This is a genomic window from Halomonas sp. YLB-10, from assembly GCF_003856855.1.
GTDB classification, from domain to species: Bacteria; Pseudomonadota; Gammaproteobacteria; order Pseudomonadales; family Halomonadaceae; genus Halomonas; species Halomonas litopenaei.
This window is the reverse complement of the sequence record NZ_RRCU01000001.1, coordinates 287732-745192: the sequence shown is the minus strand read 5'-3', so window position 1 is coordinate 745192 and position 457461 is coordinate 287732. Positions and strand designations below refer to the sequence as shown.

Below are 457461 nucleotides of genomic sequence, written 5' to 3'. Positions count from 1 at the left end.
CGTGCGCGCCTGTCGTGAGGTGCAGGTCAATGACGTCATCGGCATGGCCCATCGCGGCGCCGCCAGCAAGGTGGTGTTCGACCTCGATGACGCCATGGGCCAGAGCAGCTGCGTGGGTTGCGGCGAGTGCGTCCAGGCCTGTCCCACCGGCGCCCTGTCGCCGACCAGCCTGATCGATGCCCAGGGCCGTGGTAACAGCGACAGCGCCGAGCGCAAGGTGGACTCGGTGTGTCCCTACTGCGGTGTCGGCTGCCAGTTGACCTACCACGTCAAGGATGACGCCATCCTCTACGTGGAAGGCCGCGACGGCCCGGCCAACCAGGGAAGGCTGTGCGTCAAGGGACGCTTCGGCTTCGACTACGGCCGCCACCCGTCGCGGCTGACCCGGCCGCTGGTGCGGCGCGAGGGGGTGCCCAAGGGCATGGACGAGGGCTTCGATCCCGCCCGGCCACTGACCCATTTTCGCGAGGCCGACTGGGACGAGGCGCTGGCGCTGGCCGCCGGGGGCCTGACCCGGCTCAAGGCCGACCACGGCCCCAGGGCGCTGGCAGGCTTTGGCAGTGCCAAGTGCTCCAACGAGGAGGCCTGGCTGTTCCAGAAGCTGGTACGCACCGGCTTCGGCTCCAACAATGTCGACCACTGCACCCGGCTGTGTCACGCAAGCTCGGTGGCGGCGCTGATGGAATGCATCGGCTCCGGTGCGGTGACCGCCTCCTTCATGCAGGCGCTGAACGCCGACGTGGTGATCCTCACCGGCTGCAATCCGGCGGTCAATCATCCGGTGGCGGCGACCTTCTTCAAGCAGGCGGCCAAGGGTGGCACCCGGTTCATCATCATCGACCCACGGGGCCAGGCCATGGGCGCCTATGCCCATCGGGTGCTGCGCTTCACCCCGGGGGCCGACGTCTCGCTGTTCAACGCCATGCTGAACGTCATCATCGACGAGCAGCTCTTCGATGAGGCCTATATCCGTGAGCACACCGAGGGCTTCGAGCGGCTCAAGGCATCGGTGCGCGATCAGACGCCGGAGTCGGTGGCCATGGCCTGTGGCGTGCCCGCCGACGAGATCCGCGCGGCGGCGCGGGAATACGCCAACGCCGATCGGGCGATGATCTTCTGGGGCATGGGGATCTCCCAGCATACCCACGGCACCGACAATGCCCGCTGCCTGATCTCGCTGGCGCTGGCCTGTGGTCACACCGGGCGCCCCGGCACCGGCCTGCATCCGCTGCGTGGCCAGAACAATGTCCAGGGAGCCTCCGACGCCGGCCTGATCCCGATGGTGCTGCCGGATTACCAGCCGGTGTCCGACGCCCAGGTGCGGGCCTCCTTCGAGGAGCTGTGGGGCTACGCCGGCATAAGCAGCGACGGCAGCGGCGACGCCCTGGATCCCGAGCCGGGCCTCACCGTGGTCGAGATCATGGACGCCATCCACGCCGGCACCATTCGCGGCATGTACATTCTGGGCGAGAACCCGGCCATGTCGGACCCGGACCTGACCCACGCCCGTGGGGCGCTGGCAAGCCTCGAACATCTGGTGGTGCAGGACCTGTTCGTCACCGAGACGGCGCAGTTCGCCGACGTCATCCTGCCGGCCTCAAGCTGGCCGGAAAAGGACGGTACCGTGACCAACACCAACCGTCAGGTGCAGCTAGGGCGCCAGGCGCTGCCGCTGCCCGGTGATGCGCGGCCGGACTGGTGGATCATCCAGGAGATGGCGCGGCGCTTCGGTCTCGACTGGGACTATGGCCACCCGCGCGAGGTCTACGCCGAGATGCAGAAGGGGATGGCCTCGCTGAACCATATCGACTGGGAGCGACTCGAGCGCGAAGGCGCGGTCACCTATCCCTGCCTGGCGGAAGGGGCGCCGGGCGAAGACGTGGTGTTCTCCGAGGCCTTCCCCACGGCGAGCGGCAAGGCGCGCTTCTCGCCGGCGCTGCCGCTGCCGCCCGATGAACCTATCGACCGTGACTACCCGACGGTGCTGTCCACCGGACGCCAGCTTGAGCATTGGCACACCGGTTCGATGACCCGCCGGGCCCAGGTACTCGACGACCTGGAACCCGAGGCGGTGGCCAGCCTGTCGGCGGGGGAGCTCGCCCGACTGGGGTTGCGCCCGGGGGAGCGGGTGACCATCACCACCCGGCGTGGCGCCATCACCCTGGTGGCGCGGCTCGACGACGGCATGCCCGACGGCATGGTGTTCGTACCCTTCTGCTATGTGGAGGCCGCGGTCAATCTGCTGACCAATCCGGCGCTGGACCCTTACGGCAAGATTCCGGAGTTCAAGTATGCCGCCTGTCGCTTGAGTCGCGCCGAGCCGGCCCAGGTCACCTAGGCGCTGTCCGAAAAGTCGACGAGCGAAGGTTAGACAAGGCAAAAATCGGTGAGAAAGCGCAGTTTACGGGGTGTAAATGAGCATTTTGATCCGATTTTTAACGCCGTATTACCGAGCGCAGGCACTTTTCAGACAAGCCCTAATCTGAACGTAAGACACAGCAACAAGGAGTCACCCACCATGATGATTGCCGAGCTGATCGACGGTCGTGACTTTCGTGATCGTCTGTTGGCGCTGGGAGTGCGCCTGCCCGAGGATGCCTGCCCGGAGACCTGCGCCAGGATGGCCCGGCTCAAGGCACGTGAGGTCGGCCTGCCCGGACTAGCGGCGCTGGTGCGCGAATTGATGGACAAGCAGGAGGTGCTGTTGCCGTCGGTCCATCAGGCCATTCAGGCCCACCTGCTGGGGCTCGATGATAACGGCGAATCCAGGGCTGCAGGGAAGGGCTCAGCCTAGGGCGCCTAGCCTAGGGCGCCGACTGTGGTGCCGTCTATGGCTCAGCCTGGGGCGCAGGCTAGACCGCCGGCTTGCAGCCGCTCAGTCGCAAGGCGAAGATGGCGTTTCTTCGCCAGCGGCGGCAGGTGGCCCCATGATTCTGAGCGCTGAGCTCGCACAGCAGATCATCGACAAGACCCAGGATATTCTCGACGCCAACATCAACGTGATGGACGCGCGCGGGGTGATCATCGCCAGCGGTGATCACTCGCGTCTGGGTACCCTGCACGATGGCGCAATGCTGGCGCTTCAGCGTGGCAATGGACTCGAGATATCCGAGCATGACGTCGATGCCTTCAAGGGGGCGCGACCGGGCATCAATCTGCTGCTTCAGTGCGCCGGCGAGACCGTGGGAGTGCTCGGTATCACCGGTCCGCCATCGCAGGTACGTCAGGCGGCGCGGCTGGTCAAGGTGACCGCCGAGATGCTGGTCGAACAGGCCGACATGCTGAGTCAGCTTGAGTGGGCCAAGCGCCACCGGGAAGGTTTTATCCTGTCATGGGTCAACGCTGAGCTTTCTTCCGAGCAACTTCATGACTGGGCCGAGCGACTGGGGATCGACGTCGCCTGTCAGCGACTGGCGGTACTGATCGAGCTGGACAGAGGATCGCCCAGCGCAGATCTGGATGCCATGCAGCGACTGATGGAGCTTCTGGCCCGTGACAGTCTGGTCACCCAGGTCTCACCCCATCGCGTTCTGGTGCTCCAGCCTTTGACGGATCAGGCTGGACAGCACAAGCAGGGCGCACACCCAGGCCCCGACGGGGCTATCGAAGCCCTGCTGGCGCGACTGGCACGCCACGATATTCACGGGGCCAAGGTCGCCGTCGGGCGCGCCTTCGATGCACCCGGCCACCTCCACCTGTCCTACGAGAGCGCTCGGCAGGTACTGGCGATCGGCAAGCGCCAGTTTCCCGAGCGAATGACCTATCACTACGACGAGCTGCGCCTTCCGGTGCTGTTGTCGCCACTGAACGATGGCTGGCAAGGCGAGCAGTTGCGCGAGGCGGTCGAGCGCATTCGTGGAGCCGACAGCCATGGGCGCCTGCTCAAGACCCTGGCGATGCTGATCGAGCACGAGGGCAACCTGAGTCGCTGCGCCGATGCCCTGCACGTCCATCGCAACACCCTGCGCTATCGGCTGGATCGCATCCAAGAGATTACCGGTATTTCTCCCCATCGCTTCACCGGCCTGGTGGAGCTTTTCCTGGGTCTGGAGCTGTCGTCCGGCGACGGCGTTCGTTGATGCCCTCAGGCTGATCTTTCTCGCGGGTGGCGAGCGGTGGCTTGCGAGCTGCTGCTTGCGAGCTGCTGCTTGCGAGCTTGTGCCTCGATGCTGTCCTTCATGATGTCGCAGGGGGGCATCGGGCCTGCTGGTGTGTCTGCAGGTAGGGTGGTGGTTGCCACAAAGCCAGCCGTCAGGGCTTGCCTGCCATAAGAATGTGAAGCCACGGCGCTTAGCTTGTGGCTTTTTTCTTACATTAAATTACGAATTAGTTACCGAGAGTCGTAGCGACATTTTGTGCAGGATAATTAGCAGGGAGACAAATCTGTGCAGCTTTCCCCTGAGGCGGGCTGATCTAAGGCGTTCGCCCAGGAGGCTTGCGCCGCCCATCTGGACGCTCCTTCACCACTGAGGCCGGCCGATGAGTGACTGGAAGTCCGAGGAAGAGCGGAGTCTGGGCTTTCCGCCACTGCTGCTGGTGGTGCTGACCTTCGGGGCCCTGATGGCCCTGCATACCCTGTTCGCCTCCTCCTCGTCCTCATTGTTCCTGTTCGATCTTCTGACTTTCAGCCGTTGGGGCGCGGTGGCGTCGTTGCTGGCGACGCTCGGTATTCTGGCGCTGGTTATCGGCTGTGATCGTGTCAGGCGGCTGGCCTCGTTGGCGCTGCTGGGGTACAGCCTGGGACAAGGGCTATGGCTGCTTGATCAAGTCAATCGTCAGGTGAGCCTCGAGGCGCTGCCGGCAATGTCGTTGCTGCTGATGCTGCTGTTCGCCTTCTGTCTGTGGCACGGTCGAGGCGTCGGGCGCAGGCGCTACGCGGCCCTGGGAATCGTGTGCATGGTGGCTGGTGCGCTGGGATTTTCGATCCTTTGGACGACGGAGGATGCCCCTCGTTGGCGCCTTATACTGTTCGAGTCCCGGCCGCTTGGCACCGTCATGGTGTTTACCTATGGCGTCATCTTCTGGCTGTTCGCCCGCCAGCGCAGCTTGAACTTGCGACGGCTGGCGCCCAGGGTGATCAAGGTCGGGCTTATCGGCACCAGTCTCAGCATGCTGGTGGGCTTTGGGGGCTACCACCTCTATTCGCTCGATCTGAAACAGGATCTGAGCACGCAGCTGGATACCTTGAGTGAGCGCATCGCCAATTGGGAAGAACGCTACCGCCTGGGCTGGAGCGAATGGAGCCTTCCACTGACCCAGGCAGGAGGGTCGCCGGAACCCACCGGTCCCGCAGCCCGGGGAGAGGTGCTTGCCTACGTCTGGTGGCAGGACAGGGGCGCATTGCGCTGGAACCCCGCTGACGGTGGTGGGGCGACGTCTCGACTCGAAGAAATGCTGGCGTTGCACGAGGTTCGAAGTTGGCTCGAACAGCGTCAGAACGAGGCCATGCGCTGGTGGATTCCGGGCAAAGGCGCGGCGCTGCTGGAGGTCAACAGCTTCGGTGCTGCGGGCCCCCGGCTGGTCGTACTGGTCGACACGACGCTGTGGCTTGAGCATATGAGTGAAGGACTGACGGCGAACCTGTCGCTGTTGGGGCTCCGCCCGGCAGAGGCGTTGGATCATGGTGCCCGCGAGGTCTGGGTCGAGCGCGGCAGGCTGGCCGGCGTAATGCGAGACGATATTGCCCTGGCTGGCGGCACGCTGCTGCGGGTTCAGGCATCGAAGCCGCTGTCGCTCAAGTGGGTGCTATTGCCGGCGCTGTTGCTGGCGTTGGGCCTTTTTGTCACCTATCAACTGATGACCTGGATTGCGCTGGCGCGATTGCGTAGAGAGCAGGCGATTTCGCTGGCGACGCGTGAACAGGAGTTTCATTCCCTGTTCGGACTACACCCCGTGCCGATGCTGCAGGTTCGACGTTCGGGCCTGATCGGTGCGCTCAACGACTCTGCCACGGAAGCTCTGGGTGACAGCGCAGGGGAGGCTATCGCTCGACCCTTCACCGAGGTAGCCAGTCGACTGCTGGGATGCGGTGATGCGCCCGATGAATTGATGAAGCACTTCGACAATGTCATGACCGGGCGACAGCGGTCCGTGGTGTTCGAGTGCTCGATCGCGGATTCTACCTTCAGGATACGCCTGCAGCAGGTCCGGGTGGGGGCGGCCTGTGTGGGCCTTTTCGCCAGTTTCGCCGACATCAGTCTGCGTCAGCAGGAGCAAGCCAGGCTGTCGATCATGGAGCACTGTCTCAGGGAGAGCAGCAATGGGGTCGTGATCTTCGACGCCCAGTCCAGGGGCTGCCCCGTGATGTATGCCAACGCTGCTCTGTGCCGCATGCTGGATGCTTCGGCATCCTCGGTGACCGGACTGCTGGCGAGTGAGCTTGCCAGGACCATGTGTCTGGACCCGGTGACCGAAGCCGAGATCTGTCACTGGATGAAGACCCAGCAGCCGGGCTCGGTCACTGCGCTGGCCAGCCAGGGAGGAGGAGGCGGTCGCTGGTACGACCTGACGCTCTCGCCGGTGCATGCGCTCCGCGAAGGGGTAAGTCACTACATCGGCATCGTCGATGACGTCAGTCAGCGCAAGGTTCAGGAAGAGATGCTGGCCCACCAGGCCACCCACGACGCCCTGACTGGTCTGCCCAATCGCACCCTGCTGGCCGACCGACTGGAGCACGACGTAGCCCTGGCGACACGTCATCGGCAGGGGCTGGCGGTGCTGTTCATCGATCTGGATGCGTTCAAGCCGATCAACGATAGCCTGGGGCATGAGGTCGGTGATCGCGTGCTGATACAGGTCGCCAAACGCCTGAGCCGAGGGCAGCGACGCTCGGATACCCTGGCGCGTCTGGGCGGGGACGAATTCGTGCTGGTGCTGGTGGATATCGGTGGCAAGGACAAGGCCATCGCGGTGGCCGAGCGTCTGCTGAACCAGTTGCGTGAACCCTGCCGCGTCGACGGCTTCCAGCTGCAGATATCCGCGAGTATCGGGATCGCCTTGCTGGACACCGGGACCACCCTGTCGCCACAACGGCTGATCCAGCAGGCCGATCTGGCCATGTACCAGGCCAAGCAACGCGGGCGAAACCAGTATCAGTTGTTCACACGCACCCTCGACGGTGTCCCCGGGCGTCATGTGACCCTGCGCAACGCGCTGCGTATTGCCATGGAACAGCAGCGTCTGCAGTTGTTCTATCAGCCCCAGGTGGATGGCGAGGGCAGGATCACCGGTCTGGAGGCATTGATACGCTGGTCCCATCCCGAATTCGGCTGGGTCTCACCGTCGGAGTTCATTCCACTGGCCGAAGAAACCGGCCAGATCATCGATCTGGGGCGCTGGGTGATGCGCAGGGCCTGCTACGACGCCAAGCGCCTGTGGCGAAGTGGACTCAAGCCGGGGCGGGTGGCGGTGAACCTGTCACCGCTGGAATTTCATCGCATGGATTTTCTATCGAGCGTGTGCCAGACGCTGGATCAGACCCACCTGCATGCCGAGTGTCTGGAGCTGGAAATCACCGAAGGCATGTTGCTGGATGACCAGGAACGCGTGGCTCGTACACTGGGGGCCCTGGCGGCCCGCGGGGTCACCACGGCGATCGATGACTTCGGAAAGGGATACTCGAGCTTCGATTACCTCAAGTCCCTGCCCATCGACAAGATCAAGATCGATCGTGGTTTTGTCGCCCAGTGCCTGGACAGTGAACGAGATATCGCGGTCTGTCGCAGCGTGATCACCCTGGCCCAGGAGTTGGGCCTCGAGGCGCTGGCAGAAGGGGTCGAGACACCGCATCAATGTGCCGCCCTGAAGGACCTGGGCTGCACCACCTTCCAGGGCTATCTGTTCTCTCGACCGGTGCCTTTCCGGGAGCTTGCCGGCCTGCTGCGTCGCCCCCATCTGGCGCCGCAGCAGGAGGTCCCGATGGATCGGCAGGACTTGATTGGGGCGGAAGCGCGCCGACGCTGAGCGCCCGCCGAGTCCTAAAATCCGCCCTGGTGTCGTCTTGAAGACGACACCAGGGCTGGCTTCAGCGCAAGCGATGACGGCAGGCTATGTCAGCAGGCTGTGTCAGCGGGCTGTGTCAGCAGGTCGGACACCAGGCCGTGACAGAGAGACACCCAGGGGGCTGCAATGTCGACGAGTGCAGGGGCTTTTCCGCCAGGCCCTAGGGCTTGTCTGAAAAGTGCCTGCGCTCGGTAATACGGCGTTAAAAATCGGATCAAAATGCTCATTTACACCCCGTAAACTGCGCTTTCTCACCGATTTTTGCCTTGTCTAACCTTCGCTCGTCGACTTTTCCGCCAGGCCCTAGCCGCTGGCCAGGCTCAACGCCGGGCTGCTGCCCAGGTTGGCTGCCAAGGTGGTGCGGTACCAGTCGATAAAGTCGATCACCCCGTATTCGTAGGTGGGGGAGTAGGGGCCGGGACGATAGGCCAGGGAGTTGATGCCTCGCTGGTTCTCTTCGGCAAGCTTTCGGTCCTGGGCGTTGGTGGCGTCCCATACCCGGCTCAGGTTCTCGACGTCGTAGTCGACACCCTCCACCGCATCCTTGTGGACCAGCCATTTGGTGGTGACCTGAGTGCGCTGGGGACCCAGCGGCAGCACCCGGAACACCGCGGCGTGGTCGCCGACAAAGTGATTCCAGCTATTGGGCAGATGCAGGATGCGCAGGGAGCCCATGTCCTCGATGCCCTGGTGGGTCAGCGGACGGCGACAGGCGGCCCTGCCGTCCATGGTCATGGACACGGTGCCTTCGACCAGTGGGGTGCGGGTCAGGCGATTGCGCTTGCCTCCCGCCCAGCGCATCTTCCAGGGGATGCCGAGGCCATCCCACTCCTGCTGCTTGCGTGCCACCAGACTGCGGTATTCCGGCGTGGCACGAGGGTCCTCGGTGTCGTCAAACTCGTAGAGCGACTTGATCAGCTCCGGGTGAGAGCCGTTGCAGTGGTAGCACTCGCGGTTGTTCTCGAGCACCAGCTTCCAGTTGGCCTGCTCCTCGATGGTGGTGGTCACGGCCACCTTGAGGTTGGCCATGTCGTAGAAGCTCAGGTAGCTGTCGAAGATGGCCTTGAGGTCGCTCACGTCCGGCGGATTCTCGGCGAGGCTGACGAACAGGTAGCCGCCGGCCTCGGTCAGCGCGACCGGGGCGAGTCCGTAGTCCTCGAGTTGAAAGTCCTCGCCCATCTCGGTGCCGGCGAACAGCAGGCGTCCGTCCAGCTCGTAGGTCCACTGATGGTAGGGGCACACCAGCTTGGCCAGCTTGCCCTTTTCGGTGGAGCACAGGCGAGATCCGCGATGGCGGCAGGTGTTGTGGAAGGCGTGAATGGCGTCGCCATCGCCGCGCACGATGACCACCGGATTATGGCCGATGTCGAGGGTGATGAAGTTGCCCTTGGCGGGAATCTCGCAGCTCATGCCGGCGAAGATCCACTCGCGCTCGAAGATGGTCTGCATGTCGAGCTGGAACAGTCGTTCATCGTTGTAGAACGGCTGCGGCAACGAGAAGCCGAAGGGGTGGTGTGACATCGTCTCCAGGGCGAAACGACGGGCGTCCCCCAGGGGATCCTCCAGATTGAGATGGGCGATGGGCTCCATGGTGCACTCCTCGTGATGCGATAGATGCGGTGTCGATGGGCGCGGTGGCCCATGGCAAGGGGCGCCGCTATGGATCAGGGGAAAGCATTAGCGGCGCTATTGGCTGGCGTGCGTCGCGGTTGTCATGCTGCGCAGTCTGGGGCAAGGGGGATGACCCTGGGTATCTGGCGGCGACACCAGATGATGCCGTTGCGACCTCTTTGTCGCTGCAGCGAGCGTGGCCGGAGGATTCGAGTATGCTGATGTCGCGATCAGACAAGTGGCGCGCGAGGCGCGAGGGGCAGAATGCGCTCAATGACCAGGCCTCGAACGAGGTTCGGGGCCTGGATGAACCGCCGACTGTCTGCGAGCGAAACCGCCATGGTGACGAATTTTCTCAATCCGGTGACCACCCAGACCTGGGCCAATGGCCGCCACGTCGTGCGCTGCGTCAAGGTCATCCAGGAGACCTGGGACGTCCGAACCTTCTGCTTCATGGCCGAGCAGCCGGTGATGTTCTTCTTCAAGCCGGGGCAGTTCGTCACTCTGGAGCTCGAGATCGACGGTGAGTGCGTCTTTCGCTCCTATACCATCGCCAGTTCACCCTCCATCCCCTACAGCTTCTCGATCACCGTCAAGCGGGTGCCGGGGGGGCGCGTCTCCAACTGGCTGCATGACCAGATGGACGTGGGCCACGAGCTGGCGGTGCACGGCCCGGTGGGGGACTTCAACTGCATCGACCACACCGCCGACAAGGTGCTGATGCTCTCCGGCGGTGTCGGCATCACGCCGCTGATGTCGATGACCCGCTGGTTCTTCGATACCAATGCGGCGGTGGACCTGGCCTTTATCCACTGCGCCAGGACCCCCAGGGACATCATCTTTCACCGTGAGCTTGAGCATATCTTCTCGCGCATTCCCGAGTTCCGGCTAAATATCGTGTGTGAGCGGGACAACGAGCTGAACCAGGCCTGGTCGGGTTTCCGCGGCTTCCTGTCGGAGCCCATGCTGGAGCTGATGGCGCCTGATTTTCTTGATCGAGAGGTCTTCTGCTGCGGGCCCACGCCCTTCATGTCGGCGGTCAGGCGTCTGTTGACCCAGCGTGGCTTCGACATGAGTCGCTACCACGAGGAATCCTTCGGTGCCACGCCGGTCGACGTCCAGGAAGACGTCCACGAGCTGGCGGAGCAGGCCGAGGCGGAGGCCGAGGAGCTCGTTGCGGCCGACATGCACTGTGTCGAATTCGCCTCGGCGGGCAAGAGCGTACGCATCCAGCCGGGCGAGACCGTGCACGCCGCGGCCTCAAAGCTCGGACTGCATATTCCCAAGGCCTGCGGCATGGGCATCTGCGGCACCTGCCGGGTGCCACTGGTCGCCGGCGAGGTGGACATGGAACACAACGGTGGTATCACCGACGAGGACGTGGCCGAGGGCTTCATCCTGTCCTGCTGCAGTCGGCCCAGGGGTAACGTCACGGTGGACTGGTAGCGGCGGTGGCTCCCGGCGGAGGAGGGTCGTGGGCCACCCAGCGCGGCAGTGGTGTAACCGTCCGGTGCAGGTGACTCCGTATGGCGTTGATAAATAGGAGGGCCGTGAGAAATTCGGTTAGGCTGGAGTCTGATTTTTGCTGGTATTCGGACGCCATGCCATCCTCGCCCCTGCACCCGCTCCATCCATCACGGCCATCGCCGGCACCAGCGTCAGCACAGCAAGGGCACGCCGATGTCTCTGGCGGCGAGCCGCTCACGCCGGCGCTGTCGGTGGGCTTTGTGTTGCTGTCGCGCTTTACCCTGCTGCCCTTTGCTGCCTTCGTCGACTGCCTGCGGCTGGCGTCCGACGAGGGCGACCGCAGTCGTCAGCTACGTTGCCGCTGGCGCTTTCTGTCAGAGGATGGCGCCGAGGTTGCGTCAAGCTGTGGTGCGGTGATCTCGCCCTGCGAGCCGATAGGGGGGCGTCATGGGCAGCCTTTCTGTGATCCCCGCCAGTTCGACTACCTGGTGGTCATCGGCGGGGTGCTGGGGGATGGCGAGGAACCTGGTAGCCCTGAACGAACGAGCCATGAACGACGGGCTCTCGAGCGAAACCGCCCCGAGCGAGATGGCGGCACCCTCGACTATCTGCGCCATGCGGCAGCGTTGGGCGTGCCGCTGGTGGGGGTGTGCACCGGGGTCTACTCGCTGATCCAGGCCGGTGTGATGGAGGGGCGGCGCTGCTGCGTCAGCTGGTACCACCACCTGGATCTGACCCGGCGTTTTCCCGCCGTCAGCGCGGTGGCCGACCGCCTCTATGTCGACGATGGCGACCGCTTGACCTGTGCCGGTGGCGCTGCGGCGGCGGACCTGGCCGCCTATCTGGTGGAGCGCCACCTGGGACGCGCCTGGGCACGCAAGAGCCTGCACATCATGCTGCTGGACGGCCACCGAAGCGGCGACCACTCCCAGCCCCAGCCGGTGGTCTTCGATCGCATCGAGGATCGCATCGTGCGTCGTGCCGTGGCGATTCTCGAGCAGCATCTGGGCGAGCCGCTGTCGGTGGATGAGCTGGCGACGCGCGCCGGCGCCTCGCGTCGGGGGCTCGAGCGCAAGTTTCGCCAGGCCTTCGGTGTCGGCCCGCAGAAGTTCGCCCGTGACCTGCGCCTGCGCTACGGCCTGTGGCTTCTGTACTTCACCGACCATAGCGTCACCGAGATCGGCGAGCGCTGTGGTTTCGCCGACACCGCCCACTTTTCCCGCCACTTCCGCAGCGCCTTCGGACAGTCACCCTCGCGCCTGCGGCGCGATCCCGTCGGTCGCGAGGAGGCCGGCGTCGATCCCTTCTTCCTGCATGTCGGTGCACGTCTGGGGCATCGCTGAGCGCCCCCGCTGGCGCAATTGCCCCGGATAGTTCTCCTGACAACGTCATCCGAGCGCTCTTCCACGGCGCTCGGCTCATGCCTGCGTCCAACAAAGCTGTCGCATTTGTTCAAGTTTTGAAGGAGCCGCTCGGCTTCAATGACCTTATCCCGCCAGCCACCTGCGCTCGTCTGGGCCGGTCTGGGCCGGTCTGGGCCTATCTGGGCCCGTCTGGGCCGGTCCGGGCAGCGTCGATGTCCCTGACGGCGACGCCGATGTCGTTTCCAGAATGTCGGCGCCGGGATAGCGGCTTACCTTGGAGGCGGGGGACTGCCCGTCTTCGTCAGCCATCACAACGACAACATCGATCAGGCGAAAGCGGCCGCGAATAGGCGCTTCGCCATTACCGGAGATACCCCATGCCAAGCGCTCATCTGTCCAGCTCGTCACTGTCCCGGTTCGATCCACAGATCGCCGAGGCCATCGCCGACGAGGTCGTTCGCCAGCAGGATCATGTGGAGCTGATCGCCTCCGAGAACTACGCAAGTCCGGCGGTGATGGAGGCCCAGGGCACCCAGCTGACCAACAAGTACGCCGAGGGCTATCCCGGCAAGCGCTACTATGGCGGCTGCGAGCACGTCGACGTGGTCGAGCGTCTGGCCATCGAGCGGGCCTGCGCGCTGTTCAGCGCCGACTACGCCAACGTGCAGCCCCACAGCGGCGCCCAGGCCAATGCCGCCGCCTTCATGGCGCTGGTGTCCCCCGGCGATACCGTGCTCGGCATGAGTCTGGCTCACGGCGGTCACCTGACCCATGGCGCGGCACCGAACTTCTCCGGCAAGCACTACCACGCGGTGCAGTATGGTCTGGACGAGGCCTCCGGCCAGATCGACTACGCCGAGGTCGAGCGACTGGCCAGGGAGCATCGCCCCAAGTTGATCGTCGCCGGCTTCTCGGCCTACTCCCAGGTGGTCGACTGGCGCCGCTTTCGCGCCATCGCCGACAGCGTCGGCGCCTGGCTGCTGGTGGACATGGCCCACGTCGCCGGTCTGGTGGCGGCCGGCCTCTATCCAAGCCCGCTGCCCCACGCCCACGTGGTCACCACCACCACCCACAAGACCCTGCGCGGGCCGCGCGGTGGCCTGATCCTGTCGGCCAGCGGTGACGAGGCGCTGTACAAGAAGCTCAACGGCGCGGTCTTCCCCGGCCAGCAGGGCGGCCCCTTGATGCATGTCATCGCGGCCAAGGCGGTGGCCTTCCGCGAGGCCATGAACCAGGACTTCGTGCGCTACCAGGAGCGGGTCATCGTCAATGCCAAGGCCATGGCCGGGACCTTTCTCGAGCGCGGCTACGACGTGGTCTCCGGCGGCACCGAAGACCATCTGTTTCTGGTCTCGCTGATTCGCCAGGGGATCACCGGCAAGGACGCCGACGAGGCCCTGGGTCGCTCGCACATCACCGTCAACAAGAACGCAGTACCGGGAGACCCGCAGAGCCCCTTCGTCACCTCGGGCCTGCGCATCGGGACCCCGGCGGTGACCACCCGCGGCTTCGATGCCGAAGAGTGCGAGCGGCTTGCCGGCTGGATCTGCGATGTGCTGGACGTGCTTGCCCGTGGCGAGGACACCGTCGCCATCGAGGCCGACGTACGCCAGCGGGTCGGCGAGCTGTGCGCGCGCCACCCGGTCTATCCGACCCCTCGGCAAGCCGCTGCCGAGCCGGCCTGATCGGCATGATGCCCCCCCGGCGGTCGTGACGCACGGTGCGACCGCCCAGGCACTTTTCAGACAAGCCCTAGCCCAGAATGTCGAGGGACACCCTATGCAACGCTACTCCGGATTCGCGCTGGCCCGCCACGCCCTGAGTCACCACGAGAACTGGCAGCGCCAGTGGCGCAACCCGACCCCCAAGGCCGCCTACGACGTGATCATCGTCGGTGGTGGCGGCCACGGCCTGGCCACCGCCTACTACCTGGCCAAGGAATTTGGCGTGCGCAATGTCGCGGTGATCGAGAAGGGCTGGCTGGGCGGCGGCAACACCGCCCGCAACACCACCATCGTGCGCTCCAACTATCTGTGGGATGAGGCCGCCGCGCTCTATGAGCACTCGATGAAGCTGTGGGAAGGGCTGTCCCGGGATCTCAACTACAACGTGATGTTCTCCCAGCGTGGCGTGCTCAATCTTGGCCATACCCTGCAGGACATGCGCGACATCCAGCGCAGGGTCAACGCCAACCGGCTCAACGGCATCGACGGCGAGGTGCTCGACGCCAGGGGCGTACAGGAGATCGTGCCTATCCTCGACTGCTCGAAGAACGCGCGCTACCCGGTGATGGGGGCCTCCTGGCAGCCCCGCGCCGGGGTCGCCCGCCACGACGCCGTGGCCTGGGGCTACGCCCGTGGTGCCGATGCACTCGGCGTCGACATTCTGCAGCAGACCGAGGTGACCGGGTTCAAGATCCGCGACGGCCGCATCCTTGGGGTGCACACCAATCGCGGCGATATCGAGGCTCGCACCGTGGGCTGCGTGACCGCCGGCAACTCCGGGGTGATGGCCTCGCTGGCCGGGCTGCGCCTGCCGCTGGAGAGCCACCCGCTGCAGGCGCTGGTGTCTGAGCCGCTCAAGCCGGTGCTCGATACCGTGGTGATGTCCAACCACGTGCACGGCTATATCAGCCAGTCCGACAAGGGCGACCTGGTCATCGGCGCGGGCATCGACGGCTACAACGGCTACGGCCAGCGTGGCAGCTACGCCACCGTCGAGCACACCCTGCAGGCCATCGTCGAGATGTTCCCGATCTTCTCGCGGGTGCGCATGAACCGGCAGTGGGGCGGCATCGTCGATACCTGCCCGGACGCCTGTCCGATCATGTCGAAGACCCGGATCGAGGGGCTCTACTTCAACTGCGGCTGGGGCACCGGTGGCTTCAAGGCGACCCCAGGGTCCGGGCATGTGTTCGCGGCGAGCCTGGCCAAGGGCGAGATGCACCCGCTGGCTGCCCCCTTCTCGATCGACCGCTTCCACAGCGGCGCGCTGATCGACGAACACGGCGCCGCCGGTGTCGCCCACTGATTTCAGGAGGTTTCCATGTTCCATATCCATTGTCCCTACTGTGACGAGTGGCGCGAGGAAGAGGAGTTTCATCCCAGGGGGCAGGCGCACATCGCACGCCCCGAGGATCCGGCCGGCTGTTCCGACGAGCAGTGGGGCGACTACCTGTTCTTCCGCGATAACCCCCGCGGCATCCACCACGAGCTGTGGGTCCACGCGGTGGGCTGTCGCAAGTTCTTCAACGTGACGCGCCACACCCAGAGCTACGAAATCCTCGAGACCTATCGCATCGGTGAGCGACCGCGCTTTACCCGGGACAACCCCGACGGGGTGGTGGCGTCCGCGCCTGAGTCCCTTGACGACAGTGATATCGCCACCGCCGCCCAGGAGGTTCGCGCATGAGCCAGCCCAATCGCCTCGACACAGGGGGACTGATCGACCGCAGCACGCCCCTGCGCTTTACCTTCAATGGCAAGGAGTACACCGGCTTTCACGGGGACACCCTGGCCTCGGCGCTGCTGGCCAACGGGGTGGACGTGGTCAATCGCAGCTTCAAGTACTCGCGTCCCCGCGGCATCGTCGCCGCCGGTGCCGAGGAGCCCAATGCGGTGGTCCAGCTCGGCCAGGCCGAAGCCGAGCAGGTGCCCAATGTGCGCGCCACCCAGCAGGCCCTGTTCGAGGGGCTGACGGCACGTTCCACCAACGGCTGGCCCAACGTCCAGCGCGACCTGATGGGGACCATCGGCAAGCTTGGCGGCAAGCTGATGCCCCCCGGTTTCTACTACAAGACCTTCATGGCGCCGGCCTCGCTGTGGATGACCTACGAGCGCTATATCCGCAAGAGCGCGGGGCTGGGGCGCAGCCCGCTGGAGCGCGACCCGGATATCTACGACCACATCAATCGCCACTGCGAGGTGCTGGTGATCGGGGCAGGGCCTGCGGGACTGGCTGCTGCCCTGGCCGCCTCGCGCAGCGGCGCTCGAGTGATCCTGTGCGACGAGCAGGAGCGCTTTGGCGGCTCGCTGCTGGACGGGCAGGAATTGCTGGACGATCGTCCGGCGTTGAAGTGGGTCGAGGAGGTGCTCGAGGAGCTTGCCGCCAACCCCGAGGTGACGCTGCTGCCGCGCACCACCGCCAACGGCTACCACGACCACAACTTCGTCACCCTGCACGAGCGGCGCAGCGAGCACCTGGCCCACTGCGCGCCTCGAGTGGAGGGACGGCGTCAGTCGCGCTCGCGCCTGCATCGGGTGCGCGCCGCACGCGTCGTGCTGGCCACTGGGGCCCATGAGCGTCCGCTGGTCTACGCCGGCAATGACGTGCCGGGCAATCTGCTGTGCTCGGCGGTGTCCACCTACATCCGCCGTTACGGTGTGGTGCCGGGCAAGCGGCTGGTGGTCTCCACCAGCAACGACGACGGCTACCGTGCCGCGCTCGACTGGCTGGACGCCGGCCGCGAGGTGGTGGCGGTGGCCGACGCCCGTCCCGCCCCCGACGGTGAACTGGTCGAGGTCGCCCGGGCGCGCGGTATCCGCATCCTGCCGGGGGCCGCCGTGGTCGAGGCCAGGGGCGAGCAGCGGGTCACCTCGGTGCGGGTCGCCGCCATCGATATCGAGGCCTTTCGCGTCACCGGCGCCAGCGAGACGCTCGACTGCGACACGCTGGCCAGTTCCGGCGGCTTCAGTCCGGTGATTCACCTGGCCTCTCACACCGGAACGCGGCCGAGCTGGCGCGACGACCTGATCGCCTTCGTGCCCAACCTGCCCAGGGGCATGTTGGCGGCCGGTGCAGCCGGCGGCACCTTTGGCCTGGCCGAGGCGCTGGCGGAAGGTCGCGACGCAGGCCTCGAGGCGGTGAGCCAGGCCGGCTTCGAGGGTGCCGAGCTTATACTGCCGGCGGTAGCCTCGCGGCGCGACGGTGCGGCGGTGGCGCTGTTCCAGGTGCCCCACGAAAAGCCGACCCTGCGGGCGCCCAAGCAGTTCGTCGACCTGCAGAATGACGTCACCGCCGCCGGGATCGAGCTTGCCACCCGGGAAGGCTTCGAGTCCATCGAGCACGTCAAGCGCTACACCGCCATGGGCTTCGGTACCGATCAGGGCAAGCTTGGCAACATCAATGGCATGGCCATCGCCGCGCGCTGCCTGGGGCGCTCGATTCCCGAGGTCGGCACCACCGTGTTCCGGCCCAACTATACCCCGGTCACCTTCGGAGCCATCGTCGGTCGCCATTGCGGAGCGCTGTTCGATCCCGAGCGCTACAGTGCGCTGCACCAGTGGCACGTCGGGCAGGGCGCCGAGTTCGAGGACGTGGGCCAGTGGAAGCGGCCCTGGTACTTCCCCAGGACCGTCAACGGCAAGCGCGAGACCCTGCACGAGGCGGTGATGCGTGAGTGCCGCGCGGTGCGCGAAGGCGTCGGCATCCTCGACGCTTCGACCCTGGGAAAGATCGATATCCAGGGGCCGGACGCCCGCGAGTTTCTCGGCCGCATCTACACCAACAAGTGGGCCAAGCTTGGCGTGGGCAAGGTGCGCTACGGCTTGATGTGCAAGGACGACGGTATGGTCATGGATGACGGCACCACCAGTTGTCTGGCCGAGGATCACTTCCTGATGACCACCACCACCGGTGGCGCCGCGGGAGTGCTCGAGTGGCTGGAGCTGTGGCACCAGACCGAGTGGCCCGAGCTCGACGTGAGCTTTACCTCGGTCACCGACCACTGGGCCACCATGACCGTCACCGGCCCCAGGGCGCGGGAGTTGATGAGCGAGCTTACCGAGGGCATCGATCTGGATCGCGAGGCGTTTCGCTTCATGGACTGGCGTGAGGGCAAGGTGGCCGGGGTGCCGGCACGGGTGTTCCGGATCTCCTTCACCGGCGAGCTGGCCTACGAGATCAACGTCCAGGCCCACGCTGCCATGCACGTGTGGAAGGTGCTGTTCACCCACGGCGAGAAGTACGACCTGACACCCTACGGTACCGAGACCATGCACGTGCTGCGTGCCGAGAAGGGCTTCATCATCGCAGGCCAGGACACCGACGGTTCGGTGACCCCGGAGGATCTAGGCATGCAGTGGGCGGTGGGCTACGACAAGCCATTCTCCTGGGTCGGCCAGCGGGCGCTGACCCGCAGCGACACCGCGCGCCAGGACCGCAAGCAGCTGGTGGGGCTGAAACCCAGGGATCCGTCGGTGGTGCTGGAGGAGGGCGCCCAGATCGTGCTCGACCCTGACCATCCGATTCCCATGCCGATGGTCGGCCACGTGACCTCGAGCTACTACAGCCCGACGCTGGAAACCGGCTTCGCCCTGGCGGTGGTCAAGGGTGGCCACCAGCGGATGGGCGAGACCGTCTATCTACCCTGTGTCGACGGCAAGGTCCACGAGGCCGAAATCGTTTCCACCATCTTCCTCGACCCCAAGGGGGAGCGCCAGAATGTCTAGGCATGTACCAGCTTCCCGCCTCTTGAGCGGCAAGGTTTACGAGGCCGAGATCGTCTCCACCCCCCTTTTTTCTCGACCCCAAGGGAGAGCGCCAGAATGTCTGAAGCTATAGAACGTGCCCGTACCTTTGATGCCTTCCCGGACGAAGGCATCCCCCTGGAGTCGCCGCTGGCCTGGTCGTTTGAGCACGTCGGCTGCCCGGCGCCCGGCACCCACTCGCGGGTAGTGATGCGCGAACGCCAGCACGACCATCTGATCCTGCGCGGTGGTGCCATCGTGCTCGACGAGGCGGTGCGCGCGGTGCTGGGGCTGTCGTTGCCGGCGCGTCCGCTGGAACTCAGTCAGGGAGAGAGGGCTTCGCTGCAGTGGCTAAGTCCCGACGAGTGGCTTGCCGTGCTGCCCCAGGGTGACGCCTTCCGCGTGGAGACGGCGCTGCGCAGCGCCCTGGGTGACGCCAGCGTGGCCTTCTCCGACGTCAGCGCCGGTCAGACGGTGATCGAGCTGACCGGTGATGACCAGGCCCTGCGCGAGCTGCTGATGAAGTCGGTGGTCTACGACGTCCACCCGCGCCACTTTGCGGTGGGCAAGGGGGTGACCACGGTGCTGGCCAAGACCAGCGTTATCCTGCGTCGCCCCGACGAGCGACGCTGGGAGCTGGTGGTGCGGCGCAGTTTCGCCGACTACGTTTATCGTTGGTTGCTCGATGCCGGTGAGGAGTTCTCCATCGGCGTCGAGCGTGACGTCACCGCCGGGGAGACGACATGACGATCAGCGTGAGCGCCGTGCGCACGACCCACTGGATCCTGACCGCCCAGTGCCCTAGTCGTCTTGGCACCGTGGACGTGGTTACCCGCTTTCTGCGCGAGCAGGGCTGCTACATCACCGAGCAGCAGTCCTTTGACGACAGCAGTTCCTGTCGTTTCTTCATCCGCACCGAGTTTCGCCCTCCCGAGGAGGGCGAGTTCGATGCAGGCACCTTCGAGGCGGCCTTTGCCGAGCGCGCGGCGCCGTTCTCCATGGCGTTCGAGCTGACCTCACCAGAGCGCCTCACTCCGGTGGTGATCATGGTTTCCAAGGCGGATCACTGCCTCAATGACCTGCTCTATCGCTATCGTACCGGCCAGCTTCCGGTGGCCATCAAGGCGGTGGTGTCCAACCACCCCGATCTGGCGCTGCTGGCCGAGTGGCACGGGCTGCCTTATCACCATCTGCCGATCAGCGCCGAGACCAAGGCCGAGCAGGAGGCCGAGGTGTGGCGGATCGTCGAGGACAGTGGCGCAGAGCTGGTGATCCTGGCGCGCTACATGCAGGTGCTGTCGAGCGAGATGAGCGAACGCCTGGCCGGTCGAGCGATCAATATCCATCACTCGCTGCTGCCTGGCTTCAAGGGCGCCAAGCCCTACCACCAGGCCTTCGAGAAGGGCGTCAAGCTGGTTGGGGCGACCGCCCACTACATCAACGATGACCTGGACGAAGGCCCGATCATTACCCAGGGGGTGGAGCCGGTCACCCACGCCGATACCGCCGAGGACCTGGTGGCCCGAGGGCGTGATATCGAGTGCATCACCCTGGCCCGGGCCGTCACCCTGCACCTGCAGCGTCGGGTGTTTCTCAACGGCTCGCGCACGGTGGTCTTCCAGCGCTGACGTCAGGGACAGACAGGCGGCGACGACGAGGCGCTGAACTCCATCTTGCTGAACCAGGCGGTGGCGTCGCCTCCGGCGTTGTCGCCATCGCTCATCAGCGCCAGGCCATCGACGCCGTCGGGGCTCGCGCCGAACAGTCGACGGTAGTCGGCGGCCACGTCGCGCACCTCGCCGACCCACTGACCAGCCTTGGCACCTCCGCTTTGCAGCGCCAGCAGGACGGCACGATCGGTAAAGGCGTTGGGCCAGCTGGTGCCTGCCGGCTGATTCGATGACCACACATAGTTGACCGACTCCACCTGCCAGGGCAGGAGGCCGGTGCGTCTGGCCACGTAGACCCGGGCGGGATAGTCGTCGCCACTCTCTGTGCGTTCGTCGACCCCGGAATAGACCCCGGATACCTGCCAGCACCAGCGCAGGTAGGGCGTCTCGCCGAGGTCGATGTCGCGCTCCAGATAGCGGGCCGAGGCCTGCCCCCGGGAGCGCGCTTCGAGCACGCTGACGCCATCGCGCTCGACCAGTCGGTAGGCCGTTTCGCCGGCGAAGGACTTGGTTGGCCAGTCGAGCATGGCGCGCGGGCTGAAGGTCTGGGCCTGGGCGCAGGAGGCCATCAGGACCGCAGCCGAGACAAGGGCGCAGGTCAGGGTACGCGGCGGTGGGGCAGCGAGGTGGCGAAGGGGCAGAATCCGGGCCATGCAGGCTCCTGTTATCGGCAATCGGCAATCGGCAATCGGGAAAGTGGCTGAAACGACGTGAATGATATGAGCTATGTAAACCACCAGCTGCAACTCGTGTGGGCGACCATCGCCTGTGCGCACATCGTGTAGCTGCAGTTGTGCGCACTATGCCCAGTCGCGTCGGCTATGGGTGCTGGGTCGTCGCCCCGGCGTTGAACCTTACACAGCGTCAACCCGGATTGTGAGAGATTTCCCCTTGTGGTGGTCGGGGACCGGCGACCATGCTGTAGGCACATTGACCTGGAAAGGAAGCTCCATCATGAAGCAGTGCTATCGCAAGATGTTCACCCTGTGCCTGGGCAGCGTGCTGGCAGGATCGATGGCGACCATGGCCTGGGCGCAGGGCGAGGTCGAGGTGAGCGACAGCGGTATCGCCAGTCTGACGTCGACCGATAGCCTGGAGGCGGTGGAATCTCGCTTCAAGGAGGGGCTGGAAAAACGGGGAATGGGACTGATGGCAAGCGTGGACCACCAGGCCAACGCCGCCGGGGTGGAGCTGGAATTGCCAGCGACACGCACCTACATCTTCGGCAAGCCCGAGGTGGGCACTCGACTGATGCAGTGCGAGGGTAGTGTCGCGCTGGATCTTCCCCAGAAGATGCTGGTTCGCCAGCAGGAAGATCACCTGGTGATCGAGTGGAACGACCCTCATTACCTGGTGGAGCGCCACGGCCTGCAGGACTGCGAGCTGCCCGTGGACAAGATCGCCGAGGCCCTGACCGGGCTGGCGCGGGAGGCAGCGGGCCAGCAATGATGGCCTGGTCTTGCCCAGGCATCTCCCGAGCCTTGCTCACCGGGTCCGGCTCGGGACCTCTTTACCGGGGATCTGGCACGCAATCGCTTGAGGCTGACTCAGGTGGGGGGTAACTGGCGCCCCGTCGGCGGGCTGCCTTGGTGGCCCGCCAGGGGGAGGCAGAATGGTGGGTCGACCAGCGAGATGCTTCCCTCGAGGTAGGGCAGTCGAGGTAGGGCAGTCGAGGTCCTTGCGCCAAGTCCGTCAGCCGAGTCCTTCAGTTCTGGCGACGGGTCTCCGCCTCGGCCATCGCTTCCTTTACCTTCAGCAGGTCCTGATCACTGGCGACGTTGTCGGTAGTCGCGCCAGGGGACGTACCGTCCTGGGGTTTATCAATTGTGCCGTTATAGGCATTGCCGACCCGGTGCAGCATGCTGAACTGCTTTTCGCAGTTGCGACAGGCCGAGCACAACATCAAGTGAAACCGCAGCGAAATACGCTCCCTGGCCGTCAGGGGGGCATCCAACTGCTTTGACATCAGCCGCGTAGCGGCCTTGCACATCATCATGCCGCGTCCTCCTTCCATCCCTTTTCAATGCAAGCGCGAAGCTTGAGGCGAGCCCGATGCAGGATCACCCAAGCGTTGTTTTCCTTGATGCCCACTTCCTTACAAATATCGTCGGTGGAAAGGCCCATCAATTCGCGCAGGGAGAAAACGCGAGCCACGTTTTCTGGAAGACTCAGCATACAAGCGTCGAATACTTTCCAGAAATTTTCGTTCTCGAACGCTTGCTCCGGGGTGCTCCATGCCTGGGGCTTGGCGTCGGCGGCCCAGTGCCCATCCTGCTGAAACATGCGGTCGATGGCGTCGTCGCTGTGCTCTTCATCGAAGGGCTCCCAGCGACCATGACGCTTCTGCTGGCGCATCTGGTCGAGCAGCTTGTACTTGAGGATACCGAATACCCAGGTTTCGTAGCCGGAGCGCCCCGAAAAGCTGTCGTTCTTCTCGATGGCGGCGATCATGGCTTCCTGCACGGCGTCCTCGGCGGCGGCATGATCGCGCAGGTGCATGCGGGCGAAGGACACCAGCCGGGGGCGCACGGCGGCGAGTTTCTTGTGGCGGTCGGTGAGCGTTTCTTGGGTCACGGCAGAATCTCCAGGGCGAGGGCTTCCATGTCGGCGAGGCGAGCCAGGTCCTGGGGCGTATCCAGGTCCCATACGGTCGTTGGACACTCCAGCGTCCACAAAAGCTCCGCAAGACGTGTGCGCGTCTGGGACATGACGCTGGACGTGCCCCAGTCGATTCCTCGGAAGAGACGGGGATCGGGGCGACGAACTCCAACCAGAGCATAGCCGCCGTCCTCGGCCGGAAGAAAGACGCTATCTGCGTCTTTAAGCCGTTTATGACAAGTTTTTAGTAATGTCTTATCCAATATCGGGCAATCTGTGCCGATTAGAAGGCTCGGGCCACCTGCCGAGCACAGCGCCGCGTGCATGCGCACCCCCAGGTCGCCTTCAGGCTGTGGTCTCAGCGTCACGCCGAACCGCTGGCAGATATCGAGAAAGCACGGATGGTCGTGCTCAAGCGCCGTCCACAGCGTGATGTTGCGCGCGGACGTCGTCTCCAGCGCCGTCTTCAGGGTGTGTTCGATCAGTCTGTGCTGGAGACGAGCGGCGCCTTCGGCGCCGAGGGCGGGAATCATCCGCGTCTTGGCCTGGCCGGGGATCGGCGCCTTGGCCAGGATGGCCAGCTTCAGGCCATCCTCGTGGTGAACACGGTGCTGATCGCCGAGCCCCTGGCCGCACGCCTGGCTATGCGACTGGCTATTCGCCAGATCCGGGCTGGCTGCCATCCCGTCGCTATCGTGGTCAGCGCACATGGCGATACTCCTCGGCCAGGCGAACGGGATCGGCCCCACGCCAATAGCGAAAGCGCAGTCGCCACATCAGCAATATCGTCGTCAGCACGCCGCCCTGCTCCCAGCGGCGACCGTCGGTGAGCACCTTGAAGCCAAGGCAGGCGGGCGGCGACAGTCGCTTGAGGCGCCTGGACACTTCGATGTCTTCCATCAACGGCTGGTCGGGGAAGCCACCGACGGCGTCGAAGGCGCTGCGACGCATGAACATCGCCTGATCGCCGGTGGCGATGCCGGTCAGGCGTGAGCGCAGGTTCATGCAGGCGGCGATCAATGATAACCAGCGTGAGCGGCCCTGGATGCGCACGTCGAAGCGCCCCCAGTGGCGTTTCTCCAGCGCCTTCAGTATCGCCGGCATGGCCGCCGGGGGCAGTCGAGTGTCGGCGTGCAGAAACAGCAAGGACGGCGCACTCGCCGCAGCGGCGCCCTGGTTCATCTGGCGCGCCCTGCCGCGGGGGCCGTCGATGACCCGGTCGGCCAGGGGACGGGCAAGCGCCTGGGTATCGTCTTCGCTGCCACCATCGACGACGATCACCTCGACCCCCTGCTGGCGCCACTCGGATAGCGGCTCAAGACCCGCGACGATGGTCGCTGCCTCATCGAGGACGGGAATGACCACACACAGACGTGGTGCGACGACCTCGGACCCTGGTTCAGCGAGAGGCACGGCGGGCACCCTGCCAGGCGGCCCCGGCGGGGGCTTCGGTGGCGGCCGCCAGTTCGACGATCGGACCCGCCGCTGCCTCGGCGTCTGCCCTGTCGTGGGTGACCAGCAGCGCCGGAAGACGATGGTCGCGGATGCGCTGGAAGACCAGGTCACGCATCTCCTGGCGGAGCGCGGCGTCGAGCTTGGAGAAGGGCTCGTCCAGCAGCATCGCCTGGGGACGCGACAGCAGGGTGCGCATCAGCGCGACGCGAGCGCGCTGGCCGCCGGACAGTGTTGCCGGATCACGCTCACCGAATCCGGCAAGACCGATATCCGCCAGGGCCTCTTCGATGGCCTCGCGACGCTCGCGACGGCTGGCAGACGACGGCATGCCGAAGGCCAGGTTGCCGGCGACGCTGAGGTGGGGAAACAGCAGCGCATCCTGGAACAGCAGACCGAGTCGGCGGGCCGAGGCAGGCAGGTCGGTGACTCGCCTGTCGCCGAGGCGGACCTCGCCCTGGGCGTCAAAGGCAGGGGCGAGAAAGCCCGCAGCGTAGGCCAGCAGGGTGGACTTGCCGACACCGGAAGGCCCCATGACGCTGACCACCTCGCCGGGGGCGACCTGAGCATTCAGTGATACCAGGGGGGCACCGTCCAGCGAGATCACGACCCGATCGAAGACCAGTGCGCCCGTCGGGTTCGCTGGAGACGTGGGGGGAAGGTGGCATCGTGTGTCTGGTGTCTGTGACATGGTGGGCTCGGATGGCGTTGAGGCGGTTCAGGTCAGCAGGGCGCGTCGGTGGCGATGCAGTACGCGCGGCAAGCCGATGGCGAGGGCGAAACCGAGTGCCGGCAAGAGTAGCTGGGCCAGGGCATAGACCGCTGTCAGGCGACGATCCCCCCCGGAGGCAAGCGATACCGCCTCGGTGGTCAGGGTGGTCAGGCGTCCGGCCCCCAGCAGCAACGTCGGCAGATACTGGCCGACGCTGACGGCGACCCCCACGGCGGCGGCGGTGGCGATGGGGGCCAGCAGCAGCGGCAGGCGAACGCGTACAAAGGCGGCGGCCGGGCCATGGCCGAGCCCTGCGGCGACCTGGGCCCAGCGGGGGTCAAGCCGCCGGTAGCTCTCTGCCAGTGACAGAAAGACGTAGGGCAGCACGAACAGGCAGTGTCCCAGTACCACCACCATGAAGCCCGGTGCCACCGACAGCTGCGCCTGAAGCTGCACCAGACCGTAGAGAAAGGCGACCGGTGGCACCAGCAGCGGCAGGTAGAGCACCAGGGTGGCGCTCGCTCCCATGCTGCGGTGATTGAGCGCTTCGCTCTCGAGGCAGCCGATCACCAGGATGGTCGCGAGAGCGGTGGCGGCCAGCGCCAGCCACAGGGTGTCGAGGGCGGCCGGCAGCAGGCCTGGCAGCGCACGACCCCAGTTGGCCAGGGTCAGGGGCGTGGGCCAGGCCGAGGGAAAGGGCCAGAAGGCCGCCAGCGACCACAGCGTCAGCCCCAGCAGACTGGCACCGAGCAGGGTGACGCTGAGCCAGGTCAGACCGCCGCCCAGCAGGCTGCCGAGGCGTTGACCGCAGTTGCGTCGGCCGTCGGTCAGGCGTGGCGTGGCGCACCAGCGTACGGCCTGTTCCAGGCACCACCAGCAGGCTAGTGCCAGCAGCGTGATGCCGAGCTGGCTCAGCGCTGCGGCGGAGGCCATGAAGCGCATCGACAGGTCGGGATCGCCAAGCCAGCGGACCACGCTGACCGCCAGGGTCGGTGGGGTGGACGGGCCCAGGATCATGGCCACATCGACATTGGACGAGGCAAAGGCGATGACCGCATAGACCGGTAGCCGAATCAGCGGGTACAGGCTCGGCAGTACCGCCTTGAGAAAGGCGGTCACCGGCGAATAACCCAGCGACAGTGCCAGGTGCCGACGATCGTCGGCCTGGCACTGAGGCAGCGCCGATAGACTCATCAGCAGCAGAAAGGGGACTTCCTTGACCACCAGTCCGGCGACCAGCGCAAGGCCAAAGGGATCACCGGGAAACAGGTAGTCAGGAGGCGTGGCGTGACTGCTCAAGGCCGGGGAGACCAGGCGCATGGCCAGGCCCGAGGGCGCCAGCAGAAAGGCCAGTCCGATGGCGGCGGCGGCGTGGGGCACCGCCAGCAGCGGCGACAGCAGGCGCTTGAGCCAGACAAAGGCGGCGCTGTCGGCGAAGGCACCGAGAAACAGCACCACGATGGTCAGGGCCAGGGCGGTGCTGATCAGGCCAGTGGTGAAGCTGAGCACCAGCATCTCGAAAAGCCCGGGGGTGTTCGCCAGACTCACCCAGGGCGCCAGGCTCAGCTGCTCTCCGCCGAGCACCGGCAGCCAGCCGAAGGCCGGCGCCGCAGCGCCTGCCAGGCCGGCCACCACCGGGGCCACCAGCAGCAGCACCGTCAGCGCCGGCGCCAGCCCCACCAGGCGGGAGAAGGTCGAGGTATCAGCGGCTGCCATAGCGCTCGAGCCAGGCCGCCTCTACCGCTTCCATCCAGCTCGGGTGCGGCTCGGGCAGGGTCTGTTGCAGGGCCTGTGGCGCCAGTCGCGCTGGCTGGTCATCCATGGGCGTCAATGCCTGACGCTCGGCCTCATTCAGGCGCGCGAGATCGAGTACGCTGGGGTCGCCCCAGACGTCCAGGCGCTGCTTGCGCGCCTGGGCCTCGGGCGAGAGCAGGAAGTTGGCGGTGACCATGGCGCCGGCCTGGTGGCTGGCGTTGAACGGGATGGTGACAAAGTGAACGTTGCCGATGGTCCCGCCGTCGAGCACATAGCTGCGAATCGAGGGAGGCAGTTGGTAGTTGTTGACCGCAGCGGCAGGCTCGGCGGGGTTGAAGGTAAAGGCCAGCGACAGTTCGCCGTCACCCATCAGGCTTCTGAGCGCAGGCCCTGAAGCGGGGAAGTCCCGCCCCTGGCGCCACAGATGGGGATGCAGGGCGTCGAGATAGTCCCACAGCGGTGCCATGGCCGCTTCGGCGTCGGCTTCGCCGACGGGGCGGGCAAGCACCGCCGGGTCGTCGATCAGTGCGATAAGCGCCTGCTTGAGAAAGGTGGAACCGTGGAAGTCCGGGACCAGTGGATAGGTGAAGCGCCCGGGATGCTGCTCGGTCCAGTCGAGCAGGGCGGCCATGCTGGTCGGCGGCGCCTCGACACGCTCGCTGTCGTAGTAGAAGGTCAGCTGGGCCTTGCCCCAGGGTGACTCGAAACCCTCGGTGGGCACGGTGAAGTCGGTGGTCATCTCGGGATTGGCGTCCGGCGAGGTCAGCGCGAAGTTCGGCAGCCGCTGGGCAAAGGGCCCGAGCAGCAGATCATTGGCCTTCATCGCGGCGAAGTTCTCGCCGTTGATCCAGATCAGGTCGATGGCGCCCTCGTCGACGTTGCCGGCGGACTTCTCGGCCAGTACCCGGGAGACCGCAGCGGCGGTGTCGTCGAGCTTGACGTGGACCAGATCGATGTCGTGGCGCTGTTCGAGCTCGTCGGCGACCCAGTCGAGATAGCCATTGACGTTGGGGTCACCGCCCCAGGCGTTGAAGTAGACCGTCTGCCCCCTGGCCTGCTGCTCGATCTCCTGCCACGGCTGGTTCAGCGGCGTGGACGTATCCTGGGCCCAGGCGGGCGAGCCTAGCCCCAGGGCAGCCAGGGCGGTGAGGACGAAGGCGCCACCGGGAGGCCAGGTCAAGCGGAGGTCGGACAACGGGCGTCTACAGGAAAAAGGTGTGGTCATGGTCGCGTCCTTGTGACGATGGATAGGCAGGGTCGGATAGAGCCGGACAGGGTTGGATAGAACCGGGCAGGGCCGGACAGAGCCGGGAGCGTCAGCCGGCACGGGCGAGTTCCTCGAGTTCGTCGGCGACACGCCTGATGATGGGGGCCGAGAGGTAGTGATCGACGCGGTCGGCCACATGGGCGATCAAGGCATGGTCGCTTAGCTGTGCCGACCAGTCTTCACCACTGTGCTGCCTGTCGACCTGGCGGCGCTGCTGGGCACGCCATTTGGCACACCAGGTCAGCGACCATAGCCACATGGCGCGACGACAGGTGATCAGCGTCGACCAGTCGCTGTGATTACTGTCTTCGGCCATCAGTTCCTGCCAGCGCCGATACAGCGCCACCAGATCCTCGACGAACAGCACCGCGCGGCTGTTGAGGTCCCAGGTGGTGGAGGTGTAAAGGCTCAGGTGGGCCAGGTCGAAGCCGGGTAGCGAATAGCGGCACTTTTCCAGATCCACCAGTACGGCGCGTCCGTGAGGCGTGATCAGAAAGTTGCCGGGGTGAGCATCGAAGCTGATTAGGCGAATCTCGTCGTCGGCGATGCGAAGTCTCTGCGGGAGCTGTGCCAGCGCCTGTTCGATCAGGGCAGTGCTGGTGCGAGACAGCCCGGCCCCGGGGAGAAAGCGGGCCTGGGTGGCGATCTCGTCGAGCATCTCTCGCCAGGGATCCACCGGTGACGCCAGGGGGGCACGGTGATCGGGCAGCGGCAGCCGGTGCAGGCTGGCCAGGGCCGAGGTCAGGGCCGGCAGGTCCGAGGGCAGGCTGGCGGGATGGCCATCGATGGCCTCCACCACCAGCGCGCCTCTGGGCAGCAGGTCGTCGCAGGGCAGCCAGTCATCGAGCCTGGGTGTATGGCCACTGGCCTGGGCGCGATCGAAGCAGGCGACCTGATAGGCCAGGTTGGACGCCGCGTCCAGCCCCATCTGGCTCTGCTTGGGCAACCGCGCCAGCCAGCCGCCCTTGTCACTGCCGCCGGCCAGGCGCACATGCCAGTGGGCCAGGCCGGTATCGGCCAGCGGTTCCAGTCGATGCCCGGACAGAGGCCACCCATGGCGCGCGAGACTATGCTCGAGCGCTATCAGCGGCGGGCCCGGCGATGGGCTCTCCGTTCGCGATGACGGTGGCGTCGAGGCGCATCGCTCCATGTCGCGTTCCTTGGACGTAGTCAGCTGAGTCGGCAGGGGGCAACGATCCTTACACATTTTTTTCAGAAGATGCCACCGGGCGGACTTGGCCGAATCGAGACTGGGGTGGCGACAAGGCGGCGACAATGCGGCGACAAGGCAAAGACAGGCTGGGTAGCAGCGTCGCCTTGCTCAGGTGGTTCTGGTAAACTGCGCCCCTTCCCGTGTCTCCACTACATCATGACAGCGCCAGGCTAACGCCTCCCGGTGCGCTGCTGTCGTGGAGAAACGGTCGGCCCTGGGCCGCTTGTCGCGATATCTCACAACCACTCCCCCTGGACCGCCTCATGATGCGATCGATCAAGCAAGACTGGTTTTCCAATATTAGGGGCGACGTGCTGTCCGGCATCGTCGTGGCCCTGGCGTTGATTCCGGAGGCCATCGCCTTCTCCATCATCGCAGGTGTCGATCCCAAGATTGGCCTCTACGCCTCCTTCTCCATGGCGGTGATCATTGCCTTCGCCGGGGGCCGGCCGGGGATGATCTCTGCCGCCACCGGCGCCATGGCACTGTTGATGGTGACCCTGGTCAAGGAGCACGGACTTCAATATCTGCTGGCCGCGACCCTGCTGACCGGGGTACTGCAGATCATCGCCGGCTATCTGCGCCTGGCCGACCTGATGCGTTTCGTCTCGCGCTCGGTGGTGACCGGCTTCGTCAACGCCCTGGCGATCCTGATCTTCATGGCTCAGCTGCCCGAGCTGACCAACGTCAGCTGGCACGTCTACGCGATGACCGCGGCGGGTCTCGGCATCATCTATCTGTTCCCCTACGTGCCCAGGATCGGCAAGCTGCTGCCGTCCCCGCTGGTGTGCATCCTGGTGCTGACCGGCGTCTACCTGGCGACCGGCATGGACATCCGCACCGTCGGTGACATGGGCGAGCTGCCCGATACCCTGCCGATGTTCCTGTGGCCCGACGTGCCGCTGAACCTCGAGACCCTCGGCATCATCTTCCCCTATGCGGTCATGCTGACCGTGGTTGGTCTGCTCGAATCGATGATGACCGCCACCATCGTCGACGATCTGACCGATACCTCCAGCGACAAGAACCGCGAGTGCAAGGGCCAGGGCCTGGCCAACATCGGTACCGGTCTGCTCGGCGGCATGGCGGGCTGCGCGATGATTGGCCAGTCGGTGATCAACATCAAGTCCGGTGGTCGTGGACGCCTGTCTACCCTGCTGGCGGGGATCTTCCTGCTGCTGATGGTGGTGTTCCTGTCGGACTGGGTCTCGCGCATCCCCATGGCGGCGCTGGTGGCGGTGATGATCATGGTGTCCATCGGTACCTTCAGCTGGAGCTCGCTGCGCGACCTCAAGAAGCACCCGATGTCCACCAATGTGGTGATGATCGCCACCGTGGCGGTAGTGGTGTGGACCCACAACCTGGCGATCGGTGTGTTCGTCGGTGTGCTGATCGCCGCGCTCAACTTCGCCAACAAGGTCGGCAACTTCCTGTACATCGCCAGTGACGAGCTGGAACAGCAAGAGGAGCTTGGCAAGGGACGGCGCTACCGCGTGGTCGGCCAGGTGTTCTTCGCCTCGTCTCAGCGTTTCTCCGCCGCCTTCGACTTCAAGGAAAGCGTCGAGAAGGTGGTCATCGACCTGTCACGTGCCCACTTCTGGGACATCACCGCGGTCCAGGCGCTGGACATGGTGGTGATCAAGTTCCGCCGTGAGGGCACCGACGTCGAGCTGATCGGGCTCAACGAGGCCAGCGCCACCATCGTCGATCGCTACGCCATCCACGATAACCCGGCGGCGGTGGAAAAGCTGATGGGTGGTCACTGAGGCAGGCGCCGAAGATGTGACGGGTGTGTGCCAGTTGGTGTAGAACTGGAGGTAACACCCGGATCGGGCTAGACAACAGGTCTGAGGGTCGCGCCCCGCTCGGGCGCGACGACAAGGCCACAATCGATGGAATGCGACGTCCGAGGACGCGCGTTCGCCCCCAACGCCAGGCAGGACGATTTCATGACAGAACAGGTGATGGCCGCCATCGACGGGTCCCCGTTTTCCGAAGGGGTCTGCGACTCTGCCGCCTGGGCCAGTCAGGCCCTCGATGCGCCGCTGACGTTTCTTCACGTGGTGGATAACCACCCCCAGACCGCCGAGGCCGATCTGTCCGGTAACCTGGGACTCGGCGCCAGGGAGCACCTGCTCGAGGAGCTGGCCAGTCTCGATGAGCGGCGGGCCAAGGTCGCCCAGGAGCACGGCCGCCTGATGCTCAAGGCGGCCAAGGATCGCGCCAGCGCCAGTGGTGTCGATGACCTGCATTGCCGACAGCGCAACGGCACCCTGGTGGAGACACTGCTGGAGCTGGAAGACGAGATCCGCCTGCTGGTGATCGGCAAGCGGGGCGAGAGCGCCCAGCAGGCCAGCGAGCACCTGGGCTCGAATCTCGAGCGGGTGGTCCGCGGTCTGCATCGGCCGATTCTGATGGTACCGGAGAGCTTCACGCCGCCGACTCGGGTGATGATCGCCTTCGATGGCAGCAAGACCACCCGCAAGGGCGTCGAGCTGCTGGCCAGGAGCCCGCTGTTCAAGGGGATCGCCTGTCACGTGGTGATGGTCGGCGCCGATACCGGTGATAACCGCACCCAGCTGGAGTGGGCGCTGGACAGCCTCAAGGGCGCCGGTCACGAGGCCCAGGGCGAGATTCGCGCCGGAGAGGTCGAGGAGACCCTGCGCGCCTACCAGAAGGACCACGCCATCGAGATGGTGGTGATGGGAGCCTATGGCCACTCGCGGATTCGCCATCTGCTGGTGGGCAGCACCACCACCAGTGTGCTCAGGCGCACCTCGCTGCCGGTGCTGCTGCTGCGCTGACGAGGCTGAGCCGACATCGACATCGACCCGCCGCCGAATCCTGTTCGGCGGCGGGTCGTTTCTTTTTTGCGTCTATGCGTCTATGCGTCGTCGGCGCGGTCCTGCTGCCGCGTCACCGGTTCGCGACCTTTGCCTTTCATCCTGCATAGCAGCCACTCCAGCGAGAGACAGCCGCCGCCGCGCAGGATCAGGGTGGCGAGGCTCGCCGCCCAGAGTCCGTGGGTGACCCAGGCCTCGGGATAGACGAAGGTCTGGATCACCAGGGTCATGATCAACAGCCCGAAGGCCGCCAGTCGTGTGGCAAGCCCCGCCCACAGCAGCAGCGACAACGAGAACTCGGCGAGTGTTGCCAGGTAGGCGGCCAGCACCGGTGAAATCAACGGCAGGGCGTATTCGTGCTCGAACAGGAAGAAGGTGCTGTCGGCGATACCGAACCCCTCCACCTTGGTCAGCGCCGACAGAAAGAACACGGCGCCGAGTACCAGGCGCATCAACGCCAGCACCAGGTCCAGCGAACGACGCTCGAGCCAGGGGCAGAGTCGCCCGTAGTAGGTGTCCAGCAGGTTTGTCATCGGTGTCATGGGGTGCCTCGTAACAAAGTGGGGGCGGGGTCCGGTACCGCGAGCGCGCCATGGCCGACCAGGGTGCCCAGAGCGTGGCCGAGCGCATCCTCTGCCACGCCGCTGTCGGCCAGTTCGCCCAGCGCCTGGGACAGCGAGGTCGGTGTGTCCAGCAAGCCGTACAACACTGCGCTTGCCGCATCGAGTGGCCTAAGCCTGACCTGGCGACCCGAGCGGATCACCAGCCAGTGGCCGGCGCCTCGCTCGCCCAGGGGGGCGCCACCCTCTCCGCGCTCCAGCGCCTGCCACAGGGCTTCGACGTCATGTTGGCAACGGATGGTCCGGCTGGCCGGACGGGCCTGGACGAGCCGCTGGTCGTCAAGGACGGCGCCGATATTGGACGCCTCCAGCGGCACCGCCTCGGCTGCGTGACTGACCTGAAGCCGGGCGTGCTCGAGTCGCGCGATATCGGCGACGAAGCGATAGGGCGCAAGCGCCGGTGCGCGCGCCAGAGCGTCGGCAAAGCCCTGGCCATAGCGGCTGAGTCGAGGGTCCTGCGGGGGGCTTGTGGCCGCGTAGCTTGCGGCCTCGGCACTGAAGCAGCCCTCGCCCAGCAGGGTCAGGGTATGGGGAAAGGCTTCCTTCAGGGCCTCGATCAGGCTTGAGCGAATATTGTTGCGGTAGACGTCGAGCCCGGCCTTGTGACCAAGCTGTGGTGGCGTCGCCTGGGGGCGATGCATGGCATCGATGAAGCTGCGCTGCCAATCGAGCAGGCCGCTCATGGCGCTCTCCCTGTGGCTTGCGCCGAGGCGCTGGCTGCCAGGGTGGTGCTCGCATCGGCGTCGGGGCCATGGGCTGCATGCTGATGCCGCCGTGCCAGGCCGACCTCCTGCATCCAGCGCTCTAGCGTCGGCACCCGATTGTCCCACTCGATCAGGGTGGGCAGGCCGGGACGCCGGGCGAGCACCTGACGGTAGCGTTGCCACACCGGCTCACTGACGGCGCTGCCATGGTCGTCGATGTACAGCTCGCCGGCGGCATCGAGGCTGTGGCCGGCCAGGTGCCATTCGCCGACGGCGGCCCAGGGCACTTCGTCCAGATAGGCATCCAGGTCGCGTCCCAGATTGGCGGCGCTGATATAGGCGTTGTTGACGTCGAACAGCAGCCCACAGCCGGTCGTGTCCACCAGCCGCTGGAGGAACTCGGTCTCGCTGAAGCGATTGTCGAGGCTGACGTAGAGGCTCGGGTTCTCCACCAGCAGGCGCCGGCCGAGACGGTCCTGGGTGCGTGCGATATTGTCGCCGAGAACCCGTAGCGATTCCTCGGTCAGCGGCACCGGCAGCAGGTCGTTGTAGCTGTGGCCGTCGAGACGGCTCCAGGCCAGGTGCTCGGAGACCAGCGCGGGGTTCAGGTGATCGACCAGGCGTGCAAGACGCTCCAGGTGGGCCGGGTCGATCCCCTTGGCACTACCCAGCGACAGGCCGACGCCGTGGACCGAGAGCGGGTAGCAGCGTGCCAGTTCATCGAGTCGATCCTGAAGGGGCCCGCCGGCGTTCATGTAGTTCTCGGCGTGCAGTTCGAGAAAGTCCGGGGCCTGGGGCGCGTGAGCCGAGTGAGCCGAGTGCGCCAGATGGACCAGCGCCTGCATATGCTGAAACTTGAGGCCGATACCGACCGCGTTGGCCGCCATTGGCTGTGGCGCTGGCAAGGACGCCGAGACGGGCGTCTCGAGCGACTCGCGTGGATGGCTGGATGACAGGGAAGAGGGCATGGGCGATTCGCTATGGCTTGAGGCTTGGCGTGTGAACGTCACGGGAAGGCCGTAGCCTCCCCGTGGCGCCAGTGCTCTGGCTCAGGGGCGCTCGACCTCGCTCAGGCTGCCATTGCCGTGGGGCGTTTCGATATCGGTACAGGTGCCTTCCGGGACCAGGGTCCAGGCGTTGCCCTGGTAGTCGACGGTAGAGGTGCCGGCGCAGGTGGTGCCTGGCCCTGCCTTGCAGTCGTTCTCTCCGGCCAGGGCGACGCCGTAACACTTTTCCATGTCGCCATCGGCGGCCTGGACGGTGGCAATGGCGCCGGCTTGCGCCAGGGCGGTGGACAGCACGGCGGCCATCATGACGGAACGTTTCATTTGCAAACCCTCATATAAACGGTTGGGCGACAGCAGGACTGTCGTGACTATGTCGCCGGGGTGAGGGATACCTGACATCGCAAAAGAGGCAAAAGCGCGACAACAGACTATCTGGCGCAGGGAGAAGTTGGCTATATTGGGCGGCTGTCTAACGTTGCAGAGAAGACACTGGTGAAGAGGTGGTCGAATCGGCTGTCTTTTCGAGATTTTTTAGAAATACCGACTTTTTTGGAGAGAGCGATGAGCATTCAGCGTCACGACACCAAGACCCGCATGAGCCGCGCCGTCATCCACCACGGTGTTGCCTACCTGTGTGGTCAGGTCGCCGGACCGGACGCCCGTCAGGGGGATATCACCGCCCAGACCACCAGCATGCTGGAGCGTGTCGATGAGCTGCTGGCCGAGGTGGGCAGCGACCGCGAGCATCTGCTGAGCGCCACCATCTACCTGCAGAACGGCGAGGACTTTGCCGCCATGAACGCGGTATGGGACGCCTGGGTGCCGGAAGGCCACGCCCCCGCCCGTACCTGCGTGTGCGCGCCGATGCCGGCCAAGGAGCTGAAGGTCGAGATCACCGTCACCGCCGCCGTCAAGGGCCTGTAACAGAGCCCCAGTGACATAGCCGTTGACATAGCCGTCCGCTCGAACGACAACGCCGGCCCCGTGGCCGGCGTTGTCGTTTGTGTTGTTTTTGAGGCATTGGTCCTGGCGTCAGGGTGCGCCGGATAAAACGCCTGTGCCGCCCTTGAAGACGTCTTGTCTTCAGCGCAGGCAGGGGTCTTCCATAGGTGGCTCACAGGGCCTCAGACGGCGGGCCAGGGCGTCGACGGCGATATTGAGCAGGGCGGTGATCACCAGCAGGGCGAAGGCCACATCGAACATCAAGGTCTGGAAGGCGTCATCGATATTGTCACCGAGGGTGGCGACCCCGAGCATGCCGAGCAGGGCGCTTTCACGCAGGATCACCTCGGCGCGGTAATAGACCAGCGCCAGCATGCCCGGGTACAGCCGGGGCAACAGCTCGTAGGCCAGCCGTCCCGAGGCCGGGAGTCCCGGCATGCCGGGCTCGATGGCCTGGGCGTGGCGACATACCAGAAAGGCGATCAGGGCGCCGTTATGCAGCGCCAGGGCCAGCCAGGCCGGCAGCAGCGATGGCCCCAGCAGCAACAGGAAGACGAAGGCCAGCATCAGCTCCGGGGTCGAGCGCAGAAAGATCAGCAGACCCTGGCCGATGCCCTGGCTGACGCGATTGCCGAAGTGGCGCGAGGCCAGGGGCCACAGCACCAGGGCGAGCAGCAGGGCGCCGACGGTGCCGAGCAGCCCCAGCAGCAGGGTATTGGCCACCGCGCCGACGAGGTCGGGCAGTTCGGCCAGCCAGCGGAGCACACCGCCGATGTCGCCCTGGAGCAGGGCGCGGGGCCAGATGTCTACGCTGACGAAACGCCATAACAGGCCTGGGTCGATCTCGGGCCAGGGACCCAGCAACCACACGCTGGCCAGCCCCAGCGGCAGCAGCAGGCGCCGATGGGCCCACCAGGGCAGGGTGGCGATCAGCAGGTAAAAGGCCCACAGCAGGGCGCCGGCCTCGAAGTAGCGACCCTCGCGAAAGGCGCTCTCGAGCTGGTAGCCCAGTGTCGGCAGACCGACAAAACCCAACAGCACGCTGCTTCTGAGCGCGCACTCGAAGCGGTAGCGGGTGTAGGCGGCCAGTTGGGCGAAGGCCTGGGGCAGCTCGGTATAGGCCAGCCGGGCAAGGCGCCCGGTACCCTCGGGCAGCGCAGCCTGGGGCGCCTGGGGCGTCTGCTCGAGGATCTCGGCGTAGACCTTGGCGAAGATGCCGGCGTAGGGAATCGCCAGGGCCGCCAGGGCGGTCAGCGCGGACAACCCGAACACCTGCAGGAACAGCAGCGCCCAGAACAGCTCATGCACCGCCCGCACCGCGGCACTGGCCGCGCGCACCAGGCGTGAGCGGGCGTAGACCAGCGCCAGGGGCAGGCCCAGCACCACGCCGGCCAGGGTGCCCCAGAAGGCCACCGCGATGGTCAGGCCGATGGCCTGCAGGGGCGTCTCGATGGCGCCGAAGTCAGGCAGCGCCAGGCCCATTGCCATGCGTCCGAGTTCGCCCCAGGGATCGCGGCTCAATACTTCGAGGTCGGCCAGCGGAATCGCCAGGGCAGCCAGCACCACCAGCCACAGGCTGTGGCGTGCCAGGCGGGCACCGATACCGTCGCCGGCCAACAGGCCTGGGCGTGTCGCTTGCGCGGCGCTCACGGTCGTGCCTGCTCCTCGCCGGCCTGGTGCAAGGCGTGGCGAGCGCTGGCCTCGGCCGGCGAATCGCTGTTGTCGTCGCGAGCAGGGCTGGGAGCAGCGGGAGAGGAGGCCGTGCGTGACGCACTTGGGTAGAGCGCGTCGAGATCATCAAGGCTTAGATCTTGGCTGGGCGCGTCGAGCACCACGCGACCGCCGGCCAGCCCCCAGACGCGATCGAAGTGGCTCAGCGCCAGCTCGCGCTGGTGCAGCGCCATCACCGTGGTAGCGTGCTGGGCATCGATTCGATCGAGCAGCGCCATGGCCTGGTGGGGGTCGACGCTGGCGACCGGCTCGTCACCGAGAAAGACCTGGCGGCGCTGATAGAGTGCACGGGCGATGGCGACCCGCTGGCGCTGGCCACCCGACAGCCGACCTACCGGGCGCCTGATGGCGCCTTCGAGCCCTAGTTCAGCGCACAGACTTGCGACATCTTCCCAGGCCTGGCGCAGCGGCCTGACCAGGTTCCACAGGTTGACCAGCGCCGAGTGGCGCTCCAGCCTGCCCATGTAGACGTTATGGTAGACCGATAGCTGAGGCACCAGGCCGTGGTACTGGGGACACCAGGCGGCGTGGCGGCCAAGACGGCGGCGCAGCTCCGCCAGCAGGGTGGACTTGCCGACGCCGCTTTCCCCGAGCAGGGCGACGCGCTCGCCGGGCGCAAGGCGAAGGTGGACGTCATGCAGCACCGTATGGTCGGCGTAGCCCAGGTCGACCCCGTCGAGGATCAGTGTCGGGAAGTCACCGTGGCCGTTGTCCCGGCCGCCGGTGACCTGACGTTGGCCATCGTCCATCAGCGCAGCAGGCCGAGGCTCTCGGCGACCGTCTCGATGGGGGCGTACATGCTGTTGTCGGCGGGAATGAAGCCGGAACGCGGGAAGCTCTCCAGCAGTTCGGGATCTTCCATCTCGAGCAGTGCCTGGCGAACCCTGTCGGTAAAGCCTTCGCCGAAGGCCTCATCGGCGTCGCCGCGCAGGGTCCACTGGTAGTCCGGGTAGCTCGGGGTAGACCAGATCACGCTGACCTTGTCGGTGTCGACATCGCCATTTTCCAGCGCCGCGTCCCACACCTTGAAGTTGACCGCGCCCAGCTCGTAGGTGCCGGCCTCGACCAGGGCGATGGTGCGTGAGTGATCACCGGAGAAGCCGACCCGTGAGAACAGCTCTTCCGGCGCGGCGTCGAAGCGCTCGCGCAGGTAGTGCTCCGGCATCAGGCGACCGGAAGTGGAGGTCTTGGCGCCAAAGGTGAAGGTCTTGCCCTCGATCTCTTCGGGCAGCTGGTCGGCGGCCTCGAGTCCGGTGCTGGAGTGGGCGATGAAGTAGCTCTCGAAAGCCGCGTCCTCGACCCCCTGGGCCAGTGCCTGGGAACCGGGCACCAGACGACGGGCCTGCACACCGGACAGACCGCCGAACCAGGCCAGCTGGACCTGGTCATTGCGGAAGGCGGTGACCGCCGCACCGTAGGACTTCACCGGCACGTACTCGACCTCGACCTCGAGCGTCTCGGACAGATAGTCGGCCACCCGCGAGAAGCGCTCCACCAGACGCGATTCGTCCTCGTCGGGGATGGCGGTGAAGCGGAAGGTCTCGGTCTGCTCGGCCAGCGTCGGCAGGCTGAACAGCCCCAGGCTCAAGACGGTCAGAACGGAGGTCAGGGATGGCAGCGATCGCATGAGGCTTCCTGGCAATGGTATGGATGGCGGCGTGCGGACAGGGACACAAGACAGGCCGCTATTGTTGTGCCAATACGCTAAGGAGGCAAGCCGAGGAGCGGGCCTGACGTTGTTGTCACTCGTCGACGCTGTACCTTGTGCTGCGCAGGCTGTCCTTGATCTTCTTGAGGTGGTGCAGGAAGTCCTCGCCGCGACGCAGGGTGACGCCGGTGGCCAGCACGTCGATCAGCGCAAGCTGTACCATGCGAGAGGTCATCGGCATGTAGTGGTCGGTGTCTTCGGGCGCGCTGACCGCAAGGGTTTCGGTGCACTGGCGCGACAAAGGTGAGTCCGGCGCGGTGATACCGAGCACCACGGCACCGTTTTCACGGGCCAGGGCGGCGATGTCGACCAGTTCCCGGGTGCGCCCGGTATAGGACAGCACCACCACCACGTCGCCGGTGTGGCAGGCCGAGGCGACCATGCGTTGCATCAGTACGTCGATGTAGGCGCTGACCGGCAGGTTGAAGCGAAAGAACTTGTGCTGGGCGTCCTGGGCCACCGCGCCGGAGGCACCGAGGCCGAAGAAGTGGATCTGCTTGGCCTGGATCAGGTAGTCGACCATGCGCTCGATGCGCTCGGGAGCGACCTCCCGACTGGCGAGGTCCAGCGCCGCGATGGTGGCGCCGAAGATTTTGCCGCTGTAGGCCTCGGCACCGTCATCGGGTTCCACCGCCTGGCTGACATAGGGGGTGCCGCCGGCCAGGCTCTGGGCCAGCTGGATCTTGAAGTCGGGATAGCCCTTGGCCTCGAAATTTCGGCAGAAGCGATTGACGGTAGGTTCGCTGACCGAGGCAGCTTGAGCCAAACTGGCGATACTCATGCCGGTTGCGGCGGCGGGGTCGGCCAGAATGACGTCGGCGACCTTGCGCTCGGAGCGGTTGAGCTCGTCGAGGCGGGTGCGAATGCGTTCGATAAGGTCGTGGCGAACCATGGTCGAGGTCGGCTCCGTGACGAAAGGCGCGGGCAACTGCGCGGTGGTGCGCGGGCAGCGGCGCATTTATTGGGGTACCCGAGACAATTCTCTCTGGGGATGTGGTGATTTAACTACGTATTGGCGGCTATCCTAGCGCTCCACCGATCTACATCCAACGTATAAGCGCGCCAGCGGGATATTTTGTGTAAGTTTACAAAATATTTTTCAATCTGGCCGTCGAAAGTTGACCATTTTTTTGTAAACTTAGATACCCTGACGGTAAGCAGGACACATCTCGCTCGATAGCCTTCTGCGATATCCAGGGGTCTACCACCAAACGAGGACGGTTATGACACGACACACCCGATCCGGTGACGCCGAGCGTACCGACATCGATCTGGCGTTGTTCGGCGCCCTGGGCGACCTGTCTCGCCGCAAGCTGTTCCCGGCGCTCTACCAGCTGGACCGCGAGGGACTCTTGCATGACGACACCCGGCTTCTTGGCCTGGCGCGTCAGGACATCGACCAGGAGGCCTTCCGCGAGCGCATCCATGGCTCCTTGAAGGAATACGTCAAGTCGAGCGAGCTCGATGACAAGGTGGTCGCCCGTTTCCTCGATCGCCTGTCCTTCCTGTCGGTGGACTTCACCACGGTGGAAGGCTATGGCGCCATCGCCGAGTGGCGTGAGCAGGGCGGTCAGCAGCGCCCGTTGGTGGTCTATCTGGCGGTGGGGGCGAGCCTGTATGGCGATATCTGCCGCCACCTCGAGGCCAGTGGCAGCCTGGACGAGCAAAGCCGCGTGGTGGTGGAGAAGCCGATCGGCTACGACCTGGAGTCGTCGCGGGAGGTCAACGATGCGGTGGGGGCGGTGTTCCCCGAGTCGCGGGTCTATCGTATCGACCACTACCTGGGCAAGGAGACGGTGCAGAACCTGATCGCGCTGCGCTTTGCCAATCCGCTGTTCGGAACCCAGTGGAACCAGAACCATATTTCCCACGTGGAGATCACGGTGGCCGAGAAGGTCGGCATCGAGGGCCGCTGGGGCTACTTCGACGAGGCTGGCCAGCTCAGGGACATGGTCCAGAACCACCTGCTGCAGCTGGTCTGCCTGATCGCCATGGACCCGCCGGCCAACCTCGACGCCGACGCCATCCGCGACGAGAAGGTCAAGGTGCTCAAGGCGCTCAAGCCATTCACCGACGACATGATCGGACGTGACGTGGTGCGCGGACAGTACACCGCCGGCACCAGCGACGGCACCAGTGTACCCGGCTATCTCGAGGAAGAAGGCGCCAATACCCGCAGCCATACCGAGACCTTCGTGGCGATGAAGACCGAGGTGTCCAACTGGCGCTGGGCCGGCGTGCCCTTCTACCTGCGTACCGGCAAGCGCATGCCCGAGAAGCTGTCACAGATCGTGATCCACTTCCGTCAGCAGCCGCACTATATCTTCGACCCGGATCAGCGGGCGCTGGCCGCCAACAAGTTGATCATCCGGCTGCAGCCGGAGGAAGGTATCCGCCTCGAGGTGCTGACCAAGGACAGTGGTCTCGACAAGGGCATGCGCCTGCGCCGTGGCCCGCTGCACCTGGACTTCAACAGCGCCTTCCCCAAGGCACGTATCCCCGACGCCTACGAGCGTCTGCTGCTCGAAGTCATGAAGGGCCAGCAGTACCTGTTCGTTCGGCGTGACGAGGTCGAGCATGCCTGGCACTGGTGCGACGAGCTGATCGCTACCTGGCAGGATCGTGACGAGCCGCCGCGCCGCTATCCGGCAGGCTCCTGGGGGCCGGTGGCCTCCATCGCCATGATCACCCAGGACGGACGTAGCTGGTACGAGGACTACTGACATGAGCAGCGAGCAACTTTCTCCGTCTCCCCGCGAGCAACTGGCGCACCAGTTGGCCCAGACCGTGGCCACGGCGCTGCGCGAGGATCTGTCGTCCCAGGATCGCGCCCTGCTGATCGTGTCCGGCGGCTCCACCCCGGTGCCGTTCTTCGAGGCACTGTCCCAGGAAACTCTGCCCTGGGATCGGGTCGACGTGACCCTGGCCGACGAGCGCTGGGTCGCTGCCGAGGCCGACGATTCCAACGCCCGGCTGGTCAGGAAGCACCTGCTGATCAACCGGGCCGAGGCGGCCACCTTTGTCCCGCTCACCACCGAACACGATACCCCCGAGGAAGGCACCGACGAGGTCGCCCAGCGACTGACGGGCCTCTCCTGGCCGGCATCGGTAGTCATCCTGGGGATGGGCGGCGATGGCCATACCGCCTCACTTTTTCCTGACAGTCGCGAACTGGACCTGGCACTGAGCACCGATGCCCATGTGGTGGCGGTGCGCACACCGAGCCAGCCCCAGGCGCGCATTACCCTGAGCGCCGAGCGCCTGCACCATGCCCGCCGCCATTACCTGCACCTGACCGGTGACGACAAGCGCGCCGTGCTGGGAAGCGCCATGGCCGGTGACAACGTACGTGAACTGCCCATTCGTGCCTTTCTTAGCTGCCCGCTGGCCGTCTACTGGGCGCCCTGATTTCCTGGAGCCACGCTCATGACCATTGAAAAACAGCTTCCGTCTACCCGCACCACCGAGCTCGACAGCATCTGCCTGAAGGCCGAGGTGATCCCGGTGATCGTCATCGATCGCATCGAGGACGCCGTGCCCATGGGCCGCGCCCTGGTCGAAGGCGGTCTCAGCGTGCTCGAGGTGACCCTGCGCACCGACTGCGCGATCGAGGCCATCGCCCGGCTGAAGAAGGAGCTGCCCCAGGCCAGCATCGCCGCCGGTACCGTGCTGACACCTGCCCAGTATCGTCAGGTCGAGCAGGCTGGTGCCGACTTCGTGGTGACCCCGGGCGCCACCGAGGCGCTTTACCGCTATGGCGTCGAGAGCCCGGTGCCGATGCTGCCGGGGGTGGCCACCATCTCCGAGCTGATGACCGGCTGGCAGTACGGCTATCGTCGCTTCAAGTTCTTCCCGGCCGAAGCCAGCGGTGGCGTCAAGGCGCTCAAGGCCTTCGCCGGCCCCATTGGCGAGGCTCGCTTCTGCCCCACCGGCGGCATCAACCTGGGCAACGCCTCCGAGTACCTGGCGCTGCCTAACGTCATGTGCGTGGGCGGCTCCTGGCTGACCCCGAAGTCGCTGGTCGACGCCGGTGACTGGGACGCCATCCGCGCCCTGGCCAAGGAAGCCGCGGATCGTTTCCATCACTGAAGCCATCACCGAATGCTCGATGACGAAGCGGCGCTGGCCGCTTCGTCATGATTCCTGAGCTCTCTGCACCGGAAGGGCGTCATGCCTATCCATGTGCTCTCTCGACAGCTGGTGCTGTCCTTGATCCGGCCTCTGGCCGGATTTTTTTTGTCCGCCGCCATGGGATGATGGTTGCCTGAGCGAGCGGAGAAAACCTATGAAACTGTTGATACTGGGCGCGACGGGGTTGGTGGGTAGCGAGGCGCTGCGCCAGGCATTGGCCCATCCCGACGTCACCGAGGTGCGGGCACCGGTACGCCGACCGCTGACGCTGGAGCACCCAAGGCTAGCCGCCCCGGTCGTCGATTTCGCCGATCTGGAGTCACTGCGACCGGACAAGACTGGACGAGGTGATGCACAGGCGCTGGCGGGGAATGACGAGTGGTGGAAGGCGGATGGCGTGATCTGCGCACTGGGCACCACCCTCAAGGCCGCCGGCTCGCGAGAGGCCTTTCGACGTGTGGATCTCGAGTTGCCGCTGTGGTTTGCGCGCCGCGCCAGAGCCGCCGGTGCCGAACGCTTTGCCTTGAACTCGGCGCTAGGCGCCGATCGTGGCTCGCGCTTCTTCTACTCCCGGGTCAAGGGCGAACTGGAAGCCGAGTTGCTCGACCTCGACTACCCCAGCCTGACCTTGGTCAGGCCGGGCCTGATCGACGGTGAGCGAGCCGAGGTGCGCCACGCCGAGCGCCTGGGGCTCGCGCTTTCTCGCGGTCTGCGTCCGCTGCTGCCGCGCCAGTGGCGACCCAGTCCGGTGGCCCGCATCGCCGAGGCGCTGGTGCAGGGCGCCATCAGCGCGCCAGCCGGAAGGCATCTGGTGCAGGCCAGGGACCTGGCCTGACCCAAGCCGTCAACGCAGTGATGGAATAGGCCGTCAATGAAGCTAGGATTGCTTTACCGCGTGCTTGGACTACCAGGACTGCGCTTTCTGCTACTGGTGGTGGGGTACAGCGTCGGTCATGAGATCGCCGATTACCTGGGCAGGGAGTATCGGGGTGGTGTGTCCTGGGGGATGACCCTGGGCTACCACTCGTGGGGGGTTGTGTTGCTGTCGCTGGTCGAAGGAGTCGTGGTGTACCGCTGGTCGCGGCGCTGGGTCAGGCTCGAGTGGTTGGCGGCAACGATCACCGCGGCCATCGTGCTGACCTGCACGGGGATCCTGACTGGATACTCGGGCGCATGGGCGCACCCTTATCGTCTGGCCTGGTTCCAGGGCTGCGCGGTGGCTGCCATCTTTCTGCCGCTGATCGTCCACAGGCTGGTCAATCGCTGGCGCCATGCCAGGGCGGGGAGGCGATAGGCCCTGGCATGGCGGCGGGGGACTTTCGGGTCACCCGAGGTTGTCGTGATGTCAGCTGTCGATCACGTCTTCGCGGCGCGGCAGGGCCGCGTAGGCGCCGGGGCGCGTCACCGCGTGGGCGCCGCAGCGACAGGCCAGGGTCAGGGCGCGTTCGAGGAAGGCCTCGTCGTGCTGCCAGTTGGGGCGCTGCCAGTCGTGGTCGGCCAGAGCCGCCAGCAGACCGCCGATAAAGGCATCGCCACCGGCGGTGGTATCGACCGCCTTGACCGGCGGCGGTGTCATGCGCTTGACGCCCTGGGTGGTGTGGGCGGCGACTGCACCGGGACCATCGGTGATCACGATCAGGCGAGCACCGGCGGCCAGGCGTTCGGCCAGCCAGTCGTCACGTGGGTGATCACCCCGCAGGGCGTCGAGTTCATCGGTGGACAGCTTGATCAGGTCGGCCTGGTCGAGCAGGCGGGTGACCAGGCCGACGTCGATGCTGTGCTCGGGCCAGAGGTTGTGACGCAGGTTGGCATCGACGCTGACCAGACAGCCAGCCCGGGAGGCCATCTCGGTGATCGCCAGGGAGGTGGCGGCGATGGCATCGTCCGTAAGGCTGTTGCTGCACAGGTGGACGATGGCGGGCTCGCTGAACACTCCATGGGGCAGATGCTCGGTGCGATACAACAGGTCGGCGGCGGGAGGACGATAGAAGTCGAAGGTGCGCTCGCCGTCTGCGTCGCGGGAGACGAAGGCCAGGGCGGTGCGGGCCTCGCGGGTGCGCGATACGCCGGAGACGTCGACGCCGTGGTGCTCGAGCTCACGGGCCAGGAAGTCGCCGAAGTGGTCGTCGCCCAGCATGCCGAGAAAGCGACTGGTCAGTCCCAGTCGCGCACAGGCCACGGCCACGTTGGCCGGCGCGCCACCGGCGTAGGGGGTGAAGGTCTCTGGTCCCTCGGCGGCATCACCGAGACGACTGGAGAGCATGTCGACCAGGGCTTCACCAAAGGCGATCACGGGGGTCATGGCGGGATTCCTCGTCGATCAGTGGTTGTCGGCCAGCGACAGGGTGGTGCCGAGCATATGCTGGGCGCCGGGTACCAGCCACACCGGATCGAGGCGGGTGTTGGCGGACTCGACGCACAGAAAACGGCGGGCGGCGTCCAGCGGGGTGTCCGGGTTGGGTGTCTCGCCGGGATTCCACACCACCACCGAGTCGCTGTTCTGGCGAGCCACTCGCAGGCGGCGCTGGCCGTCATCGAGCACCACCTCGGCGTTGGAATGATAGATACGATCGACGCCTTCACGGACCCCGAGCTCACCCACCTGCTCGCTCTCGGCGAAGCCCTTGAGCTTGTCCAGGTAGCGGGCCCCGACGAGGCCTTCGACGCGACAGGCGAAGACCTGATCCACCGCCAGATAGCTGTGCAGGGCGGCGGTCATCTTCACCGGCGTCTCGCCCAGGTGCTCGGTGATCAGCTCCACGTGCAGACGCTGGGCGTTGGCCTGGACCACCGCACGGGGATGCAACTGGCTGTGCAGGCGCTGTGGCAGTGACAGGTGCACCTCGACGCCGTCTTCGTGCTCGTCCACCGCGTCCAGTTGCCAGTCGGCCTTGCGCGCCGGGCCGTGCATCGGGCCGGAGCGGTCGGGGGACTCGTCGGCGGTGTTCTCGTCGGCGAACCACGGCCAGCACAGGGGGATGCCGCCACGAATCGCACCCGGCACGTCCTGGGGCGTGGGGGTCACCCACAGCCAGCCAGCGGGCACCAGAGGATCATCCGCACCGCTGTCGACGGTGGCTTTGGCGGGAGAAGCGCCTGCGGCTCGCGTGGGGTCGGGCGCGGGAGATGCGCCTGCGGCTCGCGTGGCGTCGGGCGCAGGTTGAAAGTGAAGCACCTGGGCGCCCTGCAACGAGATCGCCAGCTGGCCCCAGCTCTCGTTGGCCACCCAGATGTCGCGGCCGGCCCAGTGGATGTGCCCCTGGCCCTCTACCTCGTCGATACGTGTCTTGAGCGTTGCCGGAATCATTCGACCTCCTCGTTGTGGAGCGCCTCGGCGGCGCCCAGCAGCCCCGTCCACGGGGCCGTGACCACCTGGATGGAGATGGCTTCGTTGTAAGGGCGCATCCTTCCCTTGTTGCAGAAGGCGCTGAGAAACCCACTGTGAGGCAGCCAGTCGATCAGCCGTGGCACGATGCCACCACACAGGTAGACGCCGCCTCTCGCACCCAGGGTCAGCGCAGCGTCGCCCGCCACGTCGCCGAGGATCTTGAGAAAGCGCAGAATGGTATCACGCCCCAGCGGGTCGCCGCGGTTGGCGGCCTCGGTGACTTGAGCCGGCGTGCTGGCGCTGGCCTCCAGACCATCGATCTCGGCCAGTACTCGGTAAAGGTCGAGCAGGCCCTGGCCGCACAGGATGCGTTCCACACTGACCCGGCCATAGCGACGGTGGAGGCGTCGATAGATCTCGAGCTCCTGTTCGTCGGTGGGCGCGAAGCTGGCATGGCCACCCTCGTTGGGCAGTGGCACCCAGGCGCGCCGTGCCGGGAAGAGGCCAGCCATGCCGAGGCCAGTGCCCGGTCCGATGACCAGTCGAGCGGCGTGCCCTTCGGCCTCGCCGGTCTGGATGCTGACCAGATCATGCGAATCGACGTGGGGGACGCCGAGCGCCTGAGCCATGAAGTCGTTGATGACCTTGAAGTCATCCAGGGCAAGGTCACGCTTGACCTCGCCCTTCAGGAAGCTCCAGTGATTGTTGGACATGCTGACCCGTTCGGCGTGCACCGGACAGGCGAACGCCAGGCACGCCTCCCGCGGGGCCTTCTCGCCGCTGGCGCCCACCCGCTCGAGGTAGTCACGGGCAGCTTCCACCACGCCGGGATAGTCGGCACAGGGCAGGGTCAGGATGTCGTGGGGGGCAGTCTTGCCCGGCGACACCAGCGCGAAGCGTGCGTTGGTGCCGCCGATGTCCCCGATCAGCGCTTGGCGTGTCATGGGCGAACTCAGGCGTCCTCGTCGTGGATCTGTCCCTGCTGGCGCTCGAGGTCGTCGGCCTCGAAGCCACCGAAGACGCCGGCGCCTTCCTCGGCGCCCATGGCCAGGTGACGGTAGCCGCCGAACAGCTCGCGACCCAGACCCACATGGTAGTGGTCCAGTTCGGCCACGCGCTTGGGACGATCCCGCCATTCGGCGTCGCTGAGCACGACAGACAGCTCGCCCTTGTCGGCGTCCAGGCGCACCACATCGCCATCACGCAGCCTGGCCAGCGGGCCACCGTCCAGCGCCTCCGGGGTCATGTGGATGGCCGCAGGTACCTTGCCCGAGGCACCGGACATGCGCCCGTCGGTGACCAGGGCAACCTTGTAGCCGCGATCCTGCAGGACGCCCAGGTAGGGGGTCAGCTTGTGCAGTTCGGGCATGCCATTGGCCTTGGGGCCCTGGAAGCGCACCACCACGATGACGTCACGGTCGAGATCGCCGGCGTCGAAGGCGGCCTTGAGGTCGTTCTGTTCCTCGAAGATCTTGATCGGCGCCTCGACGACCCGGTGCTGAGCCTCTACCGCCGACACCTTGATGACGCCACGGCCGAGATTACCCTCGAGCACGTTGAGGCCACCGGTGGCGGCAAAGGCGTTGGATACCGGGCGCAGCACGTCCGGGTCGAGGCTCTCCAGGGGGCCTTCGCGCCATACCAGCTTGCCATCCTCGAGGAAGGGCTCCTGGGTGTAGGCGGTCAGGTCGGTGCCGAAGATCGTCGGGATGTCGCCGTGGATCAGGCCCGCACCGAGCAGCTCCCGGATAAGCAGGCTCATGCCGCCGGCGGCCTGGAAGTGGTTGATATCGGCCTGGCCGTTGGGATAGACCCGGGTCAGGCTGGGCACCGCGGAGGACAGCTCCGAGAAGTCATCCCAGTTGATGGTGATACCCGCCGCCGCGGCCATGGCCACCAGGTGCATGGTGTGGTTGGTGGAGCCGCCGGAGGCCAAGAGGCCGACCATGGCGTTGACGATGGCACGCTCGTCGATCTGGCGATAGAACGGGCGGTAGTCGCCGCCGGGCTCGGTATTGCGGATCGTCTGTTCGGTGGCGAAACGAGTCAGCGCTTCGCGCATGTCGGTACCGGGGTTGACGAAGGAAGCGCCCGGCAGGTGCAGCCCCATGAACTCCATCATCAGCTGGTTGGAGTTGGCGGTGCCGTAGAAGGTGCAGGTACCGGGGCTGTGGTAGCTCTCGGACTCGGCTTCCAGCAGCTCGTCACGGCCGACCTTGCCCTCGGCGAACAGCTGACGGACGCGGGCCTTTTCCTTGTTGGGCAGGCCGCTGGGCATGGGCCCGGCCGGGATGAAGGTAGTCGGCAGGTGGCCGAAGCGCGCCGCGCCGATGAACAAGCCCGGCACGATCTTGTCGCACACGCCAAGATAGAGGGCGGCGTCGAACATGTTGTGCGACAGGCCCACGGCGGTGGCCATGGCGATGACGTCGCGGGAGAACAGCGACAGCTCCATGCCCGGCTGGCCCTGGGTGACGCCGTCGCACATGGCCGGCACTCCGCCGGCGAACTGGGCGGTAGAGCCCATCTGGCGGGCGCTTTCGCGAATCACCTCGGGAAAGGTCTCGAACGGCTGGTGCGCCGACAGCATATCGTTGTACGACGAGATGATGCCGAGGTTGGCGCTATTCATCAGCTTGAGCTGATTCTTGTCCTCGCTGCCGCACGCGGCAAAACCGTGGGCCAGGTTGCCGCAGGACAGTTCGGAGCGATGGACGCCGCGACGATGCTGGGCCTCCATGCGCTCTTCGTAGAGGGCGCGCCTTTGCCGAGAGCGCTCACGGATGCGCTCGGTGACGCGGGCGACGGTGGGATCGAGCGAAGAAGCTTGCTGGCTAGCCATGGTCAACCTCAGACGTGTTGATGCGGGTCAGGTACGTAACTTTACCAAATAAAAAGCCAATTTCCTCCCCCTTGACCGAGTGCTTTGGTCGAATATGTAGTTTTTTTACAGGGAGTGGCCGGTGGTCGCCGCCTTCGACGATCTCGGCGACGAGCACCTCCAAAGTCTGGCACTCTGTGGCTGAATCGCAAAGTGCAAGGAGTGGGTTGTGACGCCATCATCCCCGCAGCAAGAACAGGGCGGCCACGCCGAGGAAGGTCTTTCGGTCAAGTGCCTGGAGACCGTCGCCGAGGTGCCGGCCGAGCACTGGAACGCCCTGGTGGACCCGGACCACCCCTTTGCCCGTCACGAATTTCTCGATGCGCTGGAGGCCACCGGTGCGGTGGGGGAGGGCACCGGTTGGCAGCCTCGACATCTGACGCTGTGGCGAGGGGCGCGACTGGTAGGCCTGCTGCCTTACTACCTCAAGGAGCACTCCTGGGGCGAGTACGTGTTCGACTGGAGCTGGGCGGATGCCTGGGAGCGTGCCGGGGGGCGCTACTACCCCAAGGCGGTGAGCGCGATCCCCTTCACCCCGGCGCCAGGCCCGCGCCTGGCACTGGCAGAAGGTGAAGACGAGCAGACCGTCATGGCCATGCTGGCGAGCCAGTGGCAAGACGACCCCGGGCTATCGGGCTGGCATCTGCTGTTTGCCGAGGACTCGGAGGTGGCCGCCTGGCGACAGGCCTGTCCGGGCCTGATCGCCCGAAGCGGCGTGCAGTTTCAATGGCGAGACGAGGGCTTCGGCGACTTCGAGGGATTCCTGGCGGCGATGACATCGAAACGGCGCAAGGAAGTAAGACGCGAGCGTCGCCGTGTCGCCGACCAGGGCATCGAACTGCGGCGCCTCGAGGGCAGCGAGATCGACGAAGCGGCGATCCGCCACTTCTTTCGCTGCTATCGCATCACCTATCTCGACAGAGGTACGACAGGATATCTAAGCGAGGTATTTTTTCAGCGGCTTCGCCGTCATATGCCGGAAAACCTTGTGCTTGTTCAAGCTTTTGTTGAAGGCCGCCCGGTGGCCGCCGCGCTCTGCCTTCAGGGAACTCGAACCCTCTACGGTCGCTACTGGGGCAGCGAGGTGCTGGCCGACTGTTTGCACTTCGAGGCCTGTTACTACCAGGGTATCGAGCACTGCCTTGCGCGAGGCCTCGACTGCTTTGACCCCGGAACCCAGGGTGAGCACAAGGTCTCCCGGGGCTTCGTCCCCCGCCGGCTGACGTCCTTGCATCATGTCAATGATCCCCGCCTCAACGATGCGGTAGCGCGATTTTGTCAAGAGGAAGCCCGACAGCTCGAACTGTATGTGGCGGCGGCCCACCGTGGACTACCGTTTCGAGGTAGAGCGTAATACGGTGCTATGATTCAACCGATACTCATGTGAGATAACGATTACATTACGCAGGCGCAGATGGATCGAGGGCGGTCGGGTTCGTAGTCGCGCTGGCGCGACAGTCCGATCGTTGCTGGTGTCTGCGGGCGGTTGGGTTCAGGGGACAGGCGATGGACGTCAAGCAACGTTGCAGTTGGTGGATCGGCGACCCCGGTGGTCGTGCCGGCCACCTGCTGGAGGGATTGCAGTCGAGTGGCTGGCAGATGCATCCGCTGGTGTCGCCGCTGTCGGATTGCCGCTTGCAGCCTGATGACCCTTGCCGGGTCGGCATCATGGTACTGGAGGACCTGTCCTGTCAGGACCTGCGCCATCTGGAACCGCTGATCCTGAAAAGCGAAAGGCCCTGGATCGCGGTCGGCACCTCGGATCAGTGTGACGACCCCGAGATGCGTCGCATCATGGCCCACCTGAGCCACTCCCTGGTGTCGCCCCAGGTGGATCTGCTACGCCTGTCGATTCTGATGGAGCACGCTGCGGAACTGTCGATGCTGCAGCAGCGCGACCGTGAAGAACAGCGCATGTCGGCCGCCGCCGAAGACAGCGAGTACGAGTTCGTCGGTACGACGCCGGTGATGTGGAACCTGTTCAAGACCATCCGCAAGGTGGCGGTGGTCGATGCCCCGGTGTTCATCAGCGGTGAGTCCGGTACCGGCAAGGAGCTGACGGCTCAGGCCATCCACGAGCGCTCCACGCGTTCGCGCCAGCCCTTTCACGCCATCAACTGCGGCGCCCTGCCCGAGCATTTGATTCAGTCAGAGCTGTTCGGCCACGAGAAGGGCGCCTTCACCGGTGCCTCGCAACGCAAGATCGGTCGTATCGAGGCGGCCGACGGTGGCACCCTGTTCCTCGACGAGATCGGCGACCTGCCGCTGGAGCTTCAGGTCAACCTGCTGCGCTTTCTGGAAATGCGCTGTATCCAGCGCGTCGGTGGGCTCGAGGATATTCCGGTGGACGTACGTATCGTCGCCGCGACCCACGTCAATCTCGAGCTGGCGGTGAAGGAGGGACGCTTTCGGGAGGATCTCTATCACCGGCTCAATGTGCTCCAGGTGCAGGTACCTGCCTTGCGCGAGCACTCGGAAGATATCGAGATCCTGGCGCGTTTCTTCTTCGAGCGCTTCTCCTGCGAGAAGGCCTCCTGTCTGAAAGGCTTTTCCCGAGAGGCGCTGTCGGTGATGCAGCGCTACCATTGGCCCGGCAACGTCCGCGAGCTGATCAACCGGGTTCGCCGGGCCATGGTGATGTGCGAAAACCGCCTGATCCAGCCCGAGGACCTCGGCATCGAACGGCGTGGCTTGAACCGCCACCAGATAACGCTTGAAGAGGTTCGCGAGGAAGCCGAGCGTGATGCGCTGCTCTCGGCGCTGGGGCGCAACAAGTACCGGGTCAACGCCGCCGCCAAGGAACTTGGCGTCTCCCGGGTGACCATCTATCGGTTGCTCGACAAGCACGGTATTTCACGTACGCCTCCCCAGGAGGCCGCCTTTTCCTGACGGCCTGGTGTCATTGATTCTGTTCGAGCGATAGTGAAGAGGCGTTATCGGCAGGTCTCTCCTCGCAGCGCTCTCTTCTCTCTATATGACATCTCGGCTATATGACCTCTCGGCAAACCACTCTTTAATAGCCCCGCTGCAAGCGGGGCTTTTTGCATCCAGGTTCCAGTGCTCTGCTATCTGGGGGCTTTCTATCGCCCTGGCATCTGGGTCCTTCTATCACCCTTGTATCTGCGCTCTGACATCCGGATCCGATTATCGACGTTGAGAGATCGCGGCAAGATGTCGACGCTATGCGGACGAAGCTGATGCTTCGTACTCCCGAAAAATGGGCCTGGCGCAAAAGTGTTGCTTTGTTGAAACATTGGCCAGAAGGACAGTGTTGAAGTGGTGAATGTCTAAAAAATACCTTTTATATCAGTATATTGCTTGTTGATGGGTCAGTTTTAACTGTGCTCAATCATGCGATTTCTGACATTTCTCCCCCATCCGTACAAGGTGCCGGCTTCCCTCGTAACGCGAATGTCGTCCTTGAACACACCCTGCCACATTTTTTTGCTGTTTCTTCTGAAACCCCCGCCTCGCGGGCCCTTCAGCACGATAGTGCCAGGCTGGCAGCGTCGCTTTGCCTGTTTGTCGCTATCGCTCAGTTCTGTGCTGTACCAGTAACGGTACTTTTTGGAAAACCACCGACAAAACAGATAGTTGACGATGTTTTGTGCTGTTTTTTCTCATCGGCTGAAGGTGCGTTGTTTCATCCGCTTAACACTCTTCATTTCGCACAAAAATAAAAATGCCTATAAATCAACAGGTTATAAGTTGGCACGGCGATTGCTCTGTTCTTTGTGCAGGAGAAACACTGCAACGGGAACAGGACCCGAGGAGACGCCGACATGAACCAGACGATCGCAAACAGCCGGACCCTAGTCCTTGGCGCGTCCATCGCGATCGGTGTGGCGCTGGCCGCCACCGGATCCATGTCGGCCCGATCGGACACCGCGATGCTCGACGAGCAGCAGGTGTTCGGCGCTCCCGGGGAGCAGCACCTCGTCAATGACGGGGCGCTGGACACAATTCGAGGCCGCTTCGTGCCGGAGCAGGGAATCGACGCCGACGGCGTCATCCTCTGGGACGAACGGCCGGGACGAGGTGCCGGAGGCGGGGGCGACGACAGCAGCCATCGCGCAGCCAACGGGCTGAACAACCGTCAGAGCGCCAACGTCACTACGCAACGGGACTGGTGATCACCATGGGACACCTGAAGCACAAAGAAGGGCAAGGGGGAAGCGGGAACGCCGTGACGTGCCAGTGGCGTCTGGCCCTGGCCGCAGCGGTAGTAGCGGTGGGCCTGGTCGGTGTGGGGACCGACCAGAGCCTCGGCGCCGATCTTCGCCCCGGCGTCCAGCCCGGCGAGATCATCATGCTGCGAGAGGTCGAGACTGCGCCATTCGGCTACGTCAATCGCGAAAGCGGGCCGATTCGTGGCCGTGCCGACCTGATGCACAGCAGCAACATGGCGCGCAGCGCCACCGGCAGCGTTCACACCCGCATGGGTGGGGTCTCCGCGATCATGCTCGATGACACCCGGGCGGCCAGTATCTCCGCCGGCGTAGGCCGCGGCATGAGTCAGATGCACCGCGCCCTGGGTACCGGCGCCAATCTCGGCACCGGCCCCCTGGGCAGCAGCAATCGGGTAGCGACCTCGGTCGGTGGCGGATCGGCAGCCGGTGGCAGCGTGATCGGGGCGACCTCGGGTATCGCCAATACCGTGACTGGCGCGCTGGCGCCCCTGACCGCCGGGAGGCGCTGATCATGCGGATCTTCAAGCCTTCATTCGTGCCGGTACGGCTGACTCGCAGCCTGGTGCTTACCGCCGCCTTCGGGCTGGTGATGGTGAGCCCGGACCCGGCCCAGGGCCAGGACCTGAGCGGCCTGCGCAGCAGCAGCGTGATCAGCGGACAGGCGCTCAGCGGTGTCAGTGGTGTCGCGGCGGCCAACCAGGCCGCGGGCAACCAGAATCTGCAGTCCAACAGCGGCGCCCTGGCCATCGGTGATGGCGCCACCATCAACAATCGTCTGGTGCAGCAGGTGCGCATCGACGAACGACTCGCCGGCATGGAGGTGGGCACCGCCATCAGGGAGGGCGCCTTTAGTGGAGCCTCCGGGTGGATGTCCGTCAACCAGGCGGCGGGGATAGGCAACCTTCAGAGCAACAGCTTCGGCATGGCTCTGGGGAGCACGGTCAGCGGCCTGAGCGACGACAGTCTGCAACAGGTGCTGGCACCAAGGCAGGGGCTGAATGGGTCGAGCAGCAATGGCTCCGACAGCGCCATCCGGAATCTCGAGATCGATGAGAGTACCTTCGGGGGCGCCAGAGGAGTGATTCAGGTCAACCAGTCAGCCGGCACGGGGAACGCCACTCGCAACAGCTTCAGCTATCGCTTCAACCAATAGAGCAAGCGTGGAAGACAACGAGTGACGTCAATAAAAGCAGTGAAAAGACAGTACGGTTCATTCAGGAGAACGATCATGAAAACTTTCGAAAAAGCACCGCTCGCTCTGGCCATCTCTGCACTTCTGGTCGCACCGGCGGCACTGGCGGACAACAGCTTTGACACCGATTCCTACATGGATTCCGACGTCAACAACCGCTACGACGTTCATATCAAGAACGATTCCCACACCTACAAGCGGCTGGGTGCGCTCGGTGGAGCCCTGGTTACAGATGACAACTACTCCGGCGCCACCGTGGACAGCAAGCAGTTCAGCGACAACAACTATGCCACGCAAGACCTGACCACCAATGACGCGACCCTGGGCGGCAATGCCCTGCAGGGTGCTGCCGGTAATATCGGTGCCAACGTGGCCGCCGGTGACAACAACCAGCAGGCCAACGACGCCGCGCTGTCATCTTCCGACGCGGCCACCGTGTTCGGCCAGGCGGCCTCCTTCTCCTTCCAGTCCACCTCCAACAACATGACTGGCATCACCGGCAGCCCGAACACTGCCCTGATGGGTGGCAACGCCCTGCGTAACGCCAGCGGCAACATCGGCGTCAACGTCGCGGCCGGTATCGGCAACGCCCAGCACAACAGCCTGGCGGCAGCCGTCAACACCGCCAGCGGCAGCGCCGACGCCACCACCGGCGGCGTCCAGGCCAGCTACAACAACAGCACCACCACCGCAGGACAGGTCGTGACCCTGGAAAGCGGCTCCGAGTTCAGCGCCGGCGTGGTACTGGGCGGTGGCTACATCGGTGGCGGTGTCGGTAGCTACGAGGGCAACTGGGAGCAGACCAACGACGTCTATCCGGAAATCTGGCAGGGCGGCGACAGCCACCCCGGCGGCGAGTCCCTGTGGGGCCATGCTGACTTCGACGACCAGGGCCCGGATGGCAACGACGGTCGTTTCGAGGGTGAAGAAGGCGGTTCTCTCGGCTTCGTCGAGGCTGGTCTGATTGGCCTGGCCGGCACCGCTTCCGGTTCCAGCAGCTCCTTCAATGAAGTGCTGGTCTACCAGGAAAATACTGCCACTCTGAGCGGCAATGCCCTGCGCGGCGCCACCGGCAACATCGGCGTCAACATCGCCTCCGGCACCGGCAACATGCAGCGCAACTCGCTGTCGATTGCTTCCAGCATGGGCGGCGCAGCCACCGGCGGTGGCGCGGGCGAAGCGCAGTAATCCGTTCGATCCAATCGGTACTTCCCCGGCCCATCTGGGTCGGGGATTTTTCCAACAAGACACGACCGCCAAAGCTCACCAAGAAGCTGGCCAATACGACACTCACCATCTGGATACGGGGGACAGGTCATGACACTGCCACGCTGGCCGCTGGCCGCGGCACTGGCCATCGGCCTCGCACTACCACTCGGCAACACCCAGGCTGCCACCATTCGCCTGGGAGGGATCGTGCCGGGGACGGTGATCAACAAGGACGTGCAGTCCATCCGTGAGCGTCGCTACGAGAATCTGGTCGAGCAGCGCACCGACTTTTCCTGTGGTGCCGCTTCGCTGGCCACCCTGCTCAAGTACGCCTACCAACGTCCCGACACCACCGAGCACGACGTGCTGGCGGGGATGCTGGAGGTAGCCGACCTGGAGCTGGTACAGCAGCAGGGCTTCTCCCTGCTGGATCTGAAGAACTATGTCGAGACCCTGGGCCTACGCGGGCGCGGCTATGAAGTCGACGCCGAGACCCTGGATGACGTCTCGATTCCGGTGATCGTCCTACTGGACCTCAACGGCTACAAACACTTCGTGGTCATGAAGAAGGCCAGCGCAGATCGCGTCTATATCGGTGATCCGGCGTTGGGCAACCGGGTGATGTCCCGGGACGAATTCATGGCCGCCTGGAACAATATCATCTTCGCGGTGGTGGGCGACGGCTTCGATCGCTATACCGCCTTGCTCGATCCGCGCCAGCCTTTGACGGCGCATCGAATGAAGGACGTGTTTTCGCCCGTCTCACGCGAGCAGATGATCGACTTCGGTTTCCGTCACGCTGAACTGTTCTGATAACGATAACGCTCTTTCGGCAAGGCTCAGCGGCGAGCAGGAAGGCGCCGTCGATCAGGGGGCAACACCATGATGGGACATGACAGGGGACCAGGGCTGAAATACTGGGCAATGCTGTTGGCATTGTCGTTGGCTCTGGGCGCACCGGCAGCGTTGGCTGCCACCACCGACTTTGACCGCTTCGAGGGTTTCAGCGAGGCGCGTCAGCTATCCGACAGTGAACTGGGACAACAGCGCGGGCGCTTCGCCGATAAGGGGCGCCTGATGTTTTTCGGGGTGCAGATGGTCAGCGAATGGCGCACCGCGGCGGGGGATCATCTATCTGCCGGGGCGCAGATGCTGGGTGATCTGAGTCGAGGCCAACCCACGGTGAGCTTCCAGCCCACCATTACCGTGGTGGAGAGCGCCGCGGGTCTGGCAAGTCTTGGCAACGGTGCAACGATAGTCGATCGGGGCACCGCCAACGCCTCCGGCGTGGTGCAGTCGATCCAGGCGGGGGGGGACTTCAACGTCGCCGCCAATGACCTGGTCATCGATGTCATGGACGCCTCGAGCTTCGGTGGAGTGAGCCCGGACACCAGCGGCAATCTGACCCGCTCCATCGCCGGCAGTACCATCGCGGTATCCGCCGTCGGCAACAACATGAGCGTATCCGTGGACATTCCGGGTATGGGCAGCATCAGTCAGGCCATTGTACCCGGCGGCGGGCTGAATCAGGCGATCCAGCTCTCCAGCAACATGCAGCAGGTGCGCAACCTGACCCGGCTGCAGCTGTATATGGGTAACCAGGCCGGGGTGGGAGACAGGGCGGTACCCGGCATGCTCAGCGGCATCAAGTCCGCGGCGGCACTGCGTTGACAGCTATGAAGGATTTGGCCGTCGTAAACGCACAATTTGACTACACTTTACCAGGAGTGTCGGGGGACCCTGCTGGAAGGGGAGCAGAAGGGCGCAGTAGACGCTCGACAAGAAGTACAAACGATTTCATTCGGGGACAAGGAGATCGACGTGAATATCGTCATCAACAGGACGCTCTGCCCGCCGTTGGCGGGCCTTTTACTGGCCGGTGCTGCGGCGCCTGCTCTTGCACAACAGACCGTCGGAGCCGAACAGCAAGAAGCGCTGGAATCCCAGGAGGCCTCGCGCAGCGTGCAGGATATTTTCCGCGAGGAGCACGCGCTGTTTTCCGATCGCCTGACCATCGAACCCGGGATCACCTACACCTACTCGGATCGGGATAGCCTGGCACTACGCGGCTTTCTGGCACTGGACGCCATCTTTCTCGGCGAGCTGAATCTCGACAATGTCGAGACCCACATTACCACCCTGGATATCAATACCCGTTATGGCCTGACCGATCGGCTGGAAGCCAGCATCAATGTGCCCTTCGTCTATCGCACCACCACCATCCAGTCCATCGGTGGTGAGTTCTCCACAGAACGCAATGTGGAGGATGACGTCGATGAAGCCGGGCTAGGTGATATCTCGGCGAGCCTGTCCTACCGGCTGCTGCCGGAGACCGTGGAGAGGCCCGACGTGGTGGTCAGTCTGGGGGTGCGTGCGCCCACCGGCAAGGACCCCTACGGCATCGAAATCGAGCAATCCGATACCGCCGGTAACCTGTCGGTTCCCAAGGAATTGCCCACCGGCAACGGCGTCTGGGGCGTGACTGCCGGGGTGTCGGTACTCAAGACTCTGGACCCGGCCATCGTCTTCGCCAACCTGGGCTACACCTACAATATCGAGGAAGATTTCGACGATATTTCGGCGGGTGAGGGTGATCAGCGCGCCGATGTGGATCTGGGTGACAGCATCAGCGCAGGCTTCGGTACCGCCTTTGCCTTGAATGAGCGGCTGAGTCTGGCGTTGTCCTACTCCCACGAATATATCCGCAAGACCGAGATTACTCCGGAAGGTGGCAATGAGACCGAGGTTATCGGCAGTGACGCCACTATCGGGGTGTTCAATATCGGTGGCACCTACGCCATGACCGATTCCACCTCGGTGGTCACCAACCTGGGCATCGGCATGACCGATGACGCCTCGGATATCAGCCTGACCTTCCGTATGCCGTTCCAGCTATAGAGCGGTTGGCATTTAACCAGCGCAAGAACGCTCGCCAGTGAGTCGGCCGACCCTCGGGGTCGGCCGATTGCGTTGGTGCCTCTGGTCTTGATGCGCTCTCCTGGCCATCGTGACATGGGCCGACCCGCGACTCGCCCCCGACCGGGCGGCGATGGCATACTAGGCGCCGAATCGAATGTCGACGGTACCTGCATGCTCAAGACCTTGGCGATAGTGCTGCTGGCACTGCTCGCCCTGCTTCAGTATCGACTGTGGCTGGGCCAGGGCGGTGTCATGGAAATGAATGAAGTCAGCGGGCGGGTGGCGGCGCTGGAGGCGGAAAACCAGCCCCTGCGCGATCGCAATGCTCGCCTTAGCGCCGAGGTGGTGGACCTCAAGACCGGTCTCGATGCCATCGAGGAACGCGCTCGCAGCGATGTGGGCATGGTGCGCACCGACGAGCAGTTCTTCTGGGTGCCCGGGGTCGAGACCGACGTCGCCCCGGTGGCCCAACCGACACCGGGATCTGCCCAGGGGGCCAGTGAATGAGCCGACTGTGGCTGATCGTGCCGGCGGCGGGCGTCGGCAAGCGGGTCGGCGGGACCTGCCCCAAGCAGTATCTCGAAGTGGCGGGGCGACCGGTGCTGGCGCATACCCTGGCGCGGCTGCATCAGAGCTTTCCCGAGGCGCGGCTGTGCCTGTGCCTGGCGCCCGATGACGACTGGTTCGACCCGGCGCTGGTCCCCTTTACCGACTGGCAGCGGGTGGCCGGCGGCGCCGAGCGCGTGCACAGCGTGGTCAATGCCCTGGCGGCGGTCGCCGCCCAAGGCGCCCCCGATGACCTGGTGCTGGTGCACGACGTGGCGCGCCCCTGTGTCAGCGCCGATGACCTGTCACGGCTCTACAACGCTGCCCTCGCGAGCCCTGACGGGGCGCTGCTGGCCTCGCCGGTGGCGGATACCATCAAGCGTGACGATGGCCAGGGGGCGGTGGCGAACACCGAGGACCGACGGGGTCTGTGGCAGGCCCAGACGCCCCAGGCATTTCGCTTTGCTCTGCTTCAGGAAGCTCTGGCCCGGGCGCTGGCGCCGGACGGCATCGGTGTCGGCCGGATCACCGACGAGGCGTCGGCGGTGGAGGCCCTGGGCCGCGCGCCCCGACTGGTCGCCGGTCGCCGCGACAATATCAAGATCACCCACCCCGAGGACCTGCGCCTGGCCGAGTTGATCCTGGCCGGCGACGCGGTGCTCCGGGATCTGCACGAGAGTTCATGAACATGCTGCTGCCCCTGCGCATAGGCCACGGCTTCGACGTCCATCGCTTCGGCGAGGGTGACCACCTGATGATCGGGGGCGTGCGACTGCCCTTCGATCGGGGGTTCGTGGCGCACTCCGATGGCGACGTTCTGTTGCATGCCATCAGTGATGCGCTGCTGGGCGCCTGCGCCCTCGGTGATATCGGTCACCTGTTTCCGGATACCGACCCTGAGTGGAAGGGCGCCGACAGTCGCGACCTGCTGCGGCGGGTGGTGGCACGGGTGGCGCAGGCCGGCTACCGGGTGGCCAACCTGGACGCCACCCTGATGGCCCAGGCGCCGAAGATGGCACCGCATCTCGGTGCCATGCGCGACGCCCTGGCCGAGGACCTGGGCATCGACAGGGGCGCCATCAACGTCAAGGCCACCACGACAGAGCGTCTCGGCTTCACCGGGCGTGGCGAGGGCATCGCCGCCGAGGCGGTGGTGCTGATGGCGGCCATTGACAATGATGCCACCAGCGCCGCCGGGGACCCTGGCGCCAGTGTCACGAGGGCCGAATCGACATGAGCGATGCCATCGTCTGGCCCCCGGACTGGCCGCGCTATCTGGACGAGCGTTTCGGCGCCCCGATGGCTGGGCGTTACCGGGAAACCCCCGAGGATTTCCAGGTCGAGGAGGACCTTGGGTTCGCTCCTGAGGGCCAGGGCGAGCACCTGTGGCTGTGGATCGCCAAGCGTGACACCACCACCGCCAGGGTCGCCTCGACCCTGGCCCACCAGTGTCAGGTAAGTCGCCGCGACGTCGGTTATGCCGGCATGAAGGACCGCACGGCGGTAACGCGTCAGTGGTTCTCGGTGCATCTTGCGGGGCGTGAGGCGCCGAAAGATCTCGACGCACGACTGGCGGCGGAGGGCTATGTGGTCGAGGCCGCCAGCCGTCATCCGCGCAAGCTCAAGCGTGGGGTCCATCGCGGCAACCGCTTTCGTCTGAAGCTGACCGGCGAGGTGGCTCGGGACCCTGGGCTCGAACAGCGCTTCGAGGCCTTGGTGAGCGACGGGGTGCCCAACTATTTCGGGCCCCAGCGGTTCGGTCACGAGGGGCGCAACCTGAGCAAGGCCTGTGCGGTGCTCGAGCGCGGCTGGCGCAAGCGTGATGACCGCGAGGGCATGCTGTTGTCCGCCGCTCGCAGCTACCTGTTCAACGCCCAGTTGGCCGAGCGTCTGCGCAGGGGCTGCTGGCGAGAGGTGCTGGCCGGCGATGTGATGATGCTGGAAGGTACCCACAGCCTGTTCGACGTGGAAAGCCCCGATGACGCCTTGAAGGCGCGCCTCGAGCAAGGCGACATCCATCCCGCCGGGGTACTCTGGGGGACCGGTGGCAGTCGCGCCCGGGAGCGAGCCGAGGCGCTGGAGCAAGACGTCCTGGCCGAGGCGCCGGCGCTTTGCGCCGGACTCGAGAAGGCCAGGGTCAAGGCGTCCCGACGGGCGTTGAGAGTCATGCCCACCGAGGCCCGTCTATGGCGTCAGGGCGACGCGGTGTGGCTCGAGTTCCGCTTGCCCGCCGGGGCCTTTGCCACCGCCGTGCTGCGTGAGCTGATGGATCACCCCACCTTGAGCTTTCGCAACGCGCCGTCCGTCGACGAGCCTTTAGTGAAGGAGCCTGTGGCCAGGCAGCCTGGGGAAGAGCTGACCGGGGACGCGCAACCAGTGGCCGAGCAACACCAGGGAGATACACCATGAGGAGACTGCTGCTATCCAACGACGACGGCGTCAACGCGCCTGGCTTGAAGGCCTTGCATGACGCCCTCAGCCCCTATGCCAAGCTCAGGGTGGTCGCCCCCGATCGTGATCGCAGCGGTGCCAGCAACTCCCTTACCCTGTCGCGTCCGCTGTCGCTCAGCCCCATGGACAGCGGCTTCTACAGCGTCGACGGTACCCCCGCCGACTGTGTCTATCTTGGCGTCAACGGCGTCTGGGACGAGACGCCGGATCTGGTGATCTCGGGTATCAACCATGGCGGCAACCTGGGCGACGACGTGCTCTACTCGGGCACCGTGGCGGCGGCCATGGAAGGGCGCAATCTGGGCATGACGGCCATCGCCGTGTCACTAGTCGGGCACCGCTACTTCGAGACCGCTGGCCGGGTGGCGGCGAGCCTGGTAGGGGCACTGGAGCAGCTTTCGCTGCCGCCGCGCAGCCTGCTCAACGTCAATGTGCCGGATGTGCCGTGGGAGGAGCTGCGCGGCTTTCGCGTCACTCGCATGGGCTATCGTGGCCCCGCCGAACGCCCCATCGAGACGCGCGATCCCCGTGGACGGTTGCGCTACTGGATCGCCCCGGTGGGGGAAAATGCCGACGATGCGCCGGACACGGACTTCGCCGCGGTGGCGGAGGGTTACGTCTCCATCACCCCGCTGCAGACCGATCTGACCCGACACGCCGCACGCGATGATGTGCAGGACTGGCTTGATGCGCTCACCTGATCTCAGAGGCGTCGGCATGACGTCCCAGCGAACCCGGGACCGCATGGTCAGCCGCATGCGCGAGCAGGGCATTCGCTCGTCTCGCGTGCTCGAGGTGATGGCGCGGGAACCTCGCCATCTGTTCCTTGACGAGGCCCTGGCGCATCGTGCCTACGAAGATACCGCGCTGCCGATCGGCCATGGCCAGACCCTGTCGCAGCCCTGGATCGTCGGACGCATGAGCGAGCTGATCCTCGAGCAGGCGCCCGAGCGAGTGCTGGAGGTGGGCACCGGGTCAGGCTACCAGACGCTGATCCTGGCACGTCTGGTGACGGAACTCTGGTCGGTGGAGAGGATTAATGCTCTGCATCGTATCGCCGCCTCACGCCTGCGCCTGTTGAAGACCTACAACGCGCGCTTGAGGCTGGCCGACGGCGGGCACGGGTGGCCCGAGGCCGCCCCCTTCGACGCCATCCTGCTGACCGCCTGTGCCAGCGAACTGCCCGAACCTCTGCTGTCCCAGCTGGTGGACGGCGGCGTGCTGATCGCGCCGCTGGAAGGCCACGATGGACGCCAGTGGCTGACCCGTGTACGGCGCGAGGGAGAGCGCTTTGAATTCGAACGGCTGGAGCCGGTACGCTTCGTGCCGTTACTTGAAGGAGTAATTCGTTGAAACATTCGCTAGGCCTCTACCTCCGGGGTGCGGGCATGGGGGCGGCGGATGCCGTCCCGGGAGTCTCCGGGGGCACCATTGCCTTCGTCACCGGCATCTACGAGGAGCTGATCCACACCATCAAGCGCTTCGGTCCCAGTGCCTTCGGGGCGCTGAAACAGGGCGGCGTCAGGGGGCTCGTCGCTCACCTGAACCTGCGCTTCCTGCTTCCGCTGATGGCCGGCATCCTGACCAGCCTTATCACCGTGGCTCACCTGGTGGTGTGGCTGCTGGATAGCCATCCGCTGCTGCTCAACGGCTTCTTCTTTGGCCTGGTGGCGGCGTCGGCGCTGGTGGTCGGCAAGCACCCGGCCGACTGGCGCTGGTGGCACATGCTGCCGCTGGCGCTGGGACTGGTGCTGGCCCAGGCGCTGCCGTCGCTGATGCCGCTGGTCAACGCCCTCGGCAGCCCCTCGCTGGTACTGGTCGTCGGTGGCGCCATCGCCATCAGCGCGATGCTGTTGCCCGGCGTCTCGGGCAGCTTTCTTTTGTTGAGCATGGGCCTCTACGACGTGGTAATGCAGGGGATCCGCGGTTTTGATGTACCGCTGCTGGGGCTGTTTGCCCTGGGGTGCCTGGTTGGCCTTTTCACCTTTTCGCGTCTGCTGTCGTGGCTGCTGCGGCGGCATCACACCGCCACCCTGCAGCTGCTGGTCGGCTTCATCGTGGGCTCGCTGCCGATCCTCTGGCCCTGGCGGGAGCTGACGCGCTATCAGCTAGGCAGTGACAATCAAGTCATCCCGCTGGACTATCGTTATCTGGCCCCCTGGGATTATTCTGCGGTGACCGGAGAGGCCGCGCAGCTGGTGGGGGTGACGCTGCTCGCCATCCTCGGCATGCTGGTGGTCCTCATCGTTGCCAGGGTTGGCGCTTCGTCCGCCGCCCGCGAAGACGCCAACGCTAGCCGCTCGACGCGGTCAGCCGACAAGGAGACACCACACGATGCATAAGACTCTCGTCATCTCCAGCCTGGCGCTGGTCCTGGCCGGCTGTGTCAATCAGCAGGGCCCGAGCCAGCCGGTCCAGGTTCAGGACCTGTCGTCGGCCCGTGCCGCACAGGTGCCTGCGCAGTACACAGTCGAGTCCGGCGATACGCTGTACGGCATCGCCTGGCGCCACGATATGGACTTTCGCGAACTGGCCCGGATCAACAATATCCAGCCTCCCTACCGCATCGACGTCGGCCAGACGCTGAGCCTGTCGGCCAACGGTCAAGCCCCGTCGTCGGGCGCCGGCGGCCAGCAGGTAGCGGGCGCGCAGGCAGGCCAGGGCGGGGCGGTGGCAACGCCCCTCGGCCAGGAAAGTCAGAACGCTCAGCCCTCCTCCGAGGATCTCGAGTGGCTGTTGCCGGACGGTAGCACCGAGACCGTGAGCGCGAGTACCGAGCAGATCAGCGGTACCGCGGCCCAGGGCGCGGCCGCCGTGGCCGGTGTCAGCGCGACCGCTCCGGGACCGGTGTACGACTACGACACCCCCGGCGCCGATGGCAGCCTGAGCAGTCAGGATGAGGCCGAACGCGCCCAGCGCGAAGCCGAGGAATCGGTGGTGGCGGCCGCCGAGGAAGAGGCCAGGGCACAGCAACAGCAGCAGGCCGAGGCTAGCGATTCTGCACAGTCAGAAACCGTGGCCGCCAACGCTTCGCAGGACAGCGGCAGCAGCAGCCAGGCGACGTCTTCCAGTGGCGGCGAAAGCGCTTCAAGCGGCGGGTCCCGGACCTATACGCCGGTCGATGAGGTCCCCTGGCAGTGGCCGGCCGACGGCCAGATTGTCAGCCAGTTCGGCGAGAGTTCGAGCATCACCGCCGGCATTGATATCGGCGGTCAAAAGGGGCAACCTGTCAGAGCGGCGGGGCCGGGCAAGGTGGTCTACGCGGGCAGCGGTGTGAGGGGCTACGGCAAGCTCATCCTGCTCAAGCATAACGATGAATACCTGAGTGCCTACGCCCATAACGACAGTCTCAAGGTCAGCGAGAACGATGTCGTCGAGGCAGGCCAGGTCATCGCCACCATGGGCGATTCCGACGCCGAGGACGTTCGCCTGCATTTCGAGGTGCGCAAGGACGGTCAGCCGCAGGATCCGACGAAATATCTTCCTTCCCGTTGAGAAACGGCAGTTTCTCCAGGATGAGCGTCACACAATAATAATCTTTGGCGTTGATCGTAGTGGGTGACGACAACGCCGGGTCGCAACCACGGGGTAGCTATACGATGAGCATGCTTGAACGGGATCTTCAGGATGTGAATCTCGAAACGGTAGACGAGGCTGACGAGGACGCCGTCGAGGACGTGACGGACGAGGTCGAAGAGGTCGAGGAAGCCGAGGACGAGACTCAGGCGTTCGAGAAGGCGCTGGGTCGCGAGGATCGCTATGCGCGCCAGAGCCTCGACGCCACCCAGATCTACTTGAACGAGATCGGCTTCTCGCCATTGCTGACGCCGGAGGAAGAGGTCTATTTCGGCCGTCTGGCGCGCAAGGGCGACCCCCAGGGGCGGGCTCGGATGATCGAGTCCAACCTGCGCCTGGTGGTGAAGATCGCGCGCCGCTACCTCAATCGTGGCCTGACCCTGCTGGACCTGATCGAAGAGGGCAACCTCGGCCTGATTCGTGCGGTGGAGAAGTTCGATCCGGAGCGCGGCTTTCGCTTCTCGACCTACGCCACCTGGTGGATTCGCCAGACCATCGAACGGGCGCTGATGAATCAGACCCGCACGATTCGCCTGCCGATCCACGTGGTCAAGGAACTCAACATCTACCTGCGCGCCGCCCGTGAGCTGACCCAGAAGCTCGATCACGAGGCCACCGCCGAAGAGATCGCCGAACATCTGGACAAGCCCGTCGAGACCGTCAAGAAGATGATGGGGCTCAACGAGCGGGTGTCTTCGGTCGACTACCCCATGGGCGGCGAGAGCGACAAGCCGTTGATCGAGACCCTCACCGACGACAACGAGCAGGGGCCCGAGTCGACGCTGGTCGATGGTGACGTCAAGGCCCACGTCAATCACTGGCTGGCCGAGCTTACCGAGAAACAGTGCGAGGTGGTGGTGCGACGCTTTGGCCTTCGTGGCCACGAGGCCGCCACCCTGGAGCAGGTCGGCGAGGAGATCGGCCTGACCCGCGAGCGGGTGCGCCAGATCCAGGTCGAGGCGCTCAAGAAGCTGCGCCGGATGCTCGACAAGCAGGGCCTGTCGCTGGACGCGATCTTCGAGTAGCCCCGTCAGCCTGGCGTGACCAGAGTGCTGTCGGTGGCGGTGCCCGCAAGTAGATGATATCAGCGCATGCTGGGGCGCTTGGACAGAGGCATGTGCCCGGCCTTCAAGACTGACCCCGTGAGACGTATCCCTAAGCGCCAGGCCAAGCCTGGCGCTTTTTTAGTGGTTATGTCTGTGGGTCATCATGGTTATGGGGTAACCGACTATGTTGCAAGGAATTTATGGTTCTATATGCCATGAAATGACCATTTCTATCGAGCATAATATTGCGATATCGCTAGCCCGTTACCCCTGACCTCGGAGTCCCCATGTCTCGCCCCCTGATCGCCGATATCGACCTGGATGCCCTGCGCCACAACTACCGGCTTGCCGCGGGCCTGGCCCCTGGCAGCCTCAGCGTCGCGGTGCTCAAGGCGGACGCCTACGGCCATGGCGCCGTCGCCTGCGCCAGGGCCTTGTCCGGCGAGGCGCCGATGTTTGCGGTGGCAGCGATCGAGGAGGCGGTCGCCCTGCGCGAGGCCGGCATCGAGGAGCCCATCGTGCTGCTCGAGGGGATCTTCAGCGCCGATGAGCTGGCCCAGGTGGAGGCGCTTGGCCTGGGCATGGCGATTCACAGCGAATGGCAGCTCGAGGCCGCCCTGGCACGGTGTCCGGCCCGGCCCATCCCGGTGTGGCTGAAGGTGGACTCCGGCATGCATCGGCTGGGATTCCCGCCCGAGCGGGCCGAAGCGGCCTGGCGGGCACTCGAGGCGGCCCCCGAGTGTGTCTGTGATCTTCACCTGATGAGCCACTTCGCCACCGCCGACAGTACCGATGCTGGCTACTTTCAACGTCAGCGCGAGTGCATTGTGGCGCTGGCCGAGCGCCTCGACGCGCCCACCTGCCTGGCCAACTCGCCAAGCATTCTTGCCCAGCCCTCGGCCCACGGTGCCATCAACCGCCCAGGAGTGATGCTCTACGGGTCCGACCCTCTGGAGGTCGCCAACAGCGCAAGCCAAGAGCTTGCACCGGTGATGAGCCTGCGCAGCGAGATCATCGCCGTGCGCGAGCTTCCCGCGGGGGAGCCGGTGGGCTACGGGGGGCGCTTCGTCACCTCTCGGCCCTCGCGTATCGGGGTGGTGGCCTGTGGCTACGGCGACGGCTATGACCGCCACGCCGTGGACGGCACCCCGGTGCTGGTCGATGGCAAGCGCACCCATGTGGCCGGCAAGGTGTCGATGGACATGATGACGGTGGACCTGAGCGAACTGCCCGAGGCAGGCATCGGCAGCGAGGTGGTGCTGTGGGGCCGCAGCCGTCACGGTGGCGTACTGTCGGTGGATGAAGTGGCCCGATTCTGCGACACCATCAGCTATACCCTGTTGACCGGGGTGCTGCCACGGGTGCCCAGGCGGTACAATGGCGCCGTTAGCGACTGACGGCCTGGCTCGTCGGTCGTCCTGATCGACCGACGAGGGATCGCATGTCCAAGGACACAACGACCGCGCCACGTTACTGGACCCAGCCACGCTACTGGCCGACCTACCTTGCCATCACCGCCATGCGCGCCAGCGCCTGGTTGCCTTGGCGCTGCAAGCTGGCGCTGGGCCGATTGATCGGACTGGCCGCCTGGCGTTTCGCCGGGCGTCGCCGTCATATCACCGAGACCAATATTCGCCTTTGCTTTCCCGAACTTGACCCGGCGGCCCAGGCCCGCCTGGTCAAGCAGAGCTTTCTGGCCAACGGCATCGGCATCTTCGAGACCGCCACCGGCTGGTGCCGGGATCCCGAACATCTGCGCCACCGGGTCACCTTCAAGGGCCAGGAGCATATGGCGAGGGTCCAGGCCGAAGGCAAGGGCGCGCTGATCATCGGCATCCACTTCTCCACCCTGGATCTCGGCGGCGCCCTGCACTCGCTGTTCTTTCCCGCCGACGTGGTCTATCGCCCCCACGACAATCCGGTGTTCGAGCGTTTCATGACCTGTGCCCGCAACGGCATCTTCGGTACCGCCATCGATCGTCATGACCTGCGTGGCGTGGTGCGACGGATCAAGGCCGGTCACCACGTCTGGTACAGTCCGGACCAGGACTTCGGCCGTGACGCCAGCGTGTTTGCGCCCTTCTTCGGAGTCGAGGCGGCGTCGATCAAGCTGACGGCCAAGATCGCCAAGATGACCGGCGCGCCGGTGATGCCGCTGATCTTTCATCGCAATCCCGACAATCGCACCTACAGCCTCGAATACCTGCCCGCCCTGGACAACTTCCCCAGCGGTGACGAGGTCGCCGACGCTGCCCGTATCAACGCGGTGATCGAGGCCGCGATTCGCCGCCATCCCGAGCAGTATCTGTGGATGCACCGGCGCTTCAAGACCCGCCCCAGGGGCGAGGCCAAGATCTACTGATGGACTGGCCTGGCGGGGCTTGCCGGCTTGGCCGTGGGCGCCTCGTCGGTCCAGGCGTCAACCGATCTGCTCGAGGCGCGCCGCCAGGCGTTCTCGCATGGGGGTCAGGTCGAGGCGGTGCGCGCCTCTTTCCAGTCGTTCCACGATAAAGGCCTGATCCATCGGGTCGCTGGCGCCGTCCGCCAGCGCCTGGCCGACCCGCTGAGCCATCCGCTGAATGCTGGGGAGCTGGTGTTCCCCGGCGAACAGTGACTGGGTCTTGAGCGACTTGAGCAAACCCAGCAGGGTGCTCTGGTCCTCGGCGCCGTAGGACAGGATCGGCACGAACAGGCGGTGCAGCAGGCTGTCGTAGCGTTCCACCGGCCAGGTCACACGGCGCTTGCCGTCACCGTCGACCATGGTGTTGGCCGGCTGCCACTTGAGGTAGCGGCACAGCAGATCGGTCATCCGGTGCAGGCACAGCCTGGCGGTGCCGGGGTCGTTGATCCCCGGCGACAGCGCCTTGATCGCCACTTCCATCATCTGGGTCAGTCCGTGGACGAAGTGCTCGTCGATGGATTCACCGTCGAGATAGGTGAGGGTGGAGAGCACCTCGTCGCACCACTCCTCGTTGGGCGTGTCCTCGCATTCCAGGATAGCGATGGGCAGCCCCTCCACCACGTAGTCGCCGAAGCGAAACTGCAGATGCAGCACGCCACCGATGCGCTCGGCAAGCTCCGCCAGTCGCTCGAGGTTGGCGTTCTGCACATAGCCCGCCATGCGCGCATGGATCTCGTGACACTGGGCGCTCGGCGGTGCAGCCGAGGGCAGGTAGCGCCAATGGTCATCGGTTTCCTTGTCGTGCAGACGCTGCATGCTGGCCAGGGTGGTGTCATGGAGCCCGGAGATCACGGCGTCGATCTGGATCGACTGGGAGGCGTTGTGGATGAAATAGACGAACAGCGCCAGGCAGTGCAGCACCATGGCACAGGCCAGATAGATGGCGAGCGAACGCCAGGCGGCTTCGCCGTCGTCGACCTCCGGCACGATCAATAGAATCAGGATGAACAGGATGGTGCCCAGGTAGTGGCCGAGCACCCACTGATTGGCGCGCTCCGATACCAGCCCGAATACCAGCTTGTGGGAAAAGTTGCCGCCGGCCTGGGACAGCACCGACATCACCATGGAAAAGCTGAACACCATCAGCGAGATCATGCCGCCGAGCATCGCCGCCAGCAGTGACTGGGCGCTGCCCGGGGCGGTGAGACTGAGCTTCTGGATCACCTCCGGCAGCGAGGTGTCGCTGATCGGTGGGGCCAGCGCCAGCAGGCCGAGCAGACCGTAGACCAGGGCTGCCAGGGTCGGCAGGTAGGCGATGCTGGTATAAAAGGCGCGAATCAACCGCACCGGATGGAAGGTCAGCGATGACATGGCAGGGACCCTGACAGGTAGCGGTGGATGGGATAGGTCGATGTCGACGACAAGATGCGTCGCATGTGGCTCTTATCGCTTCAAGCGTGCTGTCATGCAAGTACGCCGGTAAACGCTGGCGGCAGCGGAAAGACTGGAACTGCACAAACGACGACGCCACCGGCGTGGGCCGGTGGCGTCGTTGCAGTGCGCAGTGCTTGTCGTATCAGGCGTCGATACGCTTGTACTTCATCCGATGCGGCGTGTCGTCACCGACGCGCTTCTTGTGGTCGGCTTCGTACTCGGTGTAGTTGCCGGCGAAGAACTCGACGTGGGACTCGCCCTCGAAGGCCAGGATATGGGTCGCGATGCGGTCCAGGAACCAGCGATCGTGGGAGATCACCATGGCGCAGCCGGGGAAGGCCAGCAGAGCCTCTTCCAGCGCACGCAGGGTCTCGATATCCAGGTCGTTGGACGGTTCGTCGAGCAGCAGCACGTTGGCGCCCTGCTTCAGGGTCTGGGCCAGCTGCAGGCGGCCGCGCTCACCACCGGAGAGGTCCCTGAGGAACTTCTGCTGGTCATTGCCCTTGAAGTTGAAACGCCCGACGTAGGCTCGTGAGGAGACCTCGTAGCCGTTGATGTTGAGGATATCCTGTCCATCGGACACCGCTTCCCACACCGTCTGCTTGTCGTCGAGGGCGTCGCGCATCTGCTCGACGTAGGCGATGTCCACCGTCTCGCCGAGCACCACTTCGCCGGCGTCCGGCTTCTCGCTGCCCTGGATCAGCTTGAACAGGGTGGACTTGCCGGCACCGTTGCCGCCGACGATACCGACGATGGCACCCTGGGGGATGGTGAAGCTCAGGTCCTCGTAGAGCAGCTTGTCGTCGAAGCGCTTGGACACCCCGTGGAATTCGATGACCTTGTCGCCCAGACGCGGACCCGGCGGAATGTAGATCTCGTTGGTCTCGTTGCGCTTCTGGAAGTCGCCGGACTGCATCTCCTCGAAGCGGTTGAGGCGTGCCTTGCTCTTGGCCTGACGGCCCTTGGCGTTGGAGCGAACCCACTCGAGCTCGTGCTTGATCGCCTTCTGACGCGAGGCCTCGGCCTTGGCTTCCTGCTCCAGGCGCTTCTCCTTGGCTTCCAGCCACTGGGAGTAGTTGCCTTCGAAGGGGATGCCCTGGCCGCGGTCGAGCTCGAGGATCCAGCCGGCCACGTTGTCGAGGAAGTAGCGGTCGTGGGTGATGGCCACCACGGTACCGGAATAGTCGTGGAGGAAGCGCTCGAGCCAGGCCACGGACTCGGCGTCCAGGTGGTTGGTCGGCTCGTCCAGCAGCAGCATGTCCGGGTTGGACAGCAGCAGGCGGCACAGCGCCACGCGGCGACGTTCGCCACCGGACAGGTGGCCGACATTGGCCTCCCAGGGCGGCAGCCGCAGTGCCTCGGCGGCGACTTCCAGCTTGCGCTCCAGGTTGTGGGCGTCGGCGGCCTCGATCAGGTTCTCGAGCTTGGCCTGTTCGGCGGCCAGCGCGTCGAAGTCGGCGTCCGGTTCGGCGTAGGCCGCATAGACGGCGTCCAGCTTGGCCTGGGCTTCCTTGATCTCGCCCAGTGCCTCCTCGACGGTCTCGCGCACGTTCTTGGTGTCGTCGAGCTCGGGCTCCTGGGGCAGGTAGCCCACGTTGAGGCCCGGCATCGGCCGTGCCTCGCCTTCGATCTCGGTGTCCACGCCGGCCATGATCCGCAGAAGGGTGGACTTGCCGGCGCCGTTGAGACCGAGCACGCCGATCTTGGCCCCGGGGAAGAAGGACAGGGAGATGTCCTTGAGGATCTGCTTCTTGGGGGGCACGACCTTGCCCACCCGGTTCATGGTGTAGACGTATTGCGCCATGGGAACTCGCTAGTGTTGGGGAAACGATCACCACCGGCGCTGACGGACGCCCTGGGCGTCGACAGCATAGCCAGACGTGGACGATGCCGCGTTTCCACTGGGGTTCGCGGAAAAAAAGCTGGTCACAGATGATAGAGCCGGAGGCGCGCAAACGCCAGCCGTGTGGCGAGATCGAGGGTCGCCTCACACAAGGTGAGGGGATTCGCCAGGCGAGAGCGAAGGGCGGGGGCGATGCACCGACCGCCCCGGGAAAGACAGGTGGCGCTGGGTGCTATTCCTCTTCTTCTTCCTCTTCCTCGTCATAGCCCCAGTCGTCATCGATGGCCTGGCGCAGGCGACGTTCCTCGAGCAGGGCTTCCACTCGTCGGCGGGCGCGCAGGGTGTCAGCACGGTTGGAAGGACGACTGCGGGAATAGTCCTCGTCGTTGACCGCCTCCTGATCAGAGAGGTCGAGGTAGGCATCATCGAGAAGGGAATCACGGCTCATGTGAAATCTCCCATGGCCAGAGCGCCGAAGCGCGTCTTGTCACACCATGCTTCCGACGGCGGGAAGCGCCAACAGAATCCGAGGACTCTGTTGGCTATATAAGCGGGAATCGAGAAAAGTGCAAGAGGGAGGCGTGGACTGGCTCAGGCGCTGTCGGCGCCGTCACGCAGGCGATCGATCTCGGCCAGGTTGGCCACACGTTCGCTGACGTCCTTCTGGACGCCGATGAAGTAGACCAGCTCGTCACTCTCGTCCAACACCGGGGTCAGTGACAGCTCGTTGTAGAACAGGGTGCCGTCCTTCTTGTAGTTGCGCAGAACTTCGCGGCAGGGGCGCAACTCCTTCAAGGCCTTGCGTACGACGTCGAGGGCCGGCTGGTCGGTATCGTCGTTCTGCAGAAAGCGGCAGTCGCGGTAGAGGATCTCGTCCGCGCTGTAGCCGGTCAGGCGCTCGAAGCCCTGATTCACGTAGATCAGGATATGCTCGTCGCCTTCCTTCTCTGCCACCACGATCCCGTCTTCCGAGGCGTTGACGATGCGTTCGAGCAGTTCCGGGGCGATCATGTTCGGTCGTGTCATGGGACGTCCTGTTGCGGGCTTGGCGTTACACCCTTGTTGCCTGGTAATCAGGGGCCGGGGATTCAGGGGCCAGGATGTGCACCAAACCGGTAGTCTCTCGTAGACGGTTTGTGCGCAACCTCGGGATGTAATGATGGCTCTAATCGGCAAAATTTGATGCTAAGCATGGCCAGAGGGCGAGATTAAATCAATGGTCCGCTAAGGAAACGCTGCATAAATTGCTGCGCTCGACATCTCGACCGCCGGCGGTACTCAGGCTCCTCATTTAACCCATGTAAACTCGAAACCTTGCGTTCCGGCGGTAACCGACCTGTCATCGCTCGCGACATTTCTTCAGCGCTTCCTGTCGTCTTTGCTGTGGCGGTAGTGTGGAGCGGACGCTGAGGCTGCCCTTGCGTCACTCTACCTCCGGCAGGCGCAGCGCGCTGAGGGCGGCCAGGGCGGCGGTGGCGGCCAGCACCAGCAACAGCGGGCCGGCGCCGAGCCATTGCGCCAGAGCACCGATCACGGCGCCGACGATCAGCATCAGCACGCCAGTGATGGTGTTGGACAGGGCCACATAGAGGGCACGATTGTCGGCGCCGGCCATGTCGACGATGTAGGTCTTGCGACCGAGGCGAATGCCCGAGTGGACGATGACCAGCAGCGCGTAGACCAGGGCGTAGGGCCAGACACTTGCGCTCATCGACTCGGGCAACCAGGCCAGCGATGCCCCCAGCAGGCAGCACAGGGTGGTACCGATGGCACCGTCGCGCATCACCGTTTTGCTGGAGGCATCCGAACGCTTGCCCCAGATGGGGCTGGCGACCATGCCGGCGACCCCGGACACCACGATCAGAAGTCCCAGTCCGCCAAGTTCGGTGCCGCCGTTGTCCTGGGCCATCAGCGCGACATAGGGCAACGCCAGGGCGCTGGACAGCAACAGGGCGCGGGTCAGATTGAAGTTACGAAAGGCGGCGTCGTCGCGCATCAGGGCGAGGCCGGTCTTGACCGAATCCCAGGCGTTGGCGCCGCCGTCGGTGGCGCCTTCCGCTTCTTCGATGGCGGCGGCGCATAGCGCATTGAGGGTCCATCCCAGCGCCGCCACGCCAAGCAGCACCGCCAGGGCGAGCTCGCCGGGGCGGTCGTCGAACAGCACCAGCACCGCACCGGCGGCCAGGGTCACGGCGCCCGCCACGCTGCCGCTCCAGCCCATCAGGGTCCCGCGACGTTGCTTGGAGATGGTCTTGCCGAGCACGTCCTTGGTGGCGATGGACGACAGCCCCCGGGCCAGCGACAGGGCGACCAGGGCCAGCAGTACCAGGCCGCCGCCAACACCGCCGGAACCGATCAGGGCAAGAACCGACAGCGCCGCGGCGGCCAGCGCCTGAAGCAATCCACCGACCACCCAGACGCCCTTGCGCCGGGGTTTCAGGCGGATAAATCCGGCCACGAACAGTTGGGGCAGCAGGGCGCCGGCCTCCCGAATCGGCACCAGCAGGCCGACCATCCAGGTCGGCGCGCCGATGGCGCCCAGTAGCCAGGGCAGGACCAGACGGGCGCTGGAGAGTTCGTCGGCGAGCTTGTTGCCGAGCGACGCCAGCAGATGCAGGAAGAAGTTGCGCGGCTGCTCATCGCAGGCGCTGTCCGGGATGTCCTTGCACAGGCGACTGTCCTCGTCGCCGGTGAGCCACTCGTAAAGTCGCGTCTGGGTTTCGCCACTGGCCATGGAGGCTGTCCTGACTGTTATGATCGAGGTTTGAGGGAATACGGTGTACACGCTGCCTTGCAGTGCGTCGCCGGTGTTTCCACCTACGTGCTGGAACAGGGAGGCTGAACGTGGCACGCATTCGGATTATCTACTGTACGCAATGTCAGTGGCTCTTGCGTAGTGGCTGGTATGCCCAGGAGCTGCTCTCGACCTTCGGCGAGGATCTCGAGGAGGTGACGCTGGTGCCTTCCCACGGCGGACATTTCGAGATCCGGCTGGATGACGAGACGCTGTGGGAGCGCAAGCGAGATGGCGGCTTTCCCGACGTCAAGACGCTCAAGCAACGGGTCCGCGACGGCATCGCTCCCGAGCGCGATCTGGGCCATCTGGACCGTTGAACAGCGCCGATGGTCATCCTGTGTTGACGGTCTGAACGTGGGCGCGATGGCGTCATCCTGATTGGCCGCGTCGCTGATTGGCGTGGCCATGGCCCGCTGCTCCTTGCCCTCATCTTTACCCCAGGGAATGTCATGACAACTGATCAACAGGCCATGGCCTTCGGCCTTGGCGCCGTGGCGTTGTGGTCCACGGTGGCCACCGCCTTCAAGCTGGCGCTTGCCCATATGAGCCCGCTGGAGCTGATGTGGCTGGCGGCGCTGGTGTCCTGGGCGCTGATGAGCGTGCTGATGCTGCGGCGCGGACAGCTGCATCAGGCACTTCGTCGCGGCTGGCGCACCGCTGTGTGGGCCGGGCTGATGAACCCGGTGGCCTACTACCTTGTGCTGTTTGCGGCCTATGACCGGTTGCCCGGACAGGAGGCCATGGCGCTCAACTACACCTGGGCGCTGGCCATGGCCCTGCTGGCGGTGCCGATCCTCAAGCAGCGGTTGACGCCGATGGACGTGGTGGCCGGCCTGGTGGCCTACGCCGGGGTCTGGGTCATCGCCACCCGTGGCCAGGTTTTTGACGTGGCCTTCGCCGATCCTCTGGGCGTCGCACTGGCGCTGGTGTCGACGCTGATCTGGGCGTTGTACTGGCTGTTCAATGCCCGCGACCGGCGTCCGCCGCTGGTCGCCCAGTGGCAGAACTTCAGCGTCGGGGTGCCGGTGCTGACGCTGCTGATGGTGCTGGGTCCAGGCTTTCAGTGGCACGGAAGTGCCGCCCTGGGCGCGGGCATCTATGTCGGACTGTTCGAGATGGGCGTCGCTTTTGTGCTATGGCAGGCGGCGATGCAGCGGGTGTCGCGCACCGCCAAGGTCTCCAACCTTATCTTTCTGTCACCACCGGTGTCGCTGATGCTGCTCTACCTAGTGGTGGGCGAGCCGATACTCCCCTCGACCCTGATCGGATTGGTGCTGATCCTGCTGGGGCTTGGGCTGCAGCAGTGGCAGAAGGCGCCGGCTCACGTCGAGCCATCCTCCTCGTAGGGGCCCGCGGAGCGCCTCAGGAGGCGCTCGCTTGCTCGCTGCTTTCTTCGCTCGCGCTGCTGGTCGAGGCAGCTTCGGTTCCCTCTGATTCTTCGGTCTCGTCCAGCAGGGGCGCAAGGCTCGGCCAGACGTTGTCGAGCAGCCTCGGCTGGGCTTCGGCGGTGGGGTGGATGCCGTCGTCCTGCATCAGCTCCGGGTCCAGCGCCACGCCTTCGAGCAGGAAGGGCACCAGCGGCACCTCATGGGTGTCGGCCAGTTCTCGAAAGACCCCGGTGAAGGCCTGACGGTAGGCGTCGCCGTAATTCGGGGGAATATCGATACCCAGCAGCAGCACCTGGGCGCCGGCGGCCTGGCTCTTTTCGATCATGCCTTCGAGGTTTGCCGACATCTGGCTCGGCGGAAGGCCCCTGAGTCCATCATTGCCGCCCAGCTCCAGCAGAACGATGTCCGGGTCGTGCTGTCGGAGGAGTTCAGGGAGACGGGTGGCGCCCCCGCCAGTGGTTTCGCCGCTGATGCTGGCATTGACCACCTCGGCGCGGTGCGCCACTCGCTCGGCCAGCAACGCCACCCAGCCGGCGTCCCGTTCGATGCCGTAAGCGGCGCTCAAGCTGTCGCCCACTACCAGCAAGGTCGGCGGGGCTGTGTCAGACTGGGCCCAGACCGACCCCGGCACAAGGGCGGTCAAGACGCAGGCCATCATCAGCGTCTTCAGCATCCGCCTGGCGGGCGTTGCCCGGCGATCCTGCGCTCGTCTTCCTGACGTCGTGGCATCAGCAGCGCCGAAGCGCGAGGCTCCAGAAAAAAACCGCCGTGCCGCCCCAAACGTCCAAGTCCCAGGGAATGCCATCACCATGTCGCTGTCTCCTTCCGAGAATACCGTCCCGACCACCGTGCTGCGCGCGCGAGGCCTGTCCAAGCGGGTCGCCAGCGGAACGCGGGAACTGACCATCCTGCGCGAGCTTGAGCTCGACGTACAGTCCGGCGAGAGCGTCGCCATCCTCGGCCAGAGCGGTGCCGGCAAGTCGACCCTGCTGGCGCTGCTGGCCGGTCTCGATACGCCGAGCGCCGGCGAGCTTGCGATGTTCGGTACATCGCTTGCCGAGCTAGACGAGGACGGTCGCGCGGCGCTGAGAAACACCCGAGTGGGCTTCGTGTTTCAGAACTTCCAGTTGCTGCCGACCCTGACGGCGCTGGAAAACGTGCTGCTGCCGACCGAGCTGTCGACCCTTGCCAACCGTGAGGCCCGTGCCACCGACTGGCTCGGTCGAGTGGGGTTGGGCGAGCGCCTGGATCACCTGCCCAAGCAGCTGTCCGGCGGTGAACAGCAACGGGTGGCGCTGGCGCGGGCCTTTGTCACAGGCCCCGAGCTGGTGTTTGCCGATGAACCGACCGGCAATCTCGACCCGGACACCGGGGAGCGCATCATTCAGACCCTGTTCGAGCTCAACCGTTCCGAGGGCACCACCCTGGTGCTGGTTACCCACGACCACGCCCTGGCGAGGCGCTGCGATCGGTGTCTGCGCCTGGCCGACGGCCAGCTCACCGAGGTGACATCCAAGCTTCCAGCCGAGGCGCCAGACGCCCAGCGGGAGGCCTCGGCATGAGTGAGCGAAGCTCCACGGCGAAGGGCCAATTGGGACGTCAGCTGGTGATGGCGGCGCGCTCTCTGCGGCGCGATCTTCGTGCGGGTGATGTACGCGCCTTGCTGGTGGCGCTGACCCTGGCGGTGGCCGCCTCGACCATGATGGGGTTCTTTCTCGACCGGCTGGAACGTGGCCTGACCCGTCAGGCCAGTCAGATGATGGGCGGCGATGTGGTGCTGGAGCAGTCCGATCCCTTCGCTCAGGAGATCCGGGAGCGTCTGGAAGGCGCCGGCATGCGCCTGAGCGACCAGGTCGACCTGGTCTCCATGGCCAGTCGCGATGGCGCCTTTCAGCCGGTCAGCATCAAGGCGGTGGATGAAGACTATCCACTCTACGGCGTGTCCCGGGTCGACCAGGGCGCCGGTGTCGAGGAGCTCGCCAGTGGCCCTGCGCCAGGCGAGGTGTGGCTGGCGCCGAGGCTCGAGACGCTGCTGGACATCGAACTCGGCGATAGTCTGACGCTCGGCAGGGGCGAGTTCCAGGTGACCGGCTGGATCGAGCGGGAGGCCGACCAGTCAGCCGGCTTCGGCAGCTTCAACCCGCGGGTGATGATGCACGTCGACGACGTCGAGGCGACCGGGCTGATCCAGCCCGGTTCGCGCATCGAGTTCGAGATCCTTGCGGCCGGCTCGCCCCAGGCGGTGGAGACGCTGTCGCCCTGGCTCGCCCGCCTGCGCGCCGACGGCGTCGAAGTACGTGACGTGCGCGAGGACCGGCCGCGGCTGGGCTCGGCGCTGGAGCGAGCCGAGACCTACCTGAGCCTGGCCGGTCTAGCCGCCGTGCTGCTGGCCGGGGTGGCGGTGGCCATGGCGACGCGGCGCTACGTCGATCGCCATCTGGATACCGCCGCGCTACTGCGCTGCTTCGGCGCGTCCCAGCGGGACCTGGCGCGTATCTTTACCTTCCAGCTGGCCGGTCTGGCGCTGGTGGCCTCGCTGATCGGCGCGCTTCTGGGGCTGGCGGGGCAGGCGTTGCTGCTGGGCTTGATGCAGCGTTTTCTGCCGCTGGAGCTGCCGCCCCCCGGAGCCTTGCCGTTGTGGCTCGGCGTGCTGACGGCACTGGCCGTGCTGGCCGGCTTTGCCGGGCCGACCCTGCTGCGCTTGAAGCGGGTTAGCGCACTCAAGGTACTGCGCCGGGAGCTGGACCCTTTGCCCGCCTCCGGCTGGTCGCTGCTGCTGGCGGCGGCGCTGGCCTTCGGTGCTCTGCTTTGGCTGTACTCCGGCAGCCTGGGGCTGGCGGCGGGGCTCTTGGCCGGCGGCATGGTGGCGCTGGGCGTACTGTGGGGCCTGGCGGGCTTGATCCTCGATGGACTGTTGCGTCTGGCCGCGCGGCTCGACGGTGGCGCTCCCGCGGGCCTGCGCGGGTCGTTGCGTCTGGGAGCGCGGCAACTGGCGCGCCGTCGCAACGCCAGCCTGGGGCAGATGCTGGCGTTCGCGGTGACCTTCTTCGCCATGACCATGATCGCCCTGGTGCGGGGCGATCTGTTGACCACCTGGCAGGCGCAGTTACCCGAGGACACACCCAATCACTTCGCGATCAATATCCAGCCCGGCGAGCGCGACGACTTCGAGCAGCGGCTCGAGGCCATCGCCGAGGCCAGCAGTGATCTCTACCCCATGGTCCGCGGGCGTATCACCGCGATCAACGGCCAGCCGCCGAGGCAGGCCGTGCCCCCCGAGGCGAGGGGAGAAAACGCCCTGCGCCGGGAGCTCAACCTGACCTGGCGGGAGGACCTGCCGAGCGGCAATCGTCTGGTGGCCGGCGAATGGTTTACCTCGCGCGCCGAGGCCGGCGGCTGGCTCGACGAGGTGGACGCCCAGCCGTCCTCGGCGCCCGCAGGCGATGACGTCGCCGAGACGGCGCCGATCTCCATGGAACGAGAACTGGCAGAACGTCTGGGGCTGGCGCTGGGGGATCGTTTAAGTTTCACCATCGGCGCCGACACCCTGGTCGGTGAGATCACCAGTCTCCGCGACCTCGATTGGGACAGCTTCAAGCCCAACTTTTACGTGATCTTCCCGCCTGGTGTGCTGGAACGCTACGGCCATAGCTACATCACCGCCTTCTATCTGGAGCAGCAGCAGAAGCGCGAACTGGGGAGCCTGGTCCAGGCCTTCCCGGGGGTGACGCTGCTCGACGTGGATGCCCTGCTGGGGCAGGTCCGTGAGGTGCTGGGGCACGTGACCCGGGCGGTGGAAGTGGTGCTGGCCTTCGTGCTGCTGGCCGGGGTCAGTGTGCTCTACGCCGCGTTGATCGCCAGTCAGCCGGTACGTGCCCACGAAAGCGGCTTGTTGCGCGTCTTTGGCGCAGGTTCCCGTCTGCTCGCGCGGGTGCAGTGGGCTGAATTTGCCGTTCTGGGACTGGCCAGCGGCCTGATGGCGGCGCTGCTGGCGGAGGTCGCCACGGCCGCGTTATATCTGCTGTGGCTGGATCTGCCGCCGCGGGTGCATCCCTGGGTCTGGCTGCTGGTCCCGACGCTCGGCGCTGTGGTACTGGGCTTGGTAGGGCATCTGTTGTCCCGGGGCATTCGGCGCCAGGCGCCGGCGGCGAGCCTGGGGCTGCTGGGCGAGGCCTGAAAGGCGAATCATGGCATGAAAGGGTGAATCGCCTCACGAAACGCGAAGCGCCTCATGCAAAGCGATGCGCCTCATGCAAAGCGATGCGCCTTATGCAAAGCGAAGCGCCTTATGAACAGGGAAGTGCGTCATGAAGGAGCGACGATGACCAGGACCAAGGTGGCAAAGGGAAAGAAGCGGGGCTCAACCAGCAACGCCTCTCGCAAGAGCGCCTCCGGCAAGACCATGTCCGCCGAGGAGTGTCAGCGGTTTCGCCTGCTGTCGGCCCAGCTGGAATTGGCCCAGCGAGCGGATCGGGCAGTGGTAGTGCTGGTGGCCGGCCACGCCGCCACCGGCAAGGGCGAGCTGATCAACCTGCTCAACCACTGGCTGGAGAACCGGTTGACCGAGGTGCACGCCCTGGTGCCCGGCGACGAGGAGCGCCGACGACCTTACTGGTGGCGATTCTGGCGGCGTCTTCCAGGGCGTGGCCGGCTCGGGGTGTTCGTCCATGGCTGGGTCGGCGATGCGGTGCTGGCGCGGGCCTCCCGCGCCTTGGGTGAGGGCGCCTACAATGACCGCATCGAACAGATGCGTCAGTTCGAGGCGGAGCTTGCCGCCGACGGAGTTCGCCTGGTCAAGCTGTGGCTGCAGATCGATGCAGACACCCAGCGACAACGACTCGAGGCCTGGGCCGCCGACCCGGCCAGTCGCTGGCAGGTCACCGACGAAAAGTGGCGCCGCCACGCCCAGCATGGCCTGCTCGATGAGCTTGCCCGCGACCTGCGTGCGCGCACCCACTGTCGCCACAGTCCCTGGATCGAGCTCGACGCGAGCCCCGGCAACGACCTGCTGCCCCAGGTGGCCGAAGTCCTCGAGAAGGTCATGGCAAGCCCTGTCCCGGCCCTCGAGCGCCCCGAGACTCCCCCACTGAATGCCATCGCTCCCCCTCGGCTCGACGCCCTCGAGCATGACGACCCGCCCCCCCGACTCAAGAAGCGCGACTACAGCGAGCGCCTGGCCGACGCCCAGGCCAGGCTGGCCCAGCTGGCGCGCAGTGCCGCGCGCCAGGGAGTGCCGTTGGTGGTGGTGTTCGAGGGCCATGACGCTGCCGGCAAGGGCGGCGGCATCCATCGCCTGACCTCGGCGATGGATGCACGTCAGTACCGTGTGCATCAGATCGCTGCGCCCACCGAGGAGGAGCGCCTGCACCCGTGGCAGTGGCGCTTCTGGCATCGTCTGCCCCGCGATGGCCGGGTGGCGATCTTCGACCGCTCCTGGTATGGCCGGGTGCTGGTGGAACGGGTCGAAGGCCTCGCCGATGAGCGGGACTGGCGACGCGGCTTTGAAGAGATTCGCCAGTTCGAGGCGCGCCTGCTCGAGCACGGCACCGTGCTGGTCAAGCTGTTCCTGGCCATCGACAAGGACGAGCAGCTCGAGCGTTTCGAAGCCCGGGCCGAGACTCCTCACAAGCGGCACAAGCTCACCGACGAGGATTGGCGCAACCGCGAGCGCTGGGACGACTACCAGCAGGCCATCGACGAGATGTTCGCGGAAACTCATGCCCCTGGCGGCGAGTGGGTGCTGATCGACGCCAACGACAAGCGTCGGGCGCGCCTGGCGGTGATCGAGGAGGTGAGTCGGCGGTTGTCGGCGCGCCTGCCGCTGGATTGAGTGACCGATGTCCTGTCAACACTGCTGAAGGCCTGTCGACGGGTTCGTTCAGGCGCTACAGTGAAGGCTGACACAACTGCCGTATCGGCAAAGATCGTTGGCGTTTGCCAGGTTCTATTTTCACACCGGAGGTGAAAGTTCATGAAGTGCCGTCTGTCTTCCCGCCACGCCGTCCCTTTCGTGGCGCTGCTTTCTCTGGGGGCGAGCGTCGCCCAGGCCGACGCCGAACGTCTCGAGGCTGACCTGCGTGCGGCCCTGGAGCGTGAAGGTACCCTCGAGATCGGCGAGGTATCCGATGAGCTGCTCGGCAGCACCACCAGTGCCGAGAACCTGACCCTGACCGGCGACAGCGGCGAACGCCTGACCATCGCGCGCTACCTGGTCGAGGGCGACTACGACGCGCCGGAAGAAGTGGTGCTCGAGGACATCGAGCTGGTCGACCGGGGCGCCAGCATGCTGCTTGAGCGGCTGGTGTTCGAGGAGCCCGGCCAGCCTGTGCTCGATCTGCGTGATCTGCCCTGGGATGAAGACAACCCGCTGGCCGGGATTAGCCTGGAAGGACTGGTGATGGATCAGCGCCAGGGCAAGGTGGGGGCTGACCTTCCCTGGGGCGACTATCCCGGACGCATCGAGATCCAGAGCCTGGGCGCCAGCGACGTCAGCGCCGATGCCATCGGCAGCCTGACGCTGACCGGGATGAGCGGCTCCAGCGACAACTTCGAGGAGCTCGGGGCCGGAACCTTCTCGCTGCCGTCACTCAGTCTGACCGGCCTCAAGGGGCTTGCGAGCGACGCGCCCACGGTGGACGCCCTCGAGCTCGAGGACCTCGAGATCGCCACCGATCGCCTGGTGGCAAGCCTTGAGCATCTGGTGGCCGACGGCGACATGAACGACGGCGAGTACAGCGGGCGCATGGACAACCTGACGGTGGATCTGGCCAGGATGATCGAGCTGGCGCCGGTGGACGAGCGCACCCAGCTACGCCTGGTCAGCAACGTGCTGACCGATGGCTCCGGACAGCTCACCCTGGACGCCGACATGGACGGTACCTGGGAGGCCAGCGGTGCCAATGGCCAGGTGGCCAGCCGTTTCGAGATGACCGCAGCCGATGCCTTCCGCCTCGGCTTCGACAGTGACCTGCCGGTAAACCTGCCCAAGGGCCAGGACCCTGCGGCCTACTTTGCCGGCCTCGAGGACTGGACCGAGCTGGACACCCAGGGCGGCGACGTCTCGCTCAGGCTCAGCGATCTGGGCGTGTTCGGGCGTATCGCACCGGTGGTGGCAGCGACCCAGGGGGTGTCCGAAGACGCCCTGCTCGAACAGCTCAGGACCCAGTCCGAAGGCTTCGGCATCATGATGGGACCGCAGATCGGCGCGGTGCTCACGGGGCTGGTGCAGATGATGGCCGGCGAGGCCAGCGAGATGTCGATCGACCTCAGCCTGCCACCCAGCCGACAGCTCCAGAAGCTGGCCCAGGACCCGCTGGGGCTGCCCCAGGCGTTGTCCATGGAAGTCACGATGGACTAGGGCTTGGCCGAAGGGTCGTGGCGCCCGCCGGCGTTTCGGGCTGAGCCTGGAAAAGAGCGCCCGGTGGACCACGCTTCAGTCTGACTGAAGCCAAGATGAGAAATCATGCAGCAGCCCATGACGGTCTTTCATGTGAAAGCGGTCATGGGCTGCGCTATGATGGCGGCCCGCTTTTCGCGATTGCCCCTTGAATCCCCCGCTGCGAGGTTATGCCGCCGATGTTCAGCCGTGATATGCAGATTGCCGGTTTCGATGATGCCCTGTTCGATGCGATGCAGAAGGAAGTCGCCCGTCAGGAGGCTCACATCGAGCTGATTGCCTCCGAAAACTACGCCAGCCCCCGGGTGATGGAAGCCCAGGGTAGCCAGCTGACCAACAAGTACGCGGAAGGCTATCCCGGCAAGCGTTACTACGGTGGCTGCGAGTACGTCGACGTGGTCGAGCAGCTGGCCATCGACTATGCCAAGGAGCTGTTTGGCGCGAGCTACGCCAACGTCCAGCCGCACTCCGGCTCCCAGGCCAACGGCGCGGTCTTCCAGGCCCTGGTCAAGCCCGGTGACACCGTGCTGGGCATGAGCCTCGACGCCGGCGGTCACCTGACCCACGGCGCCCGCCCGAACTTCTCCGGCAAGCACTACAATGCCGTGCAGTACGGCATCGACGAGTCCGGCCGCATCGACTACGACGAGGTGGCCCGCCTGGCCCGCGAGCACCAGCCGAAGATGATCATCGCCGGTTTCTCCGCCTACTCCCAGATCATCGACTGGGCACGCTTCCGCGAGATCGCCGACGAGGTGGGTGCCTTCCTGCTGGTGGACATGGCCCACGTGGCCGGCCTGGTTGCCGCCGGTGTCTACCCGAATCCGCTGCCCCACGCCCATGTGGTCACCACCACCACCCATAAGACCCTGCGCGGTCCGCGTGGTGGTCTGATCCTGTCCGCCGAGAACGACGCCGACATCGAGAAGAAGCTGCAGTCTGCGGTCTTCCCCGGTGGCCAGGGCGGCCCGCTCGAGCACGTCATCGCGGCCAAGGCGATCTGCTTCAAGGAGGCCATGGCGCCCGAGTTCAAGACCTACCAGCAGCAGGTGGTCAAGAACGCCCAGACCATGGCCAAGGTATTTATCGAGCGTGGCTACGACGTGGTCTCCGGCGGCACCGAGGATCACCTCTTCCTGCTGTCGCTGATCAAGCAGGGCCTGACCGGCAAGGACGCGGACGCGGCCCTGGGTCGTGCCCACATCACCGTCAACAAGAACGCCGTGCCCGGTGATCCGCAGAGCCCCTTCGTGACCTCTGGCCTGCGTATCGGCACCCCGGCGGTCACCACCCGTGGTTTCGGCGAGAGCGAGTGCGGTGATCTGGCTGGCTGGATTTGCGACATCCTCGACGCCATGGCCAAGGGCGAGTCCACCGAGGCCATCGAGGCCGAGGTCAAGGCCAAGGTGGAAGAAGTCTGCGCCCGCCTGCCGGTCTATGGCTGAGAGCCCGGCGGGGTGACCCGTCCGCCTGAGGCCACCAAAGACACCCCCGAGAGCCCCGCTCTCGGGGGTGTCGTCGTTCTGGGGCTGTGTGCTTGCAGCGGGGCGTCGGCAGTCGATGCACCATTGTGGTGCCTTATCCTGCACCGGACACGGCCGCGGCCGCCCCGGACCTGACGGGGCCTCGTTGCGCTGACGTCTACCTTCCCGTCATCTGCTTGTTTTCCCGTTGCTCTGTTGAGCGCTGGCGCAGCCCTTGCTTTGTATCTCGGTGAACCCTTTTGATGCGAAGGTCCCACCATGCACGCCAGCACGACTCCCCGAATCGGTGCCTTCGACGGGCCCAGGCTGCTGTTCACCGACCTGGATGGCTCGCTGCTCGACCACCATGACTATGGCTGGAAGCCCGCCGAGCCCTGGCTCGATGCCCTGCGTGAGGCCGGCGTCGCGGTGATCCCGGTGACCAGCAAGACCCGCAGTGAACTGCTCGGCCTGCGCCAGCAGCTCGGCCTCGCCGATCGCCCCTTTATCGCCGAGAACGGCGCGGTGATCGCGCTGCCCCCCAGCTGGTGTCACGCCCGACGTGAGGGACAGCCGGGCCCGGATGGCCTGGTGATCCGCACCCTCGGGGTGGATATCGGGCTGATTCGCCGGCGGGTGGCGATCTGGCGTGAGCGGCTGTCCGCTCGCTTTCTGACCATGAGCGAGATGGCGCTGGAAGACGTGGTGGCCTTCACCGGGTTGGATGAACAGGAGGCTCGACTGGCACGCCTGCGCGAGGGCAGCGAGCCGCTGTTGTGGGAAGACGACGAAGCGCTGCTGCAGCGCTTTCGCGAGGGCCTGGCCAGTGATGGCCTGCGCATGACGAGGGGTGGGCGCTTCTGGCACGTGCTCGGCGACACCGACAAGGGCCAGGCGGTGCAATGGCTGTGCGCCCGCTTCGAGGCGCTCAAGGGCCGACGCCCCGAGACCCTGTCGTTGGGCGATGGCCCCAACGACGTTGCCATGCTCGAGGCCACCGATGCGGCGGTGGTGATTCGTGCCCGCCATGGCCTCGACGTGTCCCCGTGCCAGCCGCGCTTGTATCGCAGCGAGGCGCTGGGCCCCAGGGGCTGGGCCGAGGGGGTTGCGCACTTCTGGGGGGAGCAGGAAGCGGCGGGGCCTTCCAGCAGCGCCGAGGCCGGCAGCACCGATGCCGGCGGCGCCGACGACAAGGATCATCACAAGCTGGGCGAGGAGGGTGAGGCATGAGCGATTTCCACCAGAACGGCATCATCACCGACTTTCACAACCTGACCCGGCGCAAGGTCGAAGACCTGGAGGCGGATCTGGAGCGCTTCGGCCGCCAGCGCCCGCTCGGGCTGATCCTGCCGTCATTGTACTCGGAGCTGGAAGGACCGGCGCTGGACGCCATCGTCGAGTCGCTGGCCCAGGCGAGCTATCTGTCGGAGATCGTGATCGGCCTCGATCGTGCCGACCGGGACCAGTTTCTGCGGGCACGCGAGTTCTTTTCGCGCCTGCCCCAGCACCATCGCATCCTGTGGAATGACGGCCCGCGCCTGAGCGCGCTGGACGCGCAGCTGGCCGAGGAAGGCCTGGCGCCACAGCAGCCGGGCAAGGGCCGCAATGTGTGGTTCTGTGCGGGCTATGTGCAGGCATCCGGGCGCACCGCCGCGGTGGGGCTGCATGACTGCGATATCCTGACCTACGACCGCGGCCTGCTGGCACGGCTGATGTATCCGGTGGCCCACCCACGCTTCAACTACGCCTTCTGCAAGGGCTACTACCCGCGTATCGCCGAGGGCAAGCTCAACGGCCGGGTCTCCCGGCTGATGGTGACCCCGCTGCTGCGGGCGCTAAAGATCATGCACGGGCCCTTGCCTTACCTGGACTACCTGGACAGCTATCGCTACCCGCTGTCGGGGGAGTTCTCGATGCGTACCGAGGTGCTGGACAACATCCGTATCCCCGCCGACTGGGGGCTGGAGATCGGGGTGCTGTCCGAGGTCCACCGCGACCACTCCACCAATCGGCTGTGTCAGGTGGATATCGCCGACGTCTACGACCACAAGCATCAACCGGTGTCCGCCGATGACGCGGCCACCGGGCTCAACCGCATGAGCCTGGATATTGCCAAGGCGCTCTATCGCAAGCTGGCCACCCAGGGTGTGGGGTTCTCGTCGGAAGGCTTTCGTACCCTCAAGGCCACCTACTATCGCCTGGCCCTCGATCTGATCGAGGCCTACGACCACGACGCCACCATGAACGGGTTGAGCCTGGACCGTCACGCCGAGGAGCAGGCGGTGGAGTTGTTTGCCGCCAATCTGATCGAGGCCGGTAACGCCTTTCTCGACAACCCCAGGGAGAAGCCCTTTATCCCGAGCTGGAACCGTGTGCGGGCGGCCTTGCCGGACCTGCCCGAACAACTTTATAGCGCGGTGGAGGCCGATAACGCGGGGGATGTCTAAGGCTTTGACGAAAAGTGTCTGCGCTCGGTAATACGGCGTTAAAAATCAGGTCAAAATGCTCATTTACACCACGTAAACTGCGCTTTCTCACCGATTTTTGCCTTGTCTAACCATCGCTCGTCGACTTTTCGTTTAAAGCCTAAATCGCGCTGGCACCAGGCCCCGCCCGGGGCCTGGTGCCAGCGCCTTGATGAACCCTGTCAGTCGGGCTCCGGCCCCATGATGGTATGGAACAGTTCTTCGCTCGGCAGGCCTTGGCTCATCTCGAGCTTGCCATCGTTGCGATAGACGATGCCCGGGGTCGCCACCATGCCGAAGCTGCGAAACAGTTCGTGGTTGCTCTGCAGGCGCTGCTCCAGGTCTCTGGGCAGTTGGCGCATGGGCTCAATCGGATCGCCGCTCTCATGGGCGCGGAGGGCGGCCTGAGGGTCATCGGCGGCCAGCATCGTGACCGCCTGGCGCGGACTTTCGGGGTCGAGGATACCGACCATCACGTGGCGTAGCTGGACCTGGCCGCTTTCGACGAAGGGCCGGCTCTGCTGCCACAGGCGGGTGCAGTAGGGGCAGTTGGGATCGGTGAACACATAGACGATGCGCTCGGCGTCGGGATCGCCGTCGGCGATCCAGGCGCTGTCCTCAAGGCTCTGCCAGGTGGTCTCGTCCTGGGGGCCGCGCACCAGGCGCTCCAGCGGCGCCTCCGACAGATTGTTGGCGTCGGCATCGATCAGATTGCCGACGATGGCGTGCTCGCCATCCTCGGTGACGAAGATGGTCATCGGCTGTCCGCGATGGCTGGCGGCGAAGCCGCTGAGCCCACCCGGCGCGTCGAATTCACCGTGCACCTCAAGACCTTCCTCTTCCAGCGCCTCGATGGGGGCGGGGTGGTCCTCGGCCTCGACGCTGGACAGTGGCATCAGGCCGAAGGCCACCGCCGCCAGGGTCATGAAGGAACGCTGATGGCGGGGCAGGTCGGGCAGTCGGGGGCGGCGGGGCATGTCGTTACTCTCCGGCATCTTGTAGGACGAATCCCGCGACAAGCGAGAATCACTCGCACTAGGACAGCAGCAAACGCCATCGGTTCGACCGCTGACGTCGCCGGGCAGTGAAAGCGCCAGGGCCGCGCTGTTGTGTGATACACCGAGCGCGCGGTGGCTTATCTGTCGGTGCGCACCAGCCACAGTGAACGATAGGGGGCCAGGGTGTCGACGGGCCGCCAGGCGCCTCCTTCCAGCAGGTCCTGCCAGCCGGACTGGTCGAGGCCGTCCAGTACCAGTGGCTGAGGCCGATCGGTGACGTTGTGAATGGCCAACAGTCGACGGCCATCGTCCAGGGGGCCGCGCTGTATCGCCAGCAGTTCCGGTGGTGTGGGGATGACCGTCTGGGCCGCATCGGGGTGGAAGCAGGGTTCCCTGCGACGGATCTCGAGGCGTCGGGTGAGGGCGAAGAACACCTCGCGGGTCGGCGTGTGACGGCTGTCCAGCAGAGGTTCCAGCTCCTGGCGGTCCCAGCGCTTGCGATTGATCGAACGCAGGCGCCCGCTGCGTTCGACCCCGTCGTGGTCGTTCTGGGTGGCGGTCAGGCAGTGCAGGTAGACGCCGGGGATACCCTTCAGCACCAGCATCAGGTGCTGGCTCAACAGGAAGCGCTCGACCTGCCACGGGTCGGGGCCGCGCCGGGTGCCGCTCATGGCGTCGAACCAGGTGATATTGAGCTCGTAGGGGCTGTCGCTGCCGTCGGCCTGCCGGCGCATGCTGACGAAGCCACCGAAGCGCTGCATCAAGGAGACCAGGGCGTCGATCTCGTGGCCTTCCAGCCAGCCTTCCAGCGGGCGCACGCCAATGCCATCGTGGCTGGCGGTGAAGTTCAGATAGCTGCAGCCGGCGGGGAGCTCGGGCAGGCTGTCGAGCCAGCGCGCCAGGGTGCCGGCCTCGCCACTGGTCAAGGTGTGCAGCAACAGAGGTGGCAGCGGAAACTGGTAGACCAGATGGGCCTCGTCGGGCGGCGTGTCCTGTCGCTCAAGGCCGAAGTAGCTGATGTTCTCGGCGTGGGGCACATTGGTCTCGGTGATGATCAGGGTGCCGGGGGCGACGTGGTCGACCACCGCCCGCAACAGCCGCACCACCGCGTGGGTCTCGGGAAGGTGGATACAGCGGGTGCCGGGGCGTTTCCACAGGAAGGCGACGGCGTCCAGACGGACGATGCGGGCGCCCTGCTGCAGGTAGAACAGCAGGATGCCGACGAATTCGATCAAGACGTCGGGGTTGGCGAAGTTGAGGTCGATCTGGTCCTCGGAGAAGGTCGCCCACAGGTGGCGAACGCCACGGCGGGTGCTGACGGGGACCAGCAGCGGTGAGCTGCGCGGACGCACCACCTCGCTGAGATCGGTATCGGGGTCCATCTCGATGAAGTAGTCGCGCCCGGGCAGGTTGCCGCCGAGATAGTCGGCGAACCACAGCGATTCCCGCGAGACATGGTTGAGCACCAGGTCCACCATCAGATCATGGTGGCTGGCCAGGCGCCGGATATCGCGCCAGTCGCCCAGTTTCGGGTCGACCTCGCGATAGTGGATCACCGAGAAGCCGTCGTCGCTGCTCCAGGGGAAGAAGGGCAGCACATGGACACCGCTGAAGACGGTCTTCAGGCGCTTGCTCAGGAACTCATCGAGTACCGCCAGGGGGGGCTTGTCGGCATCCAGCAGCGAGTCGCCATAGACGATCAGCCACTGGTCCTGCTCGCTCCACAGCGTCTGGCGTGCACCATGACGGTGCCTCAACCCGGCCCCCTGCGCTTCGATCAGGCGCAGCAGACGGCGCAGGACCTCTTCGCTGCGTGCACCATAGAGAGGCGCGAGCAGCTCTGCGGCACGCTGGCGAAAGTCGTCGGGTTCCAGGGGGGAGAGGTGGCTTGCCATGGTGTCCTCCGCAGGCGTGGGGGCGCCTTGCCCCGTGAGCGCTCGCCATTTCATTGACGGCTAGAAAGAAAGTATCAAGCACAGGGCGTGCCAACTCAGCTGAAATCGCGGATGACCTGGGCCATTGCGCTGGGCGGGGCAGGCCTCAGCCGTTACACTATGGCGACATATTTTTCCTGCCGGACTGTCCGCTATGCATTGCCCCTTCTGTGGCGCCCAAGAGACCCGAGTGACTGACTCCCGGCTGGTCGCCGAAGGTGATCAGGTGCGCCGACGGCGGCAGTGTGCTGGCTGCGGTGAGCGCTTCACCACCTACGAGACCGCTGAACTTATCATGCCACGGATCATCAAGGCCGATGGCTCGCGGGAGGTGTTCGACGAGATCAAGCTGCGGGCCGGCATGCTGCGGGCGCTGGAAAAACGCCCCGTCAGCGCCGAGTCGATCGAGGCGGCGGTGGAACGTATCCGCCAGAACCTGCGCGCACGGGGCGAGCGCGAGGTCCAGGCGCGGGTGGTCGGTGAAGAGGTGATGAATGCCCTGAAGCGCCTCGATCAGGTGGCCTATATCCGCTTTGCTTCAGTCTATCGACGGTTTCAGGATATCGACGAATTTCGCGCCGAGATCGACCGCCTGGCCCAGGAGCCGAGTTTCTCGCCCGACACCGGGGAGAGCACATGAATCCGACGGACATCACGGCAGGCCAGGATGAAGCCTGGATGGCCAGGGCATTGAAGCTGGCCGAACGCGGTCGCTACACCACCATGCCCAATCCGAGGGTCGGTTGCGTACTGGTCAAGCACGGCAAGCATCTGGCCGACGGCTACCATCAGCGCGCCGGGGAGCCCCACGCCGAGGTCCATGCACTCGAGGCTGCCGGTGAGCACGCCCGAGGCGCCACCGCTTACGTGACGCTGGAACCCTGCTCTCACCAGGGGCGCACAGGGCCTTGCTGCGATGCCTTGATCAAGGCCGGTGTCGCCAGGGTGGTGGTAGCCATGCAGGATCCCAATCCTCAGGTGGCGGGACGCGGTATCGCACGCCTGCGTGACGCCGGGGTCGAGGTAAGGCTCGGTTGCCTCGAGGCGGACGCCCAGGTATTGAACGCCGGCTTCGTGTCGCGCATGACCCGGGGGCGTCCACGGGTCAGCCTCAAGCTCGCCATGAGCCTCGACGGCCGTACCGCCATGGCCTCCGGCGAGTCCCAGTGGATCACCGGTGCCGAGGCTCGGCGTGACGTCCAGCGGCTGCGGGCTCAGAGCTGCGCCATCCTCACCGGGGTGGATTCGATCATCTTCGACAACTCGCGGCTGACGGTGCGTGCCGATCAGCTCGGGCTCGATGACGCCGAAGTCATCGCCCGACGCCAGCCGCTTAGGGTCGTGGTGGACTCGCGCCTGCGCATGCCGCTGGCCGCGGCCTGCCTGAGCGAGCCAGGGGAGACGCTGGTGGTCTGCGTCGAGGGCAGCGAATCCCCTCGCAGAGACGCGCTGATGCGCTCCGGCGCGCGGGTGCTGGAGATGCCTGCAGGCGACGACGGCCGCGTCGATCTTGGCGCGCTGCTCAAGTGGCTCGGTGACGAGGGCGGCTGCAACGAGCTGTTGGTGGAGACCGGCGCGACCCTGGCAGGTGCCTTGATGGATGCCTGTCTGGTGGACGAGTTGCGTCTTTACATGGCGCCGACCCTGCTCGGCTCCGACGCGCGCGGGCTGATGGCGTTGTCGGGCATCGAACGCATGGCCGAGCAGCGGCCTCTGGAAATTCTCGATATCCGTGCCCTCGGCAAGGACTGGCGTATTCTGGCGCGCCCGGCGCTGGCCGCCTGCGCCGAGCACTGACCCGACGAAAGTCACCGGGGCCCGGGATCGTAGTAGCGGGGCTTCATATAAGCGGCGCCCGACGCGGAGTCGCAGTGGCCGATCTTGATATAAGCGGCGCCCGACGCCCTGTCTGGTCTTTGTCTTTGACTGGCGCCCGACGCCGCGCCACGGTACCCTGACGCGGTTTCTGGCCGCCGTCGCGAGTGGCCATTTTAGATCCAGGGAGCATACATGTCGCAGTCTTCCAGCGGGGGCCTGGCCCCTATTGCCGAACTCGTCGAGGATATCCGCCAGGGCCGTATGGTGATCCTGATGGACGACGAGGATCGGGAAAACGAAGGTGACATCATCATGGCCGCCGAGAAGGTCGAGGCCTGGCACATCAACTTCATGGCGGTTCACGCCCGTGGTCTGATCTGCATGCCGATGACCCGGGAGCGCTGCGAACAGCTCAAGCTGCCGCTGATGGTGCAGGACAATGGCTCCGGTTTCGGTACCAAGTTCACCCTGTCCATCGAGGCCGCCGAAGGCGTCAGCACCGGCATCTCCGCTGCTGACCGCGCACGCACGGTGCAGGCCGCCAGCGCGCGCAATGCCAAGGCAGAAGACATCGTCCAGCCCGGCCACATCTTTCCGCTGATGGCCGAGCCCGGCGGCGTGCTCAGGCGCGCCGGCCACACCGAGGCGGCCTGCGATCTGGCCGCCCTGGCCGGTTGTGATCCCAGCGGTGTGATCTGCGAGATCATGAACGACGATGGCAGCATGGCCCGACGTCCTGAGCTCGAGCGCTTCGCCGAGACCCACGGGATCAAGATGGGCACCATCGCCGACCTGATCCACTACCGGATCCACAACGAGCAGACGGTAGAAGAGGTCGAGCGACTGCCGGTGACCACCGCCTACGGTGAGCTGACCGCCCACGTCTTTCTCGACCGCACCCACAAGGTGCACCACCTGGCGCTGGTGAAGGGCTCGCCGAGTCCGGACAGCGTGACCACGGTGCGGGTGCATCTGGCCAACGAGATGCGTGACCTGATGTGCCTGGTCAAGGGCGAGGACGCCTCCTGGCGCGCCCACCAGGCGCTGGAAGAGGTGGCGCGGGCCGAGCAGGGTGTCTTCGTGCTGCTCGATGACATGCGTCCGCATCAGGACCTCAACGATATGCTGCAGGTGTTCCTGGAGCGCCGCCGCACCGCTCGCGGCAGCGAGTCCGACGGCGCCGGCAACTACCTGACCATCGGAACCGGCTCCCAGATCCTGCGCGAGCTCGGTGTCGGCAGGATGCGTCTGCTGAGCTCACCGTGGAAGTTCTCCGCGCTGTCGGGTTTTGATCTCGAGGTGGTGGACATCGTCTCGCCAGGTGATATCAGCGGTTGATTCACGCCGGGCGAGGCAGTAATGCTGGCGTCCGGTGTTTCGGTTTTTACCAGGGGACAGGCCCTTTGACAGGGTCACCCCGACTACCGGCCCCAGGCCGGTACATTCAGGAAGATTCAAGATGCAACCTATTTCCCAAGTCGAAGGCAGCTTCGTCGACGTCCAGGGCCGCTACGTGATCGTCGTGGGCCGCTTCAATCACCATGTGGTAGATAGCCTGGTCGAGGGCGCGGTGGACAGCCTGGTGCGCCACGGGGTGGACATGGAGATGATCGACATCGTCCACGTCCCGGGCGCCTGGGAACTGCCGCTGGCGGTCAAGCGTGTGCTCGCGGTGGCGCGTCCCGACGCCGTGGTCGCGCTCGGCGCGGTCATTCGCGGCGGTACCCCGCACTTCGAGCACGTGGCCGGCGAGTGCAATTCCGCGCTGTCGCGGCTGCAGCTGGAGTTCGATACCCCGGTGGCCAACGGTGTGCTGACGGTCAACTCCATCGAGCAGGCCATCGAGCGGGCCGGCACCAAGGCCGGTAACAAGGGCGTCGAAGCCGCCATGGCTGCCATGGAGATGGTGTCGCTGCTGCGTCATTTTGGTGACGATGCCGAGGAGACCCCCGCATGAGCCGCGAACAGCGTGCGCCCAGCAAGGCCCAGCAGTCTCGCCGTGCGGCTCGCGAGCTGGCGGTGCAGGGACTTTATCAGTGGCAGATGACGGACAAGTCCATCACCGCGGTCGAGGCCGAATTTCGCAGCCAGGTGCCCGATGACGACCTGGAGGTGCACGAGAACTGGCTCAAGGTCATGGAAATTGCCGATCTGGCGCTGTTCCATGAGCTGCTGCATAACGTTGCACGCTACCGCAAGGAGCTCGACGCCTCGATCTCGCCGCTGCTGGACCGCCGCCTCGAGGACATCGATCCGATCGAGCTGGCGATCCTGCGCCTTGGGGCCTATGAGCTGTCCAAGCGTCTGGAGGTCCCTTATCGGGCGGTGATCAACGAAGGGGTCGAGCTGGCCAAGTCCTTTGGCGCCACCGATGGCCACAAGTACATCAACAGCATTCTCGACAAGCTGGCCATCAAGCTCAGAAGCGCCGAGGTCAGTGCCCGTCGCCGCTGAAGGTCGCGCCTGATGTACGGAGAATTCGAACTCATCGAGCGCTGGCTGGCGCCCACGACGGGCGAGCCCGGCAAGGCCTCCGGCGTCTCGCTCGGGGTGGGTGACGATGCCTGCCTGATGCGCCCTGCGCCAGGGCACGAACTGGTGGTCAGCGTCGACACCTCGGTGGAAGGCCAGCATTTTCCCGAAGACGCACCGCCGCAGGCGCTGGGGCATCGCGCCCTGGCGGTGAGCCTGAGTGATCTGGCCGCCATGGGCGCGCAGCCGCGCTGGTGTCTGATGGCGCTGACGTTGCCCGAGGTGGAAGAGCAGTGGGTGGCAAAGTTCGCCCAGGGCTTCCATGCTGTGTGCGACGAGGCGGACATGACCCTGGTCGGGGGCGACGTCACCCGGGGCCAACGCGCCGTCAGCGTCACCGTGATGGGTGAGGTACCCACGGGCGAGGCGCTGCGTCGCGACGGCGCCCGCGCCGGCGACGTGCTGGCGGTCACCGGTGCGCTGGGTGGCGGCGCCGGGGGGCTGGCGGCCTGGTACGAGGGTCAGCGAGATCTTGAGTCACCGCTGCTTGCCCGCTACCTGTTGCCCCAGGCGCGCTGGCAGGCAGGTCTGGCGCTGCGGGGACTGGCCAGCGCGGCCATCGACGTCTCCGACGGCTTGCTTGCCGACCTTGGTCACCTGCTGAAAGCCAGCGGTGTCGGGGCGCGTCTTGACGCCGAAGCGCTGCCTCTGGCCGAAGGGCTCGTAGAGGCCCTCGGCACCGAGGCGGCCCGAGAGGCCGCCCTGACCGGCGGCGACGACTACGAGCTGGTCGTGGCGCTGCCGTCGGCGGCGTTCGATCGGGCCCGCCTGGCACTGGCAGAACTGGGGCTCGCCTTCGTTGCCATCGGCCAGGTCACCGCGTCGCCGGGGATACAAGGGGTGAATGCCTCTTCGCTGCCGGGGTGGCAACATTTCCACGGAGGGACATCGTGAACAAAGCACCGGCTAGCGTGTGGCGTCGACCGACCCATTTTCTTGCCTTCGGGCTGGGCAGCGGGGCGGCGCCCTTTGCCCCGGGGACCTTCGGGACCCTGGCGGCCATTCCCTTCTACTGGCTGTTGTCCGAGCTGACCCTGGGCTGGTACCTGGTGATGATCGCCATCACCTTCGTCTGGGGTGTCTGGCTGTGCGACAAGACGTCCCGGGACCTCGGCGTGCACGACCACTCCGGTATCGTCTGGGACGAGTTTGTCGGCTACTGGCTGACCATGGCGGCGGTGCCCTTTTCGTGGGAAGCGGCGCTGTGGGGCTTCGTTGTCTTTCGCGTATTCGACGTGATCAAGCCCTGGCCCATCCGCTGGGCCGATCGTCGCGTGGCCGGCGGCTTCGGCATCATGGTCGATGATGTCATGGCCGGCGTTTACTCCTGGTGCACCATGCACCTGTGGTTCTGGCTACACTGAACAGCGTATCGTCACGCCGACGGGGGCAGGGAGGCTCCTATCGGCAGAGAGGGCAAGGAATGCGCAAGGAACGATGGATCGTACCGGTGGTGGTGGTGCTGGCGCTGGCCTGGGCGGTGGCCCAATATCTCGCCAGTCTGCTGTTCGAGCGCGAACTGGAGAGGGCGCTTGCCGATCTCGAGGCGCGCGGTGACCTGCGAATCTCGCGCGACGACGTGGAGCAGGGCTGGCTGCGTTCCTCCGGCGTGTTGCATGTAGCTCCCCTGATCGGTCACGCCTGGCATCTTGCGATTCCCTATGAGGCACGCCACGGCGTACTCGATACCAGCGTCTTTGGCCGGCTCGACGTACACGTCGGCGACGCCGACCGGCGCCTGTTCGGTGATGCCATGCCGGCAAGCCCGCCCCGCTGGGAAGCTCACTACCGCACCCTGGGGGGCACCCTGCAGGGGGAGTTGCGGCTGGCACCATTTCTCATCAGTGAGTCTCCGTCCGGTGAAGCGCCTCGCTCGCTGCAATTCTCCGGTGGACGTATCGCCTTTGACGGAGTCTATGGCGACTGGCGCACCCAGGTGCTGCTGGAGGCGATCGAGTTGCGCGATGGAGACGCGGTGCTGGAAATCGGCCCGCTCCATCACGAAAGCCGTTACGCCTATACCCCCGGGGCCCTGCACTTCACCCAGCAGGACAAGCTGACCCTGGACGCCGTCAGTCTGCGTCACCCTCAGGTCAACCTGGATGGCACCGAACTGGTGCTCGAGGCCCGCACCCTGCTGGATGACAGCGAGCTGAGGCTGCAGAGCACCTTGACCATCGGTGAGGTGCGCTCCGGCGACGACATGCTGGTGGACGGCGAGGTCAGTCTGGAGCTGTCTCGCATCAACGCCGAGGCGCTGCGTTCGGTGGTGGCCCTGGCGCGTCACAAGACCGCGCTAGGCACCGTCTCGCTCGAGGACGCCGAGGCCTACTCGGCGATGGATCGCGCCCTGGCCCAGTTGCTCAAGGACTCTCCGCGTCTGGATCTGAAGGACGTGGATCTCGACAGCCCCATGCTGGGACTGAGTCTCAAGGGCGAGGGCGTGCTGGTGCTGGACCCCCGAGAGCTTGCGTCGCTGAGCCTGCTGTCGCTGGATCGCCCCGAGATGCGTGAGCGCTTTCGCCAGCGCCTGGACGGAGACTTCGAATGGCGTGAGCCGCCGGCCGTGGTCGCGCTGTGGCTGGGGTTGCCGCTGGATACCTCGATGCTGGGCATCGACGTGGTCAAGGGGCGACTGCGGGTCAACGGACGTCCGGTACCACCGCTGCTGGGTGGTTGAGCGGACTCCGCTCACACCGTCAGACGTCAGAAGAGCCACCAGATTCCTGTCCCCTGAAGTCCCTCCCGGCCGGGCCCGGCAGCGTCCCCGATGGCGGCACTCTGCTGCTATCCTCCTGTCACGCCTTGAACTTGGTCGTGGTCGCCCGCATTGCTGATACCCAGACGGGCAAGACGCCCCCTACTTCAGGATGAGGACACCATGAGCGATGATCGCGATCCCCGGTCCGACGATCTGGACTGGATTCCCATGAGTGGCGACGCCGAAGACGGAACCGCGGACGGCCTGGCCGATGGCGAGCAGGTCCAGGGCCATGCGGTGATTCCTGCCAGCGCCTCGCTGCCGGAACGGCTTTACCTGTTGCCGATTCACAATCGTCCCTTCTTTCCCGCCCAGGTGCAGCCGCTGGTGATCAACCGCGAACGCTGGTCCGAGACCATCGAGCGGGTCGCCAATACGCCCCATGACACCGTCGGTCTCGCCTTCGTCGGAGAGGCCGGTGTCGAGGAGCTGTCCTACGAGGACTTTCCGACCATCGGCACCGCGGTCAAGGCCCACAAGCTGCAGGGCGAGGACAACCAGATCCAGTTCATCGCCCAGGGCGTGCGACGCTTCAAGATCGAGCGCTGGCTGTCGCGCACCCCGCCGTTTCTGGTCGAGGTGTCCTACCCTCGCGAGCCGGTGGACGCGGAGGAAGACGAGACCCGCGCCTACGCCATGGCGCTGATCAACGGCATCAAGGAACTGTTGCCGATCAATCCGCTGTACGGCGAGGAACTCAAGCACTACCTCAATCGCTTCAGTCCCCACGAGCCGGGCCCGTTGACCGACTTCGCCGCCGCCATCACCTCCGCCCAGGGGCAGGAGCTGCAGGACGTGCTCGCCACGCTGCCGGTGGTGCCGCGGATGCAGAAGGTGCTGCCGCTGCTGCGCAAGGAGATCGAGGTGGCGCAGCTGCAGAGCGAGATCAGCGAGCAGGTCAACGCCCAGATGCAGGAGCGTCAGCGCGAATTCTTCCTGCGCGAGCAGCTCAAGGTGATCCAGCGTGAGCTGGGCATCTCCAAGGACGACCGTGAAAACGACGTCGACACCTTCCGCGCGCGCCTCGAGGGCCGCGAGGTGCCCGAGCGGGTGCAGGAACGCATCGACGACGAGCTGGCCAAGCTGTCGGTGCTCGAGACCGGTTCGCCCGAATATGGCACCACCCGCAACTATCTGGACTGGCTGACGGCCATGCCCTGGGGCCAGCGCAGCCAGGACCAGCTGGACCTGGCCCACGCCAGACAGGTACTCGACCGCGACCATGACGGACTCACCGACGTCAAGGAGCGGATCGTCGAGTTCCTCGCCGAGGGCACCTTCAAGGGTGACGTGGGGGGCTCCATCGTGCTGCTGGTGGGACCACCAGGTGTCGGCAAGACCTCCATCGGTCGCTCCATCGCCGAGGCGCTCGGCCGTGAGTTCTATCGCTTCTCGGTGGGTGGCATGCGCGACGAGGCCGAGATCAAGGGCCACCGGCGCACCTACGTCGGCGCCATGCCCGGCAAGCTGGTCCAGGCGCTCAAGGAGGTCGAGGTCGAGAACCCGGTGATCATGCTCGACGAGATCGACAAGATGGGCCAGTCCTTCCAGGGCGATCCGGCCTCGGCCTTGCTCGAGGTGCTGGACCCGGAGCAGAACGTCGACTTCCTCGACCACTACCTGGACGTTCGTCTGGATCTGTCCAAGGTGCTGTTCGTGTGCACCGCCAATACCCTGGATTCCATCCCGCCGGCGTTGCTCGACCGTATGGAGCAGATTCGCCTGTCGGGCTATATCGCCGAAGAGAAGCAGGCCATCGCCAGGAACCACCTCTGGCCCAAGCTGCTCAAGCGCGACAATATCCCCAAAAAGCGTATCAATCTGACCGCCGCAGCCCTGCGCCAGGTGGTCGAGGGCTACGCCAGGGAGGCCGGTGTCAGGCAACTGGAGAAACAGCTGCACCGGATCGTGCGCAAGGCCGCCGTCAAGCTTCTGGAAAACGACCAGGCGACGGTCAAGGTCTCGCTCAAGAACCTCGAGGAATTCCTCGGTGCCCCGCTGTTCCGCAAGGAAAAGGTGATGAAAGGGCAGGGCGTGGTCACCGGCCTGGCCTGGACCTCCATGGGCGGTGCCACCCTGTCCATCGAGGCCGGCAAGGTGCACGGGCTGGATCGCGGCTTCAAGCTAACAGGCCAATTGGGCGACGTGATGAAGGAGTCGGCCAACATCGCCTACAGCTATGTTCAGGGGCACCTGACCGAGTACGGCGCCGATGCCGGCTTCTTCGATGCCTCCTTTGTTCACCTGCACGTGCCGGAAGGCGCCACCCCCAAGGATGGCCCCTCGGCGGGGGTGACCATGACCACGGCGCTGCTGTCACTGGCGCGTCATCAGTCCATCGAGCGCAACCTGGCGATGACCGGGGAGCTGACGCTGACCGGACAGGTGCTGCCGGTGGGCGGGATCCGCGAGAAGGTCATCGCCGCGCGCCGCAGCGATATCTTCGAGGTGATCCTGCCCGAGGCCAATCGGCGCGATTATGACGAACTGCCGGAGTACCTCAAGGACGGCATGACCGTGCATTTCGCCAATCGCTATAAGGACGTCGCCAAGGTGGTGTTCGGCTAACGGCAATATGACGGTGCATTTCGCCGACCGCTCTCGTCGGCTACTGCAGGGACGTCGCCAAGGTGGTATTTGGCTAGCGGCAATATGACGGCGCATTTCGCCGACAGTGAGCCGGCAAGCCGTCCCGGATCGGGCCCGAGGCCGCATGACGCGGTTCTTGGGCCCGTGGCGTGATGGCCTGTGCAAGGCTAGTCAGTGCCGTCTGTGCGTGACAGAATCGACAGTCTGGACACGCGACACCGCCCGGTTGCCTTCTGCATCACGGGTGGACGAAAAATGACGAGGATTCCATGCCTGAGTATCGCTCCCGTACCACCACCGCCGGTCGCAACATGGCCGGCGCTCGCGCCCTGTGGCGCGCCACCGGCATGAAGGATGGCGACTTCCAGAAGCCGATCATCGCGGTGGCGAACTCCTTCACCCAGTTCGTGCCGGGCCACGTTCACCTGAAGGACATGGGCCAGCTGGTCGCCCGTGAAATCGAAAAGGCCGGCGGTGTGGCCAAGGAATTCAACACCATCGCCGTGGACGACGGTATCGCCATGGGCCACGACGGTATGCTCTATTCGCTGCCGAGTCGCGATCTGATCGCCGACAGCGTCGAGTACATGGTCAACGCCCACTGCGCCGACGCCCTGGTGTGCATCTCCAATTGCGACAAGATCACGCCTGGAATGTTGATGGCCGCCATGCGCCTCAACGTGCCGGTGATCTTCGTCTCCGGCGGCCCCATGGAAGCCGGCAAGACCAAGCTGCTGGATCACGGCCTGGACCTGGTGGACGCCATGGTCATGGCCGCCGACGATTCGGTGGACGAGGAAACCCTGAACGAGGTCGAGCGCAGCGCCTGCCCCACCTGTGGCAGCTGCTCCGGCATGTTCACCGCCAACTCCATGAACTGCCTGACCGAGGCGCTGGGCCTGGCGCTGCCGGGCAACGGCACGGTGCTGGCCACCCACGCCGATCGCCGCCGCCTGTTCGAGACGGCGGGCGAGCGCATCGTCGAGCTGGCCAGGCGCTACTACGAAGGTGACGAAGCGCACCTGCTGCCCCGTGCCATCGGCTCCAAGGCGGCGTTCAAGAACGCCATGACCCTGGACATCGCCATGGGCGGCTCCACCAACACCATCCTGCACCTGCTGGCCGCGGCCCAGGAGGCAGGCGTCGACTTCAACATGATGGACATCGACCGGCTGAGCCGCGAAGTCCCTCAGCTGTGCAAGGTGGCGCCCAATACCCAGAAGTATCACATCGAGGATGTGCACCGGGCCGGCGGCATCATGGCGATCCTCGGCGAGCTGGATCGCGCCGGAGTGCTGGATACCTCGGTGCCCACGGTCTACGGCGACAGCCTCAAGCTGGCCCTCGACGAGTGGGACATCATGCGCAATCCGTCGGCGGAGGTGGTCAACTTCTTCAAGGCCGGCCCCGGTGGTATCCCGACCCAGACGGCGTTTTCCCAGAGCGCCCGCTGGCCGAGCCTGGACGGTGACCGCGCCACCGGTTGTATCCGCGACTACGAACACGCCTTCTCCAAGGAGGGCGGGCTCGCCGTGCTGAAGGGCAACATCGCTGAGAACGGCTGTGTGGTGAAGACCGCCGGCGTCGACGACAGCATCCTGGTGTTCGAAGGGCCGGCCCACGTGGTCGAGTCTCAGGATCAGGCGGTGGAACATATCCTTGGCGACAAGGTGAAGGAAGGCGACGTGGTGGTGATCCGCTACGAAGGCCCCAAGGGCGGCCCGGGCATGCAGGAGATGCTCTACCCGACGTCCTATCTCAAGTCCAAGGGGCTGGGCAAGGGCTGCGCCCTGCTCACCGACGGACGCTTTTCCGGCGGCACCTCAGGGCTGTCGATCGGCCACGTCTCGCCGGAGGCCGCCGCCGGCGGCGCCATCGCTCTGGTGGAAAACGGCGACCGTATCCGCATCGACATCCCCGCTCGGAGCATCAATGTCCTGCTGGACGACGCCGAGCTTGCCGAGCGCCGCCAGCGCCAGCAGGAGCGCGGCAAGGATGCCTGGAAGCCGAGCATTCAGCGTCTGCGCAAGGTGACTCCTGCGCTGAAGGCCTATGCCTTGTTGGCCACCTCGGCAGACATGGGCGCGGTGCGCGATCTGGAAAAGCTTGACGACTAATATCTGCGCTTTTTAGCACAGAGTAGCTCGATGAAGGCCGGCATACGCCGGCCTTCATCGTTGATGGCGTCCAGCGCTCAGGCGACTCGCTTGAAGAAATGAGCGACCGATCAGCGAAATGAAACAGCTTGCGTGTACGCCGGAACTCGATAATTTCCGGGGATTTGGTCATTCTGACGTGACAGGGGATCGACAGATCAAAGAAGCCCTCGACAAGATGGGCGAGATGCAGGCACGGGGACCGCTATGAAAACACAGACTCTCAATGTGGGCCTGGTGGGTTACGGCATGGCTGCCAAGACCTTCCATGCCCCCTTGATCCAGGCCGCGCCAGGGCTCGAGCTGACCTCGGTGGTCAGCTCCGACGCCGACAAGGTCTTGCGTGACCTTCCGGACGTGACGGTGCACGCCAAGCTCAACGAGCTGCTCGAGGTGCGCCACGTTGACCTGATCGTGATTGCTACACCCAACGAGCAGCACTATGCCATGGCCAAGGCGGCCCTTGTGGCAGGCAAGCACGTGGTGGTGGACAAGCCGATCACGGTGTCGGCCTCGGAGGCGCGTCAGCTCCGCGCCCAGGCGGACCGCTCGGAATTGCTGCTCAGCGTCTTTCACAATCGTCGCTGGGACTGCGACTTCCTGACGGTGCGCAAGCTTCTGGAGCAGGGCCGGCTGGGGCGAGTGACGTCCTTTACCTCGCGTTTCGATCGCTATCGACCGGCGGTGAACAACCGCTGGCGAGAGCAGCACAAGCCCGGTGGCGGCATCTGGTACGACCTCGGCCCGCATCTGCTCGATCAGGCCATAGAGCTGTTCGGCATGCCTCGGGCGATTCTGCTGGAACTGGCCTCCGCCAGAGACGGCGCCGAGGTGGATGACGACTTTCTGGCGCTGCTCGAGTACGACCGCCTCAGGGTGACCCTGCAGGCCAGTTCGCTGGTAGCCGAGCCCAGCCCGCGCTTCGTGGTGCACGGCACCGAGGGTAGCTATTCGATCTACGGGCTCGACCCCCAGGAAGGCTGGCTCAAGCAGGGACTGATGCCGAGTGAAGACTGGGGCGTCGACGATGCGCCGGGACAACTGACCCTCAACCGGGGCAGCGCCGAGGAGCCGGACCTGGTCACCGAAGAGTGGCTGTCGGAACCGGGCAATTATCCCGCCTTTTACACTGCCGTCGCTCAGACCCTGCTGCATGGCGACCCGCCGCCGGTGTCCGGCGAGCAGGCGGTGGACGTGATGACCTTGCTGGAAGCGGGGCTCGACAGCTACCGCCAGGGGCGCTGGGTGCGCCTGAAGGAAGGCAACAGCAACCTCCGCCGGCTGCACGCCCGTCGCTGAGGCGAATCAGCCAGGCACGACAAGAGGGCCTTGGCCAAGGAAGCTTGGCCAAGGCAAATTCGACCAAGGCACGTTGACCAGGGGGCCGTCAGGGCCCCCTGGTCGTATTGGTAGGGTGGGTCTTACCAAAGCGAGGTATCGGCCTGCTCGCCCTTGAGCTTGTCCCGGGCGATGTACAGCGCGGCGATGGCGCGGGCCTCGTGGAAGTCCTCCCGGGCGAGCAGCGCGGTTATGCTGTCCAGCGCATGGGTCTCCACCACCAGCGGCTCCGGCTCATCGCCCTCCAGGCGCTTGGGGTAGAGGTCGCTCGCCAGCATGACCTGCATACGCTGGCGCATATAGTTGGGCGACAGGGAAAGCTCGACCAGCGGTTCGATACGCCGGGCGCCCACACCACACTCTTCCATCAGCTCGCGGTTGGCGGCGGTGACGATATCCTCGCCGGGGTCCACGACGCCCTTGGGCAGGGTCAGTACATAGTCCTCGAAACCGGCGGCGTACTCTCGGATGAGCAGCACATGGTCGGGGTCGGGCATGGCGACGATCATGACCGCGCCGATGCCCTTGCCGTTGCCAAGCAGCCGTTCGAAGTGACGCTCGGCGCCGTTGGAAAAGCGCAGTTCGAGTTCCTCGACCCGGAACAGACGGCTCTCGGCGACGGTCTTGCGTGAGAGGATGCGGGGTTTTTCCGGGGAACTGTCGTCCATGGGAGCTCCTGGGCGGTGGGATGGGCTGGTGGATCGCGTAATGAATAACGCAACGAATAGCGCAATGACTAGCGTAATGAACAGGGGGCAGGCGGGGTTGGCGGCGTCGCGGGACATCCGCCGTCCGCACCGGGCCGAGACCAGGCGCAAGCGCCCGGGCTGCGAGCCCGAATGCCTTTGAGGTACACTAACACGTTACTCAGGTGTCGGCGGACGTTCGCCGGCGCAGTGGAACAAGCATTGAGCTGGTGATGGCGGGAGATGAGGTAATGCTCGATTGGGACACCATCGATACCGTGCTGCTGGACATGGACGGCACCTTGCTGGACTTGCACTTCGACAGTCATTTCTGGCTGGAGCATCTGCCTCGCCGCTACGTAGAACTGCATAAGCTGGATGAGGCCACCCAGGAAGTGGTGCGCGCGCGGATCATCCGGGAGCAGGGCACTCTCAACTGGTACAGCCTGGCCTACTGGAGCCGCGAGCTCGACGTGGATATCGTCGAGCTCAAGCGCGAGGTCCAGCATCTGATCGGCCTGCGCGGCGATGCTCTGGACTTTCTGGGCTGGCTCAAGAGCGCCCATCCGCGAGTAGTGCTGGCGACCAACGCCGATCGCGAGAGTCTGGCGCTGAAACTGCCGCTGACGGGCCTCGACGACTACCTGGACGCCATCGTGTCGTCTGCCGATATCGGCGAGCCCAAGGAAGAACAGGCGTTCTGGCATGCGCTCAACGAGATCGAGCCCTTCGACCGCGAGCGGACCCTGTTCATCGACGACAACGCGGCGGTGCTCGAAAGCGCCCGCGAGTACGGTATTCGCCATCTGCTGGGGATCCGCCAGCCGGACAGCCGGCGGCCGGAGAAGTCGCTCAAGGACTTTATCGCGCTGGACCGTTTCGCCGATATCATGCCCTCGGCGCCGCAGACTCCGGAGGCCCCCCGTGGATAGCGTCAGACTCGACAAGTGGCTGTGGGCGGCACGATTCTTCAAGACCCGCGCCCTGGCCAAGAAGGCCATCGAGGGTGGCAAGGTCGAGGTCGACGGGGCCAGGGCCAAGACCAGCAAGTCGGTGAGCCCCGGCATGTTGATACGTGCGCCTCAGGGCTGGGATGTGTGGGAGGTCGAGGTGCTCGAGGTCAGCGAGCAGCGTCGTGGGGCGCCGGAGGCGCGGCGGCTGTACCAGGAGACCGAGCAGAGTCGCGAACGTCGCGAGCGCGAGGCCGATCAGCGCCGCCAGGCCAACGAGGTCTTCAAGCATCCGCTCAAGCGCCCCGACAAGCGGGCGCGCCGCGATATCAAGCGCTTCCAGCGCGAGGGCGGCTCCTGACGGCGCGCGTCGCGCTCATCCCAGCGCCCTCGTCGAACACCCTTCTTTTCGTCAGACGCGCGCCCGCCGGGGCGCGCCCAGCAGAGATCGTTTTTCATGGCTGATCAGATCCAGCGATTCATTATCGATGACACCAACGTCCGCGGCGAAGTCACCCGCCTGTCCGAGGCCTACGACGAGGTGCTCAAGCGTCACGAGTATCCGGCCGCCGTCAATCGTCAGCTCGGTGAACTGCTGGCGGCGGTGGCTCTGTTGACCGACACCGTGAAGCTTGACGGCACCATGACCCTCGAGGTGCGCGGCAGTGGTGACGTCTCCCTGATGATGGCGGAGTCCAATCCTGGCGGTGAGCTTCGCGCCATCGCCCGCCTCGCCGAAGATGCGGCACTGCCCGGCGATGAGGCCGGCTTTCGCGAGCTGGTGGGAGAAGGCCAGATCGTGATCACCCTCGACCCCAAGGAAGGGCGGCGCTATCAGGGTATCGTCGGCATCGAGCACGATCGCCTGGCCGGCTGCCTGGAAGCCTACTTCACCCAGTCCGAGCAGCTGCCCACGCGGCTGTGGCTGGCGGCGGACGGTGTCAGCGCCGGTGGCCTGCTGCTGCAGCGACTGCCCGACGAGTCGCTCAATCAGGATGACGACGCCTGGGATCGCGCCTATCACTTGGCTGCCACCCTCAGCGAACAGGAATTGCTGGAACTGGATGCGGCAACTTTGCTGGTGCGGCTGTTCCATGAGGAGCCATTGCGTACCTTCGAATCCAAGGCGTTGCGTTTTGGTTGTACTTGTTCTCGTTCGCGCATCGCCGGGGGACTGATGTCGCTGGGGCACGAGGAATTGCGTCAGATCGTCGCGGAGCAAGGTACGATCGAGACCCAGTGTCACTTCTGCAACACCCGCTACGCCTTCACCGCGGCCGATGTCGAAGCCTTGATCGAGGACCCCAGCGACGGCAGCCCAACGGTGCATTGAGCGGTTGCAGCGTCCAGGCCCGAGCCGTTTCGCTGGCATGAATGGCAGGCTCGAGGTTATCGGAACTGCGGTGGCGGTTGCAGGTTTGTAGTGGAATGACAGGAAATGCACCAAAAAAGCCGAAATGTTGTAATTAAACTACAATAACGTCTTGAAAAATGGGCATTTCCTGTCTCGGGGTTTTTTGCCATAATCCCCGCCGATCCCGGACGCGTCGTCAGTCGAAGAAGACGGTCGAACCGCGTAGTCGACTCGCCGGATCCCTTGCGCCGTTCGCCCTGTCGGATGGCGCCAGTCCACGAGAGAGAAGCCGAAGGCCCAGGAATCCTATGACCACCACCACGCAGTCTTCTACCGTTCACGTCAACCTCAGCACTGCCGAACTCATCGAGCGTGCGGTGGCCCAGGGCGAGGGCCGACTGGCCTCCCACGGCGCCCTCGTGGTCAAGACGGGTGAACGTACCGGGCGCTCCCCCAAGGACCGGTTCATCGTCGACGAACCGTCCACCAGTGCCCAGATCGACTGGGGCAGCGTCAACCGTCCCTTCGACGCCGAGCGTTTCGATGCACTGTGGGAGCGAGTGGAAGGCTACCTGGGCGAGAAGGACAGCTATGTCAGCGAGCTTCACGTGGGCAGCGATCCGACCCACTACCTGCCGGTTCGTGTGACCACCGAGACCGCCTGGCACAACCTCTTTGGCCGCACCATGTTCGTGCGTCCCGAGGCCTACAATGCGTCACGCAAGGACGAGTGGGAAATCCAGAATGCCCCGCACTTCGTGTGTGAGCCGAGCCGTGACGGCACCAACTCCGATGGCTGCGTGATCATCAACTTCGCCAAGCGCCGGGTGCTGATCGCCGGCATGCGTTACGCCGGCGAGATGAAGAAGGCCATGTTCTCGGTGCAGAACTTCCTGCTGCCCGAGGCCGACGTGCTGCCCATGCACTGCAGCGCCAACGTCGGCGAAGACGGCGAGACCACCCTGTTCTTCGGCCTGTCCGGCACCGGCAAGACCACCCTGTCAGCGGACCCGGGTCGCTACCTGATCGGCGACGACGAGCACGGCTGGGGCGTCGGTACCGTGTTCAACTTCGAGGGTGGCTGCTACGCCAAGTGCATCGACCTGTCGGAAAAGAACGAGCCGGTCATCTGGAACGCCATCAAGTTCGGTACCGTGCTCGAGAACGTGGTGCTCAACGATCGTCGTGAGCCGAACTACGCCGACGACAGCCTGACCCAGAATTCCCGCGCCGCCTATCCACTCGAGCACGTCGACAAGCGTGTGGCCGAGAACCGCGCCGGCGAGCCCAACGCCATCGTCTTTCTGACCTGTGACATGAGTGGCGTGCTGCCGCCGGTGTCGGTGCTGTCCAAGGAAGCCGCCGCCTATCACTTCCTGTCCGGCTACACCGCCAAGGTGGGCTCCACCGAGATGGGCTCTTCCAGCGGTCTGGAAGCGACCTTCTCCACCTGCTTCGGTGCGCCGTTCTTCCCGCGCCCGGCCCGCGAGTACGCGGATCTGCTGATCAAGCGCGTGGCCGAGAAGGACGCCCAGGTCTACCTGGTCAACACCGGCTGGACCGGCGGTGCCTACGGCGAGGGCGGCTCACGCTTCTCCATCCCGACCACCCGCGCCATCATTCACGCGATCCAGACCGGCGTGCTGCGTGACGTGGAAACCCGCCACATCGACGGCCTGAACCTGTCGGTGCCGGTGTCCGTGCCCGGCGTCGATTCCAGCCTGCTGGACCCGCGTCAGACCTGGGAAGACCAGGCAGCCTACGATCGCAAGCGCAGCGAACTGGCGGGCAAGTTTGTCGAGAACTTCAAGAAGTTCGACGGCGTCAGCGACTCCATCGTCAAGGCAGGCCCGAGTCTGGTCTAGGAACTAGATTGAAGGTGCGATGAACCTTGCCGCGAGGCAGGGGTCGAGAAGAGGAGAAGGCGATGGCCTTCTCCTCTTTTTTTGCTCTTGTTCCAGCGCCTTGCCGTCGATAGTTGGCGAAGGTCCGGACGGACAGCGACGATTGAGTGTAAGGAAGGGGAGGGGCAGACCGACCCAGCACAATCCTTGACGCAGGAGACTCTACAATGAAACGACGCAACTTCCTCGCGCTGCTCGGGCTCGGCGGCCTCGCCAGCATGGTGCCGGCGGTGGCCAATGCCCGCCCGGAGCTGGAGCTTTCGCCAAGTCCCGATATCGAGCCGCTGGAATTGAGCGAGAGCGAGTGGCGTGAGCGCCTGAGCCCGGCCCAGTACGATGTGCTGCGCGAGGCAGGGACCGAGCCAGCAGGCTCCAGTCCGCTCGACGGCGAGAAGCGTGAAGGTGAATTTCGCTGTGCAGGTTGTGATCTGTTGTTGTTCACCAGCGCCATGAAGTACGACTCCGGCACCGGCTGGCCGAGCTTCTACGAGCACGTGGAGGGCCACCTGCTGACCAGTGTGGACTACAAGATCCTGTGGCCGCGTACCGAGTACCACTGCGCTCGCTGTGGTGGTCATCAGGGGCACGTGTTCGAGGATGGGCCCGATCCCACCGGTCTGCGCTGGTGCAACAACGGGGTCGCGCTCAAGTTCGTCCCGGCCTGAACGAAAAGCTGCCCGGGGTATGACGCCGGGCAGCGGGTGGCGGCGGCGCAAAAGGGCGCTTTGTGATACCTTGGCCGGATCACAGACGTCGTATTGCCAAGGATTTCATGGACGCTACAGCCAAGATCATTGCCCGCCTGGCCGAAGAACTGGCGGTCAATGCCCCTCAGATCTCCGCGACCGTCGAGCTGCTGGATGGCGGCGCGACGGTGCCGTTCATTGCGCGATATCGCAAGGAAGTGACCGGAGGACTCGACGATACCCAGCTGCGCAACCTGGAAGAGCGCCTGGGCTATCTGCGTGAACTGGAAGAGCGCCGCACCACAGTGCTTGCGGCCATCGACGAGCAGGGCAAGCTCAGCGATTCGCTGGCCGCCAGCATCCAGGCCGCCGATACCAAGCAGCGCCTGGAAGACCTCTACCTGCCCTATCGCAAGAAGCGCCGGACCAAGGCACAGATCGCCCGGGAAGCGGGTCTCGAGCCGCTGGCCGACGCGCTGCTGGCCGATCCAACCCTCGACCCCGAGACCGAAGCCGCGGGCTACCTGCGGCCTGCCGAAGGCGAGACGCCGGCGATCGAAGACGCCAAGGCGGCGCTCGATGGCGCCAAGCAGATCCTGATGGAGCGCTTCGCCGAGGACCCCGAGCTGGTCGGACGCCTGCGCGAGAGACTGTGGAGCGAGGGCGAGCTGTCCAGCCGCGTGATAGCCGGCAAGGAGCAGGAAGGCGCCAAGTTCTCCGACTACTTCGAACACGACGAACGGCTTGCCAAGGTGCCTTCTCACCGCGCCCTGGCGATGTTCCGTGGCCGCAACGAGGGTGTGCTGGCGCTGGCGTTGCGCCTGCCTGGCGAAGACGAGGCGCCGGTGCACCCAGCCCAGGTCGCCATCGCGCGTCACTTCGAGATTCGCGATGAGGGGCGCAAGGCCGACCGCTGGCTGGCCGAGGTGGTGCGCTGGACCTGGCGGGTCAAGCTCTACACCCATCTCGAGACCGAGCTGATGGGGCGTCTGCGTGAGCGGGCAGAAGGCGAGGCCATCGACGTCTTCGCCGCCAACCTCAAGGATCTGCTGTTGGCGGCGCCGGCCGGCCCCAAGACCACGCTGGCCATCGACCCCGGCCTGCGCACCGGCTGCAAGGTGGCGGTGGTCGATGCCACCGGGCAGTTCCTCGAGCAGGCCACCATCTTTCCCCACGCCCCGCGCAATCAGTGGGATGCATCGCTTGCCGAACTGGCGAAACTGGTCAAGAAACACGGCGTCGAGCTGATCGCCGTGGGCAACGGCACCGCTAGCCGGGAGACCGATCGGCTGGCCGGGGATCTGCTCAAGGCGATGAAGGATCCCCGGTTGTCGAAGGTCATGGTCTCGGAGGCGGGGGCCTCGGTGTACTCTGCCTCCGAGTATGCCTCCCGCGAGCTGCCTGATCTCGACGTGACCATTCGTGGCGCGGTGTCGATCGCGCGCCGCCTGCAGGACCCCCTGGCCGAGCTGGTCAAGATCGAACCCAAGTCCATCGGCGTCGGCCAGTACCAGCACGACGTCTCCCAGGTCCAGCTGTCACGCAGCCTCGAGGTGGTCATCGAGGACTGCGTCAACGCGGTGGGGGTCGACCTCAATACCGCCTCCTCGGCGCTGCTGTCGCGGGTGGCGGGGCTCAATCCGGGGCTGGCCGAGAACATCGTCACCCAGCGCAACGCCAAGGGCGCCTTCCGTGATCGCCGTGATCTGCTCGAGGTGTCCCGGCTGGGGCCCAAGACGTTCGAGCAGTGCGCCGGCTTCCTGCGCATCATGAACGGCGCCAATCCGCTGGATGCCAGCGCCGTGCACCCGGAGGCCTATCCGCTGGTCGAGCGTATCGCCGAGCGCAGCGGGCGCGAGCTGTCCGGGCTGATTGGCGACAGCGCCACGCTGAAGGCGCTCAAGCCCAGCGAGTTTGCCGACGAGCGCTTCGGGGTGCCCACCGTCAGCGATATCATCGCCGAGCTCGACAAGCCTGGCCGCGACCCTCGTCCCGAGTTCCGTGCAGCGCAGTTCCGCGAGGGCGTCGAGACGCTCAAGGACCTCGAGCCGGGCATGGTGCTGGAAGGTACCGTGACCAACGTCACCCATTTCGGTGCCTTCGTCGATATCGGTGTGCATCAGGACGGTCTTGTGCACATTTCAGCGCTGTCGGACCGCTTCGTCGAGGATCCACGCACCGTGGTCAAGGCGGGCGACATCGTCAAGGTCAAGGTGATGAACGTGGATCTGCAGCGCTCGCGTATCGGGCTGTCCATGCGCATGGACGATACTCCCGACAGCGCCGACGGAGGTGACGCTCGCCAGGCCCCCAGACGTCGCGAAGGCGGTGGCAAGGGCAAGGGCCCTCGGAGCCAGCAGGGTCGCGGTCAGGCAGGCAAGGGAGGGCGCGACGAGGCCGCTCCCATGGGCGCTCTGGGTGCCGCTCTGCTCAAGGCGAAGCAGGGTCGTTCTTGAAACCTGCCAATGGAACGCCATAATCTGTCGACCTTATCCAGCGATCTCGACTGTCGACCTTCGCTGTCGACCGTATCTGTCGACTGAAACAACGGGCGCCTGAGCGCCCGTTGCCGTCGCCGCCATTCGAAGCAGGCCCCCGGGCCCTTCCACGACACGGGGTGTTCACCTTGTCCACTCAGCTTTCTTCGCTCCTCGAACGCCTGCGCGGCCCGGCGGCCGCACGACGCTTCGGCCGCCTGCGCCGCGGCATTGAAAAGGAGGGGCTTCGGGTCGACGACCGCGGCGTGATCGCGGCGACCTTCCATCCCCGGGCGCTGGGCTCCAAACTGACCCATCCCCATATCACCACGGACTACTCCGAGGCGCTGCTGGAGTACATCACGCCGGTCTACAGCCGTCCCGACGAGGCGCTGGAATTTCTGGCCGATCTCCATCGCTACACCTATCGCCATCTGGACGGAGAGTGGATCTGGCCGGCCAGCATGCCTTCCCGGCTCAATGGCAACGACAGCGTGCCCATTGCCGACTACGGGAGCTCCAATGTCGGCACCATGAAGCATGTCTATCGTCGCGGCCTGGACGCTCGCTACGGGCGGATCATGCAGTCGATCGCCGGCATCCACTACAACGTGTCGCTGCCAGACGACCTGTGGACGCTGCTGCAGACCCTGGACGAGCAGGAGCAGGTGTCCATGGGCGAGTACCGCTCGTCGCGCTACTTCGGACTGATCCGCAACTTCCGGCGTCATAGCTGGCTACTGCTGTATCTGTTCGGTGCCTCTCCGGCCATCGATGACAGCTTTCTGGATGACGGCGAGATTCCCGAGGGTCTGGAACGTCTCGGCGAGCGCACCCTGGTATCTCGCTATGCGACCAGCTTGCGGATGTCCGATCTGGGCTACCAGAACAAGGTGCAGGATCAGCTCAAGATCTGCTTCAATTCGTTGTCGAATTACGTCAACACCCTGCGCCATGCCATCGCCACCGGCTGGCCGGACTACGAGGCGTTGGGTGTGCGTGATGGCGATAGCTGGCGTCAGCTCAACGCCAACATCCTGCAGATCGAGAACGAGTACTACAGCGATATTCGTCCCAAGCGGGTCACCCGTCACGACGAGACACCGAGCCAGGCCCTCGAGGCCCGTGGTGTCGAGTACATCGAGGTCCGCTGTCTGGATATCGATCCCTTCGCTACCCTGGGGATCGATGCCGCCCAGACCCGCTTTCTCGACACCTTCCTGGTGTGGTGCCTGCTGTCCGACAGTCCCTGGATCTCCGACGAGGAGTGTGACCACCTGGACGACAATCGGCGCCTGGTGGTGGAGCGCGGTCGCGAGCCCGGGCTCGAGCTCAATGACCGAGGCAACCGCCGCGGTCTGGTCGACTGGAGTCGTGCCATCGTCGCCGAGATGCGCGAGGTCGCCGCGCTGCTCGACCAGCTCGAGGATGGCAGTCCCCACCAGCAGGCGGTGGACGCGATCGCGCCGCGCATCGATGATCCGTCGCTGACGCCTTCTGCTCGCGTGCTGGCGCGCCTCGAGGACAACGGTGAGGAGTTTGTCGAGGCCATGGTCGCCATCGCCCGTGAGCAGGCCGCTGCGCTGGCTGACGAGCCGCTCAATCGGTGTCGTGCGTCCATGCTGGAAGACCTGGTCGAGACCTCTCATCAGCAGCAGCGGGAGATCGAGGCATCCGACACCAGCGATTTTGCTCAATTCCTGAGCGACTATTTCAGCCGAGCCCGGGAGACCCGGGCGTTGGCACCCACGGATCAACCGACCCATAGCGGAGAGAGCCTGAAATGAGCGAGTGGAGCCTGCGGCAGTGGAGCCTGGCGGGACTGGGCTTTTGCGTGGCAATGATGGCCGTGGCCCTGGGGCTTGAACACCTGGTCGGGCTCGAGCCCTGTCCGCTTTGTGTGTTTCAGCGGGTGGCGGTGATCGCGGCGGGGCTGGTGTTTGCCGTGGCCGCGCTGCATGGACCTCGTGGTGCATTCGCCACAGTGGCCTACAGCGGTCTGGCGGCCCTGGCGGTGTTCTCCGGGATCGCTGTCGCCGGGCGTCATCTGTGGCTGCAGTCGCTGCCGGCGGATCAGGTGCCGAGCTGTGGCCCCGGTCTTGACTACATGATCGATGTGCTGCCGCTGCAGAAGGTCATCGCCTCGGTGTTGTCCGGCTCCGGCGAGTGCGCCGAGGTCGGCGCTACCCTGCTCGGGCTGTCGCTGCCAGGCTGGACGATGATCGGCTTTGTGGTACTGCTGGCGGTGCCGGTGGGCATGCTCACGACGCTGCGGGCCACGACCAGCGGCTATCGCTGGAACGGCTGAAGCTTGGCGGTAGAGGCGTTCTCTGCGCCGTTTTGCTGTCGGTGATGACGGCCAATCAGGTACTTGGCATGCATTCGTTGACAGGGGCGGCGGCACGAGGGAGTCTGTTCATCCGCCTGGATTCGGGGTGAGGCAGTGCTAGGGAGGCCGCCATGTTGGAAGATTGCAAGACCGCTCGCGAACGCTGGGGAGGCGTCCATCGACTGATCGACCGCTGGCTCGAGCAGCGCGAGGGTTTGCTCGTTGTCTTGAATGAGCTCGAACAGTCATGCGATGCGGATCTGGAAACCATCACCAAGGAACGCATCGACACCTTCAGCGAGACGCTGATGGACTACATCAGCGCCGGCCATTTCGAGGTCTATCCGCAACTGAGGGAAGAGGCGCGTGCCTTCGATGACACGTCGGCACTGAATATCGCCGATCGTCTGCTGGAACGCCTCGAGATGTCCACCGAACTGGTGCTGTCCTTTGACGAGGACTACTCTACTCCGGTGCGCTGCCAACGCTTTCTGCCGCGTTTGCCGGCCTGGCTCGAGCGTCTGAAGAAGGGCCTGTCGGAGCGCTTCGGCCTGGAAGATCAGCTGATTGCACGGCTCCACGACGAGCACGCCCCCGCCGAAGGCATCTCCTGACAGGGGGTGCCGGCGGTGAAGGAGGGTAGTGAGGGCGGACCGTGAGGGCGGACAGTGAGTGAGAGGGTGAGTGAGCGCGCAAGTCCAACGCGGCGCCTTGATCGCTTTCGATAACACCGAAGGCTTTGGTGGCGTCGTTCGCACCAGGCCGCCGATTTCGCCCGCTCCCGATACTCAGAGGATCCGACACTTCTGGATCTGGCTCTTGAGGGCCGCCACGTCAGGTCGTCCAGGCGGACGTGTCTGGCGACAACCCAGGTCGGCGGTGCGAGGCCAGGTCAATTGCGTCGGGCCAATTGAGTTTTGTGCACTGCAAGCATAAGATTTTCCGCGTCCTGAACGCCGCCCGAGGCAGCCAAGGTGTCGGCCGACGTCTGCATGATGCCGCCCGGGCCCCTTCACGGCGACAATCCCAAGGAGCCATGATGAAAGACCCCGTACGTATTGCCATCACCGGTGCCGCCGGTCAGATCAGCTACTCTCTCGCCTTCCGTATCGCCGCCGGCGATATGCTGGGCCCGGACCAGCCGGTCATCCTGCAGCTGCTCGAGATCACTCCGGCCATGGAAGCGCTGAATGGCGTGGTGATGGAGCTCAACGACTGCGCCTTCCCGCTGGTTCAGGACATCGTCGCCACCGACGATGCCAACGTGGCCTTCAAGGACGCCGACTTCGCCCTGCTGGTGGGTGCTCGTCCGCGCGGTCCGGGCATGGAGCGCAAGGACCTGCTCGAGGCCAACGCCGCCATCTTCTCCGCCCAGGGCAAGGCCATCAACGACAACGCCAGCCGTGACATTCGCGTGCTGGTGGTGGGCAACCCGGCCAACACCAACGCCCTGATCGCCTCCTGCAACGCGCCGGACCTCGACGCCGGCCAGTTCACCGCGATGATGCGTCTGGACCACAACCGGGCCAAGACTCAGCTGGCGCAGAAGGCCGGCAAGCACGTCACCGACGTCGACAGCATGATCGTCTGGGGCAACCACAGCGCGACCCAGTACCCGGATCTGTCCCACTGCAAGGTGGACGGCAAGCCGGCCTTCGACCTGGTCGAGCGCGACTGGTACGAAAACGACTTCATCCCGACCGTGCAGCAGCGTGGCGCCGCCATCATCAAGGCCCGTGGTGCATCCTCCGCTGCATCCGCCGCATCCGCCGCCATCGATCACATGCGTGATTGGGCGCTGGGCAGCGACGGCATCGTCAGCATGGGCATTCCCGCCGACGGCAGCTACGGCGTCGAGCCGGGCATCATGTATTCCTACCCGGTGGTGTGCAAGGACGGCAAGTACGAGATCGTCCAGGGTCTCGAGGTCGACGAGTTCAGCCGCACCAAGATGAAGGCGACCGAAGACGAGCTGCGCGAAGAGCGCGCTGCGGTCGAGCACCTGCTGGGCTGATATCGGTCTCGCAAGGCCCGACAGGGCCTTGCACAGCATCGCCGGCACGTCGACCAGTGGTCATCGTGCCAACGAAGAACCCCGCCACAATGTGGCGGGGTTCTTTTGTGGATGGCGTCGGTGTCGTGCGAGGGGCTTGTCTCAACCGCGCTTGGCTCAACCGCGCAGGGAGATGATCTTCCAGCCCTTGGCCTCGGCGACTTCGCGCAGGGCCGGGTCCGGGTCCACCGCGACCGGATGATCGACCTGCTCGAGCAGCGGCAGGTCGTTGTGGGAGTCGCTGTAGAACCAGGCGCCGTCGAGGGTGTCGTCGCGCTCAGAAAGCCACTGTTCCAGGCGGGTCACCTTGCCCTGCTGAAAGCTCGGCACGCCGCTGACCCGGCCGGTGTAGCGGCCATCGACGAGCTCCGGTTCCACGGCGATCAGGTCATCGATGCCCAGGCGTTCGGCGATGGGGCCAGTGATGAAGCGATTGGTAGCGGTGATGATCAGAAGGGTGTCGCCCCGTGCGCGGTGGCGGGCGATCAGTTCCTCGGCCTGGGGCAGGATGGCGGGCTCGATCTTGCTGGCCATGAACTGCTGGTGCCAGGCGGCGAGCTGTTCCATGGAATTGTCCGCCAGTGGCTTCAGGGCCACCTCCAGGAAGGCCATCATGTCGAGACGACCGGCGTCGTAGTCGGCCTTGAAACGGTCATTGGCCTCGCGATAGGCCACCGCGTCCACGGCGCCCTGCTCGAGCAGGAATTCGCCCCAGGCATGGTCGCTGTCGATCGACAGCAGGGTATTGTCCAAATCGAAGATGGCCAGACTCAAGGTGTGTCTCCCGGCGCTTGGGTGAGGCGACCTCCCGGCCCGGCGATCTGTGTCGGAGTGGCCAGCAACAGGCGTACGTCATGCCCATGGGCCCCTGGCCCGGGAAGGCCACAAAGGGGGCGATTATGTCAGAACCTCGGCAGGGGTTCGAGATGTCGTATTGATGCGCTTCGAGCCATTGTGGAAGAATGCAGTCAATACCGATTGGAAAGGTGAAGCCCGTGATCGACGCAGACGGCTTTCGCCCCAACGTTGGCATCATCATCGTCAACGACCAGGGGCAGCTGCTATGGGCGCGTCGGGTAGGGCAGAACGCGTGGCAATTTCCCCAGGGAGGCATCAAGTCAGATGAGACGCCCCAGCAGGCTTTGTTCAGAGAGCTCCACGAAGAAATCGGCCTGACCGCCGAGGATGTGGAGGTACTGGCCTGCACCAGGGGGTGGCTACGCTACCGCCTGCCGCGACGCATGGTTCGCACACATTCGCGCCCAGTGTGCATAGGACAGAAACAGAAGTGGTTCCTGCTGCGGATCCGCTGCCAGGAAAGCCGCATCTGTGTGGATGGCACCCCCAAGCCCGAGTTCGATGGCTGGCGTTGGGTCAGTTACTGGTATCCGCTGGGGCAGGTGGTCCCGTTCAAGAGGGAGGTCTACCGCCGAGCACTACGTGAGCTATTGCCTCGCGCCCAGAGCCTGGCGCTGGAGAAGGGATGAATCCAGCGCCCGCGGCAGCACATCAGCCACGTCGGCGAGAGGCCGGTGGCGTTGCTGCCTCCCACTTATCGTTCGGTCGCCCCATGGCCGGACCAGTACAAGAACAGGGGTGAGACCTTTCCATGCTCAAGGTCCTGCAACGAATCATTCAGGAGGTCAACAGCGCGCGCAGCCTGGACGCGGCGCTGGCGACCCTGGTGCGCCGGACACGCAAGGCGATGCAGACCGATGTCTGTTCGTTCTACCTGTTTGACGGCGAACGCGATGCGCTGGTGCTGATGGAGACCATCGGCCTGAGAACCCAGGCGGTGGGCCAGGTGGCGCTGCCGGTAGGGGAGGGGCTGGTCGGCACCGTGGCCCGCCGCGAGGAACCGCTCAACCTGGAGGACGCCCAGGCTCACCCCAGTTTCCGTTACTTCGAGGCCACCGGTGAAGAGCGCTACTCGAGCTTTCTCGGTGTGCCCATCATCCATCAGCGCCGCATGCTCGGTGTACTGGTGGTGCAACAGGCAGAGCGTCGTCGTTACGATGAATCCGACGAGGCCTTCCTGGTCACCATGGGCGCCCAGCTTGCCGGCGTGCTGGCCCATGCGCTGGCTACCGGTGGGTTGACCTGCCCGGCCTTTCCCGGCGTCCAGGCGACCTTCATCGGGGTCGCCGCCTCACCCGGCATGGCCATCGGCGAGGCGGTGGTGCTGTCACCGCCGGCCGATCTCGACAGCGTGCCGGATCTGGTGCCCACCGACGTCGAGTTCGAGATCGCGCGGCTCAAGGACGCCATCGCTCGGGTGCGCGAGGAGATTCGTGCCGCCGGCGAGCGGCTGGCCAATCGTATCTCGGCCCAGGAACTGGCGCTGTTCGACGTCTATCAGCAGATGCTCGGCGAGGCGGCGCTGTCCCAGGAAGTCGAAAAGCGTATCCGCGAGGGCCAGTGGGCGCCCGGCGCCCTGGCCGACGTGGTGCGCCGCCATGTGCAGTATCTTGAGCGTGTGGACGACGATTACCTGAGAGAGCGTGCCGCCGACGTGCGCGATCTCGGACGCCGAGTGCTGGCCCATCTGCAGGAAGAGTCGCCGCGGTTGCCCGAACACTACCCCCAGGGGGCCATCCTGATCGGTGACGAGATCAGCGTCGCGCTGCTTGGCGAGGTGCCCCGGGACCGACTTGGCGGACTGATCTCGGTACGAGGGTCGAGCAACTCCCATGTGGCCATCATCGCCCGTGCCATGGGGATTCCGCTGGTGTCGGGGATGATCGACCTGCCATTGCCGCGACTCGACGGCGCCCCGCTGGTGCTGGATGGTCACCGAGGGCGCGTGTTCGTGCGTCCTGGCCCGGAGCTGGTGGCCCATTACCAGAGCCAGATCGACGAGGAGAAGGCCCTGGCGGCGCTGCTCGAACACGAGCAGGACCTGCCCAGCGTGACCCCGGACGGTCACGCCATGACGCTGATGGTCAATACCGGACTGACCGTCGATACGGTCGCATCGCTCAAGACGCGTATCGGCGGGGTTGGCCTGTATCGCACCGAAGTGCCGTTCATGATCACCGAACGTTTCCCCGGCGAGCAGGAGCAGACCCGGCTGTACAGGGAGCAGCTCGAGAGCTTTGCCCCGCTTCCGGTGGTGATGCGGACCCTGGATATCGGTGGCGACAAGGACCTGCCGTACTTCCCCATCGAAGAGGCCAACCCCTTCCTCGGCTGGCGCGGTATTCGCGTCACCCTGGACCACCCCGAAGTGCTGATGGTACAGCTGCGCGCCATGCTCCGGGCCTCCCAGGGGCTCGACAACCTCGAGCTGCTGCTGCCCATGGTGACCAATGTCGATGAAGTCGATGACACCCTGAAGCTGATCGAGCGGGCGATCATCGAGCTGGGTGAAGAGGGGGTGGACGTGCGCCGGCCGCGCCTCGGGGTGATGCTCGAGGTGCCGGCGACGCTCTACCAGCTCAAGGCACTGGCGGCGCGGGTCGACTTTTTCTCCGTGGGCAGCAACGACCTGACCCAGTACCTTCTGGCGGTGGATCGCAACAACCCGCGGGTCGCCGACCTCTACGATTCCTGTCACCCGGCGGTGCTGTCGGCGCTGCATCGCCTGGCCGCCGAGAGCAGCGAGCTGAACGTGCCGACCTCGGTGTGTGGCGAACTCGCCGGCGACCCGGCTGGCGCGCTGCTGCTGATGGGCATGGGCTTCCGGGTGCTGTCGATGAATGGCCCCAACCTGCCCCGTGTGCGGGCGGCCATTCGCCGGGTATCGCGGGAGGCGGCAGCCGAGCTGGTGGAGCAGACCCTTGCGCTGGATACGCCAGCGGAGGTGCGCGCCCACCTGGCGAACCGCATGCAGGCCTGGCAGCTGGCCCATCTGCTGCCGCCCAGGGATTGAGCGAGGCAGCGGCCGTCAAGGAAGGCCGCGCGCCTTGGCATCTCGCAGCGTGGCCAGCGACGCTTCAGCCGTCTCGTTCGATGGTCAGCGCCAGCCGAGTCTCGCCCTGAGGCCGCCCGCCCGGGCCGAAGCGCCGTTCAGAGATGTCGAAACGCTCGCCGTTCACGTCGCGGTGCAGCGTCAACTCGCTGGTGGCACGGGTGCCGTAGTCGTCGCCGACGATAAAGGCCGGTGACAGGAAGCGTTCGAGCTCCAGCCCCACGCCGGTGTCCGGCAGGCTAGCGTCCGGCGCCGGGTGGCGGTCGAGGAAGCCCTGGCGGGCGTTTGCCAGGGAGGCGTGTCTGGCCTCGGCGATGTCTTCGGCCAGGGCGTTGCGCACCTGGACCAGCTTGGGCCAGGGGGTATCCAGAGAGGCGTTGGACAGGCCGTGCACTCCGGCCTCGACCGCCTGCAGTGCGCAGCCGTGGCGATGCCGCTCGAGGTGCCAAAGCCGCTTGCCGTCGCCGATCAGCAGATTGAAGCCACCGTAGCGCAATGCCTCGCCCGCACTCTGGCATTCGAGCCAGGCCTCGAGGTCATCGGTTTCGAGGCCACGGCGCACCAGCAGGCCGCGGCTTTCGCTCGGTTGCGGTGGTATCAGTTCGGGGTCGCGAACATTGGTGATGGCGGCGAAGCGGCCGCGACGATGGATGCCGAGCCAGGTCCCGCCGGCCTCGAGGTCGCGACCGGCGACCAGTCCCGGGGCGTCCGGCCAGGCGGCCAGGGGCGCGGTGGGGCGCGAGTGGACCTCGTCGCGGTTGGCGATCAAGGTGATCGGCCGCGCACTGTCCGGGGCGAAGTGAAAGGCAATCAGGCACATGGGCGCAGCGTAGCCGGATTTTCTGCCCAGGGGAATCCGGGGAGAGCCTGCAACTGTGCCACCATGACAGGCTGCGGCCGGCAACGTACACTCTTGGCTTCTTCATTCAACAGGATGGAAGATGGAAGGCGACGATAGCAGGGATCGCTTTTGGCGCAGGCTGGTGATTCCCATCCTGTGGCCGGTGGTAGCCGCCCAGGGGGTGCTGCTGGCGCTGTGTCTGGTGCTGGGCGCCTCGCTGCACTGGCTGATGCCCGCCGCCGCCGGCTGGAGCACCACCCTGTGGATCGTCATGGGTCTGCTGGTGGGCACCACGCTCAACATCCTCGTCTTCCTGGTGCTGCTCAAGCATCGCCTATCCCGCGCTCAGCGTGACTTCGACAGCCTGCTCGAACGGGTCGAGAGCCAGTTGTCGCCACAACTCGATGGCCGGCACGAAGCCCCCTCGCAGGAAGACTCGCTGATGGAGCGAGTCAGGTGGCTGCTCGAGGCCATCGACGCTCGACCGAAGGCAGGCCAAAGACGGCGTGGCAGTTCGCCTGACGTCGAGAGCGGTGATGCGGTTTGGCTCGAAAGCCAGGGGGAAGTCAGAGCAGATATCGGAGTAGATTGCCGAGCAGAGAACACGCCGGATTCGCTGGGCGAGCCCAGCGACTGGGAGCACGAAAGCCGGCGCCTGGCAGCCGCGCTGTCCCGCGCCAGAGAAGAGTCGCGTCTGAAGTCGAGCTACCTGAGCCACGTCGGCAAGGCACTGGCGCCCTTGATCGCCGAGCTCGATCAGCTGATCAACCGGGCCGGCGACGGCGCCGAGCCCGAGGCGTTACGCCGACTGAGCGATATACGGTTGTTGCTCGACAACCTCGAGGACGGCACCGACACGGCGCCTGTGGCAGAGCCTTCCGAGTCATCGGCCGACGAAGCGACACCCAGGGTGCTGATCGTCGACGACGGTCCGGTCAACCTGATGCTGGCGCGGGAGGTTCTCGAGCGCCGAGGCGTCGAGGTGGTGACCGCGACCCGCGGAGAGGAAGCGTTGGAGCGGCTGGCGGCGGTTGCCGTCGATCTGGTGCTGATGGATATCGTGCTGCCGGATATCGACGGCGTCGAGACCTGCCGTCGTCTGCGCGCGATGGAGGCGGCGGATTCGGGCCGCCCGCGTGCGGTGGTGATCGCCCTGACCGCCAATGCCAGCGACCAGGACCAGGCGCGCTTTCAGCAGGCCGGCATGGACGCCTGGCTGGCCAAGCCCTATCGTCCCCAGGCGCTGCTCGAACTGCTCGATCACTGGTTGCCGCTGCCGACGAGGTCGGTCTGATGCTGGCGTCCCTGGTCTCCTATCTGGCGCTCGGCACCGCGGCGGGCTTCCTGGCCGGTCTCTACGGCGTGGGTGGCGGGCTGATCATCGTGCCCAGCCTGATGACGGTATTCGCGCTGCAACAGGTGTCCGGCGAGGTGGCCATGCACCTGGCGGTGGGGACCTCGCTTGCGACCATCGTGATCACCGGCGCCTCGTCCGCCTGGGGCCACTTTCGCCGCGGCAGCATTCGGCGTGACTGGCTGGTAGCGCTGCTGCCGGGGCTGGTGATGGGCGCCGTGCTCGGGGTGTTCGTCGCCGGCGCCCTGTCGGGTGGCCTGCTCGGCACGCTGTTCGGTGTCTTTCTGCTGCTGGTCGCCGCCAAGCTGGTGCTGGGGCGCTCGCCCAAGGCGGGGCGTCAGGCACCCGGGCGTGGCAGCATGGTCGTCGCCGGCGGTGTCATCGGTGGTGTCTCTGCCCTGTTCGGTATCGGTGGGGGGACACTGAGCGTTCCCTGGCTGATTCGCTGCGGTGCCAGCATGACCCAGGCGGTCGGTACCTCGGCGGCCTGCGGACTGCCCATCGCCCTGGTCGGTGCGGTGACCTTCATCGCCGTGGGCCTTGGTGATCCGCGACTGCCCGATGGCGCCTTCGGTTTTGTCATGCTGCCGGCGCTTTTGGGGATTGCCCTGACCAGCGTTCCCTGTGCGCGGCTTGGTGTGCGACTGGCGCATCGGTTGCCTGCTCGGGTGCTCAAGCTGTCGTTCGCGCTGTTGCTGACGGTGGTGGGGCTCGGCTTCCTGCTGTAGCGAACCGTCGCCGCCGCTTGCTGTCCTATTGCCGCTGTGGCGTTTTTCTGGCGGTCATCCGCTCGTATAGCGCTACGTTACTCTCTGGTCACCTCGGTCACTTTCAGGAAATCTACCGACTATGCTGTCTTATCCCCAGATCGATCCCGTTGCCATCTCGCTGGGTCCGCTCCAGGTCCACTGGTATGGACTGATGTACGTGGTGGGCTTTGTCGCTGCCTGGTGGTTGGGCTGTCGACGCGCCCACCGCATCGGCCTGACCCGGGACGACGTGGGCGACCTGCTGTTCTACGCCGCCCTCGGCGTGGTGCTCGGTGGACGCCTTGGTTACGCGCTGTTCTACGGGCTGGATCAGTGGCTCGCGGACCCGCTGTGGATCGTCAAGGTGTGGGACGGCGGCATGAGTTTCCATGGCGGCCTGCTCGGGGTGTTGCTGGCGGCCTTGCTGTTCGCCCGGCGCAAGCACCTGGCGTTCTTCACTCTGACCGACTTCGTCGCGCCGCTGGTGCCGATCGGCCTGGGGGCCGGGCGTATCGGCAACTTCATCAATCACGAGCTGCCGGGCCGCGTCACTGACCTTCCCTGGGGTATGCCGTTCCCTGGCTACGGCCCCGAGCCGCGTCATCCTTCCTCGCTGTACGAGGCGCTGCTCGAAGGCCTGGTACTGTTCGTGGTGCTGTGGTGGGTGTCGAGCACACCGCGACGTCGCGGCCTGGTCTCTGGTCTGTTCCTGTTGATCTACGGCTTGAGCCGTTTCGCCGTGGAGTTCGTGCGTCAGCCAGACCCGCAGCTTGGCTTCATTGCCCTGGGCTGGGTCACCATGGGCATGCTGCTTAGCCTGCCGATGATCCTGTTCGGCGTGCTGTTGGTGGCCTGGTCTCGCCGCCAGCCGGTGGATGCCAGTACCGCGCCTGCGGCCGGCTAGGCGCTGACGAGCCGCCGATGCATGATGCAGCCGCCTTGGCCGCGCCCGGTTGGACACGCCCAAGAGGCTGCGTCACGCAGACCGGGCCCCGGTGGCCGCGCCAAGCTGGCCGCGCCAAGCTGGCCGCGTCTGGCATCGAAGCATGCCGGGCAGTACAATTGCCGGTTTTTCTGGTTTCGAGAAACCGTCCCGAATCCGTCACGACCAAGCGAGTGAATCCCGATGCCTGTTGATAGCGCTGCCGAAGCCACCGACCTTCCCGCCCTGGAGCAGCCGTATCTGGATTTGATGCGCAAGGTGCTGGACGAAGGTATCGAGCGTGACGACCGCACCGGCGTGGGCACACGCTCGATCTTTGGTCATCAGATGCGCTTTGATCTGTCCCGTGGCTTTCCGCTGGTGACCACCAAGAAGCTGCATCTGCGTTCGATCATCCATGAGCTTCTGTGGTTTCTGAAGGGCGACACCAATATCGCCTACCTCAAGGAAAACGGCGTGCGTATCTGGGACGAATGGGCCGACGAGAACGGCGACCTCGGCCCTGTCTATGGCTACCAGTGGCGTAGCTGGCCTGATCCTCGCGGTGGCAGCGTCGATCAGATCGAGACACTGCTCGACCAGCTTGCCACCAACCCGCGCTCACGGCGGCTGATCGTGTCCGCCTGGAACCCGGCGCTGGTGGACGAGATGGCACTGCCTCCCTGTCACTGCCTGTTCCAGTTCTACGTGGCCGACGGCAAGCTGTCCTGCCAGCTCTATCAGCGCAGTGCCGACATCTTCCTTGGCGTTCCCTTCAATATCGCAAGCTACGCGCTGCTCACTCGGATGATCGCCCAGGTGGCGGGTCTTGCACCCGGTGATTTCGTTCACACCCTGGGGGATGCCCACCTTTATCTGAATCATCTCGAGCAGGCCGAGCTGCAGCTGAGTCGAACGCCCACCCGGGCGCCTCGCCTGGAGCTGGAGCCGTCGGTGGATAACCTGTTCGACTTCCGTTTCGAGCACATCAGCATCCACGATTATGAACCCCATCCCCATATCAAGGCCGAGGTAGCGGTATGAGCAGCGCCGACAATGCCCAGCACTCGAGCGAAGGCCAGGACCTGGCGAGGCTCGACACCTTCGTGCCGGTGGCGATGATCGCCGCCATGTCGCGTAACCGGGTCATCGGGGTCGACAACCAGCTGCCCTGGTACCTGCCGGAGGACCTCAAGTTCTTCAAGCGCATGACCCAGGCCAAGCCCCTGGTGATGGGACGCAAGACCTTCGAGTCCATCGGCCGTCCGCTGCCTAACCGGCTGAATATCGTGGTCACCCGTGACACCTCCTTTCATCACGACGGCGTCAGGGTCTGTCACGACCTGGCCAGCGCGATCGAACTGGCCGACCGTCAGGCCACCATCGAGGCCGCCGAAGAGATCATGGTCATGGGCGGGGCTCAGATCTACGCCCAGGCCATGCCGATCGCATCGCGGCTCTATCTCACCGAGGTGGATGTCGATATCGAAGGTGACGCCCACTTCCCGGCGCTTGAGGGCGACTGGCAGGAAGTCGCCAGCGAAGCCGGCTCGCCGAGCGAAGGCCAGCCCGCCTACCGCTTCGTTCGCTACGAGCGTTCAGCCGAGAGCTGAAGCGCCTATTGCGTGGTTGCGGATTTGCGGTAGTCGCCACGGGACGAAATTGGCGTCTTGCTGGTGACACAATGAGCGTCGCCGAGCGGCGACAATTGCGACATCGCAAGCCCTGGCACAGACTGTGGCGACAACCCTGACAACAGCGGGGCGTGACCGGAGTCACCCCTGCAACGCGGCATTTTGCTGAGCCTGGAGGAGTCGACGTGATCGAGACACACGCAGAACACCCGTTGGAGGCGCTCGAGCAACGCACGGCGACGCTATTGGACGGACTGCGTGAGGGGCGTCGGCGCGAGCGGCAGCTGTCCAGCGAGCACCAGCGTATGGCCGACGAGCGCCAGCGCTTGATGGAGGAGTGCGAACGGCTGGCGTCCGAACGAGAGCGGTTGAGCGCTGAGCTGAACGCCGAATTGACCGCCGCCCGAGAACGTCAGCGTGAGCTCGAGTCGCAACTTGGCAGCGCCGTCGAACGCAGCGGTCAGCTCGAGACGGAGCTTGAGGCACTGCGCGCCGAGCGCCAGGCGCTGTTTGAAGAAAACAGCGAACTGACCGAGGAAAATCGCGAACTCGATGAACAGAATCGTGAACTCGAGGCCCACAACGCCAGGCTGCGTGAGCGCGTCGAACATCCCGAAGCCGAGCCTCAGTCCCCCGCCTTTGTTCGTCCCAAGCGACGCGCCCAGGGCCTGGCTGCATTGATGCAGCATCGCCCGCGTCATGCCAGTGGTGATCAGTCAGCCGACGAGACAGACGATCGGACGACTGAACAAGCAGCCGACCAGGCGTCTGACCAGACAGCGGCTTCCACAGCCGGTGAGCAAGCCGAGCAAGCCGAGCAAGCCGAGCAAGCCGAGCAAGCCGACAAGACCTCCGCTGAGCACAGCGGTGAGCAAGCCCCTGTCCAGGCCGCTGACCAAGCCCCCGAGCAAACTCCTGACCAGGATGCTGGGCGAGTGGGCGGGCCTGCCGGCGAAGTCGCTCCGGCAACTATGGCGAGCGAGGCGTCCCCGGAACCGTCCACTGACGCGACGGTGTCATCCGACGCCTCTCGGTCGAAGCCAAGCCAACAAAGCCAAGGGGCGCCTTCCAGGAACGCTGACCTCCAGGGTGATACATCCGAAGCGACGGCCTCCGACGAGGCTGGCCGCCAGGGGGATCTGGCCATCGACAAGGCGCCGTCTCCCCAGGCGCTGTTGGGTGAGTGGTACCAGCGCTATGACAAGACCTTCTTCAAGGGCCACACCCGTCCCTTGAAGGTGGGCATCCACGAGGACCTGGCGGCCAGCGAGCCCTGGCCCGAGAAGCTGGTGCGGCGGGCCCTGGCCTGCTACGTCAACCTGCCGCGGTATCTCAAGTCGGTCAGGGAAGGCGCCGAGCGTATCGACCTCCAGGGCGCGCTGGTCGGGGCGGTCGATGCCCAGGCCGCCGAACACGCCAAGCGCAAGCTGGACCGCCTGCAGGCGGAGCAGCAAGGGCGCGGCAAGGTGTCGCAGCGGCGCAGCGGCCAGGGCCGGCGGCGCGCTGGCGCTGGCAAGGGCAAACAACCCCAGGGGGCATCAAATGCCGACCCGCAGCCCCATCGGGAAGTCGAGAGTGAACAGAGCAGCCGCACGGCGATGTCACAGGGGCGTCCCCCGCATCTCCACCAGCCGCAGAACGAGTCCAGGCACCAGCCTCATGGCCACGACAGCGAGGAATCGCGTCTGCAGCGCAAACTCGACGCCCTGATGGCCCGCCACAATAGTAGTCACTGACCGCGCTCCTTGGGTGTGGTCGTTGTCTGGGCGCTTTATGCATGGTCCTCATATGCGGTCATCAATTGTGCGGTCCTTATGGGCCGCCGCCGCCGTTGACGACTGTCGACAGTGTTCAACCCAGCTGACTTGAAAGCGTCACATCAGCGGGGCATGATGTAGTCGCTATGCCCGGCGCAGCATTCTATGCAGAATCGGTACGAGGTTAGCGAACAATGTTCGTTAAGTCGGTTTTCCGGTTCCAGCGCTGGCGGCGCCTTCGCAGGGATCGGTGTCGAATCGAGGGGCAGCGGGAACGAAAACAGTGTTTTTTTCTTGTTGCGCTCCTGAGAATCCCGGTATATGGTTGCCCTTGCGAGCATTGGACTATAACAAGGCTTCGCCGCTGTCAGGCTCGCTGCCTCGGTTCCCTGCCAGGAACCACAAGGCCAGAAAAACGAGCCGGCAATGACCGGCAAGCCAAGGCTGCCAAGCGCAGCAACGATCGAAACAGCAAGCTAGTCAAAAGGAACTCAGCAATGAAAAAGACACTGTTAGCGACTGCCATCGCCGGTGCTGCCGCCTTTACCGCTGCAGGCGCCCAGGCTGCCACCGTCTACAACCAGGACGGCACCAAACTCGACATCTACGGCAACGTCCAGATTGTCTACGCCGGGGTGAAGGACGAAGACGGTCACTCCCGTGACGAGATTGCCGACAACGGTTCTACCTTCGGCTTCGCCGCTGAGCACGTCATCTACAACGGTCTGATCGGCTACGCCAAGATCGAAATCGACGACTTCAAGGCCGACGAAATGAAGGTTGCTGGTCGTGATGCAGGCGACACCGCCTACATCGGCCTGAAGGGCAACTTCGGTGACGCGCGCATCGGTTCCTATGACTCCCTGCTGGACGACTGGATCCAGGATCCGATCTCCAACAACGAATACTTCGACGTCTCCGACTCCAACACCTTCAAGGGTGCTCCGGGTGAAGACGCCGATGACGCCAGCGTTGTTGCCGGCGATCCCGAAGGCGACAAGATCACCTACACCTCTCCGGTCTGGGGCGGCTTCCAGTTCGCTCTGGGTACCCAGTACAAGGGTGACGCCGAGAACGAAAACCTGACCGACGGTGGCGAAGCCTCCATCTTCGGTGGTCTGAAGTACACCATCGGCGGCTTCTCTGTCGCCGGTGTCTACGACGACCTGGGCATCTACGACATCGAAGACCAGTCTGTCAGCTACCTGTCCACTGACGTGGCTGCTGACGGCACCGTCACCACCACTCAGAACAACGTCACCATCGATGACGAAGATCTGGGTGATCAGTACGGTGTCACCATGCAGTACCAGTGGGACAGCCTGCGCGTCGCCGTCAAGTACGAGCGCTTCGAGTCTGACAACGACTTCCTGAAGGACGCTGACTACTACGCCATCGGTGCCCGTTACGGCTACCTGAACGGCATGGGTGACATCTACGGTTCCTACCAGTACATCGACCTCGGCGGCAGCGGCTTCAGCGACTTCGACAGCGCCAACGATGACGAGAACGACGACGACAACTTCAACGAAGTGGTTGCCGGTGTGACCTACAACATCTCCGACGCCATGTACACCTACGTGGAAGGCGCCGTGCGTGACCGTGACAACGACCAGGGTGACGGCTACGCCGTGGGTCTGACCTACCTGTTCTAATCCGACAGGTTTGACCCCCTAGCGTTGGAACGCTATAAACGAAAGCCGATCCTCCGGGATCGGCTTTTTTTCTGCTCTCAATCGGCAAGCATGTGAGGATCCATGAAAGACGTCACCCTACCCGCGGCGCTGCTGGCGCTTGGTGTTGCCCTTGCAGGTACCACCGTACAGGCTTCTGACAGTGCCATGACCGAGCGCTTCCGTGAGGAGAACCGCCAGCTCGATCTGACCGGCTTCTTCAAGCCGGAGAGTGACGCCCGCAGCCAGAGCTTCATGTTCGGGTCCCCCCATGCCCATGACTTCGAGGTAGAGGAAGAAGGGGTCTATCGTTTCGAGAGCCGTGTCAGCGCAGGCTATGAAGACAGCTACCAGATCGATGCGGTGCTGATGGACGATGCCGGCAACGTTATCGCTCGGGGCGAGGGCTACGGCCAGGACGGCGGTCTCCAGTTGGAGAGTCGCCTGACGCCTGGCATGTACGAGCTGCAGGTCAAGGGCACCCGCTTTGGCCGACGCGGCCGCGCCGGCGACGGCTACAGCATCGCCGTGGTGGGTCTCGATGATCGCGGTAATCGTATCGAGGTGGATGATGGCACGGGTCTGCAGTTCGTGGGCTCGGATCGTGACGGAAGCCAGAGCGCCTTTGTTACCAGTCGTGACGCAGTGGTCACCCTGGGTAGTCAATCCGGTGCCTCCGGGGCCGCCGCGACTCAGTCTGCCGCAGCCCAGTCCTCCAGCGCAGCAGCGACTTCTGCGTCTGCCTCCTCCGCAGCGGCAGCAGGCGAAGTGGCCTCAAGCGCAGGTGCCTCGGCGGCCACCACGGCGTCCACGGCCGGGGTGGCGGGTTCCTCCTCGGCGGCCGGTGCCACAGCAGGTGCAGCCGCCGGCGCAGGCGCGGCAGCCAGCGTCAGCGGTAGTGCAGCGCGCAGCGATAACCCGGATGAGCGTCAGGTGCAGAGCGTCAAGACCGACGTCAAGATTCGCGCTCGTGGTGAGGTACTGAGCTTCAACGTGGCCGAGCCGAGCAGCGTGCGTATCACCACCTCGACCTTCCCGCCGGGCGACGAAGACACCTATCGCCTGACCATGGAGGTGGCCGATTCCTCCGGGCGTATCGTCGCCGAGGGCGAAGGCCAGGGCTTCAACGGCAACGTCGATCTGACCACCCAGCTGGACCCGGGCATGTACCATATCCGGGTCGCCGGTCAGAAGTTCGGCAACGCCCAGGACGGCCCCAACAACTACGAGCTCAAGGTCGTGCTCGACAACTGATATCGCGAGCGACGTATCGTCGCGAGTGGTGACAACAGGACGGGCCCTTCGGGGCCCGTTTTTTGTGCAAGACGTTGGTCTCTGGCCGGTGGGGTCGCCCGACAAGCCGAACGATGCCACCACGGTGGACACAAAAAAATACCCCCGCCTTTAGGCGGGGGCATGGGGACGTGCTGTGACGGGATTGGTCAGCGGGTGGCACTTCTCGCCTGGTGGCAAGATGGGTCAGTCACCGATTCTGGCGATGGCCTCACGCACACCGGCAGCGTACTCCGGGTGGCACTTCTCGAAGTGGCCGAGCTGACGCTCCTTGATAAAGTCCGGGACACCCTGCATATGCCGGGCGATATTGCCGAACAGTCGCTCCCGCTGCTCCGGGCTCATCAATTCGAACAGGGCGCGAGGCTGTGCGTAGTCGTCATTGCCTTCGCGGTGGTCGTAGCGCCAGGCGTCGCCTTCCAGCGGCAGCGGCGGTTCCACTACGCTCGGGTCCTCGGTCGGTCCATCGAAGGAGTTGGGCTCGTAGTAGGCGTCGCCGTTTTGCTCTCCGTTGGCGAAGAAGCGCATCGGGCCGTCCTTGTGGTAGTGGTGGACCGGACACTTCGGCTGGTTGACCGGCAGCGCCTCGTAGTGGGTGCCGAGGCGGTAGCGGTGGGCGTCGGCGTAAGAGAACACCCGTGCCTGCAGCATCTTGTCCGGCGAGAAGCCGATGCCCGGCACCTTGTTGGACGGTGAGAAGGCAGCCTGCTCGATCTCGGCAAAGTAGTTGTCGGCGTTGCGGTTGAGCTCGAAGTAGCCGACCTCGATCAGCGGGTAGTCGCCATGGGGCCACACCTTGGTCAGGTCGAAGGGATTGAACGGCGCCTGCCTGGCCTGTTCCTCGGTCATCACCTGGATAAAGAAGTTCCAGCGCGGGTAGTCGCCGTTTTCCAGGGCGTTGTAGAGGTCTTCCTGGGTGGTCTCGCGGCTCTTGCCCACCACCTGTTCGGCCTCGGCATCGGTAAAGTGCTTGTGACCCTGGGCGGTGCGGAAGTGGAACTTGCACCATACCCGCTGGTTGTCGGCGTTGATCAATGAATAGGTGTGGGAGCCGTAGCCATTGATGTGACGAACGTCGGTGGGCAGGCCGCGGTCCGACATCAGCATGGTCACCTGATGCAGTGACTCCGGTGACAGCGACCAGAAGTCCCAGGCCGCGGTGGCCGAGCGCATGTTGGTGCGCGGGTGGCGCTTCTGGGTATGGATGAAGTCCGGGAACTTGGACGGATCACGGATAAAGAACACCGGCGTATTGTTGCCGACCACATCCCAGTTGCCTTCCTCGGTGTAGAACTTCAGGGCGAAGCCGCGCACGTCACGCTCGGCGTCCGCCGCACCCTGTTCGCCGGCCACGGTGGAGAAGCGGGCCAGCATCGGCGTCTGGCTACCCGGGGTGAAGACCTTGGCCTTGGAGTAGCGGGTGATGTCCTGGGTGATGGTCAGGGTGCCGTGGGCGCCCCAGCCCTTGGCGTGGACGGTGCGCTCGGGGATGCGCTCGCGGTTCTGGTGAGCGAGTTTCTCGAGAAGCTGGTAGTCCTCGAGCAGCAGAGGTCCACGGGGGCCCGCACTCAGGCTGTTCTGGTTGTCACCGATGGGGGCACCGGCGCTGGTGGTCATTGTCTTGCGGGTCATGTGGCGTCTCCTGCTCTTGGTCTGGTCCGATATAAGGTATAGACCGCTGTCGACGAAGAACAATCGAACCTTTCTATTTCGTTTATAGGAAATGGATGTTTAGCGTTACTATTTATGCTATTCACGATGCATGTAACGTATTTCGCACCACCGCCACCGGCGGTTCGACCCTGAAGGAAAGCCTTCGTGCCCAAGCTGTGCAGATTTGTCGCTTCGCTCTCGCTGCAACTGAGAATGATGACTGGCCTGGCGATGACCTGGGTTGTCGTGGTGACGATCCTGCTGGCGTGGGGCTGGTACACCGGCAAGGACCTGGTGCGTGAGGTGAACTTTTCTCACCTGCGTTACGAGACGCATCTAATCGCCGATGAGGTGACCGAAGAGATCGAGACACGCCTGGCGATGCTTGAGCGGGTGGCGTCCAGGCACCCGAGTGGCGCGTTGCTCGACCCCGGCGGTGGGGTGTTGAAGGAAAACAGCGTATTGCTCGAGCTGTTCGACGGCCTGGTGGTATTCGACGGCGACGGCAGGGTGGTCACCGATTGGCCGGTGACACCGGGGCGCGAAGGGCTCGATATCAGCGATCGCGAGTACTTCAGTTTTTTGCGCGAGGTCGGGCGGCCCTACGTCAGTGACCCCATCTATGGGCGTATTACCGGGCTTCCGCTGGTGCTGTTACTGGTGCCGCTGAAGGGCGACGATGGTCGCTTCATGGGGGCTTTGGGAGGCGTGGTCGAAGTTCACTCGGGCGGTATCTTCCGACGCTTGAGCCGGGTCCGGCTGGGTAACGAAGGCTACGCAGCCGTGTTCAGCGCCTCAGGGCAGGTGCTCTATCACCCTGACCGCCAGCGCGTGATGGGGACGCTGGGAGACCTCTCCCACAACCCGGCCCTGGACCTGGCCCTCGATGGCTGGGAGGGCGAGCGTTTTGGACCTACGGTAAATGGCGAAATGACCTTTCAGGCATACCGGCAGGTGTGGCCGGCGGACTGGATCGTCGGCGTGTTCTTGCCGGAAGGCCAGGTATTGGCGCCCTTGTGGGGCTTGCTGAAACGCCTCAGCTGGGTCGGGGTGGGTATCGCGCTATTGCTGCTGCCACTTCTTGGCTGGATGGTGTGGCTGCTGCTGCGGCCGCTTTACCAGTTGCAGTCGCAGATCGCCCAGGTAGGCAAGGGGCTGCGTGGTCGCGTCGTGCTGGGTACCGAGATGAAGGAATTGACCCAGGTGGCCGAGGCTTTCAATGCCGTGGAGGTCGAGCGAGAACGGGCGCTGAATGATTTGCGCGGACGTCAGGCGTTCCTCGACAGCGTGCTGGCGTCCTCGCCGGTGGGCATGTTCGTGACCGACACCCAGGGTCGCATCACCTACATGAATGACGCCCTGGCCCAGTTGACCGGTCGTACCATGAAAGGGCAGGACCGCTATGGTTGGGTCCAGGCGATCCATGCCGAGGATCGCGATGCGGCGATCGAGCTGTGGCGCTACAGCATGGCCTCAGGGAAGGACTTTCTGCGTCAATACCGCTACTGGCGGGCCGATGGCGAGCTTCTATGGCTGGAGGTTCACGCCAGCCAGGTCGCCATCGATACCGAGGTGATTGGCTTCGTCGGTACCGTCAAGGACATCACCGCCCGTCGTCAGCAGGAGGCAATACGTCAGTGGGAGGCCGAACACGATCCCCTTACCGGCCTCTTGAACCGACGAGGCTTCGAGCGTCGCCTCGAAGAGGCCATGGCGGACTGGCGCAAGATGGCCAAGCCCTCCGTTCTGATGCTGTTCGACCTGGATCGGTTCAAGCCGATCAACGATGAGGGTGGCCACCCGCTCGGTGACGAGATGCTGCGTCGCATCGCTCGGGAAGTCGGCCGCTGTGTTCGTAGCAGCGATCACGTGGCTCGCCCGGGCGGCGATGAATTCGCGGTGCTGCTGCCAAGTTGTACGCTGGCCCAGGCGCAACGTATCGGCGAAGACATCCTGACAGCGATCAATGACACCTGTGTGGTCCACGAGGGGCGTGAATACCATGTCACCACGAGCCTCGGCATCACCGAGTTTCGTGAAGGCGATGCCGATATTCACACTCCCATCGAACGTGCTGATGCGGCCAGCTATGCGGCCAAGCGCCAGGGGCGCAATCGCCTGGTGGTGGACGAGAGCGAGGCGTAAGGCCGGCCGCACCGACGACACCACCGACGTCCCCACCGCCAACTTTCAGTCTGTCGCATCAGCGCCTGGGCGTCGTCGGTCGACGACCGATGACCCCCAGGCACTTTTTCATCCAGGCCGAAGGGGGCAGGGCATCTTCAGGGATGCTATTGATTGCCGCGTAGCTGGCGCTCCAGCTGTCCCAGCCGTGGGTCGTCCGGGCGCAGTCGGCGCAACTCGGCCAGGGCCGACAGCGCCTGGGGGATGCGCCCGCTGGTGGCGTTGACGTAGACCAGGGCGTAGAGCAGGTCGGGATCACCGGGTGCCTGCCGGCGTCCCTGCTCGAGCGCCGCCAGGGCCTCGTCCTTGCGTCCCAGGCGGTCCAGCATCAGTCCGCGGTTGTAGTGGGTGCGGGCGTGGTCCGGGCGCCATTCGGCGGCCTTCTCGAGCCAGGACAGGGCCTCTTCCATCCCACCCTCCTCCTGCATCCCTCCATCCTCTGCCAGCGACAGCGCCAGCAGGTAGGCCAGGTGGCCTCGATCCGGCGCGGGCATGCCATCGAGGGCGATGCCGTCCTTCAGCAGTGCTCGGGCGTCCTGTTGGCGGCCTTCGGCGCTGAGCTGGGTGACCAGGTTGGCGCGGGCCGGCAGGAAGTAGGGGTCCATCGCCAGCGCCGCACGATACTGTCGCTCGGCTTCGTCCTCGCGTCCGGTGCGCGCCAGCAGTACCGCCAGGTTGAGGCGGTTGCCGGGCAGGTCGGCGTTCTGCTCCAGGCGCCGCTCGTAGTCGCGACGTGCCTCCAGAAAGGCTGCACGACGCTCTTGTGGCATGACCATCAACGAGGTGCCGGCCAGCGCCTTGACCGCCTCGTCGCGGACCGCCAGGCGTTCGTCATCGATCAGTGGAAGCAGCAGCTCGACCCTGGCGCCTTCGGGGGCCTGGGCGAATACTGGCGCTGCGGCGGCGCGGACCAGTGGGGACTCGTCCTTTAACGCCTGCTCAAGCGTCGGCAGGGCGTCGCCGGCAAAGGGGGTGAGCTCGTCCACCGCGGTGGCGCGCACGATGTCCGGAGTATCGTCATCCTCGATCAGCGCCTTCAGATAGTCCGGCGCTTCAGGGCGGCCCAGGCGGGCCGACTGAAGCGCCACACCGTAGTGGGAACGACTGGCGCTGCGGCTGTCGTCACCGAACCACTCACGAATCTGCGCCGCGGCGTCGGCGGGCGACAGGTCCTGGTGGCAGCCGGTGCAGGCGTCGGGGCTACCGGTGGCCTCGGCGAGATCCGGGCGGGGCACCCGGAAGCTGTGGTCGCGACGCGGGTCCACCACCATGTAGGTGGTCTCGGGCATATGGCAGCTCACGCACTGGGCGCCTTCGCTGCCGGGGGTATGGTGATGGTGCTCGGGACTGTCGTAGTTGTTGCGCTGCATGGTCGGGAAACGCGGCGGAGGCGCCGGGTTGTGGCACTGCAGGCACAGGCCGTTGCCCTCGATCTTTACCTCGCTGGTATGCGGGTCATGACAGTCCACGCAGCCGACACCCTGCTGGTACATGCGGCTCTGGGTGAACGAGCCATAGACGTAGACCTCGCCCTGTATCTGGCCGTCGGCGTGGTACATGCCCTCGCCCAACAGGCTCGGCAGGGCGGCATCGGTCAGCGGAGCACCATGCACCGGGCCCGCGCCCAGCATCTGGCGACGACTGTGGCAGCGAGCGCACTGCTCGACCAGCTCGGGGGCATCCATTTCGGCGAGATCCAGGGCAAGGCCCATATCGCCGCTTGAGGCGGGAGAGGATTCGGGAGCGTCTTCGTCGGCCTGCCACCGGGCCGCCCAGTCCAGGTGATCCTGGGCGGGGCCGTGGCAACTCTGGCAGCCGACACTCTGCTCGTGCCAGGTGGTGGCGAAGCTGTCGCTTTCAAGATCGTAGTGCTTCTCGAGGTTGGTCGAGTGGCAGTCGGCGCACATGGCGTTCCAGTTCTGGTAGCGCCCGCGCCAGTGCAGGGGGTCATCGGGGGTAAACGCCTGGCCCGGGTAGAGCGAGAACCAGCGCTGTCCACCTTCGTCGGCGGGGCGCGAGTCCCAGGCGATGGTCAAACTCTGCAGTCGTCCCCCTGGCTGCTCCACCAGATACTGCTGCAGCGGGCGTACGCCGAAGGTGTGGCGGATCTCGAAGGTCTCGGCGGGGTCCTGTGGGCCTTCCAGGGTCGCCAGGAAGGTATCGCCTCGGCGGTGAAAGCGTGCCTTGACCTCGCCATCCTCGAAGCTGGCTTCGTCGAAGTCGCCCAGTACGTTGTCGGGGGTGGCGTCGCGCAGCGCCCAGGCGTGGTCGGAATCCTGCCATGCCTGGGTCTCGGCCTCGTGACAGGAGGCGCAGCTTCCTTCGGGGGCGTAGCCCTTGGCTTCGGTGGCCGTCGTCGGGGGCGTTCCCTGAGGCGTCTGGGCAATGCTCTCCGGTGCGGCCAGCAACCCCGCCATCAGGGCCATGGCAAGCGCTGGTGCCGATACCATCGAAAGCGCTGGTGCCAGCGTCGACCAAAGCGCTGGTGCGGGCCCTGTGGACTCGACGCTCGGAAGGAGCGTCGCAAGTCGAGCACGCAGGCATCGAAGAAAGGATAAACGGCCAGGTTCACGCATTACGTCGGGTCACTTGTGCAGTCGGGTTCAACGCCGTCAGGCGGTCGTGGGCAAGCTGTCGGTTTGCAGGGCGCGATGATGCAAGCTCTCGTGCACTTGGTAGGGCCTGTGCCAGGCGTTGCCAGAGGGATTCTTTATTGTCTATGCCATCGCCGCCGCCATCCCCATCGCCGCCGCCATCGCCACCAGTATCGCGAAAACCTGCCGCTGGCTTGGCGATCTCGCGGTCGGGACCGAGGCAGGCGCGACACAGGGCGTCGAGTTGGTTGGCAAAGCGGGCGCGCGCCTCGCTATTGCTGTCCAGATGGGGTTCCAGGGCCTCCCAGTGTCGGCGCACCGCGACCAGGTCGCGGGCATCGAGGGATCGCTTCAGGCGATGAAGCCCGGCCACGCCGCTGGCCTCGCGACGCTGGCGCTGTTGTTGCTGGTGATATTGCCAATCCGCACGCACCTTGGCACCGATGGCAAGGCGCCGCCACAGCCAGGCGGTGAGCGACACCAGCAGCACCAGTCCCAGCAGCCAGGGCAAGACGCCGAGAACGAGGCGCGACCAGTCCTCTGCGCTGCGAGCGGCGCGGGGTGCCGAGACGCTGACCTCGAGTGGCGCAAGCCCTGCCTGCTCCAGGCTGTCGCTCTCGGGATCGTACCAGCGCAGCGAGACTCCGGGCAGAGAACTCTTGCCACCGGTTTCTGCCACATAGGTCACGCGGTCGGTACGGGTGCCGCCATCGCTGGACTCTTCAAGGCGTGGTGTCTCGGGATAGACCCCGAGCGGGGCCATCGCTGTCTCGTCGCCTGCCTCCTTGGCCGGTGCAGACAGCAGGTCGGGCAGCAGCAGAGCGCTGCCGCCGCTCAGTCGCGCGGTGACCGTGCGGGTGACGCTGTCGCCGGCCTCGAGCTCGATGGGGCCGCTGTCACCGTCGGCACCGTCTTGCTCCGGTGACTGTCGGTCGTCGCCCGCGTTTTCGGTGTCGTCAGCATCACCATCGTCTCCTTTCTGGCCCTGCGCCTGCTCACCGTTCTTGCCATTCTCTCCGTTCTTGCCGTTCTCTCCGTGCTTGCCCGCTCGCACGATCTCGAGCGTCTGGGTCAGCTCGATGTCGCGGGCCGACAGATAGGGCTCGAGTCCCTCGGCGGCTTCGGGCAGCCGGGCCGTCAGGGTCACGGGTGGCAGGGTGAGACGTTGCTGGGTCGGGGAGTTGTCCTCGGGAGAGGCATAGGTGACCTCGAGGCTGCCGCTGCCCAGTTCGAAGCGTCCGGCGGACAGTGGCGTCAGGCGATAGCGGCGCGAGACACCGGACCAGGTCTTTCCATCGACGCGCTGGCTGGTCGGGGTGGTGGCGCGATCGCCCAGGGTCACCCTGAGCCCCGGCTGGTCCAGGCTCGGAAAGGTCACCGGCTCAGGCATCCAGGTGGGTACCAGCACCTGGACACGCAGCTCGGCGCTGTCGCCGGGCGCCAGCTCCTGCGGCTCGAGCTCGACCGTGAGCCGGACCGGGGACGAGCTGGTATCCGCCGCTGTCGCTGCGGCCGAGCAAAGCGTCGACGTCAGCGCCAGCGACGACAGCAGCAACGACAGCAGCATGAGCCCCGCCAGACGCGGCGCACTCTTGCCAGGGCGCGAGGCGCGGCTGACTCGACGTGGGTTCATGGCGCCGTCTCCCTGTCGTTGTCGCTATCACTATCAGAGCTAGCGGGAGCCTGCGCCTCGATGGCGAAGCGCTGGCGCAGGAAGTCGCTGGTATCGGTGTCCAGGGTCTCGATCCACTGCTCGGCGGTGATCTGCTGGCCAGGTTCCTCCACCGGCTGTTCGGTGTCCTCACCCCGGGCCTCTTCATTGTCGAATACCACGTCGTCGGCGCCGATGCCGAGCTCCTCGCCGGTATCGGACTGCTCACGGGTGTCCTCGACGTAAGCGAGAATCTCCCTGGCCAGTTCCAGGTTGCGTTGACCTTCGGGATAGTCGGGGTCGCGCGCGAGCACCGTCTCGAAGGCGTCGATGGCGGGGCGGTACTGACGATTCTTGATCAGCGCCAGCCCCTGGGTGAAGGCGGCATCGGCGCTGTCGAGCCGGTCGAGCACCTCGACCGCCGCCTGGTACTGGCCATCGCGGTAGAGCGCATAGCCGAGCCAGGCCGGATCCTCGAAGTGGCGGGCCGCACGGCCGTAGTCGTTGCGTTCGGCCCACCATCGGCCCTGCTGATCCGGCGTCAGAAAGGCGTCCGCGAGGCCCTGGGTCAGCCTTCCCGCCAGGCTGGTGTCGAGGGTCTCGGTGGCCCGGGACGCCTCCTGGGCCAGGGCCGGCGTGACGGGCCCGGCCCACAGCACCGGCAGCAGCGCCAGGCCGGACAGGCCGAGCTGCCAGCCGCGGCGAAAGCCCAGTAGAGCGAGCAGTGCCGCCGGCCAGGCCAGCCATACGCCGCGATCCTCCCAGGCCAGGCGGTCGTCATCGCGTAGCGCCTGCTGGTAGGTGGCGGCCAGACGGCGGGTGATCTCGTCCACGTCGGCGTCGTCAACGCTCAGCCCCACGCGGGTCGCGCCTGCCACCGACGCCGTGCTTGTCCCGGAGCTTCCGGGAGCGTTCATGTCCAGCACCAGCAGGGTGTCATCCTCGCCGAGACCGGCCGTGACGGAACCCTGGGCGGTGACGCCGTCGCTCACCAGCAGTACCGCGCCGGGAAGCCCTGCGTTGTCGCGTCGAGCCCCGTCGAGCACGCTGGCGGCAAGCGCCAGCGCTTGCCCGGCGGCGTCGCCCTCTTCCGGCATGACGTCGCTGGAAAGCCCCTCGAGGTAGGGCGTGACCAGCGCCGGGTCGTCGGTCAGCGGCACCACCTGGTGGGCACTGCCGGCGTAGGCGATCAAGGCGGTACGGGCGCCGTCGCGACGCTCGAGCAGGGTCTGGATCTTGTGCTTGGCGCGCTCCATGCGGCTTGGTGGCACGTCGCTCTGGTCCATGCTGGCGCTGACCTCCAGCACCACCACCAGCGGGGCGCTCTGGGCGATCAGCGGGTTGGGCATGCGCGTCCAGGCGGGACCGGCAACGCCCAGGATCAGCAGGATGGCCAGCAGCGCCAGGGTGTCCAGCGGCCGCAGTCGGCGGCGGTCGTGCCCATCGGCACGCAGGGCAGATGCCAGGTGGGGGGCAAAATGGTCACCGCCGATGTCCGCCGAGGGGATCCGTCGGCGCCACCACCACAGCACCACCACCAGCGGCAGCAGCAGGCACCATAGTGGACGCAGCAGGTGCAGCGCGGAGAGACCGTCGAGCCACTCGCTCATGGCGTGCCCTCCTGCGTGTTGTCACCGCGGCTGGTATCAGGGTGTTCGGCGACGTCTGTCCGGGCATCTGCCTTCCCGCCAGAGGGAGCGCCAGCCGTTCGCGAGCGGACCAACTGCCGGCGATCGAGCGCCAGGGTCAGCAGCACCAGCGCCGCCGCCAGAGCGAGCGGCCAGTGACTCAGCGAGCGGTGCTCGCGATAGCTGTGGGTGGCGACCTCACGCGGTGCCAGTTCATCGATCCGCGCGTAGATGGCGGCAAGTGCCTGCTGGTCGGTGGCGGTGAAGAAGGCGCCGTCGGTGGTCTCGGCGATGGCCTCGAGGGTTTCGCTATCGACGCGGTTTTCGCCGCTGCCCTGAGGATCACCCATGGCGATGGTGATCACCCGCACGTCGCGCTCGGCGGCGATGGAGGCGGCGTTGATGGGGCTCATGCGGCTGCCGGTGTCGGCGCCGTCGGACAGCAGGATCAACAGCCGCTGTTCCACGTCGCTTGCCTCGAACTGGCGGATGGCCAGACCCATGGCGTCACCCAGCGCGGTATGCGGGCCGGCCATGCCGACCTCGGTCTGGTCGAGCAGCGTGGTCAGCGTCTTGAGGTCCTCGGTCAGCGGCGCCTGGACGTAGGCCCGCGAGCCAAACACGATCAGCGCCAGACGCTCGCCCTCGCGATCGGCGACGAAGTCGGCGATGACCTCCTTGACCGCCGCCAGGCGCTGGCGGGGCTCACCCTCGGCATCGATCAGGTCGGACTCATCCATGCTGCCGGAGATGTCCACCGCCAGGATCAGGTCGCGGGCGGCGCTCTGCCAGACGATGGGTTCGCTGAGTTTCTCCGGACGGGCCAGGGCCACCACGATCAGTCCCCACACCAGCGGCTGTGTCAGCCGAGCCAGCGGCGAGCGCTGGCGGCCGCGCGGAACCGAGACACCGGCGGCCTCCACCAGTCGCTGAAAGAACGGCAGGCGCAGCGCTGCCAGCCGTTGGCGGTGGGCTGGCAGCAGCCAGTAGGCCAGTAACGGCAGCGGCAGCAGGGCCAGCGCCCAGGGCGTCGCCAGTTCGATCATGACGCCGACTCCTGGGGAATATCGCGACGGTGGTGGCGGATCCAGCGTCGGCTCAGTGCCACGAGTTCCGCCGATGGGGGATTGGTGCCGTCTGTCGGGGTGGCCCGGTAGGGCGCCGTGGACAGCTCCTGGCCCAGCGGGCCGTCGAAATGCGGGGTGCGTCTGTCGCCCAGGCTTGCATCGAGAAAGCGCCACCAGCGCTGGCCGGTCAGGCCGGCGACACGCTCTCGCGGATAGGCAGAGAGGGCGGTCCGCCTGAGGATCTCCGCCAGGGCGATCGCTCCTTCGTCATCCAGGCGCTGGTCGAGCTCGATCAGGGCGGCGCGGCGATAGGCATCGGCACGCCAGCGCAGATACCGACGGATGCCCCATAGCGCCAGTAGCGCCACTATCACGACGGCCAGCAGCGACCAGCCCCAGGTCTGGGGTATCCAGGGGATCGCAGGGGGAACCGGTGCCTCGGACAGCTGATCGATCAGGTCGGGCAACATCACGATATCGTCGTTGCTCGCAGCGGTACTCATCGCGGCCCCCCTGTCGCCGGGTCATCGCCAGCGTCTGAACCAGCAGCACCCTCGGACGGCAGCCCCAGTAAGGTACGCAGCTGGGGCAGGGTGGGGGAGCCCGCGGACAGCGACGCCAGGCCTACGCCAAGCTGTCGTGACCAGCGCTCAAGCTGCTGGCGGCGCTCCCTGGCCACGCTTTCCAACGCCCGGCGCTGATCGGCGTCGGAGGTATCAAAGCGGGCGTGGCGTTGACCGTCGGTGGCCACGCAGGCGAGGTCGTCAGGCAAGCGCTCGGACAAGGGGTCGCTGACCGCCACCAGCATCAGGTCATTGTGGCGGCGGATGGCGCCGAGCAGTGCTTCGGTGCGCGGGCCCGGAACGTCGAAATCGCTGAGCAGGATGATCAGGTGGTCACGGCTGGCCAGGCGTGCCACCGACGTCAGTACCTGATCCAGCGAGGTCGGCGCGGGTGCCTTGCGCTGTGGATGCAAGGCCTGGTTGGCCTGGGCCAGGGCGCTCAGGTAGCGCATCAGCTGGGCCCGGGAGCGACGCGGTCGGAACTCTTCGACGGCCTCGTCGCTGACCACGATGCCGCCCACCCGGTCGCCCTGCTCCAGCACAGCGAAGCCCAGCAGCGCGGCGGCTTCGGCGGCGGTGACCGACTTCATGGCGTGGCGGCTGCCGAAGAACATCGACATGCGCTGGTCGACCACCAACAGGGCGGGGCGATCGCGCTCTTCGGTGAACACCCGTACATGGGGAGTGCCGGTGCGCGCGGTGACCCGCCAGTCGATGTTGCGCACGTCGTCCGATGGCTGATAATCGCGTAATTCAAGGAAGTCCAGGCCGCGCCCCCGGAGGTGCGAGCCATGGCGGCCATTGAGCACGCTGCGAGCCGGCTGGCGCGGCAGCAGTCGCAGGCGGCGGCCCTGGGGTTCCAGCGCCGTCAGCTGGGCCAGGTCCAGGTGCACGCGCGGATCCAGCGTGGTTCGCTCCGTGGAGCCGGGCACCGTCCGGGAAGCCGGGTGTCTGGCGAATGGCAGGCGCATCGATACCTCTTGTCCAGGGATCCGTCCCTTGCCGGGGCGAGGCTCAAGCCGTGGCGAAGTCTGGCGGCTAGAAGGCGTGTACGGACCGGGTTTGCACGAGACCAGGCCTCAGGGGAGCGCCACGCAGCCAAGCAGGGTGGCGACCGCGTCGTCGGCGCTGAAGCCCTGGCCCTGGGCCTCGAAGCTCAGCCCGATGCGGTGGCGCAGCACCTCCGGTGCCACCTGCTGGACGTCCACCGGATCCACGTAGTCGCGGCCTTCGAGCCAGGCGTGGGCGCGGGCGCAACGGTCGAGCGCCAGCGAGGCGCGCGGGCTGGCGCCGAGTTCGATGTAGCGGGCCAGGTCGTCGCTGAAGTCCGCCGGGTGACGGGTGGCGTCCACCAGCGTGGCCATGTACTGCTCCATCGGCTCGGCCACGTGCAGGGCGGCGATCTCGCGGCGGGCGGCGAAGATCGCCTCCTGGGCCAGGGCCACGGGGACCTGAGCAGGAGCGTCGCCGGCGGCCGGGCTTGCCTCGCGATTGTTGGCCTGTTCTTCCTGACGCACCAGGCGAATCACCTGGACCTCTTCCTCGCGGCTGGGGTAGTCGACCCGCACATGCATCATGAAGCGGTCCATCTGCGCCTCGGGCAGCGGGTAGGTGCCTTCCTGCTCGATCGGGTTCTGGGTAGCCAGCACCATGAACAGCGCCGGCATCTTGTGGGTCGTGCCGCCCACCGTGACCTGGCGCTCCTCCATGGCCTCGAGCAGGGCCGACTGCACCTTGGCCGGGGCGCGGTTGATCTCGTCGGCCAGCACCAGATTGGCGAACAGCGGGCCCGGGTGAAAGCGGAATACGGCGCCTTCCTCGCCCTGATGGTAGACCTCGCTGCCGGTCACGTCGGAAGGCAGCAGGTCGGGCGTGAACTGGATACGACTGAAGTCGGCCTCCAGGTGGCGCGCCATGGCCTTGACCGCGCGGGTCTTGGCCAGTCCCGGCAGGCCTTCGATCAGCAGGTTGCCGCCGGCCAGCAGGCCGATCACCAGCCGCCGAATGACGTCGCGCTGGCCGATGATCGACTCGCCGATGGCGGCCTCGAGTCCCTTGATGTCGTCGTTGAGGCTCATGGTTTCTCCGGGTAAAGGCGTTGCCAGTCGCGGGCCATGTCGATCAACTGCCAGTCGCGCGCTTCAGCCTGTTCCAGGCCATCGGCCAGGCGTCCGATATGGCTGTCGCTGTCGTAGGCGACCTCGCGCTCGCCATCGGTGTGGTGAACCAGCACGCCAAGGCGCGGGCCTTCGCCCTCGGTGGTCCAGATCAGCATCGGCACGTCGCCGTCTGAGTTGCCCACGGCGAGAATAGGGCGCTGGCCCAGATGGCGGTTGATCGATATCACCTTGCCGGGGCCGTCATCGAGCCAGATGTCGCCGCCGCGCTTGTAGAGCTGCGGATCGTCCTCGAGATCGACCAGTTCCATCTCGCCGGTACTGCCGATGATGTTCTGGGGCGGCACGCCATAGACGTCGCTGGCGAAGACGCGCATGAACTCGAGCCCGCCACCGGAGACGATGTAGGTCGAGAAGCCGTGGTCGCGCAGATAGCCGAGCAGTTCGAGCATCGGCTGGTAGACCATGTCGGTGTAGAAGCGGCCGGTCGCGGGGTGGGTGGCGTTGGCCAGCCAGTCGCTCACGTCCTGCTGGAAGTCACTCAGCGACAGGTCCTGGTGGGACAGCGACAGCAGCGCCTGGATGCCTTCCTCGCCTGCCTCCAGCAGGGTGTCGATGTCACCTTCGGCGGCGGCCTTCTTGAGCGGCGTGTCGAGCGCCTCGGGGTCGGCCTCGCTGGCGCGGTCCAGGGCGTAGAGCAACTGGGTGTAGGCGGGCTGTTCACTCCACAGGGTGCCATCGTTGTCGAACACCGCGATGCGTCGCTCCTGTGGCACGAAGTCTTCGCTGTCCGGATCGCTGGTGGTCTCGACAAAGTCGACGATGGTGCTCTTGCTGTGACCGGCATTCCAGGAAGGCAGCGGGTCGGCCAGTGCCATCGCAGGAAGCAGAGACAACAGTACCGCGGGCAGCAGCGTTGCCAGTGACTGTCGTTGGAGGATGCTCGGATTAGGGGGATTCATGCACTCGGTTCCTTGAGAGAATGGAAGGGGCTCTTCGACCCGTCTTTTTTCACCGACGAGCCGCCCCCGGGGGAGCGGCTCGTGGCGTTCAAGCCGGCGTCAGTGAACGCTGGCGGGTTGTTCCAGGGCTTCCATTACCTGATCCAGACTGAAACTTGCTGCCTTCATGCGTGGCGGAAACTCCTTGAAGGTCTCCAGGAAGTTTGCCACATAGGACTGGGCGGGCAGGGCCAGGAAGGAGTGATCCAGCAACCAGTCATAGTAGGTGTTGGAGGTCAGCTGAGCACGCTCGTAGGGATCGCGGCGAAGGTTGAACATCAAGGGGACACGCAGCGGGGTGAAGGGGTTCGCCCACACTTCGAAGGTACCCTCGATGCGCTGCTCCATGAACACCAGCTTCCAGTCATCGTAGCGCAGCGCGGTCAGGTCACCGTCATCGGAGAAGTAGAACACCTCATGACGGGGGCCTTCCTCACTTTCCCCGGTGAGCAGGGGCAGGAAGTTGTAGCCGTCCAGATGTACGTTGTACTCGCGACCGATGGCCTGAACGCCACCCTCCAGCAGGTCCTGCTTGATGGAATCGTTGCCGACGGCGGCCATGAAGGTCGGCATCCAGTCCATGTGGTGCATGACCTCGTTGGAGATGGAGCCTTCCTCGATCTGACCTGGCCAGCGGACCATGGCGGGTACCCGCCAGCCGCCTTCCCAGTTGGTGTTCTTTTCACCGCGGAATGGCGTCATACCAGCGTCGGGCCAGGTATTCATGTGCGGCCCGTTGTCGGTGGAGTAGAACACGATGGTGTTGTCGGCGATGCCCAGCTCGTCAAGCTTGTCGAGGAACTGGCCGACGTGCATGTCGTGCTCGACCATACCATCGGCGTATTCGTTCTGACCGGAGATACCGCGCAGCTCGTCCTTGACGTGGGTACGGAAGTGCATGCGGGTGGCGTTCCACCAGACAAACCAGGGGGTGCCCTCGGCGGTCTTGCGCTCGATGAAGTCCAGCGCCGCGGCGGAGGATTCCTCGTCGATGGTCTCCATTCGCTGGCTTGTCAGCGGTCCGGTGTCCTCGATCTGCCCGTCGGCGCTGGACTTGATTACCCCACGGGGGCCGAAGGCCTCGCGGAAGGTACGCCCGTCCGGCATTTCCATATCGGCAGGGTAGTCCGGGTGCTCGGGTTCTTCCTCGGCGTTGAGGTGATAGAGGTTACCGAAGAATTCGTCGAAACCGTGATTGGTCGGCAGGTGTTCGTCGCGATCGCCCAGGTGGTTCTTGCCGAACTGGCCGGTGGCGTAGCCTTCGGCCTTGAGCAGGGCGGCGATGGTCGGGTCCTTCTCGCTGATGCCCTGAGCGGCGCCCGGCAGGCCGACCTTGGATAGCCCTGTGCGAAACACGCTCTGGCCGGTGATGAAGGACGAGCGGCCGGCGGTGCAGGACTGTTCACCATAGTAGTCGGTGAACATCATGCCTTCGTCGGCGATGCGGTCAATATTGGGGGTCTGGTAGCCCACCAGACCGTGGGTGAAGGCCGAAATATTGGACTGCCCGATATCGTCGCCCCACAGCACCAGGATGTTGGGTTTGGACGAGTTTCCGTTGTCCTGCTGCTGGGAGTCATTCTCCTGGGCAAGCACCGACGTGGACATCGTCATGATAAGGCTGGCCGCTAGATAACCGCTCCAGCGTTGCGCTCTGTTGCGATAAGGACTGAATGCGAACACCGTCTGTCTCCCTGACCCGGTCACGTACCACGATGACCAGTGATTTGACGCGATGAGAGGCTCCGAGGGAGCCCGATCGCTCGAGTATAGGAGGAGTTGTTGACGATTCAGTGCAACAGAAGAGGTAAGGAGGGGGAGGATAATCAGGGTAAGGAGAGAAAGCGTTTCATCGCGGCGAGAAAGACCGATGTTGGCGGACGTTTCGCGACAAATACAAGGAGTTGCTGGATTGTCGTATTTTTGTAAAAAAGTGTTTTGATGACGCGGTCGACGTCGGTACAGAAATTGGAAGGGCGTCGAACGAAAGGTCAGATAGAAAAGCTAGACAGAAAAGCCAGACAGAAAGGCCAGAAAGAAAAGACAGACAAGATACAAGAAAGACAATCGATGGCGCGCCCGGGAGGATTCGAACCTCCGACCACCTGATTCGTAGTCAGGTACTCTATCCAGCTGAGCTACGGGCGCGCAGATGCCGCAGGGGATGCGGCGTCGAGAGGCTGCGCATGGTAGAGCAAAGAATGTGATTTCGCAAGGTGTCTTCGGGAGGCAGTACCAGGCCCGGCCTGCGGGACTGGCCGCCGAATCAAGTGGCGGAGCTGCTTGATCAGGAACCAATCAACCGATCCGCCAACTTGCCGATATCGTCGACACTGTAGTCCGGTACCGGGACGCCATCCGCCGGCAGCATGGCGTTGTAGGGCCGGAGCACCAGTGCACCCTGCCAGCCGGCGGCCTGGGCGCCGATGGTATCCCACAGGTGGCAGGCAATCAGGCACAGTCTAGATGGCGGTGTCTGCATGGCCTCGGCGACCTGGGCGTAGGTGTCCGGCGCGGGCTTGAACTTTTTGACCTGGTCGACGCTGAATGAGCGTTCGAAATACTCGGCCAGTCCTGCCTTTTCCAGCGGCGTGGGGCCAGCGCCCGGTGCCGAGTTGGTCAGGGTGACCAGGCGAAAGCCAGCCTGACGAAGCCGCTCGAGTGCCGGGGCCACGTCGGGGTGCGCCGGCATGGAGCCGATGCGCTCACCCAGTTCGTCGAGATCGTTCTGCTCGAGGGTGATCCCGTGAATCTCGGCGGTCATGCGCAGGGCGCCTGCGCCGAGCTGACCGAAGGGCGTATAAAGTCCCGACAGGGTCATCGACTGGGAGTAGAGGATCAGCTGGGCGAACCATTCGCGCAGCATCGCCGGGTCGCCGAACAGCCGATCGAACAGCGGCTCAAGGTGGGTCAGGTCGAGCAACGTCTCGTTGACGTCGAAGACCAGCACGTCGGGGCGTTCTGGGGCAGTCATGGCGTCTCCTTGATAGAGTCCGTCGCGATCGACGGGGCCTTCGGTGGCCTCGGCCAGGTACCACGACCAGGCACCACGACAGGACGCCACAGTAGCGTCCTGTCGATAGGGTGGTCGTTACTCGGCCTTCTTCCAGTCGAACTTGGCGAAGGGTTCGTCCACCGGGGTGTTGGCCAGGTGATTGGTGTAGTTGCTCATGACCTTCTGGGACAGGGCCAGGATCACTTCGAGCACCTGGCGCTTAGTGTAGCCGGCGTCGAGGAAGGCCTGCACGGCGTCGTCATCGACGTTGCCACGTTCGCGCACGACAGACAGGGTGAAGGTACGCAACGCTTCGAGGCGCTCGTTGGGCAGCGGGTCTTCGTTGCGCAGGGCGTCGGAGACGGCGTCATCCACTTCCATCTGCTTGGCGATGGCGGTGTGGGCCGGCACGCAGTAGTGACAGTTGTGCTCGACGTTGATGGTCTGCCACACCACGGTGGTTTCCTCGGCATCGAAGGAGGAATCCAGAAATAGCTGGTGCAGGCGCTGGTAGCCTTCCAGCAGGCCCGGTGCCTCGGCCATGACCGCGTGCAGGTTGGGGATCATGCCGAAGGCGTTGACCGAGTTGTCGAGCAGTGCCTGGCTCTCTTCGGGGGCGCTTTGCTTGTCGTGGAGGCTAAAGTCGGTCATCGGGTTCTCCTGTGTGATGGCGCCTGTGGCAAGGCCGCAGACCGTTGCAGACCGGGGCGTTGCACGCGCCATTGATTCCGAATTTTTTGAGCGATTGCTCAAAATTGGCCGCCAGCAGGCCCTGCTGAAAGCCGTTCGGGCATACTCTAGCTATACCTGAGCGATCACTCAAGTTAAAATTTGAGCAGTTGCTCAATTTTCTGAAGGCCGTACCGGCCACGACACCGGACCCATCCATGCCGCGCGCGACACTACATAACCGTCAGGATTCGCTGGAACGTGCCCTGCACCTGTTCTGGCAGAAGGGGTTCCACGCTACCTCGCTCAAGGACCTGGAACGCACCCTCGATATGCGGCCGGGCAGCATCTATGCCGCCTTTGGCAGCAAGGATGCGTTGTTTCAGGAGGCGCTGGAACGCTATGCCCGACTCGGGCTGGTCGAGCTCGAGCGTACCCTGGCCGAGTACGACTCGCCCTTGTCGGGGCTGGCCGCCTACCTGCGCAAGCTGGGCTGTCTGCGGGACCAGGAGCTTCCCAGCCGGGCCTGCATGCTGGTGAAGAGCCTGCTGGAGCTGGGCGAGCGAGAGCAGGCGGCGCTGGGCAAGGCCGAGGCCCTGCTCGAGGCCATGGAAGCCTGCTTCGTCGATCAGTTTCGCGCCGCCAAGGACGCCGGCGAGCTTGAACCGAGCGCCGACCCGGTGCGCCTGGGACGGCGGCTACAGGCCGAGGTGATGGGCCTTCGCGCCTACGCCCAGCGCGAGGTCGATAGCCAGGCGGTGCACGCCCTGGCCGACGATATGGCCCGCTCGATCGAAGCGCTGCGGCTTTCCTGATAGCGGCCGCCTGTTCTGATGCACGTCCGCTGCACGTCCGCCAATGGTGGGCCGCCTGCCGAGTCCGACGCAGGTAACGCCAGACTCGGCAGCGGGCAGGGCGTCAGGAGGCGGAGGGGGATGTCGCCTCGACTGTCGTGGTATCGCTATCGCTATCGGTATCGCTATCGCCTGAGCGTGGCCGGCGACGTTCCACCAGGCGACGCACGCCCACATAGAATAGCGGGGTCAGCAAGAGCCCGAACAGGGTCACCCCGATCATCCCGTAGAACACCGCCACGCCCATCGCCTGACGCATTTCGCTTCCCGCACCGGAGGCCAGCATCAGCGGGATGACGCCTGCGGTGAAGGCCACCGAGGTCATCAGGATCGGCCGCAGGCGCAGGCGGCAGGCGGTCAGCACGGCGTCCAGTCGCGACTGTCCCTGGCTCTGCTGCTCGCGGGCGAACTCCACCAGCAGGATGGCGTTCTTGCAGGCCAGCGCCACCAGCACGATCAAGCCGATGCGGGTGAAGATGTTGTTGTCGCCGCCGGTCAGCCACACACCGGCCATGGCCGACAGCAGCGTCATCGGCACGATCAGGATGATCGAGAACGGCAGCGACCAGCTCTCGTACTGGGCCGCCAGCACCAGGAACACCAGCAGCACCACCAGCGGGAAGACATAGATCATGGTGTTGCCCGCCAGTACCTGCTGGTAGGTGACCTCGGTCCACTCGTAGGCCACGCCGGCCGGCAGGGTGGTGGCCAGCACCTCCTCGATCGCCTGCTTGGCCTGGTCACTGGACATCCCCGGCGCCGGCGAGCCGTTGATGTCGGCGCTGACGAAGGTGTTGTAGTGCATGACCCGGTCCGGCCCGGTGGTAGGGCTGATCTCGACGAAGCTGCCCAGCGGGATCATCCGGCCGTCGTTGCTGCGCACCTTGAGCTGGCGGATGGCCTCGGCGTCCAGGCGGTATTCGGCGTCGGCCTGGGCGCGCACCTGGTAGGTGCGCCCGAAGCGGTTGATGTCGTTGACGTAGAGCGACCCCAGGTAGATCTGCAGGGTGTCGAACACCGCATCCAGCGAGACATTCATCACCAGCGCCTGCTCGCGGTCCACCTCCACGTCGTACTGCGGCACCTGGATTCGGTAGCTCGAGTAGACACCGGCCAGCCGCGGGTCCTGGTTGGCGGCGCCGACCACCGCCTGGGTCGCCTCGAACAGCCCGTCGAAGCCGACGTTGCCGCGGTCCTGCAGCTGCAGCTTGAAGCCCCCGGTGGTGCCAAGGCCAAGGATCGGCGGAGGCGGGAACACCGCCACGTATGCCTCGTCAATCTGGGCGAACTGGGCATTGAGGCGGGCGGCGATGGCGCCGGCCGAAAGCTCCGGCGACTGGCGCTCGTCGAAGGGCGCAAGCGGGGTAAAGACGATGCCTGAGTTGGAGGCATTGACGAAGCCATTCACCGAAAGACCGGGGAAGGCCACGGTGTTGGCCACGCCCGGCGTTGCCAGGGCGATCTCCTGCATCTCGGCGAGCACCTCGCTGGTGCGCTCGAGGCTCGCGGCGTCGGGCAACTGGGCCATGGCCACCAGGTACTGCTTGTCCTGGGACGGAATGAAGCCGCCGGGGACCTCCTGAAACAGCTTGCCGGTGAGTCCCAGCAGCGCCAGATAGCCGAGGCCGACGATCAGCCCGAAGCGCAGCAGGCGACGAATCAGCCCGGTGTAGCCCCGCGACATGGCAGCGAAGGCCCGGTTGAAGGGGCTGAACAGCCAGCGGCCGAACAGGGCGTCGATCAGCCGGGTCAGCCAGTCGGGCTTCGCCCCGTGGGGCTTGAGCAACAGCGCCGACAGCGCCGGTGACAGGGTCAGCGAGTTGAACGCCGAGATCAGCGTCGAGATGGTGATGGTCAGCGCGAACTGCTGGTAGAACTGGCCGGTCAGGCCGCTGATGAAGGCGGTCGGCACGAATACCGCGGTCAGTACCAGGGCGATGGCGATGATCGGCCCGGTGACCTCGCTCATGGCGATGCGGGTGGCCTCATAGGGCGAGTGGCCGAGTTCGATATTGCGCTCGACGTTCTCCACCACCACGATGGCGTCGTCCACCACGATGCCGATGGCCAGCACCAGGCCGAACAGCGACAGCGTATTGATCGACACACCGATCAGCTGCATCACCGCGAAGGTGCCGATCAGCGAGACCGGCACCGCGATCAGCGGAATCAGCGAGGCCCGCCAGGTCTGCAGGAACAGCACTACCACGACCACCACCAGCAGCACCGCCTCCAGCAGCGTATGCACCACCGCCTCGATGGAGCCACGCACGAACACGGTGGGGTCATAGACGATGTCGTAGTCGACGCCGTCGGGGAAGGTCTCGGCGGCCTCGGCCATATAGTCGCGCACGCCGTCGGACAGGGCGATGGCGTTGGAGCCCGGACGCTGGAACACCGGCAAGGCCACGGCGTCCTTGCCGTCGAGCTGGGCGCGCAGGGCGTACTGGTCGGCGCCGAGTTCCACCCGGGCGACGTCGCCCAGGCGGGTGATGCGGCCGTCGTCGTCCACCCGGATCACGATCTGGCGAAACTCTTCAGGCGAGGACAACCGTCCCTTGACGTTGAGCAGACGCTGGAACTGGCTCTCGCGCGGGGCCGGCTGGGCGCCCAGGCTGCCGGCGGCGACCTGCTGGTTCTGCTCACGCAGCGCCGCCACCACGTCGCTGGCGCCGAGGCCCCGGGAGGCGATGGCGTCCGGGTCGAGCCACACCCGCATGGCGTACTCGCCGGCCCCGAACAGGCCGACGTCACCCACACCCTCGAGGCGCGCGATGTCGTCCTGCAGGTTCAGCCGGGCGAAATTCGACAGCCATAGCTGGTCGTAGCGCCCATCCGGCGAGGTCAGGTGGACCACCATGGTCAGGTTGGGCGACGACTTCTCGGTGGTTACGCCCAGCGCCTGGACCTCCTGGGGCAGGCGAGGCGTGGCGCGGGCCACCCGGTTCTGGACGTTGACCTGGGCCTGGTCCAGGTCGGTGCCGAGGGCGAAGGTCACGGTCAGCGTCAGGTTGCCGTCGGCGGTGGACTGGGAGTCCATGTACAGCATGCCTTCGACCCCGGTGATCTCCTGCTCCAGCGGGGTGGCCACGGTCTTGGCGATGACCTCCGGATTGGCGCCGGGGTAGTTGGCCTTGACCACCACGGTGGGCGGCACCACCTCGGGGTATTCAGAGACCGGCAGCTTGAACAGCGCCAGGCTTCCGGCCACCACGATCAGGATCGACAGCACCGCAGCGAACACCGGGCGTCGGATAAAGAAGTTCGACAGGTTCATGTGCGCGCAGGCTCCTGATCGAGGTGCTTGGCGTCGAGGCGTTCGGCCAGGCGACGGGTACGCTCTCGCAGTTGCTCCAGCGGGGCGCGGTCGGGGCCGTCGACCAGCGCAGGAGAGATCGCCATGCCGGGGCCGAACTTCGAAGGACCGGCGGCGACCACGGACTCACCGCCCTCGAGCCCTTCGCTGATCTCGCGCCAGGCCCCGAAGCGGGCGCCGGTGGTGACCTTGCGGTAGGCGAGTTTGCCCTGTTCGTCGGCGACCAGTACAAAGTTGGCGTCGAGGTCGGTGCCAATGGCGCGGTCGGGCACCAGCACCCCATCGCGATGGCGGGCGGCAGCGATTCGCACCCGGGCGAAGGCGCCGGGGCGCAGCGATGGATGCCCGGCGTCGAAGCGAGCGCGCACCCTCAGGGTGCCGGTGGCCTCATCGACCCGGTTGTCGATAAAGTCGAGCTCGCCCTGGTAGGCGAAGTCGTCCTGGCCGGCGAGCTGCAGTTCTACCGGCCAGCCCTGATCGGCGGTGATCTCGGCAAAGTCGCGGTTCCAGCTGCGCTCGTCGATATCGAAGTAGGCGTCGACCTGGTCGGTGCTGACGATGGTGGTACACACGCTCTGGCCGGCGCTGACCACGTTGCCCACCGTCAGGTCGGCGCGGGAGACGCGTCCGCTGATCGGCGCGCTGACCTCGGCGTGGGCCAGATCGAGACGAGCACTGTCGAGTTGTGCCTGCAGCGAGGCGACCTCGGCATTCTGGGCCTGGGCACTGGCGCGCCGGGCTTCGGCTTCCTCGCGGGCCATCAGGTTGCGCCCGACCAGCTGATTGGCACGGTTGGCCTCACCGTTGACGCGGGCCAGCTCGGCCCGGCCCCTGGCAAGCCCGGCCTCCAGCTCACGCACCCGCGCCTCGAAGGGCGCGAGGTCCAGGCGAACCAGCGGTTGGCCCTGTTCGACCAGGGAGCCTTCCTCGAACAGGATCTCGGCGACCTGACCGGTGACCCGGGGGCGCAGGGTGACACGCTCGGGAGCCTCGAGGCGGGTGGTGTAGCGATACCAGTTCGAGACCGGCTGACGCACCGCCTGGACCACCTCGACCCGAGGCGCGGGCGCAGAGCCCGCGCCATCGGCAGCGTCACCTTGTCCTCCCTGACCTTCGCCGGGTTGGCAGGCTGCCAGCAACAGCGCCAGGGCGGCGAGCCCCAGGCCACGGGCCAGGCGACGTATTGCACGAGGTGTCTTACGCGGTGCTGTACGACGTGCCGTGCGACTCGCCTTGCGATGTCCAGTGCGGCCAGCGCTATCGGCACCCCCTCGAGCAGGCTGGTCGTCAGGCTGCGGTGGCGATACGGCAAGCGCAGGGGAGGGGGCAGGCGACACCACCTGGGGGTCGCACGGGGGGCGTTGGTCGGACATCTGGCGACTCCTGAGCAAAAGGTTCGCCAGTGTAATCCTCGATCGAGACTTGTATTAGACCGGTTGGTCGCACATTATTGATGCCAAATATGCACGCATCTGTGCGCTTCCTTCTTCTGTGGAGACCTTCATGGACCAACCGAGTCGTCTGCTGCTGCTGGTGGATGTGGCCGAGCTTGGCAGCTTTTCCGAGGCCGCCAAGCGCCGCGAATTGGATCGCTCGGTGGTGTCCAAGCATATCGCGCGCCTCGAGCAGGAGCTGGGGGTGCGCCTGCTCAATCGCTCCACGCGCTCGCTGTCACTGACCCAGGCGGGGCAGGCCATGGTGCAGCAGGGGCGTGAGCTGCGTGACTGGATGTACCACACCCAGGCGCTGGCGGAGAACCTGCAGCAGCTGCCGAGCGGACGGCTCAAGGTGAGCGCCCCGGGCATCCTCGGCCGCTGCCTGGGCTTCGAGGCGATGCGACGCTTTCGCCAGCACTATCCCGATGTGCAGGTGGACCTGCAGTTGGAAGAACGACGGGTCGACGTGATCGGTGAAGGCTATGACCTGGTGCTGCGGGTCGGCGACCTGAAGGACTCCAATCTGGTGGCCTCGCCACTGGCGCCCAATCATCTGTTGATCGGCGCCAGTCCCGCCTTTATCGAGCGCCATGGCGAGCCACGAGACCTCGCCACCCTGGCTCGGCTGCCGGCGTTGACCTTCAGCTCACAGCAGTTCCAGCTCGACTATCTGCCTTACCTCGATGACCAGGGGCGGGAGCAGAAGCTGCCGCTCAATAGCCAGGTGCGCACCAGCGAGGCCGAGGTGATCAAGCGCGGGGTGATGGAAGGCATGGGCATCGGGGTACTGCCGGCCTTCGCCATGTACAACGAGGTCAGCGACGGACGCATCGTGCCGCTGATGACCGACCTGGCACTGCCGGAGTTCGGCGTCATCACGCTGCTCTATCCCCACCGCGAGATGCCGCTGCGTACCCGGCGCTTTATCGAGATTCTGCGCGAGATGGTCGGCTCGCCACCCCAGTGGGAGGCACGCATCCCCGGCTTTGCCGAAATGTACGGCAAGGGCGCTGGTGGGATGGGGCTGGCGTCCTGAGTGTGGCAAGGGTGACGAGCCGGCTGTTAGTCACACGTCGCTGCACGGTGAGCCTAGCCAGCATCGAAGGCCGGCAACACTTCCTCGGCCAGGCGATGCAGGGTCTCTTCCACCGGCGCCTGGTTGCGGCGCAGGTTCAGGCCGATGTGATTGACGCCGGCGGCCTGCATGGCCTCGAGCTCGGCGATCAATCCCTGGCTGCCGACCCTCAGCCCGAAGCGGTGGCGGCGAGGCGGCTCGTCCGCGCGCTCGGCCAGGTCCAGGTGCAGGAAGCTGATGTAGGGCTTGTCGCCGGCCACCTCGCGCCACAGGCCGACCCGGCGGCGGTGGTCCTCCGGCGTGCCGGGGTAGGCCAGCCAGGCATCCATGTGCTGACCGACCCAGTCCGGGCGCTGCTGGGCCAGGCCGGCCACCAGCAGGGGCGGTGGCGTCGCCATCGGCAGCAGCGCCTGGCCGGCGTCCAGCCGCGCATCCTGATCGCCCCTCAGCACCGCGACGGCGTCGCGGAAGGCCTCACCGCGCTGCTCGAAGGGTATTCCGAACAGCGGATATTCCACCGGACGGTCACCGCTGGCGACACCCAGCAGCAGCCGGTCACCGCTGAGCTGTTGCACGCTGGCGGCGGCCTTTCTGACCAGCCAGGGCATACGCAGCGGCAGCACCGCAGCGGCGGTGCCCAACAGTGCACGCTGCGTGGACGCCGCCAGATAGCCCAGGTAGGTGAACATCTCGAACACCTGACCGGCGTCGCCAAAGTGCGGGTCGTAGAGCGGTACATCGCGCAGCCACAGCGCACGAAAGCCGAGGCGATCGGCCAGCTGGACACGGTTAAGGTGTTCGCTCAGATCGGGGACGCCGAAGGCGCGACCATCGCGCAGGCGGGCGGCTTCACCGGCGGGGCTCCAGTCATTGTCCAGCGCCAGCTCCAGGCCCAGGGTCAAGGGGCCACTGGTCAGTCGTTGCAAGCTCATCTTGGCTCCTGCCTCGAGGGGAGGCGTATCAGTTCGATAGAACGCTAGGCGCTGTCCGAAAAGTCGACGAGCGAAGGTTAGACAAGGCAAAAATCGGTGAGAAAGCGCAGTTTACGGGGTGTAAATGAGCATTTTGATCCGATTTTTAACGCCGTATTACCGAGCGCAGGCACTTTTCAGACAAGCCCTAATCGTTGTAATGGAGTGTGGCGCCGTCAGAGGCGGGGAAAAAGAGGCTCGCGGCGGAATCACTTTTTCGTTTGCGGCAACAATCGACACGAAACATCCGATGATGCTGGCGCAGGCACGGGGCAGGGCGACACCATTGAACCGACACGGTGAGTCCTGCTTCACTAGGACAATGGTATCGGCGATAAAGATATCGGCGATAAAGGTATCGCCGACTGGGGCCGGCTCAGGGAAGGGCAGCGGGCGATGCCACGGCGCAACGGGAGGAAACAATGAAAGACGAGACAACCCAGCAGGTCATCCTGGCCGGAGAGCCGATCGAAGAGCACCAGGGCCACTATTCCGACGAGCGCTTCTGGGCCAAGGTCGGGCGCTACGCCAAGGCCGCCGGCGAGGTCACCCTGTCCCGGGCGCTGACGCTCTATTACGCCGCCCGGGACAAGGACACCCCCGTGTGGGCCAAGACCACCATCTACGGTGCGCTCGGCTACTTCATCTCACCGCTGGACGCCCTGCCGGATCTAACCCCGCTGGTCGGCTACACCGACGACATGGGCATGCTGGCGGTGGCGCTGATGACCGTGGCGGCCTACGTCAAGGACGAGCACAAGGACAGGGCCAGCGCTACCTTGAAGCGCTGGTTTTCCTGATCAGCTCTCGACGTCCACGACCACCTTGCCGACGGCCTTGCCCGAGGTGAGGTGGGCGTAGGCCTTGCCGACGTCGGCCAGGGCGAAGCGGTTGTCGTCCACCAGCGGCGTCAGTGCCCCCGAATCGATGATCTCGGCAAGCGTCGACAGGATGTTGCCGTGCACTTCCCGGCCGACGTTGTGGATCATCGGAATCAGCATGAAGATCACGTGCAGCGAGGCGCCCTTGAAGTGCGCCGGTGTCATGTCCAGTTCGGCCAGCGACATGGTCGTCGCCACCTGGCCGTTGAGCTTGACCGCGTTGAAGGAGTTGATCAGGTTGGGGCCGCCCACGCTGTCGAAGATGACGTCGAAGCCGGCACCATCGGTGTGCTGGTTGACGTAGTCATCGACGCTCTGGGTCTTGAAGTCGATGGCGGTGGCACCGAAGCCTTCGATCAGTTCGCGCTGATGCTCTCCCGAACCGGTGGCGTAGACCTCACACCCCAGATGGCGGGCAAGCTGCACCGCCACATGGCCGACGCCACCGGCACCGCCATGCACCAGTACTTTATCGCCGGTTCCTGCGCCTGCGCGGGTCAGGCCCTCGTAGGCGGTGATGGCGACCAGCGGCAGGGCCGCGGCGTCACGCATCGACAGGGAACGCGGTTTGTGCGCGATCAGTCGGGCGTCGGCGAGCATGTACTCGGCCAGACTGCCCTGCAGGTCGGTGAGCCCGCCGGCGCAGCCGTAGACCTCATCGCCCGGGGCGAAGCCGGTCACGCCTTCGCCGACTTCCTCGATGGTGCCGGCAAAGTCCATGCCGAGCACGGCGGGCAGATCCGGTGCGATCGGCAGCTCCTCCTGGCCCAGCTGACGGATCATGGTGTCGATGGTGTTGACGCTGGTGGCGGCGATACGCACCACCACCTGACCGGCGCTGACCTGGGGGCGAGACAGGGTGGCGGATTCGAACGGCGCGTCCTCGCCGTAGCGGTTGAGGACCATGGCGGACATCGATGAGGTGGACATTGTCGGTCTCCTGTAGGGGGTGTGGATCAATGCCTACAGGATTGCCGATGCCGCCTTGGAAAAAAACGCCATGACCCGGGAATCAGTTTATGGAAATCGCTGACAGTGCGCGCCGGCTACGGCGTAGTAGGGCTTAGTAGAGCGTAGTGCTGTCAGTGCCTGTCCCAGGTCGGTGGTGTGCCGATCTTCTCCAGCAGGAAGTCGATGAACACCCGCACCTTGGCGGTCAGCACGTTGGCTTTCGGGTAAACCAGCCAGATGGCGGAATGATCGTCGACCTCGTGGTCGGGCAGAACCCTGACCAGCGTTCCCTGTTCCAGGTCCTTGTGGATGCTCCAGAGCGCATGCATGGTGATGCCGGTGCCCGCCACCGCGGCCACCCTCATGCTGGCGCCATCGTCGCAAGTCACGCGGGGCTTGGCCCCGGCCGGGGGAAAGGTGTGAGGGGTGCGCATCCCGTTCTTTGATAACGCCCGCGGCGTGCCACCCTGAAAGGCCACCAGCCGATGGCTTTGCAGGTCCTGCGGCGTCCTGGGCACTCCGTGGCGGTTCAGGTAGTCGGGGGAGGCACACAGTACGCGCTTGTCGTCGGCCAGCTTGCGCGCCTTGAGGTTGCTGTCCTCGATCGGATAGTTGCGCAAGGCCAGGTCAAACCCACCCTCGATCAGGTTGGTCTGGGTATCCGACAGTCGCAACTCCAGGCTGACGCTGGGATAGCGTTCGAGAAATTCCGGCAGAATCGGTGCGACATAGAGCTGGGCGAAGGTGCTGGAGGCGGCGAATCGCAGGCGCCCGGTCGCCTCTTCGCTGTCCTTGCCGAGGGCGGCGAGCCCGGCGTCCTCCTGGGCCAGCATCTCCTTGGCGAAGGGGAGAAAGGCCGCGCCCTCCTGGGACAGTGATACCTTGCGAGTTGAGCGATGCAGCAGGTCGGCACCGACCTGATGTTCCAGCTTGGATAGTCGAGCGCTGGCGACCGCCGGCGCGATGCCGAGCTGGCGTCCCGCTGCGCTGATATTCAGCGTCTCGGCCGCCAGTACAAACAGGCGTAGTCCATCTGTGTCCATTCACTAGGCTCCCGATGACGTTGATGGCCCCGGCACCAGCTTAAGGCAAGCGCCACGCCGCAGATAGCGCGGTTCGCTGCAGGGCCGAGGCAAGGGCTTGAAAGGACCGCGGCGCGGTGGTGCTCCGGCGATGCCTTAACCACACCTCGGCGATGCCTTACCCATGCCTCGGCGATGCCTTCACCATGCGCAGCGCCCCCTGGCCGGACCGGGCGGCAGCACCGAGCGGCCCCCGGGGCAGAGGCGCGGTATCGAGCCTGCACGAATTTTTCCAGGAGGCCGGGAGGCCGGGGGCACGGCGAACGCGAGGCGTCAGCAGGTCAGCGCGAGGCGAAGTCGAAGCTGCCATCCGTGCGCAAGTAGAACAGGCATTCGGCGTCCGAGGTGCAGGTCAAGAGCGGAGCCGAGTCGTCATTCGCGCTGAAATAGCTGCCAGAGGGAAGCGGTGACGAGCCCTGAATATCGGCCCCGCTCAGTTCGGCGTCGCCCTGGATGACAACCGCGCGCAAGGTATCACCGTCCCCGCTGATGGTCCCCGAGGCTCCTGCCGGGATCTTCAGCAGGGAGCCGTTGGCTTCTCCGGGCGCGGTGCTTCCCCAGAGAAAGGCCACTTCGGCGCCCTTTTCCTGCGACTGGCCGGGTACCTCGAGCCAGTTGATGGCATCGGCATCTAGCCAGACCATATTGCCGGCTTCCAGGTTGACGGGTTTCTCGCCATTGTCGAAGGCCTGGTCCGAGGGCTGGACCAGGTAGGGGCCTTTCAGAATTTCCAGAAAGATGGTGGCGCCTTCTTCGGCGATGGCGGAGGTAATGTGGTCCTCGCCAGCCGGCTGTGTCCAGAACGACCCCGGACCCATCCACATGGTGGCGGCATCCGGGTCATCATTGTGCACGGCACCCTCGATGACGACCGCACGGTAGGTGATGTTGTGAATATGTGGGGGCGAGGCAAAGCCTTCCTTGAACTCGATGATGGCGCCACTGGGCACATCTTTGGTGATGTCGCCCCACAGCACGCTGGCCTGGGGACTGGCGTCGCCTCTGGCAGGGTTAAGTGGCTGTGGCGTCACCTCCGAGCGCAGCACCACCTCGGTGGCGGCGGTGGCCGGGCCGGCGATCGAGAGCGTTGCCATCGCAACGCCGGTGGCAAGCAAGGGGAAAGCAGACAAGCGCATGGGATCACTCCTGAGAAGACGCTGGTTGGACGGCGGGGCCGGAGCTTCGGAATGCAAGGGTCGGCAACCGAAGCCTCGTTCAAGGCACCGCAGGGAGGAGCATGGTTACCGGCCCAGCAGTGAGGCGATGAACGGTATCGGCTGGGGTTGGGGGGATAAACCGCCTATATTCGAAAAATAAATCCGGAGAATCCGAATAATGCTCGTCCACAACATGCGCCTCTTTCTGACCATCGTGGAAAAGGGCAGCCTGGTGGCGGCGGCCAGAGAGACGGGGCTTTCCAGTACCACCGTGTCCGAGCGCCTGGCGTCGCTGGAGCAGTACTTCGGCGTGGTGCTGATCAATCGCACGACCCGCTCCATCAGCCTCACCGAAGAAGGCCGTACCCTGGTCGAGGGCGCCAAGCAGGTGCTGGCAGAGCTTGAGGAGCTGGAATCCCGCATTCGTCATGGCGCCCAGACCCTGTCCGGGCCGATTCGCATCAGCGTGCCCATCGACTTGGGCCGCGGGGTGGTGTCCCAGGTGATGGCGAACTTTGCCCGCGAAAACCCGGATGTATCGCTCGAACTGTCGCTGTCGGACGGTTTCACCGATATCGTCGGTCAGGGCTTTGATCTGGCGCTTCGGTTCGGGCAAGTGCTGGACAGCAGCCTGCGCATTCGCCAGCCGGGATCGTTTCGCCGGATCGTCTGTGCCGCCCCTACCTACCTGGAGCGCCATGGCGTTCCTGGCATCCCCACGGAACTCGCACAGCACAACTGCCTGGTGATGCGTTTTGGTGCGGCGCTGGACAACGTCTGGAGCTTTGGGCCTGAGGACGCACCGCAGCAGGTGACGGTAAAGGGCAATCGGATCGCCAACGACGGCTCACTGGTGCGCCAGTGGGCGGTGGAAGGTCATGGCATCTGCCTCAAGTCCGAGCTAGACGTCCAGGAAGACCTTGAACAGGGACGGCTGGTGCCACTGCTCGAGGACGTGGCAGCGCCCCCCAAGCCCTTGCAGCTGATGTTTCCTCCCGCTCGCGACCAACCCCGGCGGGTGAAGGCGTTCGCCGAAGCGCTCTGCCAGGAGCTATCTGTGAGAGAGCAGGCCGTCACGGCCTACAGGGCTGGCAGAGAGAACCGGTAGAGAGAACCGGTAAAGAGAGCTGGTAGAGAGCTAGCAGAGGGAACTCTAGGTACAGAGAGCTGGCACTGCCGGGCGTCTTGTCGGGGGAGAGAATGTGAGGGAAGTGCCTGAAAGGGCAAAAATTGGTCCCCATTATACGGATTTTGCGAATTCTGAAACCGGAAAGCGGCCATTCTGAAGCCATCTCGACTGGGCTAAGTTGGTCCGAGTGTCATCGAGCTGAATGGTAGCCACGGGAGGCCGGCGTGCAAGGCGCAGAATGGCTCGACCATCCGCAGTGCCAGGCCGGCGACGGATTCACGAATCTGTCCGAGGGGATTGTCATGCAGTACAGAAATTTCACCACCTTTAACGTATCGGTACGCCGAGGTGCCGCCTGGGTGACCTTCCTGGATGCCCCGCTGGACCCGAGTGGTGCCATCTTTCTCGACGAGATGAGCAAGCTGCTGGATTATCTCGAGCGCGATGCCAGAATCGATGCCATCGTCTTTCAGTCTCGGTTCCCTGAAGTGTTCTCGCGCCTGGCGGGATACAAGACATTGAAGGGTGCCTCATCCCCCCAGGTCGGCGATGACGACAGCAGAAAACGTGAGTTCAAGCGTCTTCTTGCGCGAATCGAAGACCTCCCGCAGACCACCATCGCCAAGGTGGAAGGCATGGCCCGGTATGGAGGCCACGAGCTCGTCATGGCGTGTGACGTACGCATTGCCGCAAGAGGCCTTGCGAGATTCGTACCGATGGAGGTCGGCTTGACGGGGCTGCTGGCCCGTGGCGAGTCTTACGGGCACGAGAATCGTGTGGGTCCGGTCGGTGGACTGAGTTCCTTGCTGGGTAGCCGAGACTACGGAGCCGATCAGGCGGAATATCTTGGCACCATTCACCGTGCCCTGGATCCGGAAGATGTCGCCGCCTATGTCGATGATCTGGTGAGACGGCTGACGGGCCAGACCAGCGAGACAGACGAGCGCAGAGACATCGACCCTGCGTCGACACCCTTGCACGATAGCCCAAAGGAAGATGCGCAGACGGATTACACAGGCTTCGCCCTGGCCTAGTCGAGAGGAAGGACGCGCGACCTGACGCACAGTGACGAGCACTTCAACAGCATGATCGAGATGGACAACGGCCAGCAGGTCACCATCGAGCAGGAAGGTCACTGGGTCGGCGAGAACTGCGAAAGCTAGGCCAGGAGCTCAAGCCCTGCAGTGCCAAGTTCAGTAGCCAAGCACGGCCCTCGAACCACTTGGCTTGCAGCATGGCTGATCAAGACGAAGGCCCGCCTATGGCGGGCCTTCTGCTTTTCTCCATCAAGGCGATAGCGAGTGAGGGCGTTGCCACCTGGCCAGGTGCCCTCACACATTCTCGGGTGGGAGCGGTAGTTACTGCGCCTTCTCGATATCACCTGGCTTCCAGCTACCATCCAGCGCCGGTTCGGCGGGGGCATAGAGGCGCAGGATGGCGAAGGCCTCCGCCGCGCCGTCGCGCATTCCCATGGTGTTCAACAGTGGCAGCGCCCATAAATAGGTCTGTGTCGCTCGCTGGAAGGTCAGCTCCTCCATCAGCTGCTGGGCGGTCTGCTCGGTGGGACGGTTCTGTTCAAAGGGCAGGTTGGCAAGTTCCGTCGCGCGCTCGGCCTGGGCCAATGCGACCGGTGTCAGGGCCAGTGGCAGGGTCAGGGCAAGACCGGCACAGAGAAGGGGTCTGGACCGGCATTTCATGATCGGCTCCCGCGGCGTGAAAAAGGGGCGACCCGCCGGCAAGGGCGGCGGGTCGAACAGGGGATTACTCGACGAGTTCAAAGTCCGGGAGTGAGAAGGACTTGTCGAAGAAGGCCTGGCCTGGTGCGTAGAGGCGGAAGTACACGAACCAGCCGTCATCCTCGACCGTCTTCATGTGGTTGCTTTCCAGGCCGTCCGGGGCATCCGGACCGATGTAGAGATCGATGGAGCCGTCTTCGTTGTACTGGAGCTGTTCCATGCGGCTGTCGAGGCTGACATCGGAAATCTCCGTTCCTCCGTTGTCATAGGGGCGGCGAGTGTCTTCGCTGTAGAGCGTCAGCGACCAGAACTGCTCCACCGGGACCTCCGCCGGGACATGCAGCACGTAGTTGCGATCGGCGCGCAGCATGTCGCCGTTGGCGTCACGCTTGGTGGTCATGTAGACCTGTCCCGCGCCGGGCGTCGGGTTGACCATGCCCTCGCTGGAGCCGACCGCCTCGTAGAACCAGGTCGCACGTTCGTCGATCTGCTGCAGCGTATCGGTGGCCTGGGCGACGACGAAGTCGAAGCTCTTGTACCAGGAGGTGCCCTCCCACCAGACATCCGCATAGCGCGGATTCACCTGCAGGTTGCGGGTCATCAGCTCACCCAGGGCCGCGCCCTGCAGCAGGATCTCTCGCTGGCGCTCGTCCGGTGCAAAGGCCTCGCCCTTGATGATGCCGAGCGGCGCGAGCATCGCCATCCACGCCTTGTCGATCTCGCGCACCGGCTCTTCGTCGATGATCGAGGCGAGCTTTGCCCAGTAGGCGAGGCCCCGTGGGGCGGTGGCGCTCCACTCGACGTCCTTGCCCTTGACGAAGGTGCTGGGCGAGGTGTCACCCACAGGCCCCATCTGGTATTGGGACACATAGGTGTCGTAGTAGGCCGGGTCGGGATCGAGGATACGGATGCCCACCAGCACGTTGTTCGTCTCGCTCTGGTAGACGTGGGCATCTTCCTCGCTGTAGTCGTCGGGATCGTCACCGGGGCCGACCACGATGTAGGTGGCGCCTTCGCCCTTGTCGGGGCCGGTCAGGCCGAGGTCGAATACCGGGCGCATCCACATGTCGAGCACCCCGCCGGCGGTCTGGCCGGGCGGGTAGTCGATCTGCACCGGTCCATCGGAAAGATCGGTGAAGTTGAAGATGTAGGGGGTCGTCAGGTTGGCGGTGACGATGCCGCGTTTTTCCTTGAGCGTCTCGAGGACGGCAAAGGCACCGGGTTCATCGGTACCGAAGGCTTCGCCCTGGTTGTCCCGCCAGGTCGTCGTGCTGACCAGCGGCGTCGACCAGATATAGGCCTGGGCGGCCCGTTGTACGTCCATGGTATCGAACAGTCGCTGCGACGCCTGTTCATCGAAGTAGCTGTCCTGCAGTTCGATCTCGCCGGCGGGCGTCTCGATCACCTCGTCGCCCTTGAGGGTTGCCTGATCGAGTGGAACGGCCGCCTGCGCAAGCCCCGAAGCGCAGAGCAGCGCCCCGGCGACGGTGGCCGTGGTCATGTGACGAAGCATCTTCCCGAACTCCCTTTCTGTTATCGATGGTGGTCTGAGCCGGGCGGAGTTCGCCTCCATCGCGCTAATCCGCGCCGTCGTGCTATCGATCCGGTCGTGCCTGGTTGCGTCCGAGTCTCGTGTGGGGGCCCTGCGCATCGACAGGACGCAACAAAGCCCGCCCGGCGCGGCGCCTGATTCGCCACCGCTCGAGAATCGTCTTCAAAATATTTCTGATTTAGAAAGCTGGCACAGAGCCCGAGATCCCGCCACTAAGCCACCTTCGGGCTGATGGTGATTCTGCATACTTTCTATGTGACAGGATCCAGGCTTGCCTGGTGTCGTTTCGAGTCGTAGCTGTCAGGGAGCGGACGAGGCATGGCTGGGGCAAACACCAGGGATGGCTGGCAGGAAGAGAGCCGTGGCCTGTTTGCGTCCGGGGGCACGCCGTTTATGGTGTTGGCAGACATGCCCAGGTCCGATGTTCCAGACGGATGATCCCAGGGGGAAGGTGGCTACTTGGCGGCGGGCATGAAATGAAGATGGGGATGGCTGTTGTCATGGTGAGCGGCCGCCAGGCGACCGCTCACACCCGATGGGGTCAGGCAAATTTCCGGGAGAAGGTGACGAGGGTGGACTTGAGGTCCCTGTCGTCCACCGCTTCACCGATCGAGCGGAACTTCCAGCTCTCACCGTGGCGGTAGACGCTGGCCATGATCATGCTGATCTTGCCCGAAAAGCTGGCGTCATTGGCGACATCGAAGGTGCCAAAGACCGAACCACTGCCGTCATGAATACGAATGTTGGCATAAGGGATGTCGGCGAAATCCTGCTTTCGAAATGAGTTCAGGACAAGGCCGAGTCTGGTGATGTTGGCAGGGATCCGATTGAGGTCGATAGAGATGACCTCGTTGTCGCGGCCGTCGTCACCGCCGATATCGCCGGTCAGGTCGTCACCGCTATGGTGGATGGCTCCACACCTGGATTTCAGCTGACCGAAATAGACGATATCGACGACCTCGCCTGACTCATCGAAAAGCCCTACCGAGGCGTCGAGGTCAACGTCTACATTCCTTGTTTTTTCGCCGCCAAAAAAGCCTTTGGTTGTCTTTTTGATGGCGCCCCAGTTTACACCGATTTCGATACGGGAAAGGGAGCTGCCATCCTTTTCAAGACTGATGCGCTGCCCCTTGGAGAGATTGATGCTCATATGAGATTTTCCTGGTGATGTCTATTTAGGCTCTTGCGAAACGATATCGGCCGGTTGAAATAGGCCGAGACAAGGACGAGAGGTGATGACGCTGCACCTTTAGCCGAAGAGCCCGAAGAGGCCTTTCTTTTGTAGCTTCGCCTGGTCGACATTGGCGAACGTCTTGGTGATGTTTCGCTGGCGGTTGTAAGAGGGGCCCTTTGACGCCTGCTTTCCCTTGAAGACCGCTGGGCCGTTGACATCAACATCGACTGAGCTTCCGTGCCAGGAAATCCAGGCGGTTTCTTCTTCACCTGGTCGTGAGGTCTTTCCAGATGGAGCGAGGATTACCTCGGACTCCGTGACGATGGCGTAGCCGATGACGTAGGTGTAGATGTTGGGGTTGGCTGCGCTTATATCCTTGGAGAAGTCGTAGGAGCAGACGACGACATCCGTGCCGCAGCTCATTTTCATTTGAGGCTTCAGCGATGCGACCGAGACGGCGCCGTTGCCAAGCGCCGAATAGACGCTGAACACCATGGCCACTGGCCCACCGGCCCTCCTGGCGATGTCCTTGGCTACCGTGATGACTTCCTCTCCCGGCATTTCCTGGCTGGCATTCTGAACATCGCCGTGGTGATGGGCATAAGGCGCCTGGTCGAGCGCGCAGCGGTACTCGGCATCGACCAGATACATCTGCCCGTCTGGAAAGAGAATCGAACAGCGAAGGTCCAGATCATCGTTGTCACTTGAGGCATCGCCGTTGTCTACCCACTGGGCCTTGACGACCAGGTCGGTGGTGCCCTTGGAGAGATCGATCGTGGCGGTTTCGTCGACTTTGTTGAGGTTGATCATCGTCAGCTTCCTTACTGTTGATGTTGATACTCGGCTTGCAGGGAATGGATTCGCTGCGCCCAGGAGCCATGGCAGGTCTGCTCGAGCATTTGCCCGTTGTCCTGGAAGACGGCGTCTCCACGTGTCAGGAGTTGGTTGGCCTGTTGGCGCTGTCGCTGGATGGCCTGCTTCAGGTGGGCCTCGATGACATCGATCTGCGATGGGTGGATGCAGGTCTTGGCGTAGAATCCCCAGGCGATGTCCTGAGCGACCTCACGGGCCAGTGTCTCCGGCTCGCCGATCAGGTCACAGACCGGCGCCGCTATCTCGTAGCCGGCCGGTCGGAACAGGGTCACGATGCGCTCCAGTGTCGAGCGTAGCGGTGTGTCGTAGATCGTCATGCCCGGTTCGCGCTTGATGCCGAGCGTGCCCAGAAGATCGTTGGCGCCGATGCGCAGTGTGATGACGGGATTGCGCAGTTCATCCAGAGACTCGCCGATGGCATCCGCCGTCGCATCGCGAAACAGCGCGGTTGTCTCAAGAGTGGGCATCAGTGGCAACTGTGGGGCGCTGTCGAGGACCGACTTCCAGCGCGCCGCGCTGTGGCTGTCGAACTTCGGCACCACGATACCGTCCAGGGCGTCCAGCGCTCCCGCTGACTCGACCAGTTGGCGTAGCACCAAAGGCGAGCGTGGCCTGACGAATCGCAGATGTCGGGTATCTCTCGGTGTGCTCTTGAGTGCCTTGATCAGGCGCTGCACGGCCCAGGCGACTGCATCGGGTGCCACCGCATCCTCGGTGCAGAAGATGATCGAGCGTGCCCCGTGGCAGCCGTGGGCAAGGATATGGTCGAGACGCGGATGGGTTGCCGGAACATACAGCGAGGCGCCCAGCGCGGCGTAGACTCGGGAGACGCTCATGGGCGTGCCTCGGCGGTCAGGGTCTTGATGATCGAGCAGGCGTGGAAGGGCATGTCCGGACGCTCCACAACCGCAACGGCCTTCTCACCAGCCAGCAGCAACAGGTGTTCCACATCAGGATGGCGCTTGTCTCGCACCAGCAGCAGGGCCGGTACGCGACGCAGCATGACGCGCGTGGCCTCGGCAATGCCGGGTTTGATGTGATTGATGTCACTGACCTGATAGTCCCGGGCCAGGGTATCCAGCATCGTCAGCATCGATTGCCGCTGGCGGGCACGCTCGGCGGTGGCGGTGGCGCGGGAAAGGGAGCTATCGAGGCCGGTGAAGTGCGTTGAAACCTGATCCAGAAAGGCATGAGAGCGGTCGTGTTCGGCCAGGTCATCATGGATCACGCAGCCGTGGAAGGCGCCGGCGGGCACCTGGTCATTGACCACCGAGCGGGAGACGAGACCCGAGACGGTCGCGTTGAGTACGCCGGAAGGAATGGCGTAGTCGTCGAAGGTGGCCGAGTAGTCGGCGGTGCCTCCGATGTCCGAGATGACGGCCAGGCGCACCGGGACCGGCGACTTGCCAGCCGCTTTGCGTTCAGCGTTGTAGCGCGCCAGACTGGCACGCAGCTCCCGCGTGATGACGCCTTTGGCGGTCCAGGCATCGATGAAGACCAGCCGCTCTGGTGCCAGGCCGACGGTGTCGAGAATATAGTCCAGTGCCTGGGTGTCGATGCCACGGTCGCGAATAATGGAAATACTGTAGTGCTCGCAGGGCTGTTGCCCCTGCCCCACCAGGGCGCGCCGAAGCAGTGCGCCCACCGGCGTCCCGGCCCGAGCGAGGCTGACCAGTCCGATCGGTGCCTGACTGTGGCCGATGTCGGCCAGCAGACGGCCAGCGAGCGAGCAGACTTCCTGGGCCAGACGCTGGGCGTAGCGGTCACTCAGGGCGTCGAAGAGACTCAGATACCGAGCGCTGGGCGCCGCCTCGCGATGGATCATCTCGCTGTAGTGGGCTTGTCCCGTCTGAATTCGCCTTTCCTTCTCCTCGATGGACAGAAATCGTGGGCTGATCGGGGTCAGCAGGAACTGGCAGTCGTCGGGACAGTAGGATCCGTGGATGGGAGTAAGGCCGATCATCGAGGTCATTGGGCAAACTCCTGCAATTGGCGCCAGATCTGGCTGTTGGTCGGCGCCACGGCCATGTCGCCAGTCCCCATGAAGTCGATGTCGGACAGGCTGTCACCGAAGGTGAGCACAGTGTCTTCAGGGTGGCGTTCCAGCAGCTGTTCGAGGACAAACCTGGCGGCGCTGGCCTTGCAGGTGTAGTGAGGGCGCAAGGCTGCATTGCGTGCGTTGGCGTGGAGTCTCAGTCCAAACCGAGCGGAGGCCTCGCGAAGCGCCGCGACAAGGCGCTCTGGCAGTTCAGCGCAAGACTTGACGGAGAGATAGACGGGAACATCGAGGTCATGCAGGACGCGCAGATGGATGTCTCCACCTGGCGCGAGTCTGGCGACGAGCGGTTCGAGATGATTTCTGGCCTGTTCAAGGGCCGTCTTGGCCTCATCCAGGTGAGGTGCCAGATGCTCTGCCCAGGCCGGGACGATAGTGCCATCCAGTGTCACCAGGGCACCGTGGCTAGCGATGGTGTAGCCGCCTCGCGCCAGCAATGTCACTCGTTCGACCGCGTAGCTGGTGCGGCCGGTCACCGGAATGATGATATCGGCGGTGCGTTCGATCAGCTTCCACAGCGCATTTTGCTGGGCTGTCTGGAAGCAGAGGGGGGCTCCCTGGCGATCGACTGCAGCAAGATGGAGTCGCTTGTCCTCGGTGGGCTCTGCGCGATGGGTGCTGAACCAGGTATCGTCGAGGTCGCTGAGAACGATCAGGCGGTTGGTCATGGACAGGCCTGTCGGCTGAAGGATTGGAGATGGTTGGCTTCCAGTTCACGGCTAAGGTCGATCCATCCGATACCGTCAAAGGCCAGTGGCAGGTGTCGAGCCGGAGCGTTATAGAGGTAGTGCCTTTTGCCTCCGGCATCCGGCGCCGCGTGCTCGATCCGGGACGCCACCGCGTCGGCCACGGCAATGGGCGAACGTGTCGAGCTTTGAAACAGCACTTCTTGTCCACGCTGCTCCAGCTGAAGCGCCAGGCGAAAGGGGGCGTCAAGATATTCACCCATGCCGAACACCACGACAGGCACGTCGGGGGTGATATCGATAGCCTCTAGCAATGCCTGCGGGGGCTGCTGGCGAGAGCTCATGACCTTGCCGTAGAGGCCTTCGTTCTCGATCGGCAGCGGTCGATGTTGGCGATGCGCAATCGCCTGGGAGAAGTCAGTGTCAACGTCGTCGGGCAGGGATGGAGCAAAGTCAGGGCGGGGGTGGAACGTGAATTCTCCCGCCATCAACTGGACGAAGCGTACCTCCAGCATCTCAGGCAGTTGATCGAGAAGCGCCTGTCGAGCGGTCGGCGAAAGCCAGCTCACCAGAGAGACGATATGGAGCCGCTTCACCCGAGCAAGCTCGGGTTGAATCATCAGCGCCCTTGCCAACTGGGCCAGCGTTCTACCGGTCGTGATCTCATCGTCGACCAATACCAGATCCTGCACCTCGCTGACCGCAGCTTGAGCCTCCACGCCAAGCTTCGCCAGGTGCATGGTATCTGCATGGGAATGGGCCTCCCTGATACGGATCCAGGGCGTCGCGACGGTGAAACGTGTGGTGTGATGGAAGACGCTGTCGTCATGGGTAGCGGCGAGGTGACGGCTAACCCCGGCACCGAGGCCGATGGCGGTTTCCGCCATGCCTACGACATAGGCGGTCGACCCCAGCAGCTGGATCGCGGACGCCAATTCTGCGTGAATGCTATCCATCGCGCTCGGGCGGACGGGGACATGCTTGCCCAGAACCCTGGAGATAAACAGATAGCCACGGCGCGGATTGAGGCGCGAGCCGAAGGCCAGCAGTTCCTCCAGCCTCTCTCCCTGCTCGTGGAGGGTCAGCTCGAGAGTGCCGGCACAGATGGTGGCACTATGCTGCGTGATAGGCACGGAATCCCCTATCGTTGGTGCAAGCGAGGGTAAGCCCATGAAGACGGGATCTGGCGCTTTCCTGGACGCTTGATGGATGAAGGTGGGGCGAAAAGCCCCACCGTAGCTGCTCAGTTTCGGGCTTTGGCTGGGGGCCAAACGTCTGCAAGCAATGAAGCGACAATGAGAAGATCGGCAGCTAGCCTGAGTTCACCAGATGCAAGAGCACCTATTGAGCCGATCCATCATGTCGTAATGCCCGATGCAGACTCATGGCCGCCAAGCCTCAGGCAGCGTTGAGGCCATACTTGCTGACAAGGTCAGCCAGACCGCCGTCGAAGCCCTGGCCAATGGCGCGGAACTTCCACTCTTCGCCGTGACGATACAGTTCACAGAAGATCATGGCGTCTTCGGTGCTGTAATCCTCTGACAAGTCGTAACGAGCCACTTCCTGGTTGTTTTCCGCGTTCACCACCCGGGCAAAGGCATTCTCCACCTGTCCAAAACTCTGCCCACGGCTCTTTGACTCATGGATGGTGACGGTGATAGCAATGCGATCAATGTCGCGAGGGACAAGAGGCAGGTCGATGACGATGGTTTCATCGTCGCCTTCACCGTCGCCTGTGGTGTTGTCTCCAGTGTGTTCGACAGACCCGTCAGCAGATTTGAGGTTGTTGTAGAAGATGAAATCTTTCTCGTTACGGCATTTTCCGTTTTTATCAACCAGGAACACGCTGGCATCCAGGTCGAAGTCATGCCCGGTAGTGATGCGAGCATCCCAGCCAAGGCCAACCCGAATTTTCTTGATGCCAGGCGCTTCCTTGGTCAACGAGATGTTGGCGCCTTTGGAAAGTGAGATTGCCATGATGACCTCCGTTAGTGGCTTTCGCTCTTTTGTCGGCTAGTGGAAGAGGTGTTACTGAAGTCCGTATTCCTTGAGGAATGCAGCCAGTCCTCCTGCGAAGCCATCTCCCTTTGCCGCGAAGCGCCAGTCACCATCTTTCTTGTAAAGCTCGCCGAAGATGACAGCCGTCTCGGTAGAGTAGTCTTCGGAAAGGTCATACCGTGCGATGACATCCTCACTGCCATCCTGAAGGATGCGGACATAGGCGTTGCTGACCATGCCGAAGTTCTGTCCACGACTTTCGGCTTCATGGATGGTTACCAGAAGAATGATTTTTTCGATGTTGCTATCTATGGCAGTGGTATCGACAATAATGCTTTCATCATCACCGTCTCCTTCCCCGGTAAGGTTGTCCCCAGAGGATGCGACACCGCCACACGGTGATGTTTGCTGTCCATAGAACACCAGTGACTTCGGCCCGCCGACCGGTTTCTCGCTGGCGTCCAGTAGCAGGGCCGAGGCATCCAGGTCAAAGTCGGTACCATCGGTCTTGCGCGCGTCCCACCCCATGCCGAGAATAAACTTGGTGGCGCCGGGGGCTTCTTTTGACAGGTTGATGCGGCTACCTTTACTCAGATCAATCATGATTTGCCTTCTCCTTGGCTGGTGGCAGCGCTCAGTAAAGAGGCGCTGGAAAGTCTTGAGTGGCTTTCCAGTGCCCCCTCAATGGAGGCATCGGCTGACTTATGGATCAGAGGCATGTTGTTCCTTCTCGGGAAATAGAAGGCTTGCAACCACGCCAAGCGCAATAAGGCCAAGCACCACGATAAGACTTACCTCATGATGGATGTGATACAGACCCAAGGCGGAGCTGCCGAGCTTGATAGCGATGAATACCAGCACGAGTGCGACGGCCTTCTCCAGGTGGATCAGGTACTTCGCTGCAGCTGCCAGCATGAAGTAAAGGTTCCTGAGTCCGAGTATGGCGAAGATGACAGCCGAATAGACCAGGAATGGCTCCTTCGTTACTGCGATAATCGCCGGGACGCTATCGAAGCTGAAGATGATGTCCGAGACTTCGATGCAAAGAAGACACAGTAATAAAGGTGTCGCATATAAGGGTGCGCTTCTAGGAAGTGAAAACCCTTCCTTTTTAGCAACGTCATCGGCTATTGAGCGTTTCACAAGGAACTTGTTTTCCACCAGGCGGGGCAAGACGGGCAGCAGCTTCTTGGTCAACCGCACCGACCAGTGGTTTGAATAGTCGACGGTTTCATCGTTATCCTCGCTGCCGTTGAACATCTTGATGCCCGTCCACAGGACGATGGCGGCGAACAATAGTTCGATCCAGTGGGAGAGTCCAAAGACAGCGGTGCCGGCCGCAACAAAGGCGGCACGAAATACCAGCGCACCAACGATGCCGTAGTAGAGGATACGGTGCTGCAAGATCCCCTTGATGCCGAAGCTGGAAAAGATGGCAACGAACACCATCATATTGTCTATCGACAGCGCTTTCTCGAGCACGTATCCCGACAGGAAGAGGCTGGCAAACTCTTCGGAGTATCTAAAATGAAGATAGCCGTAGAACGCTAACGCCAGGGATATCCAGAAGACGGACCAGGCGGTCGCATTCTTCAAGGTGACCTCTTCGCTGTTTCGGTGAGAAAAAAGATCTAGCCATACCGAAGAGACGACGGTTACCCCCAGAATTACTACGGCCTCGGAGGGGAATCCAAAATCCATGGGGACATTCCTTTATCAAGAGGGCAGGTCAAACTCTGACGGGGAGAGTCCCAACTCCTTGGCGATCTGTGATGCCTTGGCCTTCTCTTGGTCATCGAAGTTGCCGTCGGCCCCGCCAATAGCGATAGCCAGGCGAAGCACCATTCGTGCTTGTGCATCATTTTTCTTTATCTTTCCAATGATTTGCATTGAGGTTATGCTCGCGATATCGACGTCGGTGCCAGGGTTGTCCGGGTCAAGGCGATCCAGATGCTTCTTGAAACATTTTCCTACCTCAATCGGATCGAAGATCTGAAGGGCTTCCAGGTTTTTGACAAAGTTGAACGCCTTTTCCTTCTCTTCCCGAGTGATGCTTCCGTCGGCAACGGTAATCATCGCACTTGCGGCCATTGCCGATTCGAGAAAATCAGCATTGCGATATTTTTTTGCATTTGTTGCAAGGTCGTTTAACCCTTTCTTGGTCTTTTCAAGGAAGCTGCTCAGCATGTTTGTCTCCGTTTTTTTCGTGGTTTTTTATTCCTGTCTCAGCGTATCCCATCGTGACTTTTATCGATAAGTGTCGACTAATCTATTTCGGTAGGTCGGTGACAAGGAATGATCGAGATCATTTTTTACAGGGAGGGTAAAGTTTGTGGACTGGGCATAATCTGGTGAAAAGGGGCTGGGTGACGACGCCATGCTCGGATCACTGTGAAGGGGAGTTCTGGTGACCGTTTCTGGATATCGTCATCTGTCGAGTGGCAACACGGTGTCAAACGACGACGCCAATAGCGTCAGCCACACTGATCGCGGCGTTTCATCTGGCCCCCGGCGGCCCCTTGGCGACGGGGCCGGTGTAGACAAGGGGGCGTGCCGTTGGCGGGGAGGTCTGAGGCGGCGGTGAAGGAAAGCCCTAGTCGCTGCCGCCCTCGACCATTTGCAGCAGCAACAGACGCTGCCCAGGCCGTGTACCGGCAAGAAGCTTGAGATTGGCACGCAGTTCGACTCTGGCGCCGACAGGACAAGGGGCGTCGGTATCGGCATTTTTCAACTCGGGCATGCCCTCGTTCACCAGAAACCAGCGTCCCTGGTGCTGCACGAAGTAGCCGACCCGTCGCCTGTGAGCCGCAGGCAGGCGTTCATTCGGGGTGATGGTGCGGTCGATGTGCCAGGGAAAGAGGCTCAGGTTGGAGTACACCATCAGGCGATGGTTGTCCGGTCGATATTTTTCGCCACGCTTCGAGTACAGATTGATGATCGGCAATTGGCCCGTGTAGTGCGTGCCACAGAACGGGCAGCGTGGTGCCGTGGCATTGTCGAAGACAAACCAGCCCTGCTCACAGGCGCTGTTGTGGCAGGGCTGTATCAGGTCGACGGTGCGTACCAGCGCCGACTCCCACTCGTCCGCGCTGGGCCGCATCGCCGGGTTGTGCAGTCCGTCGATGAAGGCTCTGTCGAAAAGCACCTTGAGGTAGGGGCCGGTGGCGGTGTAGGGGAGGCTGTCGGGGTCCACCCAGGGCAGTTCCGTGGGTCTTGCCCCATCGACGCTGAGGCGGTTGGAGCTATCCACAGGGTGCTCGATGAACACGGCCTTTTCCCCCATGGCCAGCCGCTCGTCCTCGACCGGGTCCTTGGCGTGGATCTTCTTTCCACGCAGAGGGTGACGCAGCAGCAGCAAGCTATAGATCATCACGGCCAGTGCGTGGCTATCGGTGCTGATGCTGGGCAGCACGCGGCGAGGGTCATCCCGCGGCAGGCAGCTGCTCATCACGACCTCTGGCGCGATGAAGTCGGGTGTGCCGACCACCTCCGGTGGAAACCGAGCGGGGACTACCAGGCCATCGACATCGATGATGCAGACCCGGCCGCTGGTGGGGGCCAGCAGTACGTTCTTGTAGCTGAGGTCGGAGTGGGCGAGGCCCGCTGCGTGCAGGCGTCGCAGAGCGCGTGCCAGTTTCAGGCAGAGCTGCAGGTAGCCAAGCCAGTTGCCGCGCTCTCTGGCATCCAGAAACTTGAACTGATGGTGAGGAGAGGCAAACCATTTGCCTTGCTTGTCCTTGCCTCGAATCTTGAGCATGTCGTTGTTGAACGAACCATGCTTGAAGAAAAAGTGGTCGTGGTAGAACGGGGCCACGACACCGATGCGCCCGCCATGCTGGACCGTTGTGGTGGGCCAGCAGAACAGTTGTTTCCAGTAGTCCCCGGCCTCGCCTTCGAATATCCGCTCGCGGTAGGGGCCGGTGATCATGTCGAGCCGCTCGATGGCATGCACGTCCGGTGCCTTGCGGTAGAAGGCCACGACATAGTCCCTTTCCGGGCTTGCGTAGACATCCTTCATGCCGCCACTGGCGATGATTCTGTCACGGAACTTGATCGTCTCGCCGTTGGCGGCCGTCAGCGTGGTGATGGCATCAGTCATGCTGTCCCCCACCGACGGTTGATGCCGCTTCGGCGTCGGTGACGCCACCGCGACGATGCAGCAGCGCGATCGTGCGGTCATCGTGGTGCCGCTCGACGAAGAAATCGAGATACTCCAGTAGCGGATCCATGGTCTCCGTCGTTGACGGGGCCACCAGGTGCGGTCTGATGTCCTCGAACAACGACCACCAGAGGGGGCCATTGTGCAGATCGTTGTCGGAGTCGAACTTCGGGTCTGTGACCCCATCGGTGGCCAGCACGAGCGCCTCCAGGTCAGGCAGCACCTGAACGTGAATACGCCGGTACAGATCATCGACCTCCTGGAACAGAGCCCTGTCGAGGAACCGTGTCTGGCCAGCGTGGTCACCGCAATCGGGCGTATTCATCAGACGGACGTCATCTGGCGTCGTCAGCGCTGCGACCGCGCCATCGCCGATGCCGAAGCTGATGATCAGGTGACCGTCTTCGGTCGCTTTATGGACCGCCAGCAGCAGGGTCGTGGCGAAGGCCTTGACGGGGTGGCCGGAGGCCTCGGCTTCCTCGACGATGGCCTGGTAGCCGGCATGAATCGAGGAAACGACGGTACTGCTCAGCGCTGTGATTGCTGTCTGGGGTAGTGTCGATCGATCCGTCGACCTCCACCATTCGGTCAGCGCCTTTTCCAGGGCGCCACCTTCTCGGTTCAGTGATTCGCCAAGGACCTCAAGGGTACGGGTGGTGGCCAGCCGGCTGCCTTCCCGCGAAAAGTGACAGGAGCCTGCTCCGTCACCGATGACCAGCAGGTCCCAGCCGCCTTCATGGTGGGTGATGACGCCATGATCATCGCGGTGACTGCCACGGTGGGCGTGTGATCGTCCTCGTTGTGACCCCACCGTCAACTGCCAGCCTGGGTGGGACGCGCATCGATCGATGTCGCTTTCGGGTTTCGCGTAGGGTGCGGTCTGATCGGCAGGCATGTTCTGCCAAAGATCACGCGAATTGGGGATGACGGCAAATTTCAGGACAGCATCCACCAGCGGTTGGCCATCATGGCCCACGCCGCGTACCCGTAGGCGATGAGAGCCTGTGCTGGAGGGGTATCCGCTGAGGCATGCAGGAGGCTCGAGCACCAGGCCGATATCGTCCCCCTCCATCATGGTTACTTCGGCACATGCTTGCAGGCCGGAACACAGGCGGGTCAGGTCTGCCCGGTAAAGCTGACCCAGGCGCCCGTTGGGTATGCTCAGCGTCAGCGTGGTGATGGCTGGCTCATGGCCAGGGAGTGGCGTCATGCTCGTCGGGAGTTCTTCGCTCGCCTGTGGTGTATTCGATGGACGGCTAGTGTCGACGGGCTCATGGGGAGCGCTGCCAGCCTCCTTGTCGGGTACCGCCGGGTCCTGCGGCAAGGAAGTCCGAACGTCTGCTGACTGGGCTTCGCCATAGGCGCGCATGGCCTCGCCGAGGTCTTGCCTGAAGCGCTTGATCAGGTGCTGGATCGTCGGCGATTCGGCGAGTCGATCCAGTTGCGAGGGATGTCTGGGCCGAACATTCGGGTCCGGGTACAGGGTGGCGAGGATGATGCGAGCGTTGTGTCGCGGGGTATCGTATTTCACGTTCATCCAAGCCCCCGGGTCATATCAAAGCCGGCTCCATGGCTTTCGGCAACGAACTCGACCGACTGGTCGCACCAGGGACATTGCTGGACGCCGGGACCGTTGCAGCACATCAATTTTCCACAGCTGCACTTGGCGAGGGTGGTGCGGGCACCGCAATGGGGGCAGGGGGGAACGCCCTCGATCTGGCTTGTGGAAAGCGCCGCGTGAAGAGGCACGATAGATGACCACTCGAAGTAGCTTTCATCCAGTGGGTAGCATCCTTCGAGACCGTAGAAGTGGTCCCAGTCACCCGTGCTGAACGCACCGGGGACGGCCACACTGGCGTACTTGAGCAGATAGGGGCGAGATGTTCGGTGGCATCGACCGGTGAACACCGCTACCCGTTCATCCATCGGTGCCCAGGATGAGACGTCCGATTGCTTGATCAGGTTGATTCCCGCTTCTTCTGCCTTGGCGATCGACAGACGCGACGAAGTCCCCTCTGCGATATCGATGGCCTGGCTCTGGGCGGCCACGGAGGCGGTGACCCATTTTGCGAACCGTCCCAGTGCCTCGGCGCTGGCGGATTCCATGGCGACCACGTCATCGGTGAGGCGCTTGAGTAGCGCCAGGTCCGCCGCCGGACCCAGGGTCACGGCAATCAGGTGGGCGCGGCTGGCGAAATGGCGTTGCCAGCGTGCTATCGCGTGATCGGTGTTGTCGGTAGGACGGCCGTCGGTCAACAGGTAGACGATGGGCTCCCAGTCCCCGCGCTGATCGGCGGTCGTCTTCTTGACGTCGACTTCGATGCGGGTCATCAGCTCGTCGAGGGCCGCCCCTAGCGCTGTTCCGCCGCCAAGCGGCAGTCGTGGCGGGTAGAACGTCATCAGTTCGACCATCGGCACGATCAGCTGGGCCTTGCCGGCGAAGGCGATGACCGACAGGTGAACCGACTCCAGGGCGTGGGGATCCTGGCGCAGCGAGTCGACGATGGACTCCATCGTGTGTCCGAGTTCGGCCAGGGGGTCACCCGCCATGGATTCGGAGACATCGAGAACAAGATAGATCGGTAGACGACGCATCGGCGATTCCTCAGATCACGACCTGGACTTCATCGGGCGGCGGGGGCAGGTCGATGTCCTGGTCATCGTCCTGCTGTTGGCCGGATGCGGAAGCCGCGATCGAAGCCGACACCCACTGGAAGTAGTTGGCGAAGCTGGAACTGTCCATGTGCTCCAGCGATACCGTCTGGGTAGCGAAGCGTTTCAGCTCCTGCGTCCTGGCCTTTGGCCCGGCGGCGCAGGCGATGATCTGGGCGAACTCCACGCCCTTGAGGCGCTCGACGGCACTGTTGAAATCCATGAGATCGGACGGTGAGCCATCGGTCATGACGAACATCATCGGGCGAAAGTCGCCCTTCTGGTGGTCTGTCGAGGTACGGACATCCCTGGCGATTCGATCGCAGACGAAGTGGAGACCTTCTCCCAGGTGCGTCGCCCCCGAGCGAGGCAGTTCGATATCATCGATGTGCGCCGTTTCCAGGGCCTGCAGGGGGACCAGTTCCTTCACCTGGTTGTCGAAGGTAATGATCGAGATATGTACCGTTTCGAGGGCATAGGGATCTTGGCGCAGGGCGGACAGCATGGCGCTGATGCCGACGTTCACGGATTCAATGGGTTCACCGCGCATCGAGCCTGAAGAGTCGATGAGCAGATAGATGGGGAGTCGACGATCCATGTGAGTCCTCTTGTGATGGGGGCATGTCTTGGCGATATCGGTGATCTGGCTCTCGTCAGGGGCGGGGAAGCGGGGTCGGGTATCGAGACCAAACCCCGGGACAGGCATCGATGCCCACCCGCACAGGTCGCAGATATCAGCGGCTTCGAGAACGTCGAAGCAAGCGACCTGAACAGGCGGGTGTGGCGCGCTTTCCCGTGTCCTCGCCGCCGACGTGGAGACGAGCTCCCGGCCCGGTTCTCTAGCAATTATTAGGTTTGTCTGATGCTGACAAGCCGGTGCAACCCGGAACCTGACCTGGGTCCTGGGTTGGGCGAGTCGAATGCTCGATGGAAGCTAGGCGCTGTCCGAAAAGTCGACGAGCGAAGGTTAGACAAGGCAAAAATCGGTGAGAAAGCGCAGTTTACGGGGTGTAAATGAGCATTTTGATCCGATTTTTAACGCCGTATTACCGAGCGCAGGCACTTTTCAGACAAGCCCTAGAAGGAAGGCTCGCCAAGGTAAGTAGACGGTGCATGGCACGTCACTCGTCGTGGGCGAAGGTGGGGTGACCTTCCCCCTGATCCAGGTCCACCCCCGTTTCATGCGTCATCGACATAGGCCCGGGACAGCAATTGCGTCAGGAGGCCCACTGGCATCGATAAAAAGAAGACGACAGGCTGAGGGTATCGTGATGTCGGCCTGGTCGAGGGAGCGGGCCTGGAAAAGCGGGATAGAGGCGGATGCGGTCGGAGAACGCCGGCCCTGGCAGTGGAGGAGCGAAGCGAGCAGATTGGGGCCAGCGAGACGGTGGCAGGGCGCCGATGGCGCCCTCTGCAGGATTTGATAATAAGTAGCAACATGTTGATTTGTATATATTTTTTCGGAATAGAAAAATATGTTTATACCAGTGGCTATACCATCACATTCCCAATAAGCCGCTATATGCCACTGTCCACACAGAGAGGAATGTATGATGTCACCTCCCGGCCAAGAGCAGCCATTCAGCACAACCTGATATAATCTATAGATGTCATCATAAGTTGCGTATTACAGCAATATCCATATTATCTAATCCTCGTATCCGAGCAGGCGCCTTTCATTTGCCTGCCTCTTCCTCCAAGCTTGTTCAGTTCTAGATTCTCCTTTTCTTCCAAACGCCACTTTAATTGAAACCCAAACAAATAAAATTACACAAAAACCGGCCAGCAATCCTCCGATCAAACCAAGCGGAGTAAGTGAAGCAAATGGCTTACCAAGTGTATCAATTGAAATATTAAATAACCAAAATGAAAAACATGAAGTCCCAACTGCCACAGAAAAACGAAGCCCCCGAATAATAAATCGCTCTACCAGTGCAGCCGCTCTACACCACATCGGTGGCTGCAAGCTAGCTATCCTTCGAAGTTCATCTGACCTCGCATCTGTACCTTTAGCCACGCCCAAATCCTCTATTTCACAAAACCTATAACTTGTGTTGCGCAGGATAATAATTGTGCCGCCTTTTAAATAAATATTTTATGAGCACAGATCATCATGTGCAATATTATTAACCACCTAACCATTCATAAGTTATTTTTAGAATATGCAGCAAAAAACTATTAGTTATATAAATGGATGAGCATGACGATGTTTGAACGGCTTTTCGCAACCTCAAGTAGCCAAATCAGCAACATCAGCATAGACTTAATGCCGAATTTCGGAAAGAAGCAGACGATCAGGCACTTCTGATTTTACTCACGTATAAGTAAGCGAGACGTCAAGAGTGTATTTTTTTGATAAATTATTAACTTCACCTCCCAAATTTAATCTCTAATTCAAGATTTGAAAGTCCTAGCGCACCGCCCCCAATGCTACCCTTTAAGATCCAGCCTGTAGGCGTTAACAAAGTAGAGAGTATTGTTAAAATTTTTCCTGAAATCCCTTTTAGGTTTGGTATCAAAGTGCCTTGTATCCAGTTAGAAACTGTACTCGATGCTTGAGACAACGCAGCACTGGGCGTGTACCCAAGTAGCGCAGAGGTAGCTGCCTCGGCCGACTGGATTTGTAAAGATAAAAACAAGCCATCATTTTGATCAAATTGTCTTGTTTTAGAATCACGGCATCGCTTGACTATGCTGAAAGTGAATCTTCAAGGAGTTTCACTTGGTCATCAAACCAGTTGTCAGAATGCCGTAAGGCTCCTATTTCTGGATGATTGTCGACCATAGCTACAGTCTTATTCGCGAAGTTCTCTAAGTCATCTAACATCGCACCACCCTCCCTTTGTTTAAATATATACAGATACTCAATAGGAATTAAACTGCACGATCACATGTTGACCTAGCACATGCTCGTCCATGAATTTTATTCGGCGGGCCTGCTGCCACCTAGCCAAATGGGGCATTAAAGCATTATAGCTTGGCCACATAACACCAATTATCGCGTGTGCCGAATAATACTGGAGCCCGTGCGTTGCATTTTCCTCAATGACCATTTCGGGTTGTCAGGTGCCGTACAAGCCTCCTTCAGCATAGCCTGAAGTTCAGCTTTCGGCCATGAGCGGTCAATGAGATTTTTCTGATGTATAACGCCCGGCTTGCCAGCGGACAAGCCGGAGAGGTTTTTGTGTAATAATGAGCGTTAGCGAGTACACAAAAACCACGTAGGATTGGGAGTGGGGAAACTCCAGAGTCTGCGTGGAGCCGTTTGTTAGGTAATAAGTTCGGATGTGCGAGTGGAAAAAGCAAAGGCAGACCCTTAAATCACCGGACTTACCAACGCTGCCTGCTGAGTTATCGAATCCATCAATTTTAATAACTTAGAGATATCGTAATTACCGTTTCTCAGCTGATCGTCGGTCTGCTCATGGAAATGTTTTGAATAAGACTCTTTAAAATCTAGCACTCCATGCCATGCGGCGATATCTTTTTTGAAGTTACTCCAGGTGACCTGGGCGGAGGGGTATTGATCTAAACGAAGATCAAGATAGCACTCAATCGCGGCGGCCCGTCCATTGATATCAGAAATACTTAGGCCTTCAGGCCCGAGAGTTGCAAACTCCCTGAGCTCCTCAAGATCAGGTAAAAGCATCGCCCTCATGTTGGCAGGAGGGTTTAACTTTTCAAGCTTTCGAAAAGCATCAACGCCCTCTGCGTCGTTGTCAAAAACGAATAAGACCTGATTGAGAACCTCAATTCGTAAAAGCCCCTCTGCGAATTTTACGAGATTGCCGGTTCCCCAGAAAGGATGGCGCTCATCGATATCCACGAAATTGAAAAAATCTGCCACGTCCGGACGTAGAACATCGAGTGACCGTCGAATGATGCGTGCGTCTGATGTACCCTCGGTTGCAATCAGAACTTTTTGCTTTTGCAGCGCACCTGGACGGAATGCTTCACGTTGAACCCAGCCAGCATGGACAATAGGGCCAAACTCCCATGTAACCTCAACCTCAGCATTCGCGGTATTTAGGGCAAAGACCTGAAGCATTGATTCCGCACTGAGAATGCAAACTCTGGCTGAAAAGAAGCTGGCTTCCGACCAATAAGAATCAGAGATTCCAGACCAAGGAATTCGCTCAAATACGTCGACATCAGCGGCAAAACGTCCTTGAGAAATTGTGTCTCGATCTGGAGTATCGTACTCAATATAGTCGCTTTTCAAATCGCCCAGCGGATAGCGACATGCCAAATTGCAGAATTCTTCAAACGTGAGACATTCTTTCTTCGACTCCTCTACATTTATATAGCTTGAAATTTCTTCTGCTTCTGCGACCAGCATCTGATACTCAGCGCGCGCAGTTTCAAGAGTGAAGCCAAGTATATCAAGACGAGGTAAGATACGGGAAAGCTTCCTTGCAAAAAGTTCCTCAGCCTCGGCAAGCTCCTCTTTTTCTTCGGGACACTTTTCACAATAATCGTAATTTATTGCGTCCGTCCTTCGGCGGAAAAGATCACCTTCCTGAAACAAGAATCCATAATCTTCTCCCTTAAAATTCTTGGAATATGAAAGGGATACTTTACCAACACAGAGCTCTATAGAAGTTCCCATCTGTTATACCAACCTGCCAAATATTTAAATCTTGCAGTCCATGTTCTCTATATCTCGCATGCCTAACGATCGGGCTCAGCGGCCCGCGACGGCAAGTGCAGCGCCGCCGTTGCGGATCCGCTGCAGCCCGTGGTTCGGCATCTCCTGGGTCATTCGCTCCAGCCAGCGATTGCACCACCAATGGCGGCGGATCCCGCGGCGACAGGTGCCGTGATACCTGCCGAAATGGCTGCACCACCTACATCTACTGCAATCAAGGTCACTCCGCCAATCCTGAACGACCACTTTCTTACTGTTGCCCATCGTGTCGCGCTGTCCTCTTCACTCTGCAACCTACGAGCCCCCTGGCAGACTTCTGCTTGTAGGTTCGAGATTATTTCGAGAAGGTATTCTGGCGTGACATCAGCATCAATACTGTTTCGAAACATGCTCGCACTCCATAGAATCTCTTTGGCTGTACGTTCCTCAACTCCAGCTTCTCGAAGTGCGTGCTCCTCGATGCGCATGAAGGACGAGATAAAGATATCAAGTTCACGCTTGAGTTGATCTCGCTCTTCGCGTGAGGCAGGAGCTTGGTCGTCTAATTGAGACAGGTCTTCGTAGAATTGCCCATCTTCAAGAAGCATAGAAAGCGCATTGCAGGCTTGAGCCGTCACGCGCAGTAAGGCCTCCCGGTCCGGAGCCACAGACTGACCAACGATCCTACTCATTTCATTTGTGGCATTTACCAAGTAGCGATACCTGTCTGAACTCTGCCCCCACGTAATTGAAGAAGTGGTGAGCAGCACAACAAATATCGGAATTAGCATTCTCTTCATTGTGACACCTCTTTGTAATGGCTGAAACAATGACTGCTTGTACCGAGTGGTAAAGCCGAACAGTTGCATTATACTGCATGCTTGATATTCCACTTGAACGCGCACGCGTGTTCAACGATGTTACGCTGCGCGCTCAATCTCATCTCATCCTATTGAAAATCCTAGAAATTAAGTATAGCTCGGCAGTATAGCGCCAATCATCGTGCATACTGCATATCCCCAATGAACGTGCCTGCTGCCTTTGCCAACATGTCGGCTTTGGGTCGCAAGCTGCCTCAGGACCAGATAGGCCCTCCTAAGATCTTGCTTGTTTCGAACTTGGCATAGATTCATCCATTTCTCCACATACGCTACTCCAACGCCTTGCACGCTCAGCATAAATTCGCATGATTTCGCATGAGTCCTGGCGACCCCCTATCACCGGCAGAGCCCCGCAGTGTCGCGTCTCCGACCTTAGCGCACGAGTGCATCAAAACCGACAGGTATAGCGCGCAGGCGGGGATGGGTGTTGACAGCGCGCCAGGGGGGCGGATGGGGTAGGGGGGGATGGTGGCAACTGGGCGCTAGTGAGCCAGGGGAGCGCTCTAGTCGATGACGTCTAGAGTTGTGCGTCAGATAGGGCTCAAAACGGATCAACTCCGCCCTATGGCGGGGTTGATGGGTAGGGCGCTTGCCAGAGTTGCCTCCAGCTCCTTCAGGCGTCTCGCTGTCGCCATGTCGCTTTGGATGGCCTCTCGCGGTATTTCACCGCTTAGCGCGGGGATCTCTACTCAATACTTGTCACTGGCGTGAGGTAGCGGTAGCAGCTTGAGGAAGAGAGCACCGATAGCGGCCAACTGTTTTTCTGCTCAATGTCATGTTCGACCTGTTGGGTTTCCTGCCGGTCGAGGTCGCTGAAAGCTCCTCTACGGGCCGTTTGCCGTTGTCGATCTGGTGGCCGGTGTCGATCTTGTGCCAACACCGAGCTGAGCCATAGACAAGGCGTGGGTCATCTTTAAGTAGCAGGATTGATGAGGTGCAAAAGTACGGTTGAGCCCGGGCAGGAAGGGCTTGCAGCAATATCCAGGATCAATAATTGGGGAAAAAAGCGCCGGAATGTCAGGGGAGGGGGCATGGATCGCAGATCTGACATGGCGCCCTCTGCAGGATTCGAACCTGCGACCTGCCGCTTAGGAGGCGGCTGCTCTATCCTGCTGAGCTAAGAGGGCGTTGGGGCGGCATTATAAGCGGCTGACTCGCCAAGATAAACCCGCAGTTGGCAGGGAAGGTGGCTGGGACGGTGGCGAGGAAGGTGGCTGGGCAGGTGATCCGGGCGGGTGTCAGCGCTGGCCTGGCTCGGTAGAATGCGCGCCACGGCTCTTTGTTATCCACACCTGTCTGGCGTTTTCGATGTCTCAACACCCCACGAGTGACGCTGCCGTCACTCCCGCTGCTGGTTCTGTCGCTGCTTCTGATGCTGCCGCTTCTGTTGCTGGTCATGCGTCCGGCGGCGCGCCGCTGTCTGTCCATGGCGATCGCCACTTCGATGGACTGGCGGACAAGTTCTCGGCGTCGCTCTACGGGCACCTGCGCGGCGAGCTGCGCCTGTCGTTGCTGGACCGTCTGCTGCCGGAGATGCTCGATCTCGAAGGCCAGCCGGTGCTGGACGTGGGCGCGGGGCTCGGTCAGCAGGCCCAGTGGTTCCTCGAGCGTGGGCATGCGGTAACGCTGGCCGAGCCCGCAGGCGAAATGCTCGACCGGGCCCGGGAGGCGATCGACGCCCAGGGTGTCGAGGCGTCCCGGGTCCGCTATCTGACGTCGCCGCTGCAGGACCTGGCGGGCGAGGCCCCCGGGCCCTGGCCGCTGGTGGTGTGCCACGCGGTGCTCGAATGGCTGGGCGACCCCAGGGCGGCCATCGATCGCCTGGCCGCGCTGATGGCGCCGGGGGCTCAACTGTCGCTGATGGTGTTCAACCGCGACGCCCTGCGGCTGTCCAACGTGGTCAAGGGCAACCTGGACAAGGCGCTGGAGGATCGGCTCGAGGGCAAGGGGCAGCGCCAGCGGCTGACACCGATCTCGCCGCTGACCCATGACCAGGTGATGGCCTGGACCGAAGCCGCCGGGCTTCGTTGCGAGGGCGTGGCGGGGATCAGGGTGTTCCACGATTACCTGCGCCACCCGCCCCAGAACGACAAGGAACTCGACAAGCTGGTGGCGCTGGAGCACGCCTACTGCCGCCTGGACCCCCACTGGCGGCTGGGCCGCTATCTGCTCTATACCTTCCGCCGTCCGGCCGACCCCGAGGGGCGTCCATCGCCGCGCGACGGCGGCGCTGAGACCCGTGAGGAGACCCCGACATGAGTGCCGAAACCCCGGTGTGCCAACTGCTCGAGCGTCAGGACGCCGACTATCGCGGCTGGTGGTGGGTGGCGCCGCCCCGGGATAGCTGGCTCGAGCAGGGCGAAGGGACCCTGATCAGCGCCGATGTGTCGGTGCGCGCCGCCTGGCAGGCCCAGGGGCGTCCGGCGCTGTCGCCGTTCTCGCCCGAGGCGTCGCCGCCGCCCGGTGTGGTGCTGTTCTGGCCCAAGTCCCACGCCCTGGGGGAGTGGTGGCTGTTGTGGCTGTGTCAGGTGTTGCCCGAAGGCACGCCGATGCAGCTGGTGGGCGAGCACCAGGGCGGCATCAAGCGGGTACTCAAGGTGCTGGCGGCGCTGGGCATGGGCTGTCGCAAGCTCGACAGCGCCCGGCGCTGCTCGCTGTTCGCGACCCGCTCGGCGCCCCAGCCCCTCGACCCGGAAGCGGTGTGGACGCGTTTCGAGGCCGCCGGCCTGACGCTGGCAAGCCACCCTGGCGTCTTCGGACACGGTAAGTTCGACGAGGGCACGGGGCTGCTGATCGAGCAGCTAGAGACTGCCTTGCCTCAGGGCCAGGTGCTCGACATGGGCTGCGGTGACGGCATTCTGGCGGCCTGGATGGCGCAGCAGCGGCGTGATGTCACCGCGGTGGATGTCAGCGCCTTTGCGGTGGAAGCGACCCGGCGCTCGCTGGCGGCAAATGGGCTCAACGGCGAGGCACTGGAAAGCGACGTCTACTCGGCGCTGGCGGGACGTCGCTTCGACGCCATCGTCTCGAATCCGCCGTTTCACCAGGAGCGCTCCATCGACTACGGCCCGGCGGCCCGTCTGATCCAGGAGGCGCCGCAGCATCTGACGCCGGGCGGGCAATTGATCCTGGTGGCCAACGCCTTCCTGCCCTACGCAGATCCCCTGGAGAAGGCCTTCGGCGGCTTCGAGATCCTGGCCGACAATGGCCGTTTTCGGGTCTACCGTGCCCGCCTCGCCAGGGGCTAGGTGCCAGCCAGGCTAGGCGTCTGCCGGGCTACGTCTTCTGACCCGGCGTGCGGTAGTGGATCTCGGTGATCAGCCAGGTGGTCTCCCCGCCGGGGGCGGCCACCGTCACTTCGTCTTCCAGCGACTTGCCCAGCAGCGCCTTGGCCAGTGGCGCGTCGACGCTGATCCAGCGCTTGCTGGTGTCGGTCTCGTCGTGGCCGACGATGCGCACTGACATCTCTTCGCCGTCTTCGTCCTCCAGGGTGACGAAGGCGCCGAAGAACACCCGATCGGTGTCTGCCGGCAGGCGGTCCACCACCTGCAACTCATCCAGGCGTTTGGTCAGGTAGCGAATGCGACCGATGACCCGGTTGAGCTCCTTCTTGTTGTAGGTGTAATCGGCGTTCTCGCTGCGGTCGCCAAGGGCCGCCGCCTCGCCCACCTTGGCCGATAGCTGCGGTCGCTTGACCCGGCTCAGGTGGTCGAGAATACCCCTCAGGCGCTCGGCACCTTCCAGGGTGATCAGGTTGCTCTTGGGTTCCTGACGGGGATCCTTCGCCGGGTCACGCCAGCGAGTCATGTTGCGGCCTTTCATGGCGATCCTCGGTGAGTCGTTGAATCAGACAAGGTCCACGAGGGTGCCGCGACTTGGGTCAGGTCGCAAGCGCTTTGGGTGGTGGGGGAAAGGTCAGGGGAGCGATGCAGTGAGCGGTCGACGAAGAATGCGACTGGCGAATAAATCAAACGTTCGTTACATTTCGGGGAGGGGGCCAGAACGCGTGTGGCTTTCCGTATCGGGTTACAACGCCTGGGTCAGTGCTCGGCATCGCTTGGCCTGATCGCTCAGCCCGATCGCTCAGCCTGACTGCGCACTACGGCCGCCCACCATGACCACCCAGCATCAGGGTGCATCACAATAACAGTATCCGGAGCCGCCAAATGTCACGAACCCTGTTTTCCGCCTCGCCTGATGTTCCATCTACCGCGTTGCGTCGACGCCCGCGTCGGCTCTTAGCCACGACGGCGCTGACGCTTGTCACCCTGTCCGCCTGCCTTGCCAGCAGCGTGGCGCTGGCCTGGCAGGGTGAGCTCGACCAGCTAAAGAACCGCTGGGAAAGCGTCACCACCTCGAGCGCCTTGTCGGCCCAGGAGGCCCCGTTGACGGCGCTGGCCGCCGAGGCCCACGAGCTGAGCTCGGCCAATCCCAACGTCAGCGAGCTGCTGGTGTGGGAGGGCATCATCGAGGCGTCCCTGGCCAAGGCCAAGGGCGGGCTCGGCGCGCTGGACAACGCCAAGGCCGCGCGGCGGGCGCTGGAGCGGGCCATCGCACTGGACGCCAATGGCCTCGATGGCTCGGCCTACGTGACCCTGGGGGCGCTGTATGACCGTGCTCCGGGCTGGCCGGTGGCCTTCGGTGATGACGACAAGGCCGAGGAAATGTTCAAGCGTGCGCTGACGATTCGCCCCGGCGGTATCGACGTCAACTACTACTACGCCGCCTACCTGGCCGATGAAGGACGCGATGCCGAGGCCCGCCAGCACGCCGAGAAGGCCATCGCCGGTGCGGTTCGCGCCGGACGCGAAGCCTCGGACCAGGCGCTCAAGGCCGAGGCGCGCGCCCTGCTCAACGAGCTCTGATCAGGCGCTCAACGAGCTCTGATCAGGCGCTCGACGAGCTCTGACCCGCGCCGATTTCCCTGTCGTTTCCCGCCTTGACAGGAGGCCCCACCTGGACTCGCCTTGTGGGGCCCCTGACCGATCCGGATAATGGGCCGATCTGTCTGCGGAGGTCCCCATGCCGGAAACGAGCAACATCGATGCCCCCTTTACCGCCCAGGACGTCGAACTGGTGTCACGCGATTGCCTGCACCAGGGCTTCTTTCGTCTGGACAAGCTGATCTTCCGCCATCGCAAGTTCGAAGGTGGCTGGAGCGAGGCGGTGGTGCGCGAGGTGCATAGCCGGCACGACGCCGTGGGCGTCATGCTCTATGACCCCGAGCGCGACAGCGTGGTACTGGTGGAGCAGATCCGTGCCGGTGCAATGGAAGACGCCCACACCCCGTGGAAGCTCGAGTGCGTGGCCGGACTGGTCGACAAGGACGAGTCTGCCGAGGAAGTGGCCCGTCGCGAGGCCCTCGAGGAGGCCGGTTGCGAGGTCGGGGACCTCATCTTGCTGCATAGCTACTATCCTAGTCCGGGTGCCTGCGACGAACGTGTGACGCTTTTCTGCGGTCTCGTCGATACCAGCGGACTGGGTGGGGTGCATGGCCTGGACGAAGAGCACGAGGATATCCGCGTCCATGTGTTGCCATTTCATCGTGCCTGGGAACTTCTCAATCAAGGGAGACTCGATAACGCCATGTGCCTGATCGGCTTTTACTGGCTGGCCGCCGAACGGGCGTCTTTGAGAGCAAGGAGGTAGCGTGACCCAACGCAGCGCCTACGTCACCGATCTGCGCACGTTGCAGAGCGAGTGCACGGCCAACTACATCCGCCTGACGCGCCTGCTGGGCGAGCTGGAAGAGGGCGAAAGTCGCGAGGTCGAACTGCTCAACGGCGAGCGTCGACTCGGTGCCCTGCGTCTGCATGTCGAAGAGCTGGCGCCCTATACCAGCATCATTCGCGTCAGCCAGGAGGGTATCCTCGACGGCGTCATCGACAGCCCGCGCATGCGCGTGCATCTGTATCACGACGTGCGCATGGCCGAGGTCACCGACTTTCAGCGCCGGCGCCACTTCGATGGCCGCTACCGCTATCCCAACGCGCATATGCACCAGCCCGACGAGAAGCTGCAGATCAATCGCTTCCTCGGCGAATGGCTCGATCACGGGCTGGCCCACGGCCACTCGCTGGATCTGCCGCAGTTGCCCTGAGCCGGTTCGCCGTTGCCGCCCGTCGAGAGATCTCCATGCGCCTGATCCAGATTAGCGATTGCCACCTGTACGCCGACCCGATGGCGCGCTCGCGCCGAGGCCTGCCCGCCCATCAGCTGGAGGCGGTGGTCAAGGCGGTGGACGCCGACCGCCCGGACCTAGTGCTGGTCACCGGTGACATCAGTCAGGATGAGTCCGAGGCCGCCTACCGGCTCGCTACCGAGCGATTGAGCGAGCTCGACTGCCCCTGGTTCTGGATTCCCGGCAACCACGATGACGTGGCGCTGATGGGCGCCGAGCGGGACATCCTGCCCGAGGTCGAGGCCGGCCACTGGCGGCTTCTGCAGCTCGATACCCAGCTTGTCGGCGAGGCCTCCGGGCAGCTGGGAGAAGAGGCCCTGGCCGCGCTCGGCGCGCGTCTGGCCGAGGACGATCGCCCGACCCTGATCGCCATGCACCATCCGCCGCTGGCGGTGGGCAGCGCCTGGATCGACGCCCTGGGCCTGGTAGATGCCGACGGCTTCTGGGAGGTGCTGGACGGCTATCCCCAGGTGAAGATGGTGCTGTGCGGTCATGTGCATCAGGCCTTCCATGGCGTGATGTCTCTGGCCCATGGACGGGTCGACGTCTATGCCTGTCCCTCCACCTCTGACCAGTTCCTGCCCGGCAGCGAGGACTTCGCCGTGGACGAGGCGTCGCGCCCCGGCTACCGGGTGGTGGAGTTGAAACGAGAGGGAGAGTGGCAGACCTGGGTGGAGCGCGTCGATATCTAGGAGTCTTACGCTTGGTTCTAAAAAGATAGTTATTAATTCTTTTACGTTATTACTCGCCCCGCAGTATCCTCGCTGACATCTCCACTTTTCCCGTCATGCGAGGTGTCCGGCCATGACCAGCCTTTCCGCACCAGCCCGTGAGCGCGCCGCCCAGGCGTCGCTCACGCCGAAGCGACTGACCCACCTCAAGCAGCTCGAGGCGGAGTCCATCCATATCATCCGTGAAGTGGCCGCCGAGTTCTCGAACCCGGTGATGCTCTACTCCATCGGCAAGGACTCCTCGGTGATGCTTCACCTGGCGCGCAAGGCCTTCCATCCTGGCCCGCCGCCGTTCCCGCTGATGCACGTGGATACCACCTGGAAGTTCCGCGAGATGATCGCCTTCCGCGACCGCATGGCCAAGGAAGCGGGCATGGAGCTGATCGTCCACACCAACGAGGAAGGTCGTGCCGCCGGCATCAACCCCTTCGACCACGGCTCCAGCGGCTATACCGACGTGATGAAGACCCAGGCCCTCAAGCAGGCGCTGGACCAGTACGGCTTCGACGCCGCCTTCGGTGGCGCCCGCCGCGACGAGGAGGCCAGCCGTGCCAAGGAGCGGGTGTTCTCCTTCCGCGACCGCCACCACCGCTGGGACCCCAAGAACCAGCGTCCGGAACTGTGGAATCTGTACAACGCCCGCATCAACAAGGGCGAGTCGATCCGTGCCTTCCCGCTGTCCAACTGGACCGAGCTGGATATCTGGCAGTACATCTACCTCGAGAACATCGACATCGTGCCGCTTTACTTCTCCGCCCCGCGCCCGGTGGTGGAACGCGACGGCATGCAGATCATGGTCGATGACGAGCGCCTGCCCCTGGCCGAGGGCGAAGAGCCCGAGCAGAAGTGGGTGCGCTTCCGCACCCTGGGCTGCTATCCGCTGACCGGTGCGGTGGAGTCTAAGGCTCAGACCCTGCCGGAGATCATCCAGGAGATGCTGCTGACCCGTACCAGCGAGCGCTCCGGCCGTGCCATCGATCATGACCAGGCCGGTTCCATGGAGAAGAAGAAGCGCGAAGGCTACTTCTGACGCCGGCACCGACCGCACGCAGCCACGCGCCTTGCTCCAGCCGACAGGGATCGGGAGCGAGGACGCAGATGACAGATCAAGGGCCCGGCGTCCAGCACGACGTCGGGTCACCATCAGGGGTACAGCATGTCTCACCAGTCCAGTCTGATTGCTGACAACATCGAGCAGTATCTGCACGAGCACGAAAACAAGGACCTGTTGCGGTTCATCACCTGCGGCAGCGTCGATGACGGCAAGTCGACCCTGATCGGTCGCCTGCTGCACGATTCCAAGATGATCTTCGACGACCAGCTGGCGGCCATCACTCAGGCCTCCAAGACCAAGGGCACCACCGGCGAAGAGGTGGATCTGGCGCTGCTGGTCGACGGTCTGCAGTCGGAGCGCGAGCAGGGCATCACCATCGATGTGGCCTATCGCTTCTTCTCCACCGACAAGCGCAAGTTCATCATCGCCGACACCCCGGGGCACGAGCAGTACACCCGCAACATGGCCACCGGTGCCTCCACCGCCGGCCTCGCGGTGATCCTGATCGACGCCCGTTATGGCGTGCAGACCCAGACCCGTCGTCACAGCTTCATCGCCGACCTGCTGGGCATCCAGCATCTGGTCATCGCGGTCAACAAGATGGACCTGGTCGACTACTCCCAGGCGCGCTTCGACGAGATCGTCGCCGACTACCGCGCCTTCGCCGAGCAGCTCGACGCCAGCGACATCCACTTCGTGCCGCTGTCGGCGCTCAAGGGCGACAACGTGGTTGATCGCGGCGAGCGCCTCGACTGGTACCAGGGCCCGGCGCTGCTGGAGTTGCTGGAGACCGTGGAGGTCAGCCGCGACCAGAACCTGAGCGATCTGCGCTTCCCGGTGCAGTACGTCAATCGCCCCAATCTCGACTTCCGTGGATACGCCGGCACCCTCGAGGCGGGCATCCTGCGTCCCGGCCAGGCGGTCAAGGCGCTGCCGTCCAACAAGCTCAGCCGGGTCGAGCGTATCGTCACCTTCGAAGGCGATCTTGACGATGCCTACCCGGGCCAGGCCATCACCGTGACCCTGGAAGACGAGATCGATATCTCGCGTGGCGACTGGCTGGTGGCGGCGGACGCGGACATCACCCTGTCCAGTGCCTTCGACGCCGACATCGTGTGGATGCACGACGACGCCCTCGAGCCTGGGCGTCAGTACGATATCCGCATGGCCGGGCGTGCGGTGGCAGGCCACGTCGATGCCATCCACTATCAGGTCGACGTCAACAGCCTGGAGCGTCATGGCGCCGAGCGACTCGAGCTCAACGCCATCGCCCGCTGCCGGGTGGCGCTGACCGCCGAGGTGCCCATCGATGACTACGCGCGGGTGCCTGGCACCGGCAGCTTTATCGTCATCGACCGGCTGACCAACGTCACCGTGGGCGCCGGCATGATTCGCGGTGCGGCCAGTGTCGAAGGCGGCGCTGCCGAGCAGGTCGACTGGGCCGGCTTCGAGCTGGAACTCAACGCCCTGGTGCGCAAGTACTTCCCCCACTGGGAGGCCAAGGACGTGCGCGAGCTGCTCAAGCGCTGACGTCCGGGACCGGCTTCACCATCGTTGGTTCGCTGCAACAGCGGCCCCTGCGCTACGGCGCAGGGGCCGCTGTCAGATGAGCACTGAAAGAGCACAGTAATAGCGGCGTCTCAGTGGCTTGGTTGAACCAGAATGCTAGTGCTTTTCGATGGGTTTAACTCCAACTGCGCAGACAGATGGTGGCGGGCTGGTGCCTGGGCTAGACCAAAGGCAGGATGCGTCGCGTGTGACGTCATGACGACGTCTTCCATTCCCCCACGGAAGCAGGGAGGGCACGAACATGGTGGCCTGCCATCTCTATGACAATATCGAAATCGCCTGCCTGTACCATTTTCCGGTCAAGCTGTCGCTGCGAGACGGTGACGAGAAGCACGGCGAGGCACTGGATACCGCCTTCAACGAGGATCGCGAGGAGTGTCTGTCGCTGAAGACAGAGCGCGGCGAGCGCATGATAGTGCTCGACGACATTACCCGCATGGAAGTGCTGGTCGACAACCCCCATTTCATGGTGCTGGACTTCGTCTGACGCGAATCCGCCACTGACATAGCCCCTGACACCGCCCCTGACACAGCCCCTGACGACGACGCCCCGCTGACCGGATCAGCGGGGCGTCGCGTCTTATGGGGGCAGGGGGGGCAGGGGGTACGGGATCAGGCTGGGCGCGTCGCGATCACGACGGCCCGACGTGGGGCCGGGTGTCCCTCGCGGGTCAGGTGGGGGCGCTCAGGGTCCAGGAAGTCACCCAGCGACTGAAAGGTCATCCAGTCGGTGGAGCGCTGCTCCTCCAGGCTGGTGGGGGCTTCATCCACCACCCGAACGTCGCAAAAGCCGACCTTCTCGAGCCAGCCCACCAGGGCGCGCGACGACGGCAGGAAGTAGACATTGGGCATCGCCGCGTAGCGATCGCCCGGCACCAGCACCCGGGTCTCGTCGCCTTCCACCACCAGCGTCTCGAGTACCAGTTCGCCGCCCCGACGCAGGGCGTCGCGTAGCTGCATCAGGTGGTCGAGGGGGGAAGGGCGGTGGTAGAGCACGCCCATGGAGAACACGCTGTCGAAGAAGCCCAGGCCCTGGGGCACATCGTCGATGCCCACCGGCAGGAAGTGGGTACGCCCGCCGTCGGCATCGCCGACGAAGTGCTTGACCGCCTGGAACTGCCAGTAGAAGCGCGGTGAGGGATCGATCACCAGCACGAAGTCGGCACCGGCGCCGGCCATGCGCCAGGCGTGATAGCCGTTGCCGCCACCCACGTCGAGCACCCTTCGACCGCGCAGCGGCGACAGGTGCGGCGCCAGCCGCTGCCACTTCCAGTCCGAACGCCACTCGGTATCGATCGCGATGCCTGCCAGCCGGTACGGGCCCTTGCGCCACGGCATCAGCGCGCGCAGCAGGTTCTCGCTCTGGCGACGACGGCTGTCATCAAGCTCCAGCTCGACCGTGACCTCGTCGCGATCGAGCTGGACATGGCGCTTGTCGGGCAGCGCCGGCAGCTTGGCCACCGCCTTCTCCCAGGCCGGCAGGTCGCCGTGACGCTGGCGGTCGAGGCCACGGGCGAACTGCTCGGGCAGGCGGGCAAGCCAGTCGCCCATGCCGGCGTGGCGGAAGGATTGCTCGAGAAAGGCGCGGTACACATCGCGCTGATGCTCGGGAATCATTTGAAGGCCACCATGGAGGCGAAGTTCAGATACTGAAACCAGGTCAGCGAGCGCGCAAAGCCTACCCGCGCCAGGCGCTGGTGGTGCTGCTCCAGGGTGTCGGGCACCAGCACGTTCTCCAGCGCGTTGCGCTTCTGGCTGATCTCCAGGTCGCTGTAGCCATTGGCACGCTTGAAGTCGTGATAGCGCTCCACCAGCCAGGCATTGTCCTGTTCGTCACCGGCCTTGATCTTCTCCGACAGGATCAATACACCGCCGGGCTCCAGCGCCTGGTAGAGCTTCTCGAGTACACCGTCGCGGTCTTCCGGGGCCAGAAACTGCAGCGTGAAATTCAACACGATCATGCCGCTGGGACGGTAGTCGAGGTGGCGGATGTCGCCTTCGATCACCTCGATGGCGTGGTCGGGGCACTCGTGCTCGAGGGTCTGGCGGGCGCGCTCGACCATCGCCGGGGACAGGTCTACCCCGGTCAGGCTGAAGGCGTCCTTGGGTAGCTGGCCGGCCAGCGCCAGGCCCACGGCGCCAAGCGAGCAGCCAAGGTCATAGACGTGGGCGCCGTGGCGCAGGTGGCGCTCGGCGATCACCCCCAGCATGCCGAGGATCTGGCCATAGCCGGGGACCGATCGGCGAATCATGTCGGGGAAGCAGGCGACGACTCGCTCGTCGAACGAAAAGCGCGCCACCTTGTCCAGGGGTGTGGAAAAGATGGCGTCACGGTAAGATGCGTCACTCATGGATTGCCAGTGTTGTCGGGCTCGGGGGGAGTGATTGTACGCGCCCCGCGGTCAGGCTGCACGATGAGGCTTGCCGTCGCCGTTCGGCCCAGCTTTGCCCACCAGACAGGGCCCAAGGAGAGGAATCATGCCATCGATCGATCAAACGCCGGCCTGGCAGGCGTTGAAGCAGAAGGCACAGGAAGTCGGCAAGCGCCACCTGTGCGACATGTTTCGCGAGGATGCCGGGCGATTTGCCACCTTCAGCCACGAGGCTGCGGGGCTGAAACTCGACCTGTCCAAGCAGCGCTGGGACCAGCAGACCCTCGAGGATCTGCTGGCGCTGGCCGACGAGGCCGGCGTGCCCGACGCCATCCGTCGGCTGCTGGCCGGTGAGCGGGTCAACGTCAGTGAGGACCGTCCTGCGCTGCATACCGCGCTGCGTCTGCCGCAGGATGCGTCTCTGGTGGTCGAAGGCGAGGATCTGGTGCCGGCGGTGCACGCCACCCTGGACAAGATGGCGACCATGGTCGAGCGCTTCCATTCCGGCCAGTGGCGCGGCGCCACCGGCAAGCCGATCCGTGACGTGGTCAACCTGGGGGTCGGGGGCTCCGACCTGGGGCCGCTGATGGTGACCCACGCCCTGGCCGACTATCGCCCGGCGGATACCCATCCGGTCGAGGTCCACTTCGCCTCGACCATGGACGGCTCCCAGTTGGTCGACTACCTGATGCGCTTCGACCCCGAGACCACGTTGTTCGTGCTGTCGTCGAAGTCCTTCACCACCATCGATACCCTGTCAAACGCCAACACCGCGCGGGACTGGCTGCTGTCCCGGCTGGTCGAGGCGCGCCAGGAGGGCGTGGATCGCGAACTGGTGCTGCGCCAGCACTTTATCGGTGTCTCGGCAAGCCCGGACAAGATGGCCGAGTGGGGCATCGCCTGCGACCACCAGCTCGAGTTCTGGGAGTGGGTCGGCGGGCGCTACTCGCTGTGGGGTGGCATCGGCCTGCCCATCGCCCTGGTCATCGGCATGGACGGCTTCCGCGACTTCCTGGCCGGCGCCCACGCCATGGACGTGCACTTCCAGAAGGCGCCGCTCGAGGACAATCTGCCGGTGCTGCTGGCGCTGGCCGGTATCTGGAACAACAACTTCCTGGATATCCGTGCCCACTCGATTCTGCCCTACGACGGACGCCTGGAATACTTCGCTGCCTACCTCGAACAGCTCGAGATGGAGTCCAACGGCAAGTCGGTGACCAACGACGGCGATATCGTCGACTACTCCACCTGTCCGGTGCTGTGGGGCCAGCTCGGGCCCAACGCCCAGCACGCCTTCTACCAGTTGCTGCACCAGGGCACCCAGGCGGTGGAGTGCGACTTTATCGCGCCGCTGGCCCGCTACGATGACGTCGAGGATCCGGCCACCCGCGAGCACCTGATGGGCCAGCACCGGCTGACGCTGGCCAACTGCTTCGCCCAGTCCCGTGTATTGATGCTCGGAGACGACGCCATCGCCGATGACGGTCCCAGGCCCGAGCACAAGCGCTATCGTGGCAACCAGCCCTCGACCACCCTGCTGCTGGAGCGGTTGACCCCGCAGACCCTGGGCGCGTTGATCGCCCTCTACGAGCACAAGGTGTTCGTCCAGGCCACCATCTGGGGCATCAATCCCTTCGACCAGTGGGGCGTTGAACTGGGCAAGAAGATCGCCAACGAGACCCGTGACATCATCGAGGGGCGCCAGGGCCTGGAGGCGATGGATGACTCCACCCGTGGGCTGATCGAGGCCACCTGGCAAGCCGCGCGGGACTGATGGCCGTTGGCATGCGTGATGGCGACAGCGCCCCTGCAGGCGCAGGGGAGGGTCGAAAACTGGCCATTTATACAGGTTTTCCGTTATGCTGAGCCCATCAACAGCGTCGAGTGCTGCCGCAGCGAGCGGCGTGCTCTACCTGCATGGATTCAATAGTGCCGGCGCCTCGCCCAAGGCGCGGCTGATCAAGGCCGCCTGTGCGGAGCTGGGGCTTCCCTGCGAGACCCCGGACCTGTCCTCGCAGGCGGCCGACGCCCTGCGGCTCGCCGAATCGCTGTTACCCCGGCTGGGGCCCAGCCCGATGCTGATGGGCAGCTCCATGGGCGGCTTTCTGGCCACGGTGCTGGCAGAGCGCCATGAGCTGCCGGCGGTACTGGTCAATCCGGCGGTGCGACCGGCCAGGCTGGTCGACACCATGCTCGGCGAGAGCTTCGTCAACGCCTATACCGGTGAGCGCTTCGTGGTCGGGCAGAGCCACCGTGACCAGATCGCCGAGATGACGCCGGAGGTGGTGGCCCCCGGGCGCTATCTGCTGCTGCTGGTGACCGAGGACGAGACGCTGGACAGCGCCGACGCCTTCGCCGCCTACCGCGGGGCCAAGGCGATCCTGCATCCCGGCGGCGAGCACGGCTTCAATGCCCTGGCCGACTACCTGCCGGCGGTGTTCGCCCACGGCGGTCACGCCCTGGCGCCCGGGCGAGTGGCGCCGGTACCGGCCGAGTGAGCCGTTCAGTCGACGGCGCAAAGACGATCCCAGTCATCCTGATGATGGACCACGCATGACCCAATACAGTGCCAGTTCGATCGAGGTGCTTTCCGGGCTGGAGCCCGTTCGCAAGCGCCCCGGCATGTACACCGACACCTCCCGCCCGAATCACCTGGTCCAGGAGGTCATCGACAACAGCGTCGACGAGGCGCTCGCCGAACACGCCAACGAGATCCGCGTGGTACTGCGGGACGACGGCGGCATCGAGGTGACGGACAACGGTCGCGGCATGCCCATCGACGTTCACCCGGAGCACGGGGTGTCGGGGATCGAGCTGATCATGACTCGGCTGCACGCCGGCGGTAAGTTCTCCTCGTCGAGCTACCGCTTCTCTGGCGGCCTGCACGGGGTCGGGGTGTCGGTGGTCAACGCCCTGTCGCGACGCCTCGAGGTCGAGGTCCTGCGCGACGGCGAGCGCCACGCCATGGCCTTCGAGCACGGCGACAAGGTCGAGGACCTGCACGTCATCGGCACCGCGGCCAAGCGTGCCAAGGGCACCCTGGTGCGCTTCTGGCCGGATACCAGCTACTTCGATAGCCCCAACCTGGCGGTAGGGCGGCTCAAGCACCTGCTGCGGGCCAAGGCGGTACTCTGCCCCGGGCTCAAGGTGGAACTGGTGGAAGCCGACGGCACCGCCACCACCTGGCAGTTCGCGGACGGTCTGCGCGACTATCTGGCCCAGACCACCGACGGCTACGAGGTGCTGCCGAGCTCGCCCTTCGTCGGTCACTTCGCCGACGATGAGCAGGGGGTGGACTGGGCGATTCAGTGGTTGCCCGAAGGCGGCGACTCGCTGATGGAAAGCTACGTCAACCTGATCCCCACCGCCCAGGGCGGCACCCACGTCAACGGCCTGCGCTCGGGGCTGCTCGAGGCACTCAAGGAATTCTGCGAGTACCGCAGCCTGCTGCCGCGCGGGGTCAAGCTGACCGCCGAGGACCTGTGGGAGCGGGTCGCCTACGTGCTGTCGGTAAAGATGCTCGATCCGCAGTTCGCCGGCCAGACCAAGGAGCGGCTGTCGTCACGCACCGTGGCGGGCTTCGTCTCCGGCGTCGTCAAGGACGCCTTCTCGCTGTGGCTCAACCACCACGTCGACCAGGCCGAGGCGCTGGCCGAGCTGGTGATCAGCGCCGCCCAGCGGCGCCAGAAGAGCTCGAAGAAGGTGGCGCGCAAGAAGGTCACCTCCGGCCCGGCGCTGCCCGGCAAGCTGGCCGACTGCAGTGGCCAGGACCCTGCCTTGAGCGAGCTGTTTCTGGTCGAGGGTGACAGCGCCGGGGGCAGCGCCAAGCAGGCGCGCAACCGCGAGACCCAGGCGATCCTGCCGCTGCGCGGCAAGATCCTCAACACCTGGGAGGTCGATTCCCACGATATCTACGGCTCCCAGGAGGTCCACGACATCGCCGTGGCCATCGGCGCCGATCCGGCCAGTGCCGACCTGTCCAAGCTGCGCTATCACAAGATCTGCATCCTCGCCGATGCCGACTCCGACGGGCTGCACATCGCCACCCTTCTGTGCGCGCTGTTCGTGCGCCACTTTCCGTCGCTGGTCGACGCCGGCCACGTCTTCGTCGCCATGCCGCCGCTTTACCGCATCGACCTTGGCAAGGAGGTCTACTACGCCTTGGACGAGAGCGAGAAGGCGGCCATCCTGCGCAAGCTGGAAGGCAAGCGCGGCACCCCCAACGTGCAGCGCTTCAAGGGCCTTGGCGAGATGAGCCCGCTGCAGCTGCGCGAGACCACCATGGCGGTAGAGACCCGGCGGCTGGTACAGCTGACCCGGGAGGAGGGCGACGGCACCATGGAGATGATGGACATGCTGCTGGCCAAGAAGCGCGCCTCGGACCGCAAGAGCTGGCTCGAGGACTACGGCAACCTGGCGGATATCGAAGTGTGACGGGCCGCCATCGCGGTGACTTGCACGCAGTGACGCTCCCGGATTTCACGTCGTCGGTTCAGGCGACCAGGATTGAGAACGAGGGATCATGACTCTGGACATTGAGGTGGCGGAGGGCGACGTCGAGCGACTGTCCCTGCGCGAATACACCGAGAAGGCCTACCTCGACTATTCGATGTACGTCATTCTCGACCGGGCCCTGCCCCATATCGGCGACGGCATGAAGCCGGTGCAGCGGCGCATCATCTACGCCATGCGCGAGTTGGCGTTGAACGCCAACGCCAAGTACAAGAAGTCGGCGCGTACCGTCGGCGACGTGCTCGGCAAGTTCCACCCCCACGGTGACAGCGCCTGCTACGAGGCCATGGTGCTGATGGCCCAGTCGTTCAGCTATCGCTATCCGCTGGTGGACGGCCAGGGCAACTGGGGTAGCCCGGACGATCCCAAGTCCTTTGCCGCCATGCGCTACACCGAAGCGCGGCTGTCAAAGTTCGCCGAGGTACTGCTCAGCGAACTCGGCCAGGGCACCGTGGACTGGGCGCCCAACTTCGATGGCACCATGAACGAGCCGGTGGTGCTGCCGGCACGTCTGCCCCACGTGCTGCTCAATGGCGGCACCGGCATCGCCGTGGGCATGGCCACCGACATCCCGCCGCACAACGTGCGCGAGGTGGTCGAGGCCACCTGCGAGGTGCTGCGCAATCCCGGCGTCACCACCGCCGACCTGATGGCGCACCTGCCTGGTCCGGACTTTCCCACCCGGGCGGAGATCATCACCCCGCGCGCGGATCTTCGAAAGCTCTACGAGAGCGGTCGCGGCAGCGTCAAGATGCGCGCCCGCTACGAGCAGGAAGAGGGCCAGGTGGTGATCACCGCGCTGCCCTACCAGGTCAGCGGGGCCAAGGTGCTGGAGCAGATCGCGGCGCAGATGCAGGCCAAGAAGCTGCCCATGGTGGCCGACCTGCGCGACGAGTCGACCCACGAGGAGCCGACCCGTCTGGTGATCGAGCCGCGCTCCAATCGGGTCGATATCGAGTCGCTGATGGCGCACCTGTTCGCCACCACCGACCTCGAGAAGAACGTGCGGGTCAATCTCAACGTGATCGGCCTCGACGGCCGCCCGCGGGTGATGCCGCTGCCGGAGCTGCTCGGCGAATGGCTCGACTTCCGCCGCACCACGGTGCGCCGTCGCCTCGAGCACCGGCTGGGCAAGGTCAACGACCGCCTGCACCTGCTCGAAGGCCTGTTGATCGCCTACCTCAATATCGATGAGGTGATCCGCATCATCCGCGAGGAGGATGAGCCCAAGAGCGCGCTGATGGCAGCCTTCGGTCTGACCGACCGTCAGGCCGAGGCGATCCTGGAGCTGCGCCTGCGCCACCTGGCCAAGCTCGAGGAGATGAAGATCCGCACCGAGCAGGACGAGCTCGAGGCGGAGCGCAAGCGTCTTGAAGAGCTGCTCGGCAACGAGGCAGCGATGACCGACCTGATCGAGCAGGAGCTGCGCAAGGCCGCCGAGGAGCACGGCGACGAGCGCCGCTCGCCGATCGTCGAGCGCGAGGAAGCCAGGGCGCTGTCCGAGGTCGAACTGGTGGGTGCCGATCCGGTGACGGTGGTGCTGTCCGAAAAAGGCTGGATTCGTGCCGCCAAGGGCCACGACATCGACCCCTCCGGGTTGTCCTACAAGGCCGGTGACGCCTTCCATCTGGCCGCGCGAGGCAAGACCAACCAGCCGCTGGTGCTGCTCGATGACACCGGCCGGGCCTATACCCTGCCGGCCCACCAGCTGCCAAGTGCCCGTGGCCAGGGCGAGCCGGTCACCGGCAAGGTCAACGTGGTGGCCGGCGCGCACATGGCCGGCGTCATGCTGGCACCGGGGGACGCCCGCTTCCTGCTGGCCTCCGACGGCGGCTACGGCTTCGTCGCCCGGCTCGAGGACCTGACCGGCAAGAACCGTTCCGGCAAGGCGGTGCTGAGCCTGCCCAAGGGCTGCAATGTGCTGCCCCCGGTGGAGCTGCCGGCGGCCGAGGAATTGACCGTGGCCACGGTCTCCAACGAAGGCCGACTGCTGCTGTTCCCGCTGGACCAGTTGCCGGAGATGTCCAAGGGCAAGGGCAACAAGATGCTGGATATTCCCGGCGCCCGGGCGGCCCGGCGCGAAGAGTTTGTGCGCGGCCTGGTGGTGCTGGCGCCTGGGGATACCCTGGTGGTGCACGCCGGCAAGCGCAAGCTGTCGCTCAAGAACGGTGAGCTCGACTACTATCGGGGAGATCGCGGACGGCGAGGCAGCAAGCTGCCACGCGGGCTGCAGAAGGTCGACCGGCTCGAGCGCCTCGAGGCGTAACCCTTACGACGGTACGGCGCCCGCCGGTTGCTGCGGGTGCCCAAGGAAGACACACCATGACACGACGAATCCTGATGCGCGCCACCGGCCGGGCCCGCCCTGGCCAGCTGGCCGGCCTGGGGCGGATCCTGGCCCGCAGCGGCGCGCGCCTTCTGGACATCAACCAGAGCGTGACCTTCGGTATCGTCTCGCTGGAGGCGCTGGTAGCGCTTGACCACGAGGCCGACCTGGAAGGCGCCCTGTCGGGCGCCGGCGATGAGCTGGGCCTGGACGTCCAGGCGATCCAGATCAGCGCCGAGGAGTACCACCGCTGGAGCGAGACCGCGAGTCAGCCGCGCCTGATCATGACCCTGCTGGCGCCGCGACTGCCCGCCGGCATCCTGGCCGAGGTGGGGGCGCTGACCGCCGAGCACGGGTTGACGGTGGAGTTGATCCATCGCCTGTCCGGGCGCGAGCCGCTGGACGGCGAGGCACCGGCCCAGGGTAGCTGCGTCGAGTGCTGGCTGCGCGGCGAGGACGTGGACCTCGAGTCGCTGCGCGAGAAGGCGCTGGCGCTGGGTGCGACCCACGGGGTCGATATCGCCCTGCAGGAAGACTCCATCTGGCGCACCCACCGTCGCCTGGTGTGCTTCGACATGGACTCGACCTTGATCAAGGCCGAGGTCATCGACGAGCTGGCGCGCCGCCACGGGGTCTACGACGAGGTCGCCGAGGTGACCGAGCGGGCCATGCGCGGTGAGCTCGACTTCCAGCAGAGCTTCCGTGAGCGCATGGCCAAGCTGAAGGGCCTGGACGAGTCGGTGCTGGCCGAGATCGCCGAAGAGCTGCCGCTGATGGACGGGGTGGAGCAGTTGATGGCCCAGCTCAAGCGGCTGGGCTACCGCACCGCCATCCTGTCCGGCGGCTTCACCTACTTCGCCCGCCATCTGCAACAGCGGCTGGGCTTCGACGAGATCCATGCCAATGAGCTGGTGATCGAGAACGGCAAGGTCACCGGCGAGGTGCGCGAGCCGATCGTCGATGCCGATCGCAAGGCCGCGTTGTTGCACCAGATCGCCCAGCGCGAGGGGATCGCCATGGAACAGACCATCGCCGTGGGCGATGGCGCCAACGATCTCAAGATGCTGGCCGCCGCCGGGCTCGGTATCGCCTTTCGGGCCAAGCCGCTGGTGCGTGCCCAGGCCCGTCAGAGCATCTCGACCCTGGGGCTTGACGCCGTGCTCTATCTGATCGGCTATCGCCAGGCGGATCTGTCCTGCCAGACGCCGGGCCACGACTAGTCCGGACGACATCGTCGCTCGGACGCGATGTTCACCGCATGCTGCAAGGGAGCCCAGGGCTCCCTTTTTTTGTGCCTCCCATTCCCACTCGGTCCAGCTAGCCTGGACGCTGTCGCGAACCTGGTAGCGACATGGCGCTGCAGGCACCCGCGAAGCAAAGTTCCCTCGTTCGGGACGAGCCACTGACCGCAAATCCGAGGGAAAGGTCGTTGCAAGCGGCCGAGATCAAACAGTGGTGGTGGAGCGATATAACCTGATCGGGGTCGTTATTATGTACGTCGAAAGGCGTAGTTGACACGAGTCAGCAGAGAGGTGTGTACGGCGGTTTCGGTAGCCTCAAGGGGCCAAAAAGAGAGTAGCCTGAATTGGCAAACTTTTGGTCCCCACGAGGAAACCCTTCCCATGGAAAATGACACAGGAAAGCTGAGACTCGGCGCCTTGCTTGCGCTGGTCGTCGGCTCGATGATCGGGGGCGGTATCTTTTCGCTTCCGCAGAATATGGCGGCGAGCGCCGCACCAGGGGCGGTGCTGATCGGCTGGGGAATTACCGCGGTCGGCATGCTGGCACTGGTGTTCGTCTTCCAGGCGTTGGCCAATCGCAAGCCGGAACTCGACGCCGGCATCTATGCCTACGCCAAGGCCGGTTTCGGCGACTATCTTGGCTTCTCTTCCGCCTGGGGCTACTGGATCAGTGCCTGGCTCGGCAATGTCAGCTACTTCGTTCTGTTGTTCAGCACCCTGGGCTTCTTCTTCCCCATCTTCGGCGAGGGTAATACGCCGGCGGCCATTGGCTGTGCATCGATCCTGTTGTGGGCGGTTCACTTCCTGGTGGCCAGGGGCATCCAGCAGGCGGCGTTCATCAATTTGGTGACCACCATCGCCAAGATCGTCCCGCTGATCATGTTCATCGTGCTGGCCGCCATCGGCTTTCATCTGGACGTCTTCACCATGGACTTCTGGGGCACCGGCAACGCCGATCTTGGCAGCGTGATGGACCAGGTTCGCAACATGATGCTGGTCACCGTCTGGGTATTTATCGGTATCGAGGGTGCCAGCATCTATTCCGCCAAGGCTCGCGATCGTCGCGATGTCGGGCGCGCCACCGTGATCGGCTTTGTCGGTGTGCTTCTGCTGTTGGTGATGGTCAATGTGCTGTCCATGGGCATCATGAGCCAGCCGGAACTCGCCGAGCTCAAGAACCCGTCCATGGCGCTGGTGCTGAGCCAGGTGGTCGGCCCCTGGGGCGGTCATCTGATCAGCCTGGGCCTGGTGATCTCGCTGCTCGGCGCCTTGCTGTCCTGGACACTTCTGTGCGCCGAGATTCTTCACGCGGCCTCCAGCGACGGCACCATGCCTGAACTGTTGAGCAAGGAAAACGCCAACAAGGTGCCGGTCAACGCCCTGTGGCTTTCCAACGGCCTGATCCAGCTCTTTCTGCTGCTGACGCTGGTCAACGAGTCCACCTATCTGAGCCTTCTTTACCTCGCAAGCTCGATGATCCTGGTGCCTTACCTGTGGTCGGCGGCCTACGCCCTGTTGCTCGCGGTAAAGGGAGAAACCTACGAGAAGGAGCCTGAGGTACGCCGCAAGGATCTGTTTGTCGGCGGCCTGGCTACCCTCTACGCGATCTGGCTGCTGTTTGCCGGCGGTATCGACTATCTGTTGCTGTCGGCGCTGCTTTACGCCCCCGGTGCCGTGTTCTTCTACAAGGCCAAGAGCGAGCGTGATGAAAAGGTCTTTACCCCCATCGAGAAGATTATCTTCGCGGTCACTATCGCCTCGGCGCTGGTGGCCACGCTGGGGCTCTATCAGGGGTGGTTGAGTCTGTAGCTAGACCTCGATGTTCAACATGTTACAGCGGTCAGGTTCATTGATGATGCGGTAGTGACAGTCCCGCAAAAGGGAAGGAGAAACAGAATGAAAAGTGGATCTTCACGATTGGGTGTCTATTCCGAGGTAGGCAAGCTTCGCAAGGTCATGGTGTGCTCGCCAGGGCTTGCTCATCAGCGACTGACCCCCAGTAACTGTGATGACCTTCTGTTCGATGATGTGCTGTGGACCAACCAGGCCAAGCGTGACCACTTCGACTTCGTGACCAAGATGCGCGAGCGTGACATCGAAGTGCTCGAGATGCACAACCTGCTCACCGAAACCCTCGAAAATCGCGACGCCATGCGCTGGATTCTCGAGCGCAAGGTGACCTCCAACCTGGTCGGCTTTGGCCTTGCCGATGAGGTCCGCGCCTGGCTCAGTGAACTGGAGCCACGGCGTCTGGCCGAGTTCCTGATCGGCGGGGTGTCCTGGGCCGACATTACCGAGAGCCACGGAGGCGAGACCCTCAAGACCTTCCGTGACTATCTGGGACAGTCCAGTTTCGTGCTGCCGCCGCTTCCCAACACCCTGTTCACCCGGGATACCACCTGCTGGATCTACGGCGGGGTGACGCTCAATCCGATGTTCTGGCCGGCCCGCCGCCAGGAAACGCTGCTGACCTCGGCGATCTATCGCTTCAACCCGCGCTTCGCCGGCGCCGACTTCAAGGTGTGGTACGGCAATCCCGACCAGGACCACGGTTCGGCCACCCTGGAGGGCGGCGACGTGATGCCGGTGGGCAACGGCGTGGTATTGATCGGCATGGGCGAGCGCACCTCGCACCAGGCCATCGGTCAGGTAGCGAGCGCCCTGTTCCGGGCCGGCGAGGCCGAACGGGTGATCGTGGCGGGACTGCCCCGGTCGCGTGCCGCCATGCACCTGGACACCGTCTTCAGCTTCTGCGATCGCGACCTGGTGACGGTCTTCCCTGACGTGGTCAAGGACATCGTTCCCTTCAGTCTGCGCCCCGACGAGAGCAAGCCCAGTGGCATCGACGTGCGCCGCGAGAAGGGGAGCTTCATCGAGGTGGTGGCCGAGGCGCTGGGACTTCCGAAACTGCGAGTGGTGGAGACCGGTGGAGACAGCTTCGAGGCCGAGCGCGAACAGTGGGACGACGGCAACAATGTGGTAGCCCTGGAGCCAGGCGTGGTGGTTGGCTATGACCGCAACACCTACACCAACACCCTGCTGCGCAAGGCCGGGGTCGAGGTGATCACCATCAGCGCCAGTGAACTGGGCCGTGGACGGGGCGGCGGTCACTGCATGACCTGTCCGATTCAGCGAGATCCCGTCGACTTCTGACGACGTCGTTACGCGTTACTTCGCTTTTTCTTACTGTGAAGGCGGCTGCCCAGGTGGCCGTCAAGGAGACCCTCATGTCCTTCAATATCCACAACCGTCACCTGCTGTCGTTGATGCATCACTCCGAGCGCGAGCTGCGCTACCTGCTGGACCTGTCGCGGGACCTCAAGCGGGCCAAGTACAGCGGCTGCGAGGCCCAGCGACTCAAGGGCAAGAACATCGCCCTGATCTTCGAGAAGACCTCCACCCGGACCCGCTGCGCCTTCGAGGTGGCCGCCTATGACCAGGGCGCCAACGTCACCTACATCGATCCCACCTCGTCCCAGATCGGGCACAAGGAGTCCATGCGCGATACCGCCCGGGTACTGGGGCGCATGTACGACGCCATCGAGTACCGCGGCTTCAGCCAGGAGGTGGTCGAGGAGCTGGCGGCGTTCTCCGGGGTGCCGGTCTACAACGGCCTGACCGACGAGTACCACCCGACCCAGATGATCGCCGACGTCCTGACCATGCGCGAGCACGCCGAGAAGCCGTTGCACCAGATCTCCTTCGCCTACCTGGGCGATGCCCGCAACAATATGGGCAACTCGCTTCTGCTGATCGGCGCCAAGCTGGGCATGGACGTGCGGATCGCCGCGCCACGTTCGCTGTGGCCGGACGAGGAGCATCTGGCCAACTGCCGGCGCTTCGCCGAGGACAGCGGCGCGCGCATCTGCCTGACCGAGGACCCCCGCGAGGCGGTCAGGGGCGTCGACTTCATCCACACCGACGTCTGGGTGTCCATGGGCGAGCCGGTGGAGGCCTGGGCCGAGCGCATCGACCAGTTGCTGCCCTACCAGGTCAACAAGGCGCTGATGGAGGCCGCCGGCAACCCCAGGGTCAAGTTCATGCACTGCCTGCCGGCCTTCCACAACTGTGACACCAAGGTGGGGCGCCAGGTCGCCGAGCAGTACCCGATGCTGAAGGACGGCATCGAGGTCACCGAGGAGGTGTTCGAGTCGCCGGCCTGCATCGCCTTCGAACAGGCAGAGAACCGCATGCATACGATCAAGGCGGTGATGGTCTCGACCCTTGGCGATGTGTAAGCCACGCACCAACGGATCGGCAAGATAGCCTGGCGGCCCCTGGGCCGCCAGCAACCCCGAACGGGAAGGACACTGTTATGCGTATCACGATTGCCCTTGGTGGCAACGCCCTGTTGCGGCGTGGCGAGGTCATGAACGGCGAGGCCCAGCGCGCCAACATTCGCATCGCCTGCGAGCAGATCGCGCGCATCGCATCAGGCAACGAGCTGGTGATTGCCCATGGCAACGGGCCCCAGGTCGGCCTGCTTGCCCTGCAAGGAGCAGCCTACGACGAGGACAACGCCTTTCCTCTGGATGTGTTGGGTGCCGAGACCGAAGGCATGATCGGTTACATGATCGAGCAGGAACTCGGCAACCTGTTGCCGCCGGAGGTGCCCTTTGCGTCGCTGTTGACCCAGGTCGAGGTGGACGCCGATGACCCGGCCTTCCAGCAGCCGAGCAAGCCCATCGGTCCCATCTACCCGCGCGACGAGGCTTGCCGGCTGGCGGAGCTCAAGGGCTGGACCATGGCGCGAGACGGCGATCACTACCGCCGCGTTGTGCCGAGCCCTAGACCCAAACGGATCTTCGAGATTCGCCCGCTGCGCTGGCTTCTGGAGAAGGGCACCGTGGTGATCTGTGCCGGCGGTGGCGGCATCCCCACGGTCTACGGGGAGGATGGCAAGCTCGAGGGCATCGAGGCGGTCATCGACAAGGACCTGTGCTCATCGCTGTTGTCACAGCAACTCGCCAGCGATCTTCTGATCATCGCCACCGATGTGGACGGGGTCTATCTGGACTGGGGGACCCCGCATAGCCGTCGGGTGGCGATGGCCGATCCCGATAGCCTGGAAGCCCAGGGTTTTGCCGCAGGATCCATGGGGCCCAAGGTGCAGGCGGCCTGTGAGTTTGCTCGTTCAAGCGGCAAGACTGCAGTTATCGGGGCGCTGGCCGATATCGAGGCTATCGTCGCAGGCCACGCCGGCACTCGGGTGAGTATCAGGGCCACCGGCATAAGCTTCGCCCAGGAGACGACGACTCCTTGAAGGAGGAGCGGGACATGCCTGGTTGCCTGCCCTCGTCTGGAGGTGGCTGGCTACCGCCGATGGGGGAGCGCTCTCCAGGTTGACGATCGTTAGGATGGAGCCCTCGGAATGGCGTTAGGGGCGCCAACGCCACGGAAGGCGTTCTGGCCGGGTGGTTATCCACCCGGCCGTTTTTATGCGTTCCGACTAGGTTCGCTGGTGGTCATTGCCGCTTATTTTGCCAGCTCGTCGGCCATGCAGTTGGCGTAGAAGGTGACCGCCGCCGGCCAGTCAGAGAACACCGCCTTGACCCCGATATCGCGGGCCATCACGTCAAGTGCCACCATCTTGTCGCCATCGTTGTCGACGACATTGTCGATGGTCTGGTGGTACCAGGCACCGTCACGGGTCAGCGGCGCCGAGCGCTCGAAGGACCAGGCGATCAGCTCTAGTCCTGCCTCCATGGCCTTCTCGGCGTAGACCGATGGCACGATGGGCCGGTCTTCGCTGTCCCCCTCGGCCAGCAGCATCCACATCGGCGGGGCCAGAATCTTCACCCCCATATCGGCCAGCTCCTGCATCGACGGCTCCCAGCTTGCGGGGTCGGTCACGTCGAAGCCTTCCACGTCATAGCGATCGTCCAGGTACACCGCCTGGTCGGCGAACTCGGTGTTGTCGACCCAGTAGCGCACGTCATCGAGCAGAAACGACTGGGGAAAGACGTCTTCCGGGGGCACGCCGGCCTCGACGTACTCGTCGATCAGCTTCTGGGCATAGTCCTGCTGGCTCATGCCGTCGAAGGGCATCTCGACGCTCGGTGTCTTCAGCTCCGGGGTCATCTTGACGCCCAGGTCCTGAAACAGCGCGATGCTTTCGGCGTGACTCATCAGGGTACCGCGATCGGCATAGAGCTCGGTGCGCCAGCGCGGGTTGCCGGCCAGGTAGGCCTCCAGGGTGTCGGCGCTGGTGTCGACGCCGTCCATGCGGCCTTCCAGGGTCTTGAACTCGGCCAGGGTGATGTCGCTGGTGCAGCACTGGACGTCGGCGGCGTTGGTCAACTTGCCATCGGCATCGAAGGTCGGTGGCACGCTGCACTGCTCGGCAAGCTCGGTCTCGAGGATATTGGTGGTGCCGTGCAGGTCGCACTGGGAGTGGCGGCAGACCAGTTCCTTGTCTTCGGTAAAGGCCACGTCGCACTCGAGCACGCCAGCGCCCATGCGCGCGGCGGCCAGGTAGGATTCCCGGGTGTGCTCGGGGAACATCAGGGGGGCGCCGCGGTGGCCGATGGAAAAGTCGCTCCGGGTGGGCTGCTCAAGGTTGGCCGCGCACTGCTCAAGGGTCGCCTTGAGCTCCGCGGACTGGGCATTGTCCTCGTCCATGTCGTCGATCAGGAAGTAGGGGCGGGGGCCCAGACTGACCGGCAGGGAGGAAGAAGCGCTGGCGTTGGAGGCGTTGTCCTCGGCCATGGCGGGCGCGACACTGGCACCGCAGAGCGCGATGGCAGTGATCGCGCATGACAGTAACGCGGCGAGGGGAGCGGGGCGGCGGTGGTGATGGGCATCCATGGAGCGTCTCCTTTGTGTCAGCCATGCTGAACCATCAGCACGAGTCTGGTGGTGTTGTCAGAGATTACGGTGGTTCCGGGGCGCCGGAATCGCTCTATTACCCTAGTCCGGCTCGAGGACATTCACATGACAGCGAGCGCTCGTGGCGCCCGCGCTGGCGCGCCGCAGTTGACAACGTCGCTGAAGACTGATTTTCTAGAGCGCATGAACATGACATCTCGCCACCTCGACCTACGACTACTACTACGCGTTTGAATGCGCGTGGCGACGCCCTTTGTGCTTGCGTCGCCGGCAGGATCGCCACCAGTCAGGTTGAGTCGAGGTTGCAAGATGTCCGTCAGTACCCAGTGCCCCACCATGAACCCGTCCCGTCACGCCACCTGTGGTGTCCGCTCTCGTCGTTGCGACGATGTACGGATGGCTGGTGCGCGAATTGTCGTGGTCGCTATCGTCTCGGTCCTGGAACGACTTATGACGCCCCGCTCGCCTCTGGCGAGCGGGGCGTCGCCGTTTTCACCTGGCCTTTGCTCACAAGGCGCTGGCCGGGTCGCCCAACAGGCCTTCCAATAACTCTTCGCTCGACACACCCTATTCCGGAGAAAACGCCATGATGCTCAAGGACCCTTCGACCAAGTACCGCCCCTTCGTGGCCGTGGACCTGCCTGATCGGCAGTGGCCCAGCCAGCGCATCGAGACCCCGCCCCAGTGGTGCAGCGTCGATCTGCGCGACGGTAACCAGGCGCTGATCGATCCGATGGACCAGGAGCGCAAGCAGCGCTTCTTCGATCTGCTGGTCAAGATTGGCTTCAAGCAGATCGAGGTGGGCTTCCCCTCCGCCTCCCAGACCGACTTCGACTTCGTGCGCAGCCTGATCGAGGAAGACAAGGTCCCGGACGACGTCACCATCCAGGTACTGACCCAGGCCCGTCCGCACCTGATCGAGCGCACCTTTGAATCGCTGAAGGGTGCCAAGAACGCCATCGTTCACGTCTACAACGCCACCGATCCGGTGTTCCGTCGCGTGGTATTCAATGTCGACAAGTCCCAGTGCATCCAGATCGCGGTCGATGCCACCACCCAGATCCGTGACCTGATGAAGGCGGCCCCCGAGACCAACTGGACCTTCCAGTATTCTCCGGAGCTGTTCACCACCACCGAGATGGACTTTGCGGTGGAGATCGTCAATGCCGTGCGCGAGACCTTCGGTGCCAGCGCCGACAACAAGATGATCGTCAACCTGCCGGCCACGGTGGAGTGCGCCACCCCCAACAACTACGCCGACCAGATCGAGTGGTTCTGCCGCAACGTCGAGCACCGCGATCACCTGATCGTCAGCGTTCACCCCCACAATGACCGTGGTACCGGTGTGGCCGCCGCCGAACTGACGGTGATGGCCGGCGCCGACCGGGTCGAGGGCACCCTGTTCGGCAACGGCGAGCGCACCGGCAACGTCGACATCGTCACCCTGGCGATGAACCTCTACACCCAGGGCGTCCATCCGGGCCTCGACTTTTCCAACATCACCCCGATCATGCGTGAGGTCGAGCACTGCAACCAGCTGCCGGTCCACCCGCGTCATCCCTACGTGGGCGATCTGGTGTTCACCGCCTTTTCCGGCTCTCACCAGGACGCCATCAAGAAGGGCATGGCGCTGCGCAAGGAAGACCCGGACAGCGTCTGGGCGGTGCCTTACCTGCCCATCGACCCGCTCGACGTGGGCCGCAGCTACGAGGCGGTGATCCGCGTCAACAGCCAGTCCGGCAAGGGCGGCGTCAGCTACCTGCTGGAGCAGGAGCACGGCATCGAACTGCCGCGCCGGCTGTCCATGGAGTTCAGCCTGGTGGTGCAGGAGGTGGCCGATCGGGTCGGCAAGGAGATCACCTCGGCGATGATCTACCAGACCTTCGTCGACGAGTACCTGGCCAAGACCGAGCCCTACAGCCTGGTCAGCCACCGTCTGTCGTCCGAGCCGGACAGCCCGACGGTGACGCTGGAAGCCTGCATCGCCAAGGACGGTGAGCGCCACACCATCAGCGGCGAAGGCAACGGCCCGCTGGCGGCCTTCGTCAAGGCGCTGCGCAGCGAAGGCCACGACATCGAGATCATCGACTACCACGAGCACTCCCGCGGTCAGGGCGCCGACGCCGAGGCGATCGCCTACGTCGAGGTCCGGGTCAAGGGCGAGGCGGTGTTCGGCGTCGGTACCGACGAGAGCATCACCAGCGCCTCGATCAAGGGTGTGATGAGCGCGATCAACCGCTGCCTGTCCACCGAAGAGGTGGCGCCCAACGTCACCGCCGACAGCGTGGCCTGATTCGCGCCGCCGGCAAATGGCGTAAACGCACCGCCCCCGGGGGAAACCCCGGGGGCGGTTTTTTTGCAGCATGCTTGGTGTGGTCCAGGGAGGGGCGTTCTGCGGAGTGGGTCACCAGCAGTCGTTACTAAAGACGTTTATCGGGAGCGAAGGGCATCTCTCGGGCTTTATCGACCATCGCCTTGAAGCTGACATGCGCCGGGTTGATCAGGTAGTTGGTTTCCCTCGGCACGACGACGCTTGGCACCGCGAGATTCGTCACCGACGTTGTGGATTAACTACTTTCGCAAGGCGAGTGTCTGTCATGAGCGATACTCACACGCAGACGCCGTGCTCGAGCCGTCCAATCAGGTTTAGCACGGCAGCTGTACCAGCCGATGTCACCACCATATCCACCGGCGGCGTGTTTCCAAGACCAGGGGCAGGGGTAAGCAGCCACTGGTTAGTCTGCTGCGTGTCACCCTCGAACAGATCAATGGCGCTGTGGTAGACGTCGGCAACACGATAAAGCCGGTCGCCCTCGTCCACGGTGAAGCGGCCAGTCGTCGCTCGACGCCTCAGTGTGGTGGGGGAGATGGCGACAAAGCGTGCCAGGTCCTGCTTTCCTAACCCCGTGAAGGAGGCGAGCATGGAGTACACCTCGTAGGCGACACCATTTCTCAACGCTTCGTGCAGTTGCGGGCCTCGCCGGGGAAGCCCAATGACGTGCCAGAGGTCACTTTTGTGGTCGGCCTGCTTCGGTCGGAAAACCTTGATGGCAGACTTCATGCTTCACCTTTCCTTGTGGCATCGGTCGATATCACAAAAGAGGACGAGAGGCTGTTGCAGCTTCCCTCGCCCCACGACGGGCCTGATAACCAGCGTACTTTGACGATTGCGTCACAGCTACAACGGCGTCTTGCTGGCTTCGCCGGGGACCTCGCGGACCAGGGTCGGCATCAGGAAGCCGGGCAGGCGGGTGCGCAACTCGTCGACCAGGGCGTTGGCGCGGGCGTCGGCCACGTCGAAGTGGGCTGCCCCGGACACCGGGTCGAAGGCGTGCAGGTAGTAGGGCAGTACGCCGGCCTCGAACAGCCGCTCCGAGAGCGCTTCCAGTGCATCTACCGAGTCGTTTACTCCCTTGAGGATCACGCTCTGGTTGAGCAGGGTCACGCCGGCCTGCTTGAGCCGCGCGCAGGCGCCGGCGACGGCCTCGTCGATCTCGTTGGCGTGGTTGATATGCAGCACCATGACCTTCTGCAGGCGGGTGCCGGTGAGCCACTCGAGCAGGGGGCCGTCGACGCGATCGGGGATCACCACCGGCAGCCGGGTATGCAGGCGTAGTCGCTTGAGATGGGGGATGGCGTCGAGCCGCTCGACCAGCCAGGCCAGCTGGCGATCGCTGGCGGCCAGCGGATCGCCACCGGACAGGATCGCCTCGCGCAGGGTGTCGTCCTCGCGCAGGTAGTCCAGGGTGTCGTCCCACTGGCTGCGTGAGGGCGCGTTTTCCTGGTAGGGGAAGTGGCGACGGAAGCAGTAGCGGCAATTGATCGCGCAGGCGGGGCTGGTGATCAGCAGTACCCGTCCGGCGTACTTGTGGATCAGGCCGCGACGGGCGGTGTGCTGGGCCTCCTGGAGCGGATCGGTGACGTAGCCCTCAGGGCTTGTCTGCTCGGCATCCAGGGGCAGCACCTGGCGCAGCAAGGGGTCGTCCGGGTCTGCGTGGCGCATGCGCGCGGCAAAGGCCTCGGGCACACGCACCTCGAACAGGGAGTGGCCGGCCTCGGCGCCGGGGATCAGGGAGGCGTCGAGCCCCAGGCGGCGGCACAGCTCGCGCGGGTCACGAATGGCGCCGGCCAGCTGTCGCTGCCAGCCACCGGGGGCGGGAAGTCCCGGCTCATCCGGGGCAGAGCAATGCAAAAGCGTCGAGCTTCGGGTTATCATGCGGGCCATCCATCGATGCGTGCGAGGGGCTTGTCCTCGCAAAATGTCAGTTGAGTGCCGCTCTGAGCCGATGGCCGGGCCGGGCACCGAAAGGAACGAGATCTCATGGCGAACTATTCTACCAACGAATTCAAGGGCGGTCTGAAGGTGATGCTCGACGGTGACCCCTGTGCCATCGTCGAGAACGAATTCGTCAAGCCCGGCAAGGGCCAGGCCTTCAACCGCGTGAAGCTGCGCAACCTGATGACCGGCCGCGTGTGGGAGCGTACCTTCAAGTCCGGCGAGTCGCTGGAAGGCGCCGACGTCATGGATCTGGACATGGAGTACCTCTACACCGACGGTGACATGTGGTACTTCATGAAGACCGACGGTTCCTTCGAGCAGTACGCCGTCGAGAAGAAGGCCCTGGGCGACAGCGACAAGTGGCTCAAGGAGCAGGTGGTGTACACCGTGACCCTGTGGAACGACAACGCCATCTCGGTCTCCCCGCCCAACTTCATCGAGCTGGAAGTGGTCGAGACCGATCCGGGCCTCAAGGGCGACACCGCCCAGGGCGGCTCCAAGCCGGCGACCCTGTCTTCCGGTGCGGTGGTGCGCGTTCCCCTGTTCATCAACCAGGGCGAAGTGCTCAAGATCGACACCCGTAGCGGTGATTACGTCTCCCGCGCCTGAGGCGAGGGCGATATCCCCGGATCGGCAGATCGAGATACAGACAAAGGCCACGCGATCGCGTGGCCTTTGTCGTTTGGGCAAGTGGTAAGGAACGAACGATGACAGACTGGCAACCCACGGCCTCGCTGGACACCCTGCGCCACCGCGCCGTGCTGATGCAGCGGGTGCGCGGTTTCTTTGTCGAGCGCGGCGTGCTCGAGGTGGAGACCCCCTGTCTCGGTCACGGTGGCAGCACCGACGTGCACCTGGCGTCGCTGTCTTGCCAAGCCGTCACTCCGGCGGGCAGCGAGACCCTGTGGTTGCAGACGTCGCCGGAATTTCACATGAAGCGCCTGCTGGCGGCCGGCAGTGGGCCGATCTTCCAGATCGCCCGCAGCTTTCGCGACGGCGAGGTGGGACGCCGCCACAATATCGAGTTCAGCATGCTGGAGTGGTATCGCCCGGGGTGGAGTCTCGACGCGCTGATCGAGGAAACCCAGGCGCTGATCCGCGAGGTGCTGCCGTTTAATCCCGGCCCGACGCGAAAGCGTCGCTATCGCGAGCTGTTTGGCGAGGTGCTGGGTATCGATCCTTTTGAGGTGGAAATCGCATCACTTCGACGTCTTGCCGGTGAACGCGGCGGCCTCGACATGGCCGAGGCGCCGCGCGATGAGTGTCTCGACCTGCTGATGAGCCTCGTCATCGAGCCCGAGCTAGGCCGCGACGGCATCGACGTGGTGCTGGACTACCCGGCCAGCCAGGCGGCGCTGGCCAGGCGTCACCAGGACCCCCGCGACGGCGCCTGGGTGGCCTCGCGCTTCGAGGTCTATCTAAGCGGGCTCGAGCTTGCCAACGGCTACGACGAGCTGACCGATGTGGGCGAGCAGCGCGCACGCTTCGCCGACGACAATCGCGCCAGGCGTGAGGCAGGCCTTGCCGAGGTCGACGTCGACGAGCGCCTGCTGGCGGCTCTGGACGCCGGTATGCCCGAGGGCAGCGGGGTCGCCCTGGGACTCGACCGGCTGATCCAGCTGGCGCTGGGCAAGTCGCGTCTTGAAGAGGTGATCGCCTTTCCCACACCGCGCTGTTGAGGGGGCTGGGCACCTCGTGGGGTAGTCATTCCAAGTGCCCAGATCTTTTGATCGTCAGCTAGAAGGGGTCGCGGGACAGGGAAGTAGAAGGTCTGTGGCGGTTCAGCCCTGGAGCTTCGCGACGGTGGCCATCGGCATGAACATGCGTAACGGATTCGATGGCAGAGACTGAAAACCAAAGCCTGTGTATAGACGCAGCCTTCTTTCCACCGCCTGCGAGTCTCCGCAGTCCAGAATATCGAGCAGCACAACGGCCGTGCCTATTCTCAGTGATGCTGCAAAGGCTCGATTCAATGCATCGACCAGCAGGCGTCTACCGATTCCCTGCCCCTGGAACTGTTGATCGACGCCGATCATGCCGATGAAAGCGGCAGAGATACTGCCATCCGCATTCGCCATGCGCTTGTAGCGGTTGGGCAGGTCGCTACAGTCCACGCTATGGGCGTTGAGCGAATAGAAACCCAGGATCTTCGAGGGATCCCGAGCAGGGTCTGTCATCACGAAGACGCGAATCGTGCCACCATCCATCAGCCTGCTGGCGGTGCGCTGCAGAAAGTTGTCGACTTGATCCACCCCAGACGAAAAAGCCGCTCGATGGTGTCGAGACTTGTCGAGCGCTTCGATGACGACGGTGGCCGACATCAGCGCTTCGCCACCGTCTGCCGATGGTGGGTGAAGGCGTCACGTAGCTTCTCGGTCGGAGCCGGAGGGTTCTCGATGGCCTCAAGGAAGACCTCATGATCTTCAGGCATGAGCCGTGTCACTTCATGCGCCCGGATGGTCTCCATTGCCCGCTCATACGCTGCGGACAACGCGAACGTGGACATGTCCTGGCCACTCAGCGCGGCCGCCTGCTCGATGGCTTGCTTGATACGCGGTGTTGTACGGAAGCCAAAACGTTCAGTGTTGCGCTGACGTGCTTCTGTACTGGCGTCGGAAGATTGGCTGGCCAAGGTGTTGACCTCCAGTGCATGTGATCTTCAAATCACACTGTACGCCCTGCCGGCGTACATCTCCAGAATTTGCTTTCTTTCCCCTCGGTGTCTTGCTGTGTTCGTTCAGTCGTTCCGTCGATGAAGCGGAAGGCTCTGTGGGGGCTTGGGACAGACGCGAAAGGGGCGGCCACCGCCGCCCCTTTTGAATAGTGTTGTCATGCCTAAGGCGTTGTCTTGCCACCGGCGTTGCCGACACGCCTTGGCGCTTCAGTCCGCGCTGGCGGCCTCTTCGCCGTCTGCCGTCGCCGCTGTTGCGCTGGTTCCCGGCTCGCCGCCCAGGCGTTGGCCCATGCTCACCGCGACGGGGCTGCCGGCCTTGCCGCTCAAGGCATCGAAGTCGACCTTTTCGGCGAAGGCCATGACCACGGTGGAGCCGAGCTTGAAGCGGCCCATCTCTGCGCCCTTGGCGAGGTGAATCGGGCGATCGAAGCGGACACGCTCGACCCGACCGGACTGCGGTGTCACCTGGCCGGCCCACACCGTTTCAATGGCGGCGACGATCATCGCGCCCACCAGCACCAGCACCATGGGGCCGTGTTCGGTCTCGAAGTGACACACCAGCCGCTCGTTGCGGGCGAACAGGCCCGGGACGTGGCGGGTGGTGGCGTCGTTGACCGAGAACAGGCGCCCGGGCACGTAGACCATCTCGGTCAAGGTGCCGGCAAGCGGCATATGCACCCGGTGGTAGTCCTTGGGCGACAGGTAGACGGTGGCAAAGCTGCCGCTCTGGTAGCGGGTGGCCGCCCTGGGGTCGCCGCCGAGCAGTTCGGTCATGCTGAAGCGATGGCCCTTGGCCTGGACCAGCCGGCCATGGTCGATGGCGCCCCATTGGGACAGGGTGCCGTCGGCGGGACACAACAGGCCGTCTTCCAGCGGGCGGGCGCCGGCCGCCAGCGCCCGGGTGAAGAAGGCGTTGAAACTCGGGTAGACCCTGGGGTCCGGTTCCACCGCCTGGCTCATGTCGACCTTGAAGCGCTTGATGAAGGCGCGGATCAACAGGTTCTTGAGCCAGCCGATACGGCAGTCGGCAAGCAGGCCGACCAGGCGCGACAGCAGGTGGTGGGGGATGGGGTACTGGATCAGGGAAAACAGCTTGGCGAGGGTCACGAAGGGACGATCTCCGGATGGTCAATGACGCGCACGCGGCCTCACGGCCGCGCCGCTGGTGCAATCAAGTGCCCTAGGCTCAGTCCGAAAAGTCGACGAGCGAAGGTTAGACAAGGCAAAAATCGGTGAGAAAGCGCAGTTTACGTGGTGTAAATGAGCATTTTGATCCGATTTTTAACGCCGCATTACCGAGCGCAGACACTTTTCAGATAAGCCCTAGATGGGCAGAGGAACAAGGGCGTCAGTGTTCGATGGGGGTATCGTCGCGATTGCCCCACTCCTTCCACGAGCCCGGGTAGGCACGCATGCGTTCGAACCCCAGTGCCTTGCCTACCAGCCAGGTGAAGCCGCTGCGATGATGGGTCTGGCAGTGAGTGACCACTTCCATATCCGGGGTGATACCCATGGCGCCCAGTTCGGTGATCAGCTCGGCGTAGTCGCGCAGGCGAAGTGAGCGTTCACGGTCCATGGCGTCGGTCCACTCCATGTTGACCGCTCCGGGCAGGTGGCCGAGGTGCCGGTTCTGGCCCTTGTTGCCATCGAACTCGTCGACGGAGCGGGCATCCCAGATGGCGAAGTTGTCGCTGCCCAGGCGCTCTTCAAGCTCGAGTCGGTCGATCGCGACCTCGGGATTGAGGACCTCGGCCTGGTAGTCCGAGGGCTTCGGCGCATGGTCTTCGGTGGACTGGGGCAGACCCTCGTCACGCCAGGCGTGAATGCCGCCATTCAGGTAGGAATAGCGCTTGTGGCCAATCAGCTCCAGGGTCCACAGCAGGCGCCCGGCCCAGCCGCCGCCCTCATCATCGTAGGCGACCACGTGGGTGTCCCGGGTCAGACCCAGCGACGAGAACAGTTGTGACAGGGCCTCTTCATCGGGGACGTCGTTGGGGACGTCGCCGGAACCTTTCAGCAGACGACGATGGTCGAGAAAGATCGCGCCGGGCACATGGCCCTCGGCGTAGCTTTCCGCCTTCAGCGGCACGTCGATCACTAGGATGTCCTCGTGATCCAGCACGCCGGCGAGTTCCTCGGGCTCGGCGATCAAGGGCAACAGATTGTCTTCTGAGCTCATGGTTCTCTCCTGGCGGATCCACACGGATGAAAGGGGCGGGCGCTGTGTCTGGCGCCTGGCACTTCGCGAGGGGACGCTACTGGCGTTTCCCTATTGGCTATCCAGACTATCGACGATACGACGATAACTGGCAAAGCGTTCGGGGTGAATCGCCCCCTCGTCGATGGCGTCGCGAATGGCGCAGCCCGGCTCCTGCCGGTGGCGGCAGTCGCGGAAGCGACACAGGCCGAGGTAAGGGGCGAATTCGATAAAGCCCTCGGTGACCTCGCGCTCTGTCAGGTGAGTGAGGCCAAACTCGCGGATGCCGGGGGAGTCGATCAGCTCGCCCGAGGCCAGGCTCTCGTCCGGTGCGGGCAGGTGGTAGAGCTGGGCGGTGGTGGTGGTGTGGCGACCCTTGCGCGAGTCCTCCGACAGCGCGCCGATGCGCAACTGTTCGTCCGGCAGCAGGCGGTCGATCAGTGAGGACTTGCCGACCCCGGACTGGCCGACGAATACCGAGGTGCGGTCGGCGAGCTGGGCGTAGAGGGCGTCGAGTCCGCCGTCGACCTCGGTGGAGGTGGCCACCACCTGGTAGCCGATGCCGCGGTAGCGATCGAGCAGCCCGCGCAGTTCGCCGCCCTCGTCGGGCAGCAGGTCGGTCTTGTTGAGCACCAGCACCGGGGTGATGCCGGTGGCCTCGGCTGCCACCAGGTAGCGATCGATCAGGCCGGCGTGGGGCTCGGGTTCCACCGCGAAGACAATCAGGATCTGGTCGATGTTGGCCGCCACGGGCTTGAGTAGCCCACGCATATCCGGGCGTTCGAGCACATTGTCGCGCTCGCCTCGGGCCACCACCACGCCGCTGCCGTCCTCGCCGGCCCGCCAGATGACGCGGTCTCCGGTGACCAGGCCCTCGAGGTTGGCGCGCAGATGGCAGCGGGTGGGCGTCTCGCCGGCACGGCTGGCGACGTCCAGGGTCCGTCCGAAGTGAGCGATCACTCGGCCGTCGCGCTCGGCGCCGTATTCGCCGGCGGCAAGCTTTTCGTCGTCCTGGCCGGCCTTTCTGGCGGCGCGCTCGGCGCGTTCGGCCTGGATCTTCTCGATGCGCCAGCGCTGCTGGCGGCTCAACTTGCGTTTGCTCATGAGCACCCGATGGTCGGTACAATGGTCGGCATTGTACCTACACGCACGGCCCCTGTCCCGACAAGGGCCACCGCCTGATCAAGGAAGCGACGATGTCCGATGCCAGCGCCAGCCCCGACGATACCCTCAACCCGCGTCCTGACGATGCCAAGACCGGCCCGCGAAACGACGCCCTGATCTGGATTGACCTGGAGATGACCGGGCTCGACCCGGAGCGTGAACGCATCATCGAGGTGGCCACCCTGGTCACCGACGGCGAGCTCAATGTCATCGCCGAGGGGCCGGTGATCGCGGTTCACCAGAGCGACGCACTGTTGTCCGGCATGGATGAGTGGAATACCCGTACCCACGGCAATTCCGGGCTGGTCGAGCGGGTGCGCAAGAGCCAGATCGATACCCGCGAGGCCGAGCGCAGGACGCTCGAGTTTCTCGCAGCCCACGTGGCCCCAGGCACCTCGCCGATGTGCGGCAACTCGATCCACCAGGACCGGCGCTTTCTGGAGCGCGAGATGCCCGAGCTGTGGGCGTTTTTCCACTACCGCAATCTCGACGTCTCGACCTTGAAGGAGCTGGCCAAGCGCTGGAATCCCCAGGCGCTGGAGGGCTTTTCCAAGCGCAACGTGCACCTGGCCATGGACGACATCAAGGAATCCATCGCTGAACTCGCGCACTATCGCAAGACGTTCCTCAAGGCTGGGGAATAGTCAGCAGTTGACGCCAGGTTCGAGGCGAGGGGCGCGTTCAGCTCGAGGCGCTCGGCTCGAGGCGCTCGGCTCGAGGCGCTCAGCTCGACACGCTCAAGCAGAGGTGATCAGCTCGGCGCGCCGCTGGCGCTGGCGGGCGAGCGCCCAGCGTACGTGCTCGCGCACCAGCTCGGAGGGATAGGCCAGGCGGGTGAGCAGGGCGCGTTCGATGGCGGCGCTCCAGGGGGCGTTACCGAGCCCCACCGCCAGGTTGCGCAGCCAGCGTTCGTAGCCGATACGACGAATCGGGCTGCCGGCGGTGCGCTCGAGAAACTCCTCCTCGCTCCAGCCGAACAGGGTCAGCAGCTCCACCCGGTCGAGATCGTGGCGCGGCGCGAAGTCAGGTTCGCTGCTTGCCCGTGTGAAGCGGGTGAAGGGGCACACCAACTGGCAATCGTCACAGCCGAACACCCGATTGCCCATGGCCTCGCGATAGCGCTCGGGAATGGCGCCGAACAGCTCGATGGTCAGGTAGGAAATGCAGGCGCGGGCGTCGACCACCTTGTCCTCGACGATGGCGCCGGTAGGGCAGGCGGTGCGGCAGGCGCTGCAGCTGCCACAGTGTTCCTGCTCGAATGGCTCGTCCACCGGCAGCGGCAGGTCGGTGTAAAGCTCACCGAGAAAGAACATCGAGCCGGCTCTGGGATTGAGCAGCATGGCGTTCTTGCCGAACCAGCCGATACCGGCCTTGCGCGCCAGGCCGCGCTCCATCACCGGGGCCGAGTCGACGAAGGCGCGGTAGCCGAAGTCCCCGACTTCCGCCTCGATGGTCTTTGCCAGGCGCTGTAGCCGCTTGCGCATCAGCTTGTGGTAGTCACGCCCGGTGGCATAGCGTGACACATAGGCGCGGCTGGGCTGTCCCAGCACCTTGGTGGTCTCCACCTCCGGCGGCAGATAATCCAGGCGCACACTGATGACCCTGATGGTGCCGGGTTCGAGCTCGGCCGGACGGGTACGTTTGGTGCCGTGCTTGGCCATGAAGCCCATCTCGCCGTGGAAACCTGCCTCCAGCCAGCGCTCGAGGTGAGCCTCGTCGTCGCTCAAGTCGACGTCGGTGATGCCGACCTGCTGGAAGCCGAGCTCCCGCCCCCAGGTGCGGATGCGCGCCGCCAGGTCGTTGAAGTCGACGTCGGTGGACGGGGACGATGCAGACATAAATGAGGACATACCCGGCAAATGGCAAGACAGCCCGGCTCTGCGCTTGGCGCGAGAGGAGAAGGGCTTAGACTTCATAGGGAAGGAAGTGACCGCCATGGTAGACCATCACGATCGAAGGGAGAACCGCATGGACATCTTGGACGGCGGCGTGATTGAGCCAGGACAGACTCCGTTGTACACCGCCGAGCAGGTACGCGAGCTGGACCGCCGGGCGATCGCCGGTGAGAGCGACGGCTTCGCCCTGATGCACCGGGCCTCCGGCGTCGCCTGGCGCTGGCTGAAGGCGCGCTGGCCGGCGACCAAGTCGCTGACGGTGTTCTGCGGTGGCGGCAACAACGGCGGCGACGGCCATGTGCTGGCAGCGCTGGCCGCGACCGAAGGGCGCCAGGTGCAGCGGATTTCCCTGACCCCGCGTGAACGCCTGAAGGGTGACGCCTTGCGCGCGGCCGAGATGGCCGACGACGCCGGTGTCGGCTTTATCGAATGGCGAGAAGGATTGCGCGTGGAAGGGGACGTGGTGGTCGATGCCATGCTCGGTACCGGCTTTGCCGGCGACCTGCGTCCGACCTACGCCGCGGCCATCGCCGCCATCAATGAAAGCCGGTGTCCGGTGCTGGCGGTGGATATTCCCTCGGGCATCACCGCCGACGGCGGCGCCGAGCCCAGCATGGCGGTCAGGGCGGTGATGACGGTGACCTTTATCGCCGACAAGCTGGGACTGCACACCGGGCGTGGCGCCGCCCTGGCCGGCGAGGTGGTGGTGGAATCACTGGGGGTGGACGCCCTGGCCCATGACGATATCACGCCCACCGCCTGGCGCCTGCAGTCGAGCCTGGTGAACCTGGCGTTGCCTCCGCGTGAACGCGACATGCACAAGGGCGCCGCCGGATTCGCCGGCATCTTCGGTGGCGCACCCGGGTTCGGCGGGGCGGCGCTGCTGGCGGCAGAGGCCTGCGCCAGGGTGGGCGCTGGCCGAGTGCTGCTGGCCACCGCGCCGGAACACGTCGGCGCCAGTCTGGTGCGCTGCCCCGAGGTCATGGCGCGTGGGGTGACCCATGCCAGGGAACTCGATGAGCTGCTGGATCGCCTGAGTGTGCTCGCCGTGGGGCCAGGGCTTGGTCAGGGGAGCTGGGGCCAATCGGTGCTGCAGACCGCGCTGAAGCGCTCGATTCCGCTGGTGCTGGACGCCGATGCCCTCAATCTGCTGGTCAGCCGCTTTGCCGATCAGCGGCGTGACGACTGGATCCTGACCCCCCACCCGGGAGAAGCGGCACGCCTGCTCGAGACCAGCGTGGCCGAGGTCGAGGCGGACCGCCCCGGTGCCGCGCGCGCCCTGCAGCAACGCTGGGGCGGGGTGATCGTGCTCAAGGGGGCCGGAACGTTGATCGCGGGTCCAGACGGCCTGGCGCTGTGTCCTTTCGGCAACCCGGGCATGGCCAGCGGCGGCATGGGCGATACCCTGACCGGTGTGCTGGCGGGCTTGATGGCCCAGGGCCAGGCCCCGGGCTGGTCACTGGAACGCACCGCGCGGCTGGGCGTGCTGGTGCATGCCCTGGCCGGTGACATGGCGGCGAGAGAGGGCGGTGAGCGTGGTCTGTTGGCCAGCGATCTGGCATCCTGTGCACGAAAATTGGTCAATCCGACGATGGGCGAGGAAGATGCAGCTGCGACTCGATGATGAAGACCGCCAGGTCGCACTGGGGGAGTGCCTGGGACGGGCCTTGCAAGGACGAGGACGCGTCCACCTGTCGGGAGAGCTTGGGGCCGGCAAGACCACCCTGGCTCGCGGTGTGTTGCGCGCCTACGGCCATCAAGGTGCGGTGAAGAGTCCTACCTATACCCTGGTGGAGCCCTACGAGCTTTCGCTGGACGGGGAGCCGGTCACGCTGCACCACTTTGACCTCTACCGCCTGGGCGATCCCGAGGAGCTTGAGTTCATCGGTGGGCGCGATCTGCTCGCCGAGGGGCATCTGTGCCTGGTGGAGTGGGCCGAGCGCGGCGAGGGCTGGCTGACGCCGCCGGATCTCGAGGTGGCGCTAAGCCACGCCGAGACAGAAGGGCGCGAGGCGCGCATCAGCGCCGCCACGACCCTGGGCGAAGTGCTGCTGACGCGCCTGGAAGATGAAGTCTCCCGCGATCAACGACTGGCGGGAGGCAAGGCATGAGGCGTCGCCTTTCGGCCCGTATGGGTGCTGGTCTATTGGCGTTGGTGGCCACACTGGGCCTTACGCTTTCGAGCCTTGCCCAGGCCGCCAGCGTGGACAACATGCGCCTGTGGGCCGCGCCGGATCACTCGCGGCTGGTGTTCGACCTGTCGGCGCCGGCCACCGCCAACGTGTTCGAGCTCGACAACCCGCGCCGGCTGGTCATCGATCTCAGTGGCACCAGCCTGGCCGCCGATCCTGCCAGCATGGACCTGTCCAACAGCGCCATCAGCTCGGTGCGCACAGGCGTGCGCGATGGCGGCGATCTGCGCGTGGTGCTCGAGCTCAGCCGTGCCATCGAGCCGCGTCACTTCTCGTTGGCGCCCAACAACCAGTACGGCGATCGTCTGGTGGTGGATCTGGAGTACCCCGGCGAGAGCGCGGTGGAAGACCCCATCGATCCGATCGAGTCGATGATCCGTGAGCAGGAGATCGCCGCCGAGCGGGCCAAGACCGTGGCGGTGGCAGAGGGCCGTGACCCGGTGGAGGCAGCACCGGTGATCGACACCGCTCAGCCCCATCCCAAGCGCGACATCATCATCGCCGTGGACGCCGGGCACGGTGGCGAGGACCCCGGCGCGCTGGGCCCGAGCGGTACCCGCGAGAAGGACGTGGTGCTGCAGATGGCCGATCGCCTGGCGCGCATGATCAACGACTCCCCCGGCTTCAAGGCGGTGCTGATCCGCGACGGCGACTACTACGTCGGGCTGCGTCAGCGCACCCTGATCGCCCGCGAGCAGAAGGCCGATTTCTTCGTCTCCATTCACGCCGACGCCTTCAACAGTCCGCGTCCCCACGGCAGCTCGGTGTTCGCGCTGTCCCAGAGCGGAGCCACCTCGGAGACCGCCAAGTGGCTGGCGGCCAGCGAGAACCGCTCGGATCTGATCGGCGGGGTCGACGGCAACCTGTCGCTGGATGACAAGGATCAGGTGCTCAGAGGTGTGCTGCTGGACCTGACCATGACCGCGACCCTCAATGACTCCCTGACCATCGGCGATGAGGTGCTTAGTCGCATCGGGCGCATCAATGATCTGCATAAACCCAGGGTCGAGCAGGCCGGCTTCGTGGTGTTGAAGTCCCCGGACATTCCTTCCCTGCTGGTGGAGACGGGCTTTATCTCCAACCCCGAGGAAGAGCGACGACTCAAGGACGGCGGCTACCAGCAGCGGATGATGAGCGCCGTGTTCGGCGGCATCCGCTCGCACTTCGAGCGCAACCCGCCACCGGCAAGCCTGCTGGCCTGGCAGCGCGATCAGGGGCGGTCCACCGCTACCAACGAGTATCGCATCCAGCCAGGCGACACCCTGTCCGCCATCGCCTCGCGTCACGGCGTGGCGCTCAGCGCGCTCAAGCAGGTCAACGAGCTGTCCGGGGACGTCATTCGCGTCGGCCAGGTGTTGAGGATTCCCAGTTCATGAGTGATATCCCGTGTGAGAGCGAGCCTGGCGTCCAGGTGTCACAGCGCCGCTCGATCAAGATTCTCGACCCCCGGCTGGCCAACCAGATCGCCGCCGGTGAGGTGGTGGAACGCCCGGCCTCGGTGGTCAAGGAACTGATCGAGAACGCCATCGACGCCGGCAGCACCCGCATCGAGGTGGACATCGAGTCCGGCGGTGCCCGGCTGATCCGGATCCGTGACGATGGCTCCGGCATCGGAGAGGAGGACCTGCCGCTGGCGCTGTCACGACACGCCACCAGCAAGATCCTGTCGCTGGAGGAGCTCGAGGGCGTCGCCAGCCTCGGCTTTCGTGGCGAGGCGCTGGCCTCGATCAGCTCGGTGTCGCGACTCGAGTTGACCTCCAACGTCGAGCAGGACCCTCAGGGCGGCTGGCGGGTGGTGGCCGAAGGGCGGCGCATGGAGCCCCGCGTCACGCCGGCACCCCATCCTCGTGGTACCTCGGTGGCGGTGCGTGATCTGTTTTTCAACACTCCGGCCCGGCGCAAGTTCCTGCGTACCGAAAAGACCGAGTTCAACCATGTCGAGGAGGCCTTTCGGCGCCAGGCGTTGTCGCGCTTCGACATCGGCTGGACCCTTCGCCACAACCAGAAGACCATCCACCAGTTGCCGGTGGCACGGGATGACCACGCGGTGGAGCGACGTCTCGCTTCGCTGTTGGGCAAGAACTTCCTGGACAATGCCCTGACCCTGGACATCGCCACCGGCAGCCTGCGCCTGTGGGGCTGGGTGGGACTACCGACCCACTCCCGCGCCCAGGCCGACCAGCAGTACTTTTTCGTCAATGGCAGGGTGGTGCGCGACCGGCTGGTGGCCCACGCCATCCGCCAGGCCTACCGCGATGTGCTGTTCAATGGTCGCCACCCGGTATTCGTGCTCTATCTGGACGTGGACCCCACGGTGGTGGACGTCAATGTCCACCCGACCAAGCACGAGGTGCGCTTTCGCGACGGGCGCATGGTCCACGACTTTCTGTTCTCGAGCCTGCACCGGGCGCTGGGCGAGGCCCGCGCCGGGCACCAGGACGGCCAGCATCCGGGTCAGCAAGCGAGCACCGATACCGATGGTCTCGATGTCGACCCCGAGACCGGCGAGATCCGCGAACCGGCTCCCCAGGGCGGGAACCTTGGGCAACACCCGTCTCAGCAACAGCCCTCCTGGCAGCAGCAGCCCATGGCGCTGCACCCGCGCCGCGACGAGGGCGAGGGCGAGGGCGGTGTCACCCCGGACCGGGTGCGCGCCTTCATGGACGGCTACCGCAAGCTGCACCCGGACCACGAAGACAGCCTGCTGACGCCGCAGCCAGGAGGCCCTGGCGCCGGCGGTCTGGCCGCCGGCACGGCCCAGGCCGAGCGCCATAGCCCCACGCCGAGAACCTGGCCCGGCGCCGCTGGCGCGGCTAGTGAGTCCCCTGCCGGGGTCGGCGGCGCATCGCTCACCTCGTCGACGCCTGAGGTGATGCCGGAAGACGACGCCACCCAGGCGCCGCCACTGGGCTACGCCATCGCCCAGTTGCACGGCATCTACATTCTGGCCCAGAGCGCCCAGGGGCTGGTGCTGGTGGACATGCACGCGGCCCACGAGCGCATCGTCTACGAGCGCATGAAGACCCAGGTCCACGGTGGCGCGCTGGACGCCCAGCCGCTGCTGGTACCGGTGTCGCTGGCGGTCAGCGCCGCCGAGGTCGAGACCGCCGAGCGCGAGCGCGAAGCCTTCACCCGGCTTGGTGTCGAACTCGATGCCGCCGGTCCAGAGACCCTGCTGGTGCGCCAGGTGCCGGCGCTGCTGGCCGATGCCGACGTGGAACCGCTGGTGCGCGAGATGCTCTCGGACCTGGAGCGCTACGGCCGCTCCGATCGCATCGAGGCCCACATCAACGAGTTGCTGTCGACCATGGCCTGCCACGGCAGCGTACGCGCCAATCGCCAGTTGACCATTGCCGAGATGAACGCGTTGCTGCGCGACATGGAGCGCACCGAGCGCAGCGGCCAGTGCAACCATGGCCGCCCCACCTGGACCCAGATGAGCCTCAAGGATCTGGACCGGCTGTTTCTGCGAGGGCAATGATGGCGCCGACAGACGCTCCGGCCGCGGCCACGCCGCCTGCGCAGGACGACCGACCGCTGGCGCTGCTGCTGATGGGCCCCACGGCGGCGGGCAAGACCGATCTTGCCATCGAGATCCGCGAGCGCCTGGGTGGCGAGATCATCAGCGTCGATTCGGCGATGATCTATCGCGGCATGGACATCGGCTCGGCCAAGCCCTCGGCCGAGGAACTCGCCCGGGCGCCCCATCGACTGATCGATATCCGTGATCCGGCCCAGGCCTACTCGGCGGCAGAGTTTCGCGACGATGCCCTGGCCGAGATGCACGATATCGCCGCCAGTGGTCGGCTGCCGCTGCTGGTCGGTGGCACCATGATGTACTACAAGCGCCTGGTCGAGGGGGTCGCCAACCTGCCCTCGGCGGACAGCGCCGTGCGTGAACGCCTGTCCCGCCAGGCCGAGCAGGACGGCCTCGAGGCGTTGCATCGGCGCCTGGGCGAGGTCGATCCCGAGTCGGCCGCGCGCATTCACCCCAATGATCCTCAGCGCCTGATGCGGGCGCTGGAAGTGTTCGAGCTGTCCGGGCGGCCGATGAGCGAGCTGTGGAATGAGCAGCGTCGTGAAACCTTTCCCTTTCGTCTGCTGTCCATAGGGCTCGCTCCCGCCGAGCGCTCCGTGCTGCACGAGAGAATCGCCAGGCGCTTCACCGCCATGCTGGACGGCGGATTTCTCGATGAAGTGGCGGCGCTCAAGGCGCGTGGCGATTTGACGCTGTCGCTGCCATCGATGAAGAGCGTGGGCTATCGTCAGGCATGGCAGTACCTGGATGGCGAGTTTGATCGTGAGACGTTCATTCATCGTGGCGTGGTGGCGACGCGTCAGTTGGCCAAGCGGCAGCTGACCTGGATGCGTAGCTGGCCTGCGCTGACCTGGGTGGACCCGTTGGCGGCCGACCCCGCCGAGCGCCTCGTGAAACTCGTGCGCGAAGCGGGGACTTAGCGTAAGATAACGAGTTCGTGCGACCACTTGCAGGGTCCCGCCGAACAACCGAATACCTGTCGCCCGCCGTCTTGAAGACCTCGGCGGGCGGCACCATAACCTAAAACCCTAAGACACTTCAGGGAGAGCAACATGTCCAAAGGGCAGTCCCTTCAAGACCCGTACCTGAACATTCTGCGCAAGGAGCGCATTCCGGTATCGATTTTCCTGGTCAACGGCATCAAGCTGCAGGGCCAGATCGAATCCTTTGACCAATTTGTCATCCTGCTGCGCAACACCGTCAGCCAGATGGTCTACAAGCACGCCATCTCCACGGTGGTGCCGTCACGCAATGTGCGTCTGCCGGCCCAGGATCCAGCTGCGCAGCCGGAGAGCTGATATTTCGTGAGGTATTGATTGTTTTTTGAACGTCCCGACGCCGGTGAAACGGCGGTACTCGTCCATATCGACTTTCAGGACGAGAAGGAGCGCGAAGATCCCGGTGAGTTCCACGAGCTGGTGAGGTCGGCGGGTGCCGAACCCGCAACCCTCGTGACCGGCTCGCGGCAACGACCCGACCCCAGGAGTTTCGTGGGGTCGGGCAAGCTCGAGGAAATCGGCGAGGCCCTGGCGGTACACAAGGCCGAGCTGGTGATCTTCAACCACGCGCTCAGTCCTTCCCAGGAACGCAACGTCGAGCAGACGCTGAAGTGTCGTGTGCTCGATCGTACGGGCCTGATTCTGGATATCTTCGCCCAGCGGGCGCGGACTCACGAGGGCAAGCTGCAGGTGGAGCTGGCCCAGCTCGAGTACATGTCCACGCGGCTGGTGCGAGGCTGGACCCACCTGGAACGCCAGAAGGGCGGTATCGGCCTGCGCGGTCCGGGTGAAACCCAGCTCGAGACCGACCGCCGCCTGCTGCGTGCGCGCATCAAGTCGATCCACAAGCGCCTGGACAAGGTGCGTAGCCAACGCAGCCAGAATCGCCGCGCCCGCTCGCGTGCCGAGATCCCCAGCGTCTCGCTGGTGGGCTACACCAACGCCGGCAAGTCAACGCTTTTCAACAGCTTGACGGCGTCTGAGGTCTATGCGGCGGACCAGCTCTTCGCTACTCTCGACCCTACGCTGCGGCGTCTTGAGGTCGAGGACGTGGGGCCGGTGGTGCTGGCGGACACGGTGGGCTTTATCCGCCACCTGCCGCACAAGCTGGTCGAGGCGTTCCGTGCCACCCTGCAGGAGGCCGCCGAGGCCAGCCTGCTGGTGCATGTGATCGACTCAGCGGATCCTGATCGTGAGCTCAACGTCACCCAGGTGGAGGCGGTGCTCGACGAGATCGGCGCGCTGGACGTGCCGACGCTCAAGGTGATGAACAAGATCGACCTGTTCGACAGTTCGCCACGCATCGAGCGCGACGAGCACGGGGTACCGCAGACGGTGTGGCTGTCGGCGCAGAAGGGGCTGGGACTGGACCTGCTGACCCAGGCCCTGACCGAGCGGCTGGCGGAAGACATCATCGACTTCTCGCTGACCCTGACGCCGGAGCAGGGCAAGCTGCGCGCGGCGCTGCATGAGCTGAATGCCGTGCGCGACGAGTCCTTCGACGAGGACGGCCAGACGCAGCTGGATGTGCGTCTGCCGCGTCGTGACTTCAATCAGTTGATGGCACGCCTTGGCGAGCGTGCCGCGGATTACCTTCCCGTCGCGCTGCAGGAACGCGACGTCTGGGAAGCCTGAACCGACCCGCCTGACGGGTCGGCAAGAGCGTCGCCCGGATGGTGACGCCACAAGGAAAGCACTGAAGAAATGTCGCGAGCGACGACAGGTAGGTCGCCGCCGGAGGTCGGAGTCGACACAGGGTTAAATGAGAACCTTGAGCACCGCCGGCGGCCGAGATGCCGAGCGCAGCAATGTATGCAGTGTTTTCCAAGGATCGCAATCGATGCGCCTCGTCTAGGCGGGGGCACAGAGTGGAGACGACGTATGGCCTGGAATGAGCCTGGTGGCGGCAACGGCAACCAGCACGACCCCTGGAGTGGCGGGGGGCGCCGTGGCGGTAATGGGGGCGGTGGCAACCGCGGTGGCGACAATCAGGGTCCCCCCGACCTCGATGAGGCCCTGAAGAAGTTTCAGGACAAGCTCAATGGCATGCTCGGCGGCCGCGGCGGCAAGCGCGGCGGTGGCAAGGATGGCGGCAAGGGCGGCGGCAATCGCCCGCGCAATACCTTCGCCTTGCCGGGACTGTTGATCATCATCGGTCTCGCCGTATGGGCGGCCAGCGGCTTCTATCTGGTCGACCAGTCGGAGCGGGGCGTCGTGCTGCGCTTCGGCAAGTTCCAGGAAGTCGTCACTCCGGGTCTGCAGTGGAATCCGCCGCTGATCGACGACGTGCGCATGGTCAACGTTACCCGCGTGCGCTCGGTCAGCCAGACCCAGTCGATGCTGACCCAGGACGAGAACATCGTCTCGGTCGAGATCTCGGCCCAGTACCAGGTGGCAGCGCCCCGTGACTACGTGCTCAACGTGCGTGATCCCGAGCTGTCGCTGGAAAACGCCCTCGACTCGGCGCTGCGTCACGTGGTCGGTGGCACCGACATGATCGACATCCTGACCTCGGGTCGTGAGATCCTCGGCAGTGCCGTGACCAGCCGTCTGCAGACCTACCTGGACAACTACGGTACCGGTATCCGTCTGGTGACCCTGAACGTCGAGTCGACCTCGCCGCCCGATGCGGTGCAGGACGCCTTCGATGACGTCATCCGTGCCCGCGAGGATCGTCAGCGCACGATCAACCAGGCCATGGCCTACGCCAACGCCATCATCCCGGCGGCTCAGGGTCAGGCGCAGCGTATCGTCGAGCAGGGCCAGGGTTACCGCGAATCAGTGGTCGCCGAGGCGCGTGGTCAGGCCAACCGCTTCACCGCACTGCTGACCCAGTATCGCAATGCCCCCGAGGTGATGCGCGAGCGTCTCTACCTCGACGCCATCTCCGAGGTGCTCGGCCAGACCAACAAGGTACTGGTGGACGTCGATCAGGATGGCCCCTTGATGGTGCTGCCGATGGACCGTATCGGCCGTGGTCTGGGCACGTCCACCGCTGCCGACGCCGAGAATCAGCTCGATCCGCAGGTGCTGGAGCGCATCCGTGCCGAGTCCGCCAACGCGGCCTCCAATTCAAGCTCGAACCGCAACGGTCGTGACACCGGTATTCAGCGGGAGGGTCGCTAAATGATCAATAATCGATCCCTGCTCATCGTCGGCGGCCTGGCCGCCGCCGCCTGGCTGGCCAGCAACAGCCTCTACGTGGTCGACGAGACCGAGCGTGCGGTCAAGCTGCGCTTCGGTGAGATCATCGAGGAAAATATCCAGCCGGGCCTGCACGTCAAGGTGCCGATCACCCAGACCATTCGCAAGTTCGACACCCGGGTGCTGACACTGGATACCGACGCCAGCCGCTACCTGACCCAGGAGCAGAAGGCGGTGATCGTGGACTCCTACGTCAAGTGGCAGGTGGTCAACCCCACTCGCTACTACGAGGCCACGGCCGGTGACGAACTGATGGCGGTTCGCCTGATCCAGCCGCGGGTCGACGAGAGCCTGCGTAACGAGTTCGGCCAGTTGAACCTGCAGCAGATCATCTCCGAGAAGCGTGACGAGCTGATGTCCGGCCCCACCGAGGAGCTCGACAAGCTGATGCGCGAAGAGATCGGGGTGGCCATCCTCGACGTGCGGGTCAAGCGTATCGACCTGCCCGAGGACGTGTCCTCGGCGGTGTACGATCGCATGCGCTCCGAGCGTGAGCGTGAGGCCCGCGAGTGGCGTGCCCAGGGCCAGGAGGAGTCCGAGCGGATTCGTGCCAACGCCGATCGCCGCCGTCAGGTGCTGCTGGCCCAGGCCAACGAGCGTGCCGAGACCCTGCGTGGTGAGGGTGACGCCGAGGCCGCCGGTATCTACTCCGACGCCTACGAGGGCGATACCGAGTTCTATCGCTTCTGGCGTAGCCTCAACGCCTATCGCGACTCCTTCGGTGCCGGCGAGGGCAACATGATGGTGCTGGATCCCTCCAGCGACTTCTTCCGTTACCTCAAGAGCGCCGATCCCCAGGGAGCTGGCAGCCAGCCCCAGGGCTAGCGGTGGCCCCTGGCCGCCGACCGCAAGGGCGAATGCCGCCCTTGCGGGGTTCAACTGGCGGCCAAACGTGATAGAATCGGTAAACCGGGCGTGGCCCGGTTTTTTTGTGGCCGTCATTCCCGACATCGTTCCGTCCGACGCATTCGCCAGCACGCCAGAAGTTCCGAGACCGCTCCGAGATGAGTTCCCGGATTTCACCAGTGCGCGAGGTTTTGCGTGCGCGCGGACCAGGCCCACCGTCTAAGCAAGATATCGACCAAGCAGGATATCGACATGACCATCGCTGACCGCTGGCTCCTGCCCGACGGCATGGACGAGGTGCTGCCACCTCAGGCCAGTCGTATGGAGGAGCTGCGCCGGGCGCTGCTCGACCTCTTCCATCTCTGGGGTTACGACCAGGTGATGCCGCCCCCGGTGGAGTTTCTCGACTCCCTGCTGACCGGCACCGGCACCGATCTCGACCTTCAGACCTTCAAGCTCACCGACCAGCTCACCGGGCGCATGATGGGGGTGACCGCCGACGTCACGCCGCAGGTGGCGCGCATCGATGCCCACTCGCTCAAGCGCGAAGGGCCGGTGCGTCTGTGCTACTGCACCAATGTGCTGCGAGCCAAGGCCGACAAGCATCAGGGCGGGCGCAGCCCGGTCCAGGTCGGTGTCGAGCTGTTCGGCAGCGCCAGCCTGGCGGCGGATCTCGAGATCCTGCGCCTGGCGCTGGAGAGCCTCTCGGCCTCCGGCGCCGGCGAGGTGCACCTGGCGCTTGGCCACGTCGGCATCTACCGCAACCTGGTCGAGGTCGCCGAGCTCGACGCCGAGGCCGAATACGCCATCTCCGCGGCGCTGGCGCTGAAGTCGCCGGGGCAGCTCGAGGCAGAGGTGTCTAGGGCGGTAAGCGATCCCGCTCTGGCGGCCATGTTCCGCACCCTGGGCGAGCTGCACGGCGGCCCCGAGGTGCTCGACCAGGCCCGCGAAGCCTTTGCCGAGGCGCCCCAGGCGGTCAACGACGCCCTCGACAAGCTGTGCGAGCTGTATCAGGGCGTGCATCGCGAGCACCCCGAGGTGGCCTGCTACTTTGACCTGGCCGAGCTGCGCGGCTATCAGTACCACACCGGCATGATGTTCGCCGCCTACGTGCCGGGGTACGGTCAAGCCCTGGCCAAGGGCGGGCGCTACGACGACACCGGCCGTGCCTTCGGTCGCGCCAGGCCTGCTACCGGCTTCTCGATGGATCTGAAGCTGTTGGCGACGCTGGCCTCCAGCGAGGCCGCCAGCGACAGCGTCTGGGCGCCGGCGGAAGGTGACGCCGAGGGCCTCGACGAGGCGGTTCAGGCCTTGAGGCGTCAGGGCCGCCGGGTGATCCAGGGGCTGCCCGGCCAGCGCGCGGCCGGACACGGCTGCAGCGAGCAGCTGGTGGCCCGAGACCAGCGCTGGGTGCTCGAACCGCTGGCGACATGATCCTATCGGCAGTGCCTGGCACTGCCTGGCAAGCAATACCGGGGCGCCGGGGCGTGGCGCTTTAATCGACTGTGGCGCCAAGGCGCAACCAAGAAGAGACGAGAACTGCAATGGGCAAGAACGTAGTCGTACTGGGTACCCAATGGGGCGATGAAGGCAAGGGCAAGGTCGTCGACCTGCTGACCGAGTCCGCCTCCGCCGTGGTGCGTTTTCAGGGCGGTCACAATGCCGGCCACACCCTGGTCATCGACGGTGAAAAGACCGTACTGCACCTGATTCCGTCCGGCGTGCTGCGCGAGGACAAGACCTGCGTCATCGGCAACGGCGTGGTGCTGTCGCCGGAGGCGCTGATCAAGGAAATCCGCGAGCTCGAGAGCAAGGGCGTACCGGTGCGCCAGCGCCTGCGTCTGTCGCCCGCCTGTCCGCTGATCCTCGACTACCACGTGCGCCTGGATCAGGCTCGCGAGAAGGCTCGTGGCATCGCCAAGATCGGCACCACCGGTCGCGGCATCGGTCCGGCCTACGAAGACAAGGTCGCCCGCCGTGGCCTGCGTCTGGGCGATATGCTCCATCGTGAGCGCTTCGCCTCCAAGCTGGGCGAGGTGCTGGACTACCACAACTTCGTGCTGACCAAGTACCACGGCGAAGAGCCGGTGGACTTCCAGGCGACCCTGGAAAGCGCCATGGAGATGGCCGAAGAGCTACGTCCGATGGTCACCGACACCGTGAGCCTGGTCCACGACCTGCGCAAGGGTGGCGAGAACATCCTGTTCGAAGGCGCCCAGGGCTCGCTGCTGGACATCGACCACGGCACCTATCCCTACGTCACCAGCTCCAACACCACCGCCGGCGGCACCGCTACCGGTTCAGGCGTCGGCCCGCTGTATCTGGACTACGTGCTGGGTATCACCAAGGCCTACACCACCCGTGTCGGCTCTGGTCCGTTCCCCACCGAGCTGTTCGACGAGCACGGCCGTCACCTGGCGGAGAAGGGCCACGAGTTCGGTGCCACCACCGGTCGCGCCCGTCGTTGCGGCTGGTTCGATGCCGTGGCGCTGCGTCACGCGGTGCAGATCAACTCGGTATCCGGCATCTGCCTGACCAAGCTCGACGTACTGGATGGCCTCGAGAACATCCGTGTCTGCGTGGGCTATCGCAGCAAGGACGGCGAAGTGCTCGACAACCCGGTGGACTCGGAAGGCTACGAGGCCATCGAGCCGGTCTACCAGGACCTGCCGGGCTGGAGCGAGTCGACTCTGGGCGTCAAGCGCGTCGAAGACCTGCCCAACGCCGCCCGCGCCTACATCAGCTTCCTCGAGGAGCAGGTCGGCACCTCCATCGACATCATCTCCACCGGCCCGGACCGCAACGAGACCATCGTCCTGCGCAACCCCTTCGGTGACTGATCGTCAGGTCGTCTGACCCAAGCGACGGGCACAACAGAAAAGGCCGGCAGTGATGCCGGCCTTTTGCGCTCTATCGATAACCCTCACCGATTCCTTCTGCTGTTGAATTCATGGTGACACTCCATCGAGAGCCTCGTGTGATTTTCTGTATACGCGCCCCAAAGCAAGCAGAATGACGCCAAGCAAAGCGACGCCGATCATGATCGAGAAGCCGGAGAGATAGTCGCTGAAATAATCGAAAGCGCTTGTGTCCATAACGTTAGAAAGCTCTTCCGATCGCTTGAACGATATCAATAGAAAAGTAATAAAGACATTGACTGCCTGCCCTGATAGTAGCGTGATGCCTGACAATGTCATCCAGTTTGATCCAGGGTATACCACCAAGCCAAGTAACAGGAATCCTGCCAGAGGTATGCAATATTCCCCCATTACTTCAAACTTTACATTCCCGGTTTCTGGGACATCGAAGAAGGCCAGCAGGCCCACTGTATATACGAAAAAGGCGCAGATCGTTAGAAAGAGAATACCAAATAATTTTCTCATGATGATACCGTCATGAGACGAGAGAATTGAAATAGATATTGGCTTTTTGACGATATAGGAAAAAGGTAGATATTATAAAAAACAACAATAATAAATTTGTTATTGATTTGTCGAAGTTAATGAAAAACAAAAACAGAAGAGTTAAGCCGTGCCAGAATACAAAGATATTTCTCCCTCTTTTTAGACGAGCGAATATCATCATTGCTGTATATAGTAGCATAGTAGCATTAACGGTTAGTAATAATGACTGCATTCCCCTAGGCAGCCCAATCATATGCATTTTTATGGTAAAGTCGATGCTTTCATAGCCTCTCATCATTAACCCAAATTGTACTGTGGAAAATATCATCAGGGCGCAGCAGATGATTGATATGGAAATAGGACGTTTAGGCATTACACACTCCTTTGTGTAGTTTACTTCCTGTGATCAGTTACGGCTGGTTTATCAAAGCTCCTTTTTGCCTGAGTGAATTTCACATATGTAAGGTAGACAGCATACGTCTACACCAAGTGTCGAAGCGTCCCCAAAAACTGGATGTGTGGTAGTACTGGGGTAGGGAAACGAACATATAAAACGAAGACATAGCATTCTTGCTACTTGTAGCTACCATCCGGCTGGTGCTCCAGGCCACTCTGTTCTTCTTCGATGGAGTCGTAGGGCAGTACCTGGCCTTGCTCATCGCGAACGCCCTATCGGCAGCGGGTCACCCAGCAGGAGACAGCTCGCGCAGCGTATACGGTGAGGGTTGAGGGCAAGCCGCTTTCTTGGAACGGTGAACAAAGCACCGCGTTCGATGATCTCCGCGCCAACGAAGACGGTGGTTGTTCTTACGGTGACATAGAGAGTTGCCCCCGAAGAACCGCCGGTTGGCGGTACCGGTGGAAGGTCTCTGAAGTGTCGTCAGTGTCACTTAAAACTGCCGTCGGGTTGATACTCAAGTCCATAGTAACTTGGTACGAAAACTCCGTGTTCCTCTTGCCACTCGCGTGAAAGGCGAATGGCTTCCTGAACCTGCTCAGGAGTCATTATTGCCTCAAGGCGGCGTTTGTCTGGCGCTCCAGCAGGATCCTGGAGGTCGTAGTACTTATATGCTTGAACCAGATCTACCTCGGTGCCGATGCCATGTTCGTAGTAGTTGGCAAGGCCTCGGTGGCTCAGAAATCCATTAAAAGGCATATCTTCCGCGCGTTTTAGCCACTCAAAGGCTGTTTGTTCATCTTTAGGGACACCAGTTCCTTCTCGGTAGATGCCGGCAAGCTGGGTGGCGGACTCGGCATCACCCTGTTCGGCGGCTTCGGTAAACCAGATTTTCGCCTGCTGGATATCTTCATCCACCAGGTCCCGAGGATCGGCGCCACGGTAGGCATGGCCAAGATCTTTCTGGGAAAGAATATAGCCTTTCTCCGCCGATGCTTGGAGATAGGCCAGGGCAAGTGGTTTGTTGACTTGTGTGCCAATTCCCTTGTAGTAGACGGTGAAGAGAGAGTAACCGGCATCTATAACGCCAAGCCTCCATGCCTCTTGAAGTAACTTCGTGCCTTCGCTCGTATCAGGCTGCCGCTCGAATCCTATGATCTGACCAAAGTAAACAAGACCCAATAGGAAGGTGGCTTCGCCATCTCCGTTGCTGGCTCTCTCTTTAATTTGATCTTCTGTTATGTTACTGAAGTGGTCCCAGTATGATTTGTTTTGGGGTGTGTTTAAAGTAAAGTATGGCGTTCCTTCCATTTTGACAATGGTTGTGGTCTGAGATTTTATAAAGCTTAAAGTGGAGGCGTTATCACAGCCCGAAATGCTGGCTATTGTCAGAAGAGATAAAACAAAAGTTGCTAGGCGCAGTTGAATGTGTGGCACGGTTATATTCTCATCGTGAATGCCCCGGAATTGGCGCCGACTGGACTATCTAAGTTTAGGTGTGGTGCTCAACAACCCTTTTCACCCTTACGCCCTTGAACACCAGCTCCAGGCCATTCTGTTCTTCTTCCATGGAGTCGTAGGGCAGTACCTGGCCTTGCTCATCGCGAACGCCATATCGGCAGCGGGTCACACAGCAGGAGACAGCTCGCGCAGCGTATACGGTGAGGGTTGAGGGCAAGCCGCTTTCTTGGAACGGTGAACAAAGCACCGCGTTCGATGATCTCCGCGCCAACGAAGACGGTGGTGGTTCTTACGGTGACATAGAGAGCTGCCCCCGAAGAACCGCCGGTTGGCGGTACCGGTGGAAGGTCTCTTAAGTGTCGTCAGTGTCACTTAAAACTGCCGTCGGGTTGATACTCAAGTCCATAGTAACTTGGTACGAAAACACCGTGTTCCTCTTGCCACTCGCGTGAAAGGCGAATGGCTTCCTGAACCTGCTCCGGTGTCATCATTGCCTCGAGGCGGCGTTTATCTGGCGCTCCAGCAGGATCTTCAAGGTCGTAGTATTTGTAGGCCTGTACCAGATCTACTTCGGTGCCGATGCCCTGTTCGTAGTACATGGCAAGGCCGCTATGGCTGATACGTCCCTCAAACGGCATGGTTTCCGCGCGTTTCAACCAATCGAAGGCCGCTTGTTCATCTTTAGGAACACCAAGACCTTTCCGGTAGATCCCGGCTAACTGGGTGGCGGACTCGGCATCACCCTGTTCGGCGGCTTTGGTAAACCAGGTTCGCGCCTGCTGGATATTTTCCTCCACCAAGCCCCGAGGATTGGAGCCTCGGTAAGCGTGGCCCAGCTTCCTCTGGGAGAGAATATAGCCCCTCTCCGCCGATGCCTGGAGATAGGCGAGGGCAAGCGGCCTATTGACTGGGGAGCCAATTCCCCTGTAGTAGACAGTGAAGAGAGAATATCCGGCATCTATAACCCCAAGTCTCCATGCCTCTTGAAGTAGCTGCGTGCCTTCGCTTGTATTTGGCTGCCGCTCGAACCCTATGATCTGACCAAAGTTAACAAGGCCCAATAGAAAGGTGGCCTCGCCATCTGCATTCCGACTTCTTTCTTTCATTTGATCTTCTGTTATGTTGTTGAAGTAGTCCCAGTAAGATTTGTTTTGGGGTGAGTTTGATATAAAATAAGGTTTTCCTTCCATTTCGACAATAGTTGTGGTGTGAAGTTTTATAAAGCTTAAAGTGGAGGCGTCATCACAGCCCGAAATGCTGGCTATCATCAGAAGAGATAAAATCAAGATTTCTAGGCGTTGATGAATGTATAGCACGGTTATATTCTCATCGTGAATGTTCCGGAATTGGCATCGGCTGGACTATCTGAGCCAGAGAAACTGACGTGAAGCGAAAGCAATTTTGGTGGTCGGTTGCTATGAACGAGATCTTTAAAAATTATGGCATAAAGGCTGCCGCTCTTTGAGATACTAACTCGATCGTCATTCTCTAGACTTGGGGTGTCTTCTTTCCTATTTATTAATGTGTCGCTACCTTCCGTTCTAATATATTCCTCTTGAAATAGTGTTTCTTTTTGATCATCCTCTCCAAGCTCCAGTTTTAATCCAATCTCCATCTCATCCAAATCCGGTACGGTGATCAGAATGCTAAGTGTGCGTGGTAGCTGACGGGAGCGCTCCCTGACGATATCCCATTGCCCTTGAGTCGGTACCACCCCATAGCTTTCGTAGTCATCTGGCTCTTGCAGCAACATTTCCACCGTCACGCCCTTGAACACCAGTTCCAGGCCATTCTGTTCCTCTTCCATGGAGTCGTAGGGCAGTACCTGGCCTAGCTCATCGCGAACGCCATATCGGCAGCGGGTCACCCAGCAGGAGACGGCGAAGGCGACCAGGATGTTGAGTCCAGGCCCAAGGATGAGTTTCAAAACGGAGGTAACCACCCCGTTGGCAACACCCGCGAAAAGAGCGACAGGTGCGCTAATGGGCCCGACAGCGACAGCTACGACAATGACCAAGGCGACGACACCGTTGGCAACATCGATATTGCCGGCGGTCCTGTGTTTATTCTGAATACTCTCCGGCAGGCCCAACAAGGCCGCCCGATGGGCGTTGGCACGTTTGTCTAGACCATCCGCGATACTGAGTACCCCTATGATGGCGTCGCCTGGCAGCCTGAGGATCTGCAGGCGCCGGACGAGCGATGCCAGGGCGCCGTCGGTACTGGCCAAAAGAGTGGCAGCGAATTGCAAGGTGTCGACCGAGGCAATGATGAGTTTTGTCAAGGCAAGCGTTACCTGGATGCCGTCTGCGTCGCCTGAGGAAAATTCGCTGTTGAGGATGCTGAAGTTGTTGTAGTAGATCAGCAGCAGTTGAACCCTCGTGGACGTATTCCTGAGGCCTGCGACGGCGGGGTGGTTGGTGCCGCCGATGCCCTGTGCAATGTAGCTGCCTAGATCGCGCGCATTTTGCCGATCGTTCCAGTTGCTTTTTGCAATATCGTCTTCGCCGAAGTCATCGGTAGTGGTGTTGTAGCGATCCAGGAAGTCCGGGGCGGTTGTATCGATGGGGATGACCACGGTGATTTGATGGTCATTCTCGATATGGGTGACGGAGAAGTTGCCTCCCACGCCGTCGTCCTCGTGGAACTGCAGAGCACCGGAGGCGTCGGGGTTGGCCTTGCCTTTGGGATAGAGTTGGCGCGTCAGCGTATCCAGCCAGTCGTGGAAGTCCTTGCGGCCGACGGAAACGCTCGCCAGCACTGGCAGGTGGAGGTATTGGGCAGGGTCATTGGCGTCCTGTGACGCCTGGATCTGCTGCACGTCGTAGCTGCCGGTAATGATCAACTGCTGATAGCGGTTGAAACTTTCCAGCGCCTTGACGGATGGGAGGTCTGCCGCGTCGATCGCGTTGTTGTTGCTGTTGATATTTGTTGTACCACCATCGTTGCCGGCGTCCGCGTCAGCGGTAGAATTTGGGTCCGGTGGCGTGTCGGGAATGACCTTGGAGGCGTCCTGTAGCGCCTGGGCGTAGAGACTGTTGCCCATGGTGGCGATGAGTCCGGCCATGGTGGTGTCGTAGCGAAACTCACGCTCGCCATGCAGCAGCTCACGATACTGCTCCCGCCATCTGAGCAAGACCCTGGGCGGTACGTAGGCTTTGGCCGGTAGCGCCTGGCGAACGGTAATGGCGTCGTCGATCAAGCGACGCTGGTTGGAGAACATGGCCTTTATCAGCAATGAGTCAGCTGAGTCGATGGCGCTGGCTAGCCTGTCCCACAACCATTTGCTGGCATCACTTAGAATGCCGCCCAGCAGTGCGTTGGAGAGTACTCCGCTCAGTCCCAGCCCGGGTGCATAGACATCGTCGGAGTAGCGTACTGTGACGCGATCAAGGTGTGCCTCGACCCACAGGGAGTAGTCCTCATCAAAGGCCCGTACCAGCTGATTGATCAGCTCCACCAGCGCTTTGTACTTCGCCTTGAAGTCTTCAAGCTCGGGGTTGATGCGTTTCCCTGTCTCGGGATCTACGGGAGCGTCCGGCAAGGTATAGTAGTCCGCTAGCTCCTTGTTGTAGGCGGAGATAAGTTGCTCGGGTTCCTGGGTCAGCAGTTCGATGCTCCTCCTTTCTGCATCGATCTGACGCTGCAGGTCGCGCCTTTCAATACGTAGTGTTTCGATCCGCTGTCTATCTAGCCAGTTGGGATCGCCGTCGGAGCGTATCGCTTCGATCTGCCGATCTATCTGATTTATCCGTTGCTGCTTGGAGTCGATTGTCGGTTGGCTGGCCTCTTCAATCCGCTGGTTCAGGGGGGCCTGGGCAATCTGCCGCTGTATTCGGTAATTTTCCTCGAAGATCTCGATGGCCTTGTAGCACAGCAGGTTGCGCCGATTGAGGTATCCCTGGGGGTCATACTGTTGAAGAAACTCCTCGAGCAGCTCCAATGGTCGTTGGCGGTAGGCGTTGAGTTCGTTGATCAGGCCGACTTCATCATGCACCGCCAGTACCAGACTCTTGTCCTTTAGTTGCTGCGAGGCGGCGCGAAGACGCTGTCCCATGGCTTGGCGCAGTTCCTCGCGGGTGAATAGTTGGCGATTGTTCTGATCGGGCCAGAAGAAGGCCTCCATGCCGGCGGCATTGTCGCTGTACTCGGCGACCAGCGAGAGCTCCTCGGCGCTGAAGGCGAAGGGCTGCTGGGTCTTGTTGTCGCGCCAGGCGGCGACGTCGAAGCGCTGCATGGCTACGTCGCGCAGGCGCCGACCGTCACTGTGGGAGGCGGTGCGCAGGTGGTTGAGAAAGGTGATGGGAAGCGCGTGCTCGCTGTACAGGTAGTAGATGTTGGTGGCGGTGTCGACGCTGTCCAGGGCGATGGTCGAAGCGCTGACCGTCTTGAAGCGCCGTTCCTCGTCGTTCAGCCCGCAGGCAAATTCGGGTTGTTCCGGGGAGGGGGGCGCCTCACTGACAGCAAACTGATAGAACATGCCGTCGGTCGTGACGACATAGGCATACCAATTGTGGTTGACGCGATCTCCCGTCGTCTCGCCGTCGCTGGTATTGCGAGTGTTCTCGTCGTCGAGCAGATAGAAGTAGCCGGGTCTGAGCTGGCGCAGGATATATTTGCTGACCTGGCTATCGGTGGTGTCGCCCAGATAGCTGCGTACGGGTTCTCCCAACGTGCGTGGTGAGGTCCCCTGGTCGGTCACGGCCTGGTTGAGCCGGATATCGGTGAACTCCGTTACCCTGTCCGCCGGTAACTCGGTGAAGCCGGAGGTCAACGAGGTGCGCTCACACACAGTCAAGCGCACCGGCAGGATGGGGAGACCCACTCTCTCGCACAGAGGGCACTGTCCTGATTGCACGCCGGGTAGATCGATGCAGGCGTCATCAATCCGCTTGAGCAGGTCTGGATTGACCATGAGCCGTATTCCTCGTCCAGGTTGAGATCTCGTTCCACTCGGCAACCGGCAGGGCGGCGGTCAGATCGCCGTAGCGCTGGCTCGGACCGATGCTTTCCAACAGGCGCTGCATGAAGGGGTGTCGATGAAAGTCATCCCCCACGTGGAGACCATGCAGGACAAACCTTTGCTGGTCGGCAGGCGTGTGGAGTCCATGCCGTTCAGCAGTCCGCATCAGCGCGTTGATACGCTCTGGTGATGCCTCCGCTGCACTGTCAGGCTCAAGCGAGCGCCACTTGTCGATCAGGTGGTTGATGGTGCCGCTGCGTTTGAGCGAGGCCCATTGTTCCGGTGACAAGGTAAAGGGCGCTGGAGGCGGCTCCCGGGGAATCTCCATTTCACGCAGGACCTGCTGGTGGTCGAAATAGAACCAGCCGGTGAAGGGGTGCAATAGCAGGGTTTTCTGACCGGGTTCCAGCAGAAAGGCGAGCAGCTCCATCACCCTTGGATCGAAAAAACGCAGAAGGCATGTCTTGCCTTCGGGACTGGTCACCGTCAGTTGGCGTTCGATCCACCGACTCAGGGAGATCGACAGGACCGACGAGGTGACCAAGGCGCAAAACCCGCTTGGCTCCGTACGCTTGCTTGGCAGGCTGCTACGTTGCTGCGCTACCAGCTCGGGGATGTCGATGTCCCGCACCTCCAGCGGTTTGAGGTAGAGCCGCCGCCATGGAGGTAGGTCGATAAAGGGGTTGGCGATGATGCGAAACTGCCTGGTCGCCAGTTCCAGTTCGTCGCAGGAAAGTTGCCAGCGCTCGTCCTGGGAAGGATCGATCAGTGCGTAGAGCCTGGAGGTGCTGGCCTGCAGACGAAGGCGCTGGAGTGTGTTGTCAGTTGAGCTTGCCGGTTCGCTCGACATCAGTTGCCCTCCACGATGCCGCCGCCGTCCTTGCTGGCCTGGCCGTTGCTGCGCGGGCAGATTTTCGGCGCGAAGTCCGGCAGGTAGGGAAGCGCGGGATCCAGCGATGAAGGCCCGGCCAAGCTGTGCGTGGTGGCCTTGAGGCTGACAAGACCCGGGCCGTGGATCTGGATATCGCCGTCCTTGATGCGCAGGACGCCTCCGCCGCTGATGAACTCAATGCCCTGGGCGGCCTCGATACGCACCTTGCCCTCGGTGGAGGTGATGGAGAGGGTCTTTTCCGCGCTCAGCGCCATCTGGTCGCTCTGGGCCTGCACCTCTACCTTGCCTCGGGCGGCGAACAGCTTGATGCCGGCTCGCTGCACGAACAGCGACAGGCGCTCGCGGATAGTGGCCACCAGGCTGCGTCGGCTGGCCAGGTTGATGTCTTCGCCACAACTGGCGCTGAACGATTCGTGCTGGGCGAGGTGTGTCGATGCGGGGGTACTCAAGACGATGCCGGCCGGTGAGGCAAGATGCAGCCAGGGTTGCTGGAGCCCGGATGCCTGTCCGGTGCCTGCCTGGCTGCCGGCCTCGGCGGTGGACTGCTCGTCGCTGTCGGCGGCACAACTGTTTGGCTCGCCGTAGATCTGCCGGGTGTCCTCGGCGGCCTGCTTGAGGTCGAGGCGAGTCTCCAGCACATCGGCACCGTGTTCCATGGCGCTCTTGCTCAGGCGATCGGACAGGTGCCAGGCGCTGGACAGTTCCTGATGGATGGGCCCTGTCGCAAGCTGGTCGCCTGCAGCCCCCAGCTGCCCCCAACTGGTCAGCAACAGCCCCTGATTCGAGCGGATTGCGCCATAGGCATCGCTACGCAGTTCGAAGCCGGTGCCACGAAAGTCCCCGCGCGTGTTGCCGTGCTGATGTATCAGGTAGCCCAGATTGAGCTGGCTCTTGGCGTGTTCCGAGTTGAGGCGGATACGCTCCTGGTCGGTGGCGTCGTCAAACACCAGTTCGTTGTAGTTGCTGCCTCGGTAGGTCTTTGACTTGATGCCCGAAAGCAGGCCGTTGGAATGCCACTCGGGTTGTGCATCACCGTTGTAGACCCGGCCGGTTATGAGGGGACGATCCGGATCGCCCTCGAGGAAGTCGACGATGACCTCCTGGCCGATGCGTGGCACGAACACGGACCCCCAGCTGGCGCAGGCATTGGCTTCGGACACCCGTAACCAGCAACTCGAGCGATCGTCGTGCTGTCCGTTGCGATCCCAATGGAACTGCACCTTGACGCGGTTGAGGCGGTCGGTATGGATCTCTTCGCCTTCGGGGCCGACGACGATGGCAGTGTGGGGGCCGCCGACAACGGGGCGTGGATGATCCAGTGTGGATCGAAAGGGCACGACGGTGCGCTGCACCTCGAAGTCAACCAGGTAGTGGCCGGTGCCGGCACGCTGGTAGTCGTCTTGGTGAGGGCTCTCGTCCTGCAGACCGTGGGCGCTTCTGGCCTGATCCAGGGCTTGCTGCAGGCTGCCCGGCAGGGTGCTGAGGTGGGCGGATACCGGCAGGGCGTTCTCGGCCTGGATATTGAGGTCGAGCACGACGAACTCACGCTCGCTGGCATCGCCGTGCAGGTGACGTTCGTGCTGTTCCAGCGAGAAGATATGGCCAGCCTGCAACTGTCGGGTGCCGCCGGCGCCTCGAAAACGCTTGGCCAGGGATTCCACTGCCTGCAGGCGGTTGTCCACCAGGGTACGGCCGCGATCGAAGGTATCGTAGTAGTAGGCCCCGGGATAGTCGTAGAACTCCTGGGGACTGAGATTTCCCTGGTCGGGCAGGGTATCCAGTGCGTATTGGCGGGGCCGTGATGGTTGCCGGTAGTCGCAGGTGCCGATGGTCATGCGGGTCGGTTGCTGGCGACGGATACCTCCCCACTGAGTGATGCTGTCCTGGTGCTCCGTGGCGGCTTGACGGTGATAGCGAATCGCCCTGGGGGAGACCGCCGGACAGACGGTGAGGTCGTCGGTGATCACCATGCGATGCCCTGGATAGCGGTCCTGATCGGCGCTGTGTTCGAAGAAGTAGTAGAGGCCTTCCTGCTGCATCAGCCGGCTGATGAAGTGGAAGTCACTTTCGCGGTACTGAACGCAATAGCTGCGGGCCGCATACGGGCGCTGGCTGCGGATGAGCCAGCGTCCGTTGGCCATGTCGTAAGCCGAGAATACCGTTTCCAGAATATCCAGCACGTTCATGTCCTGGAAAATGCGGCTGTCCTGACCGAGTTGCAGGAGCGACAGCCAGGGCACTATCCCGAGCTGGTAATAGAAGACTCCACCATCCTCTCCCAGTAGCGCTGCCGTATCGACGAAGCCTGATCGTCGTTGATAGCTGCCGTCTGCCTGGCGAATGTCGAGTTCGGCCGGCATTGCCAGCAGGTGTTTGAGCTCAACATCTCCGCGTTGGCAAATGCAGTCGAGGGTGTAGCGGAAGGGGTGGGACATTCGCTCATTGCCCACCAGTCGATGGGGAATCAGTGGATGCTTGCCGACGCTGAGTTTCAGCAGTCGTTCGTCCTGCGTGAGTTCCGTATCGAACAGTGATCCCAGCCAGCGGCCCGAGCCATTCTCCATTGCTTTGCGCTCCCTGTGCGTGTCCATGCCCACGCTTCCGCCAGAACGTGTCCGGGAACGCTCTTCAGGTGTTTCGAACTTCGGGTCGGACTTGTACGGGGCGAGCGACGGCGAACCGTTATCTAATGGTTATGGCTACATTAGGCATCATCGGTTGTCTGGGGGAATCGGTGATATGGATGGATGAATGGAAGTGGTGGATTTGTAAGAAGATCAGTACAAACTAACTGGGAGTGACGAAGTGGCTCGCGCGGTATGTCGGGCGGGGAAGTGGCGGTTAGAGGCGGGGCGCTGCGTTGGCGTAGATGAGGAGAGAAGCTGATGAGAGAGGCTCCCCCGTGGCCAGGATATCGTCCACGGGGGAGAGAATGATCGACCCTTCAAGGCCAGTAGTGGCTGCCCACATCAGCCACGCTGCCTGGCCATCGACAATCGAGCAAGCCTGGCTGGGTCGGGGCGCTACAACTCGTTGAAGTAACAGTGATGCCGGGTCTCGCAACGGGACACTCGGTATTCCAGCGCCTGCTCCTGAATATCTCTTGCTACCCGCCGGATCTCGAGGATCGGACTGCCTTCGGCGATTTCCAGGTGGTGGGCTTCGTCCTTGCCCGCCGCCACCGCAAACAGGCGCTCCTCGGCGTGGCTGACGTTGCAGCCGAAACGCTGCTGATACAGCTGATAGAGGGTGTTTGGCAGGGTCTCCGGCAGGCTTTCCAGCGTCGGAAAGCGTGTCGCCGCGACCACCACGTCCTCGAGCAGGGCGGGGCGTTCGTCGAGCTCCCTGACGCGGCGAATATGGATGACGTCGTCTGCGTCCTCCAATCCCAGCACCTCCATTTCCTCTTCGTTGGCCGGGCGCCTTTCGCGCACCAGGATGCGCGATGTCGGCAGCGAGCGGCTGCCATCGAGCCGGGTCAGGTGGAAGAAGCGAAACAGCGAGCTGTCCTGATCGTGGGTGGCGACCACGGTGCCCTTTCCCTGGTAGCGGATCACCACGTTGTCGCTGGCCAGGGAGTCCAGCGCCTTTCTCAGGGTGCCGACACTGACCTGATACTCCTTGGCCAACGCCGACTCGCTGGGGATAAAGGTGCCGGGTGCCCACTCTCCCGAGACGATGCGCTGAAGCAGCACCTCCTTGATCTGCTGGTAGAGCGGTCGGTAGCTGAGGCTTGGCTGATCCATGCGGGTTCCTTCTTTGCGTTGGGCGAGGCCCGTTTCTTCGTCGCCAGTATAGCTCGAGGGAAATCTAGTTGATACTTGACTAACCTATATCCTATGTCCTATATATGAGTTGTGAGGGCAGCAAGCGACACCTGCCCAGGGCCAACCGGCGATATCACAACGTCAACAACATTCGTTCAGGAGAGGGGCAGCATGAGCATCGATTTCGTAGTGCACGATGCCGACGACAGTGTCGGGGTCGTGGTGGTCGAAGGCGTCGAGGCGGGGCAGACCCTGACAGGCTGGGTCATGCATCAGGACCAGACGGTCACCTTCGAGGTGAGCGACGCCATTCCCATCGGTCACAAGCTGGCCATTCGTGACCTCGATGAGGGCGACACCGTGATGAAGTACGGCGTCGATATCGGTCGCGTCGTCCAGCCGATCAAGCAGGGCGAGCACCTGCACGTACACAACGTCAAGACAAAGAGGTGGTAAGCATGGAAATCAAGGGTCGCAAGTTCCAGGGGTATCGGCGTGAAAACGGCCGTGTAGGGGTCCGTAATCACGTGATCGTGCTGCCGGTGGACGACATTTCCAATGCTGCCGCCGAAGCGGTTGCCAACAACATCAAGGGCGCACTGGCGCTGCCGCATCCCTACGGCCGCCTGCAGTTCGGCGCCGATCTGGACCTGCACTTCCGCACGCTGATCGGCACCGGCTGCAATCCCAACGTGGCGGCGGTGGTGGTGATCGGTATCGAGCCAGGCTGGACCAACAAGGTGGTGGACGGCATCAAGGCCACCGGCAAGCCGGTCGAAGGCTTCTGGATCGAACAAAATGGTGATCACAACACCATCTGTGCCGCCTCCAAGAAGGCCAAGGAATTCGTCCAGTACGCCAGCGAGATCCAGCGCGAGGAGTGCGACGTCAGCGAACTGTGGGTGTCCACCAAGTGCGGCGAGTCGGACACCACCTCCGGCTGCGGCGCCAACCCCACCGTGGGCGATGCCTTCGACAAGCTGTACGACGCCGGCTGCACCCTGGTATTCGGCGAGACCTCAGAGCTGACCGGCGGGGAACACCTGGTGGCCGAGCGCTGCGCCACCCCCGAGGTGCGTGAACAGTTCCAGGCGATGTTCGATCGCTACAGCGACATGATCGACCGCCACAAGACCAGCGACCTGTCCGAGTCCCAGCCGACCAAGGGCAACATCGAAGGTGGCCTGACCACCATCGAGGAGAAGGCGCTGGGCAACATCCAGAAGATCGGCCGTCGCTGCAAGGTGGATGGCGTACTGGACAAGGCCGAAACGCCGGACAAGCCGGGCCTGTGGTTCATGGACTCGTCTTCCGCCGCCGCCGAGATGGTGACCCTGTGCGCCGCCGCCGGCTACGTGGTGCACTTCTTCCCGACGGGGCAGGGCAACGTCATCGGCAACCCGATCCTGCCGGTGGTGAAGATCTGCGCCAACCCGCGCACCGTGCGCACCATGAGCGAGCACATCGACGTCGATGTGTCCTCGATCCTCAAGCGCGAGATCAACATGGAAGAGGCCGGTGATCAGCTGCTTGAAATGATGCTGCGCACCGCCAATGGCCGCAATACCGCCGCCGAGGCGCTGGGGCATCGGGAGTTTGTGCTGACCCGTCTGTACGAAAGCGCCTAAGCCAACGCCCGAGGCGGCGATCTGGCAAAAAAACCGGCTCCTCCCGCCGTTCGTCGGGAGGGGCAGGCCGTTGTAGTAAAGAAGGTTGTGCAAGAACGGCGAGCAATGAAAGCGTGTTGCTCGTAGCGAAGATCCTGACCACCCCATAACGACAACATCAGGAGTAACGTCATGCGCCTTTCCCACACCCTGACCCTGACCGCGATGCTGGCGGCGTCAACCCTCGTGGCCCCGCTGGCCCTCGCCGACGCCGCGGACTTTCCCGCCAAGGACGTGCAGTACGTGATCCCCTTCGGTCCGGGCGGCGAGTCCGATATCAGTGCCCGACTGCAGCAGAAGTACTTCGAGGAGATCACCGGCCAGCAGCTGATCATCCAGTACATGCCCGGTGGCGGCGGCGCGGTGGGCTGGTCCCAGCTCAACGACATGACCGCCGATGGCCATACCATCATGGGCTCCAATCTGCCCCATATCGTGCTCAAGCCGATGGGCAAGGACGCCGGTTTTGCCACCGAGGACGTCAACAACTTCTACTTCTTCCACTACTCGCCGGACGCCATCCTGGTCCGCGAGGACAGCCCCTACCAGACCCTGGAAGATCTGGTCGAGGCGGCGCGCCAGGCGCCCGGTGTAGTGACCTTCTCCGGTAGCGGTACCTACAGTGCCAATGACGTGGCCAATACGCGCTTCCAGCAGTTGGCCGACGTCACCACCACCTACATTCCTTTCAAGGGCACCGGCGCGGCGGTCACCGCTCTGCTGGGGGGCCAGGTCCAGGCCGAGTGGGGCTATACCACCGTGGCTGCCAACCATCAGGACAAGGTGCGCATGCTGGCGGTGGCCGCCGAGGAGCGCCATCCGCTGTTCCCCGACGTGCCGACCTTCCAGGAACTCGGCTATGACATGGTGGGCGGCGCCTATCGTGGCATGGCGGTGCCCAGCGAGACGCCGGCAGACGTTCAGGCGCGGTTGTCCGAGATATTCGATCAGATCAACCAGAATCCCCAGTTCCGCCAGGAGATGGAGGATCTGGGTTTCGTGTTAATGGACGTCGGCAATGACGATGTTGCCGATTTCCTGGCCGAACAGAGCCAGCAGTATGAGACCAGCGCGCGAGAACTCGGCCTGATCGACTGAGGTCAACGCCATGGATCTTATCGTTCACGCGCTCGGCGCTCTGTCGCCGCTCAATCTTGCGCTGGCCCTGCTCGGGGTAACGGCGGGCATCGTCATCGGTGCCCTGCCGGGGCTGTCCGCCACCATGGCGGTGGCGGTGCTGGTCCCGGTGACCTTCGGTATGGCGCCGGAGTCGGCCCTGATCATGCTCGGCGCCATCTATACCGGGGCCATCTACGGTGGCTCCTACTCGGCGATACTGGTCAATACGCCGGGCACGCCCTCGGCCATCGCCACCACCTTCGACGGCTATCCCATGGCCCGCCGCGGTGACGGTGATCTGGCCGTCACCCTGTCGACCATCGCCTCGGTGGTCGGTGGGCTGGTCGGGGTGCTGGCGCTGCTGCTGCTGGCGCCGCTGCTGGCCCAGGTCGCGCTCAGCTTCGGGCCGGTGGAGTACTTCTGGCTGGCGATCTTCGGGCTGACGCTGATCTCGGCGCTGTCCGAGGACTCGACCCTCAAGGGGTTCATGGGGGCGGGCTTCGGCCTGTTGCTGTCCACCGTGGGCGTCGCGGTGATCGGCGGCGATATCCGCTACACCTACGGCTCGCCGGTGCTGCTTGGTGGCATCGAGACGGTCTCGGCACTGATCGGCCTGTACTGCATTCCGGTGCTGATCGATCTGGTGGCAACACCCGCCGCTCACCTCAAGGTGGATGGCGTGTCGCGCGGGGTGCGCTTTCGCGAGGGCATGGCGATCGCCATCAAGGGCAAGCTGAACCTGCTGCGCTCGGCGACCATCGGCACCGGTGTCGCCATCCTGCCCGGGGCGGGCGGCTCGATTGCAAGCCTGGTGTCCTATTCTGAGGCACGCCGGGTGGCCGACGAACCGGCGAGCTTCGGCAAGGGCAATCCTCAGGGGGTGCTGGCGACCGAGGCCGCCAACAATGCCACCGTGGGCGGCGGCTTCATTCCGACCCTGGTGCTGGGCATCCCGGGCACGCCGCCGGATGCAGTGATCCTCGGGGCCTTGCTGGTGCAGGGCTTTCGTACCGGACCGGAGCTCTTCACCACCAACGCCGGTATCACCTACACCTTCGTCGCCGGGCTGTTTCTGGCCACCTGCCTGCTGCTGCCGCTGGGTCTGTTGATCGGGCGCTACGCCTTCAAGTCGATCATCTCCATTCCCAAGGCGCTGCTGGTACCGACCATCGCCTTCATGACGGTGATCGGCACCTACGCCATCCGCAACAGCGCCAGCGACGTGGTGATCATGCTTTGCCTGGGGGTGCTGGGCTGGGTGCTCAATCGCTACGGCTTTCGGCCCTCGCCCATCGTGCTGGGGCTGATCCTCGGACCCATTGCCGAGCAGGGCTTCGTCCAGGGCTTCCTGATGGGGCGGGCCAGCGGATCGCTGTTCGCTACCTTCTTCGGTGGTCCGATCAGCCTGACGATCATTGCGTTGTCGTTGCTGAGCGTCTTCTACCCGATGGTCAAGGCACGGCGTGAGGCAAGACGTCAGGACAAGACGATCAATGGGGAGGCGTCGCCATGAGCGCTGTTCACAACAGAAGCACTGGTCACGACACGAGCACTGGCCACAACACCAGCGCTGCCGGCAAGAAGAAGCACGCCATCCAGGCCTCCTGCTCCCGCACAAGCGAGTATCTGCTGCCGACGCTATTCGTCGCTGGCGCCGCTCTATGCCTGTGGGAGACCCGTGAGATGAGTCAGCTCGGGGCGGTATTTCCTGCGGTGATCTCGCTGGTGGTGATCGTCGCGGGACTGCTGCGCCTGGGGCAGCTTGGGCTGCGCGGGGTGGTGGCCAACCATGAGCGGGGCTCTGATTCGAGTTCTGATCCAAGTTCTGATTCAAGCTCTGATTCGAGCTCGGACTCGGGCTCCGGCTCGACCCCGCGGCGTCTGGCGTTGGTCGGAATCATGCTGGCCTGGGCCCTGGCGCTGCCCTGGCTCGGCTTCCTGCTGACCGGCCTTGCAAGCTTCGTCGGGCTGATGGTGGTGGCGCAGTATCGTCGCTGGAGTCCTCGTCGCCTGGCCGGACACCTGGCAACCGGCGCCGTGCTGGTGGCCTTCTTCTACGCCCTGTTCGCGCTGGTACTCAATGTTCCGCTGCCGGCGGGGCGCTGGTTCACGCTGTGAGGCCGCTTCGACGGCAACATCGAGGGAGTAAAACGATGGCCAGGATAGTGATTTCGGAATTCATGGACGAGCAGGCGGTGGCCTGGCTCGGTGAGCACCACGAAGTGCTGTGTGACACCCGTCTGGTCGAGGATCGAGGACGCCTTCTGGACGCGGTGGCGGACGCCGATGCGCTGATCGTGCGCAACCGGACCCAGGTCGATAGCGAACTGCTGACACGGGCGCCGCGCCTCAAGGTGGTGGGGCGTCTTGGTGTCGGACTCGACAATATCGACCTCGGGGCCTGCGCCGAGCGCGACGTCGAGGTCAAGCCGGCCCAGGGGGGCAACGCCGGCTCGGTGGCCGAGTACGTGATCGCGGGGGCGCTGATGCTGCGCCGAGGTGCCTACGCCTCGACCCCGGCCATGCTGGCAGGGGAGTGGCCCCGCCAGGCGCTGATGGGGCGTGAGGTCAGCGGCGCGAGGTTGGGTCTGGTGGGCTTTGGTGCCATCGCCCAGGTCACCGCCGGGCTCGCCCGGGCCCTCGGTATGGAGGTGCTGGCGTTTGATCCCCACCTGCCGGCCGAGTCTGCGGCCTGGGGCCAGACCCAGCGCTGCGAGACGCTGGAAGCGCTGCTGTCCGCGGCCGACGTGGTCAGTCTCCACGTGCCGCTCAATGACCAGACCCGACACCTGTTGGACGCCGATCGCCTGGCCGTCATGAAGCCCGGCGCAGTGGTCATCAACGCCGCCCGCGGTGGGGTAGTAGACGAGCCGGCACTGGCCGAGGCGCTCACCAGTGGACGCCTGGCGGGGGCCATGCTCGATGTGTTCGAGCAGGAGCCACTTGGTGCAGGCTCGGTGCTCGAAGGGGTGCCCCATCTGGTACTGACCCCGCATATCGCCGGGGTGACCGAGGAGTCCAACGCGCGTATCAGCCAGATGACCGCCGAGAACGTGGTTGCGGTACTGACACCGGAGGGGGTGGCATGAGCCAGACGACAATACTTGCCCGCGAACAGGCGCGGGAACTCGCCATGGAGGCGATGCGTGCCAGAGGCTTCCCCGAGCGCGAGGCCGCCATCACGGTGGAGGCGCTGCTCGACGCCGAGCGTGACGGTCTGCCGTCCCATGGGCTCTCGCGCCTACCATTCTATCTGGACCAGGCCGCCAGCGGCAAGGTCAACGCCGGCGCCATACCCAGGGCCGAAGCCGATGGCGCGGTGGTGCGGGTCGACGCCGACCATGGATTGGCCTTTCCGGCCATCGCCAGCGGGCTGGACGCCGGCTTCGAGGTGGCGCGGCAGCAGGGGCTATGCGCGATTTCCATCGGACGCTCTCACCACTTTGGGGTGGCCGGTGCACCGGTGGAGCGAGCGGCTCGGGAGGGCTTCATGGCGCTGGCATTCAGCAATGCGCCGTCGGCCATGGCGCCCTGGGGTGGTCACAAGCCGCTCTACGGCACCAACCCCATCGCCTTCGCCTGTCCGCGACCCGAGGGCGAACCCATGCTGCTGGACCTGTCGCTGTCCAAGGTGGCCAGGGGCAAGGTGATGCTGGCGCGCAAGGCCGGCAAGCCGATCCCCGAGGGCTGGGCGGTGGGGCCGGATGGGGCGCCTACCACCGATCCAGAGACCGCCATCCAGGGCAGCATGGTGCCGGCAGGAGACGCCAAGGGGGCGGCGCTGGCGATGATGGTGGAGCTGTTGTGCGCGGGGCTTTCCGGTAGTCGCTTCGGTTTCGAGGCGGGGTCTTTCTTCGAGGCGCAGGGAGAGCCACCCGGCGTCGGTCATTTGATGCTGCTGTTCGACGTCGATCGCTTCGCACCCGATGTGCTCGCGCGCTGTGAAGTGCTGTTCGCCGCGATGCTCGAGCAGCCGGGCGTACGCCTGCCCGGCGACCGGCGCCACCAGCTGCGACGCCAGAGCCATGATCGGTTGACGCTGCCGACGGCGGTGGTGGATGACCTGACGGCCATTGCGGCTTCCTAGACGTGCGGCTTCCTGGATAGCGTTCGCGGATACAGTTCGCGGATAGCGTGTTAGAACGACTTTCCCGAATAGCTTTGCTGAACGGCTTTATCAGCCAGCTCAGCCACCCTACTGGCCGCGTCCGGCAAGTGGCGGCGCCGTCGATCCCCTTAGCTGGACGCTGGCATCCAGGTGCAGGTCGCTGGGCCGCTCGCGATGGCGAATCCACGTCATCAGGGCGTCGGCGGCATGCACTCCGATGTCACTGGCGGGCACCGAGACGGTGGTCAGCGATGGCGACATGTAGGCCGCCTGGGGCAGGTCGTCGAAGCCGGTGATCGACAGTTCCCGAGGCAGGTCGAGCCCGCGTCGCTTGGCCTCGAGCAGGGCGCCGAAGGCCAGGGTGTCATTGCCGCAAAGCAGCGCCGTGGGCGGGGAGGGCATCTCCAGCAGTCTGGCGCAGGCGTCGGCACCCTCGGCGACACCATACTCCACCACCTCGACGTCCGGCGCCGGGCAACCGGCAGCGGCAATCGCATCGCTGAACCCGTCGAAGCGGGCCCGGGCACGGTCATTGTGTTCATAGGGTGCGGTGACGATGGCGAGGTGGCGGTGGCCCAGGTCGATCAGGTGGCTCGCCAGCTGTCTGGCGGCGCCGCGATTGTCGAAGCCGATACAGGGGGCTTCGGCCTTGTCATGGGTCTGCCAGCTGGTGAGAAAGGGCAGTTGACGCTGGTGCAGCAGACGGTAGGCGTCGGCAAGGTGTTCATGGCCGATCAACACGACGCCGTCCACGCCATGCTGGACCAGCGTCCGCAGCGCCTGCAGTTCGTCCTCGAGGTCGTAGCGGTAGGTGGCCAGCAGCAGACGACAGTCATGCTCCTTGAGGCGCCGCTCCAGGCTGTTGGCCATGGTGCCGAAGATCGGGTTGTCGAGGGTCGGTACCAGCAGACCGATGGCGCCGATGCGGCGCGAGGCCAGTGCACGGGCCGAACCATCCGGCACGTAGCCGAGGCGGCCGACGGCGGCCTCCACTTTCTTTCGCAGGCGGTCGCTGACGTGGGGTGCGCCGTTGAGCACCCGCGAGACAGACGCCGTCGAGACCCCGGCCTCCCGGGCCACATCTTCCAGCAACGCTCTGGTGGGACGATCGTTCATCTGGCCTCTCCTGGGTGGCGCCACCGGTGTGACCCGATCGGCGCCACGGTTGCGGCTAAAGTCGAAGGTCCTTTACAGGATTCTGGCTGGACAAGTCCTATAGAGGAATCTACCTTGAATGGTGCGCCATGTAAGCGCTTACAATTATAGCAGCAGACAGCGTTGATCGTAGTTCACTGCTGCATTTTTGCCTCGTTAGCCTGACCACGGCTTCGAGCGGAGCCGGTCCAGGCTCAGCAAGATCGACAACGACGCGTACCACCAAATACAACGAGAGTCGGGAGTCGCCACCCATGTCCAGGTCGTCTTCGTCCTCAGCCAAGTTGATGTTATGGCTGTCGATATGTCTGTTCGCCGCCTTTTTCATCAACGTCTCCATCCAGCGCTATGTACCGGGAATGTGGGCGCTGGAAGCCGCCTACGAGGCGGTGCTGTTGACGCTCGCTACCGCCTTCTTCGTCTCTGCCTGCCTCAAGTTCGAGGGCAAGGCGCCGTCTGGCGCCGAGCCGGGCACGCCAACCACACAACAAGGACAATGACCATGCGAGATTTCATCACCAATGACAGTGGTGCTCCCAGTCAGCCGGAAAGACGGCTGTTCATGGGCACCGTGGCGAAGTTCGGTTTTACCGCGGCGGTGGTCGGTGCGGTCGGCGGTGCGTTGTTCTCGGAAAGCGCCATGGCGGCCACCGCCAAGGAAGAGTCCGAGCGAGAGAACGCGGCCGAGTCCACCATCGTGCTCGCCACCGGCTATACCCTGGGCGCCTCGCGGGCCTATCCGATCATGCAGCTCAACTTCAAGGAGAACCTGCAGAACTTCTCCGGCGGCCGGCTCTACGTGAAGCTGGCGCCCGGTGGCCAGCTCGCCACCGGCGGGGCGCTGATCTCGATGGTCCAGAACGGCTCCATCGCCATCGCCCAGCATTCGCTGTCCAACCTGTCGTCCTTCGCCCCGGAAGCCGACCTGGTGAACATTCCCTACTGGTGTGGCGAGAACCAGCGTTTGATCAATCTGGTGACCTCGGACGCCTGGCGCGACACCGTTCACCACAAGGTCGAGGAGCGCGGCTTCAAGGTGCTGTCCTATATCTGCATCGACCCGAGGACCGTCGCCGTGCGCGATGGGCTGCTCGATGGCCCGGTGCGGGTCCCCGATGACATCTCCGGCATCAAGTTCCGGGTGCCGTCCTCGCAGATCCTGCAGCAGGTCTATCGACTGGCCGGTGCCAACCCGACGCCGGTGGCCTGGGGCGAGACCTCGTCGGCGATCAAGCAGGGCGTGGCCGATGCCCTCGACCCCAGCGTCCAGGCCCTGCTGGTGTTCGGCTTCACCGACGTGCTGTCGAGCATCTCCACCATCCAGTCGGTGCCGGATGCCCAGGTCTACACCTGCAACAAGGCCTGGTTCGACAGCCTGGATGGCGAGCTTCAGGACGCCGTCATGCAGGCGTCCGATGTCACCTTCCGCGAAAACCTCGCCAAGGTCCCGGCGGCGCGAGCCTACGCCCATGACCAGATGCGCCTGGCCGGCGTCGAGGTCTACTCCCTGAGCGACGAGGAAAAGGCCCAGTGGGTCGAGCGTTGTGGCCATCAGCTGCCCGCCTGGGATGAGACCAAGCGTGAGCTGGCGGGGTCGCTGGAGGCATTCGACAAACTGCTGGCCGCCACGGAGGTGCAAAATGGCTATTTCGTCGACAGCAACGCCTAAGGACACGCGCTGGCGCGCCCTGCGCCTGCGCTGTGACGACGTCGATCGCCGCACCGAGCGCTGGCTGCTGCTGACCTTCTACGCGCTGATCATCCTGACGGTGGCGGTGGAGGTGATTCGTCGCTTCGCCCTCAACTACTCCTCGGTGTGGGGCGAGGAGCTGGCGCGCTATGCCTTTATCTACCTGGCCTGGCTCGCCGCCGCCGCGGCGGTCAGGGACCGCGCCCATATCCGCATCGATGTGCTGATCAACCTGGGCGGGCCTCGCATGAAGCGCCTGGGCTGGTGGATCTCGGATATCGCCACCCTGGTGCTGGCGGTGTGGGCGCTGTACCTGTCGATCGCACCGGTGCTGACATCGATCAACTTCGGTTCGGTCACCGCGGGACTGCGGGTTTCCCAGGCGTTCTTTCTGGCCGCCATCCCGGTGGGCTTTCTGCTGATCGCCTGGCGGGTGGTACAGAGCATGCTGGCGGATATCCGGCGCATGCAACGTGGTGATCCGGTCTTCGATGGCCAGAAGCTCTTCGACTGAGGGGGACCGTCATGGAATTCATGGAACTTCAACAGGCCGCGGCCTCCCTGGACTGGACCTTCTATGCGCCGCTGGCGGCGCTGATCGTGATGATCCTGGTCGGGGTGCCGGTGTGGGTCGCCATCGGTCTCGGCACCCTGGGCATGCTGACCTTTACCGAGACCTTGCCGCTGTCGGTGTTCGGCGAGTCGCTGTTCGAAGGCATCAACGCCTTTGCGCTGATCGCGGTGCCGCTGTTTATCCTGACCGGTGATGCCCTGGTGCGCTCGGGGCTTTCCGGCAAGTTGCTGGATGTGGCCGAGGCCAGCGTCGGCGGGCTCAAGACCGGCCTTGGCAGCTCGACGACGCTGGGCTGCGGCTTCTTTGCCTGCATCTCCGGTTCGGACGCGGCGGGTGCCGCGGCGGTGGGGCGCATGACCATTCCCCGGCTGGTGGAGCGCGGCTATCCGTTGCCGGCGGCCTGTGCGCTGGTGGCCTCCGGTGCCTGCACCGGCATCCTGATCCCGCCATCGATCGCCTATATCGTGATGGGCCTGGTGCTGGGCATGTCCGCCTCGACGCTGTTTCTGGCGGCGGCGATCCCCGGGGTGATGGTGATGATCTCGGTCATGGCCACCAATATGGTGCTCAATCGCATCTACGGCTTCGAAGGCGATCGCGAGCGTTTCTCCTGGCGACGCTGGATCGACACCGTATGGGACGCCCGCTGGGCGCTGTTCGTACCGGTGGTGATCCTGGGCGGCATCTACACCGGCATCTTCACTCCTACCGAGGCGGCATCGGTGGCCGTGGTGGTGGTGGTCATCATCGGCCTGCGCCAGGGTCGCCTGACGCTGGGTGACATTCCGCGCATGCTGGAGAGCTCGGCGCGGGTGTGCGGCGTCATCGTGCCGATCATCGCGGTGTCCCTGCCGCTGGCGCAGAGCCTGGCCAGCCTCGATATCCCCCAGACCCTGGTCAGCGGAATCAGCGGTGTCACCGACGCCCCCTGGCTGATGATCCTGATGATGATCGGCATTCTGGTGCTGGCTGGCTGCGTGATGGAAACCACCCCCAACATCGTCATCCTGGCGCCGCTGCTGCTGCCACTGGCGCTGGAGGCGGGGATGAACGAGTTCCACTTCGCGATCCTGATGGTCACCACCCTGGGCCTGGGCTTCATCACGCCACCGCTGGGACTCAACCTGTTCGTGGTGTCCGGCTTGACCCGCTGTTCGGTGCTGTCGATCGCTCGCTACGCGCTGCCGTTCGTGCTGGGGATGCTGATCGTGGTGTTGATGATCGCTTATTTGCCTTGGTTGTCGACCTGGGCGATAGGGTAGGGCTCGTCTGAAAAGTGCCTGCGCTCGGTAATACGGCGTTAAAAATCGGATCAAAATGCTCATTTACACCCCGTAAACTGCGCTTTCTCACCGATTTTTGCCTTGTCTAACCTTCGCTCGTCGACTTTTCGGACTGAGCCCAGGGAGAGGTTGGGGGAGAGCTGTCTTCCCCCTTTTTTCAACGGATTTGTAAGCGCTTACAAAAGTGTAGACGTAAAGATACGAAGCGAGGGCGAGGGCGAGGGCGACGCTAGGCGACTGGCCGGTCCACGCCTCGCTAGAGCAACGCTCACCAGAACAACGACGCCGTCGGCGCATCACGGCCGAGTCGACGGCACACCCTAGGCACTGCGCATGCTCAAGACTCAAGCATGTGTGGCGACCGATACCGGCCGATGACCTCAAGGAGACTCAACATGGCGATTCACTACTACAAGCAAGCCGACAAGAATGCCTCCAGCAACGACACCCAGACCCATGAAGTCGTCTCGCGCATGCTCGCCGAGATCGAGGCCGGGGGAGAGGCCAAGGCGCGGGAATACTGTCGTGAACTCGACGGCTGGGAAGGCGACGTCATCGTCAGCCGTGACCAGATCGAGGCGGCCAGGGAGAAGGTCCCCGAGCAGCTCAAGCAGGATATCCACTTCGCCTATGAGCGCGTCAGCCGGTTTGCCGCTGCCCAGCGCGACAGCATCCAGGGCTTCGAGACCGAGCTGTCTCCGGGCCTGTTCGCCGGGCAGAAGCTGATCCCGATGGAGACCGCCGGTTGCTACGTGCCCGGTGGCCGCTACGCGCATATTGCCTCGGCGATCATGAGTGTGGCCACCGCCAAGGTGGCCGGGGTCAAGAACGTGGTGGCCTGTTCGGTGCCGCGGGACAAGAACGGCATCCACCCGGCCATCCTCTATGCGATGGATCTCGCCGGTGCCGACGTCATCCTGCAGATGGGCGGGGTTCAGGGCATCGCCTCCATGGCCTTTGGACTGTTCACCGGCAAGCCCGCCGACATTCTGGTCGGCCCGGGCAACCGCTTCGTCGCCGAGTCCAAGCGTCAGTTGTTCGGACGCTGCGGCATCGACATGTTCGCCGGGCCCACCGAGATCGGCATCATCGCCGATCACAGGGCCGATCCCGATATCGTGGTCGAGGACCTGGTTGGCCAGGCCGAGCACGGCCCGGATTCGCCGGCCTGGCTGTTCACCACCTCGCGCGAACTGGCCGAAGCGGTGGATCAGCGCATCCAGGCGCGTATCGATGACCTGCCGGAAACCCAGCGCAAGGCCGCCGACGCCGCCTGGCGCGACTACGGCGAGATCATCGTCTGCGATACCCGGGAGGAAGCCGTCGAGGTCAGCGATCGTTATGCCTCCGAACATCTGGAACTGCAGGTGGAGGATCTGGACTGGTGGATGGAGCGCCTCAACAGCTACGGCTCGCTGTTCGTCGGCGAGGAAGCCTCGGTGGCGTTCGGCGACAAGTGTTCGGGCACCAATCACATCCTCCCGACCAAGGGGGCGGCGTGTTACACCGGCGGGCTGTGCGCCCAGAAGTTCCTCAAGATCGTGACCTACCAGCGCCAGAGCCGCGAGGCCACCCGCACCGTAGCCGCCACCGCCGCCAGGCTGTCGCGCTGCGAGGGCATGGAAGGCCATGCCCGAACCGGCGATATCCGTCTGGCCAAGTACTATCCCGATGAGCGCTTTGTGCTGGCGGTGGAAGAGGACGTATGACCATGCGCCCCGATTTTGACCTCGACGGACGGGTGGCGCTGGTCACCGGGGGCAGCAGCGGGCTGGGTCTTGCCATCGGCGAGGCACTGGCGGCGAGCGGCGCCCGGGTGGTGCTGGCCGCCAGGCGTCAGGACGCGCTGGATGCGGGAGTGGAGCGGATTCGGAGCATGGGCGGCCAGGCGGCCGCCCTCAGCGCCGACCTGGCCGACGCCAGGGGCCTCGAAGAGGTGGCACATCGCGCCACCGAGGCGTTTGGCGATCCCCAGATTGTGGTCAACGCCGCCGGGGTGAACTTGCGCCAGCCGGCAGAAGAGGTCGATCTGGCCTCGTGGGAGCTGACCCTGCAGCTCCACCTGGGCACGCCGTTCTTTCTGTCACGGGCGCTGGTTCCGGGGATGCGCGCGGCGGGCTACGGTCGCATCATCAACCTGGCCTCGCTGCAGTCCAGTCGTGCCTTTCCCGACAGCGCCCCCTACGGGGCCGGCAAGGGTGGCATCGCCCAGCTGACCCGCGCCATGGCCGAGGCCTGGTCGCGCCACGGTATCAACGCCAATGCGCTGGCGCCGGGATTCTTTCCTACCGAGCTGACCTCACCGGTGTTCGATGATGCGGCCAGGTCCGAGGCGCTGGCGCGCCAGACCGCCATCGGCCGTAACGGGCGGCTTGAGGATATCGCGGGACCGGCGGTATTCCTGGCGTCCCCGGCCTCGGCCTACGTCACCGGCCAGATCCTTCACGTCGATGGCGGCTTTACCGCCAAGTGATTCAGGAGACTCACCATGCAAGCCTTGTTCTACGTCGCTCGCGAGCAGATGGAGATGCGTGGCACCGAGCCCGAGCCGCTCAAGCCGGGGGAGTCGCGGGTGCAGGTGGAGGCCACCGGCATCTGCGGTTCCGACCTGCATGCCTACCATGGCCATGATCCCCGGCGGGTGCCGCCGATGATCCTGGGCCACGAGGTCGCGGGACGGGTGGTCGAGGGTGCCTGGAAGGGCAAGCGGGTCACCATGAACCCGCTGATTGTCTGCGGCCACTGCGAGTACTGCCAGGCCGGGCGCCAGAATCTATGCGAGAACCGCAGCATGATCGGCATGAATCGCCCCGGCAGCTTCGCCGAGACGGTCAACATCGCCGATCACAGCCTGATCGAGCTGCCACAGACGCTCAGCGCCGAGATCGCCGCCATGACCGAGCCGGTGGCGACCGCAGTGCATGGTATTCACCGCCTGGAGCGGGTGCTCGATCGCCCGCTGGCGGAGTCCCGGGTGCTGGTGATCGGTGCCGGCGCCATTGGCCTGATGACCGCCTTGATCCTGCGCCAGCGCGGGGTGCGCTCGCTGCGTATCGCCGATCTCAACCCGCTGCGCCGGGAGGCGGCGCTAAGGGTCGGGCTCGAGGCCTTCGACCCGCGCGAAGCGCCGCCCCGGGCCGACTCGGTGGAAGCGGTGTTCGACTGTGTGGGAGCTGGCCCCACGCGCAAGATGGCGGTGGCCTCGGCTAGTCCTGGTGGCGCCATCATGCACCTTGGTCTGCAGGACAACGATGGGGTCACGGATACCCGCGCCATCACCTTGAAGGAGCTGAGTTTTCTTGGTGCCTACACCTACAGCTTCGGTGATCTTCGCGCTGCCGTCGCACTGCTCGACGCCGGTGCGCTGGGGGAGCTGTCCTGGGTCGAGAAGCGGCCTCTGGCCGAGGGGCCGGCCGCCTTCGAGGAGCTGGCAAGCGGGCGCAGCGCCGCCGCCAAGGTCATTCTGTATCCGTAAGGGCCGCGTTGGCACCGAGCAGCGCTTTGAACAGGCGATGTCGAGTGGACGCGCTGTGCGTCGCCTGTTGCTTCACCAGCGCTTTTGCCAGCGCTATCTGTCATCCTTTTGCCAGTCCTGTCGCCAGCGCTATCTGTCATCCTTTCGGCTATCTTCTGGGTTCATCCGGTCGGCAAGGTGGCGCAGATGTTCGACGTTTTTTCTGAGCGAATAAATAGCTGAGTGAGCGCTTGTTCAATCGTGAAAGGGCGGTCGACCTCAGGCTGCATTTTCCGTTGTTGTTCGCTGGAGGTTGCCTTCAGGGTGTGATCACGCCGCCAGACCGGGCACGCCGGGCCTGGGAGGCTCGGAAGGGCATAAGGTTACACCCCGCTTCGTGCCGGTTCTCTTAATGGATTCAGGTGGTTGCTCTCACATTGCAGTGCACAAATTACTGGCGATCCCCTCTTGTGCAGACTAGCCACAAGAGGTAACACTGGTAGGAATGACAACAAGAAACCATAACAAGCAATCGTAATAACGTTGGCCACATGGGAGATCCATCGTGAAGATAGGAGCACCAAGGGAACGGCATAAGGGCGAGGCGCGTGTCGCGCTGACGCCCGAGAGCGCCGGACACATTCAGAAGCTGGGTCACGAGTGCCTGATCGAGACGGGCGCAGGTGAGCTTGCCGGCTTTACCGACGCCGCCTATGAAGAGGCCGGTGTCACTATCGTCGACAGCATGGAGGCGGTGTTCGAGCAGGCCGACGTGGTCGTCAAGGTGCGCGAGCCACAGAAGGAAGAGTCCGACCTGCTGCGCCAGGGCCAGACCCTGATCAGCTTCTTCTGGCCGGCCCAGAACGAGGAGATGCTCGAGACCTGCAAGGACAAGGGTGCCAGCGTCGTCGCCATGGACATGGTGCCGCGGATTTCCCGCGCCCAGAAGATGGATGCGCTGTCCTCCACCGCCAACATCGCCGGCTATCGCGCGGTGATCGAGGCAGGCAACCAGTTCGGGCGCTTCTTCACCGGTCAGGTTACCGCCGCGGGCAAGGTGCCTCCGGCCAAGGTGCTGATCATCGGTGCCGGCGTCGCCGGTCTTGCCGCCATCGGCACCGCCACCAGCCTTGGTGCGGTGGTGCGTGCCTTCGACGTGCGCCCCGAGGTTTCCGAGCAGATCGAGTCCATGGGCGCCGAATTCCTGTTCCTCGATTTCGAGGACTCCCAGGACGGCTCCGAAAGCGGTGGCTATGCGGCGCCCTCCAGCCCCGAGTTCCGCGAAAAGCAGCTCGAGCTGTTCCGTCAGCAGGCCCCCGAGGTGGATATCGTCATCACCACCGCCCTGATCCCCGGACGCCCGGCTCCCAAGCTGTGGCTCGAGGACATGGTCAAGGCGATGAAGCCGGGCTCTGTGGTGGTCGACCTGGCCGCCGAGAAGGGCGGCAACTGCGACCTGACCAAGCCTGATGAGCGCGTGGTTACCGACAACGGCGTCATCGTGGTCGGCTATACCGACTTCCCGTCGCGCATGGCCACCCAGTCGTCGCTGCTGTACTCGACCAATATCCGTCACATGCTGACCGATCTGACGCCGGAGAAGGACGGCAAGATCGTTCACGACATGGAAGACGACGTGATCCGTGGCGCGACCGTCACCCACCAGGGTGAGGTCACCTTTCCGCCGCCTCCGCCCAAGGTCAAGGCCATCGCCGCGGCCAAGCCGAAGCCCAAGGAGAAGGAGCCGACACCGGAGGAGCGCAAGGCTGCCGAACACGCTGCCTTCATGAAGCAGACCAAGAGCCAGGTCACCATGCTGGCGGTCGGCGGCATCGTCATGGGGCTGCTCGGTCTGGTGGCGCCGGCGTCCTTCATGCAGCACCTTATCGTCTTCGCGCTGGCCTGCTTCGTCGGTTTTCAGGTCATCTGGAACGTCAGTCACTCTCTGCACACGCCGCTGATGGCGGTGACCAATGCGATTTCCGGGATCATCATCCTCGGTGCCGTGCTCCAGGTGGGCTCGGGTAGCTGGTTGGTCGCCTTGCTGGCGGGCATCTCGGTGCTGATCGCTTCCATCAACGTCGTGGGTGGCTTCCTGGTGACACGCCGGATGCTGGCCATGTTCCAGAAGTCCTGAACCGCGGAGAGACGAAATGCTAGGACAACAATTCGTAACCGCCGCGGCGATCGCGGCGAGTGTGCTGTTCATCCTCTCGCTGGGGGGACTGAGCAATCAGGAAAAGGCCAAGCGCGCGGTGTGGTACGGCATCGTCGGTATGGGCCTGGCGGTGTTCTCCGTCATGCTCGGCCCGAACATCGGCAACTACTGGCTGATGATCCCCTTGATGATCGTCGGTGCCGTGGTCGGCACCATGGTGGCTAAGCGGGTCGAGATGACCCAGATGCCGCAGCTGGTGGCGGCGCTGCACTCCTTCGTCGGTCTGGCGGCGGTGTTCGTCGGCTGGAACGCCGAGATGGAACGTGCCCGGGTGCTGGCGCTGAAGGCGGCCGGTGAGTCCCTCGACGGCCTGTCGGCGTTCGCCGCTACTCTGGCCTACAAGACACCTGCCGAGCTGACCTTCCTGCAGGTCGAGGTGGTGCTGGGCGTGTTCATCGGTGCGGTGACCTTCACCGGCTCGGTGATCGCCTTCGGCAAGCTGGCCGGCAAGATCGACGGCAAGCCGAAGAAGTACCCCGGCGGTCATGCCCTGAACGCCGGTGCGGCGATTCTCTCGCTGGTGCTGGCCATCGCCTACCTCAACGGTGCCGGCTTCTGGACACTGTTGCTGATCGCTCTGCTCGCCTTCTTCATCGGCTGGCACCTGATCCTCGGCATCGGCGGCGCCGACATGCCGGTGGTGGTGTCGATGCTCAACAGCTACTCGGGCTGGGCCGCGGCCGCTATCGGCTTCACCCTGTCCAATGACCTGCTGATCGTCACCGGTGCGCTGGTGGGCTCCTCCGGTGCCATCCTGTCGTACATCATGTGCAAGGCGATGAACCGCAACTTCGTCAGCGTCATCCTCGGTGGCTTCGGCGGTACCCAGGGGCCGGCCCAGGAGATCGAGGGCGAGCAGGTGTCGATCGACGCCGGTGGCGTCAGCAGCGCCCTCAACGACGCCGACAGCGTGATTATCGTGCCGGGGTATGGCATGGCGGTGGCCCAGGCCCAGAACGCGGTCAGCGAACTGGTGCGCAAGCTGCGCTCCGCCGGCAAGGAGGTGCGCTTCGGCATCCACCCGGTGGCAGGTCGTCTGCCGGGTCACATGAACGTGCTGTTGGCCGAGGCCAAGGTACCCTACGATATCGTGCTGGAGATGGACGAGATCAATGATGACTTCGCTTCCACCGACGTGGTCATCATCATCGGCTCCAACGACATCGTGAACCCGGCCGCCCAGGAAGACCCCAACAGCCCCATCGCCGGCATGCCGGTGCTCAAGGTGTGGGAGTCCAAGCAGGTGTTCGTGTGCAAGCGTGGTCAGGGAACCGGCTACTCGGGCATCGAGAACCCGCTGTTCTTCAAGGAGAACACCCGGATGTTCTACGGCGATGCCCGGGCCAGTATCGATTCGCTGATTCCGCTGATCGACTGATCTGAGCCGCGTGTAGTACAGGGCTCCTCTTTAGAGGGGCCCGAAGACGCCCCTCCTTGTAGGGGCCCGAAGACGCCCCTCTTCACAGGGGCCCGAAGACGCCCCTCTTTTAGGGCGCAAATAAACGCCCCTTTCGAGGGGCGTTGCTCGTTGTGGCACCAGGTCAGTCAAAGTGGCGACGAGATCCCTCGTCGTGACGTCAGATTCGGTACAATCCACCAAGACTCATCGACTGCGGAGCAAGCATGACCGACATGGACACCAGGGTGGCGGTGCTGGGGGGCGGGAGCTTCGGCACCGCGCTGGCCAGCATCGCCGCCGATAACGGCTTCCACGTGCGCCAATGGCTCAGGGACGGCGCGCTGGTGGAAAGCATCAATCGTGATCATCGCAATCCGCGCTATCTGCCCGACTACGCCATCAACCCCAGGGTCGAGGCGTCCACCGAACTTGAGTGGGTGCTCGAGGAGGCCATCCTGGTGCTGGTGGCGATTCCCTCCAAGGCCTTCGCCGAGGTGGTGCGTCAGGCACGTCCCTGGCTCAAGCCCGAGCAGATTCTGGTCAGCACCACCAAGGGTATCCAGGAGGATGGCTTCAAGCTGATGAGCCAGATCCTCGAGGACGAGACGGGGTTTGCCCACGTGGGCGTGCTGTCCGGGCCCAACCTGGCCTCCGAGGTGGCCCAGAAGCAGCTCACCGCCACGGTGATCGCCAGCCACGACGCCGAGACGAGATCCCGCGTGCAGGCGGCGCTGGGCTGTGACTATTTCCGCGTCTACGCCAGCAATGACCGCTACGGGGTCGAGCTTGGCGGAGCGCTCAAGAACATCTACGCCATCGCCGCCGGCATGGCGGCGGCGCTGGGCATGGGCGAGAATACCCGCAGCATGCTGATGACCCGTGCGCTGGCCGAGATGAGCCGCTTTGCCGTATCCCAGGGCGCCAATCCGATGACCTTCCTGGGGCTGGCCGGTGTCGGCGACCTGATCGTGACCTGCTCGTCGGAATTGTCGCGCAACTATCGCGTCGGCTTCGCGATGGGCAAGGGTCAGAGCCTGGACGAGGCGGTGGCGTCTCTCGGCCAGGTGGCCGAAGGGGTCAATACCGTCAAGCTGGTGCGCGACAAGGCCGATGCCGAAGGCGTCTACATGCCGTTGGCGGAAGGGCTCTATCAGGTGTTGTTTCGCGGCGTGCCGGCCCGTGACATGGCCAAGCTGCTGATGCGCGGCGAGCAGAGCAGCGACGTCGAGTTCGTGCTCCCCCGCGAGGACGTCAAGCAGGACCGGCGACAGACGGAGGCCAAGAATGGCGGATAGACTCTGGATCATGCGTCACGGCGAGGCCACTCCGGGCTTTCCCGACGAGGCGCGCAGGCTGACCACCCGCGGCGAGGACGAAGCTCGCGCCATGGGCCGCTGGCTGGCGAGTCGTGACGACATCGACTGGGGCCGGCTCAAGGTGCTGGCCAGTCCCTACGTGCGTGCCCAGCAGACCGCCGCCCTGGTGCTGGAAGCACTGCCGGACGAGGTGAGTCTCGATACCCTGGACATCATCACCCCCGACGATTCCCCCGAGGCCGTGGTGGACTGGCTGACGCTGGAAAGTGACGAGGGCCCGCTGCTGCTGGTCAGTCATATGCCGCTGGTCGCGGCCCTGACCGGGCTGCTGGCGGAGGGCAGGGCAGGGGCCGGGGTGGGCTTTGTCACCGCGGCAATCGCCGAACTGGAGGCCGATGTCAGAGCCGCTGGTTGTGCGCGGCTGGTGGGCATGACCACGCCATCGTCACTTCGCTGACCCTGACCGCAGTGGTTGGCGTGGTGCAAGCGACGTGTCTGCCATATTTCGCACTCGATAGAACGGGCCCGTCACTGGCGGGCTTTCACCTGAAGGGACGCCCATGAGTTTTTTCGTCAACAACCGCATCTTCGTCAATCCGGGCTTTGAGGACGAGTTCGAAGAGCGCTTTCGCCGTCGCGCCGGAGAGATCGACAAGCAGCCGGGCTTTGTCGCCATGCGTGTGCTGAGGCCGCTGGGCAACCAGGCGCCCTACGTGGTGGAGACCCAGTGGGAGAGCCAGGCGGCGTTTCGTGCCTGGGTCGGCAGCGATGACTTCAAGCGTGCCCACGCCAACCCGCTGCCGGCAGAGGCCACCCGCGAGGGCGGCGGTATCGAGCAGTTCGAGGTGGTCGAGGGGACTGAAGCCAAGGGCTGAACTAGATCAGCCCGTTGAGCCGCAGGGCGAAGACACCCACCGTCACGCTGATACTGGCCACCAGAGTGGTGAGGGCGATGATATTGGCCGTCAGGATCTCATCGCCGCCCATGGCCTTGGCCATGACAAAGGCCGCCGCCGCGGTGGGGCTTGCGAAGAACAGAAACAGCACGCCCAGCTCGGCACCACGAAAGCCAAGCCCCAGCGCCGCCAGGGTGGCCACCAGCGGGATCACCACCATCTTGGCGAAGCTTGCGCTGACGGCGGTGCGATAGCTGGTCTTGAGCGCCCGGGTGGAGATGGTGGCGCCGATGCAGATCAGCGCCAGCGGCAGGGTCAAGGAGGCAAAGTAGTCACCGGTGGTCTCGATCCACTCGGGCAGGCTGACCTGCAGCGCCGCCAGGGGCGTGGCGACCACAACCGCCAGGATCAGCGGATTGGTCAGGATATGGCGGAAGATGCTGTTCCAGTCGATGGCCTTGCGCCGGCCGTCCTCGTCCAGTTGGTATGCCGCCAGCACCACCACCGACAGCACGTTGTAGCAGAGGATTACCACCCCCAGCAGCAGACTCCCCAGCGATAGCCCTACCTCGCCGTACATGCCGTGGGCGAGTGCCAGGCCGACCACTCCGCAGTTGCCGCGAAAGGCGCCCTGTACATAGACCCCGCGCTGGTGACGCTTGACCCGAAGCGCAGCGTAGCCCCAGGCGAGCACGAAGCTTGCAATGGTGGCCAGTGCGAAGAAGGCCAGCATCCAGGGGTTCAGGGTGCGTTCCAGATCGGCGCGGATCAGGCTGAGAAAGAGCATGGCCGGCAGGGTGGCGCGAAACACCAGTCGCGACGCCGTATTGACGAAGGCCTGATCGATCCAGCCGAGTCGCTTGAGCGCAATGCCGATAAACACCATGGCAAACACCGGCAGGCTGATGTTGAGCGTCGACAGGAAGACATCGATCAATGACATGGGCGCGCTGTGAAGCCTCTTGATGGTGGCGCCGGGTCGTCCACAAGGGATCAGAGAGGTGCGCCTTGAACTTTGGTCTCAATTTACCATAGCGTCCCTTGTCAGTCCTGAAACAAGTCGCTAACTTGTACTTTGTATGATGTATGACATGACGGGGAATCGAAACCCTCATGTCCGTTCACGACGAAGACAGGAGGACGTTTCGGTGAAATTTTCCCATGCACAGGTCAAGCAGGCGATCAGCGATGGTCTGCTGTCCTTTCCGGTCACGGACTTCGACGCCGAAGGACGTTTCGACGCCGAGAGTTATCGCGCGCGTCTCGAGTGGTTCATCAGTCACGAGATTTCGGCGGTGTTCGTCGCCGGTGGCACCGGCGAGTTCTTCAGCCTGTCGCTGGAAGAATTCCGTGCGATCGTCCGTCTGGCCGTGGAAGTCGTCGATGGCAAGCTGCCGGTGATCGCCAGCGCCGGTCTGAGCGTGGCCACCGGTTCCGAGTTCGCCCGCATCGCCGAGGAAGAGGGCGCCGACGGTATCTTGCTGATGCCGCCTTACCTGACAGAGTGTCCCCAGGACGGCCTGGTGGAATACGCCAGCCGGATCTGTCAGTCCACCAGCGTCAGCGTGATCTACTACAACCGTGGCAACGGCGTGCTCAACGCTCAGTCCGCCAAGCGGCTGGCCGACGCCAACCCCAACCTGGTGGGGCTCAAGGACGGCAAGGGCGACATGCAGGCGCTCAACCGCGTGATCAAGACCGTCGGCGATCGACTGGCTTACGTCGGTGGCGTGCCCACCGCCGAGATCATCGCCGAGGCTTACCTGGCGGTGGGCGTAAACACCTACTCCAGCGCGGTGTTCAACTTCGTGCCGGACATGGCGGTGACCTTCTACAAGGCCCTGCGTGCCGGTGACAGCGATACCGTGCGCAAGATCTCCCGCGAGTTCTTCCTGCCCTTCGTCGCCCTGCGTGACCACAAGGCAGGCTACGCCGTCAGCCTGATCAAGGCCGGCACCGACCTGATCGGCCGTCCGTCCGGCGCGGTGCGTGCCCCGCTGGAAATGCCAAGCGATGATGAGCGCAAGCAGCTCGAGCAGCTGATCGAGCGCGCCCGTTCCTTCTGACCGAGGGCGGTCGCTAGCGCTACGGTGTAGACCGCTCCTCGATCTGGCCCTTCGTCACGATCCTCCCGTATCGAAGGGCACCACTCGTCCAGCCACCAACAACCATTTCAATGAGGTGACTTCATGAGCATGCCAAGACTCTCTCTGCCCCTGACCCTGACCGCTACCGCCCTGGCGACCTCGCTGGCCCTGGGTAGCGCTGCGGCGCTGGCCGCCGACGGGCCCCTGCGCGGTAACATCCGTGTGGTCATCGGCTCCAGTTCCACCGGTGGCGACACCTACCAGAACTCGGCCATCGTGGTGGACCAGCTGTCCGAGGCGCTGGACCTGAACATGAAGGTCGACGCGGTGGGCGTCAGCGCTGCCTATCGCGCCCTGGATCGTGATCCTCGCGGCAACACTCTGATGATCTTCCATGACCAGGCCTACCTGGGGAATCAGTACGGGGTCGAGGGCTACAAGGACCCGTTCGAGAATTACATCATCGGTCCGACCATTGCGATCAATCCGGGCAATGCCTACCTGGTGCCCAAGGACTCGCCCTACCAGACCCTGGACGACATCATCGAAGCGGTCGGCAGTGGTGAGACCGTGCGCGTGGCGATCCAGCCTGGTGGCGTCTCCGAGATTGGCTACACCGCACTCAAGAACGCCATCCGCATCGAGCACCCCGGAATGGAAGACAACCTGGTGGCGGTCAATACCGGCTCCCAGGCCGACAAGAATCAGCTGCTGTTCGATGACCAGGCGGACTTGATCAACGGCTCGGTGCAGGCCAACGAGCAGTACACCCGTCTGCCTGAGGATGACCAGAAGGCCATGCGCTTCGTCTGGCTGACCGCACGCCATGACACCCTGCAGCAGGCCAACGAGGAAGGTCTGGGTCAGACCGACCGCGAGACACTGCTGCAGTTCGTCGAGCCCAACGTCGAGGTGACCATGGGAGAAGGCGAGAACTTCGCCTTCGATAAGGAATTCTTTTTCCTCTACAACAAGGACATGAATCCAGAGATCGTCGAGCAGATCGACGCCACCCTGGAAGAGATCTACGCCGAAGGCGAGATCCAGAAGACCCAGAAGACGTCGTTCTTTATTCCTGACTTCATGCCCTCCGACGAAGCCCAGGCCCACCTGCGCGAGAAGGCCGACCGCTACGCCGACATCATCGACAGCATCAAGTAAGGGACCGCTGCCGGCGGCTTGCCCGCCGGCATCCCTGTTCTTGTCCGTCCACACAACTCGCAAGGCTCTCCCGTCAGGCCTGCCCCGGAGCCGCTATGGAATCCTCACCGTTGAGTGTGTCGATCGACTTCGACAGCTCTCATCTGTTCTTCCCCACGATCATTCACTGGGTACTGGCGTTGCTGTTCGCCCTGATCGTGGTGTTTCGCCTTGTTCCTTTCTTTGCTGCGGTCAAACGCGGCGAGAGAACGTTGCCGATCATCGGCGAGTCCATGGACGGATTTCGTTTCTTCGGCACCCTGGTGCTGATCACCGCCTATTTCGTGCTCATGTCGGTGGTGGGGAACCTGTTCCCCTATACCGGCTACGGCTTTCTGTTCGTGTCCATCGTCTTTCTGTTCTTGATGTCGATGATGTACATGCACACCCGCACCCGCCGCAAGGTGATCACCGCCGCGATCAATGCCGTGGTGGCACCCTCACTGGCCTGGCTGATCTTCGCCAAGCTTTTTTACATCACCTTGCCGTAGGGGAGAGTTGACCCATGGAACTTCTGTCCTACCTCGATATCACCTTCTTCCTGCTGGCCGCGATCGGTGCCCTGATCGGCATCATCTTCGGCGCTATTCCCGGCATGACCGCCACCATGGCGGTGGCCGTGTGTCTGCCGCTGACCTACGCCCTCGGCCTCGAGCATGGCCTGGCACTGCTGCTTGGCCTCTACGTCGGTGGCATCTCCGGCGGTATGGTGCCGGCGGTGCTGCTCAATATTCCCGGCACGCCCTCGTCGATCACCACCACCTTCGACGGCTACCCCATGGCACAGAAGGGCCAGGGCGAAAAGGCCCTGCGCGTATGCGTCGTGGCGTCGCTGGTGGGTGGACTTGTCAGCGCCCTGGTGCTGTTCTTCTTCGCTCCCTTGCTGGCTGAGTTTTCGATCAAGTTCTCCTATGTGGAGAAGTTTCTGATCATCTTGCTGGCGCTGACGGTCATCGCCTCCATGTCCAGCAACATGTTGATCGGTATCTTCAGCGGTGTACTGGGCATCTGGCTGAGTCTGATCGGCACCTACAGCCTGTCCGACGGCGGTAACGGCAAGACGCGCCTGATGTTCGACTTCATGCAGCCCTATCTGGTGGACGGCTTTGCACTGCTGCCGGTATTGATCGGGATCTTCGGCATCTCGACCATCCTGCTGGAGGCAGAGAAGGGAGTGAAGAGCGGCCTGTCCGGCGCCAAGATCGAGATGGGCAAGGGCGGTGGTTTCACCTTCGGCCTGTTCAAGGGCCGCCTGACCAACCTGATGCGCTCGTCTTTCATCGGCACCTTCGTCGGGATGCTGCCGGGGGTCGGCGGCAGCGCCGCCTCGGTGCTTGCCTACACCCAGGAAAAGAACCTGTCGCGGGATTCCAGCCAGATGGGCAAGGGTGCGCCCCAGGGGCTGATTGCTTCCGAGTCGGCCAACAACGCCTTGACCGGTGGCGCCCTGATCCCGCTGTTGTCGCTGGGGATCCCCGGGGACTCCACCACGGCGGTGTTGATCGGTGCCTTCACCCTTCAGGGCATCCAGGTGGGGCCGTTGTTCATCCCGGAAAACCAGGACACCTGGACGGTGATGATGATCGCTCTGGTGTTCGCCAACATCGTGATGTTCTTCCTGATGTTCTACGCCATCAAGTACATCGCCCGGGTGGTGCTGGTGCCCAAGTACGTGCTCTATCCGATCATCGTGATGATGTGCGTGGTCGGCGCCTATGCCATCAACTACGGCATCATGTTCGACGTCTGGACACTGCTGATTTTCGGCATCTTCGGTTACCTGATCGAGAAGATCGGGCTCGAGGTCGCGCCTTTGATCATCGGCTTCATTCTGGGAAGTTCCGCCGAGGTGTACTTCGTCAAGAGCCTGGAATCCTTCGGCACCTTCTCGATCTTCTTTACCAAGAGCCCCATCGCGCTTGTGCTGTGGGGGCTGATCGCCGCGTCCATCGCCTTCTCCATCGTGCTGGGCATCAAGACCCGTGCGCGTCAGAAGATGGAATTGAGTCAGGTGTCTGGCACCACTTCTGGATCGGGAGAACGTCATGACGGCTGAACCCAGGACCAACGAGAGCCGCGTGATCCGCGTCCATCCCGGCGACAATGTCGCCATCGTGGTGGGCCAGGGTGGACTGCCACGAGGCACGCGCCTGGAAGATGGTGTGGCGCTGGTGAGCGACATTCCCCAGGGCCACAAGGTGGCCCTGGCGGATATCGCCGAAGGTGAGCGCATCCTGCGCTACAACGAGGTGATCGGCACGGCGCTGTCGGCCATCCCGCGCGGTGGCCACGTCAACGAGAACAACGTCAGGCTGCCGATACCACCGAAGCTCGACGAGCTGCCTCTGGCGACCCGCAAGGCGCCGGTGGTCGAGCCACTCGAGGGCTACACCTTCGAGGGCTTTCGCAACCCTGACGGCAGCGTCGGCACCAGGAATGTGCTCGGCATCACCACCAGCGTGCAGTGCGTGGCCGGTACCGTCGATCACGTGGTGGCGAAGATCAAGCGAGAGCTATTGCCGCGCTTCCCCAACGTCGATGACGTGGTCGGGCTCAACCACAGCTACGGCTGCGGGGTGGCGATCGGCGCGCCGGCGGCGATCGTGCCCATCCGCACGCTCAGGAACCTGGCGCTGAACCCCAACTTCGGTGGCGAGGTCATGGTCATCGGCCTTGGCTGCGAGAAACTGCAGCCCTCGACTCTTATCGGGGACCGCCCGGTCAAGATTTTTGAGCGCAGCGAGGATGCCGCCACAGGTTCCGCCAACGACGACGCCAACGTATTGAGCCTGCAGCACGAGTCCTTCGAAGGTTTCGGCGAGATGGTCGACGGCATCATGGCCATGGCCGAGCGCCACCTTGAGCGGCTGAATCGTCGCCGCCGGGAGACCTGTCCGGTGTCGGAGCTGACGGTGGGCATGCAGTGCGGCGGCAGCGACGCCTTTTCTGGGGTAACCGCCAATCCGGCGGTGGGATTTGCCACCGACCTGATCGTGCGTGCCGGCGGCAGCGTGATGTTTTCCGAAGTCACCGAGGTGCGCGACGCCATCCATCTGCTGACGCCTCGAGCGGTAGACGAGGAGGTCGCCCGGGCGCTGATCGAGCAGATGGCCTGGTACGACGACTATCTGGCCCAGGGCCAGGCCGATCGCAGCGCCAATCCGTCGCGGGGCAACAAGAAGGGCGGGCTCAGCAATATCGTCGAGAAGGCGCTCGGTTCGGTGATCAAGTCCGGCAATTCACCGATCGTCGACGTCATAGGACCCGGCGAGCGCCTGCGCAAGCGCGGGCTGACCTTTGCCGCCACCCCGGCCAGCGACTTTATCTGCGGCACCCTGCAGGCGGCGGCGGGCATGAACCTGCAGGTCTTCACCACCGGGCGCGGTACCCCCTACAACCTGGCGATGACGCCGGTGATCAAGGTTTCCACCAACTCGACCCTGGGACGTCGCTGGCACGATCTGATCGACCTGGACGCGGGGCGCATCGCCACCGGCGAGGCCAGCATCGAGGACATCGGCTGGGAGCTGTTCGAGCTGATTCTCGAGGTGGCAAGCGGCCGTCACCAGGTCGCCGCCGACCGCCTGGGTCTCTACAACGACCTGGTGCTGTTCAACCCGGCGCCGGTCACCTGAGCGCTTCATCATCTTTAACCGAACTACCAAGAGGCAAGATTCCATGTTCCCCAAGATCACCAAGATGAACATCGTGCCGGTGGCCGGCGAAGACGGTTTTCTGCTCAACCTGAGCGGTGGCCATGCCCCCTGGTTCATCCGCTGTGTGCTGGTGCTGGAAGACGAGTCCGGCAATCGCGGCGTCGGCGAGATTCCCTCCAGTGACGGCATCCTCAAGGGACTTGAGCAGTGTCGTTCGCTGGTCGAGGGCGCACGGGTCAACGAGGTCAAGCAGGTGCTGAGCCAGGCTCGCCAGGCGCTGTCGCGAAACGGCCCGGAGGAGCGCGGTCGGCAGACCTTTGATCTGCGCGTGGCGGTACACGTGGTCACCGCCATCGAGTCGGCACTTTATGACCTGTTCGGCCAGGCGCTGGGCATGCCAGTGGCCGACCTGCTCGGCCAGTACGGACGTCAGCGTGACGAGGTAGAGGCACTGGGCTACCTGTTCTTGCTCGGCGATCCGGACAAGACCGACCTTCCCTATCCCAAGGTCAGCGACCCGATAGACGCCTGGGACGAGGTGCGTTATCAGAAAGCGATGACTCCGGAGGCGGTGGCCAACCTGGCCAAGGCCGCCTACGCGCGCTACGGCTTCAAGGACTTCAAGCTCAAGGGAGGCGTGCTCCGCGGCGAAGAGGAGGCCGACTGCATCCGCGCCCTGCACGAGGCCTTCCCCGAGGCACGTCTGACGCTGGATCCCAACGGCGCCTGGTCGCTGGATGAGGCGGTGCGAGTGCTCGAGCCGATCAAGGACCTGTTGAGCTATGCCGAGGATCCCTGCGGCCAGGAAGGCGGCTACTCCGGTCGCGAGACCATGGCCGAATTCAAGCGTCGTACCGGACTTGCCACCGCCACCAACATGATCGCCACCGACTATCGTCAGCTGAAACTTGCGGTCCAGCTTAACTCCGTGGACATCCCCTTGGCGGACTGCCACTTCTGGACCATGCAGGGGGCCGTGGCGGTGGGCGAGCTGTGCAACGAATGGGGCATGACCTGGGGCTCGCACAGCAACAACCACTTCGACATCTCTCTGGCGATGATGACCCACGTCGCCGCTGCCTGCCCTGGCGAAATCACCGCCATCGATACCCACTGGATCTGGCAGGACGGTCAGCGCATCACCAAGAAACCGTTCAAGATCGAAGGTGGCAAGCTGAAGGTGCCGACCACGCCAGGCCTTGGCGTCGAGCTCGACGACGACAAGCTGATGGAGGCCCATCGGAAGTACCAGGGCCTCGATGTCACCAGCCGCAACGACGCCATGGCCATGCAGTACCTGATCGACGGCTGGGAGTTCGATCCCAAGCGTCCTGCCCTGGTGCGTTAGCCTCGACTCGATGGCTCAGGTGCGAAAGCCCCGGTGAGGACGAAAGCCGACGGCCTTTACCGACGCTCACCCCGTCGAACGTCACACGACAGGAGAAGATTCATGAAATTGGAAGGAAAGCAGCTGATCGGCAGCCAGGCCGTCGAGGCCAAGGGCGAGCCCATCCATGCCGTCAATCCGGCCACCGGGGAGACCCTCGAGCCTGGCTACAAGGCAGGTTCCAAGGCCGAGGTCGAGCGCGCCTGCGAACTGGCCTGGGCGGCCTTCGATAGCTACCGCGAGACCGGCCTCGAGGCCCGCGCGACCTTTCTCGAGACCATCGCCGAGGAGATCGAGGCGCTCGGTGACACCCTGATCGAGCGCGCCATGCAGGAGTCCGGCCTGCCCCAGGCACGTCTTGAGGGTGAGCGTGGCCGTACCTGCGGCCAGCTGCGCCTGTTCGCTTCGGTGGTACGCGCCGGCGAATGGCTCGACGTGCGGCACGATCCGGCCCTGCCGGACCGCGAACCGATGCCGCGGGTCGACCTGCGCCAGCGCCATATCGCGCTGGGTCCGGTGGCGGTGTTCGGCGCCTCCAACTTCCCGCTGGCGTTCTCGGTGGCCGGTGGCGACACCGCCTCCGCCCTGGCCGCCGGCTGTCCGGTGGTGGTCAAGGCCCACTCGGCCCACCCCGGCACCTCCGAGCTGGTCGGCCGCGCGCTGCAGAAGGCGGTGGCCCGCTGTGAACTGCCGGAAGGCGTGTTCTCGCTGCTGTTCGGTTCCGGTCGCGAGGTCGGCCAGGGCCTGGTCAGCGACGCGCGGATCAAGGCGGTGGGCTTCACCGGCTCGCGCAGCGGTGGCACCGCCCTGATGAAGACCGCCCAGGCGCGTCCCGAGCCGATCCCGGTGTACGCCGAGATGAGCTCGATCAATCCGGTGTTCCTGCTGCCCGAGGCGCTCAAGGCCCGTGGCAAGGAGCTGGGCGAGGCCTTCGTCGGCTCGCTGACCATGGGGGCCGGCCAGTTCTGCACCAACCCGGGGCTGGTGATCGCGGTCAAGGGCGAGGCGCTCGACGGCTTCGTCGAGGCTGCCGCCGAAGCGGTCAAGGGCGCAGGCGCCCAGACCATGCTGACGCCGGGCATCCACGACGCCTACACCCAGGGCGTCAACACCCTTGGCGGCAGCGACAAGGCCCGTGAAGTGGCGCGTGGCCCACAGGGCGACGGACCCAACCAGTGCCAGGCCGGCCTGTTCGTGGCCAAGGCCAGCGACTTCCTCAATGATGAGGCGCTCAAGGCCGAGGTATTCGGTTCGACCTCGCTGGTGGTCGAGTGTGCCGACCTGGACGAGGTCAAGGCACTGGCCGAGGGGCTCGAGGGCCAGCTGACCGCGACCCTGCAGATGGACGACGGCGACATCGACGCGGCCCGTGGCCTGCTGCCGATCCTCGAGCGGCGTGCCGGTCGGGTCATGGCCAACGGCTGGCCCACCGGGGTCGAGGTGTGCCACGCCATGGTCCACGGTGGCCCCTATCCGGCCACCTCTGACTCGCGCACCACCTCGGTCGGCAGCGCCGCCATCCACCGCTTCCTGCGCCCGGTGTGCTATCAGAACCTGCCGGACGCCTTGCTGCCGCAGGCGCTCAAGGATGGCAACCCGCTGAACGTCAGCCGCCTGGTGGACGGCAAACGGGACAGGTGAAGGGACTGATGGACAGCGCCAGACGCGCTCGGTGGTGACACCGCTGACGTGAAAACAGCAAGGCCCGGTGAGTCGATCACCGGGCCCTGCTGGTATTGCATTGACGCTCGCACTTTTCAGGTTGCGCAGGAGCGTTCATTTGACTCGAGGTGGTACTAAGCTTTGGTACTGTCGGTGCGTGAAACGAAAACACGCAAGTTTTGAGAAGTGCGCGTGTTTCATCGTCCACACCCGACACCGGATACGGATAAGGGGGCCGTCGCAAGCCTTCGTAAATGGCTGGAAGCAAACGGATTGATGCCATGAACAATGTCATGATGATCAATGGTTATCGCGCCATTATTCAGTATGACCCCGAATTCGAGATGTTTCGCGGAGAATTCACGGGACTCAATGGGGGCGCCGATTTCTATGCCGATAGTGTCTGTGCCTTGCGCAAGGAAGGGGAGATATCGCTGCGTGTCTTCTTGGATACTTGCCGCGAGATGGGGATCGATCCTGTCAGGGCGTACTCTGGAAAGTTCCAGGTCCGCGCTCCCGAATCGATGCACAAGCAGGCGGTTGATGCAGCCAAGGCCCGCGGCATCAGCCTGAATCAGTTGTTGACGACTGCGCTAGAGAACGAGCTATCGACGTGACGTCGATGAATTGAGGTCAAAACGTACCGAGATTGCTGGACTCATGGGGTGTGCTGGACCCTTTTCTTACACCAGGTCGGCAGCCGTCAACACCATGATCCCCACACTGATGGAGACCAGGCTAAGCAAGGTGCTGAGCATGATGATGCTGGCGGCGAGGCGTTGATTGGCGCCGGCCCCCCTGGCCATGACGTAGGCTACGGCGGCGGTGGGGCTACCGAGAAACAGGAACAGCATGCCGAGTTCGGCGCCCCGAAAGCCCACCGCCAGTGCCAGTGCAACACCGATGGCCGGCATGACGGCAACCTTCCACAGGCTGGCCGACAGCGCCAGGGTTCCGCTCTCACGGGCGGCCTGCAGGCTCAGGCTGCCACCGATGCAGATCAGCGCCAGCGGTAGCGACAGCGAGGCCAGGTAGTCGCCGGATGTCATCAGCCAGGGCGGCAAGTCGAGGTGAAGGTAGGTCAGCGGCAGGGCGGCGACGATACCGATGATCAATGGGTTGGTGGCGACGTCCTTGAGGATCGCCAGGGGACGTGAGCTTACCACCGGACTGTAGACCGACAGTACAATGGCCGACATTACCAGGTTGACGATGATGATGCCGCCGGCCATGACACTGCCGAGCGACAGACCAAAGTCGCCGTACATGTTGGCCGACAGGGCCAGTCCGACGATACCGCAGTTGCCGCGAAAGGCACCTTGCACAAAGACGCCGCGATCCACTCGCGGGCAGCGCCACAGGGCCCAGCCCCAGATGACAAGAAAGATGGCCACCGAGACGACCAGATAGAAACCGACCAGTCCGAGCTTCAGGTCCTGGCCGGGATCGGCGCGCAGCAGGCTCAGGAACAACAGCGTTGGCATGGTCAGGCGAAACACCAGGCTCGAGGCGGTGTCGACGAAGGCTTGATCGATCCAGCCCAGACGCTTCAGAACGGCGCCGATGAAGACCATGGCGAAAACGGGCAGGCTGACGCCGAGGGTGCTGGCAAGGATGCTGATATCGATGGGGGAGACCCTCCTGCTCGGATAGCACGCTAAAGGACTTAATATACTATGTATGATTTATAGTTGGGAAGCCTTTGGGTGGACGGCGTCGGGTGAGGTTCCTGGTATGACCGGGAGCGCGGGACTTGGATGGTGGCTGGATTCAGGAATCTGAGGGCCAATCACGGTGCGGTTCGACCAGGGAGAGGGCCGGTCGAAGAAGAGGTGGTGAAGAGGACGTGAAGATGAGGTGAAGAGAACGACTGAAGAGGGCGCACGTCGGGGCTTCTGGTGCGCCCTTGTCAAGAGAGTTCAGCGCGCCAGCCAGAGTCCGATGACCACCGCCACGGCCACGGTGGTGAAGAACAGACGGTTGCGCAGGCGGGTATCGCGGGCGGGTTTACGGGACACGCGTTGCTCCTTGGTAGCGGGGAGTCAGGGGGAATGCCGGGGAATCTAGGCTTTGGTTCACTTGGCGGCCTAGGGTAATGCCGTTAGCCTGCCAAGGCTACAGCGGCGGGTCGCCGCCTCTCATCGGATGAGACAGAATCATGCCAGATACCCCAACCTTGCTGTTCGCCCATGCCAATGGCTTTCCCGGCGGCAGTTACAGAAGCCTGCTGGCACCACTCGCAGAGCGCTTCGACGTCCAGCCGCTCGATCGCCTGGGCCACCATCCCGATTTTCCCGTGGGCCACAACTGGTTGGCATTGCGTGATGAATACCTCGAGAGCACCCGCCACCTGGCCGGACCCTTTATCGGTGTCGGCCACTCCATGGGCGGGGTGATCACCGCCATGGCGGCGCGCCAGGAGCCGGAGCGGTTCCAGGCCGTGGTGATGCTCGACCCGCCGCTGATGCTGGGCATCGACGCCTTGGCCATGCGCGTCAGCAAGTGGCTCGGCATGGTGGATCGAGTGACGCCGGCAGGCAAGAGCAAGGGGCGCCGTACCCGTTGGGAAAGCCGTGATGCGATGCGCGCTCAACTCCGGCGCAAGGGTCTGTTTCGCAGCTTCACCGAGGAGGCGCTGGACGACTACATCGATGCCGGCACCACGACCCTGGAGGACGGCGCGGTGGTGTTGAGCTATGACCCGGATATCGAGGTCGAGATCTTCCGTCATCTGCCCCACCATCTGGATCGTCTGCCCACGGAGGTACGAGTACCTCTGGGTGTGCTGGCAGGGGAGACGTCTGACTTGCTGACCGAGGCACGTTGCCGACGTCTCAGCCGGCGCGGTATCGCCCTGGACAGGGTGCCCGGCAGTCATATGTTTCCGATGGAGCAGCCCGAGGCAACGCGACGCGCCTTGCTTGCCATGATCGACCGTCTGCTGGGCGAAGGGGCAACGCAATGAAGCCAGCGGGAGAAGCGCTTCGCCTGGCACAGGGGCGCCTGGCCGCACTGGCCTGGGGACGCACGGAGGCGCCGGTGTGGCTGGCGCTGCACGGCTGGCTCGACAACGCCGCAAGCTTTGCGCGTTTAGCGCCGGTGCTGGCCGAACGGCTCGATATACGCCTGGTGGCCATCGACATGGCCGGCCATGGACACTCCGAGCGGCTGCCCGGTGACTACGACTACGCCATCTGGGACTACTGCCACGACCTGCTCGATGCACTGGATGATCTCGGACTGGATAGTGCCCCGGTGCTGGCTCACTCCCTCGGCGCCGGGGTGGCCTGCCTGGTCGCCGCGGCCTGGCCCGAACGCATCGAGCGCCTGGTGCTGATCGACGGTCTGGGGGCCTTGACCACCCCACCTGAAGATACCGCTGGCCAGTTGGGGCGTTCGTTGCGGGCCCAGCGTCGCCGTCGCTCGCGGATTCCTCATTATGCCGATCTGGATACCGCGGTGGCGGCGCGGGTCGCCGGTGGCGCCACCCCGGTGGATGCCGAGACGGTGCGCGACATCGTGGCCAGGAACCTGACCCCCTGCGACGAGGGCGGCCTGCGGCTGCGCACCGACCCGCGCCTGCTGCGCCCCTCCCCCGTGCGGCTGACCGATGACCAGGTCGCGAATCTGCTCGAGGCTATTGCCTGCGAGGTACTGCTGGTCGAAGGGCGTGACGGTATTCTCGGGGAACGGCCACGAGGGGTGGCTTCGCGAGCACGCGTTCGCCGCCTGACCCGTCGCGTGCTGGAGGGCGGACACCATCTTCATGCCTCGCCGCAGCACGCCCCCGCGGTGGCCGACGCCATCGTCGAGGCGTTGTCCGCAACACCTTGATCGACAAGACGATCTTGGCAGCCAGTCGGTGGATGAGTCTTGGCCGCTGCGCCGTGACAGGCCGCGTAAGCTTTTCCACGGTGGGTTAGTCTAAGCTTATAGACAGGCCTGCGAGTGCGAGGCATGCGCTGTTCAAGCGCTGCCCGCGCGGCCAATCCGCAGCAGGAGGGCATTGCCATGACCGTCTATCGCCACGATTGTCCCCCGGGATCGAGCGGCAAGCGCATTGCGCTGACATTGGGTAGTGGTGGTGCCCGAGGCTATGCCCACATCGGTGTGCTGCAGGAACTGGTCGCCCGCGACTATGAAGTGGTGGCGATCTCGGGGTGCTCCATGGGCGCCCTGGTCGGGGGCATCTTTGCTGCGGGGAAGCTCGAGCCCTACCGTCAGTGGGTCGAGGAGCTGGGCTCCTTCGGCGTACTTCGCCTGCTCGACATGTCGTTCACCTCCATGGGTGCCATGCAGGGCAGGAAGGTGATGAGCAAGATCGAGTCGTTTATCGGTGACGTCGCCATCGAGGACCTGCCCATTCCCTTCACCGCGGTGGCGACCGACCTGATGCGCCAGCGAGAAGTGTGGTTTCAGCGGGGGTCCCTGCTCAAGGCTATCCGTGCCTCCATCGCCATACCCGGGGTCTTCACGCCGGTCGAGGATGGGCCTCGGCTACTGGTCGATGGCGGTCTGCTCAATCCGCTGCCGATCATCTCCAACGTGTCGGTCCACGCGGACCTGGTGATGGCGGTCAACGTCACCGCCAACAGCCCCAACCTTGTCTCTCTCGAGGAGTTGCTGCCGGTGGAGTGCCCGAGCTGCGATGAGGCCCGGGGCGGTAAAGGTACCAACGGAGAGCGCCGCAGGGGCGATCGACGCGGTGCGCTGATGGCGCGGCGTTTTCAGGAAAGCGCCGAATCGGAGGCCGAAGCCGACCGTGCCGAGCGCGGTAATGCCGCGCTGGGGCGCAAGGACTGGGGGCGGCTGGCCACCATCCTGACCTCCTTCGACATCACCCAGGCGGCGTTGGCGCGCTACAAGGAGGCGGGCTATCCGCCGGACATCCTGGTGGAGATACCCAAGACCGTCTGCGGTTCCTTCGAATTCCACCGTGCCAGGGATCTGATCCGTCTGGGGCGTCACCTGACCTGCCAGGCGCTGGATCGCATCGAGACCTGCGGTATCGTCGAGCAGACCGAAAAGCCAGCAGGCTGACCCAGGGCATCGGCCGCGACTTCCAGGCCCATATCGACTGCGCCGCCTCAGCAGCATCTGGGTCGCACCGATGCACCTTCTGACAGGGGGGCAGGGTGTCTGTCTGACCGGGGCTCAGGGCGTTTGTCCGCGCCGTCTCAGCAGCACGTAAACCGCACCGGTGCCGCCTTCGGCGTCGGTGGCCGAACAGAAGGCCAGCACGCTCGGCCATTCTCTCAACCACGCATTGACGTGACTCTTGATCACCGGATAGTCGGCGGTGGCGCCCCAGGCCTTGCCGTGGACCACGATCACGCAGCGATGGCCACTGGCCACCGAGTCACGCAGAAAGCTCTCGAGTTCCGAGCGAGCCTCCTCGAGGCTGTAGCCGTGCAAGTCCAGACCGCCTTCCCAGCCGATCATCCCGCGCTTCAACTGGCTACGGGTGCGATAGGGCAGGTCGGGAAGGGCAAAGTCCAGATACTCCGATGGGCGTACCGGCTCGACTCGGCCATCCGAGGTGCGCCCGGTGGCCACGTCATCACCCGCGCTGACGGCGGCAGCGCGGCGCGCGGCGGCGGCCTGATCTCGCTGGGCACGGGTGGTCGGGCGCGGCTTGCCGGTGTCGGCGCGGTTGTGGCGGATACGACGGACACCTGCCTGCTCCAGGGCCTGGCGAAACGCGCTGATCTCGTCGTCGGGCGGTGGCTGGCGCTGGCTCATGGGGTCCTCGGGTCCGGTAAAAGGGAGGCCCAGTATACCGTGGTGGCCGTGGCAGTGAACCGCCGGCACGGATACAATGCCTTGCGAGTCAGATAGCCATCTATATCGCTATCTCGATCTCTATCTATATCGCTATCCAGGATCTTGCATCTGCCTTCGCCCCTGGAACGGAAGGGACCTTCGCGTGAAGGTCGTCGAAGGCGGTGATTGTCCATGCGATCCTGGCGCACGCCTCTTCTTGAACCCGATCGACAGGATGCCCTCTTGGCCGACTCTTCCTCCTCTCCGTCCACTTCCAGGTCTTCGACGCTGGCGCTCCCCGACGCTGAATTGGCCGACGGCCTGTTCACCCTGCGCGACTGTCTGCGCTGGGCAACCAGCGAGTTTCACCTGGCGGGGCTGACCTACAGCCACGGCACAGACAGCGCCTGGGACGAGGCGGTGGCACTGGTGCTTGGCGCCTTGCATCTGCCCTGGAACGTGGACCCCGGCGTGCTGGACGCGCGGCTGCTGCCGATGGAACGCGAGCGCATCGTCGGTCTGGTGCGCGCCAGGATCAGCGACAGGCGGCCCTTGCCCTACCTGCTCGGCGAGGCCTTCTTCGCCGGGCTTGTGTTCAGTGTGGACGAGCGGGTGTTGATTCCGCGCTCGCCGATTGCCGAGTTGATCGAGTCGGGCTTTCAGGCCTGGTTCCCCGAGGAGCCGCCTCGGCGCATCCTCGACCTGTGCACCGGCTCGGGCTGTATCGGCATCGCCTGCGCCGAGTATCTGCCTACCGTCGAGGTGGACCTGTCCGATATCAGCCAGGACGCCCTGGCGGTGGCCCGTGAGAACATCAATCGCCACGACGTAGGCCGGCGCGTGCGCGCGGTGCACAGCGACGTCTTCGATGGCCTGGAAGGTCAGCGCTACGACTTGATCGTGTCCAACCCGCCCTACGTCGATATCCGCGACCTGACCACCATGCCGGAGGAGTTCCGTCATGAGCCGGCTCTGGCGCTGGGGGCGGGCAGCGATGGCCTGGATATCGTCAGACGTATCCTGCGCGAGGCAAGAGCGCACCTCAGCGACCACGGCGTGCTGATCGTCGAGGTCGGCAACTCCGATCATCATCTGGAAGCGGCCTTCCCCGAGGTTCCCTTCCTGTGGCTCGAATTCGAGCGCGGCGGTCAGGGCGTGTTTGCCCTCACCGCCGAAGAACTCGACGCCCATGCGGCGTCCTTTGCACAACAATAGAGGAGCGCCCATGTCCGGCAATACCTTCGGCAAGCTGTTTACCGTCACCACCTTTGGCGAGAGTCACGGGCTTGCGCTCGGCGCCATCGTCGATGGCTGCCCGCCTGGCATCGAGCTCAGCGAGGCCGATCTGCAGGCCGACCTGGATCGTCGCCGTCCAGGCACGTCGCGCCATACCACCCAGCGTCGTGAGCCTGATCAGGTGAAGATCCTGTCGGGCGTGTTCGAGGGGCGCACCACCGGTACCTCGATTGGCCTGTTGATCGAGAACACCGACCAGCGCTCCAAGGACTATTCGAAGATCAAGGACCATTTCCGGCCGGCCCACGCCGACTACACCTATCACCACAAGTACGGCGAGCGCGACTATCGCGGTGGCGGACGTTCCAGTGCCCGCGAGACCGCCATGCGGGTGGCCGCCGGGGCCATCGCCAAGAAGTACCTGGCGAGCCAGGGCATCGTGGTGCGTGGCTACATGAGTCAGCTGGGCGAGCTGGCCATCGAGTTTCGTGACTGGGAAGCGGTCAACGACAACCCCTTCTTCTGTCCCGACCCCGAACGGGTGCCGGAACTCGAGGCCTACATGGACCAGCTTCGCCGTGACCAGGACTCGGTGGGGGCGAAGATCACCGTCACCGCCGAAGGGCTGCCGCCCGGGCTTGGCGAGCCGGTGTTCGACCGCCTCGATGCCGAACTGGCCCACGGCCTGATGAGCATCAACGCGGTCAAGGGCGTCGAGATCGGTGACGGCTTTGCCAGCGTGGCCCAGCGTGGCAGCCAGCACCGTGACGAGATGACCCCGGAGGGTTTTCTGTCGAATCATGCCGGTGGCGTACTGGGAGGCATCTCCAGCGGCCAGACGCTGATCGCTCACCTGGCGCTCAAGCCGACCTCCAGCATCACCATTCCTGGGCGCTCCATCGACGTGTACGGCAACCCGGTGGAGGTGGTGACCAAGGGACGCCACGATCCCTGCGTGGGGATTCGTGCCACGCCCATCGCCGAAGCGATGATGGCGCTGACCCTGATGGACCACCTGCTGCGTCATCGCGCACAGAACAGTGATGTGCGAGTCAGCACACCACGGCTACGCTGAATCGCAGAGCATGACAGGACTGCTACACTCAAGTAACTGTGGCAGGGAAGGTGCAGGATGCAGGCATCTTTGCGCCCGATAGCGCGGGCTACCGGCGCCACACACCGCCATACAAGGATCACGAGGCCAGCATGAAGATCAACGTCGAATTCGATCTGACCCCGGAAGAGTTACGCCAGGCATTGGGGCTTCCCAATATCGAGGCCTTCCAGCAGGACCTGCTCGATCGCATTCATCGGCAGATGGAGTCCGGTGTCGAAGGCTACGATCCGATGAGCCTGATGCAGCCGTTCCTGCAACAGCCGGCGCTGCAGCAGGGACTGTCCCAGGGGCTTGCCAGTTTCGGCAACTATCAGAAGATGATGATGGATATGCTGACCCAGGCCGCCCAGAGCGCCAAGGGTTCTTCTGCCAAGGATGACAAGGCCGAGGAGGCGTCAAGCTCCACGGCGCCGCGGTCCAGTGGGGCGGCCAAGGCCAGCTCGCGCAGCGCCAAGGGCGGCAAGAGCTAGCCAGGTGCTCGTCAAGTGCCCGCCAGGGGCCCGCAGGAAAGCGGCCACGGGTATGACGGGGAGGGCAGATTCGCCGATGGCGAGGGTGCGGGGCGTCTTGATGCACAATCGCGCAGGAGGCGACGCCTGTCATGGCGTTGTCACCGAGGGTGTGCCAGACTGAGTTTGTTGCGCTGCAACAACGCTGTCCTCAGCATGCTTCCTGGACGGAGGCGCCATGGCGGACAGTGGCAGCGGATTGCCGAGTGGACAGACACCATCGACACGATTCCAGGAGGTTCGGTCATGCAAGACAAGATGTTCGACAACTTCAACGAGCAGACTCGTCAGTTCTTCGAGCCGATGCGCAAACTCAACTCCCTGATGCTGGACAACATGCAGAAGATGTCCCAGTACCAGATGGAGTCGATGAAGCGCTACAGCCAGATGGGTACCGAGCGCATGCGTGAAGCCACCGCGATCAACGACGCCGAGGGGCTGCGCGACTTCTCTACCCGTCAGGCCGAGATGCTCAACGAACTGTCGGCGCAGATGCTCGAAGATGCCCGCGCCATGAGCGAAATGAGCCTCGAGTTCAAGAGCGAACTGGAGTCGCTGTTTGCCGAGTCCGGCCAGCAGCTTGCCGATCAGGCGACCCAGGCCCGCGACCAGGCGACCGAGGCGGTCGAGAAGGCCACCCAGCAGGTCACCGAGGCAGCCGAAAAGGCCACCCAGCAGGCCAGCCAGGCGACTTCACAGGCTGCCTCCCAGGCCTCGTCTCAGACCAGCAGCGCCAGCAAGTCGACCGGCGGAACCGCCAAGGCGACCTCCAGCCGCAAGCGCACCTGAGCCAAGCGGGTCTGAGGCAGGCGCACCTGAGACAAGAGTACTGTTGGACGTGCCAACGAGTGAGCGGCCGCAGGCGAGTGCAGGCATTGGCGTGAAGCGCCTGCCGCACGACGGTATAGACAGCGGCGGCCGACTCGCCCCCCAACAACGATGACGAAACGAGGGTGGATAGCTGCGACGCCGCGAGGCCGACGGTGGTCCACCCTTTTTTGCAGGGCAGGCCAGAGGAGAACGCAATGGCGGCAGGTGATCAGGCGGCGGACAACCCGGAGGAATGGGGCAACCAGCTATCGGTGCTGGGTGCCGAGTACCAGGCGTTGATGGAAGATTTCCTTTCGCGCATGGTGCCCAATGACGCAGCGGATTCGGTGATGGAGGACATTCGCAACAGCTTCCAGGCCGGTGCCGAATCGCTGATGCGCAATCCCACTCTGCTATGGGAGACCCAGGCCAAGCTGATGCAGGATCAGATGGCGCTGTGGCAACAGGCCATGGCGGCGGCCAGCGGCGGTGCCTTCGAGCCCTTGGTGACGCCGTCCCGCGGCGATCGCCGCTTCAAGGACGAGGCCTGGACCAGCGATCCTGGCTACAACGCCATCATGCAGCAGTATCTGCTGTTCTCGAACACCGTCGAGACTCTGGTGGACAAGCTCGACGATCTGAGCCCCGGCGAGAAGCGCAATCTGTCCTTCTACGCGCGTCAGATGGTCAACGCCATGTCGCCGACCAACTTCGTCTCCACCAATCCCGAAGTCATGCGCAAGACCCTCGAGACCCGGGGCCAGAACCTGGTCGACGGTCTGTCGCGTCTGCGCGAGGACCTGGCCAACTCGGCCGAGGGTCTCAACGTCACCATGACCGATCGCAGCGCCTTCGAGGTCGGTGAAAACATCGCGGTGTCACAAGGCGCGGTGGTGATGGAAAACGAGCTGATCCAGCTGATCCAGTACGCGCCTACCACCGAGAAGGTGTTCAAGACGCCGCTGTTGATCGTGCCACCCTGGATCAACAAGTTTTACGTGCTCGACCTGCGCCCGGAAAACTCGCTGGTGAAGTGGCTGGTGGACCAGGGCCACACCGTGTTCCTGATCTCCTGGCGCAACCCCGGCCCGGAGCAGCGCGATCTGACCTGGGCGGACTATATGCAGCTTGGTCCAATCGCGGCGCTGGACGGCATCGAGCAGGCCACCGGCGAGAAGTCGGCCAACTTCCTGTCCTACTGCATCGGCGGCACCCTGACGGCCTCGACCATGGCCTACCTGACCAGCACCCGGCGCGGGCGCAAGGCCAAGTCGGTGACCTACATGGCGACCCTGCAGGACTTCCGTGACCCCGGCGAGATCGGCGTCTTCCTGAGCGAACCGGTACTTCAGGGCATCGAAGCCAAGCTCGAGCAGGATGGTTACCTGGATGGCCGCGTCATGGCCTACTCGTTCAACCTGCTGCGGGAGAACGACCTGTTCTGGTCGTTCTACGTCAACAACTACCTGAAGGGCGAGGATCCTGCGGCCTTCGACCTGCTGTACTGGAATACCGACGGCACCAACCTGCCAGCGGGTACCCACGGCTGGTACCTGCGTCACCTGTATCAGGAGAACCAGCTGGTCGAGCCAGGCGGTGTCGAGCTCGACGGTGTCAAGATCGACCTGCGCAAGGTGTCGACGCCGAGCTACTTCATCGCCACCAAGGAAGACCATATCGCCAAGTGGAACAGCAGCTACTACGGCGCGCTGTTGCCCAAGGGCCCGGTGACCTTCGTGCTGGGGGGCTCCGGCCATATCGCCGGTGTGGTCAATCCGCCGCACAAGAACAAGTACGGCTACTGGACCAACGACGAGCTACCCGACAACCACGAAGAGTGGCTGGCCGGGGCCAAGGCCAATGAAGGCTCCTGGTGGCCCCACTGGCAGGAGTGGATGGTCAAGGGTGGCTACGTGGACGCCGACAAGATGGTCGATGCCCGCGAGCCTGGTGGCGGTGAGCTGCCGCTGCTGGAGCCCGCGCCGGGGCGTTTCGTCAAGACCAGCATCCCTGAAGTGCTGGGCGAGGCGGAGGACGACGAGGCCGCCGAGTAACGTTCGTCAGCGTGACAGGCAGGAGGGTATCCGAGGAACGCATCTGGCCCTTGGTACCCGCCTGACGCTCGTACACTGATCCGCACTGTTGCAACATGGTGGCAACACGGTTGCAACACAACAACGCCGCGAGGGCCTGAGCCCTCGCGGCGTTGTCGTTTGTGGTGAATGTCGTTCGCGGCCAGAGCGGCGTCGACGGTCGTTGGCTTGCGTCGGCTTGCGTTGGCTTAGCCCCGCCGGCGCCACAGTGCGCCCGCCAGCAGCATCAGCCCGGCGACGAGCCAGGTGGGCCAGCTACCGGTGCGGGTGAAGGGCGTCAGCCCCTGCATCGGCTGCACCTGACCGTCCAGGCGAGCCGTCTCGAACTGGGGCAGCTGGTCGAGCAGGCGTCCCTGATCGTCGATGATGGCGGTGATGCCATTGCTGGTGGCACGCATCACGTAGCGGCCGTTTTCCAGGGCGCGCAGCCGGGCCATTTCCAGGTGCTGGTGGGGGCCGATCGAATCGCCAAACCAGCTGTCGTTGGAGACGGTGAGCAGCAGTTCCGAATCACGGGCACGCTCGGCCACCAGGTCGGCGTAGATGATCTCGTAGCAGATGGCGTTGCCGAGGGTGTGACCGGCGGCGGTCATCGGCGGCTGCGTATCCGGTCCTGGCGTCATGGCAGGCATCGGCAGGTCGAAGAAGGCGATGGCGCCCCTGAGCAGGCTTTCCAGTGGCAGGTACTCGCCGAAGGGCACCAGGTGGGCCTTGCGATAGGCGCCACTGGCGTTGCCGTAGGCGCTCACGGCGTTGAAGAAACGCCCGTCGGCGTCGCGCTGAAGGATGCCGGTCAGCAGCGCCGTCTCGGGGGCCAGCGCCGCCTGGGCGCGGGCCATGATCGGCTCGGCCTGGTCCTCGAACATCGGCAGGGCCGCCTCGGGCCAGATAACGATGTCCGGCTCCACCGGGACGGTCGCCTCCAGGTCACCGGTCATGCCCAGATAGGTATTGACCGCCTGGCGCTGGCCTTCTGGCAGCCACTTGATCTCCTGGGGCAGGTTGCCCTGCAACAGGGCCACGTTCAGCGGATCACCGGTGGGCGAGGTCCACTGGTTCGGCAGCAGCCAGGGCAGACCCCACAGGGCCACCAGCGGCAGGGCGGCCAGCGGTCGTGGCCGCGCGAGCTCCGTCAGCAGCACGCCGCTGGCCGCCACCACCAGCGACAGCAGGTAGACGCCACCCAGGGGCGCCAGCGCCGACAGCGGTGAGTCGACCTGGGTGCTGCCGAGCAGCAGCCAGGGAAAGCCGGTGAACAGCCAGGTCCTGATCCACTCCATCAGTACCCAGAAGCCGACGAAGCCGAGCCCGCCCGCCAGCGCGGTGGGGCGGGCCGGCATCAGGCGCCGGAACAGCCCCATCGGCAAGGCGACGAACAGCGCCATGCTGGCCACGAACAGGGCGGTCAGGAAGAACGCCAGCGGTGCGCTGGTGTAGCCATAGTCGTGGATCGATACGTAGACCCAGGAGGCGCCGCTTCCGAACAGTCCAAGGCCGTAACACCAGCCGCGCAACAGCGCCTGGCGGGCGCTCTGACGGTAAAGGCCGGCATAGACCAGGGCGGCGGCCAGCGGGGCCAGCCACCACCAGGAAAAGGGGGCGGCGGCGAGGGTCGTCAGCCCTCCGGCAATCAGGGCGGCAAGGTAGCCGGCCCTGCCGCCGAGCACTCGCTCGAGCATGGGGTCCATCCTTGGTGTGGGCGAGAAAGGCAAGGCGTCCCCGGACGGGGACGCACGGGTTCAGTCGTCGGTACGGCTTTCGGGTTCTACCTCGAGCAGCCGGATACGCCGATTGTCGGCGTTGAGCACGGTGAAGCGCCAGCCCCCGATCAGAGTATGTTCGCCGCGCGCCGGCAGGTGGCCGAAACGCTGCATCACCAGTCCTCCCAGGGTATCGAACTCGTCGTCGGAGAAGCGCGTGCCGAAGCGCTCGTTGAAGTCCTCGATGGGGGTCAGGGCACGCACCGCGTAGCGATCATCGCCCAGCTGGCGGATGTCCTCTTCCTCGTCGGTGTCGTGCTCGTCTTCGATGTCGCCGACGATCTCCTCGAGGATGTCCTCGATGGTGACGATCCCGGCGGTGCCGCCGTACTCGTCCACCACCACCGCCATATGGCTGTGGGTGTCACGGAACTCCTTCAACAGGCTGTTGAGGCGCTTGGACTCCGGCACGAACATGGCAGGGCGCAGGACTTCTTCAAGCTGGAAGGGGCGGTCGTCGCTGGACCCCTGCAGCAACGGCAGCAGGTCCTTCACCAGCAGGATGCCCTTGACCTCGTCGAGGTTCTCGCCGATCACCGGGTAGCGCGAGTGACCGGTCTCGAGAATGATCGGCAGGTAGTCCTCCAGCGGCTGATCGAGCTCCAGGGCGGTGACCTGGGAGCGCGGGATCAGCACCTCCCTGACCTGCTGGTCGCTGATGTTCAGGGCGCCTTCGATGATGGTCATGGCATCCTGCTCAAGCTTCAGGCGGCTGCCCGCCTGGCGCAGGAATTCGCGCAACTCTTCTCGCGAGCTGGGTTCGTCACTGTCGCTGGACAGGGCACTGAAGAGTTTGTCGAACCAGGATTTGTTGGGGGCCTGGCTACTCGATCGGTCTTCGCTCATGCGTCGGCTCTCTCGTCCTCGCTACCGGGATCCGGAGATGGGGCCGGCGGGGCGTAAGGGTCGTCAATGCCCAGGCCGGCAAGGATACTGCGCTCGAGGCCTTCCATGAGGTCGGCCTCCTCATCCTCGATATGGTCATGGCCCAGCAAATGCAAGGTGCCGTGGACAACCATATGAGCGTAGTGATCGATCAGCGACTTGTCCTGCTCGCGTGCTTCGCGCACGACCACCGGATGGCAGATCACCAGATCGCCAAGCAGCGGAAGCTCGAGGCCTGGCGGGGCCTCGAAGGGGAATGACAGGACATTGGTCGGGGCATCCTTGCCACGGTAGTCACGGTTGAGGGTCTGGCTCTCGTCGGCGTCGACCAGGCGAATCGTGAGTTCCGACTCCGCCCGTTCGGGGTAGTGGGCCAGCACGGCGTCGACCCAGCGCTCGAGGTCATCGGCCTCTGGCAGGTCGCTGGCCTCGCTGGCCACCTGACGGTCCACGCAGGCGCTCATCGGTGGGCGTCTCCGTCACCGTTCATGGACTGTAGACGCTCGGCACGCTCCAGCCGACGCTCTTCGGCACGCGCCTCGCGGCGGGCGCGCTCCTCGGCTTCCTGGTTGGCCTCGAACAGGTCGTAGGCCTCGATGATACGCTGCACCAGCGGGTGGCGAACCACGTCCTTGGCGGCGAAGTGGGTCACCCCGATACCGGCGGTGTCCTTGAGCACATCGAGCACCTGGATCAGGCCGGAGCTCTGGCCCTTGGGCAGGTCGACCTGGGTCACGTCGCCGGTGATCACCGCGGTGGAACCGAAGCCGATGCGGGTCAGGAACATCTTCATCTGCTCGCGAGTGGTGTTCTGGCTCTCGTCGAGAATGATGAAGGCATTGTTCAGGGTGCGCCCGCGCATGTAGGCCAGCGGCGCGATCTCGATCACCTGGCGCTCGATCAGCTTGGCGACTTGCTCGAAGCCGATCATCTCGTACAGGGCGTCATACAGTGGGCGCAGGTAGGGATCGATCTTCTGGGCAAGGTCACCGGGCAGGAAGCCGAGCTTCTCGCCGGCTTCCACCGCCGGGCGCACCAGCAGGATGCGTCGCACCTGCTGTTGGTTGAGCGCTTCCACCGCAGCCGCCACCGCCAGGTAGGTCTTGCCGGTGCCGGCGGGGCCGATGCCGAAGTTGATGTCGTGGTTGCGGATGCTGGTGACGTAGCCCTGCTGATTGAGGCCGCGCGGCTTGATCAGGGTGCGCGGGGTACGAATCAGCACCTCGCCCTCGCCGGCGTCTTCTTCGGCGTCCTCGTCGAGGGCCTCGATGCCGGCTTCCTGCAGGAACAGGTGCACGGTGTCCGGGGTCAGCTCGGTGGCCTCGGCCTCACGATAGAGGTGTTCCACCAGGTTCGCGGCCGCCTTGACGCGAGCGCCGGGGCCGGCCAGCTGGAACATGTTGCCGCGGTTGCGCAGGGTGACGCCGAGCCGGCTTTCGATCAGCTTCAGATGCTCGTCGCGCTGGCCACACAGGTTGGCAAGACGGCGGGGCTCGTTGGGTTCGAGGTTGAGCGTGATGATGCGGTTGGCCTGGGTCGATGGCTGGCTCAAGGCGTGAAGAATCCGTGTTTGGGTGGCTTTGAAGGTTCAGCTTACTGCCCCGGCGTGGGCCAGGGCAATGCTCCGGGTCCTGTGCATTGGCGATCGTCATGGTGAAACGGCCAAGCCGCCCGTCCCGGAGCAGGGCGAGCCTCAGTAGCGCTCGCCGGAAGCCAGTTCGCCACGCAGCGAGTTGGGCAGGGCCTCGGTGATCTCGACGTCGACGAAGTAGCCGATCAGCTCGGTGGGATTGGCCGCGCGGAAGTTGACCACCCGGTTGTTCTCGGTGCGTCCGGACAGCTGGCCCGGGTCGCGGGGCGAGAAGCCGCTGACCAGCACGCGCTGGGTAGTGCCCACCATGCGCCGACTGATCTGCATCGCCTGCTGGTTGATGCGCTCCTGCAGGATCGCCAGACGCTGCTTCTTGATCTCTTCCGGGGTCTCGTCGTCAAGCGCCGCCGCCGGGGTGCCCGGGCGAGCGGAGTAGACGAAACTGAAGGACACGTCGAAGCCGATGCGATGGATCAGGTCCATGGTCGCCTCGAAGTCCTCCTCGGTCTCGCCCGGGAAGCCGATGATGAAGTCCGAGGAGAAGCTGATGTCCGGGCGCAGGGCGCGGATGCGCTCCATCTTGTCGACGTACTCTTCGACCGTGTGACCGCGCTTCATCGCCGCCAGGATGCGGTCGGAACCGGCCTGCACCGGCAGGTGAAGGTGGCTGACCAGCTCCGGAATCTCGGCGTAGGCCTCGATCAGGCTGTCGCTGAACTCCACCGGGTGCGAGGTGGTGAAGCGGATACGGTCGATGCCGTCCACCGCCGCCACGCAGGCGATCAGTTCGGCCAGATCGATTTCGTCGCCGTCGTCGTTGAGCCCGCGGTAGGCGTTGACGTTCTGGCCCAGCAGGTTGATCTCGCGAACGCCCTGGTCGGCCAGGTGGAAGACCTCGTCCATGACCGCCTCGAACGGCCGCGAGACTTCCTCGCCACGGGTGTAGGGCACCACGCAGAAGGTGCAGTACTTGGAGCAGCCTTCCATCACCGAGACGAAGGCGCTGGCGCCGTCGGAGCTGGGCTTGGGCAGGTGATCGAACTTCTCGATCTCGGGGAAGGTGACGTCCACCACCGAGATCTGGTTGTCACGGCTGGCGTCGAGCATGCTCGGCACCCGGTGCAGGGTCTGGGGACCGAACACCATGTCGACGTGGGGGGCGCGCTTGCGAATGGCCTCGCCTTCCTGACTGGCCACGCAGCCGCCGACGCCGATCACCAGATCGGGGTTGGACTGCTTGAGCTTCTTCCAGCGACCGAGCTGGTGGAACACCTTCTCCTGGGCCTTTTCCCGAATCGAACAGGTGTTGAGCAGGATCACGTCCGCGTCCTGTTCGTTGTCGGTCAGTTCCATCTGATGGGAGTCGCCGAGCAGATCCGCCATGCGGGCAGAGTCGTACTCGTTCATCTGGCAGCCGTGGGTCTTGATGAAGAGTTTCTTCGTCATAGCAATATGTCGGGCTCCCGGCCCGATGGGCACCAGGGGTGCCTGGTCACGTGAGTGGTGGTGAATGGGCGCGAGACTGGCGGTCGAACGACCGTGGCGCATGGTGGCGCATTATACGCACCCGGCCCGGGTGGGGCCAGTTTGCCGACGTACCGGCCAGGGACCAGGGCAGGGCGCGCGGAGATCCCGGTGGATCTTGGTCCACCGGCCGGGGTATCCCGGTGAGCCAATGTGATAGTCTTGCGGGCGGATGGGAACGCGGGCTGGCTATTTTATGACCATTTTGTGCCAACCCCAGGTGTCTCGCCCGCAGGACAGCGATGTCCAGCGGTTTTCCCGACACTTGTCCACAGGAGCTGTGGAACGTTTGTCACCCTCCTTGGTCTCATCGCACGTTGCGGCTTGGCAGGAAGCCGGCGCAGCGTCACTCGAGTCGCAACCGAGCCCAGATTAGCCAGGAAAGACGGCATGAAAACGCAATTTCTCAAGACAGTGACCCTGGGCCTCGCCCTGACCGGCGCCGCCCTGCCGGCGATGGCTCAGGACGACGGCACCTCACGGTGGGTGTCGGACGAACTCACCACCTATGTGCGTAGTGGTCCCACCGACGGCTACCGCATCGTCGGCACCTTGACCGCCGGCCAGCCGGTGACCCTGCTGGACACCTCCGGCGACTATTCCCAGGTCCGAAGCGACAGCGGAGACGTGGTCTGGGTCCCCAGCAGCGAATTGCAACAGACCCCCAGCGCCAGCGACCAGCTGCCCAAGCTCGAGGCAAGGGTGGAAGAACTCACCGAGGAGCTCGACGGCATCAACGAAAGCTGGGAAGAGCGCACTCGGACCATGACCGAGACCCTCGAGGTGCGCGAGAGCCGCATCGCCGAACTGGAAGCACGCAATCATGAGCTGGAGAGCGCCTTCAGCGATATCAGCGAGACCAACAAGGACCTCGAGGCTCGCCTGGAGACCCGCAAGGAAGACCTGCTGATGCGCTACTTCATGTACGGCGGGGGCGTCGCCGGGGCGGGCCTGATCGTCGGCCTGATCGTGCCGCACCTGCCGCGGCGTCGGCGCAAGCGCGACCGCTGGTTCTAGCACCCGGGACAGAGAATTCGATGCACGAACACTGGTTGAAACGCTGGGAAGAGGGGCGCATCGGCTTTCATCGCGATAGCGTTCATCCTGCACTGATCCGCCACTGGCCGATGCTGGGGGTGGTTCCCGGGACCAAGGTGCTGGTGCCACTGTGCGGCAAGAGCCTGGACATGCGCTGGCTGGCCGAGCATCAACATCCGGTGCTCGGCATCGAGCTGTCGGAGCGCGCGCTCGAACAGTTTGTGGAAGATGGCCGAGGGGAGGTGTCGCGCTACCAGCAGGACGGTTTCGCGATTCTGCGTCAGGGCAGTATCGAGCTATGGTGCGGTGACTTCTTTCACTTCCATATCGCCCAGGCCTCGGAGATCGGCGCCTTCTATGATCGCGCCGCCCTGATCGCCTTGCCCGAGGCCACCCGCCAGCGCTACGCCTTTCACCTGGCCCAGCTGATACCGCCTGGCGCGCGGGGGCTGCTGGTCAGTCTGAGTCGGAGCGGCGACGACGGTCCGCCGTTCCATGTGGACGGCGCCGAAGTGAGGCGGTTGTTCGACCCCAACTTCATCGTCACCCACCTGGAAGACGGCGAGCCCGAAGCCAATGGCTTTCGTGAGTCGGTCTGGGCGCTGGTACGGCGTGGTCCCACCACCGACGAGTGATTGAGTGCATCAAACCAAAGCGCGCCACCCACAAGGGGCGGCGCGCTGTCGTGTGCCTGCCTGGCCCGCCCCGCGGGGCGGGCGAGCGTCAACGGGCCAGCAATTGGCCCAGCTCCGGGTCGGCGAAGGCCCGGTTCAGACCGTCGGTGAGCAGGTCGGTGACCATGCGCTGATTGGTTGCCTTGTCCGGCTTCACCGCATAACTCTGCACGCGGCGCGAGGTGTAGGTGCCGGTGTAGGTCTGGCCGTCATTGCTGGCTTCGGCCTCGATGACGCTTTCCAGTCTGGCCTCGTCCACCAGCGGCTGACTCTGGCCGCGTTCATAGCTCAGCTTCTTCAGCGTCAGCGTCAGGCTGGGGCGGCCCGGAGCCGGTTCGGCGGTGGGGCTGAAGCCCATCTCGCGCACCGCCCGCTCCACCTCGGCCTGAAGCCTCGGCACGATCTCGTGGGGGCTGACGCTGATGGTGGCGGTGGAGCTTGCGCTGCCGCTGCGGGTACCGAGCACGTCCGAGGGGCGGTCATCGGCGGCGATGACGGTGACCGCCTGGCCAGAGCCGGAGGCCGGCACGGCCACGCTGCGCTTGGGGTCGGGCTGCAGATGGTGGGGGCTCGAGCAGGCGCTGAGCGCGAGCAGCGCGGTCACACCAGCGGCGCCCAGCAGAAGGCGACGAAGCATAGGGGGAACTCCTTGTCGTGTTATCGGTAGAAATCGCACCGTAGTGCGCACTCGTCGGGCGAGGCTTTGCCTGGACGGGCGATAGTACGTCTATCAGAGGGGGGCGTGCAGCAAAAGTTCCTGGGCTGATCGAAGCGGACAAGGCCCGCCAGGTGGGCGTCTGCGCCGCACTCGCGGTGCTTGGACAGGGCGCCACCCTTGGCGGCGCTTAGACGGTGGCGCCGGATTCTCGGCGCTTAGGCTTAGACAGTTGCGCCGGATTCTCGGCGCTTGGCACCACTCTTGGCGGATCTATCACCCGACACGTCCGGTTGCTGGCTATCGGGCCGACTGTCTGGATAGTGGTGCCAGCGGCGGGGCAGGGCGTAGACCCGGGAGCCACGGCCAAGTGCCAGGCGTTCGGCGTCGCCATGGCTCAGGGTCGCCATCCAGGGCTCGTCCATCCAGTCGGCGTTCAGCTCGATGCGCACTTCGGCGCCCACCGGGACCACCGCGGTGACCACCGCGGGCAGGTGAGCGTCGGCACTGGGGGCGGCGGCCACCTGTACCTCGTGGGGGCGCAGCAGGATCTCCTGAGGGCCGTCGTCCAGGTCCAGTGTCAGGCGCGCCTCACCGCAGGTCAGCACGCCGCCGCGAACCTCGCCTTCCAGATGATTGACGTCGCCGAGGAATTCGAACACGAAGCGATTGCGCGGTTGACGGTACAGCGTCTCCGGGGTGTCGATCTGCTCGATACGGCCGTTGCTCATCACCACCACACGGTCAGACAGCTCCAGCGCTTCCTCCTGGTCGTGGGTCACGAACACGCTGGTGAAGCCCAGCTCGTCGTGCAGGTGCCTGAGCCAGCGGCGCAGCTCCTGGCGGACCTTGGCATCGAGCGCCCCGAAGGGTTCATCGAGCAGCAGCACCTCTGGCTTGAGCGCCAGGGCGCGTGCCAGCGAGACACGCTGCTGCTGCCCGCCGGAGAGCTGCGCCGGGAAGCGTTCGGCCAGGTGAGACAGCTGCACCATCTCCAGCAGTTGCATGACCCGGGAGCGGATCTCACCGCTGGACGGACGCTTGCGGCGGGGCAGCACGGTCAGGCCGAAGGCGACATTGTCGAACACGCTCATATGGCGGAACAGCGCGTAGTGCTGGAACACGAAGCCGATACGCCGGTCACGTACGTGGACATGGGTCACGTCGCGTTCGCCGAACAGAATGCGGCAGTCGGGGTGGTCGTCCGGTGTCTCGAGCCCGGCGATGATCCGCAACAGGGTGGTCTTGCCGGAACCGGACGGGCCCAGCAGGCCGATCAGCTCGCCGCTGTTGATGTCCAGGTCGATGGGAGACAGCGCCTGGGAGCGTCCGAAGTGCTTCTGGATATGGTCGAGACGAATGCTCATGTCAGGGCCTCCCGGCGCGTGGCGCGCCATTCGAGCGTGGCCTTGGCGGCCAGGGTAAGCAGGGCGATCAGTGCCAGCAGGGCGGCGCTGGCGAAGGCGCCGACGGTGTTGTAGTCCTGATACAGAAGCTCCACGTGCAGCGGCAGGGTGTTGGTCTCGCCGCGGATGGCCCCAGAGACCACCGAGACCGCGCCGAATTCACCCACCGCCCGGGCGTTGGTCAGTATCACGCCGTAGAGCAGGGCCCAGCGGATATTGGGCAGGGTCACCCGGCGAAACAGCGTAAAGCCGCGTGCGCCGAGGGTTACCGCCGCTTCTTCCTCGCGGGAGCCCTGGGCCTGCATCAGCGGGATCAGCTCCCTGGCGACGAAGGGGCAGGTGACGAAGATGGTCACCATCAGGATGCCGGGCCAGGCGAACATCAACTGGATGTCGTGGGCATCCAGCCAGCCGCCGATCCAGCCGTTGCGGCCGTAGAGCAGCAGGTAAACCAGGCCCGCCACCACCGGCGAGATGGCGAAGGGGATGTCGATCAGTGTCTGCAGCAGGCGCCGTCCGGGGAAGGCGAAGCGGGTCACCAGCCAGGCCAGCATCACCCCGAAGACCAGGTTGACCGGGATCGTCAGCAGGGTGATGAACAGGGTCAGGCCGATCGCCGCCAGGGTGAAGTGATCCGTGACATTGGCGATGAAGGGCCCGACACCCTCGGCCAGGGCCTGGGCGAAGATGGCCAGCAGCGGTAGCAGCAGAAACAGTGCCGAGAGCGTTACCGCCAGCGCGATCAGGCTGCGCCTGAGCCAGGGGGCGTCACCGATTCGTTGCATCAGCCGCGTCCTCCGTGCAGTCGGCGGATAAAGCGTCCCTGCCACAGGTTGATCGCCAGCAGCAGCGCCAGCGAGGTCGCCAGCACCACCGACGCGATGGCCGAGGCCCCCACGTAGTCGTACTCCTGCAGCTTGACGAAGATCATCAGCGAGGTGATCTCGGTCTCGTAGGGCATGTTACCGGCGATGAAGATCACCGCACCGAATTCGCCCAGGGAGCGCACGAAGGCGAGCCCGGTGCCGGTGACCAGGGCCGGCCACAGGTGGGGCAGGATGACCCGACGAAAGGCCACGCCGTCGCGGGCGCCCAGACTCATGGCGGCTTCGTCGATTTCCGCGGGCAGGTCCTCGAGCACCGGCTGCACCGTGCGCACGACGAAGGGGATGCTGGTGAAGGCCATGGCCAGGGCGATGCCGACCCAGGTGTAGGACACCTGCCAGCCCAGCGGCTCCAGCAACTGTCCCATCCAGCCCTTGGACGAGTAGAGCGTTGCCAGGGTGATGCCGGCGACCGCCGTGGGCAGCGCGAAGGGCAGGTCCATCAGGGCATCGAGCAGGCGCTTGCCGGGGAAGTCATAGCGCACCAGCACCCAGGCCATCAACAGCCCGAACACGGCGTTGACCAGCGCCGCCACCAGGGCGCCACCGATGGTGGTGACGTAGCTTGCCACCACGCGGGGTTCACTGATGATGAACCAGTACTCGGACAGCGACAGCCCCTTGAGCTGGCCGACCAGGCCGGTCAGCGGCAGCAGCAGTACCAGCGAGACGAAGGTGAGGCTGATGCCCAGAGACAGGCCGAAGCCCGGCAGCACGCGGCGCCGGGCGGATCGGGCAAAGGGCAGGGAGATGGCCTTGTGCATGGGATAGGTCGCTTGCCTTGACGATCAGCGACGCTGCAGCTGGTCCAGCTCGCCGCCGCTCTTGAAGTGGGTGTCCATGGCGCTGTTCCAGCCACCGAACACGTCCTGAACCTCGAACAGCTCGGTCTCGGGGAAGCTATCGGCGAACTCTTCCTTCACCGCTTCGTTGTGGACGCGGTAGTTGAAGCCTGCCAGCTGGCGCTGGGCCTCCTCGGTGTAGAGATAGTCGAGGTAGGCACGGGCGAGCTCGAGGTTGCCGTTGCGCTCAGCGTTTTCCTCGACCACCGCCACCGGGAACTCGGCGAGGATGCTGACCGGCGGCACGATGACGTCGTATTCGTCGCTGCCGTACTCGTCACGGATATTGTTGACCTCGGACTCGAAGCTGATCAGCACGTCGCCGATGCCACGTTCGATGAAGCTGGTGGTGGCGCCGCGGCCGCCGGTGTCAAACACCTTCACATTGCCGAGGAAGTCGCTCATGAACTCGCGCACCTGGTCCTCGTCGCCGTCGAAGTTGCGCTCGGCGGCACCCCAGGCGGCCAGGTAGGTATAGCGGCCGTTACCGGACGTCTTGGGGTTGGGGAACACCAGTTCGACGCCCTCGGCGGCCAGGTCTTCCCAGCTCTCGATGCCCTGGGGGTTGCCCTTGCGCACCAGGAAGGCGGTGGTGGAGTAGTAGGGCGAGGCATTGTTGGGCAACTGGCTCTGCCAGTCTTCCGCGACCAGGCCGGCATCGGCCAGTACCTGGACGTCGGTGACCTGGTTGTAGGTCACCACGTCGGCCTTCAGGCCCTGCAGGATGGCGCGGGCCTGGGCGGAAGAGCCGCCGTGGGACTGCTTGATGGTCAGCTCACCGTCATTCTCTGCCTGCCAGTGCTGCTGAAACGCCGGGTTGATGGCGGCGAACAGCTCGCGGGCGATGTCATAGGACGAGTTGAGCAGCTCCTTGTCCTCGGCCATTACCGGCGAGGCCATGGCACCGCCGAGGCCGGCGGCCAGGGACAGGGACAGGGCGGTACGGCGCAGGATCGGGGGCAGCTTCATGTCGGGGTTCCTTGACGTCGGGGGTGGGCCGGGGAAATCGGCGGATCGCAACGAAGGCTAAGGCTAATTTTAAGGAATTACAATCCTGTTTGTTAAAACTGTTTGGAATATAAGATGTCGCAACGCGCATACTATAGACGACTGCAACCGGACGAATCGGCAGAAGACGTGGAGGAAGATCGCTGATGCGGGCGGGACCAACTGCTAGAATGCCGCTTTTCGTCGAGCCCTTGTGGCCTCCACCATGACTCTCTCCTCGGATGACTCCATGAACGACTTCCTGATCGCGCCTTCGATCCTGTCCGCTGACTTCGCCCGCCTGGGAGAAGAGGTCGACAACGTGCTGGCATCGGGTGCCGATATCGTCCACTTCGACGTGATGGACAATCACTACGTGCCCAACCTGACCATCGGGCCGATGGTCTGTGAGGCGCTGCGCAAGCATGGCGTCACCGCGCCCATCGACGCCCACCTGATGGTCAAGCCGGTGGATCGACTGATCGGTGACTTCATCGATGCCGGTGCCAGCTACATCACCTTCCACCCCGAGGCCTCCGAACATATCGATCGCTCGCTGCAGCTGATTCGTGACGGCGGCTGCAAGGCCGGGCTGGTGTTCAACCCGGCGACGCCACTGTCCTACCTGGACTACGTGATGGACAAGGTCGACATGGTGCTGCTGATGAGCGTCAATCCGGGCTTCGGCGGTCAGTCGTTCATCCCGGCGACGCTCGACAAGCTGCGCCAGGCGCGTGCGCGCATCGACGCCAGCGGACGGGACATTCGTCTGCAGGTGGATGGTGGCGTGAAGGTAGACAATATCGCCGAGATCGCGCGCGCCGGGGCGGACACCTTCGTCGCGGGCTCCGCGGTGTTCGGCGCGCGTCGCGACGAGGACCCCCACGGCTACGACAGCATCATCGCCGACTTTCGCTCGCGCCTGGCCTCTACGCGGTGATTGGCGATTCGGACTATGCTGGCTCAGGCAAGCCGGGCTTGGATGAGTCGGTCTCAGATGAGCCTGTCTCAGGCGAGCCAGTACCCGAGCTGCCGGCGGCGGCAACGACGACGTGGTACCTGTATATCGTCGAGACGGCGGCCGGGGCGCTTTATACCGGCATTACCACCGATGTTGCCAGGCGTGTCGAGCAACACCGCAGCGGGAAGGGCGCCAAGGCGCTGCGTGGCAAGGGCCCGCTGACGCTTCGCCATCAGGAGCCGGTCGGCACGCGAGGTGACGCCAGCCGGCTGGAAATCGCCGTCAAGCGCATGTCGGTGCGTCGCAAGCGCCAGTGGCTGGCGGCGCGCATCAGCACTGACGAAGCGAGGGCGGTGGTCGAGCAGGATCGTACTTCGATAACGAAAACGACATACAAGGAGAGGTAGATGGAGTTCCTGCAAAAGCTGGACGTGGAGGCCCTGATCGAGTTTGCCTCGACCACCGGGCTGCAGTTTCTGATCAATCTGGTCGCCGCGGCGGCGATCTTCATCATCGGGCGCTGGGTGGCCAAGGCGGTACACCGGGTGGTGGTCAAGGGCATGCAGCGTGCCGACGTCGAACCCCTGCTGGTCAAGTTCCTCGGCAACATCCTGTATGCCTTGCTGCTGACCTTCGTGATCCTGGCCGCCATCAGCCGGATCGGTATCCAGACCGCCTCGTTGATCGCGGTGATCGGTGCCGCCGGTCTGGCGGTGGGTCTGGCCCTGCAGGGGTCGCTGGCCAACTTCGCCGCCGGGGTCATGGTCATCATCTTCCGCCCCTACCGGATCGGCGACTACGTGGAGGCCGGTGGGGTCAGCGGCACCGTCGAGGATGTGCAGATCATCAGCACCGAGCTGAGCACACCGGACAATCGCAAGATCATCGTGCCCAACGGCCAGATGATGAGCGGTGCCGTGGTCAACTATTCTGCCCACGCCACTCGTCGGGTCGATCTGACGGTGGGGGTCGGCTATGACGACGACATCGATACCGTGCGACGGGTGCTGGAGAGCGTGGTCGCCGACGACCCTCGCGTGCTCAGCGAACCGGCGCCGAATATCCGCATGAATGCCATGGGCGACTCCTCCATCACCTGGATCGTGCGGCCCTGGGTGCAGGCATCCGACTACTGGGACGTCTACTGGGAGATGACCGAGGAGATCAAGCGTCGCTTCGATCGCGAAGGCATCAGCATTCCCTTTCCCCAGCGTGACGTGCACCTCTATCACCACGCCAAGGACGAGCCCCAGGCCAACGCCTGAGCAGGATGTGGTGCTGTCGATGACGACAAGCAAGAGAGGCTGCCCTGGGGCAGCCTCTCTTGCTGTAAACGTGCGTGCGATGTCTGCCAGGGGAGTGCGGGCAGGGACTAGGCTCTGTCCGAAAAGTCGACGAGTGCAGGCACTTTTCAGACGAGCCCTAGTGCAGCTTTAGCCTGGGCTTGAGGAAGCGGTTAAGCCCATCCACCACCACCATCATGGCGGTCTTGACCGTGCCGTGGATGGCGCGCTGGTGCATGCGGTAGAGCGAGGCGTAGAAGAAGCGCGCCAGGTTACCCTCGATGAACAGACTACGGGCCGAGGCGGCGCGCATCAGGCTGCCGATGGCGTCGAAGTGGGCCAGCGAAATCAGCGAGCCTCGGTCGCGGAAGACAAATTCCTTGAGCGGCTTGCCGTCGACCACGGCACACAGGTTGCGGTAGAGCACGCCGGCCTGCTGGTGGGCGGCCTGGGCCCTGGGTGGCACCACCGTGCCGTCTTCCTGGGGGCAGCTTGCGCAGTCGCCGAAGGCGAAGATGCGCGGGTCATCGATGCTCTGCATGGTGGCGGCCACCTTGACCCTGTTGTTGCGCTCCACCTCCAGCCCCAGTTCTGCCAGGAAGGCCGGAGCCTTGATGCCGGCGGCCCACACCCCCAGGTCGATCTCGATGGCGTCATCGTCGGTGGTGTGGATGGCGCGCTCGTCGACCATGGTCACCCGGGTGTCCACATGGACCTTGACCCCCAGGTTCTCGAGTTCCTTGTGCACCGCGCCGCTGATGCGGTCCGGCAGCGCCGGCAGCACCTTGGGTGCGGCCTCGATCAGGTGGACCCGCAGGTGCTCGCGGCCCAGCGCGGTAAAGCCGTAGCTCTTGAGCATGCGCGAGGCGTCGTGCAACTCGGCGGCCAGTTCGACGCCGGTGGCCCCGGCCCCGATGATGCCCACGGTAATGCAGGGATCCTGATCCTCGAGCCGGGTGCTGTAGCGCATGAAGGTATTGAGCAGTGCCTGGCGAAAGCCTTCGGCCTGGGCAGGGCTGTCGAGGAAGTGGCAGTGGTCCGCCACGCCTTTCGTGCCGAAGTCGTTGCTGACGCTGCCGACTGCCAGTACCAGGTGATCGTAGTCGAGACGCCGCGCCGGCAGGATCTCGTTGCCCTCGTCATCGACGATGGGGGCCAGGGTCAGTTGGCGGGACTCGCGATCCAGATCGCACAGGGTGCCGCGCTGGAAGCGGTAGCCGTTGGCCGCCGAGTGGGCCTGATAGGAAATCTCGTCGAGGCCCGAGTCGAGGACGCCGGTGGCGACCTCATGCAACAGCGGTTTCCAGATGTGGGTCGAATTGCGATCGACCAGCACGATGTCGGCCTTGTCCTTCTTGCCGAGCCGTCGTCCCAGGCGCGTGACCAGCTCAAGGCCGCCGGCGCCGCCGCCGACAACCACGATGGTGGGTTTGCTCATGATGAGCTCCAGAAAAAAGGTGGAGCGCCATCATAGACAGATAAGTGCTTGGCTGACCACGGCGCTTGCGCCAGAATGTGCGCCGCGCATAGATATTCCAATTTCGGCATAGTCGAGGAGACGGCCTATGGGTGACGCCCTGGAGGGGGTGCTGTTGGTGGCCTTCGATCTGGATGGCACCCTGATCGATTCGGTCCCGGACCTGGCAGCGGCGGTGGATGCCGCCTTGATCGACGTCGAACTGGCGCCGGCAGGCGAAGCCAGGGTGCGCGACTGGGTCGGCAATGGTGCCTGGGTGCTGCTGGAACGTGCCCTGACCGATGCACTGGGCGAGGCCCCCAGCGAGGTGCTGTTGAAGACCGCCCACGAGCGCTTCCTCGAGCACTACCATCGCCGTCCCTGCGACAGGACGAGGCTCTATCCGGGGGTGACGGAGACCTTGAAGCGGCTGTTCGGGCGGGGTCTGATCCTGTGTCTGGTCACCAACAAGCCCGAGGCCTTCATCCACCCGATCCTCGAGCACCTGGGTATCGATGGCTTCTTTTCCGCCTGCCTCGGTGGCGACACCCTGCCTCGTCGCAAGCCTGATCCCATGCCGCTGCGGCACCTGTCCCAGCAGTTCGACGTCTGTCCCTCGTACTGTCTTATGGTGGGCGACTCCCGTCACGATGTCGCGGCGGGCAAGGCCGCCGGTTTCCGTACCGTGGCGGTGCCTTACGGCTACAATCACGGCGAGCCGATCAGCCTGAGCGAGCCGGATCTGGTGGTTGAATCGCTGGAACAACTCGTTTAGGGTTTTTTGGCATGACACTATCGTTAGCGTCATGCCGATAAATCCTCGCTATTGCAGGCTTTACCAGGCGCCCGTCACAGGGAATCCCGTCGTGTGGAATCCTCGAGCGCGGCGCCCGGGTCTCGCGGTAGCTGTCTGTCACTCGTTGGCTTCATTCATTCGTTTCGCTGGTGGACTGCCCATGGCCCAGCCTTGCTTCTCCTCGATGTCCTGTCCGCATCTGTCTGCGTCGCTGCCTACGACGTCCTGCGGTTGGCGATGGTGACCGTTACTCCGTTCTTGTCGTTGTCACTTTCGTCTCTTGAATTGAGGATCTGGGCATGATGACCCCCGAGCGTTTCGACGAGCTGGCCCAGGCCGGCTACAACCGTATTCCCATCACCCGCGAGATGATGGCCGACCTGGACACGCCGCTGTCCACCTATCTGAAACTGGCCGATCAACCCTGGACCTTTCTGCTCGAGTCGGTGACCGGCGGCGAGAAGTGGGGGCGTTACTCGATCATCGGTCTGCCCTGTCGCGAACGCATCGAGGTGCGGGGCTATCAGGTTCAGCATATTGTCGATGGTGACGTGACCGGCGCCACCGAAGTGGAAGATCCGCTGGCCTGGATCGAGGAGTTTCAGCGTCGCTTCAAGGTGCCGGTGCTCGACAACCAGCCGATCTTCGACGGCGGACTGGTGGGCTACTTCGGCTACGACACCATCCGCTATATCGAGCCGCGCCTGGCCGGTGTGGAGAAGGACGACCCCATCGGGGTGCCGGACATCCTGTTGATGGTGTGCGATGAGCTGGTGGTGTTCGACAACCTTTATGGGCGTCTGACCCTGTGGACCCACGCCGATCCTTCCACGCCCTCGGCCTACAGCGCCGCCCAGGCCCGGCTGAGCGCCCTGGAAGACGCCCTGCGCAGCCCGCTGTCGGTGGCCTCGCGAGTGCCCGGTGACGCGCGCCCGGCGGTGGAGGAGGGGCACTTCACCTCCGGCTTCACCGAAGAGGGCTTCAAGTCGGCAGTGGAAAGGATCAAGGAGTACGTGCTGGCGGGCGACGTGATGCAGTGCGTGCCGTCCCAGCGCATGTCGATCGAGTTCCAGGCCGAGCCGCTGGACCTGTATCGGGCTCTTCGCAGCCTCAATCCGTCGCCCTACATGTTCTTCTTCAACCTTGACGACCACCATGTGGTGGGTGCCTCGCCGGAGATCCTGACCCGCCTGGAGGATGGCATGGTGACGGTGCGTCCGATCGCCGGCACCCGGGTGCGCGGCAAGACCGAGGCCGAGGACAAGGCGCTGGAGGAGGACCTGCTGGCCGACCCCAAGGAGGTCGCCGAGCACCTGATGCTGATCGACCTGGGCCGCAACGACGTCGGCCGCATCTCCGAGACCGGCAGCGTCGAGGTGACCGATCAGATGGCCATCGAGCGCTACTCCCACGTCATGCACATCGTCTCCAACGTCACCGGCAAGCTGAAGCCGGGCTACAGCGCCATGGACGTGCTGCGCGCCACCTTCCCGGCGGGCACCCTGTCCGGAGCGCCCAAGATCCGCGCGATGGAGATCATCGACGAGGTCGAACCGGTCAAGCGCGGCGTCTACTCCGGGGCCGTCGGTTATCTGTCCTGGCATGGCAACATGGACACCGCCATTGCCATCCGCACCGCGGTGATCAAGGACGGTCAGCTGCACGTCCAGTGTGGCGCCGGCGTGGTGGCGGACTCGGTGCCCCAGTCCGAGTGGGACGAGACCCTGAACAAGGGGCGTGCGCTGTTTCGTGCCGTGGCCATGGCCGAGCAGGGACTGCGCTGAGTTCGGCCTGACATCCGCTTGACAGCCATGACCACGACACACACTATAAGCCCATGATGAATATGACCTCCGCACCGTCCCGTGATCGCCAGCAGTGGTGGCGCCCCTTCGACTGAAGCGGGCGGAGGAACCCTGAGCGCCGGGGTGTCGCGGACCACGGTCTGGACAACGACGGTCAGGACAGCGAAAGTGCCGCCCGCGAGGCGGCATTTTTGTGTGTGGGTCGTCTCGCTGGGTGAAGCCCAATATTGAATCCTGGAGCCACCATGATCTTGATGATCGATAACTACGACAGCTTCACCTACAACATCGTCCAGTACCTGGGCGAACTGGGCGCCGAGGTGGTGACCCGACGCAACGACACCATCAGCCTCGACGAGATCGAGGCCATGGCGCCCAGCCATATCGTAGTGTCGCCGGGGCCCTGCACGCCCAACGAGGCCGGCATCTCGCTGGAGCTGATTCGCCACTTCGCCGGCAAGCTGCCGCTGCTCGGTGTGTGCCTCGGCCACCAGGCCATCGGCCAGGTGTTCGGCGGCAAGGTGGTCCGCGCGCCCCAGGTCATGCACGGCAAGACCTCCGACATTCGCCATGCCGGACAGGGCGTGTTCAAGGGCCTCGATGATCCGCTCTCGGTGACCCGCTACCATTCGCTGGTGGTGGAGCGCGAAAGTCTGCCGGAGTGTCTCGAGATCACCGCCTGGACCGATGACGACGACGTCACCCCCGGCCTGATCATGGGCCTGCGCCACAAGGAGCTGCCCATCGAAGGGGTGCAGTTCCACCCGGAATCGATCCTGTCGCGACAGGGACACGAGATGCTGGCCAACTTCCTCGAGCGCCACTGACTACCATCAGGAGACTTGCATGCAGATGACCAATGCCATCGCGGCGGTGATGCGCCGGGAGAACCTGGGCCGAGAGCAGGCCTATGCGGTGATGCGCACCATCATGACCGGCGAGGCCAGCGACGCTCAGGTCGCCGCCTTTCTGATGGGCATGGCGATGAAGGGCGAGACCGCCGAGGAAATCAGTGGCTGCGCCCAGGTGATGCGCGACCTGATGACGCCGGTAACGCTGTCCTGCGACAACGTGGTGGATATCGTCGGCACCGGTGGGGACGGCGCCAACCTGTTTAACGTATCCACCGCCTCGAGCTTTGTCGCTGCCGCCGCCGGCGCCCACGTGGCCAAGCACGGCAACCGAGGGGTGTCGTCGTCCTCGGGCAGTGCCGATCTGTTCCAGGTGGCCGGCATCGGCCTGGATCTGGACGCCGAACAGGTGGGCCGCTGCATCGAGGAGGTCGGCGTCGGCTTCATGTTCGCGCCCAACCACCACCCGGCCATGCGTCACGCCATCGGTCCGCGCCGCGAGATGGGCGTGCGCACCCTGTTCAATATTCTGGGGCCGTTGACCAACCCTGCCAGTGCGCCCAATCAGCTGCTCGGCGTCTACCACGCCGACCTGCTGGAGTTGATGGTGGAGGTGCTGCGTCAGCTCGGCAGTCGGCATGTGCTGGTGGCCCACGCCGAAGACGGCCTGGACGAAATCTCGCTGGCGGCACCGACCCGCATCGCTGAACTCAAGGATGGCGAGATCCATCGCTATACCCTGACCCCCGAGGATGTCGGTATCGAGCGTCAGTCGCTCGCTCCGCTCAAGGTCAAGACCGCCGAAGACAGCCTGCGCCTGGTCGAGAAGGCGCTTTCCGGCGAGGGGCCTGCGGCGGATATCGTCGCCCTCAACGCCGGGGCCGCCCTCTACGCCGCCGACGTGGCCGATTCCCTCAAGGAAGGCGTGCTGATGGCCCAGGACGCCCAGGGAACCAGGCTGGCGCTGGAAAAGATGAAGGAACTGGCCCACTTTACCCGGGTGTTCGCTCAGTAGGACCTTTCTGAAAAGAGCCCGACGGGCCGCAAGGAGAATCACAACATGGCCAATGCCACCCCGACGATCCTCGAGCGAATCCTCGAGCGCAAGGACGAGGAGGTCGCCAGCCGACGCCGCCAGGTCAGCGAACAGGCGCTGCTCGCGCGTGCCCGAGAGCAGGATGCACCGCGCGGTTTCGTCATCTCGCTGGCCGAGCGGATCCGCGACGGCGACGCCGCGGTGATCGCCGAGGTCAAGAAGGCGTCACCCTCGAAGGGGCTGATCCGTGAGGACTTTCGCCCGGCCGACATCGCCGCTCAGTACGCCCGGGGTGGGGCGGCCTGCCTCTCGGTGCTGACCGACGCTGACTTCTTCCAGGGCCATGAGGACTACCTGATTGCCGCCCGCGAGGCGTGCAGCCTGCCGGTGATCCGCAAGGACTTCATCGTCCACGGCTACCAGGTCAGCGAGGCGCGGGCCATCGGCGCCGACTGCATCCTGCTGATCGTCGCCGCCCTGGAGGACGCCCAGATGCGCGACCTGCACCAGCAGGCTGGCGAGCTTGGCATGGACGTGCTGGTGGAGGTCCACGACGCCCAGGAACTGGAGCGGGCGCTGGCGCTCGATCTGGATCTGGTCGGGATCAACAACCGCGACCTGCATACCTTCAATACCCGACTCGAGACCACCCTGGAACTGCTGCCGCGGATTCCGCCCGAGGTCACGGTGATCACCGAGTCCGGCATCCACAGCCGAGACGATGTGCTGCGCATGCGCGAGAACGACGTCCACGGCTTCCTGGTGGGCGAGGCCTTCATGCGCGAAGAAGATCCGGGCGAGGCCCTGCGGCGACTGTTCTTCTAAGTCCTGTACTCGCCTGAAGACACCTCGGGCCGGTCATCGACCGGCCCGAGGTGTTTTTATTTCCGACTACTTTGCCGGTCTGGCATGACGAGGCGGATCACATGATCGCCCTTGCGTGGTGTCAGCGGCGCGTCGGCGGTGGCGATGCGCGGCCGCCCTGAAGTGCCGACACAGATCAGCGGCGCCGAGTCGGTGTCGCCGGGGAAAGCCCCCTGACGTCTCGCGCTGGCGACGTCCTTGGCCTGGAGGGGCGCTTGCCGGGTGTCTGTGCTGTGGACGTGACCTGGGCGTCTTTCTCCCCTTTCTCCCCTTTCTCCACTTGCACGCTTGTCGCCGCTCGCGCGCAGCAGCGCCCGTGAGCGGGGTGCTTCGTCGAGCCTTTCGACCTCGAAGCGAGCCCCACGCTCCACCAGGCTCGAGAGCTGGGCAAAGGTCATCTCGCGGCCGAACAGGTAGGGAACATGCTCGATGGCGGTGGCGTGCTGGCGCCGGGCCTGGCGCCCCAGGTTGACCGCCAGGCGGAATACCTGGCCCTGGCCCAGCAGATGCTCGAAGTGCAGCGCGGCCAGATCATTGAGCTCTCGGTAGGGCGACAGCGGCATCAGGTAGCCGATACCGCTCAGCTCCATATGCTGGGCGGCGTGTTCGGACAGCGGGTCACCGTAGTAGGCCGAGAGCCCCTCGGCGCGGGCGGCCTGCACCGCGTCCCAGCTCGAGTCGGTCAGCAGCACGCCGAGCCGGGCCTGGCGCAGACAGTGGGCCATCTGCCGGGCCGCCGGGTTGGCGCCGATGATCAGCACGCCGTGGGCCGAGGGACGGCGCACCTTCAGCCAGTCGCCCAGCGGACGGGCCAGCAGACTCTGGGATACGACTGTGGCGATGATCACCAGAAAGGTCACCGGCACCAGGCGGTCGGCGCCGGGCACACCGATCTCTTCCAGCCGCAGCGCGAACAGCGAGGCCACCGCGGCGGCGACGATGCCGCGGGGCGAGATGAACGCCAGCAGACTCTTCTCGCGCCAGTCCAGGCCGCTGCCCAGGGTGCACAGCCACACCGCCAGCGGACGCACCAGCAGCAACAGCACCGCCAGAAAGGCCCAGGCCGGCCAGCCCAGCAGTGCCAGTTGCTCGACCGTCAGACGTGCCGCCAGCAGGATGAACAGACCCGAGATCAGAAGGATCGACAGGGTCTCCTTGAACTCGATGATCGGTCGGGTGGGCACGCCACGCATATTGGCGAGCCAGGCGCCCATTACCGTCACCGTCAACAGGCCGGACTCGTGAAACAGGGTGTTGGACAGGGTGAACAGACCGAGCATGGTCATCAGGGTGCCGAAGCTGTGCAGCCGTTGCGGCAGCAGGTGCTGGCGCAGTACCTGGCCCCATAGATAGCCGCCGGCGACGCCGAAGCCGAAGCCGATCAACGCGGTCTGGGCGAACAGCATCAGGGTATGCGGCAGTGCCTGGGTGCCGGAGCCCAGGGCGACGAATTCGTAGACCAGCACCGCGCCGATGGCGCCCACCGGGTCGATCAGGATGCCCTCCCAGCGCAGGATCTGGGTCAGGTGCTCGCGGGCCCGCAGGGTCTGCAGCAGCGGCAGGATCACCGTCGGGCCGGTGACCACCAGCAGCGCCCCCAGCAGGCTCGCCATCTCCCAGCTCAGGCCCAGCAGCCAGCGGGCGGCCAGCGCTCCGCACAGAGCGGTGATCAGGGCTCCCCAGGTGACCAGGCGGCGCACCGTGCGGCCATGCCCTCCCAGCTCGCGAAAGTTCAGGGTGAGGCTACCCTCGAACAGGATCACCGCCACTGCCAGCGACACCAGCGGGAACAGCAGCTCGCCGAACAGGGCGTCGGGGTCGAGCAGGCCGGTCACCGGGCCTGCGGCAATGCCGGCGATCAACAGCGTCAGGATGGCGGGGACCTTGAGGCGCCAGGCTAGCCACTGTGAGCCCAGCGCCAGCAGGCCAACGGCCGCCAGGGTGAGTCCGGCATGCTCCATGGTCGGTCGACTCCGAAACGGGAAAAGCCGCGCAGCGTACTGACGCGGCGTCGATCATGCAAACCATCGCCATCATAGGCGTCAACGATGGTCTGACTCAGCTCGCCCGACGAAGTGCGCCGAGCAGCGCCTGTAGCGGATGCGGCAGCTGGCTGTCGGAGAAACGTCGGGCCTGGCTGCGACAGGAGTAGCCTGTGGCCAGCAGGCGACCGCTGCCGCCGTGCTCCTGCACCACCGGTTCCCAGGACTGGGCGTAGATGGTACGCGAGGTCGTAAGGTTGCGTGCCTCGTGGCCGTAGGTGCCGGACATGCCGCAGCAGCCCGAAGGCAGCGGCGCCAGGCGCAGCCCGAAGCGTTCAAACAACTGCTGCCAGGCCTTGGGGCTGCCCGGCGCCTGGGTCTTCTCGGTGCAGTGGGACAGCAGCTGGAAGGGGGCTTCCTCGCTCAGGTCGAGTCCCGAGGGCACCAGCGAGGCGCCCAGACTCAAAAGCCACTCCTGCAGCATCAGCACCTCAGGCACCGCCTGCTCACCCAGTGCCTTCACGTACTCCTGGCGATAGGTCAGGGTCATCGCCGGGTCGATGCCCACCAGCGGCACGCCGCTGGCGGCCAGGGTGGAGAGCTCTCGGGCACGCTTGCGGGCGGTGCGCTCGAAGGCGCCGAGAAAGCCCTGGACGTTGAGCGGCTTGCCGTTGGGCTTGTAGGGCGCGACGAAGACGCGGATATCGAGGCGCGACAGCAGCTCCACCACGTCGGCGACCAGTCTGGCTTCGAAGTGGCTGGTGAAGGCGTCCTGCACCAGGATCACGCTGCGCGCCTTCTGGCGCTCGCTGAGGCGTCCCAGCGTCAGCGGAGTGGCCTCGGCCACGCCCCAGGCCTTGAGCTGCTTCTTGAGCCGGGCGCGTGACAGCCTGGGGCTGTCGACCATGCCGAGGCCGCGGGCCATCAGCCGGTCCACCAGGCGGTTATCGAGTGCCGCGTTGTAGGCCGGGGCCAGTGGCGCCAGCGCCGGCAGCAGGAATTCGAGCCCGCCGATCAGGTAGTCGCGCAGCGGTCGCAGGTAGCGTCCGTGGTAGACCTCGAGGAACTGGGAGCGGAAGGCCGGGACATTGACCTTGATCGGGCACTGGCCGGCGCAGGACTTGCACGCCAGGCAGCCGGCCATGGCGTCGTAGACCTCGTGGGAAAAGTCGTCCTTGCCGCGCAGGCTGTTGAGCGCGCGGCGGGGCAGGTGGGCGAGCCAGCCGAGCGCGGTCTCATCCTTCTTGCGCTGTGACTCCTCGACCACGTCGATGCCGGCCTTCCCCTGCAGGCGCAGCCATTCGCGCATCAGGCTGGCGCGGCCCTTGGGCGAGTGCACACGATCCCGGGTGGCCTTCCACGACGGGCACATGGCGTCGTCGGGATCATAGTTGTAGCAGGCGCCGTTGCCGTTGCAGTAGACGGCGTCGGCGTGGGCCTGCCATACCCGCTCGTCGATCTGACGGTCGAAGTCGCCGCGCATGGGCACCGCGTCGATGGCCAGCAGGCCTGGGTCGCTGAGGCTGGCGCCGGGCTTGGGCTGGCTGGCGCCGGACTTGGGCTGGCTGTCGGCCGCTTCGTCGGTCTCCACCAGCGGCGTCGCGATCTTGCCGGGATTGAGCTGGTTGTGCGGGTCGAAGGCACCCTTGAGGCGTCGCAGGCTGGGGTAGAGCTCACCGAAGAAGGCCGGGGCGTACTCCGAGCGCACGCCCTTGCCGTGCTCCCCCCACAGCAGGCCGTGGTAGCGCTGGGTCAGCGCCGCCACCTCATCGGATATCTCGCGGATCATCGCCTGCTGGCGCGGGTCCTTCATGTCCAGCGCCGGGCGCACATGCAACACTCCGGCGTCGACGTGGCCGAACATGCCGTACTCGAGCCCTCGGGCATCGAGCAGGGCGCGGAACTCGGCGATGTAGTCGGCCAGGTGCTCGGGGGGTACCGCGGTATCCTCGACGAAGGGCAGCGGGCGCTTCTCGCCCTTGACGTTGCCGAGCAGGCCCACCGAGCGCTTGCGCATGGCGTAGACCCGACCGATGGCGTCACGGCCGATGGCCTGGGTGAAGCCCAGGCGGGTGACGCTGGTGTCGCTTTCGAGTCCCCGGCAGAAGGCGTCGACCCGGGCCTCGAGGCGCTCGGGGTCGTCGTCGTTGAACTCCACCAGGTTGATGCCCTCGATGGCCGGGCCGTTGTCCACCGGGAAGAACTCAGCCACCGAGTCCCACACGAAGTCCTCCATGGCGAGCTTCAGCACCTTGTCGTCCACGGTCTCGATGGAGGTGGGGCGAAGCGCCTGCGGCTTTTCTGGTGATGAGCCGCCGGCCATCAGCGCCTTGGCGTCGGCGAGGGCCGCCATGAAGCTCGGGTAGCGCACATTGACCAGGATCGAGTGGCGCGGGATCGGCAGCACGTTGAGCACCGCCTCGTTGGTCAGCGCCAGCGAGCCCTCGGCGCCGCACAGCACGCTGTTGAGGTTGAAGCGGCCGTCGTCGTCGCGAAGGTGGGCCAGGTCATAGCCGGTCAGGCAGCGGTTGAGCGGCGGGAAGATCGCCTCGATGCGCTCGCGCTCCTGCTCGATGATCTTGCGGGCGGCGCGATAGGCGCGGCCCCGGGCCGAGTCCTCGGCGCACAGGGTCTCGAGTTCGTCCTCGTCGACCGCGGCGCTGATCAGGCGCTCGCCGCCGATCAGTACGCTGTCGAGCTCGAGCACATGGTGGCGGGTCTTGCCGTATTCGCAGCTGCCCTGGCCGCTGGCGTCGGTGGCGATCATGCCGCCGATGGTCGCCCGGTTGGAGGTGGACAATTCCGGTGCGAAGAACAGCCCATGGGGCCTCAAGGCGGCGTTGAGCTGGTCCTTGACCACCCCGGCCTGGACCCGCACCCGGCGGTTGTCGACGTCGATCTCGAGGATCTGGTTCATGTGCCGGGACACGTCCACCACCAGGCCGTCGCTCAGCGACTGGCCGTTGGTGCCGGTGCCGCCACCACGCGGTGTCAGGGCCACCTTGCGGAAGGCTTCGCGCCCGGCGAGCCGGCCGAGCAGCTCGAGGTCAGCTGCATGACGCGGAAACACCGCCGCCTGGGGCAGACGCTGGTAGAGCGAGTTGTCGGTGGCCAGCACCGTGCGGCTGGCGTAGTCCGGGGCGATTTCGCCCTCGAAACCTTCCGCCTTCAGGGCCTTGAGAAAGTCGACGTAGTGCTGGTCCAGTGGGGTCGCGGCATCAGCTAGGGGCAGTGGTGCGATCATGGTCTCGGTCGATACAGGCCCCGCGGCGGCGCGGCTGGCGCTATCGACAGGGCAGGAGAATGGGAGGGCGTCCACTTTACCGCGTCTCGGGGGGTAGGTGCATCCCGATCGCGAGAGAAGCCGGCGCTCGCCCCCGGTCGATGGCGCCGCCTCTCGCTTTTGCCTACAATGTGTCGCCTGCGCGGAGGGTGGTCCCAGGGCACACCAGCGGGGCGCTTTTCGGCTGTCCTCACGGTGGGGCCCGAGAGCAGCGTCCGACGCTGGCGATGGTGACGCACGCCCCCAGGTGACGCCTTCCGCATCCGACATGTTCTTTTCACTCAGGCGACGGACCAGACTCCATGCTCGATCCGAAACTGCTGCGCGGCGACCTCGATACGCTCGCCCAACGACTGGCCACCCGCGGTTACTCTCTCGACAGCGAGGCGCTTGGCTCGCTGGAATCCCGCCGTCGCGAGCTGCAGACCGAGACCGAGCGTTTGCAGAACGAGCGCAACACTCGCTCCAAGGCGATCGGCAAGGCCAAGGCCGCCGGCGAGGATATCCAGCCGCTGCTCGACGAGGTCAGTGACCTGGGCGAGCGCCTGGACGCCGCCAAGGTGGCGCTGGCCGAGGTGCAGGGCCAGTGGGAAGACATCGCTGCGGGGATCCCCAACCTGCCCCACGCCAGCGTGCCCGAAGGCGCAAGCGAAGACGACAACGTCGAGGTGTCGCGCTGGGGCAACCCCGGCGAGTACGCCTTCGAGGTCAGGGATCACGTTGATCTGGGAGCCAAGAAGGGCGATCTGGACTTCGAGGTTGCCGCCAAGCTGACCGGCGCCCGCTTCGCCGTGATGCGCGGGCCGATCGCCCGTCTGCACCGCGCCCTGACCCAGTTCATGCTCGACAAGCAGACCCTGGAGCACGGCTACGAAGAGTGCTATGTGCCCTACATGGTCAACCGTGACTCGCTCTACGGCACCGGCCAGTTGCCCAAGTTCGGCGAGGACCTGTTCAAGCTCGATGACGAGCGCGAATTCCACCTGATCCCGACTGCCGAGGTGCCGCTGACCAACCTGCTGCGTGGCGAGATCGTCGACGCTGGCGCCTTGCCGTTGAAGCTGACCGCCCATACTCCCTGCTTTCGCAGCGAGGCAGGTTCCCACGGTCGCGATACCCGCGGCATGATCCGCCAGCACCAGTTCGACAAGGTCGAGATGGTGCAGCTTGTCGATCCGGCCAAAAGCTACGAGGCGCTGGAGGAAATGCGCGGCCACGCCGAGGCGATCCTTCAGGCACTCGAGCTGCCTTATCGGGTGGTGACCCTGTGCACCGGTGACATGGGCTTCTCCGCCGCCAAGACCTACGATCTCGAGGTCTGGCTGCCAAGCCAGGACACCTACCGCGAGATCTCCTCGGTGTCCAACTGCGAGGACTTCCAGGCACGCCGCCTGCAGGCGCGCTTCCGTGCCAAGGGTGAAAAGAAGCCGCAGCTTCTGCACACCCTCAACGGCTCCGGCCTGGCGGTGGGCCGCTGCCTGATCGCGGTGATGGAAAACCACCAGAACGAGGACGGCTCCATCACCGTTCCCGAGGTGCTGCGTCCCTATATGGGCGGGGTCGAGCGCATCAACGTCTGATCCGTCCTTGAGAGGGGCGGGCGCGCTTGCCCTTGCTCAAGCCCTTGCTTAAGCACAAGCAAAAGCAAAAGCCCCGGTGGTCGCGACCACCGGGGCTTTTGCGTCACGGGCTTTTTACGTCACGGGCTTAGGCGATATGGCACCGGACCCCGGCCGCTTTCCGTTGGGCGGGTGCGACTCGCTGGCCACCGGTGCCATGGCCGTCGGGCTGACGTCGCCGTTATCGTCATTGCGGCGCAGCCGGGACCTGCTGACGATCCTGATCGATATCCGCGGTTGCCTCGGCCAGCCCCCAGCGGACCTGGACACCGGCGTCGATGGTGATGCTGCCGGGGCTGTAGTCGGCGTTGCCGCCGCTTTCGGCCATGTCGGCGCGCATCGCCATCATGCGTGGCTGAAACACCGGGGCGTTGGTCTCGCTGACATGGATCACCTCACCGAGCTCCACTCCCAGGGCGTCCGCCATCAGTTCGGCCTTGGCTCTGGCGCGCTCGAGCGCCTGGGTCAGTGCGCGGTCGCTGGCCGCGTCGCGGTCGGCAAGATCGTAGCTGACGCCGTCCAGTGCATTGACGCCGGCTTCGGTCAGGGCGTCGAGCAGGGTTGGAAGGCTATCGAGATCGCTGATCGCCAGGGTCACCGGACGCTCCAGGCGAGTACGTACCATGGGGATGGGGTTGTCATTGCCCTGGCGTGTTTGATGCAGCATCTCCTGCTGTACCCGCAGCGATCCGGCGTTGATCGCCTCGCGGGAAAGACCCGCGTCTTCCAGCGCCGAGATCAGCTCGGCGGCACGATCCTCCAGGCGTTGGCGGGCCTCAGCCAGGGCCTGGCCGTGGTCACCACTGTCCTTTTCCTGGGCGATGGCCGGTGTCAGCTCCCACAGTCGGGCGTTCAAGGTCGCCTCGTCCGGAGCGACCTTGAGCTCTGACTGGGCCTGGATATCCAGATAGCGTGGCGTGGGTGACTCGGCGGCCAGGGAGGGCGTGGCGGCCAGAGAAGCCAGCGCCAGGCCGAGCCCCACTGTCGCCAGCCGGTGGAGGTGGCGCAGGCGAAGGCTCGGCATCGCCCGTGACCGGGCGGAGGGAGTGGCGAGTGACATCGGATTCTCCTTGTAACGTGGGGGATGAACGACAGGGCAAACAACAGGGCAAACAACAGGGGGCGCGTCGCGGACAAGTCTGACAGGTACCCGCACCGGCCAGGGCCTACTGACTGGGACGGTGTCCCTGGCGAGACGTTCCCGGATCTCAAGCGTCTCCACGATCCTTGCATGGTTGAGCCTGGGCCGGCCAATGTCGCCGGAGTGATACACGGAACATTGGCAATGTTGCGCCATGTGCCATGATTCTTTGTGCTGAAACGATTGGCGGGGCATGATGGCGCCGACAACGCCGTCGAGCCGACGGCTGGTTAACGAGAGGAGCTACCGTCCATGGAAGATGAAGTCGAGGCGCAGGAGCGCAGGCTCCCCTTGAACCTGACGCTGGCCCTGGCTGCACTGGTGGTCATCGTCGCCGGCATGCGCGCGGGGGCAGACCTGCTGGTGCCGGTGCTGCTGTCGCTGTTCATCGCGGTGGTGTGTACCGCCCCGGTGCAGTGGCTGCACGAGCGGGGGCTGGGCTTGAGACTATCGGTATGGGTCACGCTGGTGGTGATCGGCGGCATGCTGATCCTGCTGGCGCTGTTGCTGGCCAATAGTGTCGGTACCTTTGCCGAGGCCTTGCCCGGGATCGAGGAAAAGCTCTACGAATACTACCTGCGCCTGCTCGATGGACTGGCCAGCATGGGGCTTGCCATCGACACCCAGCGGCTGGCCGGGTTTCTCGACACCCAGAAGCTTGGCGAATGGCTTCCGGCACTGCTCAGCCAGCTCGGCAATCTGATGATGCAGAGTGTCGTGGTGGCGCTGCTGGTGATGTTCATGTTGTTCGAGACCCTGAACTTCCGCGACAAGATATCCCGGGCGCTGGCCAACCCCGCCCCGAGCCTCGAGCGCTTCAACGAGTTCAGCCACACCCTCAAGCGTTACCTGGCGGTCAAGACCGTGATCAGCCTGGTCACCGGGGCCCTGGTGTGGGTGGCCTGTCTGCTGGTGGGGGTCGACTTCCCGCTGCTGTGGGCGGTGCTGGCCTTTGCGCTCAACTATATCCCCAACATCGGTTCGGCCATCGCCGCGGTGCCGGCGGTGCTGCTGGTGCTGGTGTCTCCGGACGGGGGCATGGGCGATGCTCTGCTGCTGAGCCTTGCCTATCTGTCGATCAACTTCGTCATGGGCAATCTGGTCGAACCGCGTGTCATGGGGCGGGCGCTGGGGTTGTCCACCTTCGTCGCCTTCCTGTCGCTGGTGGTATGGGGCTGGATCTTCGGGGTCACCGGCATGTTGCTGTCGGTGGTGCTGACGATGACGTTGAAGATCGCCCTCGACAGCCACCCCCAGACCCGCTGGATGGCCCACCTGCTGGGACCGGCCAAGGGTGGCCCGGTGGAGGACGCCAGCCGGCCACTGGCCGAGCGTGCTCGCATGAGCAAGCTGAAACGCAAGGTCGAATCGGTCCAGCGCAAGTAAACCGACCGGGCGCATAAGCCAGCGATACGGACCACTCGAACGCAAGCGAGCCAAGGACGGGGTTATGGCGCCTTCTCGGGCGGTGGGAACACCACCTCCATGCCGCGGGCGTCGAGCTGACGGATGTCCTCGGGGCTGCCGTCCTCGGCCAGGGTGACCAGACCGATGCCGGGCCCGTTCCACAGGCGTTCTCCGGCCTTGGCGCGGTCCGGGTCCCTGGGCTCCACCGCCATGGGCCGGCGCTGGGTGAACCAGTTGAGCGGCGAGCGTGGCGAGTAAAGCCAGCGATTGAGCCGGTCGAAGGTATCCAGCAGGGTGTCGGGAAAGCAGTTCTTGAGACCGCTGGAGGTGATCTGCCAGATCATCGGGCCCTGGTGCCGGTGACGGATACGCACGTCGTAGACGAACGAGTAGTGCACGTCGCCAGACAGGATGACGTAGTGCCCCGGGGTCCGCGAGTGGCGGAAGATGTTGAGCATCACGCTGGCGGCGCCACGATGGGCCATCCAGTTCTCGGCATCCACCAGCAGCGGCTTGCCCGCCAGGGTGAACAATTTCTGGATGGTCTCGATGAGCTTGACCCCGAACATCGGCGCCGGAGAGACGATGACCGCCGACGGCGCGTCGATCAACTCCTGCTGAAATTCCGATAACGCCTCCCAGTCCATCAGGCCGGATGGTCGTTCGGGCTTGCGCCCGTTGCGCCAGCGTCGGGTGCGGGTATCCAGCACCACCAGGCGTGGACTGCCCTCCACCTGAAATTCCCAGCCCTCGAAGCGAAATAGGCGCTCGAGACAGGCATCCTGCTGATCCTTGTCGAGCCAGCCTTGGTTATCGTTGGCGTCGCTCAACAGCGCCTGGGCTTCGTCCAGCGGTGTCTTCAACCGCTCGGGGGCGTTGCCCCAGCCCTGACACAGCAGATAGGCCAGCAAGGCATTGCCGATGATGCGCTTGGAGAAGGGGTGGCCGTAAGCCGTGCTTTCCCACTGCGCGGTGAGGTTCCAGTCGTCGGTGACGTCGTGGTCATCGAAGATCATCAGGCTCGGCAACTGGGCCATGACGCGGGCGGCGGCAGGCAGGGTAGCGACGAAGTCGTCGATGATCCGGGCCTGGTCGTCGTAGGTCTCTCGTCGCTTTTCTTCAAGCGCAGGAGGCTGGCACTCGATGAGGCGCCACGGCGTCGGCGACCAGACCAGCAGGTACATGGCCACCATCTCGGCGAAGGTCATCAGGTGATTGGCGGCGCTGGCCGACGTGAACACCGGCTTGCGTACGCCCCCGAAGAAGCGATCCTTGAGGGCCGCCGAGCTCTTGACATCGGGCAGCAACTCCTCGCGTCGATAGTAGCTGAAGGGGCTTGCGTAGAGCGATTGGCTGTCGTCGATGGTCGAGCCCTCGAGGGTCTCGTCGAACAGCCCCAGGCGCTCGATCAGCGCGTGTATCGCCACCAGCAAGGGGCCGGCGACGTCATCGGCGTAGATCTGGTCGCCGGTCATCAACAGCCAGGCCGGCCACTGTTCGGGACAGTCGAGACGCCGGGCGAGCCAGCTGTCCAGATGGGCCAGGCCGTCCGGGCCATCGTAGTGAGGACGACGGCAGGAGCCATGCAGCAGGCGTCGGTGGCTCGATGCCAGCACGAATGCCGGCGTCTCGTGCCCTTCATGGCACAGATGAGGCGCCAGCTCGCCGAGTGAGGTTTCGCGCTCGCCCGTCACCTTGAGGTCGTAGTCGATCCGGGTGTCCTGGGGCAGAGGCTCATCCAGCGGCGCATCGATCAGGTAGAGCAGGGCATGGCGGCCCAGTGGCACCAGCCGGTAATCGTCCTCACCAAGCGGCTGTCGGCGCGGTGACTCGCCACTGGGTGACAGCTCGAGGGTCAAGCTGAGCGGACGGCTCGCCACCAGCCAGATGCGCAGACGTTCGGGACTCAAGCGTCGCAGGATGGGGCCGGCGAGGATAGCGGGAAGGTCGTCGGGAGACGTTCCGGTGTCGGTCATGGCGGTCCTGTGTCGGTTCGCTGTCGGTAAGCCCCTTTACGGGGGGAGACCTCGCGCATGGCGAATACATCAAGAGTATCAACGGTAAGCGGCAAGGAGGCCAGAGCGCCGGCGTATGCCTTGCAGACTGTTCCCGAGGTGGCCGTTGCGCTGACTGGTCTGGTAGCGCTGGTCTTGACCTGGCTGCGCGAGTGGTCCGGGTCAGCACCTGGCAAATGCTAGCATCAAGGATGAGGAACGCGTCTTCCCGGGAGACTCCCATGGCTCATGAACATCGAACGACCGAAAGCGCCACAGCGGGCGGCCCTGCTCACCAGCACGCTGAGCGTGACAAGCATCGGCACGATCCCCACGGCCATGACGCGCACCGCCATGGCCATGGCATCGGCCATGTACACACCGACAGCCAGCGTCGGCTGGCCTGGGGCATCCTGCTGACCGCGTCCTTCATGGTGGCCGAGGTGATCGGAGGTGTTGTCTCCGGGTCGCTGGCGCTGCTGGCCGACGCCGGCCATATGCTCACCGACAGCGCTGCCCTGGTGCTGGCCTGGTTTGCCGCCCGCCTCAGCAAGCGACCTGCCGACGACGCCCGCAGTTTTGGCTATGACCGGGTGCAGATCCTCGCCGCCTTCGTCAACGGCTTGACCCTGATCGCCATCGTGGTCTGGATCTCGATCGAAGCGGTCCGCCGCCTGCTGAGTCCGGTCGAGGTGCTGGGGCCTGTCATGCTGACGGTGGCGGTGGCGGGACTGCTGGTCAACATCGTGGTCTTCGTGATTCTTCACGGCGGCGATCGCGACAATCTGAATATTCGCGGTGCTGCACTGCACGTGCTGGGCGATCTGCTCGGTTCCGTTGCGGCGATCGTTGCCTCGCTGGTGATCATGGCGACCGGATGGACGCCGATCGACCCGCTGCTGTCGGTGCTGGTGGCGCTGCTGATCCTCAGGAATGCCTGGACACTGACGCGCCAGAGTGGGCACATCCTGCTGGAAGGCGTTCCGGAATCCCTGGACATCGATGCCATGAAGCGGGCCGTCGTCGAGGCGGTACCGGCGGTATGCGACGTTCATCATGTTCACGCCTGGTCGCTGACACCCGGACGGCATCTGGTGTCGATGCACGTCGGCGTGCGCTCGGGAGAAGACCACCAGACAACTCTGGTGGCAGTGCGGGAGGTGCTGACCCAAGGGTTCGATATCGAGCATGTCACGATGCAACTGGAAGATGTGGGGGACTGCGTCGACCATCGCTGAGCAGCACCACTGCGTGGGGTCAGGCAGGCGCAAGGCAAGCCGATAGGGAAGAGCGGGTGGCCGCCCCCCCTGGAGGCAGGGAGGGCGAGGATGGCCGGCGACTAGAGAAGCTTGGTCTGTCGCAGACTGTGCAGGGCGCAGGGGGCATCGAAGCTGTTCGCATCCGCCAGATCCCAGAACTCACGATACAGCGGATGGTTCTTGGCGCCGCCCTCCAGCAACTCCTTGGGTGCCAGGCTGTCGATCAGGCTGATGTAGGGCAGCGCCTTGCCATTGGAGAGGCGCCTGATGATGTGTTCGGGGCCAAGTTCGCTGGGGTGATGCAGCCCAGCAGCCTCCAGCATCTCGCACAGGGCGAACTTGGTGTTGGCGTGGAAGTTCTTCACCCGCACCGACTTGTCCTCGACGTCCAGGCGGTTGCCGCGGGCCTTGTCCTGGGTGGCGACCCCGCTGGGGCACTGGTCGTTGTGGCAGCTCTGGGCCTGGATACAGCCCAGCGAGAACATGAAGCCACGGGCCATGTTGACCCAGTCGGCGCCCAGCGCCAGCGTACGGGCGATGTCGAAGGCGCTGATGATCTTGCCGCTGGCGCCGATGCGAATCTCGTCGCGCAGGCCGGCGCCGACCAGGGTGTTGTGGACCAGGATCAGGGCGTCATTGAGCGGCATGCCGAGGCGGTTGATGAATTCCAGCGGTGCGGCGCCGGTGCCGCCCTGGCCACCGTCGACGACGATATAGTCGGGGCGGTCGCCGCATTCCAGCATGGCCTTGACCATGGCGAACCATTCCCAGGGATGGCCCAGGGCCAGCTTGATGCCCACCGGCTTGTCGCCGGAGAGGGTGCGCAGCTCCTGGATGAAGTGGATCATCTCGCAGGGGGTGGAGAAGGCGGAGTGCTTGGACGGCGAAAGTACGTCCTGGCCTTCGGGCACGCCGCGAGTCGAGGCTATCTCGGCGGTCACCTTGGCCCCCGGCAGGATGCCGCCATGGCCAGGCTTGGCGCCCTGGGACAGCTTGATCTCGATCATCTTCACTTCGTCACGACGGGCATTCTCCTTGAACTTGTCGCGATCGAATCCACCGTCGTCGCGACGACAGCCGAAGTAGCCGGAACCGATCTGCCACACCAGGTCGCCGCCGCGCAGGTGGTAGGGCGATATCGCCCCTTCCCCGGTGGTGTGGTAGAAGCCCCCGAGCTTGGCACCTTCGTTGAGGGCGCTGATGGCATTGGGCGACAGGGCACCGAAGCTCATGGCGGAAATATTGAGCACGCTGGCCTTGTAGGGCTTGGCGCGATGCTCGCCGACGACCACGCGGAAGTCATGATCGGTGATCTCCACCGGTGACAGTGATGGCCCCATCCACTCGTAGCCGGGGGCGTTCATGTCCCGGAGCGAGCCGAAGGGCTTCTTGTCGATGGTGCTCTTGGCCCGTCGATAGACCAGCGAGCGCTGCTCGCGGGAGAAGGGCGACTCGAAGGTGTCCGCCTCGATGAAGTACTGGCGGAACTCGGGCCCGATGGATTCCAGGAAGTAGCGAATATGCGCCAGGATCGGGTAGTTGCGACTGACCGTGCGGCGACGCTGGACGATGTCATAGGTGCCCAGCGCGGTCAGCGCGCCAAACGCCAGCACCCCCGTCAGCCACCATAGTGACGCCAGTAGCCCGAGCAGGCTGACGATCAGGCCGGCGACGGCGATGTAGTAGGCGCCGAAGCGGGTCGAGGCGTGGCGTGAAAGGTACGAGGCCATGTCGTTCTCCCTGAGTCACGGTTTTCTTGTGTTCTTTACTCATGCAAGCACATTACCTGTCACCGGCATAGAGCACGCGGCACCGGGTGACGACCAGGCACAGTGGAGCAAAAGGCGGAGGCATGGCTCGGGAGAGAGGCCGCGCTCAAGGCGGCAGCCGGCAAGTCGTGAGGTGCTGCTGCAGGTGACTGCAAAGCGTCATCGTCTCGTAACCAAGTGCAAATAGTGTTTGACCTGAGCGCCAAGACGGCGCATGCTGCTCGCAGTTGGTTAGCAAGTTGAACGTCTCAGAGGTCATCGAAGCATCCTGGCGACGATGTTCCGGGGGAAGGTTTCTTGTTTTACCCACTGCAACTCGGGTATCTCCCGGTAATGTATATACGCTAGTCGAGGATTCGATCATGGCAACTGGTACCGTCAAGTGGTTCAACGACACTAAGGGCTACGGCTTCATCTCTCCGGACGACAACGGTGACGACCTGTTCGCTCACTTCTCCGAGATTCAAGCCGACGGCTTCAAGTCCCTGCAGGATGGCCAGAAGGTCTCCTTCGAGGTGACTCAGGGCAAGAAAGGCCTCCAGGCTTCCAACATCAAGGTCATCGACTAAGTCGATCGCTTGATGGCCGCTCAGGCGGCGTGATGCATCGCACTTGATGCATGGAAAAGGCTCGCTACGGCGGGCCTTTTTGCGTTTCTGATGTGTCGTTCTGCGCCCCGGGTGGGTGCCGGTGAAGGACATCCGTAAACGAGGTGAATCTCTCGCAAAGGCGCTGTGGCATAGGGTAAAGGGTCTATATGCCTGAAAGAGATAAAAAAATAATACATTGTAACTATTTAGAATAAGGTGAGGGAGGCACAATAGGCTGATTCTCTTCAGCAAGGCCACCTCATGTCGCTGGATGCCTGGATCGCCCTTTCCGTTGCCTGTGCCGTCTTCCCGTTTATGGCGCTGACACGCCTCGGCCCCGACATGGTGCTGATGGGGGCTCTTGTGGTGCTTCTGAGCCTTGGGGTCATCGACGCCGAGCAGGCGTTGGGCGGCTTTTCCAACAGTGGCTTGTTCACGGTCGCCTTCCTCTACATCCTGGTCGCCAGCCTGCGTGATACCGGTGGTATCGATCTGATCATTCGTCACGTGCTGGGACGCCCCTCCGGCGAACGTCACGCCTTGTCACGCCTGGTGTGGCCCGTCACCGCCGTCAGCGGGCTGCTCAACAACACGCCGGTGGTGGCCACCTTCATCCCTGCGGTGATCAGCTGGGGGCGTCGCTTCTCGATTGCCCCGCAGTTGTTGCTGATGCCGCTGAGCTTCGCTTCGATCCTCGGCGGCACCGTCACCCTGATGGGCACCAGTACCAATCTGGTGGTGCATTCGCTGATGCAGGAGCGCTTCCCGGACCTCCACCTGGGGCTGTTCGAAATCGCCTGGGTGGGCGTGCCCATGGCACTGGTTGGGGTCGTCTACCTGCTGGTAGTAACGCCTCGTCTGCTGTCCAGGCGCCCCGGCAGTGAGGAGGCCTTCGCCAACCTGCGCGAGTTCACCATCGAAATGGAAGTGGATCCGCAGGGGCCGCTGGTCGACCGCACCGTCGAAGAGGCCGGGCTGCGGCATCTTTCCGGGCTCTTCCTGGTGGAAATCGAACGCGGTGGCAATGTGGTCAGCGTGGTGGGGCCGGGTGAACGTCTCAAGGGCGGGGATCACCTGGTCTTTGCCGGCACCACTGAGGGGGCAGTGGAATTGCAGCAGATGCGCGGTCTGAGGCCATCCCGTCTGGGGGAGTCGCATCTTGAGAAGGAGTTTCGCGAGCGCCGCCTGGTGGAAGCGGTAGTCTCCGACCAGTGCCAGTTCATCGGGCAGAAGATTCGCGATGGCCATTTTCGCACGCTCTATGGCGCCGCTGTGCTGGCGGTCTGTCGTGGTGGGCGCAGGGTGGCGGGTAGCCTCGGGCAGATTCGTCTGCAACCCTCCGATGTGCTGTTGCTCGAGGCGCGCCCGGCCTTTATCGAACGTCATCGACAGTCTCAGGACTTCCTGTTGATCAGCCAGGTCAATGGTCAGGCCAGGCCCGCCTTCGACCGAGCGCTGCGCGCCTGGGCGATCCTGGCGACGGTAGTGGTGCTGGCCTCCACCGGGCTGATGAGCATGATGAACGCCGCCATGCTGGGCGCCACGGCAGCCCTGTTGAGCGGCTGTGTCAGCGTCCGCAGTGCCCGTCGCGGCATGGACACCCAGGTGTTACTGACCATCGCCGCATCCTTTGGCCTGGGCGCCGCACTGCAGACGTCCGGGGCAGCAGATGTGGTGGCCCGTGGGCTGCTGAGTGTCGTCGGCGACAGTCCCTGGGCGCTGCTGGTGGGCACCTACTGTGTGGTGGCGCTGCTGACCTCGCTGGTGACCAACAATGCCGCAGCGGTCATTACCTTCCCCATCGCCATGGCAGGGGCCGAGAGTCTCGGCGTCAATCCTTTGCCCTACGTGGTCGTGGTGATGTTTGCCGCATCGGCCAGTTTTCTCACCCCGATTGGCTATCAGACCAATCTGATGGTCATGGGCCCCGGTGGCTACCGGGTTCAGGATTACCTCAAGCTCGGCGGCCCCCTGAATCTGCTGACTGCGGTCGTGGTGCTGGTGCTGACCCCCTTTTTCTGGCCCTTCTAAAAAGCCCTGTGTGCTTCTCGGTAGCCGGGTGACTTCACCTGTTTGGCTCGTCCCCTCTGGCGCATTGCGGTAGGCTAGGAGGTTGTGCTTTGCAACATAGACTGAGATCTGCCCATGAGCGACAACGACCAGCTGGTCATCGAGCCCCGAGGCGAAGCGGACGCCTGCATGATCATTCTTCACGGCCTGGGAGCGGATGGGCGTGACTTCGAGCCGGTGGTGCCCATGCTGCCAAGGCCCGGTTACGCTCAGATCCGATTTATCCTGCCCCATGCACCGCGCCTGCCGGTCACCATCAATGGTGGCATGGTCATGCCCGCCTGGTACGACATTCTCGAGATGAGCCTGGACCGTCGGGTGGACGAGATGCAGCTGCGGCTGTCGGCCGAGCGGATCAAGGGCGTCATACAGTCCCAGATCGATGCCGGCATCGACAGCCGACGTATCCTGCTCGCCGGGTTTTCCCAGGGTGGGGCCGTTGCCTACGAGGCCGCCTTCAGCTTTGACAAGCCGCTGGGTGGTCTGCTGGCGATGTCCACCTACTTTGCCACCGCGAACTCGATCGAGCTGAACGAGGCCAATCGCGACCTGAGGGTGGAAATCCATCACGGCAGCATGGATCCGGTGGTACCCGAATCCCTGGGCCGAGCCGCCTTCGCTCGTCTGGAGGAGCTTGGCTATCACACCGTCTATCGTCAGTATCCCATGGCTCACGCGGTCTGCCCGCAGCAGATCGGGGATATCGGCGAGTGGATGAGTGAGCTGCTGGGACAGTGAGTCCTTAGGCTGCTTTGCTCAGCCTGCGAACATGAGACTTTTCATCCTGCGAAGGAAGTCTGGTTCTTCTAAGCTTTTTTCGTACAAAAAATTAAGAAAAAGCTTACGGGATGCAGGGTGATGTCTGTATGGAGGTTTTTCCGTCGCGACAAGACAAAGGCTGAGAGTGGCACACCCCCACAGACCATGACGGTCAGTGACGGGGAGTCGGGGGCCGAGGCCCTGCTGGGCGCCGCGCCGGGGTCCGCCTTGTTGCTTGACCATGAAGGAACCATCGTCTGGGCGAACGCTCGTCAGTGCAATGAACTGGGCAAGTCTCTGGCAGATATCAGGGGGCTGAGCCTGACCGATGTTCATTGCAGTACGGCAGCCGAGACACTGGAGCTGGCCCTTGCGCGTTGTCGCGAGGGAGGCGGGAGCTGGGAAGGCGTGGTGGCCTGTGACGGGGTTGGTCGTCTACGTCACCTTGGTACCAGCATCCACCCGGTGTCGTGGTGCGCTGCCCGCTGGATGCTGATGAAGCACGACGTCAGCCGGTTGCAACTGCAGGCGGCATCAGCTCAGCGACTGAGCCGCACCATTGAAAGCCGCATGGCGAGGCTCCCGGGAGTGGTGTTCCGGCTGCGCCAGTCGCCCGGGGGAGGCTTGTCGTTTGACTACCTGGGACCTGGCTTCGAATCCCAGACGGGGCTGTCTCGTCAAAGTGCCCTGGAAGACGTCGAGGTCGTGCTTTCCAGGCTGGACGAAGACGCGCGTGAGCAGTTGACGCTGGCGCTCGCCCAGTCCCTGGTCAGCCTCACACCCTGGCACCTGGACATCACCCTGGGTGATGCTCAGGAGACCGTCGCGGAAGGACAGCGCTGGTTCGAGGCCAGGGGCACGCCCCAGCGATTCGATGACGGCACCGTGGTCTGGGATGGCCTGCTGCTGGACGTGACCCAGCGCAAGCAGGCGGAGTCGCGTGTCGCCAAGCTGGTCAGCACCGATGTCCTCACCGGCGTGATGAATCGCCGAGCCTTCCTCGAGGCAGGAGCGCGGGTACTCGCCCGGTTGCGGCGCCGTGGCGAGCCAGCGGTGCTGGCGATGCTGGATCTTGACCATTTCAAGTCGCTGAACGATGCCTACGGCCACGCCGCTGGGGACATGGTGCTGAAGGCTTTCGCCGATACCTGTCGTCTAAGCCTGCGCCCCTATGACCTGCTGGCGCGTATCGGGGGCGAAGAATTTCTGGTACTGCTCGGTGACGTTCATGCCGAAGACGCCTGGGACATACTGGAGCGTCTTCGAAGCAACGTGGAAGCATCGACCTTGAAGGTCGACCGTCGTGCCCTCAAGGTAACAGTGAGCATGGGAGCCATCTGTGTCGGGCAGGACGAAAGTCTCGACATGGCCATGCGGCGTGTGGACGGAGCGCTCTACGATGCCAAGCGTGCCGGTCGCAACCAATTGAAGGGCCTCCTTCCTGAGTATGAACGCGATAACCTCGCGTTGGGCAAGGCCCTGGCATCATCCACCATCTACAAGGAGATCGAGATGGCGTTGAGCGAAGATCTGCGGATCCCTAAGCCCTGCCCGAACTGCGGCAGCTACAACATGCGAGTCCCCAGCACCAAGAATCCCGATGAAAAGGTGCACTGCGCTTCCTGCCAGACCTACGTCTGCCTTTACGCCGAAGCGGAGGAGATGATCGAGAAGACACCCAAGAGCGAGTCCGAGGAACTGATCGAGAAGGCCATGAACCGGGACAAGTGACCGTGACAAGTGACCGGGACAAGTGAACGTGTCAGCTCCGGGCCGAACGCCAGCGCCCCCGCCTTGCAGGCGGGGGCGCTTTGGTTTCGTTGGGGGGAGGTGCTACAACAGCTCTTCGCCGGCCAGGGCCAGGCGCGAGCGCTCGACGCTTTTTAACGTCACATGGCCGGCATGGGGCCAGTTCTTGAAGTTCTGAACCACTGCGGCCATGCCGCAGGTATTGGCGGTGAGGTAAGGGGTGTCGATCTGGCCGACGTTGCCCAGACAGACGATCTTGGTGTTGCGTCCCGCTCGGGTGATCAGGCTCTTCAACTGCTTTGGCGTAAAGTTCTGGGCTTCGTCGATGATCAGGAAGGTGTCGTTGAGGGTGCGTCCACGCATGAAGCCCGGCGCCCGGATCTGCACGCGTGAGCCCAGTAGCTGGCGCGTGGCGTCCTGGTTCCAGGTCGAGCTTCCGTCATGCTCGTCGCGCAGCAGGTTGTCCATGTTGTCGTGGAAGGCGCCCATCCAGGGCGACATCTTTTCCTCTTCGGTGCCGGGCAGAAAGCCGATGTCCTCGCTCATGGAGATCGGCGCTCGGGTGAACACCACCCGTTCGAAACGCTTGGTATCGAGGGTCTGCTGGAAGGCCGCGGCCAGGGTCATGAAGGTCTTGCCGGTGCCGGCACTACCGGCCACCGTGACCAGGTCCACGGCGTCGTCCATCAGCAGGTTCAAGGTGAAGTTCTGCCGGCTGTCGTGGGCGTGTACCCCCCAGACGCTGGCGCCGTGGCGATAGTTGGTCAAAAGCTCCAGGGTGGCCTGGTGGGGGGCGAGTTCGCGCACGATGGCTTCGAAGCTGGCCTCGCTGTCGGCGTCGGACACCAGCATGCCCAGGTGCCAGTGCTGGGGAATCTCGCCGCTCAGGCGATAGATGACACGGTCATGGTCGCGCTCGACCTTGACGTCCAGCGCCATGGCGTCCCACAAGCCACGGCCGGCGTCCTCATACACAGCGACACCGTCGGTCATGGCGTCGGAGTCATCGAAGGCGCGATCGGTCAGGTAGTCCTCGACCGGCACGCCGAGGGCGGCGGCCTTGACCCGCAGGTTGATGTCCTTGGTGACCAGGATCACCGAGGCGTCGGGGCGTTCCTGACGCAGTCGGCAGGTCTCGCCGAGCAGACGATTGTCGGGGCTGTCTTCCAGGTTGTCGGGCAGGGTGAGGTCGGAGTAGCAGAGCAGTCTCAGTCGGCCATCTGGTCCGCTGACGCGGGTGATGGGAATACCTTGGCGTATCTGGTCGATGTCGACGTTGGCGGTCAGGTCAGAGAGGGTCCGGCTGACTTGCCGGGCGGTGCGGGCGATTTCGCGGATGCCATTCTTGTGCTTGTCGAGCTCCTCGAGCACGGTCATGGGGATAACCACTTCGTGCTCTTCGAACTGGTAGAGGGCGCTGGGATCATGGATCAGTACGTTGGTGTCCAGCACGTACAGTCGGGTGGCCTTCTTGTCGATGCGTACCATCGGCACAGCTCTCCTGATTGTCACCTTGGGCGTCAACATGACGCCTTGATGTCGACACTCTCAGCGCGCGATGTCAGGAATGTGACAGCCGCCAAGGTGTCGGATTGCACACGATAGGCTCCTCCTGTGGCCATGAAACGGTTCTCAACCGATTCTCAATCGGTTCTCAAACCCTTGGGCGGGTGGGCCGTTACTTGCAGTTTGTCCCGCTGTGGCGCAAGACGTGCTGCCAACGGCGCTTCTTTACATTGGACCCTGTTTCGGTCCAGCGGTGCCCTTGAGTCAAGCATGGACGATGACAAAAATGCTGCAAGGGCGAAGTGTCAACGCTGCGCTATCAGGTCAATTCTTCGGTCAACCTTCCCACTCACGCCAGGCCGGTCCTCTGCGATTCGGCCGCGACGGCCGTATCCCCCGAGATGACGGTCAGGACCGAGCCCGCCAGCTTTCGTGCCGCACAGGCCCGGGCCGAAATGCTGCGGCGCTCAGGGTGCGATCATTACCCTGTCCTGGTCGAAGGCCACCGCCCAGGTGCGCAGCGAGACGCTGTCGTCTTCCACGCAACGGCCGTCCGTGAGGCGAAAGTGCTGCTTGTACAGGGGAGAGGCCACCACTGGCTCTCCCTGGATGTCGCCGACGATGCCTCGGGCCAGCACATTGGCCTTGGCGATGGGGTCGTGGTGGTCGATGGCGAACAGTTCCGGGCTATGCCCGGGCAGGTAGAACAGCGCCACCTGGGCGGGGCCCTCGGCGCTGTCGATCCAGGCGGCGACACCGGAGAAGGGCACCAGGTCACTGCGCTGGCACAGCGGTATCCAGTCCAGCGAACGGCTGATGGAAGAAGCGGTCATGGAAAACTCCTTGTGGCGTTGTTGGCGGCCCGTCTCGTGACGAGGTGTGGTCACGAGGGCGGAAACGGTGGTTGGCTGAGGCTTGCTCAGGCTGGGCGGAGCTGACCGCGCTCCTCGGTGACGATGATGTCCGGGTCGGGACGGCTGTCGTTGACGTAGCTGCGAAAGCGCTTGAGCTTGTCCGGATCGGCCAGGGCGCCCGCCCACTCGCACTCGTAGGTATCGATGACGTGCTGCATCTGGCGTTCGAGCTCCTCGCCGATGCCCAGACTGTCGTCGAGCACCACCGCCTTGAGGTAGTCGAGGCCTCCCTCGAGGTTTTCGCGCCACACAGAAGTCCGCTGCAGTCGATCGGCGGTGCGTACGTAGAACATCAACAGACGGTCGATGGCCTGGATCAGGGCCTGGTCATCCAGGTCGGTGGCGAACAGCTCCGCATGACGCGGACGCATGCCGCCGTTGCCGCAGACGTACAGGTTCCAGCCATGCTCGGTGGCGATGACGCCGATGTCCTTGCTCTGGGCCTCGGCGCACTCGCGGGTGCAGCCGGACACCGCAAACTTGAGCTTGTGCGGCGAGCGCAGTCCCTTGTAGCGATGCTCGAGTCGCAGCGCCATGCCGACGCTGTCCTGGACGCCGTAGCGGCACCAGCTGCTGCCGACACAGGATTTCACCGTGCGCAGCGACTTGCCGTAGGCGTGTCCGGTTTCGAAGCCAGCGTCGATCAGTTCCTCCCAGATGGCCGGCAGGTCCTCGAGACGCGCGCCAAACAGGTCGATGCGCTGGCCGCCGGTGATCTTGGTGTAGAGGCCGTACTTCTTGCCCACCTGGCCCAGCACGATCAGCTTGTCCGGGGTGATCTCACCGCCGGCGATACGCGGCACCACGGAAAAGGTGCCGTTCTTCTGCATGTTGGCCATGAAGGTGTCATTGGTATCCTGCAGCGGGATATGCGCCGCGTCGGTGATCGGTTCGTTGAAGCAGGAGGCCAGGATCGAGGCCACCGCCGGCTTGCAGACGTCACAGCCGAGACTCGGCGCCCCGTCGTCCAGGATGGTGCCGTGTCGGGTCATCAACTCGCTGAAGGTCTTGATGCCCTCGACCCGGACGATATCGAAGAGCTGCTGGCGGGTGTGGGCGAAGTGCTCGCACAGGGAGGTGTCGACTTCCATGCCGCGGGCCGCCAGTTCATGGTCGAAGACGTTCTTGAGCAGCGCCGCACAGCCGCCGCAGCCGGTACTGGCCTTGGTCGTCCCCTTGACCGCGCCGAGGTCCTCGCAGCCGGCGTCGATGGCGGCGCTGATGGCGCCCTTGGTGACGTTGTGGCACGAGCAGATGGTGGCACTGTCCGGCAGGGCGTCCGGGCCCAGCGCCGGCGCCGGTTCGCTGGAGGGCACGATCAACGAGGCGGGGTCCGCCGGCAGATCCAGGTTATTGGCGTAGTACTGCATCAGGCTGTCGTAGGCGGAGTTGTCGCCCACCAGCATGGCGCCGAGCAGGCGCTTGCCGTCACCGGAGACCACCAGCTTGCGATAGACCTGCTGGATCTGGTCGAAGTATCGGTACTGCTTGGCGCCGGGATGGCGGTTAGCGTGGGCGTCGCCGATGGCCCCCACGTCGACCCCCATCAGCTTGAGCTTGGTGCTCATGTCGGCCCCGGTGAAGGTCGAATCGCCACCGCACAGGGTGTCGGCCGCGGCCTTGGCCATCTGATAACCGGGGGCGACCAGACCGAAGATGCTGTTGTTGTACAGCGCGACCTCGCCCACCGCGAGGATGGCGGGATCGCTGGTCAGGCAGTGGTCATCGATCACCACGCCGCCACGTTCGCCGATCTCGAGCCCGCACTCGCGGGCCAGCTCGTCCCGGGGGCGTATGCCGGCGGAGAACACGATCAGATCGGTCTCCAGCACCTTGTCGTCCTGAAATACCATGCGCAGACGGCTGGCTTCACCGGGGACGATCTCGCGGGTCGCTCTTTCGGTCAGCACCTGGACGCCCAGGCCCTCGATCTTTTCCTTGAGCAGTTCACCGCCTTGCTCGTCCACCTGCATCGGCATCAGACGCGGGGCAAATTCGACCACCGCGGTGTCCAGGTCGAGGCCGCGCAGGGCGTTGGCGGCCTCCAGCCCGAGCAGTCCGCCCCCCACCACCACGCCGGTATTGGCGGTGGCGGCGGCGGCGCGAATGGCGTCGAGATCGTCCAGGGTGCGGTAGACCAGGCAGCCCTCGCGATCATTGCCGGGAATCGGCGGGACGAAGGGGAAGGAACCGGTGGCCAGCACCAGACGGTCGAAGTCGAGGTAGCCAGCGTCGGTGTGAACGCGCCGTGCATCGCGATCGATGGCGGTGACCGCCTGGTGCAACTTGAGCTCGATGCCGTGCTCGGCGTAGTAGTCGGCGGTGGACAGCGCCAGGGACTGGGCGTCGCGGCCGCTGAAGTACTCCGACAGGTGCACTCGGTCGTAGGCCAGATGACGTTCCTCGCCGAACACCACGATGCGGTAGCGGCGGTGCTGATCACGTTCGACCAGCTGCTCGACCAGGTGGTGACCTACCATGCCGTTGCCTACCACGACCAGGGTGGGGCGGGTATCCGTGGCGTCGCTGTCGGGAGCATTGTGTGCGGCGAGATTGTGCTTTGTGCTGGACATCAGGCGGCATCCTGTTCGGTGGTCGATGGGTCGGTGTCGGTGGTGGCGTCGTCCGCCAGCAGGGCCTCGGTATCGGCCTGGCCCAGCAGCAGCGAGTGGCGCGCTCGGTCCAGTCGCTGGCCTTGCTCGGCGAGCCGGAATAGCCAGGGGCCCATGCGGGTATCGCCGTAGAGCACGGCGCCCTCGAGTCGGCCGTCGCGCAGCAGCAGTCGGCGGTATTCGCCCTGGTCGCGATAGCTGAGGACCTCATGTCCGTCCTCGGCCTCGGTGGGGCCGAAGGCGTACAGCGAGACGCCGGAAACCTTGAGCTTGGTGGCGCAGGCGCGTTCGTGGTAAGGCGCCGAGGGCTCGCCGCACAGGCGACTGGCCAGTACCTCGACCTGATGCCAGATCGGCTCCACCAGGCCGTAGGTGGTGTCCTCGAACTGGCAGCATTCGCCGAGGGCAGAAATGTCGGGGTCCGAGGTGGCCAGGGTGTCGTCGACGACGATGGCGCGATCGCAATCGAGCCCCGCATCCCTGCCCAGCTCGGCGTTGGGGGTGATGCCGGCGGCGATCACCACGCAGTTCGCCGGCAGCAGGCGCTCGTCGTCTTCCAGGCGCACACCGACCACCTGGCCGTTTTCATCGCCGACGATCTCGGCCAGCCGCGCCCCGGTCTTCAGATGGATGCCGCGTCCTTCGATTTCGCTTGCCAGCATGGTGCTGGCGGTGGCGTCCAGCTGCCGGTTCATCAGGCGCGGTGAGCGTTGCAGCACGCATACCTGCATGCCTCTGGCGGCGAGGCCGGCGGCGGCCTCCAGGCCCAGCAGGCCACCACCGACCACCACCGCCGCGCCGCCAGCCTTTGCTGCGTCGGCCAGGCGCGCCGCATCGTCCAGATCGCGAAAGCCCGACACGCCCGTCAGCGTGATGCCGGGGATCTGTGGCATGGCGCTGCGCGAACCCAGCGCCAGCACCAGGTGGTCGTAGGGGATCACCTCGCCGTCGTCGCACTCGACCAGGCGCCGGGTACGATCGATCCGTTCCACCCGCGCGCCCAGGCGCTGATCGACCGTGACGGCGGAGTCATGCGGCGGTGTCAGCGTCAATCCATCCTGCTCGACATCGCCGGCCAGCCAGCTCGACAGCAGAATGCGGTTGTAGGCCGCGTGCGGTTCGGCGCCGATCACGGTGATGTGTCGTGGGGCACCACTCTGGGCCGCCAGGGTCTCGATCAATCGATGCGCGGCCATGCCGTTGCCGACGATCACCAGGTGGGGAAGACGTGCGTCATCAGACCTCGTCGGGGAAGACGAGCCGGCCTGGGTCATTTCGGAACGGGACCTTGAGTCAGGCAGGCCAGAGGAGCGGGGCCTGGAGTCAGAAGGACCAGTGGAATATGGCATCGCATGGGCTCCAAAAACGCCAAAGACGTCTCTCACACCTCCGGCGTCGGAGGGTGAAGAGACGTCTTTGTCTAGTGTCGGTGCGATCGCCGTTGACCGCCGCCGGCATTCGCCGGCACTTGCTACAGGCTATCCAAGTTTCATGCCTGTTTTACGTTTTGTGCAGGTAAAACAGCCTGTTGGTGCAGGCCCTGGTGGCGGGCGTCAGCACCGGTCAGGCAGGGTTCAGGGCGTGTCGGCACCGTACTGGTGCGTGGCGGCGTCGTAATGCACAGCGCTGTAGCACTCCTCCAGGGTGGCGGTGTCGAGCTGTCGCCCGCGAGCCTCGAGCAGCGGCGACAACCGCTGGATCAGCCCCTCGAAGTCGGCCGTCAGGGGGCGCAGTCGCTCACCGATGCAGGGGTAGCCCGGGGCGGCTTCCAGCGGCAGCTCGTCGAGATGGCCTACGGCTTCATCGAGGTAGGGGGGCAGTGCCAGCCAGGCCAGGGTCTGGCGTCTGGCCTCAGGCGCCTTGTCCAGCCACAGGGCGGCGGCCTGGAGGGCGCGCAGCAGCGCGGACAGGGTATTCGGGTAGCGCCGAGCCCAGGAGGCCGTCACCCCCAGCACCTTCTCGGGATGCGCCGGCATCAGTTCTGCACCGCTGGCCACCACTCGACCCACCTGACGATGCTGGGCCAGGCTGCCCCAGGGCTCGCCGACGCAGAAGCCATCGATCTCGCCTTCGCGCAGGGCGTCCACCATGCGCGGGGGCGGCAGCGCGACCAGTTCGACCTCGCTGTCGACGTCGATGTCGCCGCGGGCCAGCCAGTCACGCAGCAACAGGTGCTGGCAGGAGTAGGGGTAGACCATGGCCAGGCGTGGCCGGGTGCCTTCTTTCAGCGAGGCCTTGAAGCGTCGGGCCAGTTCGCTGGCCGCGCCGAAGGCGCCGGGCTCCCCGTTGTCGACCGAAGCGCCGACCGCATCGGCCAGGCGGCGAGACAGCACCAGCGTATTGCCCTGGCGGCTCAGCACCGCGGCGGCCAGGGTGTCACAAGGCGCGCGGGACAGCCCCAGGCTCATGGCCAGCGGCATTGGCGCCAGCATCTGGGCGCCGTCAAGCAGGCCGGCGGCGACCTTGTCGCGCAGGGTGGACCAGGCGTTCTCGCGTGACAGGCTGACCTCGACCCCCTGGGCGGCGAAGAAGCCGCCTTCCCGGGCGATGATCAACAGCGCAGCATCCAGCAGTGGCACGAATCCCAGGGTCAGGCTGGCGAGCTCGGGTGGATGCGGCGCGCCAGTTCTGGACGTGCTGGCCGCGTCAGAAGACAGCGATGGACTCATGATCCCTTCTCCAGTGGCTTGAGGATGTCGATGACGTTCTGGGCGACCTGTGCGATGCGCTGGCCGCGGTCCATGGCCAGCTTGCGCAGCATGCGGTAGGCCTGTTCCTCATCGCAGCTCTGATGCTTCATCAACAGGCCCTTGGCCTGTTCGATGCGCTTGCGGTCGGCGAGCTGATTGCGTGCCTTGTCGAGGTCGCGGCGCATTCCCTGAAAGGCTTCGAAGCGGGCGATGGCGACATCGATGACCGCCTTGACGCGGTTGGCCGCCAGACCGTCCACCACATAGGCGCTGACGCCGGCCTTCACCGCCGCCTTGAGCGATTCGGGGTCGTGCTGGTCGGCGAAGAACACCACCGGTCGAGGGTTTTCCCGCTGCAGCAGCGCCATGCTTTCCAGGGTGTCCCGGTCAGGCGATTCCATGTCGATGATGACCACGTCGGGTTGATGCTGCTGCACCATGTCGTTGAGGCTGGCCGGGCTTGACAGTCGGCAGACCACCTGGTGTCCGTCCAGCGCAAGCGCCTCTTCGACCATGGCGGCGCGCACTATCTCGTCGTCGACCAGCAGGACCTTCAAGGTGTCGTGTTCGGGCATGGGCGTGGCTCGATGATGCTGTCGCTCGATAGAGCTCGAGTCGACATGATGAAGGGTGCACCTTGGGTGCCTCTGCACCTGTCAGCGCAAAAGGCGTTCCATTTTCGATCTTGTCGTTTTCTGTCAGGGAGATAACCCCCTGCAAAGCCGCCGCCGTGCCCCCGCAGATATGCCGGGCAGGCGCTCGCGCACCGAAAGGGTGCGTAAACGGTGGCCTCTATCGTTCGTTGTGGTGCGAGCCTGGGGTCTGTCAGACGTCTTCTCGCCACCATCGCCTGGGCAAACGTCAGAAAAAACGTCGTGGCTTCAATTGGCTGGCACCAGCATTCCACACTGCAGGGGGCGATTATGGTGTTCTGGCACAGGGTTTGCTTTGGTTACTGGCAAAGCTAGTGCCGTTGTTGGTGCCATGGGCATCACTAAGCCGAGCCAGATGACTACGTCGAGCCCGATCACTAGGCCGAGCCAGATCACTAGGCCGAGCCAGGAAGGGTCCCGACGCTGGTGGCGGGTGGGCCGGTCCGACAACTCGTCTGCAACGGGCGCTAGCACACACGAAATCCAGCGCGGGATTTCATCCGGCAACGACGCCCATCTCCTCGAGCCTCGCTCGACGGGATGGGCGTCGTGCGTTTGGGCCGCAGCAAGACCCGACCGATCAAGGCCCGGCCGCTAGCGGAGCGATGATCTGCCGATGAGATGCCGACGATATGCCAAGGCAGCAAGATGGCCCAGAGGAGAGCGCGATGACCCGGACGGATAGCGACAGCACGGAGATCGACAGCGGTGCTGGCGGCGAGGCCACAGGCACCACCTGTCCCTACTGCGGGGTCGGCTGTGGCATCGAGCTACGTCGCGATGGCGAGTCGGTCACCCTCCAGGGCGATCGGGATCACCCGGCCAACTTCGGGCGCCTGTGCGTCAAGGGCTCGGCCCTGGCGGAGACCCTTGGCGTTCAGGGGCGCTTGACGCGACCCAGGGTGGACGGTCGCGAAGCCGACTGGGACAGCGCGCTGGACGCCGTGGCCGAGCGTCTCGGAGCGATTGCCGAGGGCAGCGGTCCAGAGGCCATCGCCGGCTACCTGTCCGGGCAGCTATTGACCGAGGACTACTACGTCGCCAACAAGCTGTTCAAGGGGTTTCTCGGAACACCGCACCTGGATACCAACTCGCGGCTGTGCATGGCGTCGGCGGTGGCGGCCTACAAGCGCACCCTGGGCGCCGACGCCGTCCCCTGCAACTACGAGGACCTGGAAGAGGCCGAACTGGTGGTGCTGGTGGGGTCCAATCTGGCCTGGAACCATCCGGTGCTGTATCAGCGGCTGCGTCTGGCCAAGACCCGCAATCCGCTGATGCGGGTCGTGGTCATCGATCCTCGGGTCACCGACAGCTGCGAGATCGCCGATCTGTACCTGGGGCTGCGCCCCGGCAGCGACGCTTTGCTGTTCAATGGCCTGCTGGCCTGGATGGCCCGTCGCCAACGGCTCGATGAGGTCTATCTGAAGCGCCATGTGGACGGCGCCGAAGAGACGATTGCCGCCGCCCTGGACGAGGCCTCGGACATCGAGGCGGTGGCGGCGGCCTGCGATCTCGACGCCGAGCGCCTCGAGACCTTCTACTACTGGTTTGCCACCCAGCTGCACGTGGTCACGCTTTACTCCCAGGGGGTCAACCAGTCGACCAGCGGCACCGACAAGTGCCAGGCCATCCTCAACTGCCACCTGGCCGGCGGCAAGATTGGCCTGCCCGGCGCCGGTCCCTTTTCCATCACCGGCCAGCCAAACGCCATGGGCGGGCGCGAGGTCGGCGGACTGGCCAACCAGCTGGCCGCCCATATGGACTACCACACCCCGGGCGCCATCGAACGGCTGACCCGCTTCTGGTCGACCGAGGCGCTGGTGCCGACGCTGCCCCGGGAGCCCGGCCACAAGGCGGTCGAACTGTTTCAGGCCGTCGAGCGCGGCGACATCCAGGCGCTGTGGATCATGGCCACCAACCCTCTGGTGAGCCTGCCGGATGCCGACCGGGTACGCCGCGCCATCGAGCGCTGTCCGCTGGTGATCGTGTCGGAGTGCATGGCCGACACCGACCTGGTGGAACTCGCCGATATCGTGCTGCCGGCCAGCGGCTGGTCGGAAAAGGACGGTACCGTCACCAACTCCGAACGGCGTATCTCGCGCCAGCGCGGGCTCCTGCCGCCGCCTGGCGAGGCCCGCCACGACTGGTGGATCCTGTGCCGGGTGGCCGAGCGCCTGGGCTTCGGCGAGGCCTTCGCCTATGACCACCCCAGCGAGATCTTCGACGAGCATGCGCGCCTGTCGGGCCTCGACAACCAGGGACGGCGGGCCTTCGATATTTCCGGGCTGGCGGGGCTGTCCCGGGTCGAGTACGACGATCTGGCTCCGATCCAGTGGCCGGTGACGGCAAGCGCACCACGAGGCACCGCGCGGCTGTTCGAAAGCGGCCGCTTCTACACCGAGAGCGGTCGGGCCCGGCTGTGGCCGGTGAGCGCCCGGGCGCCGCGCCAGGCGACTGATGCCGACTTTCCGCTGCGGCTGAATTCGGGGCGGGTGCGCGATCAGTGGCACACCATGACCCGTACCGCCAGGGCCAGCCGACTGATGAATCACCGCTCCGAGCCCTTCGTCGAGGTCCACCGGGATGACGCCGAGGCCCTGGGGCTGTGTGACCAGGGGCTCGCCAGGATCCGCTCGCGCAGCGGCGAGATGCGCGCCCGCGTCAGGGTCTCTGCCGCCCAGCGCCGTGGGGAAGTGTTCGTGCCCATCCACTGGACACCGCGCTTCAGTCACTCGCCACTGGCGGGGAGCCTGTTCGCCCCGGACGTCGATCCGCTTTCTGGCCAGCCGGAGACCAAGCATGGCGCGGTGGCGGTCACGCCGCTGCAGCACGCCTGGGAGGCGACCCTGGTGGTTTCCCGGGCACTGGCCCAGCAGGGACCGCCCGAGGGTTCGGGCCTGGCGGCCCGGGTGGTCGAGGGGACCAACTACTGGACGCGGGTCCCGCTGGCCTCGGCGGAGCGATGGCAACTGGCCGGTGAGCCGATCGAGCCAGGGGGGGGTGAGAAAGGGGGGGGTGAGAAAGGGAGCGTCGAGAAAGCGGGCGTCGACCGCGATTGGCTCGACTGGGCCGCACGCCAGTTGCCGGGGGAGCTGGGCCCGGTGGCCCAGGACCCGGCCAGTGGTCGCTGGCGCCTGGCGGGGTTCGAACAAGGACGCCTGTGCTGGTGGCTGATGGTTGGCCCGGTCAGCGAACTGCCGGGGCTTGGCTGGCTGTGCGAGCGCTTCGACGAGGCCGCGCGTGGCGAGGCCATGGGGCAGCAGCATCGGCGGCGAGTGCTGGCGGCCTGTCATGACGGCGCCGCCGACCAGGGGCCGATCGTGTGTAGCTGCCATCAGGTGGGGCGTACCCCGATCCAGCGGGCGATTCGTGCCGGCGACGACAGCGTCGAGGCGCTCGGTGCGCGGCTGGCCTGTGGCACCCAGTGCGGCAGTTGTATTCCCGAATTGAAGAGTCTGGTGGAAGAGGAGAAGAGCCGTGGTCGCATCGAGCGCGCACAACCCCAGTCGGCCTAGAGACCGGCAGGGTCACCTTGCTGAAGCGGGGACGAAGCCTTGGCTGGCACGTCGTCTGGACGGGCTGTCGATGCTGCTGGGGCGACTGGCAGGGCAAAGCCAGCATTTGGCCGACCGGCTGGCTTCCCTGTCCGCTGCCAGCGGCGCTGGCCATCGGTCAGGCGGCGCTGTTGGCCGGGTCGCGCTGGTGGGGGCTGGCAGCGGCGCGGGTGAACTGCTGACGCTCAAGGCGCTGGATCGGATCGAACACGCCGACGCGGTGGTCTACGACCGCCTGGTGGGGCCCGAGGTACTGGCGATGATTCCGGCCGGTGTCGAGCGCCACTATGTCGGCAAGGCCAGGGGCCACCACAGCGTCGATCAGGCGCAGATCGGCACCCTGCTGGTGGCGCTGGCGCGCCAGGGCAAGGCGGTGGTGCGCCTCAAGGGCGGCGATCCGGGCATCTTTGGACGCCTGGGGGAAGAACTCGACGCCCTCGACGAGGCCGGCATAGCGCGTGAGATCGTGCCCGGCATCTCGGCGGCGGCCAGCGCCTGCGCCGCCATGGGGATTCCGCTGACCGATCGCGGCCACGCCCAGAGTCTTCGCCTGATCACCGCCCAGCAGTGTCGCGAGGGGGGCGAGCCGGACTGGGCATCGCTGGCCCGACGCGACGAGACCCTGGTGTTCTACATGGGGCTCAACAAGCTTGGAGCGATTACCCGTGGCCTGCGTGGCGCAGGCCTGCCACAGGACTGGCCGGTGATGCTGGTGGCCAACGCCAGTCTTCCTGAGATGGCCTCGTTGGTGGGCACCCTTGGCGATATCGATCAGCGCCTGGCGGAGAGCCCCCTGCCATCCCCCTGCCTGATCATCGTCGGCGGCGTGGTGTCGCGGGTAGCGGCAGGCGCGGCGGCAACGGCTGCGTTGCAGACTACACGAGGGGCCAGCGACGCCAGTTGCTAGTGGCTGGCGACCTGATCGTGGCTCAGGGTTCAGGCTCTGCTTTCAACGTCGACGGAGCCTCTGACCGGGCAGCCTCTTGAAGCATGTCTCTCAGCGCTGATGCGGCGGCGGACAGCGGCGCACGGCGGCGGTAGAGAATGCCGAGCCGACGTGGCAGGCATGGCGATACGAGGACACGGTGGTCCAGGCCCACAGGGGAGATCAGGCGCAGGCTCAGGGAGGGCAGCACACTGATCCCCAGTCCCGCCGCCACCATGCGACCCACCGTGGCGAGTTGCCCCGCTTCGCACTGCAGGTCCAGTGACCCTCCGATGTCGGCCATCACTCGATCGATCTCCTGGCGAGAGCTGGATTGGCGGTGAATGCCGATGAACGGATGATCCATCAAGGCCCGCCAGGGGACCCTGTCCAGCGCCAGCAGGGGATGCCCCAGGGGGCAGATCACCACATTGTGATCAGAGACGATCGGCTGAAAGTCCAGGTCATCGGCGCCCTGGGGCTCGACCGACAGGCCGAAGTCAGCACGCTCTTCCCGAACCAGAGCGGCGACCTCATCGGCGAGAACGTCATGCAGGCTCAGCTTGATCTGAGGATAGCGGCGGCGAAAGTCGGCGATGACACCAGGCAAGAGCCCGCCGGCCAGGGTCGGTAGTGCCGCGACGGTGATCTTGCCGCGGCGCTTGGAGAACGTGGCTTCCAGGTCATCGAGCGCATCTTTCCAGTCACCCAGCAGGCGCAACGCCACCGGAAGAAAGTCTCTGCCTTCAGGCGTCAGCACCAGCTGACGAGCGTCGCGGCTGAACAGCAGACCACCTACCTGGGATTCCAGATTGCGCAGGGCAATGGAGATCGCCGGCTGTGAGCGATGCAGTCGTTCGCTGGCCTGGGACAGCGAGTGAGACTGGGCCACGGCGACAAAGGCCTGCAACTGCTGGATGCTGGGTTTCATAAATTTATTAAAACGTTTCCAAAAAACTATTCAATAGTCAAAAGGTGGTGTCGGGACCATGCTCAGGATGTCGCCTTCCCACAGAGACAGGCGAATGGCTCGTGGCGGCGTTGGTCCACAGCGCCGGTCCACTGTTCAGTTCCGCGAGCCCTGCAACACGGTCAACAACAACATGCCCTTTGAAGGGCTGGAGAACGCCATGAACCGCCGAGTGACCCTGTGCGCGGCCGCCGCCGCGATGATCGCCACATCCTCCGTCTACGCCCAGGACCGATTGCTGATCGGCTCCACGTCCAGTTCCTCAAGCCATTACGGCTACTTTGTTGCCGTCAACCAGATCATCAACGAGCACCTGGAGGGCGTCAGTTCCTCGGTGGCCGAGACCGGCGCCACGGTCGACAACTTGCGTCGCCTGAGCCGCGATCAGGTCGACATGGGGCTGGTCACGACCAACACCGGCTATCAGGCCTATTCCGGCACCGGCGAATACGCCTCTCGGCCGGTCGATACCCGTCTGTTGTGGGTCTACACCGTGGCGCCCCAGAACGTGGTGATGCGTCAGGACGCCGGCGTCGAGGATCTCGCCGGTCTGGACGGCGTTCGCTTGAACCCGGGGATTACCGGATCGTCCACCGAGGCGACCTCCGAGGCGGTCTTCGCCACCCTCGGCATCGAGCCAGACTATGTTCGTGGGTCCACCAGCGACGTGGTGGACTCGATCAAGGATGGGCGCATCGCCGGCTACGTAAAGTCTGGCGTCGGCGAACGCCTGGACGGTTCCAGCCTGGATATCGCGACCTTCACCGACGTCGCCGTGCTGTCGCTTGATCAAGCCCAGGCCGACACACTGCGCGAACAGATGCCGGAACTGGCGGTGGTGGATATCCCGGCGGGTGCTGCTGAAGACATTCCTGGTTACACCACCTGGGCGTTTGGCGTCGCGGTCCATGCCTCTCCGTCACTGGACGAGCAGACTGCCTATGAGATCGTCAAGGCGGTGATGGAGAACCCCGAGCCTCAGGTCAACGCCTTTGGCGCTCTGGAAGGTGCCGATATGGCGCAGATGACCCTGACGGTTGGTAGCGTGCCGTTGCACGCCGGTGCCGCGCGCTACTACGAAGAGCAAGGGCACGCGATTCCCGAAGCGCTGACCCCCGCCGACTGATCGAGGCCGTCCCATGCTGACACTGCTTTCCCGGGGCCTGGCGTTGTCGCTGGGCGCCTTGATCCTCTATACCTCGGCGTTCGGCGCGTTCGAAAGCCTGGTCCAGCGCAGTCTCTTTCTGACACTGGTGCTGCTGCTCGGCTTGACGCTTTATCCCTTGGGTCGGGGCACGTCCTGGCGGCGCATCGGTGGCGTGGTCGATGTTCTGTTGGCCCTGGGTGTGGTGGTGGCGTGCGTCTACGTGGCGCTGAACCAGCAGCGGATTCTGACCGAACTGCCCTGGGCCACACCACGCGACATGGCGCTGTGCGCTGTGCTGGTGGTGACCGTACTGGAGCTGTCGCGTCGGGCGATCGGCGCGATCTTCCCGTTGCTGGTGCTCGGCGGCCTGGCCTACGCCTGGCTCGGTGCTGCCATTCCCGGGCCGCTGGGCCATCGAGGCTTCGATGTCTTCTACATCACCGAGACGCTCTACCTGGGGGATCTCGGGGTCTGGGGCATGCTGGTAGGAGTGGCAGCCACCACCATCGCGGCCTTCGTCATGTTTGGGGGGCTACTGCTGCATACCGGGGGTGGCAACACCTTCATGGATATCGCCCTGCGTATCAGCGGGCGCTCTCCGGGTGGGGCGGCCAAGGTGGCCACCGTGGCCTCGGGGCTGTTCGGCATGGTCAGCGGCAGTGCGGTGGCCAACGTCGCCACCACCGGCAATTTCACCATCCCGATGATGAAGCGCCTGGACTATCCGCGCCCCTTCGCGGCTGGGGTCGAGGCGGTGGCCTCCACCGGAGGCCAGGTGGCCCCGCCGATTCTCGGCGCTGCGGCCTTCATCATGGCTGAGATACTGGGCGAAAGTTACCTGCGCATCGCTCTGGCAGCGCTGTTGCCGGCGGTACTGTTCTACCTGGGCGTGTTCATGACCATCCATCTGGTCGCGCGACGTCGCGGGCTAAGGGTGGTGCCTGCCGAAGACCTGCCGGCCTGGTCTGAGGTGCTGCGAGCGTCACGTCTGATCCCGATCCTCGCTGCTCTCGGCGGTCTGTTCGCCGGCGTGCTGAGTGGCAAGTCGATCCAGACTGCGGCCTTCTACGGTATCGCCATGACGGTGATCACCTTCGTGCTGTTCGCCGTGCTGGCACGGCGCTCGCCGCGAGACATCGTCAACACCCTGTTCGCCGGTCTCGAAGACGCCGGTCGCGGCATGGTGATCATTGGCGTGCTATTGGCAGGCGCCCAGGTTCTGGTGGCGATGATCGGCATGACCGGCATCGGCGTGACCCTGACCAGCCTGATCGTCGACGTAGGCCAGTCCACCATGATCGTGGCCTTGATCGTGGCGCTGGTGTGTCTGATCCTCGGCATGGGGATCCCGACCACCGCCGCCTACGTGCTGGTGGCCTCGGTGCTGGCACCGGCCCTGACCAGTATCGACGTGGACCCGCTGATCGCCCATCTGTTCGTGTTCTACTACGCCACCCTGTCGGTGATCACACCGCCGGTCTGTGTCGCCGTCTTCGTCGCCTCCGGCATCGCCAATACGCCTTGGCTGAAGTCTGCGGTGGAAGCCGTTCGCCTGGCGGCGGCGATCTACGTGATTCCCTTTCTGCTGCTGGTATATCCGGCCCTGGCCGGCTTTGGCGATGGCATCGACATCCTGTTGGCGGCGAGCCAGGGGGTGGTCTTCGTGCTGGCCTTCGCATCCTTGATGTCTCGCGCCGCCTTCACCGGCCGGCCGTGGCTGGACGTCCTGGCGCTGGTGGCCCTCATTGCCCTGGCGCTGACCCCTGGCTGGCTATCCACCCTGGCGGCGCTGGTGGGCGTGTTCGCGATGTTCGTCTCCAGGCGTCGCCAACTGGGCAGGCTCGACAGCGCCCATGAATCGGTTGTCGGCGCCAGCACCCACTCGGAGGAGATCACCCGATGAGCTTTCTACTTGGTAGCGGTGCGGGCTTTTCCGGTGATCGTACCGATGCCGCGATCGCCGTGGTGGCGGAACTGGCCCGGCGCGGAGAACCCTGCGCACTGGTCTTCGAGACCCTGGGGGAACGCACCTTGGCGGGGGCTCACCGGCGTCTGCGTGACGATCCCGAAGGAGGCTACGAGCCGTTGATCGAAGAATTGCTCGAGCCGGTTCTCGCCACCTGCCAGGACAATGGCATCGCGATTCTCGGCAACTTCGGCGCCGCCGACCCGGCCAGCGCCTGCTGTCGTGTGCACACTCTGGCGCGACGGCTGGAGCTGGGGGCGCTGGAGGTGGCGGAGGTATTTGGCGATGACGTCCGTGACCGGCTGGAGGCGCTCGACCTGACACGCTGGGAGGCCGAATCCAGAGACCTGCCCGAAGCAGGAGCCCTGGTGTCGGCCAACGTCTATCTTGGTGCGGCGCCGCTGGTGGAGGCGCTCGAGCTCGGCGCCGAGGTCGTGGTCGCCGGCCGGGTGGCCGATCCGGCGCTGTTTCTGGCCCCTCTGATCAAGCATTTCGGTTGGTCGTGGGACGACTGGGACCTGCTGGCGGCAGGTACCATGGCGGGGCACCTCGGCGAGTGCGGTTCGCAGGTCAGTGGTGGGTATTTCGCCGATCCCGGGTTCAAGGACGTCCCGGACATGGCGCGGCTTGGCTATCCGATTATCGAAGTCGAGGCGGATGGCACCCTGGTGGTGACCAAGCCGCCGGGGACCGGTGGCCTGGTCACGATCGAGACGGTCAAGGAACAGTTGCTCTACGAGGTCCATGACCCCAGCGCCTATCTGACGCCCGATGTGGTGGTGGACCTGACAAGCGTGCGTCTTGAGCAGGTCGGTATCGACAGGGTGGCGGTGACCGGTATCCGAGGCAAGCCTGCCCCCGACCGATTGAAGACCACCGTATGCCACGATGCCGGCTGGCAGGGAGAGGCGGAAATTTCCTACGCCGGCCCCAATGCGCTGGAACGAGCCAGGTTGGCCGCCGATGTGCTGCGTGAGCGTCTGAGCTTCCGTGCTCCACCGGATCTCAAGGCGCGTTTCGACATCATCGGGCACCTCAGCGTCTTCAATGATGACGCCGGCCAACTGACGGGGTCGGGAAACCGTGATGGCGACTACCGCCTGCGTTTGGCGGTAGAGCACCCGAAGAAGCGTTGGGTCGAGCGTGCCACCCAGGAGCTGCTGGCACTCTACTGCGCAGGACCTGCGGGTGGCGGAGGGGTACGGCGGCAGTTCCAGCGTCGCTTGCTCAGCTCATCCTATCTGGTGCGGCGCGAGGATATCGTGGCCGGCGCGAGGCTCAAGTCTGCAACCCGAGGAGAACCGGCATGAGTCAGGAGAGCAATGCTGCGAGGCGTGCTGCACCAGAGCGGCTGCACGATATTGCCCACGCCCGGGCCGGTGACAAGGGTGATCGTCTGAACATTGCACTGTTTGCCTATCGGCACGACGACTATGAGCGGTTGGTGTCATTGGTGACCGAGGACAGGGTCAAGGCCATGTTCGCCCATCGAGGGGTAACACGCGTGCAACGTTATCTGATGCCTGCGCTGGGCGGGATGAACCTGGTCCTTGATGACGTGCTCCAGGGTGGCGTCAATGGCGCGCTGAACCTGGATGGTCACGGCAAGACGCTTTCCTTTCTGTTGCTGTCGATGTCACTGGATAGTGTCTAGAACAAGGTGTCAGGCATGGGGCTCGAGGCTGGTGCTGTCATTTAGGCGACAGCACCAGAGTGGCATGGCCGTTGGCGGTACCTGGCGTGACGGTGCCGGTCTTCACGTAGCGGGCCAGAAAGTCGAGCATCAAGATGTTGCCGCCCTGCGCATGAAGGTTGGTGTCGATCCAGCGGTAGGCATCGAAGGCGCTGCCTTCGGGGGTGATCGGCAGTGGCGCCAGGCTACCTGTGTGGATCAGCTGGATACCCACGCCGCTGGCGCTTTGCTCTTCGTTGTCCAAGGCCAGAATGCCCTGATTCCCGCCGGGATCGTAGGCCGCCGCCTTGCCCAGCACGGCCCACTTGATGTCGCCGTCGGTGTGACACCAGGCGGTGACGTGCACCGGGGTGTCGGCGACGCCCGTGGCGGGCTGGCCCAGGGTGGTGAAGCGATGGCTGCCCACCTCTCCCAGTGACACCGAGACATTGTTGATGCCATGGCAGGGATTGATTCTAACCCGTGTACTCTGGGCCAGCTGCAGCCTGACCAGATTGAATAGTTCGTGGTTGGCCCCGGAGGGCGTGCCCTGGCTGTTCAGCAACGAGAACAGGCTGAAGCCGGCGTTGTTGTTGTTCTGAAGCTGTACACCGCTGGTGCCGGGGGAACCGGCCATGCGGTAGAGCGTGACCTTGATCTGGAAGGGGGGAAGCTGGCGCCAGTTGACGGCGTAGTCGCCGATGGGGCAGTTGATTTCTATCAAGGGGGGGTAACCCTCGGCGGCACCCGTCCCCAGCAGGGCGTCGCGGCAGGGGATGCCGTGGATCTCCCCGCCGATCGGCGGAAGGTTCTTGTTGGGGGAAGCGGAAACCCAGGAGAACGCATGGGCGTTGCCGTTGACCAGCAATTCGGTGGTATAGCCGACGCTGCCGCTGCCCCCGCCGCCGTAGGGATTGCGGCTACCGCTGTCCTGCATGATGTAGACGCGCCCGTCGGCGCTGTCCACGCTGATGCCGGGGACCGGGTAGTAGCCGCTGGACTGGGAGTAGTGCTGCTCGAGCCACCAGTACTTGATCGCGTCGTCCTGATTGTTGCAGGTAGCGACCCAGCCTCCTTTGATCGCATAGAGCTGGCTGCCGGGGATGACCGCCGTGGCGATGGGCGTGCCGACGGCCACGTTTTCGTCGAGCACGATCTCGGCGCCAAAATTTACCGTCAGAGGCTGGTCACTCCATGGTGGGTTGATGCGTCGGCAGCTGGCCTCCACCGAGGTCGCCGACAGCAGTGCGGCGATCGACAGCAGCAAGCCGAGAAGTCTGATGGCGAAACGCAGCGGAGCGCTCGCGCTGCGGGTCTTCAAGCCGATGGTGCGCATTCACGTTGTCTCCAGCAGGTCTTTCAGTGGCGTTGGCTGGCAGGGGCTGGTGACGATCGGTATCTCGTCGCTGTCCGTCGGAGGCGTCCAGACAGGACGTGCCCAGCAACGTCGTTCGCCTCCCAACGTCACCTGGAGCGAGGTACCGGGCGTCAGATCGCGCAGTAGCAGCATGCCGCCGGCGCCGACCACCCCCAGCTTGCGTCCGTCGGTGGCGCTGACTTCGGCGCCCAGCGGTACGCCCCGGCCGTTCTGCTCCAGCACGATCACCACCGGCAGCCCGGTTCGAGTGGCGAAGCGCAGTGGCACCACCGCGCCGGCATAGGGCGCGACATCGATCGAAGTTCGCTGAAATTCCACCGAGGTGGCGGCGCCGCGCGGGTCCAGCTGGACCGCGTTGTCGTGGTAGGCCGTCAAGTAGGGGACCAATGCCTCGCCGTCATCGTCGAGGGTCAGGTTGGCGGCGTTGGTGACGCGAGCGCCGGCGCCCCCCGGGGCGCTGACCAGGCCTACGGTATCGCCGGTGCTCTGGCCGAAGGTCACGCCGTGGCGGTGTATCAGCACGGCGCCGCTGGCGCCGATGGAAAGTTGTCGGTAGTCGTCGCTTTTCGAGCCTGCCGCGGTGAAGCGGCCGACGGAGGTTCCGCTCGACAGGTTGAGCCCGTAGGAGCGGTAGCGCTCATTCGGGCCGCGGGTCTGATTGGCGAACAGCCCGTAGGACAGCTCGCGTTCGTCGCCCAGGGTGCCGGTGAGGTCGAGGTGGGCATCGTCATGATGGCGGCTGTCACGACTGGCGGAGACACCCAGACGTGGGGCGAAGGACGCGTTGGACAGTGGCAGCGTCAGCGATACCAGCGCGCGGTGCTCGGCCTCTCCTTCGCGGTTGTCGGTGCGCGACAGGTTGAGGGCCAGGCTGACGCGCCCGATGCGGTGACTCAGACTCAGCTGGTAGGACGACTCGGTGCCGCCGCGATGCCAGTAGTCCGCCAGGCTGCCGGTTGCGGAGATGCGTGTACGTGGCCCGAGGGGCTGGCTCAGATTGAGCTGCAGGCGACTGCGTTGATCGATGGTCGTGCTGTTGTCTACGTATCCTTCGTCTGCCTGAGCGCCGTCGTCGTCAGCGTCGGCAATCCAGGCGGCGTCGGCCAGCGACACGAACCCCGTGGTCGAGTAGCGATACGCCGCCAGATTGATGTCGGTATCGGTGGATTGCAGGTGGCGGCTGTAGGAGGCCTCGAGACTCCAGCCGTTGCGACCTCCCTGGGGAAGGTCGGCATGGGCGTACTGGGCATCGACAGCAATGGCCCCCGCGGGGGTATTGAAGGCGGCGCCGATCAGTGGAGACCAGTAGTGTTCACTGAGCTGGGCGCCGCCGTAGGCGGTGATGGCGTTGCCGAGCCCCCGTCGATAGCCGGCCTCCAGCAGTGAGGGAGGGTCATCGAGGCCTTTGGCATGGTACTGACCGGCGGCCAGCGAGAGGCGCGATTGACCCGGTCTCAGCAGGCCCGGGACGGCAGCGTAGGGCACGCTATAACGCTCGACGCGTCCATCGGCCTCGGTGACTTTCACCTCAAGATCGCCCCCGTAGCCGGTGGGATAGAGGTCGTCGATCTCGAAGGGGCCGGGAGGCACGCTGGTCTCGAGCAGACGCCGTCCCTGCTGGGAGATGGTGACATGCGCCTGGGTTCTGGCGCTGCCGCGGACCACGGGAGCGTAGCCACGTCGACTGTCGGGCAGCATGCGGGTCTCTGTGCGTAGCGTAACCCCGCGCAGCGCCAGCGAATCGAAGAAGTCCCCTCGGGTGTTGATCTCGCCGGCCCGCAGCAGCAAGCCCTGGTCCGGCAGGGGCCGCTGAACGTAGTGATGAAGGCTGTCCCAGTCGACGTCGCCGTCATCGCTGCGGGAAACGTTGAGGCTGCTGCGAAACTGCCACAGGCCAAGGTTGGCGCCGAGCGTCGTGCCGAGAAAGGCACTTTGATAGTGCCCTTCGTCGGTGCTCGAGCGATAACCGTTCACTTGATAGTTGGCCAGCAGGGCGGTGGTGCCGGGCTCCCAGCGCGCGCTGTCGACCTGGCCACGAGGCAGCCGATGAAGCAACGCCTGGGGCACGCTGAGGTGGGCACGCAGGTCACCGATGGCGAGATCCAGGCTGGCGCCGGGCAGGGCGGCGTCCACCCCCAGAAAGCAGTTGGCGTCCAGCCGGCAGCTATGTCGCACTTCCTGTTCGAGGGCCGGCTCAAGGCGTGCGGCCAACCAGGCGTCCAAGGGCAGGGTAAGTCGCTGTGTTCCGTCCGGGATGTCCTCGACACGTAGCGGATAGCGTCCCAGCGGCGTCTGGTTGAGGGTCAGATCGACCAGATAGTCGCCTGGTAGCACGTAGTCCGGTCGGGAGAAGCGACGCATGTCGAGACTGGCGTCTTCGAGGAAGGCTGGGTCGAAGGTCACCTCGTCGGCCTGGACCGGCCGTGGCCCAGTTACCGTCGCCACCACTGCCGCCGCGACCACCAATGCCGCTCGCCACCGGTAGCGCCCGGCGGTGAAGCACCACCGGCAGGGGGGAGGATGTCTGGCAGCGGCCAGCGGCGTCGACTCGGTAGACGGTAGTGCCATGTCGTCGGTTCATTCGGTGTCCGGGATGGCCTCGCGCACCACGACGGCGCCGTAGTCGTTGATCGCCCGGTACCACAGTGATGACCCTGGCGCAGGCCTCGTCTGCAGTGACCAGCTTGCCTCGCTGTGCGGAGCCAGCATGTCGAGGGAAAGATCATCGTGGTCGCTGAACTGCCGCCAGGCACCGCCGATCAACGACACGTGGTAGTTCGAGGGGTTGTCGCACACCAGGCGCAGGTCGGGGCCAGGCGCCAGATGCCACTGAAGATTGGCGATGGCGTCGCCGGGTTCACCGGCGAGGCCCGTCGGACGATAGAACAGTTTCAGGCGTGTCAGGATGCCTAGCTGCAGTCGGTTGGTGGTCCCCTGGGGTAGCGGTGGCACCTCCTTGATGTTGAGCCAGTAGAGCGACTCCTGGTCGGACCTTTCCACGTCGCGAATGCGCAGGATACGCAGGGTCTGACTCTCACCGGGGTCGAGACGGAATACCGATGGCGTCACCAGAAATGGCGACTCGGCGTCCCGCGCCGGGCGCCCTCCGGCGTGGCGGTCGGCCCAGGCCTGGACCAGCACCGGGACACTATCCTGGTTTTCCAGCCGGAGCGTCTGCTCCCGCTGGACCTCCTGATAGATGACGCGGGTGCCATTGATGGTGATGCTGGCCTCGGCCTTGTGGCCTGGCAACGCCGCGATCATGAGCGCAAGACACAGACTCAGACCCAGGCCGAGGGCGTGTATCACCAGTCGCTGCCACGCCCGCATGGCAAAGGGCGAAGCGCCGGGGCCTTCTATCGCGGTCATTGGTAGACAATCTCGATATTGCCGCTGGCCTTGACGGTGCCGGCGGTTACCGTGGCGGCGGTGGACTGGTACCAGGCGCTCAGGGAAATGACCGTCGTGTCATCGCCTGCCACGATGTCCACCGGCGGGGTGCTGTCGTTGTCGGCCGCCTTGACCCAATCGTCGTTGGCGTCGTAGACGGCGATCCCCACGTCCTTGGCAGTGCTGTCGCTGGTGAGCAGGAACAGCCCGGTGACCGGATCCACCTGGGTGTCATCTCCGGTAAAGCGCACCGAGACCTTGTTGCGGCCAGTGGTGCCGGCGGCGCATTTCAGCACGAGCTGGAAGGCCTTCTGGCCAGCTCGGGTGCCGGAGGCACCGAAGGCGCTGGTGGACACCTTGGGTAGCGTCACGGTAGTGGCCGCCGTCGGTATGGTGCAGTTGGCCGCGACGATTTCGCCGGTGAAACTGATGGTACCGTCGGCGGCCTGGGTCGAGGTGCCGGCAAGCAACAGAGCGACAAGGCTCAGCCGGGCGATGGAGAAGTGACGGACGGGCATCGTGGTTTCCTCTTGTTCGGGGCAGTCGGCTTTTCACGGCGGTGGAGAAGGCCTGCGTGAGGGGATCGGGGAAAGGCTATTAGAAAAAGTAAAATTAGATTTGACGTAAATCAGTGCAGCGACGAACGAAGGCTGCAAGCGCTCGTTGTGGTCAATATGGCGTTCGGGTGGCAACGGTGGCCGCGTGGGGGTGGCATCGAGAGGGCATTCGAGAGGTTGATCGAGGGGGCGGCCGAGGAGGCCGGCGATGAGAAAAAGCCTTGCGGTGGTTCTTCTGCAACTTCGCTATGCTGTAACGGCCAACCCAGCGACGAATGGAACTCTCGAATGCCCGTTATCGGAAAACCGCTGATGCTTGCCCTGTGGCTATCGGTGGCCGTGTTGTTAACTGGATGCAGCGGCCTGCCCTCCCTGGAAGGGCGTAGCCAGACACAGCATCTGACGCTGGAGCAGGCCCGCGACACGGCGCTCGGCGAGATGCTGGCACCCTATGTGGATGCCCATCCCGGCAAGAGTGGTATCCATACCCTGCGCAATCCCCACGACGCCTTTGCCGCACGACTGTTGCTGGCGGAAGCGGCAGAGCGGACCCTCGATGTCCAGTATTACATCTGGCACGACGACATCACCGGCTCGATGCTGTATCAGGCCATGCTGGACGCCGCCAATCGTGGCGTGCGCGTCCGCATGCTGCTCGATGACACCAACACTGCAGGGCTCGATGACAAGCTGGCAGCGCTGGATGCTCACCCCAATATCGAGATACGCCTGTTCAATCCCTTCGTGGTGCGCTCACCGCGGTTTATCGGCTACCTGACCGACTTCTCCCGGGCCAATCGGCGCATGCACAACAAGTCACTGACGGTGGACAACCAGGCCACCATCATCGGCGGGCGCAATATCGGCGACGAGTATTTCGGCGCCGGCGACAACGTGATGTTCGCCGATCTCGATGTCGTCGCCGTGGGGCCGGTGGTCGAGCAGGTCTCTGAAGACTTCGATCTGTACTGGGCCAGCCAGTCCTCCTACCCGGCCAGTCGGGTGCTCGACTCGGCGGGGCGCCAGGGGCTGGCACGCTTCGAGCAGGCCTCGGCGGAAATCGTCCGTACCCCTGATTCGCTGGAGTACCGGCAGGCGCTGGACGAAAGCCAGTTCATCGAGTCGATCGAGGACGGTAGCCTTGAGCTGGTCTGGGCAAACACCAGAATGGTCAGCGACGATCCGGCCAAGGGCCTGGGGCTGGCCGCCGATGAAGACCTGCTGACCGGACGCATACGTGGCCTGCTGGGGCCGCCCCGGGACAGCGTGCATCTGGTGTCGCCGTATTTTGTGCCGGTAGAGAAGGGCACTCGCATGTTCGCCGATCTAGAGGCGCGCGGCGTGGAGGTGACCATTCTGACCAACGCACTGGAGGCGACCGATGTGGCCGCGGTGCACGCCGGCTACGCCAAGCGGCGACGCGAGCTGTTGGAGGCTGGCGTCCGGTTGTTCGAGCTCAAGCGCGCGCCAGATGCGCCGGGGCGCAGCGAATCTGCCGGCCCCTTCGGCAGCTCGGGTGCCAGCCTGCACGCCAAGACCTTCGCCGTGGACGGCGATCGGCTGTTCGTCGGCTCGTTCAATTTCGACCCACGCTCGGCGCGACTGAATACCGAACTCGGCTTTATCATCGAGAGTCCGGAGCTCGCTCAGGAAATGCAGCGGGTGTTCAATACCGACGTGCTCGACAACGCCTACGAGGTCAAGCTGGACGAAGACGGCAGCATGATCTGGCTGGAGCGCACGCCGCAAGGGGTAGTGCAGTACGACGGCGAGCCCAACGTGGGCATCTTCCGCCGGGCGGCGGTAACCTTGATCTCGGTGCTGCCGGTGGAGTGGATGCTTTAGCGTCCCAAGCGGCAAGTGCCGAGATGCCAGGACAAGACTCGGCTCGACACGGCTCGATACAAAGACAGGACGGCCAGCATTGCGCTGGCCGTCCTGGTGTTATCTGGGGGAACAGGACGGGCTCTGACGCAAGTGGCGAAAGTCACCAACGCTGGCCAAGGGCCTGGCAGGAGCCAGTCTCAGGTGTCCTTGGAAAACGCCTCGAACAGTTCCTGGCCTGTCAGATTGCGGGTGTCGTTGCCGAAGTGGTACCAGTGGGGCTTCTCGTCGATGAAGATCTGGAGGTCGAACCGCCAGGCTTCTCCGCTGTCGATCAGGCCAACGGGCACCGAAGTGTGCTCGCCGTTCTTCAATCGGTAGAACAGGTGGGTGCCGCAGTGGCGACAGAAGGCACGCTCGGCCCAGTCGGACGATGAATAGAAGGTGACAGCCTCTTCGCCTTCGAGCGTCAGCTGACTGACCGACTCCAGTGCCAACAGCGGGCCGCCGCCCCAGGTTCGACACATCTGGCAGTGGCAGGCGCCGACGCTCTGCTGTTCAAGTGCTACCTTGAGTGTCACCGCACCGCACAGGCAGGTACCGCTCAAGCGCATGGCCTGGTCTGCTGTCGCGTTCATGGACCGTGCTCTCGTCAGTGGGGGCTACTCCCCAAGACTAGCAGAACTGTGCTGGATGACCGCCTTGAAGAAGGGGGGGAAGGCGGGGGCGTCAGCCCCCGCTTGCAGCTCCAGGCTTTATACGAAAAGCCGGCGAGCGATGGTTAGACAAGGCAAAAATCGGTGAGAAAGCGCAGTTTACGAGGAGTAAGTGAGCATGTTGACCGGGCTGGCGCACCAGCCGGTTTTTAACGCCGTATTACCGAGCGCAGGCACTTTTCGTACAAGCCTTAGAGCCTGGCCAGCACCGTCTCGGCACTGGACGCCTCGATCACGCCGCGTTCGGTGTCGACGCCCAGATACTCGACTACGCCGTCGTTGACGATCATCGCGTAGCGCAGGCTGCGCACGCCCATGCCTGCGGCACTGGCATCCTTGTCCATGCCGATGGCTCGGGTGAAATCGGCGTTACCGTCGGCCAGCATGGTGATCGCTTCGGCGTTCTGGTCCTTCTGCCAGGCGCCCATGACGAAGGCGTCGTTGACCGCCAGGCAGGCGACCGCGTCGGCCTTTTCCAGCAGCTTGTCGGCGTTGACCACGAAGCCGGGCATATGGGTGTTGGAACAGCCCGGAGTGAAGGCGCCGGGGACAGCGAACAGCACCACCTTGCGTCCTGAAAAGAAGGCGTCGGTGGTCAGTGACTCTGGACCCTTGTCGCCGTTGGTAAAGAGGGTCACGTCGGGCAGGCGTTCGCCGGTAGCAATGGTCATGAGGTCTCCATCTGGGTGTGGTGAAATCGCGTCGGTGATGGTGGTGTCCGAAGAGTGAAGACGCTCACTCTTCCAGCGGTGGCGTGGGACGCACCAGAATCTCGTTGACGTCGACATGGTGAGGCTGGGAGATGGCGTACATCACGGCGTTGGCGACGTCGCGATCTTCCAGAGCATGTTCCGGTGGTTCATCGAAGAAGGGGGTGTTGACCATGCCGGGCTCGATGAGCGTGACTCGGATCCCGCTGCCGCGCAGTTCCTCGCGCAGGTTGTAGCCGATGCCGGAGACCGCCCACTTGGTGGCACCGTACATGGAGCCGGGGATGGTGGTGCGCCCCGCTGCCGAGCCGGTCAGCAGGATGTGTCCGTGGCTACGCCTGAGCTCTGGCAGGCAGGCCTGGATGGTCAGCCCCAACCCGTACACGTTGGTCATCAGCATCGACTTCCAGCTTTCCGGGTCGGCCTCGCTGAAGCCGCCGGGAGAGCCACCACGTCCGGCGTTGGCGAACACCGCGTCGAGACGACCAAAGCGCTCGAGGGTCTCGTCCACCATGGTCTTCTGGGCCTCGATGTCGGTCACGTCGACGCCGACCGTCAGCACGTTCTCCGGTCCCAGCTCCTGAGCCAGGGCCTCGAGTCCGTCCTTCGAACGGGCCGCCAGGACGAGGTGATAGCCCTCTCGAGCGGCCGCCCTGGCCGTGGCGGCCCCGATGCCGCTTGACGCTCCGGTGATCAGCAACACTCGTTCTCGCATCGCTTCCTCCTGGTCTCTCGGTGACGGGGCTTGACGGGCTATCTCTGTATGATTGATTCAGCATGCTCGTCCATTGCCTTTGTTGCAATCCTTCGGGCGGCGTCTGCGACTTTCAAGGGGCATCTTTTCCCGGATATCGGGTAGCAGAAAAGGATGAGTCCTGTCGGATATTGGCGGACGGACCTGCACGGGAGGGGCTCGTCAGGCTGGGCCCGATACGAGAAGGCCCGGCAGGATGCCGGGCCCAGGTCGTCTTGCCAGGGGTCGCAACAGCGGACTCAGCGCAGCGACAGCGCGCCCCTTGTCTCGCCTGAGGCAGCCTGTTCGTAGGCGGCGGCTTCTTCGGCTTCGACCTCGGGGCTGAAGCGCACCAGCAGCGCGCACAGCGAGGCCAGGATCACCGCCGCGCCCAGGTAGAACAGCCCCTGCTGGTAGCTGATCGATTCGGAACGGAACAGGAATCCCGCCGCCACCGCACCGGCGTTGCCGCCGGCGCCGACGATACCGGCCACCGCGCCGAGGGCGCGACGGTTGATGAAGGGCACCACGCCGAAGGTGGCGCCTTCGGCCATTTGCACGAACAGACTGAACACCAGCATCAGGCCGATGGCCAGCGCCAGTACGTGCATCTGGGAGAAGAACATCAGTGCCACGCCCTCACACAGCATGGCGATGAACAGCCAGCGTACGCGACCCTTGAGCCCGGCGTTGCGGGCGAACAGGTCAGAGAAGACCCCGCCCATGGTGCGAGCGAACAGGTTCATCAGGCCGAACAGTCCGGCGATCATGCCGGCGGTGGCCAGGGTCAGGTCGAAGTTGTCGAAGAAGTAGATGGCGGCGATGTTGTTGATGGTGAGTTCGACGCCGAAACAGGCGGCATAGACCACAAACAGCGCCCACACGCGGATATCCCGGGCGGCGGCGCCGAAGGTGCTGGACATGGAGCCTTCGCCGGAGGCTTCCGGCAACTCGCCGCGTGCGCGCAGGTCCTTGAAGTTGCCGTCGGGCGCGTCCTGGGTGAAGCGGTAATAGCACAGACCGGCGATGAACATCACCACACCTGGGACCACCATGGCCAGGCGCCAGCCCAGGGTCTCGCTGACGCCCAGCATCAACAGGCCAGAAAAGATCAACGGCATCAGGATCTGGGTAGTGCCACCGCCCAGGTTGCCCCAGCCGGCGGAGGTGGCGTTGGCCGTACCCACCACATTGGGCGCGAACATCACCGAGGTGTGGTACTGGGTGATGACGAAGGAGGCGCCGATCGCGCCGATGGCCAGGCGGGCCATCAGAAAGGACTCGAAGCTGTCGGCGAAACCGATGCTCATCACCGGGATGGCGCCCAGGCACAGCAGCCAGGTGTAGGCCAGGCGCGGCCCGATGCGGTCACACAGGACGCCGATGGCCAGACGCACGATTACCGTGATGGCCACCGAGGCGATGATGGTGTTGCCGATCTGGGTCTTGGTCAGTCCGAGGTCATCTCTGACCACGGCCATCAATGGCGCGATGCCGAACCAGCCGAAGAAGCACAGGTGGAAGGCGAACCAGGAGAAGTGAAAGGCTCGCATCTGGGGAGTCGAGAAGGAAAACAGGCGAATCCTGTTGGCCTTGTTGCGCAGATTCATGAACACAGCCCTCGCTGGGTGGACGAACACTCGAACTTGTGTGGCCTTCGCCATTGAAGGTCGGGTCCGACGCACTCGTACCGCTGGGGCCTGGTCTACGTCTGGCTCTCGCTAACCACTACTAAGCAAGCGGGATGCCTGTTTTTATTGAAACCTCGTTATATCAACACCTTGTGGTTTTCATGCGGAATAGCACTTCAGCAGGATCGCATCATTGCGCTGCATCATTGTGCACTCGACACCGCCCCAGTGCGCCGACTTGGTGCCAAAGAGAGAAGGTAGAGGAGCGCAGCGAAGAGAGAAGGAGCAGGAAGAGAGAGAAGGAGCAGGAAGAGAGAAGGTAGAGGGAGAGAGAAGGGAGAGAACGAGAGAGGAGAACGACTCAAGAAGATGTGCGAACAGAACTGCGAACAAAAGAGAACAAGGAGGAGGCGTCACCCGTCGCTGGCGGGTGACGCCGATGCTGGAGCCTCAAGCGATGGACTCAGTCGTTGAGGGCCAGGCGCTCACTGCTGTTCGGACAGCGCAGAAAGGCCGAATTGTTGAGCCAACGCTGGTCCGGGTAGTAGGTGAACAGGTACTGATTGTCGCGAATGCTGTTGATCAAGGGTACCGCCACCTCGGTACGTACCGCCGGGCAGCCGTGGCTGCGGCCGATGCGTCCGGTACGGTCGATGAACTCCTGGCTGACGTAGTCCGCACCGTGCATCACGATGGCGCGATCGAAGGCGTTGTCGTTGACCCCCGGCTCAAGACCCTCGAGTCGCAGGGAATAGCCGTTGCTGCCTACATAGCTGTTCTTGGTGCGAAACAGTCCGATGCTCGACTGGTAGCTCTCGGGCACGTTGGAGAACAGCGTGGCCATGGCGTCGCCGGAGTTCTTGCCGTGGCTCACCCATTCGCGAAACATCAGCCTGGGCTGGCGCAGGTCGAAGACCCACAGGCGGCGTTCGGTTGAAGGCAGGGAAAAGTCGATGACCGCCAGGCGCTCGGCGCCGGGGTCGGCGCAGTTGAGCGCCCGTGCGGCCAGGCGCAGTACCCCCGGGTTGGCCTTGGGGGCGAGGCGGGCCAGGGTCTGTTCGAGCGATGTGGCTGACGGCGCATTCGCCCTGACGGATGTCCTGAGAAAGTCCTGAGCGAGAACAGGCGCCGCAAAAAAGGCACTTAGGGTCAATAATAAGAGGTAACGAAAAATCGAGAGACGAGGTGATGCATTGTCATGAGAGGAGCTTCGTGACATCTCTAGGCTTCCTGTCGGTGATGTCGCGGATACGCGAACAGGCGTTACGCAAGATCAAATAACGCGATACGCTAATACACAGAGCGGAGAAACATGATCTTCGCGCACGCTAGAAAAATCAGGTCGGCTCGGCGGAACCCGATACCGACGACTCTATTATGACAATACCGCCCAGGATGGCCAGTATTGACGTCATGTTGCAGGGAGTAGATGCCATGTTTAGCCCAAATGTTCTATTGCGACTCATGCCAAGGAGGGGCGTCGCTGTAGCGCTTTGTTATGGTCTGCTGGTAGCCCCGGTCTGGGGGGCAACGGCAAGCGACGGAGGCGACGTCAGTGGCGAGGTCGCCAACGGCCAGGGGCTTGCCAGCGATGCCAGCGTCGAGCAGAACCTTCAGGATCTCGACGGGGTCGTGCCGGGTCCCCTGGCCAACGAGTTGGTCGGCGCCTCCGAGATGGTACAGCGATTCTACAGTCTGCGTGGCCAGCGTCCGGTGTGGACCGACATGGGCCGCGTGGAGGCCCTGGCCGACGGACTCAAGACGCTCGAGGATGATGGGCTCTCACCCTCGGACTACGCGCCCGACGCGCTGCTTGGCCAGGCCAGAGGGGCCGATCTCGAGACCCCCGGAGGCTTCGAGCTCGAGGCCACCGAAACGCTGCTGACCGCCATGGCCCATCTGCAACGTGGCAAGGTCGATCCACACCGCATCGACAGTGACTGGGAGGTCGATATTGCGCCACCGACGTTCGACCTGGTGGCGTTGTCGCGTGCCCTGGACGACGGCGATGTCGAGGCTGCGCTGGCGCTGGCACGGCCTCCTTTCGAGCCGTATCGTCAGCTAAGGGCCGCCCTGGCACGCTATCGCAACATCGAACGTCTGGGGGGCTGGCCACTGCTGCCGAGTCGCGAGACGCCGCTGAGTCCCGGCGATCAGGACACCGACGTCGCGCTGTTGCGCCAGCGCCTGGCGATGATCGGTGAACTGGAAGTGATGTCCGCCGACACCGGCCACTACCCGCACGTTGAGCTCGAGGCCCCCGAAGCTGAGGTGTACGACAGCACCCTGGCCGAGGCGGTACGCCGTTTTCAGCGCCGCCACCTGCTCGCCGACGATGGGGTGGTCGGACCCAATACCCAGACCGCCCTCAATCTTCCGGTGGGCTTTCGCATCGATCAGATCCGCGCCAACCTGGAGCGTGCCCGCTGGCTGCTGCATGGCCTGCCGGAGTCTTTCGTGCTGGTCGATATCGCCGGTTATCGGCTCAGCTACTTCCGCCCCGACGGCGACGTCTGGCGCTCACGTATCGTCGTCGGCCAACCCTACCGGCGCACGCCGACATTGCGTTCGGAGATTACCCACCTGACCCTCAACCCCACCTGGACGGTGCCGCCCACGATCTATCGTGAGGACATTCTGCCTCGAGTGAAGCGCGATCCGGGGTATCTGGCCAGCCGTGACATGGTGGCGTTATCACCCTCCGGCAAGCGTGTTGATCCCTATTCGGTCAACTGGTCGAGCCCCGGCGGGGTGATGCTGCGGCAGGGGGCCGGGCCTCGCAACCCCTTGGGGAGGGTCGTGATCCGTTTTCCCAATGACCACCTGGTCTACCTGCACGACACCCCGTCGCGAGGGCTGTTCAACCGTACTCAGCGTGCGCTGAGCTCAGGCTGCATCCGCGTGGAAGGGGTGGCGGAGCTGGCCCAGCTGTTGTTCGACGACTCGGACACCTCCGCCAACGTCGGCCGCCTGATCAACGACGGCAAGACCCGCAACGTGGCTCTGGATCGGCGCATTCCGGTGGTGCTCAACTACTGGACGGTGCAACCCGAGACCGATGGCCACCTGGCCTTCCGTCCCGATATCTACGACCGCGACCAGGCGGTGGTAACGGCGCTGGATACCCCGGTCATCCTGTAACAGGCCTGGAGTATCCACGACGCCGCTCTTGCAAGCGGCGTCGTGCCTTGTGAGGGGGAGGGGCGGGCCTGTCAGTTTCGCGTTGTACAACGCTGTCTGGCTGGCGCATTATTTGCCTGCGAACCAAGCGCTTTTCAGACAAGATCAAACAACAACGACATGGAATGAGGCGAAGTCATGCAACGATGGATGGCGGTGGCAGCACTGGGCATGGTCAGTACCGGTGTCTGGGCGCAGGATGACGACAAGCTGTTTCTGTTCAACTGGACCGAGTACATGGACCCGGCGCTGGTCGAGGCCTTCGAGCAGGAGTTCGGGGTGGAGGTGGTGCAGAACTACTTCACCTCAAACGCCGAGATGTTCTCCAAGCTGGCCGCCGGTGGTGACGCTCAATACGACGTGGTGGTGCCCACCGACTACTACGTCACCCGGCTGATCGACGCCGGCCTGGTGAGGGAGCTCGACGACCCGCGCATCCAGCAGGGGCGAGAGGATCTGATGGAAGCCTTCCGTCAGCCGCCCTATGACCCCGTAGAGCGCTACAGCGTGCCCTACCTGTGGGGCGTTACCGGTATCGTCTACGACACCAACACCTTCGCCGAGCTGCCGCACTCCTGGAGCGTGCTGTTCGACCCCGAGATCAATCCCGACCAGCCCTTCGCGCTGCTGGGTGGCGATCCCCAGGTATCACTCGGCATGGCCTGCGCCTACCAGGGAGCTGGGTTCGACTGCGTCGGTCAGGAGGCCTGGATCAACGCCGCCAAGCTGGTCAGCCAGACCCTGGAGCGGGGCAACTTCACCGGCTTCGTCGACAGTACCGCGGCGGTGGAGCAGGTGGCACGAGGCGTCAGTGCAGTGGCGGTGACCTACAGCGGCGACGTGGACTACCGCAAGGCCGATTCCCCCGAGATCTATGGTGATCTGGCCTTCTTCGCCCCCGAGGAAGGCGCCCAGCTCGGCATGGATACCTTCGTGGTGCCGGCGAGAGCCCCCCATCCGCAGCTGGCCCAGGACTTCATCAGCTTCATGATGCGTCCGGAAAATGCCGCCAAGGCGGCGAACTATGCCTACTACAGAACACCCAATGAGGCTGCCCTGCCGATGGTCGACGAGGCGCTGCGAGAGGCCTCCAGGCTCGATCCCGAGACCAGCGGTCACCTGGTGACCACGCCGCTGATCGAGGGGGACTCGCTGACCATGCTGCAGCAGCTATGGACCGAGGTGCGCTCACGTTGAGGTAGCCGTCCGGTCAAGGAATGGCGGTAAAAAAGCGGCCAGGCGACCCTTTCAGGGTAGCCTGGCCGCTCGCTTTTGCGCGGACGTCACCGCGCAAGGGGGCTCACCTCGGTGGATGTCAGCCCTTCAGCTGGTTGCCCACCGGCAGCTCCCGGATGCGCTTGCCGGTGGCGGCGAAGATGGCGTTGGTCAGGGCCGGCGCCACCGGGGGAAGCCCTGGCTCACCCACGCCGCCCATCGGCGCATCGGGATTGTCTACCAGATGGACACGCACCTCACGCGGGGCGTTGGCCTGGCGTGGCAGCAGGTACTGGTGGAAGTTGTCCTGTTCGATGCGACCGCCGCTTGCGCTGATCTCGTTCAGCAGGCCGATGCCGATGCCCATCACCACCGAGCCCTCCATCTGGGCACGGATGCGCTCGGGGTTGACCCTGGGGCCGCAGTCGAAGGCCACGTCCGCCTGGTGGACGATCACACTGCCCTGATCGTTGACCTCCACGTCCAGCACGATGGCGGTGTAGGAGCAGAAGCTGTGATGCACCGCCAGGCCCTGGCCGCGGCCTTCGGGCAACGACTTGCCCCAGTCGGCTTCCTCGGTCGCCCGCTCGACGACGCCACGCAGGCGACCGACATCGATGGTATAGCGCTCCGGGTCCTCTCCATAGTTCCAGGTGGCGCCGACGGCCAGCGGGTCGATCTCGCGCGCCGGCCCCAGAAGTTCCAGCAGGTAGTCGCGATGATCGCGTCCGGCGGCTGCGGCGAGTTCGGCAACGAAGCTCTGGATGGCAAAGGCGTGGGGCAGGTTGACCACCGAGCGGAACCAGCCGATGCGCTTGTGTGCCGGGGCCTCGCCGTTTTCCAGCGATAGCGCGGGAATGTCGAAGGGCAGGGGCGTCAGGCCCATGCCGAGTTCGTAGGTCGCCTTGTACTTGGGGTCGTCCTGGAAGATCGACATGATGGTCGGCGCCAGGGTGCGATGACGCCAGCCCTGGACCTTGCCGTCGCTGCCAAGGCCGGCTTCCAGGCGGTCCACCGACAGCGCGTGGAAGTAGGTGTGGTGAAGGTCGTCCTCGCGGGTCCACTGAAGCTGCACCGGGCGGCCGTCGAGGGCGCGACTCAAGTGCGCCGCCTCCACCACGAAGTCAGGCTTGGCCTTGCGCCCGAAGCCGCCGCCCAGCAGCGTCTGGTTGACCTTGACGCTGGCGCCGTCGATGCCGAGCTGCTTGGCGACCTGGTCGCGGGCGCTCTGCGGGTCCTGCACCGGCGCCCAGGTCTCGGCACCGTCTGCGTTTACCCGGGCGATGGCCACCGGTGGTTCCATGGTGGCATGGGCCAGGTGAGGCATGTAGTAGGTGGCGCTGTGGCGGGACTCGGCGTCGGCCAGCGCTGCCTCGATATCGCCGCTGGCTCTGAGCACCTTGCCGGGGGAATCGGCGCGCTGCTCGAGCATCTCGCGGTAGCTTTCGGTGTCGTAGCCGGCGTTGGCGTCGAGCCCTTCGGTATTCCACTGGATCTTGAGCGCCTTGCGTCCTTCGATGGCCGCCCAGGTGTTGTCGGCGATCACCCCCACGCCGCCGAGCGGGTGGAAGGAAGACGGCTGGGAGGTGCCCTCGAGCCTGACGGTCTTGATCACCCCGGGAATCTTGAGCGTCTCGCTGTCATCGACGCTGGCGACGCTTGCACCCAGCACATCGGGGCGCGCGATCACCGCGTAGGCCATGTCCGGCAGGCGCATGTCGCCGCCGTAGATGGCCTTGCCGCTGACAATATCCTCACCGTCCACCGCCGGGGCGCGCTCGAGGTTGCCGGTATCACTGTCGTGGCTGGGGCCGAGGGACTTGCCGATCAGTCGCCATTCGCTTTCGGGCTTGAGTGTCAGCGAGTCTCGAGAGGGGATATCGAGCTCCCTGGCCGCCGCCGCCAGCTCGCCGAAGCCGAGTTCGCGCCCGCTAGGCGTGTGGACGATGACGTGGACGCCGGCCTGGCATTCGTCCACAGGTACGTCCCAGCGCTGGGCGGCGGCCTGTTCCAGCATCCGACGGGCCGACGCGGCGGCCCGCCGCATGGGATCGAACCAGTGGCGCATGCTGCGCGAGCCGTCGGTGTCCTGGTTGCCGTAGGTGTCGGAATCCCCCGGGGCCTGGGTAGCCTTGACCTTGCTCCAGTCGGCACCCAGCTCATCGGCGGCCACCATCACCAGGCTGGTGCGGATGCCCTGGCCCATCTCGGCGCGATGGTTGGTCACGGTGACGCTGCCGTCCTCGTCGATCTGGATGAACACGTTGGGATTGTCGACCCAGCCGTAGGCCATGCCGGCGGCGCCGTACTGCTTGTCCTCGGCGGCGGCGGCCAGGTCCCAGCGGGCGGCTACCACCAGCGCGCTGCCGGCGGCCAGTCCCTGGAGAAAGCGTCTGCGGCTGACGTTGGCCAGCAGCAGCGTATCGACGGTACGGTTCATGCCTGCTCCTCCTGTCCGGCTGCACGATGGATCGCGGTGCGGATCCGGTTGTAGGTGCCGCAGCGGCAGATGTTGCCCCCCATGGCGCTGGCGATGTCATCGTCGCTGGGGTTGGCGTTGTCCTTGAGGAAGGCGGTCGCGCTCATGATCTGGCCGGCCTGGCAGTAGCCGCACTGGGCCACGCCGACATCCAGCCATGCCTCCTGCACCTTGCTGCCGACAGCGTCGGTGGCCATGGCCTCGATGGTGGTCACGTGCTTGCCCGCAGCCGCCGCTACCGGCGTGACGCAGGAGCGCACGGCGGCGCCGTCCAGGTGAACAGTACAGGCGCCACACAGCCCCATGCCGCAGCCAAACTTGGTGCCGGTCAGATTTACCACATCGCGCAGCGCCCACAGCAGCGGCATCTGTTCGGGCACGTCCAGTTCATGCTGCTGGTCGTTGATCGTCAGGGTTATCACCGTTCACCTCCTGGTGCTTGTTGTTGTCGATGCGCTCTTTGTTGGCGCTGTGCTCTTTGTTGGCGCTGTGCTCTTTGTTGGCGCTGCGCTCTTTAGTGTCGATGCGCTTGCGATATCGCTGCGCTCTTCACTGGCGCTGCACTGGTCGTTGTCGCCATGCTTGCCGTTGCCTTGGCGTGTCACGGTCGAGGCTTTGCCCCTGCAGCTGATCATAGGCAATTTACCTGCAACTTATTGTTCCACTTTGGGCCGAAGTCGGCGCCCTTGGCTAAGCGTACTTAGGTGCACGAGTGCCGTAGCACGGCCTCGGCTCTGCCGACCGAAAACGGCAGCGGGAGAGGACCTAAAGGAATGCGCGAGCGCAAGATCGGTAACAATGCGACTGGCAGAAAATCGACAGGTGGGGAGAAGAGACAGGAGAGACAGGAGAGACAGGAGAGACAGGAGAGACAGGAGAGACAGGAGAGACAGGAGAGACAGGAGAGACAGGAGAGACAGGAGAGGAGAAAAGACAAGGGACACGCCACCCGAAGGCGGGTGGCGTGAAGGATCGATCAGTTCTGGTCGACGCGATCCTTGGCGGCGCTGAAGCCCATCAGCGACACGTTGAGGTCCTGACGCTGGCCGCGCGGGTTGACGATGCTGACGGTGGCGGTGCTGCCGGCCTTCAACTGGTTGAGCAGTTGCGGCTGCAGCGGGATGTCGGCACGGCAGCCCTGGGGCACACACACCTGGTAGGGCATGCCCACCGGCTCGTTGGTATCGACCTTGAGCTGCAGGCCTGGGGCCAGACGTACGCCCAGCGGAACCAGGAAGGTCATGGCAGAACCGTCCAGCTGAGCAGGGTTGCCGACCACGACCCGAAGGACCGGCTCGCCATCGGCACCATTGACCAGCTGGGTCATGGAGCAGGAGCCGTCGGACGGGTTGACCGGGCAGTTGACCTCCCAGGACTGGAAGGTTTCGGTGTTGACGGCGGGTCCGGCATTACCGGTGCTCTGGGCGAAGGTCAGCGGCGACAGCGCCAGCAGGCTCAGCACACCGGCGGCACGCAGGCCGGACGCAAGGCGATTGAACATAAACGGCAGGCTCCTTTCCAAATCCATTGGCAGACAAAGGCTCGGGGCATAGTTCAACACGGAATGGGGCCTGTTGGCGACTGTCGCGAGGGGTTAAGGGCACTGACCACGGCGCCATGTCGGATTTTCTCTTTTTCTCAGCCCAGCCCAGCCCAGCCCAACCCTACACAAGATGCGGTCGACCTCGGGTAGCGTGGAAGCAGGAGCGACTGCGGGATCGATCGAGAGATCGACAGCGGGATCGACTAGAGTGGGGCGAGATCCTCGTAGCTGGCCTTCAGTACGATCCCGAAGTGCTCTTCCAGCGCCGCCAGATAGGCCGCGCCCGGGGGCAGGAGCTGTTCGCTTGCCGCGCCCCCGCGTCGGATCTTCAGGGTGAAGTCGGAAAGGCTGATCTGGCCCTCGGGGGTGGTCAGCGCGGCCATGCGCGAGGTGGTGAAGTGCAGGCCTGGCCAGGTGGAGGTGAAGTGATTGGCCATCTGAATATCACCTTCGCACACCGTGGTGAAATCGACGCTATAGAGGTCGACCCATTGGGCTCCCATCAATGATTGCAGCATGATCCCGTAGCAAGCGTTCTCCACCAGTCGTAGTGTCTGGTCTCCGATGTGGAGCGGGGTGTCCGGGGTCAGCGGTATCGGGGCACAGGGCGTATTGGTGCCGAAGCCGGCGTCGACCAGCCATTGGCGGTTGTCCAGCGTCACCAGCGATACCTGATGACTGCGCCCGGTGGGGGTTCCCGACAGATGCACACGTCCCAACAGGGCCCTGGCCTCGAATCCGAAGGCCTCAAGTGCCATCAGCAACAGGCCGTTGAGCTCGAAGCAGTAGCCGCCCCGGCGTTGACCGATGAGCTTGGCCAGAATGCCCTGGGCACTGACATCCACGCCGCGGCCCAGGCAGATATCGAAGTTCTCGAAGGGCAGCGAGGTGAGCTGGGCGCGATGCAGCGCGTGCAAGCACTCGGCAGACACCTCGACAGGTTGCACAAGGCCGATACGCTCAAGGTATTGGTCGCAGGGAAAGTCCGAGAGGGGCATGGGCGGTTACGCGTAGCAAAGTTCGGTTTAGCCTAGTGCGAGGGCAGCGGCCTTGCCAGCCTTCGCGCGTCGTCACCACGCATGCGGACAGGCTCGGTCGCTTGCCTGCCTGCCCGGCACAGCGCAACAGCCGTGCTAGGATGACCGATCCTTTTTCGATCGCTTGGGGGCTTGGCATGGAGGAGATGGGGCTGCGATGGCTCGCCGGGCAGGCCGTCAGCCTGGTGGCGCTCACGCTCTGTGTGATCGGCTTCGCCAGCCGGCATGACGACAAGCTCCTGGTATTGCTGCTGGGAGCCAACCTGGCCTTCGCGACCCAGTTTGCCCTGCTGGGGAGCTGGGTAGCCGCGTCGATCTCGGCCCTGATCATCCTGCGCATCGCTCTGGCGCGACGCTTTCCCGGCAATCTGGCGATCATGCTTGGCATGTTGCTCGCCACCTTGCTGGTAGCGGCGCTGACCTGGAGCGATGCGCGTGATCTTCCTGCCCTGGCGGCAGGGCTGCTTGGCACCTTTGCCATGTTCATGCTCAGAGGGGTGGCGATGCGTCTGGTACTGGCCGGCGCCGCCTTCTGCTGGATCATCAGCAATCTGCTGGCAGGTTCGCTGGGTGGCACTCTGGCCGAGACGCTGATCTTCGCCACCAACATCATCACCATCGTGCGCCTGAGGCGCCAGGCCTCGGCCGCCGCCCACTGATCCTGGCGGCTGTCGTCGATTCCTTGTGGTGGACGCGAAACGGTCACGGAATTGACATCCTTGTCTCGTATATATGAAATTCCATATATCCTGAGGCGCCCCCGATGACGATGTCACAAGAGTCCCGCAAGCAACGCGTGTTGTTTCTGTGTCACGCCAATTCCGCTCGCTCGCTGATGGGCGAGGCGCTGTTGCGCCACCTGGCCGGTGATCGCTTCGATGCCTTCAGCGCCGGTACCGAGCCGGACGAGCCGCATCAGAAGACGCTGGCCGCGCTCAAGGAGCAGTCCATCAGCACCGAGGGGCTCGCCAGTCAGTCCCTCGACAGCTTCGAGGGACAGCACTTCGATGCCGTCATCGTGCTGTGCGACAAGGCCCAGGAAACCTGTCGCGACTGGGAGGGCAGTCGCGACGAGCATCTCTATTGGGATATCCGCGATCCCCGTGGCATCGAGCGTGACAACGCCTACGCCCAGGCGCTTCAGGAAATCCGCGTGCGCCTGATGCTGTGGCTGCAGATCAAGGATCGTGATCGCGCCCGCCACCTGGCCGACGATTGATGGCGTAACCCTCTGTCGGCAGAGCCTGGCGGGTGCCGGGGCGCAATACTCACTTTCTAAAGCGAGACTTTCATGACGCTACGTATCGGTATCAATGGTTTCGGGCGGATCGGCCGCCTGGTGGTTCGCAGTCTGTGGCCGCGTATCGCCGCTGGGGAGGTCGACCTGGTTCGCGTCAACGATCCCGGTGGTGACGCCGCCACCTTCGCCCACCTGCTGGAGTTCGATTCGGTGCACGGCCACTTTTCGCCCGAGGGCGGGATCAATGGCGAGGGCGAGCAGCTGAACCTCGACGGTCGCGCGGTGGCCTTCAGCGGAGCAAGCGTGCCGGCCGACGCGGACTGGTCCGGCTGCGACGTGGTGATCGAATGCTCCGGCAAGCACAAGACTCTGGACAGGCTTCAGGCCTATCTCGACCAGGGCGTGCGGCGCGTCGTGGTCAGCGCGCCGGTCAAGGAGGAGGGCGTGCTCAACGTGGTCATGGGGGTCAACGATGATCTCTACGAGCCCGAGCGGCACCGCATCGTCACCGCCGCCAGTTGCACCACCAACTGTCTGGCCCCGGTGGTCAAGGTGATTCAACAGTGTTTCGGAATCCGTCATGGCTCCATGACCACGGTGCATGACATCACCAACACCCAGACCATCCTCGACGCGCCCCACAAGGACCTGCGTCGGGCGCGGGCCTGTGGCATGAGCCTGATCCCTACCACGACCGGGTCGGCCAAGGCGATCACCGCGATCTTTCCCGAGCTCGAGGGCAAGCTCAATGGCCACGCCATCCGCGTGCCGCTGGCCAATGCCTCGCTCACCGACATGGTCTTCGAACTTGAGCGCGAGGTGACGGTGGATGAGGTCAACGCCGCCCTGCGCGAGGCCGCCGAAGGGGAGCTTGCCGGTATTCTCGGCTACGAGGAGCGCCCGCTGGTTTCCATCGATTACCGCACCGACCCGCGCAGCTCGATCATCGATGCGCTGTCGACCATGGTGGTCAACGCCACCCAGCTCAAGCTCTACGCCTGGTACGACAACGAGTGGGGCTACGCCAACCGCACCGCAGAGCTGGCGCTGAAGGTGGGTCGTGGCTGAATCGTTGATGGCGCGGGTGAAGGCGCTGCCCTTCGAAATCCGCCAGTACCTGCTGATCACCGGCAACTACTGGGCCTTTACCGTTACCGACGGCGCCCTGCGCATGCTGGTGGTGCTGCACTTCCACCAGTTGGGCTATTCGCCCCTCGAGGTGGCGATGCTGTTCTTGTTCTACGAAGCCTTCGGGGTGATCACCAACCTGGTGGGGGGCTGGCTCGGGGCACGGCTGGGGCTCAATCGCACCATGAATCTGGGACTCGCTCTGCAGATCGTGGCGCTGGCCATGCTGATGGTGCCGTCCTCGGCGCTGAGCGTGGCCTGGGTCATGGCGGCCCAGGCATTGTCGGGCATCGCCAAGGACCTCAACAAGATGAGCGCCAAGAGCGCGGTCAAGGTACTGGTGCCCGCCGAGAGTGCCTCGGCAAGCTCTACCCTGTATCGCTGGGTGGCGATCCTGACCGGCTCCAAGAACGCGCTGAAGGGGGCCGGTTTCTTCCTCGGCGGCCTGCTGCTGACGCTGATCGGCTTTCGTGGTGCGGTCATCGTCATGGCGCTGATGCTGCTGGCGGTGCTGGTCCTCTCGCTGGTTCGCCTCAAGGCCGATCTGGGGCGCGCGAAGCGCAAGCCCAAGTTCTCCGAGATATTTTCCAAGTCCCGCGCGATCAATGTCCTGTCGGCCGCGCGCCTGTGTCTGTTTGCCTCCCGGGACGTCTGGTTCGTGGTGGCCTTGCCGGTGTTTCTCTATGACCAGCATGGCTGGAGCCACTGGACGGTGGGCGGGCTGCTGGCGATCTGGGTGATCGGCTACGGCGGTGTCCAGACCCAGGCGCCCCGGCTGACCTCGCTGATGGCAGGAAGCCAGCGACGCACGACGGTATTCTGGGCGCTGGCCCTGGCGGGGCTGCCAGCCCTGCTGGCGGTGCTGCCGCTGGCTCAGGTGGGCTGGCTGGTGGTGGGCCTGTTGCTGTTCGGGGTGCTGTTCGCCATCAATTCGAGCTGGCACAGCTACCTGATCGTGCACTACGCCCGCGCCGAGGGTGCCTCCATGGACGTGGGCTTCTATTACATGGCCAACGCCATGGGGCGCCTGCTCGGCACCTTGCTGTCGGGCTGGCTGTATCAAAGCCAGGGGCTGTCGGCCTGCCTGTGGGTGTCAGCGGCGCTGGTGCTGGCCAGCGCCCTGATGGCACTGGCCTTGCCCGGCGATGGTCAGCCTGAGCCCGCAGCCGCTGACGACGAGGCAAGGCCCGCTTAAGATAGTCGGCCCGCGGAGGAACCCCGTGACGCTGAACGAAGAAGGCCGCTGCCCAGGGAAAAAAGATGAACAGGCAAAGATGAACAGGAAACGCCGATGATGTCGCTGGACCCGTTACGCCTCTACAAGTGCCTGTCGGAAGAGACGCGCCTGTCGATCATGCTGTTGCTGCTGCAGGAAGGAGAGCTCTGCGTCTGCGAAATGACCGCGGTGCTCGAGGTGTCGCAACCCAAGGTGTCACGCCACCTGGCAGAGCTGCGTCGCTGTGGGTTGCTCCAGGATCGTCGCGATGGCCAGTGGGTCCACTACCGCCTGAGCGCCGAGCTGCCCGACTGGGCGCTCGACTGTCTCGAAGCCGGCGCCCGGGGGCGACGGGCCGAGCTTGAGGCATTGCACGCAGGACTGGCCAGGATGGGGGATCGTCCGCAGCGCTGCGAGAGCCTCTGCTGAGGCGCTGTCGCCTTCCATGGTCACCCTGATCGCCTTGCCCGGCCTTTGAAAAGACGCAGGCAACTTGCCTGTATTACAAGAAGAGGGCCTACACTGAAGCTGTGCACCGGCATGTTAATTCTCATGCTAACCAATTAACATGCCGGCCACTTAAACGATTCAGTGCAAGGACCTTGGATCATGATCATCTACTCCCTCATCCTGTTGTTGGTGGGGCTTTCGCTATTGGGGGGCGGCGCCTGGCTGGTCACCCTGGGTGGAAGCTGGTACTACGCCCTGGCCGGTCTGGTGCTGATCGCGGTGGGCGCCATGGCGCGCTCCCGTCGCGTGCCGGCGCAGCTGTTTTACGCCGGGCTGCTTGTCGCCACGGCCGCCTGGGCCCTCTGGGAATCCGGCTATGACTGGTGGCCGCTGGCCACCCGCATGGGCCTGTTGATGCTGCTAGCCATTCCGCTGCTGTGGCCGCCGCGTGCCGGCAAGCGTCTGGGTACGGCGGTGCTGCTGCCGGTCTGGGCGGTGCTGGGTGTAGGCCTGCTGGGTAGTCTGGCGGTGGACGCTCATCGCATCGAGGGGCGACTCAACGAGGACGAGATCGTCCAGTCACCCGAGCTTGGCGATTCGCCGGAGGCGAGCTGGCATGCCTACGGCCGCAGCAACCTGGGTCAGCGCTACTCGCCGCTGGACCAGATCACCCCGGATAACGTCGGCGAACTGGAACTGGCCTGGCAGTATCAGACCGGTGACAGGAAGGGCCCTGACGACGTCGGGGAGACCACCTACGAGGCCACGCCGCTGAAGGTGGGTAATGCGCTGTTTCTGTGTACGCCGCACAACTGGCTGGTGACGCTGGACGCCGATAGCGGCGAGAAACTTTGGCAGTATGACGCCAAGGTGCCTGCGGAAAGCTCACGCCAGCACCAGACCTGTCGTGGCGTCTCCTACCTGCCGCCGGCATCCGGCGATGGCGATAGCCTCGACGTCGCGGCGGCGAGCCAGCCGGCCGAGGCGCTGGAGCCGATCCAGTGCGACGCCCAGCTGTTCATGCCGACCTCCGATGCGCGCCTGCTGGCCGTCGATCCGGCCACCGGTGCCCGCTGCGCCAACTTCGCCGACAACGGCGAGCTGGACCTGATGCACAACATGCCGTTCACCCAGTCCGGCTTCTACTACTCGACCTCGCCCCCCGTGGTGGCCAATGGCCTGGTGGTGGTGGCCGGGGCGGTCAATGACAACTACGCCGTCGATTCACCCTCCGGCGTGATCCGCGCCTACGACGCCAGGACCGGCGAGCTGCGCTGGAACTGGGATTCCGGCAACCCGAACGAGACCGCGCCGATCGGTGAGGACGAGACCTACGCCACCAGCTCCCCCAATAGCTGGGCGGTGGCCAGCGCCGACGAAGAGCTGGGGCTGATCTACTTCCCGATGGGCAACCGGACCCCGGACCAGCTCGGCCACTTCCGCAGTGAGGCCGAAGAGAAGTTCGCCACCTCGGTGGTGGCGCTGCGTCTGGACAGCGGCCAGGTGGAGTGGGTCCAGCAGTTCGTCCACCACGACCTGTGGGACATGGACACCCCGGCGCAGCCGAGCCTGGTCGACCTGGAGACCGACGAGGGCATGCAGCCCGCGCTGGTGGTGCCGACCAAGCAGGGGGACGTCTACGTCCTCAACCGCGCCACCGGCGAGCCGATCTTCCCGATCACCGAGGAGCCGGCACCGCAGGGCACCATCGAAGGCGACTACGCGGCACCGACCCAGCCCAGGTCTGCCCTGAGCTTCCGTCCGCCGAAGCTGCGCGAGGCCGACATGTGGGGAGGCAGCCTGATCGACCAGATGGTCTGCCGTATCCAGTTCCGCTCGCTGCGCTACGAGGGTCAGTACACCCCGCCGTCCGAGCAGGGCACCATCGTCTTCCCCGGCAACTTCGGCGTCTTCAACTGGGGTAGCCTGGCGGTGGACCCCAAGCGCCAGGTGATGTTCGGCATGCCGCTGTATCTGGCCTTCACCAGCACCCTGGTGCCCAAGGATGGCGCCGAACTCGGCGAGACCAACCAGGGTGAGCAGGGGCTCAACGAGAACGCCGGTGCCGACTACGCGGTGGAGATGAAGCCGTTCCTGTCGCCGCTGGGCATTCCCTGCCAGCAGCCGCCCTGGGGCTACGTGGCCGGCACCGACCTGCGTACCGGTGAGGTCGCCTGGCAGCACAAGAACGGCACCATCGAAGACATGACAGCGCTGCCGCTGCCCTTCGAGATGGGGGTGCCGGGTATCGGCGGTCCGATCATCACCGACGGAGGAGTGGCCTTCCTGGCGGCGTCCGTGGACGACTACTTCCGTGCCTACGACCTGACCACCGGCGAGCAGCTGTGGGAGTCGCGGCTGCCAGCCGGCGGCCAGGCCACGCCGATGACCTACCTCAATAGCAAAGGCGAGCAGATGGTCGTGCTGGTGGCCGGGGGGCATGGCTCGATCGGCACCACCATCGGTGACTACGTGATGGCCTACAAGCTGCCGGATCAGGCGTCACAGTAGGCGAGCAGGGAGGGGAGCCGAACATCCGGCTCCTGCCCTGAAACAACGCCGTTGCAGCAAGAGCCCTCGTCGGATACCCGACGGGGGCTCTTGCTTAGGTAACGGGGCGGATGACCGGGGTGCGGCAAAACACCCGCTACCGGCCATAATAAAAGATTCAGATAATGGGGATCTTTGTGCCGCTTCGGGATCGTGTGTCCCGACGGCCTACCGCCAGGGACAGGGAGAAACGCATGTCAGATATCGTCCTCTACGTGATGATCTACGCGGCCGTGCTGTTGTCGATCTATCAGGTCTACTACATCTACTACGAGCAGCACTTTGCCGACTTCGAGAAGCGTCCCGGAATGGACGCCGAGGCGCTTGAGGAGCTGTCTCGGCTGGCCGAGCAGGCCAGGAATACCGGTGATCGCGAGGCCTTTGCCCGGGCGGTGAACGAGCGCTTCGATGGCCGCGTCGACCCCAGGGTAGCGCTGGCGGCCTTTTCTCGGGACGACGAGCCGGTCAATGCCGCCATGCTGCTACGCCGGCGTCGCCAGATCGTCACCAATGGGCGCATCATGGTCCGCCATCTGGCCAGCTGGACGACCCGCCCGCCGAGCCGGGACCTGCGTGGCACCCTGATCATCGTGATCATCGCGCTGTGCCTGTCGGTACTGGGGCTGGGTGGGCTCAGCGTCTATACCATCGGCTATCAACTGGGCTCACCGGCGTTCGCCTGGGCCAACGATCCCGCCGTCCTGCTTTCGTTGATCGCGCTGCTGATCGTCGCCACCCACCTGGTCTACAAGCTGGACGTCTACCTTCACGATCTCTACGAAATTGGCAGGCTGAATCCGCACTTTCGCTAGGGCTTGTCTGAAAAGTGCCTGCGCTCGGTAGTACGGCGTTAAAAATCGGATCAAAATGCTCATTTACACCCCGTAAACTGCGCTTTTTCACCGATTTTTGCCTTGTCTAACCTTCGCTCGTCGACTTTTCGGACAGCGCCTAGGTGGTGACGGTACTGCAGCGGCACGTCCAGGCTTCAGTCGCTGGTTCGCAGATAGGCGTGTCGGTCGTCTGTATTGGCTAGATGGTTGCCTTGCCTGGGTGCGTCGACCAAGCGCCAGATATTGAGGCCCCGCTTAGGCGGGGCCTTTTTGTGCAATGTGCCTGCGTCAGGCTTGTGCGCCCCTGAATCGTTGGCGGAAGGCGCGTTGCCGCTTCAGGAAGGCGCTGGAGGTTGAAAGTGGTAAGACCACATGGCTGGCACCAAAGTCGCCTTTTGCAGCCCAGACCTGACGACTATGGTTCAAGGCATTGACGAGAAAGCGTCGGATTTCGCGGAAACTGGCAATAAGAAGGGCGGCGATCAGCATTGTCGTGACCGGCGAGAGTCGCTGTTGATGTGCGTCAGGTGAAATGGTCGAGAAGTGGTCTTGAGGGCTCTTAAGAGGTAAGACCAGTTGGATGGGAGGATGACCAATGTTGGACAGCGCGATCCGTGAGGGCGAGTCGGTCAACGGCTATCAAAGAGTGTTCGAGGTCTTTCGTGAACGCGTCCTCAATGGCGAGTGGCGGCCTGGCGATCGTTTGCCCAGCGAGCGTGAATTGGCTCTGGAGCTCAAGGTAGGCCGACCGCTGTTGCGTGAGGTGATGCGCTCGCTGGAGATGCTCGGGGTCCTCGACATCCGTCACGGCAAGGGCGCCTATGTGGCCAAGGCCGACTTCAAGGTGTTGTCGGATTTCTTCGCCTTTTACCTGGCTCAGGAGAAAAACGCCCTCGACGACGTCATGCAGGCCCGGATAGCCATCGAGTGTCAGGCGGTGCGACTGGCCTGTGATCGCGCTACCGATAACGACATCGCCCGCATAGAGACCTGCTTCAAGCAGTTGATGGCCACGCTTGAGGATCCCGAGCAGGGCGGGCGCGCCGACTACCAGTTTCATCTTGCCATCGTCGAGGCCAGCCATTGTCAGTCGCTGATGACCTTGTACCACGCGATTTCCGCGCTGTTGCTCAAGAGCCACGTCCAGCGTCGACAGATCACCCTTGGTTCGGACGAGGTGATCGAGGCGCATATCGATTCTCACCGACAGGTGTTCCTGGCCATCGTCGAAGGCGACGGTGACAAGGCCAACCAGCGCCTGCGCGAGCATTTTTCCATCGGCGACGAACTGCGCCGCAAGAGCATCATCGCCGCCTATACCCAGGAAGCCGAAGCAGGCCTTGGCCGACGTTGAGCGCCAGCCATCGTCATGGCGCCGCGTCAGTCTGTTGCCAGGAAGGTGACGACGCACCATCGATACCGAAGTACGACAACGACAATACAACGCTACGAGAGGTGAGCCTGATGAATTTCAAGACCGCTGCGACCCTTGCCACTCAGGGGGTGGCCCTGAGCCTCGCGATCAGCCTTTCGGCTGCAAGCGCTTCTGCCGAAACGATTCGCTATGCCCATGTCGGGGCTGAAGGCGATCTGCAGACACGTTATGCCAGCGAGGCGGCAGAGGCCATCGCCGAGGCCTCCAATGGCGAGTTGGAGATCCAGGTTTATCCGGCCAGTCAGTTAGGTGGCGTTGCCGAAATGGTGGATGGTGTGCGCATGGGCTCCATCGGTATGGGACATCATGACTTCGCGTCCCTTGCGCGTATCGTTCCCGAGGCGGCGGTGTTCAACGCCCCCTATATCTATCGCGATGCGGCCCACGCCCTGGCCGCCACCGATCCCGAGACACCCGCGGTCAAGGAGATCAACGAACGGTTGATCGAGGACGGTGGGGTGCGCATCGTCGGGCGCATCTATCGCGGTGCACGGCATGTATCGTCCAACTTCGAAGTCAAGTCGCCGGCCGACCTCAAGGACAAGCCCTTCCGGGCGGTTCCGCTGGATCTGTGGATCTCCATGGTCAAGGGTTTTGGCGCCAACCCGACGCCGGTGGCGGTGTCGGAATTGCCGACCGCGCTGATGACCGGTCTGGTGGTTGGGCAGGAAAACCCGCTGACCATGATCGCCGCCAACAAGCTCGATGAAGTGCAGTCCCACGTGGCCCTGACCGGACATATGCACTCGGTGCTGGCCGTCTTCATCAACGAGGATGTCTGGCAGGGACTGTCCGATGACCAGCGTTCTGCAATCACCGAGGTCCTCGACGACAAGGCCGATGAGTCGCTCGAGTGGGCTCAATCGTCCGAAGATGCCCTGGTGGAAGAGCTCAGAGGCCGTGGCATGACGGTGATCACCGCCGACGACGGCCTCGATCTCGATGCCTTCCGTGAGCAGGTCAGCGCGCAGATCAGTGCCGACTTTCCCTCCTTTGACAGCTATGTCGAGCAGATCGCCAAGGTCGATTGAACCGGCAAGCATCGTCAGCGATGGGCGGGGCGACGCCCCGTCCATCGAGAGGAAATAAGGAGAACGCCGTGTCCGGCTTGAAGCGTTTCTGGCAGGGGCTTTGTGCGCTGCTGCTGGTCGGCATCGTGGTAGTGCCACTGTCGCAGGTGGTAATGCGTGATCTCTTCCTGTCACCGCTGGTCGGGGCCGAGGAACTGACGCGCTTTCTGCTGGTGTGTCTGGTCTTCGCCAGCTATCCGCTGGTAGTAGGCCACGGCGAGAACATCGGCATGAGTGAGCTCCGCGATATGCTGACCGGCCGGCCTCGTCGTCTGCTCGATACCACCATTTTCGTGGCGTCGGCGGTGGCCAGCGGTGTGGTGGCGTTCGCTACCATCACGACCATCGCCGATAACCTCAACAATGCCACCCCGACCCTCAAGATTCCGTTCTGGATCTTCCTGGGATCTACCGCTATCGGCTTCGCGGTGGCGGCACTGCAGCATGTGATACGGCTGCGTGGCCAGTCCGCGACTGCATCTCATGACGATCCGCCGGAGGTTTCCTGATGGGACTGGCCTTGATCGTTGCCTTTCTGGTGCTGTTTCTGCTGGGCTTTCCGGTGGTCTACGCCATCCTGTTGCCGGCTATCGCCTATGTGGTGGTGGAGGGCTTTCCGCTGGGGCTGCTGGGGCAGCGTGTCACCTACGCGCTGGACAGTTTTCCGCTGGTGGCGGTGCCAATCTTCATCTTTGTCGGCAACCTGATGAACCTCTCCGGTGTCACCGACCGCATCTTTCGCTTCGCCGACACCCTGGTGGGGCGAGCCCCGGGAGGCTTGGCCCAGGTCAACATCTTTTCCAGCCTGATCTTCTCGGGAATGTCCGGGGCGGCGCTGGCCGACGTGGGTGGGCTTGGCAAGATCGAGATCGAAGCCATGCGCAAGCGCGGCTTCAAGGCACCCTTTGCCGCGGCGGTGACCGCATCCTCTGCGGTGGTCGGGCCGATCTTTCCGCCGAGCATTCCGCTGATCGTCTACGGCTCGGTGACCAGCGTCTCGATCATTCAGTTGCTGATTGCGGGTATCGTGCCGGCACTGATCTGTGTCGCACTGCTGATGATTACCGCCGCAGTGCTGGCACTGCGCTCCGACATGCCACGCTCTGCTCGCTGGCCGACGGCCAGGGAGGTCGTCACGTCGCTGCTGCCTGCACTGCCGGCGCTACTGGCACCAGTGCTGATGATCGCCGGCATGATGCTGGGACTGTTTACCCCCACCGAGGCGGCGGCGGTGACCGCAGCCTATGTGGTGCTGATCAGTGGCATGATCTACAAGGAGCTTACCTGGGCCCATCTGTGGTCCGCGCTGCAGGCGACGCTGCGCAGTACCAGCGCGATCCTGATCATCGTTGCTGCGGCTTCGCTGTTTGGCTGGATCCTGGCGGTGGAGCAGATACCCCAGAGCTTTGCGGCCTTTATTTTGCAGATATCCACAGATCCGTTGGTACTGCTGTTGATTGCCAACCTGATCTTCTTCGTGGTGGGCATGTTTCTGGATTCCACTACCGCGACCCTGCTGGTGGTGCCGGTGATTGCCCCTCCGATGGTGCTGGCGGGTGTCGATCCCGTACATCTGGGGATTGTCGCCATCTTCAACCTGATGATCGGGCTGCTGACGCCACCCATGGGGCTGTCGCTTTACTTGATCTCATCGATTGCTCAGGTCAGCTTGCGGCAGTTGTTGAAGGCGTTGATTCCGTTCTACGTCCCGCTGTTCCTGACCCTTGCGATCATCACCTTTGCCTCCGATCTGGTGCTGTGGCTGCCGGGTCTGATGCGCTAACTTTCCCTTGCCAGCAATGGAGTTGTCATGAAACTCGTCATTGGTTCAGATCATGCGGGCTTTCCGCTGAAGGCCTCCGTCGTGGCCTTTGTCGAATCCCTCGGTCATGAGGTGCAGGATGTGGGCTCCTACGATGACCAGCCGGTCGACTTCCCCGATATCGCCAGAGAGGTGACCTCTCGTGTCACCTCCGGAGAGGTCGAGCGTGGACTGATGGTCTGTGGAACCGGAGTGGGCGCGGCCATCGCCGCCAACAAGGTCAGGGGAATTCGTGCCGCCGTGGGCCATGACGTGCACTCGGCGCACCAGTGTGTCGAGCATGACGACGTCAATGTGCTGTGTATCGGCGCACAGATCGTGGGCCCCTGGCTTGCCAATGATCTGATCAAGGCTTTTCTGGAGGCGGAGTTCTCCAGTGATGAAGAGTACCGCCGGCGGGTGGAGAAACTCCACGCCATGGAAGGTGGACAGGGGCCGGTCGAGGGCTAGACCGAGGGTCAGGTCGAGAGCGGCGTGGCCGATTCAGGGTGATGTGATGGCCGAACCGGAATACCAGCAACCGCCCTCATGGAGACAGCCAAAATACGATCCTCGAAAATATGACCACGGGTGCACCGATGCCGGCGGCTACATCAGCCGTCTTCCAGCACCACCAGGCCGTAGCTGCCGAGCTCCGGCAGTCCGCCTGCACTGGTGCGCAGGGATAGACCACCATCCTCGGCGACATCGAAGGCCATCACCTGGCCGGTGTTGCCGACCAGCTGATAGAGGGTGTCGCCGTCGGGGCTCAGCGCCATGTCCGAGAAGAACAGCAATTCGCCGTCGTCCTTGTAGGCGGTAGCATCCTCGAGGGCGATGCTGCCGTTCGGTTTGACGCTGTAGCGGCTGATGGAACTCGACAGGGCGTTGGCGGTGTAGAGAGTGTCGCCGTCGGCGTTCAGCGCGACCCAGCAGTTGGCGATCTCTCCTCCTTCCATGGCAGCGCCGGTCAGGGCGTCGGCGGTCTTCAGGGTGAGTCCGCCATGATCATCCAGCACATAGCTCGAGACCGAGCTGGTCTGCCAGCTGTAGAGCGGGCTCTGGGGTACCTTGTCGGCCTCCTCACGCAGGCCGAACTCCGGCGTCAGGAAGCGTGCCTCCGACATCAGCAGGGTCTCGCCCTGGTCCCCCTGGCCGATGGCGAAGCCCACCGGTATGGCGTGGAAGCGTTCGGCCGGCGCACGCGGGCTGTCCACGCTGGCGATCGGATCGGCGGACAGACCATCGTCACTGACCGCAAAGCTGTGAATCTTGCCGGTCACCAGCTCGTTGACGATGACGAAGGCTCCGGAACGCGAGAAGGCGATGGTCGAGGGGCGGGCGCCCAGGTCGCGCCGGCTGCCCTGGATCGCGATCAGTCCTTCGGGGGTGTGGCGATACAGCGCGATGGAGCCGGCCTGGTTGCTGTCACCCACGCTGGCGGAGGCGACGAGGTGGCCGTGGATGGCGACAGAAATCGGGAAACGGTCCGAGGCCGTCACGCTGTTGACGGCCTGAAGGCTGCCGTCGGGGGCGCGGTTCATCAGGCTGAGGGTACCGTCGCCTGGGTTGACCGCCACCATCCAGCCGCCGTCCGCGGAGGCCGCGATGGCGTTGGCGGAGATCAGGGGGTCATCGCCGTTGGCCAGCGGGTGGTCAGGGTTCTTCTCCAGAGCCGGAATCTCCAGATCACCGGTACCAAGGCCCCCGGTGGGATACTCGGAGGCTAGGGAAAGCGTGCCGTCATCGTCGGCATGGAAGGCGGCGACCGAGTTGCCTTCGGTCTTGTTGGTGACCACGTAGATCGTTTCTGCCGCCAGGCAGGTGGACAGCGGGGCAAGTGTCAGCAGCATCAGGGTGGGCAGGCGTAGCGTCATGGGCGGGGCTCTCCATGGGAAGGGACTCTCGATAGCTGTCTCTTACCTTAGGGCAGTCCTGCAGCGGTGCTCTTCATGGCTGTGCCTTGCCACAACACGGCCGGAAAAAAGGTCGATGCGATGCCTCGATGCGCGATCTTGCAAGGTTTGTGGTGCGCCAAAGAAGAGCGCCGACATCCCGGGATGTCGGCGCTGTGGGCAGGGGCTGTAAACCGCGACGCTCTGATCGGAGGCGCCGCGGTCAGCGCTCAGTTTTCCTTGAGCTCCAGGTCCGGTACTTCGACCTTGAACAGGCGGGTCAGATAGAGCAGGTAGGCAAAGCCGACGGCGACCCAGGTGAGTCCCACCTGGAAGGTGTTGAGCGACAGACTCGACCACAGCCAGATAGTCAACAGGAAGCCGACGCTTGGCATGACGCCGTAGCGCAGCAGGTTCTTGGATTGCATCAGGTGCTCATCCACCAGGTAGTGCTTGATCACAGAAAGGTTGACGAAGGAGAAGGCGACCAGAGCACCGAAGCTGATCATGGTGGCGGCCAGCTCCAGGCTGATGACCAGCGCCATCAGCGAGATGGCGCCGACGATCAACGTCGACCCCAGCGGGGTGCCGTAGCGCTGGCTGAGCTTGCCGAAGACCTTGGGCAGGACCTGGTCGCGGCCCATGGCGAACAGGATCCGGGAGACGCTGGCCTGGGCGGCCATGGCCGAGGCGAAGCAGCCTGCTACATATGCAGCGGTGAAGAAGGCGACCAAAAAGCCCCCGCCGGCGCGGCGCATCACGTCCACCGCGGCCGAGTCGGCGCTGCCGAAGTTGTGATAGTCGGGAAACACCAGATGCCCGACCCAGGAGGCCAGAATGAACAGGCCGCCGCCGATCAGGGTGCACAGCATGATGGCGCGGGGGATGTCACGCTTGGGCTCGCGAGTTTCCTCGCACAGGGTAGAGACGGCGTCAAAGCCAAGAAACGACAGGCACAGGATGGCGGCACCACCGACGATGGTGGTCCACTGGAGCCCTTCGCTGTGGAAGGGCGCCAGCAGCGAGGGGGCTTCGCCACCGGCGATGACCTTCAGCGAGATGGCGATGAAAGTGGCCAGAAAGACGAACTGAAAGCCGATGATGATCAGATTCATCTTGGCCACCAGCTTGATGCCCAGGATGTTCAGTGCGGTCACGGCGACGATGGCTCCTACCACCCAGACGCCCTGATCGATGGCGGGGAAGACCTCCTTCATGTAGATCCCGATCACCAGGTAGTTGATCATCGGCAGGAAGATGTAGTCGAGCAGCAGCGCCCAGCCCACCATGAAGCCCACACGGCCACCGAAGGCGCGGCGTGTGTAGGTGTAGGCGGAGCCGGCGGTAGGGTAGTGCTCGACCATCTTGCCGTAGCTGTAGGCGGTGAAGAACATCGCCGCCAGGGTGATGACGTAGGCCATGGGCACATGGCCGCCGGTGGTTTCGGTGACCACGCCGTAGGTGGTGAATACGGTCAGGGGCACCATGTAGGCGAGGCCGAAGAACACCAGGGCGGGCAGGCCCAGGATGCGCTTGAGGCCGCTGTCCTGGCCGTCGGGGGCCTCGGGGAGGCTGGAACGTCGTTGTTGTGTCATGGGTCGGTTCCTGTTGTTGCTGTTGTTGTTCTGAGCGCGGCTCAGGGCGTGGTCTACCGCCCGTTTCAGGTTGCCGTCGTCGATGCGGTCTGGTGGCTGCGTCGGGGGAGACGTTTCGCCGAGCCGTGCACGGTCCCCGTGGCAAACCAGTATGGGAAACCGGCGGTGCTCGCGTGGCGCTGACGCCCGTCCGGGACAAGCGACCTACTGATGTCGTACGGGGCGTCGAGCGTTTTCGTCGAATCGGTCGTGCCTTGTGCCTTGTGCCTTGTGTCTTGTGCCGTGTGCCGGGGCTCAGGCGTTGTCGAAGCCCTTGAGCACGTTGATCGCATTGACCCCGATTTCTTCCACCGCGTAGCCGCCTTCCATCACGAATAGTGTGGGCAGACCGATGCGCTTGAGGCGGGCGCCGATGTCCAGGTAGTCGTCGCTTTGCAGGGTGAAGGAGCTGATCGGATCGTTCTCGAAGGTGTCGACCCCGAGGGCGATGATCAGCATGTCCGGGGCGAAGTCCCTGACGCGCGCGATGGCGTCATCCAGCGCCTGCGCCCAACGGGCGTAGTCGGTGCCGCTGGGCAGGGGGTAGTTGACGTTGTAGCCCTCGCCCTCACCTCGTCCGGTCTCGTTGGCGAAGCCGAGAAAGTAGGGGAACTCGTCCATGGGGTCGCCGTGCAGCGAGAGAGTGAGCACGTCGCTGCGCTCGTAGAAGATGTCCTGGGTGCCGTTGCCGTGGTGGAAGTCGATGTCGAGGATGGCGACCCGCTGGTGGCCCCGGTCCAGTGCCCGCTGGGCGGATACCGCCACATTGTTGATGAAGCAGTAACCGCCGTACTGGTCCCGCGCGGCGTGATGGCCGGGCGGTCGGCACAGGGCGAAGGCTGGCGCGCCGCTGTCGAGCACCTGGTCCACGGCGGTCAGGGCGATGTCCTTGCTGAGCAGGGCCGCCTCGAAGGTGTCTGCGTTCAGCGAGGTTTCTCCGGCCAGGGCGTAGTAGCCAAGGCGGCCCTCGATATGGCGGGGTATGGGGCCGCCGGGCATCCGCCGTGTCGGCCAGATATTGGGAATCGCTTCGCCTTCGTAACCGGCCGCCTGCCAGTCGCGCCAGGCAACCCGCAGAAAGTCGATGTAGTCCGCGTCATGGATGGCCAGCACCGGCTCCAGTCCATGCTCGTCGGGGCCGCGGATCTCGCCGATGGACTCGGTCCTGGCGCGTTCGATGATGTAGTCCACCCGCTCGGGACACTCGAAGGGCGCGACCAGTTGGCCGGCAAACAGCTCGGTGAGAGTGCGACGGTCGCGGGTGGCGTCGCTATGAACGATCAACATGGCGGTGTCTCCTTTGGCAGTTCCGGGGCAAGGTGACGAGTGTGCGGCCTGCATCGCGGCTGTCGCTGTCTACTCGATCACGGCGGCAAAACGGTCGTTGAGTCGGCTCAGCGCCGGGCCGATCAGCGGCAGGTGGCGCTCACGCGACGCCAGGGCCTCCTCGGTGGCGTAGCTCAGGGTGATGGTCTGGGCGCCCAGCCAGCGCAGGGGTTCGGGCTCCCAGCGACGAACCACCTGGTCCAGTGCACAGCCATCGAAGGCCCAGGGGGCCCGTGTCAGCGGTGTGTCCTGTCCACAGAGCATCTCTGCCAGGGTGCGCGCCATCAGGTGGCTGGCGGCGACGCCTTCGCCGGCATAGCCGCCGGCGGTGGCGATGCCGGCTCGCCGATCGACGAGGGCGTGGGGGCGAAAGCTGCGCGAGAGGCCCAGGGTGCCGCCCCAGCCGTGGCTGATATCGACCTCGCCGAGGTCGGGAAACAGATCCTGGAGCAGCGCCTTGCGCATCTGGATGTCGCCCTGGGTGATGGAGGCCTGGTGACGCGGACGGGCGTTGAAGCGGTAGCGACCCCTGGCGCCGAAGATCAGGCGACCGTCGCGGCTGCGATGGCCGTAGTTGATCAACCGGCTGGCGTCGGCGAAGGTCGGTCGCTGTGCCAGGCCGATAGCGTCCCACTGGCTCTGACTCAAGGGCTCGGTGGCGATCACCAGGCTGGAGACCGGGACCAGGTGGGGACGCAGCTGGGGCAGGGTGTTGTAGCCTTCGGTGGCCATCACGATCATCGGTGCGCGGATGCTGCCCTGGGGCGTGGTCACCTTGCCGGCGTCGATGCTCGTCGCCGGGCTTTGTTCGTAAAGCCTGACCTGCATGGCCGCGAGTCGCGCGACCAGCCCATCGATCAGCTTGCCGGGGTGCAGCGTGGCGACCTGACGATGAAAGATGCCACCGAAGGGGCGGCGGAAGCGGGCCCGGTCGCTGAGTTCGTCGGCGGACAGCCAGCGGCAGTCATGCTGGCGATGGCCGAGTTCCAGCAGGTGTGCGAGGTAGTCCCGCTGGAGCGCCTCCTGGGCCGGGTAGCGGGCCGCCGCGTAGAGTGCCCCGCCCTTGTGGAAGTCGGCGTCGATGGCTTCCTGCGAGAGGGTCGCGCCGATCTCGTCGACATTGGCGGACAAAAGCTCGCACAGCGCCTGGCGCCGGGCCAGGGACAGGCCCTTCAGGTGCCGCTCGAGGCCCGCCAGGTTGCCCACCACCCAGCCTCCGTTTCGCCCGGAGGCTCCGTGGCCGAAGCGCCTGGCCTCGAGCACCCGGATGTCTTTCTCCGGGGCCAGGCGCTTGAGGTGATAGGCGGTCCACAGGCCGGTGAAGCCACCGCCGACAATGACCACGTCTGCCTGTTCATCCCCGGTCTGTTCATCGATAGCCTGTTTATCCCCGGTCTGTTCACCGATGGCCTGTTCATCGATGGCCTGTTTATCAATGGAGAGGGGGGCGAGTGGGACTCGCCCGTTGTCTCGGTGTGACCAGAAGATGGCGTCGTTGGACGGTGCTTTCGTCATCACATGAATCCCAGTACCAGATAGAGGGCGGCGGCCAGCAAGCCGGCCAGGGCCGCGTAGGGCAGTTGGGTAAAGGCGTGCTGGAAGGGCGTGCAGCCGCTGGCTTGGGCCGTCAGCACCGTGGCGTCCGAATAGAAGCAGGCGTGGCTGCCGAAGGTGCTGGCCGAGAGGGTGGCACCGATCACCAGCGTCATGTCGGCGCCCAGATTGTGGCCCAGGGTGGTGACGATGGGCAGGATGATCACGAACACGCCCCAGTTGGAACCGGTGGCGAAGGAGACGAAGCCCATCAGCGCAAAGATGATGAAGGGCAGGATCTGGGCGTTGATCAGCGGTTCGACCGTGGTGATGATGTACTCGTTGAGTCCCAGGGTGGTGTTGACGTCATTGAACATGAAGGCCGCCACCAGCACCGCCAGGGCATCCAGCATCGACTTGAAGCCCTCCAGAATGTTGTCGAAGGTCTCGCCGGGGGTCAGCTTCTTCAGGCCGATGAAGGCCACGATCATGCCGGCCAGGGTCACGAAGATGCCCATCAGGAAATCGAGATCGAAGTACCAGGTGAAGAAGGCCAGCGACATCATCGGCAGCAGGAACATCCAGACGCTGCTGCGTGTCTGGTCCTTGGCCGCCAGGTGGGCGATCTCTTCATCGATGTGCTCGGCGCCGGGCGGCACGCAGCGACCCTCGAGCTGGGCGCGCTGCTCGGCGCGCTTCATCGGGCCGAACAGCGGAATCTTGCCGTAGGCGACCAGCGGCACCATGGCCACCGCGATCCACGGATAGAACATGAAGGGGATGGCCTGGATATAGGTCCAGACTCCCTGGCCGTCGGCGGCCAGGCCGTTCTTTTCGATCAGCGCGCCGAAGAACACCGCCCAGGTCGAGATCGGGATCAGTACGCTGATCGGTGCGGCGGTGGAGTCGATGACGTAGGCCAGCATCTCTCGCGACGTCTTGAAGCGGTCCGTCACCTGACGCATCGAGGTGCCGACCGCCAGGGAGTTGAGGTAGTCGTCGACGAACAGCACGATGCCCATGAACCAGCAGCCGAGCAGCGCCCGGGGCTTGCTGGTGATGTAGCGCAACAGGCTTTCGGCGAAGGAACGCGAGGCGCCGGATTTCAGCAGCAGCGCAATGATCGAGCCCATCAGCCCGCATACCGCGATCACCCAGGCCACGTCCTCGTCGGTCAGGACGTTGAGCAGGCTCTCGGAAAGGGTGGACAGGGCGCTGGTCGGCTCGATCAACAGGGTGCCGACGAAGGCGCCGGCCACCAGCGGCTCGAGCGCGCGACGGCTCCACAGTGCCAGCAGCAGTACAACGGCGGTGGGCAGCAGCACCAGCCAGCCGCCTGCGGGGAAAAACGCTTCCATGGATGTCCTCCTGGACGATCATTGTTGTTGGTGAAGCGACCTGGCGATGGCCGTGGGTCGCGTCGATCAGGAGCGTGGCGTGACAGCTATTGGTTGTCGTTGATGTTGTCGTTGGCGTCGTTGATGGTGAAAGGTCCGGTCGATATCGAGCTGCCGACGGCGAGTCGGCGGCGGACGCTCAGCGCAGTTTTTCGCGCAACTGGTAGTACCACATGCCCGCGGCCAACAGGCCGTTGCCGAGGCGCTCGCTGACCGGGATGCGCCAGTGGCGCATGTCGGCGAACAGGTCGAACTCCTCCAGCTGACCGCTGACCGCCCTGGCCATGATGTTGCCAACGATATGCGAGGTGGCGATGCCGTGGCCCGAGTAGCCCTGGGCGTAGAAGACGTTGGGTGACAGCTTGCCGAGCTGAGGGATGCGGTTGATCACGATGCCCGCCTTGCCCTGCCACTGGTAGTCGAGCGCGATGCCCTTGAGCTGCGGGAAGGTGTGTTCGAGCCGGGGGCGCAGTTCGGCGCCGATATCCGCTGAGTCCTGGCCGGAATAGTTGGCGCCGCCACCGAACAGCAGGCGACCGTCGGCGGTCAGGCGGTAGTAGTCGAGCACGAAGCGGGTGTCGTAGACCGCCAGGTCCTGGGGATTGATCGCGGCCTGCTGCTCCCGGCTCAGCGGGGCGGTGGTGACGATGCCGAGAGAGGCGGGGAACAGCTTGCCCTTGAGCGCCTTGCGCTCCAGCCGGTGATAGGCGTTGCCGGCCAGCACCACGCTGTCGGCGTGGATCTGGCCACGCTCGGTGACGACACAGGGGGTAGCGCCGTGGCGAATCTCGGTGACCCGGGTGTCCTCGAACAGCAAGCCGCCCAGGTCCTCAAGGGCGCGGGCCTCGCCAAGACACAGGTTCAGCGGGTGCAGGTGCATGTTGTAGTCGTTGCGCACCGCGCCATGGTAGAGCTCGGTGCCCACCAGTTCGCGCGTCTGATCGGCGTCCAGCAAACTCAGGTGCCGGGCGATCTCGTGGCCCTGGGCCGCTTCGACGTCGCGCTTAAGCTCGGCCATGTGGCTCGGTCGGTAGGCGGCGTGCAGGTGGCCGAACTTCAGGTCACAGGCGATGGCGTACTTGTCGACACGCTGACGCAGAATGTGGTGGCCTCGCCAGCGAAGATCCCAGACGAAGTTCTCGGCTGCCTCTCGCCCTAGCGGGCCGGAGAGCTGCTTGAGCATGGCATCCTGCCCCGACAGGCTGCCGGTGACCTGACCGCCATTGCGACCGCTGGCCCCCCAGCCGATCCGGTTGGCCTCGACCAGCGCTACCCGGTAGCCACGCTCGGCGAGTTCCAGCGCGGTGTTGACGCCGGTGAAGCCGCCTCCGATCACCGCAACGTCGACCCGATGCTCGCCCTCGAGCCTGGGGTATTCGGCTTCTTCGTGGATGGTCGCGGCGTAGTAGGACGCGCAGCGCGGTTCGCTCATGACGACTCCCGAAACGATGGCAGCTTGTTATTGGTGTGATCACATGTTGTGATCACACTAGCAGGGCTTGCAGATGCGCACAAGATGCGAATTCGACCCTGGGCGGCCCAGGCTGCGGCGTCTCGGCGTGGGCTATCGTCATCGAGATGGGCTAGTCTTGACGCCAGACGCAGGTAGATATAGCCGTGATGGTGGCAGGCCAGCGGCCTGTCGGGTTTTCCGCCGATGGTGACAGACGAGCGGTCGACGGGCGGCCGGCAAAAGAAGCAAAAGGGGAGTGATAGAAAAGTTATAGTGGGTTGGCGTGAGGAGTGAAGTGGAGAAAGGAATGGCGAGGGGAATGGCGAGGGGAATGGAGAAGGGAATAGAGAGCGGAATGGCAGAAAGGAATGGAGAGCGGAATGGAGAAGGGAATAAAGAGCGGAATGGCTGAGAGGAATGGACAGAGGAGTGACAAGGAAGCGCAATGACCGACGTTCATACTGACAATAGCGATGACGCCATGGTCGCGCCGATCGGCACGGAACCATCGCCTCCGCCCTACCTGCCGGATACCGCCTCGACCCGAATTCACCGGGACCTGAGGCGTCGTCTGTGCGAAGGGGCCTTCAGTCCGGGCGAGGTGCTTTCGATCCGCGGCATCGCCGCCTGCTATGACACCAGCGCCATGCCTGCTCGGGAGGCGCTGCGCTGGCTGGTGAGCGAGGGGGCTCTGCAGTTTGTCGACAGCCGCAAGATCATCGTGCCGCACTTGAGCCGGGAGCGCTTCACCGAGGTGCTGTTCGCCCGCAGGCGGCTGGAAACCGAGTTGGCCCGGCAAGCCTTTACCGCGATCGAGCACCAGCACATCGACGCCCTGGAGGCGTTGGACGATGGCATCAATCGTGCCATCGAAGCTGCTGATCTCAAGAGCTATATGCGTGGCAACCACGCCTTTCACTTTCTGATCTACCGGCTGAGCGGCTCGACGGTATTGCTGCCGCTGGTCGAGCAGCTATGGCAGCAATACGGTCCCAGCATGGGCTTTATCTGCACGCGTTGGGGCGGCTCCGCCATCGCCGACGATCACCATCGTGAGATTACCCAGGCGCTGCGCCGGGGGGACAGGGACGCCTTCTGTCGCGCGGTGACCGCCGACATCGAGCAGGGAATGCGGCTGCTGGACGACTACTACGCCTCGTCGAAGTGATTTCTGGGCTATCTTGATGACGTCCGGCGCCAGTCCTTCGGACCGCCGACCCGAGCATCGAAAGAACGTCGTTGAGTCATCAGGAAAAGCTCATGCAAATCTACCCTTACCTGTTTTTCGACGGCCAGTGTGAAGAGGCCCTGGCGTTCTATGCCGAGCTGATGAACGGCCGAGTGAGCGAGCTTCATCGCTACAGGGACATGCCCGCCGATGCACCTGATGCTGGATGCGGGGAAGCGGGCACACCGTCACCAGAGCACATCATGCATATGCAGATCGAGGTGGCGGGTCATGTGCTGATGGGGTCGGACGCCTCTGGGGAGGCGCCTCAGGGCTTTTCTCTGGCGCTGTCAGTGGACACGCGCGAAGAAGCCGAACGGCTTTGTTCCGGGCTTGCTGAAGGTGGAGAGATCATGTTGCCCCTGTCGGAAACCTTCTGGGCCGAGCGCTTTGCCCTGGTGAAGGATCGCTTCGGCGTCGCCTGGATGGTCATGTATGAAGGCGCACGTGGCGGCTGAATACCGGTGCGTCTTGATGCAGGGCGTCCAGCGGAGCCGGAGGATTCCCAGGCGGCATTCGCAAGCGGGGGCAAGGAGCACGACAAGCGCTCAAGCATGGGCGGCGAATAGCGACAAGAGAAGGAGGATGGGGGCAAGGATGGAATTTTCAGATGTCAGGGGGCCCTATATCAGCGAGCCGCAGATGCTGCCGGGCTTCGGTGAGAAGAGTGGTATCTACAAGGTCGCTGCCGCTGAGCCTCAATGGCTGTCCCGACTGGGGCTTTCCAATGACAGCCAGGCCAATCAGGTCGACCACGGTGGGGTGGACCGCGCCCTGTGTCACTACTGCGCCGATCACTATCCCCGCTGGAGCGAGCGCTATCCCGACGCCGGTGTGGTGCTGGAGGCCGGCGTGCTGGGTGAGAATATTGCGAGCCAAGGGGCCGATGAGCGCGAGGTGCGTATCGGTGACGTCTATCGCATCGGCGAAGCGCTGGTGCAGGTGACCCAGCCCAGGCAACCCTGCGCCAAGGTCGATGCCCGTACCGGCCAGCCGGGGCTGGCGCGGGCCTTTATGCAGGAGGCCCGGATGGGCTGGCTCTACCGCGTGCTGGAGGAAGGATGGATTGCGCCGGGGCCTGTCATCGAGGTGGTCGAGCGCGGTGATGAAAGGTGGAGCGTGGAGGCCTGCTGGCGGGTGCTGGAAGACCGCAGGGCGCCCCTGGATACCATGGCCGAATTGCACGGTGTCGAAGCCCTGGCGCAACACTGGAAGGACCAGTTGGTCCGGCGCATGGACTATTGGCGCGGGCGCGCCTGAGGACGGCAGGCGGGTGAATACCACGCGCTGTAGGGTGCTGCTGCGCCTGGCACCGAACCGACTGAGCCTGTCTTCTCTACACCTGTCTCTCGTGTGCCCCTGTCTCCTCTGGCTCTGTCTCCTCTGCCCCAGTCTCCTGGGCTGAAACGACAAGGCCCTGCTGTGTCGCAGCAGGGCCTTGTTGCAGGGCCTTGTTGCAGGGCCTTGTCGTGATCAACCGCAGCGGAGCATCAGATGTCGCTGTCGGCGGCCAGGTCGTTGGCCAGCGCCACTTCGGAGCCGGGCTTGGCGGTCTGAAGCGCGGCCAGGGTGGGGCCGGTTTCCTGCTGGAAGGAGGCCAGCGCCTGACCGGACAGGCTCTGGTTTTCCGGAAGGGCCACGCGCATCGCATTGACCTGATTGTTGTTGACCATGACCTCGTAGTGCAGGTGAGGTCCGGTGCTGCGACCGGTGTTACCCGACAGGGCGATCCGTTCGCCCATGGTCACGCGCTGTCCGGTGCTGACCAGCGGGCGCGACAGGTGCAGGTAGCGTGTCTTGTAGCCATTGTCGTGACGAATCACGATATAGCGACCCGCCGCCGGGTGGTTGCCGACCTTTTCCACGCGACCATTGGCCGGGGTCTCGATGCCGGTGCCGATCGGCACGGCGAAGTCCGTGCCCTTGTGCGGGCTGACGCGGCCGGTGATCGGATGGCGGCGGTTGAGGTTGAAGTTGGAGCTGATGCGGTAGCTGCCGGAGAACGGGTAGCGGTTGAAGGCCGGGTCGAGGCTCTGGCCTTCGGGGGTGTAGAAGTTGTTGTCCTCGGGATTGCGCACCAGCGTCAGGTCCATGCGCTCGCCGTCGTAGGACACCGCCAGCACGCGGGGGTCCAGGCGCTGGCCGTCGATGATGTCGGACTCGACCAGTACCCGGAAGCTGTCTCCGCGACGGGTGTCGCGGCGAAAGTCGAGCTTCTTCTCGAGCACCCGTGCCATCTCCGAGACTTCGGCACGGCTCAGGCCTGCGGCCTCGGCGGAGCGAGCGAAGCTGCCGCTCACGGTGCCGGCGTAAAGGCGTTGTGAGGCTTCGCCGGCACGCTCGATGGTCGCCACGTCAAAGCCTGAATCCTGGCGTTCGATCAGGTAGCCGTCGCGCACGTTCTTCATGATGCGCAGCGCCAGCAGTCGACCGTCCTCGCCAAGCTGATACTCGAAGGTGTTACCGACGCGCCAGCGGGTCAGCACGTTCTGGTCGGGCAGGTCCTCGAGCAGCGCCATGACCTCGCTGTAGCCCAGCCCCAGGGTCTTTTCGGCCATTTCGGCGAAGGTGTCGCCCTGCTGGACGCGATAGGTCTGCCAGGTCGGGACGAACGGCTCGTTGGCCGCAATCTCTTCCTCGAGCACGATCGGGCCTTCATCGAACAGTTCGAGCTCGTCTTCGCTGACATCCTCATAGGAAGTGGCGTCGCTGGCGACGTCCAGTGACTGCTGCTCCAGCAGCCCACTGGCCACGGTGCCGAGCACCACGGCGATATGCAGGGAGCCTTCGTCGAGCTTGAAGGCGGGCGGCTGCGGATTGCCGTCCAACGCAACTGGCGCCGCGGTGGATGAATCAGCGGCGCCAGGAAGCGTGCGAGAGGATTGTAAGGTAAGAGGAGGTAGTCCCGACGATGAACGCATGGCGTTCTCGAACTTGACGTCGGCGTGGGCCTCGTCGACGAAGTCGATGTCGACGATTTCGCTGGCCTTGAGCTGGGAAATCGGGATGTGCTGGCTGGTGGCATCCAGCGCCAGGTCGATGGCTTCGGCGACCTGGGTTCGCTCGAAGTTCAGCGATGGCAGTTCCGGCGAGGCAGACTCTCCTAGCGGAACCAGAACTGACTCCAGCGATTCATTGCCTCGCTGAACGTCTTCGTAGGTGGTGACAATCTTGTGGGCGCCCAGCACGGTGACCATGGTGGCAACGGGTAACAGCAGCAGCTTGTGCGTGCGGGGCAGCGAATGGAGGATTCGCATCATGGTAAAAGGGCCATAGAAAAATTGATGAAGGTAAATATATAGGCTATTGCACCATACCCCATGAAGTATGGTATGCCTAGACTGTATGGCCATACAGCGGATGGCGCATCGCCCGGTGGTTTATGTGACCGGGGGCGCCAGGAATGGATGAAGCTGTGACAAAACCCTGTTCGAACGCTGTTTATTAACTGTTGTTCATTGGACCCTTAGCGTTGAACAAATGCAACCCCCCGGTAAGTCGTAGTGCTTTCTACTCCCCCTGAAGGACGATAAGTCTCATTTTGTTGATATAAGTCCAATGACTGGCCAGGCGCCGTACAAGGCCTCGCGCGGGAGGGGCGTATCGTGATTTTCATCGATGCGACTTTCATCGATGCCAAGTCGTGTCATTGGCGCCGTCGGCTGGCATGCTCAATGGATATCGTCAAAAGGATTCAAGCATGTCGCGTGTCACGCTCGCACAGTGGCAGATGCTGGCCGCCGTGGTCGATCACGGTGGCTTTGCCAGGGCCGCCGAAGCCGTTCACAAGAGCCCTTCGACCCTCAACCATGCAGTGCACAAGCTGGAGGAGCAGTTGGGGGTCAAGGTGCTGGAACCGGTGGGGCGGCAGGTTCGGCTTACCGAGGAAGGGGCCTTGCTGCTGCGCCGTGCCCGCCAGTTGCTGGAGAGCTCCGACGCGCTCGTGGATATCGCCGCTCGACTGCGGGAAGGCCTGGAGGCCGAGGTGGTGCTGAGCATCGACCAGATCTTTCCCTCGAACGTACTGGCCAAGGCGATGGAAGCTTTCTCCAGCGCTCTTCCGCAAGTCAGGCTGCAATTGCACGAGTCGGTACTCAATGGTGGTGTGGAAATGCTCGAGGATGGCCGAGCCGACCTGGTGGTGTCAGGGGTGACCACGTCAGGCTACCTGGGCGAACCCCTGGTCAGCGTGCCTTTTATCGCGGTCGCTCACCCGGACCACCCTCTACATGCCATGAGCAGGCCGCTGGACCTCAGGGATCTGGAGCACCATCGCCAGGTCGTGGTGAGGGACTCGTCGCAAAGGGCGTCGCGCGATTCGGGCTGGCTCAAGGCCGAGCAGCGCTGGACCGTCAGCCATATCGCCACCTCGGTAGAGATGCTCGAGCACGGGCTGGGGTTTGCCTGGTTGCCCAAGACCCGCATTCGCGACCAACTGGCCAGTGGCCGGCTCAAGCCATTGCCGCTGCAGGCCGGCGGTACGCGTGAGGTGCCCATCCAGCTGTATCATCGCGACGCCGACCGGGCGGGACCCGCCACCAGGGCCATGGCGGAGCATCTGCGTCAGGCTGTCCGGGACTGCAGTTGCTGAGGTCTGGGCACATCGGAGGCAATGGGTTCGAAAGAATCGAAAGGTTGGCGGCAAAATGTGCGCTTGTAGTCGATTCTTTCCACCGTATGCTGGGCTCTCCAAGGCGCTTCACGGGAGAGACCGTATGGGACTGTTAATCGATGGGGTCTGGCACGACCAGTGGTACGACACCGAGAGTACCGGCGGCGAGTTCGTGCGAGAGTCCGCCCAGTTGCGAGACTGGGTCAGCGCCGATGGCGCGCCGGGCCCCGATGGCCAGCCAGGCATCAAGGCCGAGGCGGGACGTTTTCACCTGTACGTGTGTCTGGCCTGTCCCTGGGCCCATCGCACCTTGATCATGCGCCGACTCAAGGGGCTTGACGCGCTGATCGACGTCTCCCACACCAGTCCGCTGATGGGCGACAAGGGCTGGAGCTACAACGAGGCCGAAGGCTCCAGTGGTGACTCGATCAACGGCGTGAGCTTTCATCATGAGCTCTACACCCTGACCGACCCTCACTACACCGGTCGGGTGACCGTCCCGGCGCTGTGGGACAAGCAGCGCAAGCGCATCGTCAACAACGAGTCGGCCGAACTGGTCAGAATGTTCAACTCGGCCTTCGACGAGCTGACCGGCAATCGTCTCGACTTCTATCCCGAGTTCCTGCGCCAGACCATCGACGAGATCAACGCCGACGTCTACGACAACATCAACAATGGTGTCTACAAGGCGGGCTTTGCCTCCGATCAGGCGGTTTACGAACGTCACGTCTCGGCGCTGTTCGCCTGTCTCGACAGGCTCGAGGCGAGGCTTGCCAATCATCGCTATCTGGCCGGAGCCTGGCTGACCGAGGCCGATATTCGTCTGTTCACCACCCTGGTGCGTTTCGATGCCGTCTACCATGGCCACTTCAAGTGCAACCTCTATCGCATCGAGGACTATCCCAATCTGTCGCACTACCTGCGCGAGCTCTACCAGTGGCCGGGTGTCGCCGAGACCGTGGACCTGGATCATATCCAGCGCCACTACTATATGAGCCACGACACCATCAATCCCAACGCCATCGTGCCGTTGGGGCCTGTGCTGAGACTGGATCGGGACCACGACAGAGAGCGTCTGGCCTCAGAAGGCGTCTACCAGGGCTGAGTCAGACGCTGGCGGAGAGGATCCGCTGGTGAGCCGTGGGTGGGGGAGGGGACCGGCTCGTGAGCCGGTCCGGGCGGCTCGATCAGCGTGCGTGCCTGGCCAGCCAGCGATCGAGGGCGTTGGCAAACTCCCGTCGATCACTGTCCGAGTAGCCCTTGGGGCCGCCGGTGTGCTCGCCGCTGGCACGCAGCGTCTCCATGAAGTCGCGCATCTGCACGCGTGCCTTGATGTTGTTGCGATCCAGGGTCTCGCCTCTGTTGGTCATTACCATGGCCCCCTTGTCCAGCGCCTCCAGTGCCAGCGGTAGATCGGCGGTGACCAGCAGGTCACCGGGTGCGATGCGGCTGACGATCTCGTTGTCGGCGGCGTCGAAGCCGTGGCTCACCGCCATGGCCTTGACCCACTTCGAACTGGGCAACGGGATCTGGTGGTTGGCGACGAACCAGGTCTGGGTGGTGGTGCGTTCGGCGGCGCGGACGATGATGTCGCGAGCGACTCTGGGGCAGGCGTCGGCGTCGACCCATAGTTGGGGCATTGGTGTCTCCGGTGCAGAAAAAGGGGGCTCGATCATAAAAGGGCTGGTCAGAGCCACGAGTCGATGGTAGCATGCGCCCTCCTCGCATGTGTTGACCCCACCATCATGACGCAGCGACCTCCGACGCCCAAGCGGCCTCGAGAGTTCAAACAGATGCTGCAACGCGCAAGACGCGTTCGAATTGTGAAGATGGAGCACCCGACGTCGATCCCGACGCCCGCGGTGCAAACGGTCGCCACGATGGCTCCACGCAGTTGCGTGAGCCGATGCCAGGTGCGACCGGCGTCCCCGACTCCGAATGTTGACAACAGACTTGTTGACCTTGCTCTACCACGAGTAGAGCGACGTATTTCTGTTCGCCCCGAATACGGGCGCGTCAGGGACGCCAACCACGTTATTTTGCCGGTAACCCCGGCCTACCAAGGTGTGATTCATGACCTCGACGACTGTCGCTTCACCGTCTTTTGGTGATCTGGCCCTGCTGCCTGCCGTTCTCTCCGCCATCGAGACCCTGGGCTACGAGACTCCCTCGCCCATTCAGGCGCAGACCATTCCAGCCCTGCTGGAAGGCCGCGACATGCTGGGCCAGGCCCAGACCGGCACCGGCAAGACCGCTGCCTTCGCGCTCCCCATCTTGTCTCGTATTGAACTCGATCGGCGTGAGCCCCAGGTGCTGGTGCTGGCGCCGACCCGCGAGCTGGCTCAGCAGGTAGCCGTCTCCTTCAGCAAGTACGGCCAGAACCTCAAGGGTCTGGAAGTCGCCACCCTGTGCGGCGGCCAGGAATACCGTGAGCAGCTCAGCGCGCTGCGTCGTGGCGCCCAGGTAGTGGTCGGTACCCCCGGCCGCGTCATCGATCACCTGGATCGTGGCAGCCTCAAGCTTTCCGGCCTCAACGCTCTGGTGCTGGACGAAGCCGACGAGATGCTGCGCATGGGCTTCATCGACGACGTCAAGCGTGTTGTCGCCGATACCCCCGAGAACGCCCAGCGTGTGTTCTTCTCGGCGACCCTGCCCACCGAGATCGAGCGCATCGTCAATCGCTACCTGGTGGATCCGGTCAAGGTCGCCATCGAGGCGCGTACCACCACCGCCGAGAGCATCGAACAGCGCCTGGTGCGCGTCGATGGTGGCGCCAAGCTGGAAGCGCTGTCGCGCATCCTTGAAGTCGAGCCGGTGGACGCCGCCATCGTGTTCGTGCGCACCCGTGCCGCCTGTACCACTCTGATGGAGCAGCTGTCTGCGCGTGGCGTCAATGTCGCCAGCCTGTCCGGTGATCTGGACCAGAGCCTGCGCGAGCGCACCATCACTCGCCTCAAGCGCGCCAAGGTCGATGTGCTGATCGCCACCGACGTGGCCGCTCGTGGTCTCGACGTGCCGCGCATCACCCACGTCATCAACTATGATCTGCCCCAGGATGCCGAGGCTTACACCCACCGCATCGGCCGTACCGGCCGTGCCGGCCGCAACGGTGTGGCGATCACCTTCGCCGGCTTCCGTGAAGGCCGCAAGGTAGGTTGGCTCGAGCAGGCCACCGGCCAGAAGATGGCGGTCATGGAGCTGCCCGACGAGGCCGCCATTCGTGCCCACCGCGACAACGTCTTCCATCAGCGCGTGATCGCCTCCGTCACCAAGGGTGCCGAAGAGCAGCGTGCTCTGGTCGAGCGTCTGGTCGAGGAAGGCTACGATCCCATCGAGCTGGCCTGTGCCTTCTCCGCCATGGCGCGCGCCGACGAGGCACCCATCGGTCGCCTGCAGGCGCCGCGCAAGGAGCGCAATGACCGCGCCCCGCGTGACGGCAAGCCGCAGCGTCGCCGCGAGAGCCGTGGACCCAGCGAAGGCATGACCCGCTACCGCGTCTCCGTCGGCCACAAGGATGGCGTCAAGCCTGGCCAACTGGTCGGAGCCCTGGCCAACGAAGGTGGTATCGAAGGCGCCCGTATCGGCCGCATCGACATCCGTAACGGCTTCTCCACCGTGGAGCTGCCCAATGGTCTGCCGGCCAGCATCCTGGCCAAGATGGCACGTGCCCGTGTGGCCGGTCGTCCGCTGGAAATCAGCGAAGACCGTGGCGGTGATCGCGCTGAGCGTGGTGGCGAGCGCAGCGGCGAGCGTGCTCCCCGTCGTCGTCGCGATGACGAGGCGCCTGTGCGTCGCCAGTCGCGCGCCTGATCGAGGTGCCAGGGGCCTGAGCCGACAGCTTGTACAAGGCCCCTGTTGATCCGATGACGCATCGGATCACGACAAGGCAAGTTTCGTGAACGGGCCGGTGGATATCCACCGGCCCGTTTGCGTGTGCATGTTTCGCTGGCTTCCTGGGCGTTGGCTCCCGGGGATCGGGCCCGATGTTCATCCCATTCCCTTGCATGTCGACTTTCTCCCCGCCTGACCTACGTCAACCTCTGACCCGATGCTGCCGCTCCTGATGGTCGAAGCACGACATAATGTTGCAAAGTGTAACATCCAGGTGCGGTGACAGGGTCTCTCTTGTCCCGGCCGGGCTGAAGGCATGATTGCAATGGAGAGCGACGGGACATGGAACGGAAAACAGGCAAGGGATGGCTGCTTGGCGTCATGCTTTTTACCCTGGCAGGCAATGGATACGCCGCCACCGGCACCATCACGATATCCGGGAAGGTGCTTGCCACGACCTGTACGGTAAAGGTCAACAATGCGGGAACCGGGGATGGCACTGTGGTGCTTCCCACGGTCAGTGTCAGCGATTTGAAGAGCGGTGAGACGGCGGGTGACACCTCCTTCACCATCGACATGAACTGCTCCGCTGCCGTGGACAATGTGAAGCCGTACTTCGAGCCTACCAATGTCGATGCCGCCACCGGCTATCTGGTGAATACCGCAGGTACCGGCGGCGCCAAGAACGTCGAGATACAACTGCTCGACCATACCAACAAGGTGATCAATCTGATCGCCAATGATGCCACCGCGATGGATCTGGCCGACGACACCACGGCGACTCAACTTCGCTACACCGCGCGCTATTACGCCAGTGGCGCGGACGCCGTCGCGGGGACCGTCAGCACCTCAGCGGTGTATACCCTGAACTACCAATAGATCTCGCAGTCCGCCCGCACTGGCAGAAGTGCGCGGAGGTAGGGCGTCTGGCAAGGCTTCATAAAGGCTACAGAAAGGCATAGGGATCATGCGTGTACGGGAGTCGTGGGGAAGGGGAGTGGCGCTGTTGGCGCTGGTGGCGCTTTGCAGCCTTGTCAGTCGTGTCGATGCCAGTGTGGTGGTTTCGGGCACCCGGGTGATCTACCCCGCCGATGCCAGGAATGTGAGCGTCGCGCTGACCAATGCGGGCGATACGCCCTCGCTGGTGCAGGTGTGGATCGATCGTGGCGACCCGGACTCCACGCCGGAGAGTGTCGAGGTGCCGTTTCTGACGACACCGCCGGTGACACGCATCAATGCCCATGGAGGACAGGCGATTCGGATCGCCTATCTGGGCGAGGTGGCGCCTGTCGATCGCGAGTCTGTCTACTGGTTGAACGTGCTGGAGGTGCCCGCCACCCAGGCGGCGCCGGACCGAAACGTGCTGCAGCTGGCATACCGCACCCGCATCAAGCTGTTCTATCGACCCGTCGGGCTTGCCGCTTCCCCCGAGCAGGCCGCCGAGCAGCTTCACTGGGAGCTTGAGCGGGGGCCAGGCCGCTGGACGCTGGTGGCCCGTAATGAGAGCCCCTACAGTGTGTCGCTTCGTCGGGTCGGGCTAGGCAACGAAGAGCACCAGGTCACGGCTCGTGGCAGCCTGATCCCGGCCCAGAGCTCCCGCCGTTTCGGCATCGAACCGCTGGCAACCTCCCAGGGTTTCTTCGATTGGATCAATGACTACGGGGTGACGCAGCGGCGCCGATTCGAGCTGTGAAACGTCTGTCCGGCACAGCAGCCGGCAAGGTTCGAGGCTTGCGGCGGCACGGAGGCCTGTCTGTGCTCATTGCGCTGGGGCTGTCCCTCGTCACCGACGCCGGTCTGTCCGCCCGGGCCGACGACGGTAGCAGGGTGACCGGCGGTGCGTCCGAGCGCCGGGTCGAGTACGCCTTCAACGCCAAGCTGCTGAAAGGATCACTCCAGGGCATGGACCTGACCCGCTTCGAGCAGGGTATGACGGTCCCCCCTGGTCGCTATGAACTCGACGTTCTGGTCAATGGCCAGGCGTTCGGTCGCGAGACGGTGACGATCGGTGAGGACCCGGAAGGGACGCGTCTGTGTCTGTCGCTTGATGCGATAAAGCGCCTGCCGCTGAAGCCCGCGGCAGGGGGAGGCGACTCAGGCCGCGAGTGCGTCGATCTGGCCGCTCGCTATCCCTACGTCGATAGCTCGACCGACTCGGCGAACATGCGACTTGAACTGAGCGTGCCCCAGGCCTATCTGCGGCATCGCGTCAGGGGAAAGGTGCCGGCCGAGGCGTGGCAGGACGGCATCAATGGCGCCTTTGTTCGCTACAACAGCAATGCCTTCCGTGGCGAGCGCGACGGGCAGGAGTCCCGTGAGGACTATCGACTCGGGATCAACGCCGGGGTGAACCTCGGCGGTTGGCAGCTTCGTCACAATGCCAGTCTCGATGACGCCAGTGGCGAGACCGCCCACTATCATGTCACCAACACCTACCTGCGCCACGACGTGACGCCCTGGCAGGCCGACCTGGTCATCGGCGAGTATCAGACCTCCGGGATGGGATTCGAGTCGATACCCTTCACCGGCGTCCAGCTCGCCAGCGACGATGCCATGCTGCCTCCTTCCCGGCGGGGCTACGCCCCGGTAGTGCGAGGCACCGCTCGCACCAACGCCAGGGTGACGGTCCGTCAGGGGGAGGACGTCATCTACGAGACCAGCGTGACGCCCGGCCCCTTTGCCATCGACGACCTTTACGCCACCAATGTGGCTGACGACCTTGAGGTCACCATTACCGAGGCCGACGGCAGCGAGCGCGCCTTCGTGCTGCCCTATACCTCGGTGGCACAGTTGCTGCGACCCGGCGCCCACCGCTTCCACCTGACCCTGGGGGAGTATCGGGATGACGGCCTCGTCGACCTGCCCCGGTTCGTTCAGGCCGAATACCGACGCGGGGTCAGCAATCGGCTGACGCTATACTCCGGCGCCATCCTGGCCGAGGACTATATGGCGGGGCTTGCCGGTGGCGCCGTGTCGACCCTGTTGGGCGCCTTCGCGCTGGATGCCACCATGACCCGGGCGAATCACCTGGAGGCGCTGAGCGGTGAGCCGGAGAGCCCGCGTGGCGAGAGCTTTCGTGTGAGCTACAACACCCGTTTTGATCCCACCGACACCGAGCTGTCGGTGGTCAACTACCGTTTTTCCAGTCAGCACTATCTGAGCCTTTCGGACGTTGCGCTGCTGCGCGATGACGGCATGACATCCTCACCACGGGACCGCGAGCGCCAACGTCTCGAGGTCAATCTGACCCAGACCCTGGCCGGCGGCACCAGGCTGTTTGCCTCTGGCATCAGCGCCGACTACTGGGATCGCGAGGACGCGACCACCTATCAGGTCGGTGTCAGTCGTGGCTTCTCCTGGGGCACCCTGAGCGCCACCGCAGGCCGTAGCGAGACCGAAGGCGACTACACCAACGAGTTCTACCTCAATCTCAGCGTTCCGCTGGGAGGCCACCTGCAACTGACCTCCAATCTGGCCCATCGGGGCGATCATCGCTCGGGCCAGTTGAACCTCAGCGGCGACAGCGGCGCGCTGAACTATGGTGTCTACGTCAACCACAGCCGTGATGACCGGTCGCACGATTCAAGCTATGGCGGCAACCTGGGGATGGACACCTCCAGGGTACGTCTTGGCCTCAACCTCAGCGCCGGAGATGACTACCGCAGCTACAGCGCCAGCGCCGATGGCACCGCCATTGCCTATGCGGGTGGCCTGGTGCTGACGCGGGATCAAGGCGAGACCATGGCGGTCATCGAGGCGCCGGGCGCCAAGGGCGCGGCGATTTCTCAACATGACCAGGTGTTGCTGGACGGGCGAGGCAAGGGGGCGATCAGCGGACTGACACCTTACCGCTACAACCGGGTGGCGCTGGATCCCTCCGGCATGACCGATGGCGTCGAGCTCAAGGGCAATGCCAGGCGGGTAGCGCCTCGCCGAGGCGCTATCGTCAGGCTGACCTACGACACCCTGGTGGGGGCGCCGACCCTGGTGCGGGTGACCACGCCGGCGCCTTTCGGCGCGCAGTTGATCGACGCCGATGGAGACGTGCTGGCGGTGCTGGGTCAGGGGCGCATGGCAGTGGTCAGGGGAATCGATGCACACCGCGGCTATCAGCTTCGCTGGGGGCCGAGCCCGCGGGAGCGCTGCCGCCTGACACTGGAGCCGCAACGCGAGGCGACGCCGCACCAGGGTGCAGCGCCGCGTATCGCCCAGCGCCAGGCGACCTGCTTGCCTGGAGATATCTCGTCTGGCTAGCTTCGCCGATCGAACAGGGTTAGGGCGAAGGCGTCCAGCAGGCTGCTGGCCTCGGGGGTCTCGACCACAGACCGCTCGAGTGCCTCGACGTCCTCGTCCTGAGCGACAAGAATATCGCGCTGGTGCGCCAGGTAGGCCGCGGTCACCTGGACGGTGAATTCCGGGTGGAACTGCACGCTGTACTGGGCTGGGCCATAGCGCAGGGCCTGGTTGGGGTCATGGTCGTTGGCCGCCAGGACCGTGGCGGTCTCGGGGCGTGACAGGGCGCTCTGGGCGTGGGTCAGCTGGGCGGCGAAAGCATCGGGCAGCGCACCGAACAGCGGGTCCCCGCGACCGGCCTCGGTCAGCGTGAGGGTACGCGTGCCGCATTCCCGCCCCCTGGGGTGGTAGCCGGCGCTGCCGCCGAAGGCTTCGGCCATCAGCTGGTGGCCATAGCACACGCCAAACAGTGGCAGGCCACAGTCGAGCGCCTCCCTCAGCCAGGGTTTGAGCGCTTCGCTCCAGGCTTCCCGGTCGGACACCATGGCGTGGGACCCGGTCACCATCACCCCGTCCTGATCAGAGATTGCCGGCAGCGGTTGGCGGCGAACGTCGATCACCTCGATGACGCCGCCACGACGACGAAAGCCGTCGAGACGTGCGCTGAACAGGTCCTCGAAGTCGCCGTGCTCGGCGACGACATCGGCGAAGCTGTCACCGGTCTTGAAGATGGCAAGGCGAGGCGGCTCAACAGGCCTCGCCGGGCTTGAAGCAGTGTGGGTCACGGTCTTGGCTCGAAAAGGGGAATCCAGGGGCGCTTGCAGGTGTAGATTCAGCCGCGCGTGAGGCGATCACCGAGGGCGACCATGAAGCGGCTGCCGGCGTCGAGCTGTTCGCGCTCGATGTATTCGTCGGGCTGGTGGGCCTGGCTGATGCTGCCGGGGCCGCAGATCACCGTGGGCAGGCCGGCGAGCTGGAACTGACCGGCCTCGGTGGCGTAGGCCACGGCGGCGCCGTCGGGGCTGTCGCCGAGCAGTTCGCGGCACAGGCCCAGCGCCTCGCTGTTGTCACGATCGGCCAGGGCCGGCACGGTGGTGTTGAGCGCCTCTGTGGTGATCGAGGCCTCGGGGGCGCGCTGGCGCATGCGGGCTTCGAGTTCGCGGGCGGTGGCCTCGACCCGGGCCAGCAGCTCCTTGGCGTCATCGGTGGGCAGGTGGCGAATTTCCCATTCGAAGCTGCAGCGCCTGGCCATGATGTTGATGGCCGTGCCGCCCTCGATCTTGCCCACGTGCAGGCTCGAGTGGATCACGCTGAAGGCCTCGTCGACTCGACCCTCTTCCTTGAGCTCCGCCATGACGTCCTCGATGCGGGTGACCAGGCGGGCGGCGACGTGGATCGCCGAGACCCCTTGATACACCTGGCTCGAGTGGGCTTCGCGTCCGATCACCGTGGTACGGAAGTTGCTGGCCCCCTTGTGGGCCACCACCGGCTCCATCAGGGTCGGCTCGCCGACCACCACGGCGGCAGGGCGGGGGTGTTCGGCCATCAGCGTCTCGATCATGCGCGGGGCGCCGACGCAGCCGATTTCCTCGTCGTAGGACAGCGCCAGCCAGATCGGCACCTCAAGCTCCAGTTCGCTCCAGCGCGGTACCTCGGCCAGGGCGCAGGCGATGAAGCCCTTCATGTCACAGGTGCCGCGACCGTACAGGCGCCCGGCATTGTCGCCCTCGCCGGCGGTCAGGGTGAAGGGATCGCTGGTCCATGGCTGTCCCACCACCGGCACCACGTCGGTATGGCCCGAGAGCACCACACCGCCCTTGACCGCCGGGCCGATGCGCGCCAGCAGGTTGGCCCTGGAACCGTCGTCGCTCTCGACCCGCCAGTGATCGACGCCGTAGCGGTCGAGCCACTCTTCGACGAAGGCGATCAATTCCAGGTTGGAATCCCGAGACACGGTGGCAAAGCCCACCAGAGTCTTGAGCAGGTCGTGTGCGGTCATGAAGGCTCCGTCGACTGAGGTCACAAGGAGCGTCAATGTACCATGGCCAGGCGACGCGCCCCAGCATATCGCCCCGGGTTACCGCCCGAGCACGCTGCTCTCCCGGATCGCCCAAGACTGGTCCGCCCGGCAGCGACGTGCGGGGCGGATGGGACTCAGTCGGACAGCGCGACCCGACTCTCGCCATTGCCGGCGGGGTGCACCTGGATCTGCACCGGAATGCGCTCATGCATCTCCTGGACGTGGGAGATGACCCCGACCCGTCGGCCCTGGGCCTGGAGACCGTCGAGGGCGTCCATCGCCAGCGCCAGCGACTGGGGGTCGAGGCTGCCGAAGCCTTCGTCGATGAACAGCGACTCGATGGCCAGCTCCCCCGAGGCCAGCGAGGCGAGCCCGAGCGCCATGGCCAGTGACACCAGAAAGGTCTCGCCGCCGGATAGCGAGTGCACCGAGCGACGCTCGTCGGCGACGTCCTGATCGATCACCAGGAGCCCCAGCGGGCTGCCCCCTCTCACCAGACGGTAGCGCCGGCTGAGGCCCGCCAGGTGGACATTGGCCTCGTCGATCAGGCGCTCCAGGTTCCAGGCCTGGGCGATGCGCCGAAAGGTCTTGCCGTCGGCGGCGCCGATCAACTCGGCGATGCGGCCCCAGCGATGATGCTCGGCCCTGGCCCTTTCCAGGGCCTCGAGGCCGTCACGTTGGCGCTGCCGGCGTCGATCATCGTCGCGCACGGCGTGCAGAGCGCCATCGCGGCGTTGCTGGGCGGCCTCCAGCCGCGGCCGGTTGGCCTCACGTCTGGCGTCGAGGTCGGCCTGGCGTGCATCCAGCTGGCGTTGGGTGGCCTCGTCGAGCAGTGTCTGCGGGTCCTGCTCCGGCAGATGGCGGGCCCGCCAGGCGCGCCAGCCCTGGCGACGCTCGTCGCGACTAGTACGGGCGGTATGGCAGGCCTCGCGGGCGCTGTCCAGTCGGGCGCGCAGGGCCTTGAGCGCATCATCGGCCTGGTCGAGCAGCCGCTCCAGGTCGCCATCGGTGATGTCCGGGTGCTCGTTGCGCCAGCGTTCCAGCTCGGCGTCCAGGCGGGTCTTTTCGTCCTCCAGCACCGAGAGCGCCTTGCCCTCGTGCTCGATCCGCTGGGTCAGGCTCAGCACCTGACGCTGGGCCTGGTCATGGGTCTGGCGGGCCTGCTCATGGTCCTGACGTGCCTGGCGGACCTGAGCTTCGAGACGCTCGAGCCAGGCATCCGCCGAGCGGTCATCGCCGAGCGCCTCGGCCAGACGTCGTCTGTGCTCGTCGATGCTGCGGGTCAGTTCGGGACGCTGATCGTCGAGTCGCTTGAGTTCCTCGTCGAAGTTGGCAGCGCGCAAGGCAAGCGCCTGACGCTCTCGCTCGTCGTCTTCGATGGCCTCTGCCAGCGGGGCAAGCTGGCGCTCGGCGTCGTCCAGTGCCTGGAGGCGCTCGCGAGCCTGTTGCTGGCGCTGGCGGGCCTTTTCGCTGTGCTCGGTGAGCCAGGCTTGGCGGGCCTCAGCGTCGAGGGCGCGCCACTGCTCGGCGAGCGCCGGGTCGTCGAGCCCGGCCTGGGCTTCTTCGAGACCGGCCTGGGCCTCGTTCCTTCGAGGTTCAAGCGCGAGCAGGCTGGTCTCGGCCTGTTCGACGCTGGCCTTCAGCGCCTGAAAGCGCCCGAACAGGACGTCACGCTGCTCGCGCAGCTCGCCGAGTCGGCTTTCGGACTCGGCAAGCTGATCATCCTCCAGTGCGATCTGGGCGGCGAGCTGGGTGGCCTCCGGGGTGGCGGGGGGCGAGTCTCGCCAGGGGTGCTCGTGACTGCCGCACACCGGACAGGCGGTGTCCGGTTCCAGGGTGGCGCGCATGTCGGCGACGCTGTCGCTTCGGGTGGCGCGGGCGCGCTGGATAAAGCGCGTGAGCTGCTCGTGCTCCGCCGAGGCGTGGTCCAGGCGCGCCCGCGCCTGCTTGCCTTGGTCCAGCAGTTCGTCGCGCTGTGCGCTGTCGCGGCGGCGCTCGGCGTCGAGCCGGCGCTGTTGCTCATCGAGCTGGCGCAGCAGACGCCAGCGCTGCTCCAGTTCGGACAGCGCCAGCAGACGATGGCCGGCGTCCTCGAGGTGCTGCTGGGCCTCGGCCCTGGCCGTTGCGACCTGCTGATGCTGGCCAAGATGGCGTGACAGGGTGCGGGTGGCGGCGTCGCGCTGCTCCAGATGGCGGCGATGGCGCTCTGCCAGGGCTCGCTGCTGCCCGTCGAGATCCTCGCGCTGGCGCTTGCGCTTCTGGTGTTCGTCCTCCAGCTGTCGATGCTGTTGCTCGCGGCCCTTGAGTTCGCTGGCAATTTCACGGGCCTGGGCGATGGCGGGCCGGGCCTGCTCGAGCGCCTGCTCGCTGTCCTCCAGGGTCTGGCGGCGATGGCTGGTTTGCTGGTGCTGTTGTTCCAGGGCGGTGCGTGCCTGGGCCAGGGCTGACGTGGCTTGTTCGAGCTGCTGGCGCTGGTCCGGCAACTGTCGAGAAAGGCTACGCTGGCGCAGCAACTGGGGGCGCCAGGGTGCGACGCGCTCGAGCATCTCGCACTCACGGCGCTGCTCGCTCAGTGCCTCCCATCGGGCCTCTGCCTCGACCAGGCTGGCGTCGGCTTGTTCGCAGCGCTGGCGCCACTGGGCGTCCTGGGCGAGCCACTGGGCCTCTTCGTCCAGCGCCTTCATCTGCCGCTGGCAGGTGTCCAGCTCGCCTTCGGCCTCGGCGAGTTCCTGCTCCATGGCCTGGCGTGCGGTGTCGTCGCTGGGCGCGTCCTCGGCGAGCAGCGCCTGCTGGCGGGCCACCGCGTCGCGGGCCTCCTTGGCCCGGGCGTAGCTTTCGACCGAGATGCGCGAGTATTCCTGGGTATTGGTGAGCTTCTCGAGCAGGTCCGAGCGGGCGTTGTCGTCGGCCTTGAGAAAGGCCGCGAACTCGCTCTGGGCCAGCAGCACGGCGCGGGTGAACTGCTCGAACGATAGCCCCAGGCGCTCGGGGATCAGCTCGGCGAATTCGCGCTTCTGGGCGGTCAACAGGCGTTCGTCGTCCAGGTCGGTCAACGATTGCTCCACCGCCTGCAGCTTGCCGTCGGCCTTGTCCCGGGCGCGCCGCACGGCCCATCGCGCGCGGTAACGGCGAGCGTCGCGGCCGATGAAGTCGACCTCGGCGTAGCCGCTGGCGGCGCCGCGCCTCAGCAGGCTGCGGGGGTCGGCGGTGGCGATCCGCGAGCCGTCCAGGTCCTCCAGATGGGAGTCGCGCCCCGGGGCGTGGCGAAGCCTGGGCGTATTGCCGAACAGCGCCAGACACAGGGCGTCGAGCAGGGTGCTCTTGCCGGCGCCGGTGGGGCCGGTGATGGCGAACAGGCCGGCATCGGCCAGTGGCGCCGCGGTAAAGTCCAGCTCGACTGGACCGGGCAGGGAGGCCAGTTGGGACAGGCGCAGGGCGAGAATCTTCATGGCTGCGTGCTCCCTTCGGCGGCGCCCTGGTCTTGTCCATCCGCGCTCTGGTCTTCGGCATCCGCGTCCTGGACGCGCTGGCACAACCAGTCGAAGTCGGCGATCACGCTGTCGTCCGGCGCCTCGCCCCAGCGCTCTTTCCAGGTGCGCGAAAACAGCTCACGGGGTCCGATGTCCTCGAGGCGCTCGCCACGTCCGGGTGCCTGTGACTCAGTGACCGGCAGCTCGCGCTTCAGTCGCAGCAGGCGTACCGCCCGGTCGCCCAGCGCCTGCTCGATGCGCGAGCGCAACTCCGGCATCGGGGCGTCCAGGCGCACGTTGATCTCGAGCCAGTCCCAGCGCTCGACCGGGCCGGCCCCGTCGCGGGCCGGCAGCGCCTCGATCGCGCCCAGGATCTCTTCCAGCGGGGCAGGGCCGAGGCGACGCATGGCCACCGCCCGCGGCACGCTGATGGGCTCGACATGGGCAAGGGCGCCATCGGCGAAGTCCGCCATCAGCACCTGATGGGGGTAGTCGACCTCGCTGAAGTCCAGCGGCAGCGGGCTGCCGCTGTAGCGTATGCGTTCGTCGCCGACCCGCTGGGCGCGGTGCAGGTGCCCCAGGGCGACGTAGTCGATGTCGTCGGGAAACAGCGAGGCCGACAGCGATTCCTCGCCGCCGATGACGATAGGGCGTTCGCTGGCCTCGGAGACGGTGGCGCCACGCAGGTGGGCGTGGCTCATGGCGATCAGCGCCTGGCCAGGCTCGCGCTTTTCCCGGGCCGCCGCGATCAGTTCGCGATGGACCCGCTCGACGCTGGCCACATAGTCGTCGCCGGCGTTCGTCTCTCCTCCTGCTGCGCCCGCCGCTTGTCTGCTCTGCCGGCCACGACCGGTGATCTCCGCTGGACGCAGGAAGGGCAGCGCCAGGCACCAGGCGCGGACCTCACCCTGGGCATCGCTCAAGGGCACCAGCAGGCGATCGCTGTCCAGCGCGCCGTCATCGACGAAGCGCACCCGGCCAAGGGCATGGGTGCGCAGGTGCTGCATCAGCGGGGCGGGCAGCTCGATGCGGCTGCCGCTGTCGTGATTGCCGGCGATCAGCGCAATGGTCAGGTCAGGGCAGCGCTGGTGGACCCTGACGATAAAGTCATAGAGCAGCTCCTGGGCGCGCAGCGACGGATTGACCACATCGAAGACGTCGCCGGCGACCAGCAGCGCGTCCACCTGGCGTTCGGCGAGGATGTCGACCAGCCAGTCGAGGAAGGCGCGATGTTCCTCGTGACGTTCCTGGCCGTGAAAGCTCTGGCCCAGATGCCAGTCTGCGGTGTGGATGATCCTCATCCGTCCTCCCTGATGGAGCGCCAGGCCCTGCGGCCGGCAGCTTGTTGATCCCCGTGACTGGCGCGTAGTCTACCGCGAGCGGGTGGTGTCTTCAGCCACCGCAGGTCATCAACAGGGAGGTGACATGACCCAGCACCCCAGGACACGAGAGACTGCGCTGCACGACTGGGACCTGGCACCGAAGGAGGCCATCGCCTTGCAGCGTACCCTGGCAGGACGCCTGATACGCGAGGACGCCCTCGGTGAAGTGGAACACATTGCCGGAGTGGATATCGGCTTCGAAGATGGAGGCGACACCACCCGCGCCGCGGTGGTGGTGCTGTCCTGGCCGGGGCTTGCGCCGATCGAGCAGGTGGTGGCGCGTCAGCCGACGCGCATGCCCTACGTGCCGGGGCTCCTGTCCTTTCGTGAGATACCGGCGGCCCTGGCGGCCTTCGAACGACTCGACAGCCGCGTGGATCTGGTCATGGTGGATGGCCACGGCATCGCCCATCCCCGGCGCCTCGGGGTGGCGGCGCACCTTGGACTGTGGCTGGATCTGCCCACCCTGGGCGTGGCCAAGAAACGCCTGACCGGGCGCCATGGCGAGGTCCCCGAGGGGCGTGCGGAAAGTACCGACCTGATGGACGGCGACGAGCGCATCGGGGTCGTGCTACGCTCGCGCGCCGGCGTCAAGCCGGTGTTCGTGTCGCCGGGCCACCGGCTGTCGGTGGATTCGGCCAGGGCCTGGGCGGTGGCCTGCCTCGGCCGCTACAAGTTGCCCGAACCCACAAGGCTGGCCGACAGGCTGGCGTCACGGCGCTGAGCCGGCCTTCACTCAAGCATCCGAGAACTCGCCATGTCCGACACAGAGGTATCACCCGGCGTTGCGGCCACCGCAGCCTGGGTCGAGGAATTCGTGGTTGGCCTCAACGTCTGCCCCTTCGCCGGGCGTGAGGTCACACGCGGATCGATTCGCTATATCGAGGTCGACGGGCGCAGGCTCGAGGACGCCCTGGTGGCGCTGCTGGAGGCCTGCCACCACCTCGAGACGACACCCGAGGTGGAGACCAGTCTGCTGGTGTTCACCCGAGGGCTTGCCGACTTCGACGACTATCTCGACGCCCTGGCCATGGCCGAGGCATTGCTCGCCGACCGTGGCTACGAGGGCGTCTTCCAGCTGGCGAGCTTCCACCCTGACTATGTCTTCGACGGCGTGGATGATGATGATCCGGCCAACTTCACCAATCGTTCTCCCTGGCCGGTCTGGCATCTGCTGCGTGAAGAGGGTCTGGAAAGGGCGCTGGCCCACTATCCCGACCCCGAGGCTATCCCCGAGCGCAATATCGAAAGGTTGAGGGAGATCGGCAGCGACAGTCTGGCCGAGCGGCTGGCGGAATTGAAAGCGCGCTTTCGCTGAGCCGAAGGCGCACTCAGCTCTCTCATCAGGTTGGACCCACCTAGACGATATCCAGCGGCACCTTACGCTGTGGCGCCGGATACAGGGCGTCGAGTCGCGCAAGTGTTGCCTCGTCCAGGGTTACCTCCAGCGCCCTGGCGTTGTCGTCGACGTGCTCGGGGGAGGCGGCCTTGGGAATCGCGATGACCTCGTGCTGGCCCTCGACCGGTCGGATGGCCCAGGCCAGCAGCAGTTGCGCCGGGGTCAGGCCGAGGTCCGCGGCGAGCTCACCAAGTTGCGGGTCGGCCAGGGGATCTGCGCCGACGGCGCCGGCCTGGGCCAGCGGACAGTAAGCCATCAGCGGCATCCGTTGCCGGCGTTGCCATGGCCTCAGGGCAATCTCGATTCCCCGCGACGCCAGATGGTAGAGGACCTGGTTGACCGCGCAGTCGCCGCCACCGGGCAGGCGAGCCAGCGTCTGCATATCGTCCACGTCGAAGTTCGACACACCGAAGCGACGAATCTTGCCGGCAGCGACCAGGCGATCGAAGGCCTCCAGCGTTTCGTCCAGTGGGATGCTCCCCGGCCAGTGCAGCAGGTACAGATCCAGGTAATCGGTGCCCAGGCGCTCAAGACTCGCTTCGCAGGCGGCGATGGCGCTGTCGCGACCGGCGTTCCAGGGGTAGACCTTGGAGACCACAAACGCCTGGTCGCGGCGACCCTGGATGGCCTCGCCGACCAGGCGTTCGGCGGCACCGTCGCCGTACATTTCGGCGCTGTCGATCAGCCGCAGACCTCGCTCCAGCCCACGTTGCAGGGCGGCGATTTCCTGTCGCCGGGGCGCACGCCCTTCACCCATGTACCAGGTGCCCTGGCCCAGGGCAGGCAGGGCCTCGGCGGTGCTTCCGGTTTCCAGCAGAACCTTGGCAGTCGTCATGTCGCACACCTTTGCGGAATAGTTTTCCAGAGATGCGATCGACTATCGCAGCCATGACCGTCGGCGCGCAAGACGAGGCTGGACAGACCTCGGTACAAGATGCATGGTGAAGTCATCAGTTGTCCCGCCAGGGATGATTGGCCCCGCAGGTACCGCCCATCGATGGGAGGTGGCGGGGCGAGCGCCTCAGGAAGAGGCGCCACCGTAGTGTGTTTACCAGCCCGTGTATCTCAACTGGAAGGAGTCGTCATGAGTATCACCAACACCGCATCCGCGCAGTGGAAGGGCAGTCTCAAGCAGGGCAAGGGCGTTGTGTCCACCAACAGCGACGCGCTCAGCGATGTTCCCTATGACTTCAAGCAGCGCTTCGAAGGCCAGGCCGGGACCAATCCGGAAGAGCTGATCGGTGCGGCCCACGCCAGCTGCTATTCCATGGCACTGTCGATGATTCTGGGCGAGTCCGACCTTGAAGCCGACAGCATCGACACCAGCGCCGAGGTGACCCTCGATGAGGTCGACGGTGGCTTCGCCGTGACCAAGGTGCATCTGACCACTCGCGCCAGCATCCCCGGCGCCGACGAGTCGGTGTTCCAGGAGGCCGCCGAGAAGGCCAAGGCCGGCTGCCCGATCTCCAAGCTGTTGAACGCCGAGATCAGCCTGGACGCCAAGCTGGCCTGATCCGGCCGGGTCGCGTCAGCGACGTCGTTGCCACGATGTTGTTGCCACATGGAAAAGCCCGCCGATTGGCGGGCTTTTTCGCGCAGCTGCATTGACCCTCGAAGGCTCGTGCTCAGGAGGCGCTTTGCGTGGGACGTTCGGCGCGGGGTTCCGGTGGCACCTGGCGCTCGGCGTGGGGCTTTCTCGCCGCGTCGACCAGAGCGCGGATGAGTCGTTGCTGGGGGCGATTGAAGATCAGGAATTCCGGGTGCCACTGAACCCCCAGCAGGAAGTCGTGCTCACGGGACTCGATCCCCTGAACCAGGCCGTCCCGGTCACGTGCCACGATATCGACACCGCGACCGGTGTGTTCCACCGCCTGGTGATGAAGGCTGTTGATGCGACACCAGCTGACCCGCAGCAGCTGATGTAGTCGGCTACCCTCGACGATGTCAACGGTCTTGCGTGGCAGCACGGTGCGCCGGCGCTTGAGCCCTTCGTGGGTGGTGTAGATGTCGCTGTCCAGGGTGCCACCCAGGTGGACGTTGATCAGTTGCGAGCCGCGGCAGATACCGAGTACCGGTGTATTGCGCGGGATCTCGCGGGCCAGCAGCTCGAGTTCCAGTTCGTCACGTTCTGGATCGACGCGCACGTCGAGCTGCATCTCGCCGCCGTACAGATGCGCCTGGATGTCATCACCTCCGCCGACGATCAGGCCATCGAGCCGGTCCGGTCGTGGCCGCGACGGCGATAGCCTGAGCGGTTTGCCTCCATGGCGCCACACCGCGAACCAGTCGAAGCACCAGGCCAGCAGGCTCTTGTGGTCGGAGGTGGAAATACCGATCACCGGGCGTTCAGCCATCCTTGGAGTCTCCCTTGAGCTTGTGCTTTATCTTTTGCCACAGCGAGCTGTCGAGGTGACGGGCTCGATACTCCGCCATACGCTCATGCAAGGTCTCGGGCGCGCAGGCCAGGCGTTCTACCTCGAGCCAGCGGTTCCATTCGGTCACCGCGCCCCAGTCGGCTTCGGAAAGCTGAGCGTTGGGCAGACGGTAGTGAAAGGTGGGTCGCGGCTGGACAAGTTCCTTGCGAAACAGCTCGTGGGGATGGTCGGGCCTCAGGTGGGCGAACAACGGCAGCATGTCCAGATCGCGGTTGCGAGTGTCGTTGTCGGCCAGATAGTCATCGATCAACTGGTCGATATCGGGAGCATAGTCCTCGTCGAACAGCTTGAGGCAGTAGCGTTTGTGGAAGGGATTGGCGTGGGGCAGCACCTCCCGGGTGATATCGACCCGGATCTGTTCGCGCAGCCAGTCGGCGGACAGCAGGTAGGCGCGCAGATAGCGCAGGATGTCCTCGGCCTCGAGGCTCGGGAGCTCCGGATTCAGATGCAGACCGAAACCGTACATCAGGCTGGCCTCGGTGCCCTTGGCGCCGTGCTCGCGCAGTCCGTCGAACAGCGTGTCCAGCTTGTCGAGCTCATCCCAGGGGACCGGGGGGCAGACGACTTCCGTCGGCACCAGGCCGGTGACCATGTCGCCAAGCAGCTCGCGAGAGCGACGATCGAGGTCGCGGCGCATGCGATCCCAGTCGTCGCCGGGTGTCTTGGCCGCGTCCTCGGGGGATTCGGGGTGGACGTACTGAGAGTCCAGTTCGATCTTGAAGTCGCCCCACTGGGTGTCGCTGACCTTCATCCGGTGGGCGCTCTGGACCTCGATACGACCGTCGAACAGGGACTGGACCATCTCTGCGGTGGCCATGGGGTCCAGGCCGGCGAACTCGATTTCCACTCCCACCTTGCGGATGTCTCCGTCGGCGGTGGTGGGCTCGGGTGGCGCTTGAGCTTTCATGGCGGCATCCTGATAAGGCATTAGTGGGACGTTACTTCGCAGACTACCATAGGCGGTCACTTTTCATCGGCGGCGGCGCCGAGTCCTCACCGGCAGGGAGCACGAATGTTGCTGCATAGAAGTAAAATAGTTCACATATTTCAATGGTTTGTGCTTCTCTTTCTCATTGGGGCATGTATTTTGCCCGTTCAGGCGTCGGCCCAGGGCCTGGCGCTGGAGGCCCTGGCCGGGGGCGGTGAACAGGCCCCCCAGGAAGCCTCCTCCGAAGAGCTGCAGCGATCCCTGGATACCCTGATCCAGACGCTGGAAAGCGACCAGAGCCGTCAGGAGTTGCTCGATAGCCTCAGGTCACTGCGCGACGCGGGCCAGGCCGCAGCGGAAACCGGCACCGGTTCCCAGGGACTGCTGGGGGCGCTTGCCGACACCTTCACCGAGCTTGGCGAGCAGGCCGAAGGGGCCGGGTCGCCCATGGCCCAGTGGCGCGCCAAGCTGGCGGAGGGCTGGCGCGATATCAATGGCCTGATCGCCGACACCAGCCATAGCGAGCTGGCCCAGTTCGCCGTGGAGTTCAGCATCCTGCTGACGATCTGGGGTGGCATGGTGATCATCCTGGTGGCGCTGGGGCGTCTGATCGGGTCCCGCCGGGGCTGGCCGATGGACCTGCCGAGAGAGCCCAAGGCGTGGCTGCTGGCGGCTCACTTTCTGCGCCGCATGCTGCCCTGGGCGCTGGCCTTTCTGGCGGTGCTGGGGGTGTCACAGCTGGTGCCCGGCAGCGCCGGGCGCACTGTCGTATCGGTGATCGCCTACGCCGCACTGTGCGGGCGCATCCTGTCGGTGGTGGTCGAGATCGTCATCTCGGTGTTCACCCGCGGGCATCGCTATACCGCGGTCAAGCTGCTGCAGCAGCGGGCTCTGCGTCCGCTGTTCGTCATCGGCGCACTGATCGCCCTCGGCGACGCCTTCAAGACCGAACGTCTGGTGGACCTGCTGGGGGTCGACCTGTCCTCGCTAGCCTCGGTGCTGGCCAATATCCTGGCCGCGGTGCTGACCTTCCGCTTCATCGTTCGCTTCAAGCGGCCGATCAAGCATCTGATTCGCAACCGCACCTACACCATCCGCAGCGATTGCTCGAGTCCCACCGAGGTCACCCGGGTGATCGGTCGGCTGTGGCATATTCCCGCGTTGCTGCTGGTGGGGGCCTCGCTGGTGGCGATCTTCGTCACCGGAGGCGATGTCGGTACCGCACTGGCCCGTTCGATCATCAACGCCGCCCTGCTGGTGCTGACGCTGGTGGTTACCGCGCTGCTGCGCCGCCAGAACGAACGTCATGACCACAGCCGGGGTCGCCACCGCCACCACAGCGAGTATCGCCGCAGGCTCGAACGTTTCGCCTATACCCTGGGGCATGTGCTTGCCTGGCTGGTGTTCGCCGAGCTGTCGCTGCAGGTGTGGGGTGGCTCGCTGGTGGGCATCGGCCGCGAAGGGGTGGCCAGCGTGCGCATCGGCCAGGCGATCCTGGCGATCGCCTTTACCGTATTGCTGGCCTGGCTGGTGTGGATCTTCGCCGATACCGCCATCCAGCGGGCGCTGACCTCCTCGGCGCACTCGCGCGGGCGCCGGGTCAACCAGGCACGGGCCCAGACCATCACCCCGATGATTCGCAACGTGATCTTCGCAGCCATCGTGATCATCGCCTCCATCGTCGGCCTGGCCAATCTGGGGGTCAACGTGACGCCGCTGCTGGCCGGTGCCGGGGTGATCGGTCTGGCCATCGGCTTCGGCGCCCAGACCCTGGTGCAGGACCTGATCACCGGCATCTTCATCCTGATCGAGGACTCCCTGGCGGTGGACGACTTCGTCGAGATCAACGGCCACATGGGCACGGTGGAAGGGTTGACGCTCAGGACCGTACGCCTGCGTGACCTGGACGGCATCGTGCATATCCTGACCTTCTCGCGTATCGACTCCATCCATAACATGTCGCGGCAGTTCGGCGTGGCGCTGATGAAGATCCGCATTCCCTTCGACATGAAGATCGACGACGCCACCACCCTGATGCAGGAGACCGCCCGGGATCTGCGCCAGGATCCGATCATGCGCCACCACATCTGGTCACCGCTGGAAATGCAGGGTATCGATCGTTTCGAGGATGGCTGCGCGATCCTGCGGATGCGCTTTCGCACCTCGCCGGAAATGCAGTGGGACGTGGCCCGTGCCTTCAACATGCTGCTCAAGCAGCGCATGGAGGAGATGGGCGTCGAACTGGGCGCGCCGCGCCTCAGCGTCAGCATGGAAGGCCGTGGCGGCGGGCGTCTCGATGGCACCACCAGCGAAGGCGAGGCCGACCACCAGGGGCGCGATGCCAGCGGGCGCGCCCGAGGCCAGGCCGGGGTGGCAGACCCCCACCATCAAACCAGTGCTACCGGCGCCTCGCCCGATCCGGGAACCTGATGGCGTTGTGCTGTACCCCGCATGCAATGCACTGAGGTGAGAAAAGTCGGGAAAGGCTGTCAGGAACTCGCGAGTGGCGACACCAAGCTAGCAAGTCGGGCGGCGGCAAGGTCTGGTACCAAGGCTCAGCGCCAAGGTCTGGTACCAAGGCTCAGCGCCAAGGTTGAACCTCCGGAACGCGCCGTCGCCTGCACCAACTGTTTCGGGTGTCGTCGACTCTTGAAGGGAGTGACGTCACCGACCACATCGTCAACGAGCGGTATCACCCACGAGGGAGTCGTCACCATGACCGTTGCCAAGGATCTCGCGCTTTACCATTTCGCCCACTGCCCGTTCTGCGCCTTTGTGCGCCGTGAACTCGACAAGCTCGGCGTCGAGGTGGATATCCGCGACGCGGGCGCCAACCCGGCGCACCGCAAGGCACTGAAGGAAGGCGGCGGCAAGATTCAGGTGCCGTGCCTGCTGATTACCAATGAAGACGGCAGCGAGACCTGGATGTACGAATCCATGGACATCGTCGCCTACCTGAAGAAGCGCTTCAGCAAGGGAAAGGTAGCCTGAAGCAAAGCGTCTGACGTCGTGGGACTCATGAACCCAAAGCGGCCTGAAGCAAGGGTGGCCTGAAGCAAGCGCGGCCACCACTTGGGACAAACGAGCCTTCGAATCGCGTGGCGTCACCGCCAGTCTCGCCACGCGAAAGACGCTACAGCACGTCTGATGGAACCGATCTCAGGCAAGTCCAGCAAGCCTTGTGGGCCACCAGTGGTGGCCTTTTTTGCGTCCGGCTGGCTGCGGCAGCTGCAGTCAACTGGCTCAGTTTTCCTTTGTCATATCGTCGGGGGGCGAGTCATCGGCGGGTGACACCAGGTGGATGATATTGCAGGGGCTGGTGATCCAGAACGAGTTGAAGGCTTCCGGCAGGTGCTCGATCTCGTCGCAGCGCTGACAGCCACGCTGTTCGAGGTAGCTCGAGGCGGCCTGGATGTCGCTGGCAACGATCTGAAGCCAGATCTCCGCCTGGCTCAAGTGCGGCTCGCGATCCAGCCACAGCACCTTGTCGCCGAAGGCAAAGCGCGGCGTCTCCCGGTCACCGGGGGGCGTCAATTCCTCGAACTTCAGGATCTCGCGGTAGAAGGCAACGGTCGCCTCGTACTCGTGGGCGGGAATCTTCATGGCGATATTGTCGCCGGGAGAGAAGTCTGTGGTCATGGACCGTTACCTTGTTGTTTGAATTGAGGCGGGTACTTGGACGCAGGAGCTTGCGCCGTGATGGCCGCCACCCCGATGACCTGCACAGGGTGATGCAGCGCGGGTGACCCTCGTCCTGCCTCGCGGCCAAAGCGAACGTCACGTCTCGAGCGATTGTGGTGAGCCGGGCGGGGTCGCGCTGAACAGTATTGAGCATAGGCCGAATTGGCTCGGGCCGGTGCTGCCCGCTGGCAGTGACGCGTTCCGCTGTGTGGTGGCGAGTCGGCGAAAGTGCACCCTTGCCGAGTTTGGGTCATATTGATGTTGGTAAAACTTCGATCTGATGTATGCTGAAGCGTACAGGTGGGAATGTTGCTGGCGCCGTGCCAGCGAGTGAGCGCCGGGAGACCGCGATGGAGCTTCTCGAAAAGGACCGTGCAGCGGGTGGCGGGGTGATGGCGCAGATCGACCTGCCCCGCGAGGTGTACACCGATTCAGCCGCTTTTATCAGAACCGTCAGGCAAGGGCTGCCGGGAAGCGTGCTCAAACAGGCGATCGATGCACTGTCGGCCGACCGCGATCTCTTTGTACGACTGCTGGAGACGGACTCCGGCAATCTGCATCGCTTCTACAAGCGCAAGGCGCTGGGGCGTGCGCAAAGCGAAGAAGTGCTCGACACGCTGAAGTTGTTTGTCGAGGTAGGTGAGGTGTTCGCTGACGAAGCGGTCGGTCATCAATGGCTGCACGCCGAGGTACCCGCACTCGCCGGCTCGCGCCCGATCGAACTCCTGGATACCTTTGCTGGCCGTGAACTGGTACGACAGGTGCTGCGCAAGATCAGTCACGGCGACTTCAGTTGATGAGGCTGTACCGTATCGCTCCTGAGCGTTTTCTGACCAACCTGTCCGGGCGCGGTGCCAGCTATCACGATGGGGCGCGCTGGAATGACCCCGGCCATCCGGTGCTGTATTTCGGTACCAGTGCCTCCGTCGCCATGCTGGAAATGGGTAACTATATTCCAGACCCGCGCTTGGTCCCGAAGGATTTTCGCCTGGGCATCTATGACGTACAAAGCAGCGCCGTCGAGAAGGTCGGAGTCGATGAATTGCCTGATGGCTGGGACCTGTTTCCCCCTCCTGAACACACGCGGCGACTCGGTACCGCGTTCCTGTCGGCGGCCCGCAACTTGATACTGCTGGTGCCAAGTACCGCTGCTGCGGGCATTGATCAGGTGGCGGTGGTGAATCCGCTGCACCCGGACATGGACAACGTCTCGCTCATCGACATCCGGGCACGGATCTACAATCCGAGATTGTTTCAGGGCATCCAGTAGCGCTCCGGTTGCCGAGTCAGTTCGTTTGGCGCTCAGGCAGGTCTGCCAGGCAAATCGAGCCGATTCGGCAGCGCCAGAGCGGACAACTTCCAGGAAGTGAATTCGCTCGCCTAGCTGACGAAAGCGGAGTCCTTGCCCAGGTTTTCCGGCCCGAAGGAGTCCGGCAGCAACTCATCCATGGTGTAGCGCTTGAGCAGTTGGCCGTCCGCGTCCACCACCCGGATCAGGGTGTCGGGGGAGGAGAACTCGCGCAGGCGCTGACGGCAGTCACCGCAGGGGGTGCACAGGTGCTCGCCGGGACCGATGACGTAGACCTCCTTCAGCCGGGTCTCGCCGCTGGTGACCATGGCGGCGATGGCTGAGGCCTCGGCGCACAGCCCCTTGTAGTGGGCGACCTCGACGTTGGCGCCGACATAGCGGGCTCCCGAGTCGCTGATCAGCAGGGCGCCTACCGGATGGCTGGAGTAGGGCACGTAGGCGCGGCCGCGTACCTCGATCAGCGCCTTGACGATATCGGCGTCGACGGTCTCTGTCGTCCTTGGATCGCTCATCGGGTGGTCTCCTGGCGACTGGTTTGCTGGCGGTCGTCCTCGAGCACGGCCTCGAGGGCGATGGTCATCATCTCGTCGAAGCTGGTGGCGCGCTCGTCGCTGGAGAGACTGTCGCCGTTGACGATATGGTCCGATACCGTGCAGATGGTCAGGGCGCGGGCGCCGAATTCGGCGGCGACGCCATAGAGCCCGGCGGCCTCCATCTCGACGCCGACGATGTCGAACTTGCGCAGGCAGTCGATCAGCGCCGGGTCCGGGTGATAGAACAGGTCGGCAGAGAAGATGTTGCCGACCTTGACCGGGGTGCCCTGGGCGCCGGCGGCGTCCACGGCGGCACGGGTCAGGTCGAAATCGGCGATGGCGGCGAAGTCGAGGCCGCGAAAGCGCGAGCGGTTGACGCCGGAGTCGGTGCTGCCGCCGAGGCCGATGATCAGGTCACGTACCTTGACGTCGTCGCGCACGGCGCCGCAGGAACCCACGCGGATCAGCCGTCTGGCGCCGAATTCGGTGATCAGTTCCTTGGCGTAGATCGATACCGAGGGGATGCCCATGCCGTGGCCCATGACAGAGATCTCGCGTCCCTTGTAGCGGCCGGTGTAGCCGTACATGTTGCGCACCTCGTTGACCAGGCGCGCATCCTCGAGAAAGGTCTCGGCGATGTATCTGGCGCGCAGGGGATCGCCGGGCATCAGCACGGTGTCGGCGAAATCACCACGTTCGGCCTTGATGTGGGGGGTAGCCATCTAAGCTCCTCGTCTATCCAATGCTCGTTTGCGCTCGATAAAGCTTTCACCGTCGGCCATGGGGGCAAGACCGAAATAGCTCGCCAGGCTCTGGCCGATGTCGGCGAAGCTCTGCCTACGCCCCAGCGATCCGGCCGCAAGCCCGGCGCCACTGGCCAGTACCGGGATGAACTCGCGGGTGTGGTCGCTGCCTTGCCAGGTGGGGTCGCAGCCGTGGTCGGCGGTGATCACCAGCAGATCGTCGTCGGTCAGCCGTTCGAGCAGCGCCGGCAACTGTCGGTCGAAGGCTTCCAGCGCCGCCGCATAGCCGGAGACGTCGCGGCGATGGCCGTAGACCATGTCGAAGTCGACGAAGTTGGTCATGATCAGGCGCTGGGTGTCGCTCGCTACCGGTTCATCCATGGCCGCCAGGGTCGTTTCCATCAAAGCGTCATGGCCCGACGCCTTGATCAGACGACTGATGCCGCAGTGGGCATAGATGTCGGCGATCTTGCCGATCGCCACGACCTCGCCGCCGGCGTCGTGAAGCTTCGACAGCACCGTGGGCGAGGGCGGCTCGACGCTATAGTCGCGACGATTGCCGGTGCGCTGGAAGCTCGCGGCGTCGTCACCGACGAAGGGGCGCGCGATCACCCGACCGATATTGTAGGGCTCGAGCAGCCGCCGGGCGGTCTCGCACAATGACAGCAGGCGCTCAAGGCCGAAGCTGTCCTCATGGGCGGCGATCTGGAAGACGCTGTCGGCGGAGGTGTAGACGATGGGCTTGCCGCTGGCGCAGTGTTCTTCACCCAGACGGGCGATGATCTCGGTGCCTGAGGCGTGGCAGTTGCCCAGCACACCGGGTAGCGCCGCCTCCTCGATCAATGCCTCGAGCAGTTGCGGCGGAAAGCTCTGCTCCCTGTCCTCGAAGTACCCCCAGTCGAAGCGCACCGGGACCCCGGCGATTTCCCAGTGCCCGGACGGGGTGTCCTTGCCCGAGGATACCTCCATGGCGTGTGCGTAGGCGCCGTCGATCTCGCCTAGCTGGATGCCTGCGGCGCTGGCGCCGGTGGCCTCGCGGTGGGCGTGATAGAGCCCCAGGCGGGCCAGGTTGGGAAGTTGCAGCGGGCCGCGGCGGCCACGGTCGTCGGCCTGCCCGCGGGCACAGGCCTCGGCGATATGGCCCAGGGTATCGGCGCCGGCGTCGCCGAAGCGCTCGGCGTCGGGGGCAGCACCGATGCCGAAGGAATCCATCACCAGCACGATCGCGCGGCTCATGGTGTCTCTCCCGTTATCGAAGGATCGCACAAGGTCTCGTGCACCAGTGGCGGGGGCGTGCCCTCGTCGCCGAGGGTGAAGGCCTCACGTACTCGTGCCGCGAGTCTGTCGGCGTCCGCCTGGCTGGCGGCGTGAATGCGCGCCAGCGGGGTGTGACGGTCGACCGTCTGGCCGATGGCGGCGATGGCGTCCAGGCCGACACGATGGTCGATGGCGTCGCCGGCACGGCGGCGCCCGCCGCCCAGCTCGACCACCGCCATGCCCAGCGCCTTGACGTCCTGACGTGCCACCCGTCCCGGATGCTCGGCCAGGACGTCCTGGATCACCGGGGCCGGGGCGGGCAGGGCGCCTGCGTTTTCCAGCAGGTCGGTCGGTCCGCCAAGACCTGCCACCATGCGCTCGAAGCGCTCGGCCACGTCGCCGCTGGCCAGGCGTGCCTCGAGCTGGCGTTCGGCGTCCTCTTTGGACGTCGCCAGTCGGCCGGCCAGCAGCGCTTCCACCGCCAGGCGGCGGGTCAGCGTCAACAGCCGCGAATCGCGCCGCTCACCGCGCATGATCGCCAGGCACTCGCGTACCTCGATGGCGTTGCCGGCGCTTTCGGCCAGGGTCTGGTTCATGTCGCTGAGCACCGCCGTGGTCGGGGTGCCGGCACGTCGGGCGACGTCGGCGATGGTGGCTGCCAGGGTTCGGGTCTCGTCGTCGTTCGCCATGAAGGCGCCGTTGCCGATCTTGACGTCCATGACCAGGGCATCGAGGTTTTCGGCGAGCTTCTTGCCGAGGATCGAGGCAACGATCAGCGGCAACGAGGCGACGGTGGCGGTGACGTCGCGCACCGCGTAGAGGCGCTTGTCCGCCGGCGCCAGATCGCCGCTCTGTCCGACGATGGCCACACCGACGTCCTTGAGCAGGCGCTCGAAGGTGGTGCGCCGAGGCGTGACGTCATAGCCGGCGATGGCCTCGAGCTTGTCCAGGGTGCCGCCGGTGTGGCCCAGACCACGACCGGAGATCATCGGCACGTGGGCTCCGCAGGCGGCGAGCCAGGGGCCGAGGATCAGCGATACCGGGTCGCCCACGCCGCCGGTGGAATGCTTGTCGAGGATAGGCCCCGGCAGGTCAAGCTGCCGGTAGTCCAGCACGCTGCCGGAGTCCCGGGTCGCCTCGGTCAGCGCCACCGTCTCATCCAGCGTCATGCCGTTGAGATAGGTGGCCATGGCGAAGGCGCCGATCTGCTCCTGACCGGCGCTGTCATCGGCGATGGCCATCACGAATTGGCGGATGGCCTCGCTGGACAGCGCCTGGCCGTCACGCTTGGCGGCAAGAATATCCTGCAACAGCATCAGTAGCCTCCGGACTGGCCCCCGCCGTCGACACCGACACCGGCGGTCATCAGCAGGTTGTCGAGCAGGCCCGAGGCGCCGAAACGAAAGGTCTCGGGACGGGCCCAGTTGGCACCCATGATCTCGGCGGCAAGCTCCAGATAGACGGCGGCGTCCTCGACGCTGCGAACGCCCCCGGCGGCCTTGAAGCCGACCGGGCGGTCCGCGTCGCGGATGACTTCCAGCATCACTCGCGCGGCCTCGGGCGTCGCGTTGACGGCGACCTTGCCGGTGGACGTCTTGAGGAAGTCGGCACCACCGGCGATGGCCTGCTCGCTGGCCCGGCGGATCAGCTCGGCGTCCTTCAACTCGCCGGTTTCCAGGATCACCTTGAGGGTGCGGCCGCTGGCAGCGGCCTTGCACATCTCGACCAGTCCCTGGCCGATCTGATCATCGCCATTCATGAAGGCGCGATAGGGGAAGACCACGTCCACTTCGTCGGCACCGGAAGCCACCGCTTCGCGGGTAGCGCGGGCGGCTGCCATGACATCGTCTTCGCCGTGGGGGAAGTTGGTCACGGTGGCGATCTTGACCTGGCCGCTGAGGTTGTGGGCGGTGAGGGCGCGCCGCGCCGGCACCACGAACTGCGGATAGATGCACACCGCAGCAGTGTGGCCCAGCGGCGTCTTGGCCCGCTGGCACAGGGCCTCGACGACATGGTCGGTATCGTCATCGTTGAGGCTGGTCAGATCCATCAAGGACAGTGCCTGGCGAGCGATCACGGAGGGGTTGGTCGACTGGGAGGACATGGGAGGCTCCTGAAGTGGGACAGGCCGCCGCCTCGGGCGGCCGAAGATGTGAGGGCGGGCGCTGGATCCGCGACGTGGGATCAGGCGCCCAGGGTCATGAAGAAGCCGGCGATGCAGGCCGACATCAGGTTGGACAGGGTGCCGGCCAGTACCGCCTTGAGGCCATAGCGGGCGATGTCGTGACGACGGCTCGGGGCAATGCTGCCGAGCCCGCCGAGCAGGATGGCGATGGAGGACAGGTTGGCGAAGCCGCACAGCGCGAAGGACAGCACCGCGGCGGTATGGTCGCTCATCACCTCGCCGGTGGCGGCCACGAGCTGCTCGCCGTCGATATAGGGGGCCAGGTTGATGAAGGCGACGAACTCGTTGACCACCAGCTTCTGGCCGATGAAGGACCCGGCCAGGGTCGCCTCTTCCCAGGGAATGCCGAGCAGGAAGGCCAGCGGCGAGAACACCCAGCCCAGGATCAGCTCGAGACTGAGATCCTCGAACCCGACCCAACCACCGACGCCACCGAGGATACCGTTGAGCAGGGCGATCAAGCCGATGAAGGCCAGCAGCATGGCGCCCACGTTGGCCGCCAGCTTGAGGCCGGACGAGGCGCCACCGGCGGCGGCGTCAAGCACGTTGGCCGGCTTGTCCTCGTCCTCGATGACCTCGGAGACGCGGTCGGCCTTATCCGCCTCGGGATCGGTCTCCGGCATGATCAGCTTGGCGAACAGCAGGCCGCCGGGGGCCGCCATGAAGGAGGCGGCCACCAGGTATTCCATGGGGATGCCGAGTGCGGCGTAGCCGGCAAGCACCGAGCCCGCCACCGAGGCAAGGCCACCGCACATCACCGCAAATAGCTGGGAGGCGGTCATGCGGGCGATAAAGGGCCGCACGACCAGCGGCGCCTCGGTCTGGCCGACGAAGATATTGGCGGTGGCGGACAGCGACTCGGTGCGTGAGGTGCCGAGCAGCTTCTGCAGCGCGCCGCCGAGCAGGCGCACGACCCATTGCATGATGCCCAGGTAGTAGAGCACCGCCGTCAGCGACGAGAAGAAGATGATGACTGGCAGCACCTTGACCGCGAACACGAAGCCGACGCTGTCGGCGTTGGCCAGGCCGCCGAACAGGAAATCGATGCCGTCGTTGGCGTAGAGCACCACCTGGCTGACGGCGTCCGATACGGTCTTCAGGACCTTCTGGCCAAAGGGCACGTAAAGGACGAAGGCCCCGAGACCAGCCTGGATCAGGAAGGCGCCCCCCACGGTTCTCAGGCGAATGGCACGGCGGTTGTAGGAGAACGCGACGGCGATGGCGATCAGGGTGGCCATGCCGACCAGGCTCATCAGGAGTGTCATAGGTTCCTTCGCCTCATCAAAATATGAACGTTGAAGAATAGATCATCGCACTTCGGGCCTGGTCTGGCGTCCCGCATCGCGTTGATAGCGGGCAATTGCCTCGAACGGGGCGGAAATCTCTTATGCCGAATGGGGTATCAGAACAGGAATTATAGAGGTGATGGGGCATGGCGGCGGCTCGTGTCGAGTGATTGTTGTCGAGCGGAATTGGCCGGCACGGGCTGGGCCCATCCGTCAATGAGTGTATAGTAACACTTGATGTGAGAAAAATAACATTTGTGCAGTGGCGTTTTCTTACCTGCCCGGGCACTGGCTGAACCCGGTAGTTCAGGGCATGCTTATTGAAAAACGACGGCAGCAAGCCATGACCGTCGAGGCGCGGGGGAGAATCCATGAATCAGCGCAGTATTCAGCGACAGGAGCGCCTTTTGCAGGCGCTCGCCGGAGGCGGCAGCCTGAGGCTGGCGGACGCCGCCATCCTCTGCGGTGTGTCAGAGATGACTCTGAGGCGCGACGTGTCCACCAAGGACAGCCCTCTGATGCTGATGGGCGGGCATCTGGTTCGCCGCGACGACCCCCACTTCACGCCAGTCTACGACCTGGAAACTCAACAGGATCGCGGCGCCGATATCAAGGCGCGTCTGTGTCGCCGCGCCAGTGGCTACGTGGAAGACGGCGATACCCTGTTTATCGATTGCGGCACCACCCTGGTGCCGATGATCGCAGAACTGGCCAGCCGACGAGACCTGACGGTGGTGACCTACGCCCTGAACGTAGCCAATGCGGTCAGCCATTTCGATGGCATCCGACTGATCCTGCTGGGCGGCGTCTATCAGGGCGTCTCCCAGTCCTTCGATGGCGATGACATCGCCCGCCAGGTCCGGGGACTCGGCATCAATCGCGCCTTTCTCTCCGCCGCCGGGGTGCATGCCGCACGGGGCCTGAGCTGCTTTCACTTTCATGAAGTGGCGCCCAAGCAGGCCGCCATCGAAACCGCCGCCCAGCGGATCCTGGTATTCGACGACAGCAAGTGGGGCGTACTGCGTCCCGCCTTCTTTGGCGCCCTGATCGACGCCGATGTCATCATCACCCACGGCGAGGGTGCCGCAGGCCTGTCACGCACGCCGGAAGTGGCGTCTCGGCTGGTTCATCCCTGATTTCCCGGTTTCGGTTTCTTGCCCAGCGTGGATCCTTGGCTTGCGGATCCTTTTCTTGCGGATTCTTGGCTTGTGGATCCTTGTATTGCGGATCCTTGGCTTTTCAGTCACTGACGGCCTTACTCGATAGCGGTCCCCTGGGCGCACGGTTGCGCCTCTCGTTGTGGTCTGTCCCTTCTGCTCGAGCCTTCCCTTGGCCCCCTTGCTGATCTGGCCCTCGTCGCCGATTCGCTCTTTCATGACCAAGCCCTCCATGCTTTGGCCCTCCCTTATCTGTCCCTTCCTTATCTGACACTTCACGATCTGGCTCTCTCGGCATCGTCATCGCTTTCGTCCTGGCGTTGGGGCGATGGAGTCGGGGTAGATAGCGTCATGCGATAGCGCGGCGCGGCTTATCGTTCTTTTCCATCAGATCGCCTTTCCCATGGGGTGGGGTCCGGCCTCGCTGATACGGTTCCTGGTGGTGCTTGCTGGGTGTGGTGTTGGGTCGCAGGGCAGGTTCTGCTGGCCCAGGCAATTGGCCATTTGTGCACTGTTGCGACGCCTTGGTGCGACAGATCAAGGAAAGGTGCGACACCCCTGCGGCAAATCGTCGCTTCTCAAGTCTGGTCGCTCTGTCGACAATACGCCCCGGTCGCATTCCATCTACTTCTTTTGTTCAGGTGACGACGTCTTGTCGTGGTACCGAGGCAGGGTAGGGGATGCGAAATTTTGCGGGTCTAGTCCGTGGTTCGGCACATTTCATGCAACTTTTGCCAAAGGTGCATGCAATGTTCCACCTCAGCGGCCCCTGCACATCGCGCGAGCCTGAGCTCGTAATCTCTGGTATTCCGCCTCCAAGCCCTGACGAGGTTGCTACATGAGAAGAAAGTCGTACCTGCGCGTGCTCAGCGTTGTGCTGATGCTGGCGCTGCCCCTGTTGCTGGCGGGCTGCGAATCGGCGCTGCTCGACCCCAAGGGGGAGATCGGCCGTGAGCAGCGTACCTTGATCCTCACCGCCTTCGGTCTGATGCAGATCGTGGTGGTGCCGGTCATCGTGCTCACCCTGTGGTTTGCCTGGCGCTATCGCCGTGGCAACACCGATGCCACCTATTCACCCGACTGGGCCCATTCGACCAAGATCGAGGCCATCGTCTGGTTCATTCCCTGCGTCATCATCGTCTTCCTGGCGCTGTTGACCTGGTACACCTCCCACAGTCTCGACCCGCACCGCAGTCTCGAGGCCAAGGAAGGACAGAACGAGCCCATGGAAATCCAGGCCGTATCGCTGGACTGGAAGTGGCTGTTCATCTACCCGGAGCAGGGCATCGCCACGGTCAACGAACTGGCCTTCCCCGAGGACACTCCGGTGCGCTTCCGGGTGAGCTCCGGTTCGGTGATGAACTCTTTCTTCATTCCGCGCCTGGGTAGCCAGATCTACGCCATGGCCGGCATGGATAACGACGTTCACCTGATCGCCGAAGAGCAGGGCGTCTATCCGGGCCGCTCCACCAACTACAGCGGTGCAGGCTTCTCCGAGATGACCTTCGACGCCCACGTGGGTTCCGTCGAGGACTTCGAAGAGTGGGTGGAGAAGGTGCGTTCCTCGTCCGATACGCTGACCTTCCCCGAGGAGTACTACGATCTCGCCACGCCAAGCGAGGACAACGAGGTCCAGTACTTCTCCGAGATCACCCCGGCGCTCTATGAGCGCATCATCAAGAGCTTCCTGGCCGGCGGCAAGCATGCCGAGTTCGTCGAGACCTACGGCGGCGTGGTCAACGGGCACGGCGCAGGCGGCCATGGCGACGAGAGCGAGTCTCACGGCGAGTCCATGAGCGCAGAGGCAGCGGAGTAAATCATGTTTGGAAAACTGACGTTAGACTCGATTCCGATCCAGGAGCCCATCATCATGGTGGTGGCGATCGGTATCGCCCTGGGCGGGATCGCCGTGGTCGGCGGCCTGACCTACTTCAAGAAGTGGGGCTATCTGTGGCGCGAGTGGATCACCTCCGTCGACCACAAGAAGCTCGGTATCATGTACTTCCTGGTCGCGCTGGTGATGCTGATCCGTGGCTTCGCCGACGCCATCATGATGCGTACCCAGCAGGCCATGGCCTCGGCCGGAGCCGAGGGCTATCTACCGCCTGACCACTATGATCAGATCTTCACCGCCCACGGTGTGATCATGATCTTCTTTGTCGCCATGCCCATGGTCATCGGTCTGATGAACCTGGTGGTGCCGCTGCAGATCGGCGCGCGCGACGTGGCTTTCCCCTTCCTTAACAACTTGAGCTTCTGGCTGTTCGTTGCCGGTGTCATCCTGGTCAACGTCTCGCTGGTGGTCGGTGAGTTCGCCGCGACCGGCTGGCTGGCCTACGCGCCACTATCGGGGATAGAGTACAGTCCCGGCGTCGGGGTGGATTACTGGATATGGGCGTTGCAGATATCTGGCATCGGTACGACCCTGACCGGTATCAACTTCTTCGTCACCATCCTGAAGATGCGCACCAAGGGCATGACCCTGTTCCGTATGCCCATCTTCACCTGGACGTCGCTGTGCGCCAACGTGCTGATCATCGCGTCCTTCCCGATTCTGACCGCGACCATCGCGATGCTGACGCTGGATCGTTACCTGGGGACTCACTTCTTCACCAACGATTTTGGCGGCAACATGATGATGTACGTCAACCTCATCTGGGCCTGGGGCCATCCTGAGGTGTACATCCTTATCCTGCCGGCATTCGGGGTGTTCTCCGAGGTCATCGCGACCTTCGCTCGCAAGCGGCTGTTCGGCTACGGCACCATGGTGTGGGCGACCATCGCCATCACCTTCCTGTCGTTCATCGTCTGGCTGCACCACTTCTTCACCATGGGGGCCGGGGCCAACGTCAATGCCTTCTTCGGCATCATGACGATGATCATCGCCATCCCCACCGGGGTGAAGGTATTCAACTGGCTGTTCACCATGTACCGCGGTCGTCTGGAGTTCACCTCTCCGGTGCTGTGGACCATCGGCTTCATCATCACCTTTACCCTGGGTGGCATGACCGGTGTGATGCTGGCGGTACCGGCGGCCAACTTCGTGCTGCACAACAGCCTGTTCGTCATCGCCCACTTCCACAACGTCATCATCGGCGGCGTGGTGTTCGGCATGCTGGCGGGTCTGACCTACTGGTTCCCGAAGGCCTTCGGCTTCACCCTCGACGAGAAGTGGGGCAAGCGCTCCTTCTGGTTCTGGCTGACCGGCTTCTACGTGGCCTTCATGCCGCTGTACGTTCTCAGCTTCTTCGGTGCCGTGCGTCGCATGCAGTCCTATGACAACGGCGCCTGGCAGCCGTGGATGATCATCGCCTGGATCGGCGCCGTGCTGATTCTGTGTGGTATCGCCTGCACCGTGATCCAGTTCTACGTCAGTATCCGTGATCGCAAGAAGAACCAGGACGTCACCGGCGATCCCTGGGATGCGCGTACCCTGGAGTGGGCGACCTCGTCTCCCGCACCGTTCTACAACTTCGCGCATCTGCCCGAGATCAAGGACATCGACGACTTCTGGAACCAGAAGCAGGCCAACGGCGGCAAGGCCGGCGTGTCCAAGGGACCGTACAAGGACATTCACATGCCCAAGTACACCTGGGAAGGTCCGGTGATCGGTCTGATCTCCGCGGTCTTCGGCTTCGCCCTGGTGTGGCATATCTGGTGGCTTGCCATCGTGACCGCACTGGGCATGTTTGCCACCTTCATCGCGCGTATCTTCAACGATGACGTCGACTACTACGTGCCGGCCGCGGAAGTCGAGCGTATCGAGCGCGAACACCAGAACCGTGTGGAGATGCAGGCATAACCATGGCAACCGACACCCTCAACCAGCAAGGTCATGCCCACGGGCATGACCATGATCACGACCACGACCATCATGATGCCGCGGGCACCAAGGTCTTCGGTTTCTGGGTCTATCTGATGAGCGACCTGGTGATCTTCGGGTCACTGTTCGCCACCTACGCCGTGCTCCTTCGGGGCACGGCCGATGGTCCGACCCCGGGCGAGATCTTCCAGCTCCCGTTCATCCTGGTCGGGACCTTCCTGCTGCTGTTCTCGAGTTTCACCTACGGCATGGCGGTGCTCGCCATGAACGCCAATCAGGCATCCAAGGTGATGAAGTGGCTCGGGATCACCTTCCTGCTGGGCGCGGCCTTCGTGGCGCTGGAACTCTATGAGTTCCGTCACCTGATCCATGAGGGCTTTGGTCCGGATCGTTCAGGCTTCCTGTCGGCCTTCTTCCTGCTGGTCGGTACCCACGGTCTGCACGTGACCGCCGGTCTGATCTGGATCCTGGTGATGATGATCCAGGTGAAGCAGCGTGGTCTCGACGATATGGTGCGTCCGCGCATCATGTGTCTGAGCCTGTTCTGGCACTTCCTGGACATCGTCTGGATCTGCGTCTTCTCCTTCGTCTACCTGATGGGAGCCCTGTGATATGAGCGGACACGCCAACGACCATCACAGCCATGGCAGCGTCAAGTCCTATGTGATCGGCCTGATCCTGTCCATCGTGCTGACCGTCATTCCCTTCGGGGCGGTGATGACCGGCGCCTTCGACACCTTCGCGACGTTGATCGTGATCGTCGGTACCGCGGTGGCTCAGGTGCTGGTGCAGCTCGTGCTGTTCATGCACATGAACACCAAGGCCGATGAAGGCTGGAACTTCATGTCCTTCGTCTTCACCGTGGCGATCCTGGTTCTGGTCATCGGAGGTTCCCTATGGATCATGTACCACCTGCATCGCAACATGATGATCGGCTGACGCCGACTCGCATGATGTTCAGGGACACTCTCAGGGACTACCTCACCATCACCAAGCCGGGCATCATCGGCGGCAACGTGATCTCTGTTCTGGGCGGCTACTTCCTGGCCGCCCAGGGCCAGTTCGATGCCGTGGTGTTCCTGTCGGCGCTGTTGGGTCTGGCCCTGGTAATCGCCTCGGGCTGCGCCTACAACAACGTCATCGACAAGGACATCGATGCCTTGATGGAGCGCACCCGCAACCGCCCGCTGGTGCAGGGGCGGGTCAGCGAAGCGGCGACACTTCGGTTTGCCACCCTGCTGGGCATCGCCGGCTTCGGTCTGCTGGCGCTGGGGACCAATGCGTTGACGGTGGGTCTGGCGGCCTTCGGCTTCGTCATCTATGTAGGGGCCTACAGCCTCTACATGAAGCGCAATTCCGAGTTCGGCACTCTGGTCGGCAGCCTCTCCGGGGCAGTGCCGCCGGTGGTGGGCTATTGCGCGGTGACCGGCAGCTTCGATACCGGCGCCTTGACCCTGCTGGTGATCTTCAGCCTGTGGCAGATGCCGCACTCCTACGCGATCGCGATCTTTCGCATGGAAGATTACCGCGCCGCCAACATTCCGGTGCTGCCGGTGGTTCGCGGTATCGGTACGGCCAAGCACCATATCCTGGGCTATATCCTGGCCTTTATCGGTGCGACGCTGTCGCTGAGTCTGGCCGGCTACGCTGGACCCGGTTACTTCATCGTTGCCCTGGTGCTGGGCGTCTACTGGCTGTATATCGCGGCCAAGGGCTACCGTACCGACGACAACGTGCGTTGGGCGCGACAGGTATTCGGCATCTCGATCCTCACCATCACGGCGCTGAGCCTGATGATGTCACTGGACGCGACGCTGATGCCAAGCACGCCGATGTGGACCTCCATGTCCTGATCGGGTGGCGCTGAAACCGAAACCCCGCATCTTCACCGATGCGGGGTTTTTTTTGTGTTTATCAGTCGTATGGGTGAAGCGTGACTAGAGGTCAAGTGTTGTACAGGACTTGTATAGTATGTACGGTAACGTTGGTAGCGAAGCGAAAAATCGCTTCTATACTGCAAGTTAAGGACAACGGAGTCGCGGGCGCCGAGTGCCGGTCTCGGGACTTACTTCAGCGGTAGCAGGAGGGAGTCAGTATGCTGACACACGTCTGGGGATTGATGGCCCACCCGAATCGCGAATGGAAGCAGATCAAGCAGGAAAGGGAGACGATAACGCACCTGTACGCGCATCACGTGTTGTTGCTGGCCGCCATACCGGTGATCTGCTCGTACATCGGTACCACCCAGGTCGGCTGGAGTCTCGGCGGCGGCACGACCATCAAGCTCAGTTATCTAGACGCCCTGGGGGCGGGGATCGCCTTCTATCTGGTGATCCTGGCGGCGGTCTACATCGTCGGCAAGACCATCCGTTACTCGGCTAAACGCTTTCCCAAGACACCCAGCCAGAGCCAGTGCATCATCTTTGCCGGCTATGTGGCGACCCCGATGTTCCTGAGCGGCATCGTGGCGATCTACCCGATCATCTGGCTGTGCCTGCTGGCCGGCGTTATCGGCCTCTGTTACACCGCCTACCTGCTGTATCTGGGCATTCCCTCCTTTCTCGATATCAGCGAAAAGGAAGGCTTCGTCGTCTCCAGCACCACCCTTGCGGTGGGGGTACTGGTGCTCGAAGGACTGCTCGGCATGACCGTCCTGCTGTGGGGCTACGGAGAGCGCATCATTCTGTCGCTGCTGGGGTGATTAGAGGGTGACTAGAGGTCGGCTAAAGAGTGACAAGTCGACGGGGATGACCCGAGAGCAGTGAAACTCGAGACGTGCAGGACAGGACCGTTGAGACCGACAACACGGGTAAGACAAAAGGGGCGACGCTGATGCGTCGCCCCTTTTTCTATCTGGGCCTTTCTGTGCGGCCCGATCTGGTGGGTGTCAGCCCGTTTACCCCTTGATACTGTCCAGCGCCTTGCGCAGGTGGTCGATGCTGCGCTCGGGCTGATGCAGCTTGTCTAGGCCGAACAGGCCAATGCGGAAGGTCTGGAAATCGTCGCCTTCATCGCACATCAGCGGGACCCCGGCGGCGACCTGGACGCCGGCTGCGGCGAACTTGCCGACCAGCCCCGGGTCGTTGTGGTAGCAGACCACCACACCGGGCGCCTCGTAACCCTCGGCGGCGACGCTCTTGAAGCCGTACTCGGCCAGCAGGCTGCGCACTCCCTGGCCCAGGGCCCACTGTTCCTGTTTCACCTTGTCGAAGCCGTAGGCGTCGGTCTCGCGCATGATCTCGCGTAGCTCGCGCAGGCTGTCGGTGGGCATGGTCGCGTGGTAAGCGTGGCCGCCATTCTCGTAGGCCTCCATGATCTCGAGCCACTTCTTGAGATCGGCGGCGAAGCTGGTGCTGGTGGTTTCCTTGATGATCTCTCGCGCCTGGGCCGAGAGCATCACCATGGCGCAGCAGGGTGAGCCGCTCCAGCCCTTCTGGGGGGCGCTGATCAGCAGGTCGACGCCAGTGTCCTGCATGTCCACCCAGACGGTGCCCGAGGCGATGCAGTCCAGCACCATCAGGCCGCCGTGGGCGTGCACCGCATCGGATACGCGACGGATGTAGTCGTCCGGCAGGATCATGCCGGACGAGGTTTCCACGTGGGGGGCGAAGACGATGTCCGGCTGCAGTCGCTCGATGGCCTGCTCGACTTCCTCGATGGGGGGCGGGGCGAACGCTGAGGTCGGATCGCTGTCCTGCTGACGTCGGGCCTTCTCCACGCACAGTTCGGCCGGGATCTTGCCCATCTCGAGGATCTGGTGCCAGCGGTAGCTGAACCAGCCATTGCGGATGACCAGGGCGCTGCGGTTCTGGGCGAACTGGCGGGCTACCGCCTCCATGCCGAAGGTGCCGCTCCCGGGCACGATGACCGCGCTGTGGGCGTTGTACACCTGCTTCAAGGTGGTGGAGATGTCGCGCATTACGCCTTGAAAGCTCTGCGACATATGGTTCAGGGCGCGGTCGGTATAGACCACGGAGTATTCCAGCAGGCCATCGGGATCGACGTCCGGGAGCAAGCCAGGCATGAGGCGCATCCTTACAGTGGGCGTTGAACAAGCCGAAGACGCGGACTGCGTCAGCGACGACGGCGCCGAGCGGCTAGGGCTCGGCGCTCATTATTCTCTACAGCATAAGGTCAAAGGGCGGTGGCGGCCAGAGGACGGCGGCTCGCGCGTGGCGCGGTCATTTTCCTTGTGTGACTGTCGTTACATCCGAGTCCGTCGTGATATGTGTTTTTGTACTGATTCGAGTAAAAAACGGACTAACCCGCCAATAAGGATTTTCATGAGACTTATCAGCCATTTCGCGTAGATGTCATCTCAGTAGCTGAAGCAGCGCGGCATGACCGATGGCTGGCAAAGCAAACTTTGACCATGCTGAGAAGACCGCTGCCAATAAGGCGTCGCAGCGTGTTTCGTCTAACGCCGTCGGTGACGCCGGGAGGTCCGGCCGGCGGAGCACGATCTTCCCAGGTGGAGGACGTCGATCATGAACGAACCATCATCATGTACGTGTCAGGCCGCTGGACTGACGCCTGAGCAGCTCGACGTGCTGCTGGCGCGAAACCCGCAATTGGCACAGGAACTGTCGGCACGATATCAGCAAACACTGGCCGAACCGGCAGAGCTGGACAGGCCAGATGACCTGGCCGCGGTGGGACTGGGGCCGGACGGGGCGCCGTTGGTCAGCGGTCCTGCGGAGCCCATGCCGCTGGCCCGTTTCGATCTCAGCAACGGCAACCGCGTCGAATTCGTCGGGCTTAGAGGCGACGACAAGGAGGCCCAGGTAGGTATGCGGGAGTTGGGCGTGAGCGATCGTGCGACCCCGCGAACCTTTGCAAGCGAAGTTGGCAAGTCCGCGCTGGATCACTACCTCATGCTCGCCCCGCAGGAGGTGCCCATCCCGAAGATGCTGCTCGAGCTGAATCCCGACATCGACCGCAAGGCGTTCAAGAATCGCACCGTGGAGCGGGTGGAAGAACCCATCGAGGTGGATCTGGACGAGTTGGGCATAACGCCGGACACTGCCAGGGCAGGGTCCTCGGCAGGAGGCGGACCAGGCCAGCAATACTGTGTCCCGGGCGATGGTTATCATCTGTTTCGTAACCACAACTGCGAGACCGTCTCCTTCCCGAGCAACACCTGGTGGTGGTGTGACCCGGAGGCCCACTATTCCTTTCGGGATCGCTGGACCTCTGACCACAAGCGTCGCAACTCTCTTGGTGTCACCACTGCCTGCCATGGGCCGGCGGCCACCCTGCACTACTACAAGAATGTCTTTGGCAACTGGAAGCATCTACATACCTTTCACCTGCCTTCAGGCTACTGGCAGTGGACCCGGTATGAGGGGCTATCCAAGCGAGACCGCTGGATACGACATCGCTGTGTGACCGCGGGAGGCAGCAGCTTCGTGCGCTGCGTCAGCTTCTTCTACAACTGAGGCCTGTGTCATCTGCGCAGCGCTCGCAGCTTTTGTTGCAGGAGGGGGGGCAGGGCAACAGGGTCGGCGATCAAGGGAGCGACTCGTCGAACCATCTCGGCGCCATCACCGTTGTCGCGGTGGTGGCGCCTTGCTGTTTGGCGTCTGGTTTGGTGAGGGTTCCGGCCATGCGGGGTTGCTGCGGCTAGGGCGTCAGGCAGAGGTTTCGGACTCTGCGATGGGCTCGGGCAGGGCGCCCTGGTTGATCCGCGCGATGGCGGCGGCGGCGCGCTCCAGCGCCGGCAGGCAGTCCAGTGCGCGCTGTTTATCCATGCGCATCACCGGTGCCTGGATCGCCAGGCCGACGTTGGAGACTCCGGTGGGGTTGGGGGCCAGCACCGCGATGCACAGAAGCCCCGGCAGGAATTCCTCGTCGTCGAAGGCGTAACCGTCGCGCTTGACCTGCTCGATCTCCGCTTCCAGAGCGTCGATGTCGGTAAGCGTGTTTCGGGTGAAGGCCTCCAGGGTGGCATCGGCGAGCAGCCGACGGCGCTGGGAGGCGCTCATCTGCGCCAGAAACAGCTTGCCGCTGGCGGAGCAATGGGCAGGCACCCGGGAGCCGGGGTGTAGATAGAAGCGCAGCGGAGCCGACGTCTCGACGCGGTCCAGATAGAGCACCTCGCTGCCGGACAGGGCAGTGATGTTGCAGCTTTCCCCGACCTCGCGGACCAGCTCAGCCAACACGCCGTGACGTGCGCCCTGAACGGTGTCGTTGAGCAGCAGGGTCTCGGCCAGCCGGCGCAGGCGGCTGCCCTTGCTGTAGTGGCGGTTGTCCGCTTCGCGCTGCAGCATGCCGGAGTTCTCGAGCTGCTGCAGCATCCGGTGCAGCGTCGGCTTGGGCAGGCCGGTCTCGTCCACCAGGCTCTGCAGGGTGAAGTACTGGTCCTTCTCCGCGATCACCTCGAGCAGCGCCAGCAGGCGCTGGGCCGGGGTGTCGCCCTCGATGATCCGGGTGTCAAAGCTTGCTGTGCTCATGGCGGGGTCTCCTCGATACTACAAGCCTATACGTATCTAAAAATTAATCAATGTGTATCGGAAAACGGAATTCGACGAGATCACTGTCGTCTCTGACTGAAGCACGTCGGCGTCGGGAACCGGGCGGCGGACGTGAGTGGACAGGCACCCATGAGCCAGGACTCGGCCATGGCCAACCGGTTGTCGGGGTATCCGGCATAGGCTGCCCTGTCTGAGCTTGCACCGAGTCAAAAGTCCGAGCGGATTTCGGCACGGTAGCTGAAGCGGTCGGCCCTACCCTTGGTGGTACGGACTTCCACGATACGGTCGTGGCTGGTGTAGGTCATCCGCTTGAGCACCACCACCGGGGTGCCGGGAGCGATGTCCAGCAGGGCGGCGGTGTGGGTATCGGCGGCTTCTGCGGTCAGGGTTTCGTCGGCCCGGACGACGGGGATGCCGAATCGGTCGAGGATCAAGGCATAGAAGTAGTCGGGAATATAAAGCTCGGAATCTTCCAGCCCCGGCACCAGTACGCTTGGCCACCAGCTGTACTCCACCAGGGTCGGGGCGTCATCGACCACTCCCAGGCGTTCAATATAGGTGACTGGACTGGTCTGGCTCAGGCCGAGGCGGGTATATACGTCATCGGGAGCCTGGCGGATAGCGCGATCGGTGGTGGTCTTGTGGATACGCACGTCCTTGCCGTCGGCGTCCCCGTAGCTGACAAAGCGAAACAGGGTTTCCTCGAAGTCGGTCCGCGAGACATAGGTGCCCTTGCCCTGATGGCGGAACAGCAGTTTTTCCCAGACCAGATTGGAGATGGCCTTCTTGACCGTTCCCTGACTGATCTGCAGCCGGTCGGCGAGCTGCCATTCGGGTGGAATGAGGTCGCCCGGGGCCAGGTCCCCCCGTTCGATCAGGCCGCGAATATGGTCCTGCAGCAGTCGGTACAGCGGTTTCCCCGGCTGTGCCACCATCACCTCGGGGGAGAAGAGGCCAAGGCGATCAGATTCGTTTTCACTGGTCATTCGCAAGATCCCGCTGCTGGCAAGGTCGGAAGGGGAGGCTGCTCGGGTCAGGCGCTTGTCTGACTCGCCGCTGCCCTGCAGCAGCGTGACGGCGCTCGCCTCTTTCACACCTTGATTCATCCGTTTCATTCTTAAGTGGTATTTCATCAATCTATCACGGGGCTCCTGTGCAGACACCTTTCCGGCCGTGTGACCCCTGGCCTCAGACCGGAAAGAGAAACAGCGGGCGGCGGGTGCGACGACTGATCTTGCGCGCCACCGAGCCAAGCACCATATGACCCAGCCCGGACTGGCGCTGTGTTCCCATGACGATGCAATCGGCATCGATTCTGTCGGCCTCCTGCAGGATGATTCGGGATGGCTTGCCAATGCGGACGTGAATCTCCTTCAGAGAGGCGTGGTAGCTGTCTTCCGAGGCCAGCGTCGAGTGGCCGAAGTCTTCAAGGCGGCGCTTGATTTCGTCGATGGCCTGCCGGGTCGCTCGTTCGCGATAGTTGTCCAGCGGGGAAACGGCGGTATAGCGGCTGGCCAGGCTGTCTTTCAACAGTGCCGGATCTTCGATGACGTGCAGCAGGTGGACCGCGGCGCCGAAGCGTTCGGCGATACCGATGGCCTTGCGGAAGACGTCGGGGCTGTGGGCGCTGAGGTCAGTGGCATACAGCAGCCGGGATATCTGGAAGCTCATGGCTTCATCCTCACAAAGGTTGGATGGCGCAGGCGGTGAGCCGACGTGGCCGAGGCACCTTCGACGCCAAGGCCGGGCTCGCCGGCGCCAGGCCCGGCCGAAACATCGATCAGGCAGGACCCTGGGTACCGCGAGCGCAGGCCAGGGCATCGGGCGCCAGGCTAGGCCGGTGCTTGATGCAGATGGTCGATCATCTCCGCAATCTTGAGGCGCTGGACCTTGCCGGAGGGCCCTCTGGGCAGCCATTTCACGATGTGAACATGTTCAGGCGCCTTGTAGTCACCGACCTCCTCGCGACAGTAGTCGAGAAGTTCTTGCTGGGTCGCCCGATGGCCTTCCTTGAGCACCACGACGGCCTCTACGACCTGCCCGTAGTGCCGGTTTTCCATGGGATAGGCGGCTGCCTCCAGCACCGCCTCATGGGCCAGCAGGGCGTCATCGATCTCGCGCGGGGCGATGTTCTCGCCACCCTTAATGATCAGCTCCTTGATGCGGCCCGTGATGAAGAAGAAGCCTTCCTCATCGCGATAGCCAAGGTCGCCGGTGTGCAGCCAACCCTCGTTATCGATGGTGTCTGCTGTGGCCTCGGGATTCTTGTAGTACTCCTTCATGACGTTGTCGCCGCGGACCACGATTTCACCGGTCTGGTGGCAGGGCAGTACCTGTCCTGTCGAGTCGAAGACACTGACCTCGTTGCGGTAGGCGATACCGGGGGATCCGTAGCGAGATTCGAAAGGGGGCAAGGGGTTGGACAGGATCTGGGCCGCGGTTTCGGTCAGTCCCATGGTTTCCACCAGGCTGACACCGAAGGTGGTCTCGAAACGGCGGTGGCTCTCCGCCGGCAGTGCCGAAGAGGCAGATCGCCCGAAACGCACCTGACGCATGCGCGGATCCTCGCGCAGGTCCTTCGACTCTGGCTTCTCGGCATGCTCCAGCAGGTAGGCGACAATCGTCGGCACGATACTGAACCAGGTGCACTGGTTGTCGAGCAGCCAGTCCCAGAATGCCGAGACACTCAGCTTCTCCGGCAGCACCACACTGCCGCCACTGATCAGTGGCGCCATGATGGTGACCACCTGGGCGTTGATATGGTAAAGCGGCAGAACGCAGAGGGCGCGATCCTTCTGGCACAGCGAGTGGGCCTCGATGGTGCACCTTCCCCCCGCGATCAGATTGGCGTGGGTCAGCACGACGCCCTTGGGCTTGCCTGTTGTGCCCGAGGTATACATCAACAATGCCGTGTCGTCGGGCGCTACCACGGGCAAGGGCGAAGACGCGATACGCTCTTGCTGCCGCGGCCCGTTGCGAGGACAGGCGACCAGAATTTCCTTCTCGCTCCCGTCGAGCAGGCCATCAAGGCGCTGCTCGTAGTGGGGCGATACGATGACAGTGGTGGCATCACAGTGCTCCAGCACGTAGCGCAACTGGGCCTCCCCTGCGATGGCGTTCAAGGAGACCGCGACACGACCACTGGCCATGATCGCCAGCAGCAGTGAGGCGGTCCACAGTCCGTTGTCCATCAGCATGGCCACATGGTCGCCGGGCTGGCAGCCGCGCGCCTGAAGAAGGCTATGCACCCACTCGACGCGCTCCTGGAGTCGGGACATCGAGACCGTCTCGCCAGTGTCGGGACAGATCAGGAAATCAGTGGCGGGTTGGCGTTCACGCTGATGCTTGATGGTGTCTTGAATGGTCATCATCTGGCCGGCCTCTAGAAGGGATTGGCGATGCCGTGCTTGTCGAAAAAACCGGAAAACAGATCCTGGGGCAGAGGGGGAGAGGCCTCGATGGTTCGCACGATGCGGGTCGTGTTGAGGTAGTGGCGGTAGTTCATGTTGTCGGAAATGCTGTTCTTGCCCCAGCTACCGCAGCCCATCGACAAGGAAAACGGAAGGGCATTGTCGAAGTTGCCACCATTGCCGAAGGCGTGGGCCTGATTGACGATCACCCGGCAGACCGGCATCTCCAGTCCCAGCTTCTCGATGTGCTCATCGGTGGTGCTGTGGATACCGCAGGAGTGCCCCTTGCCCTGGTATTCGAGCAGTTCCCTGGTGATCGCAAAGGCATCCTCGAAGTGTCTGGCCCGGTAGAGGGTCAGCACCGGTGACAGCTTTTCGCCCGAAAAGGGGTAGTCCGCCCCGATGCCGCTTTCTTCCACCAGCAGGATCGAGGCGTCGAGACACGCCGGACGATCGAGCCCCACGGTGCTGGCGATACTGCCGGCATCCCGGGCGATCACGTCACGACTGAGGTTGCCATCCGTCCACATGCGACCTTCGAGAATCCGCTTTTCCTGTTCGGTCAGCAGTACCGCCGCGTGGTCTCGCAGTGCCGAGACCATGCTGTCGTAAACGCTGTCGAGGATGACCAGGCTGTTCTCCGAGCTGCAGCTGGTCGCATTGTCGAAGGTCTTGGAGGCAAGAATCTTGCGCGCGGCATCTGCGATATTGGCGCTTTCATCGATGATGACCGGGACATTGCCTGCCCCGACGCCGATGGCCGGGGTGCCACTGGAATAGGCGGAGCGCACATTGTTCTGGGAGCCGGTGACGACGATCAGGTCGACCAGTTGCATCAAGGCATGGGTGCTCGCCTTGGTCACCGGGTCCGGTAGCAGTTGCACCAGATCCCGGGGGGCTCCGATACGGGCGAGCTCGTCCTGCATGTAGTTCACCAGCCGTTCGCACACGGCGTAGCCCTTGGGCGAGGGAGCCAGCACGATGGCGTTGCGACCCTTGAGTGCGTTGATCGTCTTGTTGGTGGGCGTGGCCGCGGGGTTGGTGGAAGGCACCACGGCGCCGACCACGCCGATCGGGCGGGATATCTCGACGATACCTGTGCTCGGGTCTTCGGAGACGATACCCACGGTGCGCTTGCCCTCGAGGTTGGCCAGCAATCCAAGGGTCTTGCGGTGGTTCTTGGCGATCTTGTCGGAAACCTTGCCAAGCCCGGTGGTGGCCACCGCGAGTTGTGACAGCTCCTCATTTCGCGTGGGCTCCATCAACGCCCAGGCGGCGGCCAGCACGACTTCATCGACTTGCTGCTGGTCGTATTGCTCGAACCTTCGCTGGGCTTCTCGGGCTCGTTCGACAATGGGGGCTACCAGCCGGTAGGCGCTATTGTCGTCAGAAGAATGCTTGTGGTTGGTATCCATGTTGCTACCTCGACGTGTCGATGGGGTAAGCAAGGGCGGCTCAGGGTATGGATGGCGGCTCCCTGCGGTGCAGGGGAATGAGGCCTGTGTTCCACGCGTCGCTACCCTTGCTTTCGTTGCCGTTGGCCTGAAATCCGCAGAGGTCACGGTGTCTCGAGCTGAGCGAAGAGTTCAGTCAGGTACGCTTGCTGTTGTTTCCACAGCGCCTCGAGGTCGGACGCTTCCATGACGCGAAGGGTCGATCCGCCTTCTTTCATCTGCTCGGCGATTCCCTCGTCCTGGAACATGTCGATGAAGTTGGAAGAGAGGTAGTCGACCGTTTCCGCGTCGACCCCTCTGGGAACCATGATCCCCCTGAGGTTGAGGCTGGTGTCGTCGACGTCGTATCCCGCTTCGATAAAGGTGGGTACATCCGGCAGGAAATCTTCGCTTCTTTCGAGATCGGCAATGCCGAGGATCTTGATGCGGTCCTGGTTGCGGAAGGCGTCGGACAAGTTGTTGAATCCCGCCATCACCTGACCACCGACAACAAACCTGAGGGCGTCCACTCCTCCTGAGGTAGGAAGGTACTTCAGGGTCACCTCGGCGCTTTGCTGAAGCTGAAGGGCAGCAATATGGTGTCCGACGTAGAGCCCGGCGCCCGAGACCGTCAACTTTCCAGGATTGGCTCTTGCGTACTCCACCACGTCATCGATGGAATCGAACTCACTGTCCTTGCCGACGATGAGTACGGCAGGGTCTGCGCCCCAGTTTGCAATGGGCTGCAGGTTCTCGATGCTGTAGTCGGTGTCGTACATGATCGACTGAGCGATGAAGTGCGGCACGTTATAGGCCGCAATATCGTAGCCATCGGTAGCGCCGGTACTGACAAACTGATTCCAGCCGATCTGTCCGCCTGCACCCGGGCGGTTGATCACCGTGACCGGCTGCCCGAGGTACTCATCGCCCTTCGAGGTGACGATCCTGGCCTGGAAGTCTGTCGCACCACCAGCCGAATAGGCGACCGTCAGATTCAAGGGCTTTTCCGGGAAGTCCGCCAGGCTGGGGAGGGGAGCAAGCAACAGACAGAGCGCGAGGGTTGACGCTGTTTGACGCTTTACTGAGGTGGCGTGAATAGTCATTGTTTTATGCCTTCTACAGAAGTAGGCCTTTGGGAAACTGCACCTTTAACAGTGCAGTGAATACGCCGAAGAGCACCGCCAGAAAGCCGGTACCGATGACGATGTTGAGAAGGATCTTTCGGCTCGAGGAAAGCCCGGGCATATAGACGCTACTGATGACGACGAACCCCACCAGGGTGGTGACGTAGAAGCCGAGAATTCGTAGTGCGAGCAGCAGCAGGAAAAAGATGGCAAGCGCCGGGATGATGCTGCCCCAGGGGATGGAGATGGCGCCTTCCTCGGCCTGGCCTGGGGCCAGGATTTCCACCGCGAGCAGCACGACTGCCAGAGTCAGTACGATCAGTGACACCACTCGGGGAAAGCTGTAGCCGTATGCCCCGCCTGCCCAGGAGGCGGCTACCAGGCCAAGTGCAATGATCAGTGCGCCGAGGGCCACCTGACGCGGTTTAGTGAGCATCATGGTTGGCCTCCGGATGTACCTGGACTCGATGATCGGGCGTCGCACGCTGGCGGGTCTTGCGGGCCTGCCAACTGGCGTAGAGGCTGTAGGCCACCGACAGCAGGCACAGCGAGACCAGCAGGATATTGAGCCAGCCACCGAACATGTAACGCAGCATGCCGTCGCCGGCCTGGGCCAGCATCTGACTCTGCAGGAAGTTGGTTTCGGCAATAGGGCCGAGAATGATGCCGAGTACGATGGGCCCGGGGGTGAAGCCGTACTGCATGCCGAAGTACATCAGAGAGCCCATGGACATCATGATGATGACGTCGGAGAAGCTGTTCTGGACGCTGTAGGTGCCGAAGATGGCCAGCGTGGTCACCGCCGCCGCCATGATGTGGCGAGGAATCCGAATGACGTACTTGCCGATCCCGCTGATCCACAGCCCACACACCACCAGCAGAATCTGGCTGATCAGCAGTGCTCCCATGAAGGTCCAGGCGACCGAGGCATGCTGGGTGAACAGGTCTGGTCCGGGAAAGAGGCCTTGAACCAACAGGCCGCCGAGCAGCACCGCGGCGGTGGGGCTGCCCGGTATGCCAAGCGACAGCATGGGCACCAGTGACGCCCCGACCATGGCGTTGTTGGCACTTTCTGCAGCGATGATGCCCTCCGGCTCGCCCTTGCCGAAATTGTCCTTGTTGTGACTGAATTTCTTGCACTGGTCGTAGGCAATCAGCCCGGCAATCTGGCCACCGGCGCCGGGAATGATGCCGACGATGATGCCGGACAGGCTGCCGATCACCAGCGCCTTGACCTTCTTCAGGTTGAAGATGATCGCCTTGATCACGGAGGTGGGTGCCATGTCGAAGCGTTCGCCGCCGTTGGCACCCTTGGCGCCCTCTACCATCTGCAGCACCTGGGGTATCGCAAACAGGCCGATCAGGGCCGGGATGATGGTGATGCCGCCCTGCAGATGCTCGCTGAAGACGAAGCGTTCGGTGCCGGTCACCGGGTTGAAGCCGATCAGCGAGATCCAGACGCCGATCGCGCCGCCGAGCAAGCCCTTGAGTACCGAGGCGCTGCCCAGAGAGCCGATGACGGTGATGCCGAGGATGGCCGTCCAGAACAGCTCCGGGGGGCCAAACTTCAGCGCCACATTGACCAGGTAAGGGGTCAGGAAGATCAGCACCAGGACCCCCAGCACGCCCCCGACGGCGGAGCTGATAAAGCAGTAGTACAGCGCCTGGGTCGCCTTGCCGGCCTTGGCCATGGGGTGGCCATCCAGCATCGTTGCAATGTTGGCGGGCGCCCCGGGAATGTTGATCAGGATGGCGCTGACCGCGCCGCCGGCGACCGTCGAGGTATACAGAACGCCAAGCAGGATCAGCCCCGAGGTAGCGTCCATCTTGAAGGTGAAGGGGATCAGTAGCGCCACCGCCATCGTCGGACTGAGCCCCGGCGTCGCCCCCAGAATCAATCCGACGATCGTGCCGCCGATCAGGATAAGCAGGTTCCAGCCGCTGAGAACCTGCGGAAGGTAATGCAGTAGTTCCACCTTGAGCCTCCCGTGACGCCACAGGGGCGGGCGTCTGTTGTCGTTGTCATTCAGTTGGGATAAGCGCGTTTGCCTTTGGCGTGCTTTCTTTCACCGGCTTGATGGCGGTCGCATCAAGGTTGGTGAGTGTGTAGAGGGTCTGGATCAAGTCATTTAACAGATGTACATGAGTTGTATGTCTAGAAGTCTCCCGCGTGACTGTCAACGTATTTTTCCCTCCGAAATGCCGCTGCAATGCAGCAATGGCGGGCCTTTCAGCGGGATGCGGGTGTTCGGCAAAAGGAGCGTGATCGATCCTGCAGGCAAGGGTGCAAGGGGCGCGGATGGAGGGGCGGGCGAGCGGTGGGAGGCGCTGCAGGGGCTTGGCGGAGCAAACAGGGTGGCACGACGACGGTCTGTTTTTATAAAAAACGAACCGTAACGTATCAAATAATGAAATTCGTCTTGACCGGGCACGAATCGGCCGCTACCTTTGGATTAAGTTTCGCAAATCGGAACTTATGGTATCGAAAAGCTTGAGGCGACCGATCCGGAGCGGCTCAAGCCAAGACAAGGCCCGAGGCCCTGATGGCCGACGCCGCCAGCATCCGCTTTTGTTCCCTGGAGGAGCCCCATGAGTCACAACGACAACACCAACAAGCGCCAGGTCGTGAAGGGTAAGCAGAAGATGACGCCCTCCGAGGCCTTCGTCGAAACCCTCGTCGCCAATGACGTCACCGACATGTTCGGCATCATGGGCTCGGCCTTCATGGACGCCATGGACATCTTTGCCCCTGCCGGCATTCGTCTGATTCCGGTGGTGCACGAGCAGGGCGCGGCCCACATGGCCGACGGCTATGCCCGTGTTTCCGGCCGCCATGGTGTGGTCATCGGCCAGAACGGCCCCGGCATCTCCAACTGCGTGACCGGCATCGCGGCGGCCTACTGGGCCCACAGCCCGGTGGTCATGATCACACCGGAAACCGGCACCACCGGTATCGGCCTGGGCGGCTTCCAGGAGTGCAACCAGCTGCCGATGTTCCAGGAGTTCACCAAGTATCAGGGCCACGTGACACACCCGGCGCGCATGGCCGAGTACACCGGTCGCTGCTTCGAGCGGGCCATGTCGGAGATCGGTCCGACCCAGTTGAACATTCCGCGTGACTACTTCTACGGCGAGATCGAGGCCGAGATTCCCGAGCCGCGTCGCATCGACCGCGGCCCCGGTGGCGCTCAGTCACTGGACGAGGCGGCGGCCCTGCTGGCCGAGGCCAAGTTCCCGGTGATCGTTTCCGGTGGTGGCGTGGTCATGGCCGACGCGGTGGAAGAGTGCAAGGCCCTGGCCGAGCGCCTCGGCGCGCCGGTGGTCAACAGCTACCAGCACAATGACTCCTTCCCCGCCAGCCATCCGCAGTGGTGTGGTCCGCTGGGCTACCAGGGCTCCAAGGCCGGCATGAAGCTGATCTCCCAGGCCGACGTGGTGCTGGCACTCGGCACCCGTCTCGGGCCCTTCGGTACCCTGCCGCAGCACGGCATGGACTACTGGCCGAAGGACGCCAAGATCATCCAGGTGGACGCCGACCACAAGATGCTCGGCCTGGTGAAGAAGATTTCCGTCGGTATCTGCGGCGACGCCAAGGCCGCCGCGGTTGAGCTGAGCCAGCGCCTCGAGGGCCGTGACCTGGCCTGCGACGCCTCCAAGGACGAGCGTCTTGCCAAGATCAAGGCCGAGAAGGACGCCTGGGAGAAGGAACTCGACGAGTGGACCCACGAGCGTGATCCGTTCAGCCTCGACGCCATCGAGGAAGCCAAGGACGAAAAGCCGTTCTCCGGCGGCGAGTACCTGCACCCGCGTCAGGTGCTGCGTGAGCTCGAGAAGGCCATGCCGGAAGACGTGATGGTCTCCACCGATATCGGCAACATCAACTCGGTGGCCCACAGCTACCTGCGCTTCGAGAAGCCGCGCAGCTTCTTCGCCCCGATGAGCTTCGGCAACTGCGGTTACGCCCTGCCGACCATCATCGGTGCCAAGACCGCCGCGCCGCATCGTCCAGCCATCGCCTACGCCGGTGACGGTGCCTGGGGCATGAGCCTGATGGAGACCATGACCGCCGTGCGTCACGGTATCCCGGTCACCGCGGTGGTGTTCCACAACCGCCAGTGGGGCGCCGAGAAGAAGAACCAGGTCGACTTCTACAATCGTCGCTTCGTGGCCGGCGAGCTCGACAACGAGAGCTTCGCCGAGATCGGCCGCGCCATGGGTGCCGAGGGCATCACCGTGGACCGTCTGGAAGACGTGGGCCCGGCGCTGAAGAAGGCGGTGGACATGCAGATGAACGAGGGCAAGACCTGCATCATCGAGATCATGTGTACCCGCGAACTGGGCGACCCCTTCCGCCGTGACGCCCTGAAGAAGCCGGTGCGTCTCTTGGAGAAGTACCAGGACTACGTCTGATACCGGCGGCGAAGGACTCCCCTGTCTGACTCGCCACGCAAGACTCTCTCGTCCGGTATGACGACATTGCCCTGGCCTGGTGCCAGGGCTTTTTTACATTCGCCAGAGGGTGGTAAAGAGCCCCGGCCGAGTGAAGGGATGGGCGGAGTCTCCGATAACAATGACCCCGGGAGAGCTATTCCGATGAAAGCGCTCAATCATATACGCGACATGGCCCGCCAGGACCCCAGACGTATCGTGCTGTGCGAGGGCGACGATGCGCGGGTGCTCAAGGCAGGACTGGCGGCAAGCCAGGCCGGCTATGCCCGAATCTTGCTGGTGGGGGATCGTCAGGCGATCGACGCCCGGGCCGAGGCCGAAGGGCTCGAGATTGGGGCGATCGAGCTGATCGATCCCGCCGACTCCGAGCACACCGATCGCCTGGCAACGCTCCTGCTGGAACTGCGCGGGCCCAAGGGCATGACGGCCGAGGATGCCGCCCAGCGGGTACGTGAGCCGCTGATCTTTGCCAACCTGATGGTCCGCGACGGCCTGGCCGACGGCTGTGTGGCCGGGGCGGTGCACACCACCGCCGACGTCGTCCGTGCCGCCATCCAGTTGATCGGCAAGGCGCCGGGGGCGAGCCTGGTGTCGAGCTTCTTTCTGATGATGTTGTGCAAGGAGTTCCATAGCCTGAAGGGGGGCATGATCTTCTCCGACTGCGGGCTGGTGGTGGACCCCGACGCCGAGGCGCTGTCGCAGATCGCCATGGCCGCCGCCGACAGTGCCGAGGCGCTGCTCGACGAACCGGCACGGGTGGCGATGCTGTCGTTCTCCACCAGCGGCAGCGCTCATCACGCCTCGGTGGACAAGGTCGTGGAGGCGGCGCGCAAGGTCAAGAACGCGCGCCCGGGCCTGGCCATCGACGAGGACGTGCAGCTCGACGCCGCCATCGTCGCCGAGATCGCCGAGCGCAAGCTGCCGGACTCCAGGGTCAAGGGCAACGCCAATGTGCTGATCTTCCCGGACCTTGAGGCTGGCAATATCGGCTACAAGCTGGCCGAGCGGATCGGCGGCGCCGAGGCTATCGGTCCGCTGCTGCAGGGCCTGGCGCGGCCTGCCAATGACCTCTCGCGGGGCTGCAGCGAAGAGGATATCGTCAACGTGATCGCCGTCACCACGGTCCAGGCCCAGCGCCTGTCGGTGGCGTAACATTCATCTGGCCGGCCGGGAGGGAAGATGACACTGGTACCCGAGGGAATGGAGCTCTCTGGCCTTTTGGCGGTAATACTGATCACGGTGCTGGCAGGCTACCTGCACACGGTGTCCGGGTTCGGTATCGGCATGATCATCATCGGCGTGGCCAGTGGCTTCGAGCTGGTCAGCGTCGCCACCCTGGTGGCGGTGGTCAGTCTGGTGACCCTGGTCAACAGCGCCGTGGCGCTGCCCGGCAAGCTGCATCATCTCGACCGGCGCCATGTGCTGGCGCTGGGGCTCGGCATCGTGCCGTCCATCGGCCTCGGGGTGTGGGCGCTGAACTGGCTGAGCGTCAGCGCCGAGGCGCTGTTGATGCTGATGCTGGGGGCGCTGGTGTTCTACGGCGGGCTCAGCGTGGGCCTGCGGCCGCGCCCACGCGCGGCCGTATCGTCCTCGGCAGGCTTCGCCGCGAACGGCGTCATGACTGGGCTGCTGGCCGGAATGTTCGGCATGCCCGGGCCGCCGGTCATCTACCACTGCTATCGCCAGCCGCTGCCCACCGAGACCATCCGGCTATTGCTGATCGCTTGCTTCGCCATGACCTCGGGGGTGCGCACCCTGTATGTCGGCGCCGCCGGCGGGCTCGATGCCCAGGTCTGGCTGTTGGCGTTGTGGACCCTGCCGGCGGTGGCGCTGGCCACCTGGGCCGGACGCCGCTATCCGCCGCCCTGCAGCGCCGTGCTATTGAGACGAGTGGCCATGCTGACGCTGATGGTGATAGGCGTGGGGCTGATGCTCGACGGCAGCCTGGCGCTGTGGACCAGGGCGTGAGGTTCGCACAGATACTACAACGGAACAGGAGTTTGCCCGTGAGAGTCGCCATGGAAGAGGCACCGCTTGGGGTGCTGTGTCTGGATTCTTCCTTTACCAAGCCGCTTGGTCATCTGCGCAACCCCGACACCTTTCGCCACCCGATACGCTACGAGGTGCTGCAGGGCATCGATATTCCCCGCCTGCTGCATGCACCCGGGGATGAGCTGGGCGCGCTGCTGGTGGACCGCGCCAGGCGTCTGGAGCGTGAGGGGGTGTGTGCCATCGCCGGGAGCTGTGGCTTCATGGCGCGCTATCAGGAACGGGTCGCGGCCGCGGTGACGGTGCCGGTGGTATTGTCCAGCCTGACCCTGCTGCCGTGGCTCGCCAGCGTGCACGGTGGCACAGGACGGATCGGCGTGCTGACCGCAGACGCGGGGGCGCTCAAGCGCGCCCACTTCGTCGGCGCTGGCTGGCAAGGGCCTCTGCCGGTGGTGCAGGGGCTCGAAGACGGTGATGAGTTTCGTCAGGTGATCCTGGAAGGTCGACGCGATGACCTGGATCTCGCCGCCATGGCGCAGGAGCTGGCACAGGCAACCCGAAGACTGAAAGCGCAAGCGCCGCTGGACGCGGTAGTGCTGGAGTGTACCGACCTGAGCGCTTTCGTGGAGGTGGTGCGACGGGAGGCGGGCTGCCCGGTCTACGATATTGTGCCGGCACTCGAGCTGATCCTTCGCTCCGCTGCCGGCAGGCAGCAATCGGCGCCGGACCCGCTCGTCACGGGCTGAGCGGCGACAGCGCGCGCCGGTGCCAGGTGTCGAGTCCCTTTTCCAGATAGGGCAGAAACCGCTGGCACTGGCGCGAACTGGTGTGAAAGCGCGAAGTGATCACGGCGATATCGAGGTCGATGGCGGGAACGAAGGGCAGGATCGCCACGGCGCAGTCGCGACGCATCAGAAAGCTCCAGGCCGAGACCGGGTCCACCAGGGCATGGCCGATGCCGGCATTGACCAGGCTGATGGCGGAAGGGAACAGGTGGGTTTCGGCGGCGATCTGCCAGTCGGCGCCGGCCTGTCTGAGCGCCTGCTTCAACTTGAGTGTGCTCTGGTGGTGCTCGTCCAGGGTCACCAGGGCCTTGCCGTCAAGATCCGCCGCCTCTACCTGAGCAAGGCCCGCCAGCGGGCTGTGGCGCGGTACCGCCAGGTGCATGCGCAGGGACAGGTGGCGGGCATCGAGGTCGTTAAGGTCATCCTGGCGTTCGATCACGCCGACATCGAACTGGCCCTCGGCCACCCAGTCCCGGATCTTGCGCGAGCTGAAGGTCTGCAACGACAGCCGGGTATCGGGATAGTCGGCCAGGTACTCGGCCATGATCCCGGGCATGGCGGTGGGCGAGAGCCCCGGCATGCAGCCCAGGATCAGCTTGCCCGCGCGGCCCTGGCGCAGGCCATCGGCGAGTTCGTCCAGATGTGATACCGACGCCAGTACCTTGTCGACCCCCTCCATCAGATAGCGGGCCTCGGGGGTCAGCTCGGTGCCGTAGTTGTTGCGGCGAAACAGCAAGAACCCCACCTCCTGCTCGAGATTGGCGATGGCCGAACTGACCGCCGGCTGGCTGAGTTCCAGACGACGGGCGGCCTTCGACAGGCTGCCGGTGTGCACAACCTCACGAAATATCTGGAGCTGGCGAAGCTGGTGACGAACCTTCATGGGCGTCCCTCCGGGCGCCCTCGGGAAGTGAGCGAGCGCCTCTAAATTATATTTATGGTTTCATAGTTATCTCAAAGTTGTCTTTATGGCAATGGCGGTCGATGCTGAAACCACCCCCAACAACCATAACGAGGGTAGTTTCATGAATCCCATCGACCTCGGCGGTCTGCTTCTGTATTTCGCGATACTGATCTACATCGGCTATCGCAGCGCCAAGAAGGTCTCCGGCAGCGCGGACTTTGCGGTGGCCGGCAACAAGATCATCTGGCCGGTGCTGTTCGCCACCCTGGCGGCTTCCTTCCTCGGCGGCGGCGCCTCCATGGGGCGTGCCGGCAAGTCCTTCGACGAAGGCTACGCCTTCATGGTCGCCGCCTCGGCCTTCCCCCTGGCCACGGTACTGGCGGGTCTGTTCATCGCCCCCCGGCTCAAGCGCTACGTCAACGCCCAGACCGTAGGCGACATCATGGCGCAGCACTTCGGTGCCAGCGCGCGACTGTTCACCGGCATCTTTTCGCTGGTGTTCTGCATCGGCATCCTCGGCGCCCAGGCCCTGGCGGTGGGCACCGTGTTCCACGCCATCCTCGGTATCGAGGTCTCCACCGGCATCCTGATCGGCATGGCGGTGGTGCTGTTGTATTCCACCGTGGGTGGCATGTGGGCGGTGATCCAGACCGACGTGGTGCAGTTTCTGATGCTGGCGGTGTTCCTGCCGGTGACTATGCTGATCGGCATCCATGATCTGGGCGGCCCCCAGGCGCTGGTGGAGCGGTTGCCCGAGGGCCACTTCAGCCTGATGGGCGACTATTCGGTGGGCATGTTCCTGTCTATCTTCATCGCCTTTCTGCTCGGCGAGACCCTGGTGCCGCCCTACACCCAGCGCGCCCTGTCGGCCCCTGACTCGCGCCACGCTCGTATCGGCTATTCGGTGGCCGGCGGCTTCGGCTTCCTGTTCTATCTGGTCAGCGCCACCATCGGGCTGGTCGCGCTGGTGCTCTATCCGACCATCTCGCCCGACCAGGCGATGCCGACCCTGATCCGCGACGCCCTGCCGGTGGGCATCACCGGACTGGTGCTGGCCTCGCTCCTGGCCGTGGTGATGTCCACCGCCGACTCCTACCTCAACTCGGCGGCGGTGATCTTCGTCGGTGACATCTACAAACCCTTTATCGAGCCTGACGTCAGCGAGAAGAAGCGGCTGTGGATCGAGCGACTGGTCAACCTGCTGATTGGCCTCGGCGCGGTGGTCTTCGCCCTCTACGCCACCTCGATCATCGATGCGCTGCTGCTCAGCTACGCGCTGTGGGCGCCGACCATTCTGCTGCCCTTCGTGTTCGCGGTGCTGTTCGATCTGCGCTGCACCCGCTCGGCGGTCGCCGCCATGCTCGCCGGCGCCCTGGTGACCATCCTGTGGAAGTGGGGCCCGTTCGACCTGCAGGCGGCGACCGGTCTGACCGCGCTGATCGCCGGCGTCATCGCCAATGTGCTGGTGTTTGTACTGGTCTACCGACTGTTCCGCTCGGTCCCCGACGCCCCTGTCACCGCCAAGGCTCAGTGAAGGAGATTCCCATGACCTTGTACGCTCTTGCTCTGTATACCGTCAGTGCCGTCAGCATCCTCACCGCGGTGGGGGTGGGTATCGCCTCCTGGCGCTTCTACCGCGACAACTGAACCCCACGATATCGCCCACAAGACGCGGCTGGCCCCAAGCACGGGCCGGCCGCCCTCGTCCAACAGGAGACTGTGCATGAATACCATCGCCGTCGTGGGTGCCGGCATCGTCGGGCTGGCCGTGGCGCGTTCGCTGGCGGGACGTGGCCACCGGGTACAGCTTTTTGACCCGGGCCCGCCGGGGGAGGGCACCTCCTTCGGCAACGCCGGCCTGATCGCCAACTACGCCACCTCGCCCATGGCCAGTATCGATACCTTGAGGCAACTGCCTGGAGAGCTGTGTCGGCGTGACGCCTCGCTGTCTGTTGACCCTCGCTATCTGGCCCGCCTGGCGGGCTTTGGTCCGCGCTTTCTCAAGGCGGCGACGCCGTCGCGTTTCGCCCGCCACAAGTCGGATCTGGTGGCGCTGATTCAGGATGCGGTCAAGGCTCAGCACGCGTTGCTGGAGTCGCTCGAGGCGCCGGATCTGTACGCCGACACCGGCTGTCTGCAACTCGCCCGCCAAGGCGACCCGCTGGCCGCGACCCTGGAGGCGTCGGCCCGTGCCAAGCGGGCCGATGGGGTGGCCTGTGAGGCGCTTACGGCGCAGGAGGTGCGCGATCTGGAACCCACGATCCATCCCGCGGATCTCGTCGGCGGCCTGTACTTCCCCGAGACGCGCCACCTCAAGGATTCCCTGGCGGTGAGCCGAGCCCTGTGGCAGCGCCTGGCAGGCGAGGGCGTGGTGCAGCATGGTGCCCGCATCAGGGGGTTGGTGCCGCTGGCCGCGGGGGGCTGGCGCCTGATCGGTGAGAAGGGCGAGAACGGCGAGTCCCGTGAGTACCAGGCCGACCAGGTCGTGCTGTGCGCGGGCATCGCCAATGATGCCCTGCTCAAGTCGCTCGGCGTGTCGCTGCCGGTGGTGAGCGAGCGCGGCTACCACGTGCGGCTTGAAACGCCGCTTTCGCTGTCGCGCCCGGTGGGCTGGCTGGCCCGCCACTTCTATGCCACCCCCATGCATGGCGGCGTTCGCCTGGCGGGCACCACCGAGTTTACCGCTCCTGACCGCGCCGCCGACGAGCGCCGCTGGGAAAGGCTCAAGGGCTGGGGGGAAGCGCTGTTCGGACGGCCCCTGAGCCTGGCGGAGCGCTGGATGGGCGTGCGCCACTCGACACCGGACGGCCTGCCGGTGGTAGGGCAGGTAACGGGCAGAAAAGGGCTCTTCGTGGCCTACGGCCACGGCCACCTGGGGCTGACCCAGTCCGCCCACACCGGCGAATTGATCGCGGCCATGATCCACGGCGAAGCCCTGCCTGACTACGTCGCCAGCTTGTCCCCTGCCCGGTTCTAGTAGCGACGCCTCGACAACATCAGCTCCACCACTTCGTCGAGCAGGGCGTTGTCGAGGGTCTGGTCCAGGGCGATGACCCGGTGGCGGGCGTAGTAGGGACTCAGGTCCAGGCCGACGCCGAGGCCGATGATATCGATGGGGCCGGGGCGACGGCCGTTGCCGCCGCCGAAGGTTGCGACCACCGAGCGCAGGTGGTTGTCGAGGTAGTGGCGGTCGTTGGCCAGGTTGGTGGCGCTGTCCGAGGGGCTGCCGTCGGAGATCACCACCAGCAGGCGGCGATTGACGTCTGCCGCCATCAGGCGCTGGCAGGCCCACTCGACCGCTTCACCGTCTATCCCTTCCTTGTACAGGTCGGCCTTGAGCAGGGCGGCAAAGCGCTTTCGCGCGCGTCGCCACGGCTGCTGGGCGTCCTTGAAGATCAGATGGCGCGCCTCGTTAAGCCGTCCCGGCGTGGCGGGGCGCCCGGCCTTGAGCCAGTCGCGCTGGGCTCGGCCGCCGTTCCAGGCGGCGGTGGTGAAGCCCAGCACCTCGCTGTCGACACCGGCCATGTCCAGCGCCCGGGTCAACAGCTCGACCAGCATGGC

General features: G+C 64.3%; 387 protein-coding genes and 2 tRNA genes (2 of these 389 only partly in view). 224 read left to right on the top strand and 165 right to left on the bottom strand.

Going from position 1 to position 457461, the window contains the following annotated elements:
- The 4 genes from fdhF to EBB56_RS03015 all read left to right on the top strand — a co-directional run.
- Positions 1–2338 carry the 3' portion of a formate dehydrogenase subunit alpha gene (gene fdhF, locus EBB56_RS03030; protein ID WP_124802728.1) on the top strand. 617 nt of this gene lie to the left of the window's left edge, so only the last 2338 of its 2955 coding nucleotides appear in the window; its start codon lies off the left edge, out of view; it ends in the stop codon at positions 2336–2338.
- A gap of 180 nt (positions 2339–2518) precedes the next feature.
- On the top strand, positions 2519–2794 hold the full coding sequence (locus EBB56_RS03025) for a hypothetical protein (protein WP_045990997.1): 276 nt from the start codon (positions 2519–2521) through the stop codon (positions 2792–2794).
- Positions 2795–2927: 133 nt separating this feature from the next.
- Complete coding sequence (locus EBB56_RS03020) at positions 2928–4079, top strand: sugar diacid recognition domain-containing protein (protein WP_185696367.1); 1152 nt, start codon at positions 2928–2930, stop codon at positions 4077–4079.
- 400 nt (positions 4080–4479) lie between these two features.
- Entirely contained in the window at positions 4480–7962 is a 3483-nt protein-coding gene (locus EBB56_RS03015) for a bifunctional diguanylate cyclase/phosphodiesterase (RefSeq protein WP_052704194.1), read from the top strand.
- A gap of 342 nt (positions 7963–8304) precedes the next feature.
- Here the strand turns inward: EBB56_RS03015 and EBB56_RS03005 are convergent, their stop codons facing one another.
- Complete coding sequence (locus EBB56_RS03005; RefSeq protein WP_124802722.1) at positions 8305–9591, bottom strand: aromatic ring-hydroxylating dioxygenase subunit alpha; 1287 nt, start codon at positions 9589–9591, stop codon at positions 8305–8307.
- A 360-nt stretch (positions 9592–9951) separates the two neighbouring features.
- Here EBB56_RS03005 and EBB56_RS03000 point away from each other — a divergent pair, with 360 nt between their 5' ends.
- From EBB56_RS03000 to purU, 8 genes are all read left to right on the top strand, one after another.
- Positions 9952–11058: a hybrid-cluster NAD(P)-dependent oxidoreductase gene (locus EBB56_RS03000; protein WP_124802720.1), complete on the top strand. Its 1107-nt coding sequence runs from the start codon at positions 9952–9954 to the stop codon at positions 11056–11058.
- Positions 11059–11213: 155 nt separating this feature from the next.
- On the top strand, positions 11214–12422 hold the full coding sequence (locus tag EBB56_RS02995; protein WP_124802718.1) for a GlxA family transcriptional regulator: 1209 nt from the start codon (positions 11214–11216) through the stop codon (positions 12420–12422).
- Positions 12423–12820: 398 nt separating this feature from the next.
- Positions 12821–14128 carry a serine hydroxymethyltransferase gene (glyA, locus tag EBB56_RS02990; RefSeq protein ID WP_124802716.1) on the top strand — a complete coding sequence of 436 codons (1308 nt, stop codon included), beginning with the start codon at positions 12821–12823 and terminating at the stop codon, positions 14126–14128.
- A 94-nt stretch (positions 14129–14222) separates the two neighbouring features.
- The gene (locus tag EBB56_RS02985) at positions 14223–15473 is read left to right on the top strand and encodes a sarcosine oxidase subunit beta family protein (protein WP_045991001.1); all 1251 of its coding nucleotides are present in this window, start codon (positions 14223–14225) and stop codon (positions 15471–15473) included.
- Between the two features lie 15 nt (positions 15474–15488).
- Entirely contained in the window at positions 15489–15854 is a 366-nt protein-coding gene (locus tag EBB56_RS02980) for a sarcosine oxidase subunit delta (RefSeq protein ID WP_108131358.1), read from the top strand.
- A complete protein-coding gene (locus EBB56_RS02975; RefSeq protein WP_124802714.1) occupies positions 15851–18892 on the top strand; it encodes a sarcosine oxidase subunit alpha family protein in 3042 nt (1013 codons plus the stop codon). The genes EBB56_RS02980 and EBB56_RS02975 overlap by 4 nt, the downstream gene beginning before the upstream one ends.
- Positions 18893–18988: 96 nt before the next feature.
- Entirely contained in the window at positions 18989–19657 is a 669-nt protein-coding gene (locus EBB56_RS02970; RefSeq protein ID WP_124802712.1) for a sarcosine oxidase subunit gamma, read from the top strand.
- The gene (gene purU, locus EBB56_RS02965) at positions 19654–20538 is read left to right on the top strand and encodes a formyltetrahydrofolate deformylase (protein ID WP_124802710.1); all 885 of its coding nucleotides are present in this window, start codon (positions 19654–19656) and stop codon (positions 20536–20538) included. The genes EBB56_RS02970 and purU overlap by 4 nt, the downstream gene beginning before the upstream one ends.
- Before the next feature lie 2 nt (positions 20539–20540).
- On the opposite strand, the gene EBB56_RS02960 is transcribed toward purU, so the two are convergent.
- Positions 20541–21233, bottom strand: a complete 693-nt coding sequence (locus EBB56_RS02960) for a DUF3047 domain-containing protein (protein ID WP_124802708.1) — start codon at positions 21231–21233, stop codon at positions 20541–20543.
- A gap of 301 nt (positions 21234–21534) precedes the next feature.
- Here EBB56_RS02960 and EBB56_RS02955 point away from each other — a divergent pair, with 301 nt between their 5' ends.
- Positions 21535–22029 carry a DUF302 domain-containing protein gene (locus EBB56_RS02955; RefSeq protein WP_231498455.1) on the top strand — a complete coding sequence of 165 codons (495 nt, stop codon included), beginning with the start codon at positions 21535–21537 and terminating at the stop codon, positions 22027–22029.
- Between the two features lie 256 nt (positions 22030–22285).
- Here the strand turns inward: EBB56_RS02955 and EBB56_RS02950 are convergent, their stop codons facing one another.
- The 8 genes from EBB56_RS02950 to EBB56_RS02915 form a co-directional block, all read right to left on the bottom strand.
- Positions 22286–22576: a zf-HC2 domain-containing protein gene (locus EBB56_RS02950; protein ID WP_108131363.1), complete on the bottom strand. Its 291-nt coding sequence runs from the start codon at positions 22574–22576 to the stop codon at positions 22286–22288.
- Positions 22573–23154 carry a sigma-70 family RNA polymerase sigma factor gene (locus EBB56_RS02945; RefSeq protein WP_045991008.1) on the bottom strand — a complete coding sequence of 194 codons (582 nt, stop codon included), beginning with the start codon at positions 23152–23154 and terminating at the stop codon, positions 22573–22575. The genes EBB56_RS02950 and EBB56_RS02945 overlap by 4 nt, the downstream gene beginning before the upstream one ends.
- Positions 23151–23888, bottom strand: a complete 738-nt coding sequence (locus EBB56_RS02940; RefSeq protein WP_260425271.1) for a TIGR04282 family arsenosugar biosynthesis glycosyltransferase — start codon at positions 23886–23888, stop codon at positions 23151–23153. Before EBB56_RS02940 ends, EBB56_RS02945 begins: the two co-directional genes overlap by 4 nt.
- Positions 23878–24591, bottom strand: coding sequence for a TIGR04283 family arsenosugar biosynthesis glycosyltransferase (locus EBB56_RS02935; RefSeq protein ID WP_221621130.1), 714 nt, complete (start codon positions 24589–24591; stop codon positions 23878–23880). Before EBB56_RS02935 ends, EBB56_RS02940 begins: the two co-directional genes overlap by 11 nt.
- Positions 24578–25321, bottom strand: a complete 744-nt coding sequence (locus EBB56_RS02930; protein ID WP_108131365.1) for an ATP-binding cassette domain-containing protein — start codon at positions 25319–25321, stop codon at positions 24578–24580. The genes EBB56_RS02935 and EBB56_RS02930 overlap by 14 nt, the downstream gene beginning before the upstream one ends.
- A gap of 27 nt (positions 25322–25348) precedes the next feature.
- Positions 25349–27058 carry an ABC transporter permease gene (locus EBB56_RS02925; RefSeq protein ID WP_124802706.1) on the bottom strand — a complete coding sequence of 570 codons (1710 nt, stop codon included), beginning with the start codon at positions 27056–27058 and terminating at the stop codon, positions 25349–25351.
- Positions 27045–28322 (bottom strand): ABC transporter substrate-binding protein, encoded by a 1278-nt coding sequence (locus tag EBB56_RS02920; protein ID WP_124802704.1) that lies wholly within the window; start codon positions 28320–28322, stop codon positions 27045–27047. The genes EBB56_RS02925 and EBB56_RS02920 overlap by 14 nt, the downstream gene beginning before the upstream one ends.
- A 91-nt stretch (positions 28323–28413) precedes the next feature.
- Positions 28414–29514, bottom strand: a complete 1101-nt coding sequence (locus EBB56_RS02915; protein WP_221621129.1) for an aminoglycoside phosphotransferase family protein — start codon at positions 29512–29514, stop codon at positions 28414–28416.
- Between the two features lie 326 nt (positions 29515–29840).
- Here EBB56_RS02915 and EBB56_RS02910 point away from each other — a divergent pair, with 326 nt between their 5' ends.
- Both EBB56_RS02910 and EBB56_RS02905 read left to right on the top strand, forming a co-directional pair.
- Positions 29841–31343 carry a SulP family inorganic anion transporter gene (locus EBB56_RS02910; RefSeq protein ID WP_124802702.1) on the top strand — a complete coding sequence of 501 codons (1503 nt, stop codon included), beginning with the start codon at positions 29841–29843 and terminating at the stop codon, positions 31341–31343.
- Between the two features lie 183 nt (positions 31344–31526).
- Positions 31527–32381, top strand: coding sequence for a universal stress protein (locus EBB56_RS02905; protein ID WP_108131368.1), 855 nt, complete (start codon positions 31527–31529; stop codon positions 32379–32381).
- An 80-nt stretch (positions 32382–32461) separates the two neighbouring features.
- Here the strand turns inward: EBB56_RS02905 and EBB56_RS02900 are convergent, their stop codons facing one another.
- The 4 genes from EBB56_RS02900 to EBB56_RS02885 all read right to left on the bottom strand — a co-directional run bounded on the left by EBB56_RS02900 (position 32462) and on the right by EBB56_RS02885 (position 35072).
- Positions 32462–32962 carry a DoxX family protein gene (locus EBB56_RS02900; RefSeq protein ID WP_124802700.1) on the bottom strand — a complete coding sequence of 167 codons (501 nt, stop codon included), beginning with the start codon at positions 32960–32962 and terminating at the stop codon, positions 32462–32464.
- Entirely contained in the window at positions 32959–33723 is a 765-nt protein-coding gene (locus tag EBB56_RS02895) for a DNA-binding domain-containing protein (RefSeq protein ID WP_124802698.1), read from the bottom strand. The genes EBB56_RS02900 and EBB56_RS02895 overlap by 4 nt, the downstream gene beginning before the upstream one ends.
- Positions 33720–34712 (bottom strand): DUF692 domain-containing protein, encoded by a 993-nt coding sequence (locus EBB56_RS02890; protein ID WP_260425270.1) that lies wholly within the window; start codon positions 34710–34712, stop codon positions 33720–33722. Before EBB56_RS02890 ends, EBB56_RS02895 begins: the two co-directional genes overlap by 4 nt.
- Before the next feature lie 81 nt (positions 34713–34793).
- Entirely contained in the window at positions 34794–35072 is a 279-nt protein-coding gene (locus tag EBB56_RS02885; protein ID WP_045991014.1) for a DUF2282 domain-containing protein, read from the bottom strand.
- A gap of 240 nt (positions 35073–35312) precedes the next feature.
- Between EBB56_RS02885 and EBB56_RS02880 the strand changes: the two genes are divergently transcribed.
- The gene (locus EBB56_RS02880) at positions 35313–35675 is read left to right on the top strand and encodes a RidA family protein (RefSeq protein WP_045991015.1); all 363 of its coding nucleotides are present in this window, start codon (positions 35313–35315) and stop codon (positions 35673–35675) included.
- Positions 35676–35834: 159 nt separating this feature from the next.
- Here the strand turns inward: EBB56_RS02880 and EBB56_RS02875 are convergent, their stop codons facing one another.
- The 4 genes from EBB56_RS02875 to EBB56_RS02860 all read right to left on the bottom strand — a co-directional run bounded on the left by EBB56_RS02875 (position 35835) and on the right by EBB56_RS02860 (position 40024).
- A complete protein-coding gene (locus EBB56_RS02875; protein ID WP_124802696.1) occupies positions 35835–37343 on the bottom strand; it encodes an ABC transporter permease subunit in 1509 nt (502 codons plus the stop codon).
- Positions 37340–38173 carry an ATP-binding cassette domain-containing protein gene (locus EBB56_RS02870; protein ID WP_124802694.1) on the bottom strand — a complete coding sequence of 278 codons (834 nt, stop codon included), beginning with the start codon at positions 38171–38173 and terminating at the stop codon, positions 37340–37342. The genes EBB56_RS02875 and EBB56_RS02870 overlap by 4 nt, the downstream gene beginning before the upstream one ends.
- Positions 38173–39051, bottom strand: coding sequence for a putative selenate ABC transporter substrate-binding protein (locus tag EBB56_RS02865; RefSeq protein WP_185696366.1), 879 nt, complete (start codon positions 39049–39051; stop codon positions 38173–38175). The genes EBB56_RS02870 and EBB56_RS02865 overlap by 1 nt, the downstream gene beginning before the upstream one ends.
- 115 nt (positions 39052–39166) lie before the next feature.
- Complete coding sequence (locus EBB56_RS02860) at positions 39167–40024, bottom strand: MurR/RpiR family transcriptional regulator (protein WP_045991062.1); 858 nt, start codon at positions 40022–40024, stop codon at positions 39167–39169.
- 331 nt (positions 40025–40355) lie between these two features.
- Between EBB56_RS02860 and zwf the strand changes: the two genes are divergently transcribed.
- The 5 genes from zwf to EBB56_RS02835 all read left to right on the top strand — a co-directional run bounded on the left by zwf (position 40356) and on the right by EBB56_RS02835 (position 44557).
- On the top strand, positions 40356–41855 hold the full coding sequence (zwf, locus tag EBB56_RS02855) for a glucose-6-phosphate dehydrogenase (protein WP_045991016.1): 1500 nt from the start codon (positions 40356–40358) through the stop codon (positions 41853–41855).
- A gap of 1 nt (position 41856) precedes the next feature.
- Positions 41857–42540 (top strand): 6-phosphogluconolactonase, encoded by a 684-nt coding sequence (pgl, locus tag EBB56_RS02850; RefSeq protein WP_045991017.1) that lies wholly within the window; start codon positions 41857–41859, stop codon positions 42538–42540.
- Between the two features lie 18 nt (positions 42541–42558).
- Complete coding sequence (locus EBB56_RS02845; protein ID WP_045991018.1) at positions 42559–43221, top strand: bifunctional 4-hydroxy-2-oxoglutarate aldolase/2-dehydro-3-deoxy-phosphogluconate aldolase; 663 nt, start codon at positions 42559–42561, stop codon at positions 43219–43221.
- Positions 43222–43417: 196 nt separating this feature from the next.
- The gene (locus tag EBB56_RS02840) at positions 43418–44098 is read left to right on the top strand and encodes an NAD(P)H-binding protein (protein ID WP_124802692.1); all 681 of its coding nucleotides are present in this window, start codon (positions 43418–43420) and stop codon (positions 44096–44098) included.
- A 36-nt stretch (positions 44099–44134) separates the two neighbouring features.
- On the top strand, positions 44135–44557 hold the full coding sequence (locus EBB56_RS02835) for a hypothetical protein (RefSeq protein WP_045991020.1): 423 nt from the start codon (positions 44135–44137) through the stop codon (positions 44555–44557).
- A gap of 51 nt (positions 44558–44608) precedes the next feature.
- Here the strand turns inward: EBB56_RS02835 and EBB56_RS02830 are convergent, their stop codons facing one another.
- Genes EBB56_RS02830 through edd form a run of 4 tightly spaced genes read right to left on the bottom strand, consistent with a single transcriptional unit; the run spans position 44609 to position 49433 of the window.
- Positions 44609–45565, bottom strand: a complete 957-nt coding sequence (locus tag EBB56_RS02830) for a carbohydrate kinase (protein ID WP_045991021.1) — start codon at positions 45563–45565, stop codon at positions 44609–44611.
- Positions 45566–45583: 18 nt separating this feature from the next.
- Positions 45584–46570 carry a D-hexose-6-phosphate mutarotase gene (locus EBB56_RS02825; RefSeq protein WP_045991022.1) on the bottom strand — a complete coding sequence of 329 codons (987 nt, stop codon included), beginning with the start codon at positions 46568–46570 and terminating at the stop codon, positions 45584–45586.
- The gene (gene glk, locus EBB56_RS02820; protein ID WP_108131377.1) at positions 46567–47535 is read right to left on the bottom strand and encodes a glucokinase; all 969 of its coding nucleotides are present in this window, start codon (positions 47533–47535) and stop codon (positions 46567–46569) included. The genes EBB56_RS02825 and glk overlap by 4 nt, the downstream gene beginning before the upstream one ends.
- Positions 47536–47543: 8 nt before the next feature.
- Positions 47544–49433, bottom strand: coding sequence for a phosphogluconate dehydratase (gene edd, locus EBB56_RS02815; RefSeq protein ID WP_045991024.1), 1890 nt, complete (start codon positions 49431–49433; stop codon positions 47544–47546).
- Between the two features lie 208 nt (positions 49434–49641).
- On the opposite strand from edd, the gene EBB56_RS02810 reads away from it, so the two are divergent.
- The 20 genes from EBB56_RS02810 (at position 49642) to lpxL (ending at position 68963) form a co-directional block, all read left to right on the top strand.
- Entirely contained in the window at positions 49642–50826 is a 1185-nt protein-coding gene (locus EBB56_RS02810; RefSeq protein WP_124802690.1) for a GNAT family N-acetyltransferase, read from the top strand.
- Positions 50827–50978: 152 nt separating this feature from the next.
- A complete protein-coding gene (locus EBB56_RS02805; protein WP_231498460.1) occupies positions 50979–52361 on the top strand; it encodes a sigma-54-dependent Fis family transcriptional regulator in 1383 nt (460 codons plus the stop codon).
- A gap of 893 nt (positions 52362–53254) precedes the next feature.
- Positions 53255–53605 (top strand): hypothetical protein, encoded by a 351-nt coding sequence (locus EBB56_RS02800; RefSeq protein ID WP_045991026.1) that lies wholly within the window; start codon positions 53255–53257, stop codon positions 53603–53605.
- 53 nt (positions 53606–53658) lie between these two features.
- Entirely contained in the window at positions 53659–54171 is a 513-nt protein-coding gene (locus tag EBB56_RS02795; RefSeq protein WP_124802688.1) for a hypothetical protein, read from the top strand.
- A gap of 2 nt (positions 54172–54173) precedes the next feature.
- Positions 54174–54815 carry a hypothetical protein gene (locus tag EBB56_RS02790; RefSeq protein WP_045991028.1) on the top strand — a complete coding sequence of 214 codons (642 nt, stop codon included), beginning with the start codon at positions 54174–54176 and terminating at the stop codon, positions 54813–54815.
- A gap of 75 nt (positions 54816–54890) precedes the next feature.
- Positions 54891–56042, top strand: a complete 1152-nt coding sequence (locus EBB56_RS02785; protein ID WP_124802686.1) for a hypothetical protein — start codon at positions 54891–54893, stop codon at positions 56040–56042.
- Positions 56043–56171: 129 nt separating this feature from the next.
- Entirely contained in the window at positions 56172–56876 is a 705-nt protein-coding gene (locus EBB56_RS02780) for a C39 family peptidase (protein WP_108131380.1), read from the top strand.
- Positions 56877–56945: 69 nt separating this feature from the next.
- Positions 56946–57734 (top strand): hypothetical protein, encoded by a 789-nt coding sequence (locus tag EBB56_RS02775; protein WP_124802684.1) that lies wholly within the window; start codon positions 56946–56948, stop codon positions 57732–57734.
- A gap of 150 nt (positions 57735–57884) precedes the next feature.
- Positions 57885–58961, top strand: a complete 1077-nt coding sequence (locus EBB56_RS02770) for a transporter (protein ID WP_231498461.1) — start codon at positions 57885–57887, stop codon at positions 58959–58961.
- 192 nt (positions 58962–59153) lie between these two features.
- Positions 59154–59489, top strand: a complete 336-nt coding sequence (ftsB, locus tag EBB56_RS02765) for a cell division protein FtsB (RefSeq protein ID WP_045991030.1) — start codon at positions 59154–59156, stop codon at positions 59487–59489.
- A complete protein-coding gene (gene ispD / locus EBB56_RS02760; protein ID WP_045991031.1) occupies positions 59486–60214 on the top strand; it encodes a 2-C-methyl-D-erythritol 4-phosphate cytidylyltransferase in 729 nt (242 codons plus the stop codon). Before ftsB ends, ispD begins: the two co-directional genes overlap by 4 nt.
- Before the next feature lie 14 nt (positions 60215–60228).
- On the top strand, positions 60229–60765 hold the full coding sequence (gene ispF / locus EBB56_RS02755; RefSeq protein ID WP_045991067.1) for a 2-C-methyl-D-erythritol 2,4-cyclodiphosphate synthase: 537 nt from the start codon (positions 60229–60231) through the stop codon (positions 60763–60765).
- Positions 60762–61937, top strand: coding sequence for a tRNA pseudouridine(13) synthase TruD (gene truD / locus EBB56_RS02750; protein ID WP_071211075.1), 1176 nt, complete (start codon positions 60762–60764; stop codon positions 61935–61937). The genes ispF and truD overlap by 4 nt, the downstream gene beginning before the upstream one ends.
- Positions 61934–62680 carry a 5'/3'-nucleotidase SurE gene (gene surE / locus EBB56_RS02745; RefSeq protein WP_045991032.1) on the top strand — a complete coding sequence of 249 codons (747 nt, stop codon included), beginning with the start codon at positions 61934–61936 and terminating at the stop codon, positions 62678–62680. Before truD ends, surE begins: the two co-directional genes overlap by 4 nt.
- Complete coding sequence (locus tag EBB56_RS02740) at positions 62667–63332, top strand: protein-L-isoaspartate(D-aspartate) O-methyltransferase (RefSeq protein ID WP_045991033.1); 666 nt, start codon at positions 62667–62669, stop codon at positions 63330–63332. The genes surE and EBB56_RS02740 overlap by 14 nt, the downstream gene beginning before the upstream one ends.
- A 35-nt stretch (positions 63333–63367) precedes the next feature.
- Positions 63368–64321, top strand: a complete 954-nt coding sequence (locus tag EBB56_RS02735) for a DUF368 domain-containing protein (RefSeq protein ID WP_108131381.1) — start codon at positions 63368–63370, stop codon at positions 64319–64321.
- On the top strand, positions 64314–65474 hold the full coding sequence (locus tag EBB56_RS02730) for a peptidoglycan DD-metalloendopeptidase family protein (protein WP_124802682.1): 1161 nt from the start codon (positions 64314–64316) through the stop codon (positions 65472–65474). Before EBB56_RS02735 ends, EBB56_RS02730 begins: the two co-directional genes overlap by 8 nt.
- Positions 65475–65584: 110 nt before the next feature.
- Positions 65585–66580, top strand: coding sequence for an RNA polymerase sigma factor RpoS (gene rpoS, locus EBB56_RS02725; protein ID WP_045991069.1), 996 nt, complete (start codon positions 65585–65587; stop codon positions 66578–66580).
- A 308-nt stretch (positions 66581–66888) separates the two neighbouring features.
- The gene (alr, locus tag EBB56_RS02720) at positions 66889–67998 is read left to right on the top strand and encodes an alanine racemase (protein WP_045991036.1); all 1110 of its coding nucleotides are present in this window, start codon (positions 66889–66891) and stop codon (positions 67996–67998) included.
- Positions 67999–68042: 44 nt separating this feature from the next.
- Positions 68043–68963, top strand: coding sequence for an LpxL/LpxP family Kdo(2)-lipid IV(A) lauroyl/palmitoleoyl acyltransferase (gene lpxL / locus EBB56_RS02715; protein WP_124802680.1), 921 nt, complete (start codon positions 68043–68045; stop codon positions 68961–68963).
- A 57-nt stretch (positions 68964–69020) separates the two neighbouring features.
- On the opposite strand, the gene EBB56_RS02710 is transcribed toward lpxL, so the two are convergent.
- From EBB56_RS02710 to EBB56_RS02690, 5 genes are all read right to left on the bottom strand, one after another.
- Positions 69021–70373, bottom strand: a complete 1353-nt coding sequence (locus EBB56_RS02710; RefSeq protein ID WP_045991038.1) for a DUF2254 domain-containing protein — start codon at positions 70371–70373, stop codon at positions 69021–69023.
- A 205-nt stretch (positions 70374–70578) separates the two neighbouring features.
- Entirely contained in the window at positions 70579–72240 is a 1662-nt protein-coding gene (ettA, locus tag EBB56_RS02705) for an energy-dependent translational throttle protein EttA (protein ID WP_045991039.1), read from the bottom strand.
- A 271-nt stretch (positions 72241–72511) separates the two neighbouring features.
- Entirely contained in the window at positions 72512–72727 is a 216-nt protein-coding gene (locus tag EBB56_RS02700) for a PA3496 family putative envelope integrity protein (protein WP_108131385.1), read from the bottom strand.
- A gap of 143 nt (positions 72728–72870) precedes the next feature.
- Positions 72871–73305, bottom strand: coding sequence for a PAS domain-containing protein (locus EBB56_RS02695; protein ID WP_108131386.1), 435 nt, complete (start codon positions 73303–73305; stop codon positions 72871–72873).
- Positions 73306–73702: 397 nt separating this feature from the next.
- Entirely contained in the window at positions 73703–75013 is a 1311-nt protein-coding gene (locus EBB56_RS02690) for an MFS transporter (protein WP_108448146.1), read from the bottom strand.
- 110 nt (positions 75014–75123) lie between these two features.
- Between EBB56_RS02690 and EBB56_RS02685 the strand changes: the two genes are divergently transcribed.
- Positions 75124–75393, top strand: a complete 270-nt coding sequence (locus EBB56_RS02685; RefSeq protein WP_045991043.1) for a SelT/SelW/SelH family protein — start codon at positions 75124–75126, stop codon at positions 75391–75393.
- Positions 75394–75525: 132 nt separating this feature from the next.
- A complete protein-coding gene (locus EBB56_RS02680) occupies positions 75526–76422 on the top strand; it encodes a DMT family transporter (RefSeq protein ID WP_124802678.1) in 897 nt (298 codons plus the stop codon).
- A 16-nt stretch (positions 76423–76438) separates the two neighbouring features.
- Here the strand turns inward: EBB56_RS02680 and EBB56_RS02675 are convergent, their stop codons facing one another.
- Entirely contained in the window at positions 76439–77137 is a 699-nt protein-coding gene (locus EBB56_RS02675; protein ID WP_221621128.1) for an arylesterase, read from the bottom strand.
- Positions 77138–77273: 136 nt separating this feature from the next.
- Here EBB56_RS02675 and EBB56_RS02670 point away from each other — a divergent pair, with 136 nt between their 5' ends.
- From EBB56_RS02670 to EBB56_RS02640, 7 genes are all read left to right on the top strand, one after another.
- Positions 77274–78026 (top strand): ABC transporter ATP-binding protein, encoded by a 753-nt coding sequence (locus EBB56_RS02670; protein WP_108448147.1) that lies wholly within the window; start codon positions 77274–77276, stop codon positions 78024–78026.
- Positions 78023–80641, top strand: coding sequence for an ABC transporter permease (locus tag EBB56_RS02665; protein ID WP_260425269.1), 2619 nt, complete (start codon positions 78023–78025; stop codon positions 80639–80641). The genes EBB56_RS02670 and EBB56_RS02665 overlap by 4 nt, the downstream gene beginning before the upstream one ends.
- Positions 80642–80785: 144 nt before the next feature.
- Positions 80786–82294, top strand: a complete 1509-nt coding sequence (locus EBB56_RS02660) for a polyphosphate:AMP phosphotransferase (RefSeq protein WP_181248569.1) — start codon at positions 80786–80788, stop codon at positions 82292–82294.
- A gap of 141 nt (positions 82295–82435) precedes the next feature.
- Positions 82436–83821: a hypothetical protein gene (locus tag EBB56_RS02655; RefSeq protein ID WP_124802676.1), complete on the top strand. Its 1386-nt coding sequence runs from the start codon at positions 82436–82438 to the stop codon at positions 83819–83821.
- Between the two features lie 218 nt (positions 83822–84039).
- Complete coding sequence (gene glyA / locus EBB56_RS02650) at positions 84040–85305, top strand: serine hydroxymethyltransferase (protein WP_124802674.1); 1266 nt, start codon at positions 84040–84042, stop codon at positions 85303–85305.
- Between the two features lie 297 nt (positions 85306–85602).
- Positions 85603–86553: a mannosyl-3-phosphoglycerate phosphatase gene (locus tag EBB56_RS02645; protein WP_124802672.1), complete on the top strand. Its 951-nt coding sequence runs from the start codon at positions 85603–85605 to the stop codon at positions 86551–86553.
- Complete coding sequence (locus EBB56_RS02640; protein ID WP_045991048.1) at positions 86550–87770, top strand: glycosyl transferase; 1221 nt, start codon at positions 86550–86552, stop codon at positions 87768–87770. Before EBB56_RS02645 ends, EBB56_RS02640 begins: the two co-directional genes overlap by 4 nt.
- 200 nt (positions 87771–87970) lie before the next feature.
- Here EBB56_RS02640 and dsbG read toward each other — a convergent pair whose 3' ends face one another.
- Entirely contained in the window at positions 87971–88765 is a 795-nt protein-coding gene (dsbG, locus tag EBB56_RS02635) for a thiol:disulfide interchange protein DsbG (protein ID WP_260425268.1), read from the bottom strand.
- A gap of 158 nt (positions 88766–88923) precedes the next feature.
- Positions 88924–90681: a sugar phosphorylase gene (locus tag EBB56_RS02630; RefSeq protein ID WP_108131392.1), complete on the bottom strand. Its 1758-nt coding sequence runs from the start codon at positions 90679–90681 to the stop codon at positions 88924–88926.
- A gap of 193 nt (positions 90682–90874) precedes the next feature.
- Between EBB56_RS02630 and nrdR the strand changes: the two genes are divergently transcribed.
- The 11 genes from nrdR to EBB56_RS02575 all read left to right on the top strand — a co-directional run bounded on the left by nrdR (position 90875) and on the right by EBB56_RS02575 (position 103875).
- Positions 90875–91360 carry a transcriptional regulator NrdR gene (gene nrdR, locus EBB56_RS02625; protein WP_045993087.1) on the top strand — a complete coding sequence of 162 codons (486 nt, stop codon included), beginning with the start codon at positions 90875–90877 and terminating at the stop codon, positions 91358–91360.
- Positions 91357–92517 (top strand): bifunctional diaminohydroxyphosphoribosylaminopyrimidine deaminase/5-amino-6-(5-phosphoribosylamino)uracil reductase RibD, encoded by a 1161-nt coding sequence (gene ribD / locus EBB56_RS02620; protein WP_108131393.1) that lies wholly within the window; start codon positions 91357–91359, stop codon positions 92515–92517. Before nrdR ends, ribD begins: the two co-directional genes overlap by 4 nt.
- A 213-nt stretch (positions 92518–92730) precedes the next feature.
- Positions 92731–93876, top strand: coding sequence for a bifunctional 3,4-dihydroxy-2-butanone-4-phosphate synthase/GTP cyclohydrolase II (ribBA, locus tag EBB56_RS02615; RefSeq protein WP_108131394.1), 1146 nt, complete (start codon positions 92731–92733; stop codon positions 93874–93876).
- Between the two features lie 121 nt (positions 93877–93997).
- Complete coding sequence (ribE, locus tag EBB56_RS02610) at positions 93998–94495, top strand: 6,7-dimethyl-8-ribityllumazine synthase (RefSeq protein ID WP_045993084.1); 498 nt, start codon at positions 93998–94000, stop codon at positions 94493–94495.
- Positions 94492–94992 carry a transcription antitermination factor NusB gene (gene nusB, locus EBB56_RS02605; protein WP_045993083.1) on the top strand — a complete coding sequence of 167 codons (501 nt, stop codon included), beginning with the start codon at positions 94492–94494 and terminating at the stop codon, positions 94990–94992. The genes ribE and nusB overlap by 4 nt, the downstream gene beginning before the upstream one ends.
- 12 nt (positions 94993–95004) lie before the next feature.
- Positions 95005–95964, top strand: coding sequence for a thiamine-phosphate kinase (gene thiL, locus EBB56_RS02600; RefSeq protein WP_045993082.1), 960 nt, complete (start codon positions 95005–95007; stop codon positions 95962–95964).
- Positions 95961–96434, top strand: coding sequence for a phosphatidylglycerophosphatase A (locus EBB56_RS02595; RefSeq protein ID WP_045993081.1), 474 nt, complete (start codon positions 95961–95963; stop codon positions 96432–96434). The genes thiL and EBB56_RS02595 overlap by 4 nt, the downstream gene beginning before the upstream one ends.
- 59 nt (positions 96435–96493) lie before the next feature.
- A complete protein-coding gene (locus tag EBB56_RS02590; protein WP_124802670.1) occupies positions 96494–97750 on the top strand; it encodes a DUF945 family protein in 1257 nt (418 codons plus the stop codon).
- Between the two features lie 201 nt (positions 97751–97951).
- Positions 97952–100399 carry an endopeptidase La gene (lon, locus tag EBB56_RS02585; protein ID WP_108131396.1) on the top strand — a complete coding sequence of 816 codons (2448 nt, stop codon included), beginning with the start codon at positions 97952–97954 and terminating at the stop codon, positions 100397–100399.
- A 290-nt stretch (positions 100400–100689) separates the two neighbouring features.
- Positions 100690–102537, top strand: coding sequence for a dihydroxy-acid dehydratase (ilvD, locus tag EBB56_RS02580; protein ID WP_045993078.1), 1848 nt, complete (start codon positions 100690–100692; stop codon positions 102535–102537).
- 246 nt (positions 102538–102783) lie between these two features.
- Complete coding sequence (locus EBB56_RS02575; RefSeq protein WP_124802668.1) at positions 102784–103875, top strand: oxidoreductase; 1092 nt, start codon at positions 102784–102786, stop codon at positions 103873–103875.
- 122 nt (positions 103876–103997) lie between these two features.
- Here EBB56_RS02575 and nudE read toward each other — a convergent pair whose 3' ends face one another.
- Entirely contained in the window at positions 103998–104582 is a 585-nt protein-coding gene (gene nudE / locus EBB56_RS02570) for an ADP compounds hydrolase NudE (protein ID WP_045993076.1), read from the bottom strand.
- 269 nt (positions 104583–104851) lie between these two features.
- Between nudE and yrfG the strand changes: the two genes are divergently transcribed.
- From yrfG to EBB56_RS02520, 10 genes are all read left to right on the top strand, one after another.
- A complete protein-coding gene (gene yrfG / locus EBB56_RS02565; RefSeq protein ID WP_124802666.1) occupies positions 104852–105532 on the top strand; it encodes a GMP/IMP nucleotidase in 681 nt (226 codons plus the stop codon).
- Positions 105525–105911, top strand: coding sequence for an RNA-binding S4 domain-containing protein (locus EBB56_RS02560; protein WP_108131399.1), 387 nt, complete (start codon positions 105525–105527; stop codon positions 105909–105911). Before yrfG ends, EBB56_RS02560 begins: the two co-directional genes overlap by 8 nt.
- Positions 105912–106007: 96 nt before the next feature.
- A complete protein-coding gene (gene hslO, locus EBB56_RS02555; protein WP_108131400.1) occupies positions 106008–106883 on the top strand; it encodes an Hsp33 family molecular chaperone HslO in 876 nt (291 codons plus the stop codon).
- 329 nt (positions 106884–107212) lie between these two features.
- Positions 107213–108769, top strand: coding sequence for a phosphoenolpyruvate carboxykinase (locus EBB56_RS02550; RefSeq protein ID WP_124802664.1), 1557 nt, complete (start codon positions 107213–107215; stop codon positions 108767–108769).
- Between the two features lie 206 nt (positions 108770–108975).
- On the top strand, positions 108976–109473 hold the full coding sequence (gene msrB / locus EBB56_RS02545) for a peptide-methionine (R)-S-oxide reductase MsrB (RefSeq protein ID WP_045994136.1): 498 nt from the start codon (positions 108976–108978) through the stop codon (positions 109471–109473).
- A 107-nt stretch (positions 109474–109580) separates the two neighbouring features.
- Complete coding sequence (locus EBB56_RS02540) at positions 109581–111950, top strand: Tex family protein (RefSeq protein ID WP_124802662.1); 2370 nt, start codon at positions 109581–109583, stop codon at positions 111948–111950.
- Between the two features lie 161 nt (positions 111951–112111).
- Entirely contained in the window at positions 112112–113758 is a 1647-nt protein-coding gene (gene gshA / locus EBB56_RS02535; protein WP_375037771.1) for a glutamate--cysteine ligase, read from the top strand.
- Entirely contained in the window at positions 113755–114279 is a 525-nt protein-coding gene (locus EBB56_RS02530; RefSeq protein ID WP_124802660.1) for a disulfide bond formation protein B, read from the top strand. The genes gshA and EBB56_RS02530 overlap by 4 nt, the downstream gene beginning before the upstream one ends.
- Positions 114280–114431: 152 nt before the next feature.
- Positions 114432–114914: a sigma D regulator gene (gene rsd, locus EBB56_RS02525; RefSeq protein WP_045994140.1), complete on the top strand. Its 483-nt coding sequence runs from the start codon at positions 114432–114434 to the stop codon at positions 114912–114914.
- A 425-nt stretch (positions 114915–115339) separates the two neighbouring features.
- Positions 115340–116314: a malate dehydrogenase gene (locus tag EBB56_RS02520; protein WP_045994141.1), complete on the top strand. Its 975-nt coding sequence runs from the start codon at positions 115340–115342 to the stop codon at positions 116312–116314.
- A gap of 156 nt (positions 116315–116470) precedes the next feature.
- Here the strand turns inward: EBB56_RS02520 and EBB56_RS02515 are convergent, their stop codons facing one another.
- Positions 116471–117127, bottom strand: a complete 657-nt coding sequence (locus EBB56_RS02515) for an HAD family phosphatase (RefSeq protein WP_045994142.1) — start codon at positions 117125–117127, stop codon at positions 116471–116473.
- A gap of 221 nt (positions 117128–117348) precedes the next feature.
- On the opposite strand from EBB56_RS02515, the gene EBB56_RS02510 reads away from it, so the two are divergent.
- Positions 117349–117840, top strand: coding sequence for an RNA pyrophosphohydrolase (locus EBB56_RS02510; protein ID WP_045994143.1), 492 nt, complete (start codon positions 117349–117351; stop codon positions 117838–117840).
- Positions 117841–117962: 122 nt separating this feature from the next.
- Entirely contained in the window at positions 117963–120224 is a 2262-nt protein-coding gene (ptsP, locus tag EBB56_RS02505) for a phosphoenolpyruvate--protein phosphotransferase (protein ID WP_124802658.1), read from the top strand.
- 64 nt (positions 120225–120288) lie between these two features.
- Here ptsP and EBB56_RS02500 read toward each other — a convergent pair whose 3' ends face one another.
- Entirely contained in the window at positions 120289–121083 is a 795-nt protein-coding gene (locus tag EBB56_RS02500) for an NRDE family protein (RefSeq protein ID WP_124802656.1), read from the bottom strand.
- A 121-nt stretch (positions 121084–121204) separates the two neighbouring features.
- On the opposite strand from EBB56_RS02500, the gene EBB56_RS02495 reads away from it, so the two are divergent.
- The 8 genes from EBB56_RS02495 to EBB56_RS02460 all read left to right on the top strand — a co-directional run bounded on the left by EBB56_RS02495 (position 121205) and on the right by EBB56_RS02460 (position 130447).
- Complete coding sequence (locus tag EBB56_RS02495; protein ID WP_124802654.1) at positions 121205–122398, top strand: response regulator; 1194 nt, start codon at positions 121205–121207, stop codon at positions 122396–122398.
- A complete protein-coding gene (locus EBB56_RS02490) occupies positions 122398–123186 on the top strand; it encodes a sulfite exporter TauE/SafE family protein (protein WP_045994147.1) in 789 nt (262 codons plus the stop codon). The genes EBB56_RS02495 and EBB56_RS02490 overlap by 1 nt, the downstream gene beginning before the upstream one ends.
- A gap of 121 nt (positions 123187–123307) precedes the next feature.
- Complete coding sequence (lgt, locus tag EBB56_RS02485) at positions 123308–124111, top strand: prolipoprotein diacylglyceryl transferase (protein ID WP_045994148.1); 804 nt, start codon at positions 123308–123310, stop codon at positions 124109–124111.
- Between the two features lie 222 nt (positions 124112–124333).
- Complete coding sequence (locus tag EBB56_RS02480) at positions 124334–125173, top strand: thymidylate synthase (protein WP_045994149.1); 840 nt, start codon at positions 124334–124336, stop codon at positions 125171–125173.
- Complete coding sequence (locus EBB56_RS02475; RefSeq protein WP_045994150.1) at positions 125170–125742, top strand: dihydrofolate reductase; 573 nt, start codon at positions 125170–125172, stop codon at positions 125740–125742. Before EBB56_RS02480 ends, EBB56_RS02475 begins: the two co-directional genes overlap by 4 nt.
- Before the next feature lie 206 nt (positions 125743–125948).
- Entirely contained in the window at positions 125949–127499 is a 1551-nt protein-coding gene (locus tag EBB56_RS22100; protein WP_260425267.1) for a ProQ/FINO family protein, read from the top strand.
- A 518-nt stretch (positions 127500–128017) separates the two neighbouring features.
- Complete coding sequence (locus tag EBB56_RS02465) at positions 128018–129175, top strand: porin (RefSeq protein ID WP_045994152.1); 1158 nt, start codon at positions 128018–128020, stop codon at positions 129173–129175.
- Positions 129176–129277: 102 nt separating this feature from the next.
- A complete protein-coding gene (locus EBB56_RS02460) occupies positions 129278–130447 on the top strand; it encodes a hypothetical protein (RefSeq protein ID WP_045994153.1) in 1170 nt (389 codons plus the stop codon).
- A 225-nt stretch (positions 130448–130672) separates the two neighbouring features.
- Here EBB56_RS02460 and EBB56_RS02455 read toward each other — a convergent pair whose 3' ends face one another.
- Entirely contained in the window at positions 130673–132118 is a 1446-nt protein-coding gene (locus tag EBB56_RS02455) for a catalase (protein ID WP_045994154.1), read from the bottom strand.
- Between the two features lie 186 nt (positions 132119–132304).
- Between EBB56_RS02455 and EBB56_RS02450 the strand changes: the two genes are divergently transcribed.
- Positions 132305–134284, top strand: a complete 1980-nt coding sequence (locus EBB56_RS02450; protein WP_311767521.1) for a diguanylate cyclase domain-containing protein — start codon at positions 132305–132307, stop codon at positions 134282–134284.
- Between the two features lie 146 nt (positions 134285–134430).
- Here the strand turns inward: EBB56_RS02450 and EBB56_RS02445 are convergent, their stop codons facing one another.
- The 12 genes from EBB56_RS02445 to EBB56_RS02390 form a co-directional block, all read right to left on the bottom strand.
- Positions 134431–136773: a tetratricopeptide repeat protein gene (locus EBB56_RS02445; RefSeq protein ID WP_185696365.1), complete on the bottom strand. Its 2343-nt coding sequence runs from the start codon at positions 136771–136773 to the stop codon at positions 134431–134433.
- Between the two features lie 118 nt (positions 136774–136891).
- Entirely contained in the window at positions 136892–138550 is a 1659-nt protein-coding gene (locus tag EBB56_RS02440) for a BatD family protein (protein WP_124802652.1), read from the bottom strand.
- A complete protein-coding gene (locus EBB56_RS02435; protein WP_124802650.1) occupies positions 138547–140178 on the bottom strand; it encodes a VWA domain-containing protein in 1632 nt (543 codons plus the stop codon). Before EBB56_RS02435 ends, EBB56_RS02440 begins: the two co-directional genes overlap by 4 nt.
- A complete protein-coding gene (locus EBB56_RS02430; RefSeq protein WP_124802648.1) occupies positions 140175–141242 on the bottom strand; it encodes a VWA domain-containing protein in 1068 nt (355 codons plus the stop codon). Before EBB56_RS02430 ends, EBB56_RS02435 begins: the two co-directional genes overlap by 4 nt.
- Positions 141239–141766 (bottom strand): DUF4381 domain-containing protein, encoded by a 528-nt coding sequence (locus tag EBB56_RS02425; RefSeq protein ID WP_108131416.1) that lies wholly within the window; start codon positions 141764–141766, stop codon positions 141239–141241. Before EBB56_RS02425 ends, EBB56_RS02430 begins: the two co-directional genes overlap by 4 nt.
- Complete coding sequence (locus EBB56_RS02420; protein WP_108131417.1) at positions 141763–142797, bottom strand: DUF58 domain-containing protein; 1035 nt, start codon at positions 142795–142797, stop codon at positions 141763–141765. Before EBB56_RS02420 ends, EBB56_RS02425 begins: the two co-directional genes overlap by 4 nt.
- A gap of 108 nt (positions 142798–142905) precedes the next feature.
- Positions 142906–143904, bottom strand: coding sequence for a MoxR family ATPase (locus EBB56_RS02415; protein ID WP_108131418.1), 999 nt, complete (start codon positions 143902–143904; stop codon positions 142906–142908).
- On the bottom strand, positions 143901–144905 hold the full coding sequence (locus tag EBB56_RS02410) for an HAD family phosphatase (RefSeq protein WP_108131419.1): 1005 nt from the start codon (positions 144903–144905) through the stop codon (positions 143901–143903). Before EBB56_RS02410 ends, EBB56_RS02415 begins: the two co-directional genes overlap by 4 nt.
- Positions 144906–145004: 99 nt before the next feature.
- Entirely contained in the window at positions 145005–146558 is a 1554-nt protein-coding gene (locus tag EBB56_RS02405) for an arylsulfatase (protein ID WP_108131420.1), read from the bottom strand.
- A gap of 457 nt (positions 146559–147015) precedes the next feature.
- Positions 147016–147092: transfer RNA gene (locus tag EBB56_RS02400), tRNA-Arg, on the bottom strand.
- Positions 147093–147231: 139 nt separating this feature from the next.
- Complete coding sequence (locus EBB56_RS02395) at positions 147232–147918, bottom strand: haloacid dehalogenase type II (RefSeq protein WP_124802646.1); 687 nt, start codon at positions 147916–147918, stop codon at positions 147232–147234.
- A gap of 117 nt (positions 147919–148035) precedes the next feature.
- On the bottom strand, positions 148036–148590 hold the full coding sequence (locus EBB56_RS02390) for a carboxymuconolactone decarboxylase family protein (RefSeq protein WP_108131421.1): 555 nt from the start codon (positions 148588–148590) through the stop codon (positions 148036–148038).
- Positions 148591–148826: 236 nt separating this feature from the next.
- Here EBB56_RS02390 and EBB56_RS02385 point away from each other — a divergent pair, with 236 nt between their 5' ends.
- On the top strand, positions 148827–149423 hold the full coding sequence (locus EBB56_RS02385; RefSeq protein ID WP_124802644.1) for a TetR/AcrR family transcriptional regulator: 597 nt from the start codon (positions 148827–148829) through the stop codon (positions 149421–149423).
- Between the two features lie 103 nt (positions 149424–149526).
- On the opposite strand, the gene EBB56_RS02380 is transcribed toward EBB56_RS02385, so the two are convergent.
- Positions 149527–152739, bottom strand: coding sequence for an efflux RND transporter permease subunit (locus EBB56_RS02380; RefSeq protein WP_260425266.1), 3213 nt, complete (start codon positions 152737–152739; stop codon positions 149527–149529).
- Positions 152736–154151: an efflux RND transporter periplasmic adaptor subunit gene (locus tag EBB56_RS02375; RefSeq protein ID WP_124802642.1), complete on the bottom strand. Its 1416-nt coding sequence runs from the start codon at positions 154149–154151 to the stop codon at positions 152736–152738. Before EBB56_RS02375 ends, EBB56_RS02380 begins: the two co-directional genes overlap by 4 nt.
- A gap of 130 nt (positions 154152–154281) precedes the next feature.
- Here EBB56_RS02375 and EBB56_RS02370 point away from each other — a divergent pair, with 130 nt between their 5' ends.
- Positions 154282–155250, top strand: a complete 969-nt coding sequence (locus EBB56_RS02370; RefSeq protein WP_124802640.1) for a LysR family transcriptional regulator — start codon at positions 154282–154284, stop codon at positions 155248–155250.
- Positions 155251–155303: 53 nt separating this feature from the next.
- On the opposite strand, the gene EBB56_RS02365 is transcribed toward EBB56_RS02370, so the two are convergent.
- Positions 155304–156221: a TIGR03571 family LLM class oxidoreductase gene (locus EBB56_RS02365; RefSeq protein WP_124802638.1), complete on the bottom strand. Its 918-nt coding sequence runs from the start codon at positions 156219–156221 to the stop codon at positions 155304–155306.
- Between the two features lie 461 nt (positions 156222–156682).
- Between EBB56_RS02365 and EBB56_RS02355 the strand changes: the two genes are divergently transcribed.
- Entirely contained in the window at positions 156683–157060 is a 378-nt protein-coding gene (locus tag EBB56_RS02355; RefSeq protein ID WP_045994728.1) for a YkvA family protein, read from the top strand.
- Here the strand turns inward: EBB56_RS02355 and EBB56_RS02350 are convergent, their stop codons facing one another.
- From EBB56_RS02350 to EBB56_RS02340, 3 genes are all read right to left on the bottom strand, one after another.
- The gene (locus EBB56_RS02350) at positions 157061–158071 is read right to left on the bottom strand and encodes a zinc-dependent alcohol dehydrogenase family protein (protein WP_249742762.1); all 1011 of its coding nucleotides are present in this window, start codon (positions 158069–158071) and stop codon (positions 157061–157063) included.
- A gap of 152 nt (positions 158072–158223) precedes the next feature.
- Complete coding sequence (locus EBB56_RS02345; RefSeq protein ID WP_124802634.1) at positions 158224–159135, bottom strand: LysR family transcriptional regulator; 912 nt, start codon at positions 159133–159135, stop codon at positions 158224–158226.
- Positions 159136–159455: 320 nt separating this feature from the next.
- Positions 159456–160310: a DUF4437 domain-containing protein gene (locus EBB56_RS02340; RefSeq protein ID WP_045994730.1), complete on the bottom strand. Its 855-nt coding sequence runs from the start codon at positions 160308–160310 to the stop codon at positions 159456–159458.
- Positions 160311–160509: 199 nt separating this feature from the next.
- Between EBB56_RS02340 and EBB56_RS02335 the strand changes: the two genes are divergently transcribed.
- The gene (locus EBB56_RS02335) at positions 160510–161439 is read left to right on the top strand and encodes a LysR family transcriptional regulator (protein WP_124802632.1); all 930 of its coding nucleotides are present in this window, start codon (positions 160510–160512) and stop codon (positions 161437–161439) included.
- A gap of 245 nt (positions 161440–161684) precedes the next feature.
- Positions 161685–162494 carry an enoyl-CoA hydratase/isomerase family protein gene (locus EBB56_RS02330; protein ID WP_052704519.1) on the top strand — a complete coding sequence of 270 codons (810 nt, stop codon included), beginning with the start codon at positions 161685–161687 and terminating at the stop codon, positions 162492–162494.
- A gap of 324 nt (positions 162495–162818) precedes the next feature.
- Here EBB56_RS02330 and EBB56_RS02325 read toward each other — a convergent pair whose 3' ends face one another.
- The 20 genes from EBB56_RS02325 to EBB56_RS02230 form a co-directional block, all read right to left on the bottom strand.
- Positions 162819–163157, bottom strand: a complete 339-nt coding sequence (locus EBB56_RS02325; RefSeq protein ID WP_045994732.1) for a hypothetical protein — start codon at positions 163155–163157, stop codon at positions 162819–162821.
- 64 nt (positions 163158–163221) lie between these two features.
- On the bottom strand, positions 163222–164709 hold the full coding sequence (locus tag EBB56_RS02320) for a DUF1254 domain-containing protein (RefSeq protein WP_083970635.1): 1488 nt from the start codon (positions 164707–164709) through the stop codon (positions 163222–163224).
- Positions 164710–165289: 580 nt separating this feature from the next.
- Complete coding sequence (locus EBB56_RS02315; protein ID WP_045994733.1) at positions 165290–165898, bottom strand: TerD family protein; 609 nt, start codon at positions 165896–165898, stop codon at positions 165290–165292.
- A gap of 99 nt (positions 165899–165997) precedes the next feature.
- Positions 165998–166732 (bottom strand): hypothetical protein, encoded by a 735-nt coding sequence (locus EBB56_RS02310; RefSeq protein WP_052704520.1) that lies wholly within the window; start codon positions 166730–166732, stop codon positions 165998–166000.
- An 11-nt stretch (positions 166733–166743) separates the two neighbouring features.
- Positions 166744–167631 carry an aldolase/citrate lyase family protein gene (locus EBB56_RS02305; protein WP_045994734.1) on the bottom strand — a complete coding sequence of 296 codons (888 nt, stop codon included), beginning with the start codon at positions 167629–167631 and terminating at the stop codon, positions 166744–166746.
- Positions 167628–168767, bottom strand: coding sequence for a cysteine protease StiP family protein (locus tag EBB56_RS02300; protein WP_045994735.1), 1140 nt, complete (start codon positions 168765–168767; stop codon positions 167628–167630). Before EBB56_RS02300 ends, EBB56_RS02305 begins: the two co-directional genes overlap by 4 nt.
- Positions 168764–169519 carry a hypothetical protein gene (locus EBB56_RS02295; RefSeq protein ID WP_045994736.1) on the bottom strand — a complete coding sequence of 252 codons (756 nt, stop codon included), beginning with the start codon at positions 169517–169519 and terminating at the stop codon, positions 168764–168766. The genes EBB56_RS02300 and EBB56_RS02295 overlap by 4 nt, the downstream gene beginning before the upstream one ends.
- Entirely contained in the window at positions 169516–170709 is a 1194-nt protein-coding gene (locus tag EBB56_RS02290) for a phosphoribosyltransferase domain-containing protein (RefSeq protein WP_124802630.1), read from the bottom strand. The genes EBB56_RS02295 and EBB56_RS02290 overlap by 4 nt, the downstream gene beginning before the upstream one ends.
- A 226-nt stretch (positions 170710–170935) precedes the next feature.
- On the bottom strand, positions 170936–171514 hold the full coding sequence (locus EBB56_RS02285; RefSeq protein ID WP_045994737.1) for a TerD family protein: 579 nt from the start codon (positions 171512–171514) through the stop codon (positions 170936–170938).
- A 51-nt stretch (positions 171515–171565) separates the two neighbouring features.
- Positions 171566–172138 (bottom strand): TerD family protein, encoded by a 573-nt coding sequence (locus tag EBB56_RS02280; protein ID WP_290442791.1) that lies wholly within the window; start codon positions 172136–172138, stop codon positions 171566–171568.
- Between the two features lie 99 nt (positions 172139–172237).
- Entirely contained in the window at positions 172238–173236 is a 999-nt protein-coding gene (locus EBB56_RS02275; RefSeq protein ID WP_045994739.1) for a TerC/Alx family metal homeostasis membrane protein, read from the bottom strand.
- 15 nt (positions 173237–173251) lie between these two features.
- Entirely contained in the window at positions 173252–173722 is a 471-nt protein-coding gene (locus EBB56_RS02270) for a tellurite resistance TerB family protein (RefSeq protein ID WP_124802628.1), read from the bottom strand.
- Positions 173723–174128: 406 nt separating this feature from the next.
- Positions 174129–175634, bottom strand: coding sequence for a helix-hairpin-helix domain-containing protein (locus EBB56_RS02265; protein ID WP_124802626.1), 1506 nt, complete (start codon positions 175632–175634; stop codon positions 174129–174131).
- A complete protein-coding gene (locus EBB56_RS02260) occupies positions 175627–177231 on the bottom strand; it encodes a PP2C family serine/threonine-protein phosphatase (protein ID WP_124802624.1) in 1605 nt (534 codons plus the stop codon). The genes EBB56_RS02265 and EBB56_RS02260 overlap by 8 nt, the downstream gene beginning before the upstream one ends.
- Positions 177228–178289, bottom strand: a complete 1062-nt coding sequence (locus EBB56_RS02255) for a TerY-C metal binding domain-containing protein (RefSeq protein WP_124802622.1) — start codon at positions 178287–178289, stop codon at positions 177228–177230. Before EBB56_RS02255 ends, EBB56_RS02260 begins: the two co-directional genes overlap by 4 nt.
- 10 nt (positions 178290–178299) lie before the next feature.
- The gene (locus tag EBB56_RS02250) at positions 178300–178944 is read right to left on the bottom strand and encodes a VWA domain-containing protein (RefSeq protein WP_124802620.1); all 645 of its coding nucleotides are present in this window, start codon (positions 178942–178944) and stop codon (positions 178300–178302) included.
- A gap of 1050 nt (positions 178945–179994) precedes the next feature.
- The gene (locus EBB56_RS02245; RefSeq protein ID WP_124802618.1) at positions 179995–180363 is read right to left on the bottom strand and encodes a hypothetical protein; all 369 of its coding nucleotides are present in this window, start codon (positions 180361–180363) and stop codon (positions 179995–179997) included.
- A gap of 1299 nt (positions 180364–181662) precedes the next feature.
- On the bottom strand, positions 181663–182955 hold the full coding sequence (locus EBB56_RS02240) for a HEPN/Toprim-associated domain-containing protein (RefSeq protein ID WP_124802616.1): 1293 nt from the start codon (positions 182953–182955) through the stop codon (positions 181663–181665).
- 149 nt (positions 182956–183104) lie between these two features.
- A complete protein-coding gene (locus EBB56_RS02235) occupies positions 183105–183773 on the bottom strand; it encodes a hypothetical protein (protein WP_124802614.1) in 669 nt (222 codons plus the stop codon).
- A gap of 1131 nt (positions 183774–184904) precedes the next feature.
- Positions 184905–184981: transfer RNA gene (locus EBB56_RS02230), tRNA-Arg, on the bottom strand.
- 181 nt (positions 184982–185162) lie between these two features.
- Here EBB56_RS02230 and EBB56_RS02225 point away from each other — a divergent pair.
- Positions 185163–186113 carry a methyltransferase domain-containing protein gene (locus EBB56_RS02225; RefSeq protein WP_124802612.1) on the top strand — a complete coding sequence of 317 codons (951 nt, stop codon included), beginning with the start codon at positions 185163–185165 and terminating at the stop codon, positions 186111–186113.
- Positions 186110–187102, top strand: coding sequence for a methyltransferase (locus tag EBB56_RS02220; protein ID WP_124802610.1), 993 nt, complete (start codon positions 186110–186112; stop codon positions 187100–187102). Before EBB56_RS02225 ends, EBB56_RS02220 begins: the two co-directional genes overlap by 4 nt.
- Positions 187103–187130: 28 nt before the next feature.
- Here EBB56_RS02220 and greB read toward each other — a convergent pair whose 3' ends face one another.
- On the bottom strand, positions 187131–187676 hold the full coding sequence (gene greB / locus EBB56_RS02215) for a transcription elongation factor GreB (RefSeq protein ID WP_124802608.1): 546 nt from the start codon (positions 187674–187676) through the stop codon (positions 187131–187133).
- A gap of 344 nt (positions 187677–188020) precedes the next feature.
- Between greB and EBB56_RS02210 the strand changes: the two genes are divergently transcribed.
- The 7 genes from EBB56_RS02210 to EBB56_RS02180 all read left to right on the top strand — a co-directional run bounded on the left by EBB56_RS02210 (position 188021) and on the right by EBB56_RS02180 (position 193876).
- Positions 188021–188719 (top strand): hypothetical protein, encoded by a 699-nt coding sequence (locus EBB56_RS02210; protein WP_260425265.1) that lies wholly within the window; start codon positions 188021–188023, stop codon positions 188717–188719.
- A gap of 157 nt (positions 188720–188876) precedes the next feature.
- The gene (locus tag EBB56_RS02205) at positions 188877–189503 is read left to right on the top strand and encodes an NUDIX domain-containing protein (protein ID WP_045994526.1); all 627 of its coding nucleotides are present in this window, start codon (positions 188877–188879) and stop codon (positions 189501–189503) included.
- 1 nt (position 189504) lies between these two features.
- Positions 189505–189954: a DUF1249 domain-containing protein gene (locus EBB56_RS02200; protein ID WP_045994525.1), complete on the top strand. Its 450-nt coding sequence runs from the start codon at positions 189505–189507 to the stop codon at positions 189952–189954.
- 35 nt (positions 189955–189989) lie between these two features.
- Positions 189990–190727, top strand: a complete 738-nt coding sequence (locus tag EBB56_RS02195) for a metallophosphoesterase (protein ID WP_124802606.1) — start codon at positions 189990–189992, stop codon at positions 190725–190727.
- Positions 190728–190839: 112 nt separating this feature from the next.
- On the top strand, positions 190840–191796 hold the full coding sequence (cysD, locus tag EBB56_RS02190; protein WP_045994523.1) for a sulfate adenylyltransferase subunit CysD: 957 nt from the start codon (positions 190840–190842) through the stop codon (positions 191794–191796).
- Positions 191797–191922: 126 nt separating this feature from the next.
- Positions 191923–193350, top strand: a complete 1428-nt coding sequence (cysN, locus tag EBB56_RS02185; protein WP_124802604.1) for a sulfate adenylyltransferase subunit CysN — start codon at positions 191923–191925, stop codon at positions 193348–193350.
- Between the two features lie 280 nt (positions 193351–193630).
- Positions 193631–193876 (top strand): Rho-binding antiterminator, encoded by a 246-nt coding sequence (locus EBB56_RS02180; RefSeq protein ID WP_045994521.1) that lies wholly within the window; start codon positions 193631–193633, stop codon positions 193874–193876.
- A 125-nt stretch (positions 193877–194001) separates the two neighbouring features.
- On the opposite strand, the gene cmoB is transcribed toward EBB56_RS02180, so the two are convergent.
- Together cmoB and cmoA are read right to left on the bottom strand one after the other, a co-directional pair.
- Positions 194002–195006, bottom strand: a complete 1005-nt coding sequence (gene cmoB, locus EBB56_RS02175) for a tRNA 5-methoxyuridine(34)/uridine 5-oxyacetic acid(34) synthase CmoB (protein WP_045994520.1) — start codon at positions 195004–195006, stop codon at positions 194002–194004.
- Positions 195003–195740 carry a carboxy-S-adenosyl-L-methionine synthase CmoA gene (cmoA, locus tag EBB56_RS02170; RefSeq protein WP_045994519.1) on the bottom strand — a complete coding sequence of 246 codons (738 nt, stop codon included), beginning with the start codon at positions 195738–195740 and terminating at the stop codon, positions 195003–195005. Before cmoA ends, cmoB begins: the two co-directional genes overlap by 4 nt.
- A 127-nt stretch (positions 195741–195867) precedes the next feature.
- Between cmoA and pgi the strand changes: the two genes are divergently transcribed.
- The 9 genes from pgi (at position 195868) to arcC (ending at position 209103) form a co-directional block, all read left to right on the top strand.
- Complete coding sequence (gene pgi / locus EBB56_RS02165; RefSeq protein ID WP_045994518.1) at positions 195868–197535, top strand: glucose-6-phosphate isomerase; 1668 nt, start codon at positions 195868–195870, stop codon at positions 197533–197535.
- A gap of 85 nt (positions 197536–197620) precedes the next feature.
- Positions 197621–198259 (top strand): YqiA/YcfP family alpha/beta fold hydrolase, encoded by a 639-nt coding sequence (locus EBB56_RS02160; RefSeq protein ID WP_045994517.1) that lies wholly within the window; start codon positions 197621–197623, stop codon positions 198257–198259.
- 55 nt (positions 198260–198314) lie between these two features.
- Positions 198315–200195: a DNA topoisomerase IV subunit B gene (gene parE / locus EBB56_RS02155; RefSeq protein WP_045994516.1), complete on the top strand. Its 1881-nt coding sequence runs from the start codon at positions 198315–198317 to the stop codon at positions 200193–200195.
- An 88-nt stretch (positions 200196–200283) separates the two neighbouring features.
- Positions 200284–202539 carry a DNA topoisomerase IV subunit A gene (gene parC / locus EBB56_RS02150; RefSeq protein ID WP_045994515.1) on the top strand — a complete coding sequence of 752 codons (2256 nt, stop codon included), beginning with the start codon at positions 200284–200286 and terminating at the stop codon, positions 202537–202539.
- A 56-nt stretch (positions 202540–202595) separates the two neighbouring features.
- The gene (serB, locus tag EBB56_RS02145; RefSeq protein ID WP_045994514.1) at positions 202596–203819 is read left to right on the top strand and encodes a phosphoserine phosphatase SerB; all 1224 of its coding nucleotides are present in this window, start codon (positions 202596–202598) and stop codon (positions 203817–203819) included.
- Between the two features lie 402 nt (positions 203820–204221).
- Complete coding sequence (gene arcD, locus EBB56_RS02140; RefSeq protein WP_045994513.1) at positions 204222–205649, top strand: arginine-ornithine antiporter; 1428 nt, start codon at positions 204222–204224, stop codon at positions 205647–205649.
- A gap of 87 nt (positions 205650–205736) precedes the next feature.
- Entirely contained in the window at positions 205737–206993 is a 1257-nt protein-coding gene (arcA, locus tag EBB56_RS02135; RefSeq protein ID WP_045994512.1) for an arginine deiminase, read from the top strand.
- Positions 206994–207067: 74 nt separating this feature from the next.
- On the top strand, positions 207068–208078 hold the full coding sequence (locus EBB56_RS02130; protein ID WP_045994511.1) for an ornithine carbamoyltransferase: 1011 nt from the start codon (positions 207068–207070) through the stop codon (positions 208076–208078).
- 77 nt (positions 208079–208155) lie between these two features.
- The gene (gene arcC / locus EBB56_RS02125; protein ID WP_045994510.1) at positions 208156–209103 is read left to right on the top strand and encodes a carbamate kinase; all 948 of its coding nucleotides are present in this window, start codon (positions 208156–208158) and stop codon (positions 209101–209103) included.
- Positions 209104–209315: 212 nt separating this feature from the next.
- Here arcC and EBB56_RS02120 read toward each other — a convergent pair whose 3' ends face one another.
- Complete coding sequence (locus EBB56_RS02120; protein WP_045994509.1) at positions 209316–210647, bottom strand: glycerophosphodiester phosphodiesterase family protein; 1332 nt, start codon at positions 210645–210647, stop codon at positions 209316–209318.
- Positions 210648–211254: 607 nt separating this feature from the next.
- Between EBB56_RS02120 and leuA the strand changes: the two genes are divergently transcribed.
- Positions 211255–212961, top strand: a complete 1707-nt coding sequence (gene leuA, locus EBB56_RS02115; protein WP_045994508.1) for a 2-isopropylmalate synthase — start codon at positions 211255–211257, stop codon at positions 212959–212961.
- 315 nt (positions 212962–213276) lie between these two features.
- On the opposite strand, the gene EBB56_RS02110 is transcribed toward leuA, so the two are convergent.
- Together EBB56_RS02110 and epmB are read right to left on the bottom strand one after the other, a co-directional pair.
- Positions 213277–213729 (bottom strand): antitoxin Xre/MbcA/ParS toxin-binding domain-containing protein, encoded by a 453-nt coding sequence (locus tag EBB56_RS02110; RefSeq protein WP_045994507.1) that lies wholly within the window; start codon positions 213727–213729, stop codon positions 213277–213279.
- A gap of 117 nt (positions 213730–213846) precedes the next feature.
- Positions 213847–214884 carry an EF-P beta-lysylation protein EpmB gene (epmB, locus tag EBB56_RS02105; RefSeq protein ID WP_071211150.1) on the bottom strand — a complete coding sequence of 346 codons (1038 nt, stop codon included), beginning with the start codon at positions 214882–214884 and terminating at the stop codon, positions 213847–213849.
- Between the two features lie 105 nt (positions 214885–214989).
- Between epmB and efp the strand changes: the two genes are divergently transcribed.
- Together efp and epmA are read left to right on the top strand one after the other, a co-directional pair.
- Entirely contained in the window at positions 214990–215556 is a 567-nt protein-coding gene (gene efp / locus EBB56_RS02100) for an elongation factor P (RefSeq protein ID WP_045994506.1), read from the top strand.
- Between the two features lie 98 nt (positions 215557–215654).
- Entirely contained in the window at positions 215655–216626 is a 972-nt protein-coding gene (epmA, locus tag EBB56_RS02095; protein WP_045994505.1) for an EF-P lysine aminoacylase EpmA, read from the top strand.
- Between the two features lie 102 nt (positions 216627–216728).
- Here epmA and EBB56_RS02090 read toward each other — a convergent pair whose 3' ends face one another.
- From EBB56_RS02090 to rsgA, 5 genes are all read right to left on the bottom strand, one after another.
- Complete coding sequence (locus EBB56_RS02090) at positions 216729–217268, bottom strand: GNAT family N-acetyltransferase (protein WP_045994504.1); 540 nt, start codon at positions 217266–217268, stop codon at positions 216729–216731.
- Entirely contained in the window at positions 217268–217579 is a 312-nt protein-coding gene (locus EBB56_RS02085) for a DUF1778 domain-containing protein (RefSeq protein ID WP_045994503.1), read from the bottom strand. Before EBB56_RS02085 ends, EBB56_RS02090 begins: the two co-directional genes overlap by 1 nt.
- A 249-nt stretch (positions 217580–217828) precedes the next feature.
- The gene (asd, locus tag EBB56_RS02080) at positions 217829–218728 is read right to left on the bottom strand and encodes an archaetidylserine decarboxylase (RefSeq protein ID WP_124802602.1); all 900 of its coding nucleotides are present in this window, start codon (positions 218726–218728) and stop codon (positions 217829–217831) included.
- Between the two features lie 241 nt (positions 218729–218969).
- A complete protein-coding gene (locus tag EBB56_RS02075) occupies positions 218970–219800 on the bottom strand; it encodes a sulfurtransferase (RefSeq protein WP_045993089.1) in 831 nt (276 codons plus the stop codon).
- A gap of 90 nt (positions 219801–219890) precedes the next feature.
- Positions 219891–220922 (bottom strand): small ribosomal subunit biogenesis GTPase RsgA, encoded by a 1032-nt coding sequence (gene rsgA / locus EBB56_RS02070; RefSeq protein ID WP_045993090.1) that lies wholly within the window; start codon positions 220920–220922, stop codon positions 219891–219893.
- Positions 220923–221014: 92 nt separating this feature from the next.
- Between rsgA and orn the strand changes: the two genes are divergently transcribed.
- Complete coding sequence (gene orn, locus EBB56_RS02065) at positions 221015–221626, top strand: oligoribonuclease (protein WP_083970435.1); 612 nt, start codon at positions 221015–221017, stop codon at positions 221624–221626.
- Positions 221627–221719: 93 nt separating this feature from the next.
- Here orn and queG read toward each other — a convergent pair whose 3' ends face one another.
- Complete coding sequence (gene queG / locus EBB56_RS02060; RefSeq protein WP_045993091.1) at positions 221720–222820, bottom strand: tRNA epoxyqueuosine(34) reductase QueG; 1101 nt, start codon at positions 222818–222820, stop codon at positions 221720–221722.
- Positions 222821–222950: 130 nt separating this feature from the next.
- Here queG and EBB56_RS02055 point away from each other — a divergent pair, with 130 nt between their 5' ends.
- From EBB56_RS02055 to EBB56_RS02005, 11 genes are all read left to right on the top strand, one after another.
- Positions 222951–224501 (top strand): bifunctional ADP-dependent NAD(P)H-hydrate dehydratase/NAD(P)H-hydrate epimerase, encoded by a 1551-nt coding sequence (locus EBB56_RS02055; protein WP_045993092.1) that lies wholly within the window; start codon positions 222951–222953, stop codon positions 224499–224501.
- A complete protein-coding gene (gene tsaE / locus EBB56_RS02050; protein WP_045993093.1) occupies positions 224482–224988 on the top strand; it encodes a tRNA (adenosine(37)-N6)-threonylcarbamoyltransferase complex ATPase subunit type 1 TsaE in 507 nt (168 codons plus the stop codon). Before EBB56_RS02055 ends, tsaE begins: the two co-directional genes overlap by 20 nt.
- Entirely contained in the window at positions 224985–226445 is a 1461-nt protein-coding gene (locus EBB56_RS02045) for an N-acetylmuramoyl-L-alanine amidase (protein WP_083970436.1), read from the top strand. The genes tsaE and EBB56_RS02045 overlap by 4 nt, the downstream gene beginning before the upstream one ends.
- Positions 226442–228550, top strand: coding sequence for a DNA mismatch repair endonuclease MutL (gene mutL / locus EBB56_RS02040; RefSeq protein ID WP_045993094.1), 2109 nt, complete (start codon positions 226442–226444; stop codon positions 228548–228550). The genes EBB56_RS02045 and mutL overlap by 4 nt, the downstream gene beginning before the upstream one ends.
- Complete coding sequence (miaA, locus tag EBB56_RS02035) at positions 228550–229527, top strand: tRNA (adenosine(37)-N6)-dimethylallyltransferase MiaA (protein ID WP_045993120.1); 978 nt, start codon at positions 228550–228552, stop codon at positions 229525–229527. The genes mutL and miaA overlap by 1 nt, the downstream gene beginning before the upstream one ends.
- Before the next feature lie 132 nt (positions 229528–229659).
- A complete protein-coding gene (gene hfq, locus EBB56_RS02030) occupies positions 229660–229905 on the top strand; it encodes an RNA chaperone Hfq (protein WP_045993095.1) in 246 nt (81 codons plus the stop codon).
- 18 nt (positions 229906–229923) lie between these two features.
- A complete protein-coding gene (gene hflX / locus EBB56_RS02025) occupies positions 229924–231240 on the top strand; it encodes a ribosome rescue GTPase HflX (RefSeq protein WP_045993096.1) in 1317 nt (438 codons plus the stop codon).
- Between the two features lie 246 nt (positions 231241–231486).
- Positions 231487–232731, top strand: a complete 1245-nt coding sequence (gene hflK, locus EBB56_RS02020; RefSeq protein WP_045993097.1) for an FtsH protease activity modulator HflK — start codon at positions 231487–231489, stop codon at positions 232729–232731.
- Positions 232732–233634, top strand: coding sequence for a protease modulator HflC (gene hflC, locus EBB56_RS02015; RefSeq protein ID WP_045993098.1), 903 nt, complete (start codon positions 232732–232734; stop codon positions 233632–233634).
- Between the two features lie 273 nt (positions 233635–233907).
- Positions 233908–235089, top strand: a complete 1182-nt coding sequence (locus EBB56_RS02010) for an ATP phosphoribosyltransferase regulatory subunit (protein ID WP_045993099.1) — start codon at positions 233908–233910, stop codon at positions 235087–235089.
- A 110-nt stretch (positions 235090–235199) separates the two neighbouring features.
- Positions 235200–236495 (top strand): adenylosuccinate synthase, encoded by a 1296-nt coding sequence (locus tag EBB56_RS02005; RefSeq protein WP_045993100.1) that lies wholly within the window; start codon positions 235200–235202, stop codon positions 236493–236495.
- A 108-nt stretch (positions 236496–236603) separates the two neighbouring features.
- Here EBB56_RS02005 and EBB56_RS02000 read toward each other — a convergent pair whose 3' ends face one another.
- The 7 genes from EBB56_RS02000 to EBB56_RS01970 form a co-directional block, all read right to left on the bottom strand.
- Positions 236604–237038, bottom strand: coding sequence for a hypothetical protein (locus EBB56_RS02000; RefSeq protein WP_124802600.1), 435 nt, complete (start codon positions 237036–237038; stop codon positions 236604–236606).
- Positions 237039–237945: 907 nt separating this feature from the next.
- Complete coding sequence (locus EBB56_RS01995) at positions 237946–238893, bottom strand: tetratricopeptide repeat protein (RefSeq protein ID WP_124802598.1); 948 nt, start codon at positions 238891–238893, stop codon at positions 237946–237948.
- A gap of 392 nt (positions 238894–239285) precedes the next feature.
- Positions 239286–240233 (bottom strand): tetratricopeptide repeat protein, encoded by a 948-nt coding sequence (locus EBB56_RS01990; protein ID WP_124802596.1) that lies wholly within the window; start codon positions 240231–240233, stop codon positions 239286–239288.
- Positions 240234–240235: 2 nt separating this feature from the next.
- Positions 240236–243832 (bottom strand): T6SS effector BTH_I2691 family protein, encoded by a 3597-nt coding sequence (locus EBB56_RS01985; RefSeq protein WP_124802594.1) that lies wholly within the window; start codon positions 243830–243832, stop codon positions 240236–240238.
- Positions 243801–244730 (bottom strand): DUF4123 domain-containing protein, encoded by a 930-nt coding sequence (locus EBB56_RS01980; RefSeq protein ID WP_108449806.1) that lies wholly within the window; start codon positions 244728–244730, stop codon positions 243801–243803. Before EBB56_RS01980 ends, EBB56_RS01985 begins: the two co-directional genes overlap by 32 nt.
- Positions 244730–247336 carry a type VI secretion system Vgr family protein gene (locus EBB56_RS01975; protein ID WP_108449805.1) on the bottom strand — a complete coding sequence of 869 codons (2607 nt, stop codon included), beginning with the start codon at positions 247334–247336 and terminating at the stop codon, positions 244730–244732. The genes EBB56_RS01980 and EBB56_RS01975 overlap by 1 nt, the downstream gene beginning before the upstream one ends.
- 459 nt (positions 247337–247795) lie before the next feature.
- Entirely contained in the window at positions 247796–248518 is a 723-nt protein-coding gene (locus tag EBB56_RS01970) for a GntR family transcriptional regulator (protein ID WP_124802592.1), read from the bottom strand.
- 192 nt (positions 248519–248710) lie between these two features.
- On the opposite strand from EBB56_RS01970, the gene EBB56_RS01965 reads away from it, so the two are divergent.
- From EBB56_RS01965 to EBB56_RS01935, 7 genes are all read left to right on the top strand, one after another.
- Positions 248711–248995 (top strand): UxaA family hydrolase, encoded by a 285-nt coding sequence (locus tag EBB56_RS01965; RefSeq protein WP_045993107.1) that lies wholly within the window; start codon positions 248711–248713, stop codon positions 248993–248995.
- A gap of 2 nt (positions 248996–248997) precedes the next feature.
- Positions 248998–250167 carry a UxaA family hydrolase gene (locus EBB56_RS01960; protein WP_045993108.1) on the top strand — a complete coding sequence of 390 codons (1170 nt, stop codon included), beginning with the start codon at positions 248998–249000 and terminating at the stop codon, positions 250165–250167.
- A gap of 171 nt (positions 250168–250338) precedes the next feature.
- A complete protein-coding gene (locus EBB56_RS01955) occupies positions 250339–251304 on the top strand; it encodes a tripartite tricarboxylate transporter substrate binding protein (protein WP_124802590.1) in 966 nt (321 codons plus the stop codon).
- A 10-nt stretch (positions 251305–251314) separates the two neighbouring features.
- Positions 251315–252838: a tripartite tricarboxylate transporter permease gene (locus EBB56_RS01950; RefSeq protein WP_045993110.1), complete on the top strand. Its 1524-nt coding sequence runs from the start codon at positions 251315–251317 to the stop codon at positions 252836–252838.
- Positions 252835–253443 carry a tripartite tricarboxylate transporter TctB family protein gene (locus EBB56_RS01945; RefSeq protein WP_124802588.1) on the top strand — a complete coding sequence of 203 codons (609 nt, stop codon included), beginning with the start codon at positions 252835–252837 and terminating at the stop codon, positions 253441–253443. The genes EBB56_RS01950 and EBB56_RS01945 overlap by 4 nt, the downstream gene beginning before the upstream one ends.
- A gap of 35 nt (positions 253444–253478) precedes the next feature.
- A complete protein-coding gene (locus EBB56_RS01940; protein ID WP_108449801.1) occupies positions 253479–254414 on the top strand; it encodes a hydroxyacid dehydrogenase in 936 nt (311 codons plus the stop codon).
- Positions 254411–255412 (top strand): Ldh family oxidoreductase, encoded by a 1002-nt coding sequence (locus EBB56_RS01935; RefSeq protein ID WP_124802586.1) that lies wholly within the window; start codon positions 254411–254413, stop codon positions 255410–255412. Before EBB56_RS01940 ends, EBB56_RS01935 begins: the two co-directional genes overlap by 4 nt.
- Positions 255413–255520: 108 nt before the next feature.
- On the opposite strand, the gene EBB56_RS01930 is transcribed toward EBB56_RS01935, so the two are convergent.
- Positions 255521–256549, bottom strand: coding sequence for a LacI family DNA-binding transcriptional regulator (locus EBB56_RS01930; protein WP_108449799.1), 1029 nt, complete (start codon positions 256547–256549; stop codon positions 255521–255523).
- A 293-nt stretch (positions 256550–256842) separates the two neighbouring features.
- On the opposite strand from EBB56_RS01930, the gene EBB56_RS01925 reads away from it, so the two are divergent.
- The 12 genes from EBB56_RS01925 to EBB56_RS01870 all read left to right on the top strand — a co-directional run bounded on the left by EBB56_RS01925 (position 256843) and on the right by EBB56_RS01870 (position 269397).
- Positions 256843–257088 carry a hypothetical protein gene (locus tag EBB56_RS01925; RefSeq protein WP_124802584.1) on the top strand — a complete coding sequence of 82 codons (246 nt, stop codon included), beginning with the start codon at positions 256843–256845 and terminating at the stop codon, positions 257086–257088.
- A 2-nt stretch (positions 257089–257090) separates the two neighbouring features.
- Positions 257091–258257, top strand: a complete 1167-nt coding sequence (locus tag EBB56_RS01920; RefSeq protein WP_108449797.1) for a TRAP transporter substrate-binding protein — start codon at positions 257091–257093, stop codon at positions 258255–258257.
- The gene (locus tag EBB56_RS01915) at positions 258229–258792 is read left to right on the top strand and encodes a TRAP transporter small permease (RefSeq protein ID WP_083970439.1); all 564 of its coding nucleotides are present in this window, start codon (positions 258229–258231) and stop codon (positions 258790–258792) included. Before EBB56_RS01920 ends, EBB56_RS01915 begins: the two co-directional genes overlap by 29 nt.
- Positions 258793–258812: 20 nt before the next feature.
- Entirely contained in the window at positions 258813–260114 is a 1302-nt protein-coding gene (locus tag EBB56_RS01910) for a TRAP transporter large permease (RefSeq protein ID WP_231498473.1), read from the top strand.
- 416 nt (positions 260115–260530) lie between these two features.
- Entirely contained in the window at positions 260531–261844 is a 1314-nt protein-coding gene (gene hisD / locus EBB56_RS01905) for a histidinol dehydrogenase (protein ID WP_124802582.1), read from the top strand.
- A 2-nt stretch (positions 261845–261846) separates the two neighbouring features.
- Positions 261847–262608 (top strand): SDR family NAD(P)-dependent oxidoreductase, encoded by a 762-nt coding sequence (locus EBB56_RS01900; protein ID WP_239452511.1) that lies wholly within the window; start codon positions 261847–261849, stop codon positions 262606–262608.
- 15 nt (positions 262609–262623) lie between these two features.
- Positions 262624–263610: an alcohol dehydrogenase catalytic domain-containing protein gene (locus EBB56_RS01895; RefSeq protein WP_045991816.1), complete on the top strand. Its 987-nt coding sequence runs from the start codon at positions 262624–262626 to the stop codon at positions 263608–263610.
- 544 nt (positions 263611–264154) lie between these two features.
- Positions 264155–265726, top strand: coding sequence for a Re/Si-specific NAD(P)(+) transhydrogenase subunit alpha (locus tag EBB56_RS01890; protein WP_108131474.1), 1572 nt, complete (start codon positions 264155–264157; stop codon positions 265724–265726).
- Between the two features lie 16 nt (positions 265727–265742).
- The gene (locus EBB56_RS01885; protein ID WP_045991814.1) at positions 265743–267185 is read left to right on the top strand and encodes an NAD(P)(+) transhydrogenase (Re/Si-specific) subunit beta; all 1443 of its coding nucleotides are present in this window, start codon (positions 265743–265745) and stop codon (positions 267183–267185) included.
- 245 nt (positions 267186–267430) lie between these two features.
- Positions 267431–268501 carry an NAD(P)H-dependent glycerol-3-phosphate dehydrogenase gene (locus EBB56_RS01880; RefSeq protein ID WP_045991813.1) on the top strand — a complete coding sequence of 357 codons (1071 nt, stop codon included), beginning with the start codon at positions 267431–267433 and terminating at the stop codon, positions 268499–268501.
- Entirely contained in the window at positions 268491–268979 is a 489-nt protein-coding gene (sixA, locus tag EBB56_RS01875) for a phosphohistidine phosphatase SixA (protein WP_045991812.1), read from the top strand. Before EBB56_RS01880 ends, sixA begins: the two co-directional genes overlap by 11 nt.
- Positions 268980–269082: 103 nt before the next feature.
- Positions 269083–269397, top strand: a complete 315-nt coding sequence (locus EBB56_RS01870) for an antibiotic biosynthesis monooxygenase (RefSeq protein WP_045991811.1) — start codon at positions 269083–269085, stop codon at positions 269395–269397.
- Between the two features lies 1 nt (position 269398).
- Here the strand turns inward: EBB56_RS01870 and EBB56_RS01865 are convergent, their stop codons facing one another.
- Entirely contained in the window at positions 269399–270361 is a 963-nt protein-coding gene (locus EBB56_RS01865; protein ID WP_045991810.1) for an AEC family transporter, read from the bottom strand.
- Between the two features lie 205 nt (positions 270362–270566).
- Between EBB56_RS01865 and kdgD the strand changes: the two genes are divergently transcribed.
- The 8 genes from kdgD to EBB56_RS01820 all read left to right on the top strand — a co-directional run bounded on the left by kdgD (position 270567) and on the right by EBB56_RS01820 (position 280027).
- Positions 270567–271484 (top strand): 5-dehydro-4-deoxyglucarate dehydratase, encoded by a 918-nt coding sequence (kdgD, locus tag EBB56_RS01860; protein WP_045991809.1) that lies wholly within the window; start codon positions 270567–270569, stop codon positions 271482–271484.
- Between the two features lie 123 nt (positions 271485–271607).
- Complete coding sequence (locus EBB56_RS01855; protein ID WP_045991808.1) at positions 271608–272666, top strand: ABC transporter substrate-binding protein; 1059 nt, start codon at positions 271608–271610, stop codon at positions 272664–272666.
- Between the two features lie 95 nt (positions 272667–272761).
- Positions 272762–273196 carry a tripartite tricarboxylate transporter TctB family protein gene (locus EBB56_RS01850; protein WP_045991807.1) on the top strand — a complete coding sequence of 145 codons (435 nt, stop codon included), beginning with the start codon at positions 272762–272764 and terminating at the stop codon, positions 273194–273196.
- 14 nt (positions 273197–273210) lie between these two features.
- On the top strand, positions 273211–274761 hold the full coding sequence (locus tag EBB56_RS01845; protein ID WP_045991806.1) for a tripartite tricarboxylate transporter permease: 1551 nt from the start codon (positions 273211–273213) through the stop codon (positions 274759–274761).
- Positions 274751–276340 (top strand): galactarate dehydratase, encoded by a 1590-nt coding sequence (gene garD, locus EBB56_RS01840; RefSeq protein WP_124802578.1) that lies wholly within the window; start codon positions 274751–274753, stop codon positions 276338–276340. Before EBB56_RS01845 ends, garD begins: the two co-directional genes overlap by 11 nt.
- Before the next feature lie 43 nt (positions 276341–276383).
- A complete protein-coding gene (locus EBB56_RS01835) occupies positions 276384–277709 on the top strand; it encodes an enolase C-terminal domain-like protein (protein WP_045991804.1) in 1326 nt (441 codons plus the stop codon).
- 102 nt (positions 277710–277811) lie between these two features.
- Positions 277812–279389 (top strand): aldehyde dehydrogenase (NADP(+)), encoded by a 1578-nt coding sequence (locus EBB56_RS01830; RefSeq protein WP_124802576.1) that lies wholly within the window; start codon positions 277812–277814, stop codon positions 279387–279389.
- A 302-nt stretch (positions 279390–279691) separates the two neighbouring features.
- On the top strand, positions 279692–280027 hold the full coding sequence (locus EBB56_RS01820) for a type II toxin-antitoxin system HicB family antitoxin (RefSeq protein ID WP_045991802.1): 336 nt from the start codon (positions 279692–279694) through the stop codon (positions 280025–280027).
- Positions 280028–280093: 66 nt separating this feature from the next.
- Here EBB56_RS01820 and EBB56_RS01815 read toward each other — a convergent pair whose 3' ends face one another.
- A complete protein-coding gene (locus tag EBB56_RS01815) occupies positions 280094–280999 on the bottom strand; it encodes an AEC family transporter (protein WP_261395110.1) in 906 nt (301 codons plus the stop codon).
- Between the two features lie 569 nt (positions 281000–281568).
- On the opposite strand from EBB56_RS01815, the gene EBB56_RS01810 reads away from it, so the two are divergent.
- From EBB56_RS01810 to EBB56_RS01800, 3 genes are all read left to right on the top strand, one after another.
- Positions 281569–282375, top strand: coding sequence for an alpha/beta fold hydrolase (locus EBB56_RS01810; protein ID WP_045991800.1), 807 nt, complete (start codon positions 281569–281571; stop codon positions 282373–282375).
- A complete protein-coding gene (locus EBB56_RS01805) occupies positions 282372–283244 on the top strand; it encodes an alpha/beta fold hydrolase (RefSeq protein ID WP_045991799.1) in 873 nt (290 codons plus the stop codon). The genes EBB56_RS01810 and EBB56_RS01805 overlap by 4 nt, the downstream gene beginning before the upstream one ends.
- Positions 283245–283421: 177 nt before the next feature.
- Positions 283422–284450 (top strand): patatin-like phospholipase family protein, encoded by a 1029-nt coding sequence (locus EBB56_RS01800; protein WP_045991798.1) that lies wholly within the window; start codon positions 283422–283424, stop codon positions 284448–284450.
- Positions 284451–284564: 114 nt separating this feature from the next.
- Here the strand turns inward: EBB56_RS01800 and EBB56_RS01795 are convergent, their stop codons facing one another.
- Positions 284565–285152, bottom strand: a complete 588-nt coding sequence (locus EBB56_RS01795) for a Smr/MutS family protein (RefSeq protein WP_045991797.1) — start codon at positions 285150–285152, stop codon at positions 284565–284567.
- Positions 285153–285416: 264 nt separating this feature from the next.
- On the opposite strand from EBB56_RS01795, the gene prmB reads away from it, so the two are divergent.
- The 5 genes from prmB to phaC all read left to right on the top strand — a co-directional run bounded on the left by prmB (position 285417) and on the right by phaC (position 290899).
- Entirely contained in the window at positions 285417–286388 is a 972-nt protein-coding gene (gene prmB / locus EBB56_RS01790; RefSeq protein ID WP_231498478.1) for a 50S ribosomal protein L3 N(5)-glutamine methyltransferase, read from the top strand.
- A 10-nt stretch (positions 286389–286398) separates the two neighbouring features.
- Entirely contained in the window at positions 286399–287484 is a 1086-nt protein-coding gene (gene aroC, locus EBB56_RS01785; RefSeq protein WP_045991795.1) for a chorismate synthase, read from the top strand.
- Positions 287485–287615: 131 nt separating this feature from the next.
- Complete coding sequence (locus EBB56_RS01780) at positions 287616–287996, top strand: hypothetical protein (RefSeq protein ID WP_045991794.1); 381 nt, start codon at positions 287616–287618, stop codon at positions 287994–287996.
- A 285-nt stretch (positions 287997–288281) separates the two neighbouring features.
- Complete coding sequence (locus EBB56_RS01775; protein WP_045991793.1) at positions 288282–288824, top strand: phasin family protein; 543 nt, start codon at positions 288282–288284, stop codon at positions 288822–288824.
- Between the two features lie 236 nt (positions 288825–289060).
- Positions 289061–290899: a class I poly(R)-hydroxyalkanoic acid synthase gene (gene phaC, locus EBB56_RS01770; protein ID WP_045991792.1), complete on the top strand. Its 1839-nt coding sequence runs from the start codon at positions 289061–289063 to the stop codon at positions 290897–290899.
- A 227-nt stretch (positions 290900–291126) separates the two neighbouring features.
- On the opposite strand, the gene lnt is transcribed toward phaC, so the two are convergent.
- The 5 genes from lnt to miaB form a co-directional block, all read right to left on the bottom strand.
- Positions 291127–292617, bottom strand: coding sequence for an apolipoprotein N-acyltransferase (gene lnt, locus EBB56_RS01765; RefSeq protein WP_045991791.1), 1491 nt, complete (start codon positions 292615–292617; stop codon positions 291127–291129).
- Positions 292618–292677: 60 nt separating this feature from the next.
- Entirely contained in the window at positions 292678–293544 is an 867-nt protein-coding gene (locus EBB56_RS01760; RefSeq protein ID WP_045991790.1) for an HlyC/CorC family transporter, read from the bottom strand.
- Complete coding sequence (ybeY, locus tag EBB56_RS01755) at positions 293541–294047, bottom strand: rRNA maturation RNase YbeY (protein WP_108449786.1); 507 nt, start codon at positions 294045–294047, stop codon at positions 293541–293543. The genes EBB56_RS01760 and ybeY overlap by 4 nt, the downstream gene beginning before the upstream one ends.
- Positions 294044–295135, bottom strand: a complete 1092-nt coding sequence (locus EBB56_RS01750) for a PhoH family protein (protein WP_045991788.1) — start codon at positions 295133–295135, stop codon at positions 294044–294046. The genes ybeY and EBB56_RS01750 overlap by 4 nt, the downstream gene beginning before the upstream one ends.
- Positions 295136–295276: 141 nt before the next feature.
- Positions 295277–296620, bottom strand: a complete 1344-nt coding sequence (miaB, locus tag EBB56_RS01745) for a tRNA (N6-isopentenyl adenosine(37)-C2)-methylthiotransferase MiaB (RefSeq protein WP_045991787.1) — start codon at positions 296618–296620, stop codon at positions 295277–295279.
- Positions 296621–297088: 468 nt separating this feature from the next.
- On the opposite strand from miaB, the gene EBB56_RS01740 reads away from it, so the two are divergent.
- Complete coding sequence (locus tag EBB56_RS01740) at positions 297089–297715, top strand: TIGR04211 family SH3 domain-containing protein (protein ID WP_108131485.1); 627 nt, start codon at positions 297089–297091, stop codon at positions 297713–297715.
- 20 nt (positions 297716–297735) lie between these two features.
- On the top strand, positions 297736–298371 hold the full coding sequence (locus tag EBB56_RS01735) for a thiopurine S-methyltransferase (protein WP_108449785.1): 636 nt from the start codon (positions 297736–297738) through the stop codon (positions 298369–298371).
- An 88-nt stretch (positions 298372–298459) separates the two neighbouring features.
- Here EBB56_RS01735 and EBB56_RS01730 read toward each other — a convergent pair whose 3' ends face one another.
- The 5 genes from EBB56_RS01730 to cysP form a co-directional block, all read right to left on the bottom strand.
- On the bottom strand, positions 298460–299047 hold the full coding sequence (locus tag EBB56_RS01730) for a YajG family lipoprotein (RefSeq protein ID WP_045991784.1): 588 nt from the start codon (positions 299045–299047) through the stop codon (positions 298460–298462).
- Between the two features lie 242 nt (positions 299048–299289).
- The gene (locus tag EBB56_RS01725) at positions 299290–300432 is read right to left on the bottom strand and encodes a sulfate/molybdate ABC transporter ATP-binding protein (RefSeq protein WP_108449784.1); all 1143 of its coding nucleotides are present in this window, start codon (positions 300430–300432) and stop codon (positions 299290–299292) included.
- On the bottom strand, positions 300429–301256 hold the full coding sequence (gene cysW / locus EBB56_RS01720; RefSeq protein ID WP_108449783.1) for a sulfate ABC transporter permease subunit CysW: 828 nt from the start codon (positions 301254–301256) through the stop codon (positions 300429–300431). Before cysW ends, EBB56_RS01725 begins: the two co-directional genes overlap by 4 nt.
- Positions 301256–302119 (bottom strand): sulfate ABC transporter permease subunit CysT, encoded by an 864-nt coding sequence (cysT, locus tag EBB56_RS01715; RefSeq protein ID WP_108131489.1) that lies wholly within the window; start codon positions 302117–302119, stop codon positions 301256–301258. The genes cysW and cysT overlap by 1 nt, the downstream gene beginning before the upstream one ends.
- Positions 302120–302143: 24 nt before the next feature.
- Complete coding sequence (gene cysP / locus EBB56_RS01710; protein ID WP_240184296.1) at positions 302144–303097, bottom strand: thiosulfate ABC transporter substrate-binding protein CysP; 954 nt, start codon at positions 303095–303097, stop codon at positions 302144–302146.
- Between the two features lie 337 nt (positions 303098–303434).
- Between cysP and rpe the strand changes: the two genes are divergently transcribed.
- The 3 genes from rpe to EBB56_RS01695 are packed head-to-tail and all read left to right on the top strand — an operon-like array spanning position 303435 to position 305410.
- Complete coding sequence (gene rpe / locus EBB56_RS01705) at positions 303435–304124, top strand: ribulose-phosphate 3-epimerase (protein WP_083970258.1); 690 nt, start codon at positions 303435–303437, stop codon at positions 304122–304124.
- Between the two features lie 38 nt (positions 304125–304162).
- Entirely contained in the window at positions 304163–304552 is a 390-nt protein-coding gene (locus EBB56_RS01700) for a GIY-YIG nuclease family protein (RefSeq protein WP_311767520.1), read from the top strand.
- On the top strand, positions 304553–305410 hold the full coding sequence (locus EBB56_RS01695; protein ID WP_045991780.1) for a mechanosensitive ion channel family protein: 858 nt from the start codon (positions 304553–304555) through the stop codon (positions 305408–305410).
- Between the two features lie 157 nt (positions 305411–305567).
- On the opposite strand, the gene EBB56_RS01690 is transcribed toward EBB56_RS01695, so the two are convergent.
- Positions 305568–306866 carry an NAD(P)/FAD-dependent oxidoreductase gene (locus EBB56_RS01690; RefSeq protein ID WP_108131491.1) on the bottom strand — a complete coding sequence of 433 codons (1299 nt, stop codon included), beginning with the start codon at positions 306864–306866 and terminating at the stop codon, positions 305568–305570.
- Between the two features lie 127 nt (positions 306867–306993).
- On the opposite strand from EBB56_RS01690, the gene EBB56_RS01685 reads away from it, so the two are divergent.
- From EBB56_RS01685 to trpC, 5 genes are all read left to right on the top strand, one after another.
- Positions 306994–307659 carry a phosphoglycolate phosphatase gene (locus tag EBB56_RS01685; RefSeq protein ID WP_108131492.1) on the top strand — a complete coding sequence of 222 codons (666 nt, stop codon included), beginning with the start codon at positions 306994–306996 and terminating at the stop codon, positions 307657–307659.
- Positions 307660–307982: 323 nt separating this feature from the next.
- Entirely contained in the window at positions 307983–309464 is a 1482-nt protein-coding gene (gene trpE, locus EBB56_RS01680; RefSeq protein ID WP_108450123.1) for an anthranilate synthase component I, read from the top strand.
- A gap of 266 nt (positions 309465–309730) precedes the next feature.
- Positions 309731–310312 (top strand): aminodeoxychorismate/anthranilate synthase component II, encoded by a 582-nt coding sequence (locus tag EBB56_RS01675; RefSeq protein ID WP_124802572.1) that lies wholly within the window; start codon positions 309731–309733, stop codon positions 310310–310312.
- A 19-nt stretch (positions 310313–310331) separates the two neighbouring features.
- Positions 310332–311351, top strand: a complete 1020-nt coding sequence (gene trpD, locus EBB56_RS01670; protein WP_045994365.1) for an anthranilate phosphoribosyltransferase — start codon at positions 310332–310334, stop codon at positions 311349–311351.
- Positions 311352–311396: 45 nt separating this feature from the next.
- The gene (gene trpC / locus EBB56_RS01665) at positions 311397–312197 is read left to right on the top strand and encodes an indole-3-glycerol phosphate synthase TrpC (RefSeq protein WP_045994366.1); all 801 of its coding nucleotides are present in this window, start codon (positions 311397–311399) and stop codon (positions 312195–312197) included.
- 56 nt (positions 312198–312253) lie between these two features.
- Here trpC and EBB56_RS01660 read toward each other — a convergent pair whose 3' ends face one another.
- Complete coding sequence (locus tag EBB56_RS01660; protein WP_045994367.1) at positions 312254–314197, bottom strand: sodium:proton antiporter; 1944 nt, start codon at positions 314195–314197, stop codon at positions 312254–312256.
- Between the two features lie 97 nt (positions 314198–314294).
- On the bottom strand, positions 314295–317462 hold the full coding sequence (locus tag EBB56_RS01655; RefSeq protein ID WP_124802570.1) for an FAD-binding and (Fe-S)-binding domain-containing protein: 3168 nt from the start codon (positions 317460–317462) through the stop codon (positions 314295–314297).
- 341 nt (positions 317463–317803) lie between these two features.
- On the opposite strand from EBB56_RS01655, the gene serS reads away from it, so the two are divergent.
- Positions 317804–319081, top strand: coding sequence for a serine--tRNA ligase (serS, locus tag EBB56_RS01650; protein WP_045994369.1), 1278 nt, complete (start codon positions 317804–317806; stop codon positions 319079–319081).
- Positions 319082–319307: 226 nt separating this feature from the next.
- On the opposite strand, the gene EBB56_RS01645 is transcribed toward serS, so the two are convergent.
- Positions 319308–320180 (bottom strand): SIMPL domain-containing protein, encoded by an 873-nt coding sequence (locus EBB56_RS01645; protein ID WP_260425264.1) that lies wholly within the window; start codon positions 320178–320180, stop codon positions 319308–319310.
- Between the two features lie 333 nt (positions 320181–320513).
- Here EBB56_RS01645 and EBB56_RS01640 point away from each other — a divergent pair, with 333 nt between their 5' ends.
- Entirely contained in the window at positions 320514–321647 is a 1134-nt protein-coding gene (locus EBB56_RS01640) for an AI-2E family transporter (protein WP_045994370.1), read from the top strand.
- A gap of 62 nt (positions 321648–321709) precedes the next feature.
- Here the strand turns inward: EBB56_RS01640 and EBB56_RS01635 are convergent, their stop codons facing one another.
- A complete protein-coding gene (locus EBB56_RS01635; protein ID WP_124802568.1) occupies positions 321710–323644 on the bottom strand; it encodes an alkaline phosphatase D family protein in 1935 nt (644 codons plus the stop codon).
- Between the two features lie 260 nt (positions 323645–323904).
- On the opposite strand from EBB56_RS01635, the gene EBB56_RS01630 reads away from it, so the two are divergent.
- Positions 323905–324900 (top strand): cation diffusion facilitator family transporter, encoded by a 996-nt coding sequence (locus tag EBB56_RS01630; RefSeq protein WP_124802566.1) that lies wholly within the window; start codon positions 323905–323907, stop codon positions 324898–324900.
- A 101-nt stretch (positions 324901–325001) separates the two neighbouring features.
- Here the strand turns inward: EBB56_RS01630 and EBB56_RS01625 are convergent, their stop codons facing one another.
- Positions 325002–326651 (bottom strand): FMN-binding glutamate synthase family protein, encoded by a 1650-nt coding sequence (locus EBB56_RS01625; RefSeq protein ID WP_045994372.1) that lies wholly within the window; start codon positions 326649–326651, stop codon positions 325002–325004.
- A gap of 401 nt (positions 326652–327052) precedes the next feature.
- On the opposite strand from EBB56_RS01625, the gene EBB56_RS01620 reads away from it, so the two are divergent.
- From EBB56_RS01620 to EBB56_RS01605, 4 genes are all read left to right on the top strand, one after another.
- Positions 327053–327259 (top strand): cold-shock protein, encoded by a 207-nt coding sequence (locus EBB56_RS01620; RefSeq protein WP_045994373.1) that lies wholly within the window; start codon positions 327053–327055, stop codon positions 327257–327259.
- A 282-nt stretch (positions 327260–327541) separates the two neighbouring features.
- Complete coding sequence (locus EBB56_RS01615) at positions 327542–329311, top strand: SLC13 family permease (protein WP_124802564.1); 1770 nt, start codon at positions 327542–327544, stop codon at positions 329309–329311.
- Positions 329312–329425: 114 nt separating this feature from the next.
- Positions 329426–330088, top strand: a complete 663-nt coding sequence (locus tag EBB56_RS01610; protein WP_108131499.1) for an alpha/beta hydrolase — start codon at positions 329426–329428, stop codon at positions 330086–330088.
- A 186-nt stretch (positions 330089–330274) separates the two neighbouring features.
- On the top strand, positions 330275–331840 hold the full coding sequence (locus EBB56_RS01605) for a sensor domain-containing diguanylate cyclase (RefSeq protein WP_185696364.1): 1566 nt from the start codon (positions 330275–330277) through the stop codon (positions 331838–331840).
- A gap of 102 nt (positions 331841–331942) precedes the next feature.
- On the opposite strand, the gene EBB56_RS01600 is transcribed toward EBB56_RS01605, so the two are convergent.
- From EBB56_RS01600 to EBB56_RS01575, 6 genes are all read right to left on the bottom strand, one after another.
- Positions 331943–333346 (bottom strand): PhoH family protein, encoded by a 1404-nt coding sequence (locus EBB56_RS01600; RefSeq protein WP_124802560.1) that lies wholly within the window; start codon positions 333344–333346, stop codon positions 331943–331945.
- Between the two features lie 485 nt (positions 333347–333831).
- The gene (gene nirD / locus EBB56_RS01595; RefSeq protein WP_124802558.1) at positions 333832–334197 is read right to left on the bottom strand and encodes a nitrite reductase small subunit NirD; all 366 of its coding nucleotides are present in this window, start codon (positions 334195–334197) and stop codon (positions 333832–333834) included.
- 86 nt (positions 334198–334283) lie between these two features.
- Positions 334284–336851 (bottom strand): nitrite reductase large subunit NirB, encoded by a 2568-nt coding sequence (gene nirB, locus EBB56_RS01590; RefSeq protein ID WP_124802556.1) that lies wholly within the window; start codon positions 336849–336851, stop codon positions 334284–334286.
- Complete coding sequence (locus EBB56_RS01585) at positions 336851–338164, bottom strand: NAD(P)/FAD-dependent oxidoreductase (RefSeq protein WP_124802554.1); 1314 nt, start codon at positions 338162–338164, stop codon at positions 336851–336853. Before EBB56_RS01585 ends, nirB begins: the two co-directional genes overlap by 1 nt.
- A gap of 300 nt (positions 338165–338464) precedes the next feature.
- Positions 338465–339559: a CmpA/NrtA family ABC transporter substrate-binding protein gene (locus EBB56_RS01580; RefSeq protein ID WP_124802552.1), complete on the bottom strand. Its 1095-nt coding sequence runs from the start codon at positions 339557–339559 to the stop codon at positions 338465–338467.
- Entirely contained in the window at positions 339556–340155 is a 600-nt protein-coding gene (locus EBB56_RS01575; RefSeq protein WP_045994380.1) for an ANTAR domain-containing response regulator, read from the bottom strand. The genes EBB56_RS01580 and EBB56_RS01575 overlap by 4 nt, the downstream gene beginning before the upstream one ends.
- Positions 340156–340901: 746 nt before the next feature.
- Between EBB56_RS01575 and EBB56_RS01570 the strand changes: the two genes are divergently transcribed.
- Positions 340902–343748 carry a nitrate reductase gene (locus EBB56_RS01570; protein ID WP_124802550.1) on the top strand — a complete coding sequence of 949 codons (2847 nt, stop codon included), beginning with the start codon at positions 340902–340904 and terminating at the stop codon, positions 343746–343748.
- Between the two features lie 70 nt (positions 343749–343818).
- Positions 343819–344694 (top strand): uroporphyrinogen-III C-methyltransferase, encoded by an 876-nt coding sequence (gene cobA, locus EBB56_RS01565; RefSeq protein ID WP_124802548.1) that lies wholly within the window; start codon positions 343819–343821, stop codon positions 344692–344694.
- A gap of 22 nt (positions 344695–344716) precedes the next feature.
- On the opposite strand, the gene EBB56_RS01560 is transcribed toward cobA, so the two are convergent.
- Positions 344717–345643, bottom strand: coding sequence for a LysR family transcriptional regulator (locus EBB56_RS01560; protein ID WP_124802546.1), 927 nt, complete (start codon positions 345641–345643; stop codon positions 344717–344719).
- A 199-nt stretch (positions 345644–345842) separates the two neighbouring features.
- Between EBB56_RS01560 and EBB56_RS01555 the strand changes: the two genes are divergently transcribed.
- Genes EBB56_RS01555 through EBB56_RS01540 form a run of 4 tightly spaced genes read left to right on the top strand, consistent with a single transcriptional unit; the run spans position 345843 to position 350449 of the window.
- Positions 345843–346808: a TAXI family TRAP transporter solute-binding subunit gene (locus EBB56_RS01555; RefSeq protein WP_124802544.1), complete on the top strand. Its 966-nt coding sequence runs from the start codon at positions 345843–345845 to the stop codon at positions 346806–346808.
- A gap of 13 nt (positions 346809–346821) precedes the next feature.
- Positions 346822–348732: a TRAP transporter fused permease subunit gene (locus EBB56_RS01550; RefSeq protein WP_124802542.1), complete on the top strand. Its 1911-nt coding sequence runs from the start codon at positions 346822–346824 to the stop codon at positions 348730–348732.
- A complete protein-coding gene (locus tag EBB56_RS01545; protein ID WP_124802540.1) occupies positions 348729–350105 on the top strand; it encodes an acyclic terpene utilization AtuA family protein in 1377 nt (458 codons plus the stop codon). The genes EBB56_RS01550 and EBB56_RS01545 overlap by 4 nt, the downstream gene beginning before the upstream one ends.
- Positions 350102–350449 carry a hypothetical protein gene (locus EBB56_RS01540; RefSeq protein WP_124802538.1) on the top strand — a complete coding sequence of 116 codons (348 nt, stop codon included), beginning with the start codon at positions 350102–350104 and terminating at the stop codon, positions 350447–350449. Before EBB56_RS01545 ends, EBB56_RS01540 begins: the two co-directional genes overlap by 4 nt.
- Positions 350450–350486: 37 nt before the next feature.
- On the opposite strand, the gene EBB56_RS01535 is transcribed toward EBB56_RS01540, so the two are convergent.
- From EBB56_RS01535 to EBB56_RS01520, 4 genes are read right to left on the bottom strand one after another with little or no spacing between them, the layout of a single operon-like run.
- A complete protein-coding gene (locus EBB56_RS01535) occupies positions 350487–351803 on the bottom strand; it encodes a fimbrial protein (RefSeq protein WP_124802536.1) in 1317 nt (438 codons plus the stop codon).
- Positions 351804–354413, bottom strand: a complete 2610-nt coding sequence (locus EBB56_RS01530; protein ID WP_124802534.1) for a fimbria/pilus outer membrane usher protein — start codon at positions 354411–354413, stop codon at positions 351804–351806. It lies immediately after the preceding gene.
- A 9-nt stretch (positions 354414–354422) separates the two neighbouring features.
- The gene (locus EBB56_RS01525) at positions 354423–355214 is read right to left on the bottom strand and encodes a molecular chaperone (protein WP_124802532.1); all 792 of its coding nucleotides are present in this window, start codon (positions 355212–355214) and stop codon (positions 354423–354425) included.
- A complete protein-coding gene (locus tag EBB56_RS01520; RefSeq protein ID WP_124802530.1) occupies positions 355211–355753 on the bottom strand; it encodes a fimbrial protein in 543 nt (180 codons plus the stop codon). Before EBB56_RS01520 ends, EBB56_RS01525 begins: the two co-directional genes overlap by 4 nt.
- Before the next feature lie 327 nt (positions 355754–356080).
- On the opposite strand from EBB56_RS01520, the gene EBB56_RS01515 reads away from it, so the two are divergent.
- Positions 356081–357637 carry a phospholipase D family protein gene (locus EBB56_RS01515; RefSeq protein WP_249743055.1) on the top strand — a complete coding sequence of 519 codons (1557 nt, stop codon included), beginning with the start codon at positions 356081–356083 and terminating at the stop codon, positions 357635–357637.
- Between the two features lie 179 nt (positions 357638–357816).
- On the opposite strand, the gene EBB56_RS01510 is transcribed toward EBB56_RS01515, so the two are convergent.
- From EBB56_RS01510 to EBB56_RS01490, 5 genes are all read right to left on the bottom strand, one after another.
- Positions 357817–358254 (bottom strand): GFA family protein, encoded by a 438-nt coding sequence (locus tag EBB56_RS01510; protein WP_045994383.1) that lies wholly within the window; start codon positions 358252–358254, stop codon positions 357817–357819.
- A 269-nt stretch (positions 358255–358523) separates the two neighbouring features.
- Positions 358524–359003: a peroxiredoxin gene (locus EBB56_RS01505; protein WP_108450219.1), complete on the bottom strand. Its 480-nt coding sequence runs from the start codon at positions 359001–359003 to the stop codon at positions 358524–358526.
- A 64-nt stretch (positions 359004–359067) separates the two neighbouring features.
- Positions 359068–359757, bottom strand: a complete 690-nt coding sequence (locus tag EBB56_RS01500; RefSeq protein ID WP_045992600.1) for an SDR family oxidoreductase — start codon at positions 359755–359757, stop codon at positions 359068–359070.
- Between the two features lie 278 nt (positions 359758–360035).
- Complete coding sequence (locus EBB56_RS01495; protein WP_045992599.1) at positions 360036–361385, bottom strand: MFS transporter; 1350 nt, start codon at positions 361383–361385, stop codon at positions 360036–360038.
- A gap of 484 nt (positions 361386–361869) precedes the next feature.
- Entirely contained in the window at positions 361870–362625 is a 756-nt protein-coding gene (locus tag EBB56_RS01490; protein ID WP_083970384.1) for a murein L,D-transpeptidase catalytic domain family protein, read from the bottom strand.
- A 215-nt stretch (positions 362626–362840) separates the two neighbouring features.
- Between EBB56_RS01490 and EBB56_RS01485 the strand changes: the two genes are divergently transcribed.
- Positions 362841–364547 carry a murein L,D-transpeptidase gene (locus tag EBB56_RS01485; protein ID WP_260425263.1) on the top strand — a complete coding sequence of 569 codons (1707 nt, stop codon included), beginning with the start codon at positions 362841–362843 and terminating at the stop codon, positions 364545–364547.
- A gap of 177 nt (positions 364548–364724) precedes the next feature.
- Positions 364725–365783, top strand: coding sequence for a spermidine/putrescine ABC transporter substrate-binding protein (locus EBB56_RS01480; protein WP_124802528.1), 1059 nt, complete (start codon positions 364725–364727; stop codon positions 365781–365783).
- Between the two features lie 118 nt (positions 365784–365901).
- Here the strand turns inward: EBB56_RS01480 and EBB56_RS01475 are convergent, their stop codons facing one another.
- A complete protein-coding gene (locus EBB56_RS01475) occupies positions 365902–368241 on the bottom strand; it encodes a molybdopterin cofactor-binding domain-containing protein (RefSeq protein ID WP_124802526.1) in 2340 nt (779 codons plus the stop codon).
- On the bottom strand, positions 368238–368702 hold the full coding sequence (locus EBB56_RS01470) for a (2Fe-2S)-binding protein (protein ID WP_124802524.1): 465 nt from the start codon (positions 368700–368702) through the stop codon (positions 368238–368240). The genes EBB56_RS01475 and EBB56_RS01470 overlap by 4 nt, the downstream gene beginning before the upstream one ends.
- 351 nt (positions 368703–369053) lie before the next feature.
- Here EBB56_RS01470 and EBB56_RS01465 point away from each other — a divergent pair, with 351 nt between their 5' ends.
- Complete coding sequence (locus EBB56_RS01465) at positions 369054–369248, top strand: hypothetical protein (protein ID WP_124802522.1); 195 nt, start codon at positions 369054–369056, stop codon at positions 369246–369248.
- Between the two features lie 8 nt (positions 369249–369256).
- Here EBB56_RS01465 and EBB56_RS01460 read toward each other — a convergent pair whose 3' ends face one another.
- Together EBB56_RS01460 and EBB56_RS01455 are read right to left on the bottom strand one after the other, a co-directional pair.
- The gene (locus tag EBB56_RS01460) at positions 369257–369781 is read right to left on the bottom strand and encodes an invasion associated locus B family protein (RefSeq protein ID WP_045992593.1); all 525 of its coding nucleotides are present in this window, start codon (positions 369779–369781) and stop codon (positions 369257–369259) included.
- Between the two features lie 245 nt (positions 369782–370026).
- Positions 370027–370740 carry an arylamine N-acetyltransferase gene (locus EBB56_RS01455; protein ID WP_260425262.1) on the bottom strand — a complete coding sequence of 238 codons (714 nt, stop codon included), beginning with the start codon at positions 370738–370740 and terminating at the stop codon, positions 370027–370029.
- A gap of 221 nt (positions 370741–370961) precedes the next feature.
- Here EBB56_RS01455 and EBB56_RS01450 point away from each other — a divergent pair, with 221 nt between their 5' ends.
- From EBB56_RS01450 to EBB56_RS21820, 7 genes are all read left to right on the top strand, one after another.
- The gene (locus tag EBB56_RS01450; RefSeq protein ID WP_231498492.1) at positions 370962–371519 is read left to right on the top strand and encodes a YgjV family protein; all 558 of its coding nucleotides are present in this window, start codon (positions 370962–370964) and stop codon (positions 371517–371519) included.
- A gap of 104 nt (positions 371520–371623) precedes the next feature.
- Positions 371624–372079, top strand: a complete 456-nt coding sequence (locus tag EBB56_RS01445; protein ID WP_308812402.1) for an arsenate reductase ArsC — start codon at positions 371624–371626, stop codon at positions 372077–372079.
- A 72-nt stretch (positions 372080–372151) separates the two neighbouring features.
- A complete protein-coding gene (locus tag EBB56_RS01440; RefSeq protein WP_124802518.1) occupies positions 372152–373168 on the top strand; it encodes an ArsJ-associated glyceraldehyde-3-phosphate dehydrogenase in 1017 nt (338 codons plus the stop codon).
- A 7-nt stretch (positions 373169–373175) separates the two neighbouring features.
- Positions 373176–374423 (top strand): organoarsenical effux MFS transporter ArsJ, encoded by a 1248-nt coding sequence (gene arsJ / locus EBB56_RS01435; RefSeq protein WP_124802937.1) that lies wholly within the window; start codon positions 373176–373178, stop codon positions 374421–374423.
- Between the two features lie 96 nt (positions 374424–374519).
- Positions 374520–374873 carry a metalloregulator ArsR/SmtB family transcription factor gene (locus EBB56_RS01430; RefSeq protein WP_108131519.1) on the top strand — a complete coding sequence of 118 codons (354 nt, stop codon included), beginning with the start codon at positions 374520–374522 and terminating at the stop codon, positions 374871–374873.
- A gap of 180 nt (positions 374874–375053) precedes the next feature.
- Positions 375054–377405: a glucose/quinate/shikimate family membrane-bound PQQ-dependent dehydrogenase gene (locus EBB56_RS01425; protein WP_124802516.1), complete on the top strand. Its 2352-nt coding sequence runs from the start codon at positions 375054–375056 to the stop codon at positions 377403–377405.
- A gap of 233 nt (positions 377406–377638) precedes the next feature.
- Positions 377639–378256 carry a hypothetical protein gene (locus tag EBB56_RS21820; RefSeq protein ID WP_185696363.1) on the top strand — a complete coding sequence of 206 codons (618 nt, stop codon included), beginning with the start codon at positions 377639–377641 and terminating at the stop codon, positions 378254–378256.
- 309 nt (positions 378257–378565) lie between these two features.
- Here EBB56_RS21820 and EBB56_RS01415 read toward each other — a convergent pair whose 3' ends face one another.
- Positions 378566–378766 (bottom strand): hypothetical protein, encoded by a 201-nt coding sequence (locus tag EBB56_RS01415; protein WP_124802512.1) that lies wholly within the window; start codon positions 378764–378766, stop codon positions 378566–378568.
- Between the two features lie 106 nt (positions 378767–378872).
- Between EBB56_RS01415 and EBB56_RS01410 the strand changes: the two genes are divergently transcribed.
- The 5 genes from EBB56_RS01410 to rpiB all read left to right on the top strand — a co-directional run bounded on the left by EBB56_RS01410 (position 378873) and on the right by rpiB (position 383054).
- Positions 378873–379631, top strand: a complete 759-nt coding sequence (locus EBB56_RS01410; protein WP_124802510.1) for a FadR/GntR family transcriptional regulator — start codon at positions 378873–378875, stop codon at positions 379629–379631.
- Between the two features lie 110 nt (positions 379632–379741).
- The gene (locus EBB56_RS01405; RefSeq protein ID WP_124802508.1) at positions 379742–380743 is read left to right on the top strand and encodes a TRAP transporter substrate-binding protein; all 1002 of its coding nucleotides are present in this window, start codon (positions 379742–379744) and stop codon (positions 380741–380743) included.
- A 68-nt stretch (positions 380744–380811) separates the two neighbouring features.
- Positions 380812–381291: a TRAP transporter small permease gene (locus EBB56_RS01400; RefSeq protein WP_221621127.1), complete on the top strand. Its 480-nt coding sequence runs from the start codon at positions 380812–380814 to the stop codon at positions 381289–381291.
- Positions 381291–382565, top strand: coding sequence for a TRAP transporter large permease (locus tag EBB56_RS01395; protein WP_124802504.1), 1275 nt, complete (start codon positions 381291–381293; stop codon positions 382563–382565). Before EBB56_RS01400 ends, EBB56_RS01395 begins: the two co-directional genes overlap by 1 nt.
- 27 nt (positions 382566–382592) lie before the next feature.
- Positions 382593–383054, top strand: a complete 462-nt coding sequence (rpiB, locus tag EBB56_RS01390) for a ribose 5-phosphate isomerase B (RefSeq protein WP_124802502.1) — start codon at positions 382593–382595, stop codon at positions 383052–383054.
- A 143-nt stretch (positions 383055–383197) separates the two neighbouring features.
- Here the strand turns inward: rpiB and EBB56_RS01385 are convergent, their stop codons facing one another.
- From EBB56_RS01385 to EBB56_RS01360, 6 genes are all read right to left on the bottom strand, one after another.
- Entirely contained in the window at positions 383198–384460 is a 1263-nt protein-coding gene (locus EBB56_RS01385; RefSeq protein ID WP_124802500.1) for a 3-carboxymuconate cyclase, read from the bottom strand.
- A gap of 248 nt (positions 384461–384708) precedes the next feature.
- Positions 384709–386073 (bottom strand): APC family permease, encoded by a 1365-nt coding sequence (locus EBB56_RS01380; protein WP_124802498.1) that lies wholly within the window; start codon positions 386071–386073, stop codon positions 384709–384711.
- 294 nt (positions 386074–386367) lie between these two features.
- Positions 386368–387399 (bottom strand): histone deacetylase family protein, encoded by a 1032-nt coding sequence (locus EBB56_RS01375; protein ID WP_108131523.1) that lies wholly within the window; start codon positions 387397–387399, stop codon positions 386368–386370.
- A 69-nt stretch (positions 387400–387468) separates the two neighbouring features.
- Positions 387469–388953, bottom strand: a complete 1485-nt coding sequence (locus tag EBB56_RS01370; RefSeq protein WP_124802496.1) for an FAD-binding oxidoreductase — start codon at positions 388951–388953, stop codon at positions 387469–387471.
- Entirely contained in the window at positions 388953–390329 is a 1377-nt protein-coding gene (locus tag EBB56_RS01365) for a Na+/H+ antiporter NhaC family protein (protein WP_045991891.1), read from the bottom strand. Before EBB56_RS01365 ends, EBB56_RS01370 begins: the two co-directional genes overlap by 1 nt.
- 178 nt (positions 390330–390507) lie before the next feature.
- A complete protein-coding gene (locus tag EBB56_RS01360) occupies positions 390508–391800 on the bottom strand; it encodes an FAD-binding oxidoreductase (protein WP_108449707.1) in 1293 nt (430 codons plus the stop codon).
- Between the two features lie 466 nt (positions 391801–392266).
- On the opposite strand from EBB56_RS01360, the gene EBB56_RS01355 reads away from it, so the two are divergent.
- From EBB56_RS01355 to EBB56_RS01345, 3 genes are all read left to right on the top strand, one after another.
- Complete coding sequence (locus EBB56_RS01355; protein ID WP_108449706.1) at positions 392267–392989, top strand: GntR family transcriptional regulator; 723 nt, start codon at positions 392267–392269, stop codon at positions 392987–392989.
- Positions 392990–393060: 71 nt separating this feature from the next.
- On the top strand, positions 393061–393507 hold the full coding sequence (locus tag EBB56_RS01350) for a VOC family protein (protein WP_124802494.1): 447 nt from the start codon (positions 393061–393063) through the stop codon (positions 393505–393507).
- A 139-nt stretch (positions 393508–393646) separates the two neighbouring features.
- The gene (locus tag EBB56_RS01345) at positions 393647–394309 is read left to right on the top strand and encodes an MOSC domain-containing protein (protein WP_162816517.1); all 663 of its coding nucleotides are present in this window, start codon (positions 393647–393649) and stop codon (positions 394307–394309) included.
- Between the two features lie 230 nt (positions 394310–394539).
- Here the strand turns inward: EBB56_RS01345 and EBB56_RS01340 are convergent, their stop codons facing one another.
- Positions 394540–396309 carry a peptidoglycan DD-metalloendopeptidase family protein gene (locus EBB56_RS01340; RefSeq protein WP_108449703.1) on the bottom strand — a complete coding sequence of 590 codons (1770 nt, stop codon included), beginning with the start codon at positions 396307–396309 and terminating at the stop codon, positions 394540–394542.
- 440 nt (positions 396310–396749) lie between these two features.
- Between EBB56_RS01340 and EBB56_RS01335 the strand changes: the two genes are divergently transcribed.
- Together EBB56_RS01335 and EBB56_RS01330 are read left to right on the top strand one after the other, a co-directional pair.
- Positions 396750–397640 carry a LysR family transcriptional regulator gene (locus EBB56_RS01335; RefSeq protein WP_045991896.1) on the top strand — a complete coding sequence of 297 codons (891 nt, stop codon included), beginning with the start codon at positions 396750–396752 and terminating at the stop codon, positions 397638–397640.
- A 124-nt stretch (positions 397641–397764) separates the two neighbouring features.
- On the top strand, positions 397765–398766 hold the full coding sequence (locus EBB56_RS01330) for a glutathione S-transferase family protein (RefSeq protein WP_045991897.1): 1002 nt from the start codon (positions 397765–397767) through the stop codon (positions 398764–398766).
- An 82-nt stretch (positions 398767–398848) separates the two neighbouring features.
- On the opposite strand, the gene EBB56_RS01325 is transcribed toward EBB56_RS01330, so the two are convergent.
- Positions 398849–399301, bottom strand: a complete 453-nt coding sequence (locus tag EBB56_RS01325; protein ID WP_045991898.1) for a YaiI/YqxD family protein — start codon at positions 399299–399301, stop codon at positions 398849–398851.
- 433 nt (positions 399302–399734) lie between these two features.
- On the opposite strand from EBB56_RS01325, the gene EBB56_RS01320 reads away from it, so the two are divergent.
- The 4 genes from EBB56_RS01320 (at position 399735) to EBB56_RS01305 (ending at position 405746) form a co-directional block, all read left to right on the top strand.
- Entirely contained in the window at positions 399735–401471 is a 1737-nt protein-coding gene (locus EBB56_RS01320; protein WP_045991899.1) for a DEAD/DEAH box helicase, read from the top strand.
- Positions 401472–401834: 363 nt separating this feature from the next.
- The gene (locus EBB56_RS01315; protein WP_052704279.1) at positions 401835–402371 is read left to right on the top strand and encodes a fimbrial protein; all 537 of its coding nucleotides are present in this window, start codon (positions 401835–401837) and stop codon (positions 402369–402371) included.
- A 118-nt stretch (positions 402372–402489) separates the two neighbouring features.
- Entirely contained in the window at positions 402490–403185 is a 696-nt protein-coding gene (locus EBB56_RS01310) for a molecular chaperone (RefSeq protein WP_185696362.1), read from the top strand.
- 62 nt (positions 403186–403247) lie between these two features.
- On the top strand, positions 403248–405746 hold the full coding sequence (locus EBB56_RS01305) for a fimbria/pilus outer membrane usher protein (RefSeq protein ID WP_124802490.1): 2499 nt from the start codon (positions 403248–403250) through the stop codon (positions 405744–405746).
- Here EBB56_RS01305 and EBB56_RS01300 read toward each other — a convergent pair.
- The 4 genes from EBB56_RS01300 to EBB56_RS01285 all read right to left on the bottom strand — a co-directional run bounded on the left by EBB56_RS01300 (position 405743) and on the right by EBB56_RS01285 (position 412516).
- Positions 405743–406510 (bottom strand): glutamine amidotransferase, encoded by a 768-nt coding sequence (locus EBB56_RS01300; protein ID WP_124802488.1) that lies wholly within the window; start codon positions 406508–406510, stop codon positions 405743–405745. The genes EBB56_RS01305 and EBB56_RS01300 overlap by 4 nt on opposite strands.
- A gap of 47 nt (positions 406511–406557) precedes the next feature.
- The gene (argE, locus tag EBB56_RS01295) at positions 406558–407724 is read right to left on the bottom strand and encodes an acetylornithine deacetylase (protein ID WP_124802486.1); all 1167 of its coding nucleotides are present in this window, start codon (positions 407722–407724) and stop codon (positions 406558–406560) included.
- A 155-nt stretch (positions 407725–407879) separates the two neighbouring features.
- Positions 407880–411194 (bottom strand): AAA family ATPase, encoded by a 3315-nt coding sequence (locus EBB56_RS01290; protein ID WP_124802484.1) that lies wholly within the window; start codon positions 411192–411194, stop codon positions 407880–407882.
- Positions 411191–412516 carry an exonuclease SbcCD subunit D C-terminal domain-containing protein gene (locus tag EBB56_RS01285; RefSeq protein ID WP_124802482.1) on the bottom strand — a complete coding sequence of 442 codons (1326 nt, stop codon included), beginning with the start codon at positions 412514–412516 and terminating at the stop codon, positions 411191–411193. The genes EBB56_RS01290 and EBB56_RS01285 overlap by 4 nt, the downstream gene beginning before the upstream one ends.
- A 124-nt stretch (positions 412517–412640) precedes the next feature.
- Here EBB56_RS01285 and nfi point away from each other — a divergent pair, with 124 nt between their 5' ends.
- Both nfi and EBB56_RS01275 read left to right on the top strand, forming a co-directional pair.
- Positions 412641–413321, top strand: coding sequence for a deoxyribonuclease V (nfi, locus tag EBB56_RS01280; protein WP_045991905.1), 681 nt, complete (start codon positions 412641–412643; stop codon positions 413319–413321).
- A 33-nt stretch (positions 413322–413354) separates the two neighbouring features.
- Positions 413355–413915: a DUF1415 domain-containing protein gene (locus EBB56_RS01275; protein WP_124802480.1), complete on the top strand. Its 561-nt coding sequence runs from the start codon at positions 413355–413357 to the stop codon at positions 413913–413915.
- A 40-nt stretch (positions 413916–413955) separates the two neighbouring features.
- On the opposite strand, the gene EBB56_RS01270 is transcribed toward EBB56_RS01275, so the two are convergent.
- Positions 413956–414831: an aldo/keto reductase gene (locus EBB56_RS01270; RefSeq protein WP_108449693.1), complete on the bottom strand. Its 876-nt coding sequence runs from the start codon at positions 414829–414831 to the stop codon at positions 413956–413958.
- Between the two features lie 249 nt (positions 414832–415080).
- Here EBB56_RS01270 and EBB56_RS01265 point away from each other — a divergent pair, with 249 nt between their 5' ends.
- Positions 415081–415509 (top strand): OsmC family protein, encoded by a 429-nt coding sequence (locus EBB56_RS01265; RefSeq protein ID WP_045991908.1) that lies wholly within the window; start codon positions 415081–415083, stop codon positions 415507–415509.
- 112 nt (positions 415510–415621) lie between these two features.
- Here EBB56_RS01265 and EBB56_RS01260 read toward each other — a convergent pair whose 3' ends face one another.
- Both EBB56_RS01260 and EBB56_RS01255 read right to left on the bottom strand, forming a co-directional pair.
- Positions 415622–416350, bottom strand: a complete 729-nt coding sequence (locus EBB56_RS01260; RefSeq protein WP_045991909.1) for a gamma-glutamyl-gamma-aminobutyrate hydrolase family protein — start codon at positions 416348–416350, stop codon at positions 415622–415624.
- Positions 416343–417338, bottom strand: a complete 996-nt coding sequence (locus tag EBB56_RS01255; protein ID WP_045991910.1) for an amidoligase family protein — start codon at positions 417336–417338, stop codon at positions 416343–416345. Before EBB56_RS01255 ends, EBB56_RS01260 begins: the two co-directional genes overlap by 8 nt.
- Positions 417339–417443: 105 nt before the next feature.
- On the opposite strand from EBB56_RS01255, the gene EBB56_RS01250 reads away from it, so the two are divergent.
- Positions 417444–419789 (top strand): mechanosensitive ion channel family protein, encoded by a 2346-nt coding sequence (locus tag EBB56_RS01250; RefSeq protein WP_124802478.1) that lies wholly within the window; start codon positions 417444–417446, stop codon positions 419787–419789.
- A 285-nt stretch (positions 419790–420074) separates the two neighbouring features.
- Positions 420075–420350, top strand: a complete 276-nt coding sequence (locus EBB56_RS01245) for a glutaredoxin domain-containing protein (RefSeq protein ID WP_052704282.1) — start codon at positions 420075–420077, stop codon at positions 420348–420350.
- A gap of 252 nt (positions 420351–420602) precedes the next feature.
- Here the strand turns inward: EBB56_RS01245 and EBB56_RS01240 are convergent, their stop codons facing one another.
- Positions 420603–420998, bottom strand: coding sequence for a VOC family protein (locus tag EBB56_RS01240; protein WP_045991912.1), 396 nt, complete (start codon positions 420996–420998; stop codon positions 420603–420605).
- 392 nt (positions 420999–421390) lie between these two features.
- Between EBB56_RS01240 and EBB56_RS01235 the strand changes: the two genes are divergently transcribed.
- The gene (locus EBB56_RS01235) at positions 421391–421837 is read left to right on the top strand and encodes an antitoxin Xre/MbcA/ParS toxin-binding domain-containing protein (RefSeq protein ID WP_045991913.1); all 447 of its coding nucleotides are present in this window, start codon (positions 421391–421393) and stop codon (positions 421835–421837) included.
- A complete protein-coding gene (locus EBB56_RS01230) occupies positions 421837–422310 on the top strand; it encodes an RES family NAD+ phosphorylase (RefSeq protein ID WP_045991914.1) in 474 nt (157 codons plus the stop codon). The genes EBB56_RS01235 and EBB56_RS01230 overlap by 1 nt, the downstream gene beginning before the upstream one ends.
- Positions 422311–422420: 110 nt before the next feature.
- Here EBB56_RS01230 and cdd read toward each other — a convergent pair whose 3' ends face one another.
- From cdd to EBB56_RS01200, 6 genes are all read right to left on the bottom strand, one after another.
- Positions 422421–422861, bottom strand: coding sequence for a cytidine deaminase (gene cdd / locus EBB56_RS01225; protein WP_045991915.1), 441 nt, complete (start codon positions 422859–422861; stop codon positions 422421–422423).
- Complete coding sequence (gene deoD / locus EBB56_RS01220) at positions 422858–423604, bottom strand: purine-nucleoside phosphorylase (protein ID WP_045991916.1); 747 nt, start codon at positions 423602–423604, stop codon at positions 422858–422860. Before deoD ends, cdd begins: the two co-directional genes overlap by 4 nt.
- Positions 423605–424861, bottom strand: a complete 1257-nt coding sequence (locus EBB56_RS01215) for a phosphopentomutase (RefSeq protein ID WP_124802476.1) — start codon at positions 424859–424861, stop codon at positions 423605–423607.
- Entirely contained in the window at positions 424858–426198 is a 1341-nt protein-coding gene (deoA, locus tag EBB56_RS01210) for a thymidine phosphorylase (RefSeq protein WP_045991918.1), read from the bottom strand. Before deoA ends, EBB56_RS01215 begins: the two co-directional genes overlap by 4 nt.
- Positions 426198–426986, bottom strand: a complete 789-nt coding sequence (deoC, locus tag EBB56_RS01205; protein WP_045991919.1) for a deoxyribose-phosphate aldolase — start codon at positions 426984–426986, stop codon at positions 426198–426200. The genes deoA and deoC overlap by 1 nt, the downstream gene beginning before the upstream one ends.
- An 80-nt stretch (positions 426987–427066) precedes the next feature.
- A complete protein-coding gene (locus EBB56_RS01200) occupies positions 427067–428332 on the bottom strand; it encodes a NupC/NupG family nucleoside CNT transporter (RefSeq protein ID WP_045991920.1) in 1266 nt (421 codons plus the stop codon).
- Positions 428333–428724: 392 nt separating this feature from the next.
- Between EBB56_RS01200 and EBB56_RS01195 the strand changes: the two genes are divergently transcribed.
- The 7 genes from EBB56_RS01195 (at position 428725) to EBB56_RS01165 (ending at position 436034) form a co-directional block, all read left to right on the top strand.
- Complete coding sequence (locus EBB56_RS01195) at positions 428725–429489, top strand: DeoR/GlpR family DNA-binding transcription regulator (RefSeq protein WP_045991921.1); 765 nt, start codon at positions 428725–428727, stop codon at positions 429487–429489.
- 859 nt (positions 429490–430348) lie between these two features.
- On the top strand, positions 430349–431326 hold the full coding sequence (gene cyoA / locus EBB56_RS01190) for a ubiquinol oxidase subunit II (RefSeq protein ID WP_045991922.1): 978 nt from the start codon (positions 430349–430351) through the stop codon (positions 431324–431326).
- 3 nt (positions 431327–431329) lie between these two features.
- Positions 431330–433312, top strand: coding sequence for a cytochrome o ubiquinol oxidase subunit I (gene cyoB / locus EBB56_RS01185; protein ID WP_045991923.1), 1983 nt, complete (start codon positions 431330–431332; stop codon positions 433310–433312).
- A gap of 2 nt (positions 433313–433314) precedes the next feature.
- Complete coding sequence (locus EBB56_RS01180) at positions 433315–433944, top strand: cytochrome o ubiquinol oxidase subunit III (RefSeq protein ID WP_045991924.1); 630 nt, start codon at positions 433315–433317, stop codon at positions 433942–433944.
- 1 nt (position 433945) lies between these two features.
- Complete coding sequence (cyoD, locus tag EBB56_RS01175) at positions 433946–434272, top strand: cytochrome o ubiquinol oxidase subunit IV (protein ID WP_045991965.1); 327 nt, start codon at positions 433946–433948, stop codon at positions 434270–434272.
- A 14-nt stretch (positions 434273–434286) separates the two neighbouring features.
- Positions 434287–435186 carry a heme o synthase gene (gene cyoE, locus EBB56_RS01170; protein ID WP_231498497.1) on the top strand — a complete coding sequence of 300 codons (900 nt, stop codon included), beginning with the start codon at positions 434287–434289 and terminating at the stop codon, positions 435184–435186.
- A gap of 242 nt (positions 435187–435428) precedes the next feature.
- A complete protein-coding gene (locus EBB56_RS01165; protein WP_083970270.1) occupies positions 435429–436034 on the top strand; it encodes a Yip1 family protein in 606 nt (201 codons plus the stop codon).
- 195 nt (positions 436035–436229) lie between these two features.
- Here EBB56_RS01165 and EBB56_RS01160 read toward each other — a convergent pair whose 3' ends face one another.
- On the bottom strand, positions 436230–437357 hold the full coding sequence (locus EBB56_RS01160; protein WP_045991926.1) for an aminotransferase class V-fold PLP-dependent enzyme: 1128 nt from the start codon (positions 437355–437357) through the stop codon (positions 436230–436232).
- Between the two features lie 463 nt (positions 437358–437820).
- On the opposite strand from EBB56_RS01160, the gene EBB56_RS01155 reads away from it, so the two are divergent.
- Positions 437821–438771 carry a hypothetical protein gene (locus EBB56_RS01155; protein ID WP_045991927.1) on the top strand — a complete coding sequence of 317 codons (951 nt, stop codon included), beginning with the start codon at positions 437821–437823 and terminating at the stop codon, positions 438769–438771.
- A gap of 192 nt (positions 438772–438963) precedes the next feature.
- On the opposite strand, the gene EBB56_RS01150 is transcribed toward EBB56_RS01155, so the two are convergent.
- The 8 genes from EBB56_RS01150 to EBB56_RS01120 all read right to left on the bottom strand — a co-directional run bounded on the left by EBB56_RS01150 (position 438964) and on the right by EBB56_RS01120 (position 447749).
- Complete coding sequence (locus EBB56_RS01150; RefSeq protein ID WP_045991928.1) at positions 438964–439785, bottom strand: IclR family transcriptional regulator; 822 nt, start codon at positions 439783–439785, stop codon at positions 438964–438966.
- 227 nt (positions 439786–440012) lie between these two features.
- On the bottom strand, positions 440013–440792 hold the full coding sequence (locus EBB56_RS01145) for a GntR family transcriptional regulator (RefSeq protein WP_162197827.1): 780 nt from the start codon (positions 440790–440792) through the stop codon (positions 440013–440015).
- A 202-nt stretch (positions 440793–440994) separates the two neighbouring features.
- On the bottom strand, positions 440995–441477 hold the full coding sequence (locus EBB56_RS01140; RefSeq protein WP_045991929.1) for a universal stress protein: 483 nt from the start codon (positions 441475–441477) through the stop codon (positions 440995–440997).
- 161 nt (positions 441478–441638) lie between these two features.
- Positions 441639–443177, bottom strand: coding sequence for an AMP-binding protein (locus EBB56_RS21815; protein ID WP_185696361.1), 1539 nt, complete (start codon positions 443175–443177; stop codon positions 441639–441641).
- Between the two features lie 11 nt (positions 443178–443188).
- The gene (gene sauS, locus EBB56_RS21810; RefSeq protein ID WP_045991931.1) at positions 443189–444631 is read right to left on the bottom strand and encodes an acylating sulfoacetaldehyde dehydrogenase; all 1443 of its coding nucleotides are present in this window, start codon (positions 444629–444631) and stop codon (positions 443189–443191) included.
- A gap of 143 nt (positions 444632–444774) precedes the next feature.
- A complete protein-coding gene (locus tag EBB56_RS01130; RefSeq protein WP_124802474.1) occupies positions 444775–445752 on the bottom strand; it encodes a tripartite tricarboxylate transporter substrate binding protein in 978 nt (325 codons plus the stop codon).
- Positions 445753–445765: 13 nt separating this feature from the next.
- Positions 445766–446212 carry a tripartite tricarboxylate transporter TctB family protein gene (locus tag EBB56_RS01125; protein ID WP_045991932.1) on the bottom strand — a complete coding sequence of 149 codons (447 nt, stop codon included), beginning with the start codon at positions 446210–446212 and terminating at the stop codon, positions 445766–445768.
- Positions 446199–447749: a tripartite tricarboxylate transporter permease gene (locus EBB56_RS01120; protein WP_124802472.1), complete on the bottom strand. Its 1551-nt coding sequence runs from the start codon at positions 447747–447749 to the stop codon at positions 446199–446201. The genes EBB56_RS01125 and EBB56_RS01120 overlap by 14 nt, the downstream gene beginning before the upstream one ends.
- Positions 447750–448362: 613 nt before the next feature.
- Here EBB56_RS01120 and xsc point away from each other — a divergent pair.
- The 4 genes from xsc to EBB56_RS01100 all read left to right on the top strand — a co-directional run bounded on the left by xsc (position 448363) and on the right by EBB56_RS01100 (position 452957).
- On the top strand, positions 448363–450183 hold the full coding sequence (gene xsc, locus EBB56_RS01115; protein ID WP_045991934.1) for a sulfoacetaldehyde acetyltransferase: 1821 nt from the start codon (positions 448363–448365) through the stop codon (positions 450181–450183).
- Positions 450184–450366: 183 nt separating this feature from the next.
- Positions 450367–451374, top strand: a complete 1008-nt coding sequence (gene pta, locus EBB56_RS01110) for a phosphate acetyltransferase (protein WP_045991935.1) — start codon at positions 450367–450369, stop codon at positions 451372–451374.
- A 27-nt stretch (positions 451375–451401) separates the two neighbouring features.
- A complete protein-coding gene (locus EBB56_RS01105) occupies positions 451402–452190 on the top strand; it encodes a TSUP family transporter (protein ID WP_204248926.1) in 789 nt (262 codons plus the stop codon).
- Between the two features lie 38 nt (positions 452191–452228).
- The gene (locus tag EBB56_RS01100) at positions 452229–452957 is read left to right on the top strand and encodes an aspartate/glutamate racemase family protein (protein ID WP_124802470.1); all 729 of its coding nucleotides are present in this window, start codon (positions 452229–452231) and stop codon (positions 452955–452957) included.
- Here the strand turns inward: EBB56_RS01100 and EBB56_RS01095 are convergent.
- On the bottom strand, positions 452947–453879 hold the full coding sequence (locus tag EBB56_RS01095; RefSeq protein ID WP_052704284.1) for a LysR family transcriptional regulator: 933 nt from the start codon (positions 453877–453879) through the stop codon (positions 452947–452949). The two genes, EBB56_RS01100 and EBB56_RS01095, sit on opposite strands and share 11 nt — an antisense overlap.
- A 142-nt stretch (positions 453880–454021) precedes the next feature.
- Here EBB56_RS01095 and EBB56_RS01090 point away from each other — a divergent pair, with 142 nt between their 5' ends.
- Positions 454022–455434, top strand: a complete 1413-nt coding sequence (locus EBB56_RS01090; protein ID WP_045991937.1) for a sodium:solute symporter — start codon at positions 454022–454024, stop codon at positions 455432–455434.
- 189 nt (positions 455435–455623) lie between these two features.
- Entirely contained in the window at positions 455624–456877 is a 1254-nt protein-coding gene (locus EBB56_RS01085) for an FAD-binding oxidoreductase (protein ID WP_045991938.1), read from the top strand.
- On the opposite strand, the gene EBB56_RS01080 is transcribed toward EBB56_RS01085, so the two are convergent.
- A protein-coding gene (locus EBB56_RS01080; protein ID WP_185696360.1) for a cobaltochelatase CobT-related protein crosses the window boundary here: on the bottom strand, positions 456874–457461 show its end. Its footprint extends 1158 nt past the window's final position; 588 of the gene's 1746 nt are visible here — the last part of the coding sequence; the start codon falls outside the window, past its right edge — the gene reads right to left on this strand; its stop codon occupies positions 456874–456876. The two genes, EBB56_RS01085 and EBB56_RS01080, sit on opposite strands and share 4 nt — an antisense overlap.

What these genes read in the sequence shown, in the direction of transcription:
- EBB56_RS01315 (WP_052704279.1), top strand. Translation starts at nt 401,835, where the DNA reads ATGGAACGGAAAACAGGCAAGGGATGGCTGCTTGGCGTCATGCTTTTT.
- EBB56_RS02280 (WP_290442791.1), bottom strand. Translation starts at nt 172,138, where the DNA reads ATGATTGATCTGAGTAAAGGTAGCCGCATCAACCTGTCAAAAGAAGCC.
- EBB56_RS01950 (WP_045993110.1), top strand. Translation starts at nt 251,315, where the DNA reads ATGGATCTTATCGTTCACGCGCTCGGCGCTCTGTCGCCGCTCAATCTT.
- EBB56_RS01375 (WP_108131523.1), bottom strand. Translation starts at nt 387,399, where the DNA reads ATGTTGATCGTTCATAGCGACGCCACCCGCGACCGTCGCACTCTCACC.
- edd (WP_045991024.1), bottom strand. Translation starts at nt 49,433, where the DNA reads ATGGCTAGCCAGCAAGCTTCTTCGCTCGATCCCACCGTCGCCCGCGTC.
- EBB56_RS02075 (WP_045993089.1), bottom strand. Translation starts at nt 219,800, where the DNA reads ATGAGCTCAGAAGACAATCTGTTGCCCTTGATCGCCGAGCCCGAGGAA.
- EBB56_RS01625 (WP_045994372.1), bottom strand. Translation starts at nt 326,651, where the DNA reads ATGGCCTCGTACCTTTCACGCCACGCCTCGACCCGCTTCGGCGCCTAC.
- EBB56_RS01385 (WP_124802500.1), bottom strand. Translation starts at nt 384,460, where the DNA reads ATGACGCTACGCCTGCCCACCCTGATGCTGCTGACACTTGCCCCGCTG.
- EBB56_RS01235 (WP_045991913.1), top strand. Translation starts at nt 421,391, where the DNA reads ATGGAGCTTCTCGAAAAGGACCGTGCAGCGGGTGGCGGGGTGATGGCG.
- EBB56_RS02740 (WP_045991033.1), top strand. Translation starts at nt 62,667, where the DNA reads ATGCGCTCACCTGATCTCAGAGGCGTCGGCATGACGTCCCAGCGAACC.
- ribD (WP_108131393.1), top strand. Translation starts at nt 91,357, where the DNA reads ATGAATCCGACGGACATCACGGCAGGCCAGGATGAAGCCTGGATGGCC.
- EBB56_RS01340 (WP_108449703.1), bottom strand. Translation starts at nt 396,309, where the DNA reads ATGATGCGAATCCTCCATTCGCTGCCCCGCACGCACAAGCTGCTGCTG.
- EBB56_RS02365 (WP_124802638.1), bottom strand. Translation starts at nt 156,221, where the DNA reads ATGAGCTTGCAACGACTGACCAGTGGCCCCTTGACCCTGGGCCTGGAG.
- EBB56_RS02090 (WP_045994504.1), bottom strand. Translation starts at nt 217,268, where the DNA reads ATGTCGGCCACCGTCGTCATCGAAGCGCTCGACAAGTCTCGACACCAT.
- EBB56_RS01660 (WP_045994367.1), bottom strand. Translation starts at nt 314,197, where the DNA reads ATGGAGCATGCCGGACTCACCCTGGCGGCCGTTGGCCTGCTGGCGCTG.
- miaB (WP_045991787.1), bottom strand. Translation starts at nt 296,620, where the DNA reads ATGACGAAGAAACTCTTCATCAAGACCCACGGCTGCCAGATGAACGAG.
- EBB56_RS02335 (WP_124802632.1), top strand. Translation starts at nt 160,510, where the DNA reads ATGCTCGTCCACAACATGCGCCTCTTTCTGACCATCGTGGAAAAGGGC.
- EBB56_RS02790 (WP_045991028.1), top strand. Translation starts at nt 54,174, where the DNA reads ATGCGGATCTTCAAGCCTTCATTCGTGCCGGTACGGCTGACTCGCAGC.
- nfi (WP_045991905.1), top strand. Translation starts at nt 412,641, where the DNA reads ATGACCCAGCACCCCAGGACACGAGAGACTGCGCTGCACGACTGGGAC.
- EBB56_RS02265 (WP_124802626.1), bottom strand. Translation starts at nt 175,634, where the DNA reads ATGACTGATGCCATCACCACGCTGACGGCCGCCAACGGCGAGACGATC.
- EBB56_RS01285 (WP_124802482.1), bottom strand. Translation starts at nt 412,516, where the DNA reads ATGAGGATCATCCACACCGCAGACTGGCATCTGGGCCAGAGCTTTCAC.
- cysT (WP_108131489.1), bottom strand. Translation starts at nt 302,119, where the DNA reads ATGCACAAGGCCATCTCCCTGCCCTTTGCCCGATCCGCCCGGCGCCGC.
- EBB56_RS01985 (WP_124802594.1), bottom strand. Translation starts at nt 243,832, where the DNA reads ATGGTCAATCCAGACCTGCTCAAGCGGATTGATGACGCCTGCATCGAT.
- EBB56_RS01955 (WP_124802590.1), top strand. Translation starts at nt 250,339, where the DNA reads ATGCGCCTTTCCCACACCCTGACCCTGACCGCGATGCTGGCGGCGTCA.
- EBB56_RS01730 (WP_045991784.1), bottom strand. Translation starts at nt 299,047, where the DNA reads ATGCTTCGTCGCCTTCTGCTGGGCGCCGCTGGTGTGACCGCGCTGCTC.
- EBB56_RS01325 (WP_045991898.1), bottom strand. Translation starts at nt 399,301, where the DNA reads ATGCCCCAACTATGGGTCGACGCCGACGCCTGCCCCAGAGTCGCTCGC.
- EBB56_RS02985 (WP_045991001.1), top strand. Translation starts at nt 14,223, where the DNA reads ATGCAACGCTACTCCGGATTCGCGCTGGCCCGCCACGCCCTGAGTCAC.
- EBB56_RS02805 (WP_231498460.1), top strand. Translation starts at nt 50,979, where the DNA reads ATGGACGTCAAGCAACGTTGCAGTTGGTGGATCGGCGACCCCGGTGGT.
- zwf (WP_045991016.1), top strand. Translation starts at nt 40,356, where the DNA reads ATGACACGACACACCCGATCCGGTGACGCCGAGCGTACCGACATCGAT.
- EBB56_RS02340 (WP_045994730.1), bottom strand. Translation starts at nt 160,310, where the DNA reads ATGCGCTTGTCTGCTTTCCCCTTGCTTGCCACCGGCGTTGCGATGGCA.
- EBB56_RS02940 (WP_260425271.1), bottom strand. Translation starts at nt 23,888, where the DNA reads ATGTGCGCTGACCACGATAGCGACGGGATGGCAGCCAGCCCGGATCTG.
- EBB56_RS02375 (WP_124802642.1), bottom strand. Translation starts at nt 154,151, where the DNA reads ATGTCCGACCAACGCCCCCCGTGCGACCCCCAGGTGGTGTCGCCTGCC.
- EBB56_RS02670 (WP_108448147.1), top strand. Translation starts at nt 77,274, where the DNA reads ATGTCGCTGTCTCCTTCCGAGAATACCGTCCCGACCACCGTGCTGCGC.
- EBB56_RS02415 (WP_108131418.1), bottom strand. Translation starts at nt 143,904, where the DNA reads ATGAGCCTCAACGACGACATCAAGGGACTCGAGGCCGCCATCGGCGAG.
- EBB56_RS01360 (WP_108449707.1), bottom strand. Translation starts at nt 391,800, where the DNA reads ATGAGCGAACCGCGCTGCGCGTCCTACTACGCCGCGACCATCCACGAA.
- nusB (WP_045993083.1), top strand. Translation starts at nt 94,492, where the DNA reads ATGAGCCGCGAACAGCGTGCGCCCAGCAAGGCCCAGCAGTCTCGCCGT.
- EBB56_RS01920 (WP_108449797.1), top strand. Translation starts at nt 257,091, where the DNA reads ATGCGAGATTTCATCACCAATGACAGTGGTGCTCCCAGTCAGCCGGAA.
- EBB56_RS01095 (WP_052704284.1), bottom strand. Translation starts at nt 453,879, where the DNA reads ATGAAGGTTCGTCACCAGCTTCGCCAGCTCCAGATATTTCGTGAGGTT.
- EBB56_RS01520 (WP_124802530.1), bottom strand. Translation starts at nt 355,753, where the DNA reads ATGCCCGTCCGTCACTTCTCCATCGCCCGGCTGAGCCTTGTCGCTCTG.
- EBB56_RS02780 (WP_108131380.1), top strand. Translation starts at nt 56,172, where the DNA reads ATGACACTGCCACGCTGGCCGCTGGCCGCGGCACTGGCCATCGGCCTC.
- EBB56_RS02305 (WP_045994734.1), bottom strand. Translation starts at nt 167,631, where the DNA reads ATGAGCGTCTCCCGAGTCTACGCCGCGCTGGGCGCCTCGCTGTATGTT.
- EBB56_RS01105 (WP_204248926.1), top strand. Translation starts at nt 451,402, where the DNA reads ATGACACTGGTACCCGAGGGAATGGAGCTCTCTGGCCTTTTGGCGGTA.
- EBB56_RS01615 (WP_124802564.1), top strand. Translation starts at nt 327,542, where the DNA reads ATGTCGCTGGATGCCTGGATCGCCCTTTCCGTTGCCTGTGCCGTCTTC.
- hfq (WP_045993095.1), top strand. Translation starts at nt 229,660, where the DNA reads ATGTCCAAAGGGCAGTCCCTTCAAGACCCGTACCTGAACATTCTGCGC.
- epmB (WP_071211150.1), bottom strand. Translation starts at nt 214,884, where the DNA reads ATGATAACCCGAAGCTCGACGCTTTTGCATTGCTCTGCCCCGGATGAG.
- EBB56_RS02890 (WP_260425270.1), bottom strand. Translation starts at nt 34,712, where the DNA reads ATGCCCTCTTCCCTGTCATCCAGCCATCCACGCGAGTCGCTCGAGACG.
- lgt (WP_045994148.1), top strand. Translation starts at nt 123,308, where the DNA reads ATGCTGTCTTATCCCCAGATCGATCCCGTTGCCATCTCGCTGGGTCCG.
- EBB56_RS02010 (WP_045993099.1), top strand. Translation starts at nt 233,908, where the DNA reads ATGACCATCGCTGACCGCTGGCTCCTGCCCGACGGCATGGACGAGGTG.
- EBB56_RS01795 (WP_045991797.1), bottom strand. Translation starts at nt 285,152, where the DNA reads ATGAGCCAGCGCCAGCCACCGCCCGACGACGAGATCAGCGCGTTTCGC.
- EBB56_RS01870 (WP_045991811.1), top strand. Translation starts at nt 269,083, where the DNA reads ATGAGTTTTTTCGTCAACAACCGCATCTTCGTCAATCCGGGCTTTGAG.
- EBB56_RS02460 (WP_045994153.1), top strand. Translation starts at nt 129,278, where the DNA reads ATGAAAGACGTCACCCTACCCGCGGCGCTGCTGGCGCTTGGTGTTGCC.
- thiL (WP_045993082.1), top strand. Translation starts at nt 95,005, where the DNA reads ATGTACGGAGAATTCGAACTCATCGAGCGCTGGCTGGCGCCCACGACG.
- rpoS (WP_045991069.1), top strand. Translation starts at nt 65,585, where the DNA reads ATGCTTGAACGGGATCTTCAGGATGTGAATCTCGAAACGGTAGACGAG.
- EBB56_RS02590 (WP_124802670.1), top strand. Translation starts at nt 96,494, where the DNA reads ATGCGCAAGGAACGATGGATCGTACCGGTGGTGGTGGTGCTGGCGCTG.
- EBB56_RS01760 (WP_045991790.1), bottom strand. Translation starts at nt 293,544, where the DNA reads ATGAGCGAAGACCGATCGAGTAGCCAGGCCCCCAACAAATCCTGGTTC.
- EBB56_RS02425 (WP_108131416.1), bottom strand. Translation starts at nt 141,766, where the DNA reads ATGAGTACCGCTGCGAGCAACGACGATATCGTGATGTTGCCCGACCTG.
- EBB56_RS01510 (WP_045994383.1), bottom strand. Translation starts at nt 358,254, where the DNA reads ATGAACGCGACAGCAGACCAGGCCATGCGCTTGAGCGGTACCTGCCTG.
- EBB56_RS01440 (WP_124802518.1), top strand. Translation starts at nt 372,152, where the DNA reads ATGACGCTACGTATCGGTATCAATGGTTTCGGGCGGATCGGCCGCCTG.
- hisD (WP_124802582.1), top strand. Translation starts at nt 260,531, where the DNA reads ATGGCGATTCACTACTACAAGCAAGCCGACAAGAATGCCTCCAGCAAC.
- cobA (WP_124802548.1), top strand. Translation starts at nt 343,819, where the DNA reads ATGCTGCTGGGGCGACTGGCAGGGCAAAGCCAGCATTTGGCCGACCGG.
- EBB56_RS02915 (WP_221621129.1), bottom strand. Translation starts at nt 29,514, where the DNA reads ATGGAGCGATGCGCCTCGACGCCACCGTCATCGCGAACGGAGAGCCCA.
- ettA (WP_045991039.1), bottom strand. Translation starts at nt 72,240, where the DNA reads ATGGCGCAATACGTCTACACCATGAACCGGGTGGGCAAGGTCGTGCCC.
- EBB56_RS01445 (WP_308812402.1), top strand. Translation starts at nt 371,624, where the DNA reads ATGACGATGTCACAAGAGTCCCGCAAGCAACGCGTGTTGTTTCTGTGT.
- EBB56_RS02220 (WP_124802610.1), top strand. Translation starts at nt 186,110, where the DNA reads ATGAGTGCCGAAACCCCGGTGTGCCAACTGCTCGAGCGTCAGGACGCC.
- EBB56_RS01915 (WP_083970439.1), top strand. Translation starts at nt 258,229, where the DNA reads ATGGCTATTTCGTCGACAGCAACGCCTAAGGACACGCGCTGGCGCGCC.
- EBB56_RS01090 (WP_045991937.1), top strand. Translation starts at nt 454,022, where the DNA reads ATGAATCCCATCGACCTCGGCGGTCTGCTTCTGTATTTCGCGATACTG.
- EBB56_RS01495 (WP_045992599.1), bottom strand. Translation starts at nt 361,385, where the DNA reads ATGAATCTGCGCAACAAGGCCAACAGGATTCGCCTGTTTTCCTTCTCG.
- EBB56_RS01940 (WP_108449801.1), top strand. Translation starts at nt 253,479, where the DNA reads ATGGCCAGGATAGTGATTTCGGAATTCATGGACGAGCAGGCGGTGGCC.
- ilvD (WP_045993078.1), top strand. Translation starts at nt 100,690, where the DNA reads ATGCCTGAGTATCGCTCCCGTACCACCACCGCCGGTCGCAACATGGCC.
- EBB56_RS02380 (WP_260425266.1), bottom strand. Translation starts at nt 152,739, where the DNA reads ATGAACCTGTCGAACTTCTTTATCCGACGCCCGGTGTTCGCTGCGGTG.
- arsJ (WP_124802937.1), top strand. Translation starts at nt 373,176, where the DNA reads ATGGCGCGGGTGAAGGCGCTGCCCTTCGAAATCCGCCAGTACCTGCTG.
- EBB56_RS01735 (WP_108449785.1), top strand. Translation starts at nt 297,736, where the DNA reads ATGCACGAACACTGGTTGAAACGCTGGGAAGAGGGGCGCATCGGCTTT.
- EBB56_RS02540 (WP_124802662.1), top strand. Translation starts at nt 109,581, where the DNA reads ATGGACGCTACAGCCAAGATCATTGCCCGCCTGGCCGAAGAACTGGCG.
- EBB56_RS01265 (WP_045991908.1), top strand. Translation starts at nt 415,081, where the DNA reads ATGAGTATCACCAACACCGCATCCGCGCAGTGGAAGGGCAGTCTCAAG.
- hslO (WP_108131400.1), top strand. Translation starts at nt 106,008, where the DNA reads ATGGCTGATCAGATCCAGCGATTCATTATCGATGACACCAACGTCCGC.
- dsbG (WP_260425268.1), bottom strand. Translation starts at nt 88,765, where the DNA reads ATGCCCCGCCGCCCCCGACTGCCCGACCTGCCCCGCCATCAGCGTTCC.
- EBB56_RS02315 (WP_045994733.1), bottom strand. Translation starts at nt 165,898, where the DNA reads ATGAGCATCAATCTCTCCAAGGGGCAGCGCATCAGTCTTGAAAAGGAT.
- aroC (WP_045991795.1), top strand. Translation starts at nt 286,399, where the DNA reads ATGTCCGGCAATACCTTCGGCAAGCTGTTTACCGTCACCACCTTTGGC.
- hflK (WP_045993097.1), top strand. Translation starts at nt 231,487, where the DNA reads ATGGCCTGGAATGAGCCTGGTGGCGGCAACGGCAACCAGCACGACCCC.
- EBB56_RS02575 (WP_124802668.1), top strand. Translation starts at nt 102,784, where the DNA reads ATGAAAACACAGACTCTCAATGTGGGCCTGGTGGGTTACGGCATGGCT.
- mutL (WP_045993094.1), top strand. Translation starts at nt 226,442, where the DNA reads ATGAGTGATATCCCGTGTGAGAGCGAGCCTGGCGTCCAGGTGTCACAG.
- EBB56_RS01405 (WP_124802508.1), top strand. Translation starts at nt 379,742, where the DNA reads ATGAATTTCAAGACCGCTGCGACCCTTGCCACTCAGGGGGTGGCCCTG.
- EBB56_RS01480 (WP_124802528.1), top strand. Translation starts at nt 364,725, where the DNA reads ATGCAACGATGGATGGCGGTGGCAGCACTGGGCATGGTCAGTACCGGT.
- glyA (WP_124802674.1), top strand. Translation starts at nt 84,040, where the DNA reads ATGTTCAGCCGTGATATGCAGATTGCCGGTTTCGATGATGCCCTGTTC.
- EBB56_RS01275 (WP_124802480.1), top strand. Translation starts at nt 413,355, where the DNA reads ATGTCCGACACAGAGGTATCACCCGGCGTTGCGGCCACCGCAGCCTGG.
- cyoE (WP_231498497.1), top strand. Translation starts at nt 434,287, where the DNA reads ATGTTCAGGGACACTCTCAGGGACTACCTCACCATCACCAAGCCGGGC.
- EBB56_RS01430 (WP_108131519.1), top strand. Translation starts at nt 374,520, where the DNA reads ATGATGTCGCTGGACCCGTTACGCCTCTACAAGTGCCTGTCGGAAGAG.
- EBB56_RS02695 (WP_108131386.1), bottom strand. Translation starts at nt 73,305, where the DNA reads ATGACACGACCGAACATGATCGCCCCGGAACTGCTCGAACGCATCGTC.
- trpE (WP_108450123.1), top strand. Translation starts at nt 307,983, where the DNA reads ATGACCCCCGAGCGTTTCGACGAGCTGGCCCAGGCCGGCTACAACCGT.
- cyoA (WP_045991922.1), top strand. Translation starts at nt 430,349, where the DNA reads ATGAGAAGAAAGTCGTACCTGCGCGTGCTCAGCGTTGTGCTGATGCTG.
- EBB56_RS01925 (WP_124802584.1), top strand. Translation starts at nt 256,843, where the DNA reads ATGTCCAGGTCGTCTTCGTCCTCAGCCAAGTTGATGTTATGGCTGTCG.
- EBB56_RS02005 (WP_045993100.1), top strand. Translation starts at nt 235,200, where the DNA reads ATGGGCAAGAACGTAGTCGTACTGGGTACCCAATGGGGCGATGAAGGC.
- EBB56_RS02800 (WP_045991026.1), top strand. Translation starts at nt 53,255, where the DNA reads ATGAACCAGACGATCGCAAACAGCCGGACCCTAGTCCTTGGCGCGTCC.
- EBB56_RS01845 (WP_045991806.1), top strand. Translation starts at nt 273,211, where the DNA reads ATGGAACTTCTGTCCTACCTCGATATCACCTTCTTCCTGCTGGCCGCG.
- EBB56_RS01945 (WP_124802588.1), top strand. Translation starts at nt 252,835, where the DNA reads ATGAGCGCTGTTCACAACAGAAGCACTGGTCACGACACGAGCACTGGC.
- arcA (WP_045994512.1), top strand. Translation starts at nt 205,737, where the DNA reads ATGAAAAGTGGATCTTCACGATTGGGTGTCTATTCCGAGGTAGGCAAG.
- EBB56_RS02000 (WP_124802600.1), bottom strand. Translation starts at nt 237,038, where the DNA reads ATGAGAAAATTATTTGGTATTCTCTTTCTAACGATCTGCGCCTTTTTC.
- arcD (WP_045994513.1), top strand. Translation starts at nt 204,222, where the DNA reads ATGGAAAATGACACAGGAAAGCTGAGACTCGGCGCCTTGCTTGCGCTG.
- EBB56_RS02390 (WP_108131421.1), bottom strand. Translation starts at nt 148,590, where the DNA reads ATGACCGACTTTAGCCTCCACGACAAGCAAAGCGCCCCCGAAGAGAGC.
- EBB56_RS02285 (WP_045994737.1), bottom strand. Translation starts at nt 171,514, where the DNA reads ATGGCAATCTCACTTTCCAAAGGCGCCAACATCTCGTTGACCAAGGAA.
- EBB56_RS01260 (WP_045991909.1), bottom strand. Translation starts at nt 416,350, where the DNA reads ATGGCTGAACGCCCGGTGATCGGTATTTCCACCTCCGACCACAAGAGC.
- trpD (WP_045994365.1), top strand. Translation starts at nt 310,332, where the DNA reads ATGCAGATGACCAATGCCATCGCGGCGGTGATGCGCCGGGAGAACCTG.
- EBB56_RS02630 (WP_108131392.1), bottom strand. Translation starts at nt 90,681, where the DNA reads ATGGCAAGCCACCTCTCCCCCCTGGAACCCGACGACTTTCGCCAGCGT.
- EBB56_RS01695 (WP_045991780.1), top strand. Translation starts at nt 304,553, where the DNA reads ATGGAGTTCCTGCAAAAGCTGGACGTGGAGGCCCTGATCGAGTTTGCC.
- sauS (WP_045991931.1), bottom strand. Translation starts at nt 444,631, where the DNA reads ATGGATACCAACCACAAGCATTCTTCTGACGACAATAGCGCCTACCGG.
- EBB56_RS02055 (WP_045993092.1), top strand. Translation starts at nt 222,951, where the DNA reads ATGGACATCTTGGACGGCGGCGTGATTGAGCCAGGACAGACTCCGTTG.
- lnt (WP_045991791.1), bottom strand. Translation starts at nt 292,617, where the DNA reads ATGCTCGAGCGAGTGCTCGGCGGCAGGGCCGGCTACCTTGCCGCCCTG.
- EBB56_RS02925 (WP_124802706.1), bottom strand. Translation starts at nt 27,058, where the DNA reads ATGGCAGCCGCTGATACCTCGACCTTCTCCCGCCTGGTGGGGCTGGCG.
- EBB56_RS01200 (WP_045991920.1), bottom strand. Translation starts at nt 428,332, where the DNA reads ATGACACTCCTGATGAGCCTGGTCGGCATGGCCACCCTGATCGCCATC.
- EBB56_RS02195 (WP_124802606.1), top strand. Translation starts at nt 189,990, where the DNA reads ATGCGCCTGATCCAGATTAGCGATTGCCACCTGTACGCCGACCCGATG.
- EBB56_RS02345 (WP_124802634.1), bottom strand. Translation starts at nt 159,135, where the DNA reads ATGGACACAGATGGACTACGCCTGTTTGTACTGGCGGCCGAGACGCTG.
- EBB56_RS02710 (WP_045991038.1), bottom strand. Translation starts at nt 70,373, where the DNA reads ATGTCATCGCTGACCTTCCATCCGGTGCGGTTGATTCGCGCCTTTTAT.
- EBB56_RS02735 (WP_108131381.1), top strand. Translation starts at nt 63,368, where the DNA reads ATGGGGGCGGCGGATGCCGTCCCGGGAGTCTCCGGGGGCACCATTGCC.
- EBB56_RS02825 (WP_045991022.1), bottom strand. Translation starts at nt 46,570, where the DNA reads ATGATTCCGGCAACGCTCAAGACACGTATCGACGAGGTAGAGGGCCAG.
- EBB56_RS02870 (WP_124802694.1), bottom strand. Translation starts at nt 38,173, where the DNA reads ATGGACGATGGCCAACGTCAGGTCACCGGCGGCCGGGACAACGGCCAC.
- EBB56_RS02500 (WP_124802656.1), bottom strand. Translation starts at nt 121,083, where the DNA reads ATGTGCCTGATTGCCTTTCACTTCGCCCCGGACAGTGCGCGGCCGATC.
- EBB56_RS01975 (WP_108449805.1), bottom strand. Translation starts at nt 247,336, where the DNA reads ATGGAGAATGGCTCGGGCCGCTGGCTGGGATCACTGTTCGATACGGAA.
- EBB56_RS02225 (WP_124802612.1), top strand. Translation starts at nt 185,163, where the DNA reads ATGTCTCAACACCCCACGAGTGACGCTGCCGTCACTCCCGCTGCTGGT.
- EBB56_RS02410 (WP_108131419.1), bottom strand. Translation starts at nt 144,905, where the DNA reads ATGAATCCCCCTAATCCGAGCATCCTCCAACGACAGTCACTGGCAACG.
- EBB56_RS02645 (WP_124802672.1), top strand. Translation starts at nt 85,603, where the DNA reads ATGCACGCCAGCACGACTCCCCGAATCGGTGCCTTCGACGGGCCCAGG.
- EBB56_RS01365 (WP_045991891.1), bottom strand. Translation starts at nt 390,329, where the DNA reads ATGGAAGCGTTTTTCCCCGCAGGCGGCTGGCTGGTGCTGCTGCCCACC.
- EBB56_RS02475 (WP_045994150.1), top strand. Translation starts at nt 125,170, where the DNA reads ATGAGCAGCGCCGACAATGCCCAGCACTCGAGCGAAGGCCAGGACCTG.
- EBB56_RS01370 (WP_124802496.1), bottom strand. Translation starts at nt 388,953, where the DNA reads ATGACGAAAGCACCGTCCAACGACGCCATCTTCTGGTCACACCGAGAC.
- EBB56_RS01835 (WP_045991804.1), top strand. Translation starts at nt 276,384, where the DNA reads ATGTTCCCCAAGATCACCAAGATGAACATCGTGCCGGTGGCCGGCGAA.
- EBB56_RS01290 (WP_124802484.1), bottom strand. Translation starts at nt 411,194, where the DNA reads ATGAAGATTCTCGCCCTGCGCCTGTCCCAACTGGCCTCCCTGCCCGGT.
- EBB56_RS01130 (WP_124802474.1), bottom strand. Translation starts at nt 445,752, where the DNA reads ATGACTATTCACGCCACCTCAGTAAAGCGTCAAACAGCGTCAACCCTC.
- leuA (WP_045994508.1), top strand. Translation starts at nt 211,255, where the DNA reads ATGATGCTCAAGGACCCTTCGACCAAGTACCGCCCCTTCGTGGCCGTG.
- trpC (WP_045994366.1), top strand. Translation starts at nt 311,397, where the DNA reads ATGGCCAATGCCACCCCGACGATCCTCGAGCGAATCCTCGAGCGCAAG.
- EBB56_RS02270 (WP_124802628.1), bottom strand. Translation starts at nt 173,722, where the DNA reads ATGCTGAGCAGCTTCCTTGAAAAGACCAAGAAAGGGTTAAACGACCTT.
- EBB56_RS02970 (WP_124802712.1), top strand. Translation starts at nt 18,989, where the DNA reads ATGTCTGAAGCTATAGAACGTGCCCGTACCTTTGATGCCTTCCCGGAC.
- EBB56_RS01245 (WP_052704282.1), top strand. Translation starts at nt 420,075, where the DNA reads ATGACCGTTGCCAAGGATCTCGCGCTTTACCATTTCGCCCACTGCCCG.
- yrfG (WP_124802666.1), top strand. Translation starts at nt 104,852, where the DNA reads ATGCTCGATTGGGACACCATCGATACCGTGCTGCTGGACATGGACGGC.
- pgi (WP_045994518.1), top strand. Translation starts at nt 195,868, where the DNA reads ATGCCATCGATCGATCAAACGCCGGCCTGGCAGGCGTTGAAGCAGAAG.
- EBB56_RS01780 (WP_045991794.1), top strand. Translation starts at nt 287,616, where the DNA reads ATGAAGATCAACGTCGAATTCGATCTGACCCCGGAAGAGTTACGCCAG.
- EBB56_RS01145 (WP_162197827.1), bottom strand. Translation starts at nt 440,792, where the DNA reads ATGACCAGTGAAAACGAATCTGATCGCCTTGGCCTCTTCTCCCCCGAG.
- EBB56_RS02405 (WP_108131420.1), bottom strand. Translation starts at nt 146,558, where the DNA reads ATGACGATGTCCACGTCGGTGCTTGCCCAGGAGAATGACTCCCAGCAG.
- EBB56_RS02860 (WP_045991062.1), bottom strand. Translation starts at nt 40,024, where the DNA reads ATGGTTCGCCACGACCTTATCGAACGCATTCGCACCCGCCTCGACGAG.
- EBB56_RS01655 (WP_124802570.1), bottom strand. Translation starts at nt 317,462, where the DNA reads ATGATCGCACCACTGCCCCTAGCTGATGCCGCGACCCCACTGGACCAG.
- cmoA (WP_045994519.1), bottom strand. Translation starts at nt 195,740, where the DNA reads ATGAGTGACGCATCTTACCGTGACGCCATCTTTTCCACACCCCTGGAC.
- ftsB (WP_045991030.1), top strand. Translation starts at nt 59,154, where the DNA reads ATGCTCAAGACCTTGGCGATAGTGCTGCTGGCACTGCTCGCCCTGCTT.
- EBB56_RS02250 (WP_124802620.1), bottom strand. Translation starts at nt 178,944, where the DNA reads ATGGATCGTCGACTCCCCATCTATCTGCTCATCGACTCTTCAGGCTCG.
- EBB56_RS01150 (WP_045991928.1), bottom strand. Translation starts at nt 439,785, where the DNA reads ATGAGCACAGCAAGCTTTGACACCCGGATCATCGAGGGCGACACCCCG.
- EBB56_RS01620 (WP_045994373.1), top strand. Translation starts at nt 327,053, where the DNA reads ATGGCAACTGGTACCGTCAAGTGGTTCAACGACACTAAGGGCTACGGC.
- phaC (WP_045991792.1), top strand. Translation starts at nt 289,061, where the DNA reads ATGGCGGCAGGTGATCAGGCGGCGGACAACCCGGAGGAATGGGGCAAC.
- EBB56_RS02275 (WP_045994739.1), bottom strand. Translation starts at nt 173,236, where the DNA reads ATGGATTTTGGATTCCCCTCCGAGGCCGTAGTAATTCTGGGGGTAACC.
- efp (WP_045994506.1), top strand. Translation starts at nt 214,990, where the DNA reads ATGGCGAACTATTCTACCAACGAATTCAAGGGCGGTCTGAAGGTGATG.
- EBB56_RS02445 (WP_185696365.1), bottom strand. Translation starts at nt 136,773, where the DNA reads ATGGTATCGGCACCAGCGCTTGCCATGGCCCTGATGGCGGGGTTGCTG.
- EBB56_RS01685 (WP_108131492.1), top strand. Translation starts at nt 306,994, where the DNA reads ATGGGTGACGCCCTGGAGGGGGTGCTGTTGGTGGCCTTCGATCTGGAT.
- cdd (WP_045991915.1), bottom strand. Translation starts at nt 422,861, where the DNA reads ATGAGCGATCCAAGGACGACAGAGACCGTCGACGCCGATATCGTCAAG.
- garD (WP_124802578.1), top strand. Translation starts at nt 274,751, where the DNA reads ATGACGGCTGAACCCAGGACCAACGAGAGCCGCGTGATCCGCGTCCAT.
- EBB56_RS01355 (WP_108449706.1), top strand. Translation starts at nt 392,267, where the DNA reads ATGACCGACGTTCATACTGACAATAGCGATGACGCCATGGTCGCGCCG.
- EBB56_RS02840 (WP_124802692.1), top strand. Translation starts at nt 43,418, where the DNA reads ATGAAACTGTTGATACTGGGCGCGACGGGGTTGGTGGGTAGCGAGGCG.
- EBB56_RS01775 (WP_045991793.1), top strand. Translation starts at nt 288,282, where the DNA reads ATGCAAGACAAGATGTTCGACAACTTCAACGAGCAGACTCGTCAGTTC.
- cysW (WP_108449783.1), bottom strand. Translation starts at nt 301,256, where the DNA reads ATGCAACGAATCGGTGACGCCCCCTGGCTCAGGCGCAGCCTGATCGCG.
- EBB56_RS02235 (WP_124802614.1), bottom strand. Translation starts at nt 183,773, where the DNA reads ATGAAGAGAATGCTAATTCCGATATTTGTTGTGCTGCTCACCACTTCT.
- EBB56_RS01545 (WP_124802540.1), top strand. Translation starts at nt 348,729, where the DNA reads ATGAGCTTTCTACTTGGTAGCGGTGCGGGCTTTTCCGGTGATCGTACC.
- EBB56_RS01960 (WP_045993108.1), top strand. Translation starts at nt 248,998, where the DNA reads ATGGAAATCAAGGGTCGCAAGTTCCAGGGGTATCGGCGTGAAAACGGC.
- serB (WP_045994514.1), top strand. Translation starts at nt 202,596, where the DNA reads ATGACACGACGAATCCTGATGCGCGCCACCGGCCGGGCCCGCCCTGGC.
- tsaE (WP_045993093.1), top strand. Translation starts at nt 224,482, where the DNA reads ATGCAGCTGCGACTCGATGATGAAGACCGCCAGGTCGCACTGGGGGAG.
- surE (WP_045991032.1), top strand. Translation starts at nt 61,934, where the DNA reads ATGAGGAGACTGCTGCTATCCAACGACGACGGCGTCAACGCGCCTGGC.
- EBB56_RS03005 (WP_124802722.1), bottom strand. Translation starts at nt 9,591, where the DNA reads ATGGAGCCCATCGCCCATCTCAATCTGGAGGATCCCCTGGGGGACGCC.
- EBB56_RS01525 (WP_124802532.1), bottom strand. Translation starts at nt 355,214, where the DNA reads ATGACCGCGATAGAAGGCCCCGGCGCTTCGCCCTTTGCCATGCGGGCG.
- arcC (WP_045994510.1), top strand. Translation starts at nt 208,156, where the DNA reads ATGCGTATCACGATTGCCCTTGGTGGCAACGCCCTGTTGCGGCGTGGC.
- EBB56_RS01165 (WP_083970270.1), top strand. Translation starts at nt 435,429, where the DNA reads ATGCTGACACACGTCTGGGGATTGATGGCCCACCCGAATCGCGAATGG.
- EBB56_RS01395 (WP_124802504.1), top strand. Translation starts at nt 381,291, where the DNA reads ATGGGACTGGCCTTGATCGTTGCCTTTCTGGTGCTGTTTCTGCTGGGC.
- parE (WP_045994516.1), top strand. Translation starts at nt 198,315, where the DNA reads ATGACCCAATACAGTGCCAGTTCGATCGAGGTGCTTTCCGGGCTGGAG.
- EBB56_RS01600 (WP_124802560.1), bottom strand. Translation starts at nt 333,346, where the DNA reads ATGGTACGCATCGACAAGAAGGCCACCCGACTGTACGTGCTGGACACC.
- nrdR (WP_045993087.1), top strand. Translation starts at nt 90,875, where the DNA reads ATGCATTGCCCCTTCTGTGGCGCCCAAGAGACCCGAGTGACTGACTCC.
- miaA (WP_045993120.1), top strand. Translation starts at nt 228,550, where the DNA reads ATGGCGCCGACAGACGCTCCGGCCGCGGCCACGCCGCCTGCGCAGGAC.
- EBB56_RS01195 (WP_045991921.1), top strand. Translation starts at nt 428,725, where the DNA reads ATGAATCAGCGCAGTATTCAGCGACAGGAGCGCCTTTTGCAGGCGCTC.
- EBB56_RS02960 (WP_124802708.1), bottom strand. Translation starts at nt 21,233, where the DNA reads ATGGCCCGGATTCTGCCCCTTCGCCACCTCGCTGCCCCACCGCCGCGT.
- EBB56_RS01250 (WP_124802478.1), top strand. Translation starts at nt 417,444, where the DNA reads ATGTTGCTGCATAGAAGTAAAATAGTTCACATATTTCAATGGTTTGTG.
- parC (WP_045994515.1), top strand. Translation starts at nt 200,284, where the DNA reads ATGACTCTGGACATTGAGGTGGCGGAGGGCGACGTCGAGCGACTGTCC.
- msrB (WP_045994136.1), top strand. Translation starts at nt 108,976, where the DNA reads ATGAAACGACGCAACTTCCTCGCGCTGCTCGGGCTCGGCGGCCTCGCC.
- EBB56_RS01500 (WP_045992600.1), bottom strand. Translation starts at nt 359,757, where the DNA reads ATGCGAGAACGAGTGTTGCTGATCACCGGAGCGTCAAGCGGCATCGGG.
- EBB56_RS01895 (WP_045991816.1), top strand. Translation starts at nt 262,624, where the DNA reads ATGCAAGCCTTGTTCTACGTCGCTCGCGAGCAGATGGAGATGCGTGGC.
- EBB56_RS02520 (WP_045994141.1), top strand. Translation starts at nt 115,340, where the DNA reads ATGAAAGACCCCGTACGTATTGCCATCACCGGTGCCGCCGGTCAGATC.
- deoC (WP_045991919.1), bottom strand. Translation starts at nt 426,986, where the DNA reads ATGTCCTCCCAGTCGACCAACCCCTCCGTGATCGCTCGCCAGGCACTG.
- EBB56_RS01255 (WP_045991910.1), bottom strand. Translation starts at nt 417,338, where the DNA reads ATGAAAGCTCAAGCGCCACCCGAGCCCACCACCGCCGACGGAGACATC.
- EBB56_RS01675 (WP_124802572.1), top strand. Translation starts at nt 309,731, where the DNA reads ATGATCTTGATGATCGATAACTACGACAGCTTCACCTACAACATCGTC.
- EBB56_RS01515 (WP_249743055.1), top strand. Translation starts at nt 356,081, where the DNA reads ATGCCCGTTATCGGAAAACCGCTGATGCTTGCCCTGTGGCTATCGGTG.
- EBB56_RS21820 (WP_185696363.1), top strand. Translation starts at nt 377,639, where the DNA reads ATGTCAGATATCGTCCTCTACGTGATGATCTACGCGGCCGTGCTGTTG.
- EBB56_RS02550 (WP_124802664.1), top strand. Translation starts at nt 107,213, where the DNA reads ATGACCACCACCACGCAGTCTTCTACCGTTCACGTCAACCTCAGCACT.
- purU (WP_124802710.1), top strand. Translation starts at nt 19,654, where the DNA reads ATGACGATCAGCGTGAGCGCCGTGCGCACGACCCACTGGATCCTGACC.
- EBB56_RS02675 (WP_221621128.1), bottom strand. Translation starts at nt 77,137, where the DNA reads ATGCTGAAGACGCTGATGATGGCCTGCGTCTTGACCGCCCTTGTGCCG.
- EBB56_RS02775 (WP_124802684.1), top strand. Translation starts at nt 56,946, where the DNA reads ATGATGGGACATGACAGGGGACCAGGGCTGAAATACTGGGCAATGCTG.
- EBB56_RS02640 (WP_045991048.1), top strand. Translation starts at nt 86,550, where the DNA reads ATGAGCGATTTCCACCAGAACGGCATCATCACCGACTTTCACAACCTG.
- EBB56_RS02655 (WP_124802676.1), top strand. Translation starts at nt 82,436, where the DNA reads ATGAAGTGCCGTCTGTCTTCCCGCCACGCCGTCCCTTTCGTGGCGCTG.
- EBB56_RS01635 (WP_124802568.1), bottom strand. Translation starts at nt 323,644, where the DNA reads ATGACCGACACCGGAACGTCTCCCGACGACCTTCCCGCTATCCTCGCC.
- EBB56_RS02490 (WP_045994147.1), top strand. Translation starts at nt 122,398, where the DNA reads ATGCTGGCGTCCCTGGTCTCCTATCTGGCGCTCGGCACCGCGGCGGGC.
- EBB56_RS01540 (WP_124802538.1), top strand. Translation starts at nt 350,102, where the DNA reads ATGAGTCAGGAGAGCAATGCTGCGAGGCGTGCTGCACCAGAGCGGCTG.
- EBB56_RS01640 (WP_045994370.1), top strand. Translation starts at nt 320,514, where the DNA reads ATGGAAGATGAAGTCGAGGCGCAGGAGCGCAGGCTCCCCTTGAACCTG.
- EBB56_RS01490 (WP_083970384.1), bottom strand. Translation starts at nt 362,625, where the DNA reads ATGTCACGAAGCTCCTCTCATGACAATGCATCACCTCGTCTCTCGATT.
- glk (WP_108131377.1), bottom strand. Translation starts at nt 47,535, where the DNA reads ATGACACGCCAAGCGCTGATCGGGGACATCGGCGGCACCAACGCACGC.
- EBB56_RS01605 (WP_185696364.1), top strand. Translation starts at nt 330,275, where the DNA reads ATGACGGTCAGTGACGGGGAGTCGGGGGCCGAGGCCCTGCTGGGCGCC.
- EBB56_RS01630 (WP_124802566.1), top strand. Translation starts at nt 323,905, where the DNA reads ATGGCTCATGAACATCGAACGACCGAAAGCGCCACAGCGGGCGGCCCT.
- EBB56_RS02930 (WP_108131365.1), bottom strand. Translation starts at nt 25,321, where the DNA reads ATGTCACAGACACCAGACACACGATGCCACCTTCCCCCCACGTCTCCA.
- EBB56_RS02130 (WP_045994511.1), top strand. Translation starts at nt 207,068, where the DNA reads ATGTCCTTCAATATCCACAACCGTCACCTGCTGTCGTTGATGCATCAC.
- EBB56_RS01155 (WP_045991927.1), top strand. Translation starts at nt 437,821, where the DNA reads ATGAACGAACCATCATCATGTACGTGTCAGGCCGCTGGACTGACGCCT.
- EBB56_RS02995 (WP_124802718.1), top strand. Translation starts at nt 11,214, where the DNA reads ATGCCATCCTCGCCCCTGCACCCGCTCCATCCATCACGGCCATCGCCG.
- rsgA (WP_045993090.1), bottom strand. Translation starts at nt 220,922, where the DNA reads ATGAGCAAACGCAAGTTGAGCCGCCAGCAGCGCTGGCGCATCGAGAAG.
- orn (WP_083970435.1), top strand. Translation starts at nt 221,015, where the DNA reads ATGTCCGATGCCAGCGCCAGCCCCGACGATACCCTCAACCCGCGTCCT.
- EBB56_RS01585 (WP_124802554.1), bottom strand. Translation starts at nt 338,164, where the DNA reads ATGACCCAGGCCGGCTCGTCTTCCCCGACGAGGTCTGATGACGCACGT.
- EBB56_RS02120 (WP_045994509.1), bottom strand. Translation starts at nt 210,647, where the DNA reads ATGGATGCCCATCACCACCGCCGCCCCGCTCCCCTCGCCGCGTTACTG.
- EBB56_RS01140 (WP_045991929.1), bottom strand. Translation starts at nt 441,477, where the DNA reads ATGAGCTTCCAGATATCCCGGCTGCTGTATGCCACTGACCTCAGCGCC.
- EBB56_RS02430 (WP_124802648.1), bottom strand. Translation starts at nt 141,242, where the DNA reads ATGATCGAACTGGCGACGCCCTGGGCGCTGGCCCTGCTGCCGCTGCCG.
- EBB56_RS02205 (WP_045994526.1), top strand. Translation starts at nt 188,877, where the DNA reads ATGCCGGAAACGAGCAACATCGATGCCCCCTTTACCGCCCAGGACGTC.
- EBB56_RS01555 (WP_124802544.1), top strand. Translation starts at nt 345,843, where the DNA reads ATGAACCGCCGAGTGACCCTGTGCGCGGCCGCCGCCGCGATGATCGCC.
- EBB56_RS01485 (WP_260425263.1), top strand. Translation starts at nt 362,841, where the DNA reads ATGTTTAGCCCAAATGTTCTATTGCGACTCATGCCAAGGAGGGGCGTC.
- EBB56_RS01215 (WP_124802476.1), bottom strand. Translation starts at nt 424,861, where the DNA reads ATGAGCCGCGCGATCGTGCTGGTGATGGATTCCTTCGGCATCGGTGCT.
- greB (WP_124802608.1), bottom strand. Translation starts at nt 187,676, where the DNA reads ATGAAAGGCCGCAACATGACTCGCTGGCGTGACCCGGCGAAGGATCCC.
- EBB56_RS01085 (WP_045991938.1), top strand. Translation starts at nt 455,624, where the DNA reads ATGAATACCATCGCCGTCGTGGGTGCCGGCATCGTCGGGCTGGCCGTG.
- EBB56_RS02290 (WP_124802630.1), bottom strand. Translation starts at nt 170,709, where the DNA reads ATGGGCTTACCCTCGCTTGCACCAACGATAGGGGATTCCGTGCCTATC.
- hflC (WP_045993098.1), top strand. Translation starts at nt 232,732, where the DNA reads ATGATCAATAATCGATCCCTGCTCATCGTCGGCGGCCTGGCCGCCGCC.
- EBB56_RS02905 (WP_108131368.1), top strand. Translation starts at nt 31,527, where the DNA reads ATGACAGAACAGGTGATGGCCGCCATCGACGGGTCCCCGTTTTCCGAA.
- EBB56_RS01345 (WP_162816517.1), top strand. Translation starts at nt 393,647, where the DNA reads ATGGAATTTTCAGATGTCAGGGGGCCCTATATCAGCGAGCCGCAGATG.
- EBB56_RS02160 (WP_045994517.1), top strand. Translation starts at nt 197,621, where the DNA reads ATGCTGAGCCCATCAACAGCGTCGAGTGCTGCCGCAGCGAGCGGCGTG.
- pta (WP_045991935.1), top strand. Translation starts at nt 450,367, where the DNA reads ATGAAAGCGCTCAATCATATACGCGACATGGCCCGCCAGGACCCCAGA.
- cyoB (WP_045991923.1), top strand. Translation starts at nt 431,330, where the DNA reads ATGTTTGGAAAACTGACGTTAGACTCGATTCCGATCCAGGAGCCCATC.
- EBB56_RS01830 (WP_124802576.1), top strand. Translation starts at nt 277,812, where the DNA reads ATGAAATTGGAAGGAAAGCAGCTGATCGGCAGCCAGGCCGTCGAGGCC.
- EBB56_RS02435 (WP_124802650.1), bottom strand. Translation starts at nt 140,178, where the DNA reads ATGAGCGAGTGGCTCGACGGTCTCTCCGCGCTGCACCTGCTGCGTCCA.
- EBB56_RS02180 (WP_045994521.1), top strand. Translation starts at nt 193,631, where the DNA reads ATGGTGGCCTGCCATCTCTATGACAATATCGAAATCGCCTGCCTGTAC.
- EBB56_RS02785 (WP_124802686.1), top strand. Translation starts at nt 54,891, where the DNA reads ATGAAAACTTTCGAAAAAGCACCGCTCGCTCTGGCCATCTCTGCACTT.
- EBB56_RS01160 (WP_045991926.1), bottom strand. Translation starts at nt 437,357, where the DNA reads ATGCCTGGCTTGCTCCCGGACGTCGATCCCGATGGCCTGCTGGAATAC.
- EBB56_RS02420 (WP_108131417.1), bottom strand. Translation starts at nt 142,797, where the DNA reads ATGCGCCTGCCATTCGCCAGACACCCGGCTTCCCGGACGGTGCCCGGC.
- EBB56_RS01380 (WP_124802498.1), bottom strand. Translation starts at nt 386,073, where the DNA reads ATGACACAACAACGACGTTCCAGCCTCCCCGAGGCCCCCGACGGCCAG.
- EBB56_RS01475 (WP_124802526.1), bottom strand. Translation starts at nt 368,241, where the DNA reads ATGAACCGTACCGTCGATACGCTGCTGCTGGCCAACGTCAGCCGCAGA.
- EBB56_RS01465 (WP_124802522.1), top strand. Translation starts at nt 369,054, where the DNA reads ATGCGCGAGCGCAAGATCGGTAACAATGCGACTGGCAGAAAATCGACA.
- EBB56_RS01880 (WP_045991813.1), top strand. Translation starts at nt 267,431, where the DNA reads ATGACCGACATGGACACCAGGGTGGCGGTGCTGGGGGGCGGGAGCTTC.
- EBB56_RS02210 (WP_260425265.1), top strand. Translation starts at nt 188,021, where the DNA reads ATGTCACGAACCCTGTTTTCCGCCTCGCCTGATGTTCCATCTACCGCG.
- EBB56_RS02255 (WP_124802622.1), bottom strand. Translation starts at nt 178,289, where the DNA reads ATGCGTCGTCTACCGATCTATCTTGTTCTCGATGTCTCCGAATCCATG.
- glyA (WP_124802716.1), top strand. Translation starts at nt 12,821, where the DNA reads ATGCCAAGCGCTCATCTGTCCAGCTCGTCACTGTCCCGGTTCGATCCA.
- nirD (WP_124802558.1), bottom strand. Translation starts at nt 334,197, where the DNA reads ATGACCGCTTCTTCCATCAGCCGTTCGCTGGACTGGATACCGCTGTGC.
- epmA (WP_045994505.1), top strand. Translation starts at nt 215,655, where the DNA reads ATGACAGACTGGCAACCCACGGCCTCGCTGGACACCCTGCGCCACCGC.
- EBB56_RS01610 (WP_108131499.1), top strand. Translation starts at nt 329,426, where the DNA reads ATGAGCGACAACGACCAGCTGGTCATCGAGCCCCGAGGCGAAGCGGAC.
- EBB56_RS02395 (WP_124802646.1), bottom strand. Translation starts at nt 147,918, where the DNA reads ATGACTGCCCCAGAACGCCCCGACGTGCTGGTCTTCGACGTCAACGAG.
- EBB56_RS02530 (WP_124802660.1), top strand. Translation starts at nt 113,755, where the DNA reads ATGAGCGAGTGGAGCCTGCGGCAGTGGAGCCTGGCGGGACTGGGCTTT.
- alr (WP_045991036.1), top strand. Translation starts at nt 66,889, where the DNA reads ATGTCTCGCCCCCTGATCGCCGATATCGACCTGGATGCCCTGCGCCAC.
- deoA (WP_045991918.1), bottom strand. Translation starts at nt 426,198, where the DNA reads ATGCTGTTGCAGGATATTCTTGCCGCCAAGCGTGACGGCCAGGCGCTG.
- EBB56_RS01125 (WP_045991932.1), bottom strand. Translation starts at nt 446,212, where the DNA reads ATGATGCTCACTAAACCGCGTCAGGTGGCCCTCGGCGCACTGATCATT.
- EBB56_RS02920 (WP_124802704.1), bottom strand. Translation starts at nt 28,322, where the DNA reads ATGACCACACCTTTTTCCTGTAGACGCCCGTTGTCCGACCTCCGCTTG.
- EBB56_RS01535 (WP_124802536.1), bottom strand. Translation starts at nt 351,803, where the DNA reads ATGCGCACCATCGGCTTGAAGACCCGCAGCGCGAGCGCTCCGCTGCGT.
- EBB56_RS01935 (WP_124802586.1), top strand. Translation starts at nt 254,411, where the DNA reads ATGAGCCAGACGACAATACTTGCCCGCGAACAGGCGCGGGAACTCGCC.
- sixA (WP_045991812.1), top strand. Translation starts at nt 268,491, where the DNA reads ATGGCGGATAGACTCTGGATCATGCGTCACGGCGAGGCCACTCCGGGC.
- cysP (WP_240184296.1), bottom strand. Translation starts at nt 303,097, where the DNA reads ATGGCCTCGCCGGTAATGGCCGAGGACAAGGAGCTGCTCAACTCGTCC.
- EBB56_RS02110 (WP_045994507.1), bottom strand. Translation starts at nt 213,729, where the DNA reads ATGAAGTCTGCCATCAAGGTTTTCCGACCGAAGCAGGCCGACCACAAA.
- argE (WP_124802486.1), bottom strand. Translation starts at nt 407,724, where the DNA reads ATGACCGCACACGACCTGCTCAAGACTCTGGTGGGCTTTGCCACCGTG.
- EBB56_RS01900 (WP_239452511.1), top strand. Translation starts at nt 261,847, where the DNA reads ATGCGCCCCGATTTTGACCTCGACGGACGGGTGGCGCTGGTCACCGGG.
- cyoD (WP_045991965.1), top strand. Translation starts at nt 433,946, where the DNA reads ATGAGCGGACACGCCAACGACCATCACAGCCATGGCAGCGTCAAGTCC.
- EBB56_RS01810 (WP_045991800.1), top strand. Translation starts at nt 281,569, where the DNA reads ATGCCAGATACCCCAACCTTGCTGTTCGCCCATGCCAATGGCTTTCCC.
- EBB56_RS01560 (WP_124802546.1), bottom strand. Translation starts at nt 345,643, where the DNA reads ATGAAACCCAGCATCCAGCAGTTGCAGGCCTTTGTCGCCGTGGCCCAG.
- EBB56_RS01450 (WP_231498492.1), top strand. Translation starts at nt 370,962, where the DNA reads ATGACCGATCCTTTTTCGATCGCTTGGGGGCTTGGCATGGAGGAGATG.
- nirB (WP_124802556.1), bottom strand. Translation starts at nt 336,851, where the DNA reads ATGTCCAGCACAAAGCACAATCTCGCCGCACACAATGCTCCCGACAGC.
- EBB56_RS02240 (WP_124802616.1), bottom strand. Translation starts at nt 182,955, where the DNA reads ATGGGAACTTCTATAGAGCTCTGTGTTGGTAAAGTATCCCTTTCATAT.
- EBB56_RS01800 (WP_045991798.1), top strand. Translation starts at nt 283,422, where the DNA reads ATGACCGTCTATCGCCACGATTGTCCCCCGGGATCGAGCGGCAAGCGC.
- nudE (WP_045993076.1), bottom strand. Translation starts at nt 104,582, where the DNA reads ATGGACGACAGTTCCCCGGAAAAACCCCGCATCCTCTCACGCAAGACC.
- EBB56_RS02895 (WP_124802698.1), bottom strand. Translation starts at nt 33,723, where the DNA reads ATGAGCGGCCTGCTCGATTGGCAGCGCAGCTTCATCGATGCCATGCAT.
- EBB56_RS03025 (WP_045990997.1), top strand. Translation starts at nt 2,519, where the DNA reads ATGATGATTGCCGAGCTGATCGACGGTCGTGACTTTCGTGATCGTCTG.
- EBB56_RS01885 (WP_045991814.1), top strand. Translation starts at nt 265,743, where the DNA reads ATGCTAGGACAACAATTCGTAACCGCCGCGGCGATCGCGGCGAGTGTG.
- EBB56_RS02975 (WP_124802714.1), top strand. Translation starts at nt 15,851, where the DNA reads ATGAGCCAGCCCAATCGCCTCGACACAGGGGGACTGATCGACCGCAGC.
- EBB56_RS01335 (WP_045991896.1), top strand. Translation starts at nt 396,750, where the DNA reads ATGTCGCGTGTCACGCTCGCACAGTGGCAGATGCTGGCCGCCGTGGTC.
- EBB56_RS01820 (WP_045991802.1), top strand. Translation starts at nt 279,692, where the DNA reads ATGAACAATGTCATGATGATCAATGGTTATCGCGCCATTATTCAGTAT.
- lon (WP_108131396.1), top strand. Translation starts at nt 97,952, where the DNA reads ATGAGCGATGATCGCGATCCCCGGTCCGACGATCTGGACTGGATTCCC.
- EBB56_RS01725 (WP_108449784.1), bottom strand. Translation starts at nt 300,432, where the DNA reads ATGAGCATTCGTCTCGACCATATCCAGAAGCACTTCGGACGCTCCCAG.
- EBB56_RS01930 (WP_108449799.1), bottom strand. Translation starts at nt 256,549, where the DNA reads ATGAACGATCGTCCCACCAGAGCGTTGCTGGAAGATGTGGCCCGGGAG.
- ybeY (WP_108449786.1), bottom strand. Translation starts at nt 294,047, where the DNA reads ATGAGCGCCTGCGTGGACCGTCAGGTGGCCAGCGAGGCCAGCGACCTG.
- EBB56_RS02845 (WP_045991018.1), top strand. Translation starts at nt 42,559, where the DNA reads ATGACCATTGAAAAACAGCTTCCGTCTACCCGCACCACCGAGCTCGAC.
- EBB56_RS02955 (WP_231498455.1), top strand. Translation starts at nt 21,535, where the DNA reads ATGAAGCAGTGCTATCGCAAGATGTTCACCCTGTGCCTGGGCAGCGTG.
- EBB56_RS03015 (WP_052704194.1), top strand. Translation starts at nt 4,480, where the DNA reads ATGAGTGACTGGAAGTCCGAGGAAGAGCGGAGTCTGGGCTTTCCGCCA.
- cysN (WP_124802604.1), top strand. Translation starts at nt 191,923, where the DNA reads ATGTCTCACCAGTCCAGTCTGATTGCTGACAACATCGAGCAGTATCTG.
- EBB56_RS01910 (WP_231498473.1), top strand. Translation starts at nt 258,813, where the DNA reads ATGGAACTTCAACAGGCCGCGGCCTCCCTGGACTGGACCTTCTATGCG.
- EBB56_RS01970 (WP_124802592.1), bottom strand. Translation starts at nt 248,518, where the DNA reads ATGGATCAGCCAAGCCTCAGCTACCGACCGCTCTACCAGCAGATCAAG.
- EBB56_RS02355 (WP_045994728.1), top strand. Translation starts at nt 156,683, where the DNA reads ATGAAAGACGAGACAACCCAGCAGGTCATCCTGGCCGGAGAGCCGATC.
- EBB56_RS02495 (WP_124802654.1), top strand. Translation starts at nt 121,205, where the DNA reads ATGGAAGGCGACGATAGCAGGGATCGCTTTTGGCGCAGGCTGGTGATT.
- EBB56_RS02465 (WP_045994152.1), top strand. Translation starts at nt 128,018, where the DNA reads ATGAAAAAGACACTGTTAGCGACTGCCATCGCCGGTGCTGCCGCCTTT.
- EBB56_RS01320 (WP_045991899.1), top strand. Translation starts at nt 399,735, where the DNA reads ATGACCTCGACGACTGTCGCTTCACCGTCTTTTGGTGATCTGGCCCTG.
- EBB56_RS01645 (WP_260425264.1), bottom strand. Translation starts at nt 320,180, where the DNA reads ATGTCACTCGCCACTCCCTCCGCCCGGTCACGGGCGATGCCGAGCCTT.
- queG (WP_045993091.1), bottom strand. Translation starts at nt 222,820, where the DNA reads ATGTCTGCATCGTCCCCGTCCACCGACGTCGACTTCAACGACCTGGCG.
- EBB56_RS01415 (WP_124802512.1), bottom strand. Translation starts at nt 378,766, where the DNA reads ATGCTGATCGCCGCCCTTCTTATTGCCAGTTTCCGCGAAATCCGACGC.
- EBB56_RS01410 (WP_124802510.1), top strand. Translation starts at nt 378,873, where the DNA reads ATGTTGGACAGCGCGATCCGTGAGGGCGAGTCGGTCAACGGCTATCAA.
- xsc (WP_045991934.1), top strand. Translation starts at nt 448,363, where the DNA reads ATGAGTCACAACGACAACACCAACAAGCGCCAGGTCGTGAAGGGTAAG.
- EBB56_RS02370 (WP_124802640.1), top strand. Translation starts at nt 154,282, where the DNA reads ATGGACCAACCGAGTCGTCTGCTGCTGCTGGTGGATGTGGCCGAGCTT.
- EBB56_RS02880 (WP_045991015.1), top strand. Translation starts at nt 35,313, where the DNA reads ATGAGCATTCAGCGTCACGACACCAAGACCCGCATGAGCCGCGCCGTC.
- EBB56_RS02865 (WP_185696366.1), bottom strand. Translation starts at nt 39,051, where the DNA reads ATGCGATCGCTGCCATCCCTGACCTCCGTTCTGACCGTCTTGAGCCTG.
- EBB56_RS01330 (WP_045991897.1), top strand. Translation starts at nt 397,765, where the DNA reads ATGGGACTGTTAATCGATGGGGTCTGGCACGACCAGTGGTACGACACC.
- EBB56_RS01425 (WP_124802516.1), top strand. Translation starts at nt 375,054, where the DNA reads ATGATCATCTACTCCCTCATCCTGTTGTTGGTGGGGCTTTCGCTATTG.
- EBB56_RS02690 (WP_108448146.1), bottom strand. Translation starts at nt 75,013, where the DNA reads ATGGCCAGTGGCGAAACCCAGACGCGACTTTACGAGTGGCTCACCGGC.
- pgl (WP_045991017.1), top strand. Translation starts at nt 41,857, where the DNA reads ATGAGCAGCGAGCAACTTTCTCCGTCTCCCCGCGAGCAACTGGCGCAC.
- EBB56_RS01550 (WP_124802542.1), top strand. Translation starts at nt 346,822, where the DNA reads ATGCTGACACTGCTTTCCCGGGGCCTGGCGTTGTCGCTGGGCGCCTTG.
- EBB56_RS01270 (WP_108449693.1), bottom strand. Translation starts at nt 414,831, where the DNA reads ATGACGACTGCCAAGGTTCTGCTGGAAACCGGAAGCACCGCCGAGGCC.
- EBB56_RS01530 (WP_124802534.1), bottom strand. Translation starts at nt 354,413, where the DNA reads ATGGCACTACCGTCTACCGAGTCGACGCCGCTGGCCGCTGCCAGACAT.
- EBB56_RS01740 (WP_108131485.1), top strand. Translation starts at nt 297,089, where the DNA reads ATGAAAACGCAATTTCTCAAGACAGTGACCCTGGGCCTCGCCCTGACC.
- lpxL (WP_124802680.1), top strand. Translation starts at nt 68,043, where the DNA reads ATGTCCAAGGACACAACGACCGCGCCACGTTACTGGACCCAGCCACGC.
- EBB56_RS02665 (WP_260425269.1), top strand. Translation starts at nt 78,023, where the DNA reads ATGAGTGAGCGAAGCTCCACGGCGAAGGGCCAATTGGGACGTCAGCTG.
- deoD (WP_045991916.1), bottom strand. Translation starts at nt 423,604, where the DNA reads ATGGCTACCCCCCACATCAAGGCCGAACGTGGTGATTTCGCCGACACC.
- EBB56_RS01805 (WP_045991799.1), top strand. Translation starts at nt 282,372, where the DNA reads ATGAAGCCAGCGGGAGAAGCGCTTCGCCTGGCACAGGGGCGCCTGGCC.
- EBB56_RS01965 (WP_045993107.1), top strand. Translation starts at nt 248,711, where the DNA reads ATGAGCATCGATTTCGTAGTGCACGATGCCGACGACAGTGTCGGGGTC.
- EBB56_RS01850 (WP_045991807.1), top strand. Translation starts at nt 272,762, where the DNA reads ATGGAATCCTCACCGTTGAGTGTGTCGATCGACTTCGACAGCTCTCAT.
- ribBA (WP_108131394.1), top strand. Translation starts at nt 92,731, where the DNA reads ATGTCGCAGTCTTCCAGCGGGGGCCTGGCCCCTATTGCCGAACTCGTC.
- EBB56_RS03020 (WP_185696367.1), top strand. Translation starts at nt 2,928, where the DNA reads ATGATTCTGAGCGCTGAGCTCGCACAGCAGATCATCGACAAGACCCAG.
- cmoB (WP_045994520.1), bottom strand. Translation starts at nt 195,006, where the DNA reads ATGATTCCCGAGCATCAGCGCGATGTGTACCGCGCCTTTCTCGAGCAA.
- EBB56_RS01580 (WP_124802552.1), bottom strand. Translation starts at nt 339,559, where the DNA reads ATGAGTCCATCGCTGTCTTCTGACGCGGCCAGCACGTCCAGAACTGGC.
- EBB56_RS02910 (WP_124802702.1), top strand. Translation starts at nt 29,841, where the DNA reads ATGATGCGATCGATCAAGCAAGACTGGTTTTCCAATATTAGGGGCGAC.
- EBB56_RS01690 (WP_108131491.1), bottom strand. Translation starts at nt 306,866, where the DNA reads ATGAGCAAACCCACCATCGTGGTTGTCGGCGGCGGCGCCGGCGGCCTT.
- EBB56_RS01570 (WP_124802550.1), top strand. Translation starts at nt 340,902, where the DNA reads ATGACCCGGACGGATAGCGACAGCACGGAGATCGACAGCGGTGCTGGC.
- truD (WP_071211075.1), top strand. Translation starts at nt 60,762, where the DNA reads ATGAGCGATGCCATCGTCTGGCCCCCGGACTGGCCGCGCTATCTGGAC.
- rsd (WP_045994140.1), top strand. Translation starts at nt 114,432, where the DNA reads ATGTTGGAAGATTGCAAGACCGCTCGCGAACGCTGGGGAGGCGTCCAT.
- serS (WP_045994369.1), top strand. Translation starts at nt 317,804, where the DNA reads ATGCTCGATCCGAAACTGCTGCGCGGCGACCTCGATACGCTCGCCCAA.
- EBB56_RS01980 (WP_108449806.1), bottom strand. Translation starts at nt 244,730, where the DNA reads ATGTCGAGCGAACCGGCAAGCTCAACTGACAACACACTCCAGCGCCTT.
- EBB56_RS02885 (WP_045991014.1), bottom strand. Translation starts at nt 35,072, where the DNA reads ATGAAACGTTCCGTCATGATGGCCGCCGTGCTGTCCACCGCCCTGGCG.
- EBB56_RS02730 (WP_124802682.1), top strand. Translation starts at nt 64,314, where the DNA reads ATGCATAAGACTCTCGTCATCTCCAGCCTGGCGCTGGTCCTGGCCGGC.
- EBB56_RS02295 (WP_045994736.1), bottom strand. Translation starts at nt 169,519, where the DNA reads ATGACCAACCGCCTGATCGTTCTCAGCGACCTCGACGATACCTGGTTC.
- EBB56_RS01505 (WP_108450219.1), bottom strand. Translation starts at nt 359,003, where the DNA reads ATGACCATTGCTACCGGCGAACGCCTGCCCGACGTGACCCTCTTTACC.
- EBB56_RS03000 (WP_124802720.1), top strand. Translation starts at nt 9,952, where the DNA reads ATGGTGACGAATTTTCTCAATCCGGTGACCACCCAGACCTGGGCCAAT.
- EBB56_RS01240 (WP_045991912.1), bottom strand. Translation starts at nt 420,998, where the DNA reads ATGACCACAGACTTCTCTCCCGGCGACAATATCGCCATGAAGATTCCC.
- EBB56_RS02440 (WP_124802652.1), bottom strand. Translation starts at nt 138,550, where the DNA reads ATGAACCCACGTCGAGTCAGCCGCGCCTCGCGCCCTGGCAAGAGTGCG.
- EBB56_RS02455 (WP_045994154.1), bottom strand. Translation starts at nt 132,118, where the DNA reads ATGACCCGCAAGACAATGACCACCAGCGCCGGTGCCCCCATCGGTGAC.
- EBB56_RS02660 (WP_181248569.1), top strand. Translation starts at nt 80,786, where the DNA reads ATGACCAGGACCAAGGTGGCAAAGGGAAAGAAGCGGGGCTCAACCAGC.
- EBB56_RS02700 (WP_108131385.1), bottom strand. Translation starts at nt 72,727, where the DNA reads ATGAGCCGTGATTCCCTTCTCGATGATGCCTACCTCGACCTCTCTGAT.
- EBB56_RS01855 (WP_045991808.1), top strand. Translation starts at nt 271,608, where the DNA reads ATGAGCATGCCAAGACTCTCTCTGCCCCTGACCCTGACCGCTACCGCC.
- EBB56_RS02830 (WP_045991021.1), bottom strand. Translation starts at nt 45,565, where the DNA reads ATGACCCCCGTGATCGCCTTTGGTGAAGCCCTGGTCGACATGCTCTCC.
- EBB56_RS02480 (WP_045994149.1), top strand. Translation starts at nt 124,334, where the DNA reads ATGCCTGTTGATAGCGCTGCCGAAGCCACCGACCTTCCCGCCCTGGAG.
- EBB56_RS02325 (WP_045994732.1), bottom strand. Translation starts at nt 163,157, where the DNA reads ATGAAATGCCGGTCCAGACCCCTTCTCTGTGCCGGTCTTGCCCTGACC.
- rpiB (WP_124802502.1), top strand. Translation starts at nt 382,593, where the DNA reads ATGAAACTCGTCATTGGTTCAGATCATGCGGGCTTTCCGCTGAAGGCC.
- EBB56_RS01180 (WP_045991924.1), top strand. Translation starts at nt 433,315, where the DNA reads ATGGCAACCGACACCCTCAACCAGCAAGGTCATGCCCACGGGCATGAC.
- EBB56_RS02045 (WP_083970436.1), top strand. Translation starts at nt 224,985, where the DNA reads ATGAGGCGTCGCCTTTCGGCCCGTATGGGTGCTGGTCTATTGGCGTTG.
- EBB56_RS01865 (WP_045991810.1), bottom strand. Translation starts at nt 270,361, where the DNA reads ATGTCATTGATCGATGTCTTCCTGTCGACGCTCAACATCAGCCTGCCG.
- EBB56_RS21815 (WP_185696361.1), bottom strand. Translation starts at nt 443,177, where the DNA reads ATGATGACCATTCAAGACACCATCAAGCATCAGCGTGAACGCCAACCC.
- rpe (WP_083970258.1), top strand. Translation starts at nt 303,435, where the DNA reads ATGAACGACTTCCTGATCGCGCCTTCGATCCTGTCCGCTGACTTCGCC.
- EBB56_RS02980 (WP_108131358.1), top strand. Translation starts at nt 15,489, where the DNA reads ATGTTCCATATCCATTGTCCCTACTGTGACGAGTGGCGCGAGGAAGAG.
- EBB56_RS01460 (WP_045992593.1), bottom strand. Translation starts at nt 369,781, where the DNA reads ATGTTCAATCGCCTTGCGTCCGGCCTGCGTGCCGCCGGTGTGCTGAGC.
- EBB56_RS02835 (WP_045991020.1), top strand. Translation starts at nt 44,135, where the DNA reads ATGAAGCTAGGATTGCTTTACCGCGTGCTTGGACTACCAGGACTGCGC.
- EBB56_RS02350 (WP_249742762.1), bottom strand. Translation starts at nt 158,071, where the DNA reads ATGTCCACCTCATCGATGTCCGCCATGGTCCTCAACCGCTACGGCGAG.
- EBB56_RS02950 (WP_108131363.1), bottom strand. Translation starts at nt 22,576, where the DNA reads ATGATGATGTGCAAGGCCGCTACGCGGCTGATGTCAAAGCAGTTGGAT.
- ptsP (WP_124802658.1), top strand. Translation starts at nt 117,963, where the DNA reads ATGCTCAAGGTCCTGCAACGAATCATTCAGGAGGTCAACAGCGCGCGC.
- EBB56_RS02260 (WP_124802624.1), bottom strand. Translation starts at nt 177,231, where the DNA reads ATGAACGTGAAATACGATACCCCGCGACACAACGCTCGCATCATCCTC.
- EBB56_RS02900 (WP_124802700.1), bottom strand. Translation starts at nt 32,962, where the DNA reads ATGACACCGATGACAAACCTGCTGGACACCTACTACGGGCGACTCTGC.
- ribE (WP_045993084.1), top strand. Translation starts at nt 93,998, where the DNA reads ATGCAACCTATTTCCCAAGTCGAAGGCAGCTTCGTCGACGTCCAGGGC.
- ispD (WP_045991031.1), top strand. Translation starts at nt 59,486, where the DNA reads ATGAGCCGACTGTGGCTGATCGTGCCGGCGGCGGGCGTCGGCAAGCGG.
- EBB56_RS01575 (WP_045994380.1), bottom strand. Translation starts at nt 340,155, where the DNA reads ATGCCCGAACACGACACCTTGAAGGTCCTGCTGGTCGACGACGAGATA.
- EBB56_RS02385 (WP_124802644.1), top strand. Translation starts at nt 148,827, where the DNA reads ATGCCGCGCGCGACACTACATAACCGTCAGGATTCGCTGGAACGTGCC.
- EBB56_RS02310 (WP_052704520.1), bottom strand. Translation starts at nt 166,732, where the DNA reads ATGATCAACCTCAACAAAGTCGACGAAACCGCCACGATCGATCTCTCC.
- EBB56_RS02680 (WP_124802678.1), top strand. Translation starts at nt 75,526, where the DNA reads ATGACAACTGATCAACAGGCCATGGCCTTCGGCCTTGGCGCCGTGGCG.
- EBB56_RS01230 (WP_045991914.1), top strand. Translation starts at nt 421,837, where the DNA reads ATGAGGCTGTACCGTATCGCTCCTGAGCGTTTTCTGACCAACCTGTCC.
- cysD (WP_045994523.1), top strand. Translation starts at nt 190,840, where the DNA reads ATGACCAGCCTTTCCGCACCAGCCCGTGAGCGCGCCGCCCAGGCGTCG.
- EBB56_RS02320 (WP_083970635.1), bottom strand. Translation starts at nt 164,709, where the DNA reads ATGCTTCGTCACATGACCACGGCCACCGTCGCCGGGGCGCTGCTCTGC.
- EBB56_RS02300 (WP_045994735.1), bottom strand. Translation starts at nt 168,767, where the DNA reads ATGACCTCGATGATCGGCCTTACTCCCATCCACGGATCCTACTGTCCC.